The sequence below is a fragment of the Streptomyces sp. 2-1 genome (assembly GCF_048564895.1).
In the GTDB taxonomy this organism is placed as follows: domain Bacteria; phylum Actinomycetota; class Actinomycetes; order Streptomycetales; family Streptomycetaceae; genus Streptomyces; species Streptomyces phaeochromogenes.
On sequence record NZ_CP183383.1, the window covers coordinates 3,089,242 to 3,547,695 of the forward strand.

A 458,454-nucleotide genomic window follows, 5' to 3' on the forward strand; every position below is an offset into this window, starting at 1 on the left:
TCGCCCTCGGCCTTGAACGTCCAGTCGTAGCCGTCCGGGTTGGCGGACAGGACGAACCACAGCTCGGTGGAGTTCACGAGCTTGGTGACCCGCTGGTCCTTGCCGTAGTTGTCCAGGTAGTAGTGCATCAGACGCCGGGTCATCTCCGGCGTGATCCACTCACGCGCGTGCTGGTTGGACATGTACAGCATGGAGGGCTTGGCGCCGTCCTTGGTCTGCTTGGCGCCCTTGCTGAGCTTGAGGGCCAGGATGTCCTGCCCCTGGAGGGTCTTGCCGATGGAGACGACCTTGGTCAGGGACGGGTTCTGCTGCCCGGTCCTGAGGATCTCCTCCTGGAGGTTGCCCTTGCCGCTGTAGGGCCGGTAGACGCCGTCCCCCGCGGCGGCCACGCGCGCGCGTGCCTTGGCCGAGAGCTTGTGCTCGGCGAGGTCGACGCCCTTCTTCTCCAGCTGGTCGGCCTGCTTGTCGGTGAGGTAGACCTCGACCGTGGCCGTGCCCTTGTTCGGGACCTGTTCGCCCAGTTCGTGACTGTCCTGGCCCGCCGCGAGGAGCAGGGGTACCTGTTCCTTCGTGACGTCCGCGCGGAACACCTTGACCTCGTCCGCGCCCGGAGCGGTCGTCGCGCCGGGTTCTGCCTGTGCCATGGGTGCGATGGCCACTCCGCCGAGCAGGAGTGCGCCGGCAGCGAGGATCGATCTCGCTCTTCGTCTCATGAGCCCCCCTTGCAGTTGTCCGCCACAGCAGCGAACAGATGCCAGGCTCATGACACTTCATGGTCAAGTCAAGAGCGCATCGACGACAGCGAAACGCCGGTGCGGTTGCCCCAAATGGGCGCACGCACCGGCGTGTTGAGGATCGGGGCGGCTTCCCCGGCATCGGCGGGGCACCGGGAACGGTCCGCGGACCGGCCCGGGGAGCCGCGGCGCGCCACGGCGGCGGCGATTTCCGTGGCTCGGCCCGCGACCTTCTCCGTGACTCGACCGACGACGACCTCCGTGGTTAGACCCGCGGCGACCTCCGTGGCTCGACCCGCGACGACCTCCGTGGTTCAGCCCGCGAGGTTGTCGGCCATCTCCTCGGTGAGCGTGGACTCCGTGCCCGGGATGCCGAGGTCCTGGGCCCGCTTGTCGGCCATGGCGAGCAGCCGGCGGATACGGCCCGCGACGGCGTCCTTGGTCAGCGGCGGGTCGGCGAGCGCGCCCAGCTCCTCCAGGGAGGCCTGCTTGTGCTCCATGCGCAGCCGTCCGGCGGCCGCGAGGTGCTCCGGGACCTCCTCGCCGAGGATCTCCAGGGCGCGCCCGACGCGGGCCCCGGCGGCGACGGCCGCGCGGGCCGAGCGGCGCAGGTTGGCGTCGTCGAAGTTGGCGAGCCGGTTGGCGGTGGCGCGGACCTCGCGGCGCATCCGCCGCTCCTCCCAGGCCAGCACGGACTCGTGGGCACCGAGGCGGGTGAGCAGGGCGCCGATGGCGTCCCCGTCCCGGACGACGACCCGGTCCACGCCCCGTACCTCGCGGGCCTTCGCGGCGATCGAGAGGCGGCGGGCCGCGCCGACCAGCGCGAGCGCGGCCTCCGGGCCCGGGCAGGTCACCTCCAGGGAGGACGAGCGGCCGGGCTCGGTGAGCGAGCCGTGCGCCAGGAAGGCCCCGCGCCAGGCGGCCTCGGCGTCGCAGGTGGCCCCCGAGACCACCTGCGGCGGCAGACCCCGGATCGGGCGGCCCCGGCCGTCCACGAGCCCCGTCTGGCGGGCCAGCTGGTCACCGCCGGCAACCACCCGTACGACGTAACGGGAGCCGCGGCGCAGACCGCCCGGAGCCATCACGATCAGCTCGGAGCTGTGGCCGAAGATCTCCAGGATGTCCCGCTTCAGCCGGCGCGCCGCCATCGCCGTGTCCAGCTCCGCCTCGATCACGATGCGGCCGCTCACCAGGTGAAGGCCGCCCGCGAACCGCAGAATGGCGGAGACCTCCGCCTTTCTGCAGCAGGTCCGGGTGACGGGAAGCCGGGAAATCTCGTCCTTCACCGCTGCCGTCATCGCCATGGGCCGATCCTTCCATGCATCCGAAAAATACGGTCGTACGCGGCGGCCAACAGCTCCGGATCGTGCCTCGGAGACCCATCGGTCCGGGCCACGGGCGCCAGCTCGACCGCGGCGCCGAACCGCTTGGCGGCATCGGTCAGTAAATCGCGGTCGGGCACGGCGGCCTCGTCGGCCAGCACCACGTCCAGGGCGAGTTTAGGGGCGTGTCGTCCCAAAACCTCCAAATGACGCTGCGGGGAGAAGCCATCGGTTTCTCCGGGCTGCGGAGCGAGATTGAGGGAGAGGACCCGGCGGGCCTTCGTCTCGGTGAGCGCGTCGAGCAGCTCGGGCACCAGCAGATGCGGGATCACCGAGGAGAACCAGGAGCCGGGGCCGAGGACCACCCAGTCCGCGTCGAGGACCGCCGCGACGGCCTCGGGGACGGCGGGCGGGTCGTGCGGCACGACGTGCACGGACTGCACCTCGCCGGGCGTGAGCGCCACGGTCGCCTGGCCGCGGACGGTGTCGATGTCCTCGGGCCGCTCCGGGTCGTGGCCCTTGACGAGCGCCTGGAGCTCCAGGGGCACGGCGGACATCGGCAGCACCCTGCCGTGCGCGCCCAGCAGCCTGCCGACCAGGTCGAGGGCCTGGACGTGGTCGCCGAGCTGCTCCCAGAGGGCGACGATCAGCAGGTTGCCGACCGCGTGCTCGTGCAGCTCGCCCTTGGACTGGAAGCGGTGCTGGATGACACGCGCCCAGGTCTGGCCCCAGTCGTCGTCGCCGCACAGCGCGGCCAGGGCCTTGCGCAGGTCGCCGGGCGGGAGCACGCCCAGCTCGTCGCGCAGCCGGCCACTGGAGCCGCCGTCGTCGGCGACCGTGACGACCGCGGTGAGGTCGCCGGTGATGCGGCGCAGCGCGGCCAGCGAGGCGGACAGGCCCATGCCGCCGCCGAGCGCGACGACCTTGGGCTGGGCGCCGCGGCGGCGCGGCTTGGCGCCACGGCCCTCGACGGGCCTGCCCCCGCGTGTCTCGGGGGCCATCCGCCGCAGTCTGCTCAGCCGCGGACTACGTCCGGTCATTCTCGGCCCATGTCCCGGTGGACGACGACCGTCTCCACTCCCTCGGACACCAGACGGGCGGCGAGCTTCTCCGACATGGCGACGGAGCGGTGCTTGCCGCCGGTGCAGCCGACCGCGATGGTCACGTATCGCTTGCCCTCGCGGCGGTAGCCGGTCTGGATGAGCCGCAGCAGCTCGGCGTACCGGTCGAGGAACTCCTTGGCGCCGGGCTGGTTGAAGACGTACGCGGCCACCTCCTCGTTCAGGCCGGTGTACTGGCGCAGCTCCGGGACCCAGTGCGGGTTGGGCAGGAACCGCATGTCCACGACCAGGTCGGCGTCGACCGGCAGGCCGTACTTGAAGCCGAAGGACATGACGGTGGCCCGCAGCTCGGGCTCCTCCTCGCCCGCGAACTGGGCGTCCATCTTGGCGCGCAGCTCGTGCACGTTCAGGCTGGAGGTGTCGATCACCAGGTCCGCGTCGCCGCGCAGCTCGCGCAGCAGCTCGCGCTCGGCGGCGATGCCGTCGACGATGCGGCCGTCGCCCTGGAGGGGGTGCGGGCGCCGCACTCCCTCGAAGCGGCGCACCAAGGCGTCGTCCGAGGACTCCAGGAAGACGATGCGCCGGGTGACGTGCTTGGTCTCCAGGTCCGCGAGGGACTCGCGCAGGTTGTCGAAGAATCGCCGTCCGCGGACGTCGACGACGACCGCGATCCGTGCCACGTTCCCCTGCGAGCGGGCGCCGAGCTCCACCATGGTGGGGATCAGCGCGGGCGGCAGGTTGTCGACGACGAACCAGCCGAGGTCCTCCAGACACTTGGCGGCGGTGGACCGGCCCGCGCCCGACATCCCGGAGATGATCACCAGCTCCGGAATGGCCGCCTCGGGGACGCCGGCCGTCTCGATGGTCGTGCCCGTGTTCACTTCCGCTCCGTCTTTCTGTGCCGCTTCGTCGGCTTCCTGACCGGCTGCGTCGCCGGCCGCTTCTCGTTGCGTCCGATCCTCGCCTGCTTCGCTGTGCGATGCCTCTGTTTCGGCCGTGTGCGGTTCCCCGGTTCCGGCCGCGGGCGGTTCGGTCTCCGCCGTGCGCCCTGCCGAGGGTTCTTCCTGCTCGTGCTCGGTCATCTCTCCTGCCCCCGTCGTTCGTCCGAGGAGCCCGCGGACACGGGCTCCCCCGCGGAACCCGCCGTCGTTTCGGATTCCGCGTCTGTCGCGTCTGTCGCGTCCGTCGCGTCTGTCGCGTATTCCTCGTCTTCCATGATCTCTCCAGTCGCGGTGTTCACGGCGGGTGCCGCCGGGGCCGCCTGGGCGAGGGCCACGGTGATCGCCTCGGCCGTCTTGCGGCCTATGCCGGGAACCTCGCAGATCTGGTCGATCGTCGCGGATCGCAGCTTCTTCACCGAGCCGAAATGCTTGATCAACGCCTGTTTGCGAGTCTCACCGAGTCCCGGCACGTCGTCCAGCGGGCTCGCCCTGAACCGCCGGGCCCGCTTGGCGCGCTGGTAGGTGATCGCGAAGCGGTGCGCCTCGTCGCGCACACGCTGAAGAAGATAGAGCCCTTCACTGGTACGTGGCAGCACCACCGGGTCGTCCTCGCCGGGCACCCAGACCTCTTCGAGGCGTTTGGCCAGGCCGCACACGGCGATGTCGTCGATCCCGAGCTCGTCCAGCGCCCGCTTGGCGGCGGCGACCTGCGGCTGTCCGCCGTCGACGACGACCAGCTGCGGGGGGTACGCGAACCGCTTGGGCCGCCCGTCCTCCTCGGTGAGCCCGTTCTCGCCGTCGGCCCACTCGCCGGTCTTCTCCTTCTCGGCGAGGTACCGCCTGAAGCGGCGGGTGATCACCTCGTGCATGGACCGGACGTCGTCCTGGCCCTCGAAGCCCTTGATCTGGAAGCGGCGGTACTCGCTCTTGCGCGCCAGCCCGTCCTCGAAGACGACCATCGACGCCACGACGTCGTCGCCCTGGAGGTGCGAGATGTCGTAGCACTCGATCCGCAGCGGCGCGCTGTCCAGATCGAGGGCCTCGGCGATCTCCTCCAGGGCCCGGGAGCGGGTGGTCAGGTCGGAGGCCCGCTTGGTCTTGTGCAGGCCGAGCGCCTGGAGCGCGTTGCGCTGGACCGTCTCCATGAGGGCCTTCTTGTCGCCGCGCTGTGGGATCCGCAGCGACACGTTCGACCCGCGGCGCTCGGCGAGCCACTCCTGGACGGGCTCCACGAGCTCGGGCAGCGCCGGGACGAGCACCTCCTTCGGTACGGAGTCGCCGGTCTCCTCTCCGTAGAGCTGCTGGAGCGCGTGCTCGACCAGGTCACCCGTGGTGACGGCCTCAACCTTGTCGGTGACCCAGCCGCGCTGGCCGCGGACCCGGCCGCCGCGGACGTGGAAGATCTGCACGGCCGCTTCCAGCTCGTCCTCGGCGAGCGCGATCAGGTCGGCGTCCGTCGCGTCGGCGAGCACGACGGCGCTCTTCTCCATGGCCTTCTTGAGGGCCTCGATGTCGTCGCGCAGGCGCGCGGCCCGCTCGTACTCCATCTCCTCCGCCGCCTCCGTCATCCGGGCCTCCAGACGGCGGATGTACGTCCCCGTGCGGCCGGCCATGAAGTCGCAGAACTCCTCGGCGAGTTCGCGGTGCTCCTCGGGGGAGACCCGCTCGACGCAGGGGGCGGAGCACTTGCCGATGTAGCCGAGCAGACAGGGGCGGCCGGTGCGCGCGGCGTTCTTGAACACGCCCGCGGAGCACGTCCGTACAGGAAAGACGCGCAGGAGGAGGTCCACGGTGTCGCGGATCGCCCACGCGTGTCCGTAGGGACCGAAGTAGCGCACGCCCTTCTTCTTCTGGCCGCGCATCACCTGCACGCGCGGGAACTCTTCGTTCATGGTGACCGCGAGGTACGGATAGCTCTTGTCGTCGCGGTACTTGACGTTGAACCGGGGGTCGAACTCCTTGATCCAGGAGTACTCCAGCTGCAGCGCCTCGACCTCCGTGGACACCACCGTCCACTCCACGGACGCGGCCGTGGTGACCATCGTGCGCGTGCGCGGGTGAAGGCCGGAGAGGTCCTGGAAGTAGCTGGCCAGGCGCTGGCGCAGGCTCTTCGCCTTCCCGACGTAGATCACCCGGCGGTGCTCGTCGCGGAATTTGTAGACCCCCGGCGAGTCGGGGATCTGTCCCGGCTTGGGGCGGTAGCTGGAGGGGTCGGCCATGTCTCACACCCTACTGGCGGGGTGTGACAGCGCGACGGCCTGTCGGCTGCTGGTAGGCCTGGCTAGCGGGACTCCAGGAACGTGAGAACCGCCAGCACCCGCCGGTGATCGTCCGCGGCCTCCGGCAGGCGGAGCTTGCCGAGAATGCTGCGGACGTGCTTCTCGACCGTGCCCTCGGTCACCCACAGACGCCGCCCGATCCCGGCGTTCGAGCGGCCCTCGGCCATCAGCTCCAGAACCTCCCGCTCCCGGGTGCTGAGGAAGGACAGCGGGTCGTCGCGGCGCTGCGCCGAGACGAGCTCCCGCACCAGGGAGGGGTCGACGACCGAGCCGCCCTTGCGGATGCGGTCCAGCGCCTCGATGAACTCGTCCACGACCGTGACCCGGCTCTTCAGCAGATAGCCGATCCGCCGCCCGCTCGCGAGCAGCTCCAGCGCGTCCTCGACCTCCACGAAGGCGGACAGCACGAGGATGCCTAGGTCGGGATACCGCTCGCGGATGCCGCGGGCCGCCTTCAGCCCCTCCGTGGAGTGGGTGGGCGGCATCCTGATGTCGACGATCACCAGGTCCGGCACGTGCTCGGCGACCAGTTCCAGGAGCGCGTTCGCGTCGCCGGCCTGGCCCGCCACCTCGTAGCCGAGGCGCTCGCAGAGACTGGCCAGACCCTCTCTGAGCAGGACGTCGTCGTCGGCCAGAACGACCCTCCCGCGCGCGGGCGGCTGTGCTGCGTCCATGGTGCTCCCCGTCCGCTCGGCCGACCGGTGCGGTGCGCGTCTGCGGTACGCCTCCAACAGCCTGCCGGACATGGCCGGTTACGGCTAGCCGCAGGTGGGCAATGGTGGAGAACCGGAAGCTGTTTCGGGGGCTTGCCGTGACGACACGAAGACAGTTCGAGGGAATGCTCGTAGCAGTGCAGATGCAGGTGGGCCGCCGCCCCGGGTGAGGGGCGGCGGGCCGATGACCGAAAGGCTGCGGAAGATGCGACAGACACGGATCGAGAAGCGCCGGCGGTCGGTCCGTGTGCGGCCGTACGAGGACGAGTTCTCCCCGTACGGGGACGAGGAGCGGTACGCGGACGGCCTGCGCTCCGGCCTCGACCCCCGCGACCCCGACGTCGTACGCGCCAAGCGCCTGCGGTCGGCACCGAACGGCGGGACGCCCCGCCCCTGAGGCCGGACGGCCACCTCACCGTCCCGGCGGGCCGCGCGCTGGGCAGTCACGTGTCCGAGGGAAGGCCGCCCGTCAGTCCGCAGCGGGCCGCGGCAAGGGCAGCCGTGCGATCAGCGTGGTTCCTCTGCCCGGTGGGCTTCTGACGGTCAGTCTGCCGCCGGTCGCCTCGACCCGGTCGGTGAGTCCGATCAGCCCGGATCCGCCGCCCGGTTCGGCTCCCCCGACGCCGTCGTCGCCGATGACGACCTCCAGGACGTCCTCGTACGCCCTCGCCCGCACCTCGACCACCGTCGCGCGCGCGTGCTTGGCGGCGTTCGTGAGGCACTCGGAGGTCACGTAGTAGACGGCCACCTCGATCCGCTCCGGGAGGCGGGCCGCCGGCAGCTCCAGATCCAGCTCCACGGGCACGGCGGAACGCCTGGCCAGGGCGCGCAGGGCGGGGCCGAGGCCGCCCTTGGAGAGGATCGCCGGATGGATGCCCCGGGAGATCTGCAGCAGGTCCTCGAAGGCGTCGTCCAGGCCCTTGCCGATGTGTGCCAGCTGCTCGACGAGCTCGGCCGGCTGGTCCGCCGTCATGGACTCGGCCGTGCGCAGGTCCAACTGGAGCGAGACGAGACGCTGCTGGACGCCGTCGTGCAGATCGCGTTCGATGCGCCGCCTGGACGCGTCACCGGCGGCCACCACGCGCGCGCGTGAGGCGGCCAGTTGGGCGCGGCTGTCTGCGTTGGCGATGGCGGTGGCGATGAGCTCCGTGAAGTCGGCGAGGCGCGATTCGGTTCCCCTGGGCAGCGGTTCGGCGTGCGGGGCGGACACGACGACGGCGCCCCACAGGCGGTCGTCGACGACGATCGGCGCGCCGACGGAAGGGCCGACGCGGACCGCGCGCCCGGTCGCGGCCACCGCCCGTGCCGCCTCCTGGCCCTCCGTCGCGGCCGTACGGGCGGAGCCGAGGACGGTGGCGGCGCCGTCGGCCTCGTACCGCAGGACGGCCGCGGAGCTCGTGCTCAGCAACAGTCCCACCTCGTGGGCGACGGCCGTGAACACCTCGTGGGGCGGGACGCCGCGGGCCACCAGGGTGGCGACACTGCGCAGCGCGGCCTGTTCACGGGCGGCGCGGCGGCTCTCGGTGACGTCGCGCGCGGCCGCGTAGATGAGGCCCTCCTCGATGACGGGACGGCAGCTCCACTGGAGCCAGCAATCGGTGCCGTCGCCGCGTACATAGCGGTTCTCGAACTCGACGACCTCGGCGCCGGTCGCCAGCCGGTCGAGGATGGCCTGGACGCGGTCACGGTCCTCCTCGTGCACGAAGTCGAGGTACGGCCGGGACAGCAGGGTGCTGCCGGGGTAGCCGAGGGTTCTCTCGAAGGCCGGGTTCACGCGCTTGAAGTAGCCGTCGAGGCCGCTGATGCACAGCAGGTCCAGGGAGAGGTTGAAGATGCTCTCCAGCTCCTGTTCGGCCTTGTGGCGCCGTCCGTGGGCGGCGGCGAAGGACGCCATGGTGGTGTTCATGCCGCGCAGCAGCTGCGCCCAGGTACCGCCGAAGGCCGCGACGTCGGCCCGGTGTCCGAGCCGGTTGTCGTCGATCGCCGTGTTCATGGTGCGGATCTCGCCGGCGAACCGCTCGCTGGTCACGTGGAGTTCGCGAAAGGTGTCGGCCACGTCACCGATCTCGTCGCGTCCCGTGTAGCGGATGTCGTACGACAGGTCGCCGTCGGCGAGCGCCCTGGCGCCCTCGGACACCTCGGTGAGGGGGCGGTTGATCGAGCGGCGCAGGGCCAGCGCGAGGACGGTGACGGCGAGAAGGACCACTACGGAGAGGCCCAGTTCGCGTTCGCCGCGGTCCTTCACGGCCCGCAGATCACGGTCGGCGGCGGTCGCCAGCTCGTCCTCGGCGGCGTCCGCGATCGCGCGCAGGGCGGTGAGGCGGCCGGTGGAGGCCGCCAACCAGTTGCCCAGGGAGGGCAGTTTCGCGGTGTCGCCAGCGGCGAGGGCCTCGCGCGTGGCCCGGACCGTACGGCCCGCGGGCTGGAGCAGCACGCCCGACAGCCGCACCTTGAGCCGTCCCGACACGTTCTGCCGGAAGGTGTCGAGCTGGGCCGCCTCCAGTGCCTGCCAGGGGTCGCCGGTGGTAACGGGGGTGTTCCCGGGGCCCGTCGCGAACAGGACGGCCAGGTCGGCGCGTTCGCGTTCGGCGGCCTCGATGGCCTCCAGTGCGGCCAGAAAGCCGTCCGCGGCACGGCCGGAGGCCCGTGAGGGGCGGCCCGAGTCGAGCTGGTGGACGGTGTTGAGCAGGTCGTTCATGAGGCTCGCGTAGGTCTGCTCGGTCTCCGTCGCGGTGAACGAGCCGCTGCCCGCCTCCACCCGGGTCGCGAAGAGCTGCCGCCCCTTCGCGTCGAGCTGTCCGAGGACGTCCGGCTGCCCGGTGCCGTCCGCGGCGCCGTCCCGCGCGGCGGTCAGCGCCCGGTCCGTGGCGCGCCTGGCCGCGTCCCGTTCGGCCGTCACTCCCTGCCGGTCCGGGTCCGCCGCCACGAGGACCTCGGCGAGGCGCTCGCGTGCCAGGGTCTCGGTGAGCGAGGTCAGGGCGAAGGAGACGCGCGTGGCGGTCCTGAAGTCCCGCAGGGTGCGCGCCTCGCGCCAGTCGGTCACGGCCGAGAAGACCGTGAAGGCCATGAGCCCGGAGACCGGCAGCAGCACCAGCAGCATGAGCTTGGTGCCGACGCGCAGGCGGGCGAGCAGCGGGGTCCCCGAGCGCGGGCGGCCGGTTCCCCCGGGCTGTCCGGCCGGTCCGGACCGTCCGCCCCGGCCGGGTCTCCGCAGGCGGACGGGGCCGCGTGCGCCGACTGCTCTCCGTACGATGCCCGGCTGCCTGCGTTCCGCGTCCCCGGGCTCGCGTATACCGCCCGGAGTACGTCGTCCGCCGGATCTCATGGCCCGGCCGACGGGTAGCCCTGGTGGTCGGCCAGGTCCTTGTCGATCCGGCGGACCGCCTTGTCCAGGGCGGCCTTCACCGGGGCACGGTCGAGCATGATCTCCGCGAAGGCCCGCGAGAAGGCGCCGCTGACCGCCGGATAGGCCGGGGTCTGCGACCGGGGCCGCGCGACTCCACTCTTCAGCTGCTCGATGAACAGGCGCTCGGCACCGCCCTCGGCGAACCTCGGCGAGAGCTCGACGGCGCTGTCCGTCGCGGGGACCGCCCCGTTGGCCCGGCTCATGCGCAGGACCTCCCGGGGCTTCAGGAGGTGGGCCAGGAACCGCCAGACCGCGTCCCCGTCGACGGCGCCCGCGGTGACGCCCCACTGCCAGGAGCCCATCCCGGTGACGGTTCCCTTGCCGAAGTCGGGCAGCGGAACGATCTTCACGTCGTCCGGGAACGCCTTGCTGAACTCGGGGTACGTCCAGTGCCCCACCCAGGAGATGGGGCTGCGTCCCCCGGTGAAGGCCTTGTCGTCCTTGTTCGGGTCGACAAGACCCTCCTTGACCCAGTTCTGGAGGGTGGTCATCGCCCCGACCGCCTCGGGCCCGTTGAGGAAACCTTCCGCCGTCCGCAGGTCCTTGGGGTCGATGAGGTCGCCGCCTGCCGACCAGACCGCGGGCGCGAACCCGTACGTGTTCCACTCCTGGCCCGAGAGCGCGTAGTTGAGGCGCAGGTCGAGGGGCTTTTCGTAGCCCTCCTTGCGCAGCTTCCGCAGGACGCCGGTCAGTTCGGTGGCCGTCCAGGCGTCGTCCGGGCCGCTCGGGACACGGACCCCGGCCTTCTTCAGGACGGAGGGGCGTACGTAGAGGCCGAGCCCGGAGTCGAAGGTGCCGACGCCCCACAACCGGCCCTCATAGGTGCCCTGTTTGCGGATCGAGGGCAGGAGATCGGCCTTCACCGCCTCGGGCACACAGGAGTCGATCGGCTTGAGCTTGCCCGACCAGGCGTAGTTGTAGAGGTTCGGGCCGTCGAAGTCGAGCAGGTCGGGCAGTTCGCCGCTGGCGGCCGCGGAGACGACGAGTTCACCGTAGGGGCGCTCTTCGGGGAGCGTGATCAACTCGACCCGTACGTCCTTCTGTTCGGCGTTGAAGTCCTCGACCTGGCCGCGCAGTGTGTCGAGCTCTCCGCTCGGTCCCGCGTGGAACCACACGGTGATGTCGGTGGTGCCTTCGAGTCTGCCGTCGCACGTGGTGTCGCCGCCGCGCTTCGCGGAGCGCTCGCCCCCGCCACCGCGCGGTCCCCCGTCGCAGCCGGCGACGACCAGGGCGGCGGACAGCGCTCCCGCGAGGACCACGCGGCGCGTCCGGTGCGTCCCGGCTTTCCTGTTGAGCTTTCTCATCGCGCATCCCCACCAGACCGACAGGACACGGTCACCCCAGGGCAGCGACATGCTACCGCGCGTCACCCGTCACTGCGCTCCGTAAGCACGAACGAAGTTCTCCGGCATGGGACTTCAGCACTTTCCGGCTAGCCGGAAAGCCAACCCGGCAGCCCCTTGGGAAGCTGTCCGCATGTCCATGCGCTGTCTCATCGTCGATGACAGCGCCCGGTTCCTGGAGGCCGCGCGCGCCCTGCTGGAGCGCGGCGGGGTCCGGGTCGTCGGCGTCGCCTCGACGGGCGCGGAGGCACTCACGCGCGCGCGGGACCTCGCCCCGGACGTCGCCCTCGTCGATCTCGACCTGGACGGCGAGAACGGCCTCGACGTGGCGGGAGTGCTCGCGGACGCCGTGCCCGCCGTGATCCTCATCTCGACGCACTCCCTGGAGGACTTCCAGGAGTTGGTGGCGAACAGCCCCGCCCGCGGCTTCCTGCCCAAGTCGGCACTGTCGGCACGGACGATCCGGGACCTGCTGGAGCCATGAGGCGGACGCGCTGACCGAAATGACGGGGAGCGCGTACGGACAGCGAGGTTGCGCACCAGGTGTTGTCCGGGCCTGATCAACACGCTTCAATGCGGGGTGACTTGAGGCGGGCACACCGCGCAGGGACGCGAACGTCCCCCGCACGCCGACCGTGTGGCCCCTCCGACCAGCGCGAACGGCCCGACCAGCCGTTGCGAGCACTCACAGAAGGGCCCCTGAATGCGGGACGGCACACCACACGCGGACGCTGCCACGGCGGAGCTGGAGACGGCCCTGCGGGGCGGCCCCTTCCATGTCGCCCTGCGCGCCGCGATCGCCACCCGTGGCCTGCCGCTGCAGCGTGTGCAGCACCATCTGACGCGGTACGGGGTCAAGGTCGGCGTGACGAGCCTGAGTTACTGGCAGCAGGGCGCCCGGCGTCCGCAGCGCCCCGAGTCGCTGCGGGCCGTGCGCGCCCTGGAGGAGATACTCCAGCTCCCGGACGAGTCACTGATCCGGCTGCTCGCGAAGGCCGACGAGCGCCCCGAGGCGGAGCGCGCCGCGGCCCGTTCGTACCGCTCCCTGGTGGAGGCCTCCGGCGCCCTGGAGAAGCTGCTGGCCGAGCTGGACTCGCCGCTCGACGGCGGACTGCACACCATCGGCCACCACGAGCGCGTACGGATCGGTGCCCGGCGCGAGCTGCTGGGACGCGACTCCCAGCACATCGTGCGCGCCCACAAGGAGGGCATCGACCGCTTCGTCGCCATCCACCACGGCGACCCGGGGTGCGCCCCGGAGGACATGACGGTGCACGCCCTGGAGAACTGCCGCACGGGACGCGTCCTGTGGCACCACGACACCGGTGTCCTCGTCGCCGAGCTGCTCTTCGACACACGGCTGCGCGCGGGCGACACCTTCCTGTTCCGCTACGGCGTCGAGGACGGCACGGCCGGCGCGTGCGGTGAGTACGTCCGCGGGTTCGGCTTCTCCGGCGGGCAGTACGCCCTCCAGGTGCGCTTCGCCGAGGACACACTGCCCGTGCGCTGCCACCGCTTCACCCAGCACTCGGCGGCGGCACCTCGCAGCGGCCGACAGGAGCTGGCACTGAACGACCCCCACCGGTCGGTCCACGTGGTGGAGCAGCGGGTGCGGTCGGGGATCGTGGGGATCGGGTGGGACTGGGAGTGAGGGGCTGGGGCGGCCGTGGTGAGGGCCTGGCCGGAGCGGCTGCGGTGAGGACCTGGCCGGAGCGGCTGCGGTGAGGGCCTGGCTGGGGCGGCCACGGCGGGCCGCGGCGGAGGCCTGACTCGGGAGCCCAAGACGTAAACGTTTACGCAAGCGTTTACGTCTCCCGCGGGATCGGGTACGGTCCGATCCGGGACGGCGTCCGAGGCGGGCGTCGGCGAGGGAGGGGCTCACCCATGGCGACCATGGTGGATGTGGCCCGGAGCGCGGGCGTGTCCGTCGCGACGGTCTCGCACGTGCTCAACGACACCCGCCCGGTGCGGCCGGCCACCCGCCAGGCCGTGCTGGACGCCATCGACGAACTCGGCTACACGCCCAACACCCTGGCCAGATCCCTCGTCACCTCGCGCACCCGGTCGATCGGGCTCGCGGTGTCGGCGATCAGCAACCCGTACTTCACGGAGATCCTGCAAGGCGTGGAGGCCGGTGCCCTGGAGCGCGGCTACAGCCTGCTGATCGCGGACCCGCACGACGATCCGGTGCATGAGCGCAAGGTGGTCCAACTGCTGCACGAGCGGCGGGTGGACGGCATGCTCGTCGCGCCCTCCGCGCATCCGGAGGAGCTTCTCGGCTACCTCGGGCGGCACGACGTACCGACGGTGTTCCTGGACCGGCTGATCGTCGGCGACGGGACGCCACCGGGTTTCGTGTTCGACCAGGTCTGCGCGGAGAACACCGAACCCGTCACGCTCCTGGTCAGGCATCTCGCCGAGCTGGGGCACAGGAGGATCGGCCTGGTCGCGGGCCTGCCGGGGCTCAGCACGACGAGTGAGCGGATCTCCGGTTACCGGCACGGCCTGGCGTACGCGGGGCTCGCGTACGACGAGCGGCTCGTGGTCCCCGGCAACTCCGAGGCGGCGGGCGCCGAGCGCGCGACCGACGCCCTGCTGTCCCTCCCGGCGCCGCCGACGGCACTGGTCACCGCCAACAACGCGATGACCATCGGCGCGCTGCGGGCCGTGCGCGCGAGGGGCCTGTCCGTGCCCGGTGACCTGGCTCTGTGCTGCTTCGACGACTTCTCCTGGGCGGACCTCTTCTCGCCCCGGCTCACCGCGATCTCCCAGCCCAGCAAGGAGATCGGTGCCCAGGCCGTACGGCTGCTGCTCGACCGGCTGGACTCCCCCGGCCGCGAGGCCCGTACGGTCCGGCTGCCCTCCGCGTTCGTGCACCGCACCTCGTGCGGCTGCCCCGAGAAAGGATCCGACTCGTGATCGTCGTCGCCGGTGAGGCCCTGATCGACCTGGTGCCGCGGGAGGCGGGCGCGCTCGCGGGGCTCGACCCGCGCCGCGGCGGCGGCCCCTACAACACGGCGGTGGCGCTGGGCCGGCTCGGCTCCCCCACGGCCTTCTGTTCGCGGATCTCTCAGGACGCCTTCGGCGAGGCCCTGGTCGGCGGACTGCGCGAGGCGGACGTCAACGTGTCGTCCGTACAGCGGGGTGTCGAGCCGACGACCCTGGCCGTCGCGTCGATCGGCGCGGGCGGTTCGGCCCGTTACTCGTTCTACGTCGAGGGCACCGCGGACCGGCTGTTCTCGGCACCCTCCCAACTCCCGGACGGGACAAGGGCTGTGTCGTTCGGCACCTGCTCACTCGTGCTGGAGCCGGGCGCGACGGCGTACGAGGAGCTGATGCGGATCGCGTCCGCGCAGGGCGTGTTCACCGCGCTCGACCCCAACATCCGCTCGGTGCTGATCCCGGACGCGGACGCCTACCGGGCCCGGTTCAAGAGCTGGCTGCCGTCGGTGTCGCTGCTCAAGCTGTCCGAGGAGGACGCGGAGTGGCTCGGCGGCACTCCGCGCGAGTGGCTGGCCTCGGGCCCCTCCGCCGTGGTCGTCACGCGGGGCGGCGACGGGCTGACCGCCTTCACACGTGACGGCGCGGAGTACTCCGTGCCGGGCGAACCCGTCGACGTGGTCGACACGATCGGCGCGGGCGACACCGTGAACGCCGCGCTGCTGCACGGCCTCGCCGCCCGCGACGCGCTCTCCGGACCGGCGCTCGCGGGTCTGGGCGCCGACGGCTGGGCCGAGTTGCTGCGGTTCGCCGCCCGGGCCGCGGCGATCACCTGCTCACGGGCGGGCGCGGAGCCGCCGTACGCACATGAGTTGGGCGCTTTCTAGAGAAGGCAGGGAGAGCCGAGGCGCGGGCAGCCGGTCGGCTTCGGAGCGGTCCAAGGGGCCGGTCCTGGTGTGGCGGGCAGAGCGCCAACGCGCCGCGCCCCAGGGTGAGTTCCCATGGAGCGCGGCGCGTTGTACGTGGGCCGCGGAGCCGTCTCAGGCCTTGCGGGCCCTCGTCGTCTTCTTCGCCGGGGTCGCCTTCTTCGTGACCGCGGCCGCCTTCTTGGTCGCCGTGTTGTTGGCGGCCTTTTCGGTGGTGGACTTGGCCGTGGTGGCCTTTGTGGCGGTGGTCTTGGCCGTCGCCGTCTTCTTCGTCGTCGACCTGGCGGCCACCGCCTTCTTGGTGGCCGTCTTGGCAGCCGTCCCGCGCGGGGCCTTCACCTCCGAGGCGTCGCTGACGCGCTCGGCGCCCAGGACCTCTCGCAGGAACTTGCCCGTGTGGCTGGCCGGAACCCCGGCGACCTCCTCGGGTGTGCCCTCCGCGATGACGAGGCCACCGCCGCCACCGCCCTCGGGGCCCATGTCGACGACCCAGTCGGCGGTCTTGATGACGTCGAGGTTGTGCTCGATGACGATGACCGTGTTGCCCTTGTCGACCAGGCCGGACAGCACCGTGAGCAGCTTGCTGATGTCCTCGAAGTGCAGACCGGTGGTCGGCTCGTCCAGGACGTACACCGTGCGTCCGGTGGAGCGCTTCTGGAGCTCGCTGGCGAGCTTCACGCGCTGGGCCTCACCACCGGACAGGGTGGTCGCGGACTGACCGAGGCGGACGTATCCGAGACCGACGTCGTTCAGCGTCTTGAGGTGGCGGGAGATCGCCGGGACCGCCTCGAAGAAGTGCATGCCTTCCTCGATCGGCATGTTCAGGATGTCGGCGATGGACTTGCCCTTGTAGTGGACGTCCAGGGTCTCCCGGTTGTAGCGGGCACCGTGGCAGACCTCGCACGGGACGTACACGTCCGGGAGGAAGTTCATCTCGATCTTGATCGTGCCGTCGCCCGAGCAGTTCTCGCAGCGGCCGCCCTTGACGTTGAAGGAGAAGCGGCCGGGCAGATAGCCGCGGACCTTCGCCTCGGTCGTCTCGGCGAACAGCTTGCGGACGTGGTCGAAGACTCCGGTGTACGTCGCCGGGTTCGACCGGGGGGTGCGGCCGATGGGCGACTGGTCGACGTGCACGACCTTGTCGACGAGGTCGTCGCCGTCCACGCGCGTGTGCCGCCCGGGAACACTCCTGGCGCCGTTCAGCTCGCGGGCCAGGTGCGTGTACAGGATGTCGTTGACCAGCGTGGACTTGCCGGATCCGGAGACTCCCGTGACGGCCGTGAGGACGCCCAGCGGGAACGACACGTCGATGTCCTGGAGGTTGTTCTCGCGGGCGCCGTGCACCGTGAGCTGCCGGGACGGGTCGTGGGGGCGCCGGATGTCGGGCAGCGGGATGGCCTTCTTGCCGGACAGGTACTGCCCGGTCATCGACTCGTCGTTGGCGAGCAGTTCCTTCAGGGAGCCGCTGTGCACGACCTTGCCGCCGTGCTCGCCCGCGCCGGGGCCGATGTCGACGATCCAGTCGGCGACCTTGATGGTGTCCTCGTCGTGCTCGACGACGATGAGCGTGTTGCCCATGTCGCGCAGCCGGACCAGGGTCTCGATGAGCCGGTGGTTGTCGCGCTGGTGCAGGCCGATGGACGGCTCGTCCAGCACGTACAGGACGCCGACCAGGCCCGAGCCGATCTGGGTCGCGAGGCGGATGCGCTGGGCCTCGCCGCCGGAGAGGGTGCCCGCGGCTCGGTTGAGCGAGAGGTAGTCGAGGCCTACGTCGACCAGGAACCGCAGTCGTTCGTTGACCTCCTTCAGGACGCGCTCGGCGATCTTCTTGTCGCGGGCGTCGAGCTTCAGCTCGCCCAGGAAGTCCGCGCAGTCGCTGATGGACATCGCGGAGACCTCGGCGATCGACTTCTCCATGACCGTGACCGCCAGGACGACCGGCTTGAGGCGCGTGCCCTGACAGGTGGGGCAGGGCACCTCGCGCATGTAGCCCTCGAAGCGCTCGCGGCTCGCGTCGCTCTCGGCCTCGCTGTGCCGCCGCTTCACGAAGGGGACGGCGCCTTCGAAGGGCGTGGTGTAGACACGCTCCCGGCCGTACCTGTTGCGGTAGCGGACCTCGATCTGTGTCTTGTGTCCGTGGATCAGTGCCTTCTTGGCGCGCTGCGGGAGACCGGCGAAGGGGATGTCGGTCCGGAATCCCAACGCGTCCGCGAGGGCTCCGATGAGGCGTCCGAAGTAGTCCTTGGTGTGGCCGTGCGACCAGGGGTGGATGGCGCCCTCGTCGAGGGACTTGTCCTCGTCCGGGACGATCAGCTCCGGGTCGACCTCCATGCGCGTGCCGATACCCGTGCAGTCCGGGCAGGCGCCGAAGGGCGAGTTGAAGGAGAAGGAGCGGGGCTCCAGCTCCTCGAAGGACAGGTCGTCGTACGCGCAGTACAGGTGCTCCGAGTACATGCGCTCGCGCTCGGGGTCGTCGGCGGGGAGGTCGACGAAGTCGAGCACCACCATGCCGCCGGAGAGACCGAGGGCGGTCTCCACGGAGTCGGTCAGTCGGCGCTTGGCGCCCTCCTTGACCGTGAGGCGGTCGATGACCACCTCGATGGTGTGCTTCTCCTGCTTCTTCAGCGTGGGCGGCTCGGTGAGCTGGATCGTCTCGCCGTCGACCCTGGCGCGGCTGTACCCCTTGGTCTGGAGATCGGAGAAGAGGTCGACGAACTCGCCCTTGCGCTCGCGCACCAGCGGCGACAGGACCTGGAAGCGGCTCCCCTCCGGCAGCTCCAGGACCTTGTCGACGATGGCCTGCGGCGACTGGCGCGTGATGGGACGGCCGCACTCGGGGCAGTGCGGCTTGCCGATGCGCGCGAAGAGCAGCCGCAGATAGTCGTAGACCTCGGTGATGGTGCCGACCGTCGAGCGCGGGTTGCGCGAGGTCGACTTCTGGTCGATGGAGACCGCCGGGGAGAGGCCTTCGATGAAGTCGACGTCCGGCTTGTCCATCTGGCCGAGGAACTGCCGGGCGTACGAGGAGAGCGACTCCACGTAGCGCCGCTGCCCCTCGGCGAAGATCGTGTCGAAGGCCAGCGAGGACTTGCCCGACCCCGACAGGCCCGTGAAGACGATGAGCGAGTCGCGCGGAAGGTCGAGCGAGACATTCTTCAGATTGTGCTCGCGCGCTCCACGGACGATGAGACGGTCGGCCACGCCGGTCCGCACCTTTCTTGAGATAAGTGACAGGGGCGAGGCCCCCGGCTTTTCAGACGACGGGGCCCCCGTCTTTTTCAGACTAGAGGGAGCCACTGACAGCGCCGGTCTGGTTTCCCTGCTTCACAACAATCCCGGGCTCTCCAGCATGCCCGACGCCGCCCCCGACCATATAGCACGCGCATTCGATTTACGGCGGCCGTCCGCAACCTTCACCCAAACGTGTGGCGGGACTATCGTCGGGCCCATGAACGATCATGTGCGCGACCTGGCGTCTGTACGTGACGCGACCGAGCGGCTCCTCACCGCAGTCGGCAAACTGGACAACGCCTCCGTGACCGAACCGTCACGGCTGCCCGGCTGGAGCCGCGGCCACGTCCTGGCCCACCTGGCCCGCAACGCGGACGCCCTCGTGAACGTCCTCGAAGGCCGGCCGATGTACGTCTCCGGAGAGGCCCGGGACGCCGACATCGGGCGGGACGCCCCGCGCCCCCTGGAGACACAGCTCACCGACCTCCGCGAGAGCGCGGCCCGCTTCCAGGAGACGGGCGCCGCGCCCGCGGACTGGTCCCGCACGGTGGAGCTGCGCAACGGCGTCACCGACTCGGCGTCCGGGGTGCCGTTCCGGCGGTGGATCGAGGTGGAACTGCACCACGTCGATCTGGGGATCGGGTACGACCTTGAGGACCTCCCGGAGGAGTTCGTGGAGCGGGAGATCGTCTTCCTCACCGACCGGTTCGCCGGGCACCCCGAGGTGCCGCACACACGCGTCACCGACGGCACGCGCGCGTGGAGCACGGGACGCGTCTCCGGAGACGGCGGCAGTGAGGGAGCCGAGGGCTCCGCGGGTGGTCCGGAAGTGACCGTGACCGGCCCCGCGCCCGCCCTCCTCGGCTGGCTCGCGGGCCGCCGCGACGGGTCCGCGCTGAGCGTCGAAGGCGGTCCGCTGCCCGCACTCCCCCCGCTATAGGCTGAGCGTCATGACGTACAGCGGAGTGGTGACGGTCGGCGGCCCTGCGGACGTGCACGAGTTGCGGGACCTGATGATCTCCAAGGTCGCGGTCGGCCCGATGAACAACAACGCCTATCTGCTGCGCTGCCGGGCCACGGACGAGCAGTTGCTGATCGACGCGGCCAACGACGCCGGGACGCTGCTCACGCTGATCGGTGACGACGGCATCGCGTCCGTCGTCACCACGCATCAGCACGGCGACCACTGGCAGGCACTCGCGGAGGTCGTGACGGCCACGGGCGCGCGCACGTACGCGGGACGGGACGACGCCGACGGCATCCCCGTACCGACCGACGTGCCCGTCCAGGACGGCGACACGATCCGGGTGGGTCACGTGGAACTGACCGCCCGCCACCTGGTGGGCCACACGCCCGGCTCGATCGCCCTGGTCTACGACGACCCGCACGGACACCCGCATGTGTTCACGGGGGACTGTCTCTTCCCGGGTGGTGTGGGCAACACACGTAAGGACGCGAAGGCGTTCGCCAGTCTGATCCACGACGTCGAGACGAAGATCTTCGACGCGCTGCCGGACGAGACCTGGGTCTACCCCGGGCACGGCGACGACACGACGCTGGGCGCCGAGCGTCCGCATCTGCCGGAGTGGCACGCGCGGGGTTGGTGAACCGTCGGGCATGGGCAACGGCGAACCGTCGAGCACCGGGCCGGAGTTGGTGAGGCGTCCGATGGCAGGTGTGCGGTCCTCGGCCGTGTGCGCCGGTGCGCGCCCCGTGTGAACGGAGCGCACACTCCGGTGCCCCGCACGCGCTCCCGGCGCACGGGGAGCGCGCGGTCCACTGGTAGCTGGTCCCGCACAGGATGACGGCTCCTGCGCGGACGGGTCGCCGGCCTGTCGATCCCCGCCCTCGGCCGGCGGCCCCGCCCTGGCAGCGGTGGCCGACGTCCGGCGGCCACCGCCCAGGACCCCGTGACGCCCCCGCGCCCCACGAGTTCACAACATTGCAACACCCGTTCCCATTATGCGGACAGTTGCCCCTGTGACCTCGACAGACGGGCCTGCCCACTGTCACTCTCCCGCCATGCATCTTGCCCAACGCGCCTTGCGCCGCGCCGCGTCCACCGCCACCGTCGCTCTGCTCGCCGTCGCCGTCGGCTGCGCCCCGCAGCCCGAGGAGAAGGCCTCCGACAAGCCCTCCGGCTCCGGCGCCGAATCGTGCGCCAAGGGCAAGCTGGGCACGGAAGTCTCCGGGAAGCTGACCATCGCGACCGACGAACCCGCGTACGAGCCGTGGTTCAAGGACGACAAGCCGGCCAACGGCGAGGGCTTCGAGTCGGCCGTCGCGTACGCCGTGGCGAAGCAGCTCGGCTACGACAAGGGTGATGTCGTCTGGCAGAGCGTGCCCTTCAGCAAGGCCTTCGCGCCCGGCGAGAAGACCTTCGACTTCGACATCAACCAGGTGTCGATCAGCGACGAACGCAAGAAGGCCGTCGACTTCTCGTCCGGCTACTACGACGTGCGCCAGGCCGTCATCGCGCTGAAGGACTCCAAGGCCGCGAAGGCGAAGAGCATCGCCGACCTCAAGGGCGTGAAGCTGGGCGCCCAGGTCGGCACCACCAGCCTGAACTACATCAACGACGTGGTGAAGCCCACCGAGGAGCCGGCCGCGTACGCGAAGAACGACCAGGCCAAGTCCGCGCTGAAGAACGGCCAGGTGGACGCCATCGTGGTCGACCTGCCGACCGCGTTCTACATCACCGCGGCCGAGGTGACGGACGCGAGGATCGTCGGGCAGTTCGAGAACCAGGGCGGTACGCCCGAGCAGTTCGGGCTCGTCCTGGACAAGGGCAGCGCACTCACCTCGTGCGTGACGGACGCCGTGGACGCCCTGCGCGAGGACGGCACCCTCGCCGCCGTCGAGAAGCAGTGGCTGTCCGACGCCGTCGACGCACCGGTCCTCAAGTGACGCTCGTGAAGGAGGAGTCGGCCGGGGAGCCGGAGGGAGACTCCGGAGAGGGAGGGGCGCGCGAGACGTACGTCCCGTCGCGGCGGCGGATCGAGCGGGAGCGGTACAAGCGCTCCCGTGCCCGCCGCGCGACGGCGATCGCCGCGCTGTCCACCCTCGTGACCGGCATCGTCCTCTACCTCGTCGTCGTCAACGCGCCCGGCTGGCCGCGCACCAAGGAGACGTTCTTCAGCGCGCAGTACGCGCGCGAGGCGTTCCCCAAGGTCCTGGAAGGGCTGTGGCTGAACGTCCGGCTCCTGCTGGTGTGCGGCGCCGCGGTCCTCGTCCTCGGCATGCTGATCGCCGTCGCCCGCACCCTGCGCGGCCCGGTGTTCTTCCCGCTGAGGGCGCTCGCCGCCGCGTACACCGACTTCTTCCGCGGGCTGCCCCTGATCATCAACCTGATGATCGTGGTCCTGGGCGTGCCGGCGCTGCGGCTGCAGGGCATCACGGTCGACCCGGTGCTGCTCGGCGGGACGGCGCTCACCCTGACCTACTCGGCGTACGTGGCCGAGGTGTTCCGCGCCGGCATCGAGTCGGTCCACCCCTCGCAGCGCGCCGCGGCCCGCTCGCTGGGGCTGAACAACCGGCAGGCGCTGCGGTACGTGGTGCTCCCCCAGGCCGTACGCCGTCAGGTGCCGCCGCTGCTCAACGACCTGGTGTCGCTGCAGAAGGACACCGGGCTCGTCTCGATCGGCGGCGCGGTGGACGCCGTACGCGCCGCGGACATCATCGTGGGCCGCAGCCTCAACTACACGCCGTACATCGTCGCGGGACTCGTCTTCGTCGCGCTGACCATCCCGATGACCCGCTTCACCGACTGGGTCACGGCACGGATGGACCGGCAGCAGGCGCAGGGAGGGAGCATATGAGCGAGACACCCAGCAAGGTACCCGTGGACTCCGGCGTGCCCGTGCTGCGGATGGAGGCCGTCCGCAAGACCTTCGGCGACTCGGTCGTCCTGCGGGACGTCGATCTGGAGGTCGCCCCGCACACGGTGACGGCGCTGATCGGCGCCTCAGGCTCGGGCAAGTCGACGCTGCTGCGCTGCGCGAACCTGCTGGAGGAGATCGACGACGGCGCCATCTGGCTGGACGACGAGGAGATCACCGACCCCCGGGCCGACCAGGACGCGGTGCGCCGCCGGATCGGTGTGGTCTTCCAGGCGTACAACCTCTTTCCGCACATGACCGTCCTGCAGAACATCACGCTGGCCCCGCGCCGTGTGCACGGCGTGGACCGCGCCGAGGCGGAGGCGCACGCCCGTGAGCTGCTCGACCGGCTCGGGCTCGGCGCCAAGGTGGGCGAGTATCCGGACCGGCTGAGCGGCGGCCAGCAGCAGCGGGCCGCGATCGTCCGCGCCCTGGCCGTACGCCCTCGGCTGCTGCTCCTGGACGAGATCACCGCGGCCCTCGACCCGGAACTGGTGGGTGAAGTCCTCGCTGTCGTGCGGGACTTGAAGGACGACGGCATGACCATGGTGCTGGCCACCCACGAGATGGGCTTCGCCCGCGATGTCGCCGACCAGGTCTGCTTCCTCGACGGCGGTGTCGTACTGGAACGGGGCACGGCCGAGGAGGTGTTCGGCGACCCGCGCGAGGAACGCACGCGGCGTTTCCTGCGCCGGATCGTGGAGGCGGGCCGGCTGTAGCCGCCGGCATGGCGCGGGGCGAGCCGGGACGCGCGGTCCTGGGCAGGCACGGGCGCGGGCGCCGACGGTGCTCGGAAATCCTGGATCAAGGTCATGCGTCGATGGTCGCACCCGCCACTGACAATCGGCCGACGATCGCCCGTCACCTCCCGTCAGGCCGCCGTCCGTCCGTGCGGCGCCTCGCATCAGGCCTGCGCCTGCCCCTCTCCCGCCAGCGCCGCGACCCGCTCCACCCCGAACACGTAACCCTGTACTCCGCAGCCCGCGATCACACCGTCGGCGCGGAGCGAGACGTACGAGTGGTGGCGGAACTCCTCGCGCTTGTGGATGTTGGAGATGTGGACCTCCAGCACGGGCAGCCCGTCGCAGGTGTTGAGGGCGTCCAGGATCGCGACGGAAGTGTGCGAGTAGGCGCCCGGGTTGATCACGATGCCGGAGTGGCCGAGGCGTGCCTCGTGGATCCAGTCGACCAGCTCGCCCTCGTGGTTGGACTGGCGGAAGTCCACCGTGCCGCCGTGCGCTGCCGCCGCCTTGGCGCACATCGCCTCGACGTCGGCGAGGGTGTCGGAGCCGTAGATCTCCGGCTGGCGCTGCCCGAGGAGGTTCAGGTTGGGGCCGTTGAGAATCATGATCGGGGCGTTGGCGAGGGTGCGGGGCACGGTTCCTCCGGTCCGGTCGGATGGCTCGGCCCGTTCAGGACCGCTGCTCAGACCCGGTTTATCACGGTGCGCCGACACCGGGACGGCCCCTACCCTCCCTCGCATGACGACTCCCGCGTACCCGCCCAAGCCCGTGCCCGGCGACCGGGTGGCCGTGATCTCCCCGTCCGCCGGGCTGCCGGGGATCCTTCCGCTCCCGTACGAGTTGGGCCTGGAGCGGCTGCGCACGGAGTACGGCCTCGAACCGGTCGAGTATCCGGCGACCCGGAGGATGGGTTCCACGCCTCGGGAGCGGGCCGACGACATCCACGCGGCGTTCGCCGATCCGGACGTCAAGGCGGTCATGGCGTCGATCGGCGGTGACGACCAGATCACCGTGCTGCCGCTGCTGGACCGGGAGTTGATCCGCGCCAACCCGAAGCCGTTCTTCGGGTACAGCGACAACACGAACCTGCTCGCCCACCTGTGGAACACGGGGATCGTCGGCTACCACGGCGCGAGTGTGATGGGTGAGCTGGGCCGGCCCGGCGCCATGGACCCGCTGACCGCCGAATCCGTGCGGGCGGCGCTCTTCACCTCGGGCGAGTACGAACTGCGTCCGGCCGAGCGGTGGCGCGACGTCGACCGCGACTGGGCGGACCCGGCGACCTTCGCGTCGGAACCGGAGACCCGGCCCGGCACCGGATGGACCTGGGTCAACGCCGACCGGGTGGTGGAGGGCCGCAGTTGGGGCGGCTGTCTGGAGATCCTGGCCTGGCTACTGATGGCCGACCGGGAGATCCCGCGCGACCTCTCCGTCCACGACGGCGGCGTGCTCTTCCTGGAGACCTCGGAGGAACTGCCCAGCGCTGAGGAGGTGTTCCGCGTCCTGCGGAGCATGGGCGAGCGCGGACTGCTCCGGCGTTTCTCCGCGCTGCTGATGGGCCGGGCGAAGACCTGGTCCTTCGAACACCCCAACAGCCCTCAGGAGGGCGCCCGTTACGCGGCGGAACAGCGTGAGGCCGTGCTGCGCGCCATGGGGGCGTACGCCCCCGACAGCACGATCGTTTTCGATGTGGATCTCGGGCACACGGATCCTCAGATCGTCATCCCCTACGGGGGAGCGATTCGCGTGGACGGTCCCGCCCGGCGCATCACGGTGACCTACTGAGGTCATCGGGCCCCCGCGCGCCCCCGTAACCCTTGGTGACCGTGGGTAGTTGACGCGGCATGCAGCGTGCACGCACAGTAAAGCCCCCTTCCATGCCGCGGCTCGCGGCGGCCTCGCTCGCCGGGACGGCCATCGAGTTCTACGACTTCTTCGTCTACGGGACGGCGGCAGCGCTCGTCCTGGGCCCGCTCTTCTTCCCGACGTTCTCGCCGGTGGCGGGGACGCTGGCGGCCTTCGGGACGTTCGGGGTCGGGTTCGTGGCGCGGCCGTTGGGCTCGGTCCTGTTCGGGCACATCGGGGACCGGCACGGACGGCGGCCCGTTCTCGTCCTCTCCTTGCTGCTGACCGGCGCCGCGACCGTCGCGGTCGGCTGCGTACCGACGTACGACTCCATCGGTACGGCCGCTCCCGTGCTGCTCCTCGTGCTGCGTTTTCTGCAGGGGCTGGGGCTCGGCGGGGAGTGGGGCGGGGCGGTGCTGCTGACCGCGGAGCACGCTCCGCCCGACCGGCGCGGGCTGTGGTCGAGCTTCCCGCAGATCGGGCCCGCGGTGGGGTTCGTGCTCGCCAACGGGGTGATGCTGGTGCTGTCGGCGTCACTCTCCGACGCACAGTTCGCGAGCTGGGGGTGGCGGGTGCCGTTCTGGGCGGCGGGCGTGCTCGCGGCGGCGGGGCTGTGGCTGCGCTCCTCCCTGACGGAGAGCCCCCAGTTCCTCGAACTGCGCGAGCACGCGCGCGTGCCGCTCGCCGAGGTCGTGCGCGAGCACTGGCGACTGGTCCTGCTGACGGCGGGGGCGCTCGCGATCGGATACGCCGTGTTCTACGCGGTGACGACCTGGTCCCTCGCCTACGCGACCGAGCGGCTCGGGGTGAGCCGTACGGTCATGCTGGCCTGCATCATGGCGGCCGTCGTGGTGAAGGGCGCGCTGACTCCGTTGGTGGCGATTCTCGGCGACCGCTACGGACGGCGGCCACTGTGCCTGGCGGGTTGCACGGCCACCGTCCTGTGGATGTTCCCGATGATCGCGCTGCTGTCTACGGGCGAGCCGCTGCTGATGTTCCTCGGATTCCTGGTCGCGCTGATCGCGTTCGTGACGATGTTCGGCGTGATCGCCGCGTATCTGCCTGAGCTGTACGAGCCGCGGGTGCGGTGCACCGGTGCGGCCGTGGGCTACAACCTGGGCGGTGTGCTCGGGGGCGCGCTCACTCCGATCGTGGCCACGGCGGTCGCCGAGCAGAGCGGGCGGGTTCCCTGGGGCGTGGCCGCCTATCTGACAGGCATCGCGCTGCTCAGCCTGGGGTGCTTCGCGTTGCTGCCGGAGACTCGGCCGGTGGCTGTCGTGGTTACGGAGCCGGCCACGGGGTGAGTGAGACGGGTGCGGGGTGAGCGGGGCGGGGGTGAGACAGGCGGGGGCGGTTAGACGAGCGAGGGCGGTGAGCCGGGCGCGGGCCGGCGCCTACGGACGTACCGCCTACGGGTTGATCGCCAGTTCCAAGTACGCCGCGAACAGGACCAGGTGGACGCCGCCCTGGAGTGGGGTGGCTCGGCCGGGGACCACGGTGAGGGAGCTGACCACCACGGTCAGGGCGAGCAGGACCATGTGGGTGGCGCCGAGGCCGAGGACGAGCGGGCCGGAGAGCCAGATGGAGGCGACGGCCACCGCGGGGATGGTGAGGCCGATGCTGGCCATCGCCGAGCCGAGGGCGAGGTTCAGGCTGGTCTGCACCCGGTCGCGGCGGGCGGAGCGCAGTGCGGCGATCGTCTCGGGGAGCAGGACGAGCAGGGCGATGATCACGCCGACCACGGAGTGCGGCATCCCGGCCGCCTCCACTCCGGACTCGATGGTGGGCGACACGCCCTTCGCGAGACCGACCACACCGACGAGGGCCAGGCCCAGGAATCCCAGGCTGATGCCCGCGCTTCTGGAGGTCGGGGCGTCGGCATGGTCGTCCGCGTCGATCACCTCGCCCTGCCGGGTGATGGGCAGGAAGTAGTCGCGGTGCCGCACGGTCTGGGTCGCCACGAACAGGCCGTAGAGGACGAGCGAGGACAGGGCGGCGAAGGTGAGCTGGGCCGTGGAGAACTCGGGGCCCGGCTTGCTGGTGGTGAAGGTCGGCAGCACCAGGCTGAGCGTGGCCAGCGTCGCGACGGTCGCGAGGGCGGCGCCGGTCCCCTCCGCGTTGAAGACGGCGAGCCCGTGCCGCAGTGAGGCGACGAGCAGGCTCAGGCCGACGATGCCGTTGCAGGTGATCATCACGGCCGCGAAGACGGTGTCGCGGGCGAGTGTGGCACTCTTGTCGCCGCCGTCCGCCATCAGGGTGACGATCAGCGCGACCTCGATGATCGTGACGGCGACGGCGAGGACCAGTGAGCCGAAGGGTTCGCCGACGCGGTGCGCGACGACCTCGGCATGGTGGACGGCGGCCAGCACGGCCCCTGCCAGCACCAGCGTCACCACGGCGACGACGGCGCCGGGCAGATCGCGGCCCCAGGTGAAGACCAGCAGCACGACCGCCAGCGCGGGCACGACGGCCGTCCACTGGGTCAGGAGTGACCGGAGCCGAGCGATCATGCAGCGATCGTCGCAGAGGTGAACGGGGCCCGCATTCCGGTCGCGCAGGCCCCGTTCACGGGGCGCATGGGCTACTTGATCTCGCCCTTCTCCCGCACGTCGCAGTTGGTGTAGACGCGCTCGCCGATACACAGCGCGCCCAGTTGCTCGGCCAGCTTGCCCGTCTCGGGGTCATCGCTGTTGCGCATGGCCTCCTCGTACGAATCGAATTCGATGAGGGCCAGATAGCGGCGGGGGTTGTCGCGGTCCTGCAGGAGCATGCGGTACGTGGGGCCACCCGGCTTGCCGGCGCTGCGCTCCCCTGCTTCCTGGAGCAGCTGCTGCATCTCGTCCAGGCGCTCGGTCTCGAAGTCGATGATCTGCACGAACGTCATCGGTGTCTCCATCCGGCCACGGCGTCCCCTGGCCGGGAAACGCGCTCAGGAAACAAGCAAGCACCGGGAGCGGCGGTCGGCAATTCGCCGCGGGCCGCTCCCGGTGCTGGTTGTTTCTACGTCCGACGTGGTCAGGCCTCGATGCTGTCCTTCGGAGCGCCTTCGTCGTCGCTCTGCGCCGCCTCGGCCGCCGCCTGCTTCTTGGAGGCCATCAGGCTGGTGATCGTGGTGACCACCAGGACCGCGCAGATCACGCCGAGGGAGACCGGGATGGAGATCTCCGGGACGTGGACGCCGGACTCGTGCAGGGCGTGCAGCACGAGCTTGACGCCGATGAAGCCGAGGATCACCGACAGGCCGTAGCTGAGGTGGACCAGCTTCCTCAGGAGTCCGCCGATCAGGAAGTACAGCTGCCTCAGACCCATCAGCGCGAACGCGTTGGCCGTGAAGACGATGTACGGGTCCTGCGTCAGACCGAAGATCGCCGGGATGGAGTCGAGCGCGAAGAGCACGTCGGTGGTGCCGATCGCCAGCATGACGACCAGCATCGGCGTCATGACCCGCTTGCCGTTCTGCTGGATCCACAGCTTGGTGCCGTGGTAGCGGTCGGCGACTCCGAAGCGCTTCTCGGCGGCCTTGAGGAGCTTGTTCTCCTCCCAGTCCTCGTCCGACTCGTCGGCCCTGGCCTCCTGGATCAGCTTCCAGGCGGTGTAGATGAGGAACGCGCCGAAGATGTAGAACACCCAGGCGAAGCTCGCGAGGATCGCGGCGCCGGCGGCGATGAATATCGCGCGCAGGACGAGAGCGATGAGCACACCTACCAGCAGCACCCGCTGCTGGTACTGGGAGGGCACAGAGAACTTCGCCATGATCAGGACGAAGACGAAGAGGTTGTCGACGCTAAGCGACTTCTCGGTGATGAAGCCGGCGAAGAACTCTCCCGAGGGCTGGCCTCCGGAGAAGACGAGCAGTCCGAGGCCGAACAGCCCGGCCAGAACGATCCAGACGATCGTCCAGATTCCGGCTTCCTTGATGGATACGTCGTGCGGCTTGCGGCCGATGAAGAAATCGACCGCGATGAGGGCCGCCAGGCCCACGATCGTCAGGACCCAAAGGGTCACGGAAACATCCACTGCGCCTCCGGCAGTACGTAACGGCAAGTGTCAGCGTCGTCGCTGCCGGAGGTCTCTTCCACCCGATGCAGGTGGGGCGCGTGATGCGCCCGGTGCACTCGGGCCGGCGCCCCGGGATCTGAACCAGATCCGTATTGACGGGTACGCCGCAGTAGGTAGGGAGTACTCCCCTCCGCACGGACGACAGTACCCCAATCACCAAGGAAAGGTAAAGAGATTAGTAAAAGAAGGACCAAGTGTGCTGGTCAGAGGACTTGAAGAACTCTTGGTAAAGGGTGCGCGGGGATCTCAGCGGTTCCAGGAGCGGCGGGCCGCCGCGACCTGGGTGAGGACATGCTGGAGCACCTGGCTGCCCGCGGGGACGCGCGAGGGATCGTAGGTCCACGCGTGCCCGACCCACGGGTCGGCGAGGTGGTCGTCGGGCGTGGGCGTGAGCCGGAGCAGTGAGCGCCACAGCGGGTCGAGCAGCGGGCCGTAGGCGGTGGCGTCCTCTCGGTCGGCGACCAGCATGAGGTGGACGCCGACGGCCGGGCCCTCGTCCGCGAGATAGCGCAGCTGGGTCACGGCGCGGTCGTCGAAGCCGTGCGGGAAGTCGTTGACGATCAGCAGCTGCTCGGCCGGGTCGAGGTCGGGCGGCAGGGAGTCGGCCGCGCCGCCGCGGATCGCCATCTGTACGAGATCGACGCGCTGCGTGAGCCGGGCCAGTACGTCGGTCACCCCGGCGGCACCGGCGGCCGGCGGACCGTTGAGCACGCCGGTCTGCACGAGGGGCGCGAGGGACGAGGCGCCGGAGCCCGCCGGGTCGATGACATGCAGTGTGTACTCGCCCGCCGGATAGACGGCGAGGAGCCTGGCCGCGATCGCCACCGCCGTGTCCATGCCGAGGCGGCGCAGGTCGTCGGAGTCGGCTATCGAGCCGTCGAAGGATCCGGAGCGTCCACTGTCGATCCACAGACCGCGCTCCAGCGGCAGCCGCACCAGCATCGGAATGCTCAGGCCCGCGCTCTCGGGCAGGTGGAGGTCGCCCAGGCGCAGGGCCATGGGGATCTCCATCGGGACCCGGTAGCCGTGCCAGACAGGGTTGTCCCAGCGCGCGAAGGCGGGCGGCAGCGCGGGCTCGACGACCTCCGCCTCGGCGGTGAGCTGGGCGAGGTCGCGGTCGAGGGCCTCCCTGGCCCGGTCGACCAGCTGGGAATGCTTGGCGCGGGCGGCCTCACGCGCCGCGTCGCCCTGGCCGCCGATGCGGCTGCGCGGGTCGGACAGGACCTTGTCGAGCTCCTGCTCCATGCGTGACTCGGCGAAGTCGACCGCGCTGCGGTACGCGGCCGTGGCGCGGGCCAGGTCCTCGAACATGCCCCACACCTGGTTGTACAGGCGCTCCTCCATGGACCAGCCGGTCGCGTCGCCCGCGACGGGCTGCGCGGGCTGTCCCGGCTGGGCCGGGGGCGCTGTCGGCGGGGGCGGCGGAGGCGCGGCGGCCTGCCGTCCCGGGTGGCTGTAGTTGACGGGGCCTCCGGCACCGGCGGGCTGGGTGACCGCGGACGGGTCCGGCTGTCCGGGCCCTCCGGGGTGGCCGCCCTGCGGTGTGGCGTGCCCGGGAGTGCCGGGCGCCGTGTGTCCCGGCCCGCCCGGGTGTCCGTGCTGCGGTGCTACGTGGCCGGGGGCGCCCTGGGGCGTGGCTCCGCCCTGGTTCTGGCCGAGCGCCGGGGTCGCGGCGTGCCGCGAGCGGTCGCCCTCCGACGTCCTCGGCGGGGGTGCGGCCACCGAGCGGGCGAGGCCCTGGGCGACCGCTTCGTTGATGCTGCCCGCGAGTTGGCGGGCCTGGGGCAGGCCCTGGTCGGCGAGGAGTTCGGCGAGGCCGCCCGCGTATCCCTGGCCCACGGCGCGGACCTTCCAGACGCCCTGCCTGCGGTAGAGCTCGAGTGCGACGACGGCCGACTCGGCGTCGAGCCCCGTGATCGTGTAGCTGGCGACCTCGGAGCCGTCGAGTCCGGTGACCGCGACGAAGGGCGCGGCGACGGAGCCGAACCTGAGCGGTCCGGTGCCTCCGGACGGCAGCGCGAGCAGCACGCTGACCCGGTGCACGGACTCGGGCAGGGCGTCCAGGTCGCACGCGAGGCGGTGGTCGGCCGCCGCCTGCTTGGAGACCTCCAGGCCGGGCAGAGTGGGTGAGCCCGGGTGGGCCACCCACTCGACACCGTGCACCGTGCCCTGTTCGTCGCTGAGCGTGGCCCCGGCCACGATCGGTTTTCCGGCCGACACCCGGATCTCAAGTCGGGCCTGGGGCAGCGGGTGGTTCTGCCCCCGGACCAGCTCAGCCGTCATCGCCTTCGTTCCCCCTATGTACTCGTGCGCCGGGTGCCGGGCTGCCTACAGGTGCGGCAGGATCGCCGGCATCAGGTCCTGGAAGGTGCGGCCGTTGGCCGGCGTACCGAGAGCGGTCATCTGCCAGCCCGCGCCCGCGCGGTGGACCTTCGCCATGATCTGCGCCGTGTACTGGCCGCCGCCGGCCAGCGTGTAGCGGGCCAGCTCCTGGCCGTTGGTCTCGTCGACCAGGCGGCAGAACGCGTCCTGCACTTCCTGGAAGGTCTGGCCCGTGAACGAGTTCACGGTGAAGACGATCTGGTCGATGTGGACCGGGATGCGCGCGAGGTCGACGAGGATCGCCTCGTCGTCGCCGCCCTGGCCCACGCCGCCGACGAGGTTGTCACCGGTGTGGCGCACGGAGCCGTCGTCGCTGACGAGGTGGCGGAAGAACACCACGTCGACCGGCTGCTTGTCCGCGAACAGCACGGCGGACGCGTCGAGGTCGATCTCACGGGTGCGAGAGCCGAACAGGCCACGTCGCGGGGCGGCCTGCCAGCCGAGCCCCATGCGGACCGCGGTCAGCGTGCCTCCGTCGTTCTTCTGCAGACTGATGGCCTGACCCTTGGTCATGTTGACCGTCACGCGCTGTTCCCCTCTCGAACTGTCCCCTGTTGCCGCAGAGTCCTGCGGTTGACCAGCAACCCTACGCAGAGCCACTGACAGCGCCGAAGCCTGGTGCACACTTTGTGTCGGTCTTGCAACACAGCGCGCCACTCCGGGTGTCAGGCGATGCCGGCTTCCTTCATCTGTCGCAGCTCCTTCTTCATCTCCGAGACCTCGTCACGCAGCCTCGCGGCGATCTCGAACTGCAGGTTCGCGGCAGCCGCGCGCATCCGCTGCGTCATCTCCTCGATCTGCTCGGCGAGTTCCGCCGCGGGCCGGTCGGTCGGGACGGTCTCCTTGCCCTTGCCCTTGGCGGACTTGGCTCCCTTGGCGGCCTTTCCGCCGAGCGCGGGCACGGGGGCCTTGGCGCCCTTGCCGTCCGAGGACTTGCGGTAGCCCGAGCCGAGCAGTTGTTCCGTGTCGACGTCCTCGCGGGCGATCTGCGCCACGATGTCGTTGATCTTCTTGCGGAGGGGCTGCGGGTCGATGCCCCTCTCCGTGTTGTACGCGACCTGCTTCTCCCGGCGGCGGTTGGTCTCCTCGATGGCCTTCTCCATCGCCGGGGTGATCTTGTCGGCGTACATGTGGACCTGACCGGACACGTTGCGGGCGGCGCGGCCGATCGTCTGGATCAGGGAGGTGCCCGAGCGCAGGAAGCCCTCCTTGTCGGCGTCGAGGATCGACACCAGGGAGACCTCGGGCAGGTCGAGGCCCTCCCGGAGGAGGTTGATGCCGACGAGGACGTCGAACTCGCCGGACCGCAGCTCGCGCAGCAGTTCGACACGGCGCAGGGTGTCGACGTCGCTGTGCAGATAGCGGACCTGGATGCCCAGTTCGAGGAAGTAGTCGGTGAGGTCCTCGGCCATCTTCTTGGTGAGGGTGGTGACCAGGACGCGCTCGTCCTTCTCGGTGCGCTTGCGGATCTCGTGCACCAGGTCGTCGATCTGCCCCTCGGTGGGCTTGACGACGACCTCGGGGTCGATGAGGCCGGTGGGGCGGATGATCTGCTCGACGAAGCCGTCGCCGCGCGAGAGCTCGTACTTGCCCGGTGTCGCCGACAGGTAGACGGCCTGGCCGACGCGCTCCTGGAACTCCTCCCACTTCAGGGGGCGGTTGTCCAGGGCGGACGGCAGCCGGAAGCCGTGGTCGACGAGGGTGCGCTTGCGGGACGCGTCGCCCTCGTACATCGCGCCGATCTGCGGGACCGTGACGTGCGACTCGTCGATGACGAGCAGGAAGTCGTCCGGGAAGTAGTCGATCAGCGTGTTCGGCGGGGAGCCGGGCTCGCGGCCGTCGAAGTGCATCGAGTAGTTCTCGACGCCCGAGCAGGAGCCGATCTGGCGGAGCATTTCGAGGTCGTACGTCGTGCGCATCCGCAGCCTCTGGGCCTCCAGGAGCTTGCCCTGCTTCTCCAGCTCCGAGAGACGCTCGCCCAGTTCCTTCTCGATGTCGTTGGCGGCGCGCTCCAGGCGCTCGGGCCCCGCGACGTAGTGCGTGGCCGGGAAGATGTACAGCTGCTGGTCGTCGCTGATGATCTCACCGGTGAGCGGGTGCAGCGTGGAGAGGGCCTCGATCTCGTCGCCGAACATCTCGATGCGGACGGCCAGCTCTTCGTAGACCGGGAAGATCTCGATGGTGTCGCCGCGGACGCGGAACGTGCCGCGGGTGAAGGCCAGGTCGTTGCGCGTGTACTGGATGTCGACGAAGCGGCGCAGGAGGTCGTCCCGGTCGATCTCGTCGCCGATCTTGAGGTTGACCATGCGGTCCACGTACTCCTGCGGCGTACCCAGGCCGTAGATGCAGGAGACCGAGGCGACCACGACGACGTCCCGGCGGGTGAGCAGCGAGTTGGTCGCGGAGTGGCGCAGGCGCTCCACCTCCTCGTTGACCGAGGAGTCCTTCTCGATGTAGGTGTCCGACTGCGGGACGTACGCCTCGGGCTGGTAGTAGTCGTAGTACGAGACGAAGTACTCGACGGCGTTGTTCGGCAGCAGCTCGCGGAACTCGTTGGCCAGCTGGGCGGCCAACGTCTTGTTCGGCGCCATCACGAGGGTGGGGCGCTGGAGCTTCTCGATCATCCACGCGGTGGTGGCGGACTTGCCGGTGCCGGTCGCGCCGAGAAGGACCACGTCCTTCTCACCTGCGCGGATACGCCGTTCGAGGTCGGCGATGGCAGCGGGCTGGTCGCCGCTGGGCTGGTAGGGGCTGACGACCTCGAAGGGCGCCACCGTGCGTTCGATCTTTGATACGGGCCGCATGGGTTCCACCGTACGACCCCGCACTGACAACGGGGTCGCGTCACCAGTTCTGCGGGGTGCGGGAACCGGGGCGCCTGGAGCTCCGGCGCTGGCCGGGTATGGACCGGCGGCCGGTGTGGCGGACGGTGTGGGCCGGGATGCCGGGCTTCTGCTCGGCGGGGCTCCAGTCGGGCTTGCCCATGACCATCAGCGGGTCGAACATCACGACGACACCGGCCAGCAGCAGGAAGGCCAGCGGGCCGACCATCAGAGGGGCCAGCAGGGTCGCGGGCGAGTCCCCCGCCGGGGTGCTGGCGGAGCCGTGCAGATGGACGTTGAGGGCGGCCATTCCGGTGTAGTGCATGCCGCTGACGGCGAGACCCATGACGAGGCTCGCGGCCACGCTCCACATGAAGCCGCGGACCTGACCCGCCGCCCACAGGGCCGCGATCGCGGCGACGACGGCGATGACGACCGAGGCGGAAACGGTGAAGGTGTTGTACTCCAGCTTTCCGTTGAGTCGCATTCCGGCCATGCCCAGGTAGTGCATCGAGGCGATGCCGAGGCCGGTGATGGTGCCCCCTGTGAACAGGGCCGTTCCGGAGGCTCCCTTGTAGCCGACGATGAAGATCCCGATGCCGACCATGACGATCGCGACGCCGAGGCTCGCGAACGTCGTGAGTCTGTCGTAGCGGACCGGGGTCTCCTGGACGGAGAAACCCATCATCGCGATGAAGTGCATGGTCCATATGCCGGAACCGATCGCCGCCGAACCGAGGGCGAGCCAGCCCGGCCGCCAGGAGCGGGTGACGAGCATCGATCTCGTGGTGCAGCGCAGGCCCAGCGCTCCACCGAGGCAGGCCATCAGGTACGCCACCAGCGGCGTGACGAGTCCGTAGCTGAATCCGTCGACCGTGCCCTGCATGCGCGGTTGCCCTTCCGCCCTGTTGAGTCCCGGAAATTCGTGAGATGCCCCCGTCCCAGGACCGCCACGGCGGTCAGGGTTGACGCAGAGAGTATGACTCGCCCCGGAACGCTCGAACGATTTTCCGGCAAAGAATCACGGCCTTGCCCCACTTGTGCGGCACGCGTGATCGGACATGGGCAACTCCATTCAATCTGTGGCCATCCTGCACCCCCCTGCTGTTGACCCTCTGCTGTCACTCTAGGACGGTCAGTGAACACAGACGCAAGGAGTACGCATGCATGCGCGCGCTGCCGCCGCCACGACCACCGCGCTCCTGGGAGCCGCTGTCGTTGTGCTGCCCGCATCCACCGCACACGCCGCGCCGGACACCGACCGGACTCAGGTGATCGCCCACCGCGGCGCCTCGGCCTACGCCCCCGAGAACACTCTGGCCGCCATCGACAAGGCGGACGACCTCGGATTCCGCTGGGTCGAGAACGACGTCCAGCGCACCAAGGACGGCCAGCTCGTGGTGATCCACGACGACAGCCTGACCCGCACGACCGACGTCGAGGAGGTCTTCCCCGGGCGGGCCCCGTGGAAGGTCAAGGACTTCACCGCCGCGGAGATCGCGCAGTTGGACGCGGGCAGCTGGTTCAGCCCCCGGTTCGCGGGCGCGCACGTACCGACCCTGAAGCAGTACATGAACCGGGTTTCACGGAATCACCAGAAGCTCGTCCTGGAGATCAAGAATCCCGCGCTCTACCCGGGCATCGAGCAACAGACCCTCAAGGTCCTCAGCAACGAGGGCTGGCTGGGACCGGCACACGTTCGGAGCAAGCTGGTCGTACAGAGTTTCAGCGCGGACAGCCTTCGGGCCGTGCGCGCGCTGCGGCCCGACATCAAGACCGGCTTCCTGGGTACGCCGTCGGTCGCGGAGCTGCCCGCGTACGCGCAGTTCGCCGACCAGATCAACTCGTCGCACACCACGATCTCCCTCAGCTACGTCACCGCGATCCACGCGCTCGAAGGACCGCACGGCAAGCCGCTGGAGATCTCCACCTGGACCGTCGACACCGCGGAGGACACGCGGCGCGTCGCGGGCTTCGGCGTGGACGGCATCATCACGAACAAGCCGGACGTGGTGCGGGAGACGCTGAACGAGGACTGACCCCGCCCCCGCCTTCACCAGCTCTCGCCGGTGGCCCGGACGCTCGCATGCGTTCGGGCCACCGGCGTTTGCGTCCGTGCCGGCGGCGTTGTCAGTGGTGCGCCGTACCGTGGAGCGCATGGACAGCCATGGGCAGAACGAGCAGCGAGTGGTGTGGGCCGTCGTCGACAGCGACATCGGTCCGCTGCTGCTGGCCACGACCGGCGAAGGCCTGGTCAGCGTCGTTTTCCACGCCACGGACGCGGTGCGCGACAAGGCGCTCGACCGGCTCGGATCCCGGTTCGGCACCGAGCCCGTCGAGGCACCGGAGTCCCCGCTCCTGGCCGAGGCGATACGTCAGATCGCGGCGTACTTCGCGGGCGAGCGCAAGGACTTCGAGCTGCCGCTGGACTGGTCCCTGATCTCCGGGTTCAACCGCCAGGTGCTGCGCGAGCTGGCGTCCGGCGTTCCGTACGGGTCGGTGGTGGGGTACGGCGATCTGGCCCGGCGGGTCGGCCAGCCGAGGGCGGCCCAGGCGGTGGGCATGGCCATGGGCGCCAATCCGCTGCCGGTCGTCGTGCCGTGCCACCGGGTGGTGGAGAGTGACGGCGGGATCGGCGGGTTCGGGGGCGGCCTGGAGACCAAGCGGAAGCTGCTGGCGCTGGAAGGGGTGCTGCCGGAGCCGCTGTTCTGAGGGTGCCTGGGTGCTGACGGTGCCTGGAGGGAAAGGTGCCTGAGGGGAAGGCGTCTGCGCGCTGAGGGGTGCTTCGAAGCGCGACGACCGGCTTGAGCCGGCTCGTCGGCGCTCGGCCGTGGGGTCGCGGTCGCTGTTGTCGTGAAGGTGTCCTGAACTCAGGACAAGGGGGAGGGTGCGCCGGTGACCACATCGATCACACACGGGGATGTGTCCGAAACGGTGCGGTTCGCAGCGGCGGGCAGGGTAGGCGCGTCCAGTTGTAGTGCCGCGGGACGCTGCCGGTGACGGCCGTCGAGCGACCGGTCGCCGGACCCGTCGACGCGGCGGCACTGCCGGCCCTGCGGCGCCGGATATCCGCCGTGCTCGTCGCCAGTCAGATCCTCGGCGGGCTGGGGGTGGCCACCGGTATCGCGCTCGCGGTCGTACTGGCCCAGGAGGTCGCCGGCACCGAGTCGCTGGCCGGGCTGGCACCCACGGCGACGGTCACGGGGACGGCCCTGCTCTCCGTGCCGCTCGCCGCGCTGATGACCGCGCGTGGCCGTCGGCCGGGGCTCGTGCTGGCGTATCTCATCGGTGCGTTGGGGGCGGGGATCGTCGTGGTCGCCGCGGCGATGAACAACTTTCCGCTGCTGCTGCTCGGCATGGCGGGGTTCGGCGCGGCCTCGTCCGCGAATCTGCAGGCGCGCTTCGCGGCGGCGGACCTGGCCGAGCCGCAGCGGCGGGCACGGGCCATCTCGAACGTCGTGTGGGCCACGACGATCGGCGCGGTCCTCGGTCCCAACATCGCCGCGCCCGCCGGTCGCAGCGTCTCCGGGCTCGGCATACCGGAGGCGGCGGGCCCCTTCCTCTGGGCTGCCGGAGTCTTCCTCATATCGGCGCTCCTGGTCGCGGTGCTGCTGCGGCCCGACCCGCTACTCACCGCGCGTGCGCTGGCGCCGGTCGAGGAACAGTCCCCCGCCGCGCGTTCCATACGGGCCGGGGCAGCCGCCGTCCGGGCCTCGCCGCGGGCCCGGCTGGCCCTGGTGACCGTGGCCGTCTCGCACACGGCGATGGTGTCGGTGATGTCGATGACACCGGTCGACCTCGGTCACCACGGCGCGAGCATCGATCTGATCGGGCTGGTCATCAGCATCCACATCGCGGGCATGTTCGCGTTCTCGCCCATCATGGGCCGGCTGTCCGACCGGTTCGGGCGGCTGCCGGTGATCGGTCTGGCCATGGGACTGCTGGCGTGCGCGGCGCTGCTCGCGGGCACGGCGGGTGCCAGTCACACGCAGACCGCCGTCGGGCTCTTCCTGCTGGGTCTCGGCTGGTCGGCCGGTCTCGTCTCCGGCTCCGCGCTCCTGACGGACTCCGTGCCGCAACCCGCACGCGCCGCCGCCCAGGGCTTGTCCGACCTGACCATGAACACGGCGGCGGGTCTCGGCGGTGCGGCGGCCGGCCTCGTCGTCGCCGTCGCGAGCTACGGCTGGCTGAACCTCGTCGCCGCGTGTCTGCTGCTGCCGCTCGGCGCGCTGACGCTGTTCACCCGGGGCCGGCCCGCCGCATCGTGACGCCCGCAAGGAGACCCGCGCGAAGGCTGGCCGGAACGGTGCGGCGGTAGCAGACTCCGCCATGCGCACAGCCACTGGCATCCGAAGTCACGGGGGCCGAAGGGACGGCGATCACGTATGAGCGGGAACCGGGCAGTCGCGTATCTCAAGCCGGGCGCGGTGGAAGTCAGGACCATCGACTACCCGACGCTCGAACTGCAGGACGGGCCAGGGGTGGCATCCGCGAACATCGGCCGCAAGTGCCGGCACGGAGTCATCCTCAAAGTGCTCGCGAGCAACATCTGCGGCAGCGACCAGCACATGGTGCGCGGCCGGACGACAGCGCCCGAAGGGCTCGTACTCGGGCACGAAATCACCGGGGAGGTCGTGGAGCGAGGCCCGGACGTCGAGTTCGTCGAGGTCGGGGACATCGTCTCGGTGCCGTTCAACATCGCATGCGGGCGGTGCCGCAACTGCAAGGAACGCAAGACCGGCATCTGTCTGAACGTCAACCCGGCCCGCCCGGGGGCGGCCTACGGCTATGTCGACATGGGCGGCTGGGTCGGCGGCCAGGCGGAGTACGCCATGGTCCCGTACGCGGACTTCAACCTGCTGCGGTTCCCGGACCGGGACCAGGCGCGCGAGAAGCTCCTCGATCTGACCATGCTGTCGGACATCTTCCCGACCGGGTTCCACGGCGCGGTGACCGCGGGCGCCGGGGTCGGCTCGACGGTGTACGTGGCCGGGGCGGGGCCGGTCGGTCTCGCGGCCGCGGCGTCGGCGCAGTTGCTGGGCGCCGCCGTCGTCATCGTCGGCGACCTGAACGCCGAACGTCTCGCGCAGGCCAGGAGTTTCGGCTGCGAGACGGTCGACGTCAGCCGGGGCGATGTGGGCGAGCAGATCGACCAGCTCCTGGGTGAGCCGGAGGTGGACGTGGCCGTCGACGCGGTCGGTTTCGAGGCGCGGGCCCACGGTCCCGACGCCCCGGAGGCACCCGCCACGGTCCTCAACTCGCTGATGGGCATCACGCGCGCGGGTGGCGCGCTCGGTATTCCGGGCCTGTACGTCACGGACGACCCCGGCGGGATCGACCAGGACGCACGGACCGGGACGTTGAAGGTGCGGCTCGGTCTGGGGTGGGCGAAGAGCCACCGCTTCACGACCGGTCAGTGCCCGGTGATGCAGTACCACCGGGGCCTGATGAAGGCGATCCTGCACGAGCGGGTGCACATCGCCAAGGCCGTCAACGCGACGGTGATCGGCCTGGAGGACGCTCCGCGCGGCTACGCCGAGTTCGATCAGGGCGCCAGCCGCAAGTACGTCCTCGATCCGCACGGGGCACTGAACGGAGCGAGGCCTGTCTGAGTCCCAAAGGCCAAAAGGGTGTCCACGCGCGCGTGGACACCCTTGCTCGTGCCGAGGAGCTGCTCGTACCTCGTACCCAGGAGCTACTCGTAGTGCCGTGCTTCGAAGACATTCCCGTCCGGGTCCCGGAAGTAGAAGCTCCGCTTGGCCTTTCCACGGGCGCCGTACGCGTCGTGGGTGAAGTCCGAGAGGGGGACGGCACGCTCCTCAAGGCGGGCGCGGAGTGCGTCGAAGTCCTCGCCCGGGAGGGACAGGCAGACGTGGTTGACCGGATGGCCCGCGCTGGCGGCCGCGTCGGGGACGACGTCCATGCGAGGGGCCATCGTCAGGGGCGCGAGGTCGAAGATGGTCTCCTCGTTGAGGCGCACCGAGGGGAAGGCCACCTTCCCCGCGGCGAACTCGGTGACCCTGATGGGCTCAAGGCCCAGCGCCTTCTCGTAGAAGTCGGCCGAGGCCACGGGGTCGCGCACCCAGAGGACGACATGGTCGAGACGTGTCGAGTTGTCCGTCATGGCCTCAGGCTGCTGCCCCGTTGAGCTGGTCGCAAGGGTTTGGCCAGGCGCGTCTCCCGCCAGGGATGAGGGGAGAACCGACAGAACAGGAGGCACGCGCGTGCTGGTGGTTTCCGAAGAGGTACGGGAGGCGCTCGCCGCGGGGCGGCCCGTGGTGGCGCTGGAGTCCACGATCATCGCGCACGGGCTGCCGCGTCCGCGCAATCTCCAGGTGGCGCTGGAGCTGGAGGACGCCGTCCGCCAGGAAGGCGCCGTTCCCGCGACGATCGCCGTGCTCGACGGGCAGCCCCGCGTGGGTCTCGACAAGGAGCAGCTGGAGCGGGTCGCCAACGAGGACGGCATCCGCAAGCTCGGGCATCGCGATCTGCCGCTCGCGGTCGCCGCGGGGGTCAGCGGCGCCACCACGGTGTCCGCGACCGCGCTGCTGGCCGCGCAGGCGGGCGTACGGGTGTTCGCGACGGGCGGGCTCGGCGGCGTACACCGGGAGTGGACGGTGACGCAGGACGAGTCCGCCGATCTGGGGCTCCTGGCCCGCACCCGGATCACGGTGGTGTGCGCGGGGGTGAAGTCGATCCTGGATGTGCCGGCGACACTGCAGCGGCTGGAGACGCTGGGGGTCGCGGTCGCCGGATACGGGACAACGCACTTCCCCGGCTTCTATCTGTCCGACTCGGGTCACCCTGTGGACTGGACGCTGGAGTCGCCCGGCGAGGTCGCGGCCGTCATGCGCGCACAGGACGCGCTCGACGGGCCCGAGTCGGCGCTGATCGTCGCCAACCCGGTGCCGGAGGCTGAGCAGCTCGATCCCGAGCTCCACGCGCGCGTGCTCGCCGACGCGCTGAACGCGTGCGAGGCGGAGGGCGTGAGCGGCCAGGCGGTGACACCGTTCCTCCTCGGCTACCTGGTGCGCCACACCGAGGGGGCGTCGCTGAGCGCCAATCTGGCGGCGGTACGCGGCAACGTACGGCTCGCGGGACGGATCGCGGCGGCCTGGGCAGGCGCGTGACCGGGGCGAGCGGCTCCAAAGGAGGTCCCGGCGAGGCTCCCGGGGCTCCCGGGGCTCTCCTGGTCGTCGGCGACGTCGTCACGGATGTCGTCGCCCGGCATCGTGGGCCGCTCGCGTCCGGCACCGACACGACCGCCGCCATCCGGACCGTGCCGGGCGGCGCGGGCGCCAACGTCGCATGCTGGGCGGCCCGCCGGGACGGCACTGAGGTACGCCTCCTCGGCAAGGTGGGCATGGACTCCGCCGCGTGGCACGAGCGCGAGCTGGCCACTTCGGGAGTGCGCCCCCTCCTGGTCATCGACCCCGAGGCGCCGACCGGGACGGTGATCTGCCTGGTGGACACGGGCGCTTCGGCGGAACGCACCTTCCTCACGGACAGCGGCGCGGCTCTGCGGCTCACCCCCGACGACTGGTCCGAGTCATTGCTGGACGGTGTCGCCCGGCTGCATCTGTCGGGCTATCTGTTCTTCTCCGAGTCGTGCCGTGCGCTGGTGGCGGTGGCCGTGGAGTCGGCACGCGCGCGTGGGGTGCCGGTGAGCGTGGATCCGGCGTCGGCGGGATTCCTCACGGAGCTGGGGGTGGACCGCTTCCTCACGCTCGCCGAGGGCGTCGACGTCCTGCTGCCGAGCAGGGACGAGGCCTGTCTGCTGACCGGCCTGCCCGATCCGGCGGACGCGGCGGCCAAGTTGAGCCGCCACGTCCCGCTGGTGGTCGTCAAACAGGGCGGGGCCGGTGCGCTGGTCGCCCGGTCGGGGGAGGTCCGGGCCCGGGTTCCGGCGGTGCCCGCGACCCCGGTCGACACCACGGGTGCCGGGGACGCCTTCACCGGCGCCTTCCTGGCCGCGCTCCTCGCGGGCACCCGCCCGGAGGAAGCCGCTGCGGAGGGGTGCCGGGCCGGGGCACGGGCGGTGGAACAGGTGGGCGGGAGGCCGCCGACGAACACGTAGGCCTCCCGGGCCGCGGGCTGCCCCGCCCGGCCTCGACAGCCGTCCGACCGGCCCCGACAGCCGCCCAACGGGCCTCTGCAGCCGCCCCGATCCGCCTCGGTAGCCGGCCCGGGCTGCCCGACCCACCCGGGCCGGCTTCGGCTGCGGCTGCGGCTGCGGCTGCGGCTGCGGCCTGAACGTCCGAGGCCGGTCGGGGCGGCACGGTGCGGCACAAGCACTCCAGCCCTCGCAGGGCACGTCACCCTCGCCAGGAACCACTACACCTTGCGCCCCCACGCCGAGATCAGCGGCGCCGTGGCCAGGTCCATCCCGCCCGTGGCCACGTTCGCGAGGTGGCGGTCGATGTCCTGGTCCGTGGCGAGGCCCGCGGCGACGAGCCGGTCGCGGACCTGACGGATCGTCGCGGACTCCAGCGCGCCGCAGGCCGGCGAGGTGATCGGGAAGTACGCGTCGGCCTCGACCTGCCGCAGCCCGGCCTCGCGGAGCAGACGCGAAAGCCGGCGCCCGTACGCGAGGTCGGCGCCGTGCTCGGTGAGCAGCTCACGGAACCCGTGGCGCAGCCGGTTGGCCAACTGCTGTTCGGGGCCGTGCTCGTCGGGGCAGGCCAGCGGCTGGAGCGCCGGGTCGGCGTCCTCGACCAGGAGCCGGCCGCCGGGCCGCAGCGATCTGATCATCGAGCGCAACGCCCGCTCCCTGTCCGCCACATGGACCAGGACGAGCCGCGCGTGCACGAGGTCGAAGCCCTCCCCCGGCGGTTCGTCCACACCCACGTCATGCACGCGCAGCTCGATCGGCGTGCGGACGGCCGAGGTGGCCCACGAGGTGTCGATGTCCGTCGCGACGACCTTGCCGGTGGGGCCGACCTTCTTGGCGAGCCAGGACACCACGGACGTACCGCCCGCGCCGACCTCCCAGCAGCGCCAGCCGGATCCGATGCCGAACCGTTCGATGTGCCGGAACGTCGTGGGGTCGAAGAGAGCGGCGAGGGCGTCGAAACGATGCCCCGCCTCGGTCTGCCGGTTGTCGAGGAGATACCCGTCGGTTCGCGTCATGCGCCGATCATCCCAGTTGTCCCGCTTGTCCATGATGGTTGACGCTCCCGATGTCAAGCGCGTCGCACTCGGCCCGCCAACAGCCGTCGACGCCGCTTCTGCACCGACCGAGACGATGGATCCGGAACGGAATCCTCCGTTCCCACAGGCTTTCCCGGCCGTCAAAACATCCTGGCAGACTGGCCGCGGCAAGGCGCAGAGTGCGGCGCGAGGAGATCCACGCAAGGAGATCCAGATGTCCATGGCAGGGAATCTGCGAAGGGTCACGGGCCTGAGCAAGGTCGGCGGCCTGCGCAGGGTGGCACGGCTGACACGGCGGCGCACGCGTGTCGACCTGAGTCACCCGGCCCGGTCTCCGCTGGGCACCGCGGTGGTGAACTGCGTGGCGTACGAAGAAGGGTCGAGGGTCCCCGCCGGCCGCGATCTGGTCGAGACGGTGCAGCGGATCCGCAAGGCGGACGGCGGATTCGTCTGGCTCGGGCTGCACGAGCCGACGGAAGTGGAGTTCGCGGGCATCGCCGAGCTGTTCGACCTCCACCCGCTAGCGGTCGAGGACGCGGTGGACGCCCATCAGCGCCCGAAACTGGAGCGGTACGGCGACACGCTGTTCGCGGTGTTCAAGACGGTCTGCTACGTCGAGCACACCGAACTGACCGCGACCAGTGAGGTGGTGAACACCGGCGAGATCATGGTGTTCGTCGGCCAGGACTTCGTGGTCACCGTGCGGCACGGCAGGCACGGTTCGCTGGGCCCGCTGCGCGAGGAGCTGGAGGCCCGCCCCGAGCAGCTCGCCAAGGGCCCGGCCGCGGTGCTGCACGCGATCGCGGACCATGTGGTGGACGACTATCTGAACGTCACGGACTCGGTGCAGGAGGACATCGACCAGGTCGAGACAGATGTGTTCGCCGCGAACGGCGCGCGGGCCGACCCCGGGCGCATCTACCAGCTCAAGCGTGAACTCCTCGAGCTGAAGCGGGCGGTGGTCCCGCTGGGCCGACCCATCATGGATCTCGCCACCCGGCCGATCCGGGTGATCGACCCGGAGATACAGGCGTACTTCCGTGACGTCTCCGACCACCAGCTGCGGGCCGCCGAGCAGATAGCCGCGTTCGACGAACTGCTCAACTCGATTCTGCAGGCGCATCTCGCACAGGTCAGCGTCGCGCAGAACGAGGACATGCGGAAGATCACGGCCTGGGCGGCGCTGATCGCCGTGCCGACCATGGTCTGCGGGGTCTACGGCATGAACTTCGACTACATGCCGGAGCTGCACTGGAAGTTCGGTTACGGCCTGGCCGTCGGCATCATCGCCGTCGCGTGCTCCACGCTCTACCGGGGGTTCAAGCGCAACGGCTGGCTGTGACACGCACTCGTCCGGCGCGCGTGGCCGGACGAGCACGTGTCCCGGTCGTGCCGTGGGGACTTGGGGGTCAGCGTGCGGCGCTCTTCGCGTAGACGCTCTCGGCCCAGCCCGCGAGTTGTTCGTCCGTCAGATGCGCGGCCAGGTCGGCCTCGCTGATCATCCCGACCAGGCGCTTGTTCTCGATCACAGGAAGGCGGCGGATCTGGTGTCCCTGCATCTCACCGAGTACGTCGCTCACGTCGGCGCCCGAGTCGATCCAGCGCGGTGTGCCCTTGGCCATCTCCCCCGCGGTGATGCGTGCCGGGTCGTGACCCATGGCCACGCAGCCGATCACGATGTCCCGGTCCGTGAGAATGCCGCAGAGTCGTTCGTTCTCGTCACTGATGGGCAGCGCGCCCACGTTGAGCTCACGCATCAGCTGGGCGGCACGGTCCAGCGTCTCGTGAGCGGGAATCCACTGGGCGCCGCGGTGCATGATGTCTCCGGCGGTGGTCATGTAGTACCTCCCGGTGCCGGACGGCCGGCGCGGCGCGGGGAGGCACCGCTAGTCCCGGCGCCCTACATTCTCGCCGGGTATGAGGAGATACGCACCCGGAAGTTCGCCGCTTCCGCCTGACATCCCGGACCGCCGCTCCCGCCCACCCGCGCGGCATCATGGGCCGGGTGCGACTCGAAGCGATCACCTGGGACCGGCTCGGCGACCTCCTCGCCGAGCGCCTGCTCGACCTGAAGCCGGCCGACGGCAGCCCCTGGCCACGTATCGCCTTCGACGGGGCTCCGGCCGCCCGGCCCGGTGATCTCGCCGAACTCGTCGCCGAGGCCCTGCGCCTGCGCGGCCGGTCCGCACTCGTCGTCGGCACGGAGGACTTCCTGCGGCCCGCCTCCCTCCGGTTCGAGTACGGCCACCAGGACGTCGAGGTGTACTACGACGGCTGGTTCGACACCGGTGCCCTGTGGCGCGAGGTCTTCGGGCCGCTGGAAGCAGGCGGTGACGGCCGTGTACTGCCCGATCTCTGGGACCCGGCCACCGACCGGGCGACCCGTAGCCCGTACGTCCAACTCCCGCCCGGTGCCGTGCTGTTGCTGCACGGTCCACTACTGCTGCACCACTGGTTCCCGTTCGACCTCACCGTCCACGTACGCCTCTCACCGGGCGCGCTGCGTCGGCGTACCCCCGAGAGCGAGCACTGGACGCTACCCGCGTACGAGCGCTACGAGAGCGAGACGGCGCCGGGCGACACGGCCGACGTCCTGGTGCGCGCGGACGACCCACGCCACCCGGCATGGAACGGCTGACACAAGGCAGGGGTTCCGTCTCCGAGGCGGGGCTTCCGCCCCCGCGGCAGAGCTTCCGTTTCTCGATTCCCACCCGAAAGGACTTTTACATGCACGCGCATATAGTTAGTCTGGCGCCATGACGATCTCCTTCGACGACTCGGTCCGTGCGCTCCTCGACGGCAAGAACTTCGCCAGCGTCGCCACTCTCGGTCCCGGGGGCGCTCCCCAGAACTCGGTGGTCTGGTTCAAACGCGAGGGCGACACCGTGCTCTTCTCCTCGACCGACGGCCGGCAGAAGATCCGTAACCTCCGGCGCGACCCACGCGTCAGCATCTCGGTCTACGACCTGGCCAACCCCTACACCTCGGTGGAGATCCGCGGCACCGCCGAGATCCTCCCCGACGAGGGCAAGCGCCTCCCGTACGAGCTCTCGCACAAGTACCTCGGGATCGACCCTCCCGAGGAGAAGGACGACGAGGTCCGTGTGATCGTCCGTGTCGTGCCCGAGCGGATCGTCGGATTCTCGGCGTGAACCGGATTCCCGGCGTGAACCGGACGGGCCGCCTCGCCGGGCGGGAATGACACACCCATGACGACCACGGCAACTCCCCCGTCCCACACCGGGCTTCTCGTCGTCCAGCCGGTCAAGCGGCGGCACTGTGCCGAGTGCCGGGGCGGGCCGCTCTCGTTGCTGGTGCTGGAGGAGGGGACGCCTCGGTGTCTCGACTGCGCCGACCTCGGGCATCTGGTGTTTCTGCCGCGCGGTGACACGGCGTTGACGCGGAGGTCGCGGGAGGGGAGCGCGCTGTCGGCGGTGGTCGTACGGTTCAACCGGCGGCGGGGCCGGTACGAGCGGCAGGGTGTGCTCGTCGAGGAGGCGGCGCTCGCGCGGGCCGAGGAGCGCTGTCTCGCGGACGCGGAGGCGCGGACGCGGCGCCGGGCCCGGGACGCGCGGCGGCGGGCCGCGGAGGATCTGCGGTTCACGAACGCGTTCGCGAAGGAGATCCGGCGGCTGTTTCCCGGTTGTCCGGACGATCGGGCGTACGCGATCGCCGGGCACGCCTCGGTGCGGGGCAGCGGGCGCGTGGGACGCAGTGCCGGCGGGCGTGCCTTGTCCGAGGGCGCGGTGACGTCGGCGGTGCGCGCCGCGGTCCGGCACACGGACACCCCGTACGACGAGCTGCTGATGAGCGGCGTTCCGCGGCATGAGGCACGGCGGCGGATCGCGCCCACGGTCGAGACGACGCTCGCGGGGTGGCGCGAGGGCACGGGCGGGGCAATGCGGGGGTGAGCGAGCAGTAGCTGCCCCGCCCGGACGCTCACCCGATCAGCCCTCGGCCACACCCCGACTCTCCGGCCGCCCACGCCCCCCGAGCCGGCCCCGGACCCCGCCCCGAGACGACCGAACATGCCCCCGAGTCCCTCGGCCATGGTCACCCTTCCCGTACGGCATTTCACTTGTGGTGACAGGGAGTGCCGGGCAGGATCCTGGGGTTCGGGGTCGTCCGGACCTGCGGTTCTGGGAGCGGTGCGCGAGTTGTTGCCCAAGGGTTTTACTTACGGGGAGTTGCCATGATCGAGGGACCGTACTTCGTCATCACTGTGGTGGGGGTGCTCGGCACCGGGCTGGTGGCCGGCGTCTTCTGTGGGTTCTCGACGTTCGTGATGAAGGGCCTGGCCGCGCTGCCGCCGGCGCAGGGAGTCGCCGCGATGCAGGCGATCAACGTGACCGCGCTGATGCCGGCGTTCATGTTCGTGTTCATCGGTTCGGCGGTGATGTGCGCCGTGCTCGCCGTGGTCACCTTCGTGCTGTGGCCCGACGAGGGCACGGTGGAGATGCTGCTGGGCAGCGCGCTGTATCTGTTCGGCTGTTTCGGGGTCACCATCGCGGCGAACGTCCCGCGCAACAACAAGCTGGCCACGATGGAGGCCGGTACGCCGGAGGCCGTCGCGTACTGGCCCACGTATGTGAGCGAGTGGACGATGTGGAACCACGTCCGCACGATCGCGTCGGCCGCCGCGTCGATCTCGTACGTACTGGCGCTGACCTGAGGCGTACCCGGTAGCGCTCGTCGGCCCGCGTGGCCGCGCCCCCGCTGGATGTGCCCGCTGCGGCTGTGCCCGCGCACGTCCGAGGCGGGCGCGGCCACAGCGTCGTATCGTGGCGGGAAGAGTCTGCCGACAGGCCCTCGGCCCGCCGCCCGGACGATGGCGTCGGAGACGGAGACCGCAGGGGCACCGTTCACGTACGTGAGGGAGACGGCCGTGGCCGATCCCAAGGGTTTCCTCAATGCCTCCCGCGAGGAGTGGCCTCGGCGCCCCGTCGGGGAGCGGGTCCACGACTGGGACGAGGTGTACGTCCCGGGGGCTCTGCTGCCGATCATCCGCACGCAGGCCGACCGGTGCATGGACTGCGGTGTCCCGTTCTGCCACGACGCCTGTCCACTGGGCAATCTGATCCCCGACTGGAACGACCTGGTCTCGCGCGACGACTGGCGGGCGGCGAGCGACCGGCTGCACGCGACGAACAACTTTCCCGAGTTCACCGGCCGGTTGTGCCCCGCGCCGTGCGAGGCGGGCTGTGTCCTGGCGATCAACCAGCCGGCGGTCACCATCAAGAACGTCGAGGTCGCCATCGCCGACCGGGCCTGGGAGGACGGGTTCGCGCCGCCACGGCCGCCGGACCGGCTGTCCGACCGGACGGTCGCGGTGATCGGCTCGGGGCCCACCGGGCTCGCCGCGGCGCAGCAGCTGACCCGGGCCGGGCACACGGTCGCCGTGTACGAGCGGGACGACCGGATCGGCGGGCTGATGCGGTACGGGATCCCCGAGTTCAAGATGGAGAAGCGGCACCTGGAACGGCGGGTCGCCCAGATGCGGGCGGAGGGAACGAAGTTCCGTACGTCGACCGCCGTCGGCCGGGACGTCGGGGCGGCCGAGTTGCGGACCAGGTACGACGCGGTCGTCCTCGCCGTAGGTGCCACGGCCTGGCGCGAACTGCCCGTCCCTGGGCGGGAGTTGAGCGGAATCCATCAGGCGATGGAGTACCTCCCGCTGGCCAACCGGGTGTGCGAGGGCGATCTGGAGACGTCACCGCTGTCGGCGGCGGGCAAGCATGTCGTGATCGTCGGTGGTGGTGACACGGGTGCCGACTGTCTGGGTACGGCGGTGCGCGAGGGTGCGAAGTCCGTGACGCAGTTGGACATCTACACGCAGCCGGGCGCGGAGCGGGACGAGGACGCCGACCCGTGGCCGGTGTACCCGAAGATCTACCGGCTGTCGGCGGCGCACGAGGAGGCCCGGGACCTGGAGACGGCTCCCGCGGCGGACGCGGACGCGCGGCTCTTCGCGGCGTCGACGCTCCGTTTCACCGGTGACTCGGCCGGGCGGGTGCGGTCGCTGCATCTGATCGAGGTCGACGCGGAGCGCCGCCCGCGCCCCGGGACCGGGCGGGTGCTCCCGGCCGACCTCGTGCTGCTCGCGCTCGGTTTCTCCGGCCCCGACCGCTCCGACGGCCTCGTCGACCAGCTCGGACTCGCACTCGATCCCCGCGGCACGATCACCCGCGACGCGGACTTCGCGACGAACGTGCCCGGCGTGTACGCCGCCGGGGATGCCGCACGCGGCCAGTCCCTGATCGTGTGGGCGATCGCCGAGGGGCGGGCGGTCGCGGCGGCGGTGGACCGGCAGCTGACGGGCACCTCTCGGCTACCGGCGCCGATCGGGCCGTACGACCGCCCGATGACGGCGTAACCCCTCGCCGAAGGCAACGCTCCCAGCCCACCTCCCGCGTTTCAGCGTTCGTCCGTCCCCGCCCTCTTCGCCGTCGCCAGGGCGACCCGGTTCCAGGTGTTGATCGCGAAGATGAGTGCCAGCACCTGGGCCAGTTCCTTTTCGTCGAACCGGGCGGCGGCCTCGGCGTAGACGTCGTCCGGGACGCCGCCGTCGGCGACCAGGGTCACCGCCTCCGTCAGGGCGAGGGCCGCGCGCTCCTTCTCGGTGAAGAAGTGCGGGGCCTCGCGCCACACGGCGACCATGTGCAGCCGGTCCTCGGACTCGCCGGCCTTGCGCGCGTCGTTGGTGTGCATGTGGAGGCAGTACGCGCAGTGGTTGAGGTGCGAGGCGCGGATCTGGATCAGTTCGACAAGGGCGGGGTCGAGGCCCTCGCGGGCGGCGATGTCGAAGCCGACGAGGGCTCGGAAGGCCTTCGGAGCGGCCTTCGCGAAGTTGATCCGGGCGTTCGTCGTGTGTGCCGCGTCCATGGTCTGCCCTTCGCTCATCGTGGTCGTCGCGTTCACCGTGTGTGTCGTGTTCGTCGTCATGACCATGAATCTACGAGCCGGAAAGACCCCCTGTAGGGTGCATTTCCATGGCGGATTCATGGGTCAATTCGGCGGAGCGTATCGGCGCCGACCTGCATCTGGAACTGTCCGGTCCGGGTGGCCGCCGCGCCGCTCTGATCCGCGCCCTGCGCGAGGCGGTCCGCAGCGGGCGCCTCGCCCCGGGCACCCGGCTCCCGCCGTACCGCTCGCTCGCCGCCGACCTGGGCGTGGCCCGCAACACGGTCGCCGACGCGTACGCCGAGCTCGTGGCCGAGGGCTGGCTGACCGCGCGGCAGGGTTCGGGCACCCTGGTCGCCGAGCGGGCCGAGCCGTTGGGCGCGCACACGCGGGTACCCAAAAAGGCACCCCCACGCGCGCGTGGACCGCGCCACGACCTGCGGCAGGGCACGCCGGACGCGTCGTCGTTCCCGCGCACGGCGTGGCTGGCCTCGTACCGGCGGGCGTTGCGGCAGGCCCCCAACGAGGCGTTCGGGCCCGGTGATCCCGCCGGGCGGATCGAGCTGCGGGTGGCACTCACGGAGTACCTGGCACGCGCGCGTGGCGTCCGTACCGAGCCGGGGCGGATCGTAATCTGCTCCGGCTTCGCGCACGCCCTGCGGCTGCTGTTCCCCAAGGTGCTGCGGGGTCCGCTGGCCGTCGAGTCGTACGGCCTCGCCTTCCACCGCGAGCTGCTGACGGCGGCGGGCGTGCGGACCGTACCGCTGCCGCTCGACGAGGACGGCGCCCGGGTCGACGGCCTGGGCAACGAGCGGGCCGTACTGCTCACGCCCGCACACCAGTTCCCGACCGGTGGACCGCTGCATCCCGCGCGGCGGGCCGCCGTGATCGACTGGGCACGCGCGCGTGGAGGGGTGATTCTGGAGGACGACTACGACGGGGAGTTCCGCTACGACCGCAAGCCCGTCGGAGCCGTCCAGGGCATGGACCCGGAGCGGGTCGTCCACATCGGCTCGGTCAGCAAGAGCCTGTCGCCCGCGCTGCGGCTGGGCTGGATGGTCCTTCCGGAGCGGTACGTCGACGGGGTCCTGGAGGCCAAGGGCGAGCGGGAGGCGTGGGCGAGCGCCCTGGACCAGTTGACGCTCGCGGACTTCGTCGCCTCGGGGTCGTACGACCGTCATGTGCGGCGGATGCGTCAGCGGTACCGGAGACGGCGGGACCGGCTGGTCGCCGCGCTCGCCGAGCACGCGCCGCACGTCGAGGTCACCGGGATCGCAGCAGGGCTCCACGCGGTGCTGCGGCTGCCGCCCGGGAGCGAGCAGTCCGCGGTGAAGGCCGCCGTGTGGCAGGGCCTCGCGCTGGACGGGCTCGCAGAGTTCAGGCACCCGGAGTTCCGGCATCAGGAGGCGACCGTGCCCGCGCCGGACGGTCTGGTCGTGGGGTATGCGACGCCTTCGGAGCATGCGTACGGAGCCGCGCTGGAGGCGTTGTGCGCGGCGCTGCCGCCACCGTGAGCACTGGGTGGGGCGTGAGTACTGCGTGACGGGTGAGTGCTGACTGACGGGTGAGCACTGAGTGGGGAATGAGTCCTGAGTGAGGAACAGGCCGTCGGCCGGAATCCGACTTCCGGATGACATGAAACACAACACCGAGTGGGATCCTCGGCTGTAGGAGGCGCGTTGTTGCCGCGGCCGTACCCCGGTCGGGCAGGAACTCGCCCCCATCCTTCGTTCCGTCGTCAGGCGCAGGGCCACCCCCGCGCGTCCCCCCTGTTGGCGGTCGGTCCTGGAGGGTGTTCGATGACGACGGTTGACGAACGTCATGGAGACGGTGCGCGCGACGGGGACGACCAGGGCGGTGTCCCCCGCATGGGCGATCCACTGGCCTCCCGGTTTCCTCGAACCGCCCCTGAAGCTCCTCGACTCGCCCCCGAGATTCCTCGACTCGCCGCGGAAGCGGTCCCCTTGAGCGATCCGCGGGCGGCACGCATCCCGTTCGCCGGCTCGAAGGCGGCACATCTCGCGCGCGCCGCGCTGGCCGGGCTGCCGGTGCTGCCGGGGTTCGTCGTGCCGCACAGCGAGCCCGGGGAGCACCTGAAGGAGCCTCCGTACAGCGACTGGTCCGGCGATCGGGCAGGAGACGGCGACCTGGAAGGCCTGCGCCGAGCCTGGCAGGAGCTCTCCGCCGACGGCACGCGCCCCCTCGTCGTACGGTCCTCCTCACCGCAGGAGGACACCCAGGAGTCGTCCCTGGCGGGCCAGTTCGCGTCCGTGCTGGACGTACAGGGCTGGCACGAGTTCCGTGCGGCCGTACGGACCGTGCTCGACTCGGCGCACCGGCCCGACGGCACGGTGGCTCCGATGGCCGTGCTGGTGCAGCCGATGCTCGCGGCCCGCGTCGGTGGGGTGATGTTCGGCGCCGACCCCGTGGAGGGCCGGACGGACCGGATGCTGGTGAGCGCGGTGCGCGGCGGGCCCGACTCCCTGGTCAGCGGCGAACAGCCGGGCACGAACTACTGGTTGAGCCGCTGGGGACGACTGCTGCGCACCGAGCCCGATGACCCCGAAGGGCTGCTCGGAGCCGACGGACTGCGCCGCCTGGCCAGGCTGGCGCGGCAGGCGCGCGGGGTCTTCGGCGGGCCGCAGGACATCGAGTTCGGGTTCGACGCGTCCGGGCGGCTGTGGCTGTTCCAGAGCCGCCCGATCACGGCGATGGCGGCGCGGCCCGCACGCGGTGCGCGGCTGCTCGGTCCCGGACCGGTGGCGGAGACGCTGCCGGATCAACTGGAGCCGCTGGAAGAGGACTTGTGGGTGGCCCCGATGGCACGGGGGCTGGCCGCCGCGCTCGACATCGGGGGCACCGCGCCCCGGCGGCAACTGCGCTCGCTTCCGGTCGTCACGGCGGTCGGCGGACGGGCCGCGGCGGATCTGCGGCTGCTGGGCGCCGCACCGCCCCGGAACCGGTGGCTCGCGCTGCTCAACCCGGCGCCGGGTGCCCGTCGATTGGCTGCCGCCTGGCGGGTGGGCCGGCTGACGACGGCGCTGCCCGGTCTCGCGGTGGACCTCGTCGCGGACGTCGACCGCCGGCTCGCCGAGACACCGTCCGCGGACCGGCTCACCCGCCCCGACCTCGTCTCCACCCTCCGCTGGACCCGTACCGTCCTGGTCTCCCTGCACGCTCAGGAGGCTCTCGCGGGCGCCCTCCTCCCCGAGCCCCGCGCCACAGCGGCGGGCACGGCCCTCGCCGCCCTCGCCGAGTCCCGCGCTCTCGGCGTACCGGATGACCGGATGGTGGCGGCGCAGCCGGTGGTGCTGGCGCTGGTGGCACCCGGTCTGGGCAGGGAGTTGAGGTTTCCGGCGGATCCGGGACACCCGGAGGGCGCACCGACGGCACGCGAGGGCGCCGCCCCCACGACAGCGCTCACGGACACACTCGCCGCCCTGGACACGCTCCCCCCGCCCCTCCCCTCGCTCCCTCCCCGCGAGGCCCTCCGCCTCCGTATCCGCTGGGCGCAGGAACTCCAGGTGCGGCTCGTCCGGGAGGCGGCGCGGCGGCTGGTCGTACGGGGCGGGCTGGGCGAGGCGTCGAAGGTCGGGCTGCTGCGGTGGCGGGAGTTCGTCGAGGCGCTCGAACACGGCCGCCTCCCCGGCGACTTCAAGGAACGTCTGCCACGAGCCGTGTCGGCGCCGCTGCCCGACGCGTTCCGGCTCGCGGAGGGCGGCACGGTCGTCGCCGAACGGCCCGTGGGCAAGGGCGGGAGCGAAGGCGCGGGCCAGGGCGTGTCCGGCGGACGGGCCGCCGGAACGGCCTGGGACGGCACCGGGACCCGGCCCGCCGACCCCGTACTCGTCGTCCGCACGCTCGACCCCGCGCTCGCCCCGCTCCTCCCCGGTCTCGCGGGACTCGTCGCCCAGACGGGCAGCCCGCTGTCCCATCTCGCCGTGCTGGCCAGGGAGTTCGGCCTGCCCACGGTCGTCGGCGCCACGGACGCCGTACTCCGCTTCCCGCCCGGGTCCCGCCTCACGGTCGACGGCACCACCGGCGACGTACACCTGCGGGAACAGGAACGACAGGACGTACAGGAACAACGGGAGGTACAGGAACAACGGAGCCTCGGCCAAGAGCCCCAGGGAGACCCCCGATGAGGCGCGTCGCCTACTTCTTCGGGAGTGCGGCAGCCGCGGGAGCCGGAACGTACGTCGTCATCTATCTGTACCGGTGGCAGTGGCAACGGGCCATCCTGTGCGGGGTGTTGCTGCTGGTCGTCGAGGTGATGCTGCTCGGGATCGTGCTGCTCGGGCGGCTCTCGCGGATCGAGGAGCGGATGCGTGACGCGGACCGTCGGCAGGAGGACGTGCTGGCGCGGCTGCGGGAGAAGGAGGCCCGGCCGGCGGGCGACCGGTTCCGCTGGCTGGACGAGCCGACGAGTCGTACGTACGTCTTCGTGCCGGTCCTGATGGTCACCGGCGTGCTGCTCTCCGGTCTCGCCTGGATCGTGCAGCGGATCGCGTCGGCCACGGCCCGGCCCACGGCGGAGCGTCGGCTCGCGGGGCGGCTCGCCGTCCTGGCGGCGCCCGATCCGGCCCGGGACGCCGATCCGGACCGCATGGACCGCATGGATGGCATGAGCGGCGTGGACGACCTGGACGACCTGCCACCCATCGGCGCGCGAGGACGTCACGGCCGCCGTACCGCGCGCGTGCTCGTCGTGAGCGCGGTCGGGGCCGCGCTGATCGGCGTGCTCGTCGTGGGGCTCGCCGACCTCACCCAGACCCGCGAGGAGGACGCGAAGAACTCCGAGGCGACCTCCCTGCTGCTGAAGGTCGACATGCGCGGTACGAACATGACCGCCGAGCGGGAGTCCCTCGCCGCGCGCCAACTCTGGGAACGCTGCCGGGACTCGACGTCCGTACCGCTGAGCCGCGCCACCCTCGGCACGCTGGGCGACGGTCTCTTCGCGGGCGTGGTCCAGCCCGCGCTGACCGACCACGACCGGATGCGGCTGCGCGGCTGTCTGGAGGACACCGGCCTGGACCGTACGCATCTCACGGTGGTCGGCATCGGCGACGCGGACGCAGACGACGACTGAGCACGCACCCGCAGGCGATGCGCCGCCCGCCCGGCGCAGTGATTCGAACCGGAACTCTCGCCCCTTCCACCCCTCCCCCCACACGGGCAACTTCTGCCATACATGGACAACTCTCGCCCCGGCGGCCCAGGTTACGATGCCGAGGCGCCCCTCCTCCCCGAGCCCGCGCCCCCTCGTCCCCGAGCCTCCGGGTCGCCCATGGCTGTCGTCGCTCCGTCCCCGCCCCGCACCACCCTGCCCACCGGCCGTCCGCGCAGATCCCTGCGCCGAACCGTGCTGAGAGTGCTCGCCGGACTCGGTCTCGGCTATCTCGCGCTCTGGGCGACCGGTGCGCTGGGCATCCTCGCGCTGTCGTACTGGACTCGGGAACAGACCCCTCCGCCCGAGGGGACGCACGCGGTCCAGGGCATCCACCACTTCCAGCCCGTGGACGCCGAGGGGGCGCTGTGGCGGGGCGCGGCCCCCTCACCCGCGGGCTACCGGGAGCTGGCCAGGCTCGGCTTCACCACGGTCGTCGACCTGCGGGCCGAGGACCTGAGCGCCTCGCAGCTGGCCGGGCCGAGCAGGGCGGGTCTCGATGCCGTACGGCTGCCGATCCGGGACGGACAGACCCCGACGCCGCACCAGGTACGACGCTTCCTGAGCGTCGTGGGCGCGGCCCCGGGGCCGGTGTTCGTGCACTGTGGGGCGGGTGTGGGCCGGACGGGGACGATGGCCGCGGCCTATCTCGTACAGGCCGGACAGGCGTCCCCGTCGGCGGCGGTCCGGCGCAACCTCGCGGTCGGACCGCCTTCGATCGAGCAGATCTATTACGCGCTGAGCCTCGGCCAGGACCGTGCCGAACAGCCGCCTTTCCCGATCGTGGCGGTGAGCCGGCTGGTGGACGCGCCTCGGCGCATGTGGTCCTGGTGGTGAATCGACTGGGTCACTGGATCAACTGAATGCCAAGGTAGAAAGCACGTGGGACAAGTAGGTGCGGATCAAGGATCGGCCGGTCGGCGGCCTCAGGAGAGCAGGAAGTCGGCCTCCCCCGCCTTGGCTCCCTGGATGAACGCCGTCATCTCGCCGGGGGTGTAGATGAGGGCGGGCCCGTCAGGGTCCGCCGACTGACGGACAGCGATCCGGCCGTCGGAGAGCTTCATCGCCTCCAGGCAGTTGCCGCCGTTGCCGCCGCTCCACGGCTTGTGCCAGCCTTCGCTGCCCAGTTCCCTGGCGGGCATGCCGTTGTAGATCCGCGCGTTGCGTATCCGGGTCTTGATGCGATCCATTCACAGCTCCTTGCGGAGATCCAGCAGGATCTCCTTCGTGCGATGTGCCGTGGCGGCTTGCGCCGCCATGCGGTCCATGACCTCGAGATGGGTTGCCACCTCGGTACGTCCGTCCAGGTAGACGGCGCCGGTCAGGTACTCGCTGTAGACCATGTCCGGAAGTTCGGGCATGGCAAAGCGGAACAGCACGAAGGGCCCGTACGTGCCCGCGTGCGGCCCCGAGGAGAAGGGGGCGATCTGCAGCGTCACGTTCGGCAGCTTCGTGGCCTCGAGCAGCCTGTCGATCTGGGCGCGCATGACCTCGGGGCCGCCGACGGGGCGGCGCACGGCGGTCTCGTCCATCACGGCCCAGAACCGGGGCGCGCCCTCGCGCGTCAGCAGCTCCTGGCGTTGCATGCGCAGCGCCACATGGCGCTCGATGTCCTCGGGTCTGGTCTGGCCGATGGCGCCGGATTCCATGACGCCACGCGCGTACTCCTCGGTCTGCAGCACTCCGGGAACGAAGTGGGGTTCGTACGAGCGGATGAGGACGGCCGCGCCCTCCAGGCTGACGTACATCGAGAACCAGCCCGGCAGGATGTCGTGGAAGCGCTGCCACCAGCCCGGCTGGTTCGCCTCCTCCGCCAGGGCGACAAAGGACTCGGCCTCTTCGTCGGAGACGCCGTACGACTTCAGCAGGAGCTGGAGGTACGGGATTTTGAGGGCCACCTCGGCCATCTCCATGCGGCGGACGGTGGCGGAGGTGACGCGCAGGATGCGTGCTGCTTCCTCGCGCTTGAGCCCCGCGCGTTCCCGCAGGTCAAGCAGGCGCCGTCCGAGGACGACCTGCCCGACCGTCGGCGCGGACCGCGGCTCGCTCACGTCCACCTCCACTTTGTCCGGACAGCCCGGGCGGCGCCCGTTCGGGCCCCGGAACGGGTACCCAACTGACGCCGCGCCACGTGCTGTTGCGAGCAGTGTGCCATGGCCATACGGCACGGAACACTGCACTCTGCAATTTTCAGAGTGACACTTGCCAAGTGTTCACGACGGGGAGATAGTGGCAAACGTGATTCCGTCCGCGCCGTTAGGAACAGACGCAGCCGAGGACCGGTTCCGTCTCGGTGCCGCCGCTGGGGCATGCCCCGAGACGGCCGCCGAGCGCCGGTTCCGCTTCGAGCTGGCCGCACATCCGGGCTCCGCAGCACAGGCCCGGCATCTGACGCGTGCCCGGCTCTCGGGCTGGTCGGTCTGTGAGGACACCTGCGACACGGCGGAGCTCGTCGTCTCCGAACTGGTCACCAACGCCATAGTGCACACGGCGAGCCGCCATGTGGTGTGCGAGCTGCACGACGGCGGCGACCTGGTGCGGATAGCCGTCCGCGACGAAGGGTGTGCGCCGGGTGAGCCCCACCCGTCGCCACAGCGTCCCGAGGAGGAGCACGGGAGGGGATTGCTTCTCGTCGCGGCGATGTGCACAGCCTGGGGCGCCCAGGAAACCGGTCCCGGACTGCTGGTCTGGGCCGAACTGCCGCGCTCGGCGAACAACGGCGCCGAGCCGCGGTCGGACCTGGGCTGGAGTGCGAGGAGCCGGCCGGCCCCAGCCGGCTCCTCGCCAACCGGGGACCAGACGCACGGGCAGCACACGCACGGAGACCGCTCGCACGGCGAGCACTCGCACGGGGAACACGCTCACGGGGAACACGCCCATGCGGAGCCGAGCGGCTCACAGCCGCCCCCGGCCGGGCACGACTGGTAGTGACCTGAAATTGCCGGTGATCTGAATTGTTGGTGACCTGAATCGTTCCAGTCGGCTTCCCGGCTGGTGTGGCGACAGCCGTTTCCGGATGGTTCGGAAAATTGGGAGAACGGACGGGGGCTGAATGGGTGTGAGGGCGACGTCGGCCGGTGCGTCACGGGTGCTGAACCTGGACACGCTGGTCCGCCTGGAGCGCGGCCTGCGGACGAGGTCCGGGACCGTGCCTTCGCGGCGGCTGACCGTGCCGGAGGGCATGCGGGCGCCGCTGGGCTGTGACGCGGTGGCCATGCCCGCGAGACTCGGCCCACTGCTGATGCCCCGACTGCCACGCGTCGGCTGTGTGTACGCCGACAGCACGCACTGGTGGTGGCTCGTGCCCTCCGACTCCGACGTCGCGCTCGATTGGCCGGCGCCCGCGCACTACGCCACGGGGGCGCTCGTACCCGCTTCGCCCGGTATTCCCGCGCTCCCCGGGCTCATCCACAAGCCCGGCGGCACGCTTCCGTACACGCCGCCGATCCCGCTCTACCTGGCGCTGTGCCGGTTGACGGGGACTCCGCCGGCCTGGACGAGGCCGGTCAGCGCGTGAGCGCTCCGCTGGGGTGCGCTGCATTCGTCTGCGGGTAGTCGTGGGCTGGTCGCGCCCCGCGGCGGAGCCGCTTATGTCACAGCCCCGCGCCCCTTCGGGGCATGCCCCCACAGTGCGCGGCCGTGAGCGCCCGGGCGTGCTCCGGTTACGCCGTGGCGGACCGGGCGCGCGCCCTGCCCGATGACGTCCCGCGCCGCGATAGTGGCCGTTCGGCCACGATCGGGGGAGGTCGCCGGTGGGACCTGCGGAATCTGCGGGAGCTGCGAAGAGGACCGGGCGGAGAAGCGGGCGGAGGGCCACGAGGAGGACCGGGCCGACGGGGTCCGTGACGGCGGGGGCGGAATCCGCGAAAGCGGGATCAGCGAACGGGAATCCCGGTGCGGCCGAGCCCAAGCCGCCCAAACACAAGGGGTCGGGGCCCGAACCGTCCCACTCCGAGCGGCTGCTCTTCGGCGGTCCGTTGCGGTACGACATGGGCTGGTCGCAGCACTCCGACGCGTTTATGGAGCTGAACTTCCGGGCCATGGTGACGCGGCTGCCCGCGCTGCTGGCGTCCAGTTTCCGGCTGGCCTGGCAGGCGGACCGGCGGGCGGCACGGGTCGTGGTGGGCGCCGAGGTGGGCCGCGGCCTGGCCCAGGCGGTGAGCCTGCTGGCCGTCAACAGCGTCCTGGGGCGCCTGATGGCGACCGGCCCGGTGGAGGACCGGCTGCGCGACGCGGTGCCCGCGCTCGTCGTCGTCGCCGTCGTGATGCTGGTCGCCGCACTGCTGCGAGCCGCCTCGACATACGCCACGGGCCGCCTCGAACCGAAGGTGGAGCGCGTCGCGACGGAGCTGTATCTGGAGCGGGCGGCGGCCGTCGAGCTGTCGGCGATCGAGGACGAGGCCTTCCACAAACTGCTGGACACGGCACAGTACGGCGCCTCGTCCGCCCGGCGAATGATCAGGATCGCCACGCGCGTGGTGAACGCGGGGATCTCACTGATCGCGGCGGCCGGCGTGCTGACGGTGCTGCACGTGGCCCTGCTGCCGCTGCTGGTGACGATGACGCTGCCGAGCGCGTGGAGCGCGCTGACCATGGCGCGGCACCGCTACGCGTCGTTCCACGCCTGGGTGCAGCATGCCCGGGCCGGCCAGCTGATCAGCGGTCTGCTCACCGAGCCCGCCGCGGCGCCGGAGATCCGCGTCCACGGGGTCGGTCCCTTCCTGCTGCGGCACTTCCGCGCGATGTCGGAGTCCGCCGAGGCGGAACAGGCCCGGCTGGCCCGGCTGGGGGCACGGACCGGGCTGATCGCGGCCGCCTGGACCGGTGTGGCCACCGTGGCGACGTACGCGACACTCGGCGGGCTGCTGCTGGCCGGTGCGATGGCGCTGTCCGTGGCGGGCACGGCGGTGATCGCGATCCGTACGGGCTCCGGAAATCTCGACACGCTCGTCCTGGAGGTCAACAGCCTCCATGAGGACGCCCTGTTCGTCGGGGATCTTCAACGCTTGTACGTGGAGGCGGCCGAGCGCGCGATCCCCGTCGGCGGCGAGCCGCTGCCCGAGGAGCCGCGCGAGATCCGCTTCGAGAACGTCACGTTCACCTATCCGGGCAGTGCGGCCCGACCTGCCCTGGCCGACCTGACGCTCAGCGTGCCGCTCGGCAAGATCGTGGCGCTGGTCGGGGAGAACGGCTCCGGGAAGACCACCCTGGTCAAGCTGTTGTCGGGCCTGTACGCGCCGCAGCGGGGCCGGATCCTGTGGGACGGCGTGGACGCGGCGACCGCCGACCGGCATCAACTCGCCGAGCGCATCGCGATGGTGGCGCAGGACTTCAAGAGGTGGCCGTTCACCGCCCGGGTGAACGTCGCGATCGGCCGGACGTCGGCGCCGCTCACCGACGAGCGGCTGCGCACGTCCGTCACCGAGGCGGGCGCCGAGAACGTGGTGGACGATCTGCCGCGCGGTCTCGACACGCTGCTGGCCCGCATGTTCAGCGGCGGCCACGAGTTGTCGGGCGGCCAGTGGCAGCGGCTGGGTATCGCGCGGGCGGCGTACCGCAGGGGCGCGATCCTGGTCGTGGACGAGCCGACGGCGGCCCTCGACGCCCGCGCCGAGCTGGAGGTCTTCGAGAAGATCCGGGCCCTCGCGGGTACCGGTCAGACGGTCATCCTCATCACACACCGCCTCGCGTCGGTGCGCCATGCCGACCTGGTGCACGTCCTCGACCAGGGCCGACTCGTGGAGTCCGGCACTCCGGAGGAGCTGCTGTCCTCGGGTGGGGTCTACGCCGAGCTGTACTCGCTCCAGGCCGAGCAGTTCGCGGCCAAGGTGCCGGCGCCCAAGGCCGGCTGAAGGTCTTCGTACCTCACGCCGGGCCGCTCCTCACGCCGGGTGAGGCCCTTGGCAGCCCGCCCGGCCGGCCCGGCTCACTCGGCGAGTTCCCGCACGACCACCAGGAAGGCGTCCGTCGACAGGTCCATCACGACCTCGACGTGCTGCCCCTCCAGGCGGCGCGCCTGCGCGAACTCCTCGGCCGGCCACGAACCACGCGGCCCACCGGCGGGAAAGCGCTCCAGCACCGTTCGCCCGTTCACCACGTTGCACCTCCATGTAGCGCCGCTCTCCTGAGACCTCTTGAGAGCCTTTGAAGAGTTAAACGCCAAACAGGGGGTGGACGTCTCGCGAAGTGACGTTACTGAGACGTAGCTGACACGCGGTCATCACACGCTGTGAAACACCTCTCAGGCCGTACCGACCTTCTGTACGGCCCTTCGCCTCGCTTTTTGTGCCCCGGCCGGACTGGCCGGACTCAGTCCTCGTACTCGTCGTGGTACCGGACGCGCTCGCTCCCGGCGGGCGCGCCCAGTGCCGACGCGCGCCCCTCCGGCTGCTCCCACTCCTCTTGCCTGCCGAGGGCGGTGAGGTCCAGGAGACTCGTGGTGGAGCCCAGTCCGTCCAGTCCGCGCTCGTACGTCGAGTACGTGTGGAAGATCCGCTCACGGTCGCGGAGGAAACAGCTCAGCCCGGGGCGTTCGTACGAGTCGTGGCTCTGGCCGCCGGCGCTGCTGTCGTGGCCCTCGAACGACACCTGGAAATCGTGGTTGAAGTCGTTGCCGTACGACGAGTACCAGGGCAGCGTCCATCCCATCCGCGCCTTGAAGGGCAGGATCTTCGTGTACGGCGCCCTGGAGACCACCGCGAACTCGGTGCCCCGCGCGCGCAGATGCGCGAGGTGCCCGATCTGGTCGACGAAGCCCGAGCAGCTGCGGCAGCCCGCGTCCCACTCCGGCGCGAACATGAAGTGGTAGACGACGAGTTGAGGCCGCCCTTCGAAGAGGTCGAACAGCGTCGCCTTGCCGTCCCCGCCCTCGAAGACGTACTCCTTGCCGATCTCGACCATCGGCAGTCGTCGTCGCTCGGCGTTCAGCGCGTCACGCGCGCGGGTCGCTGCCTTCTCCCTGACCAGCAGTTCCTCGCGTGCGCCACGCCACTCGTCGCGCGACACGATCCGCGGAAGCGTCATCTGCCCCTCCTCCGGTGCGGTGCTTTCCCTGGGGTGGACCGGAGGGAGGAGCGGAACTCATCGGTGGGACGCGGAATTTCTTTTCTTCAGTCAGTCAGTACGTCAGTACGTCACCGGGAGCGCGAGCAGGCCGCGGGCGCGGAGGGACGGTCGCCACCGGAGGTCGCCCGGGTCGCCGTCGAGCTTCAGATCGGGGAGGCGTTCCAGGAGGGCGGCCAGGGCGATCTCCGTCTCCAGTCGGGCCAGCGGGGCGCCCAGGCAGTAGTGGATGCCGTGGCCGAGCGCGAGATGTCCGGTGGCGTCCCGTCCGAGGTCGAACCGGTCGGCGTCCGGGAAGCGACGGGGGTCGCGGTTGGCGGCGGCCAGGGACAGCAGGACCGTCTCGCCCGCCGGGACGGTGACATCGCTGATCGTCACGTCCTCCAGCGGGAAGCGGCGGATGGCCAGCAGGGCGGGTCCGTCGTAGCGGACGAACTCCTCGACGGCGGCCGGGAGTCGGGTGGGGTCCGCGCGGAGAGCGGCCAGTTGGTCGGGGTGCTGGAGCAGCGCGAGGACCGCGGTGCCGATGAGCTGCACGGTGTTCTCGTATCCCGCGAAGAGGATGAGGAAGGCGAGCGACATCAACTCGTCCTCGCTGAGCCGGTCGCTCCCCGCACGATCGCTCCCCGCCCGGTCGTTCCCCGTACTGCCGCTCTCGTCCCTGACCGCGATGAGGTCGGAGAGCAGGTCGTCCGCGGGCTCCTTCCGCTTGTCGGCGAGGAGTTGGGTGAAGAAGCCGAGCATCGCCACGACGGCCTCTTTGGCGGCCTGCGGCCTGGCCGGATCCGGCGCGACGAGCACATCGGTCCAGGCCCGGAAGTCGCGGCGATGCCCGTCCGGTACGCCGAGCAGGTCGCAGATGACGGTGATGGGGAGGGGCGCGGCGTAGGCGGCGATCAGGTCCGTGCCGCCGTGCGGGCCACCGTTCGTACTCAGCGCGTCGAGGAGGTGGTCGGCGGTCCGCCTGATGGGGGCGCGCAGTTGCTCGACGCGGCGCGTCGTGAAGGCCCGGCCGACCAGGCGGCGGATGCGGGTGTGGTCGGGCGGATCCATGTTGAGAAGGTTCGCGTCCAGGGCGGGCGGCAGAGCAAAGCCCTTATAGCCCCCGGGCAGCGCATGCCGCTTGTCCAGCGAGAGGAGCGGGTTCGCCAGGGCCTCGCGTACGTCGTCGTAACGCGTGACCAGCCAGGCGGGGCTGCCGTCGGGCCCGGTTACGCGATGCACGGGCGCGGTGTCGCGCAGCCGGTCGTAGACGGCGTACGGGTGAGTAAGAAGGCCATCGGTGACGAGGTCCTGGTCAGTGGACATGAGCTAACCCTAGGCGCCCCTCAAGGGGCGCGGGGAACTGCGCGACAAGCACCGACCCACCCGCAGCAAAACGAACCGCATACCCGTATACCGAGCGGAGCGCTCACGTGTCGTAGTCCTGGATCCGCTTCCCGTGGCTCCGGTCGATCAGCGCCGGCATCCGTTCGTTCATCTCCCGCACGATCGCGGGCACATCGAGCGTGAGCAGCTCGCGGTCGCGCATGATCACCCGCCCGTCGACGATCGTCGTGCGTACGTCACCGGAGCGGGCGCTGTGTACGAGGGTGGCGGCGAGGTCGTGCACGGGCTGGGTGTGCGGCCCGCTCACGTCGACGAGGATGATGTCGGCCCGGCGACCCGGCGCGAGACTGCCGATCTCCTCGCCGAGGCCGACCGCCCTCGCACTCTGCAACGTCGCGTGGTGCAGGGCCTGTCGGGAGGTCAGCCACCGCGGATCGCCCTCGGTGAACTTCTGCACCAGCGCGGTGAGGGCCATGGACTCCCACACGTCCAGGGAGCTGTTGGACGCGGCCCCGTCCGTGGCGAGGCCCACGGGGATGCCGAGCTCGCGGAGTGCGCGTACCGGAGTCGTCGTGGGCCAGGCGAACTTGAGGTAGCCGCGGGGTGCGCCGGCCACGGCGATCCGGCCGGTGGCGCGGGCCAGTACGGGCAGGTCGCGCTCCATGATGCCGGTGCCGTGTGCGATGAGCAGGTCGGTGTCGAGGAGCCCCGCGTCGGCCAGCACCTCGATGGGTGTGCGGCCGTGGCGGGCGAGGCTGGTGTCGGCCTGGTCGCGGTTCTCGGAGGCGTGGATGTGCACCAACAGGCCGTGTTCGCGGGCGAGTTGTGCGGTGGCGGCAAGGTCGGCGTCCTCGACGGTGTACGGGGCGTGCGGCGCGAGTGACGTGGTGATGCGGCCGTCGGCGGTGTCGCGGTGACGGAGGGCGAAGTCCAGCGACTGCTCGCGCCCCTCTGCGCCCTGGGAGGAGAAGAAGGCCTGTCCGAGGTTGGCGCGCATCCCGCTCTCGGCGGTCACGGCGGCGACGGTGTCCATCGAGAAGTAGTGGTCCGCGAAGCAGGTGACCCCGCCCCGGATCATCTCGGCGCAGGCGAGCCGCGCGCCCAACTCCACGTCCTTCTCCTGGAGGTTGGACTCGATGGGCCAGACGAAGTCGTTGAACCACTCCTCGATGGGCAGGTCCTCCGCGATACCGCGCAGGGTGACCATCGGGGCGTGCGTATGGCAGTTGACGAGACCGGGCATCGCGACCTGGCCACCGGCGTCGATGCGCACGGTGTGCTCCGCGGCGGGGACGTCGACGTCGACCGGCCCTGCGGTGACGCTCTCGATCCGGCCGCCCCGTACGACGATGGTGGCGTCCTCGACGAAGCCGATCTGTTCTTGATCGTCGTGCACGAGGGCGGTGCACCGGGTGATGATGAGATCGGCCGGAAGAGCTGTCGGGAGACCGGTCGGGACATCTGCCGGGGCCTTCGTGCCGGGCGGATGAGCCTGATCTCCGGCAGAGCTGTTGGTCGTCGCGTCGGGCGTGGGCTCGGGCGAGGTCATCACGCCACGGTACGACGGGATCATGCCGTCGGGTGACGTGAACCGCGCATCCTGTCCGGGCCCTGTCGCCCCGGCGGTTTCCCGCGCACGCTGGCCTCACCATTCGACGGGCGGCGCCCCTTGGACGGCGCGTCCGGGAAGGAGCCCGGCATGCTCCTCGGCACCTGGAACCTGGAGAACCTGTACCGGCCCGGCGGCGCGTTCGGACCGCGCAGCGAGGCCGCGTACAAGGCGAAGCTCACCGCTCTGGCCTCGGTCGTCACGGAACTCGACCCCACGCTGCTCGGCGTGCAGGAGGTCGGCGATCCGGAGGCGCTGGCGGACCTGGCCGGGATGCTGGACGGCGACTGGCACATCGCGCTCTCGGAGCATCCGGACAGCCGTGGCATCCGGGTCGGCTTCCTCAGCCGCCCGGAACCTCGGACGATCATCGACACGAACTCCTTCCCCGCACCGCTGCGCCCGGTTCAGGGTGACGACGACGGCGAACCGGTGTCGAGGACGGGCCGCGGCTTCCTGGCCACGGAGATCAGCGTCCAGGGGATGACGCTGACCGTGGCGGTCTGCCATCTCAAGTCGAAGCTGCTGACCTTCCCGGGCGGCCGGTTCCAGCCGCGGAACGAGGGCGAGCGGGCCCGCTACGGCGCGTACGCCCTGTACCGGCGGGCCGCCGAGGCCACGACTCTGCGTGCTCTCGCCGACGACCTCCTCGACGGCAGGGGCAAGGAGCGGAACGTGGCCGTGCTCGGCGACCTCAACGACGAGGTGGCCGCCGCCACGACCCAGATCCTCCAGGGCCCGCCCGGCTCCGAGATCGGCACGCCCGGCTTCGAACGCCCCGACAAGGGCGACGCGGCCCGGCTCTGGAACATCGCGCCCCTCATCCCGGAGGAGCAGCGCTTCTCCCGCGTCCACTCGGGCCGCCCCGAACTGATCGACCACATACTGGTAAGCCGACTGCTGCTCGACCACGTGACCGGGGCGGGGACGGGGACACCGGCCCGGGAGACCCCGCTGCCGTCTGTCGACGAGAACGCGGGGGCACGGCGGGACGCGGCGGGGTCGGACCATGCGCCGGTGTGGGTGCGGGTTGAGCCCTGAGGACTCGTCTGAGGGGCATCCCTGAGGGGAGCCTTCGCGGAAGCCCTGGCGGGTTCGTCGGTCAGGCGCTGAGGGGAGCGCTTGGCGGGGACCCTTGGCGGGGGCCCTTGGGGGGCTCGCCGCTCAGGCGCTGAGGAGGTCGGCCGGAGGGTCCGCAAGGCCGGCGCGCTCGCGCTGCTCGACGAGTTCGTCGAGGAGGGTGGCGAGGCGCTCGGTGTGCCGCGGGGTCAGCCGCCCCGTGTCGTCGAGGTGGACGGCGCAGGCGGTGGTGGTGTCGACGAGGCGTTCGAGGGTGGCGGCGACCTCGTCGGTGCCTTCCGTGTGCCGGGCCAGGGTGGGCAGTTCGGCGGCGGCACGGTCGATCGCGGCCCGGGCCTCGGCCAGCTTCCGGTAGGCCTCGCGGCGCAGCGCCCAGCGGGCGGCCCGGTCGTCAGCGCCGCTCAACACGTGGGTGAGATACGCGTGGGCGGCGTCGGTGGCGGCGTCCAACCGCGCCCGCACGTTCCCGCCGCGCTGTCCCGGAGCCGGCAGATGTCCGACGATCAGCACGATCGCGCAGGCCAGCAGCGTCTCGCCGATACGGCTCCAGGAGGCTTCCGGCTCCCCGCCGACCATGACGAGGGCGAGTACGAGGACGGTGACGACGGCGGTCTGCGCGGCGAAGTGCCTGGTGGCGACGGGTATCAGGGCGCCGCTGATCGCCACGAGCGCGATGAGCCCCTCCGGCCGGGGCAGCACGGCCGCGAACCCCGCGAAGACGAGGGCGCCCAGGACGGTGCCGGCCGCCCGGTTCAGTACGCGCGAGACGAGCGGCCCGAGGTCCGGCTTCACGAGGAAGACGGCGGTGGCCGGCAGCCAGTACCAGTGCACGTGGTGCAGGGCCTGCGCGACGGCCGCGCTGGCTCCGTAGCAGAGGGCGACGCGGAAGCCGTACTCCCGGCCGCCCGGGCCGGTGACCGTGCGGAGCAGGGCCTTGGTGCGGAAGGGGCGTAGACGCAGACCCTTGTGCGCGGTCTGGCGGGCGCCGCGGTCGAGAGGGTTGGTCCCGGCGCCGCTGTGGAGAGCGGCGTCGGCGTCGCTGTGGAGGGCGGCGCCGTGCTCGTCACCGGCCTTCTTGCCGTCGATCTCCTGTCGGCTGCCGGGCTTCCTGCCGCCGGTCTGCTTCCGGCCGGTCTGCTTCCCGCCGGTCTGCTTGCCGCCGCGGTCGAAGGTCTCGGCGGCGTGCAGGAGGGCGTCGTCGAGGGCGCGCAGTCCGGGTACGGACCGGGCGGGCGCGGGCAGTGGCCCGCAGGGCTCGCCGGTCCGTACGGCGACGGCGAGCCGACGCGGCCCCTCCGCCGTACGGGCGGGCAGCGCGTCCCCGGCCCAGGCCAGCGCGGTCGCGGCCTCGGCGAGGGGCAGCGCGGCGGCGTACTGCGCCCGCAGCCGCCGCTCGGCGGAGGAACTGGCGTACCGCCGCAGCCGCGGCCCCGCGAGCGCGTCCTGCGCGTGGTCGAGCGCGGCGGTGAGAGCGGCCCGCCGGGCCCCGGCCTGCTCGCCGCCGGCAGCGGCGAGCAGCTCGGCGATGGCGTCGTAGACGTCCGCGACGGCCACCCGCTCCCCGTCGAACCGGAAGTCATGGGCGAGGGCACCGGGCGTGGGCAGCGCAAGCCGCAGCGCGATCAGCCAGGCGGCTCCGGCCAGAAAGAACAGGGCCCGCTGCCACCCGGGTTCGGGCAGCGGCATCCCGGCCCCGATGGCCGCGGCGACGAGCAGCTGCGTACCGGCCCCGGAGGACACGGGCCCCACGGCGCTCACGGCCCCGGCGAGCAGCCCGAGCGCGGTGAGTATCAAGGTCAGCGGAACGGCCCCGAGGCCCTCCCCCGCGTACGTACCCACGACGAGCCCCGCGGCCCCGGCGAGCCCGGGCACCCCGATGCGGTGCACGGCGGTCCGCCGGCTCCCGGGCCGGTCGTTGATCCCGGCGAGCATGGCCCCCAGAGCGGCCATGACCCCGACGGACTCCCGCCCGGCGAGCACGGCCGCGAGCAACAGCGGCCCGGCGGCGAGCGCCCCGCGCACGACGGCATTCCACGGCACGGGCCCCCTTTGCGCACGCAGGGCATGCGTGAGCCAGGGCGGCAGGGCAACGGAGAAAACGCGCGGCACGGGCACGGGGCTCCTGTCGGGACGAGGGCGGTTGCGGGTGGCATGCCTTCGGGCGACGTCGGCCTGGGCGGTGGTGCTTACGGTAGGTCGGGTTCCTGGAGGGTATGGGGTCTACACGTTTCGTGGATGTGACGATTGTCGTATTGGCCGCGTTCTTTATGTACGCAATCGGGAGCGGGCCCGGTGTACGTCTCCCGAAGGCGGCCCGGGCGGCGAATCCATCGGCACGCGAACGGGAGCGGGAGCGGGCTCAGAGGCCACAAACGGGGACGGGAGCTGCCCCGGAGGCCTCAAACGGGAGCGGGCTCGGAGGCGTAGCCGGCCTCCGAGCCCTGTGATGCCACCCATGTCGCACACCGGCACGCTTGAGAACTCAGGTCAGTGTTATGTCGCCGCGTCCTGCCTTTGGACCACCGCACATCGAGCTGTGCGGGCCGGACTTGAACCGGCATTTCGACGCCCGGAGCCTGAGTCCGGTCGATCCGGCGATCGGTGGCGAATGCTGAGTCTGGAGCAATAGTCTGAGATTGATCGCGGTCTGCCTCTGCCAGTTGGGCTACCGCGGCGCGATGGGCACGTCGTACGAGTTGTACGGGTGCCGAGTTGGTGCCGCGGGGAGGACTCGAACCTCCACTGGAACCGCGCAGTCACGACAAGCTTCAGTTTCAGCTTGCGCTCCTCGCGCACCCCGGTCGCAGTGGACCGGGGAGTCTTCGAGGCTACCCGAACAGGTAGCCGAACACGGCGTCTCCGACGCGCTGGTCGGTGACGTCGGCGCCATTCGCCTCTTCCCGGGCGAACTTGACGGCCTGCTGCAGCTTCTCGACGCGATCGAGCAGCTCGTTGACGCGCCGCGCCGGAAGGGCGCCGGAGAACTTCACGGTCGTCCAGTACCCGACGGGGATGTCCTCGTAGTACACCTCGACCTGCGCCGGATGCTTCTCGGTGGCCTCCGCCTTCACGTGGTTGCGCGGGACCTTCTTCGTACGCAGCGTCCTGACCGGCTCGGTCTTCCACGCATCGGTCGACGGGTCCTGCACCCACGACTCGGAGGCGTCCAGCACGGGCAGCTTCCGCACGAAGGTGTTGAGATCGGTGAGCTGCTTCTCCAGGAAGAGCAGATAGGACACCGGAACATCGGCGACGAGCACACGCCCGTCGACCTTGACGTCCGCGCGGGCCGTGCAGTTGGCCCAGTCCTTGGTGGCGGTCACGTCGAACAGCCGGGTCAGCGTGGCCGCGGTGTCCCGCAGCACGTCCTCGGCCTGCACCTGCACCCGAGTCGACTCGGGCGGCAACTGCTCACCCTCCTCGTCCTTGGGCTGATACGTACGCGAGATTCCGGCCAGCAACGCCGGCTTCTGCAGCCCGTGATGGGCAGCCGTCAGGTCCTGATGAGACTTGGACTTGATGCCCTTCTCGACTGCGATGATCTGATTGAGTTTCGCCACGTCGGTGACGGTAGCAGTGTCAACTTGACGTTTTCCAAGGGTTATTCGGCGTCCGTTGCGGAACCGCCCGATTGCGGACCCGTCCGTCCGAAGAGGGTCTGGGTCGCCGCGATGGCCCGAAGCAAGGGGTTCGCGCCCGATGCCGCACCCGATTCCGCACCCGGATCCGCGTCCGATTCCGCACCCGATTCCGTGGACAGCGAGCCGAGGATGTCGTCGACGCCCCGCAACCCCGCCCGCTCCAGCAACCGCTTCTCGTTCGTCACCCACTCCCCCCGTGCCGCCAGCACCGCGTGCCCGGCCTGCATGGCGGCCGTGGCGATGGCGCCGGCGGTCTCCGTGCGGCGGCCGTTCGGGGCGTGGTTGGCCTTGGCGTAGGCGAGGGTCATGAGGGCGGTGCCGTGCCAGCGGGTGTGGGCGGTGTGGCGGAGCTTGTCCGGGTAGGCCGCCGGGCGGGGCAGGGTGCCGTGGAGCACCTCGTTGACGGCCAGTTCGGCGACGAGCAGGTAGCTGGGGATTCCGGCGAGGTGGAAGAGCAGCGGCTCGACGTGGAAGCGGCCCTCCTCCGCCTCCGCCAGTTCGTGTTCTACGACGTCGAGGTCTCGGTAGTGGACGTCGACGCGGCGGCCCTCGATGGTCAGCCAAGCCCCGCCGTTGAAGACGCCGCCTCCCCAGCCGCCGATCTCGGAGACCTCGCCCTCCCAGCCGATGGCGCGCAGGGCTGCGGGAGTGAAGTAGCCGCGGTAGTAGACGGCCAGGTCCCAGTCGCTGGCGGGCGTGTGCGTGCCCTGGGCCCGGGAGCCGCCGAGGGCCACCGCCCGGACCGCCGGAAGGGCGGCCAGTCGGTCGGTGACGGTGTCGAGGAAAGCACGGTCGTTCACAGGTGGTCACTCGCAGAGTTGTTGCTCAAGGGTTGTTACTCACAGGGCTCTTGGTCGCGGGGCTGTCAGTCGCAGGAATCTTGGTCACAGGGCTGTTGATCACCGGGACAGGGCGTCATCCACGAGGCGGTCGCCCAAGCCCAGGGCGCCCATCACAGGTGGCGCTACAGACCGCGCTCCCGAAGGGCGCGTCACGGTCGCCTCGGGGGCAGTCCGATCGTCACGCCGCCGCTGACCGTGTGCGCCTGGACCACGGCGCTGTGCTGCACGTCGCCGCTGATGGTGTTGTGGAGGGCGCCCGGGGCGGGGGCCGTGGAGGGCGGGGTCAACTCGTCGAGCAGCGCGCGGAGTTCGGCGGCAGCCTCAGGGTCGTCGCGCAGGGTGCGCCGGAGCCGGGTTCGCCAGGATGCCTGGACGTCCGCCGCGGCCTCCTCGTCGTCGGCGTCCCGCGCGGCGACGAGATCCGCCCGCGACTCCTCCAACTCGCCCACGACGGCCTCTTCGTCCCGCCCACGCGAGAAGAGCACGACGACCCGATCCCGTACGTTCGCCCAACCGTCGGTCACCATCTGCTGCACGAGCGCTGTCGCCCCGGCCGCCGCCAGCGCCGCCAACTCCGCGTCCATCGGGCCCCCTTCATCCATCTCAGGGTATGGGTTCCCACGGTAGCCGGAGCGGCCGACAACGCCCCCGCGCAGCGCCCGAGACGCCCCAGGGTGCGCCCCTCTATGGACCGCGCTCACCCATACACCCGCGCCACCCTCCGCTCGTATCCCCGCCTCCAGAACGCCTTCCAGAGGAGCGCGATCGGCGTGGGCACATCCGCGAGGAGGCGTTTGCGTTCGCCGGGCAGGGCGTAGTGCAGCAGCATGCCGAAGAGGGCCGGCAACCGACGGCCCGCCGCCTTTAGCTCGCCCTTGATGAACTCCTCGAACTCGGCCTGGCTGACCTGGCGGGTGATCGCCGGGAAGACCTCGGCCTCCTCCAGGGCCAGGTGAGGGCGCAGGACGTCCAGCAGTTCCCGGATGACCGGGGCGCGTTCGGGAAGGGGGCGGGTGCGGTCGGCCGCGTCGTCGGCGAGCTTCTGGATGAGGGTGTGTTCCTTTTCCAGCTCGTCGAGGATGGTGGCGATGCTCGGCTCCCGGTCGCGTACCAGGGGGTGGAGTTTTTCGTCCTCGCCGTGGTGGTGCTGGTGGAGTACGGCGATCACCAGCTCGATCTGTCCCTGGACCGCTTCGGCCCGCCGGCCGGATTCGGCGGCGTCTGCCAGTCGGCTCAGTTCCTCGCGCAGCCCGCGGTGGATCAGGATCCCGCCGATGTCGTCCGGCTGTGACTGCGACTGTGACTGTGACCGCGGCTGTGCCTGCGGATTCGGGTTTGGCCGCGGATCCGGCTGTAGATCCGGCTGCGGATTCGGATCTGGCTGCGATCGTTCCGTCGTCATGGTCGACTCCGTCCCCCGTGTGGTCTCCGTCGAGGCGTACGGAAGTCATCCCTAGCGAGCGCGGAGCGGTCACGCGAGGCGGCTCGCGCGGGACGCGCAGGGCGGGTGGGTCGCGCATCGGCGCGCGCGGTCCGGTCGTCCGGCCGAAGGTGTGGGAGCTGTGCCGTACGTCGGCTGCCGGGGCTGCTGAGGCGGCGCGCACCCGGGCCCTCGTACGCCGTCCGGCCGTCTCCGCGTGCGCCAGGACCGGTCCGTCCCCGTACGCGAGGCCGGGCGGGCACTCCGGTGGGAGTGATCCCGAACGCCCCGCGCGGCGGACGTATTGCGTACGGGGAGGGCGGCGCGGGAGCCGGCGCTGCGGGGCCCCGGAGTTACCCCCACGGACCTCTGCGGACCCCCGCCGCACTCGGCGTTGCCGATCAGCCAGTGCCCGCCGCGGCCTTTCGCAGCTTCGCGAGCTCTCCGTACATCACGTCGCCCGGGCACTCCGTCGACAGCCAGTCGCGGTGGCCGCTGATCTCGTTGACGTCCTTCGTGGTGCCGTTGATGGGGTTGGTGTACGTGACCTGGGCCTGGGGGTCGACCCCGTGGAAGCGGGTCAGGGCGCGGACCAGGCTGGTGAGGGACGCGCGGGCGGCGTCGGTCGGGCCCTGTTCCATCAGGTTGCCGAGGAGGGCGATGCCGAGGTTGCCCGAGTTGAAGCCGCCCACGTGGAAGGCGGTCACGAGCTTGCCGTCGGCGTCGTGGGCCGCGACGCCGTCGTCACCCGAGTAACGGCCTTCGTAGACGTTGCCCTTGTCGTCGATGAGGAAGTGGTAGCCGATGTCGCCCCAGTCGTTCGTGATCGCGTGGAGCTGGTAGATCGCGCGCACCGTGGCGGCCGGGTCCGGGTCGTCGTTGGCGGTGGCCGTGTGGTGGACCGTGAACGTCTGGAACGGGTAGTACGCCGTCGGCGTGTTCTCCGTGCCGTCCGGCTTGAAGCGGAGCTTCTCGTCCGCGCCCCAGGCCGCCCGCGAGAGGTAGGCGACACCGCGCACTCGAGTCGTGTCCGTCGGCACCGCCACCTTGCGGGTCGGGCCCTGCGTCGTGTCGATGGCCGTCGAACGCAGCCCGGTGGCTCCGTCCGGCGCCTTCAGCTCGTAACCCGCTGCCCGCTCGACGGGGATGAGCAGCGCTCCGCCGTTGCTGTCCGAACAGCCGCTGCCGCTCAGGGACTTCCAGGCTCCCTTGCCGCCGTCGGCGTCGGTCAGCCGGATGCCGCCGCCGGTGGCTTCACGGGTACCGGCCCAGCGCACGCCCACGTAACCGATGGGGAAGGCGGCCTCGACCGGCGCCTCGCCCGTGGCCTCCTTCGCGCGGGTCTTCGGGAAGGTCTCGGGGGTCGTACCGGGCTCGGCGTCGGTGGTGTCCGAACCGGCCGCGTCCGAGGTGGTGTTGGCCATCACGACGGGGGTCAGCGCGGCACCCGCCGCGACCGCGCCCGCCGCACCGATCAGCCCGCGCCGCGTGACGCGGGACCGAGCACGGTGAGACGTGGGCGAGGAGGAAGGTGTGGGGGTGGTGGGGGGAACAGTCATGGGGCTTCCTTAGGTGTTCCTGGTCGTTCCTGACGGCGGCGGGGCGTACGGGCCCACACGCCAGCCATGCTTGAAGACTCAACGGAGCATAGGGGTTCCGGTTACCGGCCCTGTCCGCGCCCCTCGATAAAATCCCCGGATGCACTCCTCCCCCTCCTCCCCCGCACGTCTCGTCCATGAATTTCATCTGGCCTTCGGACTCGACGCCCGCACGACACCCACAGAGGTCTCCCCGGAACTCGCGGCCCATCGCGGTGAGTTGCTGGCCGAGGAGGCCGCCGAGGTGGCGGAGGTCGCCGTGGCCGGGCCGCTCGACCGGCTGGCGCACGAGCTCGCGGACGTCGTGTACGTCGCGTACGGCACCGCGCTCGTCCACGGCATCGACCTGGACGCGGTGATCGCCGAGATCCACCGCGCCAATATGACGAAGCTGGGGCCCGACGGGCGGGTCAGCCGCCGGGCCGACGGCAAGGTCCTCAAGGGGGACCACTACCGGGCCCCGGACGTGTCGGACGTGCTGCGGAATCAGGGCTGGGAGCCTCGATCCACCGCCTGACCTGCACTTTCTCCTGATTGTCAGTGGCGTGCGTTACGAATTGATGTGTCACGCAGCGTCACGACGGGGGAGGTAGTGATGACGATGCAGGGTGCGCCCGATCCGGAATCGGAGCAGGGTCGTGTGGGGGCGGAGCCCGGCCGTACGCATGTCTCGGCCGCCGGGTTGCGGGCGCGGGGGTGGACCGACGGGATAGTGCGCCGGTTGCTGGGGGAGCCCGACCGACTGAGCGCGCATCCACGCTTCCGTTCGGCGCCGTGGACCCGGATGTATCGCGTCGAGCGGGTCGAAGCCGCCGAGCAGAGCGCGGAGTTCCGGTCGGGAGCGGCGTTCCGGTCAGGAGCGGCGTTCGCGGCGCGGCGGTCCGGTGCTGTGAGCAAGGCCGTGGGCCGGAGGGGGCGGGAGTCCGTGGCGCGCCGGCGGCGGGAGGTGCTGGCCCGGATTCTGGCCGAACCCATCGACGTACCGCGCATGGACGCCGGGGAGTTGGCGCGCCGAGCCGTCGAGCACCGCGCCCGGCGGGAGAGGGAATCCACCGCAGGCATCGCAGGCACCGCAAATGCCCTCGGCGCCCCCAGTACCCCCAGCCCACCCTGCTCCCCCAACCCGCTCCACTCCCCCAGGCCACCCCACACTGATCCCGCATCGCTCGACCGATGGACGGTCGACTATCTACGGCACCGGCTCAGCCCCTACGACGAGCTCCTCGAAGGTCTCTCCAGCCGGGAAGGACGAGGCAGGGCCGCGGCGCTCCTGCGGCAGCGGATCCTCGCCGCCATCGCCGAGGCGTACCCGGGGCTCGCGGCGGAGTGCGAACGGCAGGTGCGCAACCAGCAACTCGGCCCGCCGGCAGGGGAAATCTCCGCACACAGTGATTGACACGTGCACGCAACGCTCGGGAAAACACCGCTTCCTACGGTCGGCGGGCGAGCGCCGATCACCGACCCGCAAGGAGCCGTGCCACCCGTGAAGATCGCCCACCGTACAACCGCCCTGCTCTGTTCGTTCGCCGTCGCCGCGGGGGTCTCGCTGGCGGGCGCGAGCGCCCATGCCGACGAGAGGAAGGACCTGCCCGAAGTGGCGGTGATCGGCACGGGCGGGACCATCTCCGGGGTCAGCACGAACCGCGTCTCGTTCCAGGACTACCAGTCGGGGAAGCTCGCGATCTCCAAGATGGTGGACGAGTTGCGGCCGGAGGTGAACGGGCTGGCCAAGGTGACGACCGAGCAGTTCGGCAACAAGGGGTCGAGCGGCTACTCCATCGCGGACTACCGCAAGCTCACCGCGTCCGTGGACACCGCGCTGAAGAAGAACGACGCCGTCGTGGTCACCACCGGTACGGACACGATGGAGGAGTTCGCGTACTGGCTCGACCTGACCGTGCGCAGCGACAAGCCGGTCGTCCTCACGGGATCGATGCGGCCGTGGACCGTGATCGGCACGGACGCGCCGGCCAACCTCTACAACGCCATCAAGCTCGCCGCGAGCCGCAAGACCAAGTGCTACGGGACCGTCGTCATGCTCAACGACGAGATCCAGGCGGCCCGGGAGGTCCGCAAGACCAACGCCCTGCGCATGGACACCTTCGAGAGCGGACGTTCCGGGGTGCTCGGCGCCGTCGACCAGGACAACATCCGGCTCAACCGGGCACCGGCCCGCGTCCAGAAGTGCGGCAAGAGTGCCTGGCGTACGCCCTTCGACCTGGACCGGATCGTCGGCAAGGTGAGCGCCAAGGAGAGCAAGCCGCTGCCGAAGGTGGAGATCGCGTACTCGTACCAGGACGCGGGCGGCGAGGCGATCAAGGCGTTCGCGGACGGCGGCGCCAAGGGGGTCGTGACGGCGGGCACGGGCGCCGGGGGCATATCGCCCGCGATGTCGACCGCGCGGACGGACGCGGTGAAGAAGGGGGTGACGTTCGCATCCACCACCCGTACCGGATCGGGCGCGGTGTACGACTCGACGGGCACCACCGGCGTCATCGGTGCCGAGGACCTGAGCCCGCAGAAGGCCCGGCTGTTGCTGCTCCTCTCCCTCGCGGCGACGAAGGACGAGAAGCTGATACGGGAGTGGTTCGCGACACTGGGGACGGCCCAGTTCACCACCCGGTGACCGCCCAGTTCACCACCCGGTGATGGCCGAGTTCACGACCAGGTGACGGCCGGGTCGGCCACCAGGTGACGGTCGGCGGTGGCCGATAACACCTCTCAGAGGATCGGCGGAGGATATTCGGATGCGGCCCCGCAAGCCGGGGCCGCATGATCGGCGGGTTGTCCCTCAACAGCCACCGATTCGCTCGACATCCACCGGTCAGTCCGCGGGAGGCCACCCATGATGAAGCGCGTCACCGTCCCCACCCTCTTCAAGCCGCCCACCTACTCCCACGCCTCCGTCGTCGAGGCGGGCACGCGTCTCGCCTTCCTCGCCGGGTCCGTGCCCCTCAACGCCGACGGCGAGCTCGTCGGCCCGGGCGATCCCGTACGGCAGGCCGAGCGGGTGATCGCGAACCTGGGTGAGCAACTCCGTGCGATCGGCAGCGACTTCGAGCACGTCGCATACACCGATGTGTATGTCGTGAGCAGTGACCCCGCGGTGCTCTCCGAGGTGTGGGACGTCGTGGAAGCCTCCCTCCTCAGCGTCGGCCCCCACTCCTCCACCCTCCTCGGCGTCGCGTGCCTGGGCTACACCGGCCAGCTCGTGGAGATCACGGCCACGGCCGTGGTCCCGGCCTAGAGTCCCCCCATGCTGATCGAACACCGCGGGCAGCGGCCCGTCGTCCCGGCCTCCGCGTACGTCGCGCCGACCGCCGTCCTGTGCGGCGCAGTCACCCTCGGCGAACACGCCCGCGTACTGCACGGGGCCGTGCTCACCGCGGAGGACGGGGAGGTGAAGACCGGCGACAACGTCGTCGTCATGGAGAACGCCCTCGTACGGGGACGGCGACGGCACCCCGTGCTCATCGGGAACGCCGTACTCATCGGACCGCACGCCCATGTCAACGGCGCCCGGATCGAGGACGAGGTCTTCGTGGCCACCGGAGCCTCCGCCTTCCCCGGAGCCGTCGCGGGCGCCGGTTCCGAGCTACGGATCAACAGCGTGCTGCACGTCAACTCGATCCTGCCGCCCGGCTCGGTCGTACCCATCGGCTGGATCGCCGCCGGCGCCCCGGAAGCCAAGCTCTTCGCACCTGGTCAGCACGACGAACTGTGGGAGGTGCAGAGGGAGTTGGACTTCCCGGGCACGGCGTACGGCGTCCCGCGGGGCACCTCCATGCGGGACATCATGGCCCGGCAGGCGGACCACTTCGCCGCACACCTCGACGACCGCGTCCTCGACGACGACCCCGGCCCCAACTCCTCGCCCGACTGACGTCCCGGACCGGACCGGCACACACCCCATCCCCGCCCCGGCCGTGCCCGCTCAACCGCGGGCGTTCCGGGCGTTCCGAGCCAGCTCCAGCGCGTACGACGGCCACCACTGCCCGGCGGTCGGTCCGCCCCGGCAGGTGCCGTCGGACTCGCCCGGGCGCTTGATCCACAGGTAGGCGTCGATCAGCGGGGCGCCCGTGGCAGTGGTCGGCGGTGTTCCCAGGGCCCTGCCCGGCGGATTGCACCAGGAATCGGTGCCGGTGTAGGGCCCGTTGCCGTTGCGGCTGGTGTCGATCACGAAGTGCTTGCCGCCGAAAGCCGCCGACAGTCGATTTCCGTACGCCGAACTGGCGGCGTCCGTCTGGAAGTTGGAGACGTTCAGCGCGAAGCCGTCGGCGCGGGCGATGCCCGACTGCGTGAGCGGCTCGACCAGTTTCGAAGTGTCCGGCAGCCAGGCGGAGTTGCCCGCGTCGAGGTAGACCCGGGTACCGGACTGCCGCTTGAGGCGGTCCACGGCGTACGCCAGCAGCGCGTACCGCTCCTCGGCCACGACCGGGGCGCAGCCCGCCACCGTCTGCGCCACGGCGTCCGGTTCGACGATCACGTACGCGTCCCGGTCGCCCAGCCCCGCCGCGAAGTCGTCGACCCACTTCCGGTAGCCCGCGGCGTTCCAGGCCCCGCCTCCCGAGTACGACCCGCAGTCGCGGTGGGGGATGTAGTACGCGACGAGTACGGCCGTACGCCCCTGTCGTGCGGCGGCGGTCGTGCGGGCCCGTACCACCGCCCGGGACGCGGGGCCGTTGAGCCACTCGGCCTGGGGACGGGTGGCGATCCGGTCCATGAGCAGCGCGTCCGCGGTCCGTCCGGCAAGGCGCCATTCGGCGGCCTGCAGGGCGGCGCGGGACCGGGGATCGACCCAGAAGGACTCCACGGGACCGGGCTCCCTCACCTGCGACTCACCCCTCCCCGCCGGACCGACGCCCACCATTCCGCGCGCACTCGACACCCCTCGCGCGCCCGACACCTCACGCGCACCCGAAGCCCCGGCACCCCACACGCCCGCCGACGCGGCGACCACCAAGGCGGCCAGCGCGACAGCAACCACCCGAACCCGGCCCCCGGCACGGACACGGGCACGGCCGGCACAGGCACGGATGCCACAGGCAACCAACCGAACACAGGCACCCACACCAGCGACCACGACCGACTCCGTTCCCACCGCCGGAGGCAACGGCGGCGACTCCTCCGCGGGGCACCGCCCACGTACCGGCGCCGCTCCCCCGGAGTCTGCGGTCAGCCGCGCCCGGTCACCCCGTTCGCCGCTCGGGGGCGGGGAGAATCACTCCGACGGCGGCCCCCAAGTACGCCGCTTCGGCAGGGGCTTGGCATAGCTCCCCGCCCGGCTCGTCGTCAGCCCGAGCGACACCAGCGACTCGGCGAGCTTCACCGCCGCGCCCACCCCGTCGACGACCGGCAGCCCCAGCTTGTCCCCCACCGCCCGCTGCAGCCCGGTCATCCCGGCGCACCCGAGCACCAGGACCTCGGCTCCCGCGTCCCGGGCCCGCTCGGCGGCGGCCACGAAGGCCGCTTCCGTGCGCTCCGCGTCGCCGAGGTCGAGGACGCCGAGCCCGGTGCCCACGACGGCCGCACAGTGCTGGGCCACCCCGGCCCCGTACAGGCTGTCCTCGATCTGCCCGGCCGACCGCTCCAGTGTGGTGACGACGCCGTACCGCCGCCCGAGCAGACACGCCAGATGGGCCGCCGCCTCGGTGATGTCGACGACGGGTACGTCCACGAGTTCCCGTACGCCCTCGCGCCCGTGTTCCCCGAAGCCGGCCATGACGACGGCGTCGTACGGACCCTCGTACGTCCGCAGGGTGTCGATGACGGCAGCCGCGGAGAGATAGCTGTCGAGCCAGCCCTCGGCGGACTCGGGTCCCCAGGCGGGGGTGACTCCGAGCACGGTGGTGCCCGGGCCTGCTGCGGCCCGGGCACCTCGCACGATCTCCTCGGTCATCCCCTGCGTGGTGTTGCAGTTGGTGACGACGATCCGCACGCTCAGCCCTCCACGGGAGCAGAAGTCGGAGCCGAAGTCGGAGCCGGCTCGGTGACAGGGGCAGGGACCGCGGCGCGCTCGGAACGGCACAGGAGCGCGTACAGTCCGGCGGCCAGCGCCGTCCCGATGAACCACGAGTACGGGGCGACCTCGCTGAAGGTCGTCACGAGGGCGAGCACCGCCGAGACCGCCGCCGCGGGCAGGAACGCCCACAGGGCCTTGGGGTTGACGCCCTTGCGGTAGTAGTAGCGCGATCCGGGCTCGGCGTTGAAGAGCTCGTTCACGTCGATGCGGCCGTGCTTGACCCAGAAGTAGTCGAGCATGATCACGCCGAACAGCGGGCCGAGGAAGGCGCCGAGACCGCCGAGGAAGTACTGGACGACGGTGGGGTTGGAGAAGAGGTTCCACGGGGTCACCACCAGCGCGGCCACCGTGCTGATCAGGCCGCCGACCTTGAAGGTGATCTTCTGCGGCCAGACATTGGCCAGGTCGTACGCGGGCGAGACGAAGTTGGCGACGATGTTGACACCCATGGTGGCGATGGCGAAGGTCAGCGCACCCAGCACCAGGACCCAGGTGTTGCCGATCTCGGCGACAAGGTGGGCCGGGTCGGTGATCGCCTTGCCGAACACCTCCAGCGAACCGGCCGTCACGATGACCGACACGATCACGAAGGCGGTCGAGTTGATGGGCAGGCCCCAGAAGTTGCCGCGCTTGACCGTCCTGTAGTCGGGCGCGAAGCGCGAGAAGTCGCAGAAGTTGAGCATCAGCGTGCCGTATGTGGCGAGGATCAGCCCGATCGCACCGAACCACTGACGCCACTGCTCACCGACAGAGACCGGGTTCGGAGTCGTCGTGAGCGAGATGGTCCAGTCGGCCTTGGCGAGGATCCAGATCGCGAGGGCGATCATGACGAGCCAGATGGCCGGACCGCAGAAGTCCTGGAACTTCCGTACGGATTCCATGCCCTGGCTGATGATCAGCGCCTGGAGCAGCCACAGCGAGAGGAAGGACACCCAGCCGAGCGCGTCGAGGCCGAGGAAGGAGCTGTGGGTCCACGACTCCAGGCCCGGCCAGGCCGCGAGCAGCATGATGTTGACGGCGACGGAGGCCAGATAGGTCTGGATTCCGTACCACATGATGGCGATGACGGCCCTGATCAGGGCCGGGATATTGGCACCCCAGACACCGAAGCTGATCCTGCTGATCACGGGGAAGGGCACGCCGTGGCGCTGCCCGATCTTCCCCATCCAGTTCATGCCGACGTAGATGAGCACGAAGCCGACGAGCAGCGACGTGAAGATCTGCCAGACGTTCATACCGAGGACCAGCAGGCCCGCCGCGAACGTGTAGTTGCCGAGGTTGTGGACGTCGGACATCCACATGGCGAAGAGGTCGAAGACCTTCCAGTTGCGCTTGCCCGCGGGCGCGAGGTCTTCGTTGGTGAGCCGGGGATCGGGGACGAACGCCGGAGCGCCGGTGGCTGTGGCTGGATCGGCGAGGGACACAAGGCCTCCATGAGCGAGGGGACGGCGGGAGGACTGCGGGGAGTGCGGGTGCAAGTGCGAGTGCGACTACGGGTGCGGGTTCGGGTTCGGGGAGAGTGAGAGGGGACGGGGAGCGTGCGGGGCGGGGCGTGGAAGGGGACATGGGGAGGCTGGGGCCTGAGGCCCGGGGAGCAGCCGCTTGCAGTTTTGGTATACCAAACTGACGTCATGGTCTCGCCGCCGACGACATCTCGCCATGTCCGTACGGTTACAGCTCGGTAAAACCGTCCCTGGTTCGGCGAGGATGGACCCATGACAACGGTGGAACCGCTGGGGGCGGTACGCGAGCGGGTCCTCGGCTCGCTGCGGCAGGAGATCATCGCCGGGCGGCTGCTGCCCGGCGACCGGCTGGTCGAGCGGGAGTTGGCCGAGCGGTTCGGGGTCTCCCGCGTACCGGTCCGCGAGGCGATCCGGGCCCTGGTCGCCGAGGGCTTCGTCCTCTTCGAGACCCCGCGCCGCACGGTCGTACGCCGCCTGACCCCGACTGACGTCGCGGAACTCTTCGAACTGCGTGAAGCCCTTGAGGTGTACGCCACCGGGCTGGCCGCGCAGCGCGCCACCCGGGCCGATCTCGCCGAGCTGGAGGAGCTCCTCGACCGTGCGGCGGACGCGACCCGCGCGGACGACGCGGAGGCGATCACCGACATCAACACCCGTTTCCACGACCGCATCCTGGCGATGGCCGGAAACAGCCTGCTGATCTCCGTGATGGAGCCGGTCGACGGCCGGCTGCGCTGGCTCACCCGCCAGAACGAGGAGTGGCCCCAACTCCTCGCCGAGCACCGCGAGTTGTACGCGGCCATCGCCTCCGGCGACCGTGAACTGGCCCGCGCCCACGCCCTGGCCCACGTACAGGCCAACTACCGCTCGACGGTGCGCCACCTCTTCGGCGACTCCGACACCGAACCCGACCCCGCCTCACATGCCACTGCCAACTCCGGCTCCGGCTCTGGCTCCGGCTCCGGCTCCGAGGGAGAAGCGTGACCGTCCGTACGGCCATCGGTGCGGCGAGGACCCGTCCCTGCACACTCGTCGTCTGCCGCGGCTGCTGCTGCGGTGACGCGCGCAAGTACCCGGACTACGACCACGAGTGGCAGCTCGACCGGCTGCGCGCCGCGGCCGATGCCTCCGACGGCCGCCTCGCGGTCCGTACGACGGACTGCCTCGGCCCGTGCGATCAGGCCAACATCATCGTCGTACAGCCGTCGGGTGAGGGCCGCCGGCGAGGCGGCCGACCCGTCTGGATCGGCTGGTCGATGGGCGACGACTGCACGGACGAGATACTCCGCTGGGCGCAGGCCGGTGGCCCCGGCGTCGCCCCTCCCCCGGCCACCCTTGAGCTGCAGTTCGTGCAGTCGGCGGGCGAACGGGACCGGGCGCGACGCTGAGCGCTCCGCGGGAACGCGGTAACCGACCCGCCCGACCCGACGCCGCGGGCCGTCCGTTGCCGGTCGCGCGCGGCCCTAGCCCTCGTACGGCCGGGTCGGCAGGTCCGCCGCCTTCGCCGCCGTGCGCAGCACGTTTCGCAGCATCTCGGGGGTGAGCCGCCCCGTGAAGGTGTTGCGCTGGCTGACGTGGAAGCAGCCGAAGAGCTCCAGCGGCCGGTCGGGGCCGTCCAGCGTGACCCGCGCCCCGTGGGCGAAGGCCGGCCGGGGCCGGGGCACCGTCCAGCCCGCCGCGGCGAACGCGGGCAGCGCGGCCTGCCAGCCGAAGGCACCGAGCACGACGACCGCGCGGAGGGTGGGCCTGAGCAGACGCAGCTCGCTCACCAGCCAGGGCCGGCAGGTGTCCCGCTCCTCCGGCGTCGGCTTGTTGGCGGGCGGCGCGCAGTGCACGGGCGAGGTGACGCGTACGCCGTGCAGGGCCAGCCCGTCGTCGCTGCTCACGGACGTGGCCTGGGACGCCAGCCCCACCTCGTGCAGCGCCGCGTACAGCACGTCCCCGGACCGGTCTCCCGTGAACATCCGCCCAGTCCGGTTCCCGCCGTGTGCCGCGGGCGCGAGTCCGACCACCAGCAGCGAGGCGTCCGGCGGCCCGAAGCCCGGCACCGGGCGGCCCCAGTACGTCCAGTCCGCGAAGGCGGCCCGTTTCGTGCGGGCCACCTCCTCCCGCCAGTCGACCAGCCGCGGGCAGGCCCGGCACCCGGCGATCCGCTCGTCCAGCTCGGCCAGGCTGCGCTCCTGATCCATGCCCCCACGGTATGCCCGGCGGAAAACGGTTCCGACTGCCCGCCCGTCGAGGACTAAGGTCGGACCATGGCTTCAGGCACTCAGGGCAACGGCAAGGACGGGACCGGCGCGGGCAGCACCGACGCCGCCGTGGCCGACGCGCAGGCAGCCGCGAAGGCGGCGGCCCCCGCGACCGGTGAGACCGTGCGCGTCGACAGCTGGATCTGGTCCGTACGCCTCGTGAAGACCCGTTCGATGGGTGCCACCGCCTGCCGCGGAGGCCATGTCCGGGTGAACGGCGAACGCGTCAAGCCCGCACACACCGTCCGCGTCGGCGACGAGGTCCGGCTGCGGCACGACGGCCGGGAGCGGGTCGTCGTCGTGAAACGGGTGATCCGCAAGCGGGTGGGGGCGGCTGTCGCCGCCGAGTGCCTTGTCGACAACAGTCCGCCGCCTCCGCCTCGCGAGGCCGTCGCCCCGGCGGGGATCCGCGACCGGGGTGCGGGGCGGCCCACCAAGCGGGACCGGCGCGAGCTGGAACGGTTGCGGGGGCTTGGGGCGCCTGATGGTGGCCCCGGGGCACCTACGTCTTGACCCTGGCGGGGCGAGGACGAAGGCGAGGGCGAGGGCGAGGGCGGCTGCAGGTTCGCCGAGTGCGGGCCGTCCGTGGCTGATCGCGCAGTTCCCCGCGCCCCTGGAGGGGCGTCCCCGCGGACCCAGACACCCAGCACCCAGCACCCAGCACCCAGCACCCAGCACCCGCAACGAGTCCGGCAGGACCCTTGGGATGGCCCGCCGGACGCCGTCCGAACCCCGTACTCCCTCAGGAGCGCCCGCGGACCAGCCTCGGCAGCTCCGCCGCATCCCTCCGCCGTGCCCAGGCTATGAGCGCCAGCGGAAGTATCAGGATGAGCGGGGTCGCCGCGTTCTCCCCTCCGAAGACGGTGATCTGGGTGATGAACGCGCCCACCATCAGCGCGCCCAGCGACACCGCCGCCACCGACGAGAGCACCGGGATCAACAGGGCGACGGCACCGGCCAGTTCGAGCGCGCCGATGGTGTACATCCCCGCGCTGCCCCACCCCATCTCGTTGAACCCCTCGGCCGCCGAGGGGTGCGCGATGAGCTTGGGCAGCGCGCTCGCGAACGCGTAGAAAAGAGCGAGCAGCACCTGAAGTCCCCGCAGGGCGAGGCGGGCACGACGGCCACGGGCGGTCGCCGACTCGGCGATGACGGTGCCGGAGGTGGAGCGGGAGCCAGAGCCCGAGCCGGAGCCGGAGCCGGAGCCGGAGGTGACGGTAGCGGTGGTCTCGAACATGGGGATCTCCTGTGTGAAGCGGTGCGCGTTGCTGTCACAGAGGAAGACCGGCCCGGTGTCCGAAACTCATCGCCGCACGAGGAATTCGTTGCCCCACAAGGGGACTTCGCCCTCTTCAGGCCGTCACACCGTCACGCCCGCAGACCGCCAGACCGTCACGCCGTCACGCCGGCACCGCCCGAACCCACACCCGGTCCTCCGTCAGATACCGGTCGACCTTCAGCCCCGACTCCCCCAGCGCCTCCTCGAACGCCTCCTTCGTGAGCGGCCGGGCGAGGAACGTCTGCGTCCACACCGCGTCCGGGAAGACATACTCCGCCCGCACCGAGTTGACCCCGTTCCCCACCGGCTCCGCCGACAGCATCCGGATCGTGAACCCGCTCGGGTCCTGTCGCTCGCGCGGCAGATTCGTGTGGTAGTCCTCCCCCTCGCGCTGGATCAGCACGCACCCGTCGTCCGCGACATGGCTCCGGCAGGCGTCGAGCATCCCTCGCCGCACCTCGTCGTCTCCGTTGTGCACGAGGAACGACGCGAGCATCACCACGTCGAACTTCTCGCCTGCCAGGTCGAGCGTCTCGATGGGGCTGCATATCGTGCGCGCCCCGCGCACCCGCTCCAGCATCTCGGCCGACTCGTCCACGGCCGTCACCGTGAAGCCCCGCTCCAGGAGCGGGTGGGTCATACGCCCCACACCGCTGCCCAGTTCGAGAATGTGCGCCCCCGCCGGCACGGCCCCGGCGATGATGTCCGGCTCGTCCCCGACGGACAGCCGCGAGTACAGCTCCACCGCGCAGCCGTCCGGCGTGATGGCGCCGGGTCCTGTCCCCTCGTATCCCTCACGCATCTCGATCGTCATACCCGCACAACGGCCCGTGCTCGCCGCCCCGTTCCCTCCACCGCCCACACCACCCGTTCGAGTGACACTTCGAACTGGCCAGGAAATGATCGATAGTTGACCGTTAGTGGCGTGAGCTGGTCACTAATCTTTCGGTCACCACGCGAACCAGCCATGACCGCCGTACCAGTGGCCGCCCGCCCGCAGATGGTCCACGACCGCCCGCTCGACCCTGGTCCGCCGAGGCAACTCCTCCACCGGCAGCTCCGGGTCACCGAAGACGAATCCCACGGGACCCTTGTCGTCCGCCTTCGTCTCCTCGTACGCGATCTGGAACCGCTCCTGGAAGCTCACGATGTTGGAGTCCGCCGGAAGGTACCGCTGCAGCTGCCGGTCGAGCAGCCAGGAGTGGCATTCCGCCACCGCGTAGCGCTCGTCCGGGTAGTGGCGGGCGAAGAACTCCCGTGCCAGGTCCAGCGACTGGTCGCAGGCCTCCGGTGACAGGGGTCCCCGGAAGTCGGCGATGTGCACGCTCAGACAGAGGTCTCCGGGGCCGGTGTCGAGTCCCGCGGCCGAGGCCGCCTCGCCCGTGTGGCCGCCGAGCCGAGCGCGCTGGAACTGCAGCCGCCCCAGCTGGTACAGCTCCCCGTGGAAGTGCAGCCCGATCCACCAGGGCACCAGCAGCCCGCTGGTGCCGACGCGTCGCCGGTGCACGGCCATGTGCCGGCCCAGGTCGGCGAGGGTGCGCCGGGACACGTCCGCCGGAACGCCCCGTTGCAGGTGATAGGCGCGCACATACGGCAGCGCGGCGACGAAGACGAACACATGGAAAGTGCGGCCCAGCGCTCCGGTGGACTCCGGGAACGCGGGCGGCTCCCACCCTTTGCCGATCTCCCCCATGCCGCGTACGAACCGGGCGACGCACCGCCGCAGCAGCGTCATCGCCTCCGGGTCCGCCACCAGCCGGCCGCGCAGCGCGACGAGTTCGTTGACGTACTCGTGCGGCACGGACAGGTCGAGCAGGACGTCCGGCAGCGCGATCGCGTCCGGCAGGACGTCCTCCGCCCGTGGACCGTCGGGCTCGCCCTCGCTCTCCAGGTCCCTCAGCCATCCGGCGAGCCTCTCGTCCGCCCGCAGCTCCTCCACCAGCACAGTTGCTCCCCGTTCGTCCGCCTCTTGGTGAACGTGCATCACGAAGAGTACGTTTTTCCGTAGGAGTAGTGGTCCCGATGCGAACGGGCAGTGAACCGACGACAGCGCGCAGTGTCCTACGAGTGCGCCTGTGGCTCAGTGTGTGGGGCCTTGTCTGGGCGATCGTGGGGACGGCCGCGTTCGCCGTCGTCGGGCGGCCCGGCTGGGCGATCGCCTGCGGGGTGCTGTGGCTGATCGTCACCGTCGATCTGACGATGGTCCTCAGGCACATCCGCCAGGGGCCCCACTACCAGCCCGGGCCCGACATCCCGCCGTACCGACCACCGGAACACCGCCTCTAGGGCGCGCACTTCACCCCTCGGCTCTCAGCCCAGCAGCGCAACGGCCTCGTGTCGCTCAGCCTCGCAGCGCCGACGGCCTCATGTCAGAAGTCCTCCCGTGTCTCAGAACTCGTTCCGCGCCACGGGAGCCGTCCGGCGCCTCAGGAGTCGAAGCGCGCCGCGGCCAGATACTCCGGCTGCGGATCCAGCGCCGCCGCGAGCCTGAAGTGGCGCAGGGCCTGGTCGGAGCGGCCGGAGCGCTCATAGGTGCGGGCGAGCGCGAAGTGCGCGAACGCGTTGTCCGGCTCGCGCTCCAGCACGATGGTGAACTCCAGCTCGGCGGGCCGCAGTTGCGCCGCCGCGAAGAAGGCACGCGCGCGCAGCAGCCGGGCCGCGGTGTTCTCGGGATGTGCGGCGATGACTCGGTCCAGCAGCTTCACCGCACCCCGCGGATCCCGCGCGGCCAGCAACTGCTCGGCGGCACGGAAGTCGATGACATGCGTCTCCGGAGTACGTCCGGTGAATCCGCTGGTCTCGGGCACGGCAGAGTCCTTCCCTCACTGCAAGGAATCAACGCCCCCAAGGGGCCCACTATTCCGAGGCGCCCCGGGCCCGCCGGACCAGATCCGCCCACACGTCCCGAACGCGCCGCTGCAGGACTTCCAGTGGTACGTCGTTGTCGATGACGACATCCGCGATCTCCAGGCGCTTGTCGCGCGTCGCCTGTGCGGCCATACGCGCGCGGGCGTCCCCCTCGGTCATGCCACGCAGCCGTACGAGCCGGTCGAGCTGGGTCTCGGGGCTCGCGTCGACGACGATCACGAGGTCGTAGAGCGGCGCGAGGCCGTTCTCGGCGAGCAGGGGGACGTCGTGCACGACCACGGAGTCCTCCGCGGCGGCCTCTTCGAGCTCGTGGGAGCGGGCACCCACCAGGGGGTGCACGATCGAGTTCAGCACGGCGAGCTTCTCGGCGTCCGCGAAGACGATCGACCCGAGCTTGGGCCGGTCCAGGCTGCCGTCCTCGGCGAGCACGCCCTCGCCGAAGGCGTCCACGACCGCCGCGAGCCCCGCGGTGCCCGGCGCGACGACCTCCCGCGCGATCCTGTCGGCATCGATCAGTACGGCGCCCTGCTCCACGAGCAGCCGCGACACCTCACTCTTGCCGGCCCCGATCCCACCGGTCAGACCAACCTTCAGCATGCCCAAGAGCTTAGAACCCACCACCGACAAAGCCCCCGCGGGGCCCCGGCAGAGGGGCCGCGCCCCAAAGGGGCGCTGGGCTGTGCCCGTATGCGGCTCCGCCGCGTGGGCGCGCCCAGCCCCGACGAACCGGCAGCCGGAATCCGAGCCCTCCAGCGAAGCGACTACGCGTCGCCCTCCCGCTCCGCGAGGAACCGCTCGAACTCGAGCCCGATCTCGTCCGCGGACGGAATCTCCACCGGCTCGGCCATCATGTTGCCCCGCGTCTCGGCGCCGGCGGCGGCGTCGTACTGGTGCTCAAGCCCCTGGACGAGCGCGACCAGCTCCTCGTCGCCCTCCTGGATCTGCCGGTCGATCTCGGTCTGTGTGCGGTGCGCCTCGGTGCGCAGGGAGTGCGCGATCCCGGGCAGGACCAGACCGGTGGCCGCCGTGATGGCCTCCATGACGGTCAGCGCTGCGTCCGGGTACGGGGAGCGGGCGATGTAGTGCGGCACGTGCGCGGCGACGCCCAGGATGTCGTGTCCGGCCTGCATCAGGCGGTACTCGACCAGCGACTCCGCGCTGCCGGGGACCTGCGCCTCGTCGAAGGGGCTGCGATGGCCCGGGACGAGGTCCGTGCGGTTGCCGTGCGGTGTGAGGCCCACGGGGCGCGTGTGCGGTACGCCCATGGGAATGCCGTGGAAGTTCACGGACAGGCGCACGCCGAGACGCTCCACGATCTGTTGGACGGCCGCGGCGAAGCGCTCCCACTCCACGTCCGGCTCGGGGCCGGAGAGCAGCAGGAACGGCGCTCCGGTGGCGTCCTGGACGAGCCGCACGTCCAGCGTGGGCTCCTCGTAGTCGGCCCAGCGGTCGCTCCTGAACGTCAGGAGCGGGCGCCGGGCGCGGTAGTCCACGAGCCTGTCGTGGTCGAAGCGGGCCACGACCTGGTGGGGCAGCGAGTCGAGCAGCCGGTCGACGATCTGGTCGCCGGTCTCGCCCGCGTCGATGTATCCGTCGAAGTGGTAGAGCATGACAAGACCGGCCGACTCCTGGGCGAGCGCCATGTCGACGACAGCCAGGCCCTTCGGCTCCCATGCGTACAAACCCTGCGGATCAAGCACAGTGACCGCTCCTCCTCGTGTTCGTACTCCACAACGCGGACCAGGACACGAGCATTCCCCGCTCACGCCCGTTCGCTGCCCCCTTTTACCGGCTTCTCATGCGCCACGACCGCGCCTTGACCTCGCCATGACAGTGCAATGACGCCATGCCGTGTCGGTGCCGTGTCGACGCCCTGCCGGTGCTACGACGCCAGCACGCGCGCGTGGAGCGCGGTGACGGCCTTGCGGGCGGACGTGAACGCGCCGTGCTGCCAGGCGTCCGTGTAGCTGAGCCAGTCGCCCGCGAAGTAGACACGCCCCGTGGGCTCGTTGAGCGGCTTGTAGCGGGCGTGGTCGGGACCGCCGGTGGTCGTGTGCCAGGCGGCCTCCAGATGGGGCGTCTGGCGCCAGTGGTGGGAGAAGGAGGACGCCAGTTCGGTGCGGTACTTCGCCCCGTAGATCTTCACTCCCGCGGCGACCGCACGCGTCTCGCGCTCCCTGGGCGTGAGCTTCGCGTACGCGTCCGCGTCGGCCCCGTAGTTGTAGTAGCCGATCATGACGCCGCGTTCGCCGTGGAAGCCGTGGGACGGGTGCCAGATGTGGGTGACGTCCTGGTCGGTCTCGGTGATGCCGCCGTAGATCCGGTGGTCGAGCTCCCACCAGCGGGAGCGGTATTCCAGGCCGATCTTGGCCGCGGACGACGGTGTGATCGCCTCCAGCGCGGTCTGTACGCCAGCACCCAGGTTGTGCGGGATCTTGGCGAGGATGTTGGGCGGCAGCGCGCCGACGCAGTAGTCGGCGTCGACGCTCCTGGTCCGGCCGCCCTGGGTGTACGTGACGGTGACGCCGCTTCCCTTGTCGGTGATTTTCGAGACGACGGCCCCCGTACGTATGCGATGGCCCCCGATCGCCCTCGTCAGGGCGCGCGGTATCCGGTCCATGCCGCCCACCGGCTGGAACATCAGCATCGCCTGGTCGAAGCCGAACTCGAAGGAGAAGTAGCGGCCGACGCCGCTCGCGAACACCTCGGAGGCGGACGGGACGTCACCGAGGAGCACACCGGGGGTGCCCGCGGCGGCGGGGACGACCTCGTATCCGCGGCGCTCGCCGCCCGTGTAGTCCAGCGTGTTCCCCAGGTCGCCGAAGTCCTTGAGGAACTCGACGAGCCTCTCCCGGTCCTCGGCGCTCAACTCCGCGTCGAGGGCGCCCGTGTCGGTGGCCTTGGCGAGCAACTCCGAGACGTACCCGTAGACATCGGCCTTCGCCGTTCGGTACCGCATCGGCTCGGTCATGCCGGCCGACTCGTTGAAGAGGTACGCGTCCGCGTTGACGTTGGTGAACACCTCTAGCGGGACACCGAGTTCGCGGCAGTAGTCAAGAGTGACCATCCACTGGGGCAGACGCGCCGGGCCCGCGTTCATGTACTGCCCGTCGCCGAAGCGGGCCGTCTGCCGGTTGCCGTACAGGTCGGTGGTGGTGTCGCCGCCCCGGACCGTGAAGTTGCGGCCACCGGTGCGGTCCCTGGCCTCGAGGACCGTACAGTCGTAGCCCGCCTTGCCGAGTTCGTACGCGGTCGTGAGGCCGGCGATGCCGCCGCCGACGACGACCACCTTGGCCGCGCCGCGTCCGCTGAGCGTGAAGTCGCTCGGCTTCGGGGCGTGGAAGGGCTGTTCGCGCTGGGCGGCCTGGGCCGTGGGAGCGAGGCCGAGGGCTCCCATGGTGGCGAACATCGTGCCCGCGCCGCCGGTGAGGCCCACCCTGCGCAGGAACGAACGCCGGCTCGTACCAGGACCGCTCTGAGGCTGTGCCATGACTGGGGCTCCCCTTCTCGATCTTGAACGACCGAGGAAGCCTCCCAATGGCCGGTTACGGCCCATCAGTTATTCATGTATCCCGCAAGTTTCTGCAACCGCGCGCTTTCCGGCCGGCTGAACGCCTCTGCCGGTCAACGCACTGCGGGCCCGCACCCAGAAGGGTGCGGGCCCGCAGTCACCAGCTAGTCACTGCCTAGAGGTGTGCGATCAGCTCTGGCCTCCGGCCAGCTTCTCGCGGAGGGCGGCCAGCGCCTCGTCCGACGCCAGGGCGCCGGAGTTGTCGTCCGACTCCGAGGAGTACGAACCGCCGCCGCTGCCACCGGAGGCGGCCGGAGCCGCACCCGGGGTGGCGACACCCTCGGCCTCGGCCTGGGCGTCCGCCTCGCGGGACTTGATGACCTGAGCCTGGTGCTGCTCGAAGCGCGTCTGCGCCTCGGCGTACTGGTTCTCCCACACCTCACGCTGGGACTCGTAGCCCTCGAGCCAGTCGTTGGTCTCGGGGTCGAAGCCCTCGGGGTAGATGTAGTTGCCCTGGTCGTCGTACGACGCGGCCATGCCGTACAGCGTCGGGTCGAACTCGACCGAGGCCGGGTCGGCACCGAAGGACTCGTTGGCCTGCTTCAGGGACAGCGAGATCCGGCGACGCTCGAGGTCGATGTCGATGACCTTGACGAAGATCTCGTCGTTGACCTGGACGACCTGCTCCGGGATCTCCACGTGGCGCTCGGCCAGCTCGGAGATGTGGACCAGGCCCTCGATGCCCTCGTCGACGCGCACGAACGCACCGAAGGGAACGAGCTTGGTGACCTTACCCGGGACGACCTGACCGATCTGGTGCGTACGGGCGAACTGCTGCCACGGGTCTTCCTGCGTCGCCTTCAGCGACAGGGAGACACGCTCGCGGTCCATGTCGACGTCGAGGACCTCGACGGTGACTTCCTGGCCGACCTCGACAACCTCGGAGGGGTGGTCGATGTGCTTCCAGGAGAGCTCGGAGACGTGAACGAGACCGTCGACGCCACCCAGGTCCACGAACGCACCGAAGTTGACGATCGAGGAGACGACGCCGGAGCGGACCTGACCCTTCTGCAGGGTGGTGAGGAACGTCTGGCGAACCTCGGACTGGGTCTGCTCGAGCCAGGCGCGGCGGGACAGGACCACGTTGTTGCGGTTCTTGTCCAGCTCGATGATCTTCGCCTCGAGCTCCTTGCCCACGTAGGGCTGGAGGTCGCGGACACGGCGCATCTCGACGAGAGAAGCCGGCAGGAAGCCACGGAGGCCGATGTCGAGGATGAGACCACCCTTGACCACCTCGATGACGGTGCCGGTGACGATGCCGTCCTCTTCCTTGATCTTCTCGATGGTGCCCCAGGCGCGCTCGTACTGGGCGCGCTTCTTCGAGAGGATCAGGCGGCCTTCCTTGTCCTCCTTCTGGAGAACAAGGGCTTCGATCTCGTCGCCGACCTTGACGACCTCATTGGGGTCGACGTCGTGCTTGATCGAGAGCTCGCGGCTCGGGATGACACCTTCGGTCTTGTAACCGATGTCGAGCAGGACCTCGTCCCGGTCGACCTTCACGATGACGCCGTCGACGATGTCGCCGTCGTTGAAGTACTTGATCGTCTCGTCGATCGCGGCGAGGAAGGCTTCCTCGTTACCGATGTCGTTGACCGCAACCTGCGGGGTGGTGGCGGTGGTCTCGGTGCTGCTCGTCATGTGGGTAAGGGCTCCGGTACGGACAGTGAGTCGTAGGTACTGCTTACGCCGGGAGCCCGTTTCGCTCTGAAGAAGCCGGACAGCCAAGGAAGCGCCGAATCCGGGCGTGTTCCATGACGAACACTTGCCGGTGGCGCCTCGAAAACCGAGGGGACATACAACAGATGCGAGCGCAGCCTGCTACGTCTGAGGAGCGCAGGCCCGCAGCGCAACTTGTAGCATACGGGGGCAGCCGGACAGGGTCAATGCGCGAAGGCGCACACCCGGGGCGGAACGCCGCATACCCGGCACAAGACCTGTCTCACGAGGCCACGAGGGCCCTGCGGCGCCCCTTGTGTGACGACCGTCGGGGACGGGTCTGACGGAAGAGCCCGCAGATTAGTACGAGGGAGCCGATCATCCAAGAGCCCGAACAGTTCGAGCCCGAGGCGACACGACGGGAGGCGGGGTCCGGCGAGAGCACCCGCGCCAATCGTGGCTGGTGGGACCGGAACGCGGACGAGTACCAGGTCGAGCACGGCACGTTCCTCGGCGACGACCGTTTCGTGTGGGGCCCCGAGGGTCTCGACGAGATCGAGGCCGAGTTGCTCGGACCGATGGAGGAACTGGCCGGAAAAGACGTCCTGGAGATCGGCGCGGGTGCCGCCCAGTGCTCGCGCTGGCTGGCCGCCCAGGGGGCCCGCCCGGTCGCCCTGGACCTCTCGCACCGCCAGCTCCAGCACGCGCTGCGGATCGGCGCCAAGGGAGTGGGGCTCGTGGAGGCGGACGCCGGCGCACTCCCGTTCGCGGACGCCTCCTTCGACCTCGCGTGCTCCGCCTACGGGGCGATGCCGTTCGTCGCGGACCCCGTGAAGGTCCTGAAAGAGGTGCACAGGGTGCTGCGGCCCGGCGGCCGGTTCGTCTTCTCCGTCACACACCCGATCCGCTGGGCCTTCCCGGACGAGCCCGGCCCCGAGGGGCTGACCGTGACGTCCTCCTACTTCGACCGCACGCCGTACGTCGAGCAGGACGACGAGGGCCGCGCGGTGTACGTCGAGCACCACAGGACGGTCGGCGACCGCGTCCGGGACGTGGTGGCGGGCGGTTTCCGGCTGGTCGACCTGGTCGAGCCGCAGTGGCCCGCCTGGAACACCCAGGAGTGGGGCGGCTGGTCACCCCTTCGGGGAAACCTCATCCCGGGGTCGGCGATCTTCGTGTGCGAGCGAAGCGAGAAGGGGGCACCCCCGGCCGGAGGCTGAGGGAGAGACTGAGCATGTGATCCGCGACGACGCTCTGGACCTCCTGCCCGTACGTACTGCGCTGCCCCGCCTGACTGACGCCCTGGACGCGCACGGTGGTGCCGTGCTGGTCGCGCCGCCCGGCACCGGCAAGACGACCCTCGTGCCGCTCGTGCTCGCCGGTCTGGTCGGCGACGGGCCCGTACGCCGGGTCGTCGTCGCCGAGCCGCGGCGGATCGCGGCGCGGGCAGCCGCGCGGCGGATGGCGTGGCTGCTGGGCGAGAAGCCCGGCGAGAGCGTCGGGTACACGGTGCGCGGGGAGCGGGTGGTCGGTCCACGCGCGCGCGTGGAGGTCGTCACGACCGGTGTGCTGCTGCAACGGCTGCAGCGGGACCAGGAGCTGGCGGGCGTCGACGTGGTCGTGCTCGACGAGTGCCACGAACGGCATCTCGACGCCGACACGGTGGCCGCGTTCCTGCTGGACGTACAGGCCGCCCTGCGCCCCGAGTTGCGGTTGGTGGCCGCCTCCGCGACGACCGACGCCGAGGGGTGGGCGAGGCTGCTGGGCGAGGTGCCGGTGGTCGAGGCGCAGGGTGTGTCCCACCCGGTCGAGGTGGTCTGGGCACCGCCCGTACGCCCCGTGCGTCCGCCGCACGGCATGCGGGTGGACCCGGTGCTGCTGACGCATGTGGCGTCGGTGGTGCGGCGGGCCCTTTCCGAACGCGACGGGGACGTCCTGTGCTTCCTGCCCGGTGTCGGGGAGATCGCGCGGGTCGCCGGGCAGCTCGGCGGGCTCGGCGACGTCGAGGTGCTTCAGGTGCACGGCCGGGCGCCGGCCGCGGTGCAGGACGCAGTGCTGTCCGGGGGTACGCGGCGCCGGGTGGTCCTCGCGACATCGGTGGCCGAGTCGTCGCTGACGGTTCCGGGGGTGCGGGTGGTCGTGGACTCCGGTCTGGCGCGGGAGCCGCGCGTCGATCACGCGCGCGGGCTGAGCGCGTTGGCGACGGTACGGGCCTCGCAGGCGGCCGGTCGGCAGCGGGCGGGGCGCGCCGGGCGTGAGGCCCCGGGTGCCGTGTACCGGTGCTGGGCGGAGGCGGAGGACGGGCGGCTGTCGCGTTTCCCGGCGCCGGAGATCAAGGTGGCCGACCTGACGGCGTTCGCCCTCCAGGCGGCCTGCTGGGGCGATCCCGACGCCTCGGGGCTGGCTCTGCTGGATCCGCCGCCGGGAGGCGCCATGGCGGCCGCTCGGAGCGTTCTGGAGGCCATCGGTGCGGTGGGCTCCGACGGGCGTCCGACGGAGCGGGGGGTACGGATGTCGCGGCTCGGGCTGCATCCGCGGCTGGGGCGGGCGTTGCTGGACGCGGGGCACTCCGTGGGCGCTGAGCTTGCCGCGGAGGTGGTTGCCCTCTTGAGTGAGGAGCCGCCGCGGGAGTACGGGGATGATCTTGCCGCTGCCTTGCGCGGTGCCCGGCGTGGGGGTGACGCCTATGCCGGGCGGTGGCGTACGGAGGTTCGGCGGCTGCGGGCCGCGTCGGCGCCCGCGCCTTCGGCGCGGAATCTCTCCCGCCCGCACACCACCCGTGAACGTCGCCCGGGGGAACCGAGCGCCGACGCTCCGAGCGGGGGCGGCATGCCCGACCCAGAAGCGTCGTTCGACGCCCGTCGGCCGTCCACCGCTGGTCGCACTGAAGGGGTGCGGCAAACCACCGACGATCACGCCGTCGGGCTCGTCGCCGCTCTTGCCTTTCCCGAGCGGGTTGCCCGGAGGCAAGGGGGCTCCTTTCTCATGGTGTCCGGTACTCGGGCCGAGGTGGGTGACGGGAGTGGGCTGCGGGACGCGTCCTGGATCGCTGTCGCCGTCGCCGATCGGCCCGTTGGTGCGGGGCACGCGCGCGTGCGGCTCGGGGCCGTGGTGGACGAGGGGGTCGCGCGCGAGGCGGCCGGGGCCCTGTACGGCAAGGGCGACGAGGTGCGCTGGGCCGACGGGGACGTCGTGGCGCGGCGGGTCGAGCGGCTGGGCGCGGTGGAGCTGGCGGTACGGCCGTTGCGGAACGCCGAGCCCGGGCTCGTACGGGAGGCGCTTCTTGAGGGGTTGAGGGACGAGGGGTTCGGGGTGCTGCGGTGGTCCCGGGACGCCGAAGTGCTGCGGCAGCGGCTCGGGTTCCTGCACCACCGGCTCGGTGCTCCCTGGCCCGATGTGTCGGACGACGCGCTGCACGCGCGCGTGGACGAGTGGCTGGAGCCGGAGTTGGGCCGGGCCCGGCGGCGGGCGGATCTGGAGCGGATCGACGCCGGGCAGGCGCTGGCCCGGCTGTTGCCGTGGGCGTCCGGGGAGGCGGCCCGGTTCGACGAGTTGGCGCCGGAGCGCATCGAGGTGCCGAGCGGGTCCAGGATCCGGGTCGACTACGCGGATCCCGAACGGCCCGTGCTGGCGGTGAAGTTGCAGGAGATGTTCGGGGCGCGAGAGTCGCCGGCCGTCGCCGGGGTGCCCGTGGTCGTGCATCTGCTGTCGCCCGCGGGCCGCCCGGCGGCCGTGACGTCCGACCTGGTGTCCTTCTGGCGGGACGGCTACCGGGGCGTACGGGCGGAGCTGCGCGGCCGGTATCCGAAGCACCCCTGGCCCGAGGACCCCGCGACCGCCGAACCGACCCGCCACACGAACGCACGCCTCAGGCGCTGACGGGCAGCCCTGGTCCAGGCACTGACGAACGCCCGCCGGTTCAGGCGCCGACCGGTTCCGGTTCGCGGGTCTCCGTAGGCGTGGGATCTCCGGGGCGGCGGCTGCGGGCCTCCAGGTAGAGGGAGAGTGACAGCAGGCCGGCGCCCAGGATCAGGAAGCCCCACGGCAGGTACGAGGTCATCAGCAGGACGAGCAGCCGCTGGGACTTGACCAGGTCGACCGTCGAGCGGATGTAGTCCTCGCGCATCTTCACGTGCCCGGCGAAGGCGGTCACCTTCTCGCGGCCCCCGAGGAGGGTGCCGCCGCGCAGCTCCTCCTTGTGGATCTCTTCTCCGTAGACGGGTGCCCCGGTGGTCGGTTCGACCCAGAACTTGCGGACCGTGGTGTACCAGCGGGTCGTGCCCGTCTTGGCGACCGACTCCGGAGTGATGCCTTCGACGGGCATGATCTGCGGGAAGGGCACCTTGGTCCAGGGGATGGTCTGCTCGAAGTAGTAAACGTTTACGCCCCGGAAGTCCTGCTCGCCCTCGTAGTGGATCGGCGCGGTGATGCGGGCCTGTGCGTCGAAGTACTCGTAGTCCCTCTTCTCCGTGAGGAAGGGCCACTTGAACTCGATGCCCTCGCGCTTGACGGGGTCGCCGTCGACCATCTCGCCGGTGGCGTGGACGGGTTCCTGGGTGTGCGCGTCGAAGATGTAGCGCTCGGGGATCTTGGAGACCATCTTGCCGTCGGGGCCCTGGACGTAGGAGAGGCCGTCCCAGACGACGACGTCGCGGCCCGCGGTCTTCTCGATCTTCTCGGAGGCCTCGACGTTGCCCTTGAGGGTCTGGACGATGGTGACCTTGTCGACCTTCTTGGCCTTCATCGTTCCGTAGTCGAGGAGGGTCGCGTCCTTCGCCTCCAGGACCATGTCCTGGTACTGGTCGGCCGGGATCTTGGCGAGGCGCGGGAAGGCGTACCAGCGCATCAGCGGGGACAGCGCCGCGAAGAACACGGCGAGGGCGAGCAGGATCAGGCTGGCCTTGCGGCGCATCTCGGCGGCCCTCCCTGTGCGTTGGGGGTGTGCGTCACGGGTGGCTGGGGATGGTGGTGAGCAGCGGCTTGGGGGACGTCTTGCCCGCCGGTGAGCCCATGGCCGTGATGGTGAGGACGAGGGCGAGCGCGACGGCGAGACCGGTCGCGGCGGCGATCAGGGCACGCATGCGGGGCCTCCCGACTCGGCGAAGCTGATACATCGTCAGGTCGGGCACCGTAGCAACGGGCGGGCGAGATGAGAACACGTTGCACACACAGAACGGCGGTGCTCCTCCACCCGGCCGGGTGGAGGAGCACCGCCGTTCTGAATGCCTACGAGGCTACGAGGCGGAGGGGCTCGGTGAGGAGGAGGGAGCGGCCGTCACCTTCAGCTCGACCGTCAGCGTGGCGCCGCCGGTGGTGTTGATGCGGAGCAGGAACGTGCCGGCCGTGTCGTCCGCGTACAGCTTCGGCAGCTTCAACAGGCCGTTCGCGTCCGTCTTGAGGCCCGCGAGGGTCCGTACGGTCTTGCCGTCGGCGTCCTTGAAGTAGGGGCCCTTGTCGTTGGCGGTCGCGTCGTCCGCCGCCTTGATGAGTGTGGCGGTGGCCTCGACGCCGTCCGCGGCGGCACCCTTGTAGGTGGCCTTCAGCTCGACCTGGTCCGCGAACTCGCCGCCCGCGACGCAGGTCAGCGCGGTGTCGCCGGTACGGGCGAGGGCGTCGGCCTGGCGCGCGGTGACCGTCGCCTTGTAGTCGAGGCCGGAGACGGCACGGCCGACGACGGTGGCGCGGACCGTGAAGTCGCCCGTCTTCTCACCGGCCTTGAGCGCGGGCGCGGTGGCCACGCCGGAGCTGTTGGTGACGACGGTCGCGACGCTCTCGCCGCCGGTGAAGACGGAGTCGGTGTCACCGACGATCGTGAACCGGACCCGGACCTTGGCGACGGCCTTGCCTGCCTCGGTCTCGGTGCGGGTGGCGATCTTCTCGGCGAAGGCGTCGCCCGCGGTCGCGGTGAGCTTGGCGGTGCCCGCGTCCTCCAGGTGGTCCACCGTGTCGGTGGGCGTGGCAGGGGTCGTCGGCGGTGTGCTCGGCGGCGGTGTCGTGGTGGGCGGCTTCGGGCTCGGGCTCGTGGAACCGCCGCCGCCCGGCGTCTGGGAGCTGGGCGGGGTCGTGCCCGGCGAGGTCGGCGTCGGCGTCGGGGAGGAGCTCGACCCGTTGTTGTCGTCGCTGCGGCCGGAGGGCAGCGTGCCCGTGCCGTCCGGGACCTCGTGGGTGCCCTTGCGGTAGTACTCCAGCCACGACAGGACCGTGTTCAGGTAGTGCGTCGAGTTGTTGTAGCTAAGGATCGCGCGCCTGAGGTCGGCCTTGTCGGACAGGTCCCAGCCGAACCGGCACAGATAGCCGCCGGCGGCGAGGGCCGCGTCGTAGATGTTGTTGGGGTCCTTCTTGCCGTCACCGTTGCCGTCGCGGCCCGACCACTCCCAGGTGGAGGGGATGAACTGCATGGGGCCGACTGCACGGTCGTGGGTGGTGTCCCCGTCGTACGCGCCGCCGTCGGTGTCGGTGATCCTCGCGAAGCCGTTGCCGTTGAGGACCGGGCCGAGGATCGGGGTGATCGTGGTGCCGTTGGCGTCGACGCGGCCGCCGCGGGCCTGGCCGGACTCGACCTTGCCGATGGCGGCGAGGAGTTGCCAGGGCAGGTTGCAGCCGGGCTTGGATTCGCCCAGTGCCGCCTCGGCCTTCTTGTAGGCGTCGAGGACGGTCGCGGGTATGCCTGCCTCGGCCTCGCCCGTGCCGGTCGGCGTTCCGGTGCCCGTGGTGGGCGTCGGGGTGGGGCTGTTGAGCGGCGGGAGGTCGGTGTAGTACGGCGAGTTGCCGGTGGCGCTGTTGTCGGCGTCCGGGTCGGACGAGGGCTGGGAGCCGGTGCTCTGTCTGCCCTGGGCGGTGTCGGTCACGCCCGGCGCCTGGGACGCGGACAGCGCCGCGACCGCGACCGCGGCCACAGCGGTGGTTGCCGCCCCCTTGACAACTCGCCTGCCGAATTGCGCCGCCATTGCGTGAACCCCTCCCGTGGACGATCGCCCGCGCCTCGCGCGTTTCCTGTTGTCCGGCCGCACTCCCCCGTACGGCGACCCAGGCGACCCTACGACAACTTCCGTTGCGCAGACACCCGTTCGTGCCCGTTTTTCACCGGTTGGCCATATCGCGTTTCTCCTGCCCTGGCGTCCAGGGGGCATGCGGGACGGACGGGAACTGCCGACCGCATACTGAGCGTCATCGATCAAGGGACCGCCCGGACCGACCGGACCGTTCGGGGCCGACAGGCCGTCGCGCGCGGTCGGTCGCGGTCAGTCGCGGTCAATGTCCGTTCGCAAGGAGCCCCGTTGCCGTTCACCCTCAGCCATGCCGCTGCCGTTCTGCCGGCCGTGCGCACCGACGGGACCGGACGCGGCCGACTGGTTCCGGCCCTCCTCGTGGCCGGTTCGTTCGCGCCCGACATGACGTACTACGCGGCGAGTGTGCTGCCGGAGGCCATGGAGTTCGGCGACTTCACACACTCCTTCACCGGGGTGTTCACGGTCGATGTGCTGGTCGCCTGGGCGCTCGTGGGTGCCTGGCTGGTGCTGCGCGAGCCGTTGGTGGCTCTGCTGCCGCTGCGTCGACAGAAGCGGGTCGCGGCTCTCCTGCGCTGCGGTGCGCCGCGCGCCCGCGTCCGGCCCGCGCTGGCCCTGTGGTGGTACGTGTCCGCGGTGGTCGGTTCCCTGACGCATGTCGTGTGGGACGCGTTCACGCATCTCGACCGGTGGGGCATGCGGGTCTTCCCGGTCCTCGGGCAGGAGATCGCGGGCTCGCCGCTCTACTGGTATCTGCAGTACGGCGGTTCGGCGGTCGCCGCCGTGGTGATCGCCGCCTTCGTCGTGGTCGCCCTGCGACGGCAGCACGACACCGAGCCCGTGGGGGTGCCGGTGCTGTCCGTACGGGACCGGTGGCTCGCGGCGGCCGTGATCGGTGGCTGCGCGACGGTGGCCGCGGTGCGGCGGGCGACGCGCTGGTGGGACCACTGGTCGGCCGACGCGAAGCCCTGGGAGCTGATTCCCACCGTCTGCTTCGGGGCGGGGGCCGGTCTTGCCGTCGGACTCGCACTGTACGGCGTGGCGGTCAGGGTGTGGCGTCCGGCTCCGGCTCGTCCCAGCCCGGCAGCGATTCGTACGGAGCCGAGCCGTCCGACTCCTCGCTGATCGCGGTCTCCGGGGTGAGGTCCCGGCCGACTCCGCGCCCCTGGCCCAGGCCCCGGTGCACGGCCTGGGCTATGCGCTCGATGGTGCGCACGCCGTACGCCATCGTGGGGTTGTCGTGGGACAGGACGACGATGCGGTAGCCGCGGCCCTCGCCGGTGAAGGCGCCGATGCTGTGGACGCGCCAGCCGTGGGTGGCTCTGGGCAGCCAGCCGTTCTTGACGTGTGCCGTCAGCCCTTGAGGCATGCCCGCGGGGACTCCCCAGCGCTGGTCCGCACGGACCTCTGAGAGCAGTTTCAGGCCGTAGGCGCGGGTGCGGAGGAAGGACTGGGCGTTCGTCAGTACGTCCAGCAGGCGCAGCTGGTCGGTGGCCGTGGTGCGGGTGAGGCCCCAGTAGCGGCCCGGGCCCAGAGCGGTGGCGGTGGTGCGGACGCGGGTGAGGAAGTCGTTCAGGTAGGTGCGGCCCAGGTCGGCCCACAGGCGCGCGGCCGAGTCGTTGTCGGAGCTGACGATCATGGGGCGTACGTTCGTCTCCTCCCACTGGGTGAGTCGGCGTCCCAGCTCCTCGGCGCGGCGCAGCAGGCCTTCCATCATCAGCACCTTGACGACGCTCGCCGAGTCGTACTGCCGCTCGGCCGCGCGTGCGCAGGTCAGCCCGGAGTCGTCCTGCACCGCTACGGAGACCGTGCCGTCCCTCGACGACAGGGCCGCCTGGATGTCCTGGGCCAGCCGGGTCGCCAGATCAGGGGCATGGGGGGCCTGGCAGGTGACGGTGTCGGTGGGGTCGGCCGAGAAGGCGTGATGGCCCGTGGCGCCCTGCCGGAGGTACCAGTCGGTCCAGGCGGCCGTGTCCACCGGGACGCGTCTGGTCGTGGCGCCGGCCGGGATTCTGGGGCTGGCCGCGGTGGCCGCGACGGCGGGGACCGGGGTGAGGAGGACGGAAGCGAGGGCTGCGACGAGGGCGGTACGGCAGTGTCGTACGTACCGCACGCGCTGTATGTGTCGTATGTGAGGACCCATGCCCGCATCCTTGCGGGGTGCTCCGCTGGGGGCTTCTGGTCGGGGGCCACGTGGGTGACGGGCCCTCCGGGGGTTGGGGGTCGGGGGCTCGGGAGGGCGTTGGATGGCGGGTGCGGGTGGGTTTGGGCTGGGTGCGCGGTTCCCCGCGCCCCTAAAGACCTAAAAGACCTAGGGGCGCGGGGGACTGCGCACTCAGCCCTCACCGGACCCGCACCCAAGCACACCGCCCCGAACCCCGACCCACCCGCAGCCGAATACCGCGCCCCCAGCGGAGCGTCTAGTGGGCCGCCGATTCCCAGTCCGGGCCCGAGCCGACCGAGACGTCCAGGGGGGCCCGGAGGTGCACGGCGTTGGCCATCTCGTGGCGGACCAGTTCCTCGGTCTTCGCGCGCTCGCCGGGGGCGATCTCCAGGACGATTTCGTCGTGGACCTGGAGGAGCATGCGGGACTTGAGGTCGGCTTCCCTGAGCGCCCGGTCGACGTTCAGCATGGCGATCTTGACGATGTCCGCCGCCGTGCCCTGGATCGGTGCGTTCAGAGCCATGCGCTCGGCGGCCTCGCGGCGCTGGCGGTTGTCGCTGTTGAGGTCGGGGAGGTAGCGGCGGCGCCCGAAGAGCGTGGCCGTGTAGCCCGTGGCCCGCGCCTCGTCGACCGCGCGGCGCAGATAGTCCCGTACACCGCCGAAGCGCTCGAAGTAGGTGTCCATCAGCGCGCGGGCCTCGCCGGCGTCGATGTTCAGCTGCTGGGAGAGGCCGAAGGCGGACAGGCCGTACGCCAGGCCGTACGACATGGCCTTGATCTTGCGGCGCATCTCCGCGTGGACGGCCGTGCCCTCCACGGAGAACACCTGGGAGGCGACGGTGGTGTGCAGGTCCTCGCCGGAGGTGAACGCCTCCAGGAGGCCCTCGTCCTCGGAGAGGTGGGCCATCACGCGCAGTTCGATCTGGCTGTAGTCGGCGGTCATGAGGGACTCGAAGCCCTCGCCGACGACGAAGCCGCGGCGGATCGCGCGGCCCTCCTCGGTGCGGACCGGGATGTTCTGCAGGTTCGGGTCCTGCGACGAGAGACGGCCCGTCGCTGCCACGGTCTGGTGGAACGTGGTGTGGATGCGGCCGTCCGCTGCGATCGTCTTGATCAGGCCCTCGACGGTGACGCGGAGCTTCGCCTGCTCGCGGTGGCGGAGCATGATGACCGGCAGTTCGTTGTCGGTCTGGCCGGCGAGCCAGGCGAGCGCGTCGGCGTCCGTCGTGTAGCCGGTCTTCGTCTTCTTCGTCTTGGGCAGGCCCAGTTCGCCGAAGAGGACTTCCTGGAGCTGCTTGGGCGAGCCGAGGTTGAACTCGTGCCCGGCAGCCGCGTGCGCCTCCTTCACGGCCTGCTGGACGGCGCCCGCGAACATCTGCTCCATGGCTTCGAGATGGGCCTTGTCGGCGGCGATGCCGTGGCGCTCCAGGCGGGCCAGGAGCACGGAGGTGGGCAGCTCCACGTCACGCAGCAGGTCGGCCGCGCCGACCTCCTTCAGGCGCTCCGTGAAGGCATCGCCCAGGTCGAGGATCGCGCGGGCCTGCACCATCAGGGCGTCGGCCTCGGCACCTTCGTCGGCGCCGAAGGCGAGCTGCCCGTCGGCCGTGGCGGCGGGGGCCAGCTCCCGGCCGAGGTACTCCAGGGACAGCGCGTCCAGGTCGAAGGAGCGGCGGCCCGGCTTGACGAGGTAGGCGGCGAGGGCGGTGTCCATGGAGACGCCCTCGATGCTCCAGCCGTGCTCGGCGGAGACCCGCATGGCGGCCTTGGCGTTGTGCAGGACCTTGGGCTTGTCGGGGTCTGCGAGCCAGGCCGCGAACGCGTTCTCGTCGGCCTCGTCCAGCTGGGACGGGTCGAACCACGCGGCGGCGCCGTCGGCCGCGGCGAGGGCGACCTCGGCGACCGAGCCCGTGCCGAGCGCCCAGGTGTCGACCGTGGCGACGCCGAGGACCGTGGTGCCGTGCTCGGCGAGCCACGGCTCGAGCTCGCCCGCGCCGATGACCGTGCCGTCCACGGCCACGCCCGCGGCGGCCGGCGGCCCGGCGTCCGCCTCCTCCGCCCCGGGGTCGACGGCGAGCAGCCGCTCGCGCAGCGAGGGGTTACGGATCTCCAGGGTGTCCAGGACCATCGCGACGGCCGTGCGGTCGTACGGAGCGCGCTCGAGGTCGGCGGCCGTCTTCGGCAGCTCGACGTCGCGCACCATCTCCGTGAGGCGGCGGTTGAGCTTGACCGCGTCCAGGTGGTCGCGGAAGTTCTGCCCGGCCTTGCCCTTGACCTCTTCGGCGCGCTCGACCAGCTCCGCGAACGACCCGAACTGGTTGATCCACTTCGCGGCGGTCTTCTCGCCGACCCCGGGGATGCCCGGGAGGTTGTCGGACGGGTCGCCGCGCAGGGCCGCGAAGTCGGGGTACTGCGCGGGCGTCAGTCCGTACTTCTCGAAGACCTTCTCCGGAGTGAAGCGCGTCAGCTCGGAGACGCCCTTCGTCGGGTAGAGCACGGTCGTGTGCTCGGAGACCAGCTGGAAGGAGTCGCGGTCGCCGGTGACGATCAGCACCTCGAAGCCCGCGGCCTCGGCCTGGGTGGCGAGCGTGGCGATGATGTCGTCCGCCTCGAAGCCGTCCACGGCGAACCGCTCGGCGTGCATCGCGTCCAGGAGCTCGCCGATCAGCTCGACCTGGCCCTTGAACTCGTCGGGGGTCTTGGACCTGTTCGCCTTGTACTCGGTGAACTCCTCTGAGCGCCATGTCTTGCGCGAGACGTCGAACGCCACCGCGAAGTGTGTGGGCGCCTCGTCGCGCAGCGTGTTGGCGAGCATCGACGCGAAGCCGTAGATCGCGTTCGTCGGCTGGCCCGTCGCCGTCGTGAAGTTCTCCGCGGGCAGCGCGAAGAACGCTCGGTACGCCAGCGAATGCCCGTCCATGAGCATCAGCCGCGGGCGTCCGCCGCCGGAGGTCTTCTCGGTCTTCTTCGATGCTGAATCTGCCACGCCCCCGATCCTGCCACGCCCCACTGACAGTCGGACCCGCCCCGCCCTCCACGACCGCCCTCGCGCCGTGTCCGTCACGCCTTTCGCACCGCGCGCGATCATCGCCCAGGACGGGCCGCGAACGTTGTCACCACCACGTGGGAGGATCGAAGGCGTACCTCATACGTGTGCTCGAAGAGGAGGCCGAGATGGCCGGCAAGCCGCCCCAGAGTGATCCGGTCCAGGACGCGCCCCAGGTCGCCGGCCCGAAGCACGCCGCCGCCGGACTGCCCGCGGTCGGGCACAGCCTGCGCATGGCCCAGCAGCAGATGGGTGTGAAGCGCACGGCGCTGACGCTGCTGCGGGTCAATCAGAAGGACGGCTTCGACTGCCCCGGCTGCGCCTGGCCCGAGCCGGAGCACCGGCACACGGCGGAGTTCTGCGAGAACGGCGCGAAGGCGGTCGCGGAGGAGGCCACCCTGCGCCGCGTGACCCCGGACTTCTTCGCCGCGCACACGGTCGCCGACCTCGCGACCCGCAGCGGCTACTGGCTGGGCCAGCAGGGCCGTCTCACCCAGCCCATGTATCTCGCGGAGGGCGCCGAGCGCTACGAGGCGGTGCCCTGGGAGCGCGCCTTCGACATCATCGCCGAGGAGCTCACCGCCCTCGCCTCCCCGGACGAGGCGCTGTTCTACACCTCGGGGCGCACCAGCAACGAGGCGGCGTTCCTGTACCAGCTGTTCGCCCGCGAGTTCGGTACGAACAACCTGCCGGACTGCTCCAACATGTGCCACGAATCGTCCGGTTCCGCACTGAACGAGACGATCGGCATCGGCAAGGGCAGCGTCCTCCTGGAGGACCTCTACAAGGCGGACCTGATCATCGTCGCCGGGCAGAACCCGGGCACCAACCACCCGCGCATGCTCTCCGCCCTGGAGAAGGCGAAGACGGGCGGCGCGAAGATCATCACGGTGAACCCGCTGCCCGAGGCGGGCATGGAGCGCTTCAAGAACCCGCAGACCCCGCAGGGCATGTTCAAGGGCGCCGCGCTCACCGACCTGTTCCTGCAGATCCGCATCGGCGGCGACCAGGCACTCTTCCGCCTCCTGAACAAGCTGATCCTCGCCGAGTCCGACAGCGCCTCCGGCGCGGGGTCGGGCGCCGTCGACAAGGCCTTCATCGACGAACACACCCACGGCTACCAGGAGTTCGCGGAGGCCGCCCGCGCCGCCGACTGGGACGAGACGCTCACCGCGACGGGCCTCACGCGCGAGCAGATCGACGAGGCCCTGCGCATGGTCCTCGCCTCCGAGCGCACGATCGTCTGCTGGGCCATGGGCCTCACCCAGCACAAGCACTCCGTGCCGACCATCCGCGAGGTCGTCAACTTCCTTCTGCTGCGCGGCAACATCGGCCGCCCGGGCGCGGGCGTGTGCCCGGTGCGTGGCCATTCGAACGTGCAGGGCGACCGCACGATGGGCATCTTCGAGCGCCCCGCGCCCGCGTTCCTGGACGCCCTGGAGAGGGAGTTCGGCTTCGCCCCGCCGCGCGGCCACGGCTACGACGTCGTACGGGCCATCCGCGCGATGCGCGACGACAAGGCGAAGGTCTTCTTCGCGATGGGCGGCAACTTCGTGTCGGCCTCCCCCGACACCGAGGTCACTGAGGCGGCCATGCGCCGCGCCCGCCTCACCGTGCACGTGTCGACGAAGCTCAACCGCTCGCACGCCGTCACGGGCGCGCGTGCCCTGATCCTGCCGACCCTCGGCCGCACCGAGCGCGATCTGCAGGGCAGCGGCGAGCAGTTCGTGACGGTCGAGGACTCCATGGGCATGGTGCACGCCTCACGCGGCCGTCTGGAGCCCGCGAGCGAGCACCTGCTGTCCGAGCCCGCCATCGTCGCCCGCCTCGCCCGCCGCGTCCTGGGCGACGAATCCCGTACGCCCTGGGAGGAGTTCGAGAAGGACTACGCGACCGTCCGCGACCGCATCGCGCGGGTGATCCCGGGCTTCGAGGACTTCAACGCGCGCGTGGCCGACCCGAACGGCTTCGCGCTGCCGCACGCCCCGCGCGACGAGCGCCGCTTCCCCACCGCCACCGGCAAGGCCAACTTCACGGCCGCGCCCGTCGAGTTCCCGAAGCTGCCGAAGGGCCGGCTCCTCCTGCAGACGCTGCGCTCGCACGACCAGTACAACACCACGATCTACGGCCTGGACGACCGCTACCGGGGCATCAAGAACGGCCGCAGGGTCGTCCTCGTCAACCCCGAGGACGCCCGCGAGCTCGGCCTCGCCGACGGCTCGTACACCGATCTGGTCGGTGAGTGGAAGGACGGTGTGGAGCGGCGCGCCCCCGGTTTCCGGGTCGTGCACTACCCGACGGCACGCGGCTGCGCGGCCGCGTACTACCCGGAGACGAACGTGCTGGTGCCGCTGGACGCCACCGCGGACACCAGCAACACGCCCGCCAGCAAGTCCGTCGTCGTGCGTCTGGAACAATCGGCAGCCAACTGAGCGTTCGCTTAGCGAGCGCGGCCGCTCGGGCGGCGTGATCGACGACGAAGGAGCAGAACCCATGGGCGAGCAGCACCACGCGAAGTTCCCGCAAGAGGTCATCGACGAGTACGCGGCGCTCGGCGTGGACCTGGTCGCCATGTTCTCCGCCGGACATCTCGGCACGCGCATGGGCGTCCAGGTCGTCGAGGCCTCCGCGGACCGCGTGGTGGGCACCATGCCGGTCGAGGGCAACACCCAGCCGTACGGGCTCCTGCACGGCGGTGCCTCCGCCGTGCTCGCCGAGACACTCGGCTCGGTCGGCGCCATGCTGCACGGCGGCAGCTCCAAGATCGCCGTCGGCGTCGACCTGAACTGCACCCACCACCGGGGCGCCCGTTCCGGCCTGGTGACCGGCGTGGCCACACCCCTGCACCGGGGCCGCTCGACCGCCACGTACGAGATCGTGATCAGTGACGAGGACGGGAAGCGGGTGTGCAGCGCGCGGCTGACGTGCATGCTGCGCGATGTGAACCCGAGCGACGCACAGCGCGTCAACGCGGCGAACTGACCCATCGGAAAACCGTTGCCCGCGGGCGGCGTTGATCCCGGGCACCCGGCGGCATAGCGTCATGGGATGGGAACGGGTGGCGCCCCCTGGCGGGGGCCGGTGCTTGCGCTGGTGCTCCTGACCGGCGCCCTGGCCACCGGGTGCGGCGAGTCCGGCCCGCGGGGCGGGGCAGCGGGCACGCGGGCCGCCTCCGGCACGCCGTCGGCCACACCTCCCGAGGACCTGTGCGCGCGGATCGTCGCCCACTGGTCGCGGGAGGTGCTGGACAGCGACACCTACGGGGACTACCAGTCGATGGGCCTGTCCAACGGGCAGTACGAGATCCTGATGGAGGTCGTGGACGCGGCCCGGGCCGAGAAGAAACGCTCCGGCGAACAGGCGGCGCGGGAACTGATCGACCGCGCCGCGCGCGAACGCTGCACGGAGCGGTACCGCGACGGCAATCCGACGGGAGGGCCCTGGAGTTGAGCGGCGTCGGTCCGGTCGAGCCGGGCGAGGGCACACACGCGTGGGACACCGTCGAACCGGCCCCGCCGCTCCTCCCCGGGACCCCGCGCGAACGTCTGACGAACCTGTACGCCCGGCACCGCCGAGCCGTCCTCGCGTCCGCCACCGCGGTCGCCCTCGTGGCGGGCGGCGGCTATCTCTTCGCCACCCGGCCCCACGACCCGCCACCGCCCGAAGCTCCCAACCCGTCCCAGGCGGTGTCCATCACCTACCTGGGCCAGGAGGGCACGCCCGCCGGCGCTCCGAGCAGAAGCTTCAGCTTCGCGGTGAAGGTCACCGCACTGGACGGACCCACGATCACCGTCGTGCGCATCTCGCAGCCCTACGCGAGCCTCTCGCTGACGTCGGTTCCACCCCCGCCGTTCCGGACCAAGCCCGGTTTCGGCCACAAGATCGTCGTCACGATGCATGTCACGGAATGCGCGAATGTGCCGTCAAACGCCGCTCTCCCTTTCCTGGACGTAACTCTGCGTAATACGCGCGCAATAGAGGACCACAGCTTCATCCTGGGTGAGCGCTATGCACACGACCTCTCGGGAGCCCTGCAAGTAGCCTGCAGCAACGACTCCCGGTCATCACCAAAACGGTAGGACGCTCCTGAAATGACCACGGCACGTCCTGCAGGTTCTCACTATGTGGACCGGACGAATCGGCCGGAATTCTGTCCATCCACCCACTGAGTACCGCTCTGCATTACCTCGTGTCATAACAAGAGCGTCACAGCATGACTCAGACTCTCCTCCACGTTCCCCCGACGCGCTTAGAGTCACGGCCAGTCACCGCGCCATCGGATTCGAATTATTTTCGGCCCAGCGCTCGACTCGGCCCGTTCCACGAGGAAGGGCCGTGCCAGGGAAAGGACTGCTGATCGTGCGTCAACGTTCGCTCATCGCCATCACCGCCGCGTTGGCGGCGGGAGCACTCACCCTCACCGCCTGTGGCTCGCGCGACGAGGACGGCGGCGGTTCGGACTCGAACGGCGGTGGCACCACCGTCGTCATCGGCGTCGACGCCCCGCTGACCGGCGACCTCTCCGCGCTGGGCCTCGGAATCAAGAACTCCGTGGACCTCGCCGCCAAGACGGCCAACAAGGAGAAGACCGTCGACGGCGTGACCTTCAAGGTCGAGGCCCTCGACGACCAGGCGCAGCCCTCCTCGGGCCAGCAGAACGCCACCAAGCTGGTCGCCGACAAGGACGTCCTCGGTGTCGTCGGCCCGCTGAACTCCTCGGTCGCCGAGTCCATGCAGAAGGTCTTCGACGACGCCAAGCTCGTCGAGGTCTCCCCCGCCAACACCAACCCGGCCCTGACCCAGGGCACGAAGTGGAACGGTGGCGAGAAGGCCCGCCCGTACAAGTCGTACTTCCGCACCGCGACCACGGACGCCATCCAGGGCCCGTTCGCCGCGCAGTACGTCTTCAACGACGCCAAGAAGAAGAGCGTCTACGTCATCGACGACAAGAAGACCTACGGTGCCGGCCTCGCCGCCACCTTCACCGAGGAGTTCAAGAAGCTCGGTGGCAAGGTCGTCGGTACGCAGCACATCGACCCCGACACCAAGGACTTCTCCGCCGTCGCCACGCAGGTGAAGAGCTCCGGTGCCGACGTCGTCTACTACGGCGGCGAGTACCCGCAGGCCGGCCCGCTCAGCAAGCAGATCAAGGCCGCAGGCGCCAAGATCCCGCTGGTCGGCGGTGACGGCATCTACAGCGCCGACTTCATCAAGCTGGCCGGCGCCAGCGGCACCGGCGACCTCGCCACCTCGGTCGGCGCGCCCGTCGAGGACCTCCCCTCCGCCAAGGAGTTCGTGTCCGCCTACAAGTCCGCGGGCTACAAGGAGGCCTACGAGGCGTACGGCGGCTACTCCTACGACTCGGCCTGGGCGATCATCGAGGCCGTGAAGAAGGTCGTCGAGGACAACGACGGCAAGCTTCCGGACGACGCCCGCGCCAAGGTCACCGAGGCCATGCAGGGCGTCACCTTCGACGGTGTGACCGGCAAGGTCGCCTTCGACGAGTTCGGTGACGCCACCAACAAGCAGCTCACCGTCTACTCCGTCGAGGGTGGTACCTGGAAGCCGGTGAAGTCCGGCACGTACGAAGGCTGATCCACACCCGCATCACCACCTGAGCCGCGCGGGGCGCTGCACCACAAGCGCCCCGCGCGGACTCGCATCCGGTCACATCCCTCGACTATCCGAACGCTCGGAGGACATGCGGTGAACGAACTGCCGCAGCAGCTGGTCAACGGCCTGCTACTGGGATCCATGTACGGGCTGGTCGCCATCGGCTACACGATGGTCTATGGCATCGTCCAGCTCATCAACTTCGCCCACGGCGAGATCTTCATGACCGGGGCCTTCGGCGCGCTCACGGTCTATCTGTACGTACTCCCCGACGGCACCACCATGTGGATCGCCCTGCCGCTCATGCTCGTCGGCGCCATCTTCGTCGCCGTCACCGTCGCAGTCGGAGCGGAACGGTTCGCCTACCGCCCCCTGCGCACCGCACCACGCCTGGCCCCCCTCATCACCGCCATCGGCCTCTCCCTGGCCCTGCAGCAGGCGGTATGGGCCTGGTACCCCAACGCCAAGTCGGCGCGGACCTTCCCGCAGATCGAAGGCGGCCCCTTCGAGATCGGCAGCGTCACCATCCAGACCGGTGACGTCTTCCTCTTCATCGCGGCCCCCATCAGCATGGCAGTCCTCGCCTACTTCGTCATGAAGACCCGGACCGGACGCGGCATGCAGGCCACCGCCCAGGACCCGGACACCGCCAAGCTCATGGGCATCAACACCGACCGCATCATCGTGGTCGCCTTCGCCCTCGGAGCCGCGTTCGCCGCCGTCGGAGGCCTCGCCTACGGCCTCAAGTACGGCCAGATCGACTTCCGCATGGGCTTCATCCTCGGCCTCAAGGCCTTCACCGCCGCCGTCCTCGGCGGCATCGGCAACATCTACGGAGCCATGATCGGCGGCGTCGTCCTCGGCCTCGCCGAGACCATGGCCACCGCCTACATCGCCGACGTCCCCGGCATGTCACAGCTCGGCGGCCAGTCCTGGGCCAACGTCTGGGCCTTCGTACTCCTCATCCTCGTGCTCCTCTTCAGGCCACAGGGCCTGCTCGGCGAGCGCGTCGCGGACAGGGCGTGAGACCTATGACCACACAGACCACCAGCCCCCAGACGCCCGCCAAGGAGCCGGCCGGCTCCACCGCCGGACTCATCGGCATCCCCCCGAACATCGGACGCGCCCTCGCCACCGGCGGCGGCATCCTCACCATCATCTCCACCTTCCTCGCCTGGACCTGGACCGCCGCATTCCCCGGCGACCTCACCGTCTACGGCTACCCCGGCGGCCTGCAGGTCCTCGTCCTCATCGGCGGCGCCCTCACCACGCTCTTCGGCCTCTCCTCCTACGGCATCAAGGGCCTGCGCTGGCTCACCCCCGCAGGAGCCGACAGCGCCATCAAGCTCGCCGCGCTCGCAGCGTTCGCCACCGCCTGGTACACGATCATCGCGATCAGCACCAAACTCGGCGGCCTGGCCAACCTCGAACCCGGCGGCTGGATCGTGGCAGTCGCCACCCTCACCGCACTGGTCGGCTCGCTCTCCCTGCCGTTCCAGCGGCCGGCGCCCGACCCCCACGACCCCGACGACACCGCCTGGGAGCAGTTCCGCCACCAGCGCCGGTACGACGTCACCGTCGTCAAGGCCGCCTTCGCCTCCGGCACAACCAAGGCCCCGGCCCACAAGCTGCCCGCGTACGCCGAAATCCTCGTCATCGTCGCCGCACTGGCCCTCGGCCTGACCGTCTTCACCTACGGCATCGGCACCGAGTACGACGAGCAGTTCATCGGCTTCCTCATCACCGCGGGCCTCGGCTTCGCCGCCGCCGCCAAGGCCGGACTCGTCAACAGGCTGTCCGCGCTCACCTCGAAGCACCGCAACGTCACCATGATCGGCGCGTTCGTCGCCGCCGCCGCATTCCCCTTCACCCAGTCCGACGACCAGTACGCGACCATCGGCGTCTACATCCTGATCTTCGCCACCGTCGCCCTCGGCCTCAACATCGTCGTCGGCCTCGCCGGACTCCTCGACCTCGGATACGTCGCCTTCCTCGGCGTCGGCGCCTACACCGCGGCCATGGTCTCCGGCTCCCCCTCCTCCCCCTTCGACATCCACCTGCCGTTCTGGGCCTCCGCCCTCCTCGGCGCGGCCGTCGCCATGGTCTTCGGCGTCCTCATCGGCGCCCCGACCCTCCGACTGCGCGGCGACTACCTCGCCATCGTCACCCTCGGCTTCGGTGAGATCTTCCGCATCACCGTCCTCAACATGGACGGCACCAGCGGACCCGACATCACCAACGGCTCCAACGGCATCTCCTCGATCCCGAACCTCAACATCCTCGGGTTCGACTTCGGCCAAGAGCACAGCATCGCCGGATTCACCATCGCGCGCTTCGCCAACTACTTCCTGCTGATGCTCCTCATCACGCTGGTCGTCGTGGTCGTCTTCCGCCGCAGCGGCGACTCCCGCATCGGCCGCGCCTGGGTCGCCATCCGCGAGGACGAGACCGCCGCGCTCGCCATGGGCATCAACGGCTTCCGCGTCAAGCTCATCGCCTTCGCCCTCGGCGCAGCCCTCGCCGGCCTCGCCGGATCCGTCCAGGCGCACGTCACCTACACGGTGACCCCCGAGCAGTACCAGTTCGCCCACGTCGTACCGCCCAACTCGGCCTTCCTGCTCGCAGCGGTCGTCCTCGGCGGCATGGGCACCATCAGCGGACCGCTCGTCGGCGCCGCACTGCTCTACCTGATCCCCGCCAAGCTCCAGTTCCTCGGCGACTACCAGCTCCTCGCCTTCGGCCTCGCGCTCGTCCTGCTGATGCGCTTCCGTCCGGAAGGCCTCATCCCGAACCGGCGCCGCCAGCTCGAATTCCACGAGGAAGCGGAAGCTCCCACAGTCCTCAGCAAGGCAGGGGCCTGACCACCATGACTACCGACATCACCACCAAGGGCGCCGCACCCGGCGCCACCGCCCCCGGCGAAACCGTGCTCGACGCACGCGGCGTCACCATGCGCTTCGGAGGCCTCACCGCCGTACGCAACGTCGACCTCCAGGTCAACGGCGGAGAGATCGTCGGCCTCATCGGCCCCAACGGCGCCGGCAAGACGACCTTCTTCAACTGCCTCACCGGCCTCTACATCCCCACCGAGGGAGAGGTCCGCTACAAGGGCACCGTCCTGCCGTCCCAGTCCTTCAAGGTCACGGCCGCCGGCGTCGCCCGCACCTTCCAGAACATCCGTCTCTTCGCCAACATGACGGTCCTGGAAAACGTGCTCGTCGGCCGCCACACCCGCACCAAAGAAGGACTCTGGTCCGCACTCCTGCGAGGACCCGGCTTCAAGAAGGCCGAAAAGGCCTCCGAAGACCGCGCCATGGAACTCCTCGAGTTCATCGGCCTCGCCGCCAAGCGCGACCACCTCGCGAGGAACCTCCCCTACGGCGAACAGCGCAAGCTCGAAATCGCCCGCGCCCTCGCCAGCGAACCCGGCCTGCTCCTCCTCGACGAGCCCACCGCCGGCATGAACCCGCAGGAGACCCGGGCCACCGAGGAACTCGTCTTCGCCATCCGGGACATGGGCATCGCCGTCCTCGTCATCGAGCACGACATGCGGTTCATCTTCAACCTCTGCGACCGCGTCGCCGTCCTCGTCCAGGGCGAAAAACTCGTCGAAGGCGACAGCGCCACCGTCCAGGGCGACGAACGCGTCATCGCCGCCTACCTCGGCGAACCCTTCGAAGACGCACCCGGCCAGGAGGAGCTCGCCGAGGTCGAAGCCGCCGAGGCACAGGCCGAAGCCGCGCCCCGCAAGGAGAACGACCGATGACCGCACTGCTCGAAGTCGAGGACCTCCGAGTCGCCTACGGCAAGATCGAAGCCGTCAAGGGCATCTCCTTCAAGGTCGACGCCGGCCAGGTCGTCACCCTCATCGGCACCAACGGCGCCGGCAAGACCACCACCCTGCGCACCCTCTCCGGCCTCCTCAAGCCCGTCGGCGGCCAGATCAAGTTCCAGGGCAAGTCACTCAAGAAGACCCCCGCCCACCAGATCGTCTCCCTCGGGCTCGCCCACTCCCCCGAGGGGCGGCACATCTTCCCCCGCATGACGATCGAGGACAACCTCCGCCTCGGAGCCTTCCTGCGCAGCGACAAGGCAGGCATCGACAAGGACATCCAGCGCGCCTACGACCTCTTCCCCATCCTCGGGGAACGCCGCAAGCAGGCCGCCGGAACCCTCTCCGGCGGCGAACAGCAAATGCTCGCCATGGGCCGCGCGCTCATGTCCCAGCCCAAGCTGCTCATGCTCGACGAACCCTCCATGGGCCTCTCGCCGATCATGATGCAGAAGATCATGGCCACGATCTCCGAACTCAAGTCCCAGGGCACCACCATCCTGCTCGTCGAGCAGAACGCCCAGGCAGCACTCTCGCTCGCCGACCAGGGACACGTCATGGAGGTCGGCAGCATCGTCCTCTCCGGATCCGGCCAGGACCTCCTCCACGACGAGTCGGTCCGCAAGGCGTACCTCGGCGAGGACTGAGCCGACGCTCGCAGCACGGCCACTCGCATACGGCTGAGGCCCGCACCCGATGACACGGGGTGCGGGCCTCAGCCGTACGTACGCTCGTTGCCGGTCGCTCAGCCCTTCGCGGCCTTCTTCTCGTCGGCGTCCTGGATGACCGCCTCGGCGACCTGCTGCATCGACATACGACGGTCCATCGAGGTCTTCTGAATCCAACGGAACGCGGCCGGCTCCGTCAGGCCGTACTCCGTCTGCAGCACCGACTTCGCACGATCGACGAGCTTCCGCGTCTCCAGACGCGTCGTGAGATCCTCGATCTCCTTCTCCAGCGCCTTCAACTCCGTGAAGCGCGAGACGGCCATCTCGATCGCCGGAACGACATCGCTCTTGCTGAACGGCTTCACCAGATACGCCATCGCACCGGCGTCACGCGCCCGCTCGACGAGGTCGCGCTGCGAGAACGCGGTGAGCATCAGCACCGGGGCGATGGACTCCTCGGCGATCTTCTCCGCGGCGGAGATGCCGTCGAGCTTCGGCATCTTCACATCGAGGATGACGAGGTCGGGGCGGTGCTCCCGGGCGAGCTCGACGGCCTGCTCACCGTCACCGGCCTCGCCCACGACCGTGTATCCCTCTTCTTCGAGCATCTCCTTGAGGTCGAGACGGATCAACGCCTCGTCCTCGGCGATGACGACACGGGTCGTCAGCGGAGGCACGTGCGACTTGTCGTCGTCGGGCGCGTCTACGGGCTGGGGCGACTCGGGGGCGGTCACGGGGGCTCCTTGGTACGGGCCGGGCAGTGCTGCTGCTCAAGAGCCTACCTAGCTGCAGCCAAGTGCGGTGACCCGGTACACTTCCCGGCAGCTACACAGCTTGCCCGGTTGGAGGAACTGGTCAGACTCGCGGCACTCAAAATGCCGTGCCCTTTGGGCATGTGGGTTCGAATCCCACACCGGGCACCTTTGCAAGAAAGCGGATGTTCACGTTCTCGTGAATGTCCGCTTTTTGTTGCGTACGGTCGCGATCAGTAACACAGAGTAGATGCATGGATTTTCATTGCGCTGAGGTGCGACAGAAGGCGCTGACTCTTCTGCGAGACGGGGTCAGGAATGCCGACGTGGCGCGGCAACTCAACGTCCCGGCAGGAACGATCGGGAAGTGGCTCCACGTGGACCGTACAAAACGCGGAGAGTGCCCCGGCCGACAGGTTCCGAAGTGCCCCAGGTGCGACGACCAACCGCTTGACGAGGTTGCATACGCCTACCTGCTGGGCCTGTATCTGGGCGATGGCTACATCGTCCAGTGGTCTGGCCACCGCAGCCCCAGTCTTGTCATCACTTGCGATGACTCATGGCCCGGCCTCATGGATGAGTGCGAACGGGCCATGCGTGCCGTCTTCCCCAGCAACTCAGTCTGTCGCGCGCGCAAGGTCGGCTGCCACGACGTGAAGCTCAGCTCCAACCATCTCCGCTGCTTGTTCCCACAACACGGCCCCGGCAAGAAGCATGAGCGCCAAATCACCCTCGAACCATGGCAGCAACGAATCGTCGGCACCAACCCCTGGGCCTTCATTCGCGGACTTGTCCACTCCGACGGCTGTCGTCTGACCAACTGGACCACACGCGTGATCGCAGGCGACAAGAAGCGCTACGAATATCCCCGATACTTCTTCACCAACCTCTCGGCGGACATCAGGCAGCTCTACACCGACACCCTCGACGCAGTCGGCGTCGATTGGAGGCAAGCGAACTCACGCAACATCTCCGTCGCCCGCCGCGCCTCCGTAGCCCTCATGGACACCCACGTGGGCCCCAAGTACTGACCCCCAGCCCCTACTTGGGGCTGTCGTCCTCGCCGATGTGGTGGACGCGGACCAGGTTTGTCGAGCCGGAGACTCCGGGTGGGGAGCCGGCCGTGATGACGACGATGTCGCCCTTTTCGCAGTGGCCGTACTTCAGGAGCAGCTCGTCGACCTGGTCGACCATCGCGTCGGTCGAGTCGACGTGGGGGCCGAGGAAGGTCTCGACGCCCCAGGTCAGGTTGAGCTGGGAGCGGGTCGCCGCGTCCGGGGTGAAGGCGAGGAGGGGGATCGGGGAGCGGTAGCGGGACAGGCGGCGGACCGTGTCGCCGGACTGGGTGAAGGCGACCAGGTACTTCGCGCCCAGGAAGTCGCCCATTTCGGCGGCGGCCCTCGCGACCGCGCCGCCCTGCGTGCGGGGCTTGTTGCGTTCCGTCAGCGGCGGGAGGCCCTTCGCGAGGATGTCCTCCTCGGCCGCCTCGACGATGCGGGACATCGTGCGGACCGTCTCGATGGGGTACTTGCCGACGCTCGTCTCGCCGGACAGCATCACCGCGTCCGTGCCGTCGATGACCGCGTTCGCCACGTCGCTCGCCTCGGCCCTGGTCGGGCGGGAGTTGTCGATCATCGAGTCGAGCATCTGGGTGGCGACGATGACCGGCTTGGCGTTGCGCTTGGCGAGTTTGACCGCGCGCTTCTGGACGATCGGGACCTGTTCGAGGGGCATTTCGACGCCGAGGTCGCCTCGGGCGACCATGATGCCGTCGAAGGCGGCGACGATGTCGTCGATGTTCTCGACGGCCTGGGGTTTCTCGACCTTGGCGATCACGGGGAGGCGGCGGCCCTCTTCGTCCATGATGCGGTGGACGTCCTCGATGTCGCGTCCGCTGCGGACGAAGGAGAGGGCGATGACGTCGCATCCGGTGCGCAGGGCCCAGCGGAGGTCGTCCTCGTCCTTTTCGGAGAGGGCGGGGACGGAGACGGCGACGCCGGGGAGGTTGAGGCCCTTGTTGTCGGAGACCATGCCGCCCTCGATGACGGTGGTGTGGACGCGGGGTCCGTCGACGGAGGTGACTTCGAGGCAGACCTTGCCGTCGTCGACGAGGATGCGTTCGCCGGTGGTGACGTCGGCGGCGAGGCCGGAGTAGGTGGTTCCGCAGGTCTGGCGGTCACCCTCCGTGCCCTCTTCCACCGTGATGGTGAAGGTGTCTCCGCGTTCAAGGAGTACGGGTCCTTCGGTGAAGCGGCCGAGTCGGATCTTCGGGCCTTGAAGGTCGGCGAGGATTCCGACGCTGCGGCCGGTCTCGTCGGAGGCCTTTCGCACGCGCTGGTAGCGCTCCTCGTGGTCGGCATGGCTGCCGTGGCTGAGGTTGAAGCGGGCTACGTCCATTCCGGCTTCGACCAGTGCCTTGATCTGGTCGTACGAGTCGGTGGCGGGGCCCAATGTACAGACGATTTTTGCTCGGCGCATGGTTCGAGCCTAGGCCTTACCAGCGGGTAGGGAATTGGTCGGGCATGACTACTCAACAACCTTTGTGTGAAGGGCTGTTGACAAGTGTTGAATTGTGCGAGGGGTCGCTCCGATGAGCATTTCGGAGGGCTTTCAGAGGGTCGGCGGTGACATTGTGAAGCGGGCGTTGACCTGTGCGTAGACGTGCTGCCGTTCGGGTTCGAGGTCGAGGGCGGGGGCCCCTTCGGGGGCTGACGCGTCGAATGCCATGGTGCGCATGGACCGGGCGGCTTTGGCTTCCATGCCGTAGGGCTGGACGTTCTCGGCGCCGATGTCGGCGAGTTCCACGAGGGCGGCGAGGGTGGTGCCGAGGGCTTCGGCGTATTCGCGGGCGCGTTGGACGGCTTCGCGTACCGCCTGTTGCCTGGCCTGGCGGTGGGCGGGTGAGTCGGGGCGCAGGGCCCACCAGGGGCCGTCGACGCGGGTGAGGTCGAGGTCGGCGAGGCGGGTGGTGAGTTCGCCGAGGGCGGTGAAGTCGGTGAGTTCGGCGGTGATGTGGACGCGGCCGTGGTAGGCGCGGATGCGTTCGCCGCGGCCGTGTTTGGTGAGTTCGGGGGTGATGGAGAAGGCGCCGGTCTCCAGCTTCTCGACGGCGTCGCCGTAGGTTTTGACGAGGTCGAGGGCGGTGGCGTTGCGGCGGGTCAGGTCGGTGAGGGCGTCGCGGCGGTCGGTGCCTCGGGCGCTGACGGTGATGCCGATGCGGGCGATCTCGGGGTCGACTTCGAGGTGGGCTTCGCCGCGGACGGCGATGCGGGGTGCGTCGGGTGTGCCGTAGGGGACCGCGGACCGGGTTTCCCCGGGGGCTTCGGAGGGTGAGGTCATACGTCCCACTCTGTCACCGGCGGCCCGTTTCCGGGCCTTGTCGGTCATCAGATCGAAACCTGCGGGGTCTGTTGCCGTACGTCATGACCGGGTCAGAATCTACGCGCGTATCTGCGTGTGTTGTCGATCTTTCCCCGAGGAGAAGCCCGTCATGCCGTTGAACCGTCGAAGGTTTCTGAAGAAGTCCGCCGTGACCGGCGCGGGGGTCGCCCTGGCCGGTGCGGCCGTGGCGCCGAGCGCTCAGGCGGCGGAGGCCGCGGTGGCGAAGGGCGGCCGGAAGCCGAAGCGGTACTCGCTGACGGTGATGGGCACGACCGATCTGCACGGTCACATCTTCAACTGGGACTACTTCAAGGACGCGGAGTACAAGGACTCGGCGGGCAACGCGCAGGGTCTGGCGCGGATCTCGACGCTGGTGAACGCGGTCCGCAAGGAGAAGGGCCGGTGCAACACGCTGTTGCTGGACGCCGGCGACACCATCCAGGGCACGCCGCTGACGTACTACTACGCGAAGGTGGACCCGATCACCGCCAAGGGCGGTCCGGTACACCCCATGGCGCAGGCGATGAACGCGATCGGCTATGACGCGGTGGCGCTCGGCAACCATGAGTTCAACTACGGAATCGAGACGCTGCGGAAGTTCGAGTCGCAGTGCCGTTTCCCGCTGCTGGGTGCGAACGCGCTCGACGCGAAGACGCTGAAGCCGGCCTTCCCTCCGTACTTCATGAAGACGTTCCACGTGAAGGGCGCCCCGCCGGTGAAGGTTGCCGTGCTGGGTCTGACGAACCCCGGTATCGCGATCTGGGACAAGGCCTATGTGCAGGGCAAGTTGACGTTCCCGGGTCTGGAGGAGCAGGCGGCGAAGTGGGTGCCGAAGCTGCGGTCGATGGGTGCGGACGTGGTGGTCGTGTCGGCGCACTCCGGTTCGTCGGGCACGTCCTCGTACGGTGATCAGCTGCCGTACGTGGAGAACTCGGCGGGGTTGGTGGCGCAGCAGGTGCCGGGGATCGACGCGATCCTGGTCGGGCACGCGCATGTGGAGATTCCGGAGCTGAAGGTCACCAACACGAAGACGGGCAAGACGGTCGTCCTGTCGGAGCCGTTGGCGTATGCGGAGCGGTTGTCGCTGTTCGACTTCGAGCTGGTCTTCGAGAAGGGCCGTTGGACGGTCGAGTCGGTGGCGGCGTCGGTCCGCAACTCGAACTCGGTGGCCGACGACCCGAAGATCACGAAGCTGTTGAAGGACGAGCACGACGTGGTCGTGGCGTACGTCAACCAGGTGGTCGGGACGGCGACGGAGACGCTGACGACGGTGGAGGCGCGTTACAAGGACGCCCCGATCATCGACCTGATCACGAAGGTCCAGGAGGACGTGGTCAAGGCGGCGTTGGCGGGTACGGAGTACGCGTCGCTGCCGGTGCTGTCGCAGGCGTCGCCGTTCTCGCGTACGTCGGAGATCCCGGCCGGGGATGTGACGATCCGGGATCTGTCGAGTCTGTATGTGTACGACAACACGCTGGTCGCGAAGTTGATGACGGGTACGCAGGTGCGGGCGTACCTGGAGTACTCGGCGCAGTACTTCGTGCAGACGGCGGCCGGTGCCGCGGTCGACGTGGAGAAGCTGACGAACGCGGGCAACCGGCCGGACTACAACTACGACTACGTGTCGGGTCTGACGTACGACATCGACATCGCTCAGGCGGCGGGTTCGCGGATCAAGAACCTGTCCTACAACGGTGTGGCGTTGGACGACGCGCAGCAGTTCGTGTTCGCGGTGAACAACTACCGGGCCAATGGCGGTGGGGCGTTCCCGCATGTGGCGTCGGCGAAGGAGCTGTGGGCGGAGTCGACGGAGATCCGGACGCGGATCGCGGAGTGGGTGACGGCGAAGGGTTCGCTGGACCCGAAGGAGTTCGCGTCGGTGGACTGGAAGCTGACGCGTGAGGGGACGCCGGTCTTCTAGTCGGCTTCCAGCCGGCTTCTGTTCGTTTCTAGTCGGCGAGTGGTGTGAGCATCCGTGGTTGCTGCCTGGCGGGTGGGATCTGGGCCTGCTGGGTGAGTCCGAAGGTCGTGAAGGCCGTTCGGCTCGGCAGTGGGTAGGGGTCTTTGCCCGTCAGGGAGTTGAGGATGCTCGCGCTGCGCCAGGCGGTGAGGCCGAGGTCGGGGGCGCCGACGCCGTGGGTGTGGCGTTCGCCGTTCTGGACGTAGACGGCTCCGGTGACGGAGGGGTCGAGGACGAGGCGGTGCTTGTCGTCGATGCGGGGGCGTTCGGAGGCGTCGCGGCGCATGTAGGGGTCGAGTCCGGCGAGGATTTGACCGAGAGGGCGTTCGCGGTAGCCGGTGGCGAGGATGACGGCGTCGGTGGTGATGCGGGAGCGGCTGGCCTGTTGGGCGTGTTCCAGGTGGAGTTCGACCTTGGTGGTGGCGATGCGGCCCGCGGTGCGGACGTGGACGCCGGGGGTGAGGACGGTGTCGGGCCAGCCGCCGTCCAGGGTGCGGCGGTAGAGCTCGTCCTGGATGGCGGCGATGGTGTCGGCGTCGATGCCTTTGTGGAGTTGCCATTGGGCGGGGACGAGCCGGTCGCGTACGGGCTCGGGCAGGGCGTGGAAGTAGCGCGTGTAGTCGGGCGTGAAGTGTTCGAGCCCGAGTTTTGAGTACTCCATGGGCGCGAAGGCCTCGGTGCGGGCGAGCCAGTGGATCTTCTCCCGCCCTGCGGGGCGGTTTCTGAGGAGGTCGAGGAAGACCTCCGCTCCTGACTGTCCCGAGCCGATGACGGTGATGTGTTCGGCGGTGAGGAACCGGTCGCGGTGTTCGAGGTAGTCGGCGGCGTGGATGACGGGCACGCCGGGGGCTTCGACGAGGGGGCGGAGCGGTTCGGGGATGTGGGGGGCGGTGCCGATGCCGAGGGCGATGTTCTTGGTGTAGGTGCGGCCGAGTGCTTCTGCTTCGCCGTCGCTGTCGAGTTGGGTGAAGTCGACTTCGAAGACGTCGCGTTCGGGGTTCCAGCGGACGGCGTCGACCTGGTGGCCGAAGTGGAGTCCGGGGAGGCTGTCGCTGACCCAGCGGCAGTAGGCGGCGTATTCGGCGCGGTGGATGTGGAGGCGTTCGGCGAAGTAGAAGGGGAAGAGGCGGTCGCGGGCCTTGAGGTAGTTGAGGAAGGTCCAGGGGCTCGCGGGGTCGGCGAGGGTCACCAGGTCGGCGAGGAACGGGACTTGGAGGGTGGTGCCTTCGATGAGGAGGCCGGGGTGCCAGTCGAAGGTGGGGCGCTGTTCGTAGAAGGCGGTGTCGAGTTCGGCCAGGGGGTGGGCGAGCGCGGCGAGGGAGAGGTTGTTGGGGCCGATGCCGATGCCGACGAGGTCGCGGGGGGCTTCGGGTTCGTGGTGTACGGGGTGCTTGGGGGGTGTGGGTGACGTGGGGGGCGTCATCGCGGCGTGTGTCCTTCCACCAGTTTCAGGAGCGCGGCCAGGTCGTCGGCTCCGGTGTGCGGGTTGAGCAGGGTGGCTTTGAGCCAGAGGCGGTCGTCGAGGCGGGCGCGGCCGAGGACGGCCCGGCCTTCGGTGAGGAGGGTGCGGCGTACGGCGGCCACGGTGTCGTCGGTGGCGTCGGCGGGCCGGAACAGGACGGTGCTGATGGTGGGCCGGTCGTGGAGTTCGAAGTGCGGGTGCCGGTGGATGAGTTCGGCGAACTCGGTGGCTCGGGCGCAGACCTGGTCGACAAGATCACCGAGTCCGGTGCGGCCGAGGGTTTTGAGGGTGACGGCGATCTTGAGGATGTCGGGTCGTCGGGTGGTGCGCAGGGAGCGGCCGAGGAGGTCGGGCAGGCCCGCTTCGGTGTCGTCGTCGGCGTTGAGGTAGTCGGCGTGGTGGGCCAGTGCGGCGAGGTCGTGGCGGTCGCGTACGGCGAGGAGGCCCGCGGCGACGGGCTGCCAGCCGAGTTTGTGCAGGTCGAGGGTGACGGTGTGGGCGCGGGCGAGACCGTCGAGCTTGGGGCGGTGGCGGTCGCTGAAGAGGAGGCCTCCGCCGTAGGCGGCGTCGATGTGGAGGCGGGCGCCGTGGGTTTCGCAGAGGGCGGCGATGTCGGGGAGGGGGTCGATGAGGCCGGCGTCGGTGGTTCCGGCGGTGGCTGCGACCAGGAGGGGCCCCGGGAGTGCGGTGAGGGCTTCGCCGAGTGCGGCGGGGTCCATGGTGCCTGCGGGGGCTGGCACGGTGACGGGTTCGGGGAGGCCGAGGAGCCAGGTGGCGCGGCGGAGCGAGTGGTGGGCGTTCTCGGCGCAGACGAGTTGGGTGTGGCCGTGGTGTTCGCGGGCGAGGAGGAGGGCGAGTTGGTTGGACTCGGTGCCGCCTGTGGTGACGAGGGCGTCGCCGGCTGACCGGGCTTGGCCTGTCTCCCCGTAGACCTCTGCGGCGAGGGCCCTGGTGACGAGGGCTTCCAGTTCGGAGGCGGCCGGGGCCTGGTCCCAGGAGTCGAGGGAGGGGTTGAGGACGGAGGCGGCGAGGTCCGCGGCGGTGGCGACGGCGAGGGGCGGGCAGTGGAGGTGGGCCGTGCAGAGGGGGTCCGCGGGGTCTGCCGCGCCTGCCGCGAGGGCTTGGACGAGGGTGCGGAGGGCGTCTTCGTCGCCGTGTTCCGGGAAGGGGTCGCCGAGGGCCTCGCGGAGGCGGGCGGCGACCTCGGTGGGGCCGCCGGCCGGGAGGGGGCCGTCTCGGGTGGCTGCGCCGGCTGTGAGTGCGTCGAGCACGGTGGTGAGCAGCGGTCGCAGGGTGGTCGGGCCTTGGGGGCCTGATGCGAGCGGGCTCATGGTCGTCCTCCGGGGCGCGGGGCGGGGACTTCCAGCGTGTCTGTGTTTGGGGCGGCGTGCGTGGAGAGTGCGGTGATCAGCACTCGAAAGGGGTATTGGCGCCTCGCGCCTCCCCTGCGGGGCTTGGGCCGGTGGACAACGTGCGGGTTGGACGGGTTGCCCGCGCAGTTCCCCGCGCCCCTAAAAGAAGAAAGCCGGCCCGCGCCCCTGTGTGTGAAGGGGCGCGGGCCGGTCGGTCTGTGGTGCTCTATGACTCCCGTACTCGCAACGCCCGTGCCAAGTCGTCCAGTTGGTCGGTCAGTTTGCGGCGGAGGGCTGGGGTGGGGGTGGACTCTGTCAGGCATTGTTCGCCTGCTTGGAGGGTTTCCGGGGTGATGGCGTAGGCCGGGAAGGCCCAGCGGCCCGCCGCTTCGGCGATGGCGGGGCCTCGGCGGGCGGCGAGGGCTACCGCGTCGTTCCAGTAGAGGTCGACGTACTGGCGTACGAGGTCGGTCTGTTCGGGTTGCCAGAAGCCCTGGGCGGTGGCGGTGAAGAGGTAGTTGGAGAGGTCGTCGGTGGTGAACATCGACTCCCAGGCGGCGCGTTTGGCGGCCGGGTCGGGGAGGGCGGCGCGGCAGCGGGCGGCGCCTTCCTGGCCGGTGGCGCTGGGGTCCTGGACGAGTTCGGTGTCGATGACGGCGTCGTCGATGGCGCCGAGGACGGCGAGGCGGCCGAGGATGCGCCAGCGCAGTTCGGGGTCGAGTTCGGGGCCGCCGGGGACGGTCCCTTCGGAGAACCAGGCGCTGATGGTGTCGGGCTGGGCGGCGACGTCGATGAGGTGGCGTACGGCGATGAGGCGCAGGCCGGGGTGGTCGCCGTCCTCGGTGCGGCGGATGAGGTCGCGGCAGAGCGACGTGAGGGTGGCGAGGGCGGCGGGCCGTTCGTGGGCGGGCAGGTAGCGGTCGGCGACCTGGGCGGCGGCGAAGGTGAGGACGCCCTGGACGACGGCGAGGTCGCTCTCCTCGGGGAGGTGGGTGCGGGCGGTCTCCAGGTAGGCGGCGGGGGCGAGGTCGCCGTCGCGGACCATGTCGCGCAGGGTGTTCCACAGGACGGCGCGGGTGAGGGCGTCGGGGACGTCGGAGATGCCGCGCAGGGCGGTCTCGGAGGACACCTCGTCGAGGCGGATCTTGGCGTAGGTGAGGTCGAGGTCGTTGGGGACGACGAGCGCGGGGCGCGGGCCGGTGCGGGGCTCGGGGCCCGGCTGTTGCGGGACGTCCGTCTCGTAGCGTTCGCGCAGGAGGAGTGCGCGGCTGTCGTTGAGGTCGCGGTCGTAGACGCCGACGGTGACGCGGTGGGGGCGGCTGCCCGCGCGGTCGAGGGTGAGGGTCCACTCCCCCGGCTGGGCGGTGACGGACGCGGTGAGGGTGTCGACGCCGGTGGTGCGCAGCCAGGAGTCGGCCCAGGCGTGGACGTCGCGTTCGGTGGCGGCGGCGAGGGATTCGATGAAGTCGGCGAGGGTGGCGTTGGCGAACTTGTGGCGGGCGAAGTGGGTGTTGATGCCCGCGAGGAAGTCCTTCTCGCCGAGCCAGGCGACCAGTTGGCGCAGGGCCGAGGCGCCCTTGGCGTAGGAGATGCCGTCGAAGTTGAGCATCGCGGAGGCGGTGTCGGGGACGGCTTCGGGGTCGGGGGCGACGGGGTGGGTGGAGGGCCGTTGGTCGGCGTCGTAGCCCCAGGCCTTGCGGACGATGCCGAAGTCGGTCCAGGTGTCGGTGAAGCGGGTGGCTTCGGTGAGGGTCTGGTAGCCCATGTACTCGGCGAAGGACTCGTTCAGCCAGATGTCGTCCCACCAGCGCAGGGTGACGAGGTCGCCGAACCACATGTGGGCCATCTCGTGGGCGATGACCATGGCGCGGGTCTGGCGTTCGGTGTCGGTGACGGCGGAGCGGTAGACGAACTCGTCGCGGAAGGTGACGAGTCCGGGGTTCTCCATGGCGCCGGCGTTGAACTCGGGGACGAACGCCTGGTCGTAGGAGTCGAAGGGGTAGGGCTCCTCGAACTTCTCGTGGTAGCGGTCGAAGCAGGCGCGGGTGATGTCGAGGATCTCGTCGGCGTCGGTGTCGAGGTGGGGGGCGAGCGAGCGGCGGCAGTGGATGCCGAAGGGCAGGCCGCGGTGTTCGGTGCGTACGGAGTGCCAGGGGCCCGCGGCGACGGCGACGAGGTAGGTGGAGATCAGCGGGGTGGCGGCGGCCCGCCAACTGCCGTCGTCCTGCCGCTCGGTGATGCCGTTGGCGAGTACGGTCCAGCCTTGGGGGGCCGTCACGGTCAGTTCGAAGACGGCTTTGAGGTCGGGCTGGTCGAAGGCGGCGAAGACGCGCTGTACGTCTTCCATGAACAGCTGCGTGTAGACGTATGTCTCGCCGTCGGTGGGGTCGGTGAAGCGGTGCATGCCCTCGCCGGTGCGGGAGTAGCGCATGGTGGCGTCGATGCGCAGTTCGTGCTCGCCGGCCGTGAGGTCCTTGAGCGGCAGCCGGTTCTCGTCCAGGGAGTGGGCGTCCAGGTCGAGAAGGGTGCCGTCGAGGGTGACGGAGCGCAGTTCGGCGGGCTTGAGCTCGACGAAGGTGTCCCCGTCCGCGCGGGTGGTGAAGCGGATGACGGTACGGGAGTCGAAGATCTCGTCGCCGCGCGTCAGGTCGAGTTCGATCTGGTAGCGGTGGACGTCGAGGAGCTTGGCACGGGTCTGCGCTTCGTCGCGCGTCAGTACGGACATGGGTGCCATGCTGCCTGATGGGCGTGGCCCGGCACAGGGGTGGCCTGGTCCGGGCGGGGTTGCGCCCCCGGAGCGGGTCGGAGTCGCGCCCGGGAGCGGCCGGGGTTAAGCCCCTGGTCCCACGAAGCGCCCGGCGGGCGGCTGATCCTTCACCAGGGCGCGGAGTTCGCGTACTTCGCGTTCCAGGGACCGGTAGCGCTGGTGGGAGTCGTACAGGTAGCGGACCTTGGTGCGCAGGGCCCAGGGGTCTATGGGCTTCATGACGAGGTCGGCGACGCCCAGGCGGTAGGCGGTGGCGGTGAGTTCGGCGTCGGGGCCGAAGCCGGTGACGAGGATGATCGGGATGAGCTGGGTCTGTTCCACGCCCCGCATGTAGCGGACCACGTCGAGGCCGCTGACGCCCGGCATGCGTACGTCGAGGACGAGCAGGCCGACGTGGCCGCGCAGGACTTCCTTCAGCGCTGCGTCGCCGCTGGTCGCCCGCGTCAGGTGGTAACCGAGCGGGGCCAGGGCGCTTTCCAGGGCGTAGAGCGTTTCCTCATGGTCGTCGACTATGAGGATCTTGGCATCCGGCGGCATGGAGCGAAGTCCCCTCGCTTGGACGACAAGCTTATGTCCGAACCGGCCGACAGGGAGTACTCGTGTACTGACAAGGAGTGCACAGCGCAGGATGCCTCATTTCGGCGCGTACGCCGAGAGGGCGTGCCTACGACTTGTCCGCGCCGCCCGCGCTGTCCGCGCTGTCCGCGCTGTCCGCGATGCTCTCGTGGTGGCGGATGACCTCGGCGATGATGAAGTTGAGGAGTTTCTCCGCGAACGCCGGGTCGAGTCTGGCGTTCTCGGCGAGGCTGCGCAGCCGGGCGATCTGCTGGGCCTCGCGGGACGGGTCGGCGGGCGGCAGCTGGTGGGCGGCCTTGAGGTGGCCGACCTGCTGGGTGCACTTGAAGCGTTCGGCGAGCATGTGGACGACGGCCGCGTCGATGTTGTCGATGCTCTCGCGCAGCCGGGCGAGTTCGGCGCGGACGGCCGGGTCGACGCCGCCCGCGTTTCCGGTGTTGCTGGTGGTCATGGAGTGCAACCCTACGTGGCGTGCCGCGGGTGGTGCGAGGCCGTTCGATCAACGTGGTCCCGGGGAGTCCTGGTCATCGTGTTCCGGGGGAACGGAGCATCGGCGGGTCGTCGGGGTCCGGGACCTGGTTGCTCCAGCCGCCGGGGACCGTACGCCCCTGTTGTTCCCGGAAGCGCACGGGTGCCGTGCCGACGCGGCGGGTGAACAGGCGGGAGAAGTAGGCCGGGTCGTCGTAGCCGACGCGTCTGGCCACGGCGGCGACGGGGAGTTCGGTGGCGGCGAGGAGTTCCTTGGCGCGGCCGAGGCGGATGCCGAGGAGGTAGTCCTTGGGGCTGCATCCTGCGCCGCGGCGCACGGCGGTCCGCAGTTCTGCGGGGGTCATGCCGTGGCGGGCGGCGTGGTCGGCGACGGAGAGCGGCTTGAAGGCGTCGCGGGCGAGGGCCTGGAGGACCTGTTCGCCGTCGGGGGCGGTGTCGGCGCGGGCGCGGCGCAGGGTGACGAGGAGTTCGTGGACGGCGGCGCTGGTCTCGACCTCAAGGAGGGGGTTGCCGAGGCGGGCGGCGCGGGCGATGCGGGCGACGGTGGTGCGGGCCGGGCCCGCGTCGGAGAGGGGGACGACGGGCCGGGCCGGTTCGATGTAGCCGAGTTCGGTGTACGTGTCGGCGGTGGGCCCGGTGAAGTCGACGAAGGCCTCGTCCCAGCCGGTCCCGGGGTCGGGCGCGTAGTGGTGGGGTACGCCGGGGGTGAGCCAGAGCAGCGCGGGCGCGGTGACGGCCGTGCACCGCCCGTCGACGGTACGGAACCAGCCGCGGCCCGCGCTGACCACGACGGCCACGTGGTGGTCGAGGGTGCGGGGTCCGACGGTGGGCAGTGCCCCGTACTGGAGGCCGACGCCGAGGCAGACGAGGCCGAGCTTGTGGTGGGCGGGTCCGGGACTGAAGAACCGCATCCAGGTGTGGTACATCGGCTCTCCTCCCACCTGGCCGGTAAGCCGGTCGTACGCCCGTCGTACGCCCGTCGCACGTCCTGGGGCGTCCCGCGGCCCGGCAGCTGCGTCCAATCACCGCTGATCTTTGTCCATGGACCCGGTCGCCGCCAGGGGTCAGGGTGGTGCTCATGACCGAGTTCACGGTGGGGGACACCGATTTTCTGCTGGACGGGCGGCCGGTGCGGCTGTTGTCGGGGGCGCTGCACTACTTCCGGGTGCACGAGGGTCAGTGGGAGCACCGGCTGGCGATGCTGCGGGCGATGGGCCTCAACTGTGTGGAGACGTACGTCCCGTGGAATCTGCACGAGCCGCGGCCGGGCTCCTTCCGGGACGTCGAGGCGCTCGGCCGTTTTCTGGACGCGGCCCAGCGGGCCGGGCTGCGGGCGATCGTGCGGCCGGGTCCGTACATCTGTGCCGAGTGGGAGAACGGCGGGCTGCCGCACTGGCTGACCGGCGAGGCGGGCGCCCGTGTGCGCACCCGTGACGAGCGGTTCCTGGGCCATGTGGAGCGGTGGTTCGCCCGCCTGCTGCCCGAGATCGTGTCCCGGCAGATCGACCGCGGTGGTCCGGTGCTGATGGTGCAGGTGGAGAACGAGTACGGGAGTTACGGCTCGGACCAGGTGTATCTGGCCCGGCTCGCGGGCCTGCTGCGCGAGGGTGGCGTGACCGTGCCGCTGTTCACGTCGGACGGTCCCGAGGACCACATGCTCACCGGTGGCTCCCTGCCCGGCGTCCTGGCGACCGCGAATTTCGGGTCGCACGCGCGCGTGGCCTTCGAGACGCTGCGGCGGCACCGGCCGACGGGTCCGCTGATGTGCATGGAGTTCTGGTGCGGCTGGTTCGACCACTGGGGCGCCGAGCATGTCGTACGCGATCCCGGTGACGCCGCCGACGCGCTGCGGGAGATCCTGGAGTGCGGGGCCTCGGTGAATCTCTACATGGCGCACGGCGGCACGAACTTCGCGGGCTGGGCGGGTGCCAACCGGGGCGGCGGCACGCTGCACGACGGGGTGCTGGAGCCGGACGTGACGTCGTACGACTATGACGCGCCGATCGACGAGTACGGGCGCCCCACGGAGAAGTTCTGGCGGTTCCGGTCGCTGCTGGCCGCGTACACGGACGGCCCGCTGCCCGAAGTGCCGTCCGCCCCGGCTGCGTTGGGGGCGCCGGCCGCCGTGGACCTGGCCGGATGGGCTTCCCTGTCCGCCGTGCTCGACGCGCTCGGCGGGCCCGGGACCGAGCGGCCCGTGCCGCCGACCTTCGAGGAACTGGACATCGACCGGGGGCTGGTCCGCTACACGGTCGACGTTCCGGGGCCCCGCCGCCCGTACCCTCTGACCGTGCGCGGTCTGCGGGACCTGGCGACGGTGTACGTCGACGGGGAGCCGGCCGGAGTGCTCACCGAGGACGAGCCGCAGCTCAAGGAGCCGGTGGCCGGTCCCTCGCGCGTGGATCTGTGGGTGGAGTCGCTGGGCCGGGTCAACTACGGCCCGCGCACCGGGGAGACGAAGGGCATCACCGGCGGCGTACTGCACGAACGGCAGTATCTGCACGGGGTGCGGGCGCGGGCCCTGCGCCTCGACGCGTTCGACGCCGGTGTGGAGCCGGTGCCGTTCCGGCCGCTTCCCGATTCCGGTGCCCCCGGCCTGTACCGGGGCACGGTCACGGTACGCGGCCCGGGGGACGCCCGTCTCGAACTCCCCGGCTGGACAAGGGGGTTCGCGTGGATCAACGGCTTCAGCCTCGGCCGGTACTGGTCCGTCGGCCCGCAGCGGTCCCTGTACGTCCCCGGACCGGTCCTGCGGGAGGGCGCCAACGAGGTGTGGCTGTTGGAGTTCGAGGAGGCGTCCGGACCCGCTCCTTTTCTCGCTCAGGTGTGACGGTCTTCTCTTGTACGCGGATTGAAATCCTTTACGCGGAATTGACCGGTCGCGCGTCAGCTATTTGCTGCGGCTCGCAGAATGAGACCGGCGATGACTTTCGGGTGCGTGACGAGCGACAGATGGCCGGAGTCGACCTCGATGGTCGTGGCATTCATACGCCGGGCCATGAAACGCTCGAGGTCGGGATTGATGGTGCGGTCGTCCTTCGAGACCGCGTACCACGACGGCCTCTCGTGCCAGGCGGCGACGCTCGTGGTGGGCGCGGCGGTCGAGAGCAGGCCCTGGGCCGCGTAGAGCACGAGGGCCTCTTTCCTGGGCACGCCGTTGGCGAAGTCCCTCAGGAAAGCCGAACGGCCGATCCACGTGAAGCCGCCCGAGGTGATGATCCCGGGGGTGACCGGAGGGGTGGGGAACCTGGCGGCGAGCGCGGCGAAGTCCTCGCCCGCCTCCGGGGCGCGGGCGGCGACGTAGACGAGGCCGGTGACGTTCGGGGCTAGCCCGGCCTCGGAGATGACGGTGCCTCCGTAGGAGTGCGCGACCAGGAGCGTGGGCCCGTCCTGCCGGGCCAGGGCGAAGTTCGTGGCGGCGACGTCGTCGGCGAGGGAGGTGAGCGGGTTCTGCACCGCGGTGACGTTCATTCCCGCCGCCTGCAGCAGCGGGATGACCTTCGCCCAGGAGGAACCGTCCGCGTAGGCGCCGTGAACGAGTACGACATTGCGCACCGCGGGCTTGCCCGGAGGGGTTTCCGCCCGGGCTGCCGTGGCCCCGGAAAGAGTCCCGGAAAGTGTGGTTGCTGCGACTCCCGCGCCCAGCGCGGAAAATCGACGACGACTGATTTCCATTGTTGCCTTCCCTGTTCCGCACACGGTACTTGCGCGCAGTCTTGCATTGCCGTCACGGACAGAAGCCACGTCTTGACGCGCGCGTTGCGAATTCATTGCGATTCGGTTCGATGTACGTCATATTCGGTTCGCCGTATGGAATGCCGGGATGGATCGGGCGGCGCCCGACAAGCCGAAACGGCCCGCCGGACGAACCGGCGAGCCGTCACGAAAGATCGAGGCGCTAAAGGGTTGCCGCGGCCCGGGCTATCGCCGCGGAGAACGTGGACACCTCGGTGTACACCCCCGGTACGAGCGGCCGGGCGCACCCGTCGCCCCAGCTGACGATCCCGACCTGGAGCCACTTCCCGCTGTCGTCCTTGCGGAACATGGGCCCGCCGGAGTCGCCCTGGCAGGTGTCGACCCCGCCGCGCGGAACCCCGGCGCAGATCTCCTGCCCGGCGATGAGCCGGCTGCCGTAGTGCCGCTTGCACTGGCGGTCGGCGACGAACGGCACCTTGGCCTTGAGGAGTTGCGTGGAACCGGTGTTCGCGTTCTCCGCGGTGTCGCCCCACCCGGCGATGGTGAACGTGCCCCTGTTGTAGCGCGTGTTCGTCGCGAGCTTCAGCGTGGGCAGGTTGATGGGCCGGGCGAGCTTGATGAGCGCCCAGTCCTTGCCGCTGCCGTTGTAGCCCGGGGCCTGGAGGACCTTGGTGGACTTGACCTTGATCGCGCCGGAGGCGTTGAGGTCGGCGACCCCGGCCGTGGCGGTGATCCGGGTGGTGTTGCCCGAGCCGTCCACGCAGTGCGCGGCGGTCAGGACGACGTCCTTCTTGTAGAGGGCACCGCCGCAGCCCATGGAGAGGCTGACCATGAACGGGAACTCGTTCTGCGCCGCGGGCGTACCGCCGACGACCGGCACCGGCGCCGCGTGCGCGGCGACGGGCTGGAGGCTGGCGGTCGCGAGGGCGACGGCACCGATCGCCGCGGCCCGCTTGAAGGCGGATCTCTTGAGGAGACTGACTGCCCTGTTTGTCAACATGATCCCTTTCGTGGGGGGTTGAGCGCGCAGAAGAGCGCACAGAAGTATGAGGATCATGACGCATGGGCGGCAAGGGTGGATCTCACTCCCCCACCGGGCAACCCAACCCAGGAGAATCCGCTCGCGTCCCCTTAAAGTGGAATGGGGGTTCAGGACCTCTCTGGGGGTACGGACGTGGCGAACGGCGGTCCGGTCGAGCACGGCTACCCGCACCTGGACACGGTGCGGGCGGCGATCACCGCGCTGTACAGACGGCTCTCGTACGACACCATCCACACGTTCGCCACCAGCGTGGCCCCGGCCGACGTGGCGTTCTGCGACACGGACGATCTCCATCTGGGCGCCCAGCGGGTCGCCCGCGAGCTGGTGCGGCACTTCCGTCTGCCGGATGCCCGCATGATCGTGAGCTTCCGCGAGATGGAGCACGCGGCGAACGTCGAGCTGGCCGCGGGCCCCGAGTACTTCATCGAGCTGAACGACCGCTTCCGCACCCACCGCAGGGACATCGGCGCGGCGCTCGCGCACGAGGTGATGCACGTCTATCTGCACCGTCTGGACCTGTCGTTCCCCGGCACGCGCGACAACGAGATCCTCACGGACACGGCGACGACGTATCTCGGCGCGGGCTGGCTGCTGCTCGACGCCTACCGGGAGGACGCGGCGTCCTCGCAGAAGCTGGGCTATCTCACGCCGGAGGAGTTCGGGTACGTGCTGGCCAAGCGGTCCCTGGTCTTCGGCGAGGACCCGGCGACCTGGTTCACCAGCCCGCAGGCGTACACCGCGTACACGAAGGGCATGACGCGGGCCCGCCACGACGAGCGGCAGCCGCCGCTGACCGCGGCTGGGTGGGCGGGGCGGCGGCGTTACGCGAAGGACCGGCGTCATGCGCAGGACCACGTGGTCGCGGCGACCGGGGCGGCTGGGGCGGCCGATGTGCCGTACGCCTTCACGCCGGACGCGCCTGGTGCGCAGGATGCGCCGGGCGGGCGCGGGCCGTTGAGGGTGTCGTTCCCGTGTCCTACCTGTCATCAGCGGATTCGGGTGCCGGTGCGGGGGCGGGTTCGGGCTCGGTGTGGGCTTTGTCGGACTGTTCTGGAGTGCGATACGTAGGTGGTGGTGGGGTGTTGGGTGCGGGTCGGGTGGGCGCTGGTCGCGCAGTTCCCCGCGCCCCTGACGGGGCGCGGCAGCTGAAAAGCCGCCGCCCGTCTGTGCCGTTGACGGGCGGCGGCCTTCCGGCCCCCGCATCCCCCTGTTTCCCCCGTGTCCCCCGAGGTCTGATCCGGGCGCGCAGCCCGGTACTCAGTCGTACATGCGCCAGTCGTACGTCAGTTGGTAATGGCCGCCGTGGCCGCGGTAGTCGGCGACCGCCGGGGCCGTGAAGGGGCGGCCGGCCCAGCGGCCGGTGAGGGAGGGGATGACCGCGTTGACGGTGACGGGCTTGAAGACCTCGTCGCCGAAGAGGCCCTTGAGCTGGTCGAAGACCCAGCCGACGGCCGCGCCGACGGCCATCCCGATGAGGATGCCGATCGGCCCGCCGGAGGCGCCGATCGCGCCCCCGATGGCCGCGGCGAGGTAGGCGGTGACCTTCTTCTTGATGAAGTCGAGCAGTGCGCCCACGTAGTCGGCGAGGCCGCCCCAGTCGACCTCGGCGAGGACCAGCGTGACGAAGTACGACTTCGGGTACTTGGTGCCCTCGTCGAGGCCGAACCAGTGGAAGCGGCGCGGCGGGTCGTACACCTTGACGTCGCCGTCGTCGAAGCTGCGGACCTTGAACTGGCCGATCTTCAGGGTGTCGCCGCTCTCGTCCACGCTGGTCCCGGCGAGATGGATCTCGTCGGATCCCCACTCGGACGTCTCGTCCAGGCACTTCACCCGGTGGATGCGCAGTTCGAGTTTGTGCAGGGCGGCCGGTACGGCGGCCAGGCCCTGCGGGGCCGACTCCTCGGGGAGGAGGGAAGTCGGCGGCTTCCTGAGTTCGTCGGCCGGGAACCTCAGCCGCTCGGGGAAGCCGAGGCGCTTGACCTGTGTGTCCACCGAGGCGGGCGAGCGCAGGTCGACTCGGGCCAGGTCACCGAGCCGCCGGGTCCGTACGGCACCGGTCTTGAGGTCGGCGAGGACCGTGGCCGACGCCTTCTTCTTCCTTTCGTCGGTGAGGCTGTCGAAGCGCCGCGCGACGAGGTGCTCGGCGGCCGTCCTGTCCGCGGGCAGTGGGTACTTGGCGGGTTCCGCGTAGTGGGCGGCGACCTTGTCGGCGGCGAGCGTGAGTTCCTGGACGACGCGCTCGGTGACGGCCCGCACCTTGGCATGCGGGACGTCGGTCACCATTCGATGGGTGTTCTCCGGCATTTGTTCATCCCCCGTTGGTTACTGCTCCCTTCGCGACTGTTTCCGCGAAGGTCCGACCGACGGTACGGACAGGGGGAGTCGGAGCGCCCCGGGATGCGCCCCGGGGGAATCCCTAGGGTGCGTGTCCGGGCCCCGGTCGTCCGGGCCCCGGTCCGGGCTCGTCCGCCGCCAGCGCCGCCGTGAGCCGCGTACGGGAATCGACGCCCAGCTTGGGGAAGATCCGGCCGAGGTGGTACTCGACGGTCTTGACGCTGATGACGAGTTCGCGTGCCACCTGCCGGTTGGTGAGCCCGGACGCGACGAGACGGGCGACCGCCAGTTCCTGGGGCGTGAGCAGTGCCGCCCCACGGGTCCGTGGCTCCCGCTCGGACGCGGACCCGGCGGGCCCGAGTCCGCAGGCCGCCAACTCCCGTTCGCAGCGCCCGAGATCGGGCGGCGCGTCGAGGCGTACGAGGAGGTCGCGGGCGGTGCGCAGCTGCTCGCCCGCGCGGGTGCGGCGGCCCGCTCGGCGCAGGAAGCCGCCGTACGCGAGGTGCAGCAGCGCGCGGTCGAAGGGGGCCTCGACGTGTACGGCGTGCTTGAGGCCGGAGCGGAAGGCGCGCTCGGCGGCCACGGTGTCGCCGCGCGCGGCCTCCAGGGTGCCGCGGGCCCGGGCGGCGACGAGCAGCGCCCCGTGGTGGCCGCGCTGGGTGGCGAGGACCTCGTACGGGGCGAGGGCCTGGACTGCGCGCTTCTCGTCGCCCAGGGCTGCCCAGGCCTCGGCGAGCAGGTCCGCCCAGGGGACCGTGCCGGGCTCCTCCAGGTCGCCGCGCGGGGCGAGGGCGAGCAGGGGCCCCAGGGCCGCGAGGACGTCCTCGGGCCGGCCCTGGGCTCGGGCGAGGTGGGCCTCGGCGAGCGCGGCCCACAGGGCGGGGTTCACGTGGCCGCCGGCCGCGTAGACGCGGGCCACGCGCGCGTGTGCCTGCGCTTTGGCGAACGCGCCCCGCACCGCGTGCACCTGGGCGGCGAGCATCCTGCAGTACAGAGCGATGTGCGGCTGGTCGGTGTCGGCGGCCAGGGACAGTGCGAGGTCGGTGTGGACGATCGCGTCGTCCCAGCGGCCCGCGCGGTACTCGGCGGAGGCGAGCGCGGTCGCGGCGACCACCCGGAACGAGGCGGCGCGCCCGTGGCAGGCGCCGAAGACCCCGCCCAGGTCCCGTACGGCGCCGGTGAGGTCGCCGGTCCACTCGCGCAGGGTGCCGCGGCCGAGGAGTTCCTCCAGCTGGGCGGGGGTAGCGAGCGCCGGGTCGGGCAGCGGGGCGAGTGCGGCGAGCGTCTGCGGGGCCCGGCCGCTCATGGCGAGGCCGTTGAGGCGCAGGACGCGGATCATGTCGGTGGCCGTGTCGTCGGGTGCGAGGCGGATCGCGAGGTCGGCCCACTCGGCCATCTCCGCGCCGTGCGACATGCTGCCGTGCAGGGCGGCGAACTGGCCCGCGATACGTGCCCCGAGGACGGGCTCGTCCGCCGGATCGCACCGGTGCCAGGCGTCCGTGAGCAGTGCCTCGGCCCGGTCCAGGTCGTACAGGCTCAGCCGTCCCAGGAGATAGCTGCGCCAGCCGCCTGGGGTGAACTGCGCGATCCGCTGGGCGACTTCACCCATGTCCGGCACGTCCCCGGCGAGCAGCGCGCACTCCACGGCTTCGAGGGTGTACTGCTCGTACACCGCCGGTTCCGGGCCGAGCCGTGCGGCGGCCGTCAGCTGTCCGGCCGCGTTCGCCCAGGCGCCTTCGGCGGCGAACTTCCGTCCCAGGGAGGCGAGTTCGGCGGCGAGTTCCGGATCGGGACCGGCCGCGGCGAGCGCCCGGTGACGCAGCCGGTGTGCCTGGTCCCGGACGGTGCGGGCGGCGCTCAGGTGCAGGGCCGCGCGGCGGGAGGGGCCGAGCTGGTGGTAGACGGCGGCGTGTACGAGGGGGTGCGGGAAGCGGATCACCGGATCGCCCGGGGCCTCGGTCAACAGGCCCGTGTGGACGGCCTCTTCGAGTGCGGTGAGGACGTCGGCGGCTCTGCGTTCCTCGTCGAGCAGGTCCGCGCCCGCGACCTCCCAGGCGTCGGCCGGCGTGCAGTGCGTGCCCAGTACGGCAGCCGCGCAGACCAGGGCGTCGGCGGCCGGTGAGCAGGCGGCGAGCTTCGCCAGCACGAGGGCGGTGAACGACTTGGGGGCGGGCGGCGTCACACCGGGCTCGCCGAGCGCCTCCAGGAGTCCGGCTCCTTCCTGCTCCAGGAGCGCCTTCACATGGAGGGGGTTGCCGGCGGTGTGCGCGTGCAGCCGTGCGGCGGCCTGTGCGGTGAGTCCCCGTACGCCCATCCCACCGCCGAGCTCAGCCAGTTCGGCGGGCCCGAGGCCGTCGAGCCGTACGCGTACGGCGTCGTCCGCCGTGAACAGCCTCCGCAGCCCCTCGGCCAGCCGCGGGTCCTCGGCGTCCCGCACGACGACGAGCACGAGCACGCGATCGGCCCGCAGGCGGCGCACGGCGAAGGTCAGGGCCTGGAGGGAGAGGTGATCGGCCCATTGGGCGTCGTCGAGGACGAGGGCGATGGGGGTGTCGGGAGCGTCGGGGGCGAAGGCGGGGGTGTCGGGAGCGGATGTGCCTGGGGCGTCGGGGGCGGGGGTGCTCGGGGCGTCGAGAGCGGAGGTGTTCGGGGTATCGGGGCCGCGCGTGGCCCGGTCGTCGGAGTCCGGGGCGCCGCCTGCTCCCTGCGCCTCGTCCAGGGCCTCCAGCAGGGCCGCCCCGGCCGCGTGCGCGTCCGCCCAGCGCCTGCCACCGGCCCCGATCCCGGTCCCGGTCCCGAGCCGGGGGCCACTGCCGGCACCGTCGCCGGTGCCGTCTCGGCCCAGCAGTTGCTCCAGTACTCCGAAGGCCAGTTCCGACTCGGCCTCCTCCCCCGCCCCGTACAGCACATGCGTGTCGTCGCGCAGGAAGCGGCGTACGAGGGCGGTCTTGCCGATGCCGGCCGGGCCCTCGACGAGTACGCGTTGGGGGTGTCCCGCGCGGGCGCGCTCGCGAGCCGCCGCGAGGAGCGCGAGGCTGTCCGTTCGCCCTACGAACTCCACCTGAGCCACCTCCGCCCGGCCCGCCCTGCTGGGCATCCTCGCGAGCACGGGGTGCGCGGTCAAAGGGTTCCCGGCGCGTCGTCCTCCTAGGTGTCGTACGCCGATCGCACTACTGCGCTCCGTAGACCGGCTGGGGTGACTGTGCCTCGGCGAGCAGTTTGAGCGCCGTGTCGCCGGCCTCGGCGGGGGTCCACCGTGCGCCCTTGTCGGTGCTCGGGCCGGGCCGCCAGCCCTCCATGACGGTGATGCGTCCGCCCTCGGTCTCGAAGACGCGGCCGGTGACGCCGGCGCTCGCGGCGGAGCCGAGCCAGACGACGAGCGGCGACACGTTCCCGGGCGCCATCGCGTCGAAGCCGTTGTCGGGTGCCGCCATCGTCTCGGCGAAGGTGCCCTCGGTCATCCGGGTCCGCGCGGCGGGCGCGATGGCGTTGACCTGGACTCCGTAGCGCCCCATCTCGGCTGCGGCCACCAGTGTGAGCCCCACGATCCCGGCCTTGGCGGCGCTGTAGTTGCCCTGCCCGACGGACCCCAACAGCCCTGCTCCGGAACTGGTGTTGACGACCCGCGCCTGCGGCACGCGCCCCGCCTTCGCCTCCGCCCGCCAGTACGCGGCGGCATGCTTCAGCGGCAGGAAGTGGCCCTTCAGGTGGACTCGCATGACGGCGTCCCAGTCGTCCTCGTCGAGGTTCACGAGCATCCGGTCGCGCAGGAACCCGGCGTTGTTGACGAGCGTGTCGAGCCGCCCGAAGGCGTCCACGGCCGCGCGTACGAGGGATGCGGCGCCCTCGGTCGTGGCGATGTCCCCGCCGTGCGCCACCGCCTCGCCGCCGGCCGCCGTGATCTCCTCGACGACCTGCCGGGCCGGGCTGTCGGGGCCGGGCGAACCGTCGAGCCCGACGCCCAGGTCGTTGACGACGACGCGCGCGCCCTCCGCCGCGAAGGCGAGCGCGTGCGCCCGCCCGAGCCCGCGTCCCGCACCCGTGACGATCACGACCCGCCCGTCGCAGATTCCGGTGCCTGCAGTCATCCCGTTTCTCCTCCCACTTGTCCTTGAAGGCGGTTCTCACTTCTCCTTGTTGGCGGTCGCCGCGTCCAGGAAGGCGGGCCGCTCGCCCCCGCCGTGCACGAGGAGGCCGGCCCCGGTGATGTACGCGGCGGCGTCCGACGCGAGGAAGACTGCGGCCCGACCGACGTCCAGGGGCTCGGCGAGCCGCCCCATGGGGACGGTGCGGGAGACTGCCGCAATGCCGTCCTCGTCCCCGTAGTGGAGGCGGGACAGCTCGGTGCGGACCATCCCCACGACGAGGGTGTTGACGCGTACGTCCGGCGCCCACTCCACGGCCATCGAGCGCGCGAGGTTCTCCAGGCCCGCCTTGGCCGCTCCATAAGCCGCGGTGCCGGGCGAGGGTCGGGTCCCGCTGACACTACCGATCATCACGACGGAGCCACGTGCGCGCTTCAGCTGCTCGTACGCCGCCAGGGACGCCGTCAGCGGGGCGGTGAGGTTGAGCTCGATCACGCGCGCGTGCCGCTCGGCGTCCGTCTCCGCGAGCAGCCGGTAGGGGGCGCCGCCCGCGTTGTTGACCAGGACGTCGACGCGGGGCAGACCATCGAAGAAGGCGCGTACGGCCGGTGGGTTCCGCAGATCGAGGGGGACGAACTCGACGCCGTCGACCGGCACTTCGGGGGGTCTGCGGGCACAGACCACGACCTCGTCACCCGCCTCGACGAACGCGCGGGCGATGCCGGCGCCCACGCCCCGGGTGCCGCCCGTGACCACCACGAGCCGTTTGTCCACAGGGCCTCCCACTCGTCGGTGTTCGCTGTTACCTTCACAACTGGCGCACCTAACAAATGTTTGGTCGAAAGGTAGCTGATGAGCTGATGGGTGTCTCCACCTCGTCCCCGGAAAAGGGGATTTCCGTCGTCACGGTCGACTTCCCGCCCGTGAACGCGCTGCCGGTGCGCGGCTGGTTCGAGCTGGCCGACGCCCTGCGCGCGGCGGGCCGCGACGCCGAGGTCCGCTGTGTGGTGCTGGCCGCCGAGGGGCGGGGGTTCAACGCGGGCGTGGACATCAAGGAGATACAGGCGCAGGGCGGCAGCGCGCTGCTCGGCGCCAACCGCGGCTGCGCCGACGCCTTCGCCGCGGTGTACGAGTGCGAGGTGCCCGTGGTGGCGGAGGTGCACGGCTTCTGTCTGGGCGGCGGGATAGGCCTGGTGGGCAACGCGGACGCGATCGTGGCGAGCGAGGACGCGACGTTCGGCCTGCCCGAGCTGGACCGGGGCGCCCTGGGCGCGGCCACCCATCTGGCCCGGCTGGTGCCGCAGCATCTGATGCGCGCGCTGTACTACACCTCGCGCACAGCGACCGCGGCCGAGCTGCACCGGCACGGATCGGTGTGGCGGGTCGTGCCGCGCGACGAACTACGTGCCGCCGTCCTGGAGTTGGCCCGTTCCATCGCGAGCAAGGACGGGCAGCTGATCCGGCTCGCCAAGGCCGCGATCAACGGCATCGATCCCGTGGACGTGCGCCGCAGCTACCGCTTCGAGCAGGGCTTCACGTTCGAGGCGAACCTCGCGGGGGTGGGCGACCGGGTCAGGGACACGTTCGGGAAGGACCGGGAAGGAGGGGGTACGGAATGAGCGACAAGACGATGACGGCCGACGAGGTCGTCTCCCGGCTCCGCAGCGGGATGACCCTCGGCATCGGCGGCTGGGGCTCGCGCCGCAAACCGATGGCCCTGGTGAGAGCGCTGCTCCGCTCCCAGGTCACGGACCTCACGATCGTGTCGTACGGCGGCCCGGACGTCGGGATGCTCGCCGCCGCGGGACGGATCCGCAAGCTCGTCGCGGCCTTCGTGACGCTCGACTCGATCCCCCTGGAGCCGCACTTCCGTGCCGCCCGGCAGAGCGGGGCCTTCGAGTTGACGGAGGTCGACGAGGCGATGTTCATGTGGGGGCTGCACGCCGCCGCGAACCGGCTGCCGTTCATGCCGGTCAGGGCGGGCATCGGCTCGGACGTGATGCGGGTCAACCCCGGCCTGCGGACGGTCACTTCGCCGTACGAGGACCCGTCGACCGGGATCCGGGAGACCTTCGTCGCCATGCCGGCCCTGCACATGGACGCGGCCCTCGTCCACGTCAACCGCGCGGACCGGTCGGGCAACGGCCAGTATCTGGGCCCTGACCCGTACTTCGACGACCTCTTCTGCGAGGCCGCGGACGACGCGTACGTCTCCTGCGAGCGGCTCGTGGACCGCTTCGACGAGGCAGTGCCGCAGACCCTCCTCGTCAACCGGCACTCGGTCACGGGAGTCGTCGAGACACCCAGCGGCGCACACCCCACCTCCTGCGTCCCCGACCACGACCGCGACGAGCCCTTCCAGAAGCTGTACGCGACGACACCGTGGCCCGAGTTCACCGAGCGGTTCCTGTACGGGGACGAGAAGGCCTACCAGTCGGCCGCACAGGCCTGGCACGAGGAGCGGCGATGACGGACGCGACCCGGCCCTCTCCTCCCTCGCCCACCCGCAGTCCGCTCCTCCCGCCCACCCGCGCCGAGTACTGCGTGATCGCCTGTGCCGAGGCGTGGCGGGACAACGGCGAGGTGCTCGCGAGCCCGATGGGTGCCGTCCCCTCGGTCGGCGCCCGGCTCGCCAGGCGGACCTTCGCCCCGGAGCTCCTGCTCACCGACGGCGAGGCGATGCTGGTCGGCCCGGACGGCACGCCCGAAGGGTGGCTGCCCTACCGCAGGCATCTCACGATGGTCACCGGCGGGCGTCGGCACGTGATGATGGGCGCGAGCCAGATCGACCGGTTCGGCAACCAGAACATCTCCTGCATCGGCGACTGGGAGCGGCCCGCCCGGCAGCTGCTCGGGGTGCGGGGCGCGCCCGTCAACACCCTGAACAACCCGGTGAGTTACTGGGTGCCCAAGCACTCGACGCGGGTCTTCGTGGAGAAGGTCGACATGATCAGCGGGGTGGGGTACGACAGCGCGGCGGCGGCCGGTCCCACGGCGACCCGCTTCCACCGCATCCCCCGGGTGGTGTCGAACCTGGGAGTGTTCGACTTCGCGACCCCGGACCGCTCGATGCGGCTCGCCTCGCTGCATCCGGGGGTGACGGTCGAGGAGGTCCTGGCGGCGACCGGGTTCGCGCCGACGATCCCGGACGAGGTCCCGTACACCCGTGAACCAACCACAGCGGAGCTGGAGTTGATCCGCGAGGTCATCGACCCGCAGGGGCTGCGCGACCGTGAGGTGCCGGGCTGATGGAGACCGCGCTCACGAAACTGGTCGGCGTCCGGCACCCGATCGTGCAGACCGGGATGGGCTGGGTGGCGGGCCCGCGGCTGGTCTCCGCCTCGGCGAACGCGGGAGCACTGGGCATCCTGGCGTCGGCGACGATGACCCTCGACCAGCTACGGGAGGCGGTCCGGGAGGTCAGGTCCCGTACGGACGCGCCGTTCGGTGTGAACCTGCGTGCGGACGCGGGGGACGCCCGCGACCGCGTCCGGCTGATCATCGACGAGGACGTGAAGGTCGCCTCGTTCGCGCTCGCGCCCTCCCGTGAGCTGATCGCCGAGCTCAAGGACGCGGGCGTCGTCGTCATCCCCTCCATCGGGGCCCGCCGTCACGCCGAGAAGGTCGCGGCCTGGGGCGCGGACGCGGTGATCGTGCAGGGCGGCGAGGGCGGCGGCCACACCGGCGAGGTGGCGACCACCGTCCTCCTCCCCCAGGTCGTGGACGCCGTCGACATACCGGTGATCGCGGCGGGCGGCTTCTTCGACGGCCGGGGCCTGGTCGCGGCCCTGGCGTACGGCGCGGCGGGCATCGCCATGGGCACCCGTTTCCTCCTGACCTCCGACTCCACGGTCCCGGACGCGGTGAAGGCCCGGTACCTCGCGGCCACGGTGAAGGACGTGACGGTGACGACAGCCGTGGACGGCCTCCCCCACCGCATGCTCCGCACGGACCTCGTCGACTCCCTTGAGGAGGCGGGCCGTACGCGAACACTGACCCGGGCGATACGCCGAGCCGCCCGCTTCCGAAAGCTCTCGGACCTCACCTGGCCCCAGCTGATCCGCGACGGCCTGGCAATGAAACACGGCAAGAACCTGACCTGGAGCCAGGTCCTCCTCGCCGCCAACACCCCGATGCTCCTGCGCGCCTCAATGGTCGAGGGCCGCACAGACCTCGGCGTGATGGCCTCGGGCCAGGTGGCAGGCCTGATCGAGGACCTGCCGTCGTGCGCGGAGCTGGTGGAACGGGTGATGGCGGAGGCGAGGGCAACCCTGGGCACACTGCCGGTGCCGGGCACTTCAGACTCTTAGGGGCGCGGGGAACTGCGCGACCAGCCACACCCCACCGCACCCGGCACCTACACCCGCACCCGCACCCGATCGAGCAACCTAAAGCCGCTCAACAATCGTCACGTTCGCCTGTCCCCCGCCCTCGCACATCGTCTGCAAGCCGAAGCGCCCGCCCGTCCGCTCCAGTTCGTGCAGCAACGTGGTCATCAGCTTCACCCCCGTGGCACCCAGCGGATGCCCAAGAGCGATCGCGCCCCCGTTGACATTGACCCGGTCGGGATCCGCCCCGGTCTCCTTCAGCCAGGCGAGCACCACAGGCGCGAACGCCTCGTTGATCTCGACGAGGTCGATGTCGGCGATGGACATCCCGGCCTTCTTCAAGGCGTACGCGGTGGCCGGGATCGGTGCCGACAGCATCCGTATCGGATCCTCGCCCCGGACCGACAGATGGTGAACCCGCGCCCGAGGCGTGAGCCCGTGTTCGCGTACGGCCCGTTCGGAGGCGAGCAGCATCGCGGCCGCGCCGTCTGACACCTGGGAGGAGCACGCGGCGGTGATGGTGCCGCCCTCCACCACCGGCTTCAGCCCGGCCATCTTCTCCAGCGAGGTGTCCCGCCGGGGTCCCTCGTCCACGGCGACGTCCCCGAACGGCACGACCTCCCGCTCGAAACGCCCCTCGTCGATCGCCCGGATCGCCCGCTGATGCGAGCGCAGGGCGAACTCCTCCTGGTCCCGCCGGCTGATCCCCCACTTCTCGGCGATCAACTCGGCGCCGTAGAACTGGTTGACGGGCCGGTCCCCGTACCGCGCCCGCCACCCCTCGCTCCCCGCGAACGGCCCCTCCGTGAGCCCCAGCGGCTCCGCGGCCAGGCGGGACGCGAAGGCGATGGGGATCTGCGTCATGTTCTGGACGCCTCCCGCCACCACCAGGTCCTGGGTGCCGGACAGGACACCCTGCGCGGCGAAGTGCACCGCCTGCTGCGAGGACCCGCACTGCCGGTCGATCGTCACCCCGGGCACCTCCTCGGGCAGCCCGGCCGCCAGCCAGGCGGTCCGCGCGATGTCCCCGGCCTGCGGCCCGACGGTGTCCAGACACCCGAAGACGACGTCCTCGACGGCGGCCGGATCGACACCGGACCGCTCGACCAGGGCCTTCAGCACATGCGCGCCCAGATCAGCGGGATGGACCCCGCCGAGGCCACCCTTCCGGCGCCCCACGGGGGTACGGACCGCTTCGACTATGTAGGCCTCGGCCATGACGACTCCTCGAACTCCTCAGTGGGTCCAATGGATCCAACAGATCCAACAGGTCCGGTGGGTCATGTACGTACGGCGATTCCGTCCAGGACCATCGACAGGTACTGCCGGGCGATCTCCTCCGGGCTGTGCTGTCCGCCGGGCCGGTACCAGGACGCGGCGACCCACACCGTGTCGCGCACGAACCGGTAGGTGAGCCGGATGTCGAGGTCGTCCCGGAAGACCTCGCCGGCCACGCCCCGCTCCAGCGTGGACAGCCACGTCTTCTCGAACTTGCGCTGCGACTCGGCGAGGAACGCGAACCGCTCCTGCGCGACGAGGTGCTTGGACTCCCGCTGGTAGATCGCGACGGCCGCGCGGTGCCGGTCGATCTCCCGGAAGGACTCGGTGACCAGGGCCTCCAGCGTCTCGCGCGGGCCGAGCTCGGCATCCAGGACGGTGTCGTACCCGTCCCACAGCTCGTCCATGAAGGTCCGCAGAATCTCCTCCAGCATCGATTCCTTGGAGTCGAAGTGGTAGTAGAGGCTGCCCGCGAGCATGCCCGCGTGGTCCGCGATCTTACGGACGGTGGTGGCGTTGTAGCCCTGCTCGGCGAAGACCTCGGCGGCGGTGTCGAGGAGTTCGCGGCGGCGGGCGGGCGCGGCGGTCACCTGGGGCTTCTTCTTCGTAGGAGGCACGGGCCCATTGTGGTCCTAGGCCCGCTGGCTGCTGACGGAGACCGCTTCTCCGGTCATGTACGAGGAGTAGTCGGACGCCAGGAAGACGATCACGTTGGCCACTTCCCAGGGCTCGGCGTACCGCCCGAAGGCCTCGCGGGCCGTCAGCTCCTCCAGCAGTTCGGGGGTCGTCACCTTCACCAGGTGCGGGTGCATGGCGAGGCTCGGCGAGACGGCGTTGACCCGCACGCCGAACGCGGCGGCCTCCAGGGCCGCACACCGGGTCAGCGCCATGACCCCCGCCTTCGCCGCCGCGTAGTGCGCCTGCCCCGCCTGGGCGCGCCAGCCGACGACCGAGGCGTTGTTGACGATCACACCGCCACGCCCGCTCTCGTCACCCTCGTCACCCGGCCCGGCCTCGTCACCCTGCCAGCCATCCCGGAAGGCCCGCAGGGCCGCGCGCGTGCAGCGGAAGGTGCCGTTCAGCGTCACGTCGAGCACCTTCGACCACTGCTCGTCGCTCATGTCGACGAGGTCCGAAGTCCCGCCGAGACCTGCGTTGTTGACGACGATGTCGAGCCGCCCGTGCTGCCGCACGGCCGCGTCGAAGAGCGCCTGCACCTGGGCCTCGTCCGTGACGTCGCACGCGAGCGCCGAGACGCCCTCGAACTCCGCGGCCAGCTCGGCCTCGTACTCCTTGAGGCGTCGTGCGTGCGCGTCGCTGATCAGCACGCGCGCGCCCTCCTCCAGGAAGCGGCGCGCGGTGGCCCCGCCGATGCCCGCGCCCGCCGCGGCGGTGACCACGGCGGTGCGTCCCTTCAGCAGCCCGTGCCCTGGCACGTATGCCGGACTCTCGACGCCTGTCATGACGCCACGCTAACCTACCAAACACTTGTTAGGGAAGGATCGCCGCTGATGGACCTCGACTTCACGGCCGACCAGGACGCCTTCCGCGCCGAGGCGCGCGCCTGGCTGCACGCGCACGTCCCGTCGCCGCCGCTGCCCTCCCTGGAGACCGAGGAGGGCTTCGCCGCCCACCGCGCGTGGGAGGCCGAACTCGCCGCGGACCGCTGGTCGGTGGTGTCCTGGCCGACCGCGTACGGCGGACGGGACGCGGGGCTCGTACGGTGGCTGATCTTCGAGGAGGAGTACTACGCGGCGGGCGCGCCGGGCCGGGTCGGCCAGAACGGCATCAACCTCCTCGCGCCGACCCTCTTCGACCACGGCACGGAGGAGCAGCGGGCCCGGGTCCTGCCCCTGATGGCTTCCGGCGAGGTCGTGTGGGCGCAGGCCTGGTCCGAGCCGGAGGCCGGGTCCGACCTCGCCTCCCTCAGGTCCAGGGCGGTGCGTACGGACGGCGGCTGGCTCTTGAGCGGGCAGAAGACGTGGTCGTCGCGGGCCGCGTTCGCCGACCGCGCGTTCGGCCTGTTCCGCAGCGAACCCGACACCCCGAAGCCCCACCAGGGCCTCACCTACCTGATGTTCGACCTGCGCGCGCCGGGCGTGACCGTCCGCCCGATCGGCCGCCTGGACGGGAAGCCGGCCTTCGCCGAACTCTTCCTGGACGACGTGTTCGTACCCGACGAGGACGTGATCGGCGAGCCCGGCCAGGGCTGGCGGGTCGCCATGTCGACGGCGGGCAACGAGCGCGGCCTGACCCTCCGCTCCCCCGGCCGCTTCCTGGCCTCGGCCGACCGCCTGGCCGCGCTCTGGCGGGCGCGCGGCCGGGACCCGTTCACCCGCGACCGGGTGGCCGACGCGGTGATCGGCGCCCGCACCTACCAGCTCTTCACGTACGCGGGCGCCTCCCGTTTCCTCGACGGCGAGCCCATCGGCCCGGAGTCCAGCCTGAACAAGGTCTTCTGGTCCGAGTACGACATCGCGCTGCACGAGACGGCGCTCGATCTCCTGGGCGGGGAGGGCGAGTTGACGGGCACGGGCGAGGAGGAGCGCGAGGGCTGGGCCGAGGGGTACGTCTTCTCCCTCGCCGGTCCCATCTACGCGGGCACGAACGAGATCCAGCGCGACATCATCGCCGAACGCCTCCTGGGCCTGCCGAAGGGACGTCGCTGATGCGTTTCCTCCTGGACGACGAACAGCGTGCCTTCGCCCACTCGCTGGACGCCCTGCTGACGGCGGCGGACACCCCGTCGGTCGTACGGTCGTGGAGCTCCGGCGACCATACGGCCGGGCGGGCCCTGTGGTCCCGTATCGCAGACGCGGGAGTGTTCGCGCTGGCGGTCCCCGAGGCGTACGAGGGTGTCGGGCCGCTCCCCGTCGAACTGGCCGTCGCCTTCGTGGAGTTGGGGCGGCACGCGGTACCGGGCCCGCTGGTGGAGACGGTGGCGGCGCCCGCACTTCTGACGGAACCGGGCCTGGCGAAGAGGTTCCTGCCGGGCCTGGCATCCGGGGAGACGATCGCGACGGTGGCCCTGGACGGCTCGTACGCACTGGACGGAGACGCGGCCACCCTCCACCTCGCGGTCGAAGGCGGCGAGGACGACGAGGGCGGCGGCGAGTTGAGGCTGGCCCAGTGGCACGGACACGGACACGGGCAGGGGCAGAGGCAGGAGCACGGACCGGTCCGTACGTCCATGGATCCGGCCCGCCGCCTCACCAGGCTGGAGGAGGACGGCGGCGAACTCCTCGCAGCCGGCCCCCAAGTCACCGCAGCCGCCGCCCACTCCCTGACCTGGGCCCGGCTCGCGACGGCCGCGCAGGCGCTCGGCGTGGGACTGACCCTGCTCGACAGGACCGTGGCGTACGTCAAGCAGCGCAGCCAGTTCGGTGTCCCCATAGGCTCGTTCCAGGCGGTCAAGCACCGACTGGCCGACGCCAAGGTCGCGTTGGAGTTCGCGCGCCCGCTCCTCTTCGGCGCGGCCCTGACCATGGACCCGGCCGACGTGGCCGCCGCCAAGGTCACGGCCTGCGAGGCGGCGTACACGACGGCCCGTACCGCGCTGCAACTGCACGGCGCGATCGGCTACACGGCGGAGTACGACCTGTCCCTGTGGCTGACCAAGGCCCGTGCGCTGCGCACGGCTTGGGGCACTCCCGGGGAATGCCGCGAGCTGGTCCTCAAGTAGCTGAGCCCTTCAGCAGCTGAAGGGCTCAGGGGTGTCAGTGATGGTGGTCGTCGCTGCTCGTGAGTTCGCGGTACTCCTCGACGGTCGGCTTGGGGATCTGCGCGTTCTGCCCGTACATGGCACTGGCGAGACGGGCGCGCAGCCGCTGGGACGGCCTGACCTTCCGCTCGACGCCGTTCGCGTCGACGAGCGGGCCCAGGTCGTAGGGCGGGTCCTGCTCGTGCTGGGTGAGGGTGAACCGCTGGGCCGGGGTGAGGGGTTCGTGCACCTCGACGAACTCGCCGTGCGGCAGCCGCCTGATGACGCCGGACTCCCTGCCGTGCAACACCTTGTCGCGGTCGCTGCGTTGGAGCCCCATGCAGACGCGTCTGGTGATGATGAAGGCGATCACCGGGACCACGAAGAAGGCGATCCGTACGAACCAGGTGATCGAGTTGATCGACAGATGCAGATGCGTGGCCACGATGTCGTTGCCGCCGCCGATCAGCAGTACGCCGTACAGACTCAGCCAGGCGACGCCGAGCCCCGTGCGTGTGGGGACGTTGCGCGGCCGGTCCAGGATGTGGTGCTCGCGTTTGTCCCCGGTGATCCACGCCTCGATGAACGGGTAGACGGCGATCGCCACCATGATCAGCGGGAAGAGGGAGAAGGGGATGAAGACGCCCAACTGCAGGGTGTGGCCCCAGGCGTTGATCTCCCATCCCGGCATCACCCGGATCAGCCCTTCGGAGAAGCCGAGATACCAGTCCGGTTGGGCGCCGGTGGTGACCAGGTCGGAACGGTAGGGCCCGAAGGCCCACACGGGGTTGATCGTCGCGATCGCGCCCATCATCGACAGCACGCCGAAGACCAGGAAGAAGAAGCCGCCGGCCTTGGCCATGTAGACCGGCATGAACGGCATGCCCACCACGGACTTCTGCTCGTGGCCGGGCCCGGGGTACTGGGTGTGCTTGTGGTAGAAGACCAGGATCAGATGGGCGACGACCAGGCCGAGCATGATCCCGGGCAGCAGGAGGACATGGATCGGGTACAGCCTGGAGATGATGTCGTGTCCCGGGAACTCCCCTCCGAAGAGGAAGAACGCGAGATACGTGCCCACGATCGGCACCGACAGGATCGCGCCCTGCGCGAAGCGGAGGCCGGTGCCGGAGAGCAGGTCGTCGGGGAGCGAGTAGCCGGTCAGGCCGGTGATGATGCCGAGGAACAGCAGGGTCCAGCCGAACAGCCAGTTCAGCTCGCGCGGCTTGCGGAAGGCGCCCGTGAAGAACACGCGCATCATGTGGACGAGCATTCCGGCGACGAAGACGATTGCCGCCCAGTGGTGGATCTGCCGGATCAGCAGTCCGCCGCGCACGTCGAAGCTGATGTCGAGGGTGGACTCGTACGCCCTGGTCATGATGATGCCATTGAGGGGTTCGTACGAGCCGTTGTAGACGACCTCGGCGGCGCTGGGCTCGAAGAAGAGGGTGAGGTAGACGCCGGTGAGGATCAGGATGAGGAAGCTGTAGAGGCAGACCTCGCCCAGCATGAAGGACCAGTGGTCCGGGAACACCTTGCGCATCTGGGTCTTGGCCAGGGAGTAGATCCCGAGCCGTCCGTCGGCCCAGTCCGCCACCTTCTCGCCCTTGCCCGTCTGTGCCGCTCTCCCGTTGCTCCGCGCGTCCATCCGTGGCCCTCCCCATAGGCTCCGTTCAGAGTGGCACGGGGTTCTGCGAAGCCAAAGGGGTTGGTCAGGTTCCCGATTCGGCCGCGGGCCGGTGGGGGCTGCCGGCCCGCACCGTCATTCGACGATCCCCGCGGCCCGAGCCGCCGACAGCCACCCTGGGAACTCGCCCAGCAGCCGGTCGTACAGCTCACCGTCGGAGACACCCCGGCGGGGATCCGAACCGGCGTGGAAGAACCCGGCGTTGTCCACGACCCGCTTCCCCGGAACGGCCAGGTCGTCGAGCTTGCGCAGGAAGTCGAACTGCTTGCTGGACGGGTCCCCGAAGCCGATGAACTGCCAGAACAGGGGCAGCTTCGCGGCCTTGCACAGGTACCGCTCCGCGGCGAGCTTGTTGATCGGGCCGCCGTCGGTCTGGAAGACGACCAGGGCGGGGTCCTTGGAGCCGCTGTCGAGGTAGTGGTCGATGACGGCGTCCATCGCCAGGTGGTAGCTGGTCTTGCCCATGTGTCCGAGCCCGGCGACGATCCGCTCCACCCGCCCCGCGTGACTGTCGAGCGCGATGTCGGTCACCGCGTCGACGTCCGTGGAGAAGAAGACGACCGGCACGGTCCCGTCATCGTCGAAGTGCGCGCTCAGACCGAGCACACGGTCGGCGAGCGCCTGCACGCTGCCGTCGGCGTAGTACGGCTTCATCGACCCCGAGTAGTCGACGACGAGATAGACGGCGGCCCGCTGCCCGCTCAGTCCGTGTTTGGTGAGGGAGACCCCCGCGCTCTTGTAGAGGCTGACCAGCGCGGGCGCGGTCTCCTCCACCTTGGTGAGGCTGATCCCGGCCATGCGGGCTCCTTCCGGCCATGATCCGACCGGATGAGCCTAACCGGCCGCCCGCTCCCGGAACGCCGGCAGTTCGAAGAGCCGCCGCCGGGCCCCGTCACCCATCAACTCGACCAGCGGAAACACCAGTTCCCACAGGTCCTCCTTCTCCACGCCGACGGCCAGCGCGTCGAGGTCGGGATCGGAGAGCGTCCCCGCGGCCTTGGCGACGATCCGCCGGGCGGTCGGCGGCAGGGCCGCCACCATCGGGAGGAACTCCGCCCACAGCCCGGTCGCCACCACCCCGCGGACGAGCCCGTCGAGCACCGCGCGGTCTCGCAGCGAGGGCAGCCTGGCGACGGCCCGCAGCTCGTCCTCGTCGAGCGCGGCCACGATCGGCAGGAGCGACTCCCACAGGTCCTGCTCGGCGGTGGTACGGACGAGGGAGTCGAGCCGGGCCTCGGGCTGGGCGGCGGTGAGGGAGGCGATGCGGGCCCGCTGTTCACCGGAGGCCATGCTCGCGACGGCCATGGCCTCCGGCCACAGCCCGCGGTCGGCGGCGGACCCGATGACCGACGTCAGCCGCTCCTCGCCCAGCAGCTCGACGATGTGGCCGAGCCGTTCGGGATGGTCGATGACGAAGCCGGTGAGCAGCAGGGTCGTGTCGTCGAGCCGCGGCAGGATCCGCAGCAGCGCGGAGTCCCGCAGATGCCCGACGAACCGGCCCATCGTGAGGTGGTCGCGGCGGTCGGCGAGGACGAGGGCGATCCGTACGACGATGTCGTCGTCCAGTCTGCCCATGATCCCGGCGATCCGGCGCGGGTCGACGTGGTGGCAGCAGCGGGCCGTGAACTCGGGCGGGAGCCGCTCGATGATGTCGGCGGCGCGGCCGGGTTCGAGGCGTCCGGCGAGGGCGGCGGCGAGCTGCGGCCCGAGTGCCTTCTGCGAGATGGCGGCGGCGATACCCGCGGGCAGCAGCTTGGTCTTCGCGGCGATGCGGTCGAGGATTCCGGGGGCGTCGTCGAAGAGCGCGGCGACGGATCTCTCGCGGAAGGCGCGTACGTCCTCGGCGGGCAGCTCTTCGAGGAACGCCAGCTGCCGTGGTTCGACATCCAGCAGGCGGGCGAGCTTGAGGATCTCGGCCCTGCTGCGCAGTGTGTCCATGCGGGAGGGGTCTCCTGGCTAACGGAAGAGTATCCGGCGGAGGGGTTCCCTGGTCAGGGCCGGTACGAGGGTCAGGGCGTCCTCGACGGCCTCGTTCAGCCCGGATGCCCGGCGCTCCCGGGCCCGGCGCAGTGCCAGCGTGAGAGTCCGGGCCTGTGTGTCGTCCAGCGATCCGAAGCTCTCCGGCGGTGGGGCGCCCAACTCCGCCCGCAGCAGCGCCAGTTCTTCCGCGCTCACAGGTCCTCCCCCGACGCTCACTGGTTTCTCCACCCGATGCGGCACGGCACTCCGGGCCGATCGTACTCTTTGCCCATGAAACGCGCTGGCCGTCTGATGTTCGTCGCCGTCCCTCTCGTCGCGGTGACGGTGTACTTCGCCGTGCCCGACCAGAAGGGCGACGACGGGCCCTCGGACGCCCGGAAATCCTCCCCGTCGGCCTCGTCCTCCTCGTCCTCCTCCGGGTCGGCCGCCGACCTGGACTCCCCCAAGATGAAGGAGCTGGCCCAGCGGATCGTGTCGAGCGCCGAGAACTCCAGCCTCGACTGGCGCGCCCAGTACGACTACATCGAGGACATAGGCGACGGCCGTGGCTACACCGCCGGGATCATCGGCTTCACCACCGGCACGCACGACCTACTCAAGCTGGTCGAGCTGTACACCGAGTCCCATCCTGACAACGCCCTGGAGCCGTATCTGCCGGCCCTTCGCTCCGTCGACGGCTCGGACTCCCACGAGGGCCTGGACCCCGGTTTCACCGCCGCCTGGAAGGAGGAGGCGCAGAAGGACGCCTTCAAGCGCGTCCAGGACTCCCAGCGCGACCGCATCTACTTCGACCCGGCGGTCCGCCTCGCCAAGAGTGACGGCCTGGGTGCCCTCGGCCAGTTCATCTACTACGACGCCATGGTCATGCACGGCCCCGGCGATCCCGGCTTCCACGGCATCCGCGAGCGTGCCATGGCCGAGGCCGACACCCCCGCGGAGGGCGGCGACGAGCAGAGCTACCTCGACATCTTCCTCGACACCCGTCGCGAGACCATGAAGTCCGAAAAACGCAACACGACCCGCGTGGACACGGCCCAGCGGAGGTTCCTGTACGACGGCAACCTGGGCCTTCGCACGCCGCTGGAGTGGAAGGTGTACGGGGTGACGTACAAGGTCGGCTAAAGCCATTCCTCGCCCCCGCCGCCCCTACCCATTCCCGTCCCTTTTCAGGGGCTCCGCCCCCGAACCCCCGCTCCTCAAACGCCGGAGAGGCTGAAGATTTCGCAGCCCGGGCCGACACACTCAGCCCGTCCGGCGTTTGAGGACGAGGCCGTTCAGGCCGATAGCGGGGGTCTGGGGGCGGCAGCCCCCAGGGACGGGACGGGTAGGGGCGGCGGGGGCGAGAAAAAGACCCAAGACGCACCACGGCGCCCACCATCGTCCGGTCGGGGACAAAAGGCAGGCGCCGCGTTCAGTTCCGTACGCCTTTGTACGGGACGTCTGTTGAGGTGGAGCGTCAGACCATGAAGGATCAGACCATGAGGGAGCGGTCCGTGGGCCGGATCGGCGCCGGCAGCTCGCTCTCCCCGGTCAGGAAGCGGTCGACACCGCGGGCGGCCGAGCGGCCCTCCGCGATGGCCCACACGATGAGGGACTGACCACGCCCGGCGTCACCGGCGACGTACACACCGGGGATGTTGGTCGCGAAGTCGGCGTCGCGGGCGATGTTGCCGCGCTCGTCCAGGTCGAGGCCGAACTGGGAGACGAGGCCGTTCTCCTGGTCGGTGCCCGTGAAGCCCATGGCGAGGGTGACGAGCTGGGCGGGGATCTTGCGCTCGGTGCCCGCCTTCTGCGTCAGCTTGCCGTCGATGAACTCGACCTCGACGAGGTGCAGCCACTGCACGTTGCCGTCCTCGTCGCCCTCGAAGTGGGTGGTGGAGACGGAGTAGACCCGCTCGCCGCCCTCCTCGTGCGCGGAGGTGACCTTGTAGAGCATGGGGAACGTCGGCCAGGGCTGGTGCGGAGCACGGTCCTCGCCCGGCTGGGGCATGATCTCCAGCTGCGTGACGGAGGCCGCGCCCTGGCGGTGGGCGGTGCCCACGCAGTCCGCGCCCGTGTCGCCGCCGCCGATGACGACGACGTGCTTGCCCTCGGCGGTGATCGGGGGCGCCACGTAGTCGCCCTCCTGCACCTTGTTGGCGAGCGGCAGGTACTCCATCGCGAAGTGGATGCCGTTCAGCTCGCGCCCGGGGGCGGGCAGGTCGCGGGAGACGGTCGCGCCGGCCGCGATGACCACGGCGTCGTACCGCTTGCGCAGGTCCGTCGCCTTGAGGTCGCGGCCGATCTCGATGCCCGTACGGAAGCGGGTGCCCTCCGCGCGCATCTGCTCGATGCGGCGGTTGATGTGCCGCTTCTCCATCTTGAACTCGGGGATGCCGTAGCGCAGGAGGCCGCCGACGCGGTCGGCGCGCTCGTAGACCGCCACGGTGTGGCCGGCCCGGGTGAGCTGCTGCGCGGCGGCCAGGCCGGCCGGGCCGGAGCCGATGACCGCGACCGTCTTGCCGGAGAGCCGCTCGGGCGCCTGGGGCGCGACGTCGCCGCTGTCCCACGCCTTGTCGATGATCGAGACCTCGACGTTCTTGATGGTCACGGCGGGCTGGTTGATGCCGAGGACGCACGCCGACTCGCACGGGGCGGGGCAGAGCCGGCCCGTGAACTCCGGGAAGTTGTTCGTGGCGTGCAGGCGCTCCGAGGCGGCGGACCAGTCCTCGCGGTACGCGTAGTCGTTCCACTCGGGGATGAGGTTCCCGAGCGGACAGCCGTTGTGGCAGAACGGGATGCCACAGTCCATGCAACGGCTGGCCTGCGTGGGGATGATGGGGAGCAGCGAGCCCGGAACGTAGACCTCGTTCCAGTCCTTGAGACGCACGTCCACCGGACGGGTCCTGGCGACCTCGCGGCCGTGGTTGAGAAAGCCCTTGGGATCAGCCATTGGTCGCCGCCTCCATCATCTTCTCGGTGATCTCGGTCTCGGTGAGACCGGCTCGCTCGGCGGCGTCCTTGGCGGCGAGCACTGCCTTGTACGTGCTGGGGATGATCCTGCTGAAGCGCTCCACCGACACGGCCCACTCGGCGAGGAGCTTCTCGGCGACCGTGGAGCCGGTCTCCTCGGCGTGGCGGCGCACGACGTCGTGCAGCCACTGCTTGTCGGTGTCGTCGAGCTCCTCGACCGCGCCGAGGTTGCCGACGTTGACGTTGTCGCGGTTCAGGTCGATGACGTACGCGATGCCGCCCGACATACCGGCCGCGAAGTTGCGGCCCGTCTCGCCGAGCACGACCGCGTGACCGCCGGTCATGTACTCGCAGCCGTGGTCGCCCACGCCCTCGGAGACCACCGTCGCGCCGGAGTTGCGGACGCAGAAGCGCTCGCCGGTACGGCCCCGCAGGAACAGCTCGCCGCCGGTCGCGCCGTACGCGATGGTGTTGCCCGCGATCGTCGAGAACTCGGCGAGGTGGTCGGCGCCCCGGTCGGGACGGACGATCACCCGGCCGCCGGAGAGGCCCTTGCCGACGTAGTCGTTGGCGTCGCCCTCCAGGCGCAGCGTCACACCGCGCGGCAGGAAGGCGCCGAAGGACTGGCCCGCGGAACCGGTGAAGGTGATGTCGATGGTGTCGTCGGGCAGGCCCGCGCCGCCGAACTTCTTCGTCACCTCGTGGCCGAGCATGGTGCCGACCGTGCGGTTGATGTTGCGGATCGCGACCTGCGCGCGCACCGGCTGGGCACCGGTGGCGGAGTCCGCGGCGAGCGCGTCGGCGGCGAGCTTGATCAGCTCGTTGTCGAGCGCCTTCTCCAGGCCGTGGTCCTGCTCGATGACCTGGTGGAGCGGAGTGCCCTCGGGCAGCTCCGGCACGTAGAAGAGCGGGGACAGGTCCAGGCCCTGCGCCTTCCAGTGGGTGACCGCCCGCTCCACGTCGAGGTGCTCGGCGTGGCCGACGGCCTCCTCGATCGTGCGGAAGCCCAGCTCGGCGAGGATCTCGCGGACCTCCTCGGCGATGAACTCGAAGAAGTTCACGACGTACTCGGCCTTGCCGGCGTACCGGTCGCGCAGCACCGGGTTCTGCGTGGCGATGCCGACCGGGCAGGTGTCCAGGTGGCAGACGCGCATCATGACGCAGCCGGAGACGACGAGCGGCGCGGTCGCGAAACCGAACTCCTCGGCGCCGAGCATGGCGGCGATGACGACGTCACGGCCGGTCTTCAGCTGGCCGTCGGTCTGTACGACGATGCGGTCGCGCAGGCCGTTGAGCAGCAGCGTCTGCTGGGTCTCGGCGAGGCCGAGCTCCCAGGGGCCACCGGCGTGCTTGAGGGAGGTCAGGGGCGATGCGCCCGTACCGCCGTCGTGGCCGGAGATGAGGACGACGTCCGCGTGCGCCTTGGAGACACCCGCGGCGACTGTGCCGACGCCGACCTCGGAGACCAGCTTCACGTGGATCCGCGCCTGCGGGTTCGCGTTCTTCAGGTCGTGGATCAGCTGGGCGAGGTCTTCGATGGAGTAGATGTCGTGGTGCGGCGGCGGGGAGATCAGACCGACACCCGGGGTGGAGTGCCGGGTCTTGGCGACCCACGGGTAGACCTTGTGGCCGGGCAGCTGGCCGCCCTCGCCGGGCTTGGCGCCCTGGGCCATCTTGATCTGGATGTCGTCCGCGTTGACCAGGTACTCGGAGGTCACACCGAAGCGGCCGGAGGCGACCTGCTTGATGGACGAGCGGCGCGCCGGGTCGTACAGACGGTCCGCGTCCTCGCCGCCCTCACCGGTGTTGGACTTGCCGCCCAGCTGGTTCATGGCGATGGCGAGCGTCTCGTGGGCTTCCTTGGAGATGGAGCCGTAGGACATGGCGCCGGTGGAGAAGCGCTTGACGATCTCGCTCGCCGGCTCGACCTCGTCGATGGAGATCGGCTCGCGGCCGGACTTGAAGCCGAACAGGCCGCGGAGCGTCATCAGGCGCTCGGACTGCTCGTTCACGCGGTCCGTGTACTTCTTGAAGATGTCGTAGCGGCGGGTGCGCGTGGAGTGCTGGAGGCGGAAGACCGTCTCCGGGTCGAACAGGTGCGGCTCACCCTCGCGGCGCCACTGGTACTCGCCGCCTATGTCGAGGGCGCGGTGCGCGGGCGCGATGCCGCTGGCCGGGTACGCCTTCGCGTGGCGGGCGGCGACCTCCTTGGCGATGACGTCGATGCCGACGCCGCCGATCTTGGTGGCCGTGCCGATGAAGTACTTCTGGACGAAGGCCGTGTCGAGACCGACGGCCTCGAAGACCTGGGCGCCGCGGTAGGAGGCGACGGTGGAGATGCCCATCTTGGACATGACCTTGAGGACGCCCTTGCCGAGCGCGTAGATCAGGTTGCGGATGGCCTGCTCGGACTCCATGCCGGGAAGGAACGTGCCCGCCCGGACGAGGTCCTCGACGGACTCCATCGCGAGGTACGGGTTGACGGCCGCGGCGCCGAAGCCGATGAGGAGGGCCACGTGGTGGACCTCTCGGACGTCGCCGGCCTCGACCAGCAGGCCCACCTGGGTGCGCTGCTTGGTGCGGATGAGGTGGTGGTGGACGGCCGCGGTGAGGAGCAGCGAGGGGATCGGTGCGTGCTCGGCGTCGGAGTGACGGTCCGAGAGGACGATCAGCCGGGCGCCGTTCTCTATGGCGGCGTCGGCCTCGGTGCAGATCTCCTCGATGCGCGCGGCGAGCGAGTCGCCGCCGCCGGAGACCCGGTACAGACCGGACAGCGTCGCGGCCTTCATGCCCGGCATGTCGCCGTCGGCGTTGATGTGGATGAGCTTGGCCAGCTCGTCGTTGTCGATCACCGGGAAGGGCAGGGTGACGCTGCGACAGGACGCGGCGGTCGGCTCCAGGAGGTTGCTCGCGGGGCCGAGGGAGGAGCGCAGCGAGGTGACGAGCTCCTCGCGGATGGCGTCCAGCGGCGGGTTGGTGACCTGCGCGAACAGCTGGGTGAAGTAGTCGAAGAGCAGACGGGGGCGCTCGGACAGGGCCGCGATCGGCGAGTCCGTGCCCATGGAGCCGAGGGGCTCGCCGCCGGACTTGGCCATCGGCGCGAGGATGACGCGCAGCTCTTCCTCGGTGTAGCCGAAGGTCTGCTGGCGGCGGGTGACGGAGGCGTGCGTGTGCACGATGTGCTCACGCTCCGGGAGGTCCTCCAGCTCGATCTCGCCGGCCTCCAGCCACTCCGCGTACGGGTTCTCGGCAGCGAGGCCGGCCTTGATCTCGTCGTCCTCGATGATGCGGTGCTCGACGGTGTCGACGAGGAACATGCGGCCGGGCTGCAGGCGGCCCTTGCGGACGACCTTCGCGGGGTCGATGTCGAGGACGCCGACCTCGGAGCCGAGCACGACGAGGCCGTCGTCGGTGACCCAGTAGCGGCCGGGGCGCAGACCGTTGCGGTCCAGTACGGCGCCGACCTGCTTGCCGTCGGTGAAGGTGACACAGGCCGGGCCGTCCCAGGGCTCCATCATCGTGGAGTGGAACTGGTAGAAGGCGCGGCGGGCCGGGTCCATGGAGTCGTGGTTCTCCCACGCCTCCGGGATCATCATCAGCACGGAGTGCGGGAGCGAACGGCCGCCCAGGTGCAGGAGTTCGAGCACCTCGTCGAAGGACGCGGAGTCGGAGGCGTCGGGCGTGCAGATCGGGAAGACGCGGTCGAGGCCCTTGTCGCCGAACAGGTCGGAGACGAGCTGGGACTCGCGGGCCACCATCCAGTTGCGGTTGCCCTTGACCGTGTTGATCTCGCCGTTGTGCGCGACGAAGCGGTACGGGTGGGCGAGCGGCCAGCTCGGGAAGGTGTTCGTGGAGAACCGGGAGTGCACGAGCGCGATCGCGGAGGCGAAGCGGCGGTCGGACAGGTCCGGGAAGAAGGGCTCCAGCTGGCCGGTGGTCAGCATGCCCTTGTAGACGATGGTCCGGGCGGAGAGCGACGGGAAGTACACGTCGGCCTCGCGCTCGGCGCGCTTGCGCAGCACGAACGCCCTGCGGTCGAGGTCGATGCCCTGGCTGGATCCGTCCGTCACGAAGACCTGACGGAAGAGGGGCATCGTCGAGCGGGCGGTGGCGCCGAGGAGCTCGGGGGCGGTCGGGACCTCGCGCCAGCCGAGGACCGTCAGACCCTCGTCGGCGGCGATCGTCTCGATCCGTGAGACGGCCTCGTCGGCGGTGTCCTCCGGAAGGAAGGCGATACCGACCGCGTACGAGCCCGCCTCGGGCAGCTCGAATTCGGCCACCTCGCGGAAGAAGGTGTCGGGCACCTGGGAAAGGATCCCGGCCCCGTCGCCGGAGTCGGGCTCCGAGCCGGTCGCGCCGCGGTGCTCCAGATTGCGGAGCACGGTCAGCGCCTGCTCGACCAGCGCATGGCTCGCCTCACCGGTGAGGGTGGCCACAAAGCCGACGCCACAGGCGTCGTGCTCGTTGCGCGGGTCGTACATCCCCTGCGCGGCAGGGCGAGCATCCATGAAGGACCAGTTCTGGCCATTCGCGGAGTGCTGGGACGGCTGGCGCGGCGTACGCATCGGCTCTCCCGTCGTCGTCGTGGCATATGCAAGTGCCGAGGGACGACGTTGGCCCTCTGCGAAAGGTGCAAAATTTCGTGCAGGTTACATGATGGAGCCGTTCTCGGGAACCGGATACGGCGTTCCAACATGCGGACGCCGCGGGTCGCGGCGAAGGCCGCTCGTGGCGGCTGAACAAGGGGACCTTTTCGGACAGATCAATGACCGTCGGCCCGATCGCGGCAGGCAACGTCGCCCAACGCTTCAAATGCTGTGCAGGCTTCATTGCCCGCAGCGCTTACGGCTCATGCCCAGTGGTTAAGGATTCGAAACCGCCGAGTAACGACTACTTATGCAGTCCCTTGCATAGCTGCTCGACTCGACGGCGCGGGGGTCATCCTACGGCCGTATCGAACAGGGTGCCCAGGGCGTACGTCACACCGGCGGCGGCGCCGCCCAGCGCGAGCTGCCGCAGTCCGCTGTACCACCAGGACTTCGCGGTCACCCTGGCCACGATCGCACCGCACGCGAAGAGCCCGAGGAACGCGAGCAGCAGAGCGGGCCACAGGGCGCTCGCGCCCAGCAGGTAGGGAAGTACGGGGAGCAGAGCGCCCAGGGCGAACGAGCCGAAGCTCGACACGGCGGCGACGCTCGGCGAGGGCAGGTCACCGGGATCGATGCCCAGCTCCTCGCGGGCGTGTATCTCCAGGGCCTGCTCGGGATCCTTCGACAGCTGCCGGGCGACCTCACGGGCAAGGTCGGGCTCGACGCCCCGCGCCTGGTACAGCTCGGCGAGCTCACGCTCCTCGTCCTTGGGGTGCTTCCTCAACTCCCGCCGCTCGACGTCGAGTTCGGCCTCGACGAGCTCGCGCTGCGAGGCGACGGAGGTGTACTCGCCGGCCGCCATGGAGAAGGCGCCGGCGGCCAGCCCCGCGAGCCCGGTGATGACGATCGTCCGATGCGAGACGGCACCGCCCGCCACACCCGTCATCAACGCCAGGTTGGAGACCAGACCGTCCATCGCACCGAAGACGGCCGGGCGCAGCCAGCCGCCGCTGACGTCCCGGTGCGTGTGGTTGTCACGGTGCGCCTCGTGAAGAGTCGCCTCGGTCTCGATGATGGCCATGCCTGGGTCTCCCGAAATGCTGTTTGAGCTGTGCCACTTGGACTGTTTCTACTTTTGGATAACACCCAAGCTACGCCCGAAATTTCACGCTCGCCAGCAAGGAAGGCCGTACTTACCTGGGCTTTCACCGCTCTTCGCTCATCCGTAGGGACCTGCGCACAAATGTCGACCGGGTGACGCTGGGCCGCGCGAGGCTCCGCCGAACCACTTGGTGGGGACAGATCCGCAAAGGGTCCCTCAGACCTTCCGGGACCCCGCGATGGAGAGGCACCGTCATGGCTTCGATTGCCTGCGTTCCCTCGGTCCCGGCCCCCGGGGGCGCCGCCGGTCTCCGCGACCGGGCGCGCGGCGCGCTGCTGGGACTCGCCGTCGGGGACGCGCTGGGGGCGCCCGCCGAGAACATGAAGCCGTCCGAGATCCGCGCACGCTGGGGCCGCATCACGGGATACGTGACCGAGACTCCGGCCGGCACGGACGACACGGAGTACGCGATCTTCTCCGGGCTGCTCCTGGCCCGGCACGGCTCGGCGCTCACGCCCCGGCATGTGGAGGTGGCCTGGCACCAGTGGATCGCCGACCTGGACGAGGGTCCCTTCCGGGGCGCGGGCTTCAGCGAGCGCGGCACGCTGGAGAACCTGCGGCGGGGCCTGGCCGCCCCGATCTCCGCCCAGCACCGGCACGCCTGGAGCGACGGTCTCGCCATGCGCGCGGCCCCCTTCGGCGTCTTTGCGGCGGGCCGCCCCGCGGAGGCCGCCCGTCTGGTGGCCATCGACGGTTCGGTGAGCCACGACGGCGAGGGCATCTACGGCGGCCAGGCGGTCGCGGCGGGCGTGGCCGCGGCGATGGCGGGCGCCCCGACGATGGTGGTGGTTGCCTCGGCCCTGGCGGTGATCCCCGACGACTCCTGGACGGCCCGCTCCCTGCGCCGTGCCGTCGCCTGCGCCCACCGCGGCGAACGCGCCGTCCGCTCGGCCGTCGTCATCGGCGGCTACCCCTGGACCGACCTCGCCCCCGAGGCCGTCGCCCTGGCCTTCGGCGCGTACGCGGCAGCCGACGGCGACTTCACGGAAGCGGTCCTGACCGCCGTGAACATGGGCCGCGACGCCGACACCACGGCAGCGGTGGCGGGCGCCCTGGCCGGCGCGACAAAGGGCGTCTCATCGATCCCCCCGACCTGGTCAGCGGCAATCGGCCCGGCAAAAGGCAGCTGCCTCCCATCCATGCAGGGCCACCACATCCTCGACGTGGCGGACCTCCTGACCCCGGACGAGGACGAGGTACCCCAGTGAAACCAGAACTACTGAACGACCCGAACGAGGGCGCCCCTTCAGGAACACGGGGAACGGCACACCCGGCCGCCCCTTCAGGGGCGCGGGGAACTGCGCACTCAGCGCCGACGGACCCGCACACCACACCCCGGACGCCCACGACTCCCCCAGGGGCGCGGGGAACTGCGCACCCAGCCCCCACCGACCCGCACACCACACCCCGGCCCCCCACCACCCCCTCAGGGGCGCGGGGAACTGCGCACCCAGCCCCCACAGACCCGCACATCACAACCCGGACCAACACCCACCGCCGAATCGAAGGCCTCCTGCTCGGCCTAGCCGCAGGCGACGCCGCCGGCTGGCCCGCAGCCAGACACAGAGCCGCCCGCATGCCCGAATGGACCAGACGCCTCACCCGAGAACTGGACACCTTCGCCGAACAGAACGCGACGACCACCCTCCCCGTCCCCATCGCCCTGAACCAACCCCCGGAACCCCTCCGCCTCGGCCCCTCGGACGACGCCGAATGGGCGGCCTTCGCAGCGGAGGCGGTCCTGCGCGCCACCGACCCCGGCGCACTCGGCGACCTGAGCCGAGAACGCCGCATGCGCGCGGCCATCGACCTCTCCTGGAACGCCATCGCCAGCGAGGTAGCCGCGGCGGCGGACCGCGCCCCCGAGGTCGAGTCGGCCGTACTCCCCCTGCGCGCCCGCATCTCCGTACGGGCGGGCCTCGGCAACCTCGCCACCGGCCTGCGCCCACCCGCCACCGGCCACGACAACCCCCACTACTTCGACGACGCGGCCTGCGTACGGGCCTGCGTACTGGCCGTGGCCCACGCCGGGGACCCTCAACTCGCCGCGGAACTGGCCGAGTTCGACGCCCGCTACACCCAGGACGGCGACGGCGTGCACGGCGCCCGAGCGATGGCGGCGGCGCTGGCCCTCGCCCTGGCCGGCGAGGACGCCGACACCTGCGTGGCAGCCGCGCTCGCCGAACTCCCGGAGTCCACGGAGATCGGCCGCAACGCCCGCCACGCGCTGACGCTCGCCCGCGAGGCCGACAGCGCCTTCAGCCTCGTACCGCTGCTGGAACACCAGATCGTCGACCACGTCTACAGCTATGGCATCGCCGCGGCCGAGACCGTCCCGGTGGCCCTCGCGCTCGCGACCGCCTCGCACGGCCGGATCGCCGAGGCGGTACCCGCGGCCGCGTGTCTGTCGCGGGTGGCGGACTCGGCCCCCGCTCTCGTCGGCGCGCTGACCGGCGCGATCGGCGGCGGCACGGCGATCCCGGCGTCCTGGCGAGACGCGTGCCGCACGCTCTCGGGCTGCGCGCTCCCCCGTCTGACGGGCACAGACCTGGTGGAACTCGCCGAACTGCTGGCAGCCACGGAACTGGCCCTCTCAGGGGGATGATTCGGACATGACGCCCACCGCACCCGCAACCCTGGAAGAACGGATCACCCGCAGCCTCGTAGGGGCCGCCGTCGGAGACGCGCTCGGCGGCCCCGTCGAGGGCTACTCCCCCGAGCAGATCGCCGAACGCCACGGCGGCCGGGTCCACGGCATCGTCGGCCCCTGGAACGGCGACGACTGGCGCACGGCCCGCCCCATCGCCCCGTACCACAAGGGCGACGGCCACGTCACCGACGACACCTTGATGACCCACGCGCTGGTACGGGTGTACGCGAAGGTCCGCGACCACCTGGACGCGTACGCCGTCGCCGACCACCTGGTCCCCGACCTGATGACGACACCGCGCTGGATCCCGGAGCTGGAGGCCGAGGCCCTCCCCCTCCACCGGATCTTCCTGGCGGAGAAGTGGCTGGTGACACGGATCCACTACGGCCACGTCGACCCCCGCGAGGCCGGCACCGGCAACATCGTCAACTGCGGTGCGGCGATGTACATGGCCCCGGTCGGCCTGGTCAACGCGGCCAACCCGGCGGGCGCGTACGCCGAGGCCCTCGACATCGCGGGCGCCCACCAGTCGTCGTACGGACGAGAGGCGGCGGGCGTCTTCGCGGCAGGGGTGGCGGCGGCCTGCACCCCGGGTGCGACCCCGGACTCGGTGATCGAGGCCTGTCTGTCCCTGTCGAAGGACGGCACCCGGGCGGCCATCGAAACGGTCTGCGACACGGCATCGCGCTACTCGGACTTCGAGTCGGCGCTACGCCCCCTGCGCGAGGCGGTGGCTCCCTACGACACGGTGGGCCCCGACTACCGCGCCCCGTCCCTGGGCGCCCGCCGCCCCTCCCGCATCCACTCCATCGAGGAACTCCCGGTGGCTCTCGCCATGTTGCTGATCGCCCGCGGCGACTACCGGCACGCGGTCCTGGGCTCGGTGAACTACGGCCGCGACTGCGACTCGATCGCCACGATGTCCGGGGCTCTCGCGGGCGCCCTCGGTGCGGAGATCCCGCCCGACTGGGCCAAGACGGTCGCGGAGTCCAGCCGCCTGGACCTGCAGGCCCCCGCGACGACCCTCACAGAGGTGACCCGCGAGATCTTCACCCGCGACACCGCCCGCCGCCGCACCCACGAGACGGCCTACGCGGAGCTGTCATGACCCCCCTCCTGCGCCTGACCTGGGTCCAGCCGGAGGACCTACTGGGCCACGAACTCCACCAGGCGGAGGAGGACGGCCGAGAACCATCGGCCATCGCGTCACGCTGGCACAGGGCGGGCGGCCCCCAGTCCCCGCAACGAGCAGGCGCTTCCCCCCACCCGGCCTCCCCCTACCTAAGGGCACTGGCCCAGGACCTCCTGGACGAACTGACGGACCTACCAAGCAGGTTGAAGGACAAGGAACCAACAGCCCTGCCCAGGATCCGGGCCCTATGCCCCAACTGGCCCACAACGGCAGAGGACCCCCTCTGCACCGCTGTGGGCAGGCGTTCCGCAAGGGCGGAACGGGTGGGCACAGCGGACCCCAGCAGCAGCTCCGGGGGTCTGGGGGCAGCGCCCCCAGTTTCGGGAAGGGGTGGGTCTGGGGAAGAAAAAGCGTCCCTCACCCCCACCACACTCCACCCCCGCCTGGAAGCCGCCTGGCTGGGCAGAGCCGCAGGCTGCCTACTCGGCAAGCCAGTGGAAAAACTCCCCCTGGACGGCATCAGAGCACTGGCCAAAGCCACCGGCAACTGGCCCCTGACCACCTGGTTCACAGAACGAGGCCTCCCCCCGGACCTCAAAGCCACCCACCCCTGGAACCGCCGCTCCGCGACCACCTCCCTCGCCGAGAACATCGACGGCATGCCGGAGGACGACGACCTCAACTACCCCCTCCTGAACCTCCTGCTCCTCCAACGCCACGGCAAGCACTTCACCACCACGGACGTGGCCCGCCTCTGGCTGGACGAACTCCCGGCGGGCCGCACGTTCACCGCGGAACGAGTCGCCTACCGCAACCTCCTGGACGGCATCGAACCCCCGCACACGGCCCGGCACCGCAACCCGTTCCGAGAATGGATCGGCGCCCTGATCCGCGCGGACGCCCACGGCTGGACCAACCCGGGCGCCCCGGCGACCGCCGCGGAACAGGCCCACAGGGACGCCACCCTCACCCACACCGCCAACGGCGTCTACGCGGCGATGTTCACGGCGGCGGCCATCTCTGAGGCGGCCACCGGCACGAGCGACATCCACGCCTGCCTCCGTACGGGCCTCACCGTCGTACCCCCCGACTCCCGCCTCGCCGAAGCCGTCCGCCACGCGATCCAACTGGCCACGGAACAGCGGGACTTCGAGGCGGTGGTCGACGAACTGCACGCCACTCACGCCGCGTACCACTGGGTCCACGCCATCCCCAACACGGCCCTGCTCGCCGCCGCGCTCACCCACGCGGACGGCGACTTCACGGCCTCGATCTGCCGTGTCGTATCGGGCGGCTGGGACACGGACTCGAACGGCGCGACGGCCGGCTCGATCACGGGCCTGCTCGCGGGCGCCCGCGAGGCGATCCCGTCCCGCTGGACGACCCCGCTCAAGAACCGACTGGCCACATCCATCGGCGACTTCAACGGCACGGGCTTCGACACCCTCGCCGACCTGACAGCCCAACTGGCAACCCGCCCGACCGCCTGACCGAACGGCCCCTCCCCCACCCCCACCAGGAGTCCCCCCACCCATGACCCACACCGCCGTGACCGCACCGGCACCCCTCACCGGCCTCCGCGTCCTCGACCTCGCGACCCTCTTCGCCGGCCCCCTCGCCGCCACGATGCTCGGGGACTTCGGCGCGGAGGTCATCAAGGTCGAGCACCCGCGCAGACCGGACCCGTCCCGCGGCCACGGCCCGTCGAAGAACGGCATCGGCCTGTGGTGGAAACTCCTCGGCCGCAACAAACGCACGATGACGCTGGACCTCTCCACCGACGGCGGCCGAACCACCCTCCTCCGCCTGGCCGCCTCCGCCGACGTGATCATCGAGAACTTCCGCCCCGGGACCCTGGAGAAGTGGGACCTCGGCTGGGAGGAGCTCTCGGCAGCGAACCCCCGCCTGGTCCTGGCCCGCGTCACCGGCTTCGGCCAGTTCGGCCCGTACGCGCACCGCCCCGGCTTCGGCACGCTCGCCGAGGCGATGAGCGGTTTCGCCGCGATCACCGGCGAACCGGACGCCCCGCCGACACTCCCGCCCTTCGGCCTCGCCGACTCGATCGCGGGCCTGGCCACGGCGTACGCGGTGATGACGGCCCTCGCCGCCCGCGACCGCACGGGCCGCGGGCAGGTCGTCGACATGGCGATCATCGAGCCGATCCTCACGGTGCTGGGCCCGCAGCCGCTCTGGTACGACCAGTTGGGCCACGTCCAGCCCCGCACGGGCAACCGCTCCCAGAACAACGCGCCCCGCAACACCTACCGCACCGCGGACGGCAGTTGGGTCGCCGTCTCGACCTCGGCCCAGTCGGTCGCCGAACGCGTGATGCGTCTGGTCGGCCGCCCGGACCTGACCGCCGAACCCTGGTTCACCACCGGCGCGGAACGGGCCCGCCACACGGACGTCCTCGACGAGGCGGTCGGATCGTGGATCGCCGACCACACCCGCGAGCAGGTCATCGCGGAGTTCGAGAAGGCGGAGGCGGCGGTGGCCCCCATCCAGGACGTACGCGATGTCATGACGGACCCTCAGTACGCGGCCCTCGACACTGTCACCACCGTCGACGACCCCGAACTGGGCCCGCTGCGCATGCAGAACGTCCTCTTCCGCCTCACCGAGACCCCCGGCGGAATCCGCTGGGCGGGCCGCCCGCACGGCGCCGACACGGACACCGTCCTCGCCGAACTCGGCCTGACGGAGGCCGAGATCACCACGCTCAGATCGGAGGGCGCGCTGTGACCACGGAAGCAACCGACGCCACCGGAGCGACCGACGCTTTCGCTCTCACCTGGCTGTACGTCCCCGGCGACCGCCCCGAAGTGGTGGCCAAGGCCCTGGTCGCGGGCGCCGACGTGGTCGTCGTCGACCTGGAGGACGCGGTCGCCCCCGACCGCAAGGAGTACGCCCGCGCCGCCACCGCCGACCTCCTGTCCGAGCCGTCCCCGCTCCCGGTGCCGGTGCACGTGCGCGTCAACGCCCTGGACAGCCCGGAGTCCGTCGCCGACCTCCGGACCCTCGCCGCGCTCCCGCCCCTGTCGAGCCTCGCGGGCATCCGCCTGCCCAAGGTCACGACCCCCGCCCAGGTCGTACGTGCGGCGGACAGGGCCCCGCACCTCCCCCTGTACGCCCTCCTGGAATCGGCCCTCGCCGTCGAGCACGCCTACGCGATCGCCACGGCCCACACCGCACTGCGCGGCATCGCGCTCGGCGAGGCCGACCTCCGGGCCGACCTGGGAGTACGCGACGACGCGGGCCTCGACTGGCCCCGCTCCCGAGTGGTCCTGGCGGCCCGCGCGGCCGGTCTCGCCCCGCCTCCCCAGTCCGTCCATACCGACGTACGCGACCTCGCCGGTCTGGCCGCGTCCTGCGCCCACGGCCGCGCGCTCGGCTTCCTCGGCCGTGCGGCCATCCATCCCCGCCAGCTCCCGGTGATCGAGACGGCCTACCTCCCGACCCCGGAGGACATCGAATCGGCCGAGTCGGTCGTCAAGGCCGCGGCCACCCACTCCGGCGCCCAGGCACTCCCGGACGGCCGCTTCATCGACGCGGCGGTGGTGGCGGCGGCCCACCGCACCCTGGCACTGGCCCGCCGCCGCTAGCCGTGCACACACACGTGGAGGGGGCGCCCCGACTGCTCGGGACGCCCCCTCCACGTACGAACTGAGGTCAGGCCTTCTTCGCCGCCGACTCGGCCTCTTCGTCCTTCGCCTCGACGGAACTCGACGAGTCCGCGGTCTCCGACTCAGCGGAACCGGAGCCGGATTCGGAGTCGGAGTCGGCCTCGGCCGTCTCCTTCTCGTCCTCGGACTTCACGGCCTCGGACGTCTTGGCCTTGGACGTCTTGGCCCTAGACGTCTTGGCCTCGGACGCCTTTGCCTCGGACGTCTCAGCGTCGGACTTCTTGTCCTCCGAGTCCTTGGTCTCGGAGTCCTCGTCCTCGGACTTCTTGTCCAGCTTCACCGCGGCGCTGTCGTCGTCGGTGTCCCCGTCGGAGGCACCCGGTTCGACGACCTCTTCGCGTCCGGGACGGCGCCGGGCCGACAGGACGATGTAGAGGACGGCGAGGAGGAAGACGACGATCGAGGTCCACTCGTTGAGGCGCATCCCCAGGAAGTGGTGGGCCTCGTCGACCCGCATGGCCTCGATCCAGAAGCGGCCCGCGCAGTACGCGGCCACGTACAGGGCGAAGGCGCGGCCGTGGCCGAGCTTGAAGCGCCGGTCGGCCCAGATGACGAGGACCGCGACACCGATGCACCACAAGGACTCGTACAGGAAGGTCGGGTGGTAGTAGCCCGGCACCCGGCCGTCCGTCGTGGACGTGATGTGCAGCGCCCAGGGGAGGTCCGTCTCCCGCCCGTACAGCTCCTGGTTGAACCAGTTGCCCCAGCGGCCGATGGCCTGCGCGAGGGCGATGCCGGGTGCGAGGGCGTCGGCCCACGCGGGCAGCGGGACCCCACGGCTGCGGCAGCCGATCCAGGCACCCACCGCGCCGAACGCGATGGCGCCCCAGATACCGAGGCCGCCCTCCCAGATCTTGAAGGCGTCGACCCAGTCCTGACCCTCGCTGAAGTACAGCTGGTAGTCGGTGATGACGTGGTAGAGCCGCCCGCCGACGAGACCGAACGGCACGGCCCACACGGCGACGTCCGCCACGGTGCCTGGTCGGCCCCCGCGCGCGATCCATCGCTTGTTGCCGAGCCAGACGGCTACGAAGACGCCGATGATGATGCAGAACGCGTAGCCGCGCAGCGGAATGACGCCGAATAGTTCGTACACTCCGCGCGACGGGCTGGGGATGTAGGCAATTTCCATGGCGGAGTCGACGCTACCCTGCCGGGCGGCAGGTACGGCAACCCGCCCGGGCTACGGCTCCATAACGAGACCGACGGGACCCACGGGGCCTCCGGTGCGGATGTGACATCCGCGAAGCCCCTGCGGCCCATCGGCCTCCTGCTCCACCTACCACCACGGCCTCAGACCTCGGCGCCTCGCGCCTCCGCCTCTGCGGCTTCGCGCCTCACGCCTTGTCGGCCTGCTGCACCATCTGCTTCAGCTTCGCCGGGGTCATCGACTGGTCCTGGTAGATGTTCTTGCCGTTCAGCAGCACCGTCGGTGTGCCGCTGAAGCCGCCGCCCTGGAAGGCCTGGTGGGACTTGGCGACCCAGCTGTCGTGCGCCCCGTCGTCGACACACTTCTTGAACGTGCCGGTGTCCAGCCCGTCGACCTTGCCGGCCAGCTCGATCAGCTTGCTGTTCTTCGCGTACGCGTCGTCCGTCTCGGCGGGCTGGTTCTCGAACAGCACGTCGTGGTACGCGGTGAACTTCCCGGCGTCCTGGGCGCACGCCGCGGCGTTGGCCGCGCGCAGGGAGCCGCTGCCGCGCATGTTCCCGTCGATCAGGGTCGCGAGGTGGTACTCGACCTTGAGCTGTCCGGCGTCCGTCAGCTCGTGGATCGTCGAGCGGTAGGCGTCCTCGAAGCTCTTGCAGGCCGGGCAGCGGAAGTCCTCCCACACGGTGAGGGTGGACTTGGCGCTCTCCTTGCCGACGGGGATGGCCAGGCTGTCGTCGCCGTTCGCACCCGAGGGGGCCGTCACCGGGCCCGCCGTGTCGGTCTTGTCCTTGCCTGCGTTCGCGGCCAGCACACCGCCGACCGCGGCCAGTGCCAGCACGCAGACGACGGCACCGCCCACGATCAGCACGCGCCGGCGCTTCTCCGCCGTCTTCTGCTTCGCTCGCTCTTCCGCCAGCCGCTCGCGGGCGGTGCGCTTTCCGTCACGGTTCTTCTCGCTCACATCCCGCAGAACGAACCGGGGAGGCGCACCGCGCCTCCCCGGCCCCAGGTCCACCCGTTCGAGTGAGCGGATTGTCCGTTACGTGCTCGAACGGACATGGATCACGCCGTGCCGCGCACGCCCTTCGCGAGGTCGGCGGCGAGGGCGCGTACGGCGTCCAGGCCCGCGGCCTCGTCCGGGGCGTCCAGCATCCGCTTCACGAAGGCCGAGCCGACGATGACGCCGTCGGCGAAGCCCGCGACCTCGGAGGCCTGCTCGGCGTTCGAGACGCCGAGGCCGACACAGACCGGGATGTCGGTGGTGGCCTTGGTGCGCCGCACCAGGTCCTGGGCCTGCGCGCCCACGGACTCACGCGTCCCGGTGACGCCCATCAGCGAGGCCGCGTAGACGAAGCCGGAGCCCGCCTTCGTGATCTCGGCGAGCCGGGCGTCCTTGCTGCTGGGCGCGACGACGAAGACGGTCGCGAGGCCGTGCTTCTCGGCGTGCTCCCTCCACAGCGCGGACTCCTGGACGGGCAGGTCGGGCAGGATGCAGCCCGCTCCGCCCGCCTCGGCCAGCTCGGCGGTGAAGCGCTCGACGCCGTAGCGGTCGATCGGGTTCCAGTACGTCATCACGAGGACGGGCTTGCCGGTCGCCTCGTACGCCTCGCGGACCGTGCGCATGACGTCCGCGATCTTGACGCCGCCGCGCAGGGCGATGTCGTCGGCGGTCTGGATGACCGGTCCGTCGAGGACCGGGTCGCTGTGCGGCAGCCCCACCTCGACGACGTCCGCGCCGCCCTCGAAGACCGCCTTGATGGCCGCGATCCCGCCGTCGACGGTCGGGAAGCCTGCGGGCAGGTACGCGATGAGCGCGGACCGCCCCTCGGCCTTCGCACCGGCGAGGGTGTCGCTCAACAGCTCGATGTTGCCGCTCACTTGGCGTCCCCCTCGATCTCCGCGCTGTCGCTGTCGGCGTCCGCCTCGACGACGGCGTCGGCGCCCTCGTCGTACAGGCCGAAGTAACGGGCGGCCGTGTCCATGTCCTTGTCGCCGCGCCCGGAGAGGTTGACGACGATCAGCCCGTCGGGCCCCAGCTCCTTGCCGACCTCCAGGGCCCCGGCCAGCGCGTGCGCGCTCTCGATCGCCGGGATGATGCCCTCGGTACGGGAGAGCAGGCGCAGGGCCTGCATCGCCGCGTCGTCGGTGACGGCACGGTACTCACCGCGGCCGCTGTCCTTGAGGTACGCGTGCTCGGGGCCGATGCCCGGGTAGTCGAGTCCGGCCGAGATCGAGTACGGCTCGGTGATCTGGCCCTCCTCGTCCTGGAGGACGTACGACCGCGAGCCGTGCAGGATGCCGGGCTCGCCCGCGGTGAGGGTTGCCGCGTGCTCGCCGGTCTCGATGCCGTGTCCGGCGGGCTCGCAGCCGATGAGGCGTACGTCCGCGTCCGGGATGAAGGCGTGGAAGAGGCCGATGGCGTTGGAGCCGCCGCCGACGCAGGCGACGGCCGCGTCGGGGAGACGGCCCGCGCGCTCCAGGATCTGGCGGCGGGCCTCGACGCCGATGACGCGGTGGAAGTCGCGGACCATGGCCGGGAAGGGGTGGGGTCCGGCGACGGTACCGAAGAGGTAGTGGGTGCGGTCGACGTTGGCGACCCAGTCGCGGAAGGCCTCGTTGATGGCGTCCTTCAGCGTGCGACTGCCGGACTTCACGGCGATGACCTCGGCGCCGAGCATGCGCATCCGGGCCACGTTCAGGGCCTGGCGCTGGGTGTCGATCTCGCCCATGTAGATGGTGCATTCGAGGCCGAACAGCGCGCAGGCGGTGGCCGTCGCGACGCCGTGCTGGCCCGCGCCGGTCTCGGCGATGACCCGGGTCTTGCCCATGCGCCGGGTGAGCAAGGCCTGCCCGAGCACGTTGTTGATCTTGTGGGAGCCGGTGTGGTTCAGGTCCTCGCGCTTGAGGAACACCCGGGCGCCACCGGCGTGTTCGGCGAAGCGCCGCACCTCGGTGAGGGAGCTGGGGCGGCCGGTGTAGTGGACGAGCAGGTCGTCCAGTTCCCGGGCGAACTCGGGGTCGGACTTCGCCTTGTCGTACTCCACGGCGACCTCGTCCACGGCGGCGACGAGCGCCTCCGGGATGAACTTGCCGCCGAACGCGCCGAAGTACCCCTCGGCGCTGGGGACCTGACCCTCGGGGTCGGGAATGAAGAACTCGCTGGGCATGCGGTTACCTCGCAGGGGCGAAAGCCCCGGTCAACAGGTCGGATGGACGGTCACGTGTGCGCCTCGGCCGCCGGCGGTTCGCTCATGTGGAGGCGTACCACTTCCCGCCGCGACGGCGCGAGGCCTCACAGCGGTGATCGGTGGTGATCGGCGGTGCCGAACCGGGCCGCGGCCCCGTCAGGAGACGGGGCGGAGCCCACCGTCGGCGGTGGCGCGTACGCGCCGGCGCCATCGCATGCCGTTGACCTGGCCGGGCTCGTCACCGATGACGTACCGCACCCGGCGACCGTGCACCCGCCGCGCGGGCGCCCGGCAGCCGCGCGGACGGCAGCCGCGGGCGAGCCGTGCGTAGGGGCCGCGGGCCACCGAGGGGCCCGCGGCGGCCGACCGTACGCTCGCCGGACCACCGTCGGGGCCGGGGCCCGGACGGGTGGTCGTGGCGGCGAGGGAACGGTCGGCGTACATCCGGAGGGTCAGCCCCGTCCGTGCCGCAGCGCGGGATGGGCTCCCGCGGCGACCAGGTCGGAGACGGCCGTCTTCGGGTCCCGGCCGGTGACCAGGGACTCGCCCACCAGCACGGCGTCGGCGCCCGCGTTGGCGTACGCGATGAGGTCGTGCGGCCCGCGGACGCCGGACTCGGCGATCTTCACGATGTGCGCGGGGATCTCGGGTGCGACGCGGTCGAAGGTGCCGCGGTCGACCTTGAGGTCCTTGAGGTTGCGCGCGTTGACGCCGATGACCTTCGCGCCGGCGTCCACCGCCCGCTCGACCTCGTCCTCGTCGTGCACCTCGACGAGCGGTGTGAGCCCGATGGACTCGGCCCGCTCGATGAGGGACTCCAGGGCGGGCTGGTCGAGGGCGGCCACGATGAGCAGCGCGAGGTCCGCGCCGTACGCCCGGGCCTCCCACAGCTGGTAGGAGGTGACGATGAAGTCCTTGCGCAGCACCGGGATGTCGACCCGGGCGCGGACGGCCTCCAGGTCGGCCAGCGATCCGCCGAAGCGGCGCTGCTCCGTGAGGACGGAGATGACGGCCGCGCCGCCCGCCTCGTAGTCGGCGGCGAGTGCGGCGGGGTCGGCGATCGCGGCGAGGGCGCCCTTGGACGGGCTGGAACGCTTGACCTCACAGATGACCTTGACGCCGTCGCCGCGCAGGGCCGCGACACCGTCCTTGGCAGGCTGAGCCTTCGCGGCGCGCTCCTTGAGCTCGTCGAGGCTGACGCGCGCCTGCCGCTCCGCGAGGTCGGCACGGACTCCGTCGATGATCTCGTCGAGCACACTCACGCGAGCGGCCCCCTTCCCAGACGGTGAACAGTTGAAGCGGTTCTGCGGTTGACCCGGGTTTCGTCGCATCGGACGAAACCGGTGGTCACTGCGATGGTATCCGGAGGAGGGCTTAGGCCTCACATCCGGTTGACGCCGGTCCCACTACCTGGACGTTCCCCAATTGATCAAGGATGCAGCCAGCCACCGAACGGCAGGTTCCGGACAACCGTGAAGACCAGCAGCAACGCGCCCAGGCCCCACAGGACGGACGGCCGGGGATCGATGCGCAGCGGCCGTCCCTGGACGGTACGGATCACCCAGACGGTCCACACGACGGCGAACACCAGGTACCCGGCGACGGCTACCGCGTTGGCCCCGAGCGCCGCCACGAGATCCCCGTGCGCGACGGCGTGCGCGCTGCGCAGTCCGCCGCAGCCGGGGCAGTACACGCCGGCGTACTGGAGCAGCGGACAGGCGGGGTAGTGACCGGGCTCGTTCGGATCGACGGCCCCCACGTACGCGAAGGCGCCTGCCACGGCCGCGAGGATCCCACCGGGCACGAGGAGCCGCCGCGCCACGGACCCCTGCGGCACGGGTCCTGGAGCGGGCGTCACCCTCTGGGTCTCGGCGTTCACCCCACGCATTCTGCCGCGCCGGGGCGCACACCGCACACATGCGCGTACGCGAGGAAACACGTCAGTACGCGAGAAAGCACATCCGTACGCGAGCAAGCAATGGCCGTACGCGAAAGAGGCGGGCCCGGCGGTCGAAGCCGGCCCCGCCTCTCAGCACGCCGTGAAGGATCAGCTCTCGGCGGACGCGGACGCCACCTGGTGGGTCCGGGAGGCGGCCTTCTGCTTGCCCAGGCCCGCCGCACTCATGGCCATGCCGACGACGCCACCGAGGGCCACGACGACCATGCCGGCCCAGAAGCCCAGCGGGCTGGCCATCACCATGAAGGCACCGGAGATGCAGAACCCGATGATCGCGATGGTGACACCGGTCCAGGCGGCCGGAGTGTGACCGTGGTTGCTGCCCGCCATGACTTAGCTCCTCATGATCTGTGTTGCTGTGCGCGTGTGTGAGTCGGACGCTCGTCGTCCATTCTCCCGCACTCGTCCGCGTGCCCTGAGCCGGGGTGCGCCGTAGCGGGCGCGGGGCTGTATCGATGTGCGGCTCCGCCGCGTGGGCGTGAGCAGCCACAGCGGAGTCGCAGGTCCAAACGGCGCTGCCGACGGAACGGTCACGCCCCTGTGGGGTCCTCCCCGCGGTCCAGCGCCTTCCAGATCTCCTCGGGCCGGTCGGGGTCGGCCGGGGCCCGGGTCTTGCGGGGCCGGGGCGTGCCGTCGCGCTCGTACCGCCCGGACATGGCAGGCCACAGCCGCCCGTACCGCAGGGCGAGCAGCCCGGCGAGGAGCAGCAGCACGCCCCCCGCCGCGGCCACGTACGGCCAGGCGGTGTGGGTCATGGCCTCCACGGTCGCCCCGCTGTCGCCGGAGGCCTGCGCGGCCTTCTCGTCGAGCGCGGAGGTGTCGGAGGCGCCGAGGAGCGCCGAGACGACGGTGCCCGCGCCGGAGAGCGCGAGGAGCCCGGCGACCAGGAAACGGCCGGCGCGGCGGACGGCGAAGACGGCGACGAGAGCGGCGAGGCCCACTATGGCGAGGGACGCGGGCACGCCCGTCACATCGCCGCCCTTGGCGCTCAGCGGGAAGTCGCCGTCGGCCACCGTCGTGGTGCCCTCCGACCAGCCCTGCCGTGAGGCGAGCAGCGCGACGACCGCGCCGAGCGCGCCGAACAGCAGGGCGAGGGCGAGGCTTCGGCGGCCGGACCGGGCGGGTCCGGGGGCTTCGGATCGAGGGTGCGGAACAGCAGTCACGTACTCCACTATCGCCTGAACACCGGGCGAACCGTCACCCGGGGTTCACGTGACTCGCGTCCCACTGTCCGCGTACGTCCGGCTGTACGGCCGTTTCCCGCGGTCCGGGCCGATGTGCGCCCTACGGTCGTCCGAGCCGGTTCGCCGTGTGGACCGCGCGCAGGACGGCCGCCGCCTTGTTGCGGCACTCGGTGTCCTCGGCGACGGGGTCCGAGTCGGCGACGACTCCGGCGCCGGCCTGCACGTACGCCGTGCCGTCCCGGAGCAGGGCCGTCCGGATCGCGATGGCGGTGTCGGAGTCGCCCGCGAAGTCGAGGTAGCCGACGCAGCCGCCGTACAGCCCGCGCCGCGAGGGCTCCAGTTCGTCGATGATCTGCATCGCGCGGGGCTTGGGGGCTCCGGAGAGGGTGCCCGCGGGGAAGCAGGCGGTGAGTACGTCGAAGGCCGTACGGCCCTCGGCCACCCGGCCCGTGACCGTGGACACGATGTGCATGACATGCGAGTACCGCTCGATGGACATGAAGTCGACGACCTCGACGGAGCCGGGCTCGCAGACCCGCCCCAGGTCGTTGCGCCCCAGGTCGACGAGCATGAGGTGCTCGGCGCGCTCCTTGGGGTCGGCGATCAGCTCGTCGGCGAGGGCCTGGTCCTCCTGGACGGTGGCGCCGCGCGGCCGGGTGCCCGCGATGGGGTGCACCATCGCCTGTCCGTCCTCGACCTTGACCAGGGCCTCCGGGGAGGAGCCCACGACGTCGAAGCCGTCGAAGCGGAAGAGGTACATGTACGGGGACGGGTTGGTGGCCCGCAGGACCCGGTACACGTCCAACGCGCTTGCCGTGCACGGGGTTTCGAAGCGCTGGGAGGGGACGACCTGGAAGGCCTCGCCGGCCCGGATGCGTTCCTTGATGTCCTCGACGGCGACCTGGTAGTCGGGGCCGCCCCACAGCGCGGTGTACTCGGGGAGCTCGGACGGCGGGAGCGCGGCCGGGGGCTGCGAGACGGACCGCGAGAGGTCGGCCTCCATGGCGTCGAGGCGGGCCACCGCGTCCGCGTACGCCTCGTCGACGCCCGTGTCGAGGTCGTTGTGGTTGATCGCGTTGGCGATCAGCAGGACCGAGCCGTCCCAGTGGTCCATGACCGCGAGGTCGCTGGTGAGCAGCATGGTGAGCTCGGGCAGCTTCAGGTCGTCGCGCTCGCCGGGGCCGATCTTCTCCAGTCGGCGCACGATGTCGTACCCGAGGTAGCCGACCATTCCGCCGGTGAAGGGCGGCAGCCCCTGGTCGTACACGAGGTCGTGGGGGGTGTGCAGGGCCTCGATGGTGGCGCGCAGGGCGGCGAGGGGGTCGCCGTCGGCCGGGACGCCGACGGGCGGGGTGCCCAGCCAGTGGGCCTGGCCGTCGCGCTCGGTGAGGGTGGCGGCGGAGCGGACGCCCACGAAGGAGTAGCGGGACCAGGAGCGGCCGTTCTCCGCGGACTCCAGGAGGAAGGTGCCGGGGCGCTCGGCGGCGAGCTTGCGGTAGAGCGCGACGGGCGTGTCGCCGTCCGCGAGGAGCTTGCGGCTGACGGGGATGACACGCCGGTCGGTGGCCAGCTTGCGGAAGGTCTCGAGGTCCATGGCGGCTGACCTTACTGATCCACGGCCGGTACGCCGGAATCGGCGTCCGGGGTGTCCACGGCGCTCTCGGCGTCCGGGGTGTCCACGGCGCTCTCGGCGCCCCCGGCGTCCTTGAGGAGCACGTCGGCGTCGAAGCAGGTGCGGTCGCCGGTGTGGCAGGCGGCGCCCACCTGGTCGACCTTGACCAGCACGGTGTCCGCGTCGCAGTCGAGGGCGACGGACCTGACCCACTGGAAGTGACCGGAGGTGTCGCCCTTGACCCAGTACTCCTGGCGGCTGCGCGACCAGTACGTGCACCGGCCGGTCGTCAGCGTGCGATGCAGTGCCTCGTCGTCCATCCAGCCGAGCATCAGCACCTCTCCGGTGTCGTACTGCTGGGCGATGGCGGGGACGAGCCCGTCGGCGCCGCGCCTGAGGCGGGCGGCGATCTCGGGATCCAGGCTGCTGGGCGGGGGCGTGCTGGTCATGACGACCATTGTGCCGCGCCGGTCGGACACTCCTGTGCCCTTGTCCACTGGGCGGACCGCTGAGGCAGTCGTAGGCTTGCTGACATGTCGACCCATGCCAAGCGTGAACGACTTCTCCTCGCCGATCTGTTGGAGACGGAGGGCCCGGACGCCCCCACTCTGTGCGAGGGCTGGAACACCCGTGATCTCGCCGCGCACGTGGTCGTGCGCGAGCGCCGCCCGGATGCCGCGGGCGGCATCCTGATCAAGCAGCTCGCCTCGCGCCTCGACCGGGTGATGGCCGAGTTCACCGAGAAGCCGTACGAGGAGCTGATCCAGCTCATCCGTACGGGGCCGCCGCGCTTCTCGCCCTTCTCCCTCAAGCAGATCGACGAGGCGTCCAACGCGATCGAGTTCTACGTCCACACCGAGGACGTACGCCGCGCCCAGCCCGACTGGGTTCCCCGCGAGCTCGACCCGGTCTTCCAGGACGCCCTCTGGTCCCGCCTTGAACGCACGGCCCGCCTGATGGGCCGCGGCACCCCCACGGGCCTGGTCCTGCGCCGCCCGGACGGCCAGACGGCGGTCGCCCACCGGGGCACGCCGGTCGTGACGGCCACGGGCGAGCCGTCCGAACTCGTCATGTTCGTCCACGGCCGCCAAAACGCCGCGGACGTGGAACTGGAGGGCGACAAGGAAGCGATCGCCAAGCTGCACGAGGCGAAGCAGCTGGGCATCTGACAGCTGCTTCGGGGGTCCGGCTACTTCGGGCGGGAGTCCGGCTACTTCGGTGGTTCGGCTACTTCGGGAGTTCGGCCCGGCGGAGGTCGCGTACGCACAGGGCGAGCACCCCGCCGAGGCCGCACACGGCCGCGCTGACGACGAAGACCGGGCCCGTGCCCCACGCGCCGATCGCGGCGGCGGACACCGGCATGCTGAGCGGGGCGAGGCCGAGGCTGACGATGCCGGACACCGAGCTGACCCTGCCCAGGTAGGCGGGGTCGGTCCGGGTCTGCAGCAGTGCGCCGCACAGGGCGCCGCTGAGGCCCGTGAGCAGGCCGACGAGGACGGCGACGCCCGCCGCCGCGACGACGTTCGGCACGTAGGCCAGGGCGCCGACCGCGACCGAGCCCGCCAGGATCGTCACCGCCATGACGCGTCCGGCGTGCGGAAGGCCCCCGCGTACGGCGATCAGCAGCGCGGCGGTGCCCGCGCCCACGCCGAACCCGGCCAGTACCCACCCCACGCCTGAGGCGCCCCAGCCGCGCTCGTCGGCGAGCAGGGTGAGGCCCACGTTGAGCGGGCCGACGAAGCCGAGGTCCCCGAGGGCTATGGCGACGATCAGCGGGGCGAGGACGCGGTGGCCGCGGATGTAGCGCAGTCCGTCACGGAGGTCGCTCCAGGCGGTGGGGCGTTCGGTGGCTGCCCTGTCGTCCCCGGGGAGGTCGGCGACCCGCAGGGAGACCAGCAGGGGCACCGACACCGCGATCAGCAGCCCGGCCAGTCCGAAGGCCGCGGCCGGCCCGCCCAGCGCGATGCCCAGACCGCCGAGCGGCGCGCCCACGACGTTGGCGAAACGGATGGCGAGGCCGCGCATGCCCTGGACGCGGGTGAGCTGGCCGCGGCCGGTGATGCGGGCCGGCAGGGCACCCACCGCGGGCATGAAGACGGCGTCGACCGTGCCGAAGACGAGGGCGAGCAGTGCCAGCGGCCACAGCCCGGGCGTCGTGGCGAAGAGCAGCGCGGCCACCGCGAGCACGGCCGCGCACCGCACGGCGTCGCTGCCGATGACGACCTTCCGGGGCCCGAACCGGTCGGCGAGCACTCCCCCGCCGAGCATCAGCAGGGCGCGCGGCACGGCGCTCACGGCCGCCACGATCCCCGCCTGCGCGGGCGTGCCCGCCTGGACGGCGGCCCAGGTCAGCGCGAGGTAGTAGACGTTGTCGCCGACCATGGACGCGGTGTAGGCGCCGAGCCAGCGCAGGACGTTCGGATCGCGGTGGGCCGGCCCGTCGGAGACGGCGGCCAGGGGTATGGACGTCGTGGACATACGCGCGTGCCCTCCCAGGGCTGCGAACTCTCAGGTGCGGAACGGGAATCCGTACACATGCAGCGCGACGTTCTCGCGCCCCTCGGTCGCGCCGGCCGCCTCGGCGGCGCGGCCCTTCTCGTCGTACTTCCTGGCGAGGGCGAGCAACTCCTCGCCGAGTTCGGCCAGTTCGGCGGAGGTCAGCCGCAGCAGCGACTCGTTGTCCGGTGCGGCGGAGTTCCACTCGGCGCCCCAGGTGGGGCGTTCGTCGAGGTAGCGGCGGTACATGTCGGCCCGCTGCTGGTGGAAGAGCCTGGTGGCGGCCAGATGCGCGGACGCCCTCTCGGGTGCGTCCCGGAAGTCCTTGTCCCTGATGCTCACGCCCTGCGAGGAGGGCTGCCACCAGCGCTCGCGGGCGTCCCCGCTCTGCGGCTCGGCCGCCTCGATCAGCCCGTGCTCGGCGAGCTTGCGCAGGTGGTAGCTGACCAGTGAGACCGCTTCGTCGACCTGCTCGGCGAGCTGGGACGCGGTGGCGGTGCGGGCCACGCACAGCCCTCGGTACAGCTGCATCCGCAGGGGGTGGGCCAGCGCCTTGAGGGTGCCCAGGTCCGTGATCGGGAGGTTCTCCGTGCCGCTCATGACACCACCGTAGATACGAAAGAAAAGTTGCGCAATATAAATTGCGCAACTTTTCTTTCCCATCTGCACAACGAAAAGCCCCGGCCCGCGAGGGTGCCGGGGCTCACCGGTGGAACGTCACCGGGGCATCACCGCACCGGATGCCCCGCCTCCCGCAGCGCCTGCTTCACCTCGCCGATCCGCAGGTCGCCGAAGTGGAAGACGGACGCGGCGAGCACGGCGTCCGCGCCCGCGGCGACGGCCGGCGGGAAGTCGGCCAGCCGGCCCGCGCCGCCGGAGGCGATCACCGGCACCGTGACGTGCTTCCGTACGGCCTCGATCATCTCGATGTCGTAGCCGTCCTTCGTGCCGTCGGCATCCATCGAGTTGAGCAGGATCTCGCCCGCGCCCAGCTCGGCGGCCCGGTGCGCCCACTCGACGGCGTCGATGCCAGTGCCCTTGCGGCCACCGTGGGTGGTGACCTCGAAGGTGCCCTCGGGGGTCCGCCGCGCGTCCACCGACAGCACCAGCACCTGCCGCCCGAACCGCTCGGCGATCTCCCGGATCAGGTCGGGGCGGGCGATGGCGGCCGTGTTGACGCCGACCTTGTCCGCGCCCGCCCGCAGCAGCTTGTCGACGTCCTCGGCCGTGCGCACACCGCCGCCGACCGTCAGCGGGATGAAGACCTGCTCGGCGGTGCGGCGCACCACGTCGTACGTCGTCTCGCGGTTGCCCGAGGACGCGGTGATGTCCAGGAACGTCAGCTCGTCGGCGCCCTCGGCGTCGTACACCTTGGCCATCTCGACGGGGTCGCCCGCGTCGCGCAGGTTCTGGAAGTTGACGCCCTTGACGACCCGGCCGTTGTCGACGTCCAGGCAGGGGATGACTCGTACGGCGAGGGTCATGACTCGGGCGCCTCTCGGTACGCCTCCACCTCGACCTCGACCACCAGGCTGGGGTCCACGAAACCGGAGACGATGATCATGGATGCGGCGGGCCGGACGGAGTCGAACAGCTCCTTGTGGGCGCGTCCGACGTCCTCCACGTCCCGGGCGTGGGTGAGGTACATGCGCGTCCGTACGACGTCCTCGCGGCCGAGATCCAGCTGCTTCAGCGCCTCCAGCGCGACGTTGAACGCGTTGACCGCCTGCTCGTACGGGCCGCCTCCGGCGATCTCGCCGTCCACTATCGACGTGCAGCCGGAGACCAGCACCAGCCCGTTCGGCAGCTCCACCGCCCGGGAGTACCCGAAGGCCTCCTCCCAGGGGGCTCCGGTCGAGACGCGTCGCAGGTCACTCACTTGGCCACCGCCTCCAGGGCCTCTTCCAGGGTGAACGCCTTCGCGTACAGGGCCTTGCCGACGATCGAGCCCTCGACACCGAGGGGCACGAGCTCGGCGATGGCCCGCAGGTCGTCGAGGGACGAGACCCCGCCGGACGCCACCACCGGGCGGTCGGTCGCCGCGCACACGTTCTTCAGCAGCTCCAGGTTCGGGCCCTGGAGGGTGCCGTCCTTCGCGATGTCCGTGACGACGTACCGCGCGCAGCCCTCCTTGTTGAGGCGCTCCAGCGTCTCGTAGAGGTCGCCGCCGTCACGGGTCCAGCCGCGCCCGCGCAGGGTCGTGCCGCGTACGTCGAGGCCGACCGCGATCTTGTCGCCGTGCTCGGCGATGACCTTGGCGACCCACTCGGGGGTCTCCAGGGCGGCCGTGCCGAGGTTCACCCGGGTGCAGCCGGTGGCGAGGGCCGCGGCGAGCGTGGCGTCGTCGCGGATGCCGCCGGACAGCTCGACCTTGATGTGCAGTTCCTTCATGCGCTCGGCGACCTCGCCGATCAGGGCGCGGTTGTCGCCCGTGCCGAACGCGGCGTCCAGGTCCACGAGGTGCAGCCACTCGGCACCCGACCGCTGCCAGGCGAGGGCCGCCTCCAGGGGCGAGCCGTACGAGGTCTCCGTACCGGACTCGCCGTGGACGAGGCGGACCGCCTGGCCGTCACGGACGTCGACGGCGGGGAGGAGTTCGAGCTTGGCCATGGTCTACAGGGTTCCGATCCAGTTGGTGAGCAGCTGCGCTCCGGCGTCGCCGGACTTCTCGGGGTGGAACTGCGTGGCCCACAGAGCGCCGTTCTCGACGGCCGCGACGAAGGGCTTGCCGTGCGTCGACCAGGTGACGAGCGGTTCGCGCATCGCCGGGTTGGCGACTTCGAGGTTCCAGTCGTGGACGGCGTACGAGTGCACGAAGTAGAAGCGCGCGTCGCCCTCGAGGCCCGCGAAGAGCTGCGAGCCGGCCGGTGACTCGACGGTGTTCCAGCCCATGTGGGGCACGATGTCGGCCTGCAGCGGCTCGACCGAGCCGGGCCACTCGTCGAGGCCCTCGGTCTCGACGCCGTGCTCGATGCCGCGCGCGAAGAGGATCTGCATACCGACGCAGATGCCCATGACCGGACGGCCACCGGCGAGACGACGGCCGACGATCCAGTCGCCGCGCGCCTCCTTCAGCCCTTTCATGCAGGCGGCGAAGGCGCCGACGCCGGGCACCAGCAGGCCGTCCGCGTTCATGGCCTTGTCGAAGTCACGCGTTATCTCGACGTCGGCACCCGCGCGCGCGAGGGCGCGTTCCGCCGAGCGCACGTTCCCGAAGCCGTAGTCAAAGACGACTACTCGTTTGGAAGGGGAGCTCAATTCCACACCTCCAGCCTCAGGACGCCCGCGACCAGACACATCGCGGCGCCGATCGACAGCAGCACGATGAGACTCTTCGGCATCTGCTGCTTGACGAAGGAGTAGACGCCGCCGAGCAGGAAGAGCCCGACGACGATCAGTACGGTGGAGAGGCCGCTCATGGCTTTACAGCGCGCCCTTCGTGGAGGGAAGGATCCCGGCGGCGCGCGGGTCACGCTCGGAGGCGTACCGCAGGGCCCGGGCGAGCGCCTTGAACTGGCACTCCACGATGTGGTGCGCGTTGCGCCCGTACGGCACGTGGATGTGCAGCGCGATCTGGGCTTGCGCGACGAAGGACTCGAAGATGTGCCGGGTCATCGTCGTGTCGTACTCGCCGATCATCGGCGCCATCTTCTCGGGCTCGGTGTGCACGAGGTACGGGCGGCCGGAGAGGTCGACGGTGACCTGGGCGAGCGACTCGTCCAGCGGGACCGTGCAGTTGCCGAAGCGGTAGATGCCCACCTTGTCGCCGAGCGCCTGCTTGAAGGCGGCACCGAGCGCGAGGGCGGAGTCCTCGATGGTGTGGTGCGAGTCGATGTGCAGGTCGCCCTCGGTCTTCACGGTCAGGTCGAACAGACCGTGCCGGCCGAGCTGGTCGAGCATGTGGTCGTAGAAGCCGACTCCTGTCGACACATCGACCTTGCCGGTTCCGTCGAGATCGATCTCGACGAGGACCGACGTCTCCTTGGTCACCCGCTCGACTCTTCCTACGCGGCTCATGCGCTCTGCTCCTTCTTCAGTTCACGTACCGCGTCGAGGAACGCGTCGTTTTCGGCGGGGGTTCCGGCGCTGACCCGCAGCCACCCCGGTACGCCGTTGTCCCGGACCAGGACGCCCCGGTCGAGGATCTTCTGCCAGGCCTCGTGGGAGCCGTTCTCGCCGTCGAACCGCCCGAACTGCACGAAGTTCGCGTCCGACTCGGTCACCTCGAAGCCGATCGCCCGCAGTTCGAGGACCAGCCGGTCCCGCTCGGTCTTCAGCTGCTCGACGTATCCGAGCAGCGTGTCGGTGTGCTCCAGGGCGGCCAGCGCGGTCGCCTGGGTGACGGCCGACAGGTGGTACGGAAGCCGTACGAGCTGGACGGCGTCCACGACCGCCGGGTGCGCGGCGAGATAGCCGAGGCGCAGCCCGGCCGCGCCGAACGCCTTCGACATCGTCCGCGAGACGACGAGATTCGGCCGACCTTCGAGCAGCGGAAGCAGCGAGTCGCCGTGGCTGAACTCGATGTACGCCTCGTCGACGACGACCATCGACGGCTTCGCCGCCTGCGCGGCCTCGTACAGCGCGAGGACCGTCTCGGGCGGAACCGCGTTGCCCGTGGGGTTGTTGGGGGTGGTGATGAAGACGACGTCGGGCTTGTTCTCGGCGATCGCCTGCTCGGAGGCCGCGAGGTCGATCGTGAAGTCCTCGTTGCGAGGGCCCGAGATCCATCCGGTGCCGGTGCCCCGCGAGATCAGGCCGTGCATCGAGTACGAGGGCTCGAAGCCGATCGCGGTGCGGCCTGGCCCGCCGAAGGTCTGCAGCAGCTGCTGGATGACCTCGTTCGAGCCGTTGGCCGCCCAGACGTTCTGGAGGCCGACCGCGTACTTGCCGGTCTTCGTCAGGTACTTGGCCAGCTCGGTGCGCAGCTCGACCGCGTCCCGGTCGGGGTAGCGGTTGAGGTTCCGGGCCGCCTCGCGCACCCGCTCGGCGATCCGCTCGACGAGCGGCTCGGGCAGCGGGTACGGGTTCTCGTTCGTGTTCAGCCGTACGGGGACGTCCAGTTGGGGCGCGCCGTACGGGGACTTGCCGCGCAGCTCGTCGCGTACGGGGAGCTCGTCCCAAGGGGACAAGGAGGGGTTGCCGGTCACTTGCTGGGCACCTTCCAGTCGAACCTTGCCTTGACGGCGGCACCGTGGGCGGGGAGGTCCTCTGCCTCGGCGAGCGCCACCACGTGGTGGGCCACCTCCGCGAGGGCGTCGCGTGTGTAGTCGACGATGTGGATCCCGCGCAGGAAGGACTGGACCGACAGACCCGAGGAGTGGCAGGCGCAGCCGCCGGTCGGGAGGACGTGGTTGGAGCCGGCCGCGTAGTCGCCCAGCGAGACGGGCGCCCAGGGGCCGACGAAGATCGCACCGGCGTTGCGGACCCGGTCCGCCACCGCGCTCGCGTCGGCGGTCTGGATCTCCAGGTGCTCGGCGCCGTACGCGTTGACGACCCGCAGGCCCTCGTCCACGCCGTCCACCAGCACGATCGCGGACTGCCTGCCGCTGAGCGCCGGGACGATCCGGTCCTCGATGTGCTTGGTGGCCGCGACCTGCGGCTCCAGCTCCTTCTCCACCGCGTCGGCCAGCGCGACCGAGTCGGTGACCAGGACGGCGGCGGCCAGCGGGTCGTGCTCGGCCTGGCTGATCAGGTCGGAGGCGATGTGCGCCGGGTCGGCGGTGTCGTCCGCGAGGACCGCGATCTCGGTGGGTCCGGCTTCCGAGTCGATGCCGATCTTGCCGGTGAAGAAGCGCTTGGCGGCGACGACCCAGATGTTGCCGGGACCGGTGACCATGTTGGCGGGCGCGCAGGACTCGGTGCCGTACGCGAACATCGCGACGGCGGTGGCGCCACCGGCCGCGTACACCTCGTCGATCCCCAGCAGCGCGCAGGCGGCCAGGATCGTGGGGTGCGGCAGACCGCCGAACTCGGACTGGGCCGGGGAAGCGAGGGCGATCGACTCGACGCCCGCCTCCTGTGCCGGGACCACGTTCATGATCACGGACGAGGGGTAGACGGACCGGCCGCCGGGCGCGTACAGCCCGACGCGGTCGACGGGCACCCACTTCTCGGTGACCGAGCCGCCGGGCACGACCTGGGTGGTGTGCGTGGTGCGGCGCTGCTCGCGGTGGACGATGCGGGCGCGGCGGATCGACTCCTCCAGGGCCGCGCGGACGGCCGGATCGAGCTGCTCCAGCGCGTCGGTGAGAGCCTGCGCGGGGACGCGCACGGACTTCAGGCGTACGCCGTCGAACTTCTCCGCGTAGTCGATCAGCGCCGCGTCTCCCCGATGATGCACGGCCTCGCAGATCGGACGCACCTTCTCCAGTGCGGCCGAAACGTCGAAGTCGGCTCGGGGCAGCAGGTCGCGCAGAGCGGAGCCCTCGGGGAGGGCGTCGCCGCGCAGATCGATTCGGGAGATCACGAACCAATTCTCTCAGACGGGGATCGGGCGCCGGACGGCTGTATCAATCGCTGATACGGGCCGTGGATCACCGGTCCGCACGTGGCCCGATTTCGTTCCTGGCGCGGGTTCCGGAAGATCGCCTTCACCGTCGGCGTTCAGGCTGTCACCCAGCGGGCATCACAGGAACGACTGTACGAAACCCGCGAGTAGCGGGGGAGAAAGGGAAGACCGTGACCCAGGGGGCCGGCGTCCGCGCCGGAGAACTGCCCGATGACCTGACCGCCGCCGAAGCCGGGATGTGGCAGGCGTTCCGCAACGGCAGCGTGTACGACCTGCGCGCCGGGGATTCGACCGTCGACGATCCGCACGGCGGACATCCATGGGGCCCCGAGCGCTGTGTGCGGGCCCGGATAGTGGCCTGGCTGCTGCTGGACGGACCGCCCGCGCTCGACGGCCGCGTCGCCTCCCTCAAGCTGACCGGCGTCCAGATCGTCGACGTGCTCGACCTCGCGGGCGGCACGATCGAGCCGTACGTCGAGATCAAGGGCTGCCGGTTCGAGAAGGAGGTCCTGCTGCCGGAGGCCCGGTTCACGACCGTGCGCCTGGTGGACTGCGCGGTGCCGCGTCTCGAAGCGGCCCGGGTGCACACCGAGGGCGATCTGCATCTGCCGCGCTGCCGCTTCCACAACGGCGTACGCCTCACGGACGCGCACATCGGCACGGACCTGCTGCTCAACCAGGCGATCGTCTACCGGGACCGGCGCGGGCGCTCCCTCACCGGCGACGGAATGACCGTCGGCCAGGACCTCCAGGCCGAGATGCTGGAGTCGCACGGCGAGCTGAGCCTGCGCGGCGCGAAGGTCGGCGTCTCGCTGAGCCTGCGCGGCAGCCGGCTGGCCAACCCGTACGGGAGCCGCCGCGCGCTGAACGCACCGCAGCTGACCGTCGAGCGCACGCTGTATCTGACCCCGGCGAGCGTCGGCGACCCCCTCCACACCAGTGGCCGCACCCCGGCGCGCGGCACCCGCGTCCAGCGGTTCGAGTGCGAGGGCGGGATCCGGCTCGACGACGGCCGGTTCGGGGACGCGGTCGACTTCGAGCAGGCCCGCCTCGTCCTGCGCGACGGCCAGGAGGTCTCGCTGCGCCGAGTCCAGGTGCCCGAGCTGCGCTTCCTCGGCGAGCGGCCGCAGCGCGGACGGGTCGTGCTGAACGGCGCGAAGGTGGTCAACCTGATGGACCAGGCGACCAGTTGGCCGGGCGCGGGCCAGCTGCAGATGGGCGGCTTCCAGTACGAGTACCTCGTGCCGCGCGGCCCGTTTCCGCTCGCCCGGCGCCTGGAGTGGGTGGCCGCGGCGACTCCGGAGTACAACCCGGAGCCGTACGAGCGGCTGGCGACCGTGCTGCGCAACGGCGGCGAGGACGAGGACGCCCGCGAGGTGCTGCTCGCCAAGCAGCGCCACCGACGCGAGAACCTGCCGATCGCCGCCAAGCTCTGGGGGTACGCGCAGGACTGGACGGTCGCCTACGGGTACCGGCCGGGCCGGGCGGCCGTGTGGATGGCCGTGCTGTGGGCGGCGACCTCCATAGCCTTCGCACACGCCGATCATCCGCCGCTCAAAAGCGGCGAACATCCGCCGTGGAACCCGTCGCTGTTCGCCCTGGACCTGCTGCTGCCGGTCATCGATCTCGGCCAGGTCGGCTTCTGGCAGCTGCGGGGCGGCTGGCAGTGGCTGTCCGCGGTGGTGATCCTGCTGGGGTGGGTCCTCGCCACGACGGTGGCGGCGGGCGCGACACGGATGCTGCGCAGAGGATGAGCAGGGGCCGGGCACCGGCCGGGCAGGGGCTGAGCAGGACTCTCTCCCGGGTCGCGCACAGCTGGTTGACACATGAACAACAGTCACCTTTTACCCGGCCTTGACCATTCCGCACGCAACCAAAATACGGTTACAAAAGCGTCACCGCGTCCCCCCTGGCACCCGTCCGACCTGCGGGTTTTCAATGGGCACCACCATGGCACTGCTGCGCGCGTTCCTCCGTACGGCACGGATGGCACGGAACACTTCGCGCCTCGCCGCCGGTCTGCCCGCCGACGACGAGGTACTGCTCGACGCGCCCGACGAGCGGCTCGGACCGGCGCTCGTCGCCGCGGGCCGCCGCGAGTACGGGACCGCGGCGAAGTTGCTGTCCACCACACGGGAGGCCGCCGAGTGGGAGAACCGGGACCGGTACGCGACACGGCTCGCCGCCTTCGCGCGCTCCCGGACGGAGTGGTTCGACGACTGGTGCTCCGACGCCCCGCACGACCCGGACGCGCTGCTGGTCAAGGCCGAGCTCGCGGTGTGCCGGGGCTGGGAGTCACCGGCCCGCGCCGAACTGCTGCGCCAGGTCGCGCCGCTGATCACCGCCGCCGCCGAGGGCGACCCGCGCGACCCGGTGCCGTGGCGCATCGCGCTCGACCACGCCCGGGGCACGAACACCCCGCACACCGCGTTCGAGCGGCTGTGGGCCGAGGCCGTACGCCGCTCCCCGCACCACTACGGCTGCCATGTGGCCGCCCTCCAGTACCTGTCAGCGGCCTGGTACGGCTCGCACCGCGAGTGCTTCGACTTCGCCGAGCGGGCCGCGCAGGACGCGCTGCCCGGCTCCCTCGTCCAGGCCCTTCCGGTGCGCGCGGCCTTCGCGTATCTGACCGAGGGCGGCGGAGCGGCCGTGCCGCGCGAACGCCTCGACACGGCGGCCGACCTCGCGATCGCCGTCTCAGGGGAGTACGCGGACGCCGACCCCTGGCCCGCGGAGGTCCGCAACCTGCTCACCTACGTGCTGATCCGCCTCGAACGCTGGCAGGACGCGCTGGCGGAGCTGCACCGGATCGGGCCGTACGCCACCTCGTTCCCCTGGGACCGCGTCTCGGACGACCCGCTCGGCCAGTTCCTCGAACTGCGTGACGGAATACGGATCGAGGTGGCCTCGGGCATGCCCCTGAAACTACGCAACGGGGATCTTCCGTATCCACGGAGTGAGCACAGCGGACGTGCTACCTCCGGTGACCATTAGGCTTTCTCGTCGTGACCACCGTCCGGCTCCCCCTCTTCCCTCTGAACTCGGTGCTGTTCCCCGGGCTCGTACTGCCCCTGAACGTCTTCGAGGAGCGCTATCGCGCGATGATGCGCGAGCTTCTGAAGACTCCCGAGGACGATCCGCGCCGGTTCGTCGTCGTCGCCATCCGCGACGGCCACGAGGTCGCGTCCACCGCGCCCGGTATGCCGGACCAGACCGCCGTACCCCAGCGCGGGCCCGCGGCAGGCTTCGGCGACGACCCGGCGAAGGCCTTCCACGAGGTGGGGTGCGTCGCGGACGCGGCGACCATCCGGGAACGGGCCGACGGCAGCTTCGAGGTGCTGGCCACCGGGACGACCCGGGTGCGGCTGCTCTCCGTGGACGCCTCCGGTGCCTTTCTGACGGCCGAACTGGAGGAGCTGGACGAAGACCCCGGCGAGGAGGCCGGCGCGCTGGCCCAGGGCGTGCTGCGGGCCTTCAGGCAGTATCAGAAGCGGCTGGCGGGGGCCCGGGAACGGTCCCTGTCGACCGGCGCCGAGCTGCCGGACGAGCCGGCCGTCGTCTCGTACCTGGTCGCCGCCGCGGCGATGCTCGACGTCCCGGCGAAACAGCGGCTGCTCCAGGCCCCGGACACGGCGTCCCGCCTCCGCGAGGAGCTGACGCTGCTGCGCGCGGAGACCGCGATCATCCGCAACCTGCCGTCGTTGCCGGCGTCGGAGCTGACGCGGGGGCCGACGAGTCTCAACTGAGACAGCGGGGGCGGGGGCGAGGCGGGGGGCGGAATCAGCCACTTGGGATGGCCCAAAATCCATGGAGAACACGCGTTCACCCCACTTATGATCATCACTCCGCGGTCGTGATCATGGTCATGACCATAGAGCGTTGGGGGAACAACCAGATGAGTCGTCGGAGCATTCTGACCGTCGCCGCCTGTATGGCGGCTGGTTCGACGCTTTTGATCGCACCCGCCCACGCGTCCGAGTCCAAGGACGTGGGAATCCAGGCCCGGGTCGAGTGCACGAGCCTCAGCAACGGGCAACTGTGCATCTCCCTGAACACAAGCCCCAGCCGCGTCGAGGTCTTCTACACGAAGACCGGCGGCGGGACGATCAGCGCGCAGCTCGGATACCGCACCACCGCTGGCGGCAGCCCCACCTACGGTGGGACGAAGAGCATCAGCCTCAATGAGCGGGCCGTCAGCACCTGGAACATGAGCTACCGGTGCGACGTGGACTGGAAGGGTCTGATCAAGGTCTCCGGGCAGGGGACCTTCGAGACCCCGTGGGCGACCTGCTGACCGAGGTCGGCCGCTGACCAGAGGACAGTCGCCCGCCGCCCCCGCCCGGACACCGTTCCGGGCGGGGGCGGCCGCGTTTCCGCTGTCTGGGATGATGCGGGCCCATGGCGAAGAAGTCGAAGAAGCAGCAGCCGGGAGGGACACCCGCGACCGTGGCGCTCACCGCGGCGGGCGTCGAGTTCACGGTCCACTCCTACGAGCACGACCCCTCGCACCCCTCGTACGGGGAGGAGGCGGCCGAGGCGATGGGCGTCTCGCCCGACCGGGTCTTCAAGACGCTGGTCGCGGACGTCGACGGGGAGCTCACCGTCGCCGTCGTGCCGGTGGCCGGCTCGCTCGACCTCAAGGCACTGGCCTCGGCGGTGGGCGGCAAGCGGGCCGCCATGGCCGATCCGGCCGCCGCGGAGCGCTCCAGCGGGTACGTGCGCGGAGGCATCTCGCCGCTCGGGCAGCGCAAGCGGCTGCGTACGGTGCTGGACGCGTCGGCCTCGGCCCACGCCACCGTCTGTGTGTCCGCGGGGCGGCGGGGGCTCGAGGTGGAGCTCGCTCCGGAGGATCTGGCGAAGCTCACGGACGCCGTGGTTGCCGCCGTCGGGCGTGTGTGAACCCTCGACGGGGGGCCCGTTTTCGGTTAAGTACCGAGGACATGTCGAAGAAGACGCGTAAGCGGAAGTGGCGGGTCAAGAAGGGGCGGTCCAACCACGGGCACCGGCCCGCGTAGGACCGTTCTCACAGCCCCGCGCCCCTTTCGGGGCCGGGGCGCCACCGTTGCCCGGGGCCGTCAGGCCTGCGGCGGGTACTGAGGCTGGTCGTACGGGTACGGATCCGGGTCCCTCGGGCCGAACAGGGCCGTCAGACCCAGGTGGACCAGAAGGGCCGAGACGGACCAGGCGAGCAGGGCGCCCTTGGCGCTGAGGCCGTACGGGGCGTCGAAGGTGACTCCCCTGCCGACCTCCTTGCCGTGGGCGAGCACGTCCTGGGTGGGGCCGAGCCAGATGCCCACGCGCCAGGCGAGCAGGGAGGCGAGGATGCCTCCGACGGTGAGCGCGACGATCAGCGGGATGCCGCCGCGACGCCGCAGCAGGAAGACGACCACCGCGGTGACCAGGCCGAAGCCGACCGCGAGCAGGGAGAAGGTGCCGTCCACGCCGATGACCTGCTCCCCCTCCACATCCTTGGGAAAGACATCCACGCCGTCCGAGACCACCGGCACATGCGGCGCCAGCCAGAACCACAGCAGTCCCAGCAGCACGCCGCTGATCGCCGTCGCGACCGTGATGACGGCGGCCTCACGCAGTTCGGTCTTCATCCCGGGGCCGTCCTCCTCATGAACGGGCGCGTACCCGGGGGGCGGCGCCTGCCAGACGTGGTGCGGAGGCTGGTGGTTCGGCTGTGGAGGCGGAGTCAGCGGTGCGGTCACACCGACATCGTGCCAGGCCCGCCTGTCGGCCGCGTCACCGGACGGCCGCCCGGCGGTAGGCCCAGGTCGCCACGGCCAGCGAGGCGACGCCGACGCCCGCGCACACGGCGAGGTCGAGCACGACGACAGCCCAGTCCGGGTCCGCCCCGAAGGTCAGCGCAAAGGCCTCGACGCCGTACGTGGAAGGCAGCAGGTCACGCGCGTACTGGACGACCACCGGCAGCCGGTCCGGCGGCAGCACCCCGAGCAGCAGTGCGGCGGACATGCCCAACTGTCCGAGCAGCGTGGCGAGTTCGGGCCGCGGGGCGAGCAGTCCGAGCGCCGCCCCGAGCCCGGCGAGCGCGGCGCCCGCGAGCGGGATGACGGCGATCAGGATCCACAGGTGGGTCAGCGGCAGCCCGAAGAGCATGCAGCCGACCACGGCGGTGACGAGGGTCCCGGGCACGGTGAAGGAGGCGTACGCCGCGGCGGCGCCGAGCACGACGGCGGCGGGCGGCACGGGCAGCGTCGCGTAGTGGTCGAGGCCGCCGCTGGCGCGCAGCTGGCCGAAGTACTGGGCGAGCAGGTTGAGCGCCACGAACGCGACCACGAGGACCGACGAACCGGCCACCACGGCGTGTGCCTCGTCCCCGCCGTCCACGACCCCGCGCATCAGGACCATGATCCCGACGGACTGGAAGGTCGCCACGAACAGCAGCGGGATCCTGGCCACCCGGGCCCGGGAGAGCTGCGCCCGGTAGACGGCGGCCAGGGCCGGCCAGAGCCGGGCGCGCGGCCCGAGCCCGGCCACGGCACGGACTCCGTCATCGGTGTCCACGACCCGATTCCCGTCCGCACGGGCTGCGCCGGGCAGGACCTCGGCGGGTACGACACTCACGTCGAGCGGCTCCTGTTCGCTTCGGCTGTCGTCCTGTACCTGTTCCGTACGGCTGTGGAGGCCCGCACGCTCATGCCTTGACCAACCCCCGTACGTTTCCGGCGCTGCCGCCCAGCGCCAGGTACACGTCCTCCAGGCTCGGCGTGGCGAGCGTGAAGTCGTCCAGTGCCGCGAAGGCGGCGCCGCCGGTGACGGCCGCCACGGCCGCGCGGGCCTCCTCGGGGGCGAGCCGCAGCGACCAGCGACGGCCCGACTCTACGGCCCGGTCGCGCAGGGCGGCGACCTCGGGCACGTCCAGGGGCGCGCGCTCGCGCCAGACGAGTTCGAGGCGCACCTCGCCGGCGACCTGCTCCTTCAGCCCGGAGGGGGTGTCGCAGGCGATGACACGGCCCCGGTCGAGGACGGCGACGCGGTCGAGGACCGTCTCCGCCTCGATGACGTTGTGGGTGACCAGGAGGACCGTCGTGGCGTGCTCGACCCGGCGCCGGTCGACGGCGCCCCAGACGGCACGGCGGGCGACGGGGTCCATGCCGGTGGTCGGCTCGTCGAGGACGAGGAACGGCCGCGCGCCGACGAGCGTGGTGGCGAAGCAGGCGAGCCGCCGCTGCCCGCCGGACAACTTCTTGAGGGGCCGCGCGGCCAGCGCGGTGAGCCCCAGCTCCTCCAGGACCTCGTCCCGCTCGGCCCGCGCGCTGCGTACGTCGAGCCCTCGCAGCCGCCCGGTGGTCTCCGCGGCGAGCGACACGGTCAGCTCGTCGAGCGCGGTGGACTCCTGCCCCAGGTACGCGAGGATCCGCGCCGCCCGCTCGGGGTGGCGCACGATGTCGTGCCCGAGGATCTCGACACTGCCGCGGTCGGGGCGCATCAGCCCCGTCAGCTGCCGTACGAGGGTGGTCTTGCCCGCGCCGTTCGGCCCGAGCAGCCCGAAGATCTCACCTCGCCGGATGTCGAGCCGTACCCCGTCGGTGGCCCGCACCTCGGGCGTCCCGGGTGCTCCCCGCCGCCCACGCACCGCCGGATAGGTCTTCGTCAGATCCCGCACCGCGCACACGACATCCCCACCGTGCCCGTTCCGGACTCCCTGTGCGGTGCGCGTACTCACGAGGACTGAGGGTACGGGGTCCCACCCCCAAACCAACGCCCGGGGCGGGCATACGCCCAATATCGGCCCCACACTGCGCCCCGTAAGGGGCGCGGGGAACTGCGCACTCACCCCCCACGGACCCGCACCCGACAGCGCAAGGTCACGCCCCTTTAGGGGCGCGGGGAACTGCGCACCCACCCCTCACAGACCCGCACCCGACAACGCCGGTCCACCACCTCTTCAGGGGCGCGGGGAACTGCGCAACAAGCCCCCCGCCGAACCCCTACTCCCCCGCGGGAGCATGCTCGGCCGCGGTCCGCACATCGATCTCCCGCCAGAACCCCGCCCGAATCGCATACCGATCATGCTCATCGATCTGATCGTCCTTGTGCGCGAGCAGCCCGAACCGAGCCGCATACCGCAACAACTCCCCGTCGATACGATGCGGCACCCGCGGATACATCGTCGACAGCTTCTGCAACTGGACCTGGTCCGACAACCGCCCCATCCACCGCCGAGCGAACACCTGCCCGACCTCGTACGGATCCCCACCCACCGTCGTGATGTCCTCCTCACGATCGGCCCACCGCTGCTCGGCCGACGTGAGCTGCGCGAGCGTGGGCAGCAGCGCCGCCTCCGCGGACTCCGCGGCCGTACCGGGCCGGTCGACCCACCCCTTGTCGGAGGACCACCGCAGCGTCGCGTTGGCGGGCTGCGGATGCACATGCGTCCCGGGCGCCCGCAACGCGGCCAGATCCTTCGGCGTCGGAACGCCACCCTTGGCGGCCGGCGCCCTCTCCTCCGTGCCGTTCTCACTGGGCGCGGCCTGCGCGTGCTCGGCGTCCCGCGAGGGCCGCTCCCCCGCGGAGCTCAGCGCGGACTCGGGCAACGGCGCGGAGAGGATCGCGGCGATCTCGGGCCGCGGCACGGGCGGCGGCGCGCAGACCCCGCCGAGGTCCTTGGCCTGGACGGCCTTGGTGATCCAGATGCGGTCGAGGACCCGCCGCTCGTCGGCCTCGGCGACAAGATCCTCGGACTGGTTGTAGTCGCCGTCGGCGGCCTGCACGGCCCACAGATGCACGGCGACCCCGTGCTCCTTCGCGGCCATCATGCCCGGCAGCAGATCCCCGTCCCCGGTGACGAGCACGACGTCGGAGCAGGCACGGTTGCGCGCCAGCTCCGTGAGCTCGGCGTGCATGGCGGCGTCCACGCCCTTCTGCGCCCAGCGCCCGTCGCTGCGGGTCAGCGCGCCCAGGCGCACCGTGACCCGCGGCATCACCCGCAGTCTGCGGTGCTCGGGCTGCGGTACGCGGTCGGGGGCGCCGTCGAACCAGTAGATGCGCAACAGGGGCCGTTCCGTGTCGGACTCGGCGCGCTCGCGCAGGCCCTGGATGAGGGCGGCGTGGTCGACGGTGATCCGGGAGCGGGAGGAATCCCCGGCGAGAAGACTGGCAGCAGCCCCGAGCAGGTACCCGGCGTCCACCAGGACAATGCAGCGGTCCACGCGATCCACCCTCTTTCCGGGAGGTTTGCTTCGGGCTTCCTTCGAGTCTGCCCGACCCTGCGGAGGTTAACGGCCGGAACTCGATCTTCGGCGTGGCGGATCGACGTATCACTCACCGACAGGGCTTATTACGCACGGTAATTCTCCGAAATGCGCTCCTTGTCGCGCTATGTGAGTCTGGTCCCGGCCCTGGCCCCGAGATCCCCCGTAGGAGGCAGATCACCATGGCCAAGAACAAGAACCGCAAGCAGGGCGGGCAGCACGACCGCTCCTCGCAGGCCGAGCGCGCGCAGGAGCAGGCAGACCGGTCCTCGACGGAGGCGCAACAGTCGCCGATGTCGCAGGCCCAGGGCAGCCCCGCCGATGTTGCCCGTAAGCACCAGAAGCGCTTCGGCCACAACTGAGGCCCGCACGAGGCCTGTTGAGGGCTGCTGAAGCCCAGGCACACGACGAGGGGCGCATCCACGACGGATGCGCCCCTCTCGTACCTCGCCTATCGGTTCAGCTCGACCCCGACTACCGGCTCAGCCCGCCAGGCAGGACGGGCCGAGCAGCACTTTCAAGTCACCGAAGAGCGCGGGGTCCGGCTTCACCCGGTGCCGGTCGAGCCGCAGGACCGTCGTCTTGCTCGGGCCCTGGAGCCTGATCCGCACCTCGCTCTCGCCCTTGTGATGGCTGAGGATCTCGCCGAGCCTGCTGATCATCGGCGGGGTGACCTTCAGCGCCGGGATGGTGAGGATCACGGGCGCGTTGGTGCCCGCGTTCGACAGGTCCGGGACCTGGAGTTCCATCGCGACGAGCCGGGGCACGTCCTCGCGCTTGTCGAGGCGCCCCTTGACGAACACCACCGCGTCCTCGACGAGTTGGGTCGACACCAGCTGATAGGTCGCCGGGAAGAACATGCACTCGATGGAGCCCGCGAGGTCCTCGACGGTGGCGATCGCCCAGGCGTTGCCCTGCTTGGTCATCTTGCGCTGCAGGCCGGAGATGATGCCGCCGATGGTGACGACCGCGCCGTCCCCGTGCTCGCCGCCGGTGAGCTGGTTGATGCCCGCGTCGGCCTTGTCGGACAGCACGTGCTCCAGGCCGAAGAGCGGGTGGTCGGAGACGTACAGGCCGAGCATCTCCCGCTCCTGGGCGAGCAGGTAGGCCTTGTCCCACTCGTCGGTGGTGAACTCGACGTCGAGGCCGAAGCCGGGCTCGCTGCTGTCGTCCTCGCCCATGCCGCCGAAGAGGTCGAACTGGCCCTCGGCCTCCTTGCGCTTGACCGCGACCACGTTGTCGATCATCGGCTCGAAGTGCGCGGTGAGGCCCTTGCGGGTGTGCCCCATCGTGTCGAAGGCGCCGGCCTTGATCAGCGACTCCGTGGTGCGCTTGTTGCACGCGGCCGCCTCGACCTTGTCGAGATAGTCGGGGAACGAGCCGTACTTCCCCTTGGCCTTGCGGCTGCGGATGATCGACTCGACGACGTTCGTACCGACGTTGCGCACCGCCGAGAGGCCGAAGAGGATCACGTCGTCGCCCTGCGCGGCGAAGTTCTGCTCGGACTCGTTGACGTTCGGCGGCAGGACCTTGATCTTCATGCGCCGGCACTCGTTGAGATAGACCGCCGACTTGTCCTTGTCGTCCTTGACCGAGGTGAGCAGCGCGGCCATGTACTCGGCCGGGTAGTTCGCCTTCAGATAGCCGGTCCAGTACGACACCAGTCCGTACGCGGCGGAGTGCGCCTTGTTGAACGCGTATCCGGCGAACGGGACCAGCACGTCCCACAGGGCCTGGATCGCCTCGGCGCTGTAGCCGTTCTTCTGGGCGCCCTCCTGGAAGAGGACGAAGTTCTTCGCCAGCTCGTCGGGCTTCTTCTTGCCCATCACGCGGCGCAGGATGTCGGCCTCGCCGAGCGAGTAGCCGGCGATGATCTGGGCGGCCTTCTGGACCTGCTCCTGGTAGACGATCAGGCCGTAGGTGACCGCGAGGACCTCCTCGAGCGGCTCCTCCAGCTCCTTGTGGATCGGCGTGATCTCCTGGCGCTTGTTCTTGCGCTCCGCGTAGTTGATGTGCGAGTTCATGCCCATCGGGCCCGGCCGGTAGAGGGCCGAGACGGCGGAGATGTCCTCGAAGTTGTCGGGCTGCATCTGGCGAAGCAGCGAGCGCATCGGGCCGCCGTCGAACTGGAAGACACCGAGGGTGTCACCGCGGCAGAGCAGTTCGAAGGTCTTGGGGTCGTCCAGCGGGAGGGAGAGCATCTCCAGGTCGATGCCCTTGTTGGCCTTCACCATCTTGATGGCGTCGTCCATGATCGTGAGGTTGCGCAGGCCCAGGAAGTCCATCTTCAGCAGGCCGAGCGACTCGCACTGCGGGTAGTCCCACTGCGTGATCGTGACGTTGTCGGTGTGCCGCACCCAGACCGGGGCGTGGTCGACGATGGGCTCGCTGGACATGATCACGCCGGCCGCGTGCACACCCATCTGCCGGACCAGACCCTCGACGCCCTTCGCGGTGTCGATGACCTTCTTCACGTCCGGCTCGTTCTCGTACATCCCGCGGATCTCACCGGCCTCGCCGTAGCGCGGGTGCTTGGGGTCGGTGATGCCGTTCAGGTCGATGCCCTTGCCGAGGACGTCGGCGGGCATCGCCTTGGTGAGCCGGTCGCCCATCGCGTACGGGTAGCCCAGCACGCGCGCGGAGTCCTTGATGGCGTTCTTCGCCTTGATCTTGCCGTACGTGCCGATCATGGCGACCTTGTCGGCGCCGTACTTCTCCGTCACGTACCTGATCACCTCGACGCGCCGACGCTCGTCGAAGTCGATGTCGACGTCGGGCATGGAGACGCGCTCGGGGTTCAGGAACCGCTCGAAGATCAGACCGTGCGGGATCGGGTCGAGGTCGGTGATGCCCATGGCGTACGACACGATCGAACCGGCCGCGGAGCCACGGCCGGGGCCGACCGCGATGCCCTGCTTCTTGGCCCACATGATGAAGTCGGCGACGACGAGGAAGTACCCCGGGAACCCCATCTGGATGATGACGTCCATCTCGTACTCGGCCTGCTTCTGGCGGTCGTCGGGGACGCCGCCGGGGAAGCGGCGCTCCATTCCGCGGCGCACCTCCTCCTGGAACCAGGTGACCTCGGTGAAGCCTTCGGGGATGTCGAACTTGGGCATGAGGTTCTTCGCCTCGAACATGCCCGTCGTGTCGATCTGTTCGGCCACCAGGAGTGTGTTCGCACACCCCTCCTGCCAGGCCTCCGAGGAGTCGACGGCGTACATCTCGTCCGTCGACTTCAGGTAGTAACCGGTCCCGTCGAAGCGGAAGCGGTCCGGATCGGAGAGGTTCTTGCCGGTCTGGATGCACAGCAGCGCGTCGTGCGCGGTCGCCTCGTGTGCGTACGTGTAGTGCGAGTCGTTCGTCACCAGCGGCGGGATGCCCAGCTTCTTGCCCACCCGCAGCAGGTCGTCACGGACCCGGCTCTCGATCTCGATGCCGTGGTCCATCAGCTCCAGGAAGTACCGGTCCTTGCCGAAGATGTCCTGGTACTCCGAGGCCGCCTTCACCGCCTCGTCGAACTGGCCCAGGCGCAAGCGGGTCTGCAGCTCACCGGAAGGACATCCCGTGGAGGCGATCAGCCCCTCGGACCACTGGGAGATGGTCTCCTTGTCCATCCGCGGCCACTTCTGCAGCCAGCCCTCGGCATACGCGTCCGAGGACAGCCGGAACAGGTTGTGCAGGCCCGTCTTGTTGGCCGCCCAGATCGTCTTGTGGGTGTAACCACCGGAGCCGGAGATGTCGTCCCGCTTCTGATGCGGCTGCCCCCACTTGATCTTCCGCTTGTTGCGCCGCGACTCGGGGGCGACATACGCCTCGATGCCGATGATCGGCGTGACGCCCGCCTTCTTGGCCGAGTGGAAGAAGTCGTACGCCCCGTGGAGGTTGCCGTGATCGGACATCGCGATGTGGGTCATGCCCATCTCGTTGCACGCGTTGAACATGTCCTTCAGCCGCGCGGCACCGTCCAGCAGCGAGTACTGGGTGTGGACGTGCAGGTGCGTGAACGGCGGCTTTGACACGGCTTCGGCCTCCAAGAAGAACAGGTGTCGACGACGGTCCGACCGGCTGCGAACAGTCTGGCGGACAGCGTCGAAGTCTATGCCTCGGCACTGACACTCGGAGTGGTCTCCCCCGTACCTTCGTGAGGGGAAAGCGGGCACTCCCGCGTACCTTCGTCCGTTGGAAGATGACGGAGACATCCGCTCCGGCGGACGGCACATTCCGTCCCACTTGTCATGCACCACCTGCACCAGGAGGCACCAAGCGATGTCGGTTCCGCAGCTCAGCGCCGAGCAACGCGGCGAACAGATCCTCGCCGTATTCGACACCGCCTTCGGCGAACTGCTGGCCGCCGACCCGGCCGCGTTCCGCGTGAAGTTCCGGAAGATGGCGGCCTCCGCGTTCGCCTTCTACCGCGGCACGGCCGGCCTCTTCTACCACGACCTGGAGCAGGAGAAGCGGGGCGGACCGTACCTGGACGAGCGCACCTCGCGCGTGTGGATCCACGGCGACCTGCACGCGGAGAACTTCGGCACGTACATGGACGCCCAGGGGCGCCTGATCTTCAACGTGAACGACTTCGACGAGGCGTACGTCGGCCCCTTCACCTGGGACCTCAAGCGCCTCGCGGCCTCGGTGGCCCTGATCGGCTACGCGAAGGCGCTGAGCGACGGACAGATCACCGACCTCGTCCGGACGTACGCGGCGGCCTACCGCGAGCGCATCCACGCCCTGGCGACGGGCGCCAAGAGCGACGAGGTGCCGCCCTTCACGCTGGACACCGCGCAGGGCCCGCTCCTGGACGCGCTGCGTGACGCCCGCTCGCTGACCCGCTTCGGGCTGCTCGACTCGATGACGGAGATCCGCGACTTCGAGCGCCGCTTCGCGCCGGGCGGCGGCTCCATCGAGCTGGACGCGGCCACGCGCTACAAGGTCCTCGCGGCCTTCGACGGCTACCTGGAGACGCTGCCCGAGGCATCCCTGTCCCGCCCCGACTCGTACCGGGTGAAGGACGTCGTGGGCCGCCGCGGCATCGGCATCGGCTCGGCGGGGCTGCCCTCGTACAACATCCTTCTGGAGGGCGCCACCGACGCCCTGGAGAACGATGTGGTGATCTACATCAAGCAGGCCCAGACCCCGGCCGTGTCCCGGCACATCACGGACTCCTCGATCCGTGAGTACTTCCAGCACGAGGGCCACCGCACGGTGATCTCGCAGCGCGCCCTCCAGGCGCACGCGGACCCGTGGCTGGGCTGGACCGAGCTGGACGGCGCGGGCCAGCTCGTCGCCGAGGTCTCGCCGTACGCGGTGGACCTGGACTGGAGCGACATCGACGACCCGGAGGAGATCGCGGCGGTCGTCGCGGACCTCGGCCGGTCCACCGCCACCATGCACGCGGCGGCGGACGACGAGAGCGGCCACTCGGAGCTGGTGCCGTTCTCCACGGAGCGCGCCATCGACGCGGCGATCGCGGGCGACGAGGACAGCTTCGGCGACCTCCTCGTCGACTTCGCGCACGAGTACGGCGCACGGGCGCGTGCCGACCACCAGATCTTCGTGGACCTGTTCCGCAACGGACGGATTCCCGGTCTGTAGGCATCGCACGACGTAGACGGCACACAACGCACAGGAACCCTTTAGGGACCTCTTACAGGAGTACGTGGGACACTCTCCTCCGCTATGGACATATCCGGGACCCAGCTCAGAGCCGTACGCGCGGCGCTGTTCACGGCACTCGTCGTGACGCTCAGCACCGCGTCGCACGTGCTGCTGTCCCAGGTCCCGCTGCCGCTGACCACCGTGGCCGTGATCGCGGGTGCCGTCTTCGTCGTCGCGTACGCGCTGGCGGGCCGTGAGCGCGGCTTCGGGCGGATCGCCGCCCTGCTGATCCCGCTGGAGCTGGCCGCCGACACGCTGTTCACCGCCGGCCAGCACGCCTGTTACGGCAAGGCGGGCGGCCCGGTGGCGGGCCCGCTGCGCTCGGTCGGCTTCGACATGCTGTGCGGCGGCGAGGTCGGCACCCCGCTGGCCCGCGTCACGGGCGGCGAGACCCAGCCCGCCGCGGCCCTGCTAGCGAACGCCGACCCGGCCGCCGCCTGGCTGCTGCTCGGCGCGCACATCGGTGTCGGTCTGCTCGCGGCAGCCTGGCTGCGGCGCGGCGAGCGGGCCCTGGCCCAGCTCCTGGACGCGGTGGCCGCGGCCACCTTCCGGCCGCTGCTGATCGCGGTCGCCGCGGTGACCGTCCACTTCACCCCCGTACGCCGGCTGCCGCGCCCCACGCGCCGGGTCGCCGCCACGCGTACGCGCCTCTTCGTGCACTCCCTGGGACGGCGTGGACCGCCGTGCTCGGCCGTATTCGCCTGAGCACACCAGTCCCCGTACACCTGTCATCACCACGGAGAACACCATCATGAGCAAGAGGAACAGCCAGGCGGCGAAGTCGGCGGCCCGTGAGCGGCTGCGCGTCGAGCGCGAGCGCCAGGCCAAGCGCGAGAAGGTCAGGCGGCAGGCCATCGTCGCCGGTTCGATCGTCGCGGTGCTCGCGATAGCCGGCGGCATCGGCTACGCCGTCGTACAGAACAACGAGCCCTCCAAGTGGGACGCGGCCGCCGACGCGAAGGTCGTCGCCCCCGCCAACACCAGCGGCACGAACGGCACGACCATCGTGGCCGGCGACTCCAAGACCAAGAGCACGATCCACCTCTACGAGGACGCGCGCTGCCCGGCATGCGCCTCCTTCGAGCAGACCGTCGGCGAGACCGTCAACAAGGGCATGACGGACGGCGACTACAAGCTGTCCTTCACCCTCGGCACCTTCCTCGACGGCAACCTCGGCGGCGACGGCTCGAAGAACGCGCTGAGCGCACTCGGCGCCGCGCTGAACGTGAGCACCGACGCGTTCCTGGACTACAAGACCGCGCTCTACTCGACGAAGTACCACCCCGAGGAGACGACGGACGAGTTCTCCAAGGACAGCTACCTGATCAAGGTGGCGGACACGGTGGACGCGCTGAAGGGCAACAAGAAGTTCCAGGACGCCGTCGAGAAGGGCACCTACGACGCCTGGGCGATGAGGATGAGCAAGACCTTCGACACCGCCAAGGATGTCGACTCGACGCCGACCATCAAGATCAACGACAAGGTGATCAAGAACCCGAGCACGGTCGCCGACTGGGAGAAGTCGCTCAAGGACGCGGGCGTCACCAAGTAACGCGGGCGCAGCGCCAGCAGCGCGGGGCGTGGCGCGAGCAGCTCAAGCAGCGCAGGGCGTAGATCGAGCGGCGCAGGGCGTAGGTCGAGCAACTCAAGTGACGCGCAGCCCAAGGGCGGGTGAACTCTTCCGGGTTCGCCCGCCTTTCACGTCTTCTGCCTTACCGAAAGCGCTACCCGTCAGTAATCTGATCGGCCGTGACCAGTCGACTCAGATCCCTCTCCAGCCCCAACTCCCCCGCGCCGCGCCGCCGTACGGTGGTCAAGGCGGCCGCGGCCACCGCCGTGCTCGGGGCCCCGCTCACCGCCGCGCTGCCGGCCCGCGCCGCCGAGGCCCCCGCCTTCCTGCACGGCGTCGCCTCCGGAGACCCGCTGCCGGACGGCGTCCTGCTGTGGACCCGGGTGACCCCCATGACCGTGGCGACACCCGGCTCCGGGCTCGGCCCCGACGTCGAGGTCGGCTGGACGGTGGCCACGGACAAGGCGTTCACGAACGTCGTCGCGAAGGGCTCCACCACCGCGACCGCCGCCTCCGACCACACCGTCAAGGCCGACATCCGCGGTCTGAAGCCCGCCACGGCCTACTGGTTCCGCTTCTCCAGCGGCGGCACGGACTCACCGGCCGCCCGCACCCGCACCGCCCCGGCCCATGACGCGGCCGTGGCCGGTATGCGCTTCGGTGTGGTGTCCTGCGCCAACTGGGAGGCCGGCTACTTCGCCGCCTACCGGCATCTGGCCGCACGCGGCGACCTGGACGCCTGGTTGCATCTGGGCGACTACATCTACGAGTACGGCACCGGCGAGTACGGGACGCGCGACACCGTCGTACGCCCGCACGCCCCCACGCACGAGATAGTCAGCCTCGCCGACTACCGCACCCGGCACGGCCGTTACAAGACGGACCCGGACCTTCAGGCCCTGCACGCGGCGGCCCCCGTCATCGCGATCTGGGACGACCACGAGTTCGCCAACGACACCTGGTCGGGCGGTGCCGAGAACCACACCGAGGGCGCGGAGGGCGCCTGGTCCGCCCGCCAGTCGGCCGCCAAGCAGGCCTACTTCGAGTGGATGCCGGTGCGGCCCGCGATCGCGGGGACCACCTACCGGCGGCTGCGCTTCGGCAAGCTGGCCGACCTCTCGCTGCTCGACCTGCGCTCGTACCGCTCGCAGCAGGTGAAGGTCGGCAACGGCTCGGTGGACGACCCGAACCGTACGCTCACCGGCCGGGCCCAGCTCGACTGGCTGAAGGCGGGCCTGAAGTCCTCCGACACCAGCTGGCGGCTGGTCGGCAACTCCGTCATGATCGCGCCGTTCGCCCTCGGCTCGCTCTCCGCCGAGCTCCTGAAACCGCTCGCCGAGCTGCTCGGCCTGCCCAAGGAGGGCCTGGCCCTCAACACCGACCAGTGGGACGGCTACACCGACGACCGCCGCGAACTGCTCACACACCTGCGGGACAACGCGATCCGCAACACGGTCTTCCTCACCGGCGACATCCACATGGCCTGGGCCAACGACGTGCCGTACAACGCCGGTACGTATCCGCTGTCGGCGTCCGCCGCCACCGAGTTCGTCGTCACGTCGGTGACCTCCGACAACCTCGACGACCTGGTCAAGGTCCCGGAGGGCACGGTCTCCGCCCTGGCCTCACCGCTGATCCGGGCCGCCAACCGGCACGTCCACTGGGTCGACACGGACCGCCACGGCTACGGCGTCCTGGACCTCACCACCGAGCGGGCGCAGATGGACTACTACGTGCTGTCCAGCCGCACGTCCGCGAACGCGACGACGTCCTGGGCCCGTTCGTACCGCACGCGCAGCGGCACACAGAAGGTGGAGCGGGTGTACGACCCGGTCTGAGCGGGTGTTCGACCGGTCTGATCCCGCGCCGACGGGACGGAGTCCGTCGCCGACCGGATGAAGTCCGCGGCCGGGGCTACAGGCTGTCGAGGAAGCCGAGCGCCACCTGCCAGGTGGCCTCGGCGGCCTCCTTGTCGTAGTCCGGCAGACCGGGGTCGGTGTAGAGGTGCCCGGCCCCCGCGTATCTGTAGACCTCCACGTCGGCGCCCGCCTTCCCCATCTGGAGATACCAGGCGCTCAGCCAGTCGTCGGGCTCGAAGGCGTCCGGCTCCGCGACGTGCAGCTGGACCGGCAGGTCGTCCACCGAGGCGTTCGGCGCGATGTCGGACGTGCCGTGCAGGAGCAGCAGCCCGCGGGCCTTGCTGTCGCCGAGCGCGAGGGTCTGGGCGGTCGCCGCACCGAGCGAGAACCCGGCGTACACGATCCCCCGGTCCGAGTACGGAGCCGCGGCCAGGATCGCGCGCTTCAGCAGCTCCTCCTTGCCGAGCTCGTCCTTGAAGGCCCTGCCCTCCTCGACGGTCTCGAAGGTGCGCCCGTCGAAGAGATCGGGCGTCCACACCTCGTGTCCCGCCGCACGCAGCCGGTCCGCCGCGTCGCGCACCGCGGGCCGCAGCCCGTAGGTCGAATGGAAGAGCATGATGTTCATGAGCCCATGGTGCCAGCCGGGACCGACAATGCCCGGGCTGGGCCGGACCAGCCGCCGAACGCGGCCTCGGGCTCGGGCTCGAGCCGCCGGACACGGACGCTGATCAGCACCCGGCGGACGATGGGGCCGAGACCACATGTTCATGACGGCCCCTGTCCGGTTACGGTCGAGGGCATGGAGAACGTGCTGCGCCCGCTGATCGTCGTCGGCGGCTCGCTCGTACTGACGCTGCTGGTCGGCTGGATCGCCGACCTGCTGCTGAAGCGTGCCGACCAACGCCACCAGGGGGTCCCTCTGTGGGGCCTGCTGCGACGCTGCCGCCTGCCACTGCAGATGGTGATGTGCACGGCGCTGCTGAGAGGGTCGTACGACCAGGCCGAGATCGCCGTCGACCACTCCGCCGCGATCGGCCAGATCCTGACGCTGGTCCTCATCGGCTCCACGGCCTGGCTGGTGGTCCGTATCGCGACGGCGATCGTCGATTCCTCGTACTCCCGCTACGCCAACGCCCACCGCGATCCGGCCCGGGTCCGCCGGGTCCGTACGCAGGTGACGCTGATCCAGCGGGTGGTGTCGGCGATCGTCGGTGTGGTCGCGGTCGCCGCGATGCTGCTGACGTTCCCCGCGATGCGCGCGGCCGGCGCCTCGCTGCTCGCCTCGGCCGGCATCCTCGGCATCGTCGCCGGTGTGGCCGCGCAGTCCACGCTCAGCAACATGTTCGCCGGGCTGCAGATCGCCTTCGGCGACATGGTGCGCATCGGCGACACGGTCGTGGTGGACGGCGAGTGGGGCACGGTCGACGAGATCACCCTGACCTTCCTGACCGTCCGCACCTGGGACGAGCGCCGGATCACCATGCCGGTCTCGTACTTCACGTCCCAGCCGTTCGAGAACTGGTCCCGCGGCGGCGTGCAGATGACCGGCACGGTCTTCTTCCACGTGGACCACAGCGCGCCCGTCGAGGAGATGCGCGACAAGCTCCGCGACATCCTCCGCGAGTGCCCCGCCTGGGACGGCCGCGACTACGGCCTCGCCGTCACCGACACCACCCCCAACACCATCGAAGTGCGCGCCCTGGCCACCGCGAAGGACGCGGACGACATCTGGACGGTCCGCGTCACCGTCCGAGAACAGATGATCCGCTGGCTGACCGCCCACCACCCCTACGCCCTGCCCCGAGTCAACACGGCCGACGCGATCCTCCCCCCGAACGCCCACCCCAACGGCAACGACGCCCGCCCCCCGAGAACAACCCGAGGCCGAGCGGTGGAACCCCCACGAACGGGCCGAGGCTGAGGCAGGCGCCCCAAAGGGGCGCGAGGAACCGCGCACGAAGCGATTTCTTACGCACACCCGAGAACGAACACGAGCCCTGGTAAGACCCCCACCTGTGGGCAAGGTTGAAACGGGCGGAGCGGGCGGGAAAGCCCCCAAAAAAAAGGGGGGCTCACCGAAGACTCCGCACATCCAAATGCCGCAACACCCGATCCACCACCTCAGGATCGGCCCCGGCCTCACTCCGTGCCGCCAACACCTCATGCCGAGCCGCCGACAACATCTCCCCCTGAATCCGCCGAACCCGCTTGATCCGCCGCACCCGATGCTCGTGCCCCTCCCGCCGCTCGTCCTCCCCCATGTCGGGACTGATCCGGAACCCGATGTCGAAGGCCCGCCGCAACAACTGCTCGGACAGCTCGTCCGGCAGCTCCTCGACCTCCTCGATCTCCCGCAGCCGCCGCTTCGCCGCCTTAGCCGCCCGCAGGGCCAGCGCCTTCTCGAACTCCTGCTCCCGATCCGTGTCGGCCCGCACATCCAGCTTCCGGACCAGCCACGGCAGACTCAGCCCCTGCACCACGAGCGTCGCCATGATCACGCCGAACGCGATGAACACCATCTCGTCCCGGTCGGGAAACGGCGCCCCGCTGTCCGTCTCCAGCGGAATGGCCAACGCGAGCGCGACGGAGGCCACTCCGCGCATCCCGGCCCACCACATGACGACGGTCTCCCGCCAGCTCGTAGGAATGTCCTCGTCGTGGTCCCGCTTCGCGTGCAGCCGCTTCGTCAGCCAGGTCGCGGGCAGCAGATACGCCAGCCGTACGAACACGACGACCCCCACGATCGCGGCGGCCCACCCGAGCATCTCCTGCCACCGCCCGGACGCCGTCCTGATCGCGTTGTGCAGTTCGAGCCCGATGAGCCCGAACGCCACCCCGGTGACCAGCGTGTCGACGATGTCCCAGAAGGTGTGCCCGGCGAGCCGCGTCATCACGTCGTCGGCGTCGTTGGCGTACTCGGCCAGGAACAACGCCGTGGTGAGCACCGCGAGCACCCCGGACCCGTGCAACTCCTCGGCCAGCACGTACGAGGCGTACGGCACGATCAGGGTCAGCCCGATCTGCAGCGTCGGGTCCCCGAGGTAGTCCATCAGCCGGTTCGTGCCCCATCCGAGCCCGAAGCCCATCGCCACGGCGACGACGGCGGACAGCAGGAAGTCGAGCGCGGCGCTGGGCAGCGAGAAGGTGCCGCTGACCGCGGCGGCGATGGCGACGTGGTACAGCACGATGGCCGTCACGTCGTTGAACAGCCCCTCGCCCTCCAGGATCGACACCAGCCGGCGCGGCAGCCCCAGCTTGCCCGCGACGGCGGTCGCGGCGACCGGGTCGGGCGGCGCCACCAGCGCACCGAGCGCCACGGCGGCGGCGATCGGCAGCCCGGGCACGATCGCGTGGGCGACCACGGCCACCACGGCGGTCGTGACGAACACCAGCGCGACGGCCAGCAGGAAGATCGGCCGTTTGTTGGCCGTGAACTGCCGCCAGGAGGTACGCCGTACGGCGGCGTACAACAGCGGTGGCAGCAGCGCGGGCAGAATCAGCTCGGGCGGAATGTCCACGTTCGGTACGAAGTCGAGGACGGCCAGCACGATCCCGAGCAGCGTCATCAGCACCGGCGAGGGAAGCCCGAGCCGGTCCCCCAGCGGGACGCTCAGCACGGCCCCGAGCAACATCACGAACAACAGGGCCAACTGATCCACGGTCAGCGCTCCGGACTGGGTCTAGACGATCAAGAACAACCAGACCCCAAGCGTGCCACTGAACCCCAGCGGCGCCCCTCCAGGGGCGCGGGGAACTGCGCAGTCCTTTGCTTTCAGGGGCGCGGGGAACTGCGCAATCCTTCAGGCACTCGGGACTGGTCGCCCCCACCGCCCCGCAGCCAAACCAACAACCGAACCCCAGCAGCCCTAAAGCTCTCGCCGCATCGCCAGATGCGCGATCCCCGCATCGAGGAACTCCGGCCCGTAGGCCACATACCCCAGCCGCTCATAAAACCCGAGCGCATGCGTCTGCGCGTGCAGATCCACCGCCGTCAGCCCACGCGCGCGTGCCGCGTCCTCGATGCCCCGCACGAGCGCGGCCCCGACACCGAGCCCACGCGCGGCCTTGAGCACGGCGAGCCGCCCCAGGGACCCGACACCGGGCTCACCACCGGTCTTGGCGGCCGCCACCTCGCCGTACAGCAGCCGCCCCGCGCCGAACGGAAACCCGTCCTCGCGCACGGCGAGAACATGCACCGCATCGGCGTCGTACGCGTCGTACTCGAGGTCCTGAGGGACTCCCTGCTCGACGACGAAGACCTCCTTGCGCACCGCGAAGCAGGCCTCACGGTCGGCGGGGTCCTCGGCCACACGCACAACGTAGGACGACGGACTCATGCGTAGCTTTCCTCCCGGACGCGGTCCAGCGCCTTCTGCAGGTCCTCCGCGTAGCCGCTCTCGAACTCGACCCACTGGCCGTCCCCGGGGTGCTCGAAGCCGAGCTTCACGGCCTGCAGCCACTGCCGGGTGAGCCCGAGCCGCTTGGCGAGCGTGGGGTCCGCGCCGTACGTCAGGTCGCCGACGCAGGGGTGCCGGTGAGCCGACATGTGGACGCGGATCTGGTGCGTACGCCCGGTCTCCAGCTTGATGTCGAGCAGCGAGGCCGCGCGGAAGGCCTCGATCAGGTCGTAGTGCGTCACGGAGGGCTTGCCCTCGGCCGTGACCGCCCACTTGTAGTCGTGGTTCGGGTGCCGGCCGATGGGAGCGTCGATCGTGCCGCTGGTCGGGTCCGGGTGGCCCTGGACGAGCGCGTGGTAGCGCTTGTCGACCGTGCGCTCCTTGAACTGGCGCTTCAGCGACGTGTACGCGTACTCCGACTTGGCGACCACCATCAGGCCCGAGGTGCCCACGTCCAGGCGGTGCACGATGCCCTGGCGCTCCGAGGCACCCGAGGTCGAGATCCGGTACCCGGCGGCGGCGAGCCCGCCGATGACGGTCGGCCCCGACCAGCCGGGGCTGGGATGCGCGGCGACACCGACCGGCTTGACGATCACGACCACGTCGTCGTCGTCGTGCACGATCTCCATGCCCTCGACGGGTTCGGCGACGATCTGCACGGGCGCGGGCGCCTGCGGCATCTCGACCTCCAGCCAGGCGCCGCCGTGCACCCGCTCGGACTTCCCGACCACCGAGCCGTCGACCGTGACCTTCCCCGCCGCGGCAAGCTCGGCGGCCTTCGTGCGGGAGAAGCCGAACATGCGGGAGATGGCGGCGTCGACACGCTCGCCCTCCAGGCCGTCGGGCACGGGCAGGTTACGGATCTCGGGACTGGTGCTCACCCGTCGAGTATGCCGGACAGGTCCGACACCCCCGACCAGAGCCCGAACAACAGTGCCCGGTGACAGCCCCCCGCGGGCCCGCCTCCAGGTCCTTGTGTGCCGGCACTCAGTCCTTGTGGACGGTGCCGTCCGGGTCGAGCCCGCGGAAGGACAGCAGCACGATCAGGATGCCGCCGCAGACGATCGCGGAGTCGGCGAGGTTGAAGACCGCGAAGTGCTTGGGCGCGATGAAGTCGACGACCGCGCCCTCGAAGACACCCGGCGCGCGGAAGATCCGGTCGGTGAGGTTGCCGAGCGCGCCGCCGAGCAGCAGGCCGAGCGCGATCGCCCAGGGAAGGCTGTAGAGCTTGCGGGCGAGCCGGGCGATCACCACGATCACGGCGGCGGCGATCACCGTGAAGATGACGGTGAAGGCCTCGCCGATTCCGAAGGCCGCGCCCGCGTTGCGGATCGCCTCGAACCTCAGCCAGTCCCCGATGATCTCGATCGGCTCGTGGTGCTCCAGCTTCGCGACCACGATCATCTTGCTGATCAGGTCCAGCGCGTACGCGAGGACGGCGACCGTGAACAGCACGGCGATCCGGCGCTTGCCCCTGGAGGGCTCGGCCGAGGCCGCCGCTTCCTCCTCCGAACCGGAGCCGGAGCCCTGGCTCCCGGCCGGGTCCTGCGCCCCGTGCGCGTCGGACCGCTCGCCCGCCGCCGCGCTCTGGTCGGTCTGCTCCGGCTCGGCGCCAGCCGCCTCCGGGATATCCGGCGTACCGATGATCCGCTCCGCCTCTGCCACGTGAGTCCCTCAACCTAGGTGCCTGACTGAGGACGAGAGTACGGCACGGCCCACCGCGCCCATGTGCTCAGGAGGCGCACCGGGCCGATCAGTAACGGATCATTGGCCGATCAGTAACGGCGCTCCTGCTTCTGCTTGCACTCGACGCACAGGGTGGCACGTGGGAAGGCCTGCATACGGGCCTTCCCGATGGGGTTGCCACAGCTCTCGCAGAGCCCGTAGGTGCCCGCGTCCAGGCGTTCGAGGGCACGCTCGTCCTGCTCCAGCATCTCCCTGGCGTTGGCCGCGAGCGCCATCTCGCTCTCGCGCGTGATGTTCTTGGTGCCGGTGTCGGCCTGGTCGTCGCCCGCGCCGTCCCCGGAGTCACGCATCAGGCCCACCAGGGACTCCTCGGAGTGCGTGATCTCGGCACGCAGCCGCAGGGCCTCCGACATCAGCCCCGTGCGGGCCTCCGCGACCTCCTCGGGGGTCCAGGGGTCCTCACCGGGGCGTACCGCGAGCTCGCCGGGCTCCGCCGCGGCGAGCCGCGCCTTGGGGACCGCACCGGCCTTGCTCGCCGCCGTGGCCGTGGCCGTGCCAGGAGTCTTCTTCGCAACCACCGTCGTGGCTCCCGTCGTCTTGGCGGCCTCCGCCGCACCCTCGGCCGCGGTAGCGACCGCCTTCTTGGCCGTACGTGTGCCCTTCCTGCCCGCCTTCTGCGGGGGCTCGGCAACGGAGACGCCCGCTTCACCCGCCCCCTTGCCGGCGGCACTCCTCTTGGCGGCCTTCTTCGCAGGAACCGCCTTGGCGGCCGCCTTCTTGGTGGAGGCCTTCTTGGTTCCGACCCTCTTCGTAGCGGCCGTTTCGGTGACCGCCCCCTCCGTGGAGGCCGCCGCGACCGTCTTCTTCGAGACGGCCGCCCCCGCGCCGGCCCTCTTCGGAGCAGCCGTTTTCCTGGTGGCCGACTCCTTGGTGGCAGCTTTCGAAGTGGCCGCCTTCTTGGTGGCCGATTTCTTGGCTGCCGCCCTCTTGGTGACCGTTTCCGAAACAGCCTTCTCCGGAGAAGCGGTCCCCACGTCCTTCTTCGCCGCGGCCTTCTTTCCAGCGGCGGTTTTCGTGGCACCGGCCTTCGTGGCACCCGCCTTCGTATCGGCTTCCTTGGTGGCTCCTGCCTTCGTGGCAGCTTCCTTCGTAGTGACCGTTTTCCGACCGGCCGTCCTGGTGCCGTCGGCCGTCCCGGTGCCCCCGGCCGCCTTCGTGCCGCCGACCGTCTTCTTGGCCTCGCCCTGCTTCGCCGCGCCCTTCGCGGAACGCTCCGCCCCCATGGATCTGCCGGACGCCGACTGCTGTACGGCGGTCTTCTTCGCCACCATGGCCGCGGCCCCTTCACATATTGTGATCTTGCTCGCGAATCGTGCTGGGACGATAAATCGACTTGAGTCCCGCGGCAACGGGGCACGCCGCCCGATTCGCCCGCCCCGCCCGTACCGCGCGGCGAGCCTGCAAGCGTTGTGCCCAGCTCCCCGCCGGGTAATCCGCCGAGTCGGCCGTCCCAGGATGCGAACGCGGCCGCCTCGGCATTCGGGTCAGTCCGCAGGCCTTCCCGGCGCCCCGCCACCCCTCGCCCGCGGACCCGGGAAAACCGGTCGGCCACTGTCCGCCCGGCGCCGTACACTGGGCGGAGCGAGAAGCGTGGATGGGGACGAGTAGCGGCGTACGCAGCCAGGAGCGACCCGGGGACGGTGTGAGCCCGGGGGCCGGCGCGACGTGAAGATCACCCCGGAGCCGCCGGAAGAAAGCCGCAGCCGAGAGGCACGAAAGGCAGCGGCCGGTAGACCCGGCATCGCGACCCCAATGAGGGGGCTCACCGACGTGCAGGAAGCGCCGGAGAGCCAAGGAGGGTGGTACCGCGGGAGCGCGCCGCACACGGCGTAGGTGACAACACAGCTCTCGTCCCTCCGGACGGAAGGCAGAAAGTCCGCCGGAGGAAGCTCGTTGAATACGCAGCCGAGTACACAGCCGCAGTACCGCCAGGTGCCCGCCCAGGTCGACCTGTCCGCCCTCGAGCACGCCGTGCTCGACTTCTGGCGCGAGCAGAAGATCTTCGCCAAGACCCTGGAGCAGTCCGAGGGCCGCCCGGAGTGGGTGTTCTACGAGGGCCCGCCCACGGCCAACGGCATGCCCGGTGCCCACCACATCGAGGCGCGCGTCTTCAAGGACGTCTTCCCGCGCTTCCGCACCATGCGCGGCTACCACGTGGCCCGCAAGGCCGGCTGGGACTGCCACGGCCTCCCCGTGGAGCTGGCGGTCGAGAAGGAGCTCGGCTTCAACGGCAAGAAGGACATCGAGGCGTACGGCATCGCCGAGTTCAACGCCAAGTGCCGCGAGTCCGTGACCCGCCACACCGACGCCTTCGAAGAGCTCACGACCCGCATGGGTTACTGGACCGACCTGAACGACCCGTACCGCACGATGGACCCCGAGTACATCGAGTCCGTGTGGTGGTCGCTCAAGGAGATCTTCAACAAGGGCCTGCTGGTCCAGGACCACCGCGTCGCCCCCTGGTGCCCGCGCTGCGGCACGGGCCTCTCCGACCACGAGCTGGCACAGGGCTACGAGACGGTCGTCGACCCCTCGGTGTTCGTCCGTTTCCCGCTCACCTCCGGTCCGCTCGCGGGCGAGGCCGCGCTCCTGGTGTGGACGACGACCCCGTGGACCCTGGTGTCCAACACCGCGGTCGCCGCCCACCCCGAGGTCACCTACGTCGTCGCGACCAACGGTGACGAGAAGCTCGTCGTCGCCGAACCGCTCGTCGAGAAGGCACTCGGCGAGGGCTGGGAGACCACCGGCCAGTCCTTCACCGGCGCCGAGATGGAGCGCTGGACGTATCAACGTCCGTTCGAGCTCGTCGAGTTCCCGAAGGACGAGCCCGCCCACTACGTGGTGAACGCGGAGTACGTCACGACCGAGGACGGCACGGGTCTGGTTCACCAGTCCCCCGCCTTCGGCGAGGACGACCTCAAGGTCTGCCGCGAGTACGGCCTGCCCGTGGTGAACCCGGTCCGCCCCGACGGCACGTTCGAGGAGGACGTCCCGCTGGTCGGCGGCGTCTTCTTCAAGAAGGCCGACGAGAAGCTCACCGAGGACCTCCAGCAGCGCGGCCTGCTCTTCAAGCACATCCCGTACGAGCACAGCTACCCGCACTGCTGGCGCTGCCACACCGCGCTCCTCTACTACGCGCAGCCGTCCTGGTACATCCGCACCACGGCCATCAAGGACCGCCTCCTCCAGGAGAACGAGAAGACCAACTGGTACCCGGACTCGGTCAAGACCGGCCGGTACGGCGACTGGCTGAACAACAACATCGACTGGGCCCTGTCCCGCAACCGCTACTGGGGCACCCCGCTGCCGATCTGGCGCTGCGAGGACGACCACCTCACGGTCGTCGGCTCCCGCGCCGAGCTCACGGAGCTGACGGGCACCGACCAGTCGGACCTCGACCCGCACCGCCCCTTCATCGACGAGGTCACCTTCGCGTGCCCCCAGTGCGAGAAGACGGCCACGCGCGTGCCGGAGGTCATCGACGCCTGGTACGACTCGGGTTCGATGCCGTTCGCGCAGTGGGGCTACCCGTACAAGAACAAGGAACTCTTCGAGTCCCGATACCCGGCGCAGTTCATCAGCGAGGCCATCGACCAGACCCGCGGCTGGTTCTACACGCTGATGGCGGTCGGCACGCTCGTCTTCGACAAGTCGTCGTACGAGAACGTGGTGTGCCTGGGCCACATCCTCGCCGAGGACGGCCGCAAGATGTCCAAGCACCTGGGCAACATCCTGCAGCCGATCCCGCTGATGGACCAGCACGGCGCGGACGCGGTCCGCTGGTTCATGGCGGCCGGCGGCTCCCCCTGGGCGGCCCGCCGCGTCGGCCACGGCACGATCCAGGAGGTCGTCCGCAAGACGCTCCTCACGTACTGGAACACGGTCGCCTTCCAGGCCCTGTACGCCCGCACGTCCAACTGGGCGCCCAGCGAGGCCGATCCGGCCCCGGCGGAGAGGCCCGTTCTCGACCGCTGGCTCCTCTCCGAACTCCACGCGCTCACCGACCAGGTGACACAGGCTCTGGAGGCGTACGACACCCAGCGCGCCGGAAAGCTCCTCTCGGCGTTCGTCGACGACCTGTCCAACTGGTATGTACGCCGCTCGCGTCGCCGCTTCTGGCAGGGCGACAAGGCGGCACTGCGCACCCTGCACGAGGTCGTCGAGACGGTCACGCGCCTGATGGCCCCGCTGACCCCGTTCATCACCGAGCGGGTCTGGCAGGACCTGGTGGTGCCCGTGACGCCGGACGCCCCCGAGTCCGTACACCTGACGTCCTGGCCGGAGGCAGACCTGTCCGTCATCGACCCGGAGCTGTCCAGGCAGATGGTGCTCGTACGCCGTCTCGTGGAGCTGGGCCGTGCCACGCGCGCGGAGTCGGGTGTGAAGACGCGCCAGCCGCTGTCCCGCGCGCTGGTGGCCGCCACCGGGTTCGCGGCCCTCGACCGTGAACTGCACGCGCAGATCACGGAGGAGCTGAACGTGAGCTCGCTCGCGTCCCTCTCCGAGGTGGGCGGCTCGCTGGTCGACACGACCGCCAAGGCCAACTTCCGCGCGCTGGGCAAGCGGTTCGGCAAGGGCGTCCAGGCGGTGGCCAAGGCCGTCGCCGAGGCCGACGCGGCCGCGCTGTCCCTGGCCCTGCGCGAGGGCACGGCATCGGTGGAGGTCGACGGCGAGACCATCACGCTCGCCCCGGACGAGGTGATCATCACGGAGACCCCGCGCGAGGGCTGGTCCGTCGCCTCGGACTCCGGAGCGACGGTCGCCCTCGACCTGGAGATCACCGAGGAACTGCGTCAGGCGGGCCTGGCCCGTGACGCGATCCGTCTGATCCAGGAGGCCCGCAAGAACAGCGGCCTGGACGTGGCCGACCGGATCGCCCTGCGCTGGACGTCCACGGACCCGAAGGTGATCGCGGCGCTCTCCGAGCACTCCGCCCTGATCGCCGACGAGGTCCTCGCCACTGACTTCGGCCAGGGTGAGACGGACGACACGTACGGCGCCCCGTTCACGGACGAGTCGCTGTCGCTGACGTTCCGCCTCCGCAAGGCGTAGCAGCACGCGCGAAGGCCCGGTCCCGCCAAAGATCTTGGCGGGACCGGGCCTTCGGCGTTGCGTGCCCGCGTACAGCTGCCCGCGTCCTCCGAACGCGCACACGCCCACAGGCGAAGACGAAGAGGCCGCAGTCGCCCACGCGTACGGAGACGAAGGGGCCGCACGCGCCCACGCAAAAGGGCGGAGCCCCGGATGGTTATCCGGGGCTCCGCCCTGAACGCTGCCGACGCCTAAGGCGTACGGGAGGCCGTCAGTTGTCGTCCTCGTCGATCAGGAAGCCACGCATCGGCGAGGGCGCCTGCTGCATCGGCGAGGGGCCCTGCGGCCGGACCGGCGCCATCGGCTGGGTCATGGCCGGCGACATCTGCTGCTGACCACCGTAGGACGGCGGGACCGGAGCCGGGCCACCCATCTGCTGGCCACCGTAGGACGGCGCGCTCGCCCCGGCCGGAGCCATGGACGGGCTCGGCGACGACGGAAGCGACGCGGCGGCCGGAGCACGCGGCGGAGCCAGCGAGTCGTCGGCCTGGGTCTCCAGCTGACGGAGCTGCGACTCCAGGTAGGACTTCAGACGCGTCCGGTACTCGCGCTCGAAGCCACGCAGGTCCTCGACCTTGCGCTCCAACGTGGCGCGTGCGGACTCCAGGGAGCCCATCGCCACGCGGTGCTTCTCCTGCGCGTCCCGCTCAAGAGCGTCGGCCTTGGCACGGGCGTCGCGCTCCAGACCCTCGGCGCGGCTGCGAGCCTCGCCGACGATCTTGTTGGCCTCGGAACGGGCCTCGGCGATCGCCTGGTCGGCGGTCTGCTGAGCGAGCGAGAGGACACGGGCGGCGCTGTCGCCACCGGGGCCCTGACCGGGCTGACCCATCTGCGGGCCACCGTGACCGCCCATCGGTCCACCCATGGGACCGCCCATCGGGCCGCCCATCTGCTGGGGCATCTGCTGCTGCATCTGACCCTGCATCTGCTGCTGCATCTGACCGGGACCCTGGCCCATGGGGCCCTGGCCCATCGGACCCTGACCCATCGGGCCGGGACCCTGCTGGCCACCCTGGGCGCTGGGGCCCGCGGGAAGCTGCGGCGCACCGCTCGGCAGCTGGGGCGGGCCGCCCATGGGGCCGCCCATCTGCTGCTGCGGCGGACCCGATATGCCGGCGGGCACGGGAGCACCGGGACCCCGCATGCCCTGCGGAGGTCCTTGCTGTTGCTGCGGATCCTGCTGTTCGGGCGGCTTGCGCATGCCCTGCTGCTGGTTCTGCGCGGCGGCGCGTGTGGCGGCGGCCAGCTTGGCGCGCAGGTCCTCGTTCTCGCGGAGCAGGCGGGTCAGTTCGGCTTCGACCTCATCGAGGAAGGCATCGACCTCGTCCTCGTCATAGCCTTCTCGGAGGCGGACGGTCGTGAACTGCTTGTTCCGCACGTCCTCGGGGGTCAACGGCATCTCTTCACCTCAACGTAGTCGTCGGCATCGTCGGCGTTCGGCAAGACCGTATCGTTCACAGCCGGCTCACAACGGAGATCAGGATGTAGACGATGATCATCAGTACGAAGAAGGACAGGTCGAGCGCCACGCCCCCGAGACGCAGCGGCGGGATGAACCGCCGCAGAAGCTTGAGCGGTGGATCAGTGACAGTGTAGGTGGCCTCCAGAACGACCACCATCGCCTTGCCGGGTTGCCATGAGCGGGCGAACTGGAAGACGTAGTCCATGACCAGCCGGAAGATCAGCACGATGAGGAAACACATCAGCGCGACGTACAGAACCTGCGCAACCACGCTCATGATCCGTGCTTCCCTCTCCCCTGTTTCCGTGCCTTGTCCGGTCCTGCGTCTCAGCTCTGGTTGAAGAACCCGCCCTCTGCGATGCGAGCCTTGTCCTCCGCCGTGACATCGACGTTAGCAGGCGACAACAGGAACACCTTCTGCGTCACCCGCTCGATGCTCCCGTGGAGACCAAACACCAAACCGGCCGCAAAGTCGACAAGTCGCTTCGCGTCTGTGTCATCCATCTCAGTCAGATTCATGATCACCGGGGTGCCCTCACGGAAGTGTTCCCCGATGGTACGGGCCTCGTTGTAGGTCCGGGGGTGCAGTGTGGTGATCCTGTACGGCTCTCGTTCCGACACGACCTTGGGCATGATCACCGGTGCGTTCTTCTCCAGGCTTTGACGTTCTTGTGTGATGGACGCCACGGGGGCGATTCGCGCCGGACGCCCTGATTCCGCGCTGAGCGAAGCGGAATGTGACACGGGATCCCGCTGCACGGGCGGCTGCACCACTCGTACCGATTCGTCCCGTTGGGACTGATGCGGCTGGTGTGATTGATGCGACGGCTCGTGCCGTCGGCGGTCCCGCTCGGGCTCCGGGTCAAGCTCGGGCTCGAAGTCGTCGTCGGGGTCGAAGCCCCTGCCGTCGTACCCATCGTCCTCCACGAGGCCGAGGTAGACCGCCATCTTGCGCATCGCGCCGGCCATGCTCTGAGTCCTCCGCTCTGTGGTGGATCGGCTGACTGTTGCCAAGTGCCCGCGATCCACGAGGTCGTTATGCCCACCTATGGTGGTAATGACCATATTTTCTGCTGTGGTCCGACTTCTTGGCGACGTTACCCGAGCCTGGGGCGGACTCCGAGTACCGCAGTACCGACGCGCACATGTGTCGCTCCGGCTGCCACGGCCTGTTCGAGGTCCGCACTCATCCCTGCCGAGACCATGTTCGCAGCCGGATGGGCGCTGCGCAGGTCAGTCGACAAATCCATCAGCCGCTCGAACGCCGCCTGTTCACGCCCGGCGTACTCTCCGGAGAGCGGGGCGACGGTCATCAGTCCGTCGAGCCTTAGCCCCGGAGCCTCGGCCACGAGACCGGCCAACTCCTCGATACCACCGGTCCCTACACCACCGCGCTCCCCCCGTCCAGTCTCTTCGGCATCGAGCGCGACCTGGATGAGGCACCCCAGCTCGCGCTCCTGCCGCACCGCTTCCTTCGACAGGGCGGTGACGAGCCGGGCCCGGTCGACGGACTGCACGACATCCGCGTAACCGACCACGGAACGCACCTTGTTGGTCTGCAACTGACCGACGAAGTGCCAGGAGAGGGCCAGATCGGAGCAGGCCGCGGCCTTGGGTGCCGCGTCCTGGTCACGGTTCTCGGCGACGTGGCGCACACCGAGTTCCGACAGGATCCGCACATCGTCGGCCGGGTAGGTCTTGGTGACCACGATGAGGGTCACTTCTTCGCGCTTTCGCCCGGCGGCCACACACGCCGCCGTGATGCGCTCTTCCACTTTCGCCAGGTTTCCGGCGAGTTGAGCCTTACGGTCCGTCATGCCCCATCAGTCCAGCCACACATAGCCCGCGAGCCGACCCGTGGTGCGGTCTCGGCGGTACGAGAAGTGATCATCGGACTCCAGCGTGCACACCGGCGACTGCTCCCGGTCGCGCACCCCGAGCCGCTCCAGTTGCGCGTGCACCCCCGCGGTCACGTCGACCGCCGGCGTGCCCCAACTCGTCTCGGCGTACGCCGCGGGCTCGACGGCGGCGACCTCGGCGCGCATCGCCTCCGGCACTTCGTAGCAGCGGCCGCAGACGGCGGGGCCGGTGCGGGCGACGATCCGGGCGGGGTCCGCGCCCAGCGACTCCATCGCGTCGATCGTCTCGGGCACGATCCCGGCGACCATGCCGGGCCGCCCCGCGTGTGCGGCGGCGACCACTCCGGCGACGGGGTCGGCCAGCAGGACCGGGACGCAGTCGGCGGTGAGTACGGCGAGGGCCAGACCCCGGGTCGCGGTCACCAGACCGTCGACCGGCGGGATGGCCCGGGGGTTGGTCCACGGCCCGTCGACCTCCGCGACGTCGCTGCCGTGCACCTGATTCATCCAGACCACGCGACTCGCGTCGAGTCCCAGGGACTTGGCCGCCCACAGCCTATTGGTCTGTACGGCGGCGGGGTCGTCACCGACCGCACCGCCGAGATTGAGCTCCTCGTACGGAACGGCGCTCACCCCGCCCCACCGGTCGGTGAAGGCGAAGTGCGCGCCGCTCTCAGTGCCCACCAGGGAGCGCTGTCCTATCACTTGAGGAAGTCCGGCACGTCCAGCTCTTCGGCCGCGCTGTCCGAGTACGTCCGCGACGGCGGGACCGGCGGGGAGACCGACGGCAGTTCGTTGCTCACGGGCTCCGGAGTGGGCTCCGGGGCCTCCTTCGGCGTGACGCTGCCCAGCGAGCCGAAGGACGGGCGGCTGTCGCCCGACCGGGCCGGTGTGGGCTCGTCGCGCTTGGCGGAGGACGAGCCGAGCACGGTGTCCCGCTTGGACGGAGGCTGTCCCCCGTCGAAGCCGGCCGCGATGACCGTGACCCGGACCTCGTCGCCGAGCGCGTCGTCGATGACCGCGCCGAAGATGATGTTGGCCTCGGGGTGCGCGGCCTCGCTCACCAGCTGGGCGGCCTCGTTGATCTCGAACAGGCCGAGGTCGGAGCCGCCGGAGATGGAGAGCAGTACGCCTCGGGCGCCGTCGATGGACGCCTCCAGGAGCGGCGAGGAGATCGCCATCTCGGCCGCGGCCACCGCGCGGTCGTCGCCGCGGGCCGAGCCGATGCCCATGAGGGCCGAACCCGCCTCGGACATCACGGACTTGACGTCGGCGAAGTCGAGGTTGATCAGACCGGGCGTGGTGATGAGGTCGGTGATGCCCTGAACACCGGAGAGCAGGACCTGGTCCGCCGACTTGAAGGCGTCGAGGACCGAGACCTGGCGGTCCGAGATGGACAGCAGCCGGTCGTTGGGGATGACGATGAGGGTGTCGACCTCTTCGCGGAGTTCCGCGATGCCGTCCTCGGCCTGGTTGGCGCGGCGCCGTCCCTCGAAGGTGAACGGACGCGTGACCACGCCGATGGTGAGGGCGCCGAGCGAGCGGGCGATGTTTGCCACGACGGGTGCGCCGCCGGTGCCGGTGCCGCCGCCCTCGCCGGCTGTCACGAAGACCATGTCGGCCCCCTTGAGGACCTCCTCGATCTCCTCGCGGTGGTCCTCCGCCGCCTTGCGGCCGACGGCCGGGTTGGCTCCGGCGCCGAGTCCGCGGGTGAGTTCGCGGCCGACGTCGAGCTTGACGTCGGCGTCGCTCATCAACAGCGCCTGGGCGTCGGTGTTGATGGCGATGAACTCGACACCCTTGAGACCGACCTCGATCATCCGGTTGATGGCATTGACACCACCGCCGCCGACACCGATGACTTTGATGACTGCGAGGTAGTTCTGCGGTGCTGCCACGTCGAAGGCCTCTCGCCTCGAGTTACGTGTCGCCGCCTCGCACGTTCGCGATCCGACGACTGATGCCGAATGGGACGGTCCGAACGCCGACCCGAACCCTAACGCTGAAGTTTAGGGTTACCAGTGTGTCTGTTCCTTGGACTCTTCCGAACAGGACACTAAGTCGACAAGTGGCGCACGTTCAACGAACACGCCGAACCTCCCGTTTTTCTTTTCACCCTATGTGATCAGCCGTAGCGCTGCCCAACCAGGGTGCTGGCCTGCACGGATGAGCGTCAACTCCCCGATGACGCAGGGGCGGTGGGAACGCTGACATCGAAGTGCCGAGCCTCTGGAGCGGCTTTCATGAGAGCGCTGAGCGTACGGGCCTTGACGCCGCTCTTCTCGCCACTTCCCCACAACACGGTCCGGTTGCCGCTCAACTCCAGCGAGATGGAGTCGTACGAACGGACCTTGACGGTCCGGGTGTCACGCGCGACCGCGGCCGGAAGGGAACCCGCGACGCGAACCGCCTCGCGCATCAGCCGGTCGGTACCGAAGCGGCGCAGGCCCGCGGACCGGGACACCGTCAATTCCAGCGCGGGAACACCCTTCGGGGCGCGCGAAACCGTGGCATAACGCACGCCCTTGGCGTCCACTTCGATGAACTTTCCGCCCTTTTCGGCAATGAGAACCGGAGTGCGTTCGATCACTTTCAGCCCGATTCCATGGGGCCAGGAACGGACGACGTCAACCGAGTCAATTCGGGGCAATTTCCGGCGGAGTCTGTCCTCAATCACATCGGTGTCGACTGAAATCAACGGCGATCCGACCGGAACGTCGGCCGCCTCGACGACCTGATCGGGCGTCAGGACCCGTGTCCCCGAGGCCGATACGCGCTCCACGCGCAGCCACTGCGAGCCGTAGAGCACCCAGAGACATCCCGCGGCGAGCAGCGCGAGGCAGACGGCCGGAATGATGAGCTTACGAGGCTTCGGGAGCCTCTTGAGAAGAGGTGGCCGGGGCGGGCCGGAGTCCGGATCCTGTCGGGCATGCCGTTCGCCGCGTTCGGCGGTGGTCGGTCCGGCCACGCTCCCCTGCCTTCTGCCACGCGCTAACGGCGTGACGCGATCGCCTCGTACACCATCCCGACGAGCAGGTCGTCGGCGTCCCGGCGGCCGAACTCGGAGGCGGCGCGGGACATCTCGAACAGCCGGTGCGGATCGGCGAGCACGGGCAGGACGTTGCTCTGCACCCACTGAGGTGTCAGTTCCGCGTCGTCGATCAGCAGTCCGCCGCCGGCCTTGACCACCGGCTGGGCGTTGAGCCGCTGTTCGCCGTTGCCGATGGGCAGCGGGACGTAGACGGCGGGGAGCCCGACGGCGGAGAGTTCGGCGACGGTCATCGCGCCCGCGCGGCAGAGCATCATGTCGGCCGCGGCGTACGCGAGGTCCATCCGGTCCACGTACGGTACCGGGATGTACGGGGGCATTCCCGGCATCTGGTGGACCTGCGGCAGTTCGTTCTTCGGGCCGACCGCGTGCAGGATCTGGATACCGGCCTGCTGGAGGTACGGAGCGGCCTGCTGGACCACCTCGTTGAGGCGGCGGGCACCCTGCGAGCCGCCGGAGACCAGCAAGGTCGGCAAGGAGGGGTCGAGCCCGAACGCGGCGCGCGCCTGCGGGCGTACGGCGGCCCGGTCGAGCGTGGCGATCGAGCGGCGCAGCGGGATGCCGATGTAGCGGGCGTCGCGCAGCTTGCTGTCCGGTGTGGAGACGGCGACCCGGGCGGCGTACCGCGAACCGATCTTGTTGGCGAGGCCGGGGCGGGCGTTGGCCTCGTGGATGACGATCGGCACGCCGAGGCGCTTGGCCGCGAGGTAGGCGGGCAGGGCCACATAGCCACCGAAGCCGACGACCGCGTCGGCCTTGGTGCGCTCGAGGATCTGCTCGGCCGCCTTGATCGTGCCACGCAGCCGTCCGGGGACGGTGATCAGCTCGGGGGTGGGCTTGCGCGGCAGCGGTACCGCGGGGATCAACGCGAGTTCGTAGCCTCGCTCTGGTACGAGTCGGGTCTCGAGTCCGCGCTCCGTGCCCAGGGCCGTGATACCCACGGTCGGGTCCTGCCTGCGCAGGGCGTCCGCGAGGGCGAGCGCGGGCTCGATGTGGCCGGCGGTCCCCCCACCGGCGAGTACGACATGCACCGAAATTCACCGCTCTCCGGACGAACGCGCCGCGGCGCGCCGTCGCATCGTGTTCCATCTCCGAGGCCCCGCGGCCCCTGCGGAGCCTCTCACCGCAGCCCGCTTTCTGCCAAAGCGGGGTTGCCGCATCGCAAGCGCCGCCCGCGCTGCGGGATCCTCGCGCGCGAAGGCGATGAGGAGCCCGATGGCGAACATGGTCGGAAGCAGGGCGGATCCCCCGTAGGAGAACAGCGGGAGAGGGACGCCGGCGATCGGCAGCAGGCCGAGCACCGCACCGATGTTGATCACGGCCTGGGCCGTGATCCAGGTGGTCACGCCTCCCGCGGCATACCTCACGAAGGGGTCCTCCGTGCGTCCGGCCACGCGGATACCCGCATAGCCTAGAGCCGCGAAGAGGGCGAGGACCGACAGCGTCCCCGCGAGGCCCAGTTCCTCACCGGTGATGGCGAAGATGAAGTCGGTGTGGGCTTCGGGCAGTTGCCCCCATTTCTCCACACTGGCGCCGAGGCCGGAGCCGAACAGCCCGCCGGAGGCGAGGGCGTAGATGCCGTGCACGGCCTGCCAGCAGTCGACGGGGCCCGACTGGGGTTCGGTGGCTCCCAGGCAGGAGAGGCGGGCCATGCGGTTCGGGCTGGTCTTGATGAGGATGAAGCCGATGGTCAGGGCGACGGCGAGGACGCCCCCGAAGAGCCGCGTGGGCGCACCCGCGAGCCACAGCAGCCCGAACAGGATCGCGGTGAGGATGATCGCCGTGCCCATGTCGCCGCCGAGCATGATCAGCCCGAGCAGCATGAAGGCCACCGGAACGAGCGGCACCAGCATGTGTTTCCACTGCGCCAGCAGCCGCTTGTCCTGTTTGCGGGCGAGCAGGTCGGCGCCCCACAGGACGAGGGCGAGTTTGCCGAACTCGCTGGGCTGGAGCTGGAAGGGGCCGCCGACCGAGATCCAGTTCTGGTTGCCGTTGACCGCGACTCCTATCCCCGGCACCTGGACGAGGATCATCAGGAAGACCGAGCCGAGCAGCATCGGGTAGGCCAGTGCCCGGTGCAGTTTGGAGGGCATCCGTGAGGCGGCGAGCAGCAGCAGACCGCCGAGCACGGCGGCGAGGAACTGCTTGCGGAAGAAGTACGACCCGGGCAGCGACAGCTGGAGCGCGGTGATCTGCGAGGCGGAGTACACCATCACCAGTCCGAGGACGGTGATCAGGAGGCTGCCGCCGAGGATCAGGTAGTAGGCGGTCAGCGGACGGTCCCAGGCGCGGCGTACGCGCGTGTAGAGGCGTCCTACGGGGTTGTCGCGAGGGGGGCGGGGGCCGGCGGGCCGGCGGGGGGCCCGCTGGACGGGAGGACGCCCGGTGCGGCTACTGGACATGGGCGGCACCTGCCATGCCACGGTCGGCGGCACCGGCCATGCCGTGGGAGGGCGCCCCGCCGGGAATCTCCCCGGACCGTTCGCCCGGGATTCCCCCGGACCGTTCGGCCCCTGGGGGCGGGACGGGACGGCACAGTGCCGTGCCACCGGCGGAAAGCCACCGACGAAGCCCCAGCCGGATCCGTGTCACGCGTCCCTCCCAGGTGTGCCCGGCGCCGCCGGGCGAGGCGGACCCGGGTCAGCCGTCGACGGCGCCGAGTTCGCGAACCGCCTCCGCGAAAGCGTCGCCGCGCTTGTTGTAGTTGGTGAACATGTCCATGGACGCACAGGCCGGCGCCAGCAGGACAGTGTCTCCCGGCTCGGAGAGCCGTGCGGCCTCACGGACCGCCGCGAGCATCGCCCCAGTGTCGGTCCGGTCGAGGTCGACCACGGGTACTTCCGGCGCGTGTCGCGCGAGCGCTTCACGGATGAGGGCCCGGTCGGCGCCGAACAGGACGACGCCCCGCAGTCGCTTTGCCGACTTGGCGACCAGCTCGTCGAAGGTCGCGCCCTTGGCGAGCCCGCCGGCGATCCACACGATCGACTCGTACGCCGCCAAAGAGGCTTCCGCCGCATGGGTGTTGGTGGCCTTGGAGTCGTCGATGTAGGCGACCCGGTCCACGTCGGCCACGTGCTGGATGCGGTGGGCATCGGGCTTGAAGGCCCGCAGACCGTCCCGTACGGCCGCGGCGGGCACGCCGAAGGCGCGGGCCAGGGCCGCCGCCGCAAGGGCGTTGGCGATGTTGTGCGGAGCCGGCGGGTTGACGTCCGCGATCTCGGCGAGTTCCTGGGCCTGCTTGTGCCGGTCCTCGACGAAGGCGCGGTCGACCAGGATGCCCTCCACGACGCCGAGTTGGGACGGGCCCGGGGTGCCGAGCGTGAAGCCGACCGCCCGGCAGCCCACCTCGACGTCCGCCCCGCGCACCAGGTCCTCGGTGACCTTGTCGGCCATGTTGTAGACGCAGGCGACCCGATTGCCCTCGTAGATACGCCCCTTGTCGGCGGCGTACGCCTCCATGGAGCCGTGCCAGTCGAGGTGGTCCGGGGCGAGGTTCAGGACGGCGGCGGAGTGGGCGCGCAGCGAGGGCGCCCAGTGGAGCTGGTAGCTGGAGAGCTCGACGGCCAGTACGTCGTAGGCGTCGTCGCCTTCCTGGACCACGTCGACGATCGGGGTGCCGATGTTGCCCACGGCGGCCGTACGAAGGCCCGCGGCGGCCAGGATCGAGGCGAGCATCTGGGTCGTGGTGGTCTTGCCGTTGGTGCCCGTGATGGCGAGCCAGGGGGCGGCGTCGGGGCCGCGCAGACGCCAGGCGATCTCCACGTCGCCGACGACGTCCACGCCCGCCTCCGCGGCTGCCTGGAAGAGGGGGCTGGTCGGCTTCCAGCCCGGCGAGGTGACCACGAGGTCGGTGCCCTCGGGAAGCGTCTCGGCGTCCGCGAGGCGTACCGAAATCCCTTCCCCCTCAAGGGAGGCGGCCCGCTCGCGGTGGGCCTCCGAGGAGCCCCCGTCGACGACCGTGACCGACGCGCCGAGGCCGGCCAGGGCGCGGGCGGCGCTGATGCCGCTCACGCCGAGACCGGCGACGGTGATGTTCATGCCCTGCCAGTGGGACGCGGTCGTCACTTCTGGGCTGCCCATCCTGCGTAGAAGAGGCCGAGTCCGACGATCACGCACATGCCCTGGATGATCCAGAAGCGGACCACCACAAGGACCTCGGACCACCCCTTGAGTTCGAAGTGGTGCTGGAGCGGTGCCATTCGGAAGACGCGTTTGCCGGTGAGGCGGAACGAGCCGACCTGGATGACGACCGACATGGTGATCAGGACGAAGAGGCCGCCGAGCAGCGCGACCAGCAGCTCGGTGCGGGAGCAGATCGCGAGGCCGGCGAGCGCGCCGCCGAGGGCCAGCGAACCGGTGTCACCCATGAAGATCTTGGCGGGCGAGGTGTTCCACCACAGGAAGCCGAAGCAGGCGCCCATCAGGGCCGCGGCGACGACGGCGAGGTCGAGCGGATCCCGTACCTCGTAGCAGGCGGCCGGGTTGGTGAGGGTCTGCGCGTTGGCGCAGGACTCCTGGAACTGCCAGACACCGATGAAGGTGTACGCGCCGAAGACCATCACGGAGGCGCCGGTGGCGAGTCCGTCCAGGCCGTCGGTGAGGTTCACGCCGTTCGACATCGCGAGGATCATGAACAGCGCCCAGACCACGAACAGCACCGGGCCGATGGACCAGCCGAAGTCCTGCACGAAGGAGAGCTTGGTGGAGGCCGGGGTGTTGTTCAGGTTGTCCGGGAACTGCAGCGAGAGCACCGCGAAGGAGACACCGACGATCAGCTGGCCGGCCATCTTGGCCTTGGCCCGCAGACCGAGCGACCGCCGCTTGACGATCTTGATGTAGTCGTCGAGGAAGCCGACCAGGCCCATGCCCGTCATCAGGCCGAGCACCAGCACTCCGGAGAACCTCGGCGGCTGGCCGGTGATCACCTTGCTGAGGAAGTACGCCAGGAGCGTGGCCAGGATGAAGGCGATGCCACCCATGGTCGGCGTACCGCGCTTGGCGTGGTGCTCGCGCGGGCCGTCGTCACGGATGTACTGGCCGTAGCCCTTGCGGGCCAGCAGCTTGATCAGCATGGGAGTGCCCACGAGAGTCAGGAAGAGGCCGATGACTCCCGCGAAGAGGATCTGATTCATCGGACGGCAACCTCACCCTCGGTGCCCTCGACCAGCGCCTCTGCGACCCGCTCCAGGCCGACCGACCGGGACGCCTTCACGAGTACGACGTCTCCCGGGCGCAGTTGACTGCGCAACAGGTCGATCGCCGCCTGTGTGTCGGACACGTGCACCGACTCCTCACCCCACGAACCCTCGTTATATGCGCCCAGTTGCAGCCAGGACGCTTCCCTGCCCCCGACCGCGACGAGCTTGCCGACATTGAGCCGGACGGCGAGCCGTCCGACCGCGTCGTGCTCGGCGAGCGCCTCGTCCCCGAGCTCGGCCATCTGACCGAGCACCGCCCAGGTCCGCCGCCCCTTGCCCATGGCCGCGAGCGCGCGCAGGGCGGCTCGCATGGACTCGGGGTTCGCGTTGTAGGCGTCGTTGACGACCGTCACGCCGTCCGGGCGCTCGGTGACCTCCATCCGCCAGCGGGAGAGGGAGCCCGCCTCGGAGAGCGCGGTGGCGATCTCGTCTGCGGACATGCCCAGCTCATGGGCGACGGCGGCCGCGGCGAGCGCGTTCGACACGTGGTGCTCACCGTACAGGCGCATGGTCACGTCGCTGTACCCGGAGGGTGTGTGAAGCCTGAACGCGGGCTGTCCGCTCTCCATGAGCGTCACGTTCTCGGCCCGTACGTCCGCTTCGCCGGACTCTCCGAAGAGGATCACGCGTGCTTTCGTGCGCGAGGCCATGGCTCGTACGAGGGGATCGTCGGCGTTGAGGATCGCGACGCCGCCCGCGTCCGCCGGGGGCAGGCCCTCCACCAACTCGCCCTTGGCCTGGGCGATTTGTTCGCGTCCGCCGAACTCGCCGATGTGGGCGGTGCCGACGTTCAGGACGAGGCCGACCTTCGGGGGCGTCAGACCCGTGAGGTACCGGATGTGGCCGATGCCGCGGGCCCCCATCTCCAGGACCAGGAACCGGGTCTCCTCGGTGGCGCTGAGGGCGGTGAGCGGCAGCCCGATCTCGTTGTTGAGCGAGCCCGGTGTGTAGACCGTCGGCGCCTTGCGCTGCAGCACCTGGGCGATGAGGTCCTTGGTGCTGGTCTTGCCCGCGGAGCCGGTGAGGGCCACGAGGGTCGCGCCGAGCCGCTCGACGACGTGGCGTGCGAGGGCGCCCAGGGCCGTCTGGACGTCGTCCACGACGATCGCGGGCACGCCGACGGGCCGTGACGCGAGCACGGCCGCGGCGCCCGCCTCCACGACGCTCGCCGCGAAGTCGTGACCGTCCACGCGCTCGCCCACGAAGGCGACGAAGAGGCTGCCTGGCTCCACCTCACGGGAGTCCCTGACGACCCGTCCGGTGACCTGGACCGACGGATCCGGTATGTCGTGCGTCTGCCCGCCGACGACTGAGGCGATCTCGGCGAGAGAGAGGGCGATCACAAGTTCATCCCTGGGTCTTCTGGATAGCTTCGCGAAGCACCTGGCGGTCGTCGAAGGGACGGACCACTCCGGCGATGTCCTGGCCCTGCTCATGACCCTTGCCCGCGACCAGCACCGTGTCGCCCGGCTGTGCGCGGGCGACGGCCGCGGCGATCGCGGCGGCCCGGTCCTCGAAGACCTGGACCTCTCCGCGCTCGTACGCCGGTACCTCGGCGGCACCCGCGAGCATCGTGGCGAGGATCGCGAGGGGGTCCTCGGAGCGGGGGTTGTCCGATGTCAGTACGGCGGTGTCGGCGAGCCGGGCCGCGGCGGCGCCCATGGGCATCCGCTTGGTCTTGTCCCGGTCCCCGCCGCAGCCGAGGACGATGTGCAGTCGGCCCTCGGTGACCTTGCGCAGGGCCCGCAGCACGGACTCCACGGCGTCCGTCTTGTGCGCGTAGTCGACCACCGCGAGGTAGGGCTGTCCGGCGTCCACGCGCTCCAGCCGGCCCGGCACGCCCGGTACGGCGGCGATGCCGTCCGCGGCGGTCTGCGGGTCGAGCCCGGCGACGGCGAGGGAGACGATCGCGGCGAGCGTGTTGGCGACGTTGAAGGGGCCCGCGAGCGGCGACTTGGCGGTGATGCGCTCGCCCTTGGGGCCGACCGCGACGAAGACCGAGTCCATCGGGCCGACCTGGACGTCCTCGGCCCGCCAGTCGGCGTCCGGGTGGCCCTCCGCGGAGAACGTCACCACGGGCACCGCGGCTTCCTTGGCGAGCCTGCGTCCGTACTCGTCGTCGACGTTGACCACGCCGAGCCTGCTGCGTTCCGGCGTGAACAGCTGTGCCTTGGCCCGGAAGTAGTCCTCCATGTCGGAGTGGAACTCCATGTGTTCCGGGCTGAGGTTGGTGAAGACCGCGATGTCGAAGATGCAGCCGTCGACCCGGCCGAGGACCAGCGCGTGGCTGGAGACCTCCATGGCGACCGCGTCGACGCCGCGCTCGCGCATGACCGCGAACAGCGCCTGGAGATCGGTCGCTTCGGGCGTCGTGCGCTCCGACTTGATGCGCTCGTCGCCGATACGCATCTCCACGGTGCCGATGAGCCCGGTGCTGCGGACCGTCCTCAGACCGCCCTCGACGAGGTACGCCGTGGTGGTCTTGCCGGACGTACCGGTGATGCCGATCTGGAGCAGGTCGGGACCCGGGTGGCCGTAGATCGAGGCGGCCAGTTCACCCATCGTCCGGCGCGGGTCGTCGACGACGAGGACCGGCAGACCGGTGGCCGTCGCGCGCTCGGCACCCGTCGGGTCGGTCAGCACGGCGACGGCGCCGAGGCCGGCCGCCTGCGTCACGAAGTCGGCGCCGTGCATCCGGGCGCCGGGCAGCGCGGCGTAGAGATCGCCGGGGCGCACGGCCCGGGAGTCATGGGTGATGCCCGTGACCTCGACGGCGCCCTGGGCGCCCTGCGGCGCCGGAGCCGCCATCTGATCGGCGACCACCGCCACTAGCTCCGCGAGGGGTGTGGCGGAGTTCTGAACCGGTCGCGGCGGCCCCGGATATGTCACAGGAACGCCCTTCTGGGTGGTTTGGGACTGATCAGCGTGTGGCACGGCGGTGAGCGTACCGGGCACACCCCCGCCGGAGCGAAGCGAGGGGCGTGGCGGGGTGTGCGGCGTGCCGCGGTTCCCGGGGTCGGGAGTGATCGTTGTCACGAGCTGTTCCTGGTCGGTGATCCGGCGTGCTGGAGCATGGCGTTCCGGTCGGTGCCGATGAGGGCCCGGCCCGGGCTGGTGCGGGACTGGTCGGGGCTGGCGCGGGGCTGGTCAGGGACTGTTCAGGGTGTGAAAGTGACGGGGAGTCTGGCGGCCTGGGCCCCGGTGGGCGGCACCTGGAGGGTCTTCAGGGCGAACTCCAGGACCTCCTTGTAGACGGGCCCGCAGATCTGACCGCCGAAGTAGCTCCCCTTGGTGGCGTTCTGGATGGCGCAGTAGACGGTCACACGGGGGTTGTCCGCGGGCGCGAATCCGGCGAAGGAAGAGGTATAGCCGTGGTAGCGGCCGGTGGCCGGATCCACACGGTTGGCCGTGCCGGTCTTGCCCGCGACGCGGTAGCCGGGGATACGCGCCTTGGTGCCCGTACCCTCCCGGTCGTCCACGACGGACTCCAGCATCTGTGCCAGGGTCTTCGCCGTCTTCTCGCTGACGACCCGTGTCTCCTTGGGCTTGGCGGCCGGGGTGAAGCGCCCGTCGGGACCCTTCGTGCCGCGGACCAGGGTCGGTTCGATCCGGACGCCGCCGTTGGCGATCGTCGAGTAGACGGAGGCCGCCTGCATCGCGTTGATCGACACGCCCTGGCCGAAAGGAATCGTGTACTGCTGGGAGGTCGACCACTGGCCGGCGGGCGCGAGGATGCCCCTCGTCTCACCGGGGAAGCCGAGCCCCGTGTAGTCGCCGAGGCCGAACTTGCGCAGATACGAGTAGAGGACCTGGTTGGCCTCCTGCTGCGTCTTGCCCAGCTGGCCGGTCGCCAGGATGGTGCCGATGTTGCTGGACTTGGCGAGGACGCCGTTGAGCGTCAGGTACCAGGTCGGGTGGTCGATGTCGTCACGGAACAGCCGGTCGCCGCGGTGCAGCCGGTTGGGCACGGTCACGTGCGTCGCGGGCGTGGCGGCCTTCTCCTCCAGTACGGCGGCCATCGACATGACCTTGGCGGTCGAGCCGGGCTCGTAGGCGTCTTCGAGGCCCCAGTTGTGCAGGGCGTTCCCGTCGGCCTTGGAGAGGTCGTTGGGGTCGAAGCCGGGCGAGTTGGCCATCGCGAGGATCTCGCCGGTCCTGTTGTCCTGCACTATGACGTACCCGCGGTCCGCCTCGGACTCCTTCACCTGCTCGGTGATGGCGTTCTGGGCGGCCCACTGGATGTCGCGGTCGATGGTCAGCTCGACCTCGGAACCGGCCACGGCGGGCTTCTCGGTGGAGCCCGCGGTCGGCACCTGCCGGCCGCCGGACTGGGCGTAGCGGATCTCGCCGTCCTTGCCCGACAGCTCCTTGTTCAGCTGCTGCTCGATGCCGCCGCCGCCCTTGCCGTCGGCGTTGACCCAGCCCAGTATCCCGGCGCCGAGCTGGCCGTTCGGATAGACCCGCTTGCTGCTGGGTTCCTGGAGGACGCCCGCCAGGACGTTCACCTCCGACCCGTCCTCGCCCGCCTTGTCGGCGAGCGTGCTCTTCAGGTCCTTGATCTGCGTCCAGACCTGGGGGGTCTGGCGACGGGCGAGCACGACGTACCGGGTGTTCTTGGTGCGGAGCTTCGCGGCGAGTTCGTCGGGGTCCTTGTCGAGGATCGGGCCGAGCAGGGCGGCGGCCTGCTCGGGGGCGTCGCCGATCTTCGTCGCCTTCCGCGTGAACAGCGTGGGGTCGGCGGTGATGTCGTTGGCGTCCACGCTGATCGCCAGGTCGACGCCGTTGCGGTCGGTGATCCCGCCGCGCTCGGCGGCCAGGGTGCGGCTGAGGTACCGGTTCTTCTCGGCCTTGGCCGTGTACTCGCTCGCGTCGACGGCCTGCACCTGGAGGAGCCGGACGACGAAGGCGATCAGTACGAGGGCCAGGGCGAGGCTGACCAGGCGCAGCCGCGGGCGAGGGCTGCCGAGGCGGATGACACGCGGGCCCTGGCCCTGCCCCCGGGACGGAGCCGGACGGCGGGCGGGGCGTGCGCCCGGCCCCGGCCGCCGCTGGCTGCCGGGACGTACGGGCCTGGCGGGCGAGGGCACCCGGCGGCGCGGGGGTTCCCTGTCGGACACTTCCGTCACCTGCCGGGATTCGTAGCGGGCTGCGTGGGCTGGGGGGACGGCTCCGTGACCGGCTCGGCGACCGGTTCGGGTGCCACGGTGGGCACCGCGGACGTGGTGGGTGCCGGGGTCTCGGCGGGCGTCGGGGGCCCGGCGGGTGCCTGGCTCTCGGTGGGCGTCGGAGACGGTGGGGGCAGGAGCACGTCGGGCGGGCGGACCACGGGGACCGACACGGACGACTGCTCGGCGGCGGCGCTGGGAACACCGCGGACGCTGCCGTCGGGGTTGAGGAAGGCCGGGTCGCCGCCGGGCACCATGCCCAGCTCGCGGGCGCGGCGCTGGAGGGCGTCGGGGGCGGAGTAGGCGTCCACGTCCCGCTGGAGCGCCTGCTCCTCGTCGGTGAGGCTCTTGGTGTCCCGCTGGAGGTCGTCGAGCTGGAACGACCCTTCGCTGAGCGCGGAGTTCAGGACCAGGAGTCCGATCAGGCCGCCGCCGAGCAGCAGCACGACCAGGAGCACGAAGGGCGTGCGCGCGGCCTGTCCGGGGCCCGTGGGGAAGAGTCGCGCGAGCCGGGCCGCCCGCCCTCTCAGTTCGGGTCTGCTACTCACTCGCCCTCCCGCTGAGCCGGCGTTCCCGGTCGATGGGTCCGGGCCTGCGCCCCACGCGTCCGGTGAGTTCGGTTGTCCAACTCACACACCCTCCCGTCACTCGGCGTCCTCCCTGATGCGCTGCGCCCCGCGCAGCCGCGCCGGGGCGGCGCGCCGGTTCTCCGCGACCTCTTCCTCGGTGGGGAGTTCGGCACCGCGCGTCAGAAGCTTGAGCCGGGGCTGGTAGCGCTCGGGGACGACCGGCAGGCCGGGTGGTGCGGTGTTGGCGGCTCCCGCGGCGAACACCTGCTTGACCAGCCGGTCCTCCAGGGAGTGGTAGGCCAGCACGGCGATCCGGCCGCCGACGGCGAGCGACTTCACGGCGGCGGGGATCGCCCTCTCCAGGACGGTGAGTTCGCCGTTGACCTCGATGCGCAGCGCCTGGAAGGTGCGCTTGGCGGGGTTGCCGCCGGTGCGCTTGGCGGCCTGCGGCAGGGAGTCGCGGATCAGCTCGACGAGCCGCGCGCTGTTGCTGAAGGGCTCCTTGTCGCGTTCGCGCACGACCGCGGACACGATCCGCTTGGCCTGCTTCTCCTCGCCGTACGCCCTGAGGATCCGGACGAGTTCGCCCGCCGGGTAGGTGTTGAGCACCTCGGCCGCGCTGATGCCGGTCGTCTGGTCCATGCGCATGTCGAGCGGGGCGTCCTGGGCGTACGCGAAGCCGCGGTCCGCCTCGTCGAGCTGCATGGAGGAGACGCCGAGGTCGAAGAGGACGCCCTGGACGCGCGGGAGGTCCAGGCGGTCGAGCACGTCGGGGAGTTCGTCGTAGACCGCGTGCACCAAGGTGGCCCGGTCGCCGAAGGGGGCGAGCCGCTCCCCGGAGAGGCGCAGCGCCTCCTTGTCGCGGTCCAGCGCGACGAGACGGGCTTCCGGGAACCGGCCGAGCAGGGCCTCGCTGTGGCCGCCGAGGCCGAGCGTGCAGTCGACGACGACCGCTCCCGGCCTCTCCAGCGCTGGTGCCAACATGTCCAGGCATCGCTGGAGCATCACCGGAACATGTCGGCTCTGGGTCAAGGGGCCCTCTCAGGTCCGGCACCGCGCGCACGCACCGCCGGGTCCCCGCCCGCTCCGTGAAGGGGAGGTCTGCCGGCGCCGGAAGCGTCAGCCGACCGGGAGCGGGAGGAGGCCGAGCCGTACGTACGCGCCGCGCACGTGGGGAGATCCCGGCTCGTCACCGGTCCTCCGGGGGTAACAGTCCAGCAGGGAGAGCGTCCGTCCCCCGCTTTCGCGCCACTTTAGTCCACGGTCTCCCACGGTCAACGAACCGGCCTGCGCGTCGCGGCTCTCGGCCCGGATGAAGCACCAAACCGGGTTTTTCCACCCGTACGGGCGTAGCCGATCCACCCTTGTGGGTTACCTCACAACAACGCTCATTGATGTTCTTTGTCCCCTCTCACAGCAGGCCCGGACAGCGTGTGACCACTACCGTTATAGATATGACGACTTCCGCATCCGTTCCCACCGAGCCCGGAGACGCCATATCCAACGGCGGCACCGTCACCGACCGCCTCGTCGAGGCGAACGAGCGGTACGCCGCCGCGTTCACCGATCCCGGCATGGACGCCCGTCCGGTGCTGCACGTCGCGGTCGTGGCATGTATGGACGCCCGCCTCGACCTGCACGACGCACTGGGCCTGGAGCTCGGCGACTGCCACACCATCCGCAACGCGGGGGGCGTGGTCACCGACGACGTGATCCGCTCCCTCACCATCAGCCAGCGCGCGCTCGGCACCCGCAGTGTCGTACTGATCCACCACACCGGCTGCGGCCTGGAGTCCCTCACCGAGGACTTCCGGCACGACCTGGAGATGGAGGTCGGCCAGCGCCCGGCATGGGCCGTGGAGGCCTTCCGGGACGTCGAACAGGACGTGCGGCAGTCCATGCAGCGGGTGCGCACCTCTCCATTCCTTCTGCACACGGACGACGTACGTGGTTTCGTGTTCGATGTGAAGACGGGACTGCTGCGTGAGATAGACCCCACCTGACGCGAGTTGGACCCTCTCAAAGACCCCAGGCCGTGACATATCGCGGCCAGTTATCCACAGGCGAGTGACACGAACAGGTAACGGCAACAAGAATGCGGGTGTGGCGTCACGCGGAACTATTCGCGCGTGGTGTCCGTGTTTCGGGGTGGGCCGGTCCGCATCGCAGAGCGTCGGCCCGGGAAAGAACGGGCCGAGGAGGGCCGGGTGACGACCTATGACGATCGAGCGAGCCTTACAGATCTGACCGCCACTGTGGAGAGAGTCCGCAGTTCGGTGGAGGAAGTGATCGAGGGCAAGCCTGAGGTCGTACGGCTTTCGCTGACCGTACTGCTCGCCGAGGGGCATCTTCTGATCGAGGATGTCCCCGGCGTCGGCAAGACCATGCTGGCCAAGGCACTTGCGCGGTCCATCGACTGCTCGGTGCGGCGTATTCAGTTCACGCCCGACCTGCTGCCCTCGGACATCACAGGTGTGTCCATCTGGGATCAGCAGCGCAGGGACTTCGAGTTCAAACCGGGTGCGATCTTCGCGCAGATCGTGATCGGCGACGAGATCAACCGCGCGTCGCCCAAGACGCAGTCGGCGCTTCTGGAGTCCATGGAGGAGCGCCAGGTAACCATCGACGGCACGACCTACGAGCTGCCCAGCCCGTTCATGGTGGTGGCCACGCAGAACCCGGTCGAGATGGAGGGCACCTACCCGCTGCCGGAGGCGCAGCGCGACCGTTTCATGGCCCGGGTCTCCATCGGCTATCCCAGCGCGGAGGCCGAGCTGCAGATGCTGGACATCCACGGCGGTGCGTCCCCCTTGGACGACCTCCAGCCGGTGGCGCATGCGCACGAGATCGTGAAGCTCATCGACGCGGTGCGCAACGTCCACGTCGCCGACCCGGTGCGGCGGTACGCCGTGGACCTGGTCGCCGCCACGCGTACGCACCCGGACCTGAGACTCGGCGCCTCGCCGCGTGCCACGCTGCACCTGCTGCGCGCGGCGAAGGCGTCGGCGGCCCTCAGCGGCCGGGAGTACGCGCTGCCGGACGACATCCAGGCCCTCGCGGTGGCGGTCCTGGCCCACCGGCTGCTGCCCACCGCCCAGGCTCAGTTGAACCGTCGTACGGCCGAGCAGGTCGTCCTGGAGATCCTCCAGCGCACGCCCGTGCCCGCGGCGCCCCAGTCGCCGAGCGGTCTGGGGATGGGCCGGGGCTCGTCCGCCTTCGGCCAGCAGCCGCCCCGGAGGCTGTGATGACCACCGGGGGGATGCCGACGGCGCAGGCCGAGGAGGACAAGGGCGGGCTGCGTACGGCACTCGCCGGTCTCACCACGCGCGGGCGGTCCTTCCTTGCCGCCGGCATCGCGGCCGCGATCTGCGCGTACGTCCTGGGGCAGAGCGATCTGCTCCGGGTCGGACTGCTGCTCGCGGTCCTGCCGCTGGTCTGCGCGACCGTGCTGTACCGCACGCGCTACCGGGTCGCCGGCAGCCGTCGTCTCTCCCCCGGGCGGGTGCCCTCGGGGTCCGAGGCGCGGGTCCATCTGCGGATGGACAACGTCTCGCGGCTGCCCACCGGCCTGCTGATGCTCCAGGACCGGGTTCCGTACGTGCTGGGGCCGCGGCCCCGGTTCGTACTGGACCGGGTCGAGGCGGGCGGCCGTCGCGAGGTGTCCTACCGGGTGCGCTCGGACCTGCGCGGCCGCTATCCGCTGGGGCCCCTGCAGCTACGGCTCAGCGACCCGTTCGGGATGTGCGAACTGACCCGCTCCTTCTCGACCTACGACACCCTGACCGTCATCCCGCGCGTGGAGGCGCTGCCGCCGGTGCGGCTGACGGGCGAGGCGAAGGGGTACGGCGACGGGCGGCAGCGCTCGCTGGCCCTGGCCGGCGAGGACGACGTGATACCCCGCGGCTATCGCTACGGCGACGATCTGCGCCGGGTCCACTGGCGTCTGACCGCGCGCTACGGCGAGTTGATGGTGCGCCGCGAGGAGCAGCCGCAGCGGTCCCGCTGCACGGTGCTCCTGGACACCCGGGGCATCGCCTTCGACGGCGCCGGCCCGGACTCTGCCTTCGAATGGGCGGTGTCGGGTACGGCGTCCACGCTGGTGCACATGCTCGAGCGGGGCTTTTCGGTACGGCTGTTGACCGACACCGGCACCTCGGTGCCCGGCGAGGGCGCCGACGGATTCGCCGGAGCCAGCCAGGAATCCGCGGACGCCGCCGGGCTGATGATGGACACCCTCGCGGTGATCGACCACTCCGACGGTACGGGCCTGTCACGGGCGTACGACGTTCTGCGGGGCGGCAACGAGGGGCTGCTGGTGGCCTTCCTCGGCGACCTGGACGAGGAGCAGGCGACCGTGCTCGCCAAGATGCGTCAGCGCAGCGGCGGGGCCGTGGCCTTCCTGCTGGACAGTGAGACGTGGGTGCGCGGCGCGGCCGACGAACAGAGCGAGGAGCGGCTTCGGATGCTGCGCGAGGCGGGCTGGACCGCCCTGGCCGTACCGCCGGGCACGGGCCTGGCCGACCTGTGGCGGGAGGCCGACCGACAGCGCAACGGGGTCGCGTCGACGGGAAGCACGGCAGGGGGCGGTGGCTCATGAGCGGGCGCGCGCGACTCGCGCTGTGCGCCGTGGCGGCGACACTGATGGCGTCCGGCGCGCTGCTGCCGCTGGTCGATCCGGCGACCTGGATCCTTCAGGCGGCGTTCCTGCTCGCGGTGCAGACCGCGGTGGGTGCGGCGACCCGGCGGGTGCCGCTGGCGCGGGCCGTGACGATCGCGGTACAGGCGCTCGTGACCCTGACACTGCTGACACTGTTCTTCGCCCGCGAGCAGGCCATCATCGGGCTCGTCCCCGGCCCGGAGGCGTTCCGGCACTTCGGGGAGCTGCTGCAGGCCGGCGGTGACGACGTCGGGCGGTACTCGATCCCGGCTCCGCTGTCCCCCGGTATCCGGCTGATGCTGGTCGGCGGGGTCGTGGTCATCGGACTCGCGGTGGACGCCCTCGCGGTGACGTTCCGCAGCGCGGCCCCGGCCGGACTGCCGCTGCTCGCGCTGTACTCGGTCGCCGCGGGCCTCTCGGAGGGCGGTGGCGCCAGCTGGCTGTGGTTCGTCATGGCGGCGGCCGGCTATCTGGTGCTGCTGCTGGCCGAAGGACGTGACCGGCTCTCGCAGTGGGGCCGGGTCTTCGGCGGCGGAACCCGGGCTCCGGGGACGGACGCCTCGGCGGGCGCGGTCGCGCCGATCCGCACGGGGCGGCGCATCGGTGCCGTCGCGCTCGGCATCGCCCTGGTGGTGCCGCTGGCCCTGCCCGCGCTCGACGGCGGCCTGCTGGACGGCACCGGGGCCGGCGTAGGCACGGGTTCCGGCGGTGGCGGCACGATCTCCGCGGTGAACCCGCTGGTCTCGCTCCGCGACAGCCTGAACGTGGACGAGGACCGCGAGGTCATGTCGTACCGCACCAACTCCGAGGAGACGCAGGACCTCTATCTGCGGATCGTCTCGCTCGACGAGTTCGACGGCACGGCGTGGAAGCCGGCCAAGCGCCATGTCGAGGACGTCCCCGGGTCGTTCCCGACACCGCCGGGCCTCAGTGACGACGTCCGGCGCACCGAGATCCAGACGAGGATCTCCGCGGCGGACTGGTACGCGCAGGACTGGCTGCCCATGCCCTACCCCGCCAGCGCGGTGGGGCTCGGCGGCAAGTGGCGGTACGAGCCCGTGGGCCGCACGCTCGTGGGCGACCACGGGCAGACCACCCGCGGCCTGGAGTACACGGTCAAGAGCCTGATAGTGCAGCCGACCGCGGAGCAGCTCGCCAACGCGCCGGAGGCACCCACGGCGCTGAGGCGCGAGTTCACCAAGGTCCCCGGGTCGCTGCCGCCGGTGGTGGCGGAGACGGCACGCGACGTCACGGCCGGCTCGGCGAACAACTACGAGCGCGCGGTGAAGCTCCAGGACTGGTTCGCCCTGGACGGCGGCTTCACGTACGACACGGAGGTGCAGGTCGGCAGTGGGTCGCAGGCCATAGCGCGCTTCCTGAGGGACAAGGAGGGCTTCTGCGTCCACTTCTCCTTCGCGATGGCCTCGATGGCCCGCACGCTGGGCATCCCGGCCCGCGTCGCGGTGGGCTTCACACCGGGCTCGCCACAGGCCGACGGCACGAACTCGGTGGGCCTGCGGGACGCGCACGCCTGGCCCGAGCTGTACTTCGAGGGCGTGGGCTGGACCCGCTTCGAGCCGACCCCGAACCGGGGCACGGTTCCGGAGTACACCCGCACGGACACGCCTGGCACCACGCTCCCCAACCCGGACCTCCCCTCGCGCTCCTCGTCCTCGGCGCCGTCCGCCGAACCGTCGAGCAGCGAGAGCTGCACGGCGGCGGAGAAGAAGCTGGAGCAGCCCTGCGGCAGCGAGTCTCCGCAGGCGGCGTTCGGATCGACGGACGACGGACCGCCGTGGTTCGCGATCCTCGGGTTCACCCTGGCGGGGCTCGCCGCACTGGCGGTGCCGCTGCTGCCGATGCTGTGGCGGATGAGGGCCCGGTCCGTGCGGCTCGGCTCGCACGGGCGCACGGAGGAGGATGCCGCGGCTGCCACCCTGGCCGCCTGGCAGGAGGTGACCGATACGGCGTGGGACTTCGGTATCGCGCCGGACGACTCCCAGACGCCCCGCAAGGCGGCGGCACGGATCGTCCGCATCGGGCATCTCGAACCCGAGGCCGCGGCCTCCGTCCACCGGGTCGCCGACGCGGTGGAGCAGGTCCTGTACGCGCCACGGCCCCGGCCGACCGCCGGTCTCGCCGATGACGTACGCCGGATGACCGCGGGCCTGCACGCCACGGTCAGCCGCGGTACGAGGCTGCGCGCACTGCTCGCACCGCGCTCGGCCGTACGGGTGGCGTGGGCGGCTTCCGAGGGCTGGATCGCGCTGAAGTCCCGGGCCACGGCCCGCTGGACGGCGGTCGTACGCCGCCCGTCGGGACGTCCGTCGGAGCAGAGCAGCGGCTGAGCTGAGAGACCGTCCGGCTCGGCAAGCCGGAAGGGGGTGTCCACCCGGAGTCGGGTGGACACCCCCTTTGCTTTCGCTGTGCGGCGCCCCTGACTGAATGCTGGGCGCTCCTGAATGTTGGGCGGTCCTGAGCGTGCGGCGGCCCTGAGTCTGCGGCGCCCGTGGGTCCCGGCCGCGGCTGAGTCCCAGCCCTGGCTGAGTCCCGGCCGCGGCCGGGCGCGCTGAAGGGGCGGCCACCTGAAGGTGGTCACCCCTTACGTGCGTACGTCTGTCGGCCCGGGCCCGGAGGCTACTGGCCGCCTTCGTCTCGGCGCTTCTGCCAGCGCTGTTCGATGCGATCCATCATGGAGCGCCGCTGCCGGCCCTGACGACGGGCCTGCGGAGCGCCCGGCGCACCCGCTGCGGGCTGTTCGCCCGGCTTGGGGGCCTTGCGCCAACCGGTGACGGCGAGCACCGCGCAGCCCAGCATGACGAGAAAACCCACCACGCTGACCCAGATCTGCTGTGCGACCATTCCGGCCATGAGGAGCGCGATACCTACGAGGAAGCCGGCGACCGCCTGGTAGACCCGTCGCCGGGTGTACGTACGCAGCCCGCTTCCCTCAAGCGCTGTCGCGAACTTGGGATCTTCGGCGTACAGCGCTCGCTCCATCTGCTCGAGCATTCGCTGCTCGTGCTCCGAGAGCGGCACGGCGTCCTCCTCATCGTGCAGTCGCCGGGGCGACCGGGGGTCCCCTTCAGGATAGGCAGGGAATCGCCCCCGTGAAACCCGCCCCTCTGCGCCAATTCGCCAACCGGAACCCGCCATGGCGTTCCGATCCACTGAGGCGTAGATTCCCCAGCGACCGGCCCGTCATGCCGGACGGTCTCCCTCGATCATACGGCTCCGAGCGCCCGATCGGGGGGCCTGTGGCGTACTCCATCTGCCGTCGCGCCCCTGATCAGCGGCGCGCCTCCACAGCTCCCTCACGGGAGACGGCTCAGGTCTCGGTGGTCTCGCGGGTCTCACCGAGCACATGGAGCTGCGTCGCCACGGAGTGGAAGGCGGCGAGTTCGGCCGCCGCGGCCTCCAGCTTGAGCAGGGCGTCCAGGGCTCCGGGTTCGGTGTCCACGAGGACGCCGGGCACCAGGTCCGCGAAGACCCGTACGCCGTGCACGGCACCGACGCGCAGGCCCGCGCCCTCGACCAGACCGGTGAGCTGGTCGGCCGTGAAGCGCCGCGGTACGGGATCACCCTCGCCCCAGCGGCCGTCCGGGTCACCGAGGGCGTGCCGGGCCTCCGTGAAGTGCCCGGCGAGGGCGCGCGCGAGCACCGCGCCGCCGAGTCCGGCGGCGAGCAGGCTGAGCACGCCCTCGGGGCGCAGGGCCCCGACCGCGTTGCGCAGACCCTCGGCGGGATCGTCCACGTACTCCAGGACGCCGTGGCAGAGCACCGCGTCGTAGCCGCCGCGCTCGACGACGTCGAAGAGGCCGTGGGCGTCGCCCTGGACGCCCTGGACTCGGTCGGCGACGCCTGCTTCGGCGGCCCGGCGCTCCAGCGCGAACAGCGCGTTCGGGCTGGGGTCCACGACGGTGACGCGGTGGCCGAGGCGGGCGACGGGCACAGCGAAGTTGCCGCTGCCGCCTCCGGTGTCGAGGACGTCCAGCGACTCCCGGCCCGCGGCCTTGACCCGGCGGTCGAGGGCGTCCTTCAGAACGTCCCAGACGACGGCGGTACGCAGAGAGGCGCGGGGGCGCGAGGGGTCGGAGTGCGGCGATGTCGGTTGAGGGCGGTGGGGGGAGACGGGCGGGCGCATCGGGTCCGACACGGCAGTTGACTCCTCGGCACGGCCGCCGCCCTTGCGTACGGCGGAGCGATGGGGCGATGGGGATACCTCCCCCGCCCTGTCCGGCGCCGGGGAGATGCAGGCGTCCCAACCCTATTGCCTCGCGCACCACCGCCGGCCCTCCGTCTCGCGCGCCGGACGCCGCCCGCCTGCGGCCCCGCCCTGCCGGGCGAACCCGCCGGGCGAACCGGCGGGGCGGACCGGCACAGCGAACCGGCGGACCTGGCCGAACCGACCGGCCCGGCACCGAGCGACACGGCGGGCAGCCGCACCGGGCCGGACAGAAGCCGGGCTGGACAGAAGCCACGCCCGACAGGAGCCGCACCGAACGGCCTGGGCGGCCTCCGGCGCCCCGACACCGACCCGCAGCACACCGGGCATCCCCGACCGGCCAACAGGCCCGCACGGGCCCGCACAGGCCCACGGAGACGGTCTCCGGCGGCTCCTGGCGACATCCCGGCCACGGCCCCGGTCGCGGCCCCGACCTCGGTCCCGGACGCCGTTCATCCCGCGTCCGGCACGTCCGGCACATCCGGCACGCCCTGATCGGGCTCCCGGTCTGACTCCTGCCGCGGCTGCGGCAGAACAGGCTGGAGCACCAGCATGCGCTCGACGAGGCGGAGGAACATCGCCACATCGCGCAGCAGGTCGTCCGCGTCACGGGTGGTCGCCGCGCCCTGGATGCCGGCCTCGGCGCGAGCGCGGCGGCGGGCACCGGCGGCGAACAGCGCGCTCCACTCGGCGAGTTCGGGCGCTATCTCGGGGAGCACTTCCCAGGCGCTCCGGATCTTGGCCCGGCGCCTCGCGCTGGGCTCCGGGCGCCCGCGGGCGGCGAGCACGGCTGCGGCGGTGCGCAGGGCGGCGAGATGGGCCGTGGCATACCGCTCGTTCGGCGTTTCCAGCAGGGCTGCCTCGTCGAGTCCGGCACGGGCCTGGGCGAGCAGGTCGAGGGCGGCGGGCGGGGCCGTGGCCCGGCGGAGCACGGGGTGCACATCGCTCGCCGGGCCGTTCAGTGAGGGGGCAGGGCCGGTGGCGCGTCGCCGACGGGCGGCGGCTGCGTGGTAGGTGGCCATGACGAACCTCCTGTCGTCTGTGTGACGGCTCTGTGGCCGTATGTGTCCATCGTGAGGTATGCCACTGACAATCCGTTCTGACCTGGGCTTTTGCCTCGATCACAGGTTCGGTATAGCTTTTGCACTGACCAGTCAGTTCAAAAACCCGGTCGGCTCAAGGGCCCGGAGGGTGGGGGAAGTTGTGGACGGTCCGCACGGACTCGGCGTAAGGGCCGAGGACTTCGGGCTCAAGGGGCCCCGCGGGTGGGCGTTCCGCGGCATCGGCGTCGACGCGGAGCCCGGCTCGCTGATCGCGATCGAGGGGCCGTCGGGCTCGGGGCGTACGTGTCTGCTGCTCGCGCTCACCGGGCGGATGAAGGCCACCGAGGGGCACGCGCGGGTCGGGCAGTCGGAGTTGCCGAAGCAGATGGCGGCCGTCCGCCGGTTCAGCGCGCTGGCCCATGTGCCCGGTGTCACCGACCTGGAGCCCGCTCTGTCCGTAGCCGAGCACCTTCGGGAACGGGCCCTGCTCCAGCGGCGGTTCGGCGGTTCCGTGCGCGGACTGCTGCGGCCTCGATCGGAGCGGGTGACGGAGGCGCGGCTGCGCGTCGACAGCGCGCTGGCCGCCGCCGGGCTCGACCGGGAGGCCCTGCCCAAGGGGTCCCGGACCGCGGTGCGCGACCTGGAACGCGTCGAAGCGCTGCGTCTCTCCGTGGCGCTCGCCCTGATCGGCCGTCCCCGGCTGCTGGGCATCGACGACACCGACCTGAAGCTCTCACAGGCCGAACGAGCCGAGGTCTGGGCCCTGTTGCGCTCCCTGACCGAGGCCGGGACCACGGTCGTGGCGGTGTGCAACGAGGCCCCCGAGGACGCGGTCGTGGTGTCCACGGGGCCGGCCGACGGACAGACCCGCCAAGACGAGGACGACACGGACGACACGGAAGACAAGGAGACCGCGGATGCTGCGCTCGCCGAAGCTGGCCGCGCTTGAGCTCAGGCGCTTCGGCAGGGGAAGGCTCCCGCGCGCGGCCCTGGTCGCGCTCCTGCTGCTGCCCCTGCTGTACGGCGCCCTCTACCTGTGGTCGTTCTGGGACCCGTACGGCCGTCTCGACCGCATCCCCGTGGCGCTCGTGAACGACGACAAGGGGGCGACGGCGGCCGACAAGAAGATCGTGATGGGCGACGAGATCACCAAGGGGCTGCGCGAGAGCAAGACCTTCGAGTGGCACGAGGTGAGCTCCGCCGAGGCCCGCGAGGGCGTCGAGAACGGCAGTTACTACCTGTCGTTGACCATGCCGTCCGACTTCAGCAGGCGGATCGCCTCCAGTTCGGGCGACTCTCCGGAGACGGGCGCCCTCCAGGTGCGTACGAACGACGCGAACAACTACATCGTCGGGCAGATCTCGCGGACCGTCTTCGCGGAGGTGCGTACTGCCGCCTCGACCAAGGCGTCGCGGTCGTTCCTCGACAAGATCTTCGTCTCGTTCTCCGACATCCACGGGGAGACCACGAAGGCCGCGAAGGGGGCCGACACGCTCAAGGGCGGGATCGGGAAGGCCAAGAAGGGCTCGAAGGACCTCGCGGACGGCCTGAAGGACGCGGAGGCGGGCAGCGGCAAGCTCTCCGCCGGCCTGAAGAAGCTCGACAAGGGCGCGGGCGACCTGGAGGACGGTTCGCGGCAGGTCTCGGAAGGGACGCAGACGCTCGCGGACAAGGTCAACGGCGTCGCGGACAAGGTGGGGCCCTTCCTTAAGGGCAACGAGAAGGAGATCGGCGACACGGCTCAGCTCGTCGCGGACTCCGCCGCTGCGATCCGCCGCAACCTCGACACCCTGGTGAAGACGGCCCCGACGGCCGCCGAGGACGCCCACACGGCCTCAGACACGCTGAACGCCGTCTACAAGGCACGCTGCGAGACCCTGCCGCTGCCCGACGCCGCCTGCCCCGAGCTGAAGAAGGCCAAGGAGGCCGCCGCCGACGTGGCGAAGGTCGCCGACGACGTCAACACACTGGTGGCCGGCCAGGACGGCGACCTGGACACGCTCGACAAGCATCTGGCCGCCCTGGAGAAGCAGGCCCAGGCGCTGGCCGACCGCTCGCCGCACCTCTCCGAGGACCTCGCCACGACCGTCTCCAAGGTCAACGCGCTCAACAAGGGGGCCGGAAAGGTCGCCAAGGGGGCGAAGACACTGCACACGGGGCTCGGCACGGCCAAGTCCGGCGCGGCCGACCTGGACACCGGTGTCGGCGAACTCAGTACGGGAGCGGGCGACCTCGAAGGGGGCATGTACAAGCTCGTCGACGGCTCGGGGAAGCTCGCCGGCGGACTGCACGACGGCGCCGGCCGGATCCCCGACTACGACAAGAGCGACCGGGACCGGCGCACCGAGGTCATGGCCGACCCCGTACAGCTCGCTTCGAAGGATCTGCACAAGGCGCCCAACTACGGCACCGGTTTCGCCCCGTACTTCATTCCGCTCTCCCTGTGGGTGGGCGCGATGGTGGCCTACATGCTGATTCCGCCGCTCAACCGGCGCGCGCTCGCGGCGGGCTCCTCCGCCTGGCGCATCGCGCTGGCGGGCTGGCTGCCGGTGGCCGCCCTGGGGGCGCTCCAGACGGTCGCGCTGATGTCCGTGCTGCACTGGGGAATCGGTCTGGAAATGGCGCGGACGGCCGGGACGGTGGGCTTCCTGTTCCTGGTGACGGCCTGCTTCGCGGCGATCGTGCAGTGGCTGAACGCCCGCTTCGGAGCGGCCGGCCGGATCCTCGTCCTCGCCTTCCTGATGCTGCAGCTGACGTCGGCGGGCGGCACGTATCCCGTGCAGACCAGTCCGGGGTTCTTCAACGCGATCCACCCCTTCATGCCGATGAGTTACGTCGTCGACGCCCTCAGGAGGCTCATCACGGGCGGCGGCCTCGGGCCGGTCTGGCAGGCGTGCGCCGTCCTCGCCGCGTTCACCGCCGGCGCCCTCGCGCTCACCGCCGTGTCCGCGCGGCGACGGCAGGTATGGACCCTCGACCGACTGCACCCGGAGCTGAGCCTGTGACAATCGGGGCCATGGAAAGCAGCAGGACGGTGGACAGCGGCGGCGGCCGGAGACAGGCGACCCGGCAGAAGCTCTACGAGGCGGCGGTGACCCTCATCGCGGAACAGGGCTTCTCGGCCACGACGGTCGACGAGATCGCCGAACGCGCCGGTGTGGCCAAGGGCACCGTCTACTACAACTTCGCGAGCAAGTCCGTCCTCTTCGAAGAGCTCCTCCGGCACGGAGTGGGACTGCTGACCGCGTCCCTCCGGGAGGCGGCGGAGGGGACCGCCCGGGACGGCGGCAGCAAGGTCGACGCGCTGGACGCGATGATCCGGGCGGGCCTCGTCTTCATCGACCGCTACCCGGCCTTCACACAGCTGTACGTGGCGGAGCTGTGGCGCACCAACCGGGCCTGGCAGTCCACCCTGATGGTGGTCCGTCAGGAGGCCGTCGCGGTCGTCGAGAACGTCCTGCGCGACGGGATCGCCAACGGCGAGCTGAGCGACGAGATCGACACCCCGCTGACGGCGTCGGCGCTGGTCGGCATGGTGCTCGTGGCGGCCCTGGACTGGCAGGCGTTCCAGCCGGAGCGCTCCCTGGACGACGTCCACTCGGCGCTGTCCCGGCTGCTCCAGGGAAGGGTCAGCGGGGACGGGCTCGGACACAAATGAAGCGCCGGTCCGAAGTGGCCGCGTCCCCCGCGGGCCACGCCGGACCGGCGCCCCTTCTGTGCTCCCCCGTGTTTCCCCGTACTCCCCGTTGGTTCCCCCGTTCCGGTCTCCCCCGGGTCCCCCCGTGTCTCGCTCCCGCCGAGTTTCTCGGCGGAAGGAGCGGACAAGGGCGCTGCACCGTTCCGCCGCCCCGTGTCGGCGGTACCGGAGCCGCGCCCCTTTCCGTGCCTCTACTCTCTCGTTCACGCAGGTCGGCACCCATCCGCGCGCGTACTCAACTCACTCCCTAGGTACGGATACTCAGCCGTACGCACTCATGCCCAGGACGCGCCGTTGCCGACTGGTTACGATCGCCTCCGTGTCCGTACTCCCCCTGGTCTTCACCAGCGGCTGGGCCAGCGGCATCAACGCGTACGCGGTGGTGCTGCTCCTCGGCCTCTTCGGCGCGACCGGGCTGACCGACGAGGTGCCCGAGTCGCTGCAGCGCCCCGAGGTCCTCATCGCGGCGGGCGTCCTGTTCGCCTGCGAGGCCGTCGCCGACAAGATCCCGTACGTGGACTCGGTGTGGGACAGCGTCCACACCGTGATCCGCCCGGTCTCCGGGGCCGTCGTCGCGGCGCTGCTGGCCGGGCAGAGCGGTTCGCTGTCCGAGCTGGCGGCCGGGGCGATCGGCGGCTCGTCGGCGCTTGCCAGCCATGTCGTCAAGGCCGGGACGCGGATGGCGGTCAACACCTCGCCGGAGCCGTTCAGCAACTTCGTGCTGAGCACCGCCGAGGATCTCGGTGTCGCCGGGATCATCACGTTCGCGATGTTCAACCCGCAGGCCGCGGCGATCATCGCGGCCGTCCTGCTGGTGACCGGTCTGGTGGTGCTCTACTTCCTGGTCTCGCGGATCAGACGGTTCCTGCGCCGCAGGGCCCAGCGCCGCGAGGAGAAACGGCTCGCGGAACGGGTGGGGCGCCCGCCGGGCTGACCCCGGACCGACCTCCGGCTGCCCCGGTCGGCCCGGGGCGGCCCCTGCCGCACAGGCCCGGAGACCGGTTGTCAGTGGCGGCCGATAAAGTCCCTGGCATGGCACGAATTGCGGTGATCGGCGCAGGCATGGGCGCGATGGCGGCCGCCGCCCGGCTGGCCGTCGCGGGCCACCGGGTGGTGGTGTACGAGCGCGCGGCGACGTACGGCGGGGCGGTGGGCCGCTTCGAGCGCGACGGCTTCGCCTTCGACACCGGCCCGGGACTGCTCCAACTGCCCGCGGTCTACCGCGACCTGTTCGTCAAGACGGGCAAGGAGCCGCTGGAGGCCTGCGTCGACCTGGTCCAGGTCGACCCGGCGGCACGGCACGTCTTCGCCGACGGCACGGAGGTCTCGCTGCCCAACGCCTCCCGCGCGGGCGTCGTCTCGGCCCTGGACGAGGCCCTCGGGGCAGGCGTGGGCGAGCGCTGGGGCGACTTCCTGGTCCGGGCGCGCGAGGCCTGGGACCGGACGCGCCGCCCGCTCCTGGAGGAGCCGCTGTGGCCCAACTGGCAGGTCCTGGCCGAGCGTGAGCCCTACCCCGCGCTGCGGCAGCGCCGGCTGCTGCGCACCCGCACGGCACGGACCCTCGCGGAGGTCGGCGCGTGGGAGCTGGCCGACCCCCGCCTCGCCGCCCTCCTGGAGAGCCACGCGCTCGCGTACGGCCTGGACCCGCACACCGCCCCGGCGAGCGCGGCGGTCCTGCCGTACATGGAGCACGCCTTCGGCGCCTGGTATCTGCGCGGCGGAATCCGGGAGTTGGCGCGCGCCGTGCACGAGCGGTGCGTGGCCCGCCGGGTGGAGTTCGTCTTCGACGCCGAGGTCGTCTCGGTCACGGAGAAGGACGGCCGGGCCACGGGCGTGGAGCTGCGTGACGGGACCGTCGCCGAGGCGGACTTCGTCGTGGGCGGCCCGCCGAAGCTGCTGGAGTCCCTGACGGGTCGCGACAGTCTGTACGAGGGGGACGTGCCCGAGTCGCACCCCGCGTCCCTGACCTGCGGCAAGGTCGTCGTCTGCCTGGCGCTGCGCGGCCCGCGCGAGCCCGGAGCCGTACACCGCACGGTGGTTCACACGACGGACCCTGCCGACGAGCGGAACGTCTTCGGGACCGGAAAGCCTGCGGAGCGGCCCACCGTGTGGGTGGACCAGCCGGACGACGCGCTGCTGCGGCCGGACGACGACCACGAGTCCATGGTGCTCACGGCGACGGTGCCGTCCCTGGCGCACTACGACTGGACCGCCGAGGGTGCCGCCGACGCCTTCGCCGACCGCATGGTCACGGCCGCCGAGCGAGCGGTACCGGGCCTGCGCGAGCGCGTGCTGTGGCGCGAGGTGCGCACCCCCGTGGACACCGAGCGGGAGACCGGTGCCGGGGACGGCGCCGTGCCCGCTCCCGCGCTGGCCGGTGCGGACGGCACACTGCTGAGGCCCGCCAACAGCACCCGTGTACCGGGCCTGTTCACGGTCGGCGGCTGGGCGCACCCCGGCGGCGGACTGCCGCACGCGGGGATGTCCGGCGCGCTGGTCGCCGGACTCGTCGTGGAGGGACCGGACTTCCGGGGCTCGCAGTGAGTGACGGCGACGGGGCGACGACCGGGGCACGCTGAGCCCCGGTCGGCACCGGCTCATTCAGAACCGTTGCTTCTGGATCATTCAGAACCGTTACTGCCGGCTCGCTCAGAACCGGTACTGCTCGTCGTACCCGCCGCCCTGCTGTCCGTTGCCGCCATTGGTCCCGTTGTTCCCGTTGCCGTCGTACGGATACGACTGCTCCGGCGGGAGTTCGCCGCCGTACTGGTCCTCGGTGTTGCGCTGCTGAGGCACCCACACACCGCCGGCCGGGGTCTCGCTGACGTAACCACCGTTGGTGGCGTACGGGTCCTGGGTGTAGCCCTGCTGCGTGTACTGCTGCTGCGAGGCGTCGTAGGGCTGGCCGTACGACGCGGCGTCATAGGCCTGCGTGCCGATGTACGGGTCGGAGTAGGCGGCGTACTGCTGTTGCTGCCCGGTGTCGTAGCCGTACTGCTGCTGGTCGTAGCCGGAGTAGCCGTCGTACGAGTAGTTCTGGCCGAGCGGGTCCTGGCCCTGCTGTCCCTGGGCCTGCGCGGCTGCCGCGTAAGCCGGGTCGGTGGCGGCGGCGTAGGCGGCGTCGCTGTAGACGCCGTACTGGCCGGTGTCGTCGGGCAGCGGCTGCGGTTCGTACACGGAGGTCGACTCGGCGGCGGTCGCGGGGCGTTGTCCGAAAACGGAGTCGTCGCGCCCGTAGGGATCGTCCTGGCCGAAGTCCTGGCTGGGAAACGTCGTGGTCTCCGCGGCGTGCAGGTCGGAGACCTCCAGCGTCGGGTCCTTGCGCTCCTCGCCGCGGCGGCGCTTGCTGGCGCCCCCCGAGCGGCCACCGCCGAGGCCGTTGACGGCCCAGCCGGAAGCGAATCCGCTGCGGAACGAGAGGGTGACGTACGTCTGCCCGACGGCGAAGGCCGCGGCACCCAGGCCGATGACCAGTACGTTCGGAATCAGGACACCGAGGACCACTCCGAGGAAGCCGGCGAAGGCGAGCAGCCGCCAGCGCAGCCGTGCCTTGTACTGCAGCAGTACCTCGCCGAGCAGCCATAGCGCGACGATGCCGAATGCGATGTAGAGGACCGTCCAGCCCATGTACGCCCCTCTCCCAGGTGGCCGCTACGCAGTGTGTCGTACGACGATGCGGCCGGTCTAGGCCTGCTGTGGGTGATGCAGGCCCAGGTTCTCGTAGATTTCCAGCGTCGCGGTGGAGTTGTTCAGCGTAATGAAATGCAGTCCGGGGACTCCCTCGGCCAGCAGCCTCGCGCAGAACTCCGTGGCGAACTCGATGCCAATGGAGCGTACAGCCGCCGGATCGTCTTTGGCTGTGAGGATCCGCTCTTTAAGGGCGTCCGGGATCGAGGCGTTGCTGAGCTTGGGCAACCGCTCCAGCATCTTCACGCTGGTCACCGGCATGACCTCGGGGATGACCGGGGTCTCGCAGCCCGCCGAGCCGACCCGGTCACGCAGCCGCAGATACGACTCCGGCTGGAAGAACATCTGCGTGATCGCGTAGTCCGCGCCGGCCCGGCACTTGTCGACGAAGTGCGCGACGTCACGGTCCCAGTCGGCCGAGCGCGGATGCATCTCGGGGAAGGCCGCGACGCCCACGCAGAAGTCGCCGGATTCCTTGATGAGCCGGACGAGTTCGGCCGCGTACGTCAGGCCCTGGGGGTGTGCCACCCAGTCGGCCATCGGGTCGCCGGGCGGGTCTCCGCGCACGGCGAGCATGTTGCGGATCCCGGCGTCCGCGAACTGGCCGATGATGTTGCGCAGCTCGGCGATGGAGTGGTTGACCGCGGTGAGGTGGGCGACCGGGGTCAGGGTCGTGTCGGCGACGATCTGCTCGGTCTCCCTGACCGTGCCCGCCCGGGTCGAACCGCCCGCGCCGTAGGTCACCGACACGAAGTCGGGGGCCACGGCCTCGACCCGGCGCAGCGCGTTCCACAGGTTCCGCTCGCCCTTCGGGGTCTTCGGCGCGGAGAACTCGAACGAGTACGTCTCCTTGCCGGTCGCGAGCATGTCACGCACCGTGCGTGCGCGGTCCGTCCTGGTGGAAGCAGATCCGAGGGCCATACCCGCAGGTTAGTCAGGGGTCGACGGTCCCCCAACCGGATCCGGGAAATTTGCCCGATTTGTCGACTTGTTGTCCACCACTCGGACAACTGCCCACTCGGTCGGGCACACCCCCGGGCACCTGCCTCAGGTCACCTACGCGTGGCGCAGGCGCTTTGCGAACTCCGCCGCCGCCGCGCCCGGATCGTCGGCCTCGGTGATCGCCCGTACGACGACGACGCGGCGGGCGCCCGCTTCGAGCACCTCGTCGAGGTTGCCGAGGTCGATGCCGCCGATGGCGAACCAGGGGCGATCCGTGGCGAGCGCGGCCGTGTACCGGACCAGCGGGAGGCCCGGCGCGTGGCGGCCGGGCTTGGTGGGGGTGGGCCAGCAGGGGCCGGTGCAGAAGTAGTCCACGCCCTCCTGGACGGCGGCGGCCCCGGCCTCGGAATCGGCGTGCGTGGAGCGGCCGATCAGGACGTCGTCGCCGAGGATCGCGCGGGCGGCGGGCACCGGAAGGTCGCCCTGGCCCAGGTGCAGCACGTCGGCGCCGATGGCGTGGGCGACGTCCGCCCGGTCGTTCACCGCGAGCAGCTTGCCGTGCCGGCGGCAGGCGTCCGCGAGGACGGCGAGGTGCTCCAGCTCCTCGGCCGCCTCCATGCCCTTGTCCCGCAGCTGCACGATGTCCACGCCGTTCGCCAGGACCGCGTCCAGGAAGTCGGCGAGGTCGCCCTGGCTCCTGCGGGCGTCCGTGCAGAGGTACACCCGGGCGTCGGCGAGCCGGGCGCGTGCGGTGGATTCGGGCATGCGTGGGTCCCCCGTGTCGTGTCGGTGGCGTACGGGCCGTGAGGATCGCGGCCCGTACGCCGGACGGCGTGATCAGGTCAGACGGCGAGCGCCTGGGCGCGACGCTTCACCTCCGTGCCGCGATTCTCGCTCAGAGCCTGCGCGGGCGTACCGGGCAGGCTCTCGTCGGGGGTGAAGAGCCACTCGAGCATCTCTTCGTCGGTGAAGCCGTCGTCCCGCAGGAGCGTCAAGGTGCCGGTCAGGCCCTTGACGACCTTCTGCTCGGCCCCGTCGATGAATGCGGCGGGGACGTGCAGCGCGCGGTTCTCACCACGGCGTACGGCGATGACCTGGCCTTCCTTGACCAGTTGCCGAACGCGGGTCACCTCGACGCCGAGCAGTTCGGCGATGTCGGGGAGGGTGAGCCAGGCGGGGACGAGAGCATCGATCTTTGCGTCAATCTCGGTCACGAACACAAGCCTGCCATCTCGGACTGACAGTCGGTACCCGGGCCGGTGCGACCGTGTCACGCCCGCGGCCCCGCAGACATCGGACGGCCCTCCGACCGGGCGACCCGACGGAGCACCACGGCAGAGCGCTCAGGCGGTCGCGCCCTTGAGCGGCAGCGCGGGATCCGACAGGAGCCCGGAATCCATCGGCGTGCCCGCCTCGATCAGCCGCTTGCCCTGTGCCAGGTCCCGAGGCCGTCCTACCGCCAGGACCGCGGCCAGGCGGCCCTCGCGGAGCCAGCACACCGACCAGGACGGCCCGGCCGGGTCCCCGCGCCACACCATGGCGTCGGCGGTCGCGTGATGGCCCGCGTACTGGACGAAGCGGCCGAACTGCTCGGACCAGAAGTACGGCACGGGGTCGTACGCGACGGACGTCTCGCCGACGATGTTCGCGGCGACCGTGCGCGGGCCCTGGAGGGCGTTGTCCCAGTGGTGGACCAGCAGGCGCTCGCCGTAGCGGCCGGACGGGAACGAGGCGCAGTCGCCGACCGCGTACACGTCCGGGGCGGAGGTGCGCAGGTGGTCGTCCGCGACGATCTCGCGACGGGCGCCGAGCTCGATCCCGGAACCGGCCAGCCAGGCCGTGGCGGGCCGCGCCCCGATGCCCACGACGACGGCGCCCGCTGGCAGCCGCGAGCCGTCGTCGAGCACCACCTCGCCGGGCTCGACGTGCTCCACGCGCGCGTGGGTGCGCAGCACCGCCCCGCTGTCCGCGTACCAGGCGGCCATCGGAGCGGCCACCTCCTCGGGCAGCACACCGGCGAGCGGCCGGTCGGCGGCCTCCACGACGGTCACCGCGCAGCCCGCCTCGCGCGCCGCCGTCGCGAACTCGGCGCCGATCCAGCCCGCGCCGACCACCACGATGTCGTGCTGCCGGGCGAGGACGGGGCGCAGCCGCTCGGCGTCGTCGAGCGTGCGCAGCAGATGGACGCCGGGTACGCCCTGGGCGCCCGGCAGTTGGATCGGCTCGGCGCCGGTGGCGATGACCAGGACGTCGTACGGAACCGGGCCGTCGACCGTGTCGAGTTCGTGCCGCGAGGGGTGCACGCCGGTCACTTCGAGCCCCAGGCGGAGCTCCACGTCGAGCGCTTCGAAGTCGACGTCGAAGGCGGAGTCCTCGGCCTTGCCGAGCAGTACGGCCTTGGACAACGGGGGCCGGTCGTACGGCTGGTGGGGCTCCGCGCCGATCAGGGTCACGCTTCCGGTGAAGCCCCGTTCCCGCAGGGCGACGGCGGTCTGTACGCCTGCCATGCCCGCCCCGACGATCACGGCGCTCCGTCGCGCCACCGGGTTCCGTCCCTGCGTCTGCTCACTCACACGATCACCATAGACACTGGTGAAATCGTCGGTCAGGGGGCGCGATCGGTGAGCTGTTGCACAGCGTCAGTCTGCGGTGACCTCTTCGACCACACTTGTCCCGCTGCCCTCCTGGGACTCCCATTCCCAGGTCTCCTCCAGGCGCACCCGCCCGTCGGGCAGTTCGACGACCAGGGAGACGCAGTGCCCGGACGAGGTGGTGCCGTCGACCTTCAGCTGTACGTACCGGAAGTCGAGCCGGTCACCCGCGCGCGTGCCCACCAGGTGGCCGCGTACGACGTCGCCGCCCGCGTACTCGGCCCAGATCTCGCCGTCCTTCTCGTGGTAGGCGAACCGGGTGCGGGTGCCCACCTGGCCCGGCGCCTGGTCGGCGACCGGGGCGAGGGAGAGTCCGTCGAGCGAGCGGGCCATGCGTGAAGGCTCCCTTACAGGCTGTTGGGGCGAAGGGCTAAGGTGGCCAACGTAAAGCACTCGCGGGAGTCCGGACGCACCGGGCTGAGAGGGAGGCTGGGACGGCCTCCGACCGTACGAACCTGATCCGGGTCATGCCGGCGAAGGGAGGGGCTGGACGCCCATGTCGCGTACACCGGAGACATCCGTTACACCCGACACAACCGACGCAGCCGCCGATACAACCGATGCAGCCGATGCGAGGCGCACGTCAGACGTCCTGGTCGTCGGGGGCGGGATCATCGGCCTCGTCACGGCCTGGCGGGCCGCGCAGCGCGGGTTCTCGACCGCGCTCGTGGACCCGGAACCCGGCGGCGGCGCCGCGCAGGTCGCGGCCGGGATGCTGGCCGCCGTCACCGAACTCCACTACGGCGAGCAGACCCTGCTCGGCCTCAATCTGGCCTCGGCGCGCCGTTATCCGGACTTCGCGGCCGAGCTGACCGAGGCGACCGGCCAGGACATCGGATACCGGCGGTGCGGCGCGCTGGCCGTCGCGCTCGACGCCGACGACCGCGCCCATCTGCGCGAAGTGCACGCCCTGCAACTCCGGTCGGGCCTGGAGTCGGAGTGGCTCAGCGGCCGTGAGTGCCGACGGCTGGAGCCGATGCTCGCGCCGGGCGTGCGCGGCGGCCTCCGGGTCGACAGCGACCACCAGGTCGATCCGCGGCGGCTCTCCGCGGCCCTGGTCACGGCCTGCGAGCGGGCCGGAGTGGCCTTCCACCGGACGTGGGCGGACCGCCTGACCGTCGTACGGGACCGGGCCACCGGAGTCGTCACGACGGACGGCACCGAGCTTTCGGCGGGCCAGGTCGTGCTCGCCGGGGGCAGCCTCAGCGGGCGTCTGACGGGCGTCCCCGACGACGTACTGCCGCCGGTGCGCCCCGTGAAGGGACAGGTGCTGCGGCTGACCGTCCCGAAGCGGTACGCGCCCTTCCTGAGCCGCAGCGTGCGGGCCGTCGTGCGCGGCAGCCACATCTATCTGGTGCCGCGGGAGAGCGGCGAACTGGTCGTCGGCGCGACCAGCGAGGAGTTGGGCTGGGACACCACGGTGACCGCCGGCGGTGTGTACGAGCTGCTGCGGGACGCCCACGAACTCGTCCCCGGCATCACCGAACTGCCGCTCACCGAGACGCGGGCCGGACTGCGCCCGGGCTCCCCCGACAACGCGCCCCTGCTCGGCCCGACCGGACTCCCCGGTCTGCTGCTGGCGACCGGCCACTACCGCAACGGCGTACTGCTCACGCCCGTCACCGGGGACGCCATGGCACACGCCCTGACTACCGGTGAACTCCCGGACGTGGCCCGCCCCTTCACACCCAGGCGGTTCGGCGCCGCCGCACTCTCGGAGCAGCGCGCATGAGCATGAGCATCTTCGTCAACGGGGAGCGGCGGCAGCTGGCCCCGGACACCGCCCTCGACACCCTCGTCGCCGCGCTCACCGCGGCCCCCTCCGGTGTCGCCGCCGCACTCAACGAAACCGTCGTCCCGCGCGCGCAGTGGTCGAAGACCCTCCTCTCCGAGGGAGACCGCGTCGAAGTCCTCACCGCCGTCCAAGGAGGCTGACCCATGGCCGACGATCCCTTCGTCCTCGGCGGTACGTCCTTCACGTCCCGTCTGATCATGGGCACCGGTGGCGCGCCCAGCCTCGACGTCCTGGAACGCTCGCTCGTCGCGTCCGGCACCGAGCTGACGACGGTCGCGATGCGCCGCGTGAACCCCAAGGCCCATGGCTCGGTCCTCTCCGTGCTCGAACGGCTGGGCATCCGCGTGCTGCCCAACACGGCGGGCTGTTTCACCGCCGGGGAGGCCGTCCTGACGGCCCGGCTCGCGCGTGAGGCGCTCGGCACGGACCTCGTCAAGCTGGAGGTCATCGCCGACGAACGCACCCTGCTGCCCGACCCGATCGAGCTGCTCGACGCCGCCGAGACCCTGGTCGACGACGGCTTCACGGTCCTCCCGTACACGAACGACGACCCGGTGCTCGCCCGCAAGCTGGAGGACGTGGGCTGCGCCGCGGTCATGCCGCTCGGCTCGCCGATCGGGTCCGGGCTCGGCATCCGCAACCCGCACAACTTCCAGCTGATCGTGGAGCACGCGCGCGTGCCGGTGATCCTGGACGCCGGTGCCGGTACGGCGTCGGACGCGGCGCTCGCCATGGAGCTGGGGTGCGCGGGTGTGATGCTCGCCTCGGCCGTGACCCGGGCGCAGGAGCCGGTGCTGATGGCCGAAGGCATGCGGCACGCGGTCGAGGCGGGCCGGCTCGCGTACCGCGCGGGGCGCATTCCGCGCCGTCACTTCGCCGAGGCGTCGTCTCCGGTGGAGGGCGTAGCCCGGTTGGACCCGGAAAGGCCCGCTTTCTGAGCTTTGGCCTGAACACCTGTCTGAATCCAGGCGCCGCACGGGATCGGTCACGGTGCGACATCCGTCACAGCTCGGCTGCAGTACCGCCCCGGAATCGCCCGTGCAGGCGGCGTTGACAGTGGCGGCTCGTACACTCACCTGCGTGGATACGACCCTTCAGGACCCGCTCGTCGGGCACGTGCTCGACGGCCGCTACCGCGTCGACGCGCGCATCGCGGTCGGCGGGATGGCCACGGTCTACCGGGCCGTGGACACCCGCCTGGACCGGGTGCTCGCGCTCAAGGTGATGCACCCGACGCTTGCGGCCGACGCCACGTTCGTCGACCGTTTCATCCGCGAGGCCAAGTCGGTGGCCAGGCTCGCGCACCCCAATGTGGTGCAGGTCTTCGATCAGGGCACGGACGGCAGTTTCGTCTATCTGGCGATGGAGTACGTAGCCGGATGCACCCTGCGCGACGTGCTGCGCGAGCGCGGGGCCCTGCAGCCGCGGGCCGCGCTCGACGTCCTGGAGCCGGTCCTCGCCGCGCTCGGCGCCGCGCACCGCGCCGGGTTCGTGCACCGCGACATGAAGCCGGAGAACGTCCTGATAGGGGACGACGGCCGGGTGAAGGTCGCGGACTTCGGTCTCGTACGGGCCGTGGACACGGTCACCAGCACGACGGGGGCCGTGCTCGGCACGGTCTCGTATCTCGCGCCCGAGCAGATAGAGAACGGCACGGCCGACCCCCGGGTCGACGTGTACGCGTGCGGCATCCTCCTCTTCGAGATGCTGACCGGCGACCGCCCGCACTACGGGGACTCGCCCGCCACCGTGCTCTACAAGCACCTCCACGAGGACGTGCCCCGGCCGTCGGCGTCCGTGCCGGGCCTGGCCTACGAGCTCGACGAGCTGGTCACGACGGCCACCGCACGCAACCCCGACCTCCGTCCGTACGACGCCGTCGAGCTGCTCTCGCAGGTCCTGGACGCCCGGAACGCGCTGAGCGCCGACCAGCTGGACGCCGTCCCGCCGCAGGCGGTCACCACGGACCACCAGAACGCCGACGACCGTACGAGCGTGATCCCGCTCTCGCTGTCGGTGCAGCGGCCGCTTCCGGTGAACGACGACGACGCCGAGCTGCACCGCACGAGCTACCTGCCGTCCCCGCCGCCCGAACCGCCCCGCCGTCGACGCGGCGGCCGTATGGTGGCGCCCCGCCGCGGTCTGATCGCGATCGTCGCCGCGGTGCTGCTGGCCCTCGGCCTGGGCGCGGGGGTCTGGTACATCAACTCCGGGCAGTTCACCAACGTCCCGGCGGTGCTCTCGAAGACCGAGGCACAGGCCAGGAAGCAGCTCACGGACGCCGGTCTCGACGTGAAGTACGTCAAGCGCAGCTTCAGCGACACCGTCAAGCCCGGCCGGGTCATCAGCAGCGACCCGAAACCGGGCGCCCGGATCCGGGACAACGACACCGTGACCCTGACGGTGTCCAAGGGCCCGGAGATCGTGCGCGTGCCGAACCTGAAGGGCTACTCGCTGGACAAGGCCAAGCAGCGCCTGAAGAACGAGGGCCTGGTGGCGGGCATGGTCACCAAGGGCTTCAGCGAAGACGTACCGGTGGGCTTCGTGATCCGTACGGAACCGGGTGCGGGCACCGAGCGCCGCGGTGGTTCGGCGATCGCGCTCACCATCAGCAAGGGCAGCCCGGTGGACGTGCCCGACGTCGTGGGTGACGACCTCGAGGACGCCAGGCAGGAGCTGGAGGACGCCGGCCTGACGGTCGAGGTCGCCTCCGAGCAGGTCACGTCCGAGTACGAGGCCGGCCAGGTCGCCAAGCAGTCGCCGGACCCCGACACCAAGGCGGGCGGCGGCGACACCGTCACGCTGACGGTGTCCAAGGGCCCGGAGATGATCGAGGTCCCGGACGTCGTGGGCGACAGCGTCGACGACGCGAAGCAGGAGCTGGAAGCGGCCGGTTTCAAGGTCGAGGAGGACCGCGGTCTGCTCGGCCTCTTCGGCGACACGGTCAAGAGCCAGTCGGTGGACGGCGGCGACACGGCACCCGAGGGATCGACGATCACGATCGAGATCCGCTGACGCAGACGGGCACAACAGCACACGGGCACACGGGCATATCGGCCGCACAGGCACCCGCAGGGACATGGCCGCCGACGGGTCGACCGGGACCGCGTGACACCCTGAAGGGGTGAGCACTCAGCAGTCCCGCAACCCCGTCGGCGGCCATGTCCCCGTCGCCGGAGGCCTCGCCTCCGGCGGCCTCTCGTACGCGCGCGAGCTGGCCGCCGAGACCGTCCAGGTCTTCGTCGCCAACCCGCGCGGCTGGGCGACTCCGCCCGGAAACCCCCTCCAGGACGAGGAGTTCCGCACGGCCTGCGCCGCCGAGTCGATTCCCGCGTACGTCCACGCGCCCTATCTGATCAACTTCGGCTCGCACACCGAGGCGACCGTGGAGAAGTCGGTGGAGTCGCTGCGGCACTCGCTGCGGCGCGGGCGGGCGATCGGGGCGCTGGGCGTCGTCGTGCACACGGGGTCCGCGACCGGCGGCCGGGAGCGGTCGGTCGCGCTGAAGCAGGTCCGCGAGTATCTGCTGCCGCTGCTCGACGAGCTGACCCACGACGACGACCCGTTCCTGCTGCTGGAGTCGACCGCCGGACAGGGCTCCTCGCTCTGCTCACGGACCTGGGACTTCGGGCCGTACTTCGAGGCGCTCGACGCCCATCCGAAGCTGGGCGTCTGCCTGGACACCTGCCACATCTTCGCGGCGGGCCACGACCTCACCGGGCCCAGCGGGATGCACCAGACGCTCGACCTGCTGGTGGACACGGTCGGCGAGGGCCGGCTGAAGCTGATCCACGCCAACGACTCCAAGGACGTGGCGGGCGCCCACAAGGACCGCCACGAGAACATCGGCGCCGGGCACATCGGCGAGGACCCGTTCCGTGCGCTGATGACCCACCCCGCCACCGAGGGCGTACCGCTGATCATCGAGACGCCCGGCGGCAAGGAGGGGCACGCGGCGGACGTGGAGCGGCTGAAGAAGCTCCGGGACGGCTGAGCGAAGCCTCCAGAAGCGCGAGAGGCCCGAGAGGCCCGAGAGACCCAGGGAATCGCGGGGGCCTACAGCTCGGGACCGTCCCCGGGCTCCTCCTGGTACGAGTAGCGCTGCTCACGCCAGGGGTCGCCGACGTTGTGGTAGCCGCGCTCCTCCCAGAAACCGCGGCGGTCGGCCGTCATGTACTCGACGCCGCGGACCCACTTGGGGCCCTTCCACGCGTACAGCTGCGGCACGACGAGGCGCAGCGGAAAACCGTGTTCCGCGGTGAGCAGTTCGCCGTCCTTGTGGGTGGCGAAGATGGAGCGCTCGGACGCGAAGTCGTCGAGGCGCAGATTCGAGCTGAAGCCGTACTCGGCCCAGACCATCACATGGGTGACGGTGGGCGCGGGCGGGGCGATCTCCAGGATCGTACGGGCCGGGATGCCGCCCCACTCCGCACCGATCATGCTGAACTTGGTGACGCAGTGCAGATCGGCCACGACCGTGGCGTACGGCAGGGCGGTGAACTCCTCGTGGGTCCAGCAGTGCTTCTCGCTGTCGGCCGTGGCGCCGAAGACCCTGAACTCCCAGCGCTCGGGGCGGAACTTCGGTACGGGCCCGTAGTGCGTGACCGGCCAGCCCCGCTGAAGTCGCTGCCCCGGCGGAAGCTCCGACTGCGCTGCTTCTCCAGATTCACGACCCACCGGCTGACCCATGACTCCATCCTGACAGACCCCGGACGATGGGCATGACCAGGTACGCATCGACTCTGACAACTCCGAACAAACGGGACTAAGCAAGTACTAACTTACTAAGCATGCACTTACTGGACGATCTTCTACGCCGGTGCAATCATGCGGCGCAACCTGCCAGTTCCCCCCGCTTGGAAGGAGTCTCTGCGATGCAGGGCGACCCCGAGGTCATCGAATTCCTCAACGAGCAGCTGACCGCCGAACTCACCGCGATCAACCAGTACTTCCTGCACGCGAAGATGCAGGAGAACTTCGGCTGGACGAAGCTCGCGAAGTACACGCGGCACGAGTCCATCGACGAGATGAAGCACGCGGAGATCCTGACCGACCGCATCCTCTTCCTGGACGGCCTGCCGAACTACCAGCGGCTGTTCCACGTCCGCGTCGGGCAGACGGTCACGGAGATGTTCCAGGCGGACCGGCAGGTGGAGGTCGAGGCGATCGACCGGCTCAAGCGCGGTATCGAGGTGATGCGGACCAAGGGCGACATCACGTCCGCGAACATCTTCGAGTCGATCCTCGAGGACGAGGAGCACCACATCGACTATCTGGACACCCAGCTGGAGCTGGTGGAGAAGCTCGGCGAGGCGCTCTACATCGCGCAGCTCATCGAGCAGCCGGACAGCTGAGCGGCGAGGGGCGAGCGGCCGGAACGGCTAAGCCGCCTCTTCCAGCGCTTCCACTTCGGAGAGTACGGGCACGCCCTGGTCGGCCGACTCGCGCCGGGGGAAGTCACCCCTGCCCAGCAGCGCCTGAATGCGTCGTACGCATGAGCCGCAGTCGGTGCCCGCCTTGCAGGCCGACGCTATCTGCCGGGGGGTGCAGGCACCGCCCTCCGCGTGCTTCTTCACCTGCGCCTCGGTCACCCCGAAGCAGTTGCAGACGTACACGCGGTTCACCTCCCGACGGGACTCGTTGGGTCGTCGTGCCATCCCGATAATCGGTGAGGCTAACCTAACCTTACCCGCCGGGCCGGAGCCGCAAAAGTGCGATGGGGCGCGGATCGTATGTGATCCGCGCCCCAATACACGCTCTTGTAACAACCGAAACGGCTGCTGATCTACTACTGGTCCCGGTACATCTCCGCCACCAGGAACGCCAGGTCAAGGGACTGGCTGCGGTTCAGCCGCGGGTCGCAGGCCGTCTCGTAGCGCTGGTGCAGATCGTCGACGAAGATCTCGTCGCCGCCGCCCACGCACTCGGTGACGTCGTCACCGGTGAGCTCGACATGGATGCCGCCCGGGTGGGTGCCCAGGCCCTTGTGGACCTCGAAGAAGCCCTTGACCTCGTCGAGCACGTCGTCGAAGCGGCGGGTCTTGTGACCGGAGGCCGCCTCGTACGTGTTGCCGTGCATCGGGTCGGTGATCCAGGCGACGGTCGCGCCCGAGGCGGTGACCTTCTCGACCAGCTCGGGGAGCTTGTCGCGGACCTTGTCGGCGCCCATGCGGACGATGAAGGTCAGCCGGCCGGGCTCGCGGTCCGGGTCGAGGCGCTCGATGTACTGCAGCGCGTCCTCGGCCGTCGTCGTCGGGCCCAGCTTGATGCCGATCGGGTTGCGGATCTTCGAGGCGAACTCGATGTGCGCGCCGTCCAGCTGGCGGGTGCGCTCACCGATCCACACCATGTGCCCGGAGACGTCGTACAGGTGGCCCGTACGGGAGTCGACCCTGGTCAGCGCCGATTCGTAGTCGAGGAGCAGCGCCTCGTGGGAGGCGTAGAACTCGACGGTCTTGAACTCCTCCGGGTCGGCCCCGCAGGCGTGCATGAAGTTCAGCGCCTGGTCGATCTCGCGGGCCAGCTGCTCGTAGCGCTGCCCCGACGGCGAGGTCTTCACGAAGTCCTGGTTCCAGGCGTGCACCTGGCGCAGGTCGGCGTAGCCGCCGGTGGTGAAGGCGCGCACCAGGTTGAGCGTCGAGGCGGAGGCGTTGTACATCCGCTTCAGGCGCTCGGGGTCCGGGATCCGGGCCTTCTCGTTGAAGTCGAAGCCGTTGACCGAGTCGCCGCGGTAGGTCGGCAGGGTCACGCCGTCACGGGTCTCGGTGCCCTTGGAACGCGGCTTCGAGTACTGGCCGGCGATGCGGCCGACCTTCACGACCGGCACGGACGCCGCGTACGTGAGGACGGCGCCCATCTGGAGCAGGGTCTTGAGCTTGTTGCGGATGTGGTCGGCGGACACGGCGTCGAAGGCCTCGGCGCAGTCGCCGCCCTGAAGCAGGAACGCCTCGCCCTTGGCGACGGCTCCCAGCCGGGCGCGCAGCTGGTCGCACTCGCCGGCGAAGACGAGCGGCGGATACGACTCGAGGTCCGCGATCACATCGCGCAGAGCCTCGGCATCGGGGTACTCGGGCTGCTGCGCCGCGGGCAGGTCTCGCCAGGTGTTGCCAGCGCTTGCGCTGGACTTAGCGTTCACGGTCACGACCTCAACATTACGGGGTCGTGTCGGGCGTCCATCCCCATGCTCATCAATTGAGACGGGTCGCGCTCGATCGAACGCCCCGACGCGGACGCCGTATGCCCGACGGGTACGCCGTATGTACGCCGTCACACAGGGTGTGGCATGGGGTATCGTGCGGCGCATGTTCGCGCACTCGATCCAGAACCCGATCCAGAACTGGTGGTGGACCGCTCATCCGGCGGCCCACTGACTGCGCGTACGCAAGACTTCGCGAAGGCCGCCCGAGGGGCGGCCTTCGGTGTTTTCGCGACCGGGACCGTTCCTCTCCACTCCTCTCCCACGAGACGCCGAGAAGGAACCCGGACCCATGAATCTGCTCGACCTGCTGGACGATCCCCGCCCGTTCGCCCTGCTCCGCCGCCGCACGCCGGGCCACGATCACGACACCGTCGAGCTGCTGCTCGGCCCGGTCACCGAGTACGAGCGGCTGGCCGACATCCCCGAGGGCCTCGCCCTCATTCCGTACCGCCAGATCCGGGAGCGCGGCTTCGACGTCCGCGACGACGGCACACCGCTCGCGGTGCTCACCCCCGAGGAGTCGTACGAACTCTCCCTGGAGCAGGCCCTGTCGGAGCTGCCCGCGCACGACGTGCGGGTCGAGGGCGGTGGCTTCGATGTCGAGGACGAGGCGTACGCGGAGATCGTCGGGCGGGTGCTGCACGAGGAGATCGGGCGAGGCGAGGGCGCGAACTTCGTCATCCGGCGGACGTACGAGGGCGAGATCCCGGGGTTCGGACGGGCCGACGCGCTGGCTCTCTTCCGGCGGCTGCTGGTGGGTGAGCGGGGCGCGTACTGGACGTTCGTCGTGCACACGGGAGAGCGGACGCTCGTCGGGGCGAGCCCGGAGGTGCATGTCCGGATGTCCGGCGGGACGGTCGTGATGAACCCGATCAGCGGGACGTACCGCTATCCGGCCGAGGGGCCGACGCCCGAGGACCTGCTGGCGTTCCTGGCCGACGGCAAGGAGATCGAGGAGCTCTCGATGGTCGTCGACGAGGAGCTCAAGATGATGTGCACGGTCGGCGACATGGGCGGTGTCGTGATCGGGCCGCGGCTGAAGGAGATGGCCCATCTCGCGCACACCGAGTACGAGTTGCGCGGCAAGTCGTCGCTGGATGTGCGGGAGGTGCTGAAGGAGACCATGTTCGCGGCGACGGTCACCGGGTCGCCGGTGCAGAACGCCTGCCGGGTCATCGAGCGGCACGAAGTGGGCGGGCGCGGGTACTACGCGGGGGCGCTGGCGCTGATCGGGCGGGACTCCGGCGGGGCCCAGACCCTCGACTCCCCCATCCTCATCCGGACCGCCGACATCGACGGGGGCGGCCGGCTGCAGGTTCCGGTCGGCGCGACGCTCGTACGGGGGTCGGACCCGGCGAGCGAAGTCGCCGAGACGCATGCGAAGGCGGCCGGGGTGCTGGCGGCGCTGGGGGTACGCCCCGGACGGCCCGGCGTGGAGAAGGCACGGGCGAGTCTCGCGGACGATCCCCGGGTGCGGGCGGCGCTCGATGGTCGGCGGGCCGCGCTGGCGCCGTTCTGGCTGCGGATGCAGGAGCGGTCGGCCGAGCTGGAGGGCCATGCGCTGGTCGTGGACGGGGAGGACACCTTCACGGCGATGCTCGCGCATCTGCTGCGCTCGTCGGGGCTTGAGGTGACCGTCCGGCGATACGACGAGCCGGGGCTGCGGGAGGCGGTGCTCGCGCACGAGGGTCCGCTGGTGCTGGGGCCGGGGCCGGGCGACCCGTCGGACATGACGGACCCGAAGATGGCCTTCCTGCGGGGCCTGACCGCGGAGGTGATCCGGAGCCATCGGCACGGCGTGCTGGGGGTCTGCCTCGGGCATGAGCTGATCGCGGCGGAGCTGGGCCTGGAGACCGTCCGGAAGGAGGTCCCCTTTCAGGGTGCCCAGACGGACATCGATCTCTTCGGGCGGGCCGAGACCGTCGGCTTCTACAACAGCTTCGTGGCGCGGTGCGACGACGAGGCGGCGGTGGAACTGGCGGCCCATGGCGTCGAGGTCAGCCGCAGCGGGGCGGGCGAGGTGCACGCGCTGCGCGGGCCCGGTTTCGCCGGGGTCCAGTTCCACCCGGAGTCGGTACTGACGCTGCGCGGCACGGACGTCGTACGGGAGCTGGTGGCTCAGGTGGGCGCCGGGGCGGGCACCAGCACGTTCTCGGAGCGGCGGCCCGCCGTGTAGTCCGGAGGTTTTCGGCTACCGGCGGATATATGAAGGGCGGGGGTGGTCCGCGTGGCAGTGCTTTTTCGCCCCCGCCGCCCCTACCCATTCCCGTCCCTTTCTGGGGGCTCCGCCCCCAGACCCCCGCTCCTCAAACGCCGGAGGGGCTGGAGGTGCGGGGTGGGTGGGCAGGAACGGGTGGGTGGGTTGACCGTGGGTGGAAGATCGGCCTGAACGGCCTCGTCCTCAAACGCCGGACGGGCTGAGGGGTGGGGCTTGTGGAGTGCGATGCGTGCGGGTGAGTCGTGGCTGGTCGCGCAGTTCCCCGCGCCCCTTTTTAGGGGCGCGGGGAACTGCGCAATCTTTTGGGGGTTCGGGGGCGGAGCCCCTGAGTAAGGGACGGGAATAGGTAAGGGCGGCGGGGGCGAGAACCAGGGGGTCAGCCGAAGAAGACTCCGACCTCCGCGTAGAGGCGGGGGTCCACCGTCTTCAGGCGGGCCGTGGCCTCGGCGATGGGGACGCGGACGATGTCGGTGCCCTGGAGGGCGACCATCTTGCCGAAGTCGCCGTCGCGGACCGCCTCGATGGCATGGAGGCCGAAGCGCGTGGCGAGCCAGCGGTCGAAGGCGCTGGGAGTGCCCCCACGCTGGACATGGCCGAGGACCGTCGTACGGGCCTCCTTGCCCGTGCGGCGCTCGATCTCCTTGGAAAGCCACTCCCCCACCCCGGAGAGCCGGACGTGACCGAAGGAGTCCAGCGAGCCGTCCTTGAGGACCATGTCGCCGTCCTTCGGCATCGCCCCCTCCGCGACGACCACGATCGGCGCGTACGAGGCCTTGAAGCGCGAGGTCACCCACGCACAGACCTGGTCGACGTCGAACCGCTGCTCGGGGATGAGAATGACGTTCGCGCCGCCCGCGAGGCCCGAGTGGAGCGCGATCCAGCCCGCGTGCCGCCCCATCACCTCGCAGACGAGCACCCGCATGTGCGACTCGGCGGTGGTGTGCAGCCGGTCGATCGCCTCGGTCGCGATCCCGACGGCGGTGTCGAAGCCGAAGGTGTAGTCGGTGGCGGAGAGGTCGTTGTCGATGGTCTTCGGGACTCCGACCACCGGGACGCCGTACTCGTCCGTCAGACGCGCGGCTACGCCCAGCGTGTCCTCGCCGCCGATCGCGATGAGCGCGTCGACCTCCAGCTTGGCGAGGTTCTCCTTGATCCGGCGGATGCCGTTCTCGACCTTGAGGGGGTTGGTGCGCGAGGAGCCGATGATGGTGCCGCCGCGGGGCAGGATGCCGCGCACGGCGGGGATGTCGAGCCGGACGGCGTCGCCCTCCAGGGGCCCCCGCCAGCCGTCCCGGAAGCCGGTGAAGTCGTAGCCGTACTCCTGCACGCCCTTGCGGACGATGCCCCGGATGACGGCGTTGAGCCCGGGGCAGTCGCCGCCTCCGGTCAGTACTCCGACCCGCATGGAAAAGTCCCTTCGCCGCGGTTGGCTGATGGGACTCACGCTAATAGTGATCCAGGTCACTTCAGCAGAGGGCGGAAGGTCAATTCCGGTGAATTGTGCGGGGGTTGATCTTGCGTCTTCACTCTTTGGTGGGACGCGGACGGTTTACGCGTCGTCGAGGCCCCGCTCTATGGCATAGCGCACCAGCTCCACACGGTTGTGCAGCTGGAGCTTGCCCAGGGTGTTCTGCACATGGTTCTGGACCGTGCGGTGGGAGATCACGAGGCGCTCGGCGATCTGCTTGTAGCTCAGGCCCTTGGCGACCAGCCGGAGCACCTCGGTCTCACGGTCGGTGAGCTGCGGAGCCCTGGGCTCGTCGCCGCCCGTGGCGGGCCCGGGGTCGGAGGCGAGCCTGCGGTACTCGCCGAGGACCAGGCCCGCGAGCCCGGGCGTGAAGACGGGGTCACCGACGGCCGTGCGGCGCACCGCGTCGATCAGCTCGTCCGTGGACGCCGACTTGAGCAGATAGCCGGTGGCCCCCGACTTGACCGCCTCCAGGACGTCCGCGTGCTCGCCGCTCGCGGAGAGGACCAGGACGCGCAGGGCGGGATTGACCCCGACCAGCTCCTTGCAGACCTGCACACCGGGCTTGGCCGGCAGGTTCAGGTCGAGGACGAGGACGTCGGGGGCGGCGGCCTGCGCGCGGCGCACCGCCTGCTCGCCGTCGCCCGCCGTGGCGACGACGTCGAACCCGGACTCGGCCAGGTCGCGCGCGACCGCGTCGCGCCACATGGGGTGGTCGTCCACCACCATGACCCTGATCGGGCCGCCCTGTCCGTCACTCATCGCCGTCCCGCCTTCGCCATGGCCTCCGTGGCCCTCCCCGTCGACTTCCCCGCCGGCTTCCCCGTGGTCCTCGTCATCGCTGTTCCGCCTTCCCCCGTGGACCCCTCGGGTCCTTCACGTTCGTCGCGTCCGTCTTCGGGACCTTCAGTTCGACCTCAGTGCCCTGGCCCGGTACGGAGATCAGCTCGGCCGAGCCCCCGATCTCGCGCAGCCGTCCGCGGATCGACAGGGCCACGCCGAGGCGCCCCTCCCCCTCGGCCTGGGCGAGCCGGCCCTCGGGGATGCCGGGACCGTCGTCGCGTACGGTCACGATCACCTCGTCCGGCTCGTCCTCGACCAGGATCCACGCGCGGGCGTCCGCGTCCACGTGCCGGTGGACGTTGTCCAGGGCGGCCCCGACGGCGGCGGCCAGCTCCTTCGCGGCGGCCGGGTCGAGCGGCACCGGGGTGCCCGGCGCGGAGAAGGTCACCTTCGCGGTGGCGTACGGGGCGAGCAGCGAGCGCAGGTCGCAGGGGCCGCCCTCGTCCAGGTCCGGCTCGTCCACCGCGCGCACCAGGGCGCCCTCGGCCTCGTCCTCGGACACGCGTGAGACCGGTACGAGCCCGCCCGAGACCAGTGTGCGCAGCGCGACCTCCTGCTCGCCCGCGAGACGGCCCAGTTCCGCGGCCTCTCCGCCGAGCGTGGCACCGCGCCGCTGCACCATGGCCAGCACCTGGAGGACGCCGTCGTGGATGTCGCGGGCGAGCCGCTCCCGCTCGCGCGTGGCGGCCTCGATCTCCAGGGCGCGGGCGAGGGTGCGCTCGGAGGCGCGGGCCACCTCGACGACGTATCCGATGGCGATGGAGGCGACCCAGACGAGCAGCACGTTGTGGAGGGTGTCCTGGCTGAGCGCGCCACGCTGGACGACGTTGGCGACGCCGACGAGCGCCGAGGCGAAGGCCGCCCAGCGCCAGCCGCCCTTGATCGCGAACGCCAGCACGGAACCCGCGGTCCATATCGACGGGAGGGTCGGGCCGCCGTCCACGATCCGGTCGTGGGCGTCCGCGACCGGCGTGAGGAGGATGCCGGTCAGCGCGATGGTCAGGTCGGCGGCGAGGAAGCGCTTGGTGCAGCTGGCCGCGTTGGCCACCCTGGGCAGGGTCGCGAAGGTCCAGGAGATGAGCACCAGGTAGTAGCCGATGGCCACTTCGGGGCGGACGAAGCTGCTGTAGTGGGTCGCGAACAGGCCGATCGCGTAGAACATCGTCAGGACCCGGTACCCGGTCAGCGCACGCCACAGGGGCTGCTCGACCGACATCCTCATGACTCTCTCGCGCTTGGCCATGTCCCCCACTACCCCATCCCCCGACGGTCGCGTCTAGGAGTCGGACCGTTCCTTCTCGTCCTTCTGGTCCTTCTCGGTCTGCCGCTCCGCCTGCTTCTCCGCCTGCTTCTCCGCCTGCTCGGTTTCCTTCTGCGCTTCTTTCTGCGCTTCCTTCAGGGCCTGATCGGCTTCCTTCTGGGCTTCCTTGAGCGCCTGCTTCTGCGCCTTCGCCTCTTCCGCGATCTGCCGTTTGGCGGCCGTCGCGTAGATGTCGACGTACTCCTGCCCGGAGAGCTTCATGATCTCGTACATGACCTCGTCGGTCACGGCGCGCAGGACGAACCGGTCGTGCTCCATGCCGTTGTACCGGCTGAAGTCCAGCGGCCTGCCGATGCGGATGCCCGGGCGCATCAGCTTGGGCATCACCTTGCCGGGCGGCTGGATCTTCTCGGTGTCGATCATGGCGACCGGGATGACGGGAGCGCCGGTGGCGAGCGCCACGCGCGCGAGGCCGCCGGGCTTGCCCCGGTAGAGGCGGCCGTCGGGCGACCGCGTGCCCTCGGGATAGATGCCGAACAGCTCGCCGCGCTCGATGACGTCCACGCCGCTCTTGATGGCCGCCTCGCCCGCGCCACGCCCCCCGGAGCGGTCCACCGGCAGCTGGCCGACGCCCTTGAAGAAGGCGGCCGTCATCCGGCCCTTGACGCCGGGCGTCGTGAAGTACTCGGCCTTCGCGATGAACGTCACCTTGCGGTCCAGGACCGCGGGCAGGAAGAACGAGTCCGAGAACGACAGGTGATTGCTCGCCAGGATGGCCGGGCCCTCGGCGGGAATGTTCTCGAGGCCTTCCACCCAGGGCCTGAAAGCGAGCTTCAGGGGCCCTCCGATGGAAAACTTCATTGCGCCGTAGATCAAGCGAGTGCCTCCTGTGTCTGTCGGTCAGACCTTAACCCGGAGCAGTGTCAAAGGGCCCGACGGCCCTGGTCGGTGTCAGTGCGGTCGCGTACGGTGAAGTACGCCTCGAAGCTTCGGGGTGGTCGTCGCGTCGCCCCGGAATGAACAGGGAACCGTTCTCCCGAATGAACAGTTCTCGATGAACAGCCGTCCCTCTTCATGAGTCGTCCTTCTTCGCAGAGCGTCCTTCGTTCGTCGTCCAAGAGCGTCCTTCTTCCATGAGTCGTCCCATGAGTCGTCCCTCTTCAATGAACAGGAGACCGAAGGTGCCGGTCCTTCCTGGAGCCGAGCCGTTCCGCCACGAGGGCGGAGAGGTCGGGGTCCTTCTCTGCCACGGGTTCACCGGTTCTCCGCAGTCGCTGCGCCCCTGGGCGGAGTATCTCGCCGAGCGCGGTCTGACCGTCGCGCTGCCGCTGCTGCCCGGGCACGGCACGCGCTGGGAGGACATGCAGCTCACGGGCTGGCAGGACTGGTACGCGGAGGTGGACCGCGAGCTGCGCGCCCTGCGCGAGCGCTGCTCCCAGGTCTTCGTCTTCGGCCTCTCCATGGGCGGCGCCCTCACCCTGCGGCTCGCCGCCGAGCACGGCGACGAGATCAGCGGCATCGTGGTCGTCAACCCGGCGAACAAGGTGCACGGCCTCGCGGCGTACGCCCTTCCGGTGCTCCGCCATCTCGTCCGTACGACGAAAGGGCTGACCAGCGACATCGCGAAGGAGGGCGGCGTCGAGGTCGGCTACGACCGGGTGCCTCTGCACGCGGCCCACTCGTTGCGGAACTTCTTCCGGCTGGTCGACGGCGAGCTGCCTCAGGTGACGCAGCCGATGCTGCTCCTGCACAGCCCGCAGGACCACGTCGTGCCGCCCGCCGACTCGGCCCACATCCTCAGCCGGGTGTCGTCCGTGGATGTCACGGAGATACTCCTGGAACAGAGCTACCACGTCGCGACGTTGGACCACGACGCGGACCGGATCTTCGAGGAGAGCTTCGCCTTCGTCTCCCGGCTCGCACCCGGCGCCGGCAAGGAGACCGGCGCGGGCCAGGCGGGTCAGCAGGAAGGGACGGCCACTGGTGGCTGAGCACGACGCGGACCGCGAACCCGAGGAGAAGGACGCGCCGTCCGGCGAGGAACAGGGCCCGTCGTTCGACGAGGCCGCCGCGTGGGAGGCGATCGTCGCGGGGTACGGCGACGAGCCGCCGGACCCGCCCGGCGCCAAGCCCTTCAAGTCGATCGAGGACCTGGCGCTCCTGGAGCCCGAGACGAACGACTCGGGCGACACCGACACGAAGAGCGCCAAGAGCTCCAAGAATCCCAAGGAAACGAAGGGCTCCACGGACACCACCGAGGCCGCGGAGCCGGCGGCGGAGGACGAGACCTCCGCCGAGACCGAGAAGCCGCTCGGCAGCTCCGTCGCCTTCGCGCCCGGTGTCTCGGGCCCGCGCGACTACTCGATGCCCGAACCGGCCGAGGAGGACCTCGACGAGGACGACGAGGGCCACTTCGTGCCGCCCGAGCCGCCCCCGCTGCCCGCCGCGGACGCGACGGCCAAGTTCGCCTGGCTGGCCGTGATCGGCGGCCCGCTCCTGCTCCTCCTCGCCGTCCTGCTCGGCTGGAACATGACCTGGTGGCTCGCCACCATCGGCATCGGCGGCTTCCTCGGCGGCTTCGCCACCCTGGTGGGCCGCATGCGCAGCGACGACGAGGACGAGGACGACCCGGGGCGCGGCGCGGTGGTCTGACGCCGCGCACAGGTACGTACGGAAGCCCGCCCGGAGAAACTCCCGGGCGGGCTTTCGCGTGGGTGCGGCCCCGCTGCGGAACCCCGGATGGAACTCGATCCCGCCGATCGGTGAAGTAGGGGTGGACAACCCGAACAAGCCCAAGCCTTCGAGGCGTTCAGTCGAACGAAAGGAGCCTCGATGACCGTCGGACCGGGCGTCCCCGCGCGCGAGGCGAGGCGCGAGGAAAACGACGCCCGTGTGATCGAACGGTCTCGGGACGAGCCCGAGCTGTTCGCCGTGCTCTTCGACCGTCACGCCGACGCCGTGCACCGCTACGCGGCCCGGCGGCTCGGTCCCGAGGCGGCAGAGGACCTGATGGCGGAGACGTTCACGACGGCCTTCCAGCGGCGCCACACGTACGACCTGGAGCGGGCCGACGCCCGCCCGTGGCTGTTCGGCATCGCGACGAACCTCGTGAGCCGGCATCGAAGAGCCGAGGCGCGCCGTTTCAAGGCGCTCTCGCGGCTTCCGCTTGCAGTCGAGCACGAGGAGCCGGTCGCGGATCGCGCGGTCGCCAGGGCCGGCGCCACAGGGGTGCGCCGGGAACTGGCGGCCGCGCTGTCCGGGCTCTCCGCCCGGCATCGCGACGTGGTGCTGCTGGTGGCCTGGGCCGGCCTCGACTACGAGGAAGTGGCCCAAGCCCTCGGTGTGCCCGTCGGCACCGTCAGATCCCGGCTGCACCGGGCGCGCGGCAGACTGCGCGAAGCACTGGGCGGATCCGATCCGACAGCTTTCCGGGAGGCAGACGCCCATGCGTGAACTCGACGAACTGAGCGGCTGGGACGCGGGGGCGCCCCCGCTCGACGAAGCGACCCGGCAGCGGGCGCGCACCCGCCTGCTCACCGCGATGCACGACCCGGCTCCCGCCGTGCGCCGTCGGCGTCCTGCCCTGCGCATCGCCCTGACGGGCGCGCTCACGGCCGCGGTCGCCGCCACGGTCCTGGTCGCGGTCCGCGACGACGGCGGTACGGGGAACACGGCGACACCGCCGAACGACAGCTCCCCCGCCCTGCGGAACGTGAGCGCGCGGACGGTGCTGTACGGCGCCGCCGCATACCAGCGCAAGCACGAGGAGCCGGTCGCGCCCCGGGACGACCAGTTCATCTACACGAAGGAGATCGTCAAGGAGAGGAACCTGAAGACGGGCACCATCAAGACGTACGTCGACGAGAACTGGCGCTCGGTGGACGACTCCCAGCGGTCCTGGGTGATGGAGGTCGGCAAGGGCTGGTGGGCCGACCCTCCGAAGGCGAACGAGTCCATCTGGCCGACGCAGGACTGGACCCGGCTCGAAAAGCTGCCGACCGAGCCGGACAAGCTGCTCAAGGCGATGCGCAACCCGTTCGATAAAACGCCGGACTACTCGAAGCCCGTCACGGAGGACGAGTGGCAGATGGTGGGGTTCAGCCTCGCCGGACTTCTCTACCGCGTCCCCGTGATGCCCGAGGGTCTCCGGGCTGCCGCCTACGAAGCACTCAGCAGGGTGCCCGGCGTGAAGGTGACCCCGGGGATCACCGACGCCAAGGGCCGGGCCGGCATCGGGATCTCGCTCTCCGGTCCGGGCACCATCGGCAGCACGTTCATCTTCGACCCGGAGTCGTACGAGTTCCTCGGCTTCCGCGACAGCCGTACCTCGGGTGACGGCGCGGACATGAAGTCCTACACCCAGCTCACGTACCTCGACGGCTGGGCGGTCACCGACCGGGCCAGGCAGCGGCCCTAGGCGTACCGGCTAGGAGGCGGGCACCCGGAGGGCCGCCAGGACCGGCAGGTGGTCCGTGGCGGCCTTCAGGTCGGTCTCCGTCACTCCGGGGTGGCCGAGTGGTACGCCGCAGCCCAGGATCTCCACGCCCTCCGTGGCGAAGAGCGCGTCGATGCGCTGGTGGGGGTCGGCGGGTGTCGAGGTGTGCTCCGCACCCCAGGGGGCCACCGCCCAGCCGTCCTGGAGCTCGGTGGCGAGGCGTTTGAAGGTGCGGCCGTTCGGTCGTTCGTTGAGGTCGCCGCCCGCGACGGCGTGCGGGGTGCCCAGGGCGGCGAGGCGGTCGAGGAGCATGCCGCCCTGTTCGTGGCGCTCGTCCTTCTGGAGGGAGAGGTGGCAGCTCAGTACGCCGAGACGGGCGGCGCCGCCGAAGCGGACCACCGCGGTGGCGAAGCCGCGTCTGTGCAGTCCCGGGGTGAGCGGGAGCAGTACGTCCTCGGTGCGCTCGACCGTCGCCCGCATGGAGCAGAGGAGGGCCGGGCCCGATGCCGTGCCGCCACCGGAGAGGATCACCTGGCCGGACGCGGCGGCCAGGCGGGCCAGTTTCTTGCGCCACCGGAAGAAGCGGGGGGCTTCCTGGACCAGCACGAGGTCCGGTTCGCAGGCGCTGATCACTCGGGCGAGTGCGGCGGTGTCGTCGCGCATGGAGCGGATGTTGTAGCTGAGGACCCTGATGACGGCCGAGCCGTCGGATTCCGTACGGGACGCCGGTAGCGGACTGGCGGAAGGGCTGGTCGGCATGCCGATCAAGATATATGCCCCGCCGGTTCCGGGGCGTCAGATTCACCGCGGGCCGGTGGAGGGCTGGTCGCGCAGTTCCTCGCGCCCCTTGAAAGAAGGGGCCACCGCCGCGTCTTCAGAGGCGCGGGGGCGCGGGGAACTGCGCAATCTTTCAGGGGCGCGGGGAACTGCGCGACAAGCCCCCACCGGCCCGCGGATCCCACGACCCCCAGCCCCCAACCCCTCAGCCCCTCAAACAGAACCGCCCGCCGCCCCCGGAGGGAAACGGCGGGCGGTCGAAGCGCGACTACATGATCGGATCGGGCTCCCGAGCCAGGTCCGCCGCACCCACCAGCCCCGCCTCGTTGCCCAGTCGGGCGGCGATGACGTCGGCGACGGGACGCCAGTTGCCGCCCACGAGCCAGCGCTTGTAGGACTTGCGGATGGGGTCGAGGACCAGCTCGCCCTCGTCCGAGAGACCGCCGCCGACGATGAACGCGGAGGGGTCGAAGAGCGAGGCCAGATCGGCCAGCCCGGCACCGGCCCAGCGGGCCAGCTCGCGGTACGAGTCGACGGCCACGGCGTCACCCTGGCGGGCGGCCATCGAGATGTGCTTGCCCTCGATGCCGTCGGGGGAGCCGTCGCCGAGCGACAGCAGGATCTCCGCGTTCTCGGGGGTCGCGTTGGCGCGCTGCTTCGCGTACCTGACGAGGGCGCGACCGGACGCGTACTGCTCCCAGCAGCCCTGGGAGCCGCAGCCGCACAGCAGGCCGTCGGGGACCATCCGGATGTGGCCGAACTCGGCGGCCACGCCGAAGTGCCCGCGGCGCAGCTTGTTGCCGATGATGATGCCGCCGCCGAGACCGGTGCCCAGCGTGATGCAGATGACGTTGCGGTGGCCTTTGCCCGCGCCGAACTTGTACTCGCCCCACGCCGCGGCGTTCGCGTCGTTCTCGACGACGACCGGCAGGCCCACGCGGGCCTCCACCTCGTCCTTCAGGGGCTCCTGCCGCCAGTCGATGTTCGGGGCGAAGTAGACCGTCGAGCGCTGGCGGTTGACGTATCCGGCGGCGCCGATGCCCACGCCGACGATCTCGTGCCCCGCCCGGGCACCCTCTACGGCCGCGGCGATCGCGTCCACGATGGCCTGCGGCGTCGTCGGAGTCGGCACCTTGAAGGTCGAGAGGATGTTGCCTTCCTCATCGACCACGCCGGCCGCGATCTTCGTGCCGCCGATATCGACGCCGATGGTGAGTCCCATGAATCCCTCAGTTTCGGTCGAGCCCCGCTACGGCCAACCGTACCCGAGGGGCTTCAGTCGAGGTCGATGTGTTCACCGGGACCGGTGCCCTCGTCACGGGGGCCGGGGCCGGTGTCACGGGTGGTCCAGCGCCGCTCCTGCGCCTCGACCGCGGAGCGGTAGGCGGCGAGCAGTTCGGAGCCCGCGGTGGCCAGGTGGTCGAAGACGTCCGGGTTGCGCTCGATGACGGGCTCGACGGCGGCCTTGGCCTGCTGCACCACCTGGTTGACCATCTGCTGGGCGGCGCCGCCGGCGACCGCGCCGAGCAGTGGCGACTGCAGTCCGGAGAGCTTGTCGGCGACGGCGTCGACGAGCTTGCGCAGTTCCTCGGCGGCCGAGCCGGGCGGCTGGCCGTTCTGGACGCGGCGGCGGGCCTTCTCCGCGGCGAGGTCCTCGGCGCACGCCTTCGCCCAGGCATCGGCGTCGGTCGCGCGCACCTCGTCGAGCGCGTCCTCGGCGGCGTCGGCGTCGGACGTGGGGCGCTCATCGCTCATGGCGGACTCCAAGCGTGGGATCTGTATCTCTCGACGTTACCCGAACGGGGGTACGCCGTTCATCGTGCGCGCGGCCACAGAAACGGACTCGGTCACCTTCCGCGGGGCCACAGGTCCGGGTCCGGCGCGAAGCGGACGGCCAGTTCGCCGTCGCGCAGGGAGGCACCGTCCACCGTGCAGCGGCGCAGGGCGGACGGGAGCGGGACGATCCGGCGGAACTGCCCTGCCGTGACCACGAGTTCGTCGCCACGGCGTACGAGGTCGAGCTCCTCCCGTATCGCGCAGGGGAGCGGGATGTGCCAGACGAGCACGCCGTCGTCGGCGAGGCGGTCGGCGACGGGCCACTCGACCGGTCCCGGGGCGTCGCCCGGCGCGGGCACGGGCAGCGCGGCGAGGTCCTCGGCGCCGCGCGGGTCCCGGCCGAGGTGGGGGAGCTCGCGTACGTCGAACGTCCGCCCCCACTCGTCGCGCCACTCGTCGAGTGCCTTGCGCTGCTGTACGGCGAGGGCGGCGAGCCAGGTGTCGGGGGACGCGTCGGGCAGGACGCGGTTCGCGACCAGGGCGTCGGTGCGCAGGCCGCGCAGGGCGAGGCCGGTGGCCGCGGCGCGTACGGCGTCGGTGCCGGCCGGGCCCGGCTCCGCGACCAGCCGTACGGTCGTGGCCGCGTCCTCGACGGCCAGCTGGACGGCGGCCAGCTCGACGTCCCAGCGGGCTGCCGTCTCGTACAGCCACTCCGAGGGCATCGGGACGCCGGCGAGACGGCCGAGTACGGGGCGCAGGGCGCGGGCCGCCTGGCGCTCCGCGGGGAGCAGGCGGCGGAGGTAGCGGCGGAGTTGTTCGGGGAGGGCGAGGAGGGCGAGGGCCTGGGGGGTGGGCGGCAGGTCGACGACCAGGAGGTCGTACGTGTCCGCCGTGGCCGCGTCGCGCAGGGCGCGGAGCAGGGCGAGTTCCTCGGCACCGGGGAGGGGGGTGAGTTCCTCGCCGTCCAGACGGGCGGCGCCCAGCAGGTCGAGGGCGGTGGTGGCGCGGTCCTGGAACGCGAGGAGGTCCGTGCGGAAGGCCTCGGTCGCGTCCGGTCGCCAGGTGGTGAGGTGGGGGGCGGCCTCAGTGGGGGTGGCGCCGGTGGGGGTGCCGAGGATGGCGCCGAGGGTGTCGGTGCGGTCGGCTGTGAGCACCAGGGTGCGGGTTCCCTGGCGGGAGGCCTGCAGGGCGGTGGCCGCGGCGACGGTGGTGCGGCCGGAGCCGCCGGGGCCGGTGATCAGGATGGTGCGCATGTCTGTCAACGGTACCGGTGCCTGGCCGGCGGGCTGAGCAGAGAGGGTCTCGCCCCCGCCGCCCCTACCCGTCCCGTCCCTGGGGGCTCCGCCCCCAGACCCCCATATCGCGCTGAACGCGCTCGTCCTCAAACGCCGGACGGGCTGAGTGGGTGGGCGGGGCTGATGAGGGTGGGTGGGTTGACCGTGGGCGGGTGGGAGATCGGCCTGAACGGCCTCGTCCTCAAACGCCGGACGGGCTGAGAAGACTGGGCTCGGCTGAAAAATTGGGGCGCAGCCGCGCTTTTCAGGGGCGCGGGGAACTGCGCGATCAGCCCCCGCCCACCCGCGCCGCCTACTTCTCGCCCGACTCCACCCTCTTCTTCAGGCCCGCCAGCGCGCGGTCGATGATGACCTTTTCCGCCTTGCGCTTGATCATGCCGAGCATGGGGATCTTGACGTCGACGGTGAGCTGGTAGGTGACCTGGGTGGCGCCGGTGCCCGCGGGCTTGAGGATGTAGGAGCCGTCGAGGGAGCGGAGCATCTGGGACTTGACCAGGGTCCAGGAGACCTCGTGGTCGCCGGTCCAGGTGTAGCCGAGGGTCTGGTCGTCCTTGATCGCGCCGGCGTCCATGACGAGGCGTACCTGCTCGGCGCGGCCCTTCTCGTCGGTGGCGAGCACCTCCGCCTCCTTCACCTCGCCGGTCCAGTCCGGATAGCGGGCGAAGTCGGCGATCACCGCCATGACATCGGCCGGTGCCGCCTCGATCGTGATGCTCGAGCTGGTGTGTTCCGCCATCGCCGTGGCTCCTCCAGATGCGGTCCGGACATAGGGGTGTTCTTCGTGGTACGAACGCTTCCTACCTGTGTATGCAGCGTGAAGGCTACCGCGCGGCGGACCGCCGCCCGCCCCCGGCCCTGCGACCGCCGCCGGCCCTCACCACTCCAGCACCCACGGCTTCCCCGTTCCGGCGAAGTGACCCACGTTGACGCACTCCGTGGCGCCGACGCGCATCCGCCGGGCGAGCGGTTGGTGGACGTGGCCGAAGAGCGAATAGCGGGGCCGGGTGCGCCGGATCGCGTCGAGCAGTGCCCGGCTCCCCCGCTCGAAGCGCCGCGCCACCGTGTCGTAGACGAGCTCGGGAACCTCCGGCGGAATGTGCGTGCACAGCACGTCGACCTCTCCGACGGCCTCGATCTTCGCCGCGTACTCCTCGTCGCTGATCTCGTACGGCGTCCGCATGGGCGTACGCAGGCCCCCGCCGACGAAGCCGAAGACCCGGCCGCCGATCTCGACCCGCTCACCGTCGAGCACGGTGGTGCCTGGCCCGGCGTACTCCGACCACAGGGGTGGCACGTCGACGTTGCCGTAGGTGGCGTACGTCGGAGTGGGGAACGCCGCGAACAGTTCGGCGTACTGCTTGCGCACGGCCTTCTCGATGGCGGGTCCGCGGTCGACGCCCGCCCACAGCCGCGCGCCGAAGGCCCGGGCCTCCTCGTAGTGGCGGGCGGTGCGCAGCTCGACGATGCGGTCCGTGTTCTCGGTGCCGAAGAGGTCCGGGAAGATGCCGCGGGAGTGGTCGGCGTAGTCGATGAAGAGCACGAGATCGCCGAGACAGATCAGGGCGTCCGCGCCGTCACCGGCCCTGACCAGGTCACGGACATTGCCGTGTACGTCGCTCACGACGTGGATGCGCGTCTTTCGGGCCTCGCCGCCCGGGCCGCCGATGTCGTCGGCGTCGCCGCCTTGTGTGCCTGCCATGGCGATCAAGGGTAAGCCTGTGGAGCAAACGTGTGTAGACGCGGGCGGACCTGCGGTTACCTCCCAGTCAGTAACGTGGTGGACTACTCTGCGCGGAGAAACACCCAAGAGGAACACCAACGCGTGTGACGCGGGGAACATCTCACCCGACCCCCCTGTCGTAGAGGCAGTACCGGCGGGTAACGTCCGGGCAGTCCAGTCGTGCTCAGGGTTTCAACCACCTTGGGTCCCAGAGCACACGCCCGAGCCTTGGACCGCTCCGTCGCATCACACGAAGTCGTGGCGTCGGCGCCCTATGAGGAGCAGCAGTCTTGCGCGAGTTCAGCCTTCCGGCTTTGTACGAGGTCCCCGCGGACGGCAATCTGACCGACATCGTCCGCAGAAACGCCGCGCAGCATCCGGACGTGGCGGTCATCGCCCGTAAGGTCGGCGGCACTTGGACGGATGTCTCGGCCACGACCTTCCTCGCCGAGGTGCAGGCCGCCGCCAAGGGCCTGATCGCCTCGGGCGTGGCGCCCGGCGACCGGGTCGGCCTCATGTCGCGTACGCGCTACGAGTGGACGCTCCTCGACTTCGCGATCTGGAGCGCGGGCGCGGTCACCGTGCCGGTGTACGAGACCAGTTCGGCGGAGCAGGTGCAGTGGATCCTCGGCGACTCGGGCGCGACCGCCGTCGTCGTGGAACTGGACGCGCACGCGGCCGCCGTGGAGTCGGTGCGTCACGGGCTGCCCCATCTCAAGCACGTCTGGCAGATCGAGGGCGGCGGTGTCGAGGAGCTGGGCCGGGCCGGCAAGGACGTCACGGACGCCGCCGTGGAGGAGCGCAGCTCGCTCGCCAAGGCCGACGACCCGGCGACCATCGTCTACACGAGCGGTACGACCGGGCGCCCCAAGGGCTGCGTGCTGACCCACCGCAGCTTCTTCGCCGAGTGCGGCAACATCGTGGAGCGGCTGCGCCCCCTGTTCCGTACGGGTGAGTGCTCGGTGCTGCTCTTCCTGCCGCTCGCGCACGTCTTCGGGCGGCTCGTGCAGGTCGCGCCGATGATGGCGCCGATCAAGCTGGGCATGGTCCCGGACATCAAGAACCTCACGGACGAACTGGCCTCGTTCCGGCCGACGTTGATCCTCGGTGTGCCGCGCGTCTTCGAGAAGGTCTACAACTCGGCGCGGGCCAAGGCGCAGGCGGACGGCAAGGGCAAGATCTTCGACAAGGCGGCGGACACGGCGATCGCGTACAGCCGCGCGCTGGACACCCCGTCGGGCCCGTCGATCGGCCTGCGGATCAAGCACAGGACGTTCGACGCGCTCGTCTACAGCAAGCTGCGCGCGGTGCTCGGCGGCAAGGGCGAGTACGCGATCTCGGGCGGCGCCCCGCTGGGCGAGCGGCTCGGCCACTTCTTCCGCGGCATCGGCTTCACGGTCCTGGAGGGCTACGGCCTCACCGAGTCCTGCGCGGCCACTGCCTTCAACCCGTGGGACCGGCAGAAGATCGGCACGGTCGGCCAGCCGCTGCCGGGTTCCGTGATCCGCATCGCGGACGACGGCGAGGTGCTGCTGCACGGCGAGCACCTGTTCAAGGGGTACTGGAACAACGAGGCCGCCACCGCCGAGGCGCTCGCCGACGGCTGGTTCCACACCGGCGACATCGGCACGCTCGACGAGGACGGCTATCTGCGGATCACCGGCCGCAAGAAGGAGATCATCGTCACCGCGGGCGGCAAGAACGTCGCCCCGGCCGTGATCGAGGACCGCATCCGCGCGCACGCGCTGGTCGCCGAATGCATGGTCGTCGGCGACGGGCGTCCGTTCGTGGGCGCGCTGGTCACCATCGACGACGAGTTCCTGGGCCGCTGGGCCGAGGAGCACGGCAAGCCGGCCGGTTCCACCGCGTCGTCGCTCGGCCAGGATCCGGATCTGCTCGCGGCGATCCAGAGCGCTGTCGACGACGGCAACGCCGCGGTGTCGAAGGCGGAGTCGGTGCGGAAGTTCCGGATTCTCGCCCACCAGTTCACCGAGGACTCCGGGCACCTCACGCCGTCCCTGAAGCTCAAGCGCAATGTGGTGGCGAAGGATTACGCCGACGAGATCGAGGCCATCTACCGGGGCTGATGCCCGACGGAGAAGCCTTCACCACGAGACGTCTTGGGCGCGGTGATCCTGACCGTGCGGGTTGGTTGTGGCGCCGTCGCGCAGTTCCCCGCGCCCCTAAAACGGAGACGTCTCTTCTAGGGGCGCCGGAGCTGCGCGATCAGGCGCAACCAACCCTCAGCCGTGCCCGCGGACGCCTACAACAGCTCCTTCAGCCTCTCCGCCAGCAGGTCCCAGCGCCACTTCTCCTCGACCCACTCACGCCCCCGCTCCCCCATCCGGCACCGCAGCTCCGGATCGCCGAGCAGGGCGGTGATGCGGTCGGCCGCGTCCTCGGGGGAGCCGCCCCGGACGACCCAGCCGGTCTCGCCGTCGAGGACGGCATCGGGCGCACCCCCGGAGTCGCCGGCGACCACGGGAAGCCCGGTCGCGGAGGCCTCCAGGTAGACGATGCCGAGGCCCTCGACGTCGAGGCCCCCACGGCGGGTGCGGCACGGCATGGCGAAGACGTCACCGGCGCCGTAGTGGGCGGGCAGTTCCGACCAGGGGACGGCTCCGGTGAAGCGGACGGAGTCGGCGACCCCGGTCTCGTGCGCGAGCCTGCGCAGGTCCTTCTCGTACGGCCCGCCGCCCACGATCAGCAGCACCGCCTCGGGCTCGCTCGCCAGGATCCGCGGCATCGCGAGGATGAGCGTGTCCTGGCCCTTGCGCGGCACCAGCCGGGAGACGCAGACGACCACCGGGCGGTCGGTCAGCCCGAGGCGGGCGCGGACGACGTCACCGCCCGAACCGGGGTGGAAGGTCTTCTCGTCGACGCCGGGCGGGAGTTGGGCCATCCGCGCGGCGGCCTCGGGCGTCAGCGCGGCGGCGATCCGCGAGCGCGTGTACTCGCCGAGATACGTGATCGTGTCCGTCGACTCGCCGATCCTGCGCAGCAGCCCGCGCGAGCCCGGCAGTTGCGCCCACCCCGCCTCATGACCGTGCGTCGTGGCCACCAGGCGCTCCGCGCCGGCCTTCCTCAGCGCCGGCGCCAGCAGCCCGAGCGGCGCCGCGGCACCGAACCACACCGACGTACAACCGTGCTTCCTGAGCAGGCCCACGGCCCGCTGGGAGACCCCCGGAGTGGGCAGCAGCATGGTTGTTCGGTCGCGTACGATGGCGAAGGGCTGTTCGGCGTCGAAGGCGGCCGTCGCCTCGGCTCCCTCCCGGCCCCGCTTCCAGGTGGACGCGTAGACGACGAGCCGCTCGGGGTCCAGGCGCAACGCCATGTTGTGCAGGAAGGCCTGGATGCCGCCCGGTCTCGGCGGAAAGTCGTTGGTCACGATCAGGGTCTTGTGCATCGCCGTCGACAGTACCGAAAGCACGGACGCACCGAACCCGCACCCGGCAGCTCCGCACGGCCGCGCTTCATGGCTCTCGCACAGGCGCGCGGGGAATCATGGCCGCACACAGGATCCGTACCGAAGAGGACAGGTGGGCATGACGGGAGCGAGGGGGGCGAGGTTCCCGTATCCGCTGGTGGGGGCCTGGGGCCTGACCAGGCTGATGCTGCTGCTCTTCGTCTTCAAGGTGTGGATCTTCCCCGGCCCCGATGTCACCAGCGACGTCTCGGTGATCTACCAGGGCTGGTACGAGGTCCTGCGCACCGGCACCTTCCCGCTGGACGACGTGACCTGGCAGTACCCGCCGGCCGCGGCGCTCGCGATCCTCTCCCCCGCGCTGCTGCCCTTCCTGGAGTACACGTCGGCGTTCTTCGTCCTGGCCTTCCTCGCCGACCTGGTCGCCTTCGGTCTGCTCCTGTACGCGGGCCGGCGTCCGGGCAAGTCGCTGCGCGGCGCCTGGGCGTGGGTGGTGGGCGTACCGCTGCTCGGGCCGACGGTGTACTCGCGGTACGACGTGATGGTGACGGCCGTCGTCGTGGCCGCGATCCTCGCGGGTGCCCGGCATCCGCGCGTGATGGGCGTGCTCGCCGCGTTCGGCGCGATGCTGAAGGTGTGGCCTGCGCTGCTGCTGGTGGGCTCGGCGAAGCGGAGGGCGTGGGGCGCGGCGGCGGCGACGGCCGCGGGGCTGGCACTGTTGTTCGCGGTGTCGATGCCGGGCGCGTTCGCGTTCATGACCTTCCAGCGCGACCGGGGAACCGAGGTCGAGTCCCTCGGCTCCCTGGTCTTCCACATCGCCCGGCACCACGGGTGGGAGGGCCAGGTCCTGCTGAACTACGGCTCGGTGGAGTTCCTCGGCCCGTACGTGGACCTGGTGAGCACGGCGGCCCTGCTGCTGACGGCGCTCGCGTTCGGCTGGCTGCTGATGTGGCGGCTGCTGGCGACGCGCTTCCTGGCACACACGGTCGCGGACGCCGCGTTCGTCGCGGTGCTCCTGTTCACGACGACCAGCCGGGTGATCAGCCCGCAGTACATGGTGTGGCTGGTCGGTCTGGCCGCCGTGTGCCTGGTCTTCCGCGGCAGCCGGATGGGGCTGCCGGCCGGGATGGTCCTGACGGCGTGCTTCTTCACCGTCCTGGAGTTCCCCATCTATTTCGCGAACGTCGTCGGCAGCGACGGTCTTGGCATCACCCTGCTGGTGATCCGCAACGGGCTGCTGGTGGCCGCGTCCGTCACCGCCGGCACGCTCCTCTGGCGCGACACGGTGTCGTACGCGACCACGCCTGAGCTGCCCAGCCAGACTCCCCGCACTCAGGAGACGCTGAACTCCTGAGTGGATCCGCCGGCGTCCGGGGTTTCGTGTGCGGGTCCGTCGTGGCTGGGTGCGCAGTTCCCCGCGCCCCTAAAACAACTGCGGCTACAGCCCAGGCGTCTTTAGGGGCGCGGGGAACTGCGCACCTAGCCACGACCGGCCCGCACCCATCACCCAAGCCGATCCCGCACATAGGCCCGCCACTGCTCGGTGAACTCCTCCAGCGACGTACCCAGAACCTCTCGCATCCCCGCCTCCACCGCCCCCGCCCTCTTCTCCCGCTCCCCCACGGCCCGGTAGAACTCCCCCAGCCGCACCTCACCCCACCGCTCGGCAATCATCCGGCAGGCCAGCCACCCACCCTCATAGGCCCGCGCCAGCGACCCCGCGTCGCCGCCGAACCCGAAGTCCTCGTCGCCCGGCAGCGCGTCGGGCACCCGCCCCTCGGCCACCGCCCGTGCCAGCTCCGGCGCGGCCTGCGGGGCCGTGCGCCCGGTGCCGCGGTAGCCGACCCAGTCCGCGTACCCCTCGGAGAGCCACAGCGGAGTGGCGGCCGAGGTCGACGCGCGGGTCGCCACATGGGTCGTCTCGTGGGTGAGGACGACCTGTCGCCCGAAGGCGCCGAGCACCCCGTACGCGTCGGGGTTGACGATGATCCGGTCGGCGGGCGCCTTCGCGGATCCGCCCGCCTCGCCCGTGGTGACGGCGGCGATCCCCCGGTACCCGGACGCGGGCGCCCCGAGCAGCCCCGCCATCCCGTCCAGCGACTTCGGTACGAGGACGACGACCCGCCGCGACCAGTTCTCGCCCCACGCCTCCCGCACGGCGGGCACCGCGCGGTCGGCCAGTTCCGCGTAGTGGCGCAGCGCGTCGCGGGGGCGCCCGACGCCCAGGACGAGGCTGTGCTCGCCGCGTACGGCCTGGACGGCCCCCTGCTCCCACAGCTGCTGGCTGGAGTCCTTGGCGGGCCGGTCGGCGGTCACGTACCAGCGCCCGTCGGCCCGGGCGAGGCTCAGCGTGCGGGCGGTGACGATGGGGGCCCGGTCGTAGCCCTCTATGCGGTAGCGGAGCTCCGCGTCGGCCGTGGCGCGGTCGCCTGAGCGGTGGAGGCCGGTCACGCGGTACGTCCAGTCGGCCAGCGGGACCCCCCGCAGGTTCCTGAACTCGGTGCGCGCGGCGGCCCGTTCGCCCGCGGCGAGGGTGGCCGGTGCCTGCGTCGCCACGAACTCCCGCTCGTTGCCGTCGCGCACCGCCGCCGCCCTCGTGTCGAGCACGCGCTGGACGTCGCCGGAGGCGCTGTCGGTCCCGGAGCCGCCACCGCAGCCGGCCGACGCGGTCAGAGCCGCCAGCAGCACTCCCACGACCCACCTCGGCGCACGCCCACGACCAGCCACGACCCTGATCGTACGGCGCCGCGCCCGTGGGGTCAGGGGCGCGTCACGGTGTTGACGGGCATCATGCCCACCGGGTCGTAGCGCACCGGGGCGCCCGGGTAGGGCGCGTGGATCACCTGGCCGTTGCCCACGTACATCCCGACATGGCTGGCGTCGCCCCGGTAGGTGACGATGTCGCCGGGCTGCGCCTGGGAGAGCGGCACCGCCCGTCCGGTGTGCGCCTGGGCCTGCGAGGTGCGCGGCAGACCGACACCGGCCTGCGCGTACGACCACTGGGTGAGGCCGGAACAGTCGAACCCGGAGGGCCCGTTGGCGCCCCAGACGTACGGGCGGCCGACGGCCGAGCGGGCCGCGGCGACGGCGGCCGCGGCCCGGCCGGAGGACGGGACGGCGCCGGTGAGGTCGGGGACGCGGCCCGAGCGGGAGGCCCGGTCGTAGGCGGCGCGGTCGGCGCCGGGCATGGCGTTGAGCAACTGCCGTGCCTTGGACAGTTTCTGCTCGACCGTGCGCTTGTGCCGGGCGACCGCCTTGCGGCTCTTGTCCAGTTCGCCGAGCTTGCGGGTCGCCTCCTCGCGCTCCTGGGAGAGATCACGCATGGCGCCCTGCAGTTCCTTGAGTTCCCCGGCCTGCCGGGAGCTGATCCGGTCGAGCACGGCCGCCTTGTCGAGGTAGTCGTCCGGGTCGTCGGAGAACATCAGCGCCAGCGAGGGATCGAGGCCGCCGGAGCGGTACTGGGCCCCGGCGAGCGAACCGAGCGCGTCCCGCATGGTGTTGATGCGGTCCTGCTGTCTGGCGATCCGGTCCTGCGCCCTGTCCACCTGGTCGCGCAGTGTGTCCGTGCGCTCGTCGGCCTTGTTGTACGACTCGGTGGCGTGCTCGGCCTCCTCGTACAGCCGGTCCACCTCGGCACGGGTGTCGTCCTGCGGCGCGGCACCGGCCGGCAGGATGCCGAGGGCCGCGGCCGCGGCGGTCAGTACGCACAGGGTGGCGCCTCGGGCGCCCCGGTCGAAGCCGGACGGTACAAGGCGGCGATGGGACCCCACAGGAAGCCGCACTCCCTTCCGCTGACGTGCCCCCCGGAGTTGGGGGAAACGCGGCAGACAGTAGCCGTGCGACTACGCGGTGGCCAAAGACCCATACGGGTACACAACGTGACGCCCCGCCTCAGACGCAGGTCATCAGCGGGGCGTGGGGTCAGCGCGAGTTACGGGAATTCGCCCGTTCGGGCGGCGTGGCGATCAACTTCCCGGCGGGCCCGGAGAGGTTCCGGGCCACGGGGCGGATCGGATCGCGGACGACCCGGCGAGGGCCGAGGATCAGACCCGGACGCCGAACTGGAAGGTGCCGATCGTGCTCATGGACTCGAGACGGACGACGGCACCCGGCTTCGGGGCGTGCACGATGACGCCGTTGCCCGCGTACAGACCGACGTGGCCGAGGCTGTTGAAGAACACGAGGTCGCCGGGCTTGAGCTGATCGCGGCCGATCTTCACGCCGTCGTTCTGCTGCGTGTAGGTGGTCCGGGATATCGACACACCGGCCTGGCCGTACGCCCACTGCGTCAGACCGGAGCAGTCGTACGAGTTGGGGCCGCTGCCGCCGGAGACGTACGGCTTGCCCATCTGGGTCTTGGCGGCGGCGAGGGCGGCGGCGCCGCGCTCGGAGGCGGGCACCTCGTTGCCGAGTTCGATGCGGTCGCCGGCATCGCGGCTGGCGCGCGTGTCCGCGGCGGTCAGGGCCGCCTGCTCCTTGGCGGTCAGGGTGTTGAGGAGCTTGCGTGCGTCGGCGAGCTTGGTCTGGACTTCCTTCTTCTTCTGACCCAGGGTCTTGCGGGTCTCGGAGAGGTCCTTGAGCTTGCCGGCGGCTTCCTGACGCTGCTGGGCGAGGGTCCGCTGCTTCTCCTGGACCTTCTTCAGCGCCTCGACCTGCTGAGCGCTCAGCTGGTCGATCGTGGACGCCTTGTCGAGGTAGTCGTCCGGGTCGGCGGAGAGGAAGAGCTGGACGGAGGGGTCGATCGCGCCCGTGCGGTACTGGGAGCTGGCCATCAGACCGAGGCTGTCGCGCATGGTGTTGAGCTCGTCCTGGCCTCGCGCGACCTGGTCCTGGATGGTGTCGATCTCTTTTTCGAGCTTTTCCTGCTTCTCCTCGGCCCCGTTGGCCTTGTCGGTGGCGCGCTCCACCTCTTCGTAGAGCTTGTCGACCTTGGCCTTGACCTCGGCCTTGCCCGGCTTCTCGCTGGGCGCGGCGTTGGCCGCCTGGGAGCTGAGGGCCACGGCTGCAGCGGCGGCGGTGGTGAGCACGGTCACACGGGTGCGGCTCGGCTGCTTCGGTCGACGGTGGGACGCCACGGAGGCGAGCTCCTTCATTACCTCAGCCGCCTACCGAGAACACCGGTTGGCGGTGCCCCTCCACCGTCACTCCCAATGAGTGATCACCCGAGTAGAGGTTCGACGGCTGACCCTAGTGATGTTCTTGTGATCAGTTCAAATCCTCCTCGGAAAAATCTCGGTCACCGACCGCATTCTTTGCACTCAACTCACATGCAGTAATGCTCGTTTGACGCTACGTTGCGTGAAGGTTTCGCCAATTCGGGCAAGATGCACATGTGTTGCACTTGGGGTGCCTGTTACGTAGGTGACGTACACCATCAGAAGGTCGGTCACGCGAAATTCCCTTGCGGAGCCGCGCGAAACCCGCTCGCTCAGCCGCGCGAGAAACGCTTCAGGAGCACCGCGGAGGCCACCGGACGCGCTCCCGCCTTCGCCACCCCGTCGGCCACCTCACGGTCGGTCGAGACGACGATGACGGGCCGCCCGGGCGGCTCGGCGCGCACCAGCTGGCGGATCAACTCGTCGGCGGTGACGCCCGGTTTGGAGAAGAGCACCCGCACCCCGCGCGGCGGGGCGAGCAGCACCGGGGCGGCCAGCTCGGCCCCGTCGAAGACACAGGTGACCTCGGCGCCGGTCTGCGCGGCGAGCTGCGAGAGCTGTCCGAGGAGCCGCAGCCGCTGTTTCTCCAGGGGCATCTGCGGATAGCCGGTCTTGGTGACGTTGTAGCCGTCGACGACCAGATGCGCCTGCGGCAGCGCGAGCAGCTGGTCGAGGATCGCGGGATCGTTTTCGGACAGCGCGCGGGCCGCGATGTCTTTTGGTGTCATCCGTCCCGGTTCGACCGCGTCCACGGTCTCCGCGGGCCGCACCGACACCGGCGGCAGGGCGAGTTCGCGCCGCAGCCCCTGTGCCGCGTCGAGCACGGTGTCGAGGAGCAGCCGTACGCGCATGTCCTCGACGCTGCGTCCCTCGCGGGCCGCGCGGCGGGTGGCCTCCAGGGTGGCCTCGACCTCGCTCAGCCGCGCCTTGAGCCGCCGGGTCTCGCTCTCGGCGGCGGACACATGGGCCTGCCCCTCGCCGCGGACCGACTCCATCTCGCCCCGCAGCTTGCGCAGGGCCGCCTCGCCGCGCTTGACGTCACTGAGGGCACCGCGCAGCTTGCGGTGAAGCGATTCGGCTTCCTTCTTCGCCGACTCCAGCTCCGTACGCAGCCGCTCCGTCTCGGTGCGGGTCTGGCCGCGCGCCTCGGCGAGCTCCTCGCGCAGCCGGTCCAGCTCGGCGCGGGTCTCCTCGTCGGCGCGCTCGGCGTCCGCCCGCAGGGCCTCCTCGCCCGCGGCGGTCACCAGCTTCACCCAGCCCGGGGGACGCAGCACATAGGCCGCGGCCGCCACGTCCAGCGGGTCCGCGGCCGGGGGCGGCGAGCCGGAGGCGAGGGCGCCGGTCAGCTCCGACTGGGCCTCTCTGAGCTTCTCGGCGATGCGCTGTCTGAAAAGCGGGTCCGTCTCCAGGGCCGCCGCCATCGCGTTGCCCGCGAACTTGGCACGGCGATTGGGGGCGAACCGGGCGTACTGCCGCAGCTGTACGGGCAGTTCGGCCACGGTGAGCCCGCCGAAACCGTCCGAGACGATCTGTACGACCCTGCGGCGCACGCCGTCGGGCAGCGGACGGTCGAGCACCTCGGCGGCGCCGTCGTCCGGCTCCCCGCCCGTGGTGGTCTCCACCATCCTTCACCCCATCGTCCGTGCGGGGCCCGCTCCTGTCAGGAGCCGGCGCCCGGCCTGTCCACCAGTTCCACCTGATCCACCGCGTTGCACCAGCGACAGCGCACCGACTCGATGGTCTCACTGACCACCTCGCGCTCCTCGATCTTCGGTTCCCCGGCCAGGTCCAGATGCACGTACTCGACGACCTTCGACGACCGTGTCACGTCGAATCGCGTGAGGTTGCCGCAGAGCGTGCAGCGCCACCGGGTCTCGGCGGTCGGCAGGGGTACCGTCATCGTTGCAGTCGCTCACTTTCCTGAGTCCTCATGCCGCACCAGGTTCCCTGGAGCGTGTGGCTCGTAACCCTAAGGCCTGGCGGGTACTCGACGCCCGTCCGCCGGGAGCGGCGAGGCGCTCTGTGCGGTTCGGTCCCGTTACGTCATGCTCTGTCCATGATCGGCAACTGGGGTGGCCCCGTCGAGAGGGCAGTCAGGGCGGTCCGGGGTCAGTCCGCCCCGGTGACCTACGGACTGATCGCCCTGTGCTGCCTGGTCTTCGTGATCGGTCCGCTCTCGGGCCTCAGCCCCGCGTACGGCACCGGTGACGAGCTCCTTTCCGCGCAGCGGGCCTATTTCGAGCGCTGGGGCGTGGTGCCCGTCGAACTGTTCGAGGGGACACCGAGGGCCGCTCTCACTCCGGCCACCGCCCTCTTCGTGCACGGCAGCTGGCTGCATCTGCTGGGGAACATGCTCTTCCTCTATGTCTTCGGGGCGATGGCCGAGGAGAGGATGGGCCACTTCGCGTTCGCCCTCTTCTATCTGGGCTGTGGCTACCTCGCCCTGTTCGGCTACGCGGTCGCCCACTCCGACTCAGCGCAGACGTTGGTCGGCGCGTCCGGGGCGATCTCCGCGGTCCTCGGCGCGTTCCTCTACCTGTTCCCCAAAGCCCGCGTGACCAGTCTCTTTCCGTTCCTCTTCTTCCTGCCGCTGCGGTTTCCGGCCTGGGTGGTCCTGCCCTTCTGGGTCTCCCTCCAGTGGATGGCGGCGAGCCGCGCGACCCACGGGCCGGCGGTGGCCTATCTGGCACACCTGCTGGGCTTCTCGGCGGGGTTCCTCTACGCGTGGGTGCGCTATGGGCGTACAGCTAGAGTGAAATCCCCAGCGACGGCCACCGAGGGAGAAAACCAGCCGTGATCACCGCGATCGTGCTCATCAAGACCAGCGTGGACCGGATCCCCGAGATCGCGGAGTCGATCGCCGCGCTGGACTCCGTCAGCGAGGTGTTCTCCGTGACCGGCACGTACGACTTGATCGCCATGGTCCGGGTGAAGGCGCACGACGATCTGGCGGATGTGATTCCCGGGATGATCAGCAAGATTCCGGGGGTGGAGGGGACGGATACGCATGTGGCGTTCCGTACGTACTCTCAGCACGACCTCGAGGCCGCGTTCGCGATCGGGCTCGACAACTAGCACGGCTCGTCGAGCCCGGATGAAGAGTTCTTCATCCGGCACTCATCCAGGCGCACCGGTGGGCCCCGCAGCATCGGGGCCATGGTTTTCTCTCATCGGATGGCGGCTCTCGCCGCTGTGGTGGTGATTCCTCTGGGGATCGCCGCCACGAGTTACGCCCTGACCGACAGTCCGGAGTCTCCCAAGGTGCCGCCCAAGGTGGAGCTGGAGAGTGGGTCGCCCTCCGCGACGCCCACGTCGACCGCCTCTCCGACGGCGACTCCGACGCCGAGTGACGAGGTCGTGTCCCGGCCTCCGGTGAGTGACGACGATGACGATGACGACGGACCCGGGGACGACGGCTGAGCCCGTACCCGAACCCATGTCCGATCCCGATCACGTTCCCGTGCGCCGGCGGATCTCGGCCCGGGTCCGCATCCTGCTCTGGCTGCTGCTCGTGATGGCCGTCGCGCTCGCCGCCGTGGCCACCACCACCCGTTCGATCCTGCTGCGGGACGTCGACTCCCGCGTCAGCGGTCTGCTCGCCCAGGAGGCGGGCGAGTTCGCGAACTTCGAGGAGCGGGGCGTGGACCCCGCGACCGGGGAGCGGTTCACGGAGCCGGGGCGGCTGCTCAAGGTCTTCCTGGAGCGGCAGTACGCCGATCCGGACGAGGAGCTGATGGGGCTGCTCTCGGGCGGCCCGGACGCGGCCCCGGCGAAGCTCGTCCAGGACCGTGAGATCCCCGCGTCACTGCCCCTGCACGAGGACGAGGCCGGCCGCCGGCAGATCTTCGAGTCCGCCGAGTCCACCGGCACGCTGCACCGCGCCGCCGGGGACGTCCGGTGGGCCAAGGTCGCCATCGCCCGCTCCGGCGGTGAACCGGAGGCCGCCTTCGTGGTCGCCTTCCACCCGGGGCGCGAGCACGACCGCGTGGACGAGGTGTTCCGCATCCTGCTCGCCATCTCCGGGGTCGCGCTGCTGATGACGACGGGGATCGGCTGGGTGGTGGCCGGGCGGATCCTCAAGCCGGTACGTCTGGTGCGTACCGCCGCCGCCCAGCTCACCGAACAGGACCTCACCCGGCGCATCCCGGTCCGCGGCCACGACGACATCGCCGCGCTCGCCGAGACCTTCAACGCGATGCTCGACCGCCTGGAACGCGCCTTCGCGGCCCAGCGCGAGTTCGTCGACGACGCGGGCCACGAGCTGCGCACCCCGATCACCATCGTGCGCGGCCATCTGGAGCTGATGGGCGACGACCCGGCCGAGCGCGAGGAGACCGTCCGGCTGGTCACCGACGAGCTCGACCGGATGAGCCGCATCGTCGAGGACCTGCTGCTGCTCGCCAAGGCCGAACGCCCTGACTTCGTGACCCCCGAACCCGTGCAGCTCGCCGAACTCACCGCCGACGTCTTCGTCAAGGCCCGCACGCTCGGCGACCGCCACTGGGAACTGGCCGAAGTAGCCGACGGGGAAGCCCAGTTGGACCCGCAGCGCATCACCCAGGCGATGGTCCAGCTGGCCCAGAACGCCGTGCAGCACACCGTCCCCGGCCAGTCGATCCGGATCGGCTCGCGCGTCACCGGCGGCCACATCGAGCTGTACGTCGCCGACTCGGGCCCCGGTGTGCAGCCGCAGGACGCCGAGGTGATCTTCGAACGGTTCCGGCGCGGCACCTCCCGGCGCGGCACCCGGGGCAGCGGCGCGGGCCTCGGCCTGTCGATCGTGCGGGCCATCGCGGAGGGGCACCGGGGCGGGAGGGTCGGGCTGCGGCGGACCCCGGGCGGCGGGGCCACCTTCGTCGTCGTGCTCGACCCGGTGCGGGAGCTGCTCCTTGAGACGGACCGCGCGTGAACACCCGCGCACGAGAACCCGCACATGGGCTCCCGCACATGAGCTCCCGGACATGAACGCCCGTACCGGAAAGGCCTGTTGGACATGAAGCGCATCCTGATCGTCGAGGACGAGGAGCGGATCGCCTCCTTCGTCGAGAAGGGCCTGCGCGCGGGCGGCTTCACCACGACCGTCGTGGCGGACGGCGACTCGGCCTACGAGTACGCGCTGACCGGCGGCTTCGACCTGGTGATCCTGGACATCGGGCTGCCCGGCCGGGACGGATTCACCGTGCTGCGCGAACTGCGCGAGGCCCGGGTGACGGTCCCGGTGATCGTGCTGACCGCCCGGGACTCCGTACGCGACGCGGTGGCGGGCCTGGAGGGCGGCGCCGACGACTGGATGACCAAGCCGTTCCGCTTCGAGGAGCTCCTCGCACGGGTGCGGCTGCGGTTGCGTACGGCGGCACGGGCTCCCGAGGTCACAGTGCTGCGCGGGGGTGACCTCACGTTGGATCTGCGTACGCGGCGGGCTCGCGCGGGCGAGCGGGTGGTGGACCTGACGGCCCGTGAGTTCGTGTTGCTGGAGCTGTTCTTGCGGCATCCCGGGCAGGTTCTGTCGCGTGAGCAGATCCTGTCGCATGTGTGGGGGTATGACTTCGATCCCGGGTCCAACATCGTTGATGTGTATGTGCGTTCGTTGCGGAAGAAGCTTGGGGTTGAGCGGGTGGAGACTGTGCGGGGTATGGGGTATCGGCTCCCCGTGTGAGTGTTCCGGTGGGGCGGTTGGTTGATGGGTGCGGGTGCCTCGTGGCTGGGTGCGCAGTTCCCCGCGCCCCTGAAAGGGCGTGCCCTGCCTGGTCCATGAAGGCCCCTTCATGTGGGGCTCATTGGAGGCTCACCGCCCCGCTGAACCCTGAATGTCGTGAGTCTGAATCTCCGGCAAGCCGCCGCCCTCTGTGTGGCCCTGAGCCTCTGTGCCCTCCTGATCGTGCCCGGCAACTTTCCCGGGCTCGGTGGTGACGCGCGGCTGACGCTGGCCGTGTTCGCGCTGGCGACCTGTGCGTGGATCGGTACGCCCATCGACGACACGTACATCGCCCTGGGTGCGGGACTCGCGCTCACGGTGACCGGTGTGATCAGCAGCGAGACGCTCTTCGGCACCCTCGGGGACTCGACGGTCTGGCTGCTGATCTGTGCGTTCGTACTGGCGGCAGCGGTGGCCCGGACGGGGCTCGCGGGGCGGGCGGCGGCCTTCCTGGTGGGCGGGGCGCGCAGCGTCAGGCAGTTGGTACATCTGACGACGGCCGCTCTGGTCGTGACGGCCTTCGCGGTGCCCGCCACCTCCGGACGGGCCGCGCTCGCGCTGCCGGTGTTCCTCGCGCTCGCCAAGGTGCTGGCCGACCGGAAGCGACTGGTCGTGATGCTCGCGCTGCTCTTTCCGACCGTGATCCTGCTGTCGGCGGTGGCGACCCTGATCGGTGCGGGTGCACATCTGATCACGGTGTCGGTGCTGTGGGAGACGACCGGGGACCGTATCGACTTCACCCAGTGGCTGCTGCTCGGACTGCCGTTGGCGGTGGCGTCCTCCCATCTGGCCGCCGAGACCGTGCTGTTGACGACGACAAGGCGCGCGGATCGCCGAACTCCCGTACGGATCACGGCCGCTGACATCCAGCAGCACAGCGAGCAACCCGTCACCGGCCCCTGGTCGCCCGCCGAGTCGCGTTGCGCGCTGCTGCTCGCCACGGTGGTCGCGCTGTGGTGCAGCGAGCCGCTCCACCAGGTGTCCCCCGCCGTCGTCGCCCTGATCGGCGCGGTCGTCGCGGCCTCGCCCGCGCTCGGGACCGTGGGTCTGAAGGACGCCCTGAAGACCGTCCCTTGGTCGTTGCTCCTCTTCATGGCCGCGACGATGGCGATGGGCGTCGCGCTCGCAGACTCGGGGGCGGCGGGGTGGCTGGTGTCCGGGCTGCCGGCGGACGTTGCCCCGTGGCTGTTCCTCGCGCTCGTCGTCGCGGTGAGCACGGCCGCCCATCTGGTCCTGCAGTCCCGTTCGGCGCGCTCGTCCGTCCTCGTACCGCTGGTGGTCGCGGCGGCGGTGGGCGCGGGGGTCAACCCGGTCGCCGCCGCGCTGGCGTCCACGGCCGCGGCGGGCTTCTGCCACACGCTCCCGGCCTCGGCCAAGCCGGTCACGCTCTTCGCCGAGATACCCGGCACACCGACCTACACCCCGCGCGATCTGCTCCGCCTGTCCGCGGTCCTGGCCCCGCTGACGGCGGCGCTCGTCCTGCTCTTCGCCCTCACCGTGTGGCCGCTGCTCGGCGTCCCGGTCCTGAAGCCCTGATGCCCGGAAGCCCCCAAACCGTCCTAGCCGCAAAGCCCTCAAGGAGCCCCTCCCATGCTGACCCGTTTCGCCGTCGCCCCCAGTGGCTTCAAGGAGTCCCTGTCCGCCCAGGCCGCCGCCGACGCCATCGCGGCGGGCGTACGCCGTGTCGTACCGGACGCCGAGGTCGACCTGATCCCTCTGGTGGACGGCGGCGAGGGGACGGCCCGGGCCCTCGCCTCGGCGACCGGGGGCCGGCTGGTCGCCCTGCCCGCCACCGGCCCGCTCGGCGAACCCGTGGGCACCCACTTCGCACTGCTCGGCACCGGATCCGGCACCGGCACCGGGTCCGGCATCGGCTCCGCCGACACGGCCGTCGTGGAGATGGCGGCGGTGGCCGGCCTCTCCCTCGTCCCGCACGGCCTGCGCGACCCGGGCGCCACCACCACGTACGGCGTCGGCGAGCTGATCCGCGCCGCCCTCGACACGGGCGTACGCCGCATCCTCGTCGGCTGCGGCGACTCGGGTACGTCGGACGGGGGCGCCGGAGCCCTACAGGCGCTCGGCGCCCGCCTACTGGACCAGGACGGCTTCGAACTCCCCCAGGGTGGCCGGGAGTTGATCCGCCTGCACCACATCGACCCGAAGGGCCTCGACCCCCGCCTCGCCCACACGGAACTGCTCGTCGCCTGCAACCCGTACAACGTGCTGTGCGGCGAACGCGGAGTCGCCCGCGTCTTCGGCCCGCAGAAGGGCGCCACCCCGGCACAGGTCGAGGAGTTGTCCGCGGGCCTGGAGAACTGGGCGTACGTCCTCACCCGGGACCTCCCGGTCACCTGCGACCTGTACGGCGGCCCCGGCACGGGTGCCTCCGGCGGCCTGGGCGCGGGCCTCGCCGCTCTCGGCGCCCGTCTGCTCCCCCGCTTCGAGGTGCTCCTCGACCACCTCGACCTGGACGCCCGCCTCGCCCGCGCCGACCTGGTCCTCACCGCCGAGGGCGCCCTGGACCACCAGACCCCGCGCGGCAAGGTCCCGGCCGAGGTGGCCCGCCGAGCCAAGCTGAACGGACGCCCGGTCCTCGCCCTGGCGGGCACCCTGGGCGAGGGCGCCCACACGGTCCCGGGCGTGGACGCCTTCACCGGCATCCTGCCCGCCCCGATGGCCCTGGCCGAGGCCCTCGTACGAGCCTCCGAACTCCTCACCGACGCGACCGAGCGCGCCCTGCGGATGATCCTGCTGGGGGCGGGGCTGCCACGAGGGGCGGGCGTGTGACCGCAGGCGGCGGTCACACGGGGAGCCCCGCCAGATCACACCGCCGGGACGCAACGCCCTTCCACAGTGCGGTAGTTCCACTGCGCACCGTCCCGCACGAGTTCCTTGACGGCCCGGACGAACCGCTCGACGTGCTCGTCGGGCGTTCCGGCCCCGAAGCTGACCCGAATGGCGTTGAGGGACTTCTCGCCGGGTGCCGCCTCGGGGGCGCCGCACTCGCCCTGGGTCTGCGGGTCGCTGCCGAGGAGGGTGCGGACGAGGGGGTGCGCGCAGAACAGACCGTCCCGCACGCCGATGCCGTACTCGGCGGAGAGCGCGGCGGCGAAGTGCGAGCTGTTCCAGCCCTCGACGACGAAGGAGATGACACCGACGCGGGGCGCGTCGTCACCGAAGAGCGAGAGCACACGCACTTCGGGCACCTCGGCGAGCCCGGTCCGGACGGTGTCGATGAGCTGCTGCTCGCGGGCGACCAGTGTGTCGAAGCCGGCCTCGGTGAGGGCCTTGCAGGCGGAGGCGATGGAGTAGGCGCCGATGACGTTGGGCGACCCGGCCTCGTGCCGTGCGGCGCTCTCGTGCCACTCGACGTCGACGCCGCCGTCCACCCGCCGCGAGACCTTCCGCGAGGCGCCGCCACCCGCGAGGTACGGCTCGGCCGCGGTCAGCCAGTCGGCGCGTCCGGCGAGGACACCGGACCCGAAGGGCGCGTACAGCTTGTGCCCGGAGAAGGCGACCCAGTCGACGTCCAACTCCCGTACGGACACGGGGTGGTGGGGTGCGAGCTGGGCGGCGTCGAGCACGATCCGGGCGCCGTGCGTGTGTGCGGCGGCGGCCAGTTCGCGTACGGGCCACAGCTCGCCGGTGACGTTCGAGGCGCCGGTGACGCACACGAGCGCCGGGCCGTGGGGGTCCCGCTCGGCGAGCGCCCGCTCCAGCGTCGCGACGGCCTCGCCCGGGGTGCGCGGGGCGTTGAGGTAGGTGACGCGGGCGTCCCTCCACGGCAGCAGGGACGCGTGGTGCTCGGTCTCGAAGACGAAGACCTGGCAGTCGGCGGGGAGCGCGGCGGCGAGGAGGTTGAGCGAGTCGGTGGTGGACCGGGTGAAGACGACCTGGTCGCCGTCGCGGCAGTCGAGGAACTCCTCGACGGTCCTGCGGGCGTTCTCGAACAGATCGGTGGACAGCTGGGAGAGGTACCCGGCCCCGCGGTGCACGCTCCCGTAGTACGGGGCGTACGCGGCCACGTCGTCCCACACCCGCTGGAGGGCCGGGGCGCTGGCGGCGTAGTCGAGCGCGGCGTAGGTGACCTCGCCGCCGGTGACGAGCGGGACGGTGACGTCTCGTCCAAGAACGGGCAGCGATCCGGAGGTGTCCTGGCAGGCGGTCCGGTCGGCGGCGGCAGCGGTGGAAACAGACATGGCGAACTCCTGTGAGGCAGGCGGGAACACCACGCGAGCGGGTACGAGTGGGTACGGCTCAAGCGTGGGTGAAGGTGAAAAGGGGTGTGCGGAGGCGGGGCTCGACGCCCTATCGCATTCGCTGGCTCACAGAAGACTCCCTCGAACGACCAGGACCCCTGGTGATGCGAGGGGTCCGCGCTTGCCGTAGACCTCACTGCCTACGGCCTGGTCTTCACCCGGGGCACCCCGCCACGGACGGAGGGTTGCCGGACAGCCGGCCGGGGCCTGATGGCTGTCGCTCATGACCTGCCTGCATCTTGCCACACGATGATCCGACCGCAACCCCGTCGTCCGCATACCGGGACGCCCGGGGAGCGACGGGGCCTTTTTCGCCCCCGCCGCCCCTACCCATTCCCGTCCCTGACTCAGGGGCTCCGCCCCCGAACCCCCAAAGACTGCGCAGTTCCCCGCGCCCCTAGGTCTTCAGGGGCGCGGGGAACTGCGCGGCCAGCAACAGCCGACCTCCACCCGACAACCCACCCCACGGGGTCTGGGGCGAAGCCCCAGGGGACGGGACTGGGTAGGGGCGGCGGGGGCGAGAAACGCCCTACCGGCCCGCAGCCGGCGCCTACGCGTTGGTCGCCGCCACCCACCGCTCCAGCGTGGCCTTCGCCGCCCCGGAGTCGATCGCGTCCGCGGCCTTCGCCATCCCCGCCCGGAGCTGGTCCGCGAGCGGCCCGTCCCCCGGCGAAAGGGCCACCAGCGCAGCCGCAGAGTTCAGCAGCACAGCGTCCCGCACAGGCCCGGTCTCCCCGTTCAGCAGCCGCCGGGCCACATCCGCGTTGTACGAGGCGTCGGCCCCCCGCAACGCCTCCACGGGCACCAGCTCGATCCCCACGTCACGCGGATCGAACGACTCCTCGCGCACCTTGCCGTCCCGCACGACCCACACACGTGACGTGGCCGTCGTCGTCAGCTCGTCCAGCCCGTCGTCGCCGCGGAAGACGAGCGAAGAGTTGCCGCGCTCGGCGAACACCCCGGCCATGATCGGCGCCATCCGGGGATCGGCACACCCGACGGCCTGCGACTTCACCTTCGCCGGGTTGGTCAGCGGACCGAGCGCGTTGAAGACCGTACGGATCCCCAACTGCCCACGCGCGGCACCCGCGTAGCGCATCGCGGGATGGAACTTCGCCGCGAAGCAGAAGGTGATCCCGGCCGTCTCGGCGACCTGGGCCACCCGGTGCGTCGGCAGCTCCAGGTTGACCCCGAGCTTCTCCAGTACGTCGGACGCCCCGGACGCCGAGGAGGCCGCCCGGTTGCCGTGCTTGACGACCTTGGCGCCCGTACCGGCGATGACGATCGCCGACATGGTGGAGATGTTGACGGTCTTCGCCCCGTCGCCGCCCGTACCGACGATGTCGACGGTCTCCCCCGGCACCTCGATCACGTTCGCGTGCTCGTACATCGCCTGAACGAACCCGACGATCTCCTCGACGGTCTCGCCCTTGGCCCGCAGCGCCACCACGAACCCGGCGATCTGCGCGTCGGTCGCCTCGCCCCGCATGATCAGGTCCATCGCCCAGGCGGTGTCGGCGGCGCTCAGGTCGTGTCCGTCCAGCAGGCCGTTCAGCAGGGCGGGCCAGGAACGGACCGCCGCGGTGTCGCCTCCAGCGGGGGTCACAGCGCTCATATGCCGCTCCTGGGTTGTTCGTCCGCGATAGGGACGCCTGTGGAATGTGGGATGTGGAACGTGGGACATGAGATACGGGTCTTGCCCATATCTCATGGCTCGTGGCTCGTGTACTCATGGCTCGTACGGAACAGGTCCACCCTATCCAGCCCCGGGGACGGCAAAGAGCCCCGTCCGGGCAATGGACGGGGCTCCTGCCGTGGCGAACAGGTCGAAGATCAGTGGTGGCCGTGGCCGCTCGTGATCTCCTTGTACTCCTCGGCGGTGGGCTTCGGGATCTGGTTGTCCTCGCCGAAGTACGCGTTGCTGAGCTTGGCGCGCAGCTTCTGCGGGCCCTTCACCTTGCGCTCGACACCGTTCTCGTCGACCGCGGGGCCGATCGCGGCCGGCTCGTACTGCTCGTGCGCCGTGAGGGTGTGCAGAGCCTCCTGGCTGAGGGGCTCGTGGACCTCGATGAACTCACCGTGCGGCAGGCGCTTGATGATGCCCGACTCGCGGCCGTGCAGCACCTTGTCCTTGTCGCGGCGCTGGAGGCCGAGACAGATCCGCTTGGTGACGACGAACGCGAGGACCGGTCCGACGAAGAACCCGACCCGGACGAACCAGGTCACCGAGTTGATCGACAGATGGAAGTGGGTCGCGACGATGTCGTTGCCACCGCCGATCAGCATGATCATGTACGCGGTCACCCAGGCGACACCGAACGCGGTGCGGGTCGGCGCGTTGCGCGGCCGGTCCAGGATGTGGTGCTCGCTCTTGTCCCCGGTGATCCAGGACTCGATGAACGGGTAGAGCGCGAGGATGCCGAGGAAGAGACCGAAGAGCACCAGTGGGATGAACACACCCAGGACGAGCGTGTGACCCCAGAAGTTGATCTCCCAGCCGGGCATCGCGCGGATCAGACCCTCGGCGAAGCCCATGTACCAGTCCGGCTGGGCGCCCGTGGACACCTGGTCCGGCCGGTACGGTCCCAGCACCCAGATCGGGTTGATGGACGCGACCGCGGCCAGCATGGCGATGAACCCGAAGACCAGGAAGAAGAAGCCTCCGGCCTTGGCCATGTAGACCGGCAGCAGCGGCATGCCGACGACGTTCTTGTTGGTCTTTCCGGGACCCGCGAACTGCGTGTGCTTGTGGTAGAAGACCAGGATCAGGTGGCCGACCACGAGCCCCAGCATGATGCCGGGCAGCAGCAGGATGTGGATCGAGTAGAACCGCGAGACGAAGTCGCCGCCCGGGAACTCCCCGCCGAACAGGAACATCGAGATGTACGTTCCGACGATCGGCGTGGCGAGGATCGCGCCCTGGGTGAAGCGGACGCCGGTGCCGGAGAGCAGGTCGTCCGGGAGCGAGTAGCCGGTGAATCCGGTGAACATGCCGAGGACGAACAGCAGGAAGCCGAACATCCAGTTGATCTCACGCGGCTTGCGGAACGCGCCGGTGAAGAACACGCGCATCATGTGCACGAACATGCCGGCCAGGAAGACGATGGCCGCCCAGTGGTGGATCTGCCGGATGAGCAGACCGCCGCGGACGTCGAAGCTGATGTCCAGCGTGGAGGCGAAGGCCTCCGACATCAGCTGCCCCTGCAGCGGGACGTAGCTTCCGTGGTACTCGATCTCGTTCATCGAGGGGTGGAAGAACAGCGTCAGATACACACCCGTGAGGATGATGATGATGAAGCTGTAGAGGCAGATCTCGCCGAGCATGAAGGACCAGTGGTCCGGGAAGATCTTGCGCATGTTGGCCTTGGCCAGGGAGTAGATCCCCAGCCGGCCGTCGGCCCAGTCGGCGATCTTCTCGCCGGCCGGCGCCTTCTCGCGCGAGCGCGAGTCGGTGGTGGTCGTAGTGCTCATCCGCGCTCCCAGAATGCAGGACCGACGGGCTCTTCGAAGTCGCTGAGCGCCTCGAGGTAACCCTCGTCGTTCACACCGATCTGCAGCTGCGGCAGGGCGTGACCGGCCGGGCCGAAGATCACTCGGGCACCGTCGGCGAGGTCGAAGGTGGACTGGTGGCACGGGCAGAGGACGTGGTGCGTCTGCTGCTCGTACAGGGAGATCGGGCAACCGACGTGGGTGCAGATCTTCGAGTACGCCACGATGCCCTCGTGGGACCACTCGAGCTCACGCTTGTCCTTGATGTCGTCCGGCTGCAGCCGGACGATCATCAGGGCCGCCTTGGCGATCTCGGTCTGGAACTCGTGGTCGTGCTCCTCCAGGCCCTCGGGCTTGGCGAAGGTGAGCGAGCCCACGGCGACGTCGGAGGGACGCAGCGGCTCGTTCGTGTTCATGTTGACGAGCAGCAGTCCCTTGCGCCACAGCGTGTGCCGCAGCTTGTCCTCCGGCAGCGGACCGAGGTCGCGCAGCAGGACGATGCCGGACAGCGGGAACAGCGTCAGCGCGCCGAACATCGTGTTGCGGATCAGCTTGCGGCGGCCGAGCGCGGACTCCTTGGCGCCCTGCTTGAAGTCGGCCAGAACCTTGGCCTTGACCTCGGGCTCCGCCGCGATGGCGTGGCGCTCGTCGGTCATCTCCTCGTCGGACATCAGGGTGCGGGCCCAGTGGACCGCGCCCGCGCCGATGCAGAACAGCGCCAGACCGAGCGTCATGCCCAGGGCGAAGTTCAGTCCGCTGATGTGACCGAGCGGGAAGATGTAGACGATCTTGTCGGCGGGAATCGTCACGAACGCCGCGATGAAACCGACCGTGGCCAGCATCGACAGCGTGAACAGCAGGGCGACCGTGCGCTCGGAGCGCTTGGCGGCCCGCTCGTCGATGTCCTGGATCCGGTGCTCGTGCGGCGGCAGACCGGGGTCCGCGAACGGGTGTTTCTCGTCCGCGACACTCACGGCGCCGTGCGCGTGCTCGTCGTCGGCCCGCTCGGCGGGCAGGTTCTCTTCTGGGGTCTCTTGGCTACTCATGACTTCTTGGCCTTTGCGGTCCGGGCGGCGACCCACACGGCGACGGCGATCAGACCGCCGAGACCGAAGACCCAACCGAAGAGGCCTTCACTGACCGGCCCGAGGCCGCCCAGCTCCAGACCACCGGGGCTCTCCGAGTCGTTGCTGTTGACCGCGTCGAGGTACGCGATGATGTCCTGCTTGTTCTTCTCCGTCAGCGTGGTGTCGGGGAAGGACGGCATGTTCTGCGGGCCTGTCTGCATGGCCTCGTAGATGTGCTTCGGGTCGACATCCTCCAGCGTCGGGGCGTACTTGCCGTTGGTCAGCGCGCCGCCCTTGCCGGTGAAGTTGTGGCACTGGGCGCAGTTGGTACGGAAGAGCTCACCGCCCTTGGCGATGTCCGCGCCCTCGGGGTTGTACTGCGCCTCGGTGGGCACTGTCGGACCGGCACCCAGCGAGGCGACGAACGCCGCGAGCTGGTCGATCTCGGCCTGCGAGTAGATGACCTTCTTCTTCGGTACCTGCGCGCCGGGCTGCTGGGCCGGCATACGGCCGGTGCCGACCTGGAAGTCGACGGCCGCGGCGCCCACGCCGACGAGACTCGGACCGTCAGTGGTGCCCTGACCGCCGGTGCCGTGGCAGCTGGCGCAGCCGACGGCGTAGAGCTTCTTGCCCTCGTCGATGGCTAGGGACTGGGCGGTTGTACCGGCCTGCGCCTCGTCCGCGGGCGCGAACGCGGTATACAGCCCCCCGGTGCATGCCAGCGCGAGGAGTAGGACGACGAGCGCCGCCAGCGGATGGCGTCGTCGTGCGGAGAGCTTTTTCACGGATTACCCCGGTGTCAGGATCTTCTGCGTCGATGCTTCTGGAATGTGCTCGGGAACGGGCCCGGCTACTTGATCATGTAGATCGTGGCGAAGAGGCCGATCCAGACGACATCGACGAAGTGCCAGTAGTAGGACACGACGATGGCGGCGGTCGCCTGCTCGTGCGTGAACCTGCGGGCTGCATAGGTGCGCCCGAGGACCAGCAGGAAGGCGATGAGACCACCCGTCACGTGCAGGCCGTGGAAGCCGGTGGTCAGGTAGAACACCGAGCCGTACGGGTCGGAGGAGAGCGAGAGGCCCGCCTCCTTGACCAGTTCGGTGTACTCGAGGACCTGACCGCCGATGAAGATCGCACCCATGATGAAGGTGACGATGAACCACATCCGGAGCTTCTTCACGTCCCCGCGCTCGGCGGCGAACACGCCGAGCTGGCAGGTGAGGGAGGAGAGCACCAGGATCGTGGTGTTCGTAGCCGAGAACGGGAAGTTGAGATGTTCCGCCATCTCCTTCCAGTGAGTCGGCCCGGTCACCGATCGCAGGGTGAAGTACATCGCGAAGAGGGCCGCGAAGAACATCAGCTCGGAACTCAGCCAGATGATGGTTCCGACGCTGGTGAGGTTCGGCCGATTGACCGACGGGTGCGCGTGCCCGGTTTCTACTGTCGTTGCTGTCGCCACGACCGACATTATGTCGGTCGCTTATCTCGCCCTCACTCCCGGGGGTGCCGTTCGGAGTGTCTGTGGGTCGTGTCCAGCCCATATGGCCCATCGAAGCCCTGTCCGAACCGCTGTTGACCATGTGTTCAAGGGAGTAGCATCCGCGCTATCGGACCCTGTCCGTATCTGTCTCTACGACGCTGACGTCCCGGAGGAAGAATGCAGCCGACCGCAACGGTGCTGGTCTACAGCGACGACTCCAACACCCGTGAGCAGGTGCGGCTCGCCACCGGCCGGAGGCCGGCCGCGGACGTTCCTCAGGTCGAGTTCATCGAGTGCGCCACGCCTGCCGCCGTCATCAAGGAGCTGGACCGCGGTGGCATCGACGTGTGCGTGCTCGACGGCGAGGCCGTTCCCGCGGGCGGGATGGGGATCTGCCGTCAGATCAAGGACGAGATCTTCAACTGTCCGCCGGTGCTGTTGCTGATCGGGCGGCCTCAGGACGCGTGGCTGGCCACGTGGAGCCGGGCCGACGCCGCGGTGACCCTGCCGGTGGATCCGGTGGAGTTCGCCTCTTCCCTGGCGGGGTTGCTTCGCAGTAAGCGGGCTTTGAGCGCCTGATCGCCGCGCGCCCCTGTCGGGGCCATCAGACCGACTCCGGGCGCAGCCTCAGGCGGGCCTCCGGGCCGGGGCCCTCCGGGGTGTCGGCCACCAGGGCGCTGCCTGTGCGCCACTTCTTCCAGGTGAGGTTCCAGTCGCCGAAGCCGTTGCCGAACGGGGCCATCATGTCGCCGGACGAGTTGACGACCTGGACGATGTCGCCGGCGCGGATGTTCTCGTAGAACCACTGGGCGTTGGCGGAGCTCATACCGGTGCAGCCGTGGCTGACGTTGGCGTAGCCCTGGGAGCCCGTGGACCAGGGGGCGGCGTGGACGTACTCGCCGCTGTTGGTGAGTCTGACCGAGTTGTGGACGATCAGGTCGTAGAAGTCCGAGGAGCCGATGCTGGCGCTCGTCATGCGGACGGTGCCTTCCTTGCCCAGTACGACCTTGACGCCGTTGCGGGTGTCGTAGCCCGGCTTGCCGGTGGTGACGGGTATCGACTTGATCGCCTCGCCGTTCCGGTAGACCGTCATGGAGTGCGCCGAGGCGTCCGTGACGGCCTCCACGCGGTCGCCCGTGGTCAGGGTCAGGGGCTTGGCCTTGCCGCCCCAGAGACGCTCGGCGACCTTTATCCCGGACAGGTTGCTGCGGGCACTGATGGTGGCCTGGGCGGGCCAGTACTCCTTGGGGCGGTAGTGCAGCTTCTTGTCGTCCACCCAGTGCCAGGCGCCCTCCGCGGCGGGCCGGGAGTCGACCTTCAGTGAGCGCTCCACGACGGCGCGGGCGGCCTTGTCCTTGACCGGGAGGCTGAGCTCGGCGGTGACGGGCTGACCGACGCCGTACGTGCCCTTGTCGGGCCCGAACGTCACGTCCAGCCGCTTCGTGATGGGGGTTCCGGTGTCGAAGTCGACGACCTTGCGGCCGGGAGCGCCGTCCTCGTCCTCGGTGCTCACACGGACCCTGTAGTGGACGCCGGCGGCCAGCGGGGAGGTGCTGTGCCAGCGGGACCCGTCGGCCGAGAGTTCGCCCGCCACATACCGTCCTGCGGCGTCCGTGGCGGTCACGTCGGTGATGCGGCCGTCGGAGTCCTCGGCGGTGATCTCCAGGGGCTTGTCCGGGTCGGCCTTCTTGCCGTCGTCGACGGGGATGCTGAAGGAGATGTCGTCGGCGGCGTCGTAGGGCTTGGCCGACAGCGGGTGACCGTCGGAGCCGCAGGCCGTGACCCCGGCGCCGAGGGCGACTATGAGTGCCGTGCTGACGGCTGTGCGGTATCGCGGTGTGTGGCTCATGACCTCACGCTAGGAAGCGGGGCCGGACCCGGCGCGTCGAGTGGGCCGTGCGAGGGACGAGCGGTGTGGCAAAAGAGGGAAGCCCGGACCTCCTGACGGAGTGTCCGGGCTTCCTGTGCTCTGCGCGTGCTACTGGTTCTGGCTTTCTCCGCGGTAGTACTCGAAGACCCAGCCCCACAGGCCGATCATGATGATCGGGGCCGAGAAGTAGAGCAGCCACCAGCCGAAGATCACGCCCATGAAGGCGAGCGCGCCACCGATGCCGAGGGAGAGCGGCTGCCAGCTGTGCGGGCTGAAGAAACCGACCTCACCGGCGTCGTCGGCGACGTCGGCCTCCTTGTTGTCCTGGGCGCCCACGTCGACACGCCGGGCCGTGAAGGCCAGGTAGTAGCCGATCATCACGCTCAGACCGAAGCCCATGAAGAGCGCCGTGGTGCCGGCGGGCTCCTTGGACCACACGCCGTAGACGATGGCCATGACCAGCACGAAGACGGCCAGCCAGAGGAACATCTTGCCTTGGACCTTCACTTGCCGGCCTCCTTGCCACCAGCGAGGGCCTTCTCACCGTGACCGGCGTTCTCGAGCTGGTCGAGAGCGGCGATCTCCGGGTGGTGCAGGTCGAAGGCCGGGGATTCGGAACGGATCCGCGGCAGCGTGAGGAAGTTGTGCCGCGGCGGCGGGCAGGACGTGGCCCACTCCAGCGAACGGCCGTAACCCCACGGGTCGTCGACCTCGACCTTCTTGCCGTACTTGGCCGTCTTCCAGACGTTGTACATGAAGGGAAGGATCGACAGGCCGAGCACGAACGAGCTGATCGTCGAGATCGTGTTCAGGGCGGTGAAGCCGTCGGCCGCGAGATAGTCCGCGTAACGACGGGGCATGCCCTCGGCACCCAGCCAGTGCTGGACGAGGAAGGTGCCGTGGAAGCCGATGAACAGCGTCCAGAAGGTGATCTTGCCGAGGCGTTCGTCGAGCATCTTGCCGGTGAACTTCGGCCACCAGAAGTGGAAGCCGGAGAACATCGCGAACACCACCGTGCCGAAGACGACGTAGTGGAAGTGCGCCACCACGAAGTAGGAGTCGGAGACGTGGAAGTCCATCGGCGGCGAGGCCAGGATGACACCGGTCAGACCACCGAAGGTGAAGGTGATCAGGAAGCCCGTCGCCCACAGCATCGGGGTCTCGAAACTCAGGGACCCCTTCCACATCGTGCCGATCCAGTTGAAGAACTTCACACCCGTTGGGACGGCGATGAGGAACGTCATGAAGGAGAAGAACGGCAGGAGCACACCGCCGGTGACGTACATGTGGTGCGCCCACACCGTCACCGACAGGCCGGCGATGGCGATGGTGGCGCCGATCAGGCCCATGTAGCCGAACATCGGCTTGCGGGAGAAGACCGGGATGACCTCGCTGATGATGCCGAAGAACGGCAGCGCGATGATGTACACCTCTGGATGCCCGAAGAACCAGAACAGGTGCTGCCACAACAGGGCCCCACCATTTGCGGCATCGAAGATGTGTGCGCCGAATTTCCGATCCGCCTCCAGCGCGAACAGCGCGGCGGCGAGGACGGGGAAGGCGAGCAGCACGAGGACCGCGGTGAGCAGCACGTTCCACACGAAGATCGGCATGCGGAACATCGTCATGCCCGGGGCGCGCATGCAGATGATGGTGGTGATGAAGTTGACCGCGCCCAGGATGGTGCCGAAGCCGGAGAACGCCAGACCCATGATCCACATGTCGGCGCCGATGCCCGGCGAACGGACCGCGTCGGAGAGCGGGCTGTAGGCGAACCAGCCGAAGTCGGCCGCGCCCTGCGGGGTGAGGAACCCGCCGACCGCGATCAGCGAGCCGAACAGGTACAGCCAGTAGGCGAACATGTTCAGCCGGGGGAACGCCACGTCGGGCGCGCCGATCTGCAGCGGCATGATCCAGTTGGTGAAGCCCGCGAACAGCGGCGTCGCGAACATCAGCAGCATGATCGTGCCGTGCATCGTGAACGCCTGGTTGAACTGCTCGTTCGACATGATCTGCGTGCCGGGACGGGCCAGTTCGGCGCGCATGAACAGCGCCATCACGCCGCCGATGCAGAAGAACGCGAACGAGGTGACCAGGTACAACGTACCGATCGTCTTGTGGTCAGTGGTGGTGAGCCACTTGATCACAACGTTGCCGGGCTGCTTGCGCCGTACCGGTAGCTCGTTCTCGTACGAGTCTTCGGCCGCGGCAGCACCCTGAGGTTCATTGAGGATGCTCACAGGTTGTTCGTCTCCCGGTTCTTCTCGTGGTCCGTCTGCTCGATACCGGCCGGGACGTAACCGGTCTGACCCTTCTCGGCGAGCTCCTTGAGGTGGGCCTCGTAGCGCTCGGGAGAGACGACCTTCACGTTGAAGAGCATCCGGGAGTGGTCGACGCCGCAGAGCTCGGCGCACTTGCCCATGAAGGTGCCCTCCTTGTTGGGAGTCACCTGGAAGGAGTTGGTGTGGCCCGGGATGACGTCCTGCTTCATGAGGAACGGCACCACCCAGAAGGAGTGGATGACGTCACGCGAAGTGAGGATGAAGCGGACCGTCTTGCCCTTGGGGAGCCAGAGGGTCGGACCGGGGTTGCCGTTCTGCGGGTTCTTCGTGGCAGGCGTGCCGACGTCGTAGACGCCGCCGGCGTTCGCCGGGAACTGCTTCTTGAACCTGTTCGGAATCGCATCGAGGTTCTTGTCGGTCGCCGCGTCACCGGTCGAGCCGTCGACGTTCTCGATGTAGTTGAAGCCCCAGCTCCACTGGAAGCCGACGACGTTGACCGTCACGTCGGGCTTCTTGTCGAGGCTGAGGAGCTTCGTCTCGTCGCGGGCCGTGAAGTAGAACAGCACCGAGACGATGATGAGCGGGACCACCGTGTACAGCGCCTCGATGGGCATGTTGTACCGGGTCTGCGGAGGAACTTCGACCTTGGTGCGGCTGCGCCGGTGGAAGAACGCACTCCACAGGATCAGGCCCCAGACCAGCACGCCCGTGACGAGCGCTGCAGCCCACGAGCCCTGCCACAGGGAGAGGATCCGCGGAGCCTCTTCCGTGGTCGGGGTGGGCATACCAAGACGGGGAAAGTCCTTGTATGTGCAACCGGTGGCGGTCGCCAGGACCAGGCCCGCAGTCAGTGCCTGCAGCAGCTTCCGCCGCATCGGGCGCCGCGGCGAGCGGTCGGAGCCGTAGGGACTCACGTAGCGCCTTCCCGAGAGTCTCGCCCGCGCTGTTGGCTGCGGCCTTCTCGCTGGTCGGTCGCCGCCCTGCGTCGGGCAGGGGTTTGGATGTTTATGCGGACCAAACCCTACTGGACGCTTTTTGGGGTCGCGCGGGGAGGGTCCCCAACGCGCCGCGGCTCACCCCGAAGGGGTGGAATGCGGGGCTCCGGGCCGTATGTGACGGCCCGTCGCGGGGCGGCTGTGAGCGGGTGGTGCGGTTCGTCATCGGGTGCGGGCCGCCTGTGGTTGCCCGCGCAGTTCCCCGCGCCCCTAAAAGCGGGGCTGCGCCCCTGGCTTTTATCTCTTTAGGGGCGCGGGGAACTGCGCGGCCAGCCCCGGCCGGCCCGCACCCGACGATCAAGCCCAACGCATCCGTCCCCCACCACACCGCATAGCGTGACCCCGTGTCCTACTTCGACGCCGCATCCTCCGCCCCCCTCCACCCCGTCGCCCGCCAGGCCCTGCAGGCCTCCCTGGACGAGGGCTGGGCGGACCCGGCCCGCCTCTACCGGGAGGGCAGGCGCGCCCGGCTCCTCCTGGACGCCGCCCGCGAGGCCGCCGCGGAGGCGGTCGGCTGCCGCCCGGACGAGCTGGTGTTCACCACCTCAGGCACCCGGGCGGTGCACACCGCGGTCGCCGGCACGCTCGCGGGACGCCACCGCGTCGGACGCCACCTGATCGTGTCCGCGGTCGAACATTCTTCGGTGCTCCATTCGGCCGAGACACACCGGACCCAGGGCGGCACGGTGTCCGAAGTGCCCGTTCTGCGCACGGGTGCGGTCTCCCCGGACGTGTACGCCGAGGCCCTGCGCCCCGACACCGCGCTCGCCTGTCTCCAGTCCGCCAACCACGAGGTGGGTACGGAACAGCCAGTGGCCGCCGTCGCCGAGGCGTGCCGCGCGGCGGGCGTACCCCTTCTGGTGGACGCGGCCCAGTCGCTGGCCTGGGGACGGGTCGAGGGCGGCTGGTCGCTGCTGACGGGCAGCGCCCACAAGTGGGGCGGCCCCGCGGGCGTCGGGCTGCTCGTCGTACGCAAGGGGGTGCGGTACGCCCCTCAAGGCCCGGCCGACGAACGGGAGTCGGGGCGGGCTCCCGGCTTCGAGAACATCCCCGGGATCGTCGCCGCGGCGGCCTCACTGCGGGCCGTACGCGCGGAGGCCGCCGCCGAGTCGGCCCGGCTGCGGGAGCTGACGGACCGGATCCGTGCGCGGGTGCCGGAACTGGTCCCGGACGTCGAGGTGGTGGGCGACCCGGTGCGCCGGCTCCCCCATCTCCTCACCTTCTCCTGTCTCTATGTCGACGGAGAGACACTGCTGCACGAGCTGGACCGCGAGGGCTTCTCGGTCTCGTCCGGGTCGTCCTGTACGAGCAGCACGCTGACGCCGAGCCATGTCCTGAGGGCCATGGGCGTGCTGAGCGAGGGCAACGTCCGGGTGTCCCTCCCCCTCGGTACTCCGGCGGAGGACGTGGACCGCTTCCTGGACGTCCTGCCCCGCACGGTCGCGGCGGTGCGCGAGAAGCTGGGCGCTCCGGCGGGCGCCCCCGCCGTGACCGTCGTCCGGGACGACTCCCTCGTCGTGGACGCCCTCGGCAAGCGCTGCCCGATCCCGGTGATCGAACTCGCCAAGGTGATCACCGACGTCCCCATCGGCGGCACGGTCCGCGTCCTCTCCGACGACGAGGCGGCCCGCCTGGACATCCCGGCCTGGTGCGAGATGCGAAACCAGGAGTACGTGGGAGAGGAGCCGACCGAGGGCGGAACGGCTTACGTGGTCCGCCGCAAGGCGCCGTAGGCCTCAGGGGCGCGGGGCCGCAGCCGTACGCGCCCCACGACAGGGCACCGGCACTAGGCCAGGTGCCCTTGGACCTCCGTCGCGGCGTCATGCCCGTACGCCTTGGTGAACCGGTCCAGGAAGTGCGACCGCCGCAGCTGGTACTCCTGCGTGCCCTTGGTCTCGATGACGAGCGTCGCGAGCATGCACCCGACCTGCGCGGCCCGCTCGTGCGAGACCCCCCAGGCCAGCCCCGACAGGAACCCGGCCCGGAAGGCGTCCCCGACCCCGGTGGGGTCGACCTTCGCCGTCTCCTCGGGCACACCGACCTCGATCGTGTCCGCCCCAACCCCCTCGATCCGCACGCCGCGCGCGCCGAGGGTCGTCACCCGGTGGCCGACCTTGGAGAGGATCTCCGCGTCGCTCCAGCCGGTCTTGGACTCGATGAGCCCCTTCTCGTACTCGTTCGAGAAGAGGTAGGTCGCTCCGTCGAGCAGCAGCCGGATCTCGTCGCCGTTCATGCGCGCGATCTGCTGGGAGAAGTCGGCGGCGAAGGGGATCGAGCGGGTCCGGCACTCCTCGGTGTGCCGGAGCATCCCCTCGGGGTCGTCCGCGCCGATCAGGACCAGGTCGAGTCCGCCCACGCGGTCGGCGACGGCCTTGAGCTCGATGAGGCGGGCCTCGCTCATGGCACCGGTGTAGAAGGAGCCGATCTGGTTGTGGTCGGCGTCCGTGGTGCAGACGAAGCGCGCGGTGTGCAGCACCTCGGAGATCCGTACGGACGCGGTGTCGACGCCGTGCCGGTCCAGCCAGGCGCGGTACTCGTCGAAGTCGGAGCCCGCCGCCCCGACCAGGATCGGCGAGGTGCCGAGCTGGCCCATACCGAAGGCGATGTTCGCACCCACGCCGCCCCGGCGTACGTCGAGATTGTCGACCAGGAAGGAGAGGGAGACCGTGTGCAGCTGATCCGCGACCAGCTGGTCGGCGAAGCGGCCGGGGAAGGTCATGAGGTGGTCTGTGGCGATGGAGCCCGAGACTGCGATACGCACGGCTAGGACACGCTCCTGCGAGGAGGGAGATTGACATCTAACGCTATCGGGTCGACGCCGCGGCTTCGAAGCAGGCAAAACTACCCAATAGTAGGGCTTTTTTCGTAGGGCATGCGGTGCTTACGGTTCCGCTATGACGAACCTCAAGATCCATGGCGATGGTCCGCTCGATCTCGACGGCGGTCTGGCCGAGTTGCGGGGTGACTGCGCGCGCATGGTCCCGCACTGGTCGGCTCCCGCCAGGGTCACGGTGCTTCCGGTGTCGCCGTCACTGATTCATGGTGTGACGGTGCCGTCGGCTTCCGCGCGGATGCTGGATGCGATGTCTGACTACGGTGACTGATCGCTCCGCCCAACGCTCCGCGGACGGTCGGATGGAAGGTGCGGGTCGGCTGTGGCCGGCCGCGCCGTTCCCCGCGCCCCTGAAAGACAGAAGGTGAGCGGCGCCAATTAGGGAACCGTGCGCTCCCCCGTCGCGTCCCATCGCTGTCCCCCGTAAAGGGGAGGCAGGATACGACCCTGCTGTGTCCTGACCCGGTCAGGGGCGGGTCTCATGGGACAGCGGTGCGGCAGAAGGAGCGATGCGGTGGACAGCGAGCGACCCGACAACGACGCGGCGAAGGCCGCCGACGAGGACAAGCCACGCAGGCGGCATTCGCCGGTGGTCGTCGCCTCGGTCGCGGCCGCCGTGCTGCTCGCCGGGGGCGGCGGGGCGTACTTCGCCACGACCGCGTCCAGCGGCGGTGGAAGCAAGGACAGCTCCGGTACGCCGGGCGACGACGGCAATCCGCCGCCGCTCGCCCTGGACGGCTACACCGAGAGCGGCTCGAAGGGCACGGACGGCACGAACGGGATCGCGCCCGGCGAGCCCGACCCGAACGGCGCGACCTACCGGGCCGAGGGCGAACTCCCCGACGGCCCCTCCTCCGCGGCCGTCCACCGCGCCAAGGGCGAGGTCACCGCGGCCGAGGTGGCGAAGCTGGCCAAGGCCCTGGGCGTGGAGGGCACCCCGAAGGCCGAGGGCGACGCCTGGCTGGTCGGCGCCACGAAGGACGGTTCCGGTCCGGGTCTGCGGGTGAACAAGAAGGCACCCGGCACCTGGACGTTCAACCGCTTCGTGCCCGGCACCGACAACTGCAAGAGCACCACCGTGTGCGCGAGCGGGACGGCCAAGGGCACCGGGACCGACGCCAAGGGTGCCGAGACCGACCCGGTGAGCGTGGAAGCCGCGAAGAAGGCCGCCGCGCCCGTCCTCAAGGCCGCCGGGCAGGACGACGCCAAGCTCGACGCGAGCCAGCTCATGGACGCCGTACGCGTGGTGAACGCGGATCCGAAGGTGGGCGGACTGCCGACGTACGGCTGGTCGACCGGCCTGCAGATCGGCCCGGACGGTCAAGTCGTGGGCGGCAGCGGCCAGTTGAAGACCCCGGTGAAGAGCGACACGTACCCCGTCATCAGTGCCGAGAAGACGCTCGCCCTGCTGAACGGGTCCGGGACGGGCGGCGGGCGCGTGGGGATCGGCGGGTGCGCGAGTCCCGTACCGCTGAAGGACAAGGACGAGCAGCCCTGCGAGACGTCGACGGTGGCGCCGAAGCCCGAGACGGTCGTCGTCGAGGACGCCGTGTTCGGTCTGGCCACGCACTTCGTGGACGGGCGGCAGGCGCTGGTGCCGTCCTGGCTCTTCGAGGTAAGGCCCTCGGGGGCGGGCGCCGCCTTCACGGTCACGCATCCCGCGGTCGACCCGCGGTATCTGACCGCTCCGAAGCCTCCGGGCGGCACCCCGAGCGACGACCCGACGGTGGCTCCGAGCCCGCGGCCGAGCGAGCCGGGCGGCGGGACGACGGGGGCGCCGAAGACCGAGACCCGGGATGTCCGGGTCGAGGGCTACAGCGCGGACGGCAAGGAACTGACCGTGCGCTTCACGGGCGGGGTGTGCAGTGACTACAAGGCCTCGGCGCAGGAGTCCGGCGGCAAGGTGACGGTCCGGGTGACCGAGACGCTGAAGACGGACCAGGTCTGCATCCTGATCGCCAAGGTCTTCCACGAGAAGGTCGAGCTCAAGGAGTCGCTCGGGGAGCGGAAGGTCGTCGACACGGACGGCAAGGCCCTGCCGTTGGAGAAGGACCTGCCGAACCCGACCGGAGCCCGGTAGTCGGGGACACCCGGCCACCGGTACGCGGAGGACGCGCACCCGCCGGTACGCGAGAACCCGCTGGTACACCAAAGGCGGCGCCCTGTTGGAGGGGGCGCCGCCTTTCGGTGTCGTCCGGGACGACGGACCCGGCCGTCATCCGTCAAACGCAAGCAGCAGGCTTAGCTGAACGAGTCGCCGCAGGCGCAGGAACCCGTCGCGTTCGGGTTGTCGATCGTGAAGCCCTGCTTCTCGATGGTGTCCACGAAGTCGATGGAGGCGCCGCCCAGGTACGGAGCGCTCATGCGGTCGGTGACGACCTTCACGCTGCCGAACTCCTTGACGACATCGCCGTCGAGGGAGCGCTCGTCGAAGAAGAGCTGGTACCGCAGGCCGGAGCAGCCGCCGGGCTGAACGGCGACACGCAGCGCCAGGTCGTCGCGGCCTTCCTGCTCCAGCAGGCCCTGGACCTTGGCCGCGGCGGCGTCCGACAGGAGGATGCCGTCGCTCACGGTGGTGGTCTCGTCCGATACGGACATCTGCTTCTCTCCCGGGTTGTACGGAGACTGCTTGCCGACGGTTGCAACCGGCGGAGCCGCGGATTCATTCCGCGCCGAGCGTTAAGTCTTTGGCTTCTCTCTTCATGCTCGCACACCCGCCCCGAAGCGGAAAACGGCCTGTGGACAACCACCGCCCACACCTCGCCGACCACGCCACGACCACCCCGCATACCACCCCACGGGATTCACGTCACATGGACGCTATGGGCATCGTCAAAGTGACGTGAAGCGGTTATGATAGATAGCGTCATTTCGACGAAAAGGCTTGTTCTGCTTGATCGTCCCAGCCGGTCGATCCAAGCGGGCCGCAGAACAGAAAGGGTGCGTGTCGTGACCACCGCCCAGACCCAGGAGCTCGACGTACAGCCGACGCCCCTCGCCCTGCTGCTCCTCGGCCGTGAGGCCGACCCGAGGAGCGAGCGCGGCGTCGAATGCCCCGGTGACCTGCCCTCGCCGTCCGACCCGGACCTGGTCGAGCGCGCCCGCGCGGCCAAGGAGAAGCTCGGGAGCAAGGTCTTCGTCCTCGGCCACCACTACCAGCGCGACGAGGTCATCCAGTTCGCGGATGTCACGGGGGACTCCTTCAAGCTGGCCCGGGACGCCGCCGCGCGCCCCGAGGCCGAGTACATCGTGTTCTGCGGTGTGCACTTCATGGCCGAGTCTGCGGACATCCTGACCTCCGACGACCAGAAGGTCGTCCTGCCCGACCTGGCCGCCGGCTGCTCGATGGCCGACATGGCCACCGCCGAGCAGGTCGCCGAGTGCTGGGACGTGCTGACCGACGCCGGGATAGCCGAGCAGGTCGTGCCCGTCTCGTACATGAACTCCTCCGCGGACATCAAGGCGTTCACCGGCAAGCACGGCGGCACGATCTGCACCTCCTCCAACGCCCAGCGCGCCCTGGAGTGGGCCTTCGAGCAGGGCGAGAAGGTCCTCTTCCTGCCCGACCAGCACCTGGGGCGCAACACCGCCGTCCGGGACATGGGGATGACGCTGGAGGACTGCGTCCTCTACAACCCGCACAAGCCGAACGGCGGGCTCACGGCCGAGCAGCTCCGCGACGCCAAGATGATCCTGTGGCGGGGCCACTGCTCGGTGCACGGCCGTTTCTCGGTCGACTCGGTCAACGACGTGCGCGCCCGGATCCCCGGTGTGAACGTCCTGGTGCACCCCGAGTGCAAGCACGAGGTCGTCGAGGCGGCCGACTACGTGGGTTCCACGGAATACATCATCAAGGCCCTGGAGGCGGCTCCGGCCGGTTCCAAGTGGGCGATCGGCACCGAGTTGAACCTCGTACGGCGGCTGGCGAACCGTTTCGCGAGCGAGGACAAGGAGGTCGTCTTCCTCGACAAGACGGTCTGCTTCTGCTCGACCATGAACCGCATCGACCTTCCCCACCTGGTCTGGACCCTGGAGTCCCTGGCCGAGGGCAACCTCGTCAACCGCATCGAGGTGGACCGGGAGACCGAGCAGTTCGCCAAGCTGGCGCTTGAGCGGATGCTGGCGCTGCCGTAGGGCAAAAAGATTGCGCAGTTCCCCGCGCCCCTTTCCAGGGGCGCGGGGAACTGCGCAACGGGGGTTCGGGGGCGGAGCCCCCACCTACACCCCCACGGGCTCCGGGTCACCCGAGTCGGAGGAGTCGGAGGCCTCGGCCTTCTTCTCCCGCTTCGCCGCCTTCTTCTTCGCGCGGCGCTCCTTGCGGAGTTCGACCATCGCGTAGAGCGTCGGCACCAGGAGCAGCGTGAGCAGCGTCGACGTGATCAGACCGCCGATCACCACCACCGCCAGCGGCTGGGCGATGAAGCCGCCCTCACCGGTGATGCCGAGCGCCATGGGCAGCAGGGCGAAGATGGTCGCCAGGGCCGTCATGAGGATCGGGCGGAGCCGGTGCCGGCCGCCTTCCACCACGGCCTCGACAACCCCGTAGCCCTGCTTGCGGTACTGGTTGATCAGGTCGATCAGCACGATCGCGTTGGTCACGACGATGCCGATGAGCATCAGCATGCCGATCATCGACGGCACACCCATCGGCGTACCGGTGATGACCAGCAGGCCGATCGCGCCCGTCGCCGCGAACGGGATCGAGACGAGCAGGATCAGCGGCTGGATGAGCGACCGGAAGGTCGCGACCAGCAGCATGAAGACGAGCGCGATCGCCGCGAGCATCGCCAGGCCGAGGGACGCGAACGCGTCGTCCTGGTCCTCGGACACACCGCCGATGGAGGCCGTGGCACCGGCCGGCAGCTTCAGCTTGTCGAGCTTGGCCGTGAGGTCGGCGCTGACCGCGCCCGTGTTGTCACCGGTCGGCTTCGCCGAGATGGTGGCGGCGCGCTGACCGTCGATACGGGTCATCGAGACGGGCCCGTCGACCAGCTTCACCGTCGCGATGTCACCGAGCTTCACGGCCCCGAGGCTGAGGCTCCTCAGCTCGGACAGCGTCTCGGCCGGCTTCGCCGACTTGATGACGACGTCGCGCTCGGTGTCGTCCAGGATCGCCTTGCCGCTGGTGGTGCCGCGCACCGCCTGGGCGACGGCCGCGCCGAGGGTCGTGTCGTTGAATCCGGCCGCGGCGGCCTTGTCGTTGGCCTTGACCGAGATCCGCGGCACGGACTGGGCCAGGTCGCTGGTGACGTCGGTGACGTCGTCGAGCCCGGCGACCGCGTCCCGGACCTCTTCCGCGGCCTCGCGCAGTACGCCTGCGTCGGCCGACTTCACCACGACGCTCAGGTCCTGGCTGCCGAAGCCGTCACCGGCCGCGACCGTCGTCGTACCGATCCCGGAGAGCTTGCCGAGCCCCTCCTCGATACCGTCCTGGACGTCGTCGAAGGAGGCCGAGTCGGCGACCTTGACGGTGTAGGAGGCCTGGTTGGTGTCCGTGCCCCCGCCGAACGCGGCCATGAAGCCGGAGGAACCGACCGTGACCTGGTAGTCCTCGACGCCCTTGACGCCGTCGAGCATCTTCTCGACCTTCTTGGCCTCGGCGTCGGTCGCCGCCAGGCTGGTGCCGGGCTTCAACTCCTGCTTGACCGTGATGACTTCCTGCTCGCCCTGGTCGAAGAAGTTCGTCTTCAGCAGGGGCGCCATGCCGAACGTACCGACGAGGACCGCCACCGCGATCGCCACGCTGGTGAGGCGGCGGCGGGTCGCGAAGCGCAGGACAGGAACGTAGAAGCGCTGGAGGCGGCTGCGCGCCTCCTTCTCCTCGGCCTTGCGGCGGGCCTCCTCCGGGTCGATGCCGCGCACGTCCTTGGGGGCGCGCAGGAACCAGTACGAGAGCACCGGTACGACCGTCAGCGAGACGATCAGCGAGGCCAGCAGGGCCGCCGTGACGGTCAGGGAGAACGAGCCGAAGAGCTCGCCGACCATGCCGCCGGTCAGACCGATGGGCAGGAACACCGCGACCGTGGTGAGCGTCGAGGAGGTGACCGCGCCCGCGACCTCGCGTACGGCCTTGAGGATCGCCTCCTGGCGCTCCTCGCCGTAGCCGAGGTGCCGCTTGATGTTCTCCAGGACCACGATCGAGTCGTCGACGACCCGGCCGATGGCGATGGTCAGGGCGCCCAGCGTGAGGATGTTGAGCGACTCGCTGCGGGTCCACAGCACGATCAGCGCGAGGACGACCGACAGCGGGATGGAGACCGCGGTGACCAGCGTCGAGCGGATCGACGCCAGGAAGACCAGGATGACCAGGACCGCGAAGAGCAGACCGAGCGCGCCTTCGGTGGTGAGGCCCTTGATGGACTTGGAGACGGCCGGGCCCTGGTCGCTGACGACGGTCAGCGTGGCGCCGGAACCGAGGTCCTTGCGCAGGCCGGACAGCTTGTCCTGGACCGCGTCGGAGACCGCGACCGCACTGCCGTCGTGGTCCATCGTCACGGAGACGGCGAGGCTGGGCTTGCCGTCGGTGCGGGTGATGGAGTCGGCCCTGGCGGGCTCCTCCTCGACGGTGGCGATGTCACCGAGGCGTACGGGCTTCTTGACGCCCTCGCCGGTGACCATCAGGTCCTGGATCTGCTTGAGCGAGGTGAATCCGCCGCCGACCTGGACCGTACGGTTGCTGCCGTCCTCGTCGAAGGAACCGGCCGGGAGGGTCGCGCCGCCCGCCTGGAGGGCCTGGCCGAGCGCGGCCGTGTTCAGCCCGGCCTTCGCGAGCTTCGCGTCGTCGGGCGTGACCGAGACCTGAAGGTCCTGTACGCCGTCGACGGTGACCTGGCCGACGCCGTCGATGTCCTTCAGCGCGGGGACGACCGTGCGGTCGAGCTGGTCCGAGAGGGCCTGCTGGTCCTTGTCGGAGGTGACGGCGAGGACCACGGTCGGGATGTCGTCGGTGGAACCGGCGACGACCTGCGGGTCCACGTCGTCAGGGAGCTGCACACGGGCGCGGTTCACGGCCTGCTGGACGTCGGCGACGATCCGGGCGGAGTCGTTGCCGTAGTCGAAGGAGGCCATGATCAGGGCGTTGCCCTCGCTGGCCGTGGAGGTGACGCCGGAGATCCCGTCGACCGCTTCGAGGTTGTCCTCGATGGGCTCGACGACCTGCTTCTCGACCACGTCGGGGGACGCGCCCTGGTACGGCGCGATGACCGACACCATGGGCAGTTCGATGGTGGGCAGCAGTTGCTGCTTGAGCTGCGGGATGGCTATCGCCCCGAAGACCAGGGCGATGATCGACATGAGCCCGATGAGGGCACGTTGGGCGAGGCTGAAGCGGGACAGCCAGGACATGGGTGACGGGTCTCTCTTCTGTGGCTTGAGTCTCTGGAGCGGCAGAATGGGCTCATGTGAGCGTCCGCCTATCACTCTGAGCCATGGGTAGGGCCCTACCCTCGCCCCCAGGTCCCGTTTCCTTATGCCGTGCATACCGCGACCGCAGTATGCACGGGTGGAGCTCACTCCACCCTTGGGCGTACCAGTCCGGACTCGTACGCGATGACCACCAGCTGTGCCCGGTCGCGGGCTCCCAGCTTGGCCATGGCCCGGTTGACGTGCGTCTTCACCGTGAGCGGGCTGACCGTGAGGCGCTCGGCGATCTCGTCGTTGGAGTGCCCGCCGGCGACCTGGACGAGGACCTCGCGCTCGCGGACGGTCAGTGCTTCGAGGCGCTCGGCGCGGCCGGGGTCCCGGTCGTCGTCATCGCCGTCGCCCTGGGCGAGGAACTTGGCGATCAGTCCCTTGGTGGCGGCCGGTGACAGCAGCGCCTCGCCGCCGGCCGCGATCCGGATCGCGTTGAGCAGTTCGTCCGGCTCGGAGCCCTTGCCGAGGAACCCGGAGGCTCCGGCGCGCAGCGACTGCACCACGTACTCGTCGACCTCGAAGGTCGTCAGCATCACGACGCGTACGTGGGCGAGGCCCGGGTCGGCGCTGATGAGGCGGGTCGCGGCGAGACCGTCGGTGCCGGGCATGCGGATGTCCATGAGTACGACGTCGGCCCGTTCGTCGCGGGCCAGCCGCACGGCCTCCGCCCCGTCCGAGGCCTCCCCCACGACCTCCATGTCGGGCTCGGAGTCGACCAGCACGCGGAACGCGCTGCGCAGCAGTGCCTGGTCGTCGGCGAGCAGGACGCGGATGGTCATGCGGGGTCCCCCGTGGGTGCCGTGGTCGATGCCGCCGGTCTGGCTGCGGGTGCGGGTGCCGCCGCGGGTGTCGCCGCGCTGGACGCGGTGCTTCCGGTGCGGCTCTTGACCGGCAGGATCGCATGGACCCGGAAGCCGCCGCCGTATCGGGGTCCGGCGGTGCAGACGCCGTTCAGCGCGGTGACCCGCTCGCGCATGCCGAGCAGTCCGTGGCCGCCGTTCTCCTCCAGCCGGGCCTCGGCGTCGTCGCCCGGTCCGTTGTCGAGGACGGTGATCTCCACGTTCGGTCCCACGCGTACGACGCTGACCTCGGCCTTCGCCTCGGGGCCGGCGTGTTTCTGCACGTTGGTGAGGGCTTCCTGGATGACGCGGTACGCGGCCAGGTCGACGGCGGCGGGGAGGGTGGCGCCGTGGTCGGTGCGGGCCACCTCGACGGGCAGGCCCGCGTTGCGGAAGGTGCCGACGAGTTCTTCGAGGCGGTGCAGGCCGGGGGCCGGTTCGGTGGGGGCCTCGGGGTCGCCGGACTGTCTGAGCAGGCCGACCGTGGCGCGGAGTTCGTTGAGCGCGGAGCGGCTGGCCTCGCGGACGTGGGCGAGGGCTTCCTTGGCCTGGTCGGGGCGCTTGTCCATGACGTGCGCGGCCACTCCGGCCTGCACGTTGACGAGGGCGATGTGGTGGGCGACGACGTCGTGCAGGTCGCGGGCGATACGGAGGCGTTCCTCGGCGACGCGGCGTCTCGCCTCCTCCTCGCGGGTGCGTTCGGCGCGCTCGGCTCGCTCTCTTATGGCGTGTACGAAGGCTCGGCGGCTGCGGACCGCGTCGCCCGCGGCGGCGGCCATGCCGGTCCAGGCGAAGATGCCGAGGTTCTCCTGCGCGTACCAGGGCAGGGGGCCGGCGAGCATGGCGATGCCGGTCAGGACCGTCATCGTGAGGAGGCCCACGCGCCAGGTGGTGGGGCGGTCGGTCGCCGACGCCACCGTGTAGAGGGCGACGACGGTGGACATCACGACCGGGGCCCTGGGGTCGCCCGTCACGAACTCCACGACCGACAGGGCGCTCGTCGCGGCGAGGACCCTCAGGGGGTGGCCTCGGCGGAAGACCAGGGCGGTCGCGGCCAGCAGCATGAGGGTGAGGCTGAGGACGTCCGGGGTGCGGGCGCCCCAGTCCGGGCCGCCGTGTCTTCCGTTCGGCTCCGCGAACGAGCCGACGACCATGCAGGCGAGGACCGCTGCCGCGAGGGCGCCGTCCACCACCAGCGGGTATGCCCGCAGGCGGGTCCGGGCGCGCTCCAGTGTGCTCACGATTGTTTACGGTACGGGGCCCTTGCAGGGGGCGGAACTGGTGCCACCTGGAATCGGGGCGGGGCCGACGTTTTTCGCCCCCGCCGCCCCTACCCATTCCCGTCCCTTACTCAGGGGCTCCGCCCCCGAACCCCCAAAAGATTGCGCAGTTCCCCGCGCCCCTAGGTCTTTAGGGGCGCGGGGAACTGCGCAGCCCAGCCACGACACACCCGCACGCATCCCACCCCGCAAGCCCTCATCGCCCAGCCCGTCCGGCGCTTGAGGACGAGGCCGTTCAGGCCGATCCCCCCACCCACCCACGAGCAACCCACCCACCCCCGTCAGCCCCCGCCCACCTCTCAGCCCGTCCGGCGTTTGAGGACGAGCGCGTTCAGCGCGATGGCGGGGGTCTGGGGGCGGCAGCCCCCAGGGATGGGACGGGTAGGGGCGGCGGGGGCGAGGAAAGGTCAGCCGGGGATCAAGCCGTCGTTGTTGAGCATCGCTCGGACCTCGGAGAGGGTCGCGTCCGGGGACGGGAGGATCAGCTCGGAGGGTTCGAGGGCGGCGTCGGGGAGTGGCGTGCCGAGGCGACGGACCGCGTCGAGGAGCGCCCCCAGCGTGCGCCGGAAGCCCTCCTCGTCACCGGACTCCATCTCCGCGAGGAGCTCGTCGTCCAGCTTGTTCAGTTCGGTGAGGTGGCCGTCGTCCAGCCTCACCTGTCCCTCCCCCATGATCCGTACGATCATGACGCCCTCCTCGGCGTGGGACTACTGCCTGCGGCTACTGCTACTGCTTGTCGAAGCGCGGAGTGTCCTGCGGCTGCTGCTGGGACTGAGTCTGGTCCTTGCCGCCCTCGATCGCCTGCTGGGAGGAGGACCCGCCGGCCAGCTCGGCCTTCATCCGCTGGAGCTCCAGCTCCACGTCCGTGCCGCCGGAGAGCCGGTCGAGCTCGGTCTGGATGTCGTCCTTGGCGAGCCCGGAGGAGTCGTCGAGGGCGCCGGAGGCGAGCAGCTCGTCGATGGCACCGGCACGCGCCTGGAGCTGCGCGGTCTTGTCCTCGGCGCGCTGAATGGCCATGCCGACGTCGCCCATCTCCTCGGAGATGCCCGAGAAGGCCTCGCCGATGCGGGTCTGCGCCTGGGCGGCCGTGTACGTCGCCTTGATCGTTTCCTTCTTGGTCCGGAAGGCGTCGACCTTGGCCTGGAGCCGCTGCGCCGCGAGGGTGAGCTTCTCCTCCTCGCCCTGGAGGGTCTGGTGCTGCGTCTCCAGGTCGGTGACCTGCTGCTGGAGCGCGGCACGGCGCGACAGCGCCTCACGGGCCAGGTCCTCACGGCCGAGCGCGAGCGCCTTGCGGCCCTGGTCCTCCAGCTTGGAGGACTGGTTCTGGAGCTGGTTCAGCTGCAGCTCCAGGCGCTTGCGGGAGGTCGCCACATCGGCGACTCCCCTGCGCACCTTCTGCAGCAGCTCCAGCTGCTTCTGGTACGAGTAGTCGAGGGTTTCGCGCGGGTCCTCGGCCCGGTCAAGGGCCTTGTTCGCCTTCGCGCGGAAGATCATCCCCATACGCTTCATGACACCGCTCATGGGCTTCGCGCGCCCCCTTCTGACGGACTCCAGCTCCAGCGACTGCAACAGAACCCACAGTACGGGCCCTGCATCCATTACCGCACTGTTCGGGGACGGATGCGCTCATCCCCAAGGACGACTGTGAATGATCTTGCTCCGGCGTAGGGAGTAGGTGTCCCCCGGGGTTCGTCCCGGGGTCGGCCCGGAGAACCCTGGGCAGCCACCCCTTTTCAGGCTCCCTTGTCCCCCTACAGACGACCGGTGTTGCCGGATCGTTCCCCACTCGGCTGACGTCCATGCCTCCGTACCCATTACCCTTGGGTTTTGTGTTCCGTAGCCGTGCCAAGGATGAGAAGGCCCCCGCCGACAAGGCGCTGACCGACTCCACTCAGCCCCGTGACCCGCAGGCCCCCAAGGGTCGGCCCACGCCCAAGCGCAGTGAGGCCCAGTCCCAGCGCCGCAGCGTGGCCAATACGCCGACGACGCGCAAGGAGGCCGCCAAGCGGCAGCGTGACGATCGCCGTACCCAGATGGCGAAGCAGCGCGAAGCGCTGGCCAGTGGGGACGAGCGCTATCTGCCCGCCCGTGACAAGGGCCCCGTGCGCAAGTTCGCGCGCGACTTCATCGACTCGCGGTTCTGCATCGCCGAGTTCTTCCTGCCGCTGGCGGTGATCATCCTCGTCCTGAGCATGGTCCAGATCGCCCAGCTGCAGAACGTGGCGCTGCTGCTGTGGCTCTTCGTGATCGTGATGATCGTGGTCGACTCGATCGGTATCGCGATCCGCATGAAGAAGCAGCTCAACGCGCGCTTCCCGGACGAGCCCAAGCGCGGCGCGGTCGCCTACGCGCTGATGCGCAGCCTCCAGATGCGTCGCCTCCGGCTGCCGAAGCCGCAGGTCAAGCGCGGAGAGCGGCCCTGAGCGCGGGATCTTTCACGGGGGGCGCGGCCGAAGCCTGGCTGAGCAAGCTGGGCGGCCTGCGTGATGTCGTACGACAGGAACTGGTCGCCCGGCAGCTCGACGAGCAGATAGCCGGGCGGTTCCCCGTCGGGCAGCGGCTGCGTGTGCTCGACGTGGGCATGGGCCAGGGCACGCAGGCGCTGCGGCTGGCCCGGGCCGGGCATCAGGTCACGGGGGTCGAGCAGGACTCCACGATGATCGCCGTCGCACGTGAGAGCCTCGCCGCCGAGCCGGAGGGGATCCGCAGCCGTGTGCGGCTCGTCGAGAGCGACGGGCGGGACACCGGCGTCCACTTCCTGCCGGGCAGCTTCGACGTGGTGCTCTGCCACGGCGTGCTGATGTACGTCGAGGAGCCCGACCCCCTCCTCGCCGGGCTCGCCCGGATGCTGGCCCCCGGCGGACTGCTCTCCCTGCTCGTACGGAACGCCGACGCGCTGGCCATGCGGCCGGGGCTGGCCGGCGACTGGGCGGACACCCTGGCGTCCTTCGACACCAGCGCGTACACGAACCGCCTCGGACTCGACGTACGGGCCGACCGGCTCGACGCGCTCACCGGCACGCTCGCCGGGATCGGGGCGCCGCTGCACGCCTGGTACGGGGTGCGGGTCTTCACGGACACCGCGGCCGACGACGCGGCCGTCCCGGACGACGTGGAGACGCTGCTGGCCGCCGAGGAGCGGGCCGGGCGGACCGATCCGTACCGCCGCGTGGCGGCCCTGCTTCACCTGTGCGGCGTACGGGGCTGAGAACCCCCTGTTCGGCCCCGCACCGCAGGCCGGACCTGCCTCCCCGAGGCAAGACTCGGGGCATGGATGTTGCGTCGCCGCCCGCCCGGCCCCGTGGCCGCGCCCTCGCCCGTGTCCTTCCCTTGATCGCCGGCTGCTGCGTGGTTCTGCTCGGCGGGTGTTCCGGCGGTGGGGCGTCGACCGGGAGCGAGGGTGGCACCAAGGCCGCCCGGGCCGCCGCTCCCCGGGCCGCGAACGATCTGCAGGACGACTACCAGAAGGTGATCAAGGACGTCCTGCCGTCGGTCGTGCAGATCCAGGCGACCAGTGATCTGGGCTCCGGGGTCGTGTACGACGACAAGGGGCACATCGTCACGAACGCGCATGTGGTCGGGGACGAGAAGACCTTCAAGGTGACGACGGCCAACAACGAGGACGAGCTGACCGCGAAGCTCGTCTCCACGTACCCGCAGCAGGATCTCGCGGTCATCAAGCTGGACCGGAAGCCGGAGGGGCTCAAGGCGGCCGAGTTCGGGGACTCCTCGAAGGTGGACGTCGGCCAGATCGTGCTGGCGATGGGCTCGCCGCTCGGGCTGTCGTCCAGCGTCACCCAGGGCATCGTGTCGGCGACCGGACGCACCGTCAGCGAGGGCAGTACGGACGGCGGGACGGGCGCCACCATCGCCAACATGGTGCAGACGTCGGCCGCGATCAACCCGGGCAACAGCGGTGGCGCCCTCGTCGACCTCGACGGGCAGGTCATCGGCATCCCGACGCTCGCCGCGACCGATCCCGGCATGGGCGAGGACGCGGCACCCGGCATCGGCTTCGCGATTCCCGCGTCGATGGTGCGTACGGTCGCCGACCAGATCGTCGAGGACGGCAGGGTCACCGATTCGGGACGGGCCGCGCTCGGCATCACCGCCCGGACCGTGGTGGGCGCCGACTACCAGCCCGCCGGGGTCGCGGTGGTCGAGGTCAAGGACGGCGGCGCGGCCGCGAACGCGGGGATCGAGCGCGGGGACGTCATCACCGAGCTGGGTGACACCGGGATCACCACGATCACCTCGCTCTCCGAGGCGCTCGCGGCCGAGAAGCCGGGCGGGAAGGTGCAAGTGACGTACACCCGCGACGGTGACGAGAAGAGCGCCGAGGTGACGCTCGGCGAGCAGTGACCCGGCGAGCGGCCGGCCGTGGCACGGCCTTCGGCGGGTGGTGGAGACGGGTGGTGAAGGCGGGCTGCGGAGGGGCCGCGGTCGTTCGTACGGCCGCGGCCCTCACGCGTATGGGCTACGGGACCCTAGGAAGCCTCGGCGTGCAGGCTCATCGGACCGTAGATCTCCGTGGCGTCCTCGGAGAGCCGGACCTGGTCCGCCCCCGCCTCGGCCAGCGCCTTCCAGTGTTCGCCGAGCCAGGACTCCGCGTCGCCCTGGGTGGTGAACTCCTCGGGCTGGACCGCGGGCTGGACTTCCGTCCCGTCGGCCTTCTCGAACCGCCACGTCCATGCCGCCATGTCAGCCTCCCAAAGTTCCCAGCAAGATCGGGCTCTCGCCCTGAAGCCTAGGCGGTCCGGTGGTTGTGCGGTGTTCAAAGGTGCAGGTCGTGAACCGTTGTGTGCTGTCTGCGGGTTGGCGGGGGCTTGTCGCGCCCCACGGCGGACCGCGAATGTCACAGCCCCGCGCCCTGAAGGGACGCGCTCCCGTGTACCCCCTGACGGGCACAAGCCGTGTTGACGCGGGAAAATCAGATCCGTGGAAGTGACTTTGCTTGGTACCGGTGGGCCCGCGGGACTGCCTCGGCCCGACTGTCCCTGTGCCGCTTGTGCGGTGGCGCTGGGTGTGGATGCGCGGGCGGCCACCGCCTTGTTGGTCGACGGGGCGTTGTTGGTGGATCTGACGCCCGGGGCGGCCTTCGCCGCGGCCCGGGCCGGCCGGTCCTTGGGCGGGGTGCGGCAGGTGTTGTTGTCGCATCCGCACAACGGGCCCGCGGTGGAGGTGCCGGCGGGGCTGCCGCAGCCGGGGCGGGTGCCGGACGGGCGGGAGCTGGCGCTGCTGACGGGGCATCGGGTGCGGGCGCTGCCGATGGACGCGCCGGGCACCGGGTACGCGGTGACGGGGCCCGACGGGCAGCGGCTGCTGTATCTGCCGCCGGGCGCGGCGCCCGCGGGTCTCGAGGAGGCGGCCGGGGCGTACGACATGGTGCTCGCCGATGTGGTGGGGCGGCCGGACGCCTTGGCCCGGCTGCGGGTGGCGGGGGCCGTCGGGCCTGCCACGGACGTGATCGCGGTGCACCTCGACCACGACGTGCCGCCCGGCCGGGAGCTGACGCGACGCCTCGCGGCGGCGGGGGCGCGGGCGGTGCCGGACGGTACGACGCTGACCGTCGGGGTGTACGAGGACGTGCCCGACGTACCCAGGCGGACTCTGGTGCTCGGCGGGGCCAGGTCCGGGAAGTCGGTGGAGGCCGAGCGGCGCCTGGAGGCCTTCCCCGAGGTGCTGTACGTGGCCACCGGCGGGACGCGGAACGGGGACGGCGAGTGGGCCGCCCGGGTGCACGCCCATCGTGAGCGGCGGCCCGGCTCCTGGCGTACCACCGAGACCTGTGACCTCGTGCCCCTGCTGAAGGACGAGGGGGCGCCGCTGCTCGTCGACTGTCTGTCGTTGTGGCTGACGGACGCGATGGACTCGGTGAACGCGTGGGACGACGACGAGTGGGGCGGTGGCGGTGAGCGGGCGCTGCGGGCCCGGGTGGAGGAGCTGACGGCCGCCGTCCGCGAGACCCGCCGCACGGTGGTCGCCGTCTCCAACGAGGTCGGCTCCGGCATCGTGCCCGCCACCCCCTCCGGCCGCCGCTACCGCGACGAACTCGGCCGCCTCAACGCGGCGTTCGCGACCGAGTGCGAGCACGTGCTGCTGGTGGTGGCGGGGCAGGCACTCACCCTGAAGGGCTAGGGGTCGAAGGGCCGGAACTCCGAAGGGCTAGGAGACCGGAGGGCGGGGGGTGTGCCTGCCCGCCGTCTTGCGGGCGATGATCCGGTACGCGTTCGAGAAGCGGGTGCGGCGCAGAATCGGGGCCAGGACGTGGTCCAGGGCGAAGGCGGAGGCCAGCAGCGGGGTGGTGGCCCGGGTCAGGGCCGTACGGAGGGTGCGCTGGAGGTCGGTCGGCGGGCTCGGGCGCCAGGGCTCGTCGCCGCCCGGCAGCCGGTTGCCGATCGCCAGCGCGAGGGCGCCCGTCAGGTCGTACGGGATGTGGGGTTCGCGGCGGTCGGTGGAGACGACCGTGCAGCCGAGCTCGTCGAGTTCGTCGAGGAGGTTGCGCAGCGGCATGAGGTGGAGGTGCTGCGGCTGGCAGTAGGACACCCACCACTTGCCGAGCAGCGCGCCGAACGCGCAGTCCGGGTCCGGGACTTCGACGAGCAGATGCCCGCCGGGGCGCAGTACGGCGAGTGCGGCACGCAGTTCCTCGCGCGGGTCGGGGCTGTGCTCCAGGTGGTGGAACATGCTGACCACGTCGTAGCGGGCGCGCAGCCGGTCGACCAGGTCGGGCAGCCGGCCGTGGTGCGCCTCCTCGACCCGGCCCGCCGTCCGCGCCTCCTCGACGCGCGAGGTGGGGTCGAGCCCGTCGAAGGACGTGTACGTGTACAACTCCTTGGCCGCCGCCGGGAAGTGGCCGTGGCCGGTGCCGACGTCCAGCCAGCTCTCGGGTTCGGGGTACGGGAGCATCGCGCGGGCGGCGGCCTCGTGGCGTCTGCGTCCGGCGCGGGCGCGCAGGATCCGCTCGGCGAAGCCCTCGTGGGTGTCGTGGTGCTCGTGGCCCTCGTAGAAGTCCCGGTAGTAGAAGGCCAGGCCCTCGGCGGTGAGGCGGGGGTTCTGGAAGGCGTGGGCGCAGTCCTCGCACTCGTCGACGACGAAGGTGCCGGGCTTGTGCTGGAGCAGGTCCGGGGTGCGCAGACGGGTGCGCAGCCGCCGGGAGCCGCACCAGGGGCAGTCGGGCCGGCGGGGCTCGTGGAAGTGGTCGGTGCCCTGGGCGAGTTCACTGAGGTACGCGGCGCGGCGCCTGGCGACGGTCTGCTGGGCGGGAGGCGTGGGGGGTGTGACGGCCCCGGGAGGTGTAGGGGGTGTTGCGGGTGTGGGGGGCGTTGCAGGTGTGGGGGGCATGGTCTGTCTGCTCCTGCCGGTCCGACGCGGTACGACCCTGTAGAGGCTGATATGAGCTACTACCGGTCGATACAAACCGGTATGACAATCCACTGCAAACCGGAACGTATGGGATAGCGATCTTCGATGCAACGACCCGGTGCAGCGCACTGACCGACCGTCAGGAGACCGGCCCGATCACTGCCGGTACTGTTCGGCGAATGAGCTCGCTTAATCTCGACGACTTCACCGATCTGATCGAGCGCCCCGACGGCGGTGTGCGCCGTGACGCCGAGGCGCGCCGGGAGCGGCAGGTCGTGCCGCCCGGGGCTTTGGGGCGCCTCGATGACCTCGGTGAGTGGCTGGCGGCCGCACAGTCGGCCGTGCCGGTGCGGGCGATCGAGCGTCCGCGCGTGGTGCTGTTCGCGGGCGACCACGGGATCGCCTCACTGGGGGTGTCGGCGCGGCCCGCGGGGAGCGCGGACGAGCTGGTGCGCGCCGTGCTCGACGGTTCGAGCCCCGTCTCCGTACTGGCCCGGCGGCTCGGTGTGCCCGTGCGCGTGGTGGACATGGCGCTCGACTGCGAGCCGGAGAGCCTGCCCGACGAGGTCGTACGGCACCGGGTGCGGCGCGGCTCCGGGCGGATCGACGTGGAGGACGCGCTGACCCTGGAGGAGGCGGAGGCCGCCTTCCTCGCGGGGGTCGCCGTCGCGGACGAGGAGGCGGACTCCGGGACCGATCTCGTCGTGCTCGGCGATGTGAGTGTCGGCGGGACCACCGCCGCGGCCGTGCTGATCGCGGCGCTGTGCGGCACCGACGCGTCGGTCGTCACCGGGCGCGGCGGGCGGGCCATCGACGACCTCGCCTGGATGCGGAAGTGCGCGGCGGTTCGCGACGCCCTGCGCCGGGCCCGGCCCGTGCTCGGGGATCAGCTGCAGTTGCTCGCCGCGGTGGGCGGGGCTGATCTTGCCGCGATCACCGGGTTCCTGCTGCAGAGCGCCGCGCGGAAGACTCCCGTGATCCTCGACGGGGTCGTGTCCGCGGCCTGTGCGCTGGTCGGGCAGCGGGTCGCCTTCCGGGCACCGGACTGGTGGCTGGCGGGGCAGACCAGTGGTGAGCCCGCCCAGGCGAAGGCGTTCGACCGCATGGCACTCGAGCCGCTGCTCGACCATGGGGTGACGGTCGCGGAGGGAGCGGGGGCGCTGCTCGCGCTGCCCCTGGTTCAGGCCGCGGCTGCCTTGGCGGCGGAGCTGCCGGAGAGTGCGGAGGGCTCCGAGGACCCCGAGGACCCCGAGGCCCCCGAGGCCCCCGAGGCCCCCGAGAAGGAATAGCGGCTGGGGTAGTTCGTCGGGCGCGGGCCGGTTGGGGTTGCTCGCGCAGTTCCCCGCGCCCCTTAAAAGACAAAAGCATGGGGCGCAGCCCCTGCTTTCAGGGGCGCGGGGAACTGCGCGGGCACCCCCGACTCACCCGCACCCGCCCCCGACCGAACCACCGCTCCCCATAGACGCTCACACACCGTAGTGCCCCATATGATCCAGTTTCATGGGAAGCGCCCGAACCGCCGTCAAGCAAACCCCGGCTCCGGAGCCAACGCGGGCCCCCGCCCGCACAGGCGACGCCGCCCGCCCGACCACCCCCGCCTCACGGCGAGCCGCCTCGTTCGCCGTCTGGTACCTCCGCCTCGTCGCGTTCCTCAACTTCCTGAGCGCCGTCTGGGTCTCCCTCGGCCAGGACGTGCGCCGCCACAACACCGAGAACTACTTCACCCCGTACCTCCTGACGGCAGGCTTCGCGTCGGGTGCGTTCACGATGTTCCTGGCGATCACGATGCGCCGCCGCAAACGAGCCGCCTGGATCCTCAACCTCGTACTCAGCGGGCTCTTCCTGCTGCTGTTCGCCTTCGCGATGGTGTTCCCGGAGATCCGCGAGTACCCGCAGAACTGGATCTCCCTCGCCCTGACGGCCGCCTTCGTGGCATCCCTCTTCGTCGGCCGGCGCGAGTTCTACGCGAAGGGCGACCGCTCGAACCCGAAGCTGGCGGCGGCCGTCGCGGTCGGCGGACTGCTGCTCTGCTCGCTGCTCGCCGCGCTCCTGGTGACCGTCACGAACGACGCGCACGACGCCCAGCGTTCGACCTTCGCCGACCGCTGGCGCTACGGCACCCTGCGGCTGATCTCGGTCGCCGCCGACGACGCCCGCCTCCCCGGGATCACCACTCCCAACTGGGCGAACGTCACCATCAACGTGCTCAGCACCCTGCTGGTGCTGGCCGTCTTCTACGCGGCCTTCCGTTCCCGCCGTGCCGTCGACCCGCTCACCGAGGGCGACGAGGAGCGGCTGCGGGCGCTGCTCGACCGGAACGGCGACCGCGACTCCCTCGGCTACTTCGCGCTGCGCCGCGAGAAGAGCGTGGTGTGGTCGCCGACCGGCAAGGCGGCCGTCGTCTACCGCGTGGTGAGCGGTGTCTCACTGGCCTCCGGCGACCCGATCGGCGATCCCGAGGCGTGGCCGGGCGCCATCGACCCCTGGCTCGCCGAGGCGCGCGCCCACGGCTGGATCCCGGCGGTGATGGGCGCGAGCGAGGAGGCGGGGACCATCTACGCACGCCATGGCCTCGACGCGCTGGAGCTCGGCGACGAGGCGATCGTCGAGACGGCCGAGTTCACGCTCGACGGGCGGGCCATGCGGACCGTCCGCCAGGCCTACAACCGCGTCCAGCGCGCGGGCTACCAGGTCCGCGTCCGGCGGCACGAGGACATCCCGGCCGACGAGATGGCGTACCTGCTGAAGCGGGCCGACGACTGGCGGGACGGGGCGACCGAGCGGGGTTTCAGCATGGCGCTGGGGCGGCTCGGGGATCCGGACGACGGCCGGTGCGTGATGCTCGAATGCACGCAGAGCCGGGCGGGGGAAGGCACGGACGAACTGAGAGCGGTGCTCTCCTTCGTGCCCTGGGGACCGCACGGGCTCTCCCTCGACCTCATGCGGCGGGACCGGGACTCCGAGAACGGGCTGATGGAGTTCATGGTCATCCAGCTCCTCCAGCGGGCCCCCGAGATCGGGATCACGCAGGTCTCGCTCAACTTCGCGATGTTCCGTTCCGTCTTCGAACGTGGCGCGCGTCTCGGCGCGGGCCCGGTACTGCGGCTGTGGAGGTCACTGCTCAGCTTCTTCTCGCGCTGGTGGCAGATCGAGTCGCTGTACCGCGCCAACGCCAAGTACCGGCCCATCTGGGAACCGCGGTTCCTGCTCTTCGAGAAGAGCGGTGACCTGCCGCGCATCGGCATCGCCGCGGCCCGCGCGGAGGGGTTCCTGGAGGCGCCGGGCCTGCCGAAGTGGCTGCACCGCAAGCACTTGGAGTCGCACAGATGAGTACGCACGGCCCAGTAGTCGCCCGCTCATGAGCACACGCGCACAGAGCGGCGCCCGCCCATGAGCACCCTCGCCCGGCTGGCCCGCGCCGAATGGGGCCCGCTGTACGCGGCCGTGCGCGCGGGTCTCGTCGAGCGAGGTTGGCGGGCGATCCCCATGACGGTCGCCGCGGTGTGCCTGACGGCGCTCACGCAGTACGTGCAGAACCAGCCGTGGGGCTACCAGTTCGTCCAGAACATCGGTGCCGTCCGTGCCGAGGACCCGCTCTGGCTGGCCCTTCTGCGCACCCCGCTCTCCCTCTTCGTACCGGCCCTCGACCTGCCCGTCTGGGGTGCGCTCGCGCAGATCCTGCTCGTGTTCGGGATCGCCGAGATCTGTCTGGGCAAGTGGCGCACGCTCGTCATCGCGTACGTCGCCACGCTGGCCGGCACCCTCTACGCGCGCGTGGGCATCGCGCTGGGCCCGCACCGGTTTCTGGGGCTGCCCGCCTCGGACTCGCTGGTCGTGGACACCGGGCCGTCGGCGGCCGTGGTCGGGCTCGCGGTCTTCCTCTGCTGGCGGTATCGGGCGTACGTCACCGCGGGGGTCGTCGTCGCGGCCATGGTGGTGGAGGTGCTGCTCAAGGAGAACCTGGCGGGCAGGGAGCATCTGGCCGCGATCGCGGCCGTGCTGGTGCTGTGCGGGATCTCCGAGCTGCGTCACCGGCCGCCGGGCAGGGACCGGACGGGTTCCGGGTCCGGTTTGCCGCCGATCCAGTCCTGAACCTTGCGGCGGGGGCCCGACCAGCGGCGGTCGTGGTGGTAGGCCCGCAGCCGGGCCTTGGCCCGGGCCCGGTGCCGTTTGCGGTAGAAGCGCCTGGCCCACGGCGAGTCGGGGCGGGCGAGGCGGATCGCGCCGACCAGGGCGACGAGCGGGACGATCACGCCGAAGATCGCCATACGTGCCTTGCCCTTGCTCAGGGCCAGCAGCGAGATGAAGAAGTTCAGCCCCATGCTCACGATGACGCCCGCGCGGTCCTGCAGTTCGTCCTCGGTGAGGTCGTTGACGCCGAACGGCAGGAAACCGCTGAGCATCAGGCCCACCAAGGCCGCCGTGACCACCACGACCTCGACGCTCTGGCGGCCCTCCTCGCTCCAGTAGACGTCGTCGAGGTGCAGGATCAGCGCGAACTCGTCGAGGACGAGGCCCGCGCCGATGCCGAACACCACGGCGAACGCGGCCGAGCCGAAGCCGTGCCGGCCGCTCGCCACGGCGCCGAAGCCGCCGAGCACGGTCAGGACGATTCCGGGGACCACGTGGTGGATGTGGACACCGCCGGCCTCGACGTTGCCGAAGGGGCCCTTGCCCGCGCGGATCATCCGGACGACGATCCGGGTGATCACAAAGGTCAGTACGAAGGAGGAGAGCGCCAGCAGCAGCGGCAGCTTTCCCGGTTCGGTGATGTTCCGTGTCCACCAATGCCCCATGTGCGCACTTTATCCGCGGCTGCCGTGGGCGGCTTCCGGGCCGCCGGGTAACCTGCGCCGGTGTCCAAGCCCTCGCCGGAAACTCCCGGGACCTCCTGGTCCGACGGCCTCCGTTTCGCCTTCGGCACGCTCACCGTGCTGCCGGTCGAGGTGACGCGGTGGGACCGCGGGGCCGCGCGGGCCGGGATGCTGTGCGCGCCCGTCGCCGGGCTGGTCGTGGGTCTCGCCGCCGCGGCGCTCGGGCTGTTCCTGCTGGTCCTCGGCGCGGGGCCGCTGCTCGCGGCCGTGGCCTCCGCCGCCGTGCCTGCCGCCCTGACGCGCGGCCTCCATCTCGACGGGCTCGCCGACACCGCCGACGGCCTGGGCAGCGGCAAGCCGGCCGAGGACGCGCTGCGCATCATGAAGCAGTCGGACATCGGGCCGTTCGGCGTCATCACCCTCGTGTTCGTACTGTTCGCCCAGGTGGCGGCGCTTGCGGAGGCGTACGGGGCCTCTTGGGGGCGGGGGGCCTTCGCGGCCGTCGTGTCGGCGGTCGCGGCCCGTCTCGCCCTCACGCTCGCCGCGCGGGTCGGCGTGCCGGCGGCTCGGCCGGAGGGGTTGGGGGCGGTGGTCGCGGGGACGGTGCCCCTGCGGGGGGCTGGGCTGGTGGCTGGCGGTGTGGTCGCCGTCGTGGCGGGGGCGGGGTTGTTTTTCGGGACGTACGGGCTCGTGCTGGGGGTGGTCGCCGTGGTCGCCGCGTGCGGGTGCGCCGAGCTGCTCCTTCGGCACTGTGTTCGCCGGTTCGGCGGGGTCACCGGAGACGTGTTCGGAGGATTGGCCGAAACTGCCGGTACGGCGGCGCTGGTGGTTCTTGCTGTGGGATGACGGTGCGGGTGGGTGGGGGCTGGGGTTGCGCAGTTCCCCGCGCCCCTGAGGTGGGTGGGGCGGTCGGTGGATTGTGACGTGGAGGTCGGTCCGTGTGTGAGTGCGCGGTTCCCCGCGCCCCTGGGGTGGGTGAGAGTTCCGGTGGATGCCACGTGGAGGTCGGTCCGTGTCTGAGTGCGCGGTTCCTCGCGCCCCTGGGGTGAGTGGGGGTATCGGTGGATTGCGACGTGCGGGTCAGTCCGTGACCGAGTGCGCGGTTCCCCGCGCCCCCAAAGAGACAAAAGCCGGGGCGCAGCCCCGCTTTTAGGGGCGCGGGGAACTGCGCGCTCAGCACAAACCGACCCGCACCTAATACACGGGGCCAGCCCCACCCACCCAGGGGCGCGGGGAACTGCGCGACCTCAGCCCTCACCCACCCGCACCCAATTCACGAGGCCCAGCCCCACCCACCCAGGGGCGCGGGGAACTGCGCAAACCCCAGCCCTCACCCACCCGCAGACGAAGAACTCAGCCCGCCTGCAAGGCATGTGGCAGCGTGCCCCACGGGTGGGCCCCCTCGCCCGGGACCGCGCAGTGGACTGTGGCACCGCGTGCGCGGGCCAGGTCGCTCACGGGGGCGCCCGGGGGCACTCCGTGGACGAGGTGGCACTGGCGGGTGCGGCCGGCCGTGAAGGGGGCGGGACGGAGGCCGCGGTAGGTCTCCCACGGGCCCTCGAAGGTGACGAGGACGTCGGCGAGGCGGGCGTACGCGGGATGCGGCGGCGCCCCGTGGTTGAGGGTGATGGTGGTGCAGCCCGCGCCCCAGGCCGACGAGGCGAGCCGCTGGTAGTGGCCGAAGTCGCCCAGGCCCGACGCGACCTGGTCGAAGAAGGCGCCGTCCACGCCGTACCAGTCGCGGTACCGCGCGAGGTCCCGGACGACCTCCGTGCGCGGCCTGCGGCCGTAGTCGGTGTCCGTGTAGCCGAGCACCCGGACGTCCCTCTCCCGCAGCCGCTCGGCGACCTCGGCGAAGGCCGGGTCGAGGCGCTCACCGGGGCCGCTGGCCGGGTTCAGTACGACCCCGTAGAGGCGGGGCGCGGCCTCGACGATCGCCTCCCATTCGGCGGGGCGGACGGACGGGTGCTCGTAATACGGGACGAGGAGGGTGCTCATCTGTGGGCCGTTGCCCTTCCCAGTTGCCAACAGACCAGGGTCGCCAGCACCGCGGCGGCGGCGCCGTACACGACGAGACCGACCAGGTGCGGGCTCACCCCGTCCGCGAGGAGCGCCCCGGCCTGGGCGAGCCCCGCGGCGCAGCAGACCACGGCGGCGCTCAGGACGGCGCCGAACGACTGGAGCAGCAGGCCGGTCCAGAGGACGACGCCGAGCAGCAGCAGGGCCGTCAGGCGTACACCGCTCAGGCCGGGCGCGTGCGGCCAGAGGGCGGCCGTGGCGAGGCTCAGCAGGAACAGTACGGCGAGGTAGGCGCTGAGGCATTTGACGAGGGTGCCCGCGGTGGTCCGCAAGAACTCGCGCGAGGTGCTGCTGGAGCGCAGTCCGGCGAGGCTTCCGCTGCGGAACCGGTAGAGCAGCCACTCGGCGGGCCCCATGCTCAGCGTGAGCGCCACGGCGGCCGGGGCGGCGACCGCGGCGGTCGACGACCCGTCGGCCAGCACGTCACCGAGCGCCACGAACACGACGAGGACGCCGCTGCCGAGGCCGAAGAAGGCGTACGGCAGGGAACCGGCGAGCCAGGGCGAGGCGCTGCGCGGCCGTTTGATCTCATGCCCGCCGCCGAAGGGCAGCAGGGCCGCGAACCCGGCGGACCAGCCGATCCGCTTCCCGTCCCCCGACTGCCGTACGGCCGGGGCGACTTCGATCGCGGCGAGCGCGCCGACGATGCCGAGCGAGCCGAGCAGCAGGGCCAGTCTCGCGGCCTCGGGGACCGGCTGGGCCATCGCCAGCAGGGCACCGGCCGCCATGGGCAACAGGGCGGCCAGCAGGGCCCGTTCACGGCCCATCACCAGCAGTACGGTGGCCGCCGCGAGGTAGCAGGACTGGCCGGCGGCGAAGGCGACCGCGCCGAGGTGGCCGGGGGCGACCGCGAGTGCGACGAGCGAGCCGAGCAGGGCGCCCATGGGTGCCCCGACGAGGAGCGAACGGCGGGAGGCCGCCTTGTCGCCCAACCCCAGCCAGGAGTAGGCCCGGTGGGCGAGCCCCTGGTTCCACGTCCAGCCGCACAGGGCGCCGGCCAGCAGCGGGACCGTACCCGCGGGGAGCCCGAGGCCGTCCTGCGGGCCCGCGAGGAGAGGGGCTCCGAGGACGTAGCCGAGGCCGGGCAGGGCGAAGACGACACCTCTCAACAGGCAGCCCAGCAGGCCTATCTGCCAGGGGTCGTGGGCCGGTCCCGGGGGTTCGGGATGGCGGCGCTCGACCCGCTCGTACAGCTCCTCGGCGAGCGAGAAGGAGTCCTTGCAGCCGTACTTCTCGCGTATCTGGTCGTCCGACATGCCGTCGGACTCCAGGAGTGCGGCTATCTCGTCCGGGTGGACGGCGGCGGCTATGAAGTCCTCGAGCCGCTTGGCGAGTTCGTCCACCGGGTCGGGCTCCGCCCAGCTGGGACGGCGTTGGCGCGGCACGTAGGGCAGGGTGTCGGGCCGCGAGCCGGGCGGCATCCGGATCGATCCGCTCACCAGCCGGTCCCGTCCGTCGCGACGGCCTGGTACCAGGGGTCGCGCAGTTCGAGGGTCCAGTCGGCGACGGTCTCCAGCGTGGGCTCGTACACCTCGGGCAGGCCCGCGAGCTCCTGGTAGATGGTCCGGAAGGCGTCCACGGAGCGGCGGAGCGTGAAGCGCTCGATGACGCGCTGGCGGGACAACTGGCCCAGCTCCAGGCGTCGTTCGTCGTCCCGCAGCAGGACGAGCGCGGCGGCGGCCATCTTCTCGGGCTCGCGCGGCGGTACCACGAGCCCGGTGTCGCCGACCGCCTCGCTGACGCCGCCCACGTCGGTGGAGACCGTGGTCCGGCCGCACGACATGGCCTCGATGATCGAGAAGGGGAAGCCCTCCGAGATGGAGGAGAGCATCACGACGTGCCCGGCCGCGTAGGCCCGCCACACCTCGCTGATCCGGCCCTCGAAGGTGAGCCCGTCCGTGACGCCGAGTTCGGCGGCGAGCTTCTCCAGCCTGGTCTTGTAGGCCTCTCCGCCGGGCGGCACCGGGCCGAACAACCGCAGCCTGGTCTCGGGGAGTTCGGCGCGCACCATGGCGTACGCGCGTAGCAGCGTTTCGAGATCCTTGATCGGGTCGACGCGGCCGCACCAGGTGAGCGTGGGTACGTCCGGCTCGGGTCCGGCGTGCGGAAAGGCGGCGGGGTCGACGCCGTTGTAGACGGTACGGATCTTGTCGGGGTCGGCGCCGCCGCGCTCTTCCCAGCGGCGGTTGTACTGGTTGCACGGGGTGATCAGGTCGGCCGCCTTGTAGCCGAGGGTGTTGAGCTCGCGGTAGAAGCCGAGCATCAGGGCCTTGACGGGCCAGCGCTGTGCGTCGCTGCGGTAGCCGAGGTAGCGCTCGCGCAGATAGATGCCGTGCTCGGTCAGGAGGAACGGGATGCCGTCCAACTGCCGTGCGGCCAGGGCGGGAAGGGTGGCCAGACCGCTGCCGGTGGCGTGCGAGACGGAGTTCTCGGGCAGCCGGACGCCCAGCGGGCGCAGCGCGTGCTCCAGCAGGTCGGTGGCGGTCAGCGCGTCGTGCACGGTGGGGCAGGCCTGGGCGATCTGAAGATGCGGCATGGTCCAGATCCACATCAGGGAGCGCAGCGCCGCCTCGGTGCGCAGAGCCGCCGACAGCCGTCCGTCACGGGCGAGTTGGGCCAGTTCGTAGAAGGCCTCGCCGAAGTCGCAGTGCGCCTCGGGGTCCAGGAAGGACAGCAGGAACCGCTCGTAGGTGTCGATGAAGCGGCGGCGGGCCGGGCCGCGCGGTGCGCGCCGGGATCCCTGCAGCGTGCCCCACAGCGGTACGGACGTGTGCTGGTAGACGTTGTCCGGCAGCTCCCAGGTCACGGGTTCACGACCGTTGCCGGCGAGCGAGACGACGTTGAACCCGACTTCGGGCATCCCCTTCACGAGCTGGTCGCACCAGGTGCTGACGCCGCCGTGGACCAGTGGATACGTGCCCTCCGTGAGCATGGTGACATGACGGCCTGTGCTCATCATGCGTGTTCCCCCCTGGAACATTTCTTACGGCTCGGTGGCGCGCCCCGGCCGGTCTTGGCCGGGGCGCGCGTCGTGCTGCGGCGCTTGTCTCCGTTATGCGGGCAGTCTCAGGGTGAGGGCTGTCTGCAGAGCGTCCGGCGTGGTCCAGGCCGAGCGCTCCCCCGCGTACGGCGTCCCGAACGCGGTGGTGCCGAGCAGGAGTTGCTTGAGTGTCCCTTCGGGTGCGGTCACCGGGATCCGGGTCCCGGACGGGGCGTCGACGGTGACGGTCGTGCCGACGCGGTACGCCGTGACGTCACCGTCGGCGACGGCCTCCTGCCAGGCGGCGCGGCGCTTCAGCTCGGTGCCGATGGTGCTCTGCCGGGGGTTCTCCAGCGGGGCGTTGTCGGCGTAGAGCGCGCGGTAGTCGGCGAGCACCTTGTCCAGGACCGGGTAGAGCAGCCGGTCCTCGGCCAGGTTGGACTGGTGCACGTAGTGCGGGCGCGGGTCGTTGCCCACGGCGTGGCCGAGGGCCGTGCGGGCCTCCTGCGGGAGGATGTACGACTCGAAGCCGGTCGCCGTGTCGAGCGGGTCGTCGAGGCAGGTCGACGTGGGGTTGTTCTCGCAGATGCCGCTGCCGCCGTCGGCCTTCGAGGTGTAGATCCAGTTGTACTCGTCGGTGATCTCCTCGGCCGTGCCGACGTTGTAGTACACGTTCATCGGGTAGCGGGGCACGGTCAGGGTGCCGCCCACCGAACGCTGCTGCGGTTCACGGGAGTTGTCGGAGGCGGTCCAGTCGACGCCGTTGTCCGCGAGGGCGCCCGCGAGGTTCGGGTTGTCGTCCGGCTGCTGCGGCAGGGACTTGAGGCCCGAGTGCTCGCCGGTCACCAACTCGCTGATGTCGACGGGCAGTCCGTGGCTCGCCGCCCACAGGTTGTTGGCGCTGATCTCCGCCGAGATGTCGGCGCGGCTCACGTACCGGGTCGAGCCGTCGGCGTTCTTCGCGCAGCTCCACGGCACGGTGCTGGTGTCCTGGACGCAGCCGAGGAAGGGGTGCGTGTAGGTGTGGTTGACCCAGCGGTACTCGCCCTTGTCGGCGAGGAGTTGGTCGGTCAGCGCGTCGACGTTGCCGTTCTCGCTCTTCCACTCCTCGCCCGCCCCGGCGTTGTAGACCATGTCGAGGGTGAAGTCGCTGTCCCGCTGCCACTGGGCGGCGTACACCGCGTCGGCCGCGGTCATTCGGATCGGCGTGGTCCCCTCACCGTCACCGCCCACGCAGTCGAAGTCACCGGGGGTGCAGTTGCGTTCGGTGTCCCAGCGGCTGTCGGGCGCGAACACATCATCGACATGGACAGAAAAATAGTTCCTGTTCTGACCGAGGTGTACGCCCTGAGTCAGCCATTCGACGATGCCGCGGGCAAGGACGCGGAACTGCTGCTGGTAGTGGTTGTAGGCGAAGGTCACGACCAGTTCGCGGCGTCCGTCGTGCGCGTACTCGCCGACCAGGCTGCCGCGTCCGGTCCCGCCGGGCACGGCGGTGTCCACGTAGCTGGTGAAGCCCGCGCGGGGCCGGGCCACGTAGCCGTAACTCTCCTGGACGGAGGGCGAGTTGTCCTCGAATGTGAGAGGTCCGTCGAGGTAGCCGAAATAGCCCGACCCGCCCTCCGTGGTGACCGCCGCCTCGCGGCCGTCGAGCGTTCCGGCCCAGCCGCCGGCGTCCGTGTAGTCGAGGCCGACCCCGGGGTGCGCCCAGGTGTAGGCGTCGACCTGGGGGATACCGAAGGTCCTCTCGTAAGCCTCCAGGGCCGTTTGCTCGGCCGAACCGGACCCGAACGGCGCCTCGTTGGGCAGCACCACGCCCTGGTACTTGGCGCGCGGCGTGCCGTCCACCGTGTCGCTCAGGAACGCCTCGGTGATGGCCGGTCGGCCGGAGTCGTTGAGGTCGACGGTCGTGTACGGGATGCCGGTGGTCTTCAGCTCCTCCGTGATGGCTTCCACGGGGCTGTCGCCGTTGTCGACGACGAGCACTTTCAGATCGATGCGCGGCTCTTCCGCCGCCGACGCTCCGGGGGCTCCCAGCCCCAGGCTCAGCAGACCGGCGGCCGCCGTGACAGCGGCCGCGTTTCTCCATCTGCGCGCACTCTGCGCCATGTTCGCCCCTCCCCCAACAAGATCCCCTGATGGTCGTTTCGAGGAGGATCCGTGGAAATCATGCAAAGCGACGAGTGGGTTACTCATCGCAAACAGCAGGAGTGTGGCTCAGGTCACAGAAGTGAGGGGTGATAAGTGGCCAGGCCACCACGCACGGATGAACGGCCGCTGGAATGAGCGAAACGCGCCACCGCGCGTAGGCTCGTGCCCGGGACTCCACCGCCCCGGCCGACCTCACCCCTGACGGCCACAGCAACTCAATGGAAGCGAGATTTCACCACCGTGACTGCTCTCACTCTCAGCACCGCCGCGGCGCCCGGCCTGCGGGTCGACGCCATCGTCGTCGGTGTCGCCAAGGGCACCGGGCCCAAGTCCGGGGACCTGGTCGTGGCACCGGGCGCCGAGGCCGTGGACAAGGCGTACGACGGCAAACTCGCCGGCGTTCTGGAGACCCTCGGCGCCTCGGGCGGCGAGGGCGAGGTGACGAAGCTGCCGGCTCCGTCCGGCTTCAAGGCACCGCTCGTGCTCGCGGTCGGTCTCGGTGCTCTGCCGGAGAAGGACGGCTCCTTCTCCGGGGAGACCCTGCGCCGGGCGGCCGGTGTCGCCGCACGTGCCCTCGCCGGTTCGAAGAAGGCCGCCTTCGCCCTGCCGATCGAGGACGCCGCCGACGCGGGCGCCGTCGGCGAGGGCGCGCTGCTCGGCGCGTACTCCTTCGACGTCTACAAGGAGAACGGCAAGAGCGACGGCAGCGGGAAGGACGCCAAGAACGGCAAGGCCCCGGTCGCCGAGGTCACGCTGCTCGGCGGCAAGCCCCGCGACAAGGCGTTCAAGGCGGCCGTCGAGCGCGCCACCGCCGTGTCCGAGGAGCTGAACCGCGCCCGCGACCTCATCAACACCCCGCCGAACGACCTGAACCCGGAGGCCTTCGCCGCCGTCGCGCAGGCCGCGGCCAAGGAGCACGGCATCAAGGTGCAGGTGCTCGACGAGAAGGCCCTGGAGAAGGGCGGCTACGGCGGCATCCTCGGCGTGGGCATCGGTTCCGCGTCCGCGCCCCGCCTGGTGAAGCTGTCGTACACCTCCTCCAAGGCCAAGAAGCACCTCGCCTTCGTCGGCAAGGGCATCACCTACGACTCGGGCGGCATCTCGCTGAAGCCCGCCGGGCACAACGAGACGATGAAGTGCGACATGAGCGGCGCCGCCGCCGTGTTCGCCGCGGTCGTCGCCGCCTCGCGGCTCGGTCTCGAGGTCAACGTGACCGGCTGGCTCGCGCTCGCCGAGAACATGCCCTCCGGTTCCGCGACCCGCCCCGGCGACGTGCTGCGCATGTACAGCGGCAAGACCGTCGAGGTCCTCAACACCGACGCCGAGGGCCGGCTCGTCCTCGCCGACGCGCTCGCCAAGGCCTCCGAGGAGACCCCGGACGCGATCGTCGACGTGGCGACGCTGACCGGCGCGATGATGCTGGCGCTGGGCAACCGGACGTTCGGCGTCATGGCGAACGACGACTCGTTCCGTACGGCGGTGTACGAGGCCGCCGAGGAGGTCGGCGAGGCTGCGTGGCCGATGCCGCTGCCCGACCACCTGAAGAAGGGGATGGACTCCCCCACCGCCGACATCGCCAACATGGGCGAGCGCTACGGCGGCGGGCTGGTCGCCGGTCTCTTCCTGAAGGAGTTCGTCGGGGAGGGCATCACCTGGGCGCACCTGGACATCGCGGGGCCCGCCTTCAACGAGCAGGGGCCGTTCGGCTACACGCCCAAGGGCGGGACGGGGTCGGCTGTACGTACTCTCGTGCGGCTGGCGGAGATCACGGCCGCGGGTGATCTGGGCTGAGGCCCGCCCAGTAGCTCGGTCCGCACCCGTTGTACGGCGGGTGCGGACCGATGGGGGCCGATCGCACCCCGCGGCGGAGCCGCACATCGATACAGCCCCGCGCCCCTTGACGGGGCGCGGGGCTCGCAGCAAACGCACTGCCGTGTGATCGATCAGACGTCTCACTGCCCGGCCCGGCGTCCCGCTCGGCGCCGACAGGTGCGAAGATGGGTTCTCGGCAGGACAGGGCCCACCTCAGGGCCGAAGAAAGAGCGGCCGGACACCAGCCGCCGCCCGGTCGACGCAGACCGGCGTACGGCGCACATGCATGGAGGACGTGACGTGGCGAACGACGCCAGCACCGTTTTCGACCTAGTGATCCTCGGCGGTGGTAGCGGCGGCTACGCCGCGGCCCTGCGCGGAGCGCAGCTGGGCCTGGACGTCGCCCTGATCGAGAAGAACAAGCTCGGCGGCACCTGCCTGCACAACGGCTGCATTCCCACCAAGGCCCTGCTGCATGCCGGCGAGATCGCCGACCAGGCACGCGAGGCGGACCAGTACGGCGTCCTGACGACTTTCCAGGGCATCGACATCAACGCCGTCCACAAGTACAAGGACGACGTGATCAGCGGCCTCTACAAGGGCCTGCAGGGCCTCGTGGCCTCGCGCAAGGTGACGTACATCGAGGGTGAGGGCCGTCTGTCGTCCCCCACCTCCGTGGACGTCAACGGCCAGCGCATCCAGGGCCGTCATGTGCTCCTCGCGACCGGCTCCGTGCCGAAGTCGCTGCCGGGCCTGGAGATCGACGGCAACCGCATCGTCTCCTCGGACCACGCGCTGAAGCTGGACCGCGTCCCGCAGTCCGCGATCGTGCTGGGCGGCGGCGTCATCGGCGTCGAGTTCGCCTCCGCGTGGAAGTCCTTCGGCACCGACGTCACGGTCATCGAGGGTCTCAAGCACCTCGTCCCGGTCGAGGACGAGAACAGCTCCAAGCTTCTTGAGCGCGCCTTCCGCAAGCGCGGCATCAAGTTCAACCTCGGCACGTTCTTCGACAAGGCCGAGTACACGCAGGACGGCGTCCGCGTGACCCTCGCCGACGGCAAGACCTTCGAGGCCGAGATCCTCCTGGTCGCCATCGGCCGTGGGCCGGTCTCCGCCGGTCTCGGCTACGAGGAGCAGGGCGTCGCGCTGGACCGCGGCTACGTCCTGGTCGACGAGTACATGCGCACGAACGTGCCGACCATCTCGGCCGTCGGTGACCTGGTCCCGACGCTCCAGCTCGCGCACGTCGGCTTCGCCGAGGGCATCCTGGTGGCGGAGCGTCTCGCCGGTCTGAAGACCGTTCCGATCGACTACGACGGCGTGCCGCGGGTGACGTACTGCCACCCCGAGGTCGCCTCCGTCGGTATCACCGAGGCCAAGGCCAAGGAGATCTACGGTGCGGACAAGGTCGTCGCTCTGAAGTACAACCTCGCGGGCAACGGCAAGAGCAAGATCCTCAAGACCGCGGGCGAGATCAAGCTCGTCCAGGTCAAGGACGGTGCCGTGGTCGGCGTCCACATGGTCGGCGACCGCATGGGCGAGCAGGTCGGCGAAGCCCAGCTGATCTACAACTGGGAGGCGCTGCCGGCCGAGGTCGCGCAGCTCATCCACGCCCACCCGACCCAGAACGAGGCGATGGGCGAGGCCCACCTCGCTCTGGCAGGCAAGCCGCTGCACTCGCACGACTGACCGACCCTCGGTCGAAACACATCGCCGCGACGACACAGACTTCCGCAATTCGTAAGGAGCAACCGAAACCATGGCGGTTTCCGTAACCCTTCCGGCGCTCGGCGAGAGCGTCACCGAGGGCACTGTCACCCGCTGGCTGAAGGCCGAGGGCGAGCGCGTCGAGGCCGACGAGCCGCTGCTCGAGGTGTCCACCGACAAGGTCGACACCGAGATCCCCTCCCCTGCCGCCGGTGTGCTCGCCTCCATCAAGGTCGCCGAGGACGAGACGGTCGAGGTCGGCGCCGAGCTGGCCGTCATCGACGACGGCTCCGGCGCACCCGCCGCCGCCCCGGCCCCCGCTGCCGCCGAGGCTCCGGCCCCGGCGGCCGAGCCCGCCCCGGCTCCGGTCGCCGAGGCCCCCGCGGCTCCGGCGCCCGCCGCCGAGCCCGCGCCCGCCCCCGCCGCCGCCCCGGCAGGTGGCGCCTCCGGTACCGACGTCGTGCTGCCCGCACTGGGCGAGTCGGTCACCGAAGGCACCGTCACCCGGTGGCTCAAGGAGGTCGGCGAGGAGGTCGCGGAGGACGAGCCCCTGCTCGAGGTCTCCACGGACAAGGTCGACACCGAGATCCCCGCGCCGGTCGCCGGCGTGCTGCTGGAGATCGTGGTCGCCGAGGACGAGACCGCCGAGGTCGGCGCGAAGCTCGCCGTCATCGGCGCCCCGGGCGCGGCTCCCGCTGCCGCTCCGGCCCCGGCCGCCCCGGCTCCGGCGCCCGCCGCCGCTGCCCCGGCCCCGGCCGCTCCCGCGGCTCCCGCTCCGGCTCCGGCCCCCGCTGCTCCGGCCGCCCCGGCCGCCGCCGCACCGGCTCCGGTCCAGCCCGCGGCTCCGGCTCCCAAGCCCGCCCCGGCTCCCGCGCCGGTCGCGGCCGCTCCCGTCACCCCGGCCCCGGCTCCTGCCGCGACCTCGGGTGACGACGGCGCGTACGTGACCCCGCTGGTGCGCAAGCTCGCCGCCGAGAACGGCGTCGACCTGGCCACCGTCAAGGGCACCGGCGTCGGCGGCCGTATCCGCAAGCAGGACGTCCTCGCCGCCGCCGAGGCCGCGAAGGCCGCCGCAGCCGCTCCGGCTCCGGCCGCCGCCGCTGCCCCGGCCGCCAAGAAGGCGCCGACCCTGGAGGCCTCTCCCCTCCGCGGCCAGACCGTGAAGATGCCCCGCATCCGCAAGGTCATCGGCGACAACATGGTCAAGGCCCTGCACGAGCAGGCCCAGCTGTCCTCGGTCGTCGAGGTCGACGTCACGCGGCTGATGCGGCTGCGCGCGCAGGCCAAGGACTCCTTCGCCTCGCGCGAGGGCGTCAAGCTCTCCCCGATGCCGTTCTACGTCAAGGCGGCGGCCCAGGCGCTGAAGGCCCACCCGGCCGTCAACGCCCGGATCAACGTCGAAGAGGGCACGATCACCTACTTCGACACCGAGAACGTCGGTATCGCGGTGGACTCCGAGAAGGGCCTGATGACCCCGGTCATCAAGCACGCGGGCGACCTCAACATCGCCGGCATCGCGAAGGCCACCGCCGACCTGGCGGGCAAGGTCCGGGCCAACAAGATCACTCCGGACGAGCTGTCCGGCGCGACCTTCACGATCTCGAACACCGGCTCGCGCGGCGCGCTCTTCGACACGATCATCGTGCCGCCGAACCAGGTCGCGATCCTGGGCATCGGCGCCACGGTCAAGCGTCCGGCCGTCATCGAGACGGAGGAGGGCACGGTCATCGGCGTCCGCGACATGACCTACCTGACGCTCTCCTACGACCACCGCCTGGTGGACGGCGCCGACGCCGCCCGCTACCTGACGGCGGTCAAGGCGATCCTGGAGGCGGGCGAGTTCGAGGTCGAGCTCGGCCTGTAGGCTCCACCGCCACATCGCACGCAGAGGTGCCCCCGCCCGGTTCTCCGGGCGGGGGCACCTCTGCGTCGGGGCCGGGCCGCGGCCCGGCGAGGGCCGGTCGCGCCCACGCGGCGGAGCCGCGCCCCCGAAGGCAAGCGGTACCCCATGCTCTTCAGGGGCGCGGGGAACCGCGCACCCCAGCCACGACGTGCCCGCAGCCGTCACACCCCTCCCCCGGCGGTGCACCCCGTGTAAGTCTCATCTCACCTGCACCAAAGCACCCCCGCGCACCCTTCCCGAAGGGACCCACGGCTTTATTGTCTAGAAGTCAACGCCTCGGGGCCCGAGCGGCCCCCGCCGAAGGAGCCCCAATGACCGCGCCCGTCGTCCACTCGCTCCGCGAACAGATCCGCGAGCACATCGTGGAGGGGATCGTCAGCGGTCGCTGGAAGCCGGGCGAGCGGATCGTGGAGCGCCGGATCGCCACCGAGCTGGAGGTCAGCCAGACGCCCGTGCGGGAGGCCCTGCGCGAGCTGGAGTCGCTGCGCCTGATCGAGTCGGCCCCCAACAAGGGCGTACGCGTACGCAATCTCACCGCGGCGGACCTGGAGGAGAGCTACCCCGTGCGGGCCGGTCTGGAGGCCATCGCGGCCGAGCTGGCCGCCGAGCGGCTGGCCGCCGACTGCTCGTCGCTGGAACCGCACGTCACCGCCCTGTACGAGGCCGACCGCAAGGCCGACGGCACCGGCCAGGTCCGCCACACGGTGGCCTTCCACCGCGAGCTGGTGCGCGCCGCGGGCAACTCCGTGCTGCTGCACACCTGGGAGGGCCTCGGCATCGAGGTCTTCACGGCCCTGTCGATCCGCTGGCTGGGCACGGTCCAGCAGTCGTACGCGGAGGAGCACGAGGCCCTGGTGGAGGCGTTCCGCCGCCGGGACCCGCTGATCGCGGAGCTGGTGAAGTCGCATGTGCTGGGCTGCGCGCCGAGGACGGGCAGCGAGCCCTCCTGACCTTGGCCAGGCAAGCCCCGGCTACTCCGAGCAGCAGAGCGACACCCTGCTCATACGCATCCTCACCTGGGAAAACAAGGCACCCGGTGCCTGATGCCAAGGCACCCCGTGCCTACTTTCTCGTGATCAAGAGGTTTTGCCCTTCAACCCTTTGATCGATCATCGATCAGCGAGTTACAGTCATCGGCGGGCTCCCACCAGAGCCTGCCGCCCTGTCCTGCCAAAGACCAAGGGCACCCCCGAAAACCCCTTGCCGACGAGGGAACCCCCCTCCGCATCCGGAAGGCGGCGCAATGACCGACCCCACCGCAATCCAGCCGAGCGAGCTCGACCAGCTCCCGGACCGTGACCCGGAGGAGACCGCCGAATGGCAGGCCTCCCTGGACGCCGTCACCAAGGCGGCCGGGCCGCACCGTGCCGCGTACCTGATGCGGCGCACGCTGGAGCGTGCCGAGGGCAACGGCCTCGCGCTGCCCAAGCTGCTTGAGACCGACTACGTCAACACCATCCCGACCGCCGCCGAACCCGCAGTGGACGGCGACGAGGCGATGGAGCGCAGGATCACCGCGTGGAACCGCTGGAACGCGGCCGCGATGGTGACCCGGGGCGCGAAACACGGCGTCGGCGGCCACATCGCCACCTTCGCCTCCGCGGCCTGGCTCTACGAGACGGGCTTCAACCACTTCTTCAAGGGCAAGGAGGCCGACGGGTCCGGCGACCAGCTCTACATCCAGGGCCACGCCTCCCCCGGCATCTACGCCCGTGCCTTCCTCGACGGCCGGCTGAACGAGACGCACCTCGACAACTTCCGCCAGGAGGCGGGCGGCAACGGCCTCCCGTCGTACCCGCACCCGCGGCGCCTGCCGTGGCTCTGGGAGTTCCCGACGGTGTCGATGGGCCTCGGCCCGCTGTCGGCGATCTACCAGGCGCGCTTCAACCGCTATCTGACCAACCGCGGCATCAAGGACGTGTCCCAGTCGCACGTCTGGGCCTTCCTCGGTGACGGCGAGATGGACGAGCCGGAGTCGACGGCGGCACTCGCACTCGCCTCCCGCGAGGGTCTGGACAACCTGACCTTCGTCATCAACTGCAACCTCCAGCGCCTCGACGGTCCGGTCCGCGCGAACTTCAAGATCGTGCAGGAGCTGGAGGCCCAGTTCCGCGGCGCCGGCTGGAACGTCATCAAGTCGCTGTGGGGCAACGCCTGGGACGAGCTGTTCCAGCTCGACACCACCGGCGCCCTGGTCCGCCGCCTCCGTGAGGTCCCGGACGCGCAGGTGCAGACGTACCAGACCCGTGACGCCGCCTACATCCGCCAGGACTTCTTCGGCTCCGACCCGGCGCTCGTCGAGCTGGCGAAGCTGCTGAGCGACGACAAGATCCTGGAGTGCTTCCACCTCTCGCGCGGCGGTCACGAGGCGCGCAAGGTGTACGCGGCCTACAAGGCGGCCGTCGAGCACAAGGGCGCGCCCACCGTGATCCTCGCGCAGACGGTCAAGGGCTTCACGCTCGGCGAGGGCTTCGCGTCGAAGAACGCCAACCACCAGATGAAGAAGCTGTCGACGGACGAGTTCAAGCAGATGCGTGACCTGCTCGAACTGCCCATCAAGGACAGCGACTTCGTCGACGGTGTGGTCCCCTACGGCCACCCGGGCGCCGACTCCCCCGAGGTCCGTTACCTCCAGGAGCGCCGCGCCGCCCTCGGCGGTCCGGCCCCGGCCCGCCGTACGCACGCCGTCGCCCCGCTGCCCGCCCCCGCCGACAAGGCGTTCGCGGCCTTCGACAAGGGCTCCGGCTCGCAGAACGTGGCGACGACCATGGCCTTCGTACGACTGGTCAAGGACCTGGTCCGCGACAAGACGTCCGGCAAGCGCTGGGTGCCGATCGTCCCCGACGAGGCGCGCACCTTCGGTATGGAGAGCCTCTTCCCGTCCCTCGGCATCTACTCGCCGAAGGGCCAGACGTACGAGCCGGTCGACCGTGACCAGCTGATGTACTACAAGGAGGCCAAGGACGGCCAGATCCTCAACGAGGGGATCACCGAGGCCGGTTCGATGGCCGACTTCATCGCCGCGTCCACCGCGTACTCCACGCACGGCGAGACGATGATCCCGTTCTACATCTTCTACTCGATGTTCGGCTGGCAGCGCACGGCCGACCAGATGTGGCAGCTCGGCGACCAGCTCGGCCGCGGCTTCCTCGTCGGCGCCACGGCCGGCCGTACGACGCTGACGGGCGAGGGCCTGCAGCACGCGGACGGGCACTCGCCGGTCATCGCGGCGACCAACCCGGCCGCCCTGTCGTACGACCCGGCGTTCGCCTACGAGGTCGCGACGATCGTCAAGGACGGTCTGCGCCGGATGTACGGCGAGGCCGCGCCCGGCGAGGACCAGAACGTCTTCTACTACCTGACCGTCTACAACGAGCCGATCCCGCAGCCCGCGAAGCCGTCGGGGCTCGGTATCGACGAGGGCATCGTCAAGGGCCTCTACCGCTTCAACACGGCGGAGTCGGCCGGCGTCCAGGTCAACGCCGCCAACGCCTCGCGCATCCAGCTGCTGGGCTCCGGCACGGCGATCCACTGGGTGCTGGAGGCGCAGAGGCTGCTCGCCGAGGAGTGGGGCGTGGCCGCGGACGTCTGGTCCGCCACGTCCTGGACGGAGCTGCGGCGCGACGCCCTGGAGGCCGACGCGGCGCTGCTGCGCGGCGAGGACCGGGTGCCGTACGTCCGTCAGGCGCTGCAGGGCGCCGAGGGGCCCGTCCTCGCGGTCTCCGACTACATGCGGCAGGTGCCCGACCAGATCGCGCAGTGGGTCGAGCAGGACTACTCCTCGCTCGGCGCGGACGGGTTCGGCCTGTCCGACACCCGTGAGGCCGCCCGCCGGCACTTCGGTGTCGACGCGCAGTCGATCGTCGTGGCGGCGCTGGCGCAGCTTGCTCGGCGCGGCGAGGTGCCGGCCTCGGCGGTCAAGGAAGCTCGGGAGCGGTACGGGTTGTAGTTCGGCTGCAGGTGGGCTGGTGCTGGTCGCGCAGTTCCCCGCGCCCCTAAAAGCGGGGCTGCGCCCCTGCTTTTGTCTTAGGGGCGCGGGGAACTGCGCGACCGCCCACCCGGCAAAATGAATGCATGCGTGCTGCCCGCCTCATCAAGATGGTGCTGCTTCTTCAGGCCAGGCCCTCCATGACCGCCGCCGAGCTCGCTCGGGAGCTGGAGGTGTCGGAGCGGACGATCACCCGGGACGCACAGGCCCTGTCGGAGGCGGGCGTCCCGGTGTACGCGGACCGCGGCCGGGCCGGCGGGTACCGGCTGATCGGCGGGTACCGGACCCGGCTGACCGGGCTCGCCAGGAGCGAGGCCGAGGCCCTGTTCCTCTCGGGCGTGCCCGGCGCGCTCCGGGAGATGGGACTGGAGGACGCCGCCTCCGCCGCCCGGCTCAAGGTGTCCGCGGCCCTCCTCCCCTCCCTCAAGGACGCCTCCCGCACCGCGTCCCAGCGTTTCCACCTGGACGCCCCCGCCTGGTTCGCCGAGCCCAAGACGCCCGAGCTGCTGCCCGAGGTCGCGGAGGCGGTGTGGGACGACCGTCGGATCACCGCGCGCTACCGGCGCCAGGAGACCGACGTGGAACGCGAGTTGGAGCCGTACGGGCTCGTCCTCAAGGCGGGCGTCTGGTACGTGTGCGCCCGCGTCACCGATCCCGGGTCCTTCCGCGTCTACCGCATCGACCGGTTCACGTCGGTCGAGTCCGGCGACGAGCGCTTCAGCCGCGACGAGGGGTTCGACCTGCCGGGCTTCTGGGCGGAGCGGGCGGCCCAGTTCGCGCGTTCGCTCCTGCGGGCGACGGTCGTGGTGCGGCTCACCGAGGCGGGCGCGCGACGGCTGAGGCACACCGTCGATCCGCTCTCCGCGCAGGAGGCCCTGGCCGCGGCCGGCCCGCCCGACGACGCGGGCCGGGTGACACTCACGCTGCCGGTCGAGTCGTACGACGTCGCGTACACCCAGTTCCTCTCCCTCGGCCCCGAGGCGGAGGTCCTGGAGCCGTCCGAACTCCGCGGGCGCTTCGCCGAGGCGGCGGCCAGGACAGCGGCGTACTACGACACGCAGGGGTGAGGACTCGGCGCCGCGGGCTACCGGTAGCCCGTCACGTCCGCGGGCTTGCCCTGTGACTCCACCTCGATCAGGTAGCGCCACGCGTCGGGCGCCGAGCCGTCGACGTCCGTGAAGCCGTACTCCTGGGCGAGGCCGCCGCTGGAGAGGGACTGTCCGTTCCAGCGGGCCGCGTCGGGGTCGGCGGCGAGCGCGACCAGGGCCCGTCCGACGTAGGTGGGCGTCTCGGAGATCGCGAAGTGCGGGACGTGCGCGCAGGCGTCCCGCCAGTTCTCCTCGGTCACCTTGAAGGCGGTGTCGAGCATCGCCTCCGAGCGCAGCCAGCCCGGGGTGAGGCAGACCGCCGTGCAGCCGTGCTCCTTGAGCTCCTCCCCGAGGTCGTGGGCCATGCGGATGGGGGTCGTCTTGGCGAGGTCGTAGAAGAACGGTTTGCGGTAGCGGCGGTTGTACTCCTCCGTGCCGTCGGTGACCTCGACGAGCAGCCCGCCGGGGTTGCGGACGAGGAGCGGCAGGGCGGCGTGGCTGGTGATGATGTGCGACTCGATACCGAGGCGCATGATCCGCAGCCCCTTGTCGAGGTCCATGTCCCACATGTCGGGCTGCTTCTCCGCCGACCAGTCGAGGAGGACGTCGCCGCCCCACATGTCGTTGACGAGGATGTCGAGACGGCCCTGTTCGCGGTCGATGCGGTCGACGAGGGCGCGTACCTGGTCGGGCTCCAGGTGGTCCGTCGGGACGGCGATGCCCCGGCCGGTGGCGCCCGCGGCCTCGTCGACCAGTTCGGCCGTCCCCTCGATGGTCTCGGTGGCCCGGCCGACCTCGCTGACGTGCTCGCGGGTCGTGCGTCCCGTCACGTACACGGTGACTCCGGCGCGGCCCAGTTCCACCGCCATCGCCCGTCCGGCACCACGTGTGGCGCCCCCGACCAGGGCGACCTTTCCCTTGAGTTGCGGGGTGGGTCGCGGGGCGGACTTCTGCGCTGCGGTCTGTGCTGTCGTCTCCATGGTCCGAGCATCGCGCCGAATGCCGACATCTGCTGTCGGACTTTCCGTGGGCATGTGCGCGCATAACGATCTGCCTGTCCCCGGGTGCGCGGGCCGGTTGGAGGCCCGATGCTTGTCCCGTGATGGACGAGACGGAGTTCTGGGAGCTGGTGGACGCGACCCGCGAGGCCGCCGAGGGCGACCCCGAGGAGCAGGCCGACCTGCTCGTGGAGCGGCTCGTCCAGTTGGACCCCGAGATGGTCCTGGACTTCGCCCGTCATTTCGAGGCCCGCTACAACCGTGCGTACATGTGGGATCTGTGGGGCGCGGCCTGGATCCTGCTCGACGGGGCCAGCGACGACGCCTTCGACTTCTTCCGCTGCTGGCTGATCGGCCAGGGCCGGGAGGTGTACGAGGCCGCCGTGCACGATCCCGACAAGCTCGCCGAGCTCCTGACGGACTTCGACGACGAGGTCGACGGGGACGGTGAGGAGCTGGGCTACGCGGCGGACGAGGCGTACGAGCAGCTCACCGGCACGGTCGCCCCGGACCTCGGTATTCCGGCCGCGCCGCCCGAGCCGCTGGGCACCGCGCTGGACCTGGAGAACCAGGCACAGCTGGCGGAGCGTTTCCCCCAGCTGTGGGACCGGTTCGCGGACTGACGGGCGGTCCCGGCGGCGGGCTCCCCCGGGAGAGCCCGGCTCACCAGGAGGAGCCGCGCGGGCCTGCCGTACGGATCTGGTGGACAGGGGCGACCACGGCGGTGGGCCAGGCGGCTGCCGTGGGCGAGCCGCCCTTGCGTGCGCTCAGCGGCGGCGCCGCGTTGGCCCGGTCCAGTGCGGACGCGGTGGCGGCGGACGGCCCCACCACGACGGCGGCCACCACACAGGCCACGGTCCACGGACTGCGCGCGGCCCGTCCCCACAGCGAAGTCCCCCGGGTCTGCTGCCCCTTACGACTGCTCATGATCCCCACCTCCGGTCAGTGCGTGCCTAGACGCTAGAAGGCGTGGCTCGGGGTGATCCGTGAACCGGCTGTGGCGTACCTGTGAGGCGTTACGGGGAGTCGCGGGGCGGGGAGTCGCAGGGCGGGGAGTCGCAGGGCGGGCGGGAGCCGGACGGCAGGGCCCGGGCCCCTAGCGCCTGCCCTGGAGGTGGGCCGCGTGTTCCCTGATCTCGGGCAGCCTGGCCATCAGGGCGGCGCCCGGGCAGGCGGTCCAGTAGCCGTCGGTGTGGCCGGAGACGGCGGTGAAGGTCCCGCGGGTGCCGGCCGGGTACTTGCTCAGGCTGTTGGTGGAGACGAGCCGCACGGGAGCTCGGGGGTCGATGCCCACGAGGCCGAGTTTCCAGGCGGCGACGGCCGCTATGGCGTCGGTCATGGCCTTGGGGACCGGTACGCCCGCGGTGAAGGTCCCTATCGCGGCGATGCCCGCCGTACCCACGTTGAAGCCCTGCGTGTGGGCGCCGACGACGGCTCGGTCGATGCCGCCCGCCCGGCCCTCGTAGATCGTGCCGCAGCGGTCGACGAGGAAGTTGTAGCCGATGTCGTCCCAGTGCCGGACCCCGGCCTGTCCCGCGTACAGGTATCGGATGATCTTGGGCACGTCGGCGCAGTCGTAGTCGTTCGGCGAGTCGGTGTGGTGCACGAACACGGCGGTCACGCGGCCTGCGTACCGGGTCGGCGGCCGGGTGTAGGCGGCGTCGGCCAGCCAGCGTTCCCGCGGCACGATGGGGGGCCGGGCGGCCTTGTGCCCCACGGCGGCCCGCGCCGCGACGGGGCGCTTCGCCTCGCCCGGCGTCCGGTCGACCCCCACGGCACACAGCACGAGACCGGTGACGGCGACCAGGCCGGGGACACAGGCGAGGGCGACGCGCGCGGGGCGGGGTATGCGGGCCAGGGCCGACGGACGGGACCCCGTTTCGGCCGACGGACGTGCCCCGGTGTCGGCCGACGCGCGCGGCCCGGTGTCGGCGTCGGCATCGGGCCCGGTCCGCCGGAGCACCCTGCGCCACCGTGCGCGAACCACCCGCAGCGCGCCACGGGCGCGGTGTGGCGGAGGGGTTCGATGGGCGCACATGGGATCCACTCTCCGGGACAGTCGGGCCGTCCGCGATGTGTGCTGTGCCACCCGGTGGAACCAACGTCCCGGTCCGAGACGTTTCTACAGGTCCACGCACGCGTGCCGGATGGCCGGTTTCCACGCGCGCGTACCTGATCACTGGGCCCTCCAGGCACGTACTAGGAGACCCAAGAGAAAGGGAGCTCCGTGGACCTGCTCGACATCCTGCTGCTGCTGGTGATCCTCGGTTATGCGGCGTCCGGCTACCGGCGCGGGCTCGTCGCGGGCTGTGTGTCCCTGGCCGGCTTCGTGGGCGGTGCCGTGATCGGCGTCTGGGTGCTGCCCTGGATGATGGACCTGGTGGAGCCGGGGACCACCTCGGCGACCGTCACCGCGGTGCTCACGGTGCTGGTGCCGGCCGCCGCGGGCCACGAGCTGGCGGGCCGACTGGGGGTGAAGCTCCGGCGCGAGCTGGACCGGGGCCCCTTGCGCACGGTCGACGGAGTGGGCGGCGCCGCGGCCAACACGGTCGCCGTGCTGCTGGTGGCCTGGGTCGCCGCGAGCGTCCTGGGCGCGTCCGCCTCGCCCGTGGTCACCTCGTCGATCCGTAACTCCGCGCTGCTCGGCGCGGTGCAGGACGCGATGCCGGAGACCACCCCGACCTGGTTCTCCCGGGCCACCTCGGCGCTCACGGAGGCGGGCTTCCCGCAGGTCTTCAACCCCTTCGAGAACGAGCCGGCGGCCAGCGTCGCCAAGCCGTCCGGCGACAGCGTCACCGCGGCCGCCACCCGGGCCGCCCAGCGCTCCACCGTGAAGGTCGAGGGCGCGGTGGGCACCCAGGGCCGCGAGGGCAGCGGTTTCGTGTACGCGCCGGAGCACGTGATGACCAACGCGCACGTGGTGGCGGGCATCGACGAGCCGACCGTCCGCGTGGGCGGCACGGGCAAGGCGTACGAGGCGAGGGTCGTCCTCTTCGACCCGGAGAAGGACGTGGCCGTGCTCGACGTCCCGGGCCTGAAGGCGCCCGTGCTGCCCTTCGACGACACCGCGACCCGTGGCGACGCGGCCGTGGTCGCGGGCTACCCGCAGGACGGCGGCCTCGACCTCCAGGCGGCCACCGTCGCCAACAAGATCAACGCCAGGGGCCAGAACATCTACGGCTCCGACCAGGTCACCCGCGAGATCTACTCGATCCGCTCCACGGTCCGCCCCGGCAACTCCGGCGGCCCTCTGCTGACCACCACCGGCAAGGTCTACGGCGTCGTCTTCGCCCGCTCCACGAGCGACGACGAGACGGGTTACGTACTGACCGCCGACGAGGTCGCGGCCGACGCCCAGCGCGCGGCGAAGGCCAAGGCGGCGGTGGACACGGGCGACCTCGTCACGTCCTGAGCCCCGGGCGGCCCGACACGGCCCGGGGCGGGCGGGCCCGGCGCGGCGTCGGGCAGCACGGAGTCGGGCGCGGCACGATGTCGGGCGCAGGTGGACGACCAGCCAGTTGGCACGTTTTGCCACCCAGGCGAAACATGCCCCCACCTTTCTCCGGGCGTACGCTTCCCCGCGTGAGCACCAAGTCGTCCGCAGCGACCAGGACCCCGTCGCTGACCGAGCGCCGCAAGGCGGCAACCCAGTTCGACATCGCCCGCGCCGCCGCCGAGCTCTTCACCGAGCGCGGCCCCGACGGCACCACGGCCGAGGAGATCGCCGTACGCGCCGGTGTCGCGCTGCGGACCTTCTACCGCTACTTCCGCAACAAACAGGACGCCGTCGGCCCCCTCCTCGCGATCGGCGGCGACCACTGGCGCGAGCGGCTGGCGGCGGTCGAGCCGGGCACCGCGCTCCCCCGGGCGCTGGAGACGGCCGTCACCGCGTCGCTGACCGTCCCCCACGAGGCCAAGGCGGAGGGGCTGCGCTGGACGCGGGGCCTGCTGCGGGCCTCCGCCGAGGACCCGGCGCTGCGCGCGGTCTGGTACCGCGTGAACCAGGAGTCCGAGGACAAGCTCGTCCCCCTGGTGGCCCGGCTGGCGGGCGACGACGCCGACCCGCTGGAGGTCCGCCTCGCCGCCGCGGCTGCCACGGACGCGATCCGGGTCGCCCTGGAGACCTGGGCCGAGTCGGACGCGGACGTCGAGGGCCCGGGCTCACCCGCCGAGCTCGCGGTGCGCTGCCTGCGGGAACTGACGGGCGGGATGCGGCTGTTGGCGGAGCCTTCGAAGGTCAGAGACTCCGCCCCATGAGTACGTCGTCCACGTACTCCCCGTCGAGGTAGAACTCCCCCGGCTGGATCCCCTCGACCACGAAGCCCTCCGACTCGTACAGCTTGCGGGCCGGGGTGTTGTGGCCGAGGACGCGCAGGGTGATCCGCAGGGCGCCCTGGCGGCGGGCCTCGGTGACGACCGCGCGGATCAGGGCCCGGCCCACGCCGTGGCCGCGTGCCTCCTCGGCGACGGCGAGGCCCTGGATCTGCCGTACGTGCGCGTTCGAGACGAGCGGGGTGGGGAAGCCGAGCCGTACATAGCCGACGACGCGCCCGTCCAGCTCCGCCACCAGGTGGTCGCGTGGGCCGAAGCGCTCGTTGAAGAACGGGTCGTACGGCGGCTGTTCCTGGGGTCTGACGGCGTGCTGATAGGACCAGATCGCGCGGTCCAGACGGCCCAGCACCTCTTCGTCTTCGGGCCGGGCGGTGCGTATGGAGGGCTCGGGCATGACGTCACTTTACGACCGGCGCCCGCGGCGCTGTCCGGGATGCCGTCCGTGCTGCCTTCCCGGATGCCGGGCCCCCTGGGCGCACTGTTCCCGGGGTGGTTGGCGGAGGATGGGGCCATGGAGACTTCCCGAATCGCCGTGGCCGGCGCGTCCGGCCTCATCGGCAGCGCCCTGGTGCGCTCGCTGACCGCCGACGGGCACGAGGTGGTGCGGCTGGTGCGCCGTACGCCCCGGGCGAAGGACGAGGTCGAGTGGGACCCCGAACGGCAGTACGTCGACGCGGCGGGGCTCGTCGGCTGCGACGCCGTGGTGAACCTCGCGGGCGCCGGCATCGGCGACCACCGCTGGACGGACGAGTACAAGCGGAAGATCCGGGACAGCCGGCTGCTCGGCACGGCCGCGCTGGCGGAGGCCGTCGCCTCCCTCGACCGGCCGCCGCGGGTCTTCCTCAACGGCAGCGCGATGGGCATCTACGGAGACACCGGCGAGCGGGCCGTGGACGAGAGTGCGCCCCCGGCGATCGGGTTCCTGCCCTCTCTGTGCGTCGAGTGGGAGGAGGCGGCGGCTCCCGCGGAGGAGGCGGGCGTACGGACCGTCTTCGCGCGCACCGGCCTGGTGGTGGCCGCGAAGGGCGGCGCCTGGGGACGGCTCTTCCCGCTCTTCAAGGCGGGTCTCGGCGGGCGGATGGGCAACGGGCGGCAGTACTGGAGCTACATCGCGCTGCACGACCACGTGGCCGCGCTGCGGTTTCTGATCGACTCCGAGTCGCTGTCCGGCCCGTTCAATCTGACGGCTCCGGAGCCGCTCACCAACCGGGAGATCACCGCCGCGATGGGGCGGGCGCTGCACCGGCCCGCGGTCTTCGCGGTGCCCGCGCCCGTGCTGAAGCTGGTGCTCGGGGAGATGGCGCAGGAGGTTCTGGGGAGCCAACGGGTGGTGCCCACACGGCTGTTGGAGTCGGGGTTCACCTTTGCGTTTCCGGGGATCGAGGAGGCGATCAGGGCGGTTCGCTAGCGCCGGCGCCCCGCCGGGCTGCGGTGGGTGTGTGCGGGCCGGCTGCGGCCGAGCGCGCCCACGATGGGGGTCCCCCCGGTCGAGCGAAGCCGAGAGTGGGGGGAGGAGCCGCGTATCGATACAGCCCCGCGCCCTTCACGGGGCACGGGGCTGCGGCATAGTCCCCGGCCGGCAGGAGCGATCCATGCGACCCGTGTGCGACCGTGCCCTGTTCATGCGCGACTTCCACCGACCGTCGGCGGCCCTACTCTCGTGCCGAACTCGGGTATTCCTGAAGCCCGTTGGGGGCATCACGTCCCCAGCAGCCACGCGACCTCGGGGAGGGGCACGTGCTTGAGCCCGCGTATCAGGCGGACGTCGTCATCGTGGGAGCCGGAGTCGCCGGACTCGCGGCAGCCCATCGGCTGAACAGCGCAGGTGTAACGACCGTAGTCCTGGAGGCCGCCCCTTACGTAGGCGGCCGTATGACGACCGAGAAGGTCGACGGCTTCCGTCTCGACCGCATCGGCCAGCTCCTCTCCACGTCCTATCCCGAGCTGCGGCTGACCCCGGGCCTGGACAGGCTCGCCCTGCGGCCGTTCGCCCCCGGCGTGCTCGTCCACGCCGACGGCCGCGTCCACCGGGCCGGTGAGCCCGCAGGTGCCGGGGGCGCACGGGGCGCACTCGACGCGGCGCGCGCCCTGGTGAGCCCCCCTCGCAGGGTCCGGCAGATACCGGCGGCAGCCGTGCCGCCCGTGTCGCGGGCCTTCCCGCCGCTCGGCGGCGCCCTCGACCAGGCCCGGCTCGCCGCGGCCCTCGGACGGATCGCGACCGTCCCCGTGGAACGGCTGCTGGCCCGGCCCGAACGGCCCGCGGGTCGCGCGCTCGCGGCCCGCGGCATGCCGGCCCGTACGGTCGAGGGTTTTCTGCGCCCGCTGCTGGCCGCACTGCTCTGCGATCCGGATCTGACGACGTCCAGCCGGTGCGCGGACCTCGCGCTGCGCGCCTTCGCCTCCGGCCGGCTGTGCGTCCCGGAGGGCGGCGCGGACACGCTGCCGGAACTGCTGGCCTCGGCCCTGCCGCCCGGGACGGTCCGCACCGGGGTACGGGTCACGTCCGTGTCCACGACCTCCGTGACGACGGCGGACCACGGCGAACTCCGTTGCCGGGCCATCCTGGTGGCGACCGACGCCCACGCCGCCGCCGAGCTGCTGCCGGGCCTGCGCGTGCCGCCGTTCCACCAGCTCACCGTGGTGCACCACACGACCGACGAGGCACCCCTGGCAGAGCCCGCGCTGCTCCTGGACGCGGACCGCCGGGGCCCGGTGGCCCACACCGCGGTCATCAGCCAGGTCGACCCGACCCGCGCCCCCGTGGGCCGCGCCCTGATCTCGTCCACGATCCTCGGCGCACCGCCCGCGGACACGGACCGGGCCGTACGCGCCCACCTGGCCGCCCTCTACGGCACGGCCACGCACCGCTGGGAGCTGCTCGCGGTCCACCACACCCCCGACGCGGTCCCCGCGATGCCGCCCCCGCACGACCTCCGCCGCCCGGTCCGCCTCCTCGCCGGTCTGTACGTCTGCGGCGACCACCGCGACACCAGCACGGTCCAGGGCGCCCTGCACTCGGGCCACCGAGCAGCGACGGCCCTCCTGACGGACCTGGGCGTCAACTCGGCACCCACGGCGACCCCCTTAACGGCCTCGACCGCCGCGTAGGCGTACGAGAGCCAGGGGGCGGAGGTCCCGCCGCGGGGCAGGACCTCCTCCCCATCCACATCCCCGCGCCCTTCAGGGGCGCGGGGAACTGCGCGGCCAGCCACAACCGACCCGCACCCTCAAACCAACCCTTCCGGTGGTGCCGTTCAGCCAAGCGCAGCGACCTTGTCGCGGTACCCCCTGACCGGCGCCGCGTCCTTGTACGGCTCGAGCCGCCGCTCGAAGTCCCGCACGTACTCCACCGCCCGCACCGACCGCATCTCCGAAGCCTGCGTCGCCGCCTCCGCACCCAACTGGCAGGCCTGATCGAGCTCGCCGAGCCCGAGTCGCGCCGAGGCCAGGACGACCCGGCAGAAGAGCCGGCTGCGCGCATACCCGGGGGCCCGCAGCTGCAGGGACCGCTCGGCATGCTGGGCCGCCGCCCGGTACTGCTGGAGGTCGCGGTGGCAGTGCCCGAACTCGTCCGCGAGCTGCGCCTCGTCGAAGAACCGCGCCCAGTACGGCACTTCGTCACCGGGCCGGGCGGTCTCCAGGGCCCGCTCGGCCCGTACCAACGAGGCCGTGGCAGCCCGCACCTCGCCGAGCACACCGTGCCCCCGCGCCTCGACCGCGTACAGCAGCGCCTGGACGACGGGCGGGGCCGACGAGCCCACGCCCTGCTGGGCGACCCGGGCCAGCTGCACCGCCTCCCGGCCGTGCCCCAGATAGACGGCTTGTCGACTCATCGTCACGAGCACGTACGAGCCGTACGCCCGGTCCCCCGCCGCCTGCGACAGCCGCAGCGCCTGGACGAAGTACCGCTGGGCCAGTCCGTGCGCGGCGATGTCGTACGAGGTCCAGCCCGCCAGCCGGGTCAGATCGGACGCGGCGGCGAACAGGCGGCGCCCCGTCTGCTCCCCGTAGGTGCCGCGCAGCATCGGCTCCAGCTCGTGCTCCAGGTACCGCACGAGGGCCTGCCGGGCGTGCCCTCCGCCGTACGCGTTGTCGAGCGTGCGGAACAGTTCGCCGACCGAGCGCAGCGCCGCGATGTCGCCCGCGGTCACCCGCTGCCCGGGGCCGCGTTCGGTCTGCGCGCGCTGCCTGGGCACGGCGGGGCGGCCCTGTACGGGGATCCGTACGGCACCGGGGTCGCCGCGGCCCACCCGGTCGTCGGCCCGGCCGATCAGCCAGTCCCGGCTGGGCACGACGAGCCCCGCCGGGGTGAACGCGATCTTGCGGAGCTCCGCGTGGCTGCCGGAGTCCTTGCGCCACAGACCGCCGACGATGTCGACGGCCTCCTCGGGGGTGGCCGCGAATTCGAGCCCGGCGTACACCGGGGCGCACGCGTCGAGTCCGAGGTCCTGGGCGGTGAGACGGCGGCCGAGGCGGCGGGTGAAGACCTCGGCGATCAGTGCGGGTGTGGTGCCTCTCGGCTGCTGGCCGCGCAGCCAGCGGGTCACGGATGTCTTGTCGTATCTGAGATCGAGCCCGTGTTCGAGGCCGAGCTGGTCCACTCGGCGGGCTAGCCCCGCGTTGGAGAACCCCGCTTCTGCGATTAGTGCGGCGAGCTGACGGTTGGGGGTGCGCTGCGCGGGTCGTTCCGTCATCTGCGGTGCGAACTCCTGCCTTCCGGGCTGGGGGCCTGCGGGAACAGGCCCGGGCGAGGTCGGCCGCCATGCCTTGAGCAGCCCTTGAAAGCCTCGTGAACGGCGCGAATGTAGCGGTCCGTAAGCACCTGATCGCACACTTCGACACGCATTCATCCGATCGTGTGAGGATTGCCCCCAGGGCTGACGAGGTTCGACCGGACGTACAGTGGCGTGAGGCTGTTATGAGCCTTACGACTCTTGCAGGGAGGCGCTTGCCGTGAGTGAGTTGCGGTTCGTCCGCATGGGTTTCGGTGCGGACGCCGTCGAGTACCAGGAGGCCTGGGACGAGCAGCGCCGTGTGCACACGGCCCGCTTCCAGGACGAGATCCCCGACACCTGTCTGCTCCTGGAGCACCCGCCGGTCTACACGGCCGGCCGGCGTACGGCGGACAGTGAGCGGCCCCTCGACGGCACGCCCGTCGTCGACGTGGACCGTGGCGGCAAGATCACCTGGCACGGGCCGGGACAGCTGGTCGGCTACCCGATCCAGAAGCTTCCTCGCCCTGTTGACGTCGTCGCCCATCTCCGCCGCCTAGAGGACGCGATGATCCGGGTCTGCGCGGAGTTCGGTGTCGAGACGAGCCGGGTGGAGGGGCGGGCCGGTGTCTGGGTCCTCGGCGACCCGGTGGCCGAGCGGCCCTCCCTCGGCGGGCTCTCCCTCGACTTCGATCCCCGGCTGGCCGACGAGGAGTTCGACCCTCGGCTCAACGGGCCCGAGTACGCGCCGTCCAACGCGGGGCAGCGGCGTGAGGACCGGAAGATCTGCGCCATGGGGATCCGGGTCGCCAAGGGCGTCACGATGCACGGCTTCGCGCTGAACGTGAATCCCGACACGTCCAGCTTCGACAAGATCATCCCCTGCGGTATCCGGGACGCGGGCGTCACGTCGCTGGCCCACGAGTTGGGCCGGGACCTCACCATCGCGGAGGTCCTGCCGGTGGCCGAGCGGCATCTGCGGGATGTTCTCGGGAACGCGGAGTTGAGGCCGCGGGAGGTGGAGCGGGCTGTGGTGTAGGGGCATTTTTTCGCCCCCGCCGCCCCTACCCATTCCCGTCCCTTTTCAGGGGCTCCGCCCCCGAACCCCCGCTCCTCAAACGCCGGAGGGGCTGAGTTTTAGCCTGTCCGGCGTTTGAGGACGAGCGCGGAGCGCGATACGGGGGTCTGGGGGCGGAGCCCCCAGGGACGGGACGGGTAAGGGCGGCGGGGGCGAGGAAACCCCCCGGGAATGCACCCCCGTTCCCGAAGGTTGCCCACCCCGGGGGCCGAGAAGCGAACGGGCGTACCCTGGTGTACGCCGAAGAATCGAAGCTACAGGGAGCCGATGTGTCCGCAGTCGCACCCGACGGACGCAAGATGCTGCGCCTGGAGGTCCGGAACGCCCAGACCCCCATCGAGCGCAAGCCCGAGTGGATCAAGACCCGGGCGAAAATGGGCCCCGAGTACACGAAGATGCAGAACCTCGTGAAGAGCGAGGGCCTGCACACGGTCTGCCAGGAAGCTGGCTGTCCCAACATCTACGAGTGCTGGGAAGACCGCGAGGCCACGTTCCTCATCGGCGGCGACCAGTGCACGAGGCGCTGCGACTTCTGCCAGATCGACACGGGCAAGCCCGAGGCCCTGGACCGCGACGAGCCCCGCCGCGTGGGCGAGTCCGTGGTCACCATGGACCTCAACTACGCGACCATCACGGGCGTCGCGCGCGACGACCTGGAGGACGGCGGCGCCTGGCTGTACGCGGAGACGGTCCGCCAGATCCACCAGCAGACCGCGGACCGCACCGAGGGCCGGACCAAGGTCGAGCTCCTCGCCCCGGACTTCAACGCGGTCCCCGAGCAGCTGGCCGAGGTCTTCTCCTCCCGGCCGGAGGTCTTCGCGCACAACGTCGAGACGGTCCCGCGCATCTTCAAGCGCATCCGCCCGGGCTTCCGCTACGAGCGCTCGCTGAAGGTCATCACGGACGCCCGCGACTACGGTCTGGTCACGAAGTCGAACCTGATCCTCGGCATGGGCGAGACCCGTGAAGAGGTCAGCGAGGCCCTGCGCCAGCTCCACGAGGCCGGCTGCGAGCTCGTCACCATCACGCAGTACCTGCGGCCCTCGGTGCGCCACCACCCCGTGGAGCGCTGGGTCAAGCCGCACGAGTTCGTCGAGCTGAAGGAGGAGGCCGACCAGATCGGCTTCTCCGGAGTCATGTCGGGCCCGCTGGTCCGCTCCTCGTACCGCGCGGGCCGCCTGTACCAGATGGCGATCGAGAAGCGCGGCTCGTACGTCGCCTCGCAGGCCGTCTGAGACGAGGCGGGACGGGGTCGCGCGACACGTTGCGCGACCTGCGGGATGGCACGCAGTGCCACCCTGAGCGTGTGAATCCGAGCACAAGCAACTACCCCCCGGTAGTGGCCAATACGACGCGGTCCTGACCGTCCCCGCAGATGGGGGCCACATCAGGGCCGCGTCAGTGTTTTCGGCCCGCGCATCAAGGCTTCATTGGCGTTTGACCGGTCGGTCACGCCCTGGTAACACCATTCAGTGACCCTGGTCTTACGCCACGTAGAGCCCTAGCCAGAGCCGCCATCCCGAGGGGGGACCTCCACCATGCAGACCGCGCCCGTTCGCGCCACACCGATTCCGTCGTTCGGCGATGCACTCCGTGCCGTCGAGTCACTGCTCCTGAGCAGCGGCCAGCGCACCGCCCGCCGCAACGCCTGGACCTCCGTCCTGGAGGACCGCCGTCGCGCCAAGGACCGCGTCGAGGCACAGCTCGTCATCGAGAAGAGCCTCAGCGGCCGTCACTGAGCCGCCGACGCGGCACCGCCGTCGTCGGCACTTCCCACGCCACGTAGACTTCACGGCATGGCGAGGAAGGAATCCGCAGCGGACGCTGCGAACCCCGGGCGACTCAAGCAGATCGCCCTGACTTACAAGATGACCCGCAAGGCCGACAAGATGATCGGTCTTGTACTCGCGGCTGTCGGAATCGGCACCCTCGGTGTCTTTCTCGCGATCGGCTTCTTGATCGGTCACCCGATCTATCTCGGCATTCTCGGCCTCCTGCTCGCCTTCCTCGCGTCGGCGATCGTCTTCGGACGCCGGGCCGAGCGTGCGGCGTTCGGGCAGATGGAGGGCCAGCCGGGTGCGGCCGCCGCGGTGCTCGACAACGTCGGGCGCGGCTGGACGACCACCCCGGCCGTGGCGATGAACCGCAGCCAGGACGTGGTCCACCGGGCCGTCGGCAAGGCCGGCATCGTCCTGGTCGCCGAGGGCAACCCGAACCGGGTGAAGAGCCTGCTGGCCGCCGAGAAGAAGAAGATGGCCCGCATCGTCGCGGACGTGCCGGTGCACGACATCCTCGTCGGCACGGGCGAGGGCCAGGTCGAGCTCAAGAAGCTCCGCACGACGATGCTGAAGCTGCCCCGCGTCCTGTCCGGCCCCCAGGTCACCGCGACCAACGACCGGCTGCGCGCGCTCGGGGACCTCATGTCGAACATGCCACTCCCGAAGGGCCCGATGCCCAAGGGCATGCGCATGCCGCGCGGCGGCCCGAAGATGCGGTAGCGCTGTCGCTGGACTCGACTGAAACGGGGCGCCCCGGAACCTCAGGTTCCGGGGCGCCCCGTAAACATTGGGCAGGCCCACACGCGGGGGCCCGGAACCGATCGGTTCCGGGCCCCCGCGTCGTACGAGTCCGCTCAGATCCTGACCTCGACCGTGCGGGCCAGGCGGTCGTGCAGGCCCCTGCCGTCGCGGTCCCAGATCAGCGCCGGGAGGGCGACGCACAGGAGGACCGTGCGCAGGAGGGCGCGGAGCGGGTTGACCGTGCCGGTGTCCAGGGCGAGGACGCGGAGGCCGAACAGGCGCTTGCCCGGGGTGAAGCCGAGCGTGCCGACGGTCAGGACGCTCACGACGAAGAAGACGCCCAGCGCCCAGTTGCCCGTCGCCTGGCCGTAGCCGTCGGTGATCAGGCCGTATGCGATCAAGAGGCACAGGCCCCAGTCGACCGCGAGGGCCGCCAGGCGGCGCCCGGGGCGGGCGATCGAGCCGGGGCCCGACTCGGGCAGACCAAGCTGCTCGCCGCGGTATCCGAAGTCGGCACCGGCTTCCTCCGCCGCCGCACGGGGTCCGGAGAGCCACGATCCGATTGCTTGCCTGTTGTCCACCCGTCCAAGGTACTGCGCCCGTTTTGGCATGCGTACAGGTGGGGTGTTCCCGGCCCGGTCCGGTTAACTTGGGCGAAACAAATGGGTCACGCTTGAGAAATCACCCGTCCCTAAGGTCGGGCTCAGCGTGTGCCACCGCACTGGCCGCACGAACGAACTACCACCCCGGTCCACAGTGAGCGGGAGTAGGAGGAGCTGGATGTTCCAGAACGCCGACGAGGCCAAGAAGTTCATCAAGGACGAAGACGTCAAATTCGTCGACGTCCGCTTCTGCGACCTGCCGGGTGTGATGCAGCACTTCACGCTGCCGGCAGAGGCCTTCGACCCGACCGAGGAACTGGCCTTCGACGGCTCCTCCATCCGCGGCTTCCAGGCCATCCACGAGTCCGACATGGCGCTCCGCGCCGACCTGTCCACCGCGCGCGTCGACCCCTTCCGCCGCGACAAGACGGTCAACATCAACTTCTTCATCCACGACCCGATCACGGGCGAGCAGTACTCCCGTGACCCGCGCAACGTGGCGAAGAAGGCGGAGGCGTACCTCGCGTCGACCGGCATCGCCGACACCGCGTACTTCGGCCCCGAGGCCGAGTTCTACGTCTTCGACAGCGTGCGCTTCGAGACCAAGTCGAACGAGGCCTTCTACCACATCGACTCCGAGGCCGGCGCCTGGAACACCGGTGCGATCGAGGACAACCGCGGCTACAAGGTCCGCTACAAGGGCGGCTACTTCCCGACCCCGCCGGTCGACCACTTCGCCGACCTGCGTGCCGAGATCTCCCTGGAGCTGGCCAAGTCCGGCCTCCAGGTCGAGCGCCAGCACCACGAGGTGGGCACCGCCGGCCAGGCCGAGATCAACTACAAGTTCAACACGCTGCTCGCCGCGGCCGACGACCTGCAGCTCTTCAAGTACATCGTGAAGAACGTCGCCTGGCGCAACGGCAAGACCGCGACCTTCATGCCGAAGCCGATCTTCGGTGACAACGGCTCGGGCATGCACGTCCACCAGTCGCTGTGGACGAACGGCGACCCGCTGTTCTACGACGAGGCCGGTTACGCGGGCCTGTCGGACACCGCCCGCTACTACATCGGCGGCATCCTCAAGCACGCCCCGTCGCTGCTGGCCTTCACCAACCCGACGGTGAACTCCTACCACCGCCTGGTCCCGGGCTTCGAGGCCCCGATCAACCTGGTCTACTCGCAGCGCAACCGCTCCGCGGCCATGCGTATCCCGATCACGGGCTCGAACCCGAAGGCCAAGCGCGTCGAGTTCCGCGCGCCCGACTCCTCCGGCAACCCGTACCTCGCCTTCTCGGCGCTGCTGCTCGCGGGCCTCGACGGCATCAAGAACAAGGTCGAGCCGGCCGAGCCGATCGACAAGGACCTCTACGAGCTGGCCCCCGAGGAGCACGCGGGCGTCGCCCAGGTCCCGACCTCCCTCCCGGCCGTCCTGGACCGCCTCGAGGCCGACCACGAGTTCCTGCTCGCGGGCGACGTCTTCACGCCGGACCTGATCGAGACGTGGATCGACTACAAGCGCACGAACGAGATCGCTCCCCTGCAGCTGCGTCCGCACCCGCACGAGTTCGAGCTCTACTACGACGTGTGATCGACTCCGTGACCGACACGTACGCGTAGCGCGTCACGGCTGACGAACAGCTGACGAACGAAGCCCTGTCACCGCCCCTCGGGCAGTGACAGGGCTTTGTCGTTCTTTGCCTGGTGGAGGGCCGATCCAGATCAATTCGTGGAAAGGCCCGGGTGCACACTGGAATCGGGACGAGTGCCCGATTTCGAGGTGATCGATATGCAGAGCCGCTTCCAGGCCGACCGGGGACTGACCGCGAGGATGGGCATCACCCTGTTCCTCCTCGGGCTGCTGTACGTGGCCTTCGTGGCCGTGCTGATCGTGCTGCTGAAGTCCTGGGTGCTGGTCGTGGTGATCGCCGCGGCGCTGCTCGGCGCGCAGTACTGGTTCTCGGACCGGATCGCGCTGTACGCGATGCACGGCCGGGTCGTCGAGCGCGAGGAGTATCCGCAGCTGCACGGGGTGATCGACCGGCTCTGCGCAACCGCCGACATGCCGAAGCCCGTGGTCGCCGTCTCCGACATGGAGATGCCGAACGCCTTCGCCACCGGGCGCAACGCCGACCACGCCGCCATCTGCGTCACGACCGGGCTGCTGCGCCGCCTCGACCCCGCCGAGCTGGAGGGCGTACTCGCCCACGAGCTGTCACATGTGGCGCACCGCGATGTCGCGGTGATCACCGTGGCCTCGTTCCTGGGCGTGCTCGCCGGGCTGGTCGTGCGCTTCACCCTCTACTCGCAGGTGTTCGGCGGGCGGGGGCGCAAGGACCAGAACACGGTCGTCGTCCTGATGACGGTGATGGCGGTGTCCGCGGCCGTCTACGCGCTCAGCTTCCTGCTGATCCGGGCCCTGTCCCGGTACCGCGAGATGGCTGCCGACCGGGCCGGGGCCATGCTCACCGGGCGTCCTTCGGCGCTGGCCTCCGCGCTGACCAAGCTCACCGGGGACATCGCGAAGATCCCCACGCGTGATCTGCGGACCGCGCAGGCCTTCAACGCCTTCTACTTCACTCCCGCGTTCGGTGCCGCGCCGGGTACCCAGCGGTATTTCTCGTCCCTGCTGTCGACGCACCCGAGCCTGGAGGACCGGCTTGATCAACTCGGCCGTATCTCCAGCGAGTTGGGCGAGGCGCCGGCCCCCGGGAAGGCGGGCTGAGCATGGGGTTCCTCGATGTCCTCCTCGGCCGCAGCAGGCCCGTCGCGCCCGATCTCGACCAGCTCTTCGGGCTGCCGTCGGCCGCCGTGACGCTGGAGGCGGCGGCCGGGTTCACTCCCACCGGGCACGGCTCGGTGTGCTTCGCGTCCGTCGAGGGGGCCGCCTTCGACGACGTACGGGAGGAAGTGCGGGAGCTGATCGACGCGGACTCGGAGCCGCCGGTGGAGGTGAGCCGGGACGACTACGGGTACACCTGGCTGGTGTCGCGACGGGAGCCGGACGATCTGCCCGCGCTCGTCGGTGATCTGCACGCGGTGAACAGCACGCTGGAGGGCAGCGGGTTCGGCCCGCAACTGCTGTGCTCGGTGGTCGGGTTCCAGCACGGCGACGGGCGGCGGCTCGGGCTCGTCTATCTCTACAAGCGCGGGACCTTCTACCCGTTCGCGCCGCTGGCCGGTGACGGCCAGCGGCGCGACAACGCGCTGGAGCTGCAGGTCAGGGCGGCCCTCGGGAACGACCTGCGGGTGGAGCAGGACCTGGGCCGGTGGTTCCCGCTGTGGGGAGCGCCGGGCCTGGGCTAGCCGCTCCTCCCGTCGGGCCAGTTCCGCTAGTTCCGCTTCTGGCGGGTCATCCAGGGGCGTTCGCGGCGGTAGCGGCGCTCCCACCTGGCCTGCTGGTCACGGCGCTGGCGGTACGCGCGGTAGTCGTTGTCGCCGCGCGCCGACGAACGCGACGAACCGGCCGGACCCGAGGGGCCGCGGGTCGACGAGGAGCCCGTCGACCTCTGGCCGGTGCTGCCGTAACGGAAGTGCAGGTACAGCAGGGCGGCCCCGGCGAACCACCAGAGAGGGTTGTTGAAACCGAGGACGACCAGAGCGAGGATCGCCAAAATGATCAAGGTACCCATGATGGGTCTCCTTGTGCGTGGGTGGTGGGACCTTGAGATGTCCGACGCGGCGCTGGGGGCGGGCACCCGTCCGTCGGTGGGTTGAGAGTAGCCCTCAGGATGCCGGGTGATGCCTGTCCGACGGAAACGAATAACGCCGGAATCAGCGGGAGAACGCTCACAGAACTCCTGAAGTCGAACAAAATCGACACTCGGAGCGAGAATCCAGGGGCGAGCCGGAACAGCGCGGTGCGCTGCGGTGCTAGTGAACGACACAGGGGATCGAGTGAGCGGACAGTTGCGGTACATCGAGGTGGCGGAGCGGCGGGCCCGGCTGGCCGTCGGGCAGCGGCTGGCCCGGGCCGCGCGGGCGGACTCTCCGGAGGAGGTCGCGGAGTCGCTGGTGGCGCTGCACGGGACGGATCCCGCGAGCGTCTTCCTTGCCGTGGGCGCGCGTCTGGCGGACGCGGCGAAGACCGTGCCGGAGACGGAACGCGCGCTGTACGAGGACCGGACGCTGCTGCGGATGCACGGCATGCGACACACCGTGTTCGTGTTCCCCACCGGGCTCGTACCGGTCGTGCACGCGTCCACCGGGCTCACCGTCGCCGCGCGGGCGCGGGCCGCGCTGCTCAAGGACATGGCCAAGGCGGGGGCACCGGACGCGGAGTGGCTCGCGGAGGTGGAGGCCTCGGCGCTGGCCGCGCTGGCCCGGCGCGGGGAGGCCACCGCGGTGGAACTGGCCCAGGACGAGCCCCGGTTGAGGGAACAGTTCGTGTACGCGGCCGGGAAGAGCTACGAGGGCGTGCACACCGTCTCTTCCCGGCTGTGGAGGGTGCTGGGCGTCGAGGGCCGGGTCGTACGGGGGCGGCCACTGGGCTCGTGGACGTCCACGCAGTTCCGGTGGGCGGTGGCCCCTCCCTCCCCCGAACTGCCGGTCGCCGAGGCCCAGTCGGAGCTGCTGCGGCGGTGGCTGGGCGCGTGCGGGCCGGCCACGGAGGCGGACCTGAAGTGGTGGACGGGCTGGAAGGTCACCGACGTACGCGCCGCACTCAAGGCGGTCGGGGCCGTGACCGTGTCGGTGGACGAGGGTGTCGGGTACGTCCTCGCCGACGCCGTGGAGCCGGTCGGGGCGGTCGAGCCGTGGGCCGCGCTGCTGCCCGGCCTGGATCCGACGGCCATGGGCTGGCAGGGGCGGGACTGGTACTGCCCGCCGGAGTCGCGGTCCGCGCTCTTCGACGGCAGCGGGAACATCGGGCCCACCGTGTGGTGGGACGGGCGGATCGTCGGCGGCTGGGCCCAGCGGCCCGACGGCGAGATCGCCTGGCGGCTGCTGGACACCGAGGGTGTGGGCCGCGAGGCGCGGGAGGCGATCGAGGCGGAGGTCGCGCGACTGCACGCCTGGGTGGGCCCGACCCGGGTCACACCGCGCTTCCGGACGCCGCTGGAACGGGAGTTGGCGTCGGCCTGACGCCGGGAGCCGTGAATCCGTCGGCCCGCCGACTCATGGCAGGCCCCAGGGCCACGACCCGGTGCGCCGTCCGCCCCGACAAGCGGGCGGCGCACCGGGCGTGAGCTCAGCGGGCGTACCTCATCAGGGCTCGGACCATGTGGCACGTGGTGTCCGACGGCGGGTGGATCCCGATGAGCTGGGCCGTGCTGCGGATCTTCTCGTTGCGGGCCTGGTTCGGTACGTACACACCCGAGTCGAGGAGGGCGATCGCGAGGCGCATCGCCTTCAGGCGGCGGTTGTGCGTCACGTACCAGTCGCGCGGGCGGCCCGGTGGCAGCGGGCGCTTCTCGACGGGCTCGTACGGCAGGTCGAGCAGGACCGCCCTCTTGGATGTGGACTGGGTGGGCAGCGGGCTGAGTGCGGCAGCGGGCACAGGCATCCTCCTGTCGCGGTCAGGGAACCGTCCGGCCTCTCCGGCGGCCCCCTCGAACACTACTTATAGTTTACCGGCCCCCACTGACAATCAGCGAGCCCAGGACGTCCAGTAAATGCCCAGGTGGACAAGGCAATTGGCATCGCGTCACAGATGGTTTGCGAGATGTGCGTGAGGCGGCAAAAATTCGAACAGAGCCACCCGCTCGTCCTGCGTCGTTCTTGTCCCGGCGGCCGAGCTGTGGCTGACTGGCGATCCGGTCGAGGGGGGAGTGCGCATGGGCAACTGGGTCGTGGTCGCGCAGTACGAGAACGACACGTACAGAACCGAGTTCATCCGTCGCGGGCTGGAGACGAAGGAACAGGCGCTGGAGGAGCTCCACGCCGCCGCCCACACGTACGTACCGAGCAAGCATGTCGTCGAGCAGTGGCGCCAGGTGTACCGCTTCGCCGACCAGGAGTCGTACCTGGTGGTGATCAAGGGCAGGCTGACGAAGTGGGAGTGCACCCTGCGCATCGCGGAGTTGATCCCGGACTCGACCGACCCGGCCGCGTCCGAGCGGGCGCGGGTGGAGGACGCTTCGGTGGAGGACCGTACGGCCGAGGACAGTGCGGTGGAGGACAGTGCGGTGGGAGACCGTACTGCAGAGGTGTCCGACGAGCCGCAGGACCGGATTCCGCCCGGCTACTGAGCGGCGCGGCGCACTCCGCCCGGCCGGCTACCGGCGCCGGTCAGCCGGTGAAGGAGTGGGGGCCGAAGCGGCCCCACGCGATGAAGGCCGCGAGTGCGAGGTAGGTCAGGTTCAGCAGTACGAACCTGGATTCGCCGAGTCGGCCGTGGGTGACCATCGCGCCGATCATCAGCAGGACCCAGCAGGCGGCGGTCACCGGCACCAGGACGGGGGCGATGTCGAGTACGGCGGGCAGGATCAGGCCCGCCGCGGCCAGGAGTTCGAGGACGCCGAGGCTTTTGACGAAGCCGACGCCGGCGTCCTCGGTCCATCCCCCGCCGTGGGTCGCGGCCAGTGTCTCCTTGGGCACGAACGCCTTGCTGATGCCGCCGGCCAGGGCTACCGCGGCCAGCAGTCCGGCACAGATCCACAGTGTGAGGTTCATGGGGTCACGCTCCCGTTGCTCGGCGTCTCCGCTCCACCTCTCCGGTGGAGCTCGGCATGGAGACGCCGGACGGCGGAGATCTGTGACATGACCGGCGGCCACCCTTGAGGTGGGGGCGAAGTGGCCGGGCATACCTTGTGCGGTATGGAGATCTGGATCAATCCGGCATGTTCGAAGTGCCGCAGCGCCATCAGCCTGCTGGACGAGGAGGGGGCCGCGTACACGGTCCGGCGGTACCTGGAGGACGTGCCGAGCGAGGCCGAGATCCGGGAGGTCCTGGAGCGGCTCGGTCTTGAGCCCTGGGACATCACCCGGACCCAGGAGGCCGTGGCGAAGGAGCTGGGGATGAAGGAGTGGGCCCGGGACGCCGGTTCGCGGGAGCGATGGATCGCGGCGCTGGCGGAGCACCCTCGGCTCATCCAGCGGCCGATCATCACCGCGGACGACGGAACCGCCGTCGTGGCACGTACGGACGAGGCTGTACGGGACGCGTTGGGCCGAAGTCAAGATGAGGATCCCTCAACTTCCTTGTGATCTTTGTTACTTGGGTGACTCGTGTGAGCTGATGAGCAACCCCGTTCGGTATCTCGTACATAGCGGCGGACGGTCACCGCCAGGGGTGGCCGGGGACAGGAGCCGTTCATGTCACGCAGGAGAACTCTCGGCCCGAAGAAGAAGATCGCGCTGCTGGTGAGCGCGGCGGCCGTGGCCGGCGGCGGGGCCTTCGCCTTCGCCGCCACCTCGAACGCGAGCACCAACGCCCCGGCCGCGCAGTCCTCGGTGGTCTGCGACGGGCTGGCCACCGCGCTCGGCAACAACGAGAAGTTCATCGAGGGGCAGCGCACCAGCCCGGACGCCCAGTCCGAGGCGCGGATCGCCAACCGCGAAGCGGTGATCGCCCAGATCAAGGTCCAGCAGAAGGCCTCCGGGTGCGAGGTCGGCGAGTCCTCGCAGGCAGGCGCGCCCCAGGGGACGCCCGCCGAGTCGGCCCCGCCCGCCGCGGCCGACCCCGCCGAGCAGCCCTCGCAGAGCGCTGCCCCGCCCGCCGCCGGTGACGCGGACGGTGACAACGCTGTCGGTGGCCAGCAGGTCTGCAACGGTTCCACCGTCACGCTCTCCGGCGAGGACGGCGCCCCCGCGGCGTCCAGCAACCAGTTCCCGGCCGGTACGAAGCTGAAGGTCACGAACCTGGACAACAACAAGTCCACGACCGTGGAGGTCACTTCGGTCTCCGGCAGCTGCGCGCTCCTGAACAACGCGGCGTTCGAGCAGGTCCGCGAGCCCGGCAAGTTCCTGATCCGCAGGGCCCTCATCGAGAAGGTGGGCTGACGGGACGGCTCGCGTCGGTGAGACCCCGCCGCGAGTGACGGCCAGTGACGACTGAGGCCGTTCAGGCCGCCAGGAAGCCGGTCAGCCTGCGGTTCAGTTCGGCGGGGTCCGTGTGAGGCAGCGCGTGGTGCGACACGTCCGGCAGGACGGTCACCTCAGCACGCGGCAACAGGGTGGCGGCGCGAGCCGCCACCCGTCGTGCGTCATGGGCCCTGCTTCTCTCGGCCAGCAGGACCAGGACCGGCAGTTCGAGCGCGCGCAGGGCCTCCGGCTCGGGGGCCGGGCCCGTCACCGGCCGCACGAGCGGGAACGTGCCGGCCTCCTCCTGAAGCCGCAGCCAGTCGTGGTCGAGCGGGACTCCCCCGGTCTCCCACTCCAGGAAAGCGCGCAGCCGACGGGGCGAGCGCCGCAGCATCATCGACCCTGCGCGGAGCAGGTAAGCCGTCCTGAACCCGGAGAAGCACTTCGTCGGGTCGAGGAGGAACAGACGGCTCACCCGCTCCGGCGCGTGCAGCGCGTACTGCAGGGCGATCCAGCCGCCGTACGAGTGCCCGCCCAGGTGGATCCGGGCGGCCGGGGCGGCACCCATGTCGTGCAGCAGCGCGCCGACGAGTTCGTCGAGCCACGCGGTGAGGTGGTCGACCGTGCGCAGGGGGCACTCGGTATCACGTACGCTGCGGCCCGGTTCGCCGATCAGGTCGACGGCGTGGACCCGGTGCGTGCGGGCGAGTTCGGCCGCGTTGGCGAACCACGAGGCCGAGGTGGCGCCGCCTCCGCCCGGTAACAGGAGGAGCGGGGCGCCGTCGCGCGGGCCGCAGACGTTGACCACCGTCTCGCCGAAGGCGGTGCGGACGCTGATCTCCTCCCGGTCGGCGGGCCACCTGGCCATGACCTTGTCGTACGCCACGCAGAAGTTCATGCTGCCCTTCCCCTCCCTCGTGTTCCCTCTATTATCTCGCTGAACGAGATACTCACTCATCGAGATGATAGACGGGGACGCGGTGTGAAGGACCAGGGGCCCGAGATGGAGATCGTCCATCTCCTGCGTGCGGCCACCATCGAACTCGGCCTGCACAGCGCCCGGTTCGCACACGACAACGGTATGCACGCCACGGACGTCCGGGCGCTGATCTGCCTCATGGACGCCCGCAGGGACGGCACCGAGATGACGGCGGGACGGCTCGGCGGTCTGCTCGGACTCAACTCGGCGGGCACCACCGCCGTCCTCGACCGGCTCGAACGGCTGGGGCACGCGCGGCGGGTACGGGACGGGCGCGACCGGCGCCGGGTGCTCGTCGAGGTGGAGAAACGGGCGGTCGAACTGGGCCAGGCCTTCTTCGGCCCGCTCATCGGCCGGTCCGTGGAACTGCTCCGGGGGTACGACGAGCGCGAACTGGCCGCGATCCGGGGCTTCCTGACGGGCGTACGGGAGGCGGCTTCGGGCGCGGAGCCGGAGGAGTGATCCGGGCCCACGGTCGCGCCCGGTGGTCGTTTGCCCGCGTGACCCGTTCGGCGGCCGGTCCGGCGGCCCGTCCGGCCGTGTGGGCGAAACCCATCGCATACGAGGGTCCGGGGCGGGACGGGCGTCGTACGGAATCCGCTGTTCGGGAGGCGGGTGCGCGGCGCGCGAACGCTCTCAGCGAGTGAGTCGCAGCACAGAGGCACCAGGTAACACGGGGTTCACGTTCGAGCAATGATCGGGAAATCGCCTGTTGACAGGCTTCCCGGCATCCCCGCGGCGCCCCGCTGCCGCAGCGCCGCAGCACCCGCATTGCGCTGAGAGACCCACCCCGAAGGATGTGGCCCGTGACCTTCAAGGCTGAGTACATCTGGATCGACGGCACCGAGCCGACGGCCAAGCTCCGTTCGAAGACGAAGATACTGGCCGACGACGCCAAGGGTGCCGAGCTGCCGATCTGGGGCTTCGACGGGTCCTCCACGAACCAGGCCGAGGGCCACGCCTCCGACCGCGTGCTCAAGCCGGTCGCGACCTTCCCGGACCCGATCCGCGGCGGCGACGACGTACTCGTCATGTGCGAGGTCCTCAACATCGACATGACGCCGCACGAGTCCAACACCCGTGCCGCGCTCACCGAGGTCTCGGAGAAGTTCGCCGCGCAGGAGCCGATCTTCGGCATCGAGCAGGAGTACACCTTCTTCGACGGCGAGCGCCCGCTCGGCTTCCCCGTCGGCGGCTTCCCGGCCCCGCAGGGCGGCTACTACTGCGGCGTCGGCGCCGACGAGATCTTCGGCCGTGAGATCGTCGAGGCCCACCTGGACAACTGTCTCAAGGCCGGTCTCGCCATCTCCGGCATCAACGCCGAGGTCATGCCCGGCCAGTGGGAGTTCCAGGTCGGCCCTGTCTCCCCGCTGGAGGTCTCCGACCACCTGTGGGTGGCCCGCTGGCTGCTCTACCGCACCGCCGAGGACTTCGACGTCTCCGCGACGCTGGACCCGAAGCCGGTGAAGGGCGACTGGAACGGCGCCGGGGCGCACACCAACTTCTCCACCAAGGCGATGCGCGAGGGCTACGACGCGATCATCACCGCGTGCGAGTCGCTGGGCGAGGGCTCGAAGCCGCTCGACCACGTCAAGAACTACGGCGCCGGCATCGACGACCGCCTGACGGGTCTGCACGAGACCGCCCCGTGGAACGAGTACTCCTACGGTGTGTCCAACCGTGGTGCCTCGGTGCGTATCCCGTGGCAGGTCGAGAAGGACGGCAAGGGGTACATCGAGGACCGTCGGCCCAACGCCAACGTCGACCCGTACGTGGTGACGCGGCTCATCGTCGACACGTGCTGCTCCGCCCTCGAGAAGGCCGGGCAGGTCTGATTCGGCTGTTCTTCGGAAGGGGCGCCCACCCGTGTGGTGGGCGCCCCTTCCGCGTTCGGTCAGGGGGTGCCGGGTCCCTCGGCAGGTGAAAAGCTGTCCGGCCTCTGAGAGGAGGCTGCTGTTGGGGGCGGGTGTCTGCTTCAATGAGGGCATGACCGGCTTCCAGGAGTTCATCGCGACGGGGCGTCGTGATCTTGAGCCCTTCTGGCCTTCCCGGCAGCATCACGACTTCGACCGGGTGTGTTGTCGCGCGGTGAACGCGCGGGCCCTCTAAAGCCGTACATCCCGGCCTTCGGCCAGCGCGCACGACGTACGTCCTCCGACGACCTCTCGCGCGAAAGAGCTGACCTCACATGGCGAACACCCGTTCCTTCTCGTCCGTTGCCACCGCCCCCTCCACGGCCCCCTCCTCAGTCCCTGCCACGGGCTCGGCGCGCCATCGGCTGCGTGCCGTCGACCGGGACGAGGTGGTCGACGTCACCGACCTCCTCCCGCCGGGCGCCACCTGGCTGCCCGCTCCCCCGCACACCCTGCCCACGCTGCCGGGCCGGCCGCCGATGATCGGGTACCTGGTCCTCGTACCGGCCGACCAGCCGTCGCTGCTGCCGGTCGCCGTGCCGGACGCGGACCCGGCGGAGTCCGAGGGCGACGACTCCCTCGTACGCGTCGACACCGTGCAGCGCACGGCCGAGGTCGGCGGGCGACCGCTGGATCTCACGTATCTGGAGTTCGAGCTGCTCGCGCATCTCGTGGCGCATCCGCACCGGGTGCACACTCGCGACCAGCTGGTCACCACGGTGTGGGGGTACGGGCACGTGGGCGACGGCCGGACCGTGGACGTCCACATCGCCCGGCTGCGCCGCAAGCTCGGGGCGGAGCACCGGGAGGCCATCCAGACGGTGCGGCGCGTCGGGTACAAGTACACGCCGCCGACCGCGAGCTGATCCCGGGCCCGGGCCCGAGCCCGTACCCGTACCCGCATCCGTACCGCTCGGGGATTCGTCCGTCGGCGGAACGGTTCGCCTGTCGGCAGATTCGCGTTCCGTCCTGCGGGGCCGCCGGGCACAGTCACCCGTATGAAACTTCTGATGCTGGGTGGTACGGAGTTCGTGGGCCGGGCCGTCGTGGAGGCGGCGCTCGCCCGCGGCTGGGACGTGACCGTCTTCCACCGCGGGCGCCACGAACCTCCGGCGGGGGTGCGGTCCCTGCACGGCGACCGCACCGCGCCCGACGGGCTCGCGGCCCTCGCCGGGACCGAGGAGGAGTGGGACGTCGTCGTCGACACCTGGTCCGCGGCCCCGCGGATCGTCCGGGACTCGGCGCGGCTGCTGGCGAACCGCGCCCGGCGGTACGTGTACGTGTCGAGCTGTTCCGTGTACGCCTGGCCGCCCGCAGCGGGATACGACGAGGACAGCCCGGTGGTGGAGGGCGCCTCCCCGGACGCCGAGGGGACCGACTACGCGCGCGACAAGCGGGGCGGCGAACTGGCCGTGCTGGACGCCTTCGGCGAGGAGAGGGCGCTTCTCGTACGGGCCGGCCTGATCCTCGGCCCGTACGAGAACATCGGGCGCCTGCCGTGGTGGCTGGACCGGATGGCGCGCGGCGGGCCGGTCCTCGCGCCCGGTCCTCGTGAACTCCCGCTCCAGTACGTCGACGTCCGCGATCTGGCCGAGTGGACCCTCGGGGCGGTGGAGGCGGGCGCGGGCGGGGCGTACAACGTCATCAGTCCGTCGGGGCACGCGACCATGGGGGCGCTGCTCGACGCGTGTGTGCAGGTCGCGGGAGGCCCGGCCGCGGGAGACACAGCTGCGGAGGTTCCGGCCGCGGAAGGTCCGGCTGAGCTTCGGTGGACCGAACCCGAGGTGGTTCTCGCGGCCGGGATCGAGCCGTGGATCCAGCTGCCGGTGTGGGTGCCGCCCGGCTCGGAGTCGCACGACGCGATGCACCGGGCGGATGTGTCCAGGGCGGTGCGGGACGGGCTGCGGTGCCGGCCGGTCGCCGAGACGGTGGCCGACACCTGGAGCTGGCTCCAGGACATAGGAGGCACCGCTCCCCAGCGCCCCGACCGGCCGGTGGTCGGGCTCGACCCCTCGGTGGAGGCGAAGGTCCTGGGCGGCTGAGCGCCGGCGGGGGTGGCGCTGGCACCACCCCCGCCGGGTGGTTCGGCCCAGTGACCGCGGGCGCGGGCTCGGCGAGACTGAGGGCATGGACACGAACGGGGACAGCACGAACGAGGGCGGCACGGACGGGGACAGCGGGTTCGTCGGCGGCAGGCTGCGTACGGCCGCGCTCACCGGGGCGCGGGCCCTGGTGCTGGCCGTCGTGGTGCCGGCCGGGTCGATCACCCTCTTCGTCCTGTCCGTCGTGTCGATCGTCCTCGTGCCGCTGGGCATAGGCATCGTCACGACACCGTGGGTGCTGGCGGGCGTACGCGGCTTCGCGAACTGGCGGCGGCTGGTGGCGGCCCAGTGGTGCGGGGTGCGGATCCCGCCCGCCTACCGGCCGGTGCCGAAGGACGCGAACCCCTGGACGCGGTGCTTCCGGCTGCTCGGCGATCCGGCGACCTGGCGGGACCTGATGTGGCTGCCGGTCGACATGATCGCGGGTTTCGTCACGGCGCTGCTGCCCGCCGCTCTGCTCACCTATCCCTTCGAGGGGTTCGCGCTCGGCGCCGGGCTGTGGCGGGTCTTCACGGACGGCACGCGCGTCGGCTGGTGGTACGGGTTCGTGCCCATCAGCGGGCAGCTCAGCGCCCTCGCCGCCGCCGCGCTGGGAGCGGCCCTGCTCGTCACCGGTGTCTACACGGCTCCCCTGCTGCTGCGGGCCCACTTCCTGCTGACCAGGTCCGTCCTCGGGTCCGGCCAGGGCGAGCTCGCCGAGCGCGTCCGTGTGCTCACCGAGACCCGGCGCGACGCCGTCGACACCTCGGCGGCCGAACTGCGCCGGATCGAACGAGATCTGCACGACGGGGCGCAGGCCCGGCTGGTCGCGATGGGCATGGATCTCGGCACCATCGAGGCCCTGGTCGAGAAGGACCCGGCGAAGGCCAAGCAGCTGCTCGCACACGCCCGCAGGTCCTCCGCCGAGGCGCTCACGGAACTGCGTGACCTCGTACGCGGCATCCACCCGCCGGTGCTCGCGGAGCGCGGACTCGGCGACGCCGTACGGGCGTTGGCGCTGCGGCTGCCCATCGGCACCGAGGTGGACGTGGAGTTGGCGGGCCGGGCGGGTGAACCGGTGGAGGCCGCCGCGTACTTCGCCGTCAGCGAGGTGCTCACCAACGCCGTCAAGCACTCGGGGGCGGACCGGATCTGGGTCGACATCCACCACTCCCCCGAGCACGGCGGCATGCTGCGGATCGCCGTGACCGACGACGGCGGCGGGGGCGCCTCGATCGGCGCGGGTTCGGGACTCTCCGGAGTCGAGCGGCGACTGGGTACATTCGACGGCGTCCTGGCCGTCAGCAGTCCCGCGGGCGGCCCCACCATGGTGACCATGGAGATCCCTTGCGAGTTGTCCTAGCCGAAGACCTGTTCCTGCTGCGCGACGGACTGGTCCGGCTGTTGGAGGCGTACGACTTCGAGATCGCCGCGGCCGTCGAGACCGGGCCCGAACTCACCTGGGCGCTGGCCGAGTTGGACCCGGACGTCGCCGTCGTCGACGTACGTCTGCCGCCCTCGCACACGGACGAGGGACTGCAGTGCGCGCTGGCGGCCCGGCGGGCGAGACCCGGGCTGCCGGTGCTGGTCCTCTCGCAGCACGTGGAGCAGTTGTACGCGCGTGAGCTGCTCGCCGACGGGGCCGGCGGGGTCGGCTATCTGCTCAAGGACCGGGTGTTCGACGCCGAGCAGTTCATCGACGCCGTGCGGCGGGTCGCGGCGGGCGGTACGGCGATGGATCCGCAGGTCATCCAGCAGTTGCTGACCCGGCGGCAGGCGGACGACCGGCCGCTGGGCCGGGTGACCCCGCGCGAGCTGGAGGTTTTGGAACTGATGGCACAGGGCAGGTCGAATGCGGCGATCGCGGGCCAACTGGTGGTCACGGAGCGGGCGATCGCCAAGCACACGTCCAACATCTTCGCGAAGCTGGGACTCGAGGTCTCGGACGACGACAACCGTCGCGTCCTGGCTGTTCTCGCCTATTTGGACCAGGACCGCTGAAAGGGCCCCGAAAGAGGACCGAGAAAGATCGGCGGCGGTCGTACGGAGACCCGTCAGGAGGCGGGTCCGAAGTTCCGCTTTCGCTGAATGATATTCAATAAGTCGCACTCAACTGCCGTTGTTTGAGGGGCTTCTGGGCCCCTTGCGCCGGGATTGTGTCCCCGAACTCTCACCAATTTCTTGGACCACTGAACACCTCAGGAACCCCCTCCGTATTGAACGGAGCCGCTTCACCTCCTGTCGGGCGCCTCAATGCCCCCGCAAGGAAGCCAGAGGAGTTCCATGGGACGCACAAACCGTAAACGCCGCTCCACGCTCGCCAACCGGGCGATAGCCGCATCGGCGGCTCTCGCGCTGGGTGGCGGCGGTCTGCTGGCGGCCAACATCTACGCTTCTGCGGGCGAGGGCAAGAACTCGACGCAGAACGCGCAGACGACGGCCGCCGGAGTGGCGACGATCAAATGTCCGGACGTCGGCCAGCAGTTGACCGACGTGCCGAGGGGGGCACGCGCCGGTGTCGACAAGGAGCTGGCGAAGCTCGACCAGCAGGTCACCGAGGCCTACAAGCGCCTCGCCGACACGCGCCAGGCCCAGGCGGGGGACTCCAGCTACGTCAACAACGCCATCCTGAGTCCGCTGAAGTCCAAGCGGACGGCCACGATCGACCGGATCAACAACAGCATCAAGCGCAAGGGGGGCAAGGCCCCGCAGGGAGCCGACCAGCTCGCCGGGTGCGAGGGTGTGCCGGCCGACCAGCCCGCCGCGGGTGAGGGCCAGGGCGGCAACGGTCAGGACCAGGGCCAGGACAATGGCCAGGACCAGGGTCAGGACCAGGGCAACGGTCAGGACCAGGGCCAGGACAACGGCCAGGATCAGGGTCAGGACCAGGGCAACGGTGGCCAGGACGGCAACGGCCCCGCGGCCGCCGACTTCCAGGACATCACCCAGGTCCAGCCGACCGGTGGCGCGAAGGGCGTCGGTCCGAACGGGCTCCCGGCGAACGGGGACTCCGGTTCGACGGGCACGTTCACCACGAACTGTGGCACGAACGAGAACGAGAACCGCAACTCGGACAACGTGATCGTCGCTCCCGGTGTCAGCAACGGTGCCCAGCACCAGCACGACTACGTCGGCAACCAGGACAACGACGCTTTCGCGAGCGACCAGGACCTGGCGGCGGCCGACACCAGCTGCCAGAACCAGGGTGACAAGTCGTCGTACTTCTGGCCGGTGCTGCGTGTGCAGGACGGTCAGGACGACATCGACGCGAACGCCCCCGGTGGCGGTCAGGACGGCAACGTCGGCACGATCCTCCAGGCCAGCGAGGCTCAGCTGAAGTTCGTCGGCAACCAGAAGAGCGATGTCGTCGCGATGCCCACGGCACTGCGCATCATCACCGGTGACGCCAAGTCCTTCGTGAACGGCCTCGCCAACGCCAACACCAACTGGAGCTGCACCGGCTTCGAGGACCGTCAGCTGACGGACAAGTACCCGATCTGCCCCGAGGGCAGCTCCGTGGTGCGGACGACCAACTTCCAGAGCTGCTGGGACGGTCAGAACATCGACTCGGCCAACCACCGCACGCACGTGTCCTTCGTCCAGGCGGACGGCACCTGTGGCAACGGTTTCCAGGCCATCCCCCAGCTGCAGGTCCGTCTGGTCTATGACGTAGACGCCCCGCAGATCCAGAACGGTCAGGTACAGAACGCCTTCGCGGTGGACTCCTTCCCGGACCAGCTGCACAAGCCGATCACCGACCACAACGACTTCATCAACTTCTTCGACGAGAACACGATGAACCAGGTGGTCGACTGCATCAACAGCGGTCAGGACTGCCAGTAACACAGAGGCAGTGAGCAACAGGCAGTAAGCACGAGAAAGCCGGCGGTGGGATTTCCCACCGCCGGCTTTCGCTTGCCCCGAATTCCTTCGACCGAATGCCCTCGGGCCCCGCGTGGCCGACGCGGGGCGATGCCGTCCGTCAGCTGCTGTGACCGCCGCTGTTGTGACTGCCACCGGGGTTCATGTGCTCGGAGCCTTCCTCCATGGTCCCGCCGAGCTGGCCGCGCAGTACCGTGACCGTCTTCTGCTCGCCGACGGCGACCCACTTGCGGCCGACGAGGTAGTAGCCGCCGTAGTCCTTCGCCCCGTTCAGCCACTCGCGCTGACCGCGGTCGGTGGCGAAGGTCGCCAGGATGTACTTGCCGCCGGAGGTCTTGCAGATGGCCTGCCGGATCGTGTCCGCGTCCGTCTGCATGTCCGGCTTGCAGCCCGCCTCGCTCGCGATCTGCTCCAGGCTCCCGCTCGCGGTCTCGGGGACCTTCGCCCCGCTGTCCTCGGAGCCGCCGCCGCAGCCGGTCACCGCCAGAAGTGCCGTGACCGCCCCGGCCGTACCGACCGCGAGCCTCTTCCTCGTCAAACGCATTCGTACGTACCTCCGGGTCGGTTCCGGCCCACGCCGTTGAGAGCCCCGGTGGAGGGCTCTGCCTTCGGATACGGCTCCCGCACGCCCGGCGCTCAATCGGCTGCCGTCTTGTGTCTACGGCATCGCGGGACGCATCACAGTGACGGGCGCCACATCGGCGGTCCTCCGCCACCGCCAGGGCTGTCGCACCGGCTGTCGACGGGCGCGTAAAGCCGATGTCGTTCGCGGGCACACCTGTGCGAGGGTGGGCCCGTGACCACCATCGATGCTGACTGGGACGAGCGAGTGACGGCCGCCTGGGCCGCCTTCGACGACTACGCCGAGGCCGAGGCGGCCGATTTCCGCGCGGTGATCGACGCGCTGGTCGCGGAGCTGCCCGCCGACAGCCCGGTCGGCCCGTTCGAGCGGGCCTGCGCCTGGGACTCGACGGGCCACTCGGACCGGGCCGTGCCTCTGTACCGGGAGGCGCTGGCACGCGGGCTCGACGGCTACCGCGGCCGGCGCGCGAAGATCCAGCTCTCCAGCTCGCTGCGGAACACCGGGCAGCCGGAGGAGGGCGTCAAGCTGCTGACGCCGGAACTCGTCGCGCCCTCCGACGAGTTGGACGACGCAGTACGCGCCACACTCGCACTGTGCCTGGCGAGCCTGGGCCGCGAGCGCGAGGGGCTCGCGCTCGTCCTCGGCGCCCTGGCCGCTCATCTGCCGCGCTACCAGCGGTCCATGGCGAACTACGCCCGTGGGCTCGTGGAGCCGGAGGCGTAACTCCCCATGGACTCGGGGCAGTCCAGGTGACCAACCACGGATTCGCTCGTTTTGCTGAACGTGCAGTCACAGGATGTCGCCCCGCGCCCCGCACCGGACCCCCGCCCCGGACCGGCCGTCGACGTCGAGCAGGCCGAGGCCGCGCTCGTCGAGCACTATCCGCGGCTCGTCCGGCTCGCCTATCTGGTGCTGCCGCCGAGCCTCGGCCGCAACCGCCGGGTGCTCACCGCGCACGCGCTCACCCAGCGCGCGCTGCCCCGGGGCCGGACGTCCGGCGACGCCTCGGTCCTCCCCGCCCAGAAGACCGCCGAGGGCCGCGACGCCGATCCCGGATACGCGTACGTACGCCTGCGGGTGCTGCGTACGGCGTTGGAGGCCGGCCGGCCGCTGACGTTCAGGGCCTGGCCGAAGCGGGCGCAACTGCCGCCGCTGCTCCCCCAGGTGTGGGGCCTGCGGCTCTTCCCGCGCTCGGGCGGGGCCGACGAACTCGCCCTGGACCAGCGGCTGTCGGCCCTGTCGGCCTCGGCCCGCGCCGCCTACGTCCTGCGCGGTCTTGAGCGGCTGGCCGACGCGGACGTGCTCAAGGTGCTGGCCGCGGCGGGCGAGGAGGACCCGGAGGACGCGCTTGACGAGGCCGACGAGATCGAGGCGAAGTACGGGCTGCTGACGTCCCCCGAGTTCGACCCGTGCTCGCTGCAGGCCCGGCCGCCGGACCTGATGCGCCGCCGCCAGCACATGAAGGCGGCGCTCGCCGCGACCGCCGCCGTGGCGGTGTGCGGGGCGCTGCTCGGGCTGCCCGGCGACGGCTGGGGCCCCGACGGCGCGGCGGCGCCCCCGTACGCGCGGAACCCCTCCGCCCAGGCCGCCCTGGATCCCGGCAAGCTGACGCTCGTCCCCGCCGCCGCGTGGCAGTCGTCGACGCGCACCGACTTCTCCGTGTGGCCCGCGCGCGGCGCCCTCACCGGCGACAAGGCACTGCTGCGCCGCGCGCTCGCCGTCTGGGCACGCCCCGGCGAGTCCGTACAGGTCTCGGCCACCCCCGGCACCCCGTCGGGCGCCCCGCCGGGACCGCCCCAGCTGCTGTACGCGGGCGAGGTCGACCAGAGCCGGGTCGTGCTGCTCTACGACGGACTGCGCATCGCGCGCTACGCCGAGGCGAAGGACGGCACGCAGGGCGCGGCCCTGGACTTCGCCCGGGTCGACGGGGCCACGGGGGCCGAGGCGAACGCGGTGGTCCTCGGCCGGGCCGACGGCAACGTCCGCTATCTGACGGCACCGTGGGTGCGTACGGCCGTGGTGCGCGACCTGCTGAAGTCGGCGGTCGGCGCATCAGGCGGTTCCGACTCCCCCGACTCCCCCGGTTCTTCCGGCGGGACGCGTCTCGGCCGGTCGGCGGACGGGGTGACCGAGCCGTTCGCCAGCCCCGCCCAGCAGACCGGTGAGTGCCGCTCGTGGAACGCGCTGGAGCTCACGGACCGTTCGGGCACCAGGCTGACGACGGACCTCGGTGAGCTGACCCCGGCCCGTCTCACCTCGGGCCGCCCCGGGCAGCCCCGTGATGCGTCGGCGGCGACCTGGGCCCCGCTCGCCTGCTCCCTGGCGTCCGTCCGCGGCCAGGGCGTACGCGCGGTGAACGCCTGGCAGTACGCCCGGCAGCCGCTGCCCGAAGCGAGCGGCACCGCGAACTGGCTGTGCACCCGCGCGGACACCTGGCGCGGCGGCGGGACACGGGTGCTGGCCCAGTTCCACGCCCAGGGGCAGCCGTACGGAGCGGTCGTGGCGAAGGCGGAGAACGTGGCCGCCTGCGGCGCGAAGGACTCCCACGTCCTGGCGGGCGTTCTGTGGAAGTCCGGTACGGGCGACTGGTATCTCCTCGCCGCCGGAAGCAAGGACACCGAGTCGATCCGCGCGACGGGCGGCGTCGACGGATCCACCGAGGGCAATCTCCTTGCCGTACGGGCCCAACAGGGCGCGCAGGCAGGCCTGAAGGGGACCCTCGCCGACGGGAGGTCGATCGGCGGCCTGCGCTGACGCGGGTGAACACCCGCGCGGATCCGATCGGTTCGCGGCCGGATCCGATCGGTAAGGTGTTCGTATGACAACCGGGGTACGCCGCAGGATGGGTGTCGAGGAGCGGCGACAGCAGTTGATCGGCGTCGCCCTCGACCTGTTCAGCCGACGCTCGCCCGACGACGTCTCCATCGACGAGATAGCAGCCGCCGCGGGCATCTCGCGCCCGCTGGTCTACCACTACTTCCCGGGCAAACTCAGCCTGTACGAAGCCGCGTTGAAGCGGGCCTCGGACGATCTGGCGGAACGTTTCATCGAGCCTCAGGAAGGTCCGCTGGGCGCGCGGCTGCTGCGGGTCATGCGGCGGTACTTCGACTTCGTGGACCAGCACGGGCCCGGTTTCTCGGCCCTGATGCGCGGCGGCCCCTCGGTCGGCACGACCAACACGAACGCCCTCATCGACGGCGTACGGCAGGCCGCGTACCTCCAGATCCTGGCGCATCTGCGGATCGACCGGCCGCCGGCCCGGCTCGAACTGGTCGTCCGCTCCTGGATCTCCCTGGCCGAGTCGACCGCCCTCATCTGGCTGGACGGCCGCCGGATCCCCCGCGCCGAGCTGGAGGCCCAACTCGTCCACGACTTCGCGGCCCTCGCCGCCGTCAGCGCCGCCTACGACCCCGAAATGGCCGACCTGCTCCGCCACATGCTCGCGGAGGAACCACCAGAGGGCCCGTTCACAGACCTGATCGGCCGCTTGGTCTCACTGGCGTCGTAGCCGGGGGCGCGCCCTTCAGGGGCGCGGGGAACGGCGCAATCTTTTGTCTTTCAGGGGCGCGGGGAACGGCGCAGTCTTTTGGGCTTCTAGGGGCGCGGGGAACTGCGCAGCCTTTCGGCTTCTAGGGGCGCGGGGAACTGCGCAATCTTTTAGCTTTTAGGGGCGCGGGGAACGGCGCATCCGTGAGGCCGGACGTCAGTCCACGAACTTCTGGTAGGACGCGTCAAGGTCCCGCACCTCCGCGGACGCGTGCAACGCCACACCGTCGACCGGCTTCACATGCGCCCGCAAAACCTCGAGCGTCCGCTCGGTCAGGAGAAGCTTCGTCTCGTCGGACCGCCCGGCCAGCAGCGCGAGCGTGACATGGACGAGCCCGTGCCCGGTCGTCTCCGCCCCCACGACCACATCCTCCGCGGGCCGGAACCGCGTCTTGCACGCCTCGATCTTCGCGGCGGCCGTCTCCACCACCACGGCGTGCAGCGCGACAGCGAACCCCTGCCGGTCGAACGCGTCGGAGAGGGACGTCGAGTAGTCAACGGTGATCTGCGGCACGGGCACTCCTGTTCTAGGCCAACGCGCTCACCCTAACCGCAGGGCAAGCATCGCAATGTCGTCGTCCGGCGCCCCGCCGAACCGCTCCAGAAGCGTGTCGCACAGGGCGGACACGCCGGGCGGCGCCTCGGCCGCGGCCGTGCGGAGCTCCTCCATGGAGACCGCCAGATCGACGCCGCGGGTCTCGATGAGCCCGTCGGTGACCATGAGGAGGCGGTCCGTGGGATCGAGGAACAGTTCCACGGGCGGCTGCCTGGGCAGCCCGAGGGCCATACCGAGCAGCGGCCCGGCGGCCTTGGCGTACTCGGCGTTGCCCGAGTCGCCGACGATCAGCGGCGGGATGTGGCCGGCGTTGGCGATCCGGGTGCGCCCGGTGGCCGGGTCGACGTGGACCAGGCAGACGGTGGCCGTGACCTCGGGGTGGTAGCGCTGCAGCATGTGGTCGAGCCGGTCGGCGAGCACCGCGGGATCGGATTCCTCGACGCAGTAGGCGCGCAGGGCATGGCGCATCTCGACCATGACGGTGGCCGCCTCCAGCGAGTGCCCGACGACGTCCCCGACCGCGGTGAGCACCCCGTCCTCGGTGCGCAGCGCGGCGTAGAAGTCGCCGCCGATCTCGGTCTGCCGGGAGGCGGGCACATAGCGCACCACGACGTCGACGCCGGGGAGGTCGGGCAGCCGGTGCGGCTGGGGCAGGAAGCTGTGCTGGAGCGTGAGGGCGACATGGCGCTCGACCTGGTACATCAGCAGGGGTTCGGCGGCGAGCGCGGTGGCCTGGGCAAGGCGGCCGACCGGCTCGGCGTCGTCGGGTTCGCCGGGCCGGGGTATGTGCAGGAGCGTCGCGAAGCACACCGGCGCCCGGCCGTCCCGGGTCAGGGTGAGCACGAGGCGGGCGTCGTCCCGGACGCCGGGCCGGAAGAAGCCCATGGGCCACATGTGCGCGGGCACGACGGTGCGGAACACCCCGGTGCGCCCCTTGCTCATCTGGTTGATCAGCCGGACGACGGCCTCCTGCGCGTGACTGTCCGGCACGGCGAAGGCGCTGCGGCCCTTGGAGGTGCTGTAGTACAGCTCGCCGTCCGGGCCGAGGACGAAGACGGCGGCCGGGCCGCCGGTGAGCCGGGCGGCGCCCTCGGCGGACGCGTCGGCGAGTTCCGTGAGGTTGCGCGCGGCCTGGACGGTGACGATCATCCCGGACAGCAGGGTCAGCCGGCGTACGAGCATCTCGGCGCCGGAGCGCGTCTGCGCGGCGCGCACCGCGGCCCGTACGACGGCCCGGATCTCCTCGGGTTCGGCGGGCACCGTCAGATACGCCTCGACGCCGGCCTCCAGGCCCTCGCACCGGTCGGCGGGTGCCGCGGCGGCGGAGGAGAAGTGGACGACGGGCAGCGTGGCCATGGGCGGCTGCGCCTTGAGCCGGCGGCACAGTTCGAAGCCGCTCATGTCCGGCAGGCCGACGTCGATGAGGGCCACGTCGGGCAGGGATCCCGCGCGCAGCCGCACGTCCAGTTCGGCGAGTGCCTCGCCGGCGGTGGCCACGGGGACGACCCGGTGACCGGCTCGGCGCAGCACCGCCCCCAGCGCGTAGCGACTGGCCGGCATGTCGTCGACGATCAGCACGGTCGTACGTGTCCTGTTGGCGTTGCCGTCCATCTGCGCGGCCCCCGGGGCACAGTGGTGGGGCGGACCAGGGTTCGGGTTCCGCCCCACCAAATTAATGCCTAGTCAGCCGGTCCGGGTGAATACGGCCACGCTCCGTCCCGGAACGGCGAAACTGCCCGATTCCGGATCGTACGAAGAGGACTTGACGGTGGAGTCCGCGCCCGTCCGCTGCACCGGGTGCAGGGCGTACGGCATCCCGGCCAGGGAGGCGACCCGCTGCTCCTGCTGCTCGGGGGTCGCGTTGAACACCACGACGAGATCGCCGAGTTCCATGGTGATCACCCCGGGTGTCTCGTCCTTGCCGGACAGCGGGAAGGACAGCTTCGACTGCACCTGCCCGGCGGTGCCCAGCCCGAAGTCGCTCTCGCCGGTACGGATCCTCAGCAGGTCCTGGTACGCGGCGGAGGCGCCCTCGATCTGTGCGCAGCCGACCTTGAGACCGGTGGACGTCAACAGGGGCTTGGCGTAGGGCCACTTGGACTCGTTGTCGGCGGCCATCGGCAGCCCGCGCCCGAAGCCGTTGCCGTCCCGGCAGTCCCAGTGGATCGCGTTGAACCAGTCGCCGCTGTCGTAGGAGTTGCGGTCGAGCGACTTGGAACGCAGCAGGTCGGTGCCCGCCTGGGACAGCGCCGGGCCCTGCGAGAGCGCGGCCGTGGCCATCGCGAGGACCTGCATCCGGGCCCGGTCGGCGGCCGAGGTGCCCTTCGGCAGCTTGAACGCGAGCGCGTCGAACAGCGACTCGTTGTCGTGCGCGTCCACGTACGCGAGGGCGTCGCCGGGAGCGTCCGCGTATCCGGCGGGTGCCCCGTTGTAGTCGACCTCGGAGCCCTCGACCTCCTTGCCTGCGGTGTCGGTGAAGGTGTACTTGGCGAGGTTGCCGGAAAGACCCACCTTGATCAGGTCCTGGTAGTGCAGGAGGCGGGCCTTCTGCTCGGCCGAAGTGCCGTTGCCTTCCGAGGAGTTGGGGTCGGTGAAGAGGCCGGACGCGAAGCCCTGGACGCCCGGGTCCTCGTCGAACGGGCCGCCGCCGCGCACGGCGTCACGGGCCCGGTCGGAGAAGGTGGCAATGCCGGTTCCGGCCATGTTCTTCTGGGTGGCCTGGACGAAACGGGCGTCGTCCGCGATCTCGCCGAAGTTCCAGCCCTCCCCGTAGAGGATGATCTTCTTCCCGTCGACGCCGTCCTTCGCGGGGGTGAGCGCGTCGAGGGCCTTCCTGACCGCCAGGATGTTGGCCTTCGGGTGGTGGCCCATCAGGTCGAAGCGGAAGCCGTCGACCTTGTACTCCTTGGCCCAGGTGACGATCGAGTCGACCACCAGCTTGCCCATCATGGCGTTCTCGGGTGCCGTGTTGGCACAGCAGGTGGAGGTGGCGACGCTGCCGTCGGCGAGGAGCCGCTGGTAGTAGCCGGGGACCACCTTGTCGAGCACGCTCGTGTCGGCCTGACCGCTCGCGGTGGTGTGGTTGTAGACCACGTCCATGACGACCCGCAGCCCGTCCTCGTTCAGCGACTTGACCATCTTCCGGAACTCGACCGTACGGCCCGTCCCGTCGGGATCGGTGGCGTACGAGCCCTCCGGCACCGTGTAGTGGTACGGGTCGTAGCCCCAGTTGTACGCGTCCTTCGCCGCCACCTTCGCCACGCACTCCTGCTGCTTCTCGGAGTCGGCGGCGTAGGAGGAGAGGTCGCAGTCGGTCGTCGCCTGGTCCGCCTTCTTCTCCGGGATGGTGGCGATGTCGAAGGCGGGCAGGAGATGGACGTACGAAGTCCCGGACTCCGCAAGCTTCTTGAGGTGCCTGGAGCCCGCGCTGGCCTTGTCGGTGAAGGCCAGGTAGGTACCCTTGTCCTTCGCCGGGACCGTCTTGTCGTCGACGGAGAAGTCCCGGATATGGAGCTCCTGGATCTGCGCGTCCTTCAGCGGGACGGCCTTGGGCTTCCGCAGGCCCGACCAGCCGTTCGGGGCAAGGGACTTGGCGCCCAGGTCCACGACGAGGCTGCGCTCGGAGTTCGCGGTGAGGGCGACCGAGTAGGGGTCGGTGACCTTGTTGGTGACGACCTCGCGGACGCTGGGCGCCCACACCTTCACGACGTACCGATAGGCCTTGTCCTGCCAGGACTTGGGGCCGGACACGGACCAGACGCCGGTGGCGGAGTCCCGCTTCATCGGCACGGTCTTCGCTGACGCGCCCGAGTCCCCGATCTCCAGCTTCACGTCCTGCGCGGTGGGCGCCCACACGGAGAGCGTCGGGCGCCCCTTGTCGAAGGTCGGCCCGAGGTCCGCCTTCGTGGCGTCGCCGTACAGGTCGTCGAGCACGCCCGCGATCTGTACGCCCGTGGCCGCCAACACGGCCCCGTTGGCGGCCCGTTGGGAGGCGACGAGCTGGCCGCGCGGCGCCTCGCGCACCCGGTCACGATCGCGCGGGTCGACGGACCAGGCCTGGTAGTCCTTGAGGTGCGGGAACTTCGCCTTCTGGGCGTCGGTGAGCGTGGCCTTGTCGAGCCGCAGCCAACGCTCGTCGTCGCTGACCAGTGCGCCGTCCTTGACCTTGATGGACCCGTCACGCGAGTACAGCAACTGGGTGGACGCGGCGGCCTCGTTGCCGTTCCAGGCGACCGTGTTCCGGTCGATCCAGACCGCCTTGGAGGTGGTGAGGTCGAGCGCGGCTGCGCTGCCCGCGGGCTGCGGGAGGAGGTACTTCTCCTGGCCGCTCAACAGCCACACCTCATGGCCGTTCGCCGTGAGGTCGAGCGACTGGTCGGTGGGCAGGTCCTTCTCGTCGCCCTTGTGGATGATGTAACTGAGGCTGGTGGCACCCTCGGCGAGCGGCACCTCGAAGACAGCGCCATACGTGTCAGTCTTCACCGGTTCCAGGGGCTTCGACCAGTCCGTGGGGTCCGCGGCACCGGTCCAGGTGTGCAGTCCCCAGCCGTCGTAGTTCCCGTCCGCGCGCTGGTAGTGCAGTACGGCCTTGGTCTTGTCCGGCGCCGGATAGTCGGCGGCCGGGCGCTCGGTCCGTACGGCCTCCTTGCCCTGCTCGACCCAGATCTCGCCGGTCTTGGTGACGTCGATCGTGCGGTCGGCGGAGACGTCCTTGTTGCCGTCCTTGTCGATGACGAGGAAGCCCACGTTCGAGGCGCCCGGCTTCAACTTCACGTAGGCGAAGGCGCCGTAGGCGTCCCGGCCGATGAAGTCGTGCCCCTCCGGCCAGGTGGTCGCCTCGCCGTCGGCGATGTCGCCCCAGGCGTACAGCCGCCAGTCGGTGTAGTCGCCGGCCTCGCGCTTGTAGTGGACGACCGCGTACTCGCGCGAGGAGGCGCTCGGGATCTCCTCGGCGGGCGGGGTGCCGGTGGTGGAGGCGGCCGTCGTGCTCGCCGTACGCCCGGCGGAGTCGATCACAACCGCCTTGTAGCGCAGGGCTGTTCCGGCCGGTACGTCCTTGCCGACGACCTGGGTGACCTTGTACGGGGCGTGGTCGGCGGAGCCGAGCGTCTTCCACTTGCCGGTGCCGACCTGGGCGGCGAAGACGACTCGGTTGAGCTGTCCGCCGTCGACGTCCGCGGAGATCTCAACCGTGCCGGTGGCTCCCTCGGCGGGGGCCTTCAGCGTGACGGCCGGCTTGGTCGCGGGCGGGGCGAGCCTGCCCGTCGCCTTGAACACGACCGAGGAACCGGCCGGGACGGTGACGGTGACCTTCTTGTCCGCGCCGCTCTTGAGGGACTCGCCCCCGTCGCCCGTTCCGTCCGTCCCGTAGATCCCGCGGAACGTCATGCCCGCCGAACCGGTCGCGAAGGTCGCCTCCTTCGCCTTGTCGGCGTTGTTCACGGCGACGACGTACTCGATGCCGGTCTTCGCGTCCGTGCGGGAAAAGGCGTAGACGCCTGCGCCGTCGGCCGCGTACCGCTCCGTCTGGACGCCGTCCGCGAGGGCCGGGTTGGCCTTGCGGAGCTTCGCGAGAGCACTGATCTGCTTGTAGAGCGGTGCACTCGTGTCGTACGCGTCCTCGGCGTGCGTGCGGTCCGTGCCCAGCTCGTCGTCGTCCAGGTAGTCGGCCGTCTTCGAGGCGAACATGGTCTGGCGGGCGTCCTTGTCGCCGCCCGCGCCGGTGAAGCCCTGCTCGTCGCCGTAGTAGACGACCGGGTTGCCGCGGCCGAGGAACATCAGCTCGTTCGCGAGCCTGTCCTTCTTCACCAGCTCTGCGTCGGACGCCCCCGGGTTGTCCTGCTTGAGGAAGGTGCCGATGCGGCCCATGTCGTGGTTGCCGAGGAAGGTGACCTGCTCGTACGCGTTGGCCTTGTCGGTCGTGTACTTGTAGTCGTCCCCGAAGACCGAGGCCAGCCGCTTCGCGCTGCCACCCTGGGAGGCGTACGCCCGTGCCGCGTCCTGGAAGGGGAAGTCCAGCGTGGAGTCCAGGCGGCCCTCGGTTACGTACGGCGAAGTGATCGACGTGTCCGCCGAGTACACCTCGCCGAACATGAAGAAGTCGTCACGCCCCTGCTGAGCGGCGTACTTGTCGAGGGCCGTGGCCCACTGGGTCCAGAACTCCGTGTTGACGTGCTTCACCGTGTCGATGCGGAAGCCGTCGATGTCGTAGTCCCTGACCCACCGCTGGTAGATCTTCTCCATGCCGCTGACGACCTCGGGACGCTCGGTCCACAGATCGTCGAGACCGGAGAAGTCGCCGTAGGTGGAGTTCTCGCCGGCGAAGGTCGAGTCGCCGCGGTTGTGGTACATCGACGTGTCGTTGAGCCACGACGGCACCTTGACGTTCTTCTTCGCGTCGGCCACGACGGGCGTACGCGGGAAGGAGCCGTTCCCGACGGACGGGAAGTCCCCGGCCCCGTCCGCGTCCGCGTAGTCGGCGTCGTCGAAGGGCTCGCCGTCCTTCGTCAGGTACGGGAAGGCGCCCTTGGAGAGGTACGAGTAGGACTTCTCCTTGTAGTCGACGACGTCGGCCGTGTGGTTGGTGATGACGTCGAAGAAGACCTTCATGCCCTTGTCGTGGGCCTTGTCGATCAGCTTCTCGAGGTCCGCGTTCGTGCCGAAGTGCGGGTCGACCTGGGTGAAGTCGGTGATCCAGTAGCCGTGATAGCCGGCCGAGGCGTCCTTGCCGGTGCCCTGCACGGGCTGGTTCTTGAAGATCGGCGCCATCCAGATGGCGGTGGTGCCGAGGTCCTTGATGTAGTCGAGCTTCTTCGTCAGGCCCTTGAGGTCGCCGCCCTGGTAGAAGCCCTTGTCGGTGGGGTCGTAGCCGGTTTCGAGGCGGGAGCCCGTGAGACCGCCCCTGTCGTTCGACGTGTCGCCGTTGGCGAACCGGTCGGGCAGGACGAAGTAGAACTGCTCACGGGTGAGGTCGTTGCGGGCGGGCGCCTTGGCCAGTGCCGCGTCCGACGGGGGTGCGGGCGGGGTCGCGGCGCGCGCGGCCAGGGGCTGGACGAGCGCTGCCGCGAGAGCGGCCACGGCAACGGCCGCGACTCCTCCGCGATTCGGGGTTCGTCCGGGCTGCGCGCTGCGGCGCGCCCAGGGCGTCGGCCATCTCGGTATCACAGGCGTGAACTCCTTGCGATTACGGCTCATTCGGGTCCGACCCCACGCCGCGGCACGGCTACGTTGCCGGGCGCCGGCGTGACCGTATCGCTTACGTAAGCTTTGCAGCAAGAGTCCTGAAACCGATGGCAAGAACTTTCACATTCGGTCGGGACCGAGGGCCTGCTCACCACGAGATCGGTGAACAGGCCCCCTTCTGCCACTCAGCAGCTCGACTTGCCCGAGTAGACCGCCAGTGCCGTGTTCGCGCCCAACGTCGCCGTGAGCTGGCCCGAACTGTTCACCGTCACCGTCGTGTTGGCCTGCACGTTGCAGTACGTGCCCGCCGCGAGCGAGGTCTGGTAGGTGCGGGTCAGTGAGCTCGACTCGTGGTTGATGGCCACGAAGCCCTTGCTGCCGCGGCCGAAGGCGATGGCGTCGCCCCCGTTGTCCCACCAGTTGGTGACGGACTCGCCCCGGGTGGTGTTGCGGAAGGCGACCATCGACTGGATCTCGGGCCAGGCGTGCTGGCACTTCCAGCCGTCCTGCCAACAGGCGTTGACCGTACCGCCGTTGGGCGGGCCCGCGTCCGTGGAGGAGAACTCGTAGCCGGAGTTGATGTCGGGCGCGCCGTACGGGTAGGCCAGCATGAAGACGTTGGCCAGGGTGTAGTTGGCGTTGTCCTTGTAGCTGAGCGTGGAGCCGTTGCGCTCGGTGTCGTGGTTGTCGACGAAGACGCCCGAGACGCCGCTGCTCATGTAGCCCCAGCCCTCGCCGTAGTTCTTCAGGTAGGCGAGGTTCTCGTTGTTGAAGACCCGCTTGAGGTCGTACGCGTACCGGAACTCCTGGACGTCGCCGGTGCCGGTGTACTCGGTCGGCTGGACGGCCTCGCCGGCGCCGTAGATGGCCTCCTGCTTCCAGTACACGGACGAGTTGCTCAGCCTGCCCTTGATGTTGGCGAGGTCGGCGGCCGGGATGTGCTTGGCCGCGTCGATGCGGAAGCCGTCGATCCCCAGCGAGAGCAGGTCGTTCATGTACTTCGCGATGGCCCCGCGGACGTAGTCCTCGCCGGTGTCCAGGTCGGCGAGCCCGACGAGTTCGCAGTTCTGGACGTTGCCGCGGTCCTGGTAGTTGCTGATCTGCGAGGTGCAGTTGTCGAAGTCGGGCGAGGAGTACAGGCCCGGGTAGTCGTACTTCGTGTAGGACGAGCCGCCCGTGCCGGTGCCGCTGCCCGCCGACATGTGGTTGATCACCGTGTCGGCGACGACCTTCACACCGGCCGCGTGGCAGGTGCTCACCATGTTCTGGAAGGCCGTTCGGTCGCCGAGCCGTCCCGCGATCTTGTAACTGACGGGCTGGTACGAGGTCCACCACTGCGAGCCCTGTATGTGCTCGGCGGGCGGCGAGACCTGGACGTATCCGTAACCGGCGGGGCCCAGACGGTTGGTGCACTCCTTGGCGACCGAGGCGAAGTTCCACTCGAAGAGGACGGCGGTGACGTCCTTGCTGCCGGGCGGGGAGGCATACGCGCTGCCCGCGGTGCTCGCGGGGACCACGAACGCGGCGGCGGCGAGGGCGAGCGCGCCGGACAGAGCTCTCTTGGCCATGTGGGGGTCCTTCTCCATTGAAGGGAGGGCCGTTGAAGGTTCTTGCTGCAAGATTCAACGGCTGTGCGGTGCGCCAGATAGTAGAAGCCCGCCTCCCGAAGCGGAAGGCGGGCTTCTGAAAATTCCGGAAAGTTCTTGCAGAACCCCCGAGTTGATGAACGGTCAGTCAGCGATCCACCACACTGTGGTGTCGGCCGGCAGCTTCGCCTCGCCGTCGTCCGTCACGGTCACCTCGCCGCTCGCGAGCAGCACCCGCCCGCGCGCCGGGACGGTCGCCGCCTCGCCGCCGGTGTTGGTCGTGCAGACGAACGCCCCGCGGCGGAAGGCGAGTACGCCCTCGGGCGCCTTCAGCCACTCGACACGGTCGCCCGCGCCGAGGTCGGCCTGCTCGCTGCGTACGGCGAGCGCGGACCGGTACAGCTCCAGGGTCGAGCCCGCGACGCCGCTCTGCGCCTCGACGCTCAACTCGCCCCAGCCGGACGGCTGGGGCAGCCAGCTGCCACCGCTGCCGAAGCCGTACGACGAGCCGTCCCGGGTCCACGGGATCGGCACCCGGCACCCGTCGCGGAACCCGTCCTGGCCCGCTCCCCGGAAGTACGCCGGGTCCTGGCGCACCTCGTCCGGCAGGTCGACGACGTCCGGCAGACCCAGCTCCTCGCCCTGATACAGGTACGCGGACCCGGGCAGCGCGAGCATCAGCAGTGTGGCCGCCCGCGCCCGGCGCAGACCCAGCTCACGGTCTCCGGCGGTACGGATCTGGGTGCCGAGCCCGGCCGGGTTGGCGAACCTGGTCGCGTGCCGGGTCACATCGTGGTTGGACAGCACCCAGGTGGCGGGCGCGCCCACGGGCCGCATCGCGTCGAGGGTCCGGTCGACACAGGAGCGCAGCTCCGCGGCGTCCCAATGGGTGCTCAGGTACTGGAAGTTGAAGGCCTGGTGCAACTCGTCGGGGCGCACGTAGTTGGCGGTGCGCTCGATGGTCGGCGTCCATGCCTCGGCCACGAAGATCCGGTCGCCCGCGTACTCGTCGAGGACGATCCGCCAGGCCCGGTAGACCTCGTGGACGCCGTCCTGGTCGAAGAACGGCATGACATCGTTGCCCAGCAACTTCACCTGGTCGTGGGACCCCAGGTCCGGCAGTCCGTCCGCCTTGACCAGCCCGTGGGCCACGTCGATACGGAATCCGTCGACGCCCATGTCGAGCCAGAACCGCAGGATCGAGCGGAACTCGTCGCCGACGGCCGGGTGGTCCCAGTTGAAGTCGGGCTGCTCGGGCGCGAAGAGGTGGAGATACCACTCGCCCGGGGTACCGTCCGGCTCGGTCACCCGCGTCCAGGCGGGGCCGCCGAAGATGGACTCCCAGTCGTTGGGCGGCAGTTCGCCGTCCGCGCCCTTGCCCGCGCGGAAGTGATAGCGCTCCCGCAGCGGCGAACCCGGCCCCTCCGCGAGGGCCCGCTTGAACCACTCGTGCTGGTCCGAGGAGTGGTTGGGCACGAGGTCGACGATGATCCGCAGGGCGAGATCGTGGGCGTCACGGATCAGCGCGTCGGCGTCGAGCAGGTTGCCGAACATGGGGTCCACGGCCCGGTAGTCCGCCACGTCATAGCCGGCGTCGGCCTGCGGCGAGGCGTAGAAGGGGCTGAGCCACACGGCGTCCACGCCGAGGTCGCGCAGATACGGGAGTCGGGAACGTACGCCCTCCAGGTCGCCCATGCCGTCGCCGTTGCTGTCGGCGAAGCTGCGCGGATAGACCTGGTAGATCACCGCGTCGCGCCACCAGTCGCGACGGTCGGCGACAGTGGCGAGAGCGGAGGTCGGGGCCGGGTCGGCGGAGTGCTGGCTCATAACATCCTTGAGGCGTAACAGAGTTCGGTCATGGAGTCGCCGTGGCGGCGCGTGTCTTCTTCGTTTGTGGGACTGCTGCTGTGTGACTACTGATGTGGGACTGCGTGAACTGCTGACGAGGCGGTCGCGGTGTCAGCGGGGTCGGATGGACACCGCGACCGCCACCCGCGCCCCCGTTCAGGGGCGCGGGACTCTATCTGTACGCGGCTTCCGCCGCATGGGCGCGATCAGCCGGCGTCACCCCTTCGTTCCGCCCGCGGTGAGCCCGGTCACCAGGTTCTTCTGCACAAGGTAGAAGAACGCGGAGACCGGAATCGCCACCAACACCGCGGTGGCCGCCATCAGGTTGCGCTGCGCGTCGTGCTCGCTGACGAAGCTCTGCAGACCGACGGCGAAGGTGTACTTCGTGTCGGACAGCATGAACGTCGAGGCGAAGGCGACCTCGCCGAACGCGGTGATGAAGCTGTAGAAGGCGGCGACCGCGAGACCCGGCTTGGCGAGCGGCAGGATCAGCCGGAAGAACGTGCCGAAGGGCGAGAGCCCGTCGACGCGCCCGGCCTCGTCGATCTCGAAGGGGATGGTGTCGAAGTACCCCTTGAGCAGCCAGGCGCAGTACGGCACGGCCGTCGAGCAGTAGACGAGGATCAGGCCCAAGTAGTTGTCGATGAGCTGGAGTTCCGAAAGGATCTCGTACATCGGGACCATCAGCACGGCCACCGGGAACATCTGGGTGACGAGCAGGACCCACATGAACTTCTTGTAGCCGGGGAAGCGCATGCGGGAGACCGCGTAGCCCGTCGTGGCCGCGACCAGGACGCCGATGACGGTCGTGCCGAGCGACACGAGGAGCGTGCTCCACATCCAGTCGAAGAACGGCGTGTGCTGCAGCACGAACGAGTAGTTGTCGAACGTCATCTTGCCGAGGATGTCCCCGGGGTGCAGGTAGTCGTCCTTGTCCGGGCCGAGGGACAGATAGACGAGCCAGGCGATCGGGAAGAGCGCGATCAGGCTCGCGACGACGAGGATGCCGTGCGAGGTCAGGGAGCCGGCGAGGCTGCGCTCGCCGCGCCGCGGCCCCTTGCCCGCCGGGGCGGTGCCCGCGGGGTCCCGGTCCGCCGGAGCGGGGGACGTGACTGTGGTGGTGCTCATGGGGACTCCTGCCTCAGATCGCGAGCTGCTGCTCATTGCGGGCCAGCCAGCGGCGGTAGACGGAGGTGAAGACGATCAGGATGGAGAGCAGCAGCACGCCGTACGCGGCGGACTGCGCGTAGTCGCGCGGCTGCTGGCCGAAGCCCAGTTGGTAGGCCCAGGTCACGAGGATCTGCGCGTCCGGCGCGGTGTCGCCGAAGAGCAGGAAGATGATGGCGAACTGGTTGAACGTCCAGATGATGCCCAGCAGCACGACGGTGGAGCTGACCGACCGCAGCCCCGGCAGGGTCACGTGCCTGAAGCGCTGCCAGGCGTTGGCCCCGTCCATCTCGGCGGCCTCGTACAGGACGCCGTCGATGGACTGCAGGCCGCCGAGCAGCGAGACCATCATGAACGGCACACCGCACCAGGTGTTGACCATGATCGCGGCGAACCGCTGCCAGAAGGTGTCCTCCAGCCACAGCGGTGTGGGCAGATGCACTGCGTCGAGCATGGAGTTGATGACGCCGCCGTCGGCGAGCATGAAGCGCCAGCCGAAGACGGTGACGAAGGTCGGCACGGCCCACGGCAGGACCAGGATGAGCCGGTAGAAGGTCCGGCCGCGCAGCTTCTGGTTGAGCAGCAGCGCGAGGCCGAGGCCGATGGCGTAGTGGAGCAGCACGCACAGGGCCGTCCACACGATCGTCCAGATGAAGTGCGACCAGAAGCGGTCGTACGCGGTGGGGCCCCACAGGATGTCGGCGTAGTTGTCCAGGCCGATGAACTTGTAGGTGGCGTCGATGTGGTTGACGCCGATCGTGCGGGCCGAGTTGAGGCTCGTGGCGTCGGTGAACGTCAGGTAGATGCCCCGCGCCAGCGGATAGAGCACCAGCACACCGAGCACGACGACGACCGGGGCGATCATCGCGTACGCGTACCAGTACCGCTGGTACGAGTGCTTCATGCGCTGGAGCGGGCCGGGGCGCGGAGCCCGCTCACCGCGGCGCTTGCCGGTCGCGCGGTCGATGACGACTGTCATGATTCGACACCTTCTGGAAAATCAGGGGTTGGGCGCACGTTCTGGAGACACGGCCGATGGCCGCCGGATCCGTCCCCCCTGACCCCCGTCTCGCGGGGGCCCGGCGGATCCGACGGCCACACGGGTCACTTGCTGAAGTCGGGCACCAGCTTGGCGATCGCGGTCTCCGCGTTGCCCAGGCCCTTGTCCAGCGACTCCTTGCCACCGGCGATCTTGGGCAGTTCGGTGTCGAGCGGACCCCACAGCGAGCTGTACTCGGGCAGTGCCGGGCGCGGCTGGGCGGCGGAGAGCACGCCCTGGTAGCCGGCGATGCCCGGGTCGGCCTTGACCTCGGTGGTGTAGGCGTCGTCGCGCGTCGGCAGCGTGGAGTTCTTGAGGGCGATCGTCTCCTGGGACTTCGCCGAGGTCATGAACTTCACGAACTTGAGCGAGGCCTCCTGGTGGGCCTTGTCCGAGCCCGCGTACACGGAGAGGTTGTGGCCGCCGGTGGGGGCGCCCGCCTCGCCGCTGGAGCCGGCCGGGACCTTGGCGATGCCGAGGTTTTCCTTGTCCTTGAAGGCCGAGCCCTTGTAGAAGTTCGTGATCTCCCACGGGCCCTGGACGATCGCGGCGACCTTGCCGTTGACGAACGCGTCCTGGATGTGGGCGTACGCGTCCGCGGTGGTGTCGGCCTTGTGCAGGCCGTTGCCGCTGAAGAGGCCCTGCCAGGTCTTGTAGGCCTTCTTGGCCTCGGGCGAGGCGACGGTGATCTTCTTGGCGTCGGCGTCGACCGTGTCGGTGCCTTCGCCGTAGAGGAAGGACTGCGCGTAGTAGGCCTGGGTGGAGCCCCAGTAGCCGTCGACACCCGTCTTCTTCTTGATGGTGCCGGCGTCGGCCTTGAGGTCGGCCCAGGTGGCGGGCGCCCCGTCGAGGCCGGCCTTCTCGAAGAGGGCCTTGTTGTAGACCAGCGCGAGGGTGTCGGTGACCAGCGGCACACCGTACGTCTTGCCGTCGTACTTGGCCTGCTCGATCAGGCTGGGCTGGAACTTGCCCTGGTCCGCGAGGGCCTCGGTGCCGTCGAGCGGCAGGAAGAAGCCCTTCTTGGCGAACGCGGGGGTCCAGCCGACCTCGGAACGCAGGATGTCCGGGGCGCCCTTGGAACCGGCGGCGGTGTCGAACTTGTTCTGCGCCTGGTCGAACGGCACGTTGACGTACTTGACCTTGATGCCCGGGTTGGCCTTCTCGAATTCCTTCGCGAGGGCCTTGTAGACCGGTGCCTCGTTGGTGGCGTTGGACGTGTCCCACCACGTGATGGTGACCGGGCCGTCCGCCTTGCCACTGTCGTCGCTGTCGCCGCCGCAGGCCGTCGCCGCGAGGGCGAGGGACGCCACCAGTGCGGTGGCCGCTATGCCACGCCGCATGAGTTCTCCTTGAGGGTGAAAGCCCGTGTGCTTGAGGGAACGGCCCCGTCCGCCGTCCCTGCCGACTCTCCGACCGCACCGTTGCCGCCGCCGGGCGACGTGAACGTAACAGCGATGTAAGCGGCGCGAAAGACCTTGCAGCAAAAAAGTGCAAGAACGACGGACAGTTACCCGGGCGTGACCTCTTCTCGACCGTCCTGAGCCTTGATTCATGGGCATTCACCGGGAACGGGACCACTGTGCAAGACTCTGCAAGCTCTTGCCATACCCGTCGGTCACGGGGATCATCGCCCCGGCGGCGCCTTGCAGGAACCACCCGATCCCGCAGGCGCACACAGCGTGTACGCGACGGACACAGCCCCGAATTGCGACCGAAGTGCCGACCGAAGTGCCGACCAGAATCACGAGGGAACGCGATGACGCAGCAGCCCCGAGCGGGCCGATCAAGTGCCCGCACCCGTCGTTCGTTTGGTGGGCAGGGCGAGACCCGGCCGGTACAGTCCAGTCCTGTGACCACACGGCTTGCCGACATCGCAGCCCAGGCGGGGGTGAGCGAAGCGACCGTCAGCCGCGTCCTGAACGGGAAGCCCGGCGTCGCCGCGACCACCCGCCAGTCCGTTCTCGCCGCGCTCGACGTGCTGGGCTACGAGCGGCCCGTACGGCTGCGGCAGCGCAGCGAGGGGCTCGTCGGGCTGATAACCCCGGAGCTGGAGAACCCGATATTCCCGGCCCTGGCCCAGGTCATCGGCCAGGCGCTGACGCGGCAGGGCTACACACCGGTCCTCGCGACCCAGACCCCGGGCGGCTCCACCGAGGACGAGCTGACCGAGATGCTCGTCGACCGGGGCGTCGCCGGCATCATCTTCGTCTCCGGACTGCACGCGGACACCTCCGCGGACATGCAGCGTTACGAGCAGCTGCGCGGCCAGGGTGTGCCGTTCGTCCTCGTCGACGGTTTCTCGCCAAAGGTGCAGGCGCCCTTCATCTCGCCCGACGACCGGGCGGCGATGGCGCTCGCGGTCACCCACCTCGTCTCGCTCGGTCACACCAACATCGGGCTCGCGCTCGGCCCGAAGCGGTTCGTACCGGTCCAGCGGAAGATCGAGGGCTTCACCCGCACGATGCAGGATCTGCTGGGGCTGGCCACGGCCGACATCGAAGAGCGTCTGGTCCAGCACTCGCTGTACACACTGGAGGGCGGCCAGGCGGCCACCGCGGCGCTCATCGACCGTGACTGCACGGCCATCGTCTGCGCGAGCGACATGATGGCGCTCGGTGCGATACGGGCCGCACGGCAGCGCGGACTCGACGTCCCCAAGGACATCTCCGTCGTCGGCTTCGACGACTCGCCGCTGATCGCGTTCACGGACCCGCCCCTCACCACGGTCCGCAAGCCGGTCCCGGCCATGGGCCAGGCCGCGGTACGTACGTTGCTGGAGGAGATCGGCGGGACACCGGCGCCCCACAGTGAGTTCGTTTTCATGCCGGAACTGGTGGTGCGCGGTTCCACCGCTTCGGCTCCTGGGGACCGAAATCGTACGTAAGCAGTAGTGCCCCACATACTCCGGGTGTAGAACGTGCGGGCAGGACCCACCCAAGGGATGATCGGTGGGGAAGGGCTTATCTGGCAGACTCTGTCTCTATGGGTGAGAGCACCGTGACGACACTGGAAGGCCAGGAGCAGGCCGCACACCAGCCCGTCGCGGACGAGGCGAACAGCCGCGCGGGACAAGGTTTCCTGCGCCGCTTGCGTACGCCTCGCCGCCCCCGGCTCTGGTTCGAGATCCTGCTGATCGCGGTGAGTTACTGGACGTACTCACTGATCCGCAACGCGGTCCCCGAGCAGCGGACGAAGGCGCTGGAGAACGCCGACTGGATCTGGAAGGTCGAGCAGCATCTGGGCATCGCCGTGGAGGAGGCCGTCAACCACGGCGTGAACTCGGTGACTTGGCTGATCGTCGGCATGAACTACTACTACGCGACGCTGCACTTCGTGGTGACGCTGGGTGTCCTGGTGTGGCTCTTCCGCCGCCACCCGGGCCGTTACGCGGCGACGCGCATGGTCCTCTTCGCGACCACCGGTGTGGCCCTGGTCGGCTACTACCTGTATCCGCTCGCCCCGCCCCGCCTGATGAACGGCAACGACTTCATCGACACGGTCGTCGTCCACCAGACCTGGGGCTCCATGGCCTCCGGCGACCTGAAGAACATGTCGAACCAGTACGCCGCGATGCCGTCCATGCACATCGGCTGGTCCCTCTGGTGCGGCCTCACGATCTTCGCCCTGGCCTCGGTCCCGTGGGTCCGCGTCCTCGGCCTGCTCTACCCCACGCTGACCCTGGTGGTCATCGTCGCCACGGCCAACCACTTCTGGCTGGACGCGGTGGGCGGCATGATCTGCCTGGCCTTCGGCTACACGGTGGCGAGGCTCTGGTACGGATCGCTGCCGTACGCCTTGCCGCAGCTGGTCCCGGAGACGCCACCGAGGCGCCGCTTGCTGCCGACGAAGGCGTAGTCCACGGGGGTTCGACGCGGTCCGGCCGTCAGCCACAACCCGACCGACTCCTTCAGGTCGCGCCACCGGCCTCCCTCAGCGCACCCAGGAAGCTCCGCAAGGCGGGCTGCCGCGGCGCCCCCTCGCGCACCGCGGCGAAGATCGACCGCACGGGCTCCGGCCCCCGAACCTCCCGCACCACAACACCCGGGTGCCTACTCCCCAGCCCCAGCCGAGGCACAAGACTCACACCCAACCCCGCCGCGACGAACCCCTGCGCGGTCGCATAGTCCCCGCTGTCCACCACGACCCGCGGCCGGAACCCGGCGGTCTCGCACGCCAGGAGCTGGGCGTCGAGGCACGGCCCGGGCCACTCGCTCCCCACCCACGGCTCCTCGGCGAGATCGGCCAGCGTAACGGTCCGCCGCCCGGCCAGCGGATGCCCCTTGGGCAGCACGGCGAGGTAGGGATCGTCGAGCAGCCGCACGAGCCGCACCCCCTCGGGCCCGGCCTCCTCCGAGGGCCGGACGACGAGCGCCAGATCCGCCCGCCCCTCCTTCACGTCCGGCAGCGAGTCCTCGTAGTCGACCAGCTTCAACTCGACCTGCACACCGGGATGTTCGGCCCGCACCTTCGCCACGGCGGGAGCCACCAGCGCGGCCCCGGCGGTGGCGAAGTACCGCACGGAAAGCCGCCCCGTACGCCCCTCCAGCAGGTCGACGAGTGCGGTCTCCGCCTCGGCGACCTGCCGCCCGATGACGTCCGCGTACTCGGTGAGCATCAGCCCCGCCGCGGTGGGCCGCACCCCACGCCCGACCCGTTCGAGCAGGGGCGTACGAGCCTCCTTCTCCAGGACGGCGATCTGCTGGCTGACGGCGGACGGCGTATAGCCGAGCCGCGCGGCAGCCGCCGTCACGGACCCGCTGGTCACCACGGCCCGCAGCATCTGCATACGTCGAACATCAAGCATGCAGCAGAGCTTAACAGTGCATGCAAGATCCTTCACTTGTCCTTACACCACAGTCTGCCTCACCTTGGAGGCATGCCGCTCACATCGACCCTCCGCATGGCCGCCCTGGCCCTCCTCTGGGGCTCCGGCTTCCTCTGGATCAAACTGGCCCTGAACCACGGCCTGTCCCCCGCCCAGATCACGATCACCCGCTGCGCCCTGGGTACGGCGGTACTCCTGCTCCTGGCCCGCTCGGCAGGCCAACGCCTCCCCCGCGACCGCGCGACCTGGACCCGCCTCGCCATCGCGGCCCTCTTCTGCAACGCGATCCCCTTCGCCCTCTTCAGCATCGGCGAGCAGACGGTCGACTCGGGCATCGCGGGCGTACTGAACGCGACAACTCCCCTGTGGTCCCTGCTGCTCGGCATCCTGCTGGGCACCGACCGCGGACTGGGCCGCGTCCGTCTGACCGGCCTGTTCCTGGGCTTCGCGGGCACGCTCCTGATCTTCGCCCCCTGGCAGCGCTCGGCGGGCCTGCTGACCTGGGGCGCCCTGTCCCTGCTGGCCGCCGCGGCGAGCTACGCCATCGCCTTCGCGTACATGGCCCGCAAACTCACCGACCGGGGCGCCCCGATAGCCATGTCGGCGGCCCAACTCCTGGCCGCCACGGCCTGGACGACCCTCTCCGTCCCCACCGCCGGCCCCCTGCACACCGACACCACGGGCCTCCTGGCGATCACGGCCCTGGGCATCCTCGGCACGGGCGTCACCTTCTACCTCAACTACCGCCTCATCGCGGACGAGGGCCCCACCAGCGCGGCAACGGTCGGCTACCTGCTCCCGGTCGTCTCCGTCGCGCTGGGCGTCCTGGTCCTCGACGAGTCCACGGGCCCCCGCATCTGGGCAGGCATGGCAGTGGTCCTGACCGGCGTGGCGATGACCCGCACCCGCAGGACGTCAGGAGGGGACGTGGCGGGGCGTCCGTCCGACCCCGCCCCTACCGTTCAGCGGCCCCGTAGAACAGCTCCTCGACAACACCCCGAGCCCGCCGAGTAGTACGCCGATAGTCATCGAGCATGTCCCCCACATGCCCCGGTCCATACCCCAAGTACCGCCCCACGGCGGCTAGTTCACGCCCGTCCGAAGGGAACGTGTCCCCCGCCCGCCCTCGGACCAGCATCACGGCATTGCGCACCCGAGTAGCCAGGACCCACGCCTCGTCCAGCGTCGAAGCATCCTCACCGGAGATCAACTCCGCCGCACAGGCCGCCGCGAGAGCCTCCCGCGTACGCGTGGTGCGCAGCCCGGGCTCCGCCCACCCGTGCCTCAACTGAAGCAACTGGACGGTCCACTCCACGTCGGACAGCCCGCCCCGCCCCAGCTTGGTGTGCAGCGTCGGGTCCGCCCCGCGGGGCATCCGCTCGGACTCCATCCGGGCCTTCAACCGCCGGATCTCCCGCACGGCATCCTCGCCAAGACCTTCCGCCGGATACCGCAACGGATCGACCAGATCGATGAACCGCTGCCCCAACTCCTCGTCCCCGGCGACGACTTCGGCCCGCAGCAGGGCGTGCGCCTCCCACACGAGGGACCACCGGCGGTAGTACGCCTCGTACGACTTCAGCGTCCGCACGAGCGGCCCGGACTTCCCCTCGGGCCGCAGATCCGCGTCGATCAGCAACGGCGGATCGGCGCTGGACACCTGCAACAGCCGCCGCATCTCGGAGACCACGGAGTTCGCGGCCCGAGAGGCCTCCTGCTCGTCGGCCCCTTCCCAGGGCTCGTGCACGAACAGCACATCCGCGTCGGACCCGTAGCCCAGCTCGTGCCCCCCGAAGCGCCCCATCCCGATGACGGCGAACCGGGTGGGCAGGGTGTCCCCCCACCGGTCCCGCACCACGGCCCGCAAGGTCCCCGCGAGTGTCGCCGCCGTCAGATCCGAGACGGCCCCGCCGACCAGATCCACCAGCGCACCCTGGTCGGCGTCGGCCGGCGTCTCCTCCGTCCCGTAGGACTTCACGATGTCGATGGCTGCCGTACGGAACAACTCCCGCCGCCGCACGCCACGCGCGGCGGTCACCGCGGCCTCGCCGCCACTGGCGCGCCCGACGGCCGCGAGGATCTCCTGCTCCAGATGGGCCCGGCTGCGGGGTTCGAGCCCGCCGCCGTCGCCGTCCCCGAGCAGCGCCACGGCCTCGGGCGCCCGCATCAGCAGGTCGGGCGCCAGCCGCCCGGCGGACAGCACCCGGGCGAGATTCTCGGCGGCGGCCCCTTCGTCCCTCAACAGCCGCAGATACCAAGGGGTCTTGCCCAACGCGTCGGACACCTTGCGGAAGTTGAACAGCCCGGCGTCGGGGTCGGCGGAATCCGCGAACCACCCCAACAGAACAGGCAGCAGGGTCCGTTGGATGGCGGCCTTCCGGGAAACTCCGGAGGCGAGCGCCTCCAGATGCCGCAACGCGGCGGCCGGATCGGCGTACCCCAGCGCGACCAGCCGTTCCCGAGCCGCGTTCGTACTCAACCGGCTCTCGCCGGGCGCCAGTTGGGCGACAGCGTCGAGCAACGGCCGGTAGAAGAGCTTCTCGTGCAGCCGCCGCACCACCGAGGCGTGCCGCTTCCACTCCCGGTTCAGCTCGGCGATGGGGTCGGTGCGCAGCCCCAACGACCGCCCGATGCGCCGCAGATCGGCGTCCTCCTCGGGCACCAGATGCGTACGCCGCAGCCGGAAGAGCTGTATGCGGTGCTCCATGGAACGCAGGAACCGGTAGGCGTCCTCGAGCAGCACGGCGTCGACACGCCCCACGTACCCGCCCGCCGCCAGCGCATTCAAGGCGTCCAGCGTGGTCCCGCTGCGCAACGACGTGTCGGCCCGACCGTGCACCAACTGCAGCAGCTGCACGGCGAATTCGACGTCCCGCAGACCACCGGGACCGAGCTTCAGCTCGCGCTCGATCTCGGCGACGGGGATGTTCTCGACCACCCGCCGCCGCATCTTCTGCACGTCGGGGACGAAGTTGTCCCGCTCGGCGGCCTGCCAGACGAGCGGCGCGAGCGTGGCGACGTACGCCTCCCCCAGGTCGAGGTCCCCGGCGACGGGCCGGGCCTTCAACAGGGCCTGGAACTCCCAGGTCTTGGCCCACCGCTGGTAGTAGGCGAGGTGGCTGCTGAGCGTCCGGACGAGCGGACCGTTCCGCCCCTCGGGCCGCAGGTTGGCGTCTACGGGCCAGATCGACCCCTCCACCGTGGTCTCGGAACAGACCCGCATCAGATGCGAGGCCAGCCGGGTGGCGGCCCGCAGGGCCTTCCCCTCGTCGGCCCCGTCGACGGCCTCCCCGACGAAGATGACATCGACGTCGGACACGTAATTGAGCTCGTGTCCACCGCACTTGCCCATCGCGATCACCGCGAGCCGGCACATCGCGGCGTCCTCGGGCGCGGCGGCCTGTGCGATGGCGAGCGCGGCCCGCAGGGTGGCGGTCGCAAGGTCGGCGAGCTCGGCGGCGGTCTGCGCGACATCGGTCGTCCCGCACACGTCACGCGCGGCGATGGACAGCAGGCACCGCCGGTAGGCGACGCGCAGCGTCACGGGGTCGGAGGCCTCGGCGAGCCCGCGTTCGAACTCCGCGGTGCCCGGGTGCAGGTCCTGCGGCTCGTAGGTCACGAGGACCTGCCAGTCGAGCGGATGCCGCGCGAGGTGGTCGCCGAGCGCGGCGGACGCGCCGAGCACCCCGAGCAGCCGGTCGCGCAGCGGCTTGGCCGCGATCAGCGTGTCGAGCAGCTCGCGCTGGGCCGTGTGCCCGTCCTGCGCCTCGACGAGCCGTACGAGCCCGAGCAGCGCCAGGTCCGGGTCGGCGGTGGCTCCGAGCGCGTCGAGCAGCACCGGATCGTTCCGTATCGGCGCGAGCTCCGCGCTCTCCATGAGCCGCTCGGCAGCGGACGGATCGGTGAAACCGTGCCGCAGCAGCCGCGAGAAGGTACTGCTCCTGCGCCCCGGCGCCATCATCCCCGGCCTCCTGCCTCCCACGGATCAAGGTCGTACGGCCCTGAGCCTAACCGGAGACCCTGAGGGAAGCGCCAGGACGCGGGACAGCGGTTTCAGCGGGCCACGACCATCGTGGCCGGTCGGCGGGGGTCCACGAGCGCGTCCGGCCGGCCGGCGAGGGGGACCAGGACCCGTTCCACGGTGCTGCCCGGCGCGAGCTGGACGTCCGGACCGCCGCCGTGGCGCCCGGGTCTTCCCGGAGGCGGAGGTCCTGTGACCGGCCGCCGGCCCACGCCGTGACCGTCGGACCGATGAGTTCCGTCGGCGGGCGGGGTCTGTCCTGGTGAGGAATCATCCAGACATCCGCCAGGTCCAGGAGGAGAGCTCATGGAAGCACGGGCCGAGCTAGACACGCGTTACAGCGACGAGACCGCCACCGCACGCCCCTGGTCCGAGGCCGAGGCGCTGCTGGCAGAGTCCGAGCTGTTCTGGATCTCGACCGTACGCCCCGACGGACGGCCGCATGTGACGCCCCTGCCGACGGTGTGGTCGGACGGCGCGCTGCACTTCTGCACCGGGCCCGAGGAGCGCAAGGCGCGCAACCTCGCGCTGAACCCGAGCGTCGTACTGACCACGGGAACCAACACCTGGAACAAGGGGTACGACCTCGTGGTGGAGGGCGAGGCGGTCCGGGTGTCCGACGACGACAGGCTGCGGGAGCTGGCCGAGGCGTGGGAGCGCAAGTACGGCAGTTTCTGGCACTTCGAGGTCGGCGACGGGCACTTCCAGCACGGCGCCGGAAAGGCCCTTGTTTTCTCGGTGGCGCCCGGGACCGTTTTCGGCTTCGGTAAGGGAGAGCCGTTCAGCCAGACCCGCTGGCGGTTCGACGGACGCAGGACCTGAAGGCACGACGCACGCGGCACCACCGACGACAAACGCCTTACAGCAAACGCCTACGACAATGCGTACGACAAAGGAGTCGTTCCATGGACATGGCCCTTGAAGTGATCACGCTTCCCGTCACCGACCTCGACCGGGCGAAGGCCTTCTACCAGGACAAGGTCGGATTCCACGTCGACATCGACACCGAGGTGATGCCGGGTGCCCGCGTGGTCCAGCTGACACCTCCCGGTTCCGGCTGTTCGATCGCGCTCGCCGAGGGCGTGCCCATCCCGACGGGAACACCGCAGCCGGGCACGTACCACGGCCTGCAGCTGGTGGTGGCGGACGCCAAGGCGGCGTACGAGGAGCTGACAGCCCGGGGCCTGGAGGTCAGCGAGCCCGTCCAGTACGCCCCCCAGGACGGCGGCACCTTCATGCACTTCACCGACCCGGACGGCAACGGCTGGGCCATCCAGGAATTCCGCGAGCGCGCCACAAAGCCCCTGCACAAACTGATGACGGACCTGGCCGAGCAGACCCCGTGACGGACCCCGTCACCGGCTGACCCTGCGATCAGAGATCCTCGGGGTGGATCCGGAAGCGGGTGCGCCTGCCGCCGAGCGGACGGACGGTCCGGAAGCCGCGGAGGTCCCGGGCCAGTACGGCATCCGTGCCGTACTCGGCGGCAAGCGTCACGTTCACCACGTCCACCAGGTCGCGACGGTCACAGGCCGTCCAGAACATTCATGATCGCCGACACGACACGGTTCCGTCGGCGATGGCCCTTGCTACAGAAACGCCGTCTGCGCCACCGGCTCCTCGGCTGCGGCACCGGAACACCACACCACTTGCACGGCCGCGTTCGCCCCACTGGATCCCCACCCATACCGCGACTGTAGCGGCCACCCGGGTCCGGGCACCCTTGGCCTGTCCGGGGCGTCGGGTCGGAATCCGTCGAAGCAGGACGGCGGATCACGGGTGAGGTGATCGTGGCCGAGACACGCTCAGGGCAGGCGGTACGACAGCAGGGCCCGGACCGCGACGCGCGGTCCGGGCCCTGCCCCGTGCGGTGCCGCCCCGCGGCGGCGGTGCGTCAGCTCTGTGTGGTGCCGTCGTCGGCCTGCCCGGCGTCCTCGGCCGCGCCTGCCTTCTCGCGCATCTTGCGCACCAGCTCCGCCTTCTGGTCGGCCGCGCTCTGGCGGTCGAGGTTGCGGTACGGGCCGTTGTTCTGCCGTTCGGCGCGGGACAGCCTCTTGCGCTGGCCGCCGCCCATGCCCACGGGGTTGTTGATGTTCTTGCTCACGGTCACGGGTTCTCCCGGTAATGATGTGAAGTGATCTACGGATTCGTCGGTGGGGGACGGGCGGCGACGTCGAAGGACGTCAGCAGGGGCCCGTCACGCTCTCACTCGTAAATCGGCGTCTGGAAGAACATGCCAAAGACGTTACCCGGTCCCGTCGCCCCCGCGCACCAACCTTTTCGCCGCCCCGGCATCGCCCCGGCGTCGGCCGGGCCTCCGGCGAGCGCCTGGGGTCGGCCGTTTCCTTCCGGGACCAGAGGCGGCCCAGGGGCAGCAAAACAGCTTGGGGCCGACGGTCCCTGACCATCGGCCCCAAGCTGTCGAATCAGCTGGACACCCCGCTGACCTGCCCCTACAGCACCGGCAAGTTCTTCCGCAGCTCGAAAGCAGTCACCTCGGAGCGGTACTCCTCCCACTCCTGCCGCTTGTTGCGGAGGAAGAAGTCGAAGACGTGCTCGCCGAGGGTTTCGGCGACGAGGTCGCTGCGTTCCATCAGGGTCAGGGCCTCGCCGAGGTTCTGGGGAAGCGGCTCGATGCCCATCGCGCGGCGTTCGGCGTCCGAGAGGGCCCAGACGTCGTCCTCGGCGCCCGGCGGGAGCTCGTAGCTCTCCTCGATGCCCTTGAGGCCGGCGGCGAGGAGCATCGCGTACGCCAGGTACGGGTTCGCGCCCGAGTCGAGGGAGCGGACCTCCACCCGCGCCGAGCCCGTCTTGCCGGGCTTGTACATCGGGACGCGGACGAGGGCCGAGCGGTTGTTGTGGCCCCAGCAGATGTACGAGGGAGCCTCGCCGCCGGCGCCCGCGGTGCGCTCGGAGCCGCCCCAGATGCGCTTGTAGGAGTTGACCCACTGGTTCGTGACCGCCGCGATCTCCGCCGCGTGCTTCAGCAGGCCCGCGATGAAGGAGCGGCCGACCTTGGAGAGCTGGTACTCGGAGCCCGACTCGTAGAAGGCGTTGCGGTCGCCCTCGAAGAGGGAGAGGTGGGTGTGCATACCGCTGCCCGGGTGCTCCGAGAACGGCTTCGGCATGAACGTCGCGTTCACGCCCTGCTCCAGCGCCACCTGCTTCATGACCAGGCGGAACGTCATGATGTTGTCCGCCGTCGAGAGCGCGTCCGCGTAGCGGAGGTCGATCTCCTGCTGGCCGGGGGCGCCCTCGTGGTGCGAGAACTCGACCGAGATGCCCATCGACTCCAGCATGGTGATCGCCTGGCGGCGGAAGTCCATGCCGACGTTCTGCGGGGTGTGGTCGAAGTAGCCGGAGTTGTCGGCGGGCGTCGGGCGCGAGCCGTCGACCGGCTTGTCCTTCAGCAGGAAGAACTCGATCTCGGGGTGGGTGTAGAAGGTGAAGCCCAGGTCGGAGGCCTTGGCCAGGGCCCGCTTCAGCACATACCTCGGGTCCGCGAAGGACGGCGAGCCGTCCGGCATGAGGATGTCGCAGAACATCCGGGCCGTGCCGGGTGCCTCCGCACGCCACGGAAGGACCTGGAAGGTCGAGGGGTCCGGCTTGGCGATCATGTCGGACTCGTAGACGCGGGCGAAGCCCTCGATGGCCGACCCGTCGAAGCCGATGCCCTCGTCGAAGGCCTGCTCCAGCTCTGCCGGGGCCACGGCCACCGACTTGAGGAAGCCCAGCACGTCCGTGAACCACAGGCGTACGAAACGGATGTCGCGCTCTTCCAAAGTACGGAGCACGAACTCCTGCTGCTTGTCCATCTTCCGCTTCCACCCAATCTTGCTGGTCAGGCCGCCTGCTCCCGTCCCAGGGAGGCGGTCGGGCACCTGCGCATCACACCACAACAGCATTTCATGCGCGTTGCGGACCCCGATCGCCCGGCCGACCTCGGCCTGAACGCCTCACGTACGGCAGGTGTACTGCTCTGACGCCTATCTTGCCTGCTGAGTGCCGCACATGTAATGGCCGACCACCACCGTCTCAGGGACAGGGGACGGAACTCTCATTTGGCCATTCCTCGGGCCTCTCGGCGTACATCCACTTCTCCCCCACTACGATCAGCTGACCACTCGACTGTCCCTTTCCCCCAGAAGGACCACCCCATGGGTTCCGCCAAGAAGACAGAGTCCCAGTCGCGCAAGGCGCGGATAGAGGAGATGCGGCGCGCCGAGCAGGCCCGGGAGCGCCGCAGCCGGATCCTCACGATCACCGCGAGCGTGATCGTCGTCGCCGGTCTCGTGGCCGGCGGTGCCTTCCTGATCAACTCGCAGTCCGACGACAAGGACAGCGCGTCGGGCGACTCGAAGTCGACGTCGGGGAAGTTCGTCACGGGCAAGGACGGGGTGAAGACGTGGAGCACCAAGCTCACGCAGAACCACGTCACCAAGGACGTGAAGTACCCGATGGAGCCCCCGGTCGGCGGTGACCACAACCAGGTGTGGATGAACTGCAACGGCGACGTCTACACCAAGGCGATCAAGAACGTGAACGCCGTGCACTCGCTCGAGCACGGCGCGGTCTGGGTGACGTACAACAGCAAGGCGTCGGACGCGGACGTGAAGGCGCTCTCGGAGAAGGTCAAGAAGACCCCCTACACGCTGATGAGCCCGGTCGAGGACCAGAAGGACCCGATCATGCTCTCCGCGTGGGGCCATCAGCGTACGGTGACGAGTGCGAGCGACCCGGCCGCCGCCAAGTTCTTCGAGACGTACGTCCAGGGCAAGCAGACGCCCGAGCCGGGCGCCGCCTGCACCAACGGCCTGTCGCAGTGAGGAAGATGAGGTTCGCCGGCTGGATCTCCGGAGTCGCCGCGGCCGTAGTCGTGGCGGCCGGGGCGATCACGTACGCGGTCGCCGACGGCGACGACTCCGGCATGAAGGCCCCGGCGGCCGACTCCGCGGACGCGGGCTTCGCGCGGGACATGGCGGTGCACCACCAGCAGGCCGTCGAGATGTCGTACATCGTGCGCGACCAGACCAAGAACGAAGAGGTACGGCGTCTCGCGTACGACATCGCGCAGACGCAGGCCAACCAGCGCGGCATGATGCTCGGCTGGCTGGACCTGTGGGAGCTGCCCAAGGTGTCGGCCGAGGAGCCGATGGCGTGGATGGACATGAGTGGCATGCCGTCCGCCGGGGACGGCTCGCTGATGCCGGGCATGGCGACGACGGCCCAGATGGAGTCGCTGGGCAAGCTCGACGGCAAGGCCGCCGAGATCCGCTATCTGCAGCTCATGTACGCCCACCACATGGGCGGGGTGCACATGGCCAAGGGCTGTGTGGAGCGGTGCCAGGTCGGTGTCGAGCGACGGCTCGCGCAGGGGATGGTCCAGGCCCAGGAGTCGGAGATGCAGCTCATCACCGACCTGCTGAAGAAGCGCGGCGCGAAGCCGGAAGCCTGAGCCCGAGGCCGTAAGCCTGCTCCGGAGCCACAGGCCTGAGCGCAAGCCTGGGGCGCGACCCGGTTTATGTCGGGCATCGCGCCCCAAATCCCTTGCACATGCGGTTCCTTGGGCGCTTCTTGGCCCAGCCATGCCCCCGCCATTCCCCTGGCATGAATGGTTCATCGCAAGAGTGACCCCCATCCAGAGATCCATTAGGGGGTTCTCCATGAGATCCAACCGAGCCGCGGTGCGTGCCGGAGTGAGCATGGCGGCGACACTGCCTCTGCTCGCCGGCGCGCTGGCACTCGGCATACCCGCGGCCCACGCGTCGACCGACCCGGACGGCCGCGACACGCTCCAGGGCACCAAACCGCTGTGGGCCACCGCCCAGGCGGACAAGGGAGCCACGGCGGACGCCTCCCGGGTCTCGGCCCGGGTCTACCTCGCCGGCCGGGACGCGGCGGGCCTGAGCGCCTACGCCAAGGCCGTCTCCGACCCGTCGTCGGCCTCGTACGGGAAGTACCTGAGCGCGGGGCAGGCCGACGCCCGCTTCGGCGCGACCAAGGCCCAAGTGGCCGAGGTGACCGCGTGGTTGAAGTCGGCCGGTCTGACCGTCACGGAGACCACGCGGCACTACCTCTCGGTGACGGGTGAAGTGGCCGAAGCGGAGAAGGCGTTCGGCACCCAGCTGCACAACTACGCCAAGGGCAAGAAGACGTACCGGGCACCCTCGAAGACCGCCTCGGCGCCCGCGGGTCTGAACGGCGCCGTGCTCACCGTCACCGGCCTGGACAACGCCCCGCACAAGGCGAACCACTCCGACACGCTGCCGCCGCCGGACGCCGTCTTCCACAACGCCGGGCCGTTCTCCTCGTACTACGGCTCGAAGACCGCGACGACGCTCCCGACGGCGTACGGCACGAAGATCCCGTACGCCGTGAAGGGCTACACGGGCAAGCAGCTGCGGGCCGCGTACGGGGCGGGCCGGGCGACCGGCAAGGGCGTGACCGTGGCGATCACGGACGCGTACGCCTCGCCGACCATCGCGGCGGACGCGGCCACGTACGCGGCGAAGCACGGCGACGCGGCGTACGGCGGCGGGCAGTTGAGCCAGGTGCTGCCGACGCAGTACACGCGGACCGAGGAGTGCGGGGCGGCGGGCTGGTACGGCGAGGAGACCCTCGACGTCGAGGCCGTGCACGCCGTCGCGCCCGCCTCGAACATCGTCTACGTGGGCGCCGAGTCCTGCTACGACGACGATCTGCTCGACTCGCTCGGCAAGATCGTCGACGGGCATCTGGCCGACATCGTCTCCAACTCGTGGGGCGACATCGAGGCCAACCAGACGCCGGACCTCGCCGCCGCCTACGACCAGGTCTTCCAGCTGGGCGCGATCGAGGGCATCGGCTTCTACTTCTCGTCCGGCGACAACGGCGACGAGGTCGCGAACACCGGTACGAAGCAGGTCGACACCCCGGCCAACTCGGCGTGGGTGACGGCGGTCGGCGGCACCTCGCTGGCCGTCGGCAAGGGCGACACGTACAAGTGGGAGACCGGCTGGGGCACGCTCAAGGCAACGCTGTCGGACGACGGCAAGAGCTGGACCGACTTCCCGGGCGCGTACACCTCCGGCGCGGGCGGCGGCACCAGCGCGACGGTGAAGCAGCCGTTCTACCAGCGGGGTGTCGTGCCGTCCGCGCTCGCGAAGGCGAACGGCAAGCAGGCCATGCGGACGGTGCCGGACATCTCCGCGATCGCCGACCCCAACACCGGGTTCCTGGTCGGGCAGACGCAGACCTTCCCCGATGGGACACAGAAGTACGACGAGTACCGGATCGGCGGCACCTCGCTCGCCTCGCCGGTCATCGCGGGCATCCAGGCGCTCGCCCAGCAGCAGCGCGGCGGCCACCCGATCGGTTTCGCCAACCCGGCGATCTACGACCGGTACGGCTCGAAGCTCTACCACGACGTCACGGACCGCCCCACGGGCCGCGACCTCGCGGTGGCGCGCGTCGACTTCGTCAACGCGTTCGACGCGTCGGAGGGTCTGCTGACCTCCGTCCGCAGCCTCGGCAAGGACAGCTCGCTGAAGGCCGTGCGTGGCTACGACGACGTCACCGGGGTGGGTTCGCCCGCCCCCGGCTATGTGACGTCATACCGTCGCTGACGCTTTTCACATGTGTTGGGCGCCCGTCCCTCGCCATCTCCCCGGCGAGGGACGGGCGCGCTCATGTCCCCAGAATCGCGTCGGCGACGTCCTGAGGACGGTCGAGCATCACCAGATGACCGGCAGGGGCGGACACACGCAACACGCCGCCGAGCCGCTCGGCGAGGACCCTCTGCCGATCGAGCCAATGCCGTGAGCCGCCCTCGTACGCCGCGAGCACGGTTACGGGCAGCGTGTCCAGCGGAACCCGTCCCCTCAGGGAGGCCAGTTCGACGGCCTGGTCCCGGTAGCGGCCGTTCTCGGCGAGGACGGCGTGCAGGAAACGGCTGGTGGAGTAGGCGCGGCGGACGAGGTCGTCCGGGGCCGGATCACCGCCGCCGTGCCGCCCGACGCGGACCGCGGTACGCCGCAGGAAGGGCCCCAGGAGGCGCGGGACACCCGCGGCGGACAGCAACGAGCCGCACACGCGCGTGCACGCGTCCGCGAACTCGGGGGCCCTCCTGGCCCGGGGCGCCTCCTCGACGCTGGAGTCGACCAGCACGAGCCCTGCCGTCCGCTCCGGGAACAACCGGGCGAACGCCTCGCAGTGGAACCCTGCGAGCGAGTGCCCCACCACGGTCGCGGGCTCACCGGCCCCGACCCCGGCCGCGTCGAGCACGCGCGCGATGCGCTCCGCCTCCCCGGTGAGCGTGGGCCACGCGCGCGCGTGGCCGCTGAGCCCGAGCCCCGGCCGGTCGAAGCGGACGACCGTGCGGTGCGGGGCGAGGAGCGGAACGACCGGGTCCCAGTCGAACCACGCCATCCCCAGACCGGCGCTGAGCACGCAGACGGGCCCGGTGCCGTCGACGCGGATGTGGTGGGGGACTCCAAGGATGCGTACGAAGGTCATGGGCGGGTGTCTCCGGAACCGGACGGCACACGTTCCCTGCCGCGCACATCCGGGACCCGGTCACCAAGAGGTACGCCAGGTGTCGTGGGGCGCAGGAGCGAGACGGCCAGCACCCCCAGCCAGACCGCGATGACGCCCACCTGAAGGCGCTGGGCGACGCCGAGGCCCCAGCCGTCGTGGCCCGCCTCCAGCGCGGCGACGGCGGCCAGCGTCCAGACGGTGGCCGCCAGTTCGAGCGTCACCAGGGCGGGGCCGGAGCGGGCGAGGGGCGCCCGGGGCGCGTACCGGCGGGCGGTGAGGGTGAGGGCCACCATGGCGACGAGCATGCCGCACAGGGCGACCGTGCTGCTCACGGAGTGCGCGGAATGGGCCACCGGCAGCAGGCCCGCACGCTCCTGCGCGTCGCACGCCGGGTCAGCGGTGGGTGCGCAGCTGAGCGGCAGGCGGGAGTCCACGGCGGTGGCGGTGCCGAAGAGGACGAGTGCGGCCCAGCCGACCCTGGTCCACCGCCCCGGGGAGGGCGGCCGGAGCGATGCCGACAGGGCTGCGGCCCACACCAGAGTGCCCGCGAGCAGGTCCGTCGTGCGGAACAGGGTGCCGTACGGCTGGTTCCTGGCGGCCAGTTCGCTCACGTAGGTGTGGGCGGGGGTGAGGCCTGTCGGCAGGACGGCCTCGAGAGCCCAGGCGGTGTAGGCGAGCGCGCCGAGGGCCAGGAGGGCGGCTGTGGTCGGGCGGGGTTTGATCATTGGTGCCCATGATCGGGGCGTGGGGTTCGTTTCGCATGTCTGTCGGGTGCGGGTGGGTGGGGGCTGAGTGCGCAGTTCCCCGCGCCCCTTGAAAGCAGGGCCCCAAGACGAATGTCAGGGGCACAGCCCGCTTTCAGGGGTGCGGGGAACTGCGCGACCGGTCGCCCACGGCCCGCGGACAGCCGCCGGAGGTCACCGACGGGCGGCGGTCTCCACTTGCCGCGGAACACCCCCGGCGACAACCCGCCCGGCACGGACGGTCACCCGCCGACGGTCCACCACGTACGCGAGTGTCGCTACGCCCAGGCCCAGTACCGCCAGGGCCGCGCCCGCCAGGGCGGGTGACGTCGTGCCGAAGCCCGCCGCCAGCGTGAGCCCGCCGATCCACGCACCGCCGGCGTTGGCGAGGTTGAACGCGGCCTGGTTGGCGGAGGAGGCCAGCGACGGGGCCGAGGAAGCCTTCTCCATGACCATCAGCAGAAGCGGCGAGCTGGTGACGAAGGCCGCCGTACCAAGCAGCACCACGGCCAGGGCCGCACTCCAGGCCGTACCCATCAGAACCGGGAAGAGGGCCAGAACCGCCACCAGTGAAACGAGCCCGCCGAACAACGTGCCCCGCATCGACCGGTCGGCCAGTCGGCCGCCGAGCAGGTTGCCGATGGTGGCGCCCACGCCGAACAGGGCGAGCAGCAGCGTCACGCTGGAGTCGGCGTATCCGGCGGAGTCCGTGAGCATCGGCGTGATGTAGCTGTACGCCGAGAAGAGGGCGCCGAATCCGGCGACGGTGGTGCCGAGGGCCAGCCAGACCGGGAGGGACTTGAGGGCGGCCAGTTCGCTTCGGAGTCCGGCGGCGGGGGCGTGAGAGCCGTCACGCGGCAGCACCAGCGCCAGCGACGCGATGGCCACCAGCCCGATCACGCTGACGCCCAGGAACGTGGCGCGCCAGCCGAAGTTCTGGCCGACCAGGGTCGCGGCGGGCACGCCCGCGATGTTCGCGACGGTCAGGCCGAGGAACATCATCGAGACGGCGCGGGCCTTGCGCTCGGCGGGAACCAGGCCGGTGGCGACGACGGCTCCGACGCCGAAGAAGGCGCCGTGCGGCAGGCCGCTGAGGAAGCGGGCGGCGAGCAGGGAGTGGTGGTCGGGGGCGAAGGCCGAGAGCGTGTTGCCCACGACGAACAGCACCATGAGACCGATCAGGACCTTGCGGCGGGACATCCGGGCGGTCACCGCGGCGAGCAGCGGGGCGCCGATGACGACACCGATCGCGTACGCCGAGACCAGGTGTCCCGCGCTGGGGATCGAGATGTTCAGGTCGTCCGCGACGTCGGGCAGCAGCCCCATCATCACGAACTCGGTGGTGCCGATGCCGAAGGCGCCCACGGCTAGGGCGAGCAGGGCCAGGGGCATGAGGGACCTTCCAAACGAGTGCGGTGTTCCGTACAGCTTATGTTCATCTACGGAACAAAGCGTCTCAGGCCCAGTATTCCCAGGGGTTACGAGCCGGTTGCCGAAAGCTTCACGCGAGCGGCGATCGGAAGGTGGTCACTGCCCGTCTCCGGGAGCGTCCAGGAGGTGACCGGCTCGACGCCCTTGACCATGATCTGGTCGATCCGGGCCATCGGGAACGACGCGGGCCAGCTGAACCCGAAGCCGCTGCCCGCCGCGCCCTGCGTGGAGCGCATCTGCGAGGTGACGGCGTTCAGCGCGCGGTCGTTCATCGTGCCGTTCAGGTCGCCGAGCAGGGCGACCTGCGGAAGCTTCTCGTCGGCGATGGCCTCACCGAGCGCGTCGGCGCTCTTGTCGCGCTGGCGCGCGGTGAACCCGGCCTCCATCTTCACCCGCACGGAGGGGAGATGGGCCACATAGACCGCGAGCTTCCCCTCCGGCGCGGTGACCGTGGCCCGCATCGCACGCGTCCAGCCGAGCTTGATGTCGACCGGCCGGGACTCGCTCAGCGGGTACTTGCTCCACAGGCCGACCGTGCCCTGCACGGAGTGGTACTTGTACGTCGAGTCCAGGGCCTGCTCGTACACCGGGACCGCCGAGGCCGTCAGCTCCTCCAGGGCCACCACGTCGGCGCCGGACGCGGCCACGTCACGGGCCGTGCCGGCCGGGTCCGGGTTGTCGGCGTTGACGTTGTGCGTGGCGACGGTGAGATTTCCGCCACTGCCGGTGCGGTCGGCGAGCAGTCCGCCGAAGAGGTTGAGCCAGACGATCGCCGGAAGCAGTACGGCGATCAGCGCGGTCGCGGACCTGCGGACCAGCGCGAGGACGAGCAGCACCGGGATGAGGACGGCCAGCCAGGGCAGGAACGTCTCCGTGAGGCTGCCGAGGTTGCCGATGGTGTTCGGGATCCGCGCGTGCAGCCCCATGACCAGGGAGAGCACGAGGGCGAACGCGGCGAGGACGATGCCCCGGCGCCAGATGCCCCGGTCGTTGCGGAGGGTGGAGAGCAGGCGCCGAAGCCGGGGTTCTCTGCGGTCGGACCCCTGGTCACCGCTGCCCGTCTCCGTCTTGTACGCCTGCGCCATACCGTCGCCTCACCAAGTGCCGTGCACACCATCCCTGCGCCTAAGACCCTAGGGGATGATCGCGTTTGTTCTCGCCGTGCCATGACGGCCGTATGGGCACGAGGACGAAAGAGTCGACGTGAGGAGTTCCGGTTGCGGGCCGGGTGAGGGTGGTCTGTGACGAAACGCGCACATTGCCGCGAGGGTTGGCGGCCCTCTGCCGGTGCGTTCGTCGGTGCGTTCGCCGGTGCGTTCAGGAGGCGGCGGGTCCCAGTCCCGCCAGGACCGTGTCGACGATCCGCTCGGGCAGGCCCTCCTCCAGCCCGGCGTCCGGGCGGATGACGGCACGTACGAGCATGGGTCCCACGAAGAGGTCGTTGGCCAGCTCCACGTCGACGTCCGCGCGGAGTTCGCCGTTGAGCTGGCCTCGGCGCAGCACGTCGAACGTCATCCGGCGGCGCGGTTCGATGACGGCCGAGTGGTAGACCTTCCACAGCTTGGGGCTGCTCTTCATCTGCGCGTGGACGTTGTGCATGATCGCCGAGGAGCGGTTCGCCAGACCGCGCTGCCGCAGCGATTCGAGCAGGATGATCAGGTCCTCGCGCATGGAGACGCCGGGCAGTTCGGGGTCGGGCGGTTCGGCGGTGCGCAGCACGTCGCAGAAGAGTTCCTCGCGCCCGCTCCAGCGCCGGTAGATGGTGGCCTTTCCCACACCGGCGATGCGGGCGACCCGCTCGATGGAGATGTCCGCGAGCGGAATGCCCTCCTCCAGCAGCTTCATGACGCCCTCGACGATCGCGCGCTCGACGGCCTCGCTGCGCGGGCGCCCCCTGGCGGGTCCGCCCCCGCCGGCCGCCCCCGCCTCCTGCTCCGCGACGCCCACGTCCTCGCTCCGCTCTCGAATCCCGCTGTTCCGCCGCCCGTGTTCGGCCGGCCACCCCGTTGATTCTCCCCGGTACGCGGGGAGTTCGGTCACTCGCCGTCCCGGGTGGCCGGATCCCTGCCGTACGGCTCAGTCGTCCGTGCAGCTCAGTTGTCCGCGCTGCTCACTTGTCCGCGCCCACCAGCTCCGCCTCCTTCTCGTCCGGGGCCGGTGTGCGGCCCGGCAGCCACAGGCCGACGACCACGGCGCCGACGAGGGCGACACCCGCGCCGCACAGGGCCGTGACATGCATCGCGTGCAGGAAGGCGTCGTTGGCCGGGCCGACGAGGGCGTCTCCCTTGGGGCCGAGCTTCGCGGCGAAGCCGAGCGTCGCCTCGATGGACTCGCCCGCGCTGTGCCGGGCGGCGGCGGGCAGCTTGTCCTCGATGCCCGAGCGGTACGCGGCCGACAGGACCGAGCCGAGTACGGCGATGCCGAGGGCGCCGCCGACCTGGCGGAACGTGTTGCTGAGCGCGGAGGCGGAGCCCGCCTTCTCGCGGGGCAGCGCCTGCATGATGACGACGCTGGTGGGCGTCATGATGTGCGCCATTCCGGTGCCCATGAGGAAGAAGATGACCTCGAGGATCCAGATCGGCGTGTCCGCCTCAAGACCGGCGAACGCGGCCAGCATGGCGGCGATCAGGAGCATGCCGCCGGTGGTGGTGGCCTTGTTGCCGAAGCGGTCCACGACCAGCCGGGCGCGCGGCGCGAAGACGAGCTGCGCGACGGCCAGCGGCAGCATCAACAGACCGGTCTGCAGGGGCGAGTAGCCGCGCACGCTCTGGGTGTAGAAGACGGCGAAGAAGGTGACGCCCATCAGCGCGAAGAACACGAGCGCGATGGCGCTGATCGCCGACGAGAAGACCTTGTCCTTGAAGTACGTGACGTCGATCGACGGGTGGCTGCTGCGCTTCTCGAACACCACGAAGCCGACGAGTACGGCGAGTCCTGCGCCGATGGTCGCGAGGACCGTGGGGTCCGTGAAGTCGGCGAGCTGGCCGCCCTTGATGATGCCGTAGACGAGCAGGACGAGCCCGATGACGGACAGCACCACGCCCACCGGGTCGATCCGGCCCGGCTTCGGGTCGCGGGAGTCGGGGACCAGCCAGATCATCAGGCCCAGGGCGAGGATCACGATCGGCACGTTGATCAGGAAGACCGAGCCCCACCAGAAGTGGTCGAGGAGCACGCCTCCGGTGATCGGGCCGATGGCGATGGCGAGGCCGACGCCGCCCGCCCAGATGCCGATGGCCTTCGGCTGCTCGTCGCGCTCGAAGACGTTCATCAGGACCGCGAGGGTGGCCGGCATCACAAAGGCGGCGCCGAGGCCCATCACCGCGCGGAACGAGATGAGCTCGACCGGCGTCCCTGAGGAGGCCGCGAGCGCCGAACCGACACCGAAGACGAAGAGCCCGCCGAGCAGGACCTTCTTGCGTCCGAGCCGGTCACCGAGGAGGCCCGCGGAGAAGAGCAGGCCCGCGAAGACGAGGGTGTAGGCGTTGATGGCCCATTCCAGCTCGCTCTGGGTGGCCCCCAGGCCGGTCGGGGCGGGCGTCGAGATGGTCTTGATCGCGACGTTCAGGATCGAGTTGTCCAGGACGACGATCAGCAGGCTCAGCATCAGGACACCGAGGATCGCCCAGCGGCGCCGGTGCACGGCTTCCGGTATGCGGGTGGCAGGGACGGCGGGAGTTGTCATGCCGAAAAGCCTAGAGGAGATTCGATACGAGACCGTCTCGTATTTGAAAGCCTTTACCGAGACCTTACGGGCCCGTGGGGAGCGGGTGCCCCCTCTCGCCGGGAGAGAGTGCCCCCTCTAGCCGTTCCCTGGCACGAGATGCCACCATGGAGGGGATCCGGAGACGCCGTGAGGGCGCTTCGAGATGACAGAAGGAGCCGTTGCAATGACGCAGCTTTCGGCTGCCCAGGCGACCACCGACAGCAGCAGTAGGGCGCTGTACGGAGGCAAGGGCACACGCCGCATCACCGTCCGCGACATCACCACCGCCAAGGAGCGCGGCGAGAAGTGGCCGATGCTCACCGCGTACGACGCGATGACCGCGTCCGTCTTCGACGAGGCCGGCATCCCGGTCATGCTCGTCGGCGACTCGGCGGGCAACTGCCACCTCGGGTACGAGTCGACCGTGCCCGTCACCCTCGACGAGATGACCATGCTCTCGGCCGCCGTCGTACGGGGCACCTCGCGCGCCCTGATCGTCGGCGACCTGCCCTTCGGGTCCTACCAGGAGGGGCCGGTGCAGGCGCTGCGCTCGGCGACCCGGCTGGTGAAGGAGGCCGGGGTCGGAGCGGTGAAGCTGGAGGGCGGCGAGCGGTCGCACCGGCAGATCGAACTGCTCGTGGAGTCCGGCATCCCGGTGATGGCCCACATCGGGCTCACCCCCCAGTCCGTGAACTCCATGGGCTACCGCGTCCAGGGGCGCGGCGAGGAGGCCGCCCAGCAGCTTCTGCGGGACGCCAAGGCCGTCCAGGACGCGGGCGCGTTCGCGGTCGTCCTGGAGCTGGTTCCGGCGGAGCTGGCCGCCGAGGTGACCCGGGTGCTGCACATCCCCACCGTGGGGATCGGGGCGGGGCCGGACACCGATGCGCAGGTGCTGGTCTGGACGGACATGCTCGGGCTGACCGGGGGCAAGATGCCTCGGTTCGTGAAGCAGTACGCCAATCTGCGTGAGGTCATGGGCGACGCGGCGAAGGCGTTCGCCGATGACGTCGTCGGCGGAACGTTCCCTCTGGAGGAGCACTCCGTCCACTAGTCCACTGTGGCACCAGGCAGCCCGCCGATCTTCCCCCGTCGGCGGGCTGCCCCTTTGCTGCGCAGGCTGCGCCCCTGTCTTTCGCCTTCCGACAAGCGACTGTCGGTGATATATCGAGCCTGTCGGTGGGATGTCGGTGGTTTGTCGGTGGGGGCTGGCACCTTGGCGGCATGACGCGAATCGACAAGAACCCCAGCGGCGGAAACGCCGCCGTCTCCGTACGGGGGCTGGTCAAGCACTACGGCGAGACCAAGGCACTGGACGGCGTGGACCTGGACGTCCGCGAGGGCACCGTGATGGGTGTGCTCGGACCGAACGGCGCCGGCAAGACCACCCTCGTACGCATCCTGTCCACCCTCCTCTCCCCCGACTCCGGGCAGGCGAACGTCGCCGGCTACGACGTCATACGGCAGCCGCGCCAGCTGCGCCGGGTGATCGGTCTCACCGGCCAGTACGCCTCCGTGGACGAGAAGCTCCCGGGCTGGGAGAACCTCTACATGATCGGCCGGCTCCTCGACCTGCCGCGCAAGGACGCCCGCGCCCGCGCCGACGAACTGCTGGAGCGTTTCTCGCTCACCGACGCCGCCAAGCGGCCGGCGAGCACGTACTCCGGCGGTATGCGGAGGCGCCTGGACCTGGCCGCGTCGATGATCGGGCAGCCCTCCGTCCTGTTCCTCGACGAGCCCACCACCGGTCTCGACCCGCGCACCCGCAACGAGGTGTGGACCGAGATCAAGCGGATGGTCGGCGACGGGGTCACCGTGCTGCTCACCACCCAGTACATGGAGGAGGCCGAGCAGCTCGCCTCCGAGCTGACCGTCGTGGACCACGGCAAGGTCATCGCGGGCGGCGCCATCGAGGAGCTGAAGGCGAAGGTCGGCGGCCGTACCCTGCGGGTCCGCCCGGTCGATCCGCTGCAACTGCGGCCCCTGGCCGCCTCGCTCGACGAGATGGGCCTCACCGGTCTCGCCGCCAGCACCGTGGACACCGAACGCGGAGCCGTCCTGGTCCCGATCCTCAGCGACGAGCAACTGACCGCCGTGGTCGGCGCGGTCATCGCGCGCGGCATCACGATCTCCTCCGTCACCACCGAACTGCCCAGCCTGGACGAGGTGTTCCTGTCCCTCACCGGCCACCGTGCCAGTGCCCCGCAGGACGCGACGCCCGCCCCCGACCTGGAGGAGGTCGCCGTATGAGCGCCACCACCCTTTCCCCCGCCGACATTTCCGCCGCCGACGCCAAGGCGGACGGCCGGATCCCGCTGCGCGGTCATCTGCGCCACACCGGCGCCCTCGTCCGCCGCAATCTGCTGTGGATCCGGCAGGACCCCGAGTCGATGTTCGACGCGCTGCTGATGCCGGTCGTCTTCACCCTGCTGTTCGTGTACGTCTTCGGCGGCTCGATCGGGCAGGCCCTGGGCGGCGGCCAGGACGGTTACGTGCAGTACGTGATCCCCGGCATGATCGCGATGATGAGCATGACGCTGTCCCAGGGCGTCGGCACCGGCTTCAGCCAGGACTTCAACTCCGGTGTCATGGACCGCTTCCGGTCCCTGCCGATCGGGCGCGGCTCGGTGCTGTTCGCGAAGGTCTCGGTGGAACTGGTCCGCATGCTGTTCGCGACGACCGTGCTGATGATCGTCGCCGTCCTGGTCGGGTTCGACATCAACAGCTGGCCCGGTCTGTTCGCGGCCGTGGGCCTGGCCGCGGTGTTCGCCTCGTCGATCATGTGGGTGTTCCTCACCCTGGGCGTGATCCTGAAGAACGCGCAGTCCGTGCAGGCGATGGGATTCCTCGTGCTGTTCCCGCTTCAGTTCGGCTCGTCCATCTTCGCCCCGACGGCCTCGATGCCCGGCTGGCTGCAGGCCTTCACCGACTACAACCCGCTGTCCACGCTCGCCGACGCGGCCCGCGGACTGATGGTGGGCGGCCCGGTCGCGCACGACCTGTGGGTGACCCTGGGCTGGTCGGTGGCGATCACCGCCGTGATGGCGCCGGTCGCGATCCACAAGTTCCGTACCAAGAGCTGACGTTCACGCTCACCGGTCCACGGCACGTCCGCGATCCGCACGTACACGATCCGCGTCGTCAGGCCAGGGCGGCGGCCTCCGTAGGGGAGAGGCCGCCGCCCTCCGCGTACGCGGTCTCGTACGCCTCGTCGTCGAGGGCGGTGCGCACGGCCGTCTCGGCCTGCTCCCGCACATGGCGTTCGATCGCGGACCGGACGTGGCCGGACGGCAGCAGCCGGTCGGCGGCGCCGAGGCAGCGGGCCGCGTCCCGGACCCGTTGTCCGCCGTCGACGCCGGACAGCGCGAGGGCGGCGGTGGCCAGATGCGCCGACAGCATGTTCGGCGAGATCATGTTGCTCAGCGGATCCTGCGCCCGCTGCAGGGCACCCCGCGCCTTCGTCACCGCTGCGTCGTACAGCCCGTCCACGGCGTCCAGCCAGGCGTCCACTCCGAGCACGTACGAGTCGAAGACCACGAAGTGGACGGCGCCGAACTCCTCTCGCATCCGGTCCATCTGGGTGCGGGCCTCGGCGAGCCGGCCGGTGCGGCCGAGCCACGCCGCGAGGAAGAGCCGGGCCGCGGGCATCGCCTCGTTGCGCGCTCCGTAGCCCTGTTCCAGGACGTCCCGGAGGAGCCCCTCGCCCCGCTCGGTCTCCCCCGAGTCGATGAGCACGCTGCCGAGACGGGTGGTGAGGATGGCCGTCTGGGCGCGGGCACCGAGGCGGTCGGCGTGGGTGATGGCCGCCCGGTAGTCCGCCGCGGCGAGTTGGTACTCGCCCTTGCGTTCACGGGCCTCGCCCCGGGCGGAGAGCGCCTCGGCGGCGCCCCAGCCGTCCCCGATACGGACGAAGATCTCCAGCGACTCGTCCGCGTCACGGGTCGCGTCACCGGCCCAGTCGGCTCGGTTGGCCAGGATGTTGGCGCGCATCTGCAGGGAGCCGGCCAGCTCCCACTCGTAGCCGAGCTCCCGGCAGGTCTCGACGCTCGCGTCGATGACCGCGCGCAGCCGGTCCATGTCGCCGGTCAGCATCACGGCGTAGAACCAGAGGAAGCCGGGGTTGCGGCAGACCTGCGGGTACCCCGGCTGGTAGGTCTCGGTGATGGCCAGCAGCTTCGCCTCGGCCTCCGGGGTCTGCCAGGTGTCCAACTCCAGGTCCATACAGGCGAGATGGAGGAGGTGGACCCCGCGCCGGGCCTCGGCGAGGACCTCGGGGCGCATCGGTGGCGGAGTCTCGGTGCACCGTTCGTAGAGCGGGACGGCGAGCTGGGCGGGCGGCGCGAACGGGTCGGGGCCGAGCGCCATGATCTCGCGGGTCCAGTTGCGTGCCGCCATGCGCAGGTCGCGGATCTGCCAGTACCAGGCGAGGGAGAGGACGAGGCAGAGCGCCTCCTGCTCGTCTCGTTCGGCGACGGCGTGCTGCAGTGCGGCGCGGGTGTTCTCGCTCTCGACCTGGAGCAGTTCGATGGCCGCGCGCTGGCCGGGGCCGCGCAGCTTCGGGTCGGTGGTGCGGGCGAGTTCGCGGTAGTACGTGAGGTGGGCGCGCTCGGCGGCGCGGCGGCCGCCGGACTCGTCGAGCCGCTGCCCGGCGTACTCGGCGACGGTCTCCAGGAGCCGGTAGCGCATCTCGCCCTCGGCTTCCTCCAGGGGAGAAGGGGCCGCGACGACAAGGGACTTGTCGACGAGCGAGCCGAGCAGTTCCAGGGCGGCGGGTCCGCAGACGGCCTCGGCGGCGGCGAGGTCGCAGCCGCCGGCGAAGACGGACAGCCGCCGCAGCACGTCCCGTTCGTCCTCGTCGAGGAGGTCCCAGGACCAGTCGACGACGGCACGGAGTGTCTGCTGGCGCGGCAGGACCGTACGGCTGCCGGAGGTGAGGAGGCGGAAGCGGTTGTCGAGGCGGTCGGCGATCTGCCGCGGGGTGAGCATCCGCAGCCGGGCGGCGGCCAGTTCGATGGCCAGCGGCAGTCCGTCGAGCCGCCGGCAGATCTCGGCGGCGGCCGCCGCGGTCTCGGCGTCGGCGTCGACCCGGAAGCCGGGCCTGGCCGCGGCGCCCCGGTCGGCGAGCAGCTTCAGCGCGTAGGGCTCGGGCAGCGGTTCCACCGGCCGCAGCAACTCCCCCGGTACGCCGAGGGGTTCGCGGCTCGTGGCCAGTACGGTCAGTCCGGGGCAGCGTTCCAGGAGCTGTTCGACGAGGCGGGCCGCGGCGTCCACGACGTGTTCGCAGTTGTCGAGGACGATCAGCATGCGGCGGTTGGCACAGTGTTCGGTGAGCCGGGCGAGGGGGTCGTCGTGCCGGTCGGTGACGGCCCGCATCTCCTCGGCGCCGGCGCCGCGCAGCACGGTCTCCCGCGCTCCGACCGCGGTGAGCACGGCTTCGGGCACGGCCTCCGGGTCGTCGACGGGGGCGAGTTCGGCCAGCCACACCCCGTCCGGCACGGACGCGGCGACGCTCTCGCCGGCCTCCTGGGAGAGCCGGGTCTTGCCCGCCCCGCCCGGCCCCAGCAGGGTCACGAGCCGGGCGGATCCGAGGTCCCCGCGGATGGTCTCCAGGTCGGTGTGCCGACCGACGAAAGAGGTGAGCCGGGCGCGGAGGTTGCCGAGGGGCGGCGCGGAGCGGAGGCTGCCGGGCGGCGCGGGGCGGTCGCGGGTGCCGGACGGGGGGTTGGGCCCGGGCGTCTGCTCGTACGGGTGCTCGTACGACTGCTCGTACGACGTCGGCCGGTGTCCGTTCCTGCTCGCCTCTCCTCTCAGCAACTCCCCGTGCAGCGACCGCAGTTCGGGTCCGGGGTCGGTGCCGAGACGGTCGGCGAGGAGCCGTCGTACGGATTCGTAGCCCGCCAGCGCCTCCGCGGTACGGCCCGCGTCACGCAGGGCGCGCAGCCGCAGGACCTGGAGCGGCTCGTCCAGGGGGTGGGCGTCGCTGAGGGCGGTGAGGTCGGGGAGGTACTGCTCGGCCTGGCCGAGGGCGAGGGCCGCGGTGAGACGGGCGCGGTGGGCGTCCAGGCGGCGGGCCTCCCAGCGGGACGACTCGGCGGTGCGGTCCGGGAGGTCGGCGAGGGCGGGGCCGCGCCAGAGCGCGAGGGCGTCGTCGAGGACGACGGCCGCCTTGCCGGGGTCGCCGTCGGCGAGCGCGCGGACACCCTCCCCGGCGAGCCGCTCGAAGCGGTGCAGGTCGATGTCGTCGGCCGCCGCGCACAGCCGGTAGCCGCCCTCCGCGGAGGCGATCGCGTCCGCGCCGAGCGCCCTGCGCAGCCGGCCCACCAACGCCTGGAGCGCGCCCGTGGCGTCGGCGGGCGGGTCGGCGCCCCACACCTCGTCGACCAGCACGGCCGCGGGCACGGTCCGTCCCGGCCGCAGGGCGAGCACGGTCAACAGGGCACGCAGCCGCGCCCCGCCGACCGGGACGGGGGTGCCGTCGCCGCGGAGTGCCTGGGTGGTGCCGAGAATGCGGTAGCGCACGGGGTCCATTGTCTCCGGTGGTATCAGCACGGGTCGCGGGGTTCCTGCGGAGTGGCGCCCGGGATGTCGATCGTGACGAGGGCCCCGGTCTCCGCGGAATCCTCGGGGGTACCTTTTTCTGCCGGTTCGGACCGATTGGCCCGGGTATCGGTCGAAAACGACGACCGCTCCCCGCGTACGGGTTCACACTGCGCCTGCCTGCCCGCGTAGAACACCTGCCACGACCTCATGGGTCCACCCTCCCTGGAACTCACAGGCGATCGCGAGACGTTTTCGGCATACGCCCGGTACGGTCGGGCACGCCCCTCAGCATGAAGCCCGCTGAGCGAACCCCAGGGAGCCCGACCCCATGACCACCGCCACCACCCGCCACAGCGACCGGCGGATCAGCCCCGTCTTCCTCGGGATCGTGGCCGTCACCGCGGTGACCGGATGGGCCACCTGGACGGGCTTCGCCGAGCAGCCCGGTGTGGCCGTCTTCCTGTTCGTGACGGCGGCCTGGATCGTCTCACTCTGTCTGCACGAGTACGCGCACGCGCGCACGGCCCTGCACAGCGGCGACATCTCGATCGGCGCGAAAGGGTATTTGACCCTCAACCCCCTCAAATACACCCACGCGCTGCTGAGCATCGTGCTCCCCGTCATCTTCGTGATGATGGGCGGTATCGGTCTGCCGGGCGGCGCGGTCTGGATCGAGCGGAACCGGATCCAGGGCCGCTGGAAGCACAGCCTGATCTCGGCGGCGGGCCCGCTGACGAACGTGCTGTTCGCGGTGGTCTGCACGGCCCCGTTCTGGCTGGACGCGCTGGACGGCGTACCGGCGGACTTCCAGTTCGCGCTCGCGTTCCTCGCACTGCTCCAGGTCACGGCCGCTTTGCTGAACTTCCTGCCGGTGCCGGGCCTGGACGGCTACGGCATGATCGAGCCCTGGCTGTCGCACAACATCCGCCGCCAGGTGGAGCCCCTCGCGCCCTTCGGACTGCTCCTCGTGATCGCCATCCTGTGGATCCCGGCGGTGAACGGTGTGTTCTTCGACGTGATCGACGCGCTCCTGCGCAGCCTGAACATCGACGAGTTCCAGACGTACTGCGGGCAGAACCTCTACCGCTTCTGGACGGACACCAACCAGTTCTGCTCGGTCAACCAGTGACGGACTGCGCCTGACGGCGCGCCCGGTCCCGGCGCAGGTAGTACCAGGTCATGTTGGACGAGAGTCCCGCGAGCAGCACCCACACGATCCCCAGCCAGCTGCCCTGGACGAAGGAGACGACGGCCGCGGCGGTGGCCAGCAGGCAGACGACGAGGGCGTAGAGGGCGAGTCGGGACATGGGGTGCGGCTCCTGTCGGGTCCTGTCGTTGCTGCCGTGACCGGCGGTCCCCTCGGGGGACACTGCTGCCTCCAGTGTCCCCCACTTCCGGAGCCCGCCGTACGTGCCTACACGTCGGTCACACGCAGACCGGCGTGGGCCTTGTACCGGCGGTTCACCGAGATCAGGTTCGCGACCAGCGCCTCGACCTGGTGGGCGTTGCGCAGCCGCCCGGAGAACACCCCGCGCATACCGGGGATGCGGCCGGCCAGCGCCTGGACGATCTCGACGTCCGCGCGCTCCTCGCCGAGGACCATGACGTCGGTGTCGATCTCCTCGATCTCCGGGTCCTGGAGAAGGACCGCGGAGAGGTGGTGGAAGGCGGCCGTGACGCGCGAGTCCGGCAGCAGGGCGGCGGCCTGCTCGGCCGCGCTGCCCTCCTCGGGCTTCAGCGCGTACGCGCCCTTCTTGTCGAAGCCGAGCGGGTTGACGCAGTCGACGACGAGCTTGCCTGCCAGCTCCTCGCGCAGGGACTCCAGCGTCTTGCCGTGTCCGTCCCACGGCACGGCGACGATCACGATGTCGCTGCGGCGGGCGGTCTCGGCGTTGTCGGCGCCCTCGACCCCGTGGCCGAGTTCGTCGGCGGCGGCCTGCGCGCGCTCGGCGGCCCGCGATCCGATGATCACCTTCTGGCCGGCCCGCGCCAGCCGGTAGGCGAGGCCCTTGCCCTGCGGACCGGTGCCGCCGAGTACGCCGACGACGAGCCCGGACACGTCGGGAAGGTCCCAGGGGTCCTTCGCGGGCGCCTTCTGTGCACTGTCAGTAGAGGTCATGGGCCGACTTTACGTGCGCGGTTCGCGTCCGCGGCGGTCAGGTGAGCGCCGTCACGGGCACCCTGCGGAAGACGATGGTCTCGTACGCGCCGAAGTCGCCCGTCTCGTAGAGGAGTCCGACGGTGTCGTCGTCGACGCGGACGAGATCGGAGTACCCGGCCGGCAGTCCGTCCACGGTGTGCGCGGGCCGCCAGGTGACGCCGTCGTCGGTGCTGGCGCGGATCGTCATCAGGGCGCGGAAACCGGGGTCGGCGGGGCCGGAGTACAGCAGGACGTCCGGGTCGCGGAGCTGGAGCACGCTGCCCTCGACGACCGGGCCGGTGAGGCCGGCCTGCGGACGGAAGGGCTTGACCAGGGTCTGGCCGCCGTCCCGCGAGTAGGCGTCGGCGCGGGTGCCGGGGGCGGTGGAGTCGGTGCGGGTGTTGAAGTAGACGCGGCCGTCGGGGAGTTCGGTGGCCGTGGTCTCGTTCACGTTGATGTAGTTGTCGGTGTTGTCGTCGACGTACCCGATGCGCCAGGTCTCGCCGTCGTCGTCGCTCAGCAGACAGTGCCCGCCGTTGTACTTGCCCTCGGTGCCGGTGTCCTTGCCGGTCGGCGGGAGGGAGTGGTTGGCGGGGACGACGACCCGGCCGGTGCTCAACTGGACGGCGTGGCCCGGGGTGGTGGCGTACCACCGCCAGGTGTCCTTCTTCGTCTGCTTCGTGATCTCCTTCGGGCTCGACCAGGTGAGCCCCTCGTCGTCGCTGTGCTGGACCCAGACGCGGCGTCCGTCGGCGGCGCTCACCTTGCCGCGGCGGATGCTGTCCTCGGTGGCGAGGGCGGCGTTGCGGACGTGGACGAGCAGGACTCGGCCGGTGTCGAGGACGACCGGCGCCGGGTTCCCGGAGAGTGCGTCGCCGTTCTTGGCGGCGACCTGGAGAGGGCCCCAGGTCAGGCCGCCGTCCGTGGAGCGCTTCAGCACGATGTCGATGTTCCCGAAGTCGTCGCGGGAGCCGACCCGGCCCTCGCAGAAGGCAAGCAGGGTGCCGCTGCCGGTGCGCCCGCCGGTGGCGACGACGGCCGGGATCCGGAAGCTCGCGTAGCCCTCCTGTCCCGCCCGGAACGGCACTGATGTCTCAGTACTGGCCATGGAACCCTCCCTTACCGACTCGGACGGACACTCTGCCCACCTCGGGCGAATTCATGGTGAACTCCACCTGACGAGTGGCCGGTTGCGGCAGGATGCGTGCGCATGGATGCCGTACGGGTCGCCTTGTTGCGCGAAGTGCTCGCCGGAACCGAGTGGCCGGGTGCCACGCGGCGGTTCGCGGGAACGCTGCGGTCCTCCGTGCTGCCGCACGGGGGCGGACTGCTGCTGGTGGGGACGGCGGAGTACGAGCCGTGGCACCTGGCCGCGCACCTCGTGGACGAGGCCGCCTGGTCGGGCACGCCGGAGCTGACGCCGACGCTCGTACGGCACGGGGCGCGGCCCGGGGACCCGGCCCATCTGGCCGTCGGACTCGGCCGGATCGAGGCGGCCAGGCGGGGCGAGACACTCCTGGTCGTGGCGCCGGACGCCCCCGGTGCCCCGCTCCTGGAACGGGTCCACGACGCCCGCCGCGCCGGGGCGACCGTCCTGGCGCTGGACTGCGGCGACCGCGACCTGCACGCGATGGCGCACGAGGCGCTCGCGGTTCCGTCGGAGCCGGACCTCGACCTGGACACCGTGCAGCACCTGGTGAGCGCGGCGGCCGGGGAGAACTCGCTGCCCTCGCCACGGGGCCGACGACGGCTGCGGGACCGGCTCTCGCGACTGGCGGACCAGCTGACGTCTCCGCCACCGGCACGCTGGTGACGTACGCGCTGGTGTCGACATCTCGGTGACGTACTCGCCGGTGTCGACGCGCTGGTGATGTACCCGCGGGCGGGCCGACGGTCCCCCGTGGTCGGAAAAGCGGTTGTCCTCGTCGGGGGCGCGCCGGACCATGGCACCTCGTGACGGAACCCGATTGCGACGCCCCCGAATCCGCCCCTGGACGGGCCCCCTCGCGCCTGCGCGCCCTGCTGCCCGATCTGGCGCCGTGGCGGACCTCCGCCGACTTCCGGCGGCTGTGGGTGGCCGGGCTCGTCACCAACTTCGGCAGCTTCCTGACCTTCGTCGCGCTGCCGGTGCAGATGAAGGACCTGACCGGTTCCGTGGTGGCCGTCGGCGCGATCGGCGCGGTGGAACTCGTCCCGCTGATCGTGTTCGGGCTCTACGGCGGGGCGCTCGCCGATGCCCTGGACAAGCGAAAGCTGATCCTCTGGACGGAGGTCGGGCAGGGGCTGCTGAGTGCCGTGCTCCTGGTCAACGCGCTGCTGCCGGATCCCCTGGTGTGGCCGTTGTACGCCGTCGCCGCGCTCTCCTCCTCGCTCGTCGCCGTCCAGCGGCCCGCCCTGGACGCGCTCACGCCGCGCATCGTGCGGCACGAACACCTGCCCGCGGCAGCCGCGCTCAACTCGTTGCGGTGGACGGTCGGCGGGGTCGCGGGTCCGGCGGTCGCGGGGCTCGTCGTGGCGTATGCCGGGCTCGGCTGGGCCTATGCCGCGGACCTGGCGACCTTCGTGGTGTCGGTCGCGCTCGCCGTGGGCCTCGCCCCGTCGCCCGCCTCCCACGAGGCCGCGAAGCCGTCACTGCGGTCGATCCTGGAGGGGGCTCGGTATGCGTGGAGCCGCAAGGAACTGCTGGGGACGTACGCCATCGACCTGGCCGCCATGTTCTTCGCGTTCCCGCTGGCCGTGCTGCCCTTCCTCGCGGACGAGCTGAACGCCGAGTGGTCGCTGGGCCTGATGTACGCGGCCCTGCCCGCCGGGGCGCTGCTGGTGAGCCTGACGAGCGGGTGGACGTCCCGGGTGCATCGGCACGGGCGGATGGTGGTGCTGGCGGCGGCGTTCTGGGGGCTCGCGATGGTGGCCGCCGGAGTCGTTCACGATGTGTGGCTGGTCCTGCTGTTCCTCGCGCTGGGCGGGTGTTTCGACATGGTCAGCGGGATCTTCCGCGCGGCGATGTGGAACCAGACGATCCCCGACGAGCTGCGGGGACGGCTGGCGGGCATCGAGCTGCTGTCCTACTCGGTGGGCCCCCAGCTGGGCCAGGTACGGGCCGGCGGCATGGCCGCGTGGATCGGTGTCCGGGGGTCCGTCTGGGCCGGGGGCGTGCTGTGCGTGGCCGCGGTGGGGGCACTCGCGGTGTGCCTCCCGAAGCTCATGACGTACGACGTCCGAACGAACGAGCACGCGGTACGGATGAAGGAGACGCGGGGGAAGGTTGCGGCCGGGTCTTAGGTGCGGGTCGGTCGGGGCTGGCCGCGCCCACGCGGCGGAGCCGCAAATCGACACAGCCCCGCGCCCCTAAGAACCTAGGGGCGCGGGGAACTGCGCAGCCAGCCCCGACCGACCCGCACCTACATGACGACCCCTCCGGCGGAGCCGTCAGTCGTCGTCCGGGCCCCGCGCAGCGGAGTCGTGCCAGCGGGGGTCGTTCTCCCACTCAAGGTTCCGCTCCCGAGCGATCTCCATCGCGTGCTCGGCCTCGCCGCGGGTCGCGTACGGACCGAAGCGGTCCTTGCCCGGGCAGTCGGGGCCCTCTTCGACCTTCTTGTGCTCCAGGCAGTAGTACCACTCGCCCGGCTTCCCGACGGTCCGCTTCTTGAACAGGGCCATGGCTTGGGCTCCTTTCGCCAGGGACATCGTCCCCCACCACCCGCTGGTTAGACTCGCTGGCATGTCTGGCCAGTCGCTGCTCGTACCAGGGGAGCTTTCTCCCACCCGTCCCGTGCCGGGAAACATCAGGCGTCCCGAGTACGTGGGCAAGCCCGCCCCCACGCCGTACACCGGAGGGGAGGTCCAGACCCCGGAGACGGTCGAGGCGATGCGTGTCGCGGGGCGGATCGCCGCCCGGGCGATGGCCGAGGCCGCGAAGCTCATCGCGCCCGGCGTCACCACGGACGAGCTGGACCGGGTCGCCCACGACTACATGTGCGACCACGGCGCCTACCCGTCCACACTCGGCTACCGGGGCTTCCCGAAGTCGCTGTGCACCTCCGTGAACGAGGTCATCTGTCACGGCATCCCGGACTCCACGGTCCTGCGGGACGGCGACATCATCAACCTCGACGTGACCGCGTACATCGGCGGTGTGCATGGCGACAACAACGCCACGTACCTCGTCGGCGACGTGGACGAGGAGTCGCGGCTGCTCGTCGAGCGGACCCGTGAGTCCCTCGACCGTGCCATCAAGGCCGTCAAGCCCGGCCGGCAGATCAACATCATCGGCCGGGTCATCGAGTCGTACGCGAAGCGCTTCGGGTACGGGGTCGTGCGGGACTTCACCGGGCACGGCATCAACTCGTCGTTCCACTCGGGGCTGATCATCCCGCACTACGACAGCCCGCACGCGACGACCCTGATCCAGCCGGGGATGACGTTCACGATCGAGCCGATGCTGACGCTTGGCACGCACGAGTACGACATGTGGGACGACGGGTGGACCGTCGTGACGAAGGACCGGAGGCGGACCGCTCAGTTCGAGCACACCCTGGTCGTCACCGACAGCGGGGCCGAGGTGCTGACCCTGCCGTAACCGCCCTTTTCCGTATCAAGTTCCACACCGAGTTCCGCACCAAGCCGCCCGCTCGAACAGAGGGGCGGCTTTTCTATGTGGATCGGGTGCGGATCCGGGGTACGGTTTTACCGACAGGACGTCGGGAACCTGTTGACTTAGGTAAGCCTAACCATACAAGATGGGCCCGGCTCTCGTCCCCCTTCGGCCCCGGAGGTCTTCATGAACTCGTCGAGCACACCGTTCTCGACGCTCATCCGCACCGCGTCGCACGAGCAGCACGGGCAGGCGCACGACTCGTCGTTCATGAGCGAGCTGCTGGGCGGCAGGCTGGGCGTGGACGCGTACACGCGGTACACCGAGCAGCTGTGGTTCGTCTACCGGGCACTGGAGGAAGGCGGGCGCGAGCTGGTCGGCGACCCCGTGGCGGGGCCGTTCCTGCGCCCCGAGCTGGTGCGGGTGGCCGCGCTGGAGCGGGACCTCGCGCATCTGCGGGGCCCGGACTGGCGCGAGAGCGTCACGGCGCTGCCCGCGACCGAGGAGTACACGGCGCGGATCACCGAGTGCGCGCGTACGTGGCCCGGTGGGTACGTGGCGCATCACTACACCCGCTACCTCGGCGACCTCTCCGGTGGCCAGGTCCTGCGGAGCAAGGCGGAGCAGACGTGGGGCTTCGCTCGCAAGGGGGACGGGGTGCGGTTCTATGTGTTCGAGGACATCGGGAACCCTGCCGCGTTCAAGCGGGGGTATCGCGAGCTGCTCGACGGTGTGCTGGCGGATGATCTGGAGAAGCAGCGGATCATTGCTGAGTGCAAGCGGGCGTTCGCGCTTAATATCGCGGTCTTTGTTGCTTTGGGGGAAGAGTTCCGCGTCAGTGCGTGAACGCTCCGCTTTTGGGGTGGGTTTCGGGTGCGGGTAAGTCGGGGCTGGCCGCGCAGTTCCCCGCGCCCCTAAAAGCGACTGGGCGGCCCGCGTGGGAAAGCGCGGCCGCCTCTCGCCGAAGAACTCAGCCCCTCTCAGCGTTCCAAGAACACTCTGCCGCCCAACTCCACCCAACCCTCCGGCTGTGGTGCTGTGAGGAGTTGGGAGCCCGTGCCCTGGACGATGTTCAGGGCACGGCCCAGTTGGGCTGTCAGTTGGAGGGCCGCGGCGCCGGTGGCCTCGTCCTCGTGTATGCCGTCGCCGCGGCCGGGGAAGCCTCGGGCGCGGATGCGGCCGGCCGCCTCGTCCTCCCAGGCCCAGGCGTAGGTCCACTCGCCGGGCGGAGGCACTTCGAGGGCGTCCACCTCGGCCGCCGTGCCGTACCGGCGGAGTGTGCGCGGCTCCGGCCACTCCGGGCGGGCCTCGATCCAGCTGAACTCGCCGTCGAGGCGGGTGCCCACCACGCCCGCGGGCGTGACGAGTTCGGGTACGTCCAGCAGCCAGGCCGCGCCGACACACGGGTATCCGGCGAAGGGCAGCCGCACGCTGGGTGTGTAGATGTCGATGACCCCGCGCTCGGGGTCGTCCACGAACACCGTCTCGCTGAACCCGAGTTTGGCCGCGAACGCCTGCCGCTCGTCCCGCTCCGGCAGTACGGAACCGTCCCGTACGACCCCGAGTTCGTTGCCGTACTCACCGCGCGGTCCGCAGAAGACCCGCAGCACGTCGTAATCAGTCACGCGGGCATTCAAGCACTACAGGAGTGGTGTGTACGCATCCGGCCGCCGACCCCCGATGGCAGGGGCGGCGGCCGGTTGCCGGCGGTTCGGTCAGGCCTCGGTCAGGCCTGGGTGGCGTCCGTCGCACGGCGGCGGCGTACCGCGAACACCACGCCCACGCCGGCCGCGACGGTCGCCGCGGCTGCGGCGCCCAGGGCGCCGACCGGGACGTCGGAGCCGGTGGAGGCGAGGCCGCCCGTCACACCGCCCGTGGTGGAGCCGGTCGTGCCCGCGCCGCCGGTCGTGCCACCGGTGGTTCCGCCGGTCGTGCCGCCCGTCCCGCCGTTGGACGACGTCGGGTCGGGGTCCGGGAGTTCGGCGTCGTCGGACAGGGCCACGGAGAGGTCGACCGGGTCGAGTTCGGCGCCGGCCTGGTAGAAGCCGCCGAAGGCCTCCGCGCCTGCCTTGGTGAGGGTCGTGGTGACGTCGTCGAGGGTGATGACGTCGTTCTTGGCCGTCAGGTCGGCGGACTTGGGCTTGAGCTCGGCGAGGGTCACGTCGGCGGACTTCTCGCCGAGGCTCTCGACGTCCGCGGTCAGCTTGCCGGAGCCGCCGTCGACCTCCGCCTTGAGGTCGCTGAGGGTGAGGTCGAGGCCGTAAGTGCCGTTCGTCTCATGGCCCTTGAAGTTGACCGAGCCCTTGAAGGAGGCCTTGAGGGTGTCCTCGTCCGTGTCGTAGGTGCCGGTGGCGTCGGGGAAGGTGAAGATCCCGTTGCCGGACGCCTGCGAGGCACCGCCGGACACAGTGATCTTGCCCTTGGCGACGCCGTCCACCACGTACGTACGGAAGGACTGCTTGACACCCCAGCCGAGGGTGCCGTCGGTGATGTCGCCCTTGGTGGCGGCCTCGGTGGGCGAGGGCGTCGGGCTCGTGGTCTGCGACGGAGTGGTGGACGGGGTACCCGAGGGGGTGGTGGACGGCGTCGTGGACGGGGTGGGCGAGGGGGTCGTGGAGCCCGTGGGTGTCGGGGTCGGCGACTCGGTCTTCTTCTCCACCACCGTCAGGGGGTCGCCGGCCGCGCCGGTGTAGCTCGCGCTGCCGAAGACGTCGCCCGCCTCCTTCGTCAGCTTGGTCGCCATGTCCGTCATCGTGCGGGTGACGGTGACCTCGGCGAGCGGCACGTCCTGCTGGGTCGTGCCGCTCTTCGTCACGTCCGCGGTGACTCTCGCGGCCTTGCTGTCGAACTTCACGTCGGACAGGGCCAGTTCGAAGCCGTGCAGCTTGGAGACGATCTTCAGACTGCCCTCGAAGCCGAGCGCCACGGTGTGGGCCTCGGAGTCGTAGGTCCCGGTGCCGTTGACGAAGGTGAACGCGCCGTTCTCCTTGGCCTGCGTGGCGCCGCCCTCGGGCGTGAAGCTGCCGGCCGCCATCCCGGTCACGTACGTGCGGTACGACTGCTTGATGCCCCAGGTGAACTCGTAGCCCTTGAGCGGTACTTCGGCGGCGGACGCGGACGTCGCGGCGAGCGCGGTGGCGCCGAGCGTGACGGCGGTCGCGCAGGCTGCGGCAAGGGCTATGGGGCGGCGACGGTTGGCGGCCATGGTCGTGGTTCTCCTCGGTTCAGTGTGTGGGCGTCCGCTCAACTTGCGGACGGCGCTGGGAAGTTCAGTTCGCTTCGGGGGCGTCCGCGGCCGGTTGGGCACGACGCCTGCGGATGATCACGAAGGCCGCGGCCACCGCGATCAGGGAGGCTGCCGCGAGGCCGATGGGCAGGACGGGTACGTCCGAATCGCTCGCGGTGGCCTCGGTCCTGGGCTCGGCCGTCTTCTGCTCGGCCGCCGCGGCTTCCGGGGTGGCCGACTCCGCGCTGCCCAGGTCGGGCAGGGCGGGCAGTTCGGCGCTGTCGGTCAGGGCGACGGCCAGGGAGACCGGGTCCATCTCCGTGCCCGCCTTGTACATCCCGCCGAAGGCCTTGGCGCCGTCGGCGGTGAGCTTCGTGGGCGCCTCGGTCACCTGAGCGAGGCCGCCCTTCGGCTTGAAGTCCTTGGCCGTGAAGGTGACCAGGGGGACCTTCTTCTCCGCGCCGGCCGTACTGCCCGCACCGCCCGCGCTGGTGACGTCGGCGTAGAGCGTGCCCTTTCCGTCGTCCGTGACCTTGGCCCGGAGCGCGCCGAGCTTCAGGTCGAGGCCCTGCTCGCCGGTGAAGCGGACGGCTCCGGCGAAGGCCGCGTCGAGGGTCTGCTTCTTCTCGTCGTACGTGCCCGAGCCCTCGGGGAAGCGGAAGAGCGCGCCGCCGTCCTCGGCTCCGTCGGTGAGCTTCCACTCGCCCTTGGCGATGGACCCGGTGACGTACTCGCGGAAGGTCCGGCGCACGCCCCAGTCGACGGCGCCGTTCTCGATCCGGCCCGAAGTCTCCTTCTTCGCCTTGGACTTGGACGGGGAGGGGGACGGCGTGCGGGACGGCTCGGCGGCTGCCGCGGCCTTGACGTCCGCCGAGAGGCTGACCGGGTCGAGGGCGGTGCCGGCCGTGTAGTACCCGGCGAAGGACTTGGCGCCCTGGGCGGTCAGGGTGGCGGGCAGGTTGTTCAACTGGACCGCGTTGCCGCCGCCCTTCATGTTGATGCCGCCCAGGGAGAGGGAGGCGAAGGGCACCTGCGAGGACGTCGTGACCGTCCCGGTGCCCTTCGCCTTGCTGATGACGTCGACGTAGAGGGTGCCGCCGTTGCCGGAGAGGCGGACGGTGGGGCGGCTGATCGTCAGGTCGAGCTGATACGTGCCGTCGTCCTTCTTGTGCCCGAGGAAGTGGACACCGCCGGAGAAGCCGGCGTTGAAGGCACCCGAGGCACCGTCGTACGTACCGGTCGCCGAGTGGAAGCGGAACTGGCTGCCGCCGACCGTGGCGGCGCCGCCGGTGAGGGAGAAACTGCCGTTCGCTATCGGGCCGGTGACGTAGCTCTGGAAGGACGATTTGATGCCCCAGTCCAGACGGCCGCCCTGCACGGTACGGCCGGCCGCCTGGGCCTGACCGGCCGGGAGCAGTGCCACGAGTACTGCTGCGCAGAGCAGGGTCACGTAGATGCGCAGGGGCGGGCGCGAGGGCATGGAGGTCCTCCGGGAAGGGCGGGATCTGGCCGGATCCGGGGCGGTTCTGGCGAGAAAGGTAAGGCTAACCTAAGCTAAGTCTTCCGGTGCGGGAAGCACCGGATGAGACAGAAGAGGGGGACTGCGGGTCGTTTGTCGGCCCGACGGTCCGCTGTGGCTGGTCGCTCCCCCACTCTCGGCTTCGCTCGAGCGGGGGGACCCCCATCGCGGCGGAGCCGCATATCGATACAGCCCCGCGCCCCTGTCGGGGCGCAGCCCCTCCGAAGGGTGCCCGTGCCCGATCGGCGAACCGAGAGGAACTACGCGACCGTGCGACGCCTGCGTACACGAGTGGCCGGGGTACTGCTTGCGGTGCTCGCGCTGACGGTGACCACAGCCTGCTCCTCCGAGGACGGTGCGGCCGGGAGCGAGCCGGCCGCCAAGGCCGAGGCGGCCGCCGATCGGGTCGAGCCGCTGGCCGACACCCCGGTGCCCCAACTCCCGGTCACCGTGCGCTCGTCCGACGGCAGGAAAGTGACCGTCAGGGACGCCCAGCGGATCGTTCCGCTGTCCGGGAGTCTCAGCGAGATCGTCTTCACGCTGGGGCTCGGGGACCGGGTCGTCGCCCGTGACATCACCGCCACCTTCGCGCAGGCGGAGAAGCTGCCGGTGGTCACCCGCAACCACGACGTCTCCGCGGAGAGCGTCCTGTCCCTCAAGCCCGACCTGGTGCTCGCCGAGACGACCACCGGGCCCGACGAGGCTATGGACCAGATCCGCGACGCGGGCGTCCCCGTGCTCGTCGTCGACCCGGCGAAGGGCCTCGACGACGTGGGCCCGCGGATCGGAACCGTGGCCCGCGCCCTCGGCGTACCGGCCGCGGGCGAGGAGCTCACGAAGCGCTCCGAGGACCGGATCGCCGCCGTGCGCAAGGACATTCCGAAGAAGACCGACAAGCCGCGCGTCGCCTTCCTCTACCTCCGCGGCACCGCCTCCGTCTATCTGATCGGCGGCAAGGACTCGGGGGCCACCTCGCTGCTCGAAGCGGCGGGAGCGGTGGACGGCGGCGCCGAGTCGGGTCTGGAGAAGGACTTCACCACGATCACCACGGAGGCCCTCGCCAAGGCCGCCCCCGACGCGATCCTCGTCATGTCCAAGGGCCTCGAATCCGTCGGCGGCATCGACGGTCTCGTCAAGATCCCCGGCGTCGCCCAGACCCCCGCCGGAATGGAGCGCCGGGTCGTCTCGATCGAGGACGGCGTCCTCCTCAACTACGGCCCCCGCACGGACGAGGTCCTGAAGTCCCTGGTCGACCAGTTGTACGGGGACACCAAGTGACCGTGACCGACAAGGGCGCGGCCTCCGAATCCGGAACAGAGGCCGAGACTGCGGAGGCTGGGACAACGAACACGGCGCCGGAGGCCTCGCCGACCCCCGACAGACCCGGCAGACCCACCGGACCCCGCCGCGGCACCCCCTGGCTGCTCACCGTCGGTCTGGCCGTCCTCGTCGGCCTCCTCACCCTGGCCTCCGCCGGGCTCGGCGCGTACGAGATATCGCCGGGTGACGTCCTGTCGTCCATCGCGCACCGGGCCGGAGTCGGCGGCAGCGAACTCGCCCGGGTCCCCGAGTCCGTGCTCTGGAACGTGCGCTTCCCGCGGATCGTGCTCGCGCTGCTCGTCGGTGCCTCGCTGGGGTGTGCGGGCGCGCTGATGCAGGGCGTGTTCGGCAATCCGCTGGCCGAACCGAGCGTCATCGGCGTCTCGTTGGGCGCGGCGGTCGGCGCGGTCGCCGCGATCTCGCTCGGCCTGAACTTCCTCGGCAACTGGACCCTCCCCGCCTTCGCCTTCGTGGCGGGCCTCGGCACGGCCCTGCTGGTGTACTCGATGTCCCGCTCGGGCGGCCGTACGGAGGTCGTGACGCTGATCCTCACCGGTATCGCGGTGAACGCCTTCGCGGGCGCGCTGATCGGCCTGTTCGTCTTCCTCGCCGACACCGCCGCGGTGAACCAGATCACCTTCTGGCAGCTCGGCTCGCTCTCCCAGGCCACCTGGCCGAAGGTGCTCGCGGTACTGCCGTGCGCGGCGCTCGGCCTGGTCGTCGCGCCCTTCTACGCAAGGAAGTTGGACCTGCTGTCCCTCGGCGAGCGGCCCGCCCGGCATCTGGGCGTGGACGTCGAGCGGCTGCGTGTCGTGCTGATCCTGGTCGTCGCGCTGCTGACGGCCGCGGCCGTGAGCGTCTCCGGTGTCATCGGCTTCGTCGGGCTCGTCATCCCGCATCTGTTGCGCATGGCGGCCGGTCCCGGCCACCGTTTCCTCATCCCCGGCAGCGCGCTCGGCGGTGCGGTGGTCCTGCTCGCGGGGGACCTCGCGGCCCGTACCGTCGTGGAGCCCGCCGAACTGCCGCTCGGGGTGCTCACCGCGCTCTTCGGCAGCCCGTTCTTCTTCTGGCTGCTGCGCAGGACCCGTCGCAGGCAAGGAGGTTGGGCGTGAAGCTGCTCGGACTGATCGGTACGCGGCCCGCGCCGCCCGGCCCCGTGCACCCCGGCGACGTACTCGCCGAGACCGAGGCCCTGCACGTCCGGCTCGGTGGCCGGGAGGTGCTGTCCGGCGTGGACGTCACCGCCCGCGCGGGCGAGGTGCTGGCCCTGGTCGGGCCCAACGGGGCGGGAAAGTCCACCCTGTTGGGCGCACTCGCCGCCGATCTCCCGGCCGCCGCAGGAGTCGTACGCATCCACGGTCGCCCCGCGTCCGACTGGTCGGCGCAGGAACTGGCCCTGCGCCGGGCGGTGCTCCCCCAGTCCGCCGCGCTCTCCTTCCCGTTCGCGGTCGAGGAGGTCGTCCGGATGGGCCGGGCGCCCTGGGCCGGACGGCCGGAGGAGGGCGAGGACGAGGCGGCGGTGGCCTCGGCCATGGCGGCGACCGAGGTCTCGGACTTCGCGGGCCGGTCCTTCTCGGCGCTCAGCGGTGGTGAGCGGGCCCGGGTGGCGCTCGCCCGGGTGCTCGCCCAGCGCACCCGGTTGCTGCTGCTCGACGAACCGACCGCCGCCCTGGACCTGCGCCACCAGGAACTGGTGCTCCGGGTCTGCCGCGCAAGGGCGCACGCCGGGGACGCGGTGGTCGTGGTGTTGCACGATCTGGGGCTCGCGGCGGCCTACGCGCACCGGGTCGTGATCCTGCGCGCCGGGCGTGCGGTGGCCGACGGACGACCGGCCGAGGTCTTCACCGACCGACTACTTTCGGACGTCTACCAACAGCCGGTCGAGGTCTTCCCGCATCCACGCACCGGCGAGGTCCTGGTGGCCCCGGTGAGGGGTTCTTGACCGGTCTTTGACCGTTTCGTGGGGGACGGATTGAGCCACCGTGATCAGGCCGTGCCCCTGCATCCCCAATGAGAGCTGAATCACTGGACGGGCAGCTTTCGGTCAGGTAAGCCTCAGATAAGTTAGGGCAGCCTCACTCTGAACCTATGCCTCCCCTGTGACCTCTTGGAGCCTGTATGCGAGCCGTTCGACTCTCCGTCACCGCCGCCGTGACCGCGGCGGCGCTGGCCGCTGTCACCGGCTGCACCGAGAAGAGCGATGCCTCAAGCGGCGACGACCGCGTCGTCAAGGTGACCGCCACGGACTCCAAGTGCGAGGTGTCGACGACGAAGTTCCCGGCCGGGCACGTCCAGATCGACATAGAGAACAAGGGCTCCAAGGTCACCGAGGTATACCTGCTGTTCCCGGACGACCGGATCGTCACCGAGCGCGAGAACATCGGCCCCGGCACCAAGCAGAAGGTCACCGCCGAGGTGAAGGAGGGCGACTACCGGATCGCCTGCAAGCCGGGCATGAAGGGCAAGGGCATCCGTCAGGACGTCACGGCCACCGGCTCCGGCAAGGTCGCCAAGCGCGACCCGCGCCTGGACTCGGCGGTCGCCGCCTACCGCGAGTACGCGCAGGAGCAGGCCGACGAGACCCTGCCCAAGGCGAAGGTCTTCGCCGAGGCGGTCAAGGCCGGCGACATCGAGGCCGCGAAGAAGGCGTACGCCGACTCGCGCATCGGCTGGGAGCGGACCGAGCCCGTCGCCGAGTCCTTCGGTGACATCGACCCGAAGGTCGACGTGCGCGAGGACGGTCTGGAGGAGGGCCAGGACCCGGAGAAGGACTGGACCGGCTGGCACCGCCTGGAGCGCTCGCTCTGGCAGGACAAGAAGCTCACCGACCGCGACTCCGAGCTCGCCGACCAGCTCATCACCGACCTCACCGACTGGCAGAAGCGGGTCGGCAAGGCCGAGATCACCCCGACCTCGATGGCCAACGGCGCCAAGGAGCTTCTCGACGAGGTCGCCACCGGCAAGGTCACCGGCGAGGAGGAGCGCTACTCGCACACCGACCTCGTCGACTTCAAGGCGAACGTCGAGGGCGCGGAGAAGTCGTACGCGCTGCTGAAGCCGGTCGCCTCGGAGAACGACGCGGCGCTGACCAAGGAGCTCGACACGCAGTTCGCGGCGCTGAACACGCTGCTCGACAAGTACCGCGAGGACAAGACCTCCTACGTCTTCACCTCGTACGACAAGGTCGGCAAGGCCGACCGCAAGGAGCTCTCCGACGCGGTGAACGCGCTCGCGGAGCCGCTGTCCAAGCTCGCCGCCGCCGTCGTGAAGTAGGACTTGACGTAAGAGGGGCCCTGGCGCCATGACGGACACCACGAACACGACCGACACCACGGACGCGACGGACGCGACGGACGCTTCGGATTCAGGGCAGGCTGCCGAGCCCGGCGGGGCGCGGGGCGCCGACTCCCGTACTCCGTCGCGGCGTTCACTGATCGGCTGGGGCGGTGCCGGGCTCGCGCTCGGGGCCGCCGCGGCCGGCGGTGCGGTGGCGATGACCCGCAACGGCGACGACACGGAACCGACCGCCGCCGCTGCGGGCGCCGCGGTCGCCTTCCACGGCACGAACCAGGCGGGCATCGCCACCCCGGTGCAGGACCGGCTGCACTTCGCCGCGTTCGACGTGAAGACGACCGACCGGGCCGCGTTCGTCCAGCTGCTGAAGGACTGGACCGAGGCCGCGCGGCGGATGACCGCCGGGCACGCGGTCGGCGAGGGCGCCTACGGCGGTCTCGCGGAGGCGCCGCCGGACGACACCGGTGAGGCGCTGGGCCTCAAACCGTCGCGGCTGACCCTGACGATCGGCTTCGGCCCGTCCCTGTTCGACAAGTTCGACCTTGCGGACCGGCGGCCGGAAGCCCTGGTCGACCTGCCGAAGTTCGCGGGCGACAACCTCGACGGCAACCGCAGCGGCGGCGACCTGTGCGTCCAGGCCTGCGCGGACGACCCGCAGGTCGCGGTGCACGCGATCCGCAACCTCGCCCGGATCGGCTTCGGCAAGGTCGTCATCCGCTGGTCCCAACTGGGCTTCGGCAAGACGTCCTCGACGACTCCGGAGGCCCAGACCCCGCGCAACCTCATGGGGTTCAAGGACGGCACCCGCAACATCGCGGGCACGGAGACGGACCGGCTCAAGAAGTTCGTCTGGGTCGAGGAGAAGGACGGCCCGGCATGGATGGTCGGCGGCTCGTACCTCGTGGCCCGGCGCATCCGCATGAACATCGAGACCTGGGACCGCACCTCCCTCCAGGAGCAGGAGGACATCTTCGGCCGCGACAAGGGCGAAGGCGCACCGGTCGGCAAGGCCAAGGAACGGGACAAGCCGTTCCTCAAGGCGATGAAACCCGACGCACACGTCCGGCTCGCGCACCCCGACACCAACGCCGGAGCCACACTCCTGCGCCGCGGCTACTCCTTCACCGACGGCACCGACGGCCTCGGCCGCCTGGACGCCGGCCTGTTCTTCCTCGCCTACCAGCGGGACGTACGCAAGGGCTTCATCCCGGTGCAGCGGAGCCTGGCCACCGACGCGCTCAACGAATACATCCAGCACGTGGGTTCAGCGGTCTTCGCCGTCCCGCCGGGCGTCCGCGACAAGGACGACTGGTGGGGCCGCGCCCTGTTCTCGACGGACCCGAAGGACTCGAAGGTCTCGACGGAGTCCAAGAGCTCCACGAGCTCCACCAACTCCAAGGAGGCGTAGGCCGTGTTCGCGAACTATCTGATCGGCCTGCGCGAGGGCCTGGAGGCCAGCCTCGTCGTCTGCATCCTCATCGCGTATCTGGTGAAGACGGACCGGCGGGACGCCCTGAAGCCGATCTGGATCGGCATCGCCGTCGCGGTGGCCCTCGCCCTCGGCTTCGGGTGCGCGCTCGAATTCGGCTCCCAGGAGCTGACGTTCGAGGCGCAGGAGGCGCTCGGCGGCTCGCTGTCGATCATCGCGGTCTGCCTGGTCACGTGGATGGTCTTCTGGATGCGGCGTACGGCCCGCCATCTCAAGGCCGACCTGCACGGCAAGCTGGACGCGGCGCTGCAGATGGGCACGGGCGCGCTGGTCGCGACCGCGTTCCTGGCCGTGGGCCGCGAGGGCCTGGAGACGTCCCTGTTCGTCTGGACGTCCGTACGCGCGTCCAGCGACGGCACTGAAGGCCCGCTGATCGGCGTGCTGCTGGGCATCGCGACGGCGGTCGTGCTCGGCTACCTCTTCTACCGGGGCGCCCTGCGGATCAACCTCGCCAAGTTCTTCACCTGGACCGGCGCCATGCTGGTCGTCGTGGCCGCGGGCGTCCTCGCGTACGGCTTCCACGACCTCCAGGAGGCCGACTTCCTGCCGGGGCTGACGAACAAGGCCTTCGACATCAGCGAGACCATCCCGCCGGACAGCTGGTACGGCACGCTTCTCAAGGGCGTCTTCAACTTCCAGCCGGATCCGACGGTCCTCCAAGTCGTCGTGTGGTCCCTGTACTTGGTACCGACCCTCGCCTTCTTCCTGGCGCCCTCACGGTCCGGCAAAGCGCGACCGAAGACACCCGCGCCGGTCCGCGCCCCGTAGGGGCGCGGGGAACTGCGCGACCAGCCACGACGAACCCGCACGCGACAAATCCGCCGAGCGCTTCGCATACTGGATCACGGTGCGGCAGCGCTACGTGATCCCGCCGCCCACGCGCCGACAGGCCCCGGTAGGGTTCCCCTCCGGGAAAGGGGAATGTGACGGTGACGGTACCCATGCGCAGGGATCACGGCCCTCGTAGGCCTCGCAGGCTTGGCCGGAGCGCGCTGACGGCGGCGTCGGTGACCGTGCTGTCGGTGACGGCGAGCGGGTGTGTGGTGGTGCACGGGGAACGGGAGGTCCTCCCCGGGGCCACGAAGACCGAGGCCGCGCGTGCGCTGAAGGACTTCACGGCCGCCTACAACGAGGCCAACGGCGCCAACGACCCGTCCCTGGACGCGGACCGGGTCACCGGCGCCCTCGGGGACATCGACGGCGCGAAGCTGAAGGCCGGCGGCAAGAACGAGCCGGGCGGCAACCCGAACTACGTGCCGCTGGAGCTGAGCGACACCGAGTTCACGATCCCGAAGAAGGCCGGCTGGCCGCGCTGGTTCGTCACCGACTCGAAGGCCAACAAGGGCCGGGGCGAGGACCGTTGGCTGCTGGTGTTCACCCGTGGTGATGCCGACGACGTGTGGCAGGTCTCGTATCTGACGATCGTCGCCGCCGAAGAGGTGCCGGACTTCAAGAAGGACCAGGACGGCTGGGCGGAACCGGTCACGGCGACCGCGGCGGACCTGGCGGTGGCGCCCGGGGATCTCCCCCAGGGCTACGCGACCTACCTCAAGGACGGCGGGGACACCTTCGCCGCGGGCACCCACACCACGAAGTGGCGCTCCGACCGCACGAAGACCGCGAGCCGCCCCGGCCTCGCCCAGCAGTACATCGACGAGCCCCTGGCCTCCGGCGACTACGCCCCGGTGGCCCTGCGCACCACGACCGGCGGCGCCCTCGTCTTCTTCACCACCCGCCACTACCAGAAGCAGACAGCGGCCCAGGGCGTCCCCATCAACGTCACCAACGCCGACGTCAAGGCCCTCATGACCGGCGAACCCAAGCAGTCCCTCACCCTGGAATCCATCTCCAACCAGGCAGTCCTGGACCCCGCCAAGGACGCGGCGAACCAACAGGTCGAATTCCTGGGCAGAATCCAGGGCCTGACGGCGGCGAAGGGCGAGTAGACGAGCGCCCCGCCCATTCGGGGGCGCGGGGAGCTTTTTTAGGGGCGCGGGGAACTGCGCAGTCTTTTTGCTTTTAGGGGCGCGGGGAACGGCGCAGTCTTTTGGCTTCAGGGGCAGGGGCCGGGGCGTCAGCCCCGAAGGGGCCACGCCGCGACATGGTCCCGCTCCACCCCCGCATACCGAGCACACTCATCGGTAAGCACCTCAAGCAACGACAAAGGATCCGGCAGCCCATGCTCCGGCCCCCGAACCCACTCCACCGTCAGATCCCCGGGCAACCGCGCCGGAGGCACCAGCACATAGGACCCACGGCAGTGCCACCGCAGCCCCGGATGCTCATCCATCGTCTCCGGATGACAGTCCAGCTCGCACGGCCACCACTCGTCCTCGTCCTCGGGCGTACCCCGCGTGGCGGTGAAGAAGAGCATCCGGTCACCCCCGGACACCGCGACGGGCCCGACCTCGACCCCCAGCGCGAGCAACCGCTCCAGCGCCTCCTGCCCCGCCTCCAGCGGAACGTCCAGCACGTCGTGCACCATGCCGGTCGCGGTGATGAAGTTGGCCAGCGGCTGATGCCGGGCCCACCGCTCGATCTGCGCCCTGTCGGTCGTGGACTGCGTCTGCCAGGCAAAGGACACGGGGTGCCGCGCGGGGGTGGGACACCCGACACGGTCGCAGGAACATCGGTAGGCGGAGGGATGGGCGGCGGGCGCGAGCGGCAGCCCGGCTCCGGCGGCGGCAAGCAGCAGTTCCTCACGACCCGAGGCATCGTCCGCGGCGTCCGTTCGAGGACGGCGACCGCGCAGCCACTGGGAGATCCTGCCCTGCCCGCCCGAGCGGCGGCCCATCTCTGCGCTCATCGATCCCCTCGCCCTGGCTGTTGTGCGGACAGCATGCCCTATGGTCCCACCATCCTGCGTCACAGGGGGCCGGAGCCCACATCCGGGGTGGGCGGGACGATGCCCGACCGGGTCATCGATCGAGTGTCATTGCATACTTTGAGGCGATTTGCCCGCCTACGGTGTCGGCATGGTCACACGGACTGCGCTGACGGCTGTCGCGGGTCTCACCTCGCTGGCCCTCGTGGGACAGAGCGGGGCGATCACTCCCCTCGAATGGGGCGCCGGCCCGCTGACGGTGGCCGCACTCCCCCGCATCGTCCAGACCGCGCATCGCGGCGGCGCCCGGGAGGTGCCGGAGAACAGCATGTCGGGCCTCGTGGCCGCGTACGAGCGCGGTACGGCCCAGGTGCTCGACCTGGACACCCGGATGCTGCGCGACGGGACGATGGTGGTCATGCACGACGCGACCCTGAACCGCACGACCTACATGGGCGGCCCGGTGGACGCACTCGACCGGCGGGACTGGGAAGGGGTCCGGCTGCGCCCGAAAGACGGGTTGCCGGGAGGTTGGCGTTCCGAGCGGCCACCGACGCTCGCCGAGGTACTGGACCGATTCGGCGGACGGACGGTGCTGATACTGGAGGCCAAGGACCCCCGGAGCCTGCCGACCCTCGCCGCGATGATCAGGTCACGCGGCCTGACCCGCTCGGTACTGGTCAACTCCAACCACCCGGCGGTGGCGTGGCGGGCCCACCGCATGGGCCTGGTCTCGCAGTTGTGGCGGTCGGCCCGGCAGATGCGTACGGACCGGCCCGAGCGGTGGCGGTCGTTCGTGGACGTCCTGGACGTGGACCAAAAGGCCCGCGACCGCGATCTCGTACGGGCGGTCAGGTCCGGCATCCATCGTGTGTGGGCGCACACCGTGGTGACCCCGGCCGAGCGCGACCGCGCCCTCGCGCTCGGCTGCGACGGGATCATCACGGACGCGCCGGGACGGCTGGCACGGGCGGAAGGTCAGCGGGCGGCGGGCCCACGTGGGGCGAGGCCGTAGAGGGCGTACTCGACGAGCTTGTCCGTGTACTCGTGCGAGATGGGGCCCGTGAACTGGAGCCAGCGCTGGGCGAGGGGCGAGACGAAGAGCTCCAGGGCGATGCGCGGGTCGATGTCCGTACGTACGGCGCCCTGCTCCTGGGCGGCGCGCAGGCGCTTCACATACTGCTGGAGCTGGGGTTCGAGGAGCTTGCCGACGAACTCCCGGCCGACCTGTTCGTTGACGACACCCTCCGCCGCCAAGGCCCGTGACGGGGCCTCGAAGGCGGGGTCGAGCAACTCGTCGACCATGGCCCTCAGCACCAGCTTGAGGTCGGCTTCGAGGTCGCCGGTGTCGGGGATCTCGTACGGGGCCTGCTTCCCGACCGTCTCCGGGCTGGCGGTCGCCTCCGCCGTCCGGGCGCTCAGGTCGATGAACGCCTCCAGCAGGACGTCCGCCTTCGACGACCACCAGCGGTAGATCGTCTGCTTGCCGACGCCCGCGCGGGCGGCGATGCCCTCGATGGTGGTCTTGGGGTAGCCGACCTCGGTCACGAGTGCGAGGGCGGCGGCGTAGATCGCCCGCCGGGACTTCTCGCTGCGGCGGCTGGAGTCGGGGGCGGGCTTCTGCGGGGGTCGGGCGGACGTCTGAGCCATACGCCCAAATTTACCAGCCCGGCAAGACGCTCCGTCTCGCCACGGTACCCACCGCATCCCACATCTCGCAGCCTCAACTCGCAGCGTCTTCCAGTCCGGCGAGGAAGGCGGCGAGGATGCGGTACAGACGGGGTTCCACCTCGACGACGGCATGACCGAGCTGCGGGTCGCTCTCGTAGAGCTCCCGCAGCCGCGGGCCGGGGGTGGCCATCTGCCGCAGGGCTCCGGCCATGCCGGTCGCCGTGGCGATGGTGTCGACGGTCTGCAGTTCACTGAGCCCGAGCAGCCGTCGCAGCTCGCCCCCGATCAACGCGATCTCCTCGAACGTCTGCAGCTTGAATTCGCGCACCGAGTCGATCGACACGTTGCGTTCGAGGTTCATGGGTGCCTGCGCCAGCAGATCGCAGAACATGGGGCGCGCCGCGAGTGTGCCGGCGAAGACCGCGGCAACCTCATCCGCGGTGGCGTGGGCCCGGCCCTCGAGATCGCCGCGCAGCGCGGCCGACCACTCCCGCCACCCTTCCGCGGTGAGCTTGAGGAAGATCTGCTCCCGCGTCTCGAAGTACCGCAGCAGGGCCGACTTGTGCATGCCCACAGCCGCGGCGATGTCGGTCAGGGTGACATCCCGGACGCCGTGCCCGCGCCCGAGCGATCGGGCCGCGTCCAGGATCGCCGCCTCGCGAACCTGCTTGGCCCGGGCGCTGCGCGCTCGCTTGAAGACAGGCTCAGTCATGAGGGACATCATAGGAGTGGTTAAGGCAACGGCGTTGCACTATTAACGCAACAGTGTTTCACTAAAGCTATGACCAATGACATGAGCACCGACGCGAATCAGCAGGTCTGGTTCATCACCGGCTCGTCCCGCGGGCTCGGCCGCGCCCTGGCCACCGCCGCCCTCGATGCCGGTGACCTCGTCGTGGCCACCGCCCGCCGCCCCGAAGTCCTCGCCGAGCCGTTCGGCGCGTACGGCGACCGCGTACTCCCGCTGGCACTGGACGTCACCGATCCGGAGGCGGCACGCAAGGCGGTCGAAGCGGCACTGGCCCGTTTCGGACGCCTCGACGTGGTGGTGAACAACGCCGGGTACGCGAACGTGTCGCCCATCGAGACGTCGGACGACGACGACTTCCGCGCCCAGTTCGAGACCAACTTCTGGGGCGTGTACAACGTCACGAAGGCCGCGCTCCCCGCGCTGCGCCGCCAAGGGGCGGGCACCGTCGTGCAGTTCTCCTCGATCGGCGGGCGCGTCGGCGGCTCGCCGGGCATCGCCTCATACCAGGCGGCCAAGTTCGCAGTCGACGGCTTCAGCCGCGTCCTCGCCGCGGAGAGCGCCCCGTTCGGCGTGCGCGTCATGGTCGTCGAACCGAGCGGCTTCGCCACCGACTGGGCCGGCTCCTCCATGACGGTCCACCAGATCCCCGACGCCTATGACGAGACCGTGGGCGCGATGAACCGGCGGGTCCGGCAGAGCACACAAGGGGCGGCCGGTGACCCCCTGCGCGCCGCCGAGATCATCGTCCGGACGGTACGTCGCGGCCGGATCCCGAGCCATCTCCTGCTGGGCGTGAACGCGGTGGACATGGCACTGGACCACGCGCGCAGCGAACAGTCCGAGGCGTCCGCCTGGGAGAAGGTCAGCCGCTCGGCCGATTTCGGCGAGCCGTACCCCGTGGAGCTGCCGCCCGGAGACACGATCGGCTGACAGCTGACAGCTGACGATGACGGCTGACGATGCACGGCCGTGGACAAGCGCCTCGCCTGGGATCTGGTGAACGAGGGCGATACGGGAGGACGGCAGGCTCCCGACTTCATCGCAGCGATGCTGCTCTCCGCGGCTGCAACGCCTGGGGCGCAGCCCCCAGGGACGGGACGGGTAGGGGCGGCGGGGGCGAGAAACAACCCGTTCGGCTCCCGACGGGACGCCCGCCCGCGGCGCACCATGGGCACCAACTGCCCCCGCGGTACCCGCGAGTACCCGCGGCCCCCGTAAGGAGCCCTCCTTGCACCTTCCCCGCCGCGCCACACCCCGGCGCTACCTGATGTGCCCACCCGCACACTTCGAGGTCACCTACTCCATCAACCCGTGGATGGACCCCGCCAAGCCGGTCGATGTCCCCCTCGCCGTCGCCCAGTGGGAAGACCTCCGCGACCGCTACCGCGCCCTCGGCCACACCGTCGAGGAACTCACCCCCCGCCGCGGCCTGCCGGACATGGTGTTCGCGGCGAACGGCGCGACCGTGGTCGACGGCCGGGTCCTGGGCGCCCGGTTCGCCTTCCGCGAGCGGGAGCCGGAGGCCGGGGCACACCTGGAGTGGTTCAAGACGAACGGCTTCGACCACGTCCACGAACCGGTCCACATCAACGAGGGCGAGGGCGACTTCGCCGTCACCGCCTCGTACGTGCTCGCCGGACGCGGCTTCCGGGCCAGCCCCCTCTCGCACGGCGAGGCGCAGGAGTTCTTCGGGCGGCCGGTGATCGGGCTCGACCTGGTCGACCCCCGCTACTACCACCTGGACACGGCCCTGGCCGTACTCGACGACGCGACGGACCAGGTCATGTACCACCCGCCGGCCTTCTCCCCCGGCAGCCGCGAGGTGCTGCGCCGGCTCTTCCCGGACGCGCTCCTCGCGGGCGACGAGGACGCGGCGGCGCTCGGCCTGAACGCCGTCTCCGACGGTCTGCACGTGCTGCTCCCGCAGTCCGCGACCGGCCTCTTCGACCCGCTCCGGGAACGCGGGTACGAGCCGATCGGCATGGACCTCAGCGAACTCCTCAAGGGCGGCGGCAGCGTGAAGTGCTGCACACAGGAGCTACGTGTCTGAGCTCTGGCCCTCACCCTGGGCCGGAGACAGGGACGGGGGCGGCCAGGCGTCGCCCCAGTCCGCGTCACGGGCCGCCTTGTAGAGGAGGCCGTGGCGCTTCGTCACGGTCGAGCGGCGCAACTGCTCCTCGGTCTCGCACAGGTCGAGGAGCACCTGCCCCTTGCGGATCTGTGGCCGCCGTACGACCCGGGAGGCGGCCGGGGTCACCGGGAAGCGGGTGGCGGCGACATAGCTGAACTTCTCGTCCTCGTACGCCAGTGAGCCGCCCTTGACCTGCCGGTGCAGCGAGGAACGGCTGACCCGGGCCGAGAAGTGGCACCAGTCCTCGCCGGGGACGATCGGGCAGGCGGCGCTGTGCGGGCAGGGGGCGGCGATGTGGAAGCCGGCGCCGATGAGGCGGTCGCGGGCCTCGATCACGCGGGCGTAGCCGTCCGGTGTGCCGGGTTCGATGATCACGACGGCCTGGGCGGCGGTCGCGGCGGCGTCCACGACTTCGGTGCGGGCCTGCTCGGTGAGCTCGCCGAGGACGTACGACACCGTGACGAGATCAGTGCTCTCGATGGTGAGCGCCGCTCCGATACGAGAGCGGTGCCACTCAGCGCCCTTCAACAGCGGGTTCCGCGAGGCGAGTTCACGGCCGAGGGCGAGAGCGGGTTCGGCCCAGTCGAGCACGGCCACCGGCCGCTCCTCGGGCCAGGTGGCGCTGACGGCCCAGGTCGCCGCGCCCGTCCCGCCGCCCACGTCCACATGGCGGCCCGGCGTCCACTCGGGCACGACGTCCGCGAAGGCGTCCAGCGCGGCACGTACGGCCTCGAAGGTCGCGGGCATCCGGTACGCGGCGTACGCGGCCACGTCCGCGCGGTCGCGCAGGATCGGGGCGTCGGTCGGGGTGGTCCCCCGGTAGTTCACGATCAGCCGCTCGACGGCCTGCGAGGCCGCCTTGGTCGGCAGCCCGTCGAGCAGCCCCGCCAGGGCCACGCGCAGGGTCTCGGCTGGGGAAACGGGGGCGGTCACGGAGGAAGTCTACGAGGGGCGCGCGGGCGGTTCGGGTGAGCGGCGCTCTCCAACGAGAGCACCGCTCACAACATCCGCGAGCACCGCCGACCGAAAGCACCGCTCACCCACCAGAGCACCGCTCACAAACCGGCACAGCGCCAACGATCGAGAGCACCGGTCGCAAGCCAGAGCACCGGCCGCAGACCAGAGCGTCGCTCACAAGAAAGAGCACCGCTCACAGACCAGCGCACCGCTCACGCCCCCCGTACCGCCCGTGCCAGTCGTGTCGCCGCTGCTGCCCGGGGGCCGCTGTCCGAGGGGCGGCGGCGCGGGTGGACCGTGTTCGCCAGGAGCACCAGGAACGTATCCGTCGACGGGTCCAGGACCAGTGACGTACCCGTGAAGCCCGTGTGGCCCGCGGCGCCGTGGCCGGCGAGTTCGCCCATGAACCAGGGCTGGTCGAGGGCGAAGCCGAGGCCGGGCGGGGAGAGGAGGAGTTCGACGTAGTCGGGGCCGAGGATGCGGGCGGTGCCGTACGAGCCGCCCGCCAGCAGCGTGCGGCACAGGACCGCAAGGTCGCCCGCCGTCGAGAAGAGGCCCGCGTGGCCCGCGATTCCGCCGAGCGCCCAGGCGTTCTCGTCGTGGACCTCGCCCCGCAGCATCCCCCGGTCCGCCTTGGCCCACGGCAGCCGCTGGTCCTCGGTGGCCGCCGCGCCCGGGCGGGGTCCGAACCCGGTGGCCGTCATCCCGAGCGGCCGGGTGATGCCGTCCCGGACGAGGACGTCCAGCCGACGCCGGGTGATCCGTTCGAGGACGTGCTGGAGGAGCAGCATGTTGAGGTCCGAGTAGGCGTACGCGCCGCCGGGCGCGGTCAGCGGCTCCTCGGCGCGCAGCAGGGCGAGCCGCGCCCTGTCGTCCCGGCAGTCGTACAGCGGGAGTTCGGGCCGCAGCCCGGAGGTGTGGGTGAGCAGGTGCCGCACGGTGATGCCGTACTCGGCGGCGGCGGTGAAGTCCGGCAGATACGCCCCGACCCGCGCGTCGATGCCGAGCGTGCCGCGCTCCAGCTGCTGCACGGCGGCCACGCTCGTGAAGAGCTTCGTGAGGGAGGCCAGGTCGAAGGGGGTGTCCGCGGTCATCGGGACGCGGGCCTCGCGGGGCAGCTCGACGCCCGCGCCGGTGACCTCGTCGTACGCGGAGTACCGCACCGCCCAGCCCGCCGCCTCCTCGACGGCGATCACGGGCCCGCGTCCGGCGACCAGTACGGCGCCCGGGGCCCAGGGCCGGTCCCCGTCGGTGAGCCGCCGGAACTCCCGTACGAGACGGTCGAGTTCGTCGGGGTCGAGCCCGGCACGTTCCGCCGTGCCGAGGCGCAGTCTCGGTGCGCTCAGCTCTCCGCTCCCTTCGCATCCGCCTGTCTCCGCCAGGGACGGCACAGTCCCACGAAGCAGCCGACGGCGACCAGTGAACACGCCAACTGGACGACGGCCATCGGGACGGCGGTGTGTTCCCCGGCGATGCCCACGAGGGGTGTGGCGAGCGCACCGACGAGGAAGGAGGAGGTGCCGAGCAGCGCGGACGCGGAGCCCGCTGCGTGCCGGGTGCGCATGAGGGCGAGGGCGTTGGTGTTGGGCATGCACAGGGTCATCGCGGACATGAGGACGAAGAGGCCGACGGCGATCGGGACGAGGCCCACCTCGCCGAAGACCCCGCTCGCCATCAGCAGCAGCGCGGCCGAAGCGGTGGTGATGATCCCGAGGCCGACCGCGAGGACCTTGTCGAGGCTGACCCGGCCGACGAGGATCTTGCCGTTGATCTGGCCGACGGCCACAAGGCCGATGGAGTTGACGCCGAAGAGGATGCTGTAGGTCTGCGGGGATGCGCCGTAGATCTCCTGGATCACGAACGGCGACGCGCTTATGTAGGCGAAGAGCGCCGCGAAGGCGAAGCCGCCCGTGAGCATGTAGCCGGTGAAGACGCGGTCGGCGAGCAGGCCGCGCATGGTGCGCAGCGCCTCGACGGTGCCGCCGCTGTGGCGGTGCTCGGGCGCGAGGGTCTCGGGCAGCATCCGCCAGACGACGGCGGTCAGCACGACCCCGATGGCGGTCAGGATGTAGAAGACGCCTCGCCAGTCGGTGATCCGCAGCACCTGGCCGCCGATGAGCGGGGCGATGATCGGCGCGACCCCGGAGATCAGCATGAGCGTGGAGAAGAAGCGGGCCATGTCGACGCCGTCGTAGAGGTCGCGTACGACGGCCCGTGCGATCACGATCCCGGCGGCGCCCGCGAGGCCCTGGAGCAGCCGGAAGGCCACGAGGAGTTCGATGGTGGGCGCGAACGCGCACACGGCGGTGGCGACGACGTAGAGGAGCAGTCCGACGATGAGCGGCCGTCTGCGCCCCCACTTGTCGCTCATCGGGCCGACGACCAGCTGCCCGAGCGCCATGCCGGCGAGGCACGCGGTGAGGGTCAGCTGCACGGTGGCCGCGGACGCGTGGAGCGCGTCGGTGACCTCGGGGAGCGCCGGGAGGTACATGTCCATGGACAGCGGCGGTACGGCGGTGAGCCCGCCGAGGACGAGGGTGACCAGGAGTCCCACGGAACGGCGGGCCGCCGGTGGCGGTACCGGCGGCGCCGCGGCGGCGGTCGCGGTCTCTTCGGAGACCGCGTCGGTGACCGCCCCGGTGACGGCCGCGCTCGGTATGTGCCCCTCCGGGCCGTCCTGGTCCCGCGTGGTGCGGCCACGC

The 458,454-nt window shown here is 70.6% G+C and carries 401 protein-coding genes, 1 tRNA gene, 2 pseudogenes and 2 riboswitches (2 of these 406 cut by a window edge); of the genes and pseudogenes, 185 read left to right on the plus strand and 219 right to left on the minus strand.

Annotated elements, in window-relative coordinates; translation table 11 throughout:
• From ACN20J_RS13610 to ACN20J_RS13635, 6 genes are all read right to left on the minus strand, one after another.
• Window positions 1-713, minus strand: partial view of a M14 family zinc carboxypeptidase gene (locus tag ACN20J_RS13610; RefSeq protein WP_419665964.1) — the 5' portion only. 2,242 nt of this gene lie to the left of the window's left edge; only the first 713 of its 2,955 coding nucleotides appear in the window; its start codon is at window positions 711-713; the stop codon falls past the left edge of the window.
• Window positions 714-1,048: 335 nt separating this feature from the next.
• Window positions 1,049-2,038 carry a DNA-binding protein WhiA gene (gene whiA / locus ACN20J_RS13615; protein ID WP_055615083.1) on the minus strand — a complete coding sequence of 330 codons (990 nt, stop codon included), beginning with the start codon at window positions 2,036-2,038 and terminating at the stop codon, window positions 1,049-1,051.
• On the minus strand, window positions 2,029-3,096 hold the full coding sequence (locus ACN20J_RS13620) for a gluconeogenesis factor YvcK family protein (RefSeq protein ID WP_419665965.1): 1,068 nt from the start codon (window positions 3,094-3,096) through the stop codon (window positions 2,029-2,031). The genes whiA and ACN20J_RS13620 overlap by 10 nt, the downstream gene beginning before the upstream one ends.
• Window positions 3,093-4,199 carry an RNase adapter RapZ gene (gene rapZ, locus ACN20J_RS13625; protein WP_189840465.1) on the minus strand — a complete coding sequence of 369 codons (1,107 nt, stop codon included), beginning with the start codon at window positions 4,197-4,199 and terminating at the stop codon, window positions 3,093-3,095. The genes ACN20J_RS13620 and rapZ overlap by 4 nt, the downstream gene beginning before the upstream one ends.
• Window positions 4,196-6,277 (minus strand): excinuclease ABC subunit UvrC, encoded by a 2,082-nt coding sequence (gene uvrC, locus ACN20J_RS13630; protein ID WP_419665966.1) that lies wholly within the window; start codon window positions 6,275-6,277, stop codon window positions 4,196-4,198. The genes rapZ and uvrC overlap by 4 nt, the downstream gene beginning before the upstream one ends.
• Before the next feature lie 62 nt (window positions 6,278-6,339).
• A complete protein-coding gene (locus ACN20J_RS13635) occupies window positions 6,340-7,011 on the minus strand; it encodes a response regulator (RefSeq protein WP_190230264.1) in 672 nt (223 codons plus the stop codon).
• Window positions 7,012-7,255: 244 nt separating this feature from the next.
• Between ACN20J_RS13635 and ACN20J_RS13640 the strand changes: the two genes are divergently transcribed.
• Window positions 7,256-7,447: a hypothetical protein gene (locus ACN20J_RS13640; RefSeq protein ID WP_189840654.1), complete on the plus strand. Its 192-nt coding sequence runs from the start codon at window positions 7,256-7,258 to the stop codon at window positions 7,445-7,447.
• A gap of 72 nt (window positions 7,448-7,519) precedes the next feature.
• On the opposite strand, the gene ACN20J_RS13645 is transcribed toward ACN20J_RS13640, so the two are convergent.
• A complete protein-coding gene (locus tag ACN20J_RS13645) occupies window positions 7,520-10,375 on the minus strand; it encodes a PAS domain S-box protein (protein WP_419665967.1) in 2,856 nt (951 codons plus the stop codon).
• Complete coding sequence (locus ACN20J_RS13650; protein ID WP_419665968.1) at window positions 10,372-11,760, minus strand: ABC transporter substrate-binding protein; 1,389 nt, start codon at window positions 11,758-11,760, stop codon at window positions 10,372-10,374. Before ACN20J_RS13650 ends, ACN20J_RS13645 begins: the two co-directional genes overlap by 4 nt.
• A gap of 172 nt (window positions 11,761-11,932) precedes the next feature.
• Between ACN20J_RS13650 and ACN20J_RS13655 the strand changes: the two genes are divergently transcribed.
• The 4 genes from ACN20J_RS13655 (at window position 11,933) to ACN20J_RS13670 (ending at window position 15,626) form a co-directional block, all read left to right on the plus strand.
• Window positions 11,933-12,283, plus strand: coding sequence for a response regulator (locus tag ACN20J_RS13655; RefSeq protein WP_189840461.1), 351 nt, complete (start codon window positions 11,933-11,935; stop codon window positions 12,281-12,283).
• Between the two features lie 219 nt (window positions 12,284-12,502).
• Window positions 12,503-13,450: a hypothetical protein gene (locus ACN20J_RS13660; protein WP_189840460.1), complete on the plus strand. Its 948-nt coding sequence runs from the start codon at window positions 12,503-12,505 to the stop codon at window positions 13,448-13,450.
• Window positions 13,451-13,683: 233 nt separating this feature from the next.
• Window positions 13,684-14,718, plus strand: a complete 1,035-nt coding sequence (locus ACN20J_RS13665; RefSeq protein ID WP_419665969.1) for a LacI family DNA-binding transcriptional regulator — start codon at window positions 13,684-13,686, stop codon at window positions 14,716-14,718.
• Entirely contained in the window at window positions 14,715-15,626 is a 912-nt protein-coding gene (locus ACN20J_RS13670) for a carbohydrate kinase family protein (RefSeq protein WP_419665970.1), read from the plus strand. Before ACN20J_RS13665 ends, ACN20J_RS13670 begins: the two co-directional genes overlap by 4 nt.
• A gap of 153 nt (window positions 15,627-15,779) precedes the next feature.
• On the opposite strand, the gene uvrA is transcribed toward ACN20J_RS13670, so the two are convergent.
• On the minus strand, window positions 15,780-18,866 hold the full coding sequence (gene uvrA, locus ACN20J_RS13675) for an excinuclease ABC subunit UvrA (RefSeq protein ID WP_361901074.1): 3,087 nt from the start codon (window positions 18,864-18,866) through the stop codon (window positions 15,780-15,782).
• Window positions 18,867-19,113: 247 nt separating this feature from the next.
• Between uvrA and ACN20J_RS13680 the strand changes: the two genes are divergently transcribed.
• From ACN20J_RS13680 to ACN20J_RS13700, 5 genes are all read left to right on the plus strand, one after another.
• Complete coding sequence (locus tag ACN20J_RS13680; RefSeq protein WP_190230267.1) at window positions 19,114-19,836, plus strand: maleylpyruvate isomerase family mycothiol-dependent enzyme; 723 nt, start codon at window positions 19,114-19,116, stop codon at window positions 19,834-19,836.
• Window positions 19,837-19,846: 10 nt separating this feature from the next.
• Window positions 19,847-20,503, plus strand: a complete 657-nt coding sequence (locus tag ACN20J_RS13685) for an MBL fold metallo-hydrolase (protein WP_189840455.1) — start codon at window positions 19,847-19,849, stop codon at window positions 20,501-20,503.
• A gap of 415 nt (window positions 20,504-20,918) precedes the next feature.
• Complete coding sequence (locus ACN20J_RS13690) at window positions 20,919-21,803, plus strand: ABC transporter substrate-binding protein (RefSeq protein ID WP_364186158.1); 885 nt, start codon at window positions 20,919-20,921, stop codon at window positions 21,801-21,803.
• A complete protein-coding gene (locus ACN20J_RS13695; protein ID WP_419665971.1) occupies window positions 21,800-22,714 on the plus strand; it encodes an amino acid ABC transporter permease in 915 nt (304 codons plus the stop codon). The genes ACN20J_RS13690 and ACN20J_RS13695 overlap by 4 nt, the downstream gene beginning before the upstream one ends.
• The gene (locus ACN20J_RS13700; RefSeq protein ID WP_364186155.1) at window positions 22,711-23,493 is read left to right on the plus strand and encodes an amino acid ABC transporter ATP-binding protein; all 783 of its coding nucleotides are present in this window, start codon (window positions 22,711-22,713) and stop codon (window positions 23,491-23,493) included. Before ACN20J_RS13695 ends, ACN20J_RS13700 begins: the two co-directional genes overlap by 4 nt.
• Before the next feature lie 185 nt (window positions 23,494-23,678).
• Here ACN20J_RS13700 and aroQ read toward each other — a convergent pair whose 3' ends face one another.
• Window positions 23,679-24,152 (minus strand): type II 3-dehydroquinate dehydratase, encoded by a 474-nt coding sequence (gene aroQ, locus ACN20J_RS13705; protein WP_364186153.1) that lies wholly within the window; start codon window positions 24,150-24,152, stop codon window positions 23,679-23,681.
• A 103-nt stretch (window positions 24,153-24,255) separates the two neighbouring features.
• Between aroQ and ACN20J_RS13710 the strand changes: the two genes are divergently transcribed.
• Window positions 24,256-25,302 (plus strand): S66 family peptidase, encoded by a 1,047-nt coding sequence (locus ACN20J_RS13710; protein ID WP_364186151.1) that lies wholly within the window; start codon window positions 24,256-24,258, stop codon window positions 25,300-25,302.
• Between the two features lie 59 nt (window positions 25,303-25,361).
• Window positions 25,362-26,666, plus strand: coding sequence for an MFS transporter (locus ACN20J_RS13715; RefSeq protein ID WP_419665972.1), 1,305 nt, complete (start codon window positions 25,362-25,364; stop codon window positions 26,664-26,666).
• A 105-nt stretch (window positions 26,667-26,771) separates the two neighbouring features.
• Here the strand turns inward: ACN20J_RS13715 and ACN20J_RS13720 are convergent, their stop codons facing one another.
• The 7 genes from ACN20J_RS13720 to ACN20J_RS13750 form a co-directional block, all read right to left on the minus strand.
• Complete coding sequence (locus tag ACN20J_RS13720) at window positions 26,772-27,872, minus strand: calcium:proton antiporter (RefSeq protein WP_189840448.1); 1,101 nt, start codon at window positions 27,870-27,872, stop codon at window positions 26,772-26,774.
• Window positions 27,873-27,943: 71 nt separating this feature from the next.
• Window positions 27,944-28,246, minus strand: a complete 303-nt coding sequence (locus ACN20J_RS13725) for a hypothetical protein (protein ID WP_419665973.1) — start codon at window positions 28,244-28,246, stop codon at window positions 27,944-27,946.
• 131 nt (window positions 28,247-28,377) lie between these two features.
• Window positions 28,378-29,379, minus strand: a complete 1,002-nt coding sequence (locus ACN20J_RS13730; protein WP_189840446.1) for a TerC family protein — start codon at window positions 29,377-29,379, stop codon at window positions 28,378-28,380.
• Between the two features lie 288 nt (window positions 29,380-29,667).
• Entirely contained in the window at window positions 29,668-31,704 is a 2,037-nt protein-coding gene (locus tag ACN20J_RS13735; protein WP_189840445.1) for a TerD family protein, read from the minus strand.
• A 45-nt stretch (window positions 31,705-31,749) separates the two neighbouring features.
• On the minus strand, window positions 31,750-32,328 hold the full coding sequence (locus ACN20J_RS13740) for a TerD family protein (RefSeq protein WP_055615261.1): 579 nt from the start codon (window positions 32,326-32,328) through the stop codon (window positions 31,750-31,752).
• A gap of 140 nt (window positions 32,329-32,468) precedes the next feature.
• Window positions 32,469-34,607: an excinuclease ABC subunit UvrB gene (uvrB, locus tag ACN20J_RS13745; protein ID WP_189840444.1), complete on the minus strand. Its 2,139-nt coding sequence runs from the start codon at window positions 34,605-34,607 to the stop codon at window positions 32,469-32,471.
• A 40-nt stretch (window positions 34,608-34,647) separates the two neighbouring features.
• On the minus strand, window positions 34,648-35,511 hold the full coding sequence (locus tag ACN20J_RS13750; RefSeq protein WP_361995319.1) for an MHYT domain-containing protein: 864 nt from the start codon (window positions 35,509-35,511) through the stop codon (window positions 34,648-34,650).
• A 277-nt stretch (window positions 35,512-35,788) separates the two neighbouring features.
• Between ACN20J_RS13750 and ACN20J_RS13755 the strand changes: the two genes are divergently transcribed.
• The 4 genes from ACN20J_RS13755 to fdhA all read left to right on the plus strand — a co-directional run bounded on the left by ACN20J_RS13755 (window position 35,789) and on the right by fdhA (window position 40,237).
• The gene (locus tag ACN20J_RS13755) at window positions 35,789-36,664 is read left to right on the plus strand and encodes a glycerophosphodiester phosphodiesterase (protein ID WP_419665974.1); all 876 of its coding nucleotides are present in this window, start codon (window positions 35,789-35,791) and stop codon (window positions 36,662-36,664) included.
• Window positions 36,665-36,782: 118 nt separating this feature from the next.
• Window positions 36,783-37,337 (plus strand): methylated-DNA--[protein]-cysteine S-methyltransferase, encoded by a 555-nt coding sequence (locus tag ACN20J_RS13760; RefSeq protein ID WP_419665975.1) that lies wholly within the window; start codon window positions 36,783-36,785, stop codon window positions 37,335-37,337.
• A 284-nt stretch (window positions 37,338-37,621) separates the two neighbouring features.
• Window positions 37,622-38,893: an MFS transporter gene (locus ACN20J_RS13765; protein WP_189840440.1), complete on the plus strand. Its 1,272-nt coding sequence runs from the start codon at window positions 37,622-37,624 to the stop codon at window positions 38,891-38,893.
• 117 nt (window positions 38,894-39,010) lie between these two features.
• Window positions 39,011-40,237 carry a formaldehyde dehydrogenase, glutathione-independent gene (gene fdhA, locus ACN20J_RS13770; protein ID WP_361901087.1) on the plus strand — a complete coding sequence of 409 codons (1,227 nt, stop codon included), beginning with the start codon at window positions 39,011-39,013 and terminating at the stop codon, window positions 40,235-40,237.
• Between the two features lie 83 nt (window positions 40,238-40,320).
• Here the strand turns inward: fdhA and ACN20J_RS13775 are convergent, their stop codons facing one another.
• Window positions 40,321-40,749: a VOC family protein gene (locus tag ACN20J_RS13775; RefSeq protein WP_200398964.1), complete on the minus strand. Its 429-nt coding sequence runs from the start codon at window positions 40,747-40,749 to the stop codon at window positions 40,321-40,323.
• Window positions 40,750-40,849: 100 nt separating this feature from the next.
• On the opposite strand from ACN20J_RS13775, the gene ACN20J_RS13780 reads away from it, so the two are divergent.
• Window positions 40,850-41,755: a pseudouridine-5'-phosphate glycosidase gene (locus ACN20J_RS13780; RefSeq protein WP_189840437.1), complete on the plus strand. Its 906-nt coding sequence runs from the start codon at window positions 40,850-40,852 to the stop codon at window positions 41,753-41,755.
• Window positions 41,752-42,702: a carbohydrate kinase family protein gene (locus ACN20J_RS13785; protein WP_419665976.1), complete on the plus strand. Its 951-nt coding sequence runs from the start codon at window positions 41,752-41,754 to the stop codon at window positions 42,700-42,702. Before ACN20J_RS13780 ends, ACN20J_RS13785 begins: the two co-directional genes overlap by 4 nt.
• Window positions 42,703-42,959: 257 nt before the next feature.
• Here ACN20J_RS13785 and ACN20J_RS13790 read toward each other — a convergent pair whose 3' ends face one another.
• Complete coding sequence (locus tag ACN20J_RS13790; RefSeq protein ID WP_419665977.1) at window positions 42,960-43,754, minus strand: methyltransferase domain-containing protein; 795 nt, start codon at window positions 43,752-43,754, stop codon at window positions 42,960-42,962.
• Between the two features lie 235 nt (window positions 43,755-43,989).
• Between ACN20J_RS13790 and ACN20J_RS13795 the strand changes: the two genes are divergently transcribed.
• On the plus strand, window positions 43,990-45,117 hold the full coding sequence (locus ACN20J_RS13795) for a magnesium and cobalt transport protein CorA (protein ID WP_189840434.1): 1,128 nt from the start codon (window positions 43,990-43,992) through the stop codon (window positions 45,115-45,117).
• A gap of 67 nt (window positions 45,118-45,184) precedes the next feature.
• Here the strand turns inward: ACN20J_RS13795 and ACN20J_RS13800 are convergent, their stop codons facing one another.
• On the minus strand, window positions 45,185-45,613 hold the full coding sequence (locus ACN20J_RS13800; RefSeq protein ID WP_189840433.1) for a CBS domain-containing protein: 429 nt from the start codon (window positions 45,611-45,613) through the stop codon (window positions 45,185-45,187).
• 158 nt (window positions 45,614-45,771) lie between these two features.
• Here ACN20J_RS13800 and ACN20J_RS13805 point away from each other — a divergent pair, with 158 nt between their 5' ends.
• From ACN20J_RS13805 to ACN20J_RS13825, 5 genes are all read left to right on the plus strand, one after another.
• The gene (locus tag ACN20J_RS13805) at window positions 45,772-46,413 is read left to right on the plus strand and encodes a uridine kinase (protein WP_419665978.1); all 642 of its coding nucleotides are present in this window, start codon (window positions 45,772-45,774) and stop codon (window positions 46,411-46,413) included.
• 118 nt (window positions 46,414-46,531) lie between these two features.
• The gene (locus ACN20J_RS13810; protein ID WP_189840431.1) at window positions 46,532-46,927 is read left to right on the plus strand and encodes a PPOX class F420-dependent oxidoreductase; all 396 of its coding nucleotides are present in this window, start codon (window positions 46,532-46,534) and stop codon (window positions 46,925-46,927) included.
• A gap of 57 nt (window positions 46,928-46,984) precedes the next feature.
• Window positions 46,985-47,686, plus strand: coding sequence for a DUF2293 domain-containing protein (locus tag ACN20J_RS13815; RefSeq protein ID WP_419665979.1), 702 nt, complete (start codon window positions 46,985-46,987; stop codon window positions 47,684-47,686).
• 281 nt (window positions 47,687-47,967) lie between these two features.
• A complete protein-coding gene (locus ACN20J_RS13820; protein ID WP_189840429.1) occupies window positions 47,968-48,447 on the plus strand; it encodes a DUF1772 domain-containing protein in 480 nt (159 codons plus the stop codon).
• A gap of 213 nt (window positions 48,448-48,660) precedes the next feature.
• Window positions 48,661-50,148, plus strand: a complete 1,488-nt coding sequence (locus ACN20J_RS13825) for a glutamate synthase subunit beta (protein WP_419665980.1) — start codon at window positions 48,661-48,663, stop codon at window positions 50,146-50,148.
• Between the two features lie 41 nt (window positions 50,149-50,189).
• Here the strand turns inward: ACN20J_RS13825 and ACN20J_RS13830 are convergent, their stop codons facing one another.
• Window positions 50,190-50,723, minus strand: coding sequence for a carboxymuconolactone decarboxylase family protein (locus tag ACN20J_RS13830; RefSeq protein ID WP_419665981.1), 534 nt, complete (start codon window positions 50,721-50,723; stop codon window positions 50,190-50,192).
• A gap of 41 nt (window positions 50,724-50,764) precedes the next feature.
• Here ACN20J_RS13830 and ACN20J_RS13835 point away from each other — a divergent pair, with 41 nt between their 5' ends.
• The 4 genes from ACN20J_RS13835 (at window position 50,765) to ACN20J_RS13850 (ending at window position 56,679) form a co-directional block, all read left to right on the plus strand.
• On the plus strand, window positions 50,765-52,189 hold the full coding sequence (locus tag ACN20J_RS13835; protein WP_419665982.1) for a PLP-dependent aminotransferase family protein: 1,425 nt from the start codon (window positions 50,765-50,767) through the stop codon (window positions 52,187-52,189).
• Between the two features lie 450 nt (window positions 52,190-52,639).
• A complete protein-coding gene (locus ACN20J_RS13840; RefSeq protein WP_419665983.1) occupies window positions 52,640-54,820 on the plus strand; it encodes a PEP/pyruvate-binding domain-containing protein in 2,181 nt (726 codons plus the stop codon).
• Window positions 54,817-55,764, plus strand: coding sequence for a hypothetical protein (locus ACN20J_RS13845; RefSeq protein ID WP_419665984.1), 948 nt, complete (start codon window positions 54,817-54,819; stop codon window positions 55,762-55,764). Before ACN20J_RS13840 ends, ACN20J_RS13845 begins: the two co-directional genes overlap by 4 nt.
• A 198-nt stretch (window positions 55,765-55,962) precedes the next feature.
• Window positions 55,963-56,679, plus strand: coding sequence for a fused DSP-PTPase phosphatase/NAD kinase-like protein (locus tag ACN20J_RS13850; protein WP_361901098.1), 717 nt, complete (start codon window positions 55,963-55,965; stop codon window positions 56,677-56,679).
• An 89-nt stretch (window positions 56,680-56,768) separates the two neighbouring features.
• On the opposite strand, the gene ACN20J_RS13855 is transcribed toward ACN20J_RS13850, so the two are convergent.
• Window positions 56,769-57,032, minus strand: a complete 264-nt coding sequence (locus ACN20J_RS13855) for a DUF397 domain-containing protein (RefSeq protein ID WP_055616070.1) — start codon at window positions 57,030-57,032, stop codon at window positions 56,769-56,771.
• Window positions 57,033-57,893, minus strand: coding sequence for a helix-turn-helix domain-containing protein (locus ACN20J_RS13860; RefSeq protein ID WP_189840422.1), 861 nt, complete (start codon window positions 57,891-57,893; stop codon window positions 57,033-57,035).
• A 178-nt stretch (window positions 57,894-58,071) separates the two neighbouring features.
• On the opposite strand from ACN20J_RS13860, the gene ACN20J_RS13865 reads away from it, so the two are divergent.
• The 3 genes from ACN20J_RS13865 to ACN20J_RS13875 all read left to right on the plus strand — a co-directional run bounded on the left by ACN20J_RS13865 (window position 58,072) and on the right by ACN20J_RS13875 (window position 61,694).
• Window positions 58,072-58,770 carry an ATP-binding protein gene (locus ACN20J_RS13865; protein WP_419665985.1) on the plus strand — a complete coding sequence of 233 codons (699 nt, stop codon included), beginning with the start codon at window positions 58,072-58,074 and terminating at the stop codon, window positions 58,768-58,770.
• Window positions 58,771-58,894: 124 nt separating this feature from the next.
• The gene (locus ACN20J_RS13870; RefSeq protein WP_189840420.1) at window positions 58,895-59,359 is read left to right on the plus strand and encodes a hypothetical protein; all 465 of its coding nucleotides are present in this window, start codon (window positions 58,895-58,897) and stop codon (window positions 59,357-59,359) included.
• 472 nt (window positions 59,360-59,831) lie between these two features.
• On the plus strand, window positions 59,832-61,694 hold the full coding sequence (locus ACN20J_RS13875) for an ABC transporter ATP-binding protein (RefSeq protein ID WP_189840652.1): 1,863 nt from the start codon (window positions 59,832-59,834) through the stop codon (window positions 61,692-61,694).
• 74 nt (window positions 61,695-61,768) lie between these two features.
• On the opposite strand, the gene ACN20J_RS13880 is transcribed toward ACN20J_RS13875, so the two are convergent.
• The 4 genes from ACN20J_RS13880 to ACN20J_RS13895 form a co-directional block, all read right to left on the minus strand.
• Entirely contained in the window at window positions 61,769-61,939 is a 171-nt protein-coding gene (locus ACN20J_RS13880) for a hypothetical protein (protein WP_186001198.1), read from the minus strand.
• 212 nt (window positions 61,940-62,151) lie between these two features.
• Window positions 62,152-62,865 carry a DUF899 domain-containing protein gene (locus tag ACN20J_RS13885; RefSeq protein ID WP_419665986.1) on the minus strand — a complete coding sequence of 238 codons (714 nt, stop codon included), beginning with the start codon at window positions 62,863-62,865 and terminating at the stop codon, window positions 62,152-62,154.
• 102 nt (window positions 62,866-62,967) lie between these two features.
• Window positions 62,968-64,212, minus strand: a complete 1,245-nt coding sequence (locus ACN20J_RS13890; RefSeq protein WP_419665987.1) for a cytochrome P450 family protein — start codon at window positions 64,210-64,212, stop codon at window positions 62,968-62,970.
• 103 nt (window positions 64,213-64,315) lie between these two features.
• Entirely contained in the window at window positions 64,316-65,782 is a 1,467-nt protein-coding gene (locus tag ACN20J_RS13895) for an amidohydrolase (protein ID WP_419665988.1), read from the minus strand.
• A gap of 150 nt (window positions 65,783-65,932) precedes the next feature.
• Here ACN20J_RS13895 and ACN20J_RS13900 point away from each other — a divergent pair, with 150 nt between their 5' ends.
• Entirely contained in the window at window positions 65,933-66,883 is a 951-nt protein-coding gene (locus tag ACN20J_RS13900; RefSeq protein ID WP_419665989.1) for an endonuclease/exonuclease/phosphatase family protein, read from the plus strand.
• A 123-nt stretch (window positions 66,884-67,006) separates the two neighbouring features.
• Here the strand turns inward: ACN20J_RS13900 and ACN20J_RS13905 are convergent, their stop codons facing one another.
• The 6 genes from ACN20J_RS13905 to ACN20J_RS13930 form a co-directional block, all read right to left on the minus strand.
• Window positions 67,007-69,031, minus strand: a complete 2,025-nt coding sequence (locus tag ACN20J_RS13905; RefSeq protein WP_361995288.1) for an FUSC family protein — start codon at window positions 69,029-69,031, stop codon at window positions 67,007-67,009.
• A 719-nt stretch (window positions 69,032-69,750) separates the two neighbouring features.
• Window positions 69,751-70,482, minus strand: a complete 732-nt coding sequence (locus tag ACN20J_RS13910; RefSeq protein WP_190230297.1) for a hypothetical protein — start codon at window positions 70,480-70,482, stop codon at window positions 69,751-69,753.
• Between the two features lie 41 nt (window positions 70,483-70,523).
• Window positions 70,524-71,363, minus strand: a complete 840-nt coding sequence (locus ACN20J_RS13915) for a nucleotidyltransferase domain-containing protein (RefSeq protein WP_419665990.1) — start codon at window positions 71,361-71,363, stop codon at window positions 70,524-70,526.
• Window positions 71,364-71,554: 191 nt separating this feature from the next.
• Entirely contained in the window at window positions 71,555-71,989 is a 435-nt protein-coding gene (locus tag ACN20J_RS13920; protein WP_189840412.1) for a hypothetical protein, read from the minus strand.
• Window positions 71,990-72,102: 113 nt separating this feature from the next.
• Entirely contained in the window at window positions 72,103-72,807 is a 705-nt protein-coding gene (locus tag ACN20J_RS13925; RefSeq protein ID WP_419665991.1) for a hemerythrin domain-containing protein, read from the minus strand.
• 419 nt (window positions 72,808-73,226) lie between these two features.
• Window positions 73,227-74,384, minus strand: a complete 1,158-nt coding sequence (locus tag ACN20J_RS13930; protein WP_361995280.1) for a peptidoglycan recognition family protein — start codon at window positions 74,382-74,384, stop codon at window positions 73,227-73,229.
• A 139-nt stretch (window positions 74,385-74,523) separates the two neighbouring features.
• Here ACN20J_RS13930 and ACN20J_RS13935 point away from each other — a divergent pair, with 139 nt between their 5' ends.
• From ACN20J_RS13935 to ACN20J_RS13955, 5 genes are all read left to right on the plus strand, one after another.
• Complete coding sequence (locus tag ACN20J_RS13935; protein ID WP_361995278.1) at window positions 74,524-74,940, plus strand: MazG nucleotide pyrophosphohydrolase domain-containing protein; 417 nt, start codon at window positions 74,524-74,526, stop codon at window positions 74,938-74,940.
• 78 nt (window positions 74,941-75,018) lie between these two features.
• Window positions 75,019-75,819: a hypothetical protein gene (locus tag ACN20J_RS13940; protein ID WP_361995276.1), complete on the plus strand. Its 801-nt coding sequence runs from the start codon at window positions 75,019-75,021 to the stop codon at window positions 75,817-75,819.
• A gap of 87 nt (window positions 75,820-75,906) precedes the next feature.
• Window positions 75,907-77,049 carry an asparaginase gene (locus ACN20J_RS13945; protein WP_419665992.1) on the plus strand — a complete coding sequence of 381 codons (1,143 nt, stop codon included), beginning with the start codon at window positions 75,907-75,909 and terminating at the stop codon, window positions 77,047-77,049.
• Window positions 77,050-77,268: 219 nt separating this feature from the next.
• Window positions 77,269-77,670, plus strand: a complete 402-nt coding sequence (locus ACN20J_RS13950; RefSeq protein WP_189840407.1) for a RidA family protein — start codon at window positions 77,269-77,271, stop codon at window positions 77,668-77,670.
• Window positions 77,671-77,679: 9 nt separating this feature from the next.
• Window positions 77,680-78,306 (plus strand): gamma carbonic anhydrase family protein, encoded by a 627-nt coding sequence (locus ACN20J_RS13955; RefSeq protein ID WP_419665993.1) that lies wholly within the window; start codon window positions 77,680-77,682, stop codon window positions 78,304-78,306.
• 51 nt (window positions 78,307-78,357) lie between these two features.
• On the opposite strand, the gene ACN20J_RS13960 is transcribed toward ACN20J_RS13955, so the two are convergent.
• The 3 genes from ACN20J_RS13960 to ACN20J_RS13970 form a co-directional block, all read right to left on the minus strand.
• Window positions 78,358-79,236 (minus strand): glycoside hydrolase family 6 protein, encoded by an 879-nt coding sequence (locus tag ACN20J_RS13960; RefSeq protein WP_419665994.1) that lies wholly within the window; start codon window positions 79,234-79,236, stop codon window positions 78,358-78,360.
• 408 nt (window positions 79,237-79,644) lie between these two features.
• On the minus strand, window positions 79,645-80,361 hold the full coding sequence (locus ACN20J_RS13965) for an aspartate/glutamate racemase family protein (protein WP_419665995.1): 717 nt from the start codon (window positions 80,359-80,361) through the stop codon (window positions 79,645-79,647).
• 2 nt (window positions 80,362-80,363) lie between these two features.
• Complete coding sequence (locus ACN20J_RS13970) at window positions 80,364-81,869, minus strand: NCS1 family nucleobase:cation symporter-1 (RefSeq protein ID WP_419665996.1); 1,506 nt, start codon at window positions 81,867-81,869, stop codon at window positions 80,364-80,366.
• Window positions 81,870-82,160: 291 nt separating this feature from the next.
• Between ACN20J_RS13970 and ACN20J_RS13975 the strand changes: the two genes are divergently transcribed.
• Both ACN20J_RS13975 and ACN20J_RS13980 read left to right on the plus strand, forming a co-directional pair.
• Window positions 82,161-82,892 carry a GntR family transcriptional regulator gene (locus ACN20J_RS13975; protein WP_361901113.1) on the plus strand — a complete coding sequence of 244 codons (732 nt, stop codon included), beginning with the start codon at window positions 82,161-82,163 and terminating at the stop codon, window positions 82,890-82,892.
• Window positions 82,889-83,296 carry a (2Fe-2S) ferredoxin domain-containing protein gene (locus ACN20J_RS13980; protein ID WP_361995266.1) on the plus strand — a complete coding sequence of 136 codons (408 nt, stop codon included), beginning with the start codon at window positions 82,889-82,891 and terminating at the stop codon, window positions 83,294-83,296. The genes ACN20J_RS13975 and ACN20J_RS13980 overlap by 4 nt, the downstream gene beginning before the upstream one ends.
• A gap of 75 nt (window positions 83,297-83,371) precedes the next feature.
• On the opposite strand, the gene ACN20J_RS13985 is transcribed toward ACN20J_RS13980, so the two are convergent.
• On the minus strand, window positions 83,372-84,097 hold the full coding sequence (locus ACN20J_RS13985; protein WP_419665997.1) for a uracil-DNA glycosylase: 726 nt from the start codon (window positions 84,095-84,097) through the stop codon (window positions 83,372-83,374).
• A gap of 66 nt (window positions 84,098-84,163) precedes the next feature.
• On the opposite strand from ACN20J_RS13985, the gene ACN20J_RS13990 reads away from it, so the two are divergent.
• Complete coding sequence (locus ACN20J_RS13990; RefSeq protein WP_190230305.1) at window positions 84,164-84,670, plus strand: RNA-binding S4 domain-containing protein; 507 nt, start codon at window positions 84,164-84,166, stop codon at window positions 84,668-84,670.
• Window positions 84,671-84,899: 229 nt separating this feature from the next.
• Here ACN20J_RS13990 and ACN20J_RS13995 read toward each other — a convergent pair whose 3' ends face one another.
• The 3 genes from ACN20J_RS13995 to ACN20J_RS14005 form a co-directional block, all read right to left on the minus strand.
• A complete protein-coding gene (locus ACN20J_RS13995) occupies window positions 84,900-85,394 on the minus strand; it encodes a DoxX family protein (protein ID WP_419665998.1) in 495 nt (164 codons plus the stop codon).
• A gap of 163 nt (window positions 85,395-85,557) precedes the next feature.
• Window positions 85,558-86,250 (minus strand): class I SAM-dependent methyltransferase, encoded by a 693-nt coding sequence (locus ACN20J_RS14000; protein ID WP_419665999.1) that lies wholly within the window; start codon window positions 86,248-86,250, stop codon window positions 85,558-85,560.
• Between the two features lie 135 nt (window positions 86,251-86,385).
• Complete coding sequence (locus ACN20J_RS14005; protein WP_361919999.1) at window positions 86,386-87,420, minus strand: acyltransferase domain-containing protein; 1,035 nt, start codon at window positions 87,418-87,420, stop codon at window positions 86,386-86,388.
• A gap of 38 nt (window positions 87,421-87,458) precedes the next feature.
• On the opposite strand from ACN20J_RS14005, the gene ACN20J_RS14010 reads away from it, so the two are divergent.
• Complete coding sequence (locus ACN20J_RS14010) at window positions 87,459-87,722, plus strand: DUF6343 family protein (protein ID WP_364186069.1); 264 nt, start codon at window positions 87,459-87,461, stop codon at window positions 87,720-87,722.
• Window positions 87,723-87,862: 140 nt separating this feature from the next.
• On the opposite strand, the gene ACN20J_RS14015 is transcribed toward ACN20J_RS14010, so the two are convergent.
• The 5 genes from ACN20J_RS14015 to rpsA all read right to left on the minus strand — a co-directional run bounded on the left by ACN20J_RS14015 (window position 87,863) and on the right by rpsA (window position 93,513).
• Window positions 87,863-88,243 carry a tetratricopeptide repeat protein gene (locus ACN20J_RS14015; protein WP_055617514.1) on the minus strand — a complete coding sequence of 127 codons (381 nt, stop codon included), beginning with the start codon at window positions 88,241-88,243 and terminating at the stop codon, window positions 87,863-87,865.
• A gap of 49 nt (window positions 88,244-88,292) precedes the next feature.
• The gene (gene coaE, locus ACN20J_RS14020; protein WP_362304004.1) at window positions 88,293-88,901 is read right to left on the minus strand and encodes a dephospho-CoA kinase; all 609 of its coding nucleotides are present in this window, start codon (window positions 88,899-88,901) and stop codon (window positions 88,293-88,295) included.
• 164 nt (window positions 88,902-89,065) lie between these two features.
• The gene (locus tag ACN20J_RS14025) at window positions 89,066-90,004 is read right to left on the minus strand and encodes a PAC2 family protein (RefSeq protein ID WP_189840394.1); all 939 of its coding nucleotides are present in this window, start codon (window positions 90,002-90,004) and stop codon (window positions 89,066-89,068) included.
• A 182-nt stretch (window positions 90,005-90,186) separates the two neighbouring features.
• Window positions 90,187-91,713, minus strand: coding sequence for a flavin monoamine oxidase family protein (locus tag ACN20J_RS14030; RefSeq protein ID WP_419668879.1), 1,527 nt, complete (start codon window positions 91,711-91,713; stop codon window positions 90,187-90,189).
• Between the two features lie 291 nt (window positions 91,714-92,004).
• Window positions 92,005-93,513 carry a 30S ribosomal protein S1 gene (gene rpsA / locus ACN20J_RS14035; protein WP_189840393.1) on the minus strand — a complete coding sequence of 503 codons (1,509 nt, stop codon included), beginning with the start codon at window positions 93,511-93,513 and terminating at the stop codon, window positions 92,005-92,007.
• Window positions 93,514-93,890: 377 nt separating this feature from the next.
• Here rpsA and ACN20J_RS14040 point away from each other — a divergent pair, with 377 nt between their 5' ends.
• Window positions 93,891-94,751, plus strand: a complete 861-nt coding sequence (locus ACN20J_RS14040) for a class I SAM-dependent methyltransferase (protein WP_189840648.1) — start codon at window positions 93,891-93,893, stop codon at window positions 94,749-94,751.
• A 16-nt stretch (window positions 94,752-94,767) separates the two neighbouring features.
• Window positions 94,768-97,410 (plus strand): ATP-dependent RNA helicase, encoded by a 2,643-nt coding sequence (locus tag ACN20J_RS14045; RefSeq protein WP_419666000.1) that lies wholly within the window; start codon window positions 94,768-94,770, stop codon window positions 97,408-97,410.
• A gap of 40 nt (window positions 97,411-97,450) precedes the next feature.
• Here ACN20J_RS14045 and ACN20J_RS14050 read toward each other — a convergent pair whose 3' ends face one another.
• The 3 genes from ACN20J_RS14050 to ACN20J_RS14060 all read right to left on the minus strand — a co-directional run bounded on the left by ACN20J_RS14050 (window position 97,451) and on the right by ACN20J_RS14060 (window position 100,478).
• Window positions 97,451-98,443 carry a DUF3068 domain-containing protein gene (locus ACN20J_RS14050; protein ID WP_189840391.1) on the minus strand — a complete coding sequence of 331 codons (993 nt, stop codon included), beginning with the start codon at window positions 98,441-98,443 and terminating at the stop codon, window positions 97,451-97,453.
• Window positions 98,444-98,477: 34 nt separating this feature from the next.
• Complete coding sequence (locus ACN20J_RS14055; protein ID WP_143637639.1) at window positions 98,478-98,612, minus strand: SPW_0924 family protein; 135 nt, start codon at window positions 98,610-98,612, stop codon at window positions 98,478-98,480.
• A 153-nt stretch (window positions 98,613-98,765) separates the two neighbouring features.
• Window positions 98,766-100,478, minus strand: coding sequence for a lytic murein transglycosylase (locus ACN20J_RS14060; RefSeq protein WP_419666001.1), 1,713 nt, complete (start codon window positions 100,476-100,478; stop codon window positions 98,766-98,768).
• Between the two features lie 330 nt (window positions 100,479-100,808).
• Between ACN20J_RS14060 and ACN20J_RS14065 the strand changes: the two genes are divergently transcribed.
• Window positions 100,809-101,663 (plus strand): DUF4184 family protein, encoded by an 855-nt coding sequence (locus ACN20J_RS14065; protein ID WP_189840389.1) that lies wholly within the window; start codon window positions 100,809-100,811, stop codon window positions 101,661-101,663.
• Here the strand turns inward: ACN20J_RS14065 and ACN20J_RS14070 are convergent.
• Both ACN20J_RS14070 and polA read right to left on the minus strand, forming a co-directional pair.
• On the minus strand, window positions 101,584-102,681 hold the full coding sequence (locus ACN20J_RS14070) for a serine hydrolase (protein ID WP_419666002.1): 1,098 nt from the start codon (window positions 102,679-102,681) through the stop codon (window positions 101,584-101,586). The two genes, ACN20J_RS14065 and ACN20J_RS14070, sit on opposite strands and share 80 nt — an antisense overlap.
• A 277-nt stretch (window positions 102,682-102,958) precedes the next feature.
• Window positions 102,959-105,685, minus strand: coding sequence for a DNA polymerase I (polA, locus tag ACN20J_RS14075; protein ID WP_419666003.1), 2,727 nt, complete (start codon window positions 105,683-105,685; stop codon window positions 102,959-102,961).
• Window positions 105,686-105,873: 188 nt separating this feature from the next.
• Here polA and ACN20J_RS14080 point away from each other — a divergent pair, with 188 nt between their 5' ends.
• From ACN20J_RS14080 to ACN20J_RS14120, 9 genes are all read left to right on the plus strand, one after another.
• Window positions 105,874-108,177, plus strand: coding sequence for an FdhF/YdeP family oxidoreductase (locus ACN20J_RS14080; RefSeq protein WP_419668880.1), 2,304 nt, complete (start codon window positions 105,874-105,876; stop codon window positions 108,175-108,177).
• Between the two features lie 61 nt (window positions 108,178-108,238).
• The gene (locus ACN20J_RS14085) at window positions 108,239-108,727 is read left to right on the plus strand and encodes a PaaI family thioesterase (protein ID WP_189840386.1); all 489 of its coding nucleotides are present in this window, start codon (window positions 108,239-108,241) and stop codon (window positions 108,725-108,727) included.
• 66 nt (window positions 108,728-108,793) lie between these two features.
• Window positions 108,794-109,195: a hypothetical protein gene (locus ACN20J_RS14090; RefSeq protein WP_361921956.1), complete on the plus strand. Its 402-nt coding sequence runs from the start codon at window positions 108,794-108,796 to the stop codon at window positions 109,193-109,195.
• Window positions 109,192-109,824: a Tat pathway signal sequence domain protein gene (locus tag ACN20J_RS14095; protein ID WP_189840384.1), complete on the plus strand. Its 633-nt coding sequence runs from the start codon at window positions 109,192-109,194 to the stop codon at window positions 109,822-109,824. Before ACN20J_RS14090 ends, ACN20J_RS14095 begins: the two co-directional genes overlap by 4 nt.
• 280 nt (window positions 109,825-110,104) lie before the next feature.
• Window positions 110,105-111,340 carry a branched-chain amino acid ABC transporter substrate-binding protein gene (locus tag ACN20J_RS14100; protein WP_189840646.1) on the plus strand — a complete coding sequence of 412 codons (1,236 nt, stop codon included), beginning with the start codon at window positions 110,105-110,107 and terminating at the stop codon, window positions 111,338-111,340.
• Between the two features lie 111 nt (window positions 111,341-111,451).
• The gene (locus ACN20J_RS14105; protein WP_055615817.1) at window positions 111,452-112,384 is read left to right on the plus strand and encodes a branched-chain amino acid ABC transporter permease; all 933 of its coding nucleotides are present in this window, start codon (window positions 111,452-111,454) and stop codon (window positions 112,382-112,384) included.
• A gap of 5 nt (window positions 112,385-112,389) precedes the next feature.
• Window positions 112,390-114,219, plus strand: a complete 1,830-nt coding sequence (locus ACN20J_RS14110; RefSeq protein WP_419666004.1) for a branched-chain amino acid ABC transporter permease — start codon at window positions 112,390-112,392, stop codon at window positions 114,217-114,219.
• Window positions 114,220-114,224: 5 nt separating this feature from the next.
• Window positions 114,225-115,124: an ABC transporter ATP-binding protein gene (locus tag ACN20J_RS14115; RefSeq protein WP_189840382.1), complete on the plus strand. Its 900-nt coding sequence runs from the start codon at window positions 114,225-114,227 to the stop codon at window positions 115,122-115,124.
• The gene (locus ACN20J_RS14120) at window positions 115,121-115,837 is read left to right on the plus strand and encodes an ABC transporter ATP-binding protein (RefSeq protein ID WP_055615814.1); all 717 of its coding nucleotides are present in this window, start codon (window positions 115,121-115,123) and stop codon (window positions 115,835-115,837) included. Before ACN20J_RS14115 ends, ACN20J_RS14120 begins: the two co-directional genes overlap by 4 nt.
• Before the next feature lie 98 nt (window positions 115,838-115,935).
• Here ACN20J_RS14120 and ACN20J_RS14125 read toward each other — a convergent pair whose 3' ends face one another.
• Entirely contained in the window at window positions 115,936-116,592 is a 657-nt protein-coding gene (locus tag ACN20J_RS14125) for an ANTAR domain-containing response regulator (protein ID WP_189840381.1), read from the minus strand.
• A 102-nt stretch (window positions 116,593-116,694) separates the two neighbouring features.
• Here ACN20J_RS14125 and ACN20J_RS14130 point away from each other — a divergent pair.
• Window positions 116,695-116,778, plus strand: a tRNA-Leu gene (locus ACN20J_RS14130).
• 86 nt (window positions 116,779-116,864) lie between these two features.
• The gene (locus ACN20J_RS14135) at window positions 116,865-117,641 is read left to right on the plus strand and encodes a helix-turn-helix domain-containing protein (protein WP_419666005.1); all 777 of its coding nucleotides are present in this window, start codon (window positions 116,865-116,867) and stop codon (window positions 117,639-117,641) included.
• A gap of 10 nt (window positions 117,642-117,651) precedes the next feature.
• Here ACN20J_RS14135 and pyk read toward each other — a convergent pair whose 3' ends face one another.
• Both pyk and ACN20J_RS14145 read right to left on the minus strand, forming a co-directional pair.
• The gene (gene pyk / locus ACN20J_RS14140; RefSeq protein ID WP_189840379.1) at window positions 117,652-119,088 is read right to left on the minus strand and encodes a pyruvate kinase; all 1,437 of its coding nucleotides are present in this window, start codon (window positions 119,086-119,088) and stop codon (window positions 117,652-117,654) included.
• Window positions 119,089-119,220: 132 nt separating this feature from the next.
• Window positions 119,221-119,949 (minus strand): SIMPL domain-containing protein, encoded by a 729-nt coding sequence (locus ACN20J_RS14145; RefSeq protein WP_361921951.1) that lies wholly within the window; start codon window positions 119,947-119,949, stop codon window positions 119,221-119,223.
• A 151-nt stretch (window positions 119,950-120,100) separates the two neighbouring features.
• On the opposite strand from ACN20J_RS14145, the gene ACN20J_RS14150 reads away from it, so the two are divergent.
• Window positions 120,101-121,912 carry a bifunctional metallophosphatase/5'-nucleotidase gene (locus ACN20J_RS14150; RefSeq protein WP_189840377.1) on the plus strand — a complete coding sequence of 604 codons (1,812 nt, stop codon included), beginning with the start codon at window positions 120,101-120,103 and terminating at the stop codon, window positions 121,910-121,912.
• Between the two features lie 28 nt (window positions 121,913-121,940).
• Here the strand turns inward: ACN20J_RS14150 and ACN20J_RS14155 are convergent, their stop codons facing one another.
• The 6 genes and pseudogenes from ACN20J_RS14155 to ACN20J_RS14180 form a co-directional block, all read right to left on the minus strand.
• Entirely contained in the window at window positions 121,941-123,374 is a 1,434-nt protein-coding gene (locus ACN20J_RS14155; protein ID WP_189840376.1) for a lysine N(6)-hydroxylase/L-ornithine N(5)-oxygenase family protein, read from the minus strand.
• Window positions 123,371-124,744, minus strand: a complete 1,374-nt coding sequence (locus tag ACN20J_RS14160) for a pyridoxal phosphate-dependent decarboxylase family protein (protein ID WP_419666006.1) — start codon at window positions 124,742-124,744, stop codon at window positions 123,371-123,373. Before ACN20J_RS14160 ends, ACN20J_RS14155 begins: the two co-directional genes overlap by 4 nt.
• 247 nt (window positions 124,745-124,991) lie before the next feature.
• Window positions 124,992-127,499 (minus strand): aminopeptidase N, encoded by a 2,508-nt coding sequence (gene pepN, locus ACN20J_RS14165; protein ID WP_419666007.1) that lies wholly within the window; start codon window positions 127,497-127,499, stop codon window positions 124,992-124,994.
• Between the two features lie 135 nt (window positions 127,500-127,634).
• Window positions 127,635-128,069 (minus strand): annotated as a pseudogene (locus ACN20J_RS14170) (response regulator); the annotation flags it as partial.
• Between the two features lie 127 nt (window positions 128,070-128,196).
• Window positions 128,197-128,559, minus strand: coding sequence for a chorismate mutase (locus ACN20J_RS14175; protein ID WP_419666008.1), 363 nt, complete (start codon window positions 128,557-128,559; stop codon window positions 128,197-128,199).
• Window positions 128,560-128,632: 73 nt separating this feature from the next.
• Window positions 128,633-129,523 carry a helix-turn-helix domain-containing protein gene (locus ACN20J_RS14180; protein WP_055617985.1) on the minus strand — a complete coding sequence of 297 codons (891 nt, stop codon included), beginning with the start codon at window positions 129,521-129,523 and terminating at the stop codon, window positions 128,633-128,635.
• A 152-nt stretch (window positions 129,524-129,675) separates the two neighbouring features.
• On the opposite strand from ACN20J_RS14180, the gene ACN20J_RS14185 reads away from it, so the two are divergent.
• Window positions 129,676-131,427: a glycoside hydrolase family 35 protein gene (locus tag ACN20J_RS14185; RefSeq protein ID WP_419666009.1), complete on the plus strand. Its 1,752-nt coding sequence runs from the start codon at window positions 129,676-129,678 to the stop codon at window positions 131,425-131,427.
• A 56-nt stretch (window positions 131,428-131,483) separates the two neighbouring features.
• Here the strand turns inward: ACN20J_RS14185 and ACN20J_RS14190 are convergent, their stop codons facing one another.
• A complete protein-coding gene (locus ACN20J_RS14190) occupies window positions 131,484-132,152 on the minus strand; it encodes an alpha/beta fold hydrolase (RefSeq protein WP_419666010.1) in 669 nt (222 codons plus the stop codon).
• 343 nt (window positions 132,153-132,495) lie between these two features.
• Window positions 132,496-133,293, minus strand: a complete 798-nt coding sequence (locus tag ACN20J_RS14195; RefSeq protein ID WP_189840369.1) for a S1 family peptidase — start codon at window positions 133,291-133,293, stop codon at window positions 132,496-132,498.
• A 174-nt stretch (window positions 133,294-133,467) separates the two neighbouring features.
• Here ACN20J_RS14195 and ACN20J_RS14200 point away from each other — a divergent pair, with 174 nt between their 5' ends.
• Window positions 133,468-134,403, plus strand: coding sequence for a hypothetical protein (locus ACN20J_RS14200; RefSeq protein WP_189840645.1), 936 nt, complete (start codon window positions 133,468-133,470; stop codon window positions 134,401-134,403).
• A 189-nt stretch (window positions 134,404-134,592) separates the two neighbouring features.
• On the opposite strand, the gene ACN20J_RS14205 is transcribed toward ACN20J_RS14200, so the two are convergent.
• The 4 genes from ACN20J_RS14205 to ACN20J_RS14220 form a co-directional block, all read right to left on the minus strand.
• The gene (locus tag ACN20J_RS14205; protein ID WP_419666011.1) at window positions 134,593-135,639 is read right to left on the minus strand and encodes a hypothetical protein; all 1,047 of its coding nucleotides are present in this window, start codon (window positions 135,637-135,639) and stop codon (window positions 134,593-134,595) included.
• Between the two features lie 112 nt (window positions 135,640-135,751).
• A complete protein-coding gene (locus ACN20J_RS14210) occupies window positions 135,752-138,730 on the minus strand; it encodes an AAA family ATPase (protein WP_419666012.1) in 2,979 nt (992 codons plus the stop codon).
• A gap of 109 nt (window positions 138,731-138,839) precedes the next feature.
• Window positions 138,840-139,757 (minus strand): SDR family oxidoreductase, encoded by a 918-nt coding sequence (locus ACN20J_RS14215; protein WP_189840366.1) that lies wholly within the window; start codon window positions 139,755-139,757, stop codon window positions 138,840-138,842.
• Window positions 139,758-139,793: 36 nt separating this feature from the next.
• Window positions 139,794-140,528 carry an SDR family oxidoreductase gene (locus tag ACN20J_RS14220; RefSeq protein ID WP_419666013.1) on the minus strand — a complete coding sequence of 245 codons (735 nt, stop codon included), beginning with the start codon at window positions 140,526-140,528 and terminating at the stop codon, window positions 139,794-139,796.
• 86 nt (window positions 140,529-140,614) lie between these two features.
• On the opposite strand from ACN20J_RS14220, the gene ACN20J_RS14225 reads away from it, so the two are divergent.
• Genes ACN20J_RS14225 through ACN20J_RS14240 form a run of 4 tightly spaced genes read left to right on the plus strand, consistent with a single transcriptional unit; the run spans window position 140,615 to window position 144,064 of the window.
• On the plus strand, window positions 140,615-141,373 hold the full coding sequence (locus ACN20J_RS14225) for an enoyl-CoA hydratase family protein (protein WP_190230330.1): 759 nt from the start codon (window positions 140,615-140,617) through the stop codon (window positions 141,371-141,373).
• Complete coding sequence (locus ACN20J_RS14230; protein ID WP_419666014.1) at window positions 141,370-142,224, plus strand: CoA transferase subunit A; 855 nt, start codon at window positions 141,370-141,372, stop codon at window positions 142,222-142,224. The genes ACN20J_RS14225 and ACN20J_RS14230 overlap by 4 nt, the downstream gene beginning before the upstream one ends.
• Window positions 142,221-143,003, plus strand: a complete 783-nt coding sequence (locus tag ACN20J_RS14235) for a CoA-transferase subunit beta (RefSeq protein WP_419666015.1) — start codon at window positions 142,221-142,223, stop codon at window positions 143,001-143,003. Before ACN20J_RS14230 ends, ACN20J_RS14235 begins: the two co-directional genes overlap by 4 nt.
• The gene (locus ACN20J_RS14240; RefSeq protein WP_419666016.1) at window positions 143,003-144,064 is read left to right on the plus strand and encodes an NAD(P)H-dependent flavin oxidoreductase; all 1,062 of its coding nucleotides are present in this window, start codon (window positions 143,003-143,005) and stop codon (window positions 144,062-144,064) included. The genes ACN20J_RS14235 and ACN20J_RS14240 overlap by 1 nt, the downstream gene beginning before the upstream one ends.
• Before the next feature lie 78 nt (window positions 144,065-144,142).
• On the opposite strand, the gene ACN20J_RS14245 is transcribed toward ACN20J_RS14240, so the two are convergent.
• The 3 genes from ACN20J_RS14245 to ACN20J_RS14255 form a co-directional block, all read right to left on the minus strand.
• Window positions 144,143-145,300 carry an acetyl-CoA C-acetyltransferase gene (locus ACN20J_RS14245; RefSeq protein ID WP_189840360.1) on the minus strand — a complete coding sequence of 386 codons (1,158 nt, stop codon included), beginning with the start codon at window positions 145,298-145,300 and terminating at the stop codon, window positions 144,143-144,145.
• A gap of 62 nt (window positions 145,301-145,362) precedes the next feature.
• Window positions 145,363-145,977 (minus strand): TetR/AcrR family transcriptional regulator, encoded by a 615-nt coding sequence (locus ACN20J_RS14250; protein WP_189840359.1) that lies wholly within the window; start codon window positions 145,975-145,977, stop codon window positions 145,363-145,365.
• A gap of 15 nt (window positions 145,978-145,992) precedes the next feature.
• A complete protein-coding gene (locus tag ACN20J_RS14255; protein ID WP_419666017.1) occupies window positions 145,993-146,823 on the minus strand; it encodes an SDR family oxidoreductase in 831 nt (276 codons plus the stop codon).
• Window positions 146,824-146,871: 48 nt separating this feature from the next.
• Between ACN20J_RS14255 and ACN20J_RS14260 the strand changes: the two genes are divergently transcribed.
• Window positions 146,872-148,029: an acyl-CoA dehydrogenase family protein gene (locus ACN20J_RS14260; protein ID WP_419666018.1), complete on the plus strand. Its 1,158-nt coding sequence runs from the start codon at window positions 146,872-146,874 to the stop codon at window positions 148,027-148,029.
• Window positions 148,029-149,042, plus strand: coding sequence for an acyl-CoA dehydrogenase family protein (locus ACN20J_RS14265; protein ID WP_419666019.1), 1,014 nt, complete (start codon window positions 148,029-148,031; stop codon window positions 149,040-149,042). Before ACN20J_RS14260 ends, ACN20J_RS14265 begins: the two co-directional genes overlap by 1 nt.
• 34 nt (window positions 149,043-149,076) lie before the next feature.
• Here ACN20J_RS14265 and ACN20J_RS14270 read toward each other — a convergent pair whose 3' ends face one another.
• The 4 genes from ACN20J_RS14270 to ACN20J_RS14285 form a co-directional block, all read right to left on the minus strand.
• A complete protein-coding gene (locus ACN20J_RS14270; RefSeq protein WP_190230338.1) occupies window positions 149,077-150,708 on the minus strand; it encodes a cytochrome b in 1,632 nt (543 codons plus the stop codon).
• 114 nt (window positions 150,709-150,822) lie between these two features.
• Complete coding sequence (locus ACN20J_RS14275) at window positions 150,823-151,545, minus strand: vWA domain-containing protein (RefSeq protein ID WP_189840354.1); 723 nt, start codon at window positions 151,543-151,545, stop codon at window positions 150,823-150,825.
• Window positions 151,546-151,581: 36 nt separating this feature from the next.
• On the minus strand, window positions 151,582-152,685 hold the full coding sequence (locus ACN20J_RS14280; protein WP_361898236.1) for a hypothetical protein: 1,104 nt from the start codon (window positions 152,683-152,685) through the stop codon (window positions 151,582-151,584).
• Between the two features lie 18 nt (window positions 152,686-152,703).
• Complete coding sequence (locus tag ACN20J_RS14285) at window positions 152,704-152,922, minus strand: hypothetical protein (RefSeq protein WP_189840352.1); 219 nt, start codon at window positions 152,920-152,922, stop codon at window positions 152,704-152,706.
• A 75-nt stretch (window positions 152,923-152,997) separates the two neighbouring features.
• Here ACN20J_RS14285 and ACN20J_RS14290 point away from each other — a divergent pair, with 75 nt between their 5' ends.
• Window positions 152,998-153,849: a chitosanase gene (locus ACN20J_RS14290; RefSeq protein ID WP_419666020.1), complete on the plus strand. Its 852-nt coding sequence runs from the start codon at window positions 152,998-153,000 to the stop codon at window positions 153,847-153,849.
• 349 nt (window positions 153,850-154,198) lie between these two features.
• On the opposite strand, the gene ACN20J_RS14295 is transcribed toward ACN20J_RS14290, so the two are convergent.
• The 3 genes from ACN20J_RS14295 to ACN20J_RS14305 all read right to left on the minus strand — a co-directional run bounded on the left by ACN20J_RS14295 (window position 154,199) and on the right by ACN20J_RS14305 (window position 161,349).
• Entirely contained in the window at window positions 154,199-155,659 is a 1,461-nt protein-coding gene (locus tag ACN20J_RS14295) for a glutamate synthase subunit beta (protein ID WP_189840350.1), read from the minus strand.
• Complete coding sequence (gene gltB, locus ACN20J_RS14300; RefSeq protein ID WP_190230341.1) at window positions 155,652-160,244, minus strand: glutamate synthase large subunit; 4,593 nt, start codon at window positions 160,242-160,244, stop codon at window positions 155,652-155,654. Before gltB ends, ACN20J_RS14295 begins: the two co-directional genes overlap by 8 nt.
• A gap of 373 nt (window positions 160,245-160,617) precedes the next feature.
• The gene (locus tag ACN20J_RS14305) at window positions 160,618-161,349 is read right to left on the minus strand and encodes a VIT1/CCC1 transporter family protein (protein WP_419666021.1); all 732 of its coding nucleotides are present in this window, start codon (window positions 161,347-161,349) and stop codon (window positions 160,618-160,620) included.
• 275 nt (window positions 161,350-161,624) lie between these two features.
• Between ACN20J_RS14305 and ACN20J_RS14310 the strand changes: the two genes are divergently transcribed.
• From ACN20J_RS14310 to ACN20J_RS14335, 6 genes are read left to right on the plus strand one after another with little or no spacing between them, the layout of a single operon-like run.
• A complete protein-coding gene (locus tag ACN20J_RS14310; RefSeq protein ID WP_190230343.1) occupies window positions 161,625-162,638 on the plus strand; it encodes an ADP-ribosylglycohydrolase family protein in 1,014 nt (337 codons plus the stop codon).
• Window positions 162,524-164,035 carry an ADP-ribosylglycohydrolase family protein gene (locus ACN20J_RS14315; protein ID WP_419668881.1) on the plus strand — a complete coding sequence of 504 codons (1,512 nt, stop codon included), beginning with the start codon at window positions 162,524-162,526 and terminating at the stop codon, window positions 164,033-164,035. The genes ACN20J_RS14310 and ACN20J_RS14315 overlap by 115 nt, the downstream gene beginning before the upstream one ends.
• Window positions 164,036-164,042: 7 nt before the next feature.
• Complete coding sequence (locus ACN20J_RS14320) at window positions 164,043-165,188, plus strand: ADP-ribosylglycohydrolase family protein (RefSeq protein WP_419666023.1); 1,146 nt, start codon at window positions 164,043-164,045, stop codon at window positions 165,186-165,188.
• Window positions 165,185-166,702, plus strand: coding sequence for an ADP-ribosylglycohydrolase family protein (locus tag ACN20J_RS14325; RefSeq protein WP_419666024.1), 1,518 nt, complete (start codon window positions 165,185-165,187; stop codon window positions 166,700-166,702). The genes ACN20J_RS14320 and ACN20J_RS14325 overlap by 4 nt, the downstream gene beginning before the upstream one ends.
• 43 nt (window positions 166,703-166,745) lie before the next feature.
• Complete coding sequence (locus ACN20J_RS14330; RefSeq protein ID WP_189840344.1) at window positions 166,746-167,954, plus strand: CaiB/BaiF CoA transferase family protein; 1,209 nt, start codon at window positions 166,746-166,748, stop codon at window positions 167,952-167,954.
• Window positions 167,951-168,814: an HpcH/HpaI aldolase/citrate lyase family protein gene (locus ACN20J_RS14335; protein ID WP_361997383.1), complete on the plus strand. Its 864-nt coding sequence runs from the start codon at window positions 167,951-167,953 to the stop codon at window positions 168,812-168,814. Before ACN20J_RS14330 ends, ACN20J_RS14335 begins: the two co-directional genes overlap by 4 nt.
• Before the next feature lie 67 nt (window positions 168,815-168,881).
• Here the strand turns inward: ACN20J_RS14335 and lgt are convergent, their stop codons facing one another.
• The 11 genes from lgt to hisI all read right to left on the minus strand — a co-directional run bounded on the left by lgt (window position 168,882) and on the right by hisI (window position 178,435).
• Window positions 168,882-170,027, minus strand: a complete 1,146-nt coding sequence (gene lgt / locus ACN20J_RS14340) for a prolipoprotein diacylglyceryl transferase (RefSeq protein ID WP_419666025.1) — start codon at window positions 170,025-170,027, stop codon at window positions 168,882-168,884.
• A gap of 205 nt (window positions 170,028-170,232) precedes the next feature.
• Window positions 170,233-171,006 carry a DsbA family protein gene (locus tag ACN20J_RS14345; protein ID WP_189840341.1) on the minus strand — a complete coding sequence of 258 codons (774 nt, stop codon included), beginning with the start codon at window positions 171,004-171,006 and terminating at the stop codon, window positions 170,233-170,235.
• A gap of 101 nt (window positions 171,007-171,107) precedes the next feature.
• Window positions 171,108-171,923 carry a tryptophan synthase subunit alpha gene (gene trpA, locus ACN20J_RS14350; protein ID WP_189840340.1) on the minus strand — a complete coding sequence of 272 codons (816 nt, stop codon included), beginning with the start codon at window positions 171,921-171,923 and terminating at the stop codon, window positions 171,108-171,110.
• A complete protein-coding gene (gene trpB, locus ACN20J_RS14355) occupies window positions 171,920-173,212 on the minus strand; it encodes a tryptophan synthase subunit beta (protein WP_055612139.1) in 1,293 nt (430 codons plus the stop codon). The genes trpA and trpB overlap by 4 nt, the downstream gene beginning before the upstream one ends.
• Window positions 173,213-173,389: 177 nt before the next feature.
• The gene (trpM, locus tag ACN20J_RS14360; RefSeq protein WP_245697082.1) at window positions 173,390-173,677 is read right to left on the minus strand and encodes a tryptophan biosynthesis modulator TrpM; all 288 of its coding nucleotides are present in this window, start codon (window positions 173,675-173,677) and stop codon (window positions 173,390-173,392) included.
• Window positions 173,678-173,685: 8 nt separating this feature from the next.
• On the minus strand, window positions 173,686-174,495 hold the full coding sequence (trpC, locus tag ACN20J_RS14365; RefSeq protein ID WP_055612138.1) for an indole-3-glycerol phosphate synthase TrpC: 810 nt from the start codon (window positions 174,493-174,495) through the stop codon (window positions 173,686-173,688).
• Window positions 174,496-174,662: 167 nt separating this feature from the next.
• Window positions 174,663-175,121 (minus strand): DUF2752 domain-containing protein, encoded by a 459-nt coding sequence (locus ACN20J_RS14370; protein ID WP_361920470.1) that lies wholly within the window; start codon window positions 175,119-175,121, stop codon window positions 174,663-174,665.
• A 159-nt stretch (window positions 175,122-175,280) separates the two neighbouring features.
• Complete coding sequence (locus tag ACN20J_RS14375) at window positions 175,281-175,520, minus strand: HGxxPAAW family protein (RefSeq protein WP_190230349.1); 240 nt, start codon at window positions 175,518-175,520, stop codon at window positions 175,281-175,283.
• 200 nt (window positions 175,521-175,720) lie between these two features.
• Complete coding sequence (locus ACN20J_RS14380; RefSeq protein WP_189840336.1) at window positions 175,721-176,362, minus strand: TIGR02234 family membrane protein; 642 nt, start codon at window positions 176,360-176,362, stop codon at window positions 175,721-175,723.
• Window positions 176,363-176,474: 112 nt separating this feature from the next.
• Window positions 176,475-177,968, minus strand: coding sequence for an anthranilate synthase component I (locus tag ACN20J_RS14385; protein ID WP_055612134.1), 1,494 nt, complete (start codon window positions 177,966-177,968; stop codon window positions 176,475-176,477).
• 11 nt (window positions 177,969-177,979) lie between these two features.
• Window positions 177,980-178,435, minus strand: coding sequence for a phosphoribosyl-AMP cyclohydrolase (gene hisI / locus ACN20J_RS14390; RefSeq protein WP_419666026.1), 456 nt, complete (start codon window positions 178,433-178,435; stop codon window positions 177,980-177,982).
• A gap of 84 nt (window positions 178,436-178,519) precedes the next feature.
• Between hisI and ACN20J_RS14395 the strand changes: the two genes are divergently transcribed.
• Entirely contained in the window at window positions 178,520-179,155 is a 636-nt protein-coding gene (locus tag ACN20J_RS14395; protein ID WP_189840335.1) for a TIGR03085 family metal-binding protein, read from the plus strand.
• Between the two features lie 58 nt (window positions 179,156-179,213).
• On the opposite strand, the gene ACN20J_RS14400 is transcribed toward ACN20J_RS14395, so the two are convergent.
• The 10 genes from ACN20J_RS14400 to hisD all read right to left on the minus strand — a co-directional run bounded on the left by ACN20J_RS14400 (window position 179,214) and on the right by hisD (window position 186,948).
• Window positions 179,214-180,464: an MFS transporter gene (locus ACN20J_RS14400; RefSeq protein ID WP_419666027.1), complete on the minus strand. Its 1,251-nt coding sequence runs from the start codon at window positions 180,462-180,464 to the stop codon at window positions 179,214-179,216.
• A gap of 30 nt (window positions 180,465-180,494) precedes the next feature.
• Window positions 180,495-181,082: an ArsR/SmtB family transcription factor gene (locus tag ACN20J_RS14405; RefSeq protein WP_190230351.1), complete on the minus strand. Its 588-nt coding sequence runs from the start codon at window positions 181,080-181,082 to the stop codon at window positions 180,495-180,497.
• A 128-nt stretch (window positions 181,083-181,210) separates the two neighbouring features.
• The gene (gene hisF, locus ACN20J_RS14410) at window positions 181,211-181,966 is read right to left on the minus strand and encodes an imidazole glycerol phosphate synthase subunit HisF (RefSeq protein WP_266503221.1); all 756 of its coding nucleotides are present in this window, start codon (window positions 181,964-181,966) and stop codon (window positions 181,211-181,213) included.
• Window positions 181,963-182,361, minus strand: coding sequence for a RidA family protein (locus ACN20J_RS14415; protein ID WP_419666028.1), 399 nt, complete (start codon window positions 182,359-182,361; stop codon window positions 181,963-181,965). Before ACN20J_RS14415 ends, hisF begins: the two co-directional genes overlap by 4 nt.
• Window positions 182,358-183,092 (minus strand): bifunctional 1-(5-phosphoribosyl)-5-((5-phosphoribosylamino)methylideneamino)imidazole-4-carboxamide isomerase/phosphoribosylanthranilate isomerase PriA, encoded by a 735-nt coding sequence (priA, locus tag ACN20J_RS14420; protein ID WP_419666029.1) that lies wholly within the window; start codon window positions 183,090-183,092, stop codon window positions 182,358-182,360. Before priA ends, ACN20J_RS14415 begins: the two co-directional genes overlap by 4 nt.
• A gap of 3 nt (window positions 183,093-183,095) precedes the next feature.
• On the minus strand, window positions 183,096-183,746 hold the full coding sequence (gene hisH, locus ACN20J_RS14425; RefSeq protein WP_361920462.1) for an imidazole glycerol phosphate synthase subunit HisH: 651 nt from the start codon (window positions 183,744-183,746) through the stop codon (window positions 183,096-183,098).
• On the minus strand, window positions 183,737-183,901 hold the full coding sequence (locus tag ACN20J_RS14430; RefSeq protein ID WP_055612126.1) for a hypothetical protein: 165 nt from the start codon (window positions 183,899-183,901) through the stop codon (window positions 183,737-183,739). The genes hisH and ACN20J_RS14430 overlap by 10 nt, the downstream gene beginning before the upstream one ends.
• Before the next feature lie 4 nt (window positions 183,902-183,905).
• Window positions 183,906-184,499 carry an imidazoleglycerol-phosphate dehydratase HisB gene (hisB, locus tag ACN20J_RS14435; protein ID WP_359725515.1) on the minus strand — a complete coding sequence of 198 codons (594 nt, stop codon included), beginning with the start codon at window positions 184,497-184,499 and terminating at the stop codon, window positions 183,906-183,908.
• Window positions 184,496-185,629, minus strand: coding sequence for a histidinol-phosphate transaminase (locus ACN20J_RS14440; protein ID WP_419666030.1), 1,134 nt, complete (start codon window positions 185,627-185,629; stop codon window positions 184,496-184,498). Before ACN20J_RS14440 ends, hisB begins: the two co-directional genes overlap by 4 nt.
• Window positions 185,626-186,948 carry a histidinol dehydrogenase gene (gene hisD / locus ACN20J_RS14445; RefSeq protein WP_189840328.1) on the minus strand — a complete coding sequence of 441 codons (1,323 nt, stop codon included), beginning with the start codon at window positions 186,946-186,948 and terminating at the stop codon, window positions 185,626-185,628. The genes ACN20J_RS14440 and hisD overlap by 4 nt, the downstream gene beginning before the upstream one ends.
• Window positions 186,949-187,160: 212 nt before the next feature.
• Between hisD and ACN20J_RS14450 the strand changes: the two genes are divergently transcribed.
• The 5 genes from ACN20J_RS14450 (at window position 187,161) to ybaK (ending at window position 191,889) form a co-directional block, all read left to right on the plus strand.
• Window positions 187,161-188,744, plus strand: coding sequence for an oxidoreductase (locus ACN20J_RS14450; protein WP_189840327.1), 1,584 nt, complete (start codon window positions 187,161-187,163; stop codon window positions 188,742-188,744).
• A 184-nt stretch (window positions 188,745-188,928) separates the two neighbouring features.
• Window positions 188,929-189,984 carry a hypothetical protein gene (locus ACN20J_RS14455; protein ID WP_246575385.1) on the plus strand — a complete coding sequence of 352 codons (1,056 nt, stop codon included), beginning with the start codon at window positions 188,929-188,931 and terminating at the stop codon, window positions 189,982-189,984.
• 11 nt (window positions 189,985-189,995) lie between these two features.
• A complete protein-coding gene (locus ACN20J_RS14460; protein ID WP_055612122.1) occupies window positions 189,996-190,736 on the plus strand; it encodes an LON peptidase substrate-binding domain-containing protein in 741 nt (246 codons plus the stop codon).
• Window positions 190,737-190,855: 119 nt separating this feature from the next.
• On the plus strand, window positions 190,856-191,284 hold the full coding sequence (locus ACN20J_RS14465; RefSeq protein WP_259333565.1) for a hypothetical protein: 429 nt from the start codon (window positions 190,856-190,858) through the stop codon (window positions 191,282-191,284).
• A 104-nt stretch (window positions 191,285-191,388) separates the two neighbouring features.
• Window positions 191,389-191,889, plus strand: coding sequence for a Cys-tRNA(Pro) deacylase (gene ybaK / locus ACN20J_RS14470; RefSeq protein WP_189840326.1), 501 nt, complete (start codon window positions 191,389-191,391; stop codon window positions 191,887-191,889).
• Between the two features lie 176 nt (window positions 191,890-192,065).
• Here ybaK and ACN20J_RS14475 read toward each other — a convergent pair whose 3' ends face one another.
• The 4 genes from ACN20J_RS14475 to ACN20J_RS14490 form a co-directional block, all read right to left on the minus strand.
• Window positions 192,066-192,704 carry an AAA family ATPase gene (locus ACN20J_RS14475; RefSeq protein WP_190230355.1) on the minus strand — a complete coding sequence of 213 codons (639 nt, stop codon included), beginning with the start codon at window positions 192,702-192,704 and terminating at the stop codon, window positions 192,066-192,068.
• A gap of 34 nt (window positions 192,705-192,738) precedes the next feature.
• The gene (locus ACN20J_RS14480; RefSeq protein ID WP_190230356.1) at window positions 192,739-193,581 is read right to left on the minus strand and encodes an ABC transporter permease; all 843 of its coding nucleotides are present in this window, start codon (window positions 193,579-193,581) and stop codon (window positions 192,739-192,741) included.
• A 70-nt stretch (window positions 193,582-193,651) separates the two neighbouring features.
• Window positions 193,652-194,632: an ABC transporter ATP-binding protein gene (locus tag ACN20J_RS14485; protein WP_189840639.1), complete on the minus strand. Its 981-nt coding sequence runs from the start codon at window positions 194,630-194,632 to the stop codon at window positions 193,652-193,654.
• A 316-nt stretch (window positions 194,633-194,948) separates the two neighbouring features.
• A complete protein-coding gene (locus ACN20J_RS14490) occupies window positions 194,949-196,169 on the minus strand; it encodes an NYN domain-containing protein (protein ID WP_189840323.1) in 1,221 nt (406 codons plus the stop codon).
• Between the two features lie 224 nt (window positions 196,170-196,393).
• On the opposite strand from ACN20J_RS14490, the gene ACN20J_RS14495 reads away from it, so the two are divergent.
• On the plus strand, window positions 196,394-196,573 hold the full coding sequence (locus ACN20J_RS14495; protein ID WP_189840322.1) for a hypothetical protein: 180 nt from the start codon (window positions 196,394-196,396) through the stop codon (window positions 196,571-196,573).
• Between the two features lie 120 nt (window positions 196,574-196,693).
• On the opposite strand, the gene dnaE is transcribed toward ACN20J_RS14495, so the two are convergent.
• Window positions 196,694-200,233, minus strand: coding sequence for a DNA polymerase III subunit alpha (gene dnaE, locus ACN20J_RS14500; RefSeq protein ID WP_190230357.1), 3,540 nt, complete (start codon window positions 200,231-200,233; stop codon window positions 196,694-196,696).
• Window positions 200,234-200,480: 247 nt separating this feature from the next.
• Here dnaE and ACN20J_RS14505 point away from each other — a divergent pair, with 247 nt between their 5' ends.
• From ACN20J_RS14505 to ACN20J_RS14520, 4 genes are all read left to right on the plus strand, one after another.
• On the plus strand, window positions 200,481-201,809 hold the full coding sequence (locus ACN20J_RS14505) for a DUF2252 domain-containing protein (RefSeq protein WP_189840320.1): 1,329 nt from the start codon (window positions 200,481-200,483) through the stop codon (window positions 201,807-201,809).
• 84 nt (window positions 201,810-201,893) lie between these two features.
• On the plus strand, window positions 201,894-202,577 hold the full coding sequence (locus tag ACN20J_RS14510) for a hypothetical protein (RefSeq protein WP_189840319.1): 684 nt from the start codon (window positions 201,894-201,896) through the stop codon (window positions 202,575-202,577).
• A gap of 46 nt (window positions 202,578-202,623) precedes the next feature.
• The gene (locus ACN20J_RS14515; RefSeq protein WP_419666031.1) at window positions 202,624-203,424 is read left to right on the plus strand and encodes a DsbA family protein; all 801 of its coding nucleotides are present in this window, start codon (window positions 202,624-202,626) and stop codon (window positions 203,422-203,424) included.
• A gap of 197 nt (window positions 203,425-203,621) precedes the next feature.
• Window positions 203,622-205,280: an alkaline phosphatase D family protein gene (locus tag ACN20J_RS14520; protein WP_419666032.1), complete on the plus strand. Its 1,659-nt coding sequence runs from the start codon at window positions 203,622-203,624 to the stop codon at window positions 205,278-205,280.
• A gap of 76 nt (window positions 205,281-205,356) precedes the next feature.
• Here the strand turns inward: ACN20J_RS14520 and ACN20J_RS14525 are convergent, their stop codons facing one another.
• On the minus strand, window positions 205,357-205,926 hold the full coding sequence (locus ACN20J_RS14525; protein ID WP_190230360.1) for a dienelactone hydrolase family protein: 570 nt from the start codon (window positions 205,924-205,926) through the stop codon (window positions 205,357-205,359).
• A 174-nt stretch (window positions 205,927-206,100) separates the two neighbouring features.
• On the opposite strand from ACN20J_RS14525, the gene ACN20J_RS14530 reads away from it, so the two are divergent.
• Entirely contained in the window at window positions 206,101-207,222 is a 1,122-nt protein-coding gene (locus tag ACN20J_RS14530) for a mechanosensitive ion channel family protein (RefSeq protein WP_190230361.1), read from the plus strand.
• A 151-nt stretch (window positions 207,223-207,373) separates the two neighbouring features.
• Here the strand turns inward: ACN20J_RS14530 and ACN20J_RS14535 are convergent, their stop codons facing one another.
• The 5 genes from ACN20J_RS14535 to ACN20J_RS14555 all read right to left on the minus strand — a co-directional run bounded on the left by ACN20J_RS14535 (window position 207,374) and on the right by ACN20J_RS14555 (window position 212,715).
• Window positions 207,374-208,960: a Na+/H+ antiporter gene (locus ACN20J_RS14535; RefSeq protein WP_189840314.1), complete on the minus strand. Its 1,587-nt coding sequence runs from the start codon at window positions 208,958-208,960 to the stop codon at window positions 207,374-207,376.
• A 207-nt stretch (window positions 208,961-209,167) separates the two neighbouring features.
• The gene (locus tag ACN20J_RS14540; protein WP_419666034.1) at window positions 209,168-209,638 is read right to left on the minus strand and encodes a GNAT family N-acetyltransferase; all 471 of its coding nucleotides are present in this window, start codon (window positions 209,636-209,638) and stop codon (window positions 209,168-209,170) included.
• Window positions 209,635-210,579 carry an RluA family pseudouridine synthase gene (locus ACN20J_RS14545; protein WP_189840312.1) on the minus strand — a complete coding sequence of 315 codons (945 nt, stop codon included), beginning with the start codon at window positions 210,577-210,579 and terminating at the stop codon, window positions 209,635-209,637. The genes ACN20J_RS14540 and ACN20J_RS14545 overlap by 4 nt, the downstream gene beginning before the upstream one ends.
• 106 nt (window positions 210,580-210,685) lie before the next feature.
• On the minus strand, window positions 210,686-211,363 hold the full coding sequence (lspA, locus tag ACN20J_RS14550; protein ID WP_189840311.1) for a signal peptidase II: 678 nt from the start codon (window positions 211,361-211,363) through the stop codon (window positions 210,686-210,688).
• Between the two features lie 110 nt (window positions 211,364-211,473).
• Window positions 211,474-212,715 (minus strand): TraR/DksA family transcriptional regulator, encoded by a 1,242-nt coding sequence (locus tag ACN20J_RS14555; protein ID WP_419666035.1) that lies wholly within the window; start codon window positions 212,713-212,715, stop codon window positions 211,474-211,476.
• A 622-nt stretch (window positions 212,716-213,337) separates the two neighbouring features.
• Between ACN20J_RS14555 and ileS the strand changes: the two genes are divergently transcribed.
• A complete protein-coding gene (ileS, locus tag ACN20J_RS14560) occupies window positions 213,338-216,496 on the plus strand; it encodes an isoleucine--tRNA ligase (RefSeq protein WP_419666036.1) in 3,159 nt (1,052 codons plus the stop codon).
• A gap of 250 nt (window positions 216,497-216,746) precedes the next feature.
• Here ileS and ACN20J_RS14565 read toward each other — a convergent pair whose 3' ends face one another.
• The 16 genes from ACN20J_RS14565 to rsmH all read right to left on the minus strand — a co-directional run bounded on the left by ACN20J_RS14565 (window position 216,747) and on the right by rsmH (window position 234,869).
• Entirely contained in the window at window positions 216,747-217,934 is a 1,188-nt protein-coding gene (locus ACN20J_RS14565; RefSeq protein ID WP_189840308.1) for a DivIVA domain-containing protein, read from the minus strand.
• Window positions 217,935-217,989: 55 nt separating this feature from the next.
• Window positions 217,990-218,274 (minus strand): YggT family protein, encoded by a 285-nt coding sequence (locus ACN20J_RS14570; protein WP_055612103.1) that lies wholly within the window; start codon window positions 218,272-218,274, stop codon window positions 217,990-217,992.
• Window positions 218,275-218,324: 50 nt separating this feature from the next.
• Entirely contained in the window at window positions 218,325-218,966 is a 642-nt protein-coding gene (locus tag ACN20J_RS14575; RefSeq protein ID WP_165266685.1) for a cell division protein SepF, read from the minus strand.
• Between the two features lie 128 nt (window positions 218,967-219,094).
• On the minus strand, window positions 219,095-219,814 hold the full coding sequence (locus tag ACN20J_RS14580) for a YggS family pyridoxal phosphate-dependent enzyme (protein WP_189840307.1): 720 nt from the start codon (window positions 219,812-219,814) through the stop codon (window positions 219,095-219,097).
• A 6-nt stretch (window positions 219,815-219,820) separates the two neighbouring features.
• Window positions 219,821-220,561, minus strand: a complete 741-nt coding sequence (gene pgeF / locus ACN20J_RS14585; RefSeq protein ID WP_189840306.1) for a peptidoglycan editing factor PgeF — start codon at window positions 220,559-220,561, stop codon at window positions 219,821-219,823.
• Complete coding sequence (gene ftsZ / locus ACN20J_RS14590; protein ID WP_055612099.1) at window positions 220,558-221,754, minus strand: cell division protein FtsZ; 1,197 nt, start codon at window positions 221,752-221,754, stop codon at window positions 220,558-220,560. The genes pgeF and ftsZ overlap by 4 nt, the downstream gene beginning before the upstream one ends.
• Before the next feature lie 275 nt (window positions 221,755-222,029).
• Window positions 222,030-222,824: a cell division protein FtsQ/DivIB gene (locus ACN20J_RS14595; RefSeq protein ID WP_419666037.1), complete on the minus strand. Its 795-nt coding sequence runs from the start codon at window positions 222,822-222,824 to the stop codon at window positions 222,030-222,032.
• Window positions 222,825-222,847: 23 nt separating this feature from the next.
• Complete coding sequence (gene murG / locus ACN20J_RS14600; RefSeq protein WP_055612097.1) at window positions 222,848-223,936, minus strand: undecaprenyldiphospho-muramoylpentapeptide beta-N-acetylglucosaminyltransferase; 1,089 nt, start codon at window positions 223,934-223,936, stop codon at window positions 222,848-222,850.
• A gap of 6 nt (window positions 223,937-223,942) precedes the next feature.
• Entirely contained in the window at window positions 223,943-225,307 is a 1,365-nt protein-coding gene (gene ftsW / locus ACN20J_RS14605) for a putative lipid II flippase FtsW (RefSeq protein WP_055612096.1), read from the minus strand.
• Between the two features lie 238 nt (window positions 225,308-225,545).
• On the minus strand, window positions 225,546-226,985 hold the full coding sequence (gene murD / locus ACN20J_RS14610; protein ID WP_419666038.1) for a UDP-N-acetylmuramoyl-L-alanine--D-glutamate ligase: 1,440 nt from the start codon (window positions 226,983-226,985) through the stop codon (window positions 225,546-225,548).
• Complete coding sequence (gene mraY / locus ACN20J_RS14615; RefSeq protein ID WP_055612094.1) at window positions 226,967-228,037, minus strand: phospho-N-acetylmuramoyl-pentapeptide-transferase; 1,071 nt, start codon at window positions 228,035-228,037, stop codon at window positions 226,967-226,969. The genes murD and mraY overlap by 19 nt, the downstream gene beginning before the upstream one ends.
• Window positions 228,034-229,446 carry a UDP-N-acetylmuramoyl-tripeptide--D-alanyl-D-alanine ligase gene (locus ACN20J_RS14620; protein WP_419666039.1) on the minus strand — a complete coding sequence of 471 codons (1,413 nt, stop codon included), beginning with the start codon at window positions 229,444-229,446 and terminating at the stop codon, window positions 228,034-228,036. Before ACN20J_RS14620 ends, mraY begins: the two co-directional genes overlap by 4 nt.
• Window positions 229,447-229,450: 4 nt before the next feature.
• A complete protein-coding gene (locus tag ACN20J_RS14625) occupies window positions 229,451-231,139 on the minus strand; it encodes a UDP-N-acetylmuramoyl-L-alanyl-D-glutamate--2,6-diaminopimelate ligase (protein ID WP_419666040.1) in 1,689 nt (562 codons plus the stop codon).
• Window positions 231,140-231,261: 122 nt separating this feature from the next.
• The gene (locus ACN20J_RS14630) at window positions 231,262-233,220 is read right to left on the minus strand and encodes a penicillin-binding protein 2 (protein ID WP_308437148.1); all 1,959 of its coding nucleotides are present in this window, start codon (window positions 233,218-233,220) and stop codon (window positions 231,262-231,264) included.
• 5 nt (window positions 233,221-233,225) lie between these two features.
• Window positions 233,226-233,816, minus strand: a complete 591-nt coding sequence (locus ACN20J_RS14635) for an FtsB family cell division protein (RefSeq protein ID WP_419666041.1) — start codon at window positions 233,814-233,816, stop codon at window positions 233,226-233,228.
• 96 nt (window positions 233,817-233,912) lie between these two features.
• A complete protein-coding gene (gene rsmH / locus ACN20J_RS14640; RefSeq protein ID WP_419666042.1) occupies window positions 233,913-234,869 on the minus strand; it encodes a 16S rRNA (cytosine(1402)-N(4))-methyltransferase RsmH in 957 nt (318 codons plus the stop codon).
• A 422-nt stretch (window positions 234,870-235,291) separates the two neighbouring features.
• On the opposite strand from rsmH, the gene ACN20J_RS14645 reads away from it, so the two are divergent.
• From ACN20J_RS14645 to ACN20J_RS14660, 4 genes are all read left to right on the plus strand, one after another.
• Complete coding sequence (locus tag ACN20J_RS14645) at window positions 235,292-235,840, plus strand: beta-class carbonic anhydrase (protein ID WP_055612089.1); 549 nt, start codon at window positions 235,292-235,294, stop codon at window positions 235,838-235,840.
• 204 nt (window positions 235,841-236,044) lie between these two features.
• On the plus strand, window positions 236,045-237,082 hold the full coding sequence (locus ACN20J_RS14650) for an AAA family ATPase (protein ID WP_055612088.1): 1,038 nt from the start codon (window positions 236,045-236,047) through the stop codon (window positions 237,080-237,082).
• Window positions 237,082-238,434, plus strand: coding sequence for a DUF58 domain-containing protein (locus tag ACN20J_RS14655; RefSeq protein WP_055612087.1), 1,353 nt, complete (start codon window positions 237,082-237,084; stop codon window positions 238,432-238,434). Before ACN20J_RS14650 ends, ACN20J_RS14655 begins: the two co-directional genes overlap by 1 nt.
• Window positions 238,431-240,842 (plus strand): transglutaminase TgpA family protein, encoded by a 2,412-nt coding sequence (locus ACN20J_RS14660; RefSeq protein WP_419666043.1) that lies wholly within the window; start codon window positions 238,431-238,433, stop codon window positions 240,840-240,842. Before ACN20J_RS14655 ends, ACN20J_RS14660 begins: the two co-directional genes overlap by 4 nt.
• 289 nt (window positions 240,843-241,131) lie before the next feature.
• Here ACN20J_RS14660 and ACN20J_RS14665 read toward each other — a convergent pair whose 3' ends face one another.
• The 3 genes from ACN20J_RS14665 to ACN20J_RS14675 all read right to left on the minus strand — a co-directional run bounded on the left by ACN20J_RS14665 (window position 241,132) and on the right by ACN20J_RS14675 (window position 243,741).
• A complete protein-coding gene (locus tag ACN20J_RS14665; protein ID WP_189840297.1) occupies window positions 241,132-241,533 on the minus strand; it encodes a DUF3040 domain-containing protein in 402 nt (133 codons plus the stop codon).
• Between the two features lie 289 nt (window positions 241,534-241,822).
• Entirely contained in the window at window positions 241,823-242,650 is an 828-nt protein-coding gene (locus ACN20J_RS14670) for a class I SAM-dependent methyltransferase (RefSeq protein ID WP_189840296.1), read from the minus strand.
• Window positions 242,651-243,171: 521 nt separating this feature from the next.
• On the minus strand, window positions 243,172-243,741 hold the full coding sequence (locus ACN20J_RS14675) for an SAV_6107 family HEPN domain-containing protein (protein WP_361997417.1): 570 nt from the start codon (window positions 243,739-243,741) through the stop codon (window positions 243,172-243,174).
• A 169-nt stretch (window positions 243,742-243,910) separates the two neighbouring features.
• Between ACN20J_RS14675 and ACN20J_RS14680 the strand changes: the two genes are divergently transcribed.
• The 5 genes from ACN20J_RS14680 to ACN20J_RS14700 all read left to right on the plus strand — a co-directional run bounded on the left by ACN20J_RS14680 (window position 243,911) and on the right by ACN20J_RS14700 (window position 250,003).
• The gene (locus tag ACN20J_RS14680) at window positions 243,911-244,711 is read left to right on the plus strand and encodes an ATP-binding cassette domain-containing protein (RefSeq protein ID WP_361997420.1); all 801 of its coding nucleotides are present in this window, start codon (window positions 243,911-243,913) and stop codon (window positions 244,709-244,711) included.
• Window positions 244,683-246,767 carry a YhgE/Pip family protein gene (locus tag ACN20J_RS14685; RefSeq protein WP_419668882.1) on the plus strand — a complete coding sequence of 695 codons (2,085 nt, stop codon included), beginning with the start codon at window positions 244,683-244,685 and terminating at the stop codon, window positions 246,765-246,767. Before ACN20J_RS14680 ends, ACN20J_RS14685 begins: the two co-directional genes overlap by 29 nt.
• An 11-nt stretch (window positions 246,768-246,778) precedes the next feature.
• On the plus strand, window positions 246,779-247,420 hold the full coding sequence (locus ACN20J_RS14690) for a TetR/AcrR family transcriptional regulator (protein ID WP_189840293.1): 642 nt from the start codon (window positions 246,779-246,781) through the stop codon (window positions 247,418-247,420).
• Between the two features lie 358 nt (window positions 247,421-247,778).
• On the plus strand, window positions 247,779-248,393 hold the full coding sequence (locus ACN20J_RS14695; RefSeq protein ID WP_189840292.1) for a DUF4126 domain-containing protein: 615 nt from the start codon (window positions 247,779-247,781) through the stop codon (window positions 248,391-248,393).
• A gap of 98 nt (window positions 248,394-248,491) precedes the next feature.
• Window positions 248,492-250,003 carry a phytoene desaturase family protein gene (locus tag ACN20J_RS14700; protein ID WP_419666044.1) on the plus strand — a complete coding sequence of 504 codons (1,512 nt, stop codon included), beginning with the start codon at window positions 248,492-248,494 and terminating at the stop codon, window positions 250,001-250,003.
• Between the two features lie 105 nt (window positions 250,004-250,108).
• Here ACN20J_RS14700 and ACN20J_RS14705 read toward each other — a convergent pair whose 3' ends face one another.
• From ACN20J_RS14705 to ACN20J_RS14730, 6 genes are all read right to left on the minus strand, one after another.
• Window positions 250,109-251,086 (minus strand): hypothetical protein, encoded by a 978-nt coding sequence (locus ACN20J_RS14705; protein WP_189840290.1) that lies wholly within the window; start codon window positions 251,084-251,086, stop codon window positions 250,109-250,111.
• 57 nt (window positions 251,087-251,143) lie between these two features.
• Window positions 251,144-252,067: a methylenetetrahydrofolate reductase [NAD(P)H] gene (gene metF / locus ACN20J_RS14710; protein ID WP_189840289.1), complete on the minus strand. Its 924-nt coding sequence runs from the start codon at window positions 252,065-252,067 to the stop codon at window positions 251,144-251,146.
• A gap of 135 nt (window positions 252,068-252,202) precedes the next feature.
• Window positions 252,203-252,853: a thiamine phosphate synthase gene (gene thiE, locus ACN20J_RS14715; protein WP_419666045.1), complete on the minus strand. Its 651-nt coding sequence runs from the start codon at window positions 252,851-252,853 to the stop codon at window positions 252,203-252,205.
• Between the two features lie 77 nt (window positions 252,854-252,930).
• Window positions 252,931-253,302, minus strand: coding sequence for an Rv2175c family DNA-binding protein (locus tag ACN20J_RS14720; protein ID WP_189840287.1), 372 nt, complete (start codon window positions 253,300-253,302; stop codon window positions 252,931-252,933).
• A gap of 129 nt (window positions 253,303-253,431) precedes the next feature.
• The gene (locus ACN20J_RS14725; RefSeq protein ID WP_419666046.1) at window positions 253,432-254,661 is read right to left on the minus strand and encodes an NAD(P)/FAD-dependent oxidoreductase; all 1,230 of its coding nucleotides are present in this window, start codon (window positions 254,659-254,661) and stop codon (window positions 253,432-253,434) included.
• Window positions 254,662-254,727: 66 nt separating this feature from the next.
• Window positions 254,728-255,072 carry a hypothetical protein gene (locus tag ACN20J_RS14730; RefSeq protein WP_419666047.1) on the minus strand — a complete coding sequence of 115 codons (345 nt, stop codon included), beginning with the start codon at window positions 255,070-255,072 and terminating at the stop codon, window positions 254,728-254,730.
• A gap of 52 nt (window positions 255,073-255,124) precedes the next feature.
• A riboswitch (TPP riboswitch) is annotated at window positions 255,125-255,238 on the plus strand.
• Between ACN20J_RS14730 and thiO the strand changes: the two genes are divergently transcribed.
• The 5 genes from thiO to ACN20J_RS14755 all read left to right on the plus strand — a co-directional run bounded on the left by thiO (window position 255,236) and on the right by ACN20J_RS14755 (window position 260,528).
• Window positions 255,236-256,471 carry a glycine oxidase ThiO gene (gene thiO / locus ACN20J_RS14735; RefSeq protein ID WP_419666048.1) on the plus strand — a complete coding sequence of 412 codons (1,236 nt, stop codon included), beginning with the start codon at window positions 255,236-255,238 and terminating at the stop codon, window positions 256,469-256,471. (Overlaps the previous riboswitch by 3 nt.)
• Before the next feature lie 2 nt (window positions 256,472-256,473).
• Complete coding sequence (thiS, locus tag ACN20J_RS14740; protein WP_055612073.1) at window positions 256,474-256,674, plus strand: sulfur carrier protein ThiS; 201 nt, start codon at window positions 256,474-256,476, stop codon at window positions 256,672-256,674.
• Between the two features lie 3 nt (window positions 256,675-256,677).
• Entirely contained in the window at window positions 256,678-257,472 is a 795-nt protein-coding gene (locus ACN20J_RS14745) for a thiazole synthase (protein ID WP_189840284.1), read from the plus strand.
• Window positions 257,473-257,614: 142 nt separating this feature from the next.
• Window positions 257,615-259,549 carry a Stk1 family PASTA domain-containing Ser/Thr kinase gene (gene pknB, locus ACN20J_RS14750; protein WP_189840283.1) on the plus strand — a complete coding sequence of 645 codons (1,935 nt, stop codon included), beginning with the start codon at window positions 257,615-257,617 and terminating at the stop codon, window positions 259,547-259,549.
• Between the two features lie 109 nt (window positions 259,550-259,658).
• Complete coding sequence (locus ACN20J_RS14755) at window positions 259,659-260,528, plus strand: deoxyribonuclease IV (protein WP_419666049.1); 870 nt, start codon at window positions 259,659-259,661, stop codon at window positions 260,526-260,528.
• Window positions 260,529-260,590: 62 nt separating this feature from the next.
• Here ACN20J_RS14755 and ACN20J_RS14760 read toward each other — a convergent pair whose 3' ends face one another.
• Window positions 260,591-261,223, minus strand: coding sequence for a sulfite oxidase-like oxidoreductase (locus ACN20J_RS14760; protein ID WP_189840281.1), 633 nt, complete (start codon window positions 261,221-261,223; stop codon window positions 260,591-260,593).
• Window positions 261,224-261,408: 185 nt separating this feature from the next.
• Here ACN20J_RS14760 and bfr point away from each other — a divergent pair, with 185 nt between their 5' ends.
• The gene (bfr, locus tag ACN20J_RS14765) at window positions 261,409-261,888 is read left to right on the plus strand and encodes a bacterioferritin (protein WP_143637901.1); all 480 of its coding nucleotides are present in this window, start codon (window positions 261,409-261,411) and stop codon (window positions 261,886-261,888) included.
• A gap of 27 nt (window positions 261,889-261,915) precedes the next feature.
• On the opposite strand, the gene ACN20J_RS14770 is transcribed toward bfr, so the two are convergent.
• Both ACN20J_RS14770 and ACN20J_RS14775 read right to left on the minus strand, forming a co-directional pair.
• Window positions 261,916-262,191, minus strand: a complete 276-nt coding sequence (locus ACN20J_RS14770) for a (2Fe-2S)-binding protein (protein WP_189840280.1) — start codon at window positions 262,189-262,191, stop codon at window positions 261,916-261,918.
• Between the two features lie 131 nt (window positions 262,192-262,322).
• Window positions 262,323-263,675 (minus strand): class II 3-deoxy-7-phosphoheptulonate synthase, encoded by a 1,353-nt coding sequence (locus ACN20J_RS14775; RefSeq protein WP_189840279.1) that lies wholly within the window; start codon window positions 263,673-263,675, stop codon window positions 262,323-262,325.
• Between the two features lie 160 nt (window positions 263,676-263,835).
• Between ACN20J_RS14775 and ACN20J_RS14780 the strand changes: the two genes are divergently transcribed.
• Both ACN20J_RS14780 and ACN20J_RS14785 read left to right on the plus strand, forming a co-directional pair.
• Window positions 263,836-263,904 carry a trp operon leader peptide gene (locus ACN20J_RS14780; RefSeq protein WP_359725637.1) on the plus strand — a complete coding sequence of 23 codons (69 nt, stop codon included), beginning with the start codon at window positions 263,836-263,838 and terminating at the stop codon, window positions 263,902-263,904.
• Between the two features lie 117 nt (window positions 263,905-264,021).
• Window positions 264,022-265,908, plus strand: coding sequence for an anthranilate synthase family protein (locus tag ACN20J_RS14785; protein ID WP_419666050.1), 1,887 nt, complete (start codon window positions 264,022-264,024; stop codon window positions 265,906-265,908).
• A gap of 418 nt (window positions 265,909-266,326) precedes the next feature.
• Here the strand turns inward: ACN20J_RS14785 and ACN20J_RS14790 are convergent, their stop codons facing one another.
• The 4 genes from ACN20J_RS14790 to ACN20J_RS14805 all read right to left on the minus strand — a co-directional run bounded on the left by ACN20J_RS14790 (window position 266,327) and on the right by ACN20J_RS14805 (window position 270,383).
• Complete coding sequence (locus ACN20J_RS14790; RefSeq protein ID WP_055612065.1) at window positions 266,327-267,355, minus strand: 6-phosphofructokinase; 1,029 nt, start codon at window positions 267,353-267,355, stop codon at window positions 266,327-266,329.
• 144 nt (window positions 267,356-267,499) lie between these two features.
• A complete protein-coding gene (locus tag ACN20J_RS14795) occupies window positions 267,500-268,147 on the minus strand; it encodes a response regulator (RefSeq protein ID WP_386670291.1) in 648 nt (215 codons plus the stop codon).
• 106 nt (window positions 268,148-268,253) lie between these two features.
• Complete coding sequence (gene macS, locus ACN20J_RS14800; RefSeq protein ID WP_419666051.1) at window positions 268,254-269,504, minus strand: MacS family sensor histidine kinase; 1,251 nt, start codon at window positions 269,502-269,504, stop codon at window positions 268,254-268,256.
• A gap of 33 nt (window positions 269,505-269,537) precedes the next feature.
• Window positions 269,538-270,383 (minus strand): 1-acyl-sn-glycerol-3-phosphate acyltransferase, encoded by an 846-nt coding sequence (locus tag ACN20J_RS14805; protein ID WP_189840274.1) that lies wholly within the window; start codon window positions 270,381-270,383, stop codon window positions 269,538-269,540.
• Between the two features lie 320 nt (window positions 270,384-270,703).
• Here ACN20J_RS14805 and ACN20J_RS14810 point away from each other — a divergent pair, with 320 nt between their 5' ends.
• From ACN20J_RS14810 to ACN20J_RS14825, 4 genes are all read left to right on the plus strand, one after another.
• The gene (locus ACN20J_RS14810; RefSeq protein WP_419666052.1) at window positions 270,704-271,513 is read left to right on the plus strand and encodes an alpha/beta hydrolase; all 810 of its coding nucleotides are present in this window, start codon (window positions 270,704-270,706) and stop codon (window positions 271,511-271,513) included.
• Window positions 271,506-272,174, plus strand: a complete 669-nt coding sequence (locus ACN20J_RS14815) for a hypothetical protein (protein ID WP_189840272.1) — start codon at window positions 271,506-271,508, stop codon at window positions 272,172-272,174. Before ACN20J_RS14810 ends, ACN20J_RS14815 begins: the two co-directional genes overlap by 8 nt.
• 180 nt (window positions 272,175-272,354) lie before the next feature.
• A complete protein-coding gene (locus tag ACN20J_RS14820; RefSeq protein ID WP_419666053.1) occupies window positions 272,355-272,975 on the plus strand; it encodes an RNA polymerase sigma factor in 621 nt (206 codons plus the stop codon).
• The gene (locus ACN20J_RS14825; RefSeq protein ID WP_419666054.1) at window positions 272,968-273,939 is read left to right on the plus strand and encodes a CU044_5270 family protein; all 972 of its coding nucleotides are present in this window, start codon (window positions 272,968-272,970) and stop codon (window positions 273,937-273,939) included. Before ACN20J_RS14820 ends, ACN20J_RS14825 begins: the two co-directional genes overlap by 8 nt.
• Window positions 273,940-273,948: 9 nt before the next feature.
• Here ACN20J_RS14825 and ACN20J_RS14830 read toward each other — a convergent pair whose 3' ends face one another.
• The 6 genes from ACN20J_RS14830 to ACN20J_RS14855 all read right to left on the minus strand — a co-directional run bounded on the left by ACN20J_RS14830 (window position 273,949) and on the right by ACN20J_RS14855 (window position 279,504).
• Window positions 273,949-274,716 carry an endonuclease/exonuclease/phosphatase family protein gene (locus ACN20J_RS14830; RefSeq protein WP_189840269.1) on the minus strand — a complete coding sequence of 256 codons (768 nt, stop codon included), beginning with the start codon at window positions 274,714-274,716 and terminating at the stop codon, window positions 273,949-273,951.
• Window positions 274,717-275,002: 286 nt separating this feature from the next.
• Window positions 275,003-275,956, minus strand: coding sequence for an ROK family glucokinase (locus tag ACN20J_RS14835; protein ID WP_055612056.1), 954 nt, complete (start codon window positions 275,954-275,956; stop codon window positions 275,003-275,005).
• Between the two features lie 53 nt (window positions 275,957-276,009).
• Window positions 276,010-276,489, minus strand: a complete 480-nt coding sequence (locus ACN20J_RS14840) for a DUF5304 domain-containing protein (protein WP_189840268.1) — start codon at window positions 276,487-276,489, stop codon at window positions 276,010-276,012.
• Between the two features lie 92 nt (window positions 276,490-276,581).
• On the minus strand, window positions 276,582-277,763 hold the full coding sequence (locus ACN20J_RS14845; protein ID WP_419666055.1) for an ArsA family ATPase: 1,182 nt from the start codon (window positions 277,761-277,763) through the stop codon (window positions 276,582-276,584).
• A 334-nt stretch (window positions 277,764-278,097) separates the two neighbouring features.
• Window positions 278,098-278,541, minus strand: coding sequence for an SRPBCC family protein (locus ACN20J_RS14850; RefSeq protein WP_055618724.1), 444 nt, complete (start codon window positions 278,539-278,541; stop codon window positions 278,098-278,100).
• A gap of 138 nt (window positions 278,542-278,679) precedes the next feature.
• Window positions 278,680-279,504 carry a metallophosphoesterase family protein gene (locus ACN20J_RS14855; protein WP_189840266.1) on the minus strand — a complete coding sequence of 275 codons (825 nt, stop codon included), beginning with the start codon at window positions 279,502-279,504 and terminating at the stop codon, window positions 278,680-278,682.
• 311 nt (window positions 279,505-279,815) lie between these two features.
• On the opposite strand from ACN20J_RS14855, the gene ACN20J_RS14860 reads away from it, so the two are divergent.
• Window positions 279,816-281,612 carry an AMP-dependent synthetase/ligase gene (locus ACN20J_RS14860; RefSeq protein ID WP_189840265.1) on the plus strand — a complete coding sequence of 599 codons (1,797 nt, stop codon included), beginning with the start codon at window positions 279,816-279,818 and terminating at the stop codon, window positions 281,610-281,612.
• A gap of 176 nt (window positions 281,613-281,788) precedes the next feature.
• Here ACN20J_RS14860 and ACN20J_RS14865 read toward each other — a convergent pair whose 3' ends face one another.
• Window positions 281,789-282,931, minus strand: coding sequence for a glycosyltransferase family 4 protein (locus ACN20J_RS14865; protein ID WP_189840264.1), 1,143 nt, complete (start codon window positions 282,929-282,931; stop codon window positions 281,789-281,791).
• 139 nt (window positions 282,932-283,070) lie between these two features.
• Between ACN20J_RS14865 and ACN20J_RS14870 the strand changes: the two genes are divergently transcribed.
• The gene (locus ACN20J_RS14870; protein ID WP_419666056.1) at window positions 283,071-284,303 is read left to right on the plus strand and encodes a glycosyltransferase 87 family protein; all 1,233 of its coding nucleotides are present in this window, start codon (window positions 283,071-283,073) and stop codon (window positions 284,301-284,303) included.
• A gap of 149 nt (window positions 284,304-284,452) precedes the next feature.
• Here ACN20J_RS14870 and ACN20J_RS14875 read toward each other — a convergent pair whose 3' ends face one another.
• The 5 genes from ACN20J_RS14875 to ACN20J_RS14895 all read right to left on the minus strand — a co-directional run bounded on the left by ACN20J_RS14875 (window position 284,453) and on the right by ACN20J_RS14895 (window position 290,005).
• On the minus strand, window positions 284,453-285,676 hold the full coding sequence (locus ACN20J_RS14875; protein ID WP_373310695.1) for a hypothetical protein: 1,224 nt from the start codon (window positions 285,674-285,676) through the stop codon (window positions 284,453-284,455).
• A gap of 32 nt (window positions 285,677-285,708) precedes the next feature.
• Complete coding sequence (locus ACN20J_RS14880; RefSeq protein ID WP_419666057.1) at window positions 285,709-286,719, minus strand: NlpC/P60 family protein; 1,011 nt, start codon at window positions 286,717-286,719, stop codon at window positions 285,709-285,711.
• 273 nt (window positions 286,720-286,992) lie between these two features.
• Complete coding sequence (locus tag ACN20J_RS14885; protein WP_055615928.1) at window positions 286,993-288,024, minus strand: C40 family peptidase; 1,032 nt, start codon at window positions 288,022-288,024, stop codon at window positions 286,993-286,995.
• Window positions 288,025-288,377: 353 nt separating this feature from the next.
• Window positions 288,378-289,730, minus strand: a complete 1,353-nt coding sequence (locus ACN20J_RS14890) for an NYN domain-containing protein (RefSeq protein WP_189840261.1) — start codon at window positions 289,728-289,730, stop codon at window positions 288,378-288,380.
• Window positions 289,731-289,765: 35 nt separating this feature from the next.
• Window positions 289,766-290,005: a hypothetical protein gene (locus tag ACN20J_RS14895; protein WP_055615920.1), complete on the minus strand. Its 240-nt coding sequence runs from the start codon at window positions 290,003-290,005 to the stop codon at window positions 289,766-289,768.
• A 156-nt stretch (window positions 290,006-290,161) separates the two neighbouring features.
• Between ACN20J_RS14895 and ACN20J_RS14900 the strand changes: the two genes are divergently transcribed.
• From ACN20J_RS14900 to ACN20J_RS14930, 7 genes and pseudogenes are all read left to right on the plus strand, one after another.
• Window positions 290,162-290,902, plus strand: coding sequence for a rhomboid family intramembrane serine protease (locus ACN20J_RS14900; protein WP_189840260.1), 741 nt, complete (start codon window positions 290,162-290,164; stop codon window positions 290,900-290,902).
• The gene (locus tag ACN20J_RS14905) at window positions 290,899-291,180 is read left to right on the plus strand and encodes an Lrp/AsnC family transcriptional regulator (protein WP_055615922.1); all 282 of its coding nucleotides are present in this window, start codon (window positions 290,899-290,901) and stop codon (window positions 291,178-291,180) included. Before ACN20J_RS14900 ends, ACN20J_RS14905 begins: the two co-directional genes overlap by 4 nt.
• A gap of 81 nt (window positions 291,181-291,261) precedes the next feature.
• Window positions 291,262-291,525, plus strand: a complete 264-nt coding sequence (locus tag ACN20J_RS14910) for a small secreted hydrophilic protein (RefSeq protein ID WP_189840259.1) — start codon at window positions 291,262-291,264, stop codon at window positions 291,523-291,525.
• A gap of 16 nt (window positions 291,526-291,541) precedes the next feature.
• The gene (locus ACN20J_RS14915; protein WP_419668883.1) at window positions 291,542-293,014 is read left to right on the plus strand and encodes an ATP-binding protein; all 1,473 of its coding nucleotides are present in this window, start codon (window positions 291,542-291,544) and stop codon (window positions 293,012-293,014) included.
• 84 nt (window positions 293,015-293,098) lie between these two features.
• Entirely contained in the window at window positions 293,099-293,761 is a 663-nt protein-coding gene (locus ACN20J_RS14920; protein ID WP_328693604.1) for a response regulator transcription factor, read from the plus strand.
• A 156-nt stretch (window positions 293,762-293,917) separates the two neighbouring features.
• Entirely contained in the window at window positions 293,918-295,336 is a 1,419-nt protein-coding gene (locus ACN20J_RS14925; RefSeq protein ID WP_419666058.1) for an SLC13 family permease, read from the plus strand.
• Window positions 295,337-295,390: 54 nt separating this feature from the next.
• Window positions 295,391-296,662, plus strand: a pseudogene (locus ACN20J_RS14930) (glycerate kinase).
• On the opposite strand, the gene ACN20J_RS14935 reads toward ACN20J_RS14930, so the two are convergent.
• The 6 genes from ACN20J_RS14935 to ACN20J_RS14960 all read right to left on the minus strand — a co-directional run bounded on the left by ACN20J_RS14935 (window position 296,623) and on the right by ACN20J_RS14960 (window position 304,086).
• Window positions 296,623-297,999 (minus strand): aminotransferase class V-fold PLP-dependent enzyme, encoded by a 1,377-nt coding sequence (locus ACN20J_RS14935; RefSeq protein WP_362309233.1) that lies wholly within the window; start codon window positions 297,997-297,999, stop codon window positions 296,623-296,625. The pseudogene ACN20J_RS14930 and the gene ACN20J_RS14935 overlap by 40 nt on opposite strands.
• Before the next feature lie 172 nt (window positions 298,000-298,171).
• Window positions 298,172-298,288: riboswitch (SAM riboswitch) on the minus strand.
• Between the two features lie 321 nt (window positions 298,289-298,609).
• Entirely contained in the window at window positions 298,610-299,674 is a 1,065-nt protein-coding gene (trpD, locus tag ACN20J_RS14940; protein WP_361905044.1) for an anthranilate phosphoribosyltransferase, read from the minus strand.
• Window positions 299,675-299,892: 218 nt separating this feature from the next.
• Window positions 299,893-301,530 carry a cytochrome b gene (locus ACN20J_RS14945; protein ID WP_189840253.1) on the minus strand — a complete coding sequence of 546 codons (1,638 nt, stop codon included), beginning with the start codon at window positions 301,528-301,530 and terminating at the stop codon, window positions 299,893-299,895.
• Window positions 301,527-302,594: a ubiquinol-cytochrome c reductase iron-sulfur subunit gene (locus tag ACN20J_RS14950; protein WP_189840252.1), complete on the minus strand. Its 1,068-nt coding sequence runs from the start codon at window positions 302,592-302,594 to the stop codon at window positions 301,527-301,529. Before ACN20J_RS14950 ends, ACN20J_RS14945 begins: the two co-directional genes overlap by 4 nt.
• Entirely contained in the window at window positions 302,591-303,400 is an 810-nt protein-coding gene (locus tag ACN20J_RS14955; RefSeq protein WP_189840251.1) for a c-type cytochrome, read from the minus strand. Before ACN20J_RS14955 ends, ACN20J_RS14950 begins: the two co-directional genes overlap by 4 nt.
• A 65-nt stretch (window positions 303,401-303,465) precedes the next feature.
• A complete protein-coding gene (locus tag ACN20J_RS14960; protein WP_307525341.1) occupies window positions 303,466-304,086 on the minus strand; it encodes a cytochrome c oxidase subunit 3 in 621 nt (206 codons plus the stop codon).
• Between the two features lie 189 nt (window positions 304,087-304,275).
• Here ACN20J_RS14960 and ACN20J_RS14965 point away from each other — a divergent pair, with 189 nt between their 5' ends.
• The gene (locus ACN20J_RS14965) at window positions 304,276-304,677 is read left to right on the plus strand and encodes a hypothetical protein (protein ID WP_189840250.1); all 402 of its coding nucleotides are present in this window, start codon (window positions 304,276-304,278) and stop codon (window positions 304,675-304,677) included.
• A gap of 25 nt (window positions 304,678-304,702) precedes the next feature.
• On the opposite strand, the gene ACN20J_RS14970 is transcribed toward ACN20J_RS14965, so the two are convergent.
• The 4 genes from ACN20J_RS14970 to coxB all read right to left on the minus strand — a co-directional run bounded on the left by ACN20J_RS14970 (window position 304,703) and on the right by coxB (window position 309,164).
• Entirely contained in the window at window positions 304,703-305,947 is a 1,245-nt protein-coding gene (locus tag ACN20J_RS14970) for a L,D-transpeptidase (protein ID WP_361905037.1), read from the minus strand.
• 129 nt (window positions 305,948-306,076) lie between these two features.
• Window positions 306,077-306,475 carry a cytochrome c oxidase subunit 4 gene (locus ACN20J_RS14975; protein WP_189840248.1) on the minus strand — a complete coding sequence of 133 codons (399 nt, stop codon included), beginning with the start codon at window positions 306,473-306,475 and terminating at the stop codon, window positions 306,077-306,079.
• Window positions 306,472-308,208 carry a cytochrome c oxidase subunit I gene (gene ctaD, locus ACN20J_RS14980; RefSeq protein ID WP_266740594.1) on the minus strand — a complete coding sequence of 579 codons (1,737 nt, stop codon included), beginning with the start codon at window positions 308,206-308,208 and terminating at the stop codon, window positions 306,472-306,474. Before ctaD ends, ACN20J_RS14975 begins: the two co-directional genes overlap by 4 nt.
• Complete coding sequence (gene coxB, locus ACN20J_RS14985; protein ID WP_189838326.1) at window positions 308,205-309,164, minus strand: cytochrome c oxidase subunit II; 960 nt, start codon at window positions 309,162-309,164, stop codon at window positions 308,205-308,207. The genes ctaD and coxB overlap by 4 nt, the downstream gene beginning before the upstream one ends.
• Before the next feature lie 425 nt (window positions 309,165-309,589).
• Between coxB and ACN20J_RS14990 the strand changes: the two genes are divergently transcribed.
• Window positions 309,590-310,978: a cysteine desulfurase/sulfurtransferase TusA family protein gene (locus ACN20J_RS14990; RefSeq protein WP_419666059.1), complete on the plus strand. Its 1,389-nt coding sequence runs from the start codon at window positions 309,590-309,592 to the stop codon at window positions 310,976-310,978.
• 53 nt (window positions 310,979-311,031) lie between these two features.
• On the opposite strand, the gene ACN20J_RS14995 is transcribed toward ACN20J_RS14990, so the two are convergent.
• Window positions 311,032-312,006, minus strand: a complete 975-nt coding sequence (locus tag ACN20J_RS14995) for a carbohydrate kinase family protein (RefSeq protein WP_189838324.1) — start codon at window positions 312,004-312,006, stop codon at window positions 311,032-311,034.
• Between the two features lie 133 nt (window positions 312,007-312,139).
• Here ACN20J_RS14995 and ACN20J_RS15000 point away from each other — a divergent pair, with 133 nt between their 5' ends.
• On the plus strand, window positions 312,140-312,349 hold the full coding sequence (locus tag ACN20J_RS15000) for a hypothetical protein (RefSeq protein WP_189838323.1): 210 nt from the start codon (window positions 312,140-312,142) through the stop codon (window positions 312,347-312,349).
• Between the two features lie 243 nt (window positions 312,350-312,592).
• The gene (locus ACN20J_RS15005; RefSeq protein WP_419666060.1) at window positions 312,593-314,158 is read left to right on the plus strand and encodes a hypothetical protein; all 1,566 of its coding nucleotides are present in this window, start codon (window positions 312,593-312,595) and stop codon (window positions 314,156-314,158) included.
• A 161-nt stretch (window positions 314,159-314,319) separates the two neighbouring features.
• Here the strand turns inward: ACN20J_RS15005 and ACN20J_RS15010 are convergent, their stop codons facing one another.
• Window positions 314,320-314,676, minus strand: a complete 357-nt coding sequence (locus tag ACN20J_RS15010; protein WP_055617203.1) for a HesB/IscA family protein — start codon at window positions 314,674-314,676, stop codon at window positions 314,320-314,322.
• 342 nt (window positions 314,677-315,018) lie between these two features.
• Between ACN20J_RS15010 and nadA the strand changes: the two genes are divergently transcribed.
• The gene (gene nadA, locus ACN20J_RS15015; protein WP_055617204.1) at window positions 315,019-316,212 is read left to right on the plus strand and encodes a quinolinate synthase NadA; all 1,194 of its coding nucleotides are present in this window, start codon (window positions 315,019-315,021) and stop codon (window positions 316,210-316,212) included.
• Window positions 316,213-316,296: 84 nt separating this feature from the next.
• On the opposite strand, the gene ACN20J_RS15020 is transcribed toward nadA, so the two are convergent.
• The 5 genes from ACN20J_RS15020 to ACN20J_RS15040 all read right to left on the minus strand — a co-directional run bounded on the left by ACN20J_RS15020 (window position 316,297) and on the right by ACN20J_RS15040 (window position 323,131).
• Window positions 316,297-319,422: an efflux RND transporter permease subunit gene (locus tag ACN20J_RS15020; RefSeq protein ID WP_361923633.1), complete on the minus strand. Its 3,126-nt coding sequence runs from the start codon at window positions 319,420-319,422 to the stop codon at window positions 316,297-316,299.
• A gap of 164 nt (window positions 319,423-319,586) precedes the next feature.
• Window positions 319,587-320,270 (minus strand): response regulator transcription factor, encoded by a 684-nt coding sequence (locus ACN20J_RS15025; protein ID WP_189838320.1) that lies wholly within the window; start codon window positions 320,268-320,270, stop codon window positions 319,587-319,589.
• Entirely contained in the window at window positions 320,267-321,571 is a 1,305-nt protein-coding gene (locus ACN20J_RS15030; RefSeq protein ID WP_189838319.1) for a sensor histidine kinase, read from the minus strand. Before ACN20J_RS15030 ends, ACN20J_RS15025 begins: the two co-directional genes overlap by 4 nt.
• Window positions 321,572-322,017: 446 nt before the next feature.
• The gene (gene pspAA / locus ACN20J_RS15035) at window positions 322,018-322,296 is read right to left on the minus strand and encodes a PspA-associated protein PspAA (RefSeq protein WP_361923224.1); all 279 of its coding nucleotides are present in this window, start codon (window positions 322,294-322,296) and stop codon (window positions 322,018-322,020) included.
• Between the two features lie 40 nt (window positions 322,297-322,336).
• Window positions 322,337-323,131 carry a PspA/IM30 family protein gene (locus tag ACN20J_RS15040; RefSeq protein WP_055618414.1) on the minus strand — a complete coding sequence of 265 codons (795 nt, stop codon included), beginning with the start codon at window positions 323,129-323,131 and terminating at the stop codon, window positions 322,337-322,339.
• Between the two features lie 278 nt (window positions 323,132-323,409).
• Here ACN20J_RS15040 and ACN20J_RS15045 point away from each other — a divergent pair, with 278 nt between their 5' ends.
• From ACN20J_RS15045 to ACN20J_RS15055, 3 genes are all read left to right on the plus strand, one after another.
• Window positions 323,410-324,033, plus strand: a complete 624-nt coding sequence (locus ACN20J_RS15045) for a DUF3043 domain-containing protein (protein ID WP_189838317.1) — start codon at window positions 323,410-323,412, stop codon at window positions 324,031-324,033.
• 80 nt (window positions 324,034-324,113) lie between these two features.
• Window positions 324,114-324,818, plus strand: a complete 705-nt coding sequence (locus ACN20J_RS15050; protein WP_055618420.1) for a class I SAM-dependent methyltransferase — start codon at window positions 324,114-324,116, stop codon at window positions 324,816-324,818.
• 62 nt (window positions 324,819-324,880) lie between these two features.
• The gene (locus tag ACN20J_RS15055) at window positions 324,881-325,972 is read left to right on the plus strand and encodes a S1C family serine protease (RefSeq protein ID WP_419666061.1); all 1,092 of its coding nucleotides are present in this window, start codon (window positions 324,881-324,883) and stop codon (window positions 325,970-325,972) included.
• Between the two features lie 125 nt (window positions 325,973-326,097).
• Here ACN20J_RS15055 and ACN20J_RS15060 read toward each other — a convergent pair whose 3' ends face one another.
• A complete protein-coding gene (locus ACN20J_RS15060) occupies window positions 326,098-326,310 on the minus strand; it encodes a hypothetical protein (RefSeq protein ID WP_055618417.1) in 213 nt (70 codons plus the stop codon).
• Window positions 326,311-326,548: 238 nt separating this feature from the next.
• On the opposite strand from ACN20J_RS15060, the gene ACN20J_RS15065 reads away from it, so the two are divergent.
• Window positions 326,549-327,748, plus strand: a complete 1,200-nt coding sequence (locus ACN20J_RS15065) for a bifunctional adenosylcobinamide kinase/adenosylcobinamide-phosphate guanylyltransferase (RefSeq protein WP_190228218.1) — start codon at window positions 326,549-326,551, stop codon at window positions 327,746-327,748.
• A 27-nt stretch (window positions 327,749-327,775) separates the two neighbouring features.
• On the opposite strand, the gene ACN20J_RS15070 is transcribed toward ACN20J_RS15065, so the two are convergent.
• On the minus strand, window positions 327,776-328,954 hold the full coding sequence (locus ACN20J_RS15070) for a class I SAM-dependent methyltransferase (protein ID WP_419666062.1): 1,179 nt from the start codon (window positions 328,952-328,954) through the stop codon (window positions 327,776-327,778).
• Between the two features lie 200 nt (window positions 328,955-329,154).
• Here ACN20J_RS15070 and cobT point away from each other — a divergent pair, with 200 nt between their 5' ends.
• The 3 genes from cobT to ACN20J_RS15085 all read left to right on the plus strand — a co-directional run bounded on the left by cobT (window position 329,155) and on the right by ACN20J_RS15085 (window position 333,067).
• Entirely contained in the window at window positions 329,155-330,264 is a 1,110-nt protein-coding gene (cobT, locus tag ACN20J_RS15075; protein WP_419666063.1) for a nicotinate-nucleotide--dimethylbenzimidazole phosphoribosyltransferase, read from the plus strand.
• Between the two features lie 211 nt (window positions 330,265-330,475).
• The gene (locus tag ACN20J_RS15080) at window positions 330,476-332,305 is read left to right on the plus strand and encodes a phosphatidylglycerol lysyltransferase domain-containing protein (protein WP_419666064.1); all 1,830 of its coding nucleotides are present in this window, start codon (window positions 330,476-330,478) and stop codon (window positions 332,303-332,305) included.
• 60 nt (window positions 332,306-332,365) lie between these two features.
• Window positions 332,366-333,067, plus strand: a complete 702-nt coding sequence (locus ACN20J_RS15085; protein ID WP_419666065.1) for a hypothetical protein — start codon at window positions 332,366-332,368, stop codon at window positions 333,065-333,067.
• Here the strand turns inward: ACN20J_RS15085 and ACN20J_RS15090 are convergent.
• Window positions 333,004-333,771, minus strand: a complete 768-nt coding sequence (locus ACN20J_RS15090) for a hypothetical protein (RefSeq protein ID WP_189838310.1) — start codon at window positions 333,769-333,771, stop codon at window positions 333,004-333,006. The genes ACN20J_RS15085 and ACN20J_RS15090 overlap by 64 nt on opposite strands.
• A 60-nt stretch (window positions 333,772-333,831) precedes the next feature.
• Here ACN20J_RS15090 and ACN20J_RS15095 point away from each other — a divergent pair, with 60 nt between their 5' ends.
• Window positions 333,832-334,635 (plus strand): adenosylcobinamide-GDP ribazoletransferase, encoded by an 804-nt coding sequence (locus ACN20J_RS15095; RefSeq protein ID WP_419666066.1) that lies wholly within the window; start codon window positions 333,832-333,834, stop codon window positions 334,633-334,635.
• A gap of 507 nt (window positions 334,636-335,142) precedes the next feature.
• Here ACN20J_RS15095 and ACN20J_RS15100 read toward each other — a convergent pair.
• From ACN20J_RS15100 to ACN20J_RS15115, 4 genes are all read right to left on the minus strand, one after another.
• Entirely contained in the window at window positions 335,143-335,787 is a 645-nt protein-coding gene (locus ACN20J_RS15100; protein WP_419666067.1) for a spherulation-specific family 4 protein, read from the minus strand.
• Window positions 335,784-337,307 (minus strand): hypothetical protein, encoded by a 1,524-nt coding sequence (locus tag ACN20J_RS15105; protein ID WP_419666068.1) that lies wholly within the window; start codon window positions 337,305-337,307, stop codon window positions 335,784-335,786. The genes ACN20J_RS15100 and ACN20J_RS15105 overlap by 4 nt, the downstream gene beginning before the upstream one ends.
• Entirely contained in the window at window positions 337,304-338,827 is a 1,524-nt protein-coding gene (pelF, locus tag ACN20J_RS15110; protein WP_189838306.1) for a GT4 family glycosyltransferase PelF, read from the minus strand. Before pelF ends, ACN20J_RS15105 begins: the two co-directional genes overlap by 4 nt.
• A gap of 93 nt (window positions 338,828-338,920) precedes the next feature.
• Window positions 338,921-340,957, minus strand: a complete 2,037-nt coding sequence (locus ACN20J_RS15115; protein ID WP_419666069.1) for a hypothetical protein — start codon at window positions 340,955-340,957, stop codon at window positions 338,921-338,923.
• Window positions 340,958-341,239: 282 nt separating this feature from the next.
• Here ACN20J_RS15115 and ACN20J_RS15120 point away from each other — a divergent pair, with 282 nt between their 5' ends.
• From ACN20J_RS15120 to ACN20J_RS15145, 6 genes are all read left to right on the plus strand, one after another.
• A complete protein-coding gene (locus tag ACN20J_RS15120; RefSeq protein ID WP_189838304.1) occupies window positions 341,240-342,790 on the plus strand; it encodes a leucyl aminopeptidase in 1,551 nt (516 codons plus the stop codon).
• Window positions 342,791-343,111: 321 nt separating this feature from the next.
• Window positions 343,112-344,500 carry a dihydrolipoyl dehydrogenase gene (gene lpdA / locus ACN20J_RS15125; RefSeq protein ID WP_189838303.1) on the plus strand — a complete coding sequence of 463 codons (1,389 nt, stop codon included), beginning with the start codon at window positions 343,112-343,114 and terminating at the stop codon, window positions 344,498-344,500.
• A gap of 70 nt (window positions 344,501-344,570) precedes the next feature.
• The gene (gene sucB, locus ACN20J_RS15130; protein ID WP_189838302.1) at window positions 344,571-346,382 is read left to right on the plus strand and encodes a 2-oxoglutarate dehydrogenase, E2 component, dihydrolipoamide succinyltransferase; all 1,812 of its coding nucleotides are present in this window, start codon (window positions 344,571-344,573) and stop codon (window positions 346,380-346,382) included.
• Window positions 346,383-346,732: 350 nt separating this feature from the next.
• Entirely contained in the window at window positions 346,733-347,371 is a 639-nt protein-coding gene (locus ACN20J_RS15135; protein WP_189838301.1) for a GntR family transcriptional regulator, read from the plus strand.
• A gap of 293 nt (window positions 347,372-347,664) precedes the next feature.
• Window positions 347,665-350,370, plus strand: coding sequence for a pyruvate dehydrogenase (acetyl-transferring), homodimeric type (aceE, locus tag ACN20J_RS15140; protein WP_189838300.1), 2,706 nt, complete (start codon window positions 347,665-347,667; stop codon window positions 350,368-350,370).
• 125 nt (window positions 350,371-350,495) lie between these two features.
• Complete coding sequence (locus ACN20J_RS15145; RefSeq protein WP_189838299.1) at window positions 350,496-351,476, plus strand: helix-turn-helix transcriptional regulator; 981 nt, start codon at window positions 350,496-350,498, stop codon at window positions 351,474-351,476.
• A gap of 17 nt (window positions 351,477-351,493) precedes the next feature.
• On the opposite strand, the gene ACN20J_RS15150 is transcribed toward ACN20J_RS15145, so the two are convergent.
• Window positions 351,494-352,477 carry an SDR family oxidoreductase gene (locus tag ACN20J_RS15150; protein ID WP_419666071.1) on the minus strand — a complete coding sequence of 328 codons (984 nt, stop codon included), beginning with the start codon at window positions 352,475-352,477 and terminating at the stop codon, window positions 351,494-351,496.
• Between the two features lie 122 nt (window positions 352,478-352,599).
• On the opposite strand from ACN20J_RS15150, the gene ACN20J_RS15155 reads away from it, so the two are divergent.
• Window positions 352,600-353,118, plus strand: coding sequence for a DUF4240 domain-containing protein (locus ACN20J_RS15155; protein ID WP_189838530.1), 519 nt, complete (start codon window positions 352,600-352,602; stop codon window positions 353,116-353,118).
• A gap of 40 nt (window positions 353,119-353,158) precedes the next feature.
• Here ACN20J_RS15155 and ACN20J_RS15160 read toward each other — a convergent pair whose 3' ends face one another.
• Window positions 353,159-353,422, minus strand: coding sequence for a hypothetical protein (locus ACN20J_RS15160; protein ID WP_419666072.1), 264 nt, complete (start codon window positions 353,420-353,422; stop codon window positions 353,159-353,161).
• 169 nt (window positions 353,423-353,591) lie between these two features.
• A complete protein-coding gene (locus ACN20J_RS15165) occupies window positions 353,592-354,353 on the minus strand; it encodes a peptidoglycan recognition protein (protein ID WP_361919104.1) in 762 nt (253 codons plus the stop codon).
• Between the two features lie 369 nt (window positions 354,354-354,722).
• On the opposite strand from ACN20J_RS15165, the gene ACN20J_RS15170 reads away from it, so the two are divergent.
• Window positions 354,723-355,907, plus strand: a complete 1,185-nt coding sequence (locus ACN20J_RS15170; protein ID WP_189838296.1) for a MarP family serine protease — start codon at window positions 354,723-354,725, stop codon at window positions 355,905-355,907.
• Window positions 355,908-356,077: 170 nt separating this feature from the next.
• Window positions 356,078-356,752: a TetR family transcriptional regulator gene (locus ACN20J_RS15175; protein WP_246575029.1), complete on the plus strand. Its 675-nt coding sequence runs from the start codon at window positions 356,078-356,080 to the stop codon at window positions 356,750-356,752.
• On the opposite strand, the gene ACN20J_RS15180 is transcribed toward ACN20J_RS15175, so the two are convergent.
• Window positions 356,733-357,221 carry a GNAT family N-acetyltransferase gene (locus tag ACN20J_RS15180; RefSeq protein WP_189838294.1) on the minus strand — a complete coding sequence of 163 codons (489 nt, stop codon included), beginning with the start codon at window positions 357,219-357,221 and terminating at the stop codon, window positions 356,733-356,735. The genes ACN20J_RS15175 and ACN20J_RS15180 overlap by 20 nt on opposite strands.
• A gap of 117 nt (window positions 357,222-357,338) precedes the next feature.
• Here ACN20J_RS15180 and ACN20J_RS15185 point away from each other — a divergent pair, with 117 nt between their 5' ends.
• Window positions 357,339-358,235, plus strand: coding sequence for a TIGR01777 family oxidoreductase (locus ACN20J_RS15185; protein ID WP_419666073.1), 897 nt, complete (start codon window positions 357,339-357,341; stop codon window positions 358,233-358,235).
• Between the two features lie 329 nt (window positions 358,236-358,564).
• On the plus strand, window positions 358,565-359,935 hold the full coding sequence (locus ACN20J_RS15190; RefSeq protein ID WP_190228204.1) for an NAD(P)/FAD-dependent oxidoreductase: 1,371 nt from the start codon (window positions 358,565-358,567) through the stop codon (window positions 359,933-359,935).
• A gap of 146 nt (window positions 359,936-360,081) precedes the next feature.
• On the opposite strand, the gene ACN20J_RS15195 is transcribed toward ACN20J_RS15190, so the two are convergent.
• Window positions 360,082-361,521, minus strand: a complete 1,440-nt coding sequence (locus tag ACN20J_RS15195) for a hypothetical protein (protein ID WP_055616296.1) — start codon at window positions 361,519-361,521, stop codon at window positions 360,082-360,084.
• Window positions 361,522-361,780: 259 nt separating this feature from the next.
• On the opposite strand from ACN20J_RS15195, the gene lipB reads away from it, so the two are divergent.
• The 4 genes from lipB (at window position 361,781) to ACN20J_RS15215 (ending at window position 365,115) form a co-directional block, all read left to right on the plus strand.
• Window positions 361,781-362,578, plus strand: a complete 798-nt coding sequence (gene lipB, locus ACN20J_RS15200; RefSeq protein WP_190228203.1) for a lipoyl(octanoyl) transferase LipB — start codon at window positions 361,781-361,783, stop codon at window positions 362,576-362,578.
• A gap of 308 nt (window positions 362,579-362,886) precedes the next feature.
• On the plus strand, window positions 362,887-363,852 hold the full coding sequence (lipA, locus tag ACN20J_RS15205) for a lipoyl synthase (RefSeq protein ID WP_419666074.1): 966 nt from the start codon (window positions 362,887-362,889) through the stop codon (window positions 363,850-363,852).
• Between the two features lie 303 nt (window positions 363,853-364,155).
• The gene (locus ACN20J_RS15210; RefSeq protein WP_055611120.1) at window positions 364,156-364,356 is read left to right on the plus strand and encodes a hypothetical protein; all 201 of its coding nucleotides are present in this window, start codon (window positions 364,156-364,158) and stop codon (window positions 364,354-364,356) included.
• A gap of 57 nt (window positions 364,357-364,413) precedes the next feature.
• Complete coding sequence (locus tag ACN20J_RS15215) at window positions 364,414-365,115, plus strand: DUF4191 domain-containing protein (RefSeq protein WP_055611121.1); 702 nt, start codon at window positions 364,414-364,416, stop codon at window positions 365,113-365,115.
• Between the two features lie 134 nt (window positions 365,116-365,249).
• Here the strand turns inward: ACN20J_RS15215 and ACN20J_RS15220 are convergent, their stop codons facing one another.
• The gene (locus tag ACN20J_RS15220) at window positions 365,250-365,717 is read right to left on the minus strand and encodes an RDD family protein (protein ID WP_189838289.1); all 468 of its coding nucleotides are present in this window, start codon (window positions 365,715-365,717) and stop codon (window positions 365,250-365,252) included.
• Window positions 365,718-365,916: 199 nt separating this feature from the next.
• Between ACN20J_RS15220 and glnA (ACN20J_RS15225) the strand changes: the two genes are divergently transcribed.
• The 3 genes from glnA (ACN20J_RS15225) (at window position 365,917) to pspAB (ending at window position 369,041) form a co-directional block, all read left to right on the plus strand.
• Window positions 365,917-367,326, plus strand: a complete 1,410-nt coding sequence (gene glnA, locus ACN20J_RS15225) for a type I glutamate--ammonia ligase (protein WP_189838288.1) — start codon at window positions 365,917-365,919, stop codon at window positions 367,324-367,326.
• Between the two features lie 198 nt (window positions 367,327-367,524).
• Window positions 367,525-368,460 carry a zinc metalloprotease HtpX gene (htpX, locus tag ACN20J_RS15230; RefSeq protein WP_189838529.1) on the plus strand — a complete coding sequence of 312 codons (936 nt, stop codon included), beginning with the start codon at window positions 367,525-367,527 and terminating at the stop codon, window positions 368,458-368,460.
• A 2-nt stretch (window positions 368,461-368,462) separates the two neighbouring features.
• Entirely contained in the window at window positions 368,463-369,041 is a 579-nt protein-coding gene (gene pspAB, locus ACN20J_RS15235) for a PspA-associated protein PspAB (RefSeq protein ID WP_419666075.1), read from the plus strand.
• Window positions 369,042-369,067: 26 nt separating this feature from the next.
• Here pspAB and ACN20J_RS15240 read toward each other — a convergent pair whose 3' ends face one another.
• Window positions 369,068-369,367, minus strand: coding sequence for a hypothetical protein (locus ACN20J_RS15240; RefSeq protein ID WP_419666076.1), 300 nt, complete (start codon window positions 369,365-369,367; stop codon window positions 369,068-369,070).
• Window positions 369,368-369,632: 265 nt separating this feature from the next.
• Between ACN20J_RS15240 and ACN20J_RS15245 the strand changes: the two genes are divergently transcribed.
• A complete protein-coding gene (locus ACN20J_RS15245; RefSeq protein ID WP_419666077.1) occupies window positions 369,633-370,817 on the plus strand; it encodes a winged helix DNA-binding domain-containing protein in 1,185 nt (394 codons plus the stop codon).
• Between the two features lie 106 nt (window positions 370,818-370,923).
• Here the strand turns inward: ACN20J_RS15245 and ACN20J_RS15250 are convergent, their stop codons facing one another.
• Window positions 370,924-371,232: a hypothetical protein gene (locus tag ACN20J_RS15250; protein ID WP_143631201.1), complete on the minus strand. Its 309-nt coding sequence runs from the start codon at window positions 371,230-371,232 to the stop codon at window positions 370,924-370,926.
• A 277-nt stretch (window positions 371,233-371,509) separates the two neighbouring features.
• Between ACN20J_RS15250 and ACN20J_RS15255 the strand changes: the two genes are divergently transcribed.
• Entirely contained in the window at window positions 371,510-371,923 is a 414-nt protein-coding gene (locus ACN20J_RS15255) for a hypothetical protein (protein WP_362304738.1), read from the plus strand.
• 40 nt (window positions 371,924-371,963) lie between these two features.
• Here ACN20J_RS15255 and ACN20J_RS15260 read toward each other — a convergent pair whose 3' ends face one another.
• The gene (locus tag ACN20J_RS15260; protein ID WP_419666078.1) at window positions 371,964-372,347 is read right to left on the minus strand and encodes a DoxX family protein; all 384 of its coding nucleotides are present in this window, start codon (window positions 372,345-372,347) and stop codon (window positions 371,964-371,966) included.
• A gap of 144 nt (window positions 372,348-372,491) precedes the next feature.
• Here ACN20J_RS15260 and ACN20J_RS15265 point away from each other — a divergent pair, with 144 nt between their 5' ends.
• The gene (locus tag ACN20J_RS15265; protein WP_419666079.1) at window positions 372,492-372,881 is read left to right on the plus strand and encodes an arsenate reductase family protein; all 390 of its coding nucleotides are present in this window, start codon (window positions 372,492-372,494) and stop codon (window positions 372,879-372,881) included.
• Window positions 372,882-372,989: 108 nt separating this feature from the next.
• Window positions 372,990-373,676: a hypothetical protein gene (locus tag ACN20J_RS15270; RefSeq protein WP_419666080.1), complete on the plus strand. Its 687-nt coding sequence runs from the start codon at window positions 372,990-372,992 to the stop codon at window positions 373,674-373,676.
• A 61-nt stretch (window positions 373,677-373,737) separates the two neighbouring features.
• Here the strand turns inward: ACN20J_RS15270 and ACN20J_RS15275 are convergent, their stop codons facing one another.
• On the minus strand, window positions 373,738-374,595 hold the full coding sequence (locus ACN20J_RS15275) for an alpha/beta fold hydrolase (protein WP_419666081.1): 858 nt from the start codon (window positions 374,593-374,595) through the stop codon (window positions 373,738-373,740).
• A gap of 105 nt (window positions 374,596-374,700) precedes the next feature.
• Between ACN20J_RS15275 and ACN20J_RS15280 the strand changes: the two genes are divergently transcribed.
• The 7 genes from ACN20J_RS15280 to ACN20J_RS15310 all read left to right on the plus strand — a co-directional run bounded on the left by ACN20J_RS15280 (window position 374,701) and on the right by ACN20J_RS15310 (window position 382,513).
• Window positions 374,701-375,138: a MarR family transcriptional regulator gene (locus ACN20J_RS15280; protein WP_419668884.1), complete on the plus strand. Its 438-nt coding sequence runs from the start codon at window positions 374,701-374,703 to the stop codon at window positions 375,136-375,138.
• Window positions 375,139-375,482: 344 nt separating this feature from the next.
• Window positions 375,483-376,511, plus strand: coding sequence for a glutamine synthetase (gene glnII, locus ACN20J_RS15285; RefSeq protein ID WP_055611133.1), 1,029 nt, complete (start codon window positions 375,483-375,485; stop codon window positions 376,509-376,511).
• 353 nt (window positions 376,512-376,864) lie between these two features.
• Window positions 376,865-377,455 carry a winged helix-turn-helix domain-containing protein gene (locus tag ACN20J_RS15290; protein ID WP_189838279.1) on the plus strand — a complete coding sequence of 197 codons (591 nt, stop codon included), beginning with the start codon at window positions 376,865-376,867 and terminating at the stop codon, window positions 377,453-377,455.
• Window positions 377,456-377,587: 132 nt separating this feature from the next.
• Window positions 377,588-378,631 carry an NAD-dependent epimerase/dehydratase family protein gene (locus ACN20J_RS15295; protein ID WP_419666082.1) on the plus strand — a complete coding sequence of 348 codons (1,044 nt, stop codon included), beginning with the start codon at window positions 377,588-377,590 and terminating at the stop codon, window positions 378,629-378,631.
• An 85-nt stretch (window positions 378,632-378,716) separates the two neighbouring features.
• Window positions 378,717-380,033, plus strand: a complete 1,317-nt coding sequence (locus tag ACN20J_RS15300; protein ID WP_190228193.1) for a sensor histidine kinase — start codon at window positions 378,717-378,719, stop codon at window positions 380,031-380,033.
• Entirely contained in the window at window positions 380,018-380,671 is a 654-nt protein-coding gene (locus tag ACN20J_RS15305; RefSeq protein WP_419666083.1) for a LuxR C-terminal-related transcriptional regulator, read from the plus strand. The genes ACN20J_RS15300 and ACN20J_RS15305 overlap by 16 nt, the downstream gene beginning before the upstream one ends.
• Before the next feature lie 282 nt (window positions 380,672-380,953).
• Entirely contained in the window at window positions 380,954-382,513 is a 1,560-nt protein-coding gene (locus tag ACN20J_RS15310) for a DUF1996 domain-containing protein (RefSeq protein WP_189838275.1), read from the plus strand.
• Between the two features lie 139 nt (window positions 382,514-382,652).
• Here ACN20J_RS15310 and ACN20J_RS15315 read toward each other — a convergent pair whose 3' ends face one another.
• Window positions 382,653-383,096, minus strand: coding sequence for a hypothetical protein (locus ACN20J_RS15315; RefSeq protein ID WP_419666084.1), 444 nt, complete (start codon window positions 383,094-383,096; stop codon window positions 382,653-382,655).
• 252 nt (window positions 383,097-383,348) lie between these two features.
• Here ACN20J_RS15315 and ACN20J_RS15320 point away from each other — a divergent pair, with 252 nt between their 5' ends.
• The 3 genes from ACN20J_RS15320 (at window position 383,349) to ACN20J_RS15330 (ending at window position 386,643) form a co-directional block, all read left to right on the plus strand.
• A complete protein-coding gene (locus ACN20J_RS15320) occupies window positions 383,349-383,858 on the plus strand; it encodes a tetratricopeptide repeat protein (protein ID WP_372505574.1) in 510 nt (169 codons plus the stop codon).
• 60 nt (window positions 383,859-383,918) lie between these two features.
• Window positions 383,919-385,889: a hypothetical protein gene (locus ACN20J_RS15325; protein WP_419666085.1), complete on the plus strand. Its 1,971-nt coding sequence runs from the start codon at window positions 383,919-383,921 to the stop codon at window positions 385,887-385,889.
• A 64-nt stretch (window positions 385,890-385,953) separates the two neighbouring features.
• On the plus strand, window positions 385,954-386,643 hold the full coding sequence (locus ACN20J_RS15330) for a TetR/AcrR family transcriptional regulator (RefSeq protein ID WP_190228191.1): 690 nt from the start codon (window positions 385,954-385,956) through the stop codon (window positions 386,641-386,643).
• 195 nt (window positions 386,644-386,838) lie between these two features.
• On the opposite strand, the gene ACN20J_RS15335 is transcribed toward ACN20J_RS15330, so the two are convergent.
• The 8 genes from ACN20J_RS15335 to ACN20J_RS15370 all read right to left on the minus strand — a co-directional run bounded on the left by ACN20J_RS15335 (window position 386,839) and on the right by ACN20J_RS15370 (window position 401,399).
• Entirely contained in the window at window positions 386,839-387,195 is a 357-nt protein-coding gene (locus ACN20J_RS15335; RefSeq protein ID WP_364194427.1) for a 5-carboxymethyl-2-hydroxymuconate Delta-isomerase, read from the minus strand.
• A 27-nt stretch (window positions 387,196-387,222) separates the two neighbouring features.
• Window positions 387,223-388,848, minus strand: coding sequence for a fused response regulator/phosphatase (locus ACN20J_RS15340; protein WP_190228189.1), 1,626 nt, complete (start codon window positions 388,846-388,848; stop codon window positions 387,223-387,225).
• 72 nt (window positions 388,849-388,920) lie between these two features.
• Window positions 388,921-394,401, minus strand: coding sequence for a pullulanase-type alpha-1,6-glucosidase (gene pulA / locus ACN20J_RS15345; RefSeq protein ID WP_419666086.1), 5,481 nt, complete (start codon window positions 394,399-394,401; stop codon window positions 388,921-388,923).
• A gap of 203 nt (window positions 394,402-394,604) precedes the next feature.
• Complete coding sequence (locus ACN20J_RS15350) at window positions 394,605-395,987, minus strand: alpha-amylase (RefSeq protein ID WP_361901765.1); 1,383 nt, start codon at window positions 395,985-395,987, stop codon at window positions 394,605-394,607.
• Window positions 395,988-396,149: 162 nt separating this feature from the next.
• Window positions 396,150-397,832 (minus strand): glycoside hydrolase family 13 protein, encoded by a 1,683-nt coding sequence (locus ACN20J_RS15355; RefSeq protein ID WP_419666087.1) that lies wholly within the window; start codon window positions 397,830-397,832, stop codon window positions 396,150-396,152.
• Between the two features lie 237 nt (window positions 397,833-398,069).
• A complete protein-coding gene (locus ACN20J_RS15360) occupies window positions 398,070-398,981 on the minus strand; it encodes a sugar ABC transporter permease (protein WP_359725757.1) in 912 nt (303 codons plus the stop codon).
• Window positions 398,982-398,994: 13 nt separating this feature from the next.
• The gene (locus tag ACN20J_RS15365; RefSeq protein WP_419666088.1) at window positions 398,995-399,999 is read right to left on the minus strand and encodes a carbohydrate ABC transporter permease; all 1,005 of its coding nucleotides are present in this window, start codon (window positions 399,997-399,999) and stop codon (window positions 398,995-398,997) included.
• Window positions 400,000-400,124: 125 nt separating this feature from the next.
• Complete coding sequence (locus ACN20J_RS15370; protein WP_419666089.1) at window positions 400,125-401,399, minus strand: extracellular solute-binding protein; 1,275 nt, start codon at window positions 401,397-401,399, stop codon at window positions 400,125-400,127.
• A 509-nt stretch (window positions 401,400-401,908) separates the two neighbouring features.
• Here ACN20J_RS15370 and ACN20J_RS15375 point away from each other — a divergent pair.
• Complete coding sequence (locus tag ACN20J_RS15375; RefSeq protein WP_281402034.1) at window positions 401,909-402,943, plus strand: LacI family DNA-binding transcriptional regulator; 1,035 nt, start codon at window positions 401,909-401,911, stop codon at window positions 402,941-402,943.
• A 98-nt stretch (window positions 402,944-403,041) separates the two neighbouring features.
• A complete protein-coding gene (locus ACN20J_RS15380; RefSeq protein ID WP_190228183.1) occupies window positions 403,042-403,914 on the plus strand; it encodes a phosphatase PAP2 family protein in 873 nt (290 codons plus the stop codon).
• Window positions 403,915-403,966: 52 nt separating this feature from the next.
• Here ACN20J_RS15380 and ACN20J_RS15385 read toward each other — a convergent pair whose 3' ends face one another.
• Window positions 403,967-404,863, minus strand: coding sequence for a LysR family transcriptional regulator (locus tag ACN20J_RS15385; protein WP_419666090.1), 897 nt, complete (start codon window positions 404,861-404,863; stop codon window positions 403,967-403,969).
• Between the two features lie 72 nt (window positions 404,864-404,935).
• Here ACN20J_RS15385 and ACN20J_RS15390 point away from each other — a divergent pair, with 72 nt between their 5' ends.
• Window positions 404,936-405,898 (plus strand): DMT family transporter, encoded by a 963-nt coding sequence (locus ACN20J_RS15390; RefSeq protein ID WP_419666091.1) that lies wholly within the window; start codon window positions 404,936-404,938, stop codon window positions 405,896-405,898.
• Here the strand turns inward: ACN20J_RS15390 and ACN20J_RS15395 are convergent.
• Window positions 405,840-408,845: a bifunctional [glutamine synthetase] adenylyltransferase/[glutamine synthetase]-adenylyl-L-tyrosine phosphorylase gene (locus tag ACN20J_RS15395; protein ID WP_419666092.1), complete on the minus strand. Its 3,006-nt coding sequence runs from the start codon at window positions 408,843-408,845 to the stop codon at window positions 405,840-405,842. The genes ACN20J_RS15390 and ACN20J_RS15395 overlap by 59 nt on opposite strands.
• A 366-nt stretch (window positions 408,846-409,211) precedes the next feature.
• Between ACN20J_RS15395 and ACN20J_RS15400 the strand changes: the two genes are divergently transcribed.
• Both ACN20J_RS15400 and ACN20J_RS15405 read left to right on the plus strand, forming a co-directional pair.
• Entirely contained in the window at window positions 409,212-409,727 is a 516-nt protein-coding gene (locus ACN20J_RS15400) for a pyridoxamine 5'-phosphate oxidase family protein (protein ID WP_189838260.1), read from the plus strand.
• Window positions 409,728-409,810: 83 nt separating this feature from the next.
• A complete protein-coding gene (locus tag ACN20J_RS15405; RefSeq protein ID WP_189838259.1) occupies window positions 409,811-410,251 on the plus strand; it encodes a VOC family protein in 441 nt (146 codons plus the stop codon).
• Between the two features lie 28 nt (window positions 410,252-410,279).
• On the opposite strand, the gene ACN20J_RS15410 is transcribed toward ACN20J_RS15405, so the two are convergent.
• From ACN20J_RS15410 to glnA (ACN20J_RS15420), 3 genes are all read right to left on the minus strand, one after another.
• Window positions 410,280-410,450 carry a hypothetical protein gene (locus ACN20J_RS15410; RefSeq protein WP_419666093.1) on the minus strand — a complete coding sequence of 57 codons (171 nt, stop codon included), beginning with the start codon at window positions 410,448-410,450 and terminating at the stop codon, window positions 410,280-410,282.
• 349 nt (window positions 410,451-410,799) lie between these two features.
• Entirely contained in the window at window positions 410,800-411,015 is a 216-nt protein-coding gene (locus ACN20J_RS15415; protein WP_189838258.1) for a DUF6243 family protein, read from the minus strand.
• A gap of 343 nt (window positions 411,016-411,358) precedes the next feature.
• The gene (glnA, locus tag ACN20J_RS15420; RefSeq protein ID WP_055611155.1) at window positions 411,359-412,720 is read right to left on the minus strand and encodes a type I glutamate--ammonia ligase; all 1,362 of its coding nucleotides are present in this window, start codon (window positions 412,718-412,720) and stop codon (window positions 411,359-411,361) included.
• A 342-nt stretch (window positions 412,721-413,062) separates the two neighbouring features.
• Between glnA (ACN20J_RS15420) and ACN20J_RS15425 the strand changes: the two genes are divergently transcribed.
• From ACN20J_RS15425 to ACN20J_RS15435, 3 genes are all read left to right on the plus strand, one after another.
• On the plus strand, window positions 413,063-413,731 hold the full coding sequence (locus ACN20J_RS15425; RefSeq protein ID WP_189838257.1) for a DUF3105 domain-containing protein: 669 nt from the start codon (window positions 413,063-413,065) through the stop codon (window positions 413,729-413,731).
• Window positions 413,732-413,736: 5 nt separating this feature from the next.
• Complete coding sequence (locus ACN20J_RS15430) at window positions 413,737-414,360, plus strand: DUF305 domain-containing protein (protein WP_419666094.1); 624 nt, start codon at window positions 413,737-413,739, stop codon at window positions 414,358-414,360.
• Window positions 414,361-414,568: 208 nt separating this feature from the next.
• Window positions 414,569-416,509, plus strand: coding sequence for a S53 family peptidase (locus ACN20J_RS15435; protein ID WP_419666095.1), 1,941 nt, complete (start codon window positions 414,569-414,571; stop codon window positions 416,507-416,509).
• Window positions 416,510-416,570: 61 nt separating this feature from the next.
• On the opposite strand, the gene ACN20J_RS15440 is transcribed toward ACN20J_RS15435, so the two are convergent.
• The 6 genes from ACN20J_RS15440 to ACN20J_RS15465 all read right to left on the minus strand — a co-directional run bounded on the left by ACN20J_RS15440 (window position 416,571) and on the right by ACN20J_RS15465 (window position 423,278).
• Window positions 416,571-417,398 (minus strand): alpha/beta hydrolase, encoded by an 828-nt coding sequence (locus tag ACN20J_RS15440; protein WP_419666096.1) that lies wholly within the window; start codon window positions 417,396-417,398, stop codon window positions 416,571-416,573.
• Window positions 417,395-418,144 carry a DUF998 domain-containing protein gene (locus ACN20J_RS15445; RefSeq protein WP_419666097.1) on the minus strand — a complete coding sequence of 250 codons (750 nt, stop codon included), beginning with the start codon at window positions 418,142-418,144 and terminating at the stop codon, window positions 417,395-417,397. Before ACN20J_RS15445 ends, ACN20J_RS15440 begins: the two co-directional genes overlap by 4 nt.
• A 192-nt stretch (window positions 418,145-418,336) precedes the next feature.
• Entirely contained in the window at window positions 418,337-419,554 is a 1,218-nt protein-coding gene (locus ACN20J_RS15450; protein WP_419666098.1) for an MFS transporter, read from the minus strand.
• A gap of 86 nt (window positions 419,555-419,640) precedes the next feature.
• The gene (locus tag ACN20J_RS15455; protein WP_189838251.1) at window positions 419,641-420,678 is read right to left on the minus strand and encodes an endonuclease/exonuclease/phosphatase family protein; all 1,038 of its coding nucleotides are present in this window, start codon (window positions 420,676-420,678) and stop codon (window positions 419,641-419,643) included.
• Between the two features lie 232 nt (window positions 420,679-420,910).
• The gene (locus ACN20J_RS15460; RefSeq protein ID WP_259333385.1) at window positions 420,911-421,540 is read right to left on the minus strand and encodes a TetR/AcrR family transcriptional regulator; all 630 of its coding nucleotides are present in this window, start codon (window positions 421,538-421,540) and stop codon (window positions 420,911-420,913) included.
• 163 nt (window positions 421,541-421,703) lie between these two features.
• Entirely contained in the window at window positions 421,704-423,278 is a 1,575-nt protein-coding gene (locus tag ACN20J_RS15465; protein ID WP_189838250.1) for an MFS transporter, read from the minus strand.
• A 205-nt stretch (window positions 423,279-423,483) separates the two neighbouring features.
• Between ACN20J_RS15465 and panB the strand changes: the two genes are divergently transcribed.
• From panB to ACN20J_RS15480, 3 genes are all read left to right on the plus strand, one after another.
• Window positions 423,484-424,350 carry a 3-methyl-2-oxobutanoate hydroxymethyltransferase gene (gene panB / locus ACN20J_RS15470; protein WP_189838249.1) on the plus strand — a complete coding sequence of 289 codons (867 nt, stop codon included), beginning with the start codon at window positions 423,484-423,486 and terminating at the stop codon, window positions 424,348-424,350.
• Window positions 424,351-424,520: 170 nt separating this feature from the next.
• Entirely contained in the window at window positions 424,521-425,546 is a 1,026-nt protein-coding gene (locus ACN20J_RS15475; RefSeq protein WP_189838248.1) for an ATP-binding cassette domain-containing protein, read from the plus strand.
• Window positions 425,543-426,379, plus strand: a complete 837-nt coding sequence (locus ACN20J_RS15480) for an ABC transporter permease (RefSeq protein ID WP_189838247.1) — start codon at window positions 425,543-425,545, stop codon at window positions 426,377-426,379. The genes ACN20J_RS15475 and ACN20J_RS15480 overlap by 4 nt, the downstream gene beginning before the upstream one ends.
• A gap of 58 nt (window positions 426,380-426,437) precedes the next feature.
• Here the strand turns inward: ACN20J_RS15480 and ACN20J_RS15485 are convergent, their stop codons facing one another.
• A complete protein-coding gene (locus ACN20J_RS15485) occupies window positions 426,438-429,824 on the minus strand; it encodes an AfsR/SARP family transcriptional regulator (protein WP_419668885.1) in 3,387 nt (1,128 codons plus the stop codon).
• Window positions 429,825-430,164: 340 nt separating this feature from the next.
• Between ACN20J_RS15485 and ACN20J_RS15490 the strand changes: the two genes are divergently transcribed.
• A complete protein-coding gene (locus ACN20J_RS15490) occupies window positions 430,165-430,965 on the plus strand; it encodes a site-2 protease family protein (RefSeq protein ID WP_189838245.1) in 801 nt (266 codons plus the stop codon).
• Here the strand turns inward: ACN20J_RS15490 and ACN20J_RS15495 are convergent.
• The 3 genes from ACN20J_RS15495 to ACN20J_RS15505 form a co-directional block, all read right to left on the minus strand.
• Window positions 430,955-431,143 (minus strand): hypothetical protein, encoded by a 189-nt coding sequence (locus tag ACN20J_RS15495; RefSeq protein ID WP_189838244.1) that lies wholly within the window; start codon window positions 431,141-431,143, stop codon window positions 430,955-430,957. The two genes, ACN20J_RS15490 and ACN20J_RS15495, sit on opposite strands and share 11 nt — an antisense overlap.
• Window positions 431,144-431,250: 107 nt before the next feature.
• A complete protein-coding gene (gene npdG / locus ACN20J_RS15500; protein ID WP_055612268.1) occupies window positions 431,251-431,955 on the minus strand; it encodes an NADPH-dependent F420 reductase in 705 nt (234 codons plus the stop codon).
• A gap of 37 nt (window positions 431,956-431,992) precedes the next feature.
• Window positions 431,993-433,084: a sialidase family protein gene (locus ACN20J_RS15505; RefSeq protein WP_189838243.1), complete on the minus strand. Its 1,092-nt coding sequence runs from the start codon at window positions 433,082-433,084 to the stop codon at window positions 431,993-431,995.
• 102 nt (window positions 433,085-433,186) lie between these two features.
• Here ACN20J_RS15505 and ACN20J_RS15510 point away from each other — a divergent pair, with 102 nt between their 5' ends.
• The gene (locus ACN20J_RS15510) at window positions 433,187-433,789 is read left to right on the plus strand and encodes a hypothetical protein (protein WP_189838242.1); all 603 of its coding nucleotides are present in this window, start codon (window positions 433,187-433,189) and stop codon (window positions 433,787-433,789) included.
• A 140-nt stretch (window positions 433,790-433,929) separates the two neighbouring features.
• The gene (locus ACN20J_RS15515) at window positions 433,930-435,258 is read left to right on the plus strand and encodes an MFS transporter (RefSeq protein ID WP_190228171.1); all 1,329 of its coding nucleotides are present in this window, start codon (window positions 433,930-433,932) and stop codon (window positions 435,256-435,258) included.
• Between the two features lie 147 nt (window positions 435,259-435,405).
• Here ACN20J_RS15515 and ACN20J_RS15520 read toward each other — a convergent pair whose 3' ends face one another.
• Entirely contained in the window at window positions 435,406-435,636 is a 231-nt protein-coding gene (locus tag ACN20J_RS15520) for a hypothetical protein (protein WP_189838240.1), read from the minus strand.
• A 61-nt stretch (window positions 435,637-435,697) separates the two neighbouring features.
• Here ACN20J_RS15520 and map point away from each other — a divergent pair, with 61 nt between their 5' ends.
• Both map and ACN20J_RS15530 read left to right on the plus strand, forming a co-directional pair.
• Window positions 435,698-436,555: a type I methionyl aminopeptidase gene (gene map, locus ACN20J_RS15525; protein WP_055612264.1), complete on the plus strand. Its 858-nt coding sequence runs from the start codon at window positions 435,698-435,700 to the stop codon at window positions 436,553-436,555.
• A 201-nt stretch (window positions 436,556-436,756) separates the two neighbouring features.
• Window positions 436,757-437,416: a heme oxygenase (biliverdin-producing) gene (locus tag ACN20J_RS15530; RefSeq protein ID WP_189838239.1), complete on the plus strand. Its 660-nt coding sequence runs from the start codon at window positions 436,757-436,759 to the stop codon at window positions 437,414-437,416.
• Between the two features lie 134 nt (window positions 437,417-437,550).
• Here ACN20J_RS15530 and ACN20J_RS15535 read toward each other — a convergent pair whose 3' ends face one another.
• The 3 genes from ACN20J_RS15535 to ACN20J_RS15545 form a co-directional block, all read right to left on the minus strand.
• The gene (locus tag ACN20J_RS15535; RefSeq protein ID WP_419666099.1) at window positions 437,551-438,195 is read right to left on the minus strand and encodes a PhzF family phenazine biosynthesis protein; all 645 of its coding nucleotides are present in this window, start codon (window positions 438,193-438,195) and stop codon (window positions 437,551-437,553) included.
• Between the two features lie 101 nt (window positions 438,196-438,296).
• Window positions 438,297-439,775, minus strand: coding sequence for an HtaA domain-containing protein (locus tag ACN20J_RS15540; RefSeq protein ID WP_419666100.1), 1,479 nt, complete (start codon window positions 439,773-439,775; stop codon window positions 438,297-438,299).
• Between the two features lie 64 nt (window positions 439,776-439,839).
• Window positions 439,840-441,276: an HtaA domain-containing protein gene (locus tag ACN20J_RS15545; RefSeq protein ID WP_419666101.1), complete on the minus strand. Its 1,437-nt coding sequence runs from the start codon at window positions 441,274-441,276 to the stop codon at window positions 439,840-439,842.
• 309 nt (window positions 441,277-441,585) lie between these two features.
• Here ACN20J_RS15545 and ACN20J_RS15550 point away from each other — a divergent pair, with 309 nt between their 5' ends.
• The 7 genes from ACN20J_RS15550 to ACN20J_RS15580 all read left to right on the plus strand — a co-directional run bounded on the left by ACN20J_RS15550 (window position 441,586) and on the right by ACN20J_RS15580 (window position 449,364).
• Window positions 441,586-442,593: a heme/hemin ABC transporter substrate-binding protein gene (locus tag ACN20J_RS15550; RefSeq protein ID WP_189838235.1), complete on the plus strand. Its 1,008-nt coding sequence runs from the start codon at window positions 441,586-441,588 to the stop codon at window positions 442,591-442,593.
• Window positions 442,590-443,747, plus strand: a complete 1,158-nt coding sequence (locus tag ACN20J_RS15555) for a FecCD family ABC transporter permease (protein ID WP_419666102.1) — start codon at window positions 442,590-442,592, stop codon at window positions 443,745-443,747. The genes ACN20J_RS15550 and ACN20J_RS15555 overlap by 4 nt, the downstream gene beginning before the upstream one ends.
• Window positions 443,738-444,577, plus strand: coding sequence for a heme ABC transporter ATP-binding protein (locus tag ACN20J_RS15560; RefSeq protein WP_419666103.1), 840 nt, complete (start codon window positions 443,738-443,740; stop codon window positions 444,575-444,577). The genes ACN20J_RS15555 and ACN20J_RS15560 overlap by 10 nt, the downstream gene beginning before the upstream one ends.
• Before the next feature lie 176 nt (window positions 444,578-444,753).
• Window positions 444,754-445,908: an iron uptake system protein EfeO gene (gene efeO, locus ACN20J_RS15565; RefSeq protein ID WP_419666104.1), complete on the plus strand. Its 1,155-nt coding sequence runs from the start codon at window positions 444,754-444,756 to the stop codon at window positions 445,906-445,908.
• 28 nt (window positions 445,909-445,936) lie between these two features.
• A complete protein-coding gene (efeB, locus tag ACN20J_RS15570) occupies window positions 445,937-447,337 on the plus strand; it encodes an iron uptake transporter deferrochelatase/peroxidase subunit (protein WP_419666105.1) in 1,401 nt (466 codons plus the stop codon).
• Between the two features lie 3 nt (window positions 447,338-447,340).
• On the plus strand, window positions 447,341-448,186 hold the full coding sequence (gene efeU, locus ACN20J_RS15575) for an iron uptake transporter permease EfeU (RefSeq protein ID WP_189838230.1): 846 nt from the start codon (window positions 447,341-447,343) through the stop codon (window positions 448,184-448,186).
• A 173-nt stretch (window positions 448,187-448,359) separates the two neighbouring features.
• A complete protein-coding gene (locus ACN20J_RS15580; RefSeq protein WP_189838229.1) occupies window positions 448,360-449,364 on the plus strand; it encodes a hypothetical protein in 1,005 nt (334 codons plus the stop codon).
• A 128-nt stretch (window positions 449,365-449,492) separates the two neighbouring features.
• On the opposite strand, the gene ACN20J_RS15585 is transcribed toward ACN20J_RS15580, so the two are convergent.
• Window positions 449,493-450,224 carry a bifunctional DNA primase/polymerase gene (locus ACN20J_RS15585; protein ID WP_190228164.1) on the minus strand — a complete coding sequence of 244 codons (732 nt, stop codon included), beginning with the start codon at window positions 450,222-450,224 and terminating at the stop codon, window positions 449,493-449,495.
• A 169-nt stretch (window positions 450,225-450,393) separates the two neighbouring features.
• Between ACN20J_RS15585 and ACN20J_RS15590 the strand changes: the two genes are divergently transcribed.
• Window positions 450,394-451,257 (plus strand): glycerophosphodiester phosphodiesterase, encoded by an 864-nt coding sequence (locus ACN20J_RS15590; protein WP_190228163.1) that lies wholly within the window; start codon window positions 450,394-450,396, stop codon window positions 451,255-451,257.
• Here the strand turns inward: ACN20J_RS15590 and ACN20J_RS15595 are convergent.
• The gene (locus ACN20J_RS15595) at window positions 451,221-451,892 is read right to left on the minus strand and encodes a TetR/AcrR family transcriptional regulator (protein ID WP_419666106.1); all 672 of its coding nucleotides are present in this window, start codon (window positions 451,890-451,892) and stop codon (window positions 451,221-451,223) included. The genes ACN20J_RS15590 and ACN20J_RS15595 overlap by 37 nt on opposite strands.
• A 73-nt stretch (window positions 451,893-451,965) precedes the next feature.
• A complete protein-coding gene (locus ACN20J_RS15600) occupies window positions 451,966-452,625 on the minus strand; it encodes a TetR/AcrR family transcriptional regulator (RefSeq protein ID WP_419666107.1) in 660 nt (219 codons plus the stop codon).
• An 81-nt stretch (window positions 452,626-452,706) separates the two neighbouring features.
• On the opposite strand from ACN20J_RS15600, the gene ACN20J_RS15605 reads away from it, so the two are divergent.
• Together ACN20J_RS15605 and ddaH are read left to right on the plus strand one after the other, a co-directional pair.
• The gene (locus ACN20J_RS15605; RefSeq protein WP_419666108.1) at window positions 452,707-453,594 is read left to right on the plus strand and encodes an SDR family NAD(P)-dependent oxidoreductase; all 888 of its coding nucleotides are present in this window, start codon (window positions 452,707-452,709) and stop codon (window positions 453,592-453,594) included.
• A 298-nt stretch (window positions 453,595-453,892) separates the two neighbouring features.
• Window positions 453,893-454,714 (plus strand): dimethylargininase, encoded by an 822-nt coding sequence (gene ddaH / locus ACN20J_RS15610; RefSeq protein ID WP_362000586.1) that lies wholly within the window; start codon window positions 453,893-453,895, stop codon window positions 454,712-454,714.
• Here the strand turns inward: ddaH and ACN20J_RS15615 are convergent.
• The 3 genes from ACN20J_RS15615 to ACN20J_RS15625 form a co-directional block, all read right to left on the minus strand.
• Window positions 454,703-455,728, minus strand: coding sequence for a small ribosomal subunit Rsm22 family protein (locus ACN20J_RS15615; RefSeq protein WP_419666109.1), 1,026 nt, complete (start codon window positions 455,726-455,728; stop codon window positions 454,703-454,705). The two genes, ddaH and ACN20J_RS15615, sit on opposite strands and share 12 nt — an antisense overlap.
• A gap of 236 nt (window positions 455,729-455,964) precedes the next feature.
• The gene (locus ACN20J_RS15620; RefSeq protein WP_419666110.1) at window positions 455,965-457,143 is read right to left on the minus strand and encodes a serine hydrolase domain-containing protein; all 1,179 of its coding nucleotides are present in this window, start codon (window positions 457,141-457,143) and stop codon (window positions 455,965-455,967) included.
• A protein-coding gene (locus tag ACN20J_RS15625; protein WP_190228157.1) for a multidrug effflux MFS transporter crosses the window boundary here: on the minus strand, window positions 457,095-458,454 show its 3' portion. The gene runs 8 nt beyond the window's last position; the window shows 1,360 of its 1,368 coding nt (coding positions 9-1,368); the start codon falls outside the window, past its right edge — the gene reads right to left on this strand; its stop codon occupies window positions 457,095-457,097. The genes ACN20J_RS15620 and ACN20J_RS15625 overlap by 49 nt, the downstream gene beginning before the upstream one ends.

Bases quoted from the DNA above. Each gene is read 5' to 3' on its own strand.
- whiA (WP_055615083.1), bottom strand. From the start codon at position 2,038: ATGGCGATGACGGCAGCGGTGAAGGACGAGATTTCCCGGCTTCCCGTC.
- ACN20J_RS13620 (WP_419665965.1), bottom strand. From the start codon at position 3,096: ATGACCGGACGTAGTCCGCGGCTGAGCAGACTGCGGCGGATGGCCCCC.
- rapZ (WP_189840465.1), bottom strand. From the start codon at position 4,199: ATGACCGAGCACGAGCAGGAAGAACCCTCGGCAGGGCGCACGGCGGAG.
- uvrC (WP_419665966.1), bottom strand. From the start codon at position 6,277: ATGGCCGACCCCTCCAGCTACCGCCCCAAGCCGGGACAGATCCCCGAC.
- ACN20J_RS13635 (WP_190230264.1), bottom strand. From the start codon at position 7,011: ATGGACGCAGCACAGCCGCCCGCGCGCGGGAGGGTCGTTCTGGCCGAC.
- ACN20J_RS13640 (WP_189840654.1), top strand. From the start codon at position 7,256: ATGCGACAGACACGGATCGAGAAGCGCCGGCGGTCGGTCCGTGTGCGG.
- ACN20J_RS13645 (WP_419665967.1), bottom strand. From the start codon at position 10,375: ATGAGATCCGGCGGACGACGTACTCCGGGCGGTATACGCGAGCCCGGG.
- ACN20J_RS13650 (WP_419665968.1), bottom strand. From the start codon at position 11,760: ATGAGAAAGCTCAACAGGAAAGCCGGGACGCACCGGACGCGCCGCGTG.
- ACN20J_RS13655 (WP_189840461.1), top strand. From the start codon at position 11,933: ATGTCCATGCGCTGTCTCATCGTCGATGACAGCGCCCGGTTCCTGGAG.
- ACN20J_RS13660 (WP_189840460.1), top strand. From the start codon at position 12,503: ATGCGGGACGGCACACCACACGCGGACGCTGCCACGGCGGAGCTGGAG.
- ACN20J_RS13665 (WP_419665969.1), top strand. From the start codon at position 13,684: ATGGCGACCATGGTGGATGTGGCCCGGAGCGCGGGCGTGTCCGTCGCG.
- ACN20J_RS13680 (WP_190230267.1), top strand. From the start codon at position 19,114: ATGAACGATCATGTGCGCGACCTGGCGTCTGTACGTGACGCGACCGAG.
- ACN20J_RS13685 (WP_189840455.1), top strand. From the start codon at position 19,847: ATGACGTACAGCGGAGTGGTGACGGTCGGCGGCCCTGCGGACGTGCAC.
- ACN20J_RS13690 (WP_364186158.1), top strand. From the start codon at position 20,919: ATGCATCTTGCCCAACGCGCCTTGCGCCGCGCCGCGTCCACCGCCACC.
- ACN20J_RS13700 (WP_364186155.1), top strand. From the start codon at position 22,711: ATGAGCGAGACACCCAGCAAGGTACCCGTGGACTCCGGCGTGCCCGTG.
- ACN20J_RS13710 (WP_364186151.1), top strand. From the start codon at position 24,256: ATGACGACTCCCGCGTACCCGCCCAAGCCCGTGCCCGGCGACCGGGTG.
- ACN20J_RS13715 (WP_419665972.1), top strand. From the start codon at position 25,362: ATGCAGCGTGCACGCACAGTAAAGCCCCCTTCCATGCCGCGGCTCGCG.
- ACN20J_RS13720 (WP_189840448.1), bottom strand. From the start codon at position 27,872: ATGATCGCTCGGCTCCGGTCACTCCTGACCCAGTGGACGGCCGTCGTG.
- ACN20J_RS13725 (WP_419665973.1), bottom strand. From the start codon at position 28,246: ATGACGTTCGTGCAGATCATCGACTTCGAGACCGAGCGCCTGGACGAG.
- ACN20J_RS13735 (WP_189840445.1), bottom strand. From the start codon at position 31,704: ATGACGGCTGAGCTGGTCCGGGGGCAGAACCACCCGCTGCCCCAGGCC.
- uvrB (WP_189840444.1), bottom strand. From the start codon at position 34,607: ATGCGGCCCGTATCAAAGATCGAACGCACGGTGGCGCCCTTCGAGGTC.
- ACN20J_RS13750 (WP_361995319.1), bottom strand. From the start codon at position 35,511: ATGCAGGGCACGGTCGACGGATTCAGCTACGGACTCGTCACGCCGCTG.
- ACN20J_RS13755 (WP_419665974.1), top strand. From the start codon at position 35,789: ATGCATGCGCGCGCTGCCGCCGCCACGACCACCGCGCTCCTGGGAGCC.
- ACN20J_RS13760 (WP_419665975.1), top strand. From the start codon at position 36,783: ATGGACAGCCATGGGCAGAACGAGCAGCGAGTGGTGTGGGCCGTCGTC.
- fdhA (WP_361901087.1), top strand. From the start codon at position 39,011: ATGAGCGGGAACCGGGCAGTCGCGTATCTCAAGCCGGGCGCGGTGGAA.
- ACN20J_RS13775 (WP_200398964.1), bottom strand. From the start codon at position 40,749: ATGACGGACAACTCGACACGTCTCGACCATGTCGTCCTCTGGGTGCGC.
- ACN20J_RS13790 (WP_419665977.1), bottom strand. From the start codon at position 43,754: ATGACGCGAACCGACGGGTATCTCCTCGACAACCGGCAGACCGAGGCG.
- ACN20J_RS13795 (WP_189840434.1), top strand. From the start codon at position 43,990: ATGTCCATGGCAGGGAATCTGCGAAGGGTCACGGGCCTGAGCAAGGTC.
- ACN20J_RS13800 (WP_189840433.1), bottom strand. From the start codon at position 45,613: ATGACCACCGCCGGAGACATCATGCACCGCGGCGCCCAGTGGATTCCC.
- ACN20J_RS13805 (WP_419665978.1), top strand. From the start codon at position 45,772: ATGGGCCGGGTGCGACTCGAAGCGATCACCTGGGACCGGCTCGGCGAC.
- ACN20J_RS13810 (WP_189840431.1), top strand. From the start codon at position 46,532: ATGACGATCTCCTTCGACGACTCGGTCCGTGCGCTCCTCGACGGCAAG.
- ACN20J_RS13815 (WP_419665979.1), top strand. From the start codon at position 46,985: ATGACGACCACGGCAACTCCCCCGTCCCACACCGGGCTTCTCGTCGTC.
- ACN20J_RS13820 (WP_189840429.1), top strand. From the start codon at position 47,968: ATGATCGAGGGACCGTACTTCGTCATCACTGTGGTGGGGGTGCTCGGC.
- ACN20J_RS13830 (WP_419665981.1), bottom strand. From the start codon at position 50,723: ATGGTCATGACGACGAACACGACACACACGGTGAACGCGACGACCACG.
- ACN20J_RS13835 (WP_419665982.1), top strand. From the start codon at position 50,765: ATGGCGGATTCATGGGTCAATTCGGCGGAGCGTATCGGCGCCGACCTG.
- ACN20J_RS13845 (WP_419665984.1), top strand. From the start codon at position 54,817: ATGAGGCGCGTCGCCTACTTCTTCGGGAGTGCGGCAGCCGCGGGAGCC.
- ACN20J_RS13850 (WP_361901098.1), top strand. From the start codon at position 55,963: ATGGCTGTCGTCGCTCCGTCCCCGCCCCGCACCACCCTGCCCACCGGC.
- ACN20J_RS13855 (WP_055616070.1), bottom strand. From the start codon at position 57,032: ATGGATCGCATCAAGACCCGGATACGCAACGCGCGGATCTACAACGGC.
- ACN20J_RS13870 (WP_189840420.1), top strand. From the start codon at position 58,895: ATGGGTGTGAGGGCGACGTCGGCCGGTGCGTCACGGGTGCTGAACCTG.
- ACN20J_RS13875 (WP_189840652.1), top strand. From the start codon at position 59,832: ATGGGCTGGTCGCAGCACTCCGACGCGTTTATGGAGCTGAACTTCCGG.
- ACN20J_RS13885 (WP_419665986.1), bottom strand. From the start codon at position 62,865: ATGACGCTTCCGCGGATCGTGTCGCGCGACGAGTGGCGTGGCGCACGC.
- ACN20J_RS13890 (WP_419665987.1), bottom strand. From the start codon at position 64,212: ATGTCCACTGACCAGGACCTCGTCACCGATGGCCTTCTTACTCACCCG.
- ACN20J_RS13895 (WP_419665988.1), bottom strand. From the start codon at position 65,782: ATGACCTCGCCCGAGCCCACGCCCGACGCGACGACCAACAGCTCTGCC.
- ACN20J_RS13900 (WP_419665989.1), top strand. From the start codon at position 65,933: ATGCTCCTCGGCACCTGGAACCTGGAGAACCTGTACCGGCCCGGCGGC.
- ACN20J_RS13920 (WP_189840412.1), bottom strand. From the start codon at position 71,989: ATGGACGCGGAGTTGGCGGCGCTGGCGGCGGCCGGGGCGACAGCGCTC.
- ACN20J_RS13925 (WP_419665991.1), bottom strand. From the start codon at position 72,807: ATGACGACGGAACGATCGCAGCCAGATCCGAATCCGCAGCCGGATCTA.
- ACN20J_RS13930 (WP_361995280.1), bottom strand. From the start codon at position 74,384: ATGACTGTTCCCCCCACCACCCCCACACCTTCCTCCTCGCCCACGTCT.
- ACN20J_RS13935 (WP_361995278.1), top strand. From the start codon at position 74,524: ATGCACTCCTCCCCCTCCTCCCCCGCACGTCTCGTCCATGAATTTCAT.
- ACN20J_RS13940 (WP_361995276.1), top strand. From the start codon at position 75,019: ATGACGATGCAGGGTGCGCCCGATCCGGAATCGGAGCAGGGTCGTGTG.
- ACN20J_RS13950 (WP_189840407.1), top strand. From the start codon at position 77,269: ATGATGAAGCGCGTCACCGTCCCCACCCTCTTCAAGCCGCCCACCTAC.
- ACN20J_RS13955 (WP_419665993.1), top strand. From the start codon at position 77,680: ATGCTGATCGAACACCGCGGGCAGCGGCCCGTCGTCCCGGCCTCCGCG.
- ACN20J_RS13975 (WP_361901113.1), top strand. From the start codon at position 82,161: ATGACAACGGTGGAACCGCTGGGGGCGGTACGCGAGCGGGTCCTCGGC.
- ACN20J_RS13985 (WP_419665997.1), bottom strand. From the start codon at position 84,097: ATGGATCAGGAGCGCAGCCTGGCCGAGCTGGACGAGCGGATCGCCGGG.
- ACN20J_RS13990 (WP_190230305.1), top strand. From the start codon at position 84,164: ATGGCTTCAGGCACTCAGGGCAACGGCAAGGACGGGACCGGCGCGGGC.
- ACN20J_RS13995 (WP_419665998.1), bottom strand. From the start codon at position 85,394: ATGTTCGAGACCACCGCTACCGTCACCTCCGGCTCCGGCTCCGGCTCC.
- ACN20J_RS14000 (WP_419665999.1), bottom strand. From the start codon at position 86,250: ATGACGATCGAGATGCGTGAGGGATACGAGGGGACAGGACCCGGCGCC.
- ACN20J_RS14005 (WP_361919999.1), bottom strand. From the start codon at position 87,420: ATGCACGTTCACCAAGAGGCGGACGAACGGGGAGCAACTGTGCTGGTG.
- ACN20J_RS14010 (WP_364186069.1), top strand. From the start codon at position 87,459: ATGCGAACGGGCAGTGAACCGACGACAGCGCGCAGTGTCCTACGAGTG.
- coaE (WP_362304004.1), bottom strand. From the start codon at position 88,901: ATGCTGAAGGTTGGTCTGACCGGTGGGATCGGGGCCGGCAAGAGTGAG.
- ACN20J_RS14030 (WP_419668879.1), bottom strand. From the start codon at position 91,713: ATGTTCGCCACCATGGGAGCCCTCGGCCTCGCTCCCACGGCCCAGGCC.
- rpsA (WP_189840393.1), bottom strand. From the start codon at position 93,513: ATGACGAGCAGCACCGAGACCACCGCCACCACCCCGCAGGTTGCGGTC.
- ACN20J_RS14050 (WP_189840391.1), bottom strand. From the start codon at position 98,443: ATGCGCCGCAAGGCCAGCCTGATCCTGCTCGCCCTCGCCGTGTTCTTC.
- ACN20J_RS14055 (WP_143637639.1), bottom strand. From the start codon at position 98,612: ATGCGTGCCCTGATCGCCGCCGCGACCGGTCTCGCCGTCGCGCTCGCC.
- ACN20J_RS14060 (WP_419666001.1), bottom strand. From the start codon at position 100,478: ATGGCGGCGCAATTCGGCAGGCGAGTTGTCAAGGGGGCGGCAACCACC.
- ACN20J_RS14070 (WP_419666002.1), bottom strand. From the start codon at position 102,681: ATGGGTCCTCACATACGACACATACAGCGCGTGCGGTACGTACGACAC.
- ACN20J_RS14080 (WP_419668880.1), top strand. From the start codon at position 105,874: ATGGCCGGCAAGCCGCCCCAGAGTGATCCGGTCCAGGACGCGCCCCAG.
- ACN20J_RS14085 (WP_189840386.1), top strand. From the start codon at position 108,239: ATGGGCGAGCAGCACCACGCGAAGTTCCCGCAAGAGGTCATCGACGAG.
- ACN20J_RS14090 (WP_361921956.1), top strand. From the start codon at position 108,794: ATGGGAACGGGTGGCGCCCCCTGGCGGGGGCCGGTGCTTGCGCTGGTG.
- ACN20J_RS14110 (WP_419666004.1), top strand. From the start codon at position 112,390: ATGACCACACAGACCACCAGCCCCCAGACGCCCGCCAAGGAGCCGGCC.
- ACN20J_RS14115 (WP_189840382.1), top strand. From the start codon at position 114,225: ATGACTACCGACATCACCACCAAGGGCGCCGCACCCGGCGCCACCGCC.
- ACN20J_RS14120 (WP_055615814.1), top strand. From the start codon at position 115,121: ATGACCGCACTGCTCGAAGTCGAGGACCTCCGAGTCGCCTACGGCAAG.
- ACN20J_RS14135 (WP_419666005.1), top strand. From the start codon at position 116,865: ATGGATTTTCATTGCGCTGAGGTGCGACAGAAGGCGCTGACTCTTCTG.
- pyk (WP_189840379.1), bottom strand. From the start codon at position 119,088: ATGCGCCGAGCAAAAATCGTCTGTACATTGGGCCCCGCCACCGACTCG.
- ACN20J_RS14145 (WP_361921951.1), bottom strand. From the start codon at position 119,949: ATGACCTCACCCTCCGAAGCCCCCGGGGAAACCCGGTCCGCGGTCCCC.
- ACN20J_RS14150 (WP_189840377.1), top strand. From the start codon at position 120,101: ATGCCGTTGAACCGTCGAAGGTTTCTGAAGAAGTCCGCCGTGACCGGC.
- ACN20J_RS14155 (WP_189840376.1), bottom strand. From the start codon at position 123,374: ATGACGCCCCCCACGTCACCCACACCCCCCAAGCACCCCGTACACCAC.
- ACN20J_RS14160 (WP_419666006.1), bottom strand. From the start codon at position 124,744: ATGAGCCCGCTCGCATCAGGCCCCCAAGGCCCGACCACCCTGCGACCG.
- pepN (WP_419666007.1), bottom strand. From the start codon at position 127,499: ATGGCACCCATGTCCGTACTGACGCGCGACGAAGCGCAGACCCGTGCC.
- ACN20J_RS14175 (WP_419666008.1), bottom strand. From the start codon at position 128,559: ATGACCACCAGCAACACCGGAAACGCGGGCGGCGTCGACCCGGCCGTC.
- ACN20J_RS14180 (WP_055617985.1), bottom strand. From the start codon at position 129,523: ATGTACCACACCTGGATGCGGTTCTTCAGTCCCGGACCCGCCCACCAC.
- ACN20J_RS14185 (WP_419666009.1), top strand. From the start codon at position 129,676: ATGACCGAGTTCACGGTGGGGGACACCGATTTTCTGCTGGACGGGCGG.
- ACN20J_RS14195 (WP_189840369.1), bottom strand. From the start codon at position 133,293: ATGTTGACAAACAGGGCAGTCAGTCTCCTCAAGAGATCCGCCTTCAAG.
- ACN20J_RS14205 (WP_419666011.1), bottom strand. From the start codon at position 135,639: ATGCCGGAGAACACCCATCGAATGGTGACCGACGTCCCGCATGCCAAG.
- ACN20J_RS14215 (WP_189840366.1), bottom strand. From the start codon at position 139,757: ATGACTGCAGGCACCGGAATCTGCGACGGGCGGGTCGTGATCGTCACG.
- ACN20J_RS14225 (WP_190230330.1), top strand. From the start codon at position 140,615: ATGGGTGTCTCCACCTCGTCCCCGGAAAAGGGGATTTCCGTCGTCACG.
- ACN20J_RS14230 (WP_419666014.1), top strand. From the start codon at position 141,370: ATGAGCGACAAGACGATGACGGCCGACGAGGTCGTCTCCCGGCTCCGC.
- ACN20J_RS14235 (WP_419666015.1), top strand. From the start codon at position 142,221: ATGACGGACGCGACCCGGCCCTCTCCTCCCTCGCCCACCCGCAGTCCG.
- ACN20J_RS14240 (WP_419666016.1), top strand. From the start codon at position 143,003: ATGGAGACCGCGCTCACGAAACTGGTCGGCGTCCGGCACCCGATCGTG.
- ACN20J_RS14245 (WP_189840360.1), bottom strand. From the start codon at position 145,300: ATGGCCGAGGCCTACATAGTCGAAGCGGTCCGTACCCCCGTGGGGCGC.
- ACN20J_RS14255 (WP_419666017.1), bottom strand. From the start codon at position 146,823: ATGACAGGCGTCGAGAGTCCGGCATACGTGCCAGGGCACGGGCTGCTG.
- ACN20J_RS14260 (WP_419666018.1), top strand. From the start codon at position 146,872: ATGGACCTCGACTTCACGGCCGACCAGGACGCCTTCCGCGCCGAGGCG.
- ACN20J_RS14265 (WP_419666019.1), top strand. From the start codon at position 148,029: ATGCGTTTCCTCCTGGACGACGAACAGCGTGCCTTCGCCCACTCGCTG.
- ACN20J_RS14270 (WP_190230338.1), bottom strand. From the start codon at position 150,708: ATGGACGCGCGGAGCAACGGGAGAGCGGCACAGACGGGCAAGGGCGAG.
- ACN20J_RS14275 (WP_189840354.1), bottom strand. From the start codon at position 151,545: ATGGCCGGGATCAGCCTCACCAAGGTGGAGGAGACCGCGCCCGCGCTG.
- ACN20J_RS14280 (WP_361898236.1), bottom strand. From the start codon at position 152,685: ATGGACACACTGCGCAGCAGGGCCGAGATCCTCAAGCTCGCCCGCCTG.
- ACN20J_RS14290 (WP_419666020.1), top strand. From the start codon at position 152,998: ATGAAACGCGCTGGCCGTCTGATGTTCGTCGCCGTCCCTCTCGTCGCG.
- ACN20J_RS14295 (WP_189840350.1), bottom strand. From the start codon at position 155,659: ATGGCTGATCCCAAGGGCTTTCTCAACCACGGCCGCGAGGTCGCCAGG.
- gltB (WP_190230341.1), bottom strand. From the start codon at position 160,244: ATGCGTACGCCGCGCCAGCCGTCCCAGCACTCCGCGAATGGCCAGAAC.
- ACN20J_RS14305 (WP_419666021.1), bottom strand. From the start codon at position 161,349: ATGGCCATCATCGAGACCGAGGCGACTCTTCACGAGGCGCACCGTGAC.
- ACN20J_RS14310 (WP_190230343.1), top strand. From the start codon at position 161,625: ATGGCTTCGATTGCCTGCGTTCCCTCGGTCCCGGCCCCCGGGGGCGCC.
- ACN20J_RS14320 (WP_419666023.1), top strand. From the start codon at position 164,043: ATGACGCCCACCGCACCCGCAACCCTGGAAGAACGGATCACCCGCAGC.
- ACN20J_RS14325 (WP_419666024.1), top strand. From the start codon at position 165,185: ATGACCCCCCTCCTGCGCCTGACCTGGGTCCAGCCGGAGGACCTACTG.
- ACN20J_RS14330 (WP_189840344.1), top strand. From the start codon at position 166,746: ATGACCCACACCGCCGTGACCGCACCGGCACCCCTCACCGGCCTCCGC.
- lgt (WP_419666025.1), bottom strand. From the start codon at position 170,027: ATGGAAATTGCCTACATCCCCAGCCCGTCGCGCGGAGTGTACGAACTA.
- trpB (WP_055612139.1), bottom strand. From the start codon at position 173,212: ATGCCCAGCGAGTTCTTCATTCCCGACCCCGAGGGTCAGGTCCCCAGC.
- trpM (WP_245697082.1), bottom strand. From the start codon at position 173,677: ATGTACGCCGACCGTTCCCTCGCCGCCACGACCACCCGTCCGGGCCCC.
- ACN20J_RS14370 (WP_361920470.1), bottom strand. From the start codon at position 175,121: ATGCGTGGGGTGAACGCCGAGACCCAGAGGGTGACGCCCGCTCCAGGA.
- ACN20J_RS14375 (WP_190230349.1), bottom strand. From the start codon at position 175,520: ATGGCGGGCAGCAACCACGGTCACACTCCGGCCGCCTGGACCGGTGTC.
- ACN20J_RS14385 (WP_055612134.1), bottom strand. From the start codon at position 177,968: ATGGACCTCGAGACCTTCCGCAAGCTGGCCACCGACCGGCGTGTCATC.
- hisI (WP_419666026.1), bottom strand. From the start codon at position 178,435: ATGACCAGCACGCCCCCGCCCAGCAGCCTGGATCCCGAGATCGCCGCC.
- ACN20J_RS14395 (WP_189840335.1), top strand. From the start codon at position 178,520: ATGTCGACCCATGCCAAGCGTGAACGACTTCTCCTCGCCGATCTGTTG.
- ACN20J_RS14400 (WP_419666027.1), bottom strand. From the start codon at position 180,464: ATGTCCACGACGTCCATACCCCTGGCCGCCGTCTCCGACGGGCCGGCC.
- ACN20J_RS14405 (WP_190230351.1), bottom strand. From the start codon at position 181,082: ATGAGCGGCACGGAGAACCTCCCGATCACGGACCTGGGCACCCTCAAG.
- hisF (WP_266503221.1), bottom strand. From the start codon at position 181,966: ATGACCCTCGCCGTACGAGTCATCCCCTGCCTGGACGTCGACAACGGC.
- priA (WP_419666029.1), bottom strand. From the start codon at position 183,092: ATGGCCAAGCTCGAACTCCTCCCCGCCGTCGACGTCCGTGACGGCCAG.
- ACN20J_RS14430 (WP_055612126.1), bottom strand. From the start codon at position 183,901: ATGAGCGGCCTCTCCACCGTACTGATCGTCGTCGGGCTCTTCCTGCTC.
- hisB (WP_359725515.1), bottom strand. From the start codon at position 184,499: ATGAGCCGCGTAGGAAGAGTCGAGCGGGTGACCAAGGAGACGTCGGTC.
- ACN20J_RS14455 (WP_246575385.1), top strand. From the start codon at position 188,929: ATGGGCACCACCATGGCACTGCTGCGCGCGTTCCTCCGTACGGCACGG.
- ACN20J_RS14465 (WP_259333565.1), top strand. From the start codon at position 190,856: ATGACCATAGAGCGTTGGGGGAACAACCAGATGAGTCGTCGGAGCATT.
- ybaK (WP_189840326.1), top strand. From the start codon at position 191,389: ATGGCGAAGAAGTCGAAGAAGCAGCAGCCGGGAGGGACACCCGCGACC.
- ACN20J_RS14495 (WP_189840322.1), top strand. From the start codon at position 196,394: ATGGCCAAGAACAAGAACCGCAAGCAGGGCGGGCAGCACGACCGCTCC.
- ACN20J_RS14505 (WP_189840320.1), top strand. From the start codon at position 200,481: ATGTCGGTTCCGCAGCTCAGCGCCGAGCAACGCGGCGAACAGATCCTC.
- ACN20J_RS14510 (WP_189840319.1), top strand. From the start codon at position 201,894: ATGGACATATCCGGGACCCAGCTCAGAGCCGTACGCGCGGCGCTGTTC.
- ACN20J_RS14515 (WP_419666031.1), top strand. From the start codon at position 202,624: ATGAGCAAGAGGAACAGCCAGGCGGCGAAGTCGGCGGCCCGTGAGCGG.
- ACN20J_RS14525 (WP_190230360.1), bottom strand. From the start codon at position 205,926: ATGAACATCATGCTCTTCCATTCGACCTACGGGCTGCGGCCCGCGGTG.
- ACN20J_RS14530 (WP_190230361.1), top strand. From the start codon at position 206,101: ATGGAGAACGTGCTGCGCCCGCTGATCGTCGTCGGCGGCTCGCTCGTA.
- ACN20J_RS14540 (WP_419666034.1), bottom strand. From the start codon at position 209,638: ATGAGTCCGTCGTCCTACGTTGTGCGTGTGGCCGAGGACCCCGCCGAC.
- ACN20J_RS14555 (WP_419666035.1), bottom strand. From the start codon at position 212,715: ATGGTGGCGAAGAAGACCGCCGTACAGCAGTCGGCGTCCGGCAGATCC.
- ACN20J_RS14565 (WP_189840308.1), bottom strand. From the start codon at position 217,934: ATGCCGTTGACCCCCGAGGACGTGCGGAACAAGCAGTTCACGACCGTC.
- ACN20J_RS14570 (WP_055612103.1), bottom strand. From the start codon at position 218,274: ATGAGCGTGGTTGCGCAGGTTCTGTACGTCGCGCTGATGTGTTTCCTC.
- ACN20J_RS14575 (WP_165266685.1), bottom strand. From the start codon at position 218,966: ATGGCCGGCGCGATGCGCAAGATGGCGGTCTACCTCGGCCTCGTGGAG.
- ACN20J_RS14580 (WP_189840307.1), bottom strand. From the start codon at position 219,814: ATGACGGACCGTAAGGCTCAACTCGCCGGAAACCTGGCGAAAGTGGAA.
- ftsW (WP_055612096.1), bottom strand. From the start codon at position 225,307: ATGTCCAGTAGCCGCACCGGGCGTCCTCCCGTCCAGCGGGCCCCCCGC.
- murD (WP_419666038.1), bottom strand. From the start codon at position 226,985: ATGGGCAGCCCAGAAGTGACGACCGCGTCCCACTGGCAGGGCATGAAC.
- mraY (WP_055612094.1), bottom strand. From the start codon at position 228,037: ATGAATCAGATCCTCTTCGCGGGAGTCATCGGCCTCTTCCTGACTCTC.
- ACN20J_RS14645 (WP_055612089.1), top strand. From the start codon at position 235,292: ATGACGACTTCCGCATCCGTTCCCACCGAGCCCGGAGACGCCATATCC.
- ACN20J_RS14655 (WP_055612087.1), top strand. From the start codon at position 237,082: ATGACCACCGGGGGGATGCCGACGGCGCAGGCCGAGGAGGACAAGGGC.
- ACN20J_RS14660 (WP_419666043.1), top strand. From the start codon at position 238,431: ATGAGCGGGCGCGCGCGACTCGCGCTGTGCGCCGTGGCGGCGACACTG.
- ACN20J_RS14675 (WP_361997417.1), bottom strand. From the start codon at position 243,741: ATGGCCACCTACCACGCAGCCGCCGCCCGTCGGCGACGCGCCACCGGC.
- ACN20J_RS14690 (WP_189840293.1), top strand. From the start codon at position 246,779: ATGGAAAGCAGCAGGACGGTGGACAGCGGCGGCGGCCGGAGACAGGCG.
- ACN20J_RS14700 (WP_419666044.1), top strand. From the start codon at position 248,492: ATGGCACGAATTGCGGTGATCGGCGCAGGCATGGGCGCGATGGCGGCC.
- ACN20J_RS14705 (WP_189840290.1), bottom strand. From the start codon at position 251,086: ATGGGCTGGACGGTCCTCTACATCGCATTCGGCATCGTCGCGCTATGG.
- metF (WP_189840289.1), bottom strand. From the start codon at position 252,067: ATGGCCCTCGGATCTGCTTCCACCAGGACGGACCGCGCACGCACGGTG.
- thiE (WP_419666045.1), bottom strand. From the start codon at position 252,853: ATGCCCGAATCCACCGCACGCGCCCGGCTCGCCGACGCCCGGGTGTAC.
- ACN20J_RS14730 (WP_419666047.1), bottom strand. From the start codon at position 255,072: ATGGCCCGCTCGCTCGACGGACTCTCCCTCGCCCCGGTCGCCGACCAG.
- thiO (WP_419666048.1), top strand. From the start codon at position 255,236: ATGTCGCGTACACCGGAGACATCCGTTACACCCGACACAACCGACGCA.
- thiS (WP_055612073.1), top strand. From the start codon at position 256,474: ATGAGCATCTTCGTCAACGGGGAGCGGCGGCAGCTGGCCCCGGACACC.
- ACN20J_RS14745 (WP_189840284.1), top strand. From the start codon at position 256,678: ATGGCCGACGATCCCTTCGTCCTCGGCGGTACGTCCTTCACGTCCCGT.
- ACN20J_RS14760 (WP_189840281.1), bottom strand. From the start codon at position 261,223: ATGGGTCAGCCGGTGGGTCGTGAATCTGGAGAAGCAGCGCAGTCGGAG.
- bfr (WP_143637901.1), top strand. From the start codon at position 261,409: ATGCAGGGCGACCCCGAGGTCATCGAATTCCTCAACGAGCAGCTGACC.
- ACN20J_RS14770 (WP_189840280.1), bottom strand. From the start codon at position 262,191: ATGGCACGACGACCCAACGAGTCCCGTCGGGAGGTGAACCGCGTGTAC.
- ACN20J_RS14785 (WP_419666050.1), top strand. From the start codon at position 264,022: ATGAATCTGCTCGACCTGCTGGACGATCCCCGCCCGTTCGCCCTGCTC.
- ACN20J_RS14790 (WP_055612065.1), bottom strand. From the start codon at position 267,355: ATGCGGGTCGGAGTACTGACCGGAGGCGGCGACTGCCCCGGGCTCAAC.
- ACN20J_RS14795 (WP_386670291.1), bottom strand. From the start codon at position 268,147: ATGGTGGTGGACGACCACCCCATGTGGCGCGACGCGGTCGCGCGCGAC.
- macS (WP_419666051.1), bottom strand. From the start codon at position 269,504: ATGGCCAAGCGCGAGAGAGTCATGAGGATGTCGGTCGAGCAGCCCCTG.
- ACN20J_RS14805 (WP_189840274.1), bottom strand. From the start codon at position 270,383: ATGAAGTTTTCCATCGGAGGGCCCCTGAAGCTCGCTTTCAGGCCCTGG.
- ACN20J_RS14820 (WP_419666053.1), top strand. From the start codon at position 272,355: ATGACCGTCGGACCGGGCGTCCCCGCGCGCGAGGCGAGGCGCGAGGAA.
- ACN20J_RS14825 (WP_419666054.1), top strand. From the start codon at position 272,968: ATGCGTGAACTCGACGAACTGAGCGGCTGGGACGCGGGGGCGCCCCCG.
- ACN20J_RS14830 (WP_189840269.1), bottom strand. From the start codon at position 274,716: ATGCCGACCAGCCCTTCCGCCAGTCCGCTACCGGCGTCCCGTACGGAA.
- ACN20J_RS14835 (WP_055612056.1), bottom strand. From the start codon at position 275,956: ATGGGACTCACCATCGGCGTCGATATCGGCGGCACGAAGATCGCGGCC.
- ACN20J_RS14840 (WP_189840268.1), bottom strand. From the start codon at position 276,489: ATGAGCGATGAGCGCCCCACGTCCGACGCCGACGCCGCCGAGGACGCG.
- ACN20J_RS14845 (WP_419666055.1), bottom strand. From the start codon at position 277,763: ATGCGCACCATCCTGATCACCGGCCCCGGCGGCTCCGGCCGCACCACC.
- ACN20J_RS14850 (WP_055618724.1), bottom strand. From the start codon at position 278,541: ATGGCGGAACACACCAGCTCGAGCATCACGATCGAGGCGGCACCGGCC.
- ACN20J_RS14855 (WP_189840266.1), bottom strand. From the start codon at position 279,504: ATGGCAGGCACACAAGGCGGCGACGCCGACGACATCGGCGGCCCGGGC.
- ACN20J_RS14865 (WP_189840264.1), bottom strand. From the start codon at position 282,931: ATGCACAAGACCCTGATCGTGACCAACGACTTTCCGCCGAGACCGGGC.
- ACN20J_RS14870 (WP_419666056.1), top strand. From the start codon at position 283,071: ATGACGGGAGCGAGGGGGGCGAGGTTCCCGTATCCGCTGGTGGGGGCC.
- ACN20J_RS14890 (WP_189840261.1), bottom strand. From the start codon at position 289,730: ATGGTGGAGACCACCACGGGCGGGGAGCCGGACGACGGCGCCGCCGAG.
- ACN20J_RS14895 (WP_055615920.1), bottom strand. From the start codon at position 290,005: ATGACGGTACCCCTGCCGACCGCCGAGACCCGGTGGCGCTGCACGCTC.
- ACN20J_RS14900 (WP_189840260.1), top strand. From the start codon at position 290,162: ATGATCGGCAACTGGGGTGGCCCCGTCGAGAGGGCAGTCAGGGCGGTC.
- ACN20J_RS14910 (WP_189840259.1), top strand. From the start codon at position 291,262: ATGGTTTTCTCTCATCGGATGGCGGCTCTCGCCGCTGTGGTGGTGATT.
- ACN20J_RS14915 (WP_419668883.1), top strand. From the start codon at position 291,542: ATGTCCGATCCCGATCACGTTCCCGTGCGCCGGCGGATCTCGGCCCGG.
- ACN20J_RS14920 (WP_328693604.1), top strand. From the start codon at position 293,099: ATGAAGCGCATCCTGATCGTCGAGGACGAGGAGCGGATCGCCTCCTTC.
- ACN20J_RS14935 (WP_362309233.1), bottom strand. From the start codon at position 297,999: ATGTCTGTTTCCACCGCTGCCGCCGCCGACCGGACCGCCTGCCAGGAC.
- trpD (WP_361905044.1), bottom strand. From the start codon at position 299,674: ATGAGCGCTGTGACCCCCGCTGGAGGCGACACCGCGGCGGTCCGTTCC.
- ACN20J_RS14945 (WP_189840253.1), bottom strand. From the start codon at position 301,530: ATGAGCACTACGACCACCACCGACTCGCGCTCGCGCGAGAAGGCGCCG.
- ACN20J_RS14950 (WP_189840252.1), bottom strand. From the start codon at position 302,594: ATGAGTAGCCAAGAGACCCCAGAAGAGAACCTGCCCGCCGAGCGGGCC.
- ACN20J_RS14960 (WP_307525341.1), bottom strand. From the start codon at position 304,086: ATGTCGGTCGTGGCGACAGCAACGACAGTAGAAACCGGGCACGCGCAC.
- ACN20J_RS14965 (WP_189840250.1), top strand. From the start codon at position 304,276: ATGCAGCCGACCGCAACGGTGCTGGTCTACAGCGACGACTCCAACACC.
- ACN20J_RS14970 (WP_361905037.1), bottom strand. From the start codon at position 305,947: ATGAGCCACACACCGCGATACCGCACAGCCGTCAGCACGGCACTCATA.
- ACN20J_RS15000 (WP_189838323.1), top strand. From the start codon at position 312,140: ATGACGAACCTCAAGATCCATGGCGATGGTCCGCTCGATCTCGACGGC.
- ACN20J_RS15010 (WP_055617203.1), bottom strand. From the start codon at position 314,676: ATGTCCGTATCGGACGAGACCACCACCGTGAGCGACGGCATCCTCCTG.
- ACN20J_RS15020 (WP_361923633.1), bottom strand. From the start codon at position 319,422: ATGTCCTGGCTGTCCCGCTTCAGCCTCGCCCAACGTGCCCTCATCGGG.
- ACN20J_RS15025 (WP_189838320.1), bottom strand. From the start codon at position 320,270: ATGACCATCCGCGTCCTGCTCGCCGACGACCAGGCACTGCTGCGCAGC.
- pspAA (WP_361923224.1), bottom strand. From the start codon at position 322,296: ATGATCGTACGGATCATGGGGGAGGGACAGGTGAGGCTGGACGACGGC.
- ACN20J_RS15040 (WP_055618414.1), bottom strand. From the start codon at position 323,131: ATGAGCGGTGTCATGAAGCGTATGGGGATGATCTTCCGCGCGAAGGCG.
- ACN20J_RS15045 (WP_189838317.1), top strand. From the start codon at position 323,410: ATGCCTCCGTACCCATTACCCTTGGGTTTTGTGTTCCGTAGCCGTGCC.
- ACN20J_RS15055 (WP_419666061.1), top strand. From the start codon at position 324,881: ATGGATGTTGCGTCGCCGCCCGCCCGGCCCCGTGGCCGCGCCCTCGCC.
- ACN20J_RS15060 (WP_055618417.1), bottom strand. From the start codon at position 326,310: ATGGCGGCATGGACGTGGCGGTTCGAGAAGGCCGACGGGACGGAAGTC.
- ACN20J_RS15070 (WP_419666062.1), bottom strand. From the start codon at position 328,954: ATGCCCCCCACACCTGCAACGCCCCCCACACCCGCAACACCCCCTACA.
- cobT (WP_419666063.1), top strand. From the start codon at position 329,155: ATGAGCTCGCTTAATCTCGACGACTTCACCGATCTGATCGAGCGCCCC.
- ACN20J_RS15080 (WP_419666064.1), top strand. From the start codon at position 330,476: ATGGGAAGCGCCCGAACCGCCGTCAAGCAAACCCCGGCTCCGGAGCCA.
- ACN20J_RS15085 (WP_419666065.1), top strand. From the start codon at position 332,366: ATGAGCACCCTCGCCCGGCTGGCCCGCGCCGAATGGGGCCCGCTGTAC.
- ACN20J_RS15090 (WP_189838310.1), bottom strand. From the start codon at position 333,771: ATGGGGCATTGGTGGACACGGAACATCACCGAACCGGGAAAGCTGCCG.
- ACN20J_RS15100 (WP_419666067.1), bottom strand. From the start codon at position 335,787: ATGAGCACCCTCCTCGTCCCGTATTACGAGCACCCGTCCGTCCGCCCC.
- pelF (WP_189838306.1), bottom strand. From the start codon at position 338,827: ATGATGAGCACAGGCCGTCATGTCACCATGCTCACGGAGGGCACGTAT.
- ACN20J_RS15115 (WP_419666069.1), bottom strand. From the start codon at position 340,957: ATGGCGCAGAGTGCGCGCAGATGGAGAAACGCGGCCGCTGTCACGGCG.
- sucB (WP_189838302.1), top strand. From the start codon at position 344,571: ATGGCGGTTTCCGTAACCCTTCCGGCGCTCGGCGAGAGCGTCACCGAG.
- ACN20J_RS15135 (WP_189838301.1), top strand. From the start codon at position 346,733: ATGACCGCGCCCGTCGTCCACTCGCTCCGCGAACAGATCCGCGAGCAC.
- aceE (WP_189838300.1), top strand. From the start codon at position 347,665: ATGACCGACCCCACCGCAATCCAGCCGAGCGAGCTCGACCAGCTCCCG.
- ACN20J_RS15145 (WP_189838299.1), top strand. From the start codon at position 350,496: ATGCGTGCTGCCCGCCTCATCAAGATGGTGCTGCTTCTTCAGGCCAGG.
- ACN20J_RS15150 (WP_419666071.1), bottom strand. From the start codon at position 352,477: ATGGAGACGACAGCACAGACCGCAGCGCAGAAGTCCGCCCCGCGACCC.
- ACN20J_RS15155 (WP_189838530.1), top strand. From the start codon at position 352,600: ATGGACGAGACGGAGTTCTGGGAGCTGGTGGACGCGACCCGCGAGGCC.
- ACN20J_RS15160 (WP_419666072.1), bottom strand. From the start codon at position 353,422: ATGAGCAGTCGTAAGGGGCAGCAGACCCGGGGGACTTCGCTGTGGGGA.
- ACN20J_RS15180 (WP_189838294.1), bottom strand. From the start codon at position 357,221: ATGCCCGAGCCCTCCATACGCACCGCCCGGCCCGAAGACGAAGAGGTG.
- ACN20J_RS15185 (WP_419666073.1), top strand. From the start codon at position 357,339: ATGGAGACTTCCCGAATCGCCGTGGCCGGCGCGTCCGGCCTCATCGGC.
- ACN20J_RS15195 (WP_055616296.1), bottom strand. From the start codon at position 361,521: ATGACGGAACGACCCGCGCAGCGCACCCCCAACCGTCAGCTCGCCGCA.
- ACN20J_RS15210 (WP_055611120.1), top strand. From the start codon at position 364,156: ATGCAGACCGCGCCCGTTCGCGCCACACCGATTCCGTCGTTCGGCGAT.
- ACN20J_RS15215 (WP_055611121.1), top strand. From the start codon at position 364,414: ATGGCGAGGAAGGAATCCGCAGCGGACGCTGCGAACCCCGGGCGACTC.
- glnA (WP_189838288.1), top strand. From the start codon at position 365,917: ATGTTCCAGAACGCCGACGAGGCCAAGAAGTTCATCAAGGACGAAGAC.
- htpX (WP_189838529.1), top strand. From the start codon at position 367,525: ATGCAGAGCCGCTTCCAGGCCGACCGGGGACTGACCGCGAGGATGGGC.
- pspAB (WP_419666075.1), top strand. From the start codon at position 368,463: ATGGGGTTCCTCGATGTCCTCCTCGGCCGCAGCAGGCCCGTCGCGCCC.
- ACN20J_RS15240 (WP_419666076.1), bottom strand. From the start codon at position 369,367: ATGGGTACCTTGATCATTTTGGCGATCCTCGCTCTGGTCGTCCTCGGT.
- ACN20J_RS15255 (WP_362304738.1), top strand. From the start codon at position 371,510: ATGGGCAACTGGGTCGTGGTCGCGCAGTACGAGAACGACACGTACAGA.
- ACN20J_RS15260 (WP_419666078.1), bottom strand. From the start codon at position 372,347: ATGAACCTCACACTGTGGATCTGTGCCGGACTGCTGGCCGCGGTAGCC.
- ACN20J_RS15265 (WP_419666079.1), top strand. From the start codon at position 372,492: ATGGAGATCTGGATCAATCCGGCATGTTCGAAGTGCCGCAGCGCCATC.
- ACN20J_RS15270 (WP_419666080.1), top strand. From the start codon at position 372,990: ATGTCACGCAGGAGAACTCTCGGCCCGAAGAAGAAGATCGCGCTGCTG.
- ACN20J_RS15275 (WP_419666081.1), bottom strand. From the start codon at position 374,595: ATGAACTTCTGCGTGGCGTACGACAAGGTCATGGCCAGGTGGCCCGCC.
- ACN20J_RS15280 (WP_419668884.1), top strand. From the start codon at position 374,701: ATGGAGATCGTCCATCTCCTGCGTGCGGCCACCATCGAACTCGGCCTG.
- ACN20J_RS15290 (WP_189838279.1), top strand. From the start codon at position 376,865: ATGGCGAACACCCGTTCCTTCTCGTCCGTTGCCACCGCCCCCTCCACG.
- ACN20J_RS15295 (WP_419666082.1), top strand. From the start codon at position 377,588: ATGAAACTTCTGATGCTGGGTGGTACGGAGTTCGTGGGCCGGGCCGTC.
- ACN20J_RS15300 (WP_190228193.1), top strand. From the start codon at position 378,717: ATGGACACGAACGGGGACAGCACGAACGAGGGCGGCACGGACGGGGAC.
- ACN20J_RS15310 (WP_189838275.1), top strand. From the start codon at position 380,954: ATGGGACGCACAAACCGTAAACGCCGCTCCACGCTCGCCAACCGGGCG.
- ACN20J_RS15315 (WP_419666084.1), bottom strand. From the start codon at position 383,096: ATGCGTTTGACGAGGAAGAGGCTCGCGGTCGGTACGGCCGGGGCGGTC.
- ACN20J_RS15330 (WP_190228191.1), top strand. From the start codon at position 385,954: ATGACAACCGGGGTACGCCGCAGGATGGGTGTCGAGGAGCGGCGACAG.
- ACN20J_RS15340 (WP_190228189.1), bottom strand. From the start codon at position 388,848: ATGGACGGCAACGCCAACAGGACACGTACGACCGTGCTGATCGTCGAC.
- ACN20J_RS15350 (WP_361901765.1), bottom strand. From the start codon at position 395,987: ATGGCCAAGAGAGCTCTGTCCGGCGCGCTCGCCCTCGCCGCCGCCGCG.
- ACN20J_RS15355 (WP_419666087.1), bottom strand. From the start codon at position 397,832: ATGAGCCAGCACTCCGCCGACCCGGCCCCGACCTCCGCTCTCGCCACT.
- ACN20J_RS15360 (WP_359725757.1), bottom strand. From the start codon at position 398,981: ATGAGCACCACCACAGTCACGTCCCCCGCTCCGGCGGACCGGGACCCC.
- ACN20J_RS15365 (WP_419666088.1), bottom strand. From the start codon at position 399,999: ATGACAGTCGTCATCGACCGCGCGACCGGCAAGCGCCGCGGTGAGCGG.
- ACN20J_RS15370 (WP_419666089.1), bottom strand. From the start codon at position 401,399: ATGCGGCGTGGCATAGCGGCCACCGCACTGGTGGCGTCCCTCGCCCTC.
- ACN20J_RS15380 (WP_190228183.1), top strand. From the start codon at position 403,042: ATGGGTGAGAGCACCGTGACGACACTGGAAGGCCAGGAGCAGGCCGCA.
- ACN20J_RS15385 (WP_419666090.1), bottom strand. From the start codon at position 404,863: ATGCTTGATGTTCGACGTATGCAGATGCTGCGGGCCGTGGTGACCAGC.
- ACN20J_RS15390 (WP_419666091.1), top strand. From the start codon at position 404,936: ATGCCGCTCACATCGACCCTCCGCATGGCCGCCCTGGCCCTCCTCTGG.
- ACN20J_RS15395 (WP_419666092.1), bottom strand. From the start codon at position 408,845: ATGATGGCGCCGGGGCGCAGGAGCAGTACCTTCTCGCGGCTGCTGCGG.
- ACN20J_RS15400 (WP_189838260.1), top strand. From the start codon at position 409,212: ATGGAAGCACGGGCCGAGCTAGACACGCGTTACAGCGACGAGACCGCC.
- ACN20J_RS15405 (WP_189838259.1), top strand. From the start codon at position 409,811: ATGGACATGGCCCTTGAAGTGATCACGCTTCCCGTCACCGACCTCGAC.
- ACN20J_RS15410 (WP_419666093.1), bottom strand. From the start codon at position 410,450: ATGTTCTGGACGGCCTGTGACCGTCGCGACCTGGTGGACGTGGTGAAC.
- glnA (WP_055611155.1), bottom strand. From the start codon at position 412,720: ATGGACAAGCAGCAGGAGTTCGTGCTCCGTACTTTGGAAGAGCGCGAC.
- ACN20J_RS15425 (WP_189838257.1), top strand. From the start codon at position 413,063: ATGGGTTCCGCCAAGAAGACAGAGTCCCAGTCGCGCAAGGCGCGGATA.
- ACN20J_RS15430 (WP_419666094.1), top strand. From the start codon at position 413,737: ATGAGGTTCGCCGGCTGGATCTCCGGAGTCGCCGCGGCCGTAGTCGTG.
- ACN20J_RS15435 (WP_419666095.1), top strand. From the start codon at position 414,569: ATGAGATCCAACCGAGCCGCGGTGCGTGCCGGAGTGAGCATGGCGGCG.
- ACN20J_RS15440 (WP_419666096.1), bottom strand. From the start codon at position 417,398: ATGACCTTCGTACGCATCCTTGGAGTCCCCCACCACATCCGCGTCGAC.
- ACN20J_RS15445 (WP_419666097.1), bottom strand. From the start codon at position 418,144: ATGATCAAACCCCGCCCGACCACAGCCGCCCTCCTGGCCCTCGGCGCG.
- ACN20J_RS15450 (WP_419666098.1), bottom strand. From the start codon at position 419,554: ATGCCCCTGGCCCTGCTCGCCCTAGCCGTGGGCGCCTTCGGCATCGGC.
- ACN20J_RS15455 (WP_189838251.1), bottom strand. From the start codon at position 420,678: ATGGCGCAGGCGTACAAGACGGAGACGGGCAGCGGTGACCAGGGGTCC.
- ACN20J_RS15465 (WP_189838250.1), bottom strand. From the start codon at position 423,278: ATGACAACTCCCGCCGTCCCTGCCACCCGCATACCGGAAGCCGTGCAC.
- panB (WP_189838249.1), top strand. From the start codon at position 423,484: ATGACGCAGCTTTCGGCTGCCCAGGCGACCACCGACAGCAGCAGTAGG.
- ACN20J_RS15475 (WP_189838248.1), top strand. From the start codon at position 424,521: ATGACGCGAATCGACAAGAACCCCAGCGGCGGAAACGCCGCCGTCTCC.
- ACN20J_RS15480 (WP_189838247.1), top strand. From the start codon at position 425,543: ATGAGCGCCACCACCCTTTCCCCCGCCGACATTTCCGCCGCCGACGCC.
- ACN20J_RS15485 (WP_419668885.1), bottom strand. From the start codon at position 429,824: ATGGACCCCGTGCGCTACCGCATTCTCGGCACCACCCAGGCACTCCGC.
- ACN20J_RS15490 (WP_189838245.1), top strand. From the start codon at position 430,165: ATGACCACCGCCACCACCCGCCACAGCGACCGGCGGATCAGCCCCGTC.
- ACN20J_RS15495 (WP_189838244.1), bottom strand. From the start codon at position 431,143: ATGTCCCGACTCGCCCTCTACGCCCTCGTCGTCTGCCTGCTGGCCACC.
- npdG (WP_055612268.1), bottom strand. From the start codon at position 431,955: ATGACCTCTACTGACAGTGCACAGAAGGCGCCCGCGAAGGACCCCTGG.
- ACN20J_RS15505 (WP_189838243.1), bottom strand. From the start codon at position 433,084: ATGGCCAGTACTGAGACATCAGTGCCGTTCCGGGCGGGACAGGAGGGC.
- ACN20J_RS15510 (WP_189838242.1), top strand. From the start codon at position 433,187: ATGGATGCCGTACGGGTCGCCTTGTTGCGCGAAGTGCTCGCCGGAACC.
- ACN20J_RS15520 (WP_189838240.1), bottom strand. From the start codon at position 435,636: ATGGCCCTGTTCAAGAAGCGGACCGTCGGGAAGCCGGGCGAGTGGTAC.
- map (WP_055612264.1), top strand. From the start codon at position 435,698: ATGTCTGGCCAGTCGCTGCTCGTACCAGGGGAGCTTTCTCCCACCCGT.
- ACN20J_RS15530 (WP_189838239.1), top strand. From the start codon at position 436,757: ATGAACTCGTCGAGCACACCGTTCTCGACGCTCATCCGCACCGCGTCG.
- ACN20J_RS15540 (WP_419666100.1), bottom strand. From the start codon at position 439,775: ATGGCCGCCAACCGTCGCCGCCCCATAGCCCTTGCCGCAGCCTGCGCG.
- ACN20J_RS15545 (WP_419666101.1), bottom strand. From the start codon at position 441,276: ATGCCCTCGCGCCCGCCCCTGCGCATCTACGTGACCCTGCTCTGCGCA.
- efeO (WP_419666104.1), top strand. From the start codon at position 444,754: ATGCGAGCCGTTCGACTCTCCGTCACCGCCGCCGTGACCGCGGCGGCG.
- efeB (WP_419666105.1), top strand. From the start codon at position 445,937: ATGACGGACACCACGAACACGACCGACACCACGGACGCGACGGACGCG.
- ACN20J_RS15580 (WP_189838229.1), top strand. From the start codon at position 448,360: ATGCGCAGGGATCACGGCCCTCGTAGGCCTCGCAGGCTTGGCCGGAGC.
- ACN20J_RS15585 (WP_190228164.1), bottom strand. From the start codon at position 450,224: ATGAGCGCAGAGATGGGCCGCCGCTCGGGCGGGCAGGGCAGGATCTCC.
- ACN20J_RS15590 (WP_190228163.1), top strand. From the start codon at position 450,394: ATGGTCACACGGACTGCGCTGACGGCTGTCGCGGGTCTCACCTCGCTG.
- ACN20J_RS15595 (WP_419666106.1), bottom strand. From the start codon at position 451,892: ATGGCTCAGACGTCCGCCCGACCCCCGCAGAAGCCCGCCCCCGACTCC.
- ACN20J_RS15600 (WP_419666107.1), bottom strand. From the start codon at position 452,625: ATGACTGAGCCTGTCTTCAAGCGAGCGCGCAGCGCCCGGGCCAAGCAG.
- ACN20J_RS15605 (WP_419666108.1), top strand. From the start codon at position 452,707: ATGAGCACCGACGCGAATCAGCAGGTCTGGTTCATCACCGGCTCGTCC.